Source organism: Halomonas icarae (assembly GCF_009901955.1).
Lineage (GTDB): Bacteria > Pseudomonadota > Gammaproteobacteria > Pseudomonadales > Halomonadaceae > Halomonas > Halomonas icarae.
On sequence record NZ_WUTS01000001.1, the window covers coordinates 1 to 455,288 of the forward strand.

401 protein-coding genes, 15 tRNA genes, 1 other RNA gene, 2 pseudogenes and 5 riboswitches (1 of these 424 running past the window's edge) are annotated in these 455,288 nt (G+C 64.3%); of the genes and pseudogenes, 272 read left to right on the plus strand and 147 right to left on the minus strand.

Translation table 11 applies throughout. The features are described from left to right. Positions 1-168: 168 nt before the first annotated feature. Both GRB80_RS00005 and GRB80_RS00010 read right to left on the minus strand, forming a co-directional pair. On the minus strand, positions 169-861 hold the full coding sequence (locus tag GRB80_RS00005; RefSeq protein ID WP_161422071.1) for a gamma-glutamyl-gamma-aminobutyrate hydrolase family protein: 693 nt from the start codon (positions 859-861) through the stop codon (positions 169-171). Continuing rightward, positions 858-1,865, minus strand: coding sequence for an amidoligase family protein (locus tag GRB80_RS00010; protein WP_132041531.1), 1,008 nt, complete (start codon positions 1,863-1,865; stop codon positions 858-860). Before GRB80_RS00010 ends, GRB80_RS00005 begins: the two co-directional genes overlap by 4 nt. 93 nt (positions 1,866-1,958) lie before the next feature. Between GRB80_RS00010 and GRB80_RS00015 the strand changes: the two genes are divergently transcribed. Both GRB80_RS00015 and GRB80_RS00020 read left to right on the plus strand, forming a co-directional pair. Further along, on the plus strand, positions 1,959-4,313 hold the full coding sequence (locus GRB80_RS00015; RefSeq protein ID WP_161422073.1) for a mechanosensitive ion channel domain-containing protein: 2,355 nt from the start codon (positions 1,959-1,961) through the stop codon (positions 4,311-4,313). A gap of 25 nt (positions 4,314-4,338) precedes the next feature. Next, entirely contained in the window at positions 4,339-5,853 is a 1,515-nt protein-coding gene (locus GRB80_RS00020; RefSeq protein ID WP_161422075.1) for a hypothetical protein, read from the plus strand. A gap of 50 nt (positions 5,854-5,903) precedes the next feature. Here GRB80_RS00020 and cdd read toward each other — a convergent pair whose 3' ends face one another. The 7 genes from cdd to GRB80_RS00055 form a co-directional block, all read right to left on the minus strand. Next, positions 5,904-6,308, minus strand: a complete 405-nt coding sequence (gene cdd, locus GRB80_RS00025; protein WP_161422077.1) for a cytidine deaminase — start codon at positions 6,306-6,308, stop codon at positions 5,904-5,906. Further along, the gene (deoD, locus tag GRB80_RS00030; protein ID WP_161422079.1) at positions 6,305-7,048 is read right to left on the minus strand and encodes a purine-nucleoside phosphorylase; all 744 of its coding nucleotides are present in this window, start codon (positions 7,046-7,048) and stop codon (positions 6,305-6,307) included. Before deoD ends, cdd begins: the two co-directional genes overlap by 4 nt. Beyond that, positions 7,048-8,355: a phosphopentomutase gene (locus GRB80_RS00035; protein WP_161422081.1), complete on the minus strand. Its 1,308-nt coding sequence runs from the start codon at positions 8,353-8,355 to the stop codon at positions 7,048-7,050. Before GRB80_RS00035 ends, deoD begins: the two co-directional genes overlap by 1 nt. Beyond that, positions 8,352-9,683, minus strand: coding sequence for a thymidine phosphorylase (deoA, locus tag GRB80_RS00040; protein WP_161422083.1), 1,332 nt, complete (start codon positions 9,681-9,683; stop codon positions 8,352-8,354). Before deoA ends, GRB80_RS00035 begins: the two co-directional genes overlap by 4 nt. A 1-nt stretch (position 9,684) precedes the next feature. After that, positions 9,685-10,488: a deoxyribose-phosphate aldolase gene (gene deoC / locus GRB80_RS00045; RefSeq protein WP_161422085.1), complete on the minus strand. Its 804-nt coding sequence runs from the start codon at positions 10,486-10,488 to the stop codon at positions 9,685-9,687. An 81-nt stretch (positions 10,489-10,569) separates the two neighbouring features. Further along, positions 10,570-11,844, minus strand: coding sequence for a NupC/NupG family nucleoside CNT transporter (locus GRB80_RS00050; protein WP_161422087.1), 1,275 nt, complete (start codon positions 11,842-11,844; stop codon positions 10,570-10,572). Between the two features lie 29 nt (positions 11,845-11,873). Further along, entirely contained in the window at positions 11,874-12,026 is a 153-nt protein-coding gene (locus GRB80_RS00055; RefSeq protein ID WP_161422089.1) for a hypothetical protein, read from the minus strand. A gap of 117 nt (positions 12,027-12,143) precedes the next feature. Here GRB80_RS00055 and GRB80_RS00060 point away from each other — a divergent pair, with 117 nt between their 5' ends. Both GRB80_RS00060 and GRB80_RS00065 read left to right on the plus strand, forming a co-directional pair. Continuing rightward, positions 12,144-12,902, plus strand: a complete 759-nt coding sequence (locus GRB80_RS00060) for a DeoR/GlpR family DNA-binding transcription regulator (RefSeq protein ID WP_202597134.1) — start codon at positions 12,144-12,146, stop codon at positions 12,900-12,902. Positions 12,903-13,017: 115 nt separating this feature from the next. Further along, positions 13,018-13,698 (plus strand): CBS domain-containing protein, encoded by a 681-nt coding sequence (locus tag GRB80_RS00065; protein ID WP_132041317.1) that lies wholly within the window; start codon positions 13,018-13,020, stop codon positions 13,696-13,698. Between the two features lie 121 nt (positions 13,699-13,819). Here GRB80_RS00065 and GRB80_RS00070 read toward each other — a convergent pair whose 3' ends face one another. From GRB80_RS00070 to GRB80_RS00080, 3 genes are all read right to left on the minus strand, one after another. Beyond that, positions 13,820-14,974 carry an aminotransferase class V-fold PLP-dependent enzyme gene (locus tag GRB80_RS00070; RefSeq protein WP_132041318.1) on the minus strand — a complete coding sequence of 385 codons (1,155 nt, stop codon included), beginning with the start codon at positions 14,972-14,974 and terminating at the stop codon, positions 13,820-13,822. A 117-nt stretch (positions 14,975-15,091) separates the two neighbouring features. Further along, positions 15,092-17,269, minus strand: a complete 2,178-nt coding sequence (gene pta, locus GRB80_RS00075) for a phosphate acetyltransferase (protein ID WP_161422091.1) — start codon at positions 17,267-17,269, stop codon at positions 15,092-15,094. Further along, on the minus strand, positions 17,266-18,450 hold the full coding sequence (locus tag GRB80_RS00080) for an acetate/propionate family kinase (RefSeq protein ID WP_161422093.1): 1,185 nt from the start codon (positions 18,448-18,450) through the stop codon (positions 17,266-17,268). The genes pta and GRB80_RS00080 overlap by 4 nt, the downstream gene beginning before the upstream one ends. 154 nt (positions 18,451-18,604) lie before the next feature. Here GRB80_RS00080 and GRB80_RS00085 point away from each other — a divergent pair, with 154 nt between their 5' ends. Then, complete coding sequence (locus GRB80_RS00085) at positions 18,605-19,516, plus strand: EamA family transporter (protein WP_237561890.1); 912 nt, start codon at positions 18,605-18,607, stop codon at positions 19,514-19,516. A gap of 20 nt (positions 19,517-19,536) precedes the next feature. Here GRB80_RS00085 and GRB80_RS00090 read toward each other — a convergent pair whose 3' ends face one another. Continuing rightward, entirely contained in the window at positions 19,537-20,406 is an 870-nt protein-coding gene (locus tag GRB80_RS00090; RefSeq protein WP_161422097.1) for a diacylglycerol/lipid kinase family protein, read from the minus strand. A 218-nt stretch (positions 20,407-20,624) separates the two neighbouring features. On the opposite strand from GRB80_RS00090, the gene GRB80_RS00095 reads away from it, so the two are divergent. Further along, on the plus strand, positions 20,625-21,125 hold the full coding sequence (locus GRB80_RS00095) for a porin family protein (protein ID WP_161422098.1): 501 nt from the start codon (positions 20,625-20,627) through the stop codon (positions 21,123-21,125). Between the two features lie 60 nt (positions 21,126-21,185). Here GRB80_RS00095 and thiC read toward each other — a convergent pair whose 3' ends face one another. From thiC to GRB80_RS00125, 6 genes are all read right to left on the minus strand, one after another. Continuing rightward, a complete protein-coding gene (gene thiC / locus GRB80_RS00100; protein ID WP_161422099.1) occupies positions 21,186-23,075 on the minus strand; it encodes a phosphomethylpyrimidine synthase ThiC in 1,890 nt (629 codons plus the stop codon). A 79-nt stretch (positions 23,076-23,154) separates the two neighbouring features. Next, positions 23,155-23,277: riboswitch (TPP riboswitch) on the minus strand. 88 nt (positions 23,278-23,365) lie between these two features. Beyond that, positions 23,366-24,034, minus strand: coding sequence for a thiaminase II (gene tenA, locus GRB80_RS00105; RefSeq protein WP_161422100.1), 669 nt, complete (start codon positions 24,032-24,034; stop codon positions 23,366-23,368). A 72-nt stretch (positions 24,035-24,106) separates the two neighbouring features. Beyond that, a riboswitch (TPP riboswitch) is annotated at positions 24,107-24,230 on the minus strand. A gap of 78 nt (positions 24,231-24,308) precedes the next feature. After that, entirely contained in the window at positions 24,309-27,287 is a 2,979-nt protein-coding gene (locus GRB80_RS00110) for a hypothetical protein (protein ID WP_161422101.1), read from the minus strand. Between the two features lie 68 nt (positions 27,288-27,355). After that, positions 27,356-28,297 carry a lysophospholipid acyltransferase family protein gene (locus tag GRB80_RS00115; RefSeq protein WP_161422102.1) on the minus strand — a complete coding sequence of 314 codons (942 nt, stop codon included), beginning with the start codon at positions 28,295-28,297 and terminating at the stop codon, positions 27,356-27,358. A 3-nt stretch (positions 28,298-28,300) separates the two neighbouring features. Beyond that, entirely contained in the window at positions 28,301-28,693 is a 393-nt protein-coding gene (locus GRB80_RS00120) for a DUF4870 family protein (protein WP_132041327.1), read from the minus strand. A gap of 83 nt (positions 28,694-28,776) precedes the next feature. Beyond that, complete coding sequence (locus GRB80_RS00125; RefSeq protein WP_161422103.1) at positions 28,777-29,184, minus strand: VOC family protein; 408 nt, start codon at positions 29,182-29,184, stop codon at positions 28,777-28,779. 43 nt (positions 29,185-29,227) lie between these two features. Here GRB80_RS00125 and GRB80_RS00130 point away from each other — a divergent pair, with 43 nt between their 5' ends. Then, positions 29,228-29,902: a class I SAM-dependent methyltransferase gene (locus tag GRB80_RS00130; protein WP_161422104.1), complete on the plus strand. Its 675-nt coding sequence runs from the start codon at positions 29,228-29,230 to the stop codon at positions 29,900-29,902. Positions 29,903-30,144: 242 nt separating this feature from the next. On the opposite strand, the gene GRB80_RS00135 is transcribed toward GRB80_RS00130, so the two are convergent. Together GRB80_RS00135 and GRB80_RS00140 are read right to left on the minus strand one after the other, a co-directional pair. Next, the gene (locus GRB80_RS00135; RefSeq protein WP_161422105.1) at positions 30,145-31,410 is read right to left on the minus strand and encodes a DUF2254 domain-containing protein; all 1,266 of its coding nucleotides are present in this window, start codon (positions 31,408-31,410) and stop codon (positions 30,145-30,147) included. 86 nt (positions 31,411-31,496) lie between these two features. Continuing rightward, positions 31,497-31,655 carry a YqaE/Pmp3 family membrane protein gene (locus tag GRB80_RS00140; RefSeq protein WP_161422106.1) on the minus strand — a complete coding sequence of 53 codons (159 nt, stop codon included), beginning with the start codon at positions 31,653-31,655 and terminating at the stop codon, positions 31,497-31,499. 883 nt (positions 31,656-32,538) lie between these two features. Here GRB80_RS00140 and GRB80_RS00145 point away from each other — a divergent pair. The 11 genes from GRB80_RS00145 (at position 32,539) to GRB80_RS00195 (ending at position 47,928) form a co-directional block, all read left to right on the plus strand. Then, positions 32,539-33,891 (plus strand): purine-cytosine permease family protein, encoded by a 1,353-nt coding sequence (locus GRB80_RS00145; protein WP_161422107.1) that lies wholly within the window; start codon positions 32,539-32,541, stop codon positions 33,889-33,891. A gap of 157 nt (positions 33,892-34,048) precedes the next feature. After that, positions 34,049-36,094, plus strand: a complete 2,046-nt coding sequence (locus GRB80_RS00150) for a hydantoinase/oxoprolinase family protein (RefSeq protein WP_161422108.1) — start codon at positions 34,049-34,051, stop codon at positions 36,092-36,094. 2 nt (positions 36,095-36,096) lie between these two features. Further along, positions 36,097-38,064 (plus strand): hydantoinase B/oxoprolinase family protein, encoded by a 1,968-nt coding sequence (locus tag GRB80_RS00155; protein ID WP_161422109.1) that lies wholly within the window; start codon positions 36,097-36,099, stop codon positions 38,062-38,064. Between the two features lie 280 nt (positions 38,065-38,344). Beyond that, a complete protein-coding gene (locus tag GRB80_RS00160; RefSeq protein ID WP_202597135.1) occupies positions 38,345-39,274 on the plus strand; it encodes a helix-turn-helix domain-containing protein in 930 nt (309 codons plus the stop codon). Positions 39,275-39,399: 125 nt separating this feature from the next. After that, a complete protein-coding gene (locus tag GRB80_RS00165; RefSeq protein WP_309663467.1) occupies positions 39,400-39,669 on the plus strand; it encodes a cupin domain-containing protein in 270 nt (89 codons plus the stop codon). A 343-nt stretch (positions 39,670-40,012) separates the two neighbouring features. Continuing rightward, positions 40,013-41,455: an MFS transporter gene (locus GRB80_RS00170; protein ID WP_161422111.1), complete on the plus strand. Its 1,443-nt coding sequence runs from the start codon at positions 40,013-40,015 to the stop codon at positions 41,453-41,455. A gap of 89 nt (positions 41,456-41,544) precedes the next feature. Beyond that, the gene (locus GRB80_RS00175) at positions 41,545-43,335 is read left to right on the plus strand and encodes an acyl-CoA dehydrogenase (protein ID WP_161422112.1); all 1,791 of its coding nucleotides are present in this window, start codon (positions 41,545-41,547) and stop codon (positions 43,333-43,335) included. 139 nt (positions 43,336-43,474) lie between these two features. Further along, a complete protein-coding gene (locus GRB80_RS00180; RefSeq protein ID WP_161422113.1) occupies positions 43,475-45,106 on the plus strand; it encodes an acyl-CoA synthetase in 1,632 nt (543 codons plus the stop codon). Between the two features lie 209 nt (positions 45,107-45,315). Further along, positions 45,316-46,164, plus strand: coding sequence for a 3-hydroxybutyryl-CoA dehydrogenase (locus GRB80_RS00185; RefSeq protein WP_132041335.1), 849 nt, complete (start codon positions 45,316-45,318; stop codon positions 46,162-46,164). A 233-nt stretch (positions 46,165-46,397) separates the two neighbouring features. Continuing rightward, positions 46,398-47,171: an enoyl-CoA hydratase-related protein gene (locus GRB80_RS00190; RefSeq protein WP_132041336.1), complete on the plus strand. Its 774-nt coding sequence runs from the start codon at positions 46,398-46,400 to the stop codon at positions 47,169-47,171. Positions 47,172-47,358: 187 nt separating this feature from the next. Beyond that, complete coding sequence (locus GRB80_RS00195) at positions 47,359-47,928, plus strand: YceI family protein (RefSeq protein ID WP_161422114.1); 570 nt, start codon at positions 47,359-47,361, stop codon at positions 47,926-47,928. Between the two features lie 83 nt (positions 47,929-48,011). Here GRB80_RS00195 and GRB80_RS00200 read toward each other — a convergent pair whose 3' ends face one another. Both GRB80_RS00200 and GRB80_RS00205 read right to left on the minus strand, forming a co-directional pair. Next, complete coding sequence (locus tag GRB80_RS00200; RefSeq protein ID WP_161422115.1) at positions 48,012-48,437, minus strand: VOC family protein; 426 nt, start codon at positions 48,435-48,437, stop codon at positions 48,012-48,014. Between the two features lie 26 nt (positions 48,438-48,463). Then, the gene (locus GRB80_RS00205) at positions 48,464-48,940 is read right to left on the minus strand and encodes a peroxiredoxin (protein ID WP_161422116.1); all 477 of its coding nucleotides are present in this window, start codon (positions 48,938-48,940) and stop codon (positions 48,464-48,466) included. Between the two features lie 221 nt (positions 48,941-49,161). On the opposite strand from GRB80_RS00205, the gene GRB80_RS00210 reads away from it, so the two are divergent. The 3 genes from GRB80_RS00210 (at position 49,162) to GRB80_RS00220 (ending at position 51,733) form a co-directional block, all read left to right on the plus strand. Then, the gene (locus GRB80_RS00210) at positions 49,162-50,241 is read left to right on the plus strand and encodes an NAD(P)-dependent alcohol dehydrogenase (RefSeq protein ID WP_161422117.1); all 1,080 of its coding nucleotides are present in this window, start codon (positions 49,162-49,164) and stop codon (positions 50,239-50,241) included. 237 nt (positions 50,242-50,478) lie between these two features. Beyond that, entirely contained in the window at positions 50,479-50,835 is a 357-nt protein-coding gene (locus GRB80_RS00215; RefSeq protein WP_161422118.1) for a hypothetical protein, read from the plus strand. Between the two features lie 52 nt (positions 50,836-50,887). Next, complete coding sequence (locus GRB80_RS00220; protein ID WP_161422119.1) at positions 50,888-51,733, plus strand: MOSC domain-containing protein; 846 nt, start codon at positions 50,888-50,890, stop codon at positions 51,731-51,733. A gap of 109 nt (positions 51,734-51,842) precedes the next feature. Here the strand turns inward: GRB80_RS00220 and GRB80_RS00225 are convergent, their stop codons facing one another. Beyond that, positions 51,843-52,292 carry a YHS domain-containing (seleno)protein gene (locus tag GRB80_RS00225; RefSeq protein WP_161422120.1) on the minus strand — a complete coding sequence of 150 codons (450 nt, stop codon included), beginning with the start codon at positions 52,290-52,292 and terminating at the stop codon, positions 51,843-51,845. A gap of 196 nt (positions 52,293-52,488) precedes the next feature. Here GRB80_RS00225 and GRB80_RS00230 point away from each other — a divergent pair, with 196 nt between their 5' ends. The 3 genes from GRB80_RS00230 to GRB80_RS00240 all read left to right on the plus strand — a co-directional run bounded on the left by GRB80_RS00230 (position 52,489) and on the right by GRB80_RS00240 (position 54,429). Continuing rightward, a complete protein-coding gene (locus tag GRB80_RS00230) occupies positions 52,489-52,929 on the plus strand; it encodes a YtoQ family protein (protein ID WP_132041344.1) in 441 nt (146 codons plus the stop codon). A 67-nt stretch (positions 52,930-52,996) separates the two neighbouring features. Continuing rightward, on the plus strand, positions 52,997-53,371 hold the full coding sequence (locus tag GRB80_RS00235; protein ID WP_161422121.1) for a DUF488 domain-containing protein: 375 nt from the start codon (positions 52,997-52,999) through the stop codon (positions 53,369-53,371). 83 nt (positions 53,372-53,454) lie between these two features. After that, positions 53,455-54,429 carry an alpha/beta hydrolase gene (locus GRB80_RS00240; protein WP_161422122.1) on the plus strand — a complete coding sequence of 325 codons (975 nt, stop codon included), beginning with the start codon at positions 53,455-53,457 and terminating at the stop codon, positions 54,427-54,429. Between the two features lie 7 nt (positions 54,430-54,436). Here the strand turns inward: GRB80_RS00240 and GRB80_RS00245 are convergent, their stop codons facing one another. The 5 genes from GRB80_RS00245 to GRB80_RS00265 all read right to left on the minus strand — a co-directional run bounded on the left by GRB80_RS00245 (position 54,437) and on the right by GRB80_RS00265 (position 58,897). Beyond that, positions 54,437-55,252, minus strand: coding sequence for a M15 family metallopeptidase (locus GRB80_RS00245; protein WP_161422123.1), 816 nt, complete (start codon positions 55,250-55,252; stop codon positions 54,437-54,439). Positions 55,253-55,391: 139 nt separating this feature from the next. Then, entirely contained in the window at positions 55,392-55,841 is a 450-nt protein-coding gene (locus GRB80_RS00250; RefSeq protein WP_202597136.1) for a DUF411 domain-containing protein, read from the minus strand. A 150-nt stretch (positions 55,842-55,991) separates the two neighbouring features. Next, a complete protein-coding gene (locus GRB80_RS00255) occupies positions 55,992-56,630 on the minus strand; it encodes a response regulator transcription factor (protein WP_161422124.1) in 639 nt (212 codons plus the stop codon). Further along, a complete protein-coding gene (locus tag GRB80_RS00260) occupies positions 56,627-58,243 on the minus strand; it encodes a PAS domain-containing sensor histidine kinase (protein ID WP_161422125.1) in 1,617 nt (538 codons plus the stop codon). Before GRB80_RS00260 ends, GRB80_RS00255 begins: the two co-directional genes overlap by 4 nt. 18 nt (positions 58,244-58,261) lie before the next feature. Continuing rightward, positions 58,262-58,897, minus strand: a complete 636-nt coding sequence (locus GRB80_RS00265) for a CoA pyrophosphatase (protein ID WP_161422126.1) — start codon at positions 58,895-58,897, stop codon at positions 58,262-58,264. Positions 58,898-58,976: 79 nt separating this feature from the next. On the opposite strand from GRB80_RS00265, the gene GRB80_RS00270 reads away from it, so the two are divergent. Further along, on the plus strand, positions 58,977-59,531 hold the full coding sequence (locus GRB80_RS00270; RefSeq protein WP_161422127.1) for an NUDIX hydrolase: 555 nt from the start codon (positions 58,977-58,979) through the stop codon (positions 59,529-59,531). A 16-nt stretch (positions 59,532-59,547) separates the two neighbouring features. Here the strand turns inward: GRB80_RS00270 and GRB80_RS00275 are convergent, their stop codons facing one another. Further along, the gene (locus GRB80_RS00275; RefSeq protein ID WP_132041352.1) at positions 59,548-59,859 is read right to left on the minus strand and encodes a YqfO family protein; all 312 of its coding nucleotides are present in this window, start codon (positions 59,857-59,859) and stop codon (positions 59,548-59,550) included. 257 nt (positions 59,860-60,116) lie between these two features. Here GRB80_RS00275 and GRB80_RS00280 point away from each other — a divergent pair, with 257 nt between their 5' ends. Then, complete coding sequence (locus GRB80_RS00280; RefSeq protein WP_161422128.1) at positions 60,117-60,626, plus strand: fasciclin domain-containing protein; 510 nt, start codon at positions 60,117-60,119, stop codon at positions 60,624-60,626. A 187-nt stretch (positions 60,627-60,813) separates the two neighbouring features. Further along, positions 60,814-61,618 (plus strand): annotated as a pseudogene (locus GRB80_RS00285) (fructosamine kinase family protein). 18 nt (positions 61,619-61,636) lie between these two features. Here GRB80_RS00285 and GRB80_RS00290 read toward each other — a convergent pair. From GRB80_RS00290 to GRB80_RS00325, 8 genes are all read right to left on the minus strand, one after another. Then, positions 61,637-62,752 (minus strand): ABC transporter permease, encoded by a 1,116-nt coding sequence (locus tag GRB80_RS00290; protein ID WP_161422129.1) that lies wholly within the window; start codon positions 62,750-62,752, stop codon positions 61,637-61,639. A 1-nt stretch (position 62,753) separates the two neighbouring features. Next, positions 62,754-65,483, minus strand: a complete 2,730-nt coding sequence (gene rbbA, locus GRB80_RS00295; RefSeq protein ID WP_161422130.1) for a ribosome-associated ATPase/putative transporter RbbA — start codon at positions 65,481-65,483, stop codon at positions 62,754-62,756. Then, positions 65,480-66,556: an HlyD family secretion protein gene (locus GRB80_RS00300; RefSeq protein ID WP_161422131.1), complete on the minus strand. Its 1,077-nt coding sequence runs from the start codon at positions 66,554-66,556 to the stop codon at positions 65,480-65,482. Before GRB80_RS00300 ends, rbbA begins: the two co-directional genes overlap by 4 nt. 104 nt (positions 66,557-66,660) lie before the next feature. After that, positions 66,661-67,263 carry an ABC-type transport auxiliary lipoprotein family protein gene (locus tag GRB80_RS00305; RefSeq protein ID WP_161422132.1) on the minus strand — a complete coding sequence of 201 codons (603 nt, stop codon included), beginning with the start codon at positions 67,261-67,263 and terminating at the stop codon, positions 66,661-66,663. Positions 67,264-67,302: 39 nt separating this feature from the next. Continuing rightward, entirely contained in the window at positions 67,303-68,241 is a 939-nt protein-coding gene (locus tag GRB80_RS00310; RefSeq protein WP_161422133.1) for an MlaD family protein, read from the minus strand. A gap of 11 nt (positions 68,242-68,252) precedes the next feature. Beyond that, the gene (locus tag GRB80_RS00315; RefSeq protein ID WP_161422134.1) at positions 68,253-69,050 is read right to left on the minus strand and encodes an ABC transporter ATP-binding protein; all 798 of its coding nucleotides are present in this window, start codon (positions 69,048-69,050) and stop codon (positions 68,253-68,255) included. Next, positions 69,044-70,165, minus strand: coding sequence for an MlaE family ABC transporter permease (locus GRB80_RS00320; protein WP_161422135.1), 1,122 nt, complete (start codon positions 70,163-70,165; stop codon positions 69,044-69,046). Before GRB80_RS00320 ends, GRB80_RS00315 begins: the two co-directional genes overlap by 7 nt. Before the next feature lies 1 nt (position 70,166). After that, positions 70,167-71,009: an alpha/beta fold hydrolase gene (locus GRB80_RS00325; protein WP_161422136.1), complete on the minus strand. Its 843-nt coding sequence runs from the start codon at positions 71,007-71,009 to the stop codon at positions 70,167-70,169. Positions 71,010-71,130: 121 nt separating this feature from the next. On the opposite strand from GRB80_RS00325, the gene GRB80_RS00330 reads away from it, so the two are divergent. From GRB80_RS00330 to GRB80_RS00345, 4 genes are all read left to right on the plus strand, one after another. Continuing rightward, positions 71,131-72,567 (plus strand): TolC family outer membrane protein, encoded by a 1,437-nt coding sequence (locus tag GRB80_RS00330; RefSeq protein WP_161422137.1) that lies wholly within the window; start codon positions 71,131-71,133, stop codon positions 72,565-72,567. A gap of 188 nt (positions 72,568-72,755) precedes the next feature. After that, positions 72,756-74,063, plus strand: a complete 1,308-nt coding sequence (locus GRB80_RS00335; RefSeq protein WP_161422138.1) for an efflux RND transporter periplasmic adaptor subunit — start codon at positions 72,756-72,758, stop codon at positions 74,061-74,063. Then, complete coding sequence (locus GRB80_RS00340) at positions 74,063-77,242, plus strand: efflux RND transporter permease subunit (RefSeq protein ID WP_161422139.1); 3,180 nt, start codon at positions 74,063-74,065, stop codon at positions 77,240-77,242. Before GRB80_RS00335 ends, GRB80_RS00340 begins: the two co-directional genes overlap by 1 nt. Positions 77,243-77,582: 340 nt before the next feature. After that, positions 77,583-78,242: a hypothetical protein gene (locus tag GRB80_RS00345; protein WP_309663469.1), complete on the plus strand. Its 660-nt coding sequence runs from the start codon at positions 77,583-77,585 to the stop codon at positions 78,240-78,242. On the opposite strand, the gene GRB80_RS00350 is transcribed toward GRB80_RS00345, so the two are convergent. Then, positions 78,239-78,853, minus strand: a complete 615-nt coding sequence (locus GRB80_RS00350; protein ID WP_161422141.1) for a TetR family transcriptional regulator — start codon at positions 78,851-78,853, stop codon at positions 78,239-78,241. The two genes, GRB80_RS00345 and GRB80_RS00350, sit on opposite strands and share 4 nt — an antisense overlap. Before the next feature lie 158 nt (positions 78,854-79,011). Between GRB80_RS00350 and GRB80_RS00355 the strand changes: the two genes are divergently transcribed. Further along, positions 79,012-80,043 carry a succinylglutamate desuccinylase/aspartoacylase family protein gene (locus tag GRB80_RS00355; protein ID WP_161422142.1) on the plus strand — a complete coding sequence of 344 codons (1,032 nt, stop codon included), beginning with the start codon at positions 79,012-79,014 and terminating at the stop codon, positions 80,041-80,043. Positions 80,044-80,061: 18 nt separating this feature from the next. On the opposite strand, the gene dusA is transcribed toward GRB80_RS00355, so the two are convergent. Beyond that, a complete protein-coding gene (dusA, locus tag GRB80_RS00360; RefSeq protein WP_161422143.1) occupies positions 80,062-81,087 on the minus strand; it encodes a tRNA dihydrouridine(20/20a) synthase DusA in 1,026 nt (341 codons plus the stop codon). Positions 81,088-81,206: 119 nt separating this feature from the next. Here dusA and GRB80_RS00365 point away from each other — a divergent pair, with 119 nt between their 5' ends. Then, entirely contained in the window at positions 81,207-82,277 is a 1,071-nt protein-coding gene (locus GRB80_RS00365; protein ID WP_161422144.1) for a tyrosine-type recombinase/integrase, read from the plus strand. Positions 82,278-82,694: 417 nt separating this feature from the next. Here the strand turns inward: GRB80_RS00365 and GRB80_RS00370 are convergent, their stop codons facing one another. The 15 genes from GRB80_RS00370 to GRB80_RS00440 all read right to left on the minus strand — a co-directional run bounded on the left by GRB80_RS00370 (position 82,695) and on the right by GRB80_RS00440 (position 91,276). Then, positions 82,695-83,366 (minus strand): phage virion morphogenesis protein, encoded by a 672-nt coding sequence (locus tag GRB80_RS00370; protein ID WP_161422145.1) that lies wholly within the window; start codon positions 83,364-83,366, stop codon positions 82,695-82,697. Between the two features lie 16 nt (positions 83,367-83,382). Next, the gene (locus GRB80_RS00375; protein ID WP_161422146.1) at positions 83,383-84,399 is read right to left on the minus strand and encodes a phage major capsid protein, P2 family; all 1,017 of its coding nucleotides are present in this window, start codon (positions 84,397-84,399) and stop codon (positions 83,383-83,385) included. A 50-nt stretch (positions 84,400-84,449) separates the two neighbouring features. Beyond that, entirely contained in the window at positions 84,450-85,151 is a 702-nt protein-coding gene (locus GRB80_RS00380; protein WP_161422147.1) for a hypothetical protein, read from the minus strand. Further along, complete coding sequence (locus tag GRB80_RS00385; protein WP_161422148.1) at positions 85,148-87,601, minus strand: replication endonuclease; 2,454 nt, start codon at positions 87,599-87,601, stop codon at positions 85,148-85,150. Before GRB80_RS00385 ends, GRB80_RS00380 begins: the two co-directional genes overlap by 4 nt. 141 nt (positions 87,602-87,742) lie before the next feature. Further along, positions 87,743-87,955 carry a hypothetical protein gene (locus tag GRB80_RS00390; RefSeq protein WP_161422149.1) on the minus strand — a complete coding sequence of 71 codons (213 nt, stop codon included), beginning with the start codon at positions 87,953-87,955 and terminating at the stop codon, positions 87,743-87,745. Positions 87,956-87,968: 13 nt separating this feature from the next. Beyond that, the gene (locus tag GRB80_RS00395) at positions 87,969-88,187 is read right to left on the minus strand and encodes a hypothetical protein (protein ID WP_161422150.1); all 219 of its coding nucleotides are present in this window, start codon (positions 88,185-88,187) and stop codon (positions 87,969-87,971) included. Beyond that, on the minus strand, positions 88,184-88,576 hold the full coding sequence (locus GRB80_RS16580) for a helix-turn-helix transcriptional regulator (RefSeq protein ID WP_374708602.1): 393 nt from the start codon (positions 88,574-88,576) through the stop codon (positions 88,184-88,186). The genes GRB80_RS00395 and GRB80_RS16580 overlap by 4 nt, the downstream gene beginning before the upstream one ends. A gap of 69 nt (positions 88,577-88,645) precedes the next feature. After that, positions 88,646-89,221: a hypothetical protein gene (locus GRB80_RS00405; RefSeq protein WP_161422152.1), complete on the minus strand. Its 576-nt coding sequence runs from the start codon at positions 89,219-89,221 to the stop codon at positions 88,646-88,648. Further along, positions 89,221-89,496 (minus strand): hypothetical protein, encoded by a 276-nt coding sequence (locus GRB80_RS00410; RefSeq protein ID WP_161422153.1) that lies wholly within the window; start codon positions 89,494-89,496, stop codon positions 89,221-89,223. The genes GRB80_RS00405 and GRB80_RS00410 overlap by 1 nt, the downstream gene beginning before the upstream one ends. Before the next feature lie 2 nt (positions 89,497-89,498). Further along, entirely contained in the window at positions 89,499-89,723 is a 225-nt protein-coding gene (locus GRB80_RS00415; protein WP_161422154.1) for a hypothetical protein, read from the minus strand. 5 nt (positions 89,724-89,728) lie between these two features. Continuing rightward, positions 89,729-90,136 carry a hypothetical protein gene (locus tag GRB80_RS00420; protein ID WP_161422155.1) on the minus strand — a complete coding sequence of 136 codons (408 nt, stop codon included), beginning with the start codon at positions 90,134-90,136 and terminating at the stop codon, positions 89,729-89,731. Between the two features lies 1 nt (position 90,137). After that, on the minus strand, positions 90,138-90,479 hold the full coding sequence (locus tag GRB80_RS00425; protein WP_161422156.1) for a hypothetical protein: 342 nt from the start codon (positions 90,477-90,479) through the stop codon (positions 90,138-90,140). Between the two features lie 11 nt (positions 90,480-90,490). Further along, complete coding sequence (locus GRB80_RS00430; RefSeq protein WP_161422157.1) at positions 90,491-90,754, minus strand: pyocin activator PrtN family protein; 264 nt, start codon at positions 90,752-90,754, stop codon at positions 90,491-90,493. Then, complete coding sequence (locus tag GRB80_RS00435; RefSeq protein ID WP_161422158.1) at positions 90,754-91,047, minus strand: hypothetical protein; 294 nt, start codon at positions 91,045-91,047, stop codon at positions 90,754-90,756. The genes GRB80_RS00430 and GRB80_RS00435 overlap by 1 nt, the downstream gene beginning before the upstream one ends. A 67-nt stretch (positions 91,048-91,114) precedes the next feature. Next, positions 91,115-91,276: a ribbon-helix-helix domain-containing protein gene (locus GRB80_RS00440; protein ID WP_237561891.1), complete on the minus strand. Its 162-nt coding sequence runs from the start codon at positions 91,274-91,276 to the stop codon at positions 91,115-91,117. A 102-nt stretch (positions 91,277-91,378) separates the two neighbouring features. Between GRB80_RS00440 and GRB80_RS00445 the strand changes: the two genes are divergently transcribed. Continuing rightward, positions 91,379-91,735: an Arc family DNA-binding protein gene (locus tag GRB80_RS00445; RefSeq protein WP_161422160.1), complete on the plus strand. Its 357-nt coding sequence runs from the start codon at positions 91,379-91,381 to the stop codon at positions 91,733-91,735. Between the two features lie 122 nt (positions 91,736-91,857). Here the strand turns inward: GRB80_RS00445 and GRB80_RS00450 are convergent, their stop codons facing one another. From GRB80_RS00450 to GRB80_RS00465, 4 genes are all read right to left on the minus strand, one after another. Continuing rightward, entirely contained in the window at positions 91,858-92,127 is a 270-nt protein-coding gene (locus GRB80_RS00450) for an ogr/Delta-like zinc finger family protein (RefSeq protein ID WP_161422161.1), read from the minus strand. A 196-nt stretch (positions 92,128-92,323) separates the two neighbouring features. After that, positions 92,324-93,325 carry a hypothetical protein gene (locus GRB80_RS00455; RefSeq protein ID WP_161422162.1) on the minus strand — a complete coding sequence of 334 codons (1,002 nt, stop codon included), beginning with the start codon at positions 93,323-93,325 and terminating at the stop codon, positions 92,324-92,326. Positions 93,326-93,335: 10 nt separating this feature from the next. Beyond that, complete coding sequence (locus tag GRB80_RS00460; protein WP_161422163.1) at positions 93,336-93,692, minus strand: type II toxin-antitoxin system HicB family antitoxin; 357 nt, start codon at positions 93,690-93,692, stop codon at positions 93,336-93,338. Further along, positions 93,689-93,946 (minus strand): type II toxin-antitoxin system HicA family toxin, encoded by a 258-nt coding sequence (locus GRB80_RS00465; protein WP_161422164.1) that lies wholly within the window; start codon positions 93,944-93,946, stop codon positions 93,689-93,691. The genes GRB80_RS00460 and GRB80_RS00465 overlap by 4 nt, the downstream gene beginning before the upstream one ends. A 307-nt stretch (positions 93,947-94,253) precedes the next feature. Here GRB80_RS00465 and GRB80_RS00470 point away from each other — a divergent pair, with 307 nt between their 5' ends. Next, positions 94,254-94,868, plus strand: a complete 615-nt coding sequence (locus GRB80_RS00470; RefSeq protein WP_161422165.1) for a hypothetical protein — start codon at positions 94,254-94,256, stop codon at positions 94,866-94,868. Between the two features lie 9 nt (positions 94,869-94,877). Here the strand turns inward: GRB80_RS00470 and GRB80_RS00475 are convergent, their stop codons facing one another. Further along, complete coding sequence (locus tag GRB80_RS00475; protein WP_161422166.1) at positions 94,878-95,618, minus strand: SDR family NAD(P)-dependent oxidoreductase; 741 nt, start codon at positions 95,616-95,618, stop codon at positions 94,878-94,880. Positions 95,619-95,762: 144 nt separating this feature from the next. Here GRB80_RS00475 and gltX point away from each other — a divergent pair, with 144 nt between their 5' ends. The 3 genes from gltX (at position 95,763) to GRB80_RS00490 (ending at position 97,619) form a co-directional block, all read left to right on the plus strand. Continuing rightward, positions 95,763-97,241 carry a glutamate--tRNA ligase gene (gene gltX, locus GRB80_RS00480; protein ID WP_161422167.1) on the plus strand — a complete coding sequence of 493 codons (1,479 nt, stop codon included), beginning with the start codon at positions 95,763-95,765 and terminating at the stop codon, positions 97,239-97,241. 203 nt (positions 97,242-97,444) lie between these two features. Beyond that, a tRNA-Ala gene (locus GRB80_RS00485) sits at positions 97,445-97,520 on the plus strand. 23 nt (positions 97,521-97,543) lie between these two features. After that, positions 97,544-97,619, plus strand: a tRNA-Glu gene (locus tag GRB80_RS00490). Between the two features lie 390 nt (positions 97,620-98,009). On the opposite strand, the gene GRB80_RS00495 is transcribed toward GRB80_RS00490, so the two are convergent. Both GRB80_RS00495 and gltA read right to left on the minus strand, forming a co-directional pair. After that, a complete protein-coding gene (locus tag GRB80_RS00495) occupies positions 98,010-98,900 on the minus strand; it encodes an NAD(P)-dependent oxidoreductase (RefSeq protein WP_202597137.1) in 891 nt (296 codons plus the stop codon). Positions 98,901-99,008: 108 nt separating this feature from the next. Further along, positions 99,009-100,292: a citrate synthase gene (gene gltA, locus GRB80_RS00500; RefSeq protein ID WP_132041362.1), complete on the minus strand. Its 1,284-nt coding sequence runs from the start codon at positions 100,290-100,292 to the stop codon at positions 99,009-99,011. A 450-nt stretch (positions 100,293-100,742) separates the two neighbouring features. Between gltA and sdhC the strand changes: the two genes are divergently transcribed. The 9 genes from sdhC (at position 100,743) to sucD (ending at position 112,393) form a co-directional block, all read left to right on the plus strand. After that, positions 100,743-101,120 carry a succinate dehydrogenase, cytochrome b556 subunit gene (gene sdhC, locus GRB80_RS00505; protein ID WP_132041363.1) on the plus strand — a complete coding sequence of 126 codons (378 nt, stop codon included), beginning with the start codon at positions 100,743-100,745 and terminating at the stop codon, positions 101,118-101,120. Then, positions 101,114-101,461 (plus strand): succinate dehydrogenase, hydrophobic membrane anchor protein, encoded by a 348-nt coding sequence (gene sdhD, locus GRB80_RS00510; RefSeq protein WP_132041364.1) that lies wholly within the window; start codon positions 101,114-101,116, stop codon positions 101,459-101,461. Before sdhC ends, sdhD begins: the two co-directional genes overlap by 7 nt. 3 nt (positions 101,462-101,464) lie before the next feature. Then, complete coding sequence (gene sdhA, locus GRB80_RS00515; protein ID WP_132041365.1) at positions 101,465-103,237, plus strand: succinate dehydrogenase flavoprotein subunit; 1,773 nt, start codon at positions 101,465-101,467, stop codon at positions 103,235-103,237. A 26-nt stretch (positions 103,238-103,263) separates the two neighbouring features. Continuing rightward, entirely contained in the window at positions 103,264-103,968 is a 705-nt protein-coding gene (locus tag GRB80_RS00520; RefSeq protein WP_132041366.1) for a succinate dehydrogenase iron-sulfur subunit, read from the plus strand. Between the two features lie 327 nt (positions 103,969-104,295). Continuing rightward, entirely contained in the window at positions 104,296-107,130 is a 2,835-nt protein-coding gene (locus GRB80_RS00525) for a 2-oxoglutarate dehydrogenase E1 component (RefSeq protein ID WP_161422168.1), read from the plus strand. Between the two features lie 42 nt (positions 107,131-107,172). After that, positions 107,173-108,711: a 2-oxoglutarate dehydrogenase complex dihydrolipoyllysine-residue succinyltransferase gene (odhB, locus tag GRB80_RS00530; RefSeq protein ID WP_161422169.1), complete on the plus strand. Its 1,539-nt coding sequence runs from the start codon at positions 107,173-107,175 to the stop codon at positions 108,709-108,711. 63 nt (positions 108,712-108,774) lie between these two features. Next, positions 108,775-110,217 (plus strand): dihydrolipoyl dehydrogenase, encoded by a 1,443-nt coding sequence (lpdA, locus tag GRB80_RS00535; protein WP_161422170.1) that lies wholly within the window; start codon positions 108,775-108,777, stop codon positions 110,215-110,217. Positions 110,218-110,354: 137 nt separating this feature from the next. Further along, complete coding sequence (gene sucC, locus GRB80_RS00540; protein WP_161422171.1) at positions 110,355-111,521, plus strand: ADP-forming succinate--CoA ligase subunit beta; 1,167 nt, start codon at positions 110,355-110,357, stop codon at positions 111,519-111,521. Then, positions 111,521-112,393 carry a succinate--CoA ligase subunit alpha gene (sucD, locus tag GRB80_RS00545; RefSeq protein WP_132041371.1) on the plus strand — a complete coding sequence of 291 codons (873 nt, stop codon included), beginning with the start codon at positions 111,521-111,523 and terminating at the stop codon, positions 112,391-112,393. The genes sucC and sucD overlap by 1 nt, the downstream gene beginning before the upstream one ends. A gap of 85 nt (positions 112,394-112,478) precedes the next feature. Here sucD and siaD read toward each other — a convergent pair whose 3' ends face one another. From siaD to GRB80_RS00590, 9 genes are all read right to left on the minus strand, one after another. Next, entirely contained in the window at positions 112,479-113,276 is a 798-nt protein-coding gene (gene siaD, locus GRB80_RS00550) for a biofilm regulation diguanylate cyclase SiaD (RefSeq protein ID WP_161422172.1), read from the minus strand. Further along, positions 113,273-113,662: a biofilm regulation phosphoprotein SiaC gene (gene siaC, locus GRB80_RS00555; RefSeq protein ID WP_161422173.1), complete on the minus strand. Its 390-nt coding sequence runs from the start codon at positions 113,660-113,662 to the stop codon at positions 113,273-113,275. Before siaC ends, siaD begins: the two co-directional genes overlap by 4 nt. A gap of 13 nt (positions 113,663-113,675) precedes the next feature. Then, complete coding sequence (siaB, locus tag GRB80_RS00560; protein WP_161422174.1) at positions 113,676-114,209, minus strand: biofilm regulation protein kinase SiaB; 534 nt, start codon at positions 114,207-114,209, stop codon at positions 113,676-113,678. 37 nt (positions 114,210-114,246) lie between these two features. Next, entirely contained in the window at positions 114,247-116,265 is a 2,019-nt protein-coding gene (gene siaA / locus GRB80_RS00565) for a biofilm regulation protein phosphatase SiaA (protein ID WP_161422175.1), read from the minus strand. A gap of 199 nt (positions 116,266-116,464) precedes the next feature. Next, positions 116,465-118,405, minus strand: coding sequence for an exoribonuclease II (locus tag GRB80_RS00570; protein ID WP_161422176.1), 1,941 nt, complete (start codon positions 118,403-118,405; stop codon positions 116,465-116,467). 167 nt (positions 118,406-118,572) lie between these two features. Next, positions 118,573-119,013, minus strand: a complete 441-nt coding sequence (locus GRB80_RS00575) for a universal stress protein (protein ID WP_132041377.1) — start codon at positions 119,011-119,013, stop codon at positions 118,573-118,575. A gap of 83 nt (positions 119,014-119,096) precedes the next feature. Next, positions 119,097-120,155 (minus strand): TIGR01620 family protein, encoded by a 1,059-nt coding sequence (locus GRB80_RS00580; protein ID WP_161422177.1) that lies wholly within the window; start codon positions 120,153-120,155, stop codon positions 119,097-119,099. Beyond that, positions 120,152-121,543 carry a YcjX family GTP-binding protein gene (locus GRB80_RS00585; protein WP_161422178.1) on the minus strand — a complete coding sequence of 464 codons (1,392 nt, stop codon included), beginning with the start codon at positions 121,541-121,543 and terminating at the stop codon, positions 120,152-120,154. The genes GRB80_RS00580 and GRB80_RS00585 overlap by 4 nt, the downstream gene beginning before the upstream one ends. Before the next feature lie 12 nt (positions 121,544-121,555). Next, entirely contained in the window at positions 121,556-121,738 is a 183-nt protein-coding gene (locus GRB80_RS00590) for a hypothetical protein (protein ID WP_161422179.1), read from the minus strand. A 155-nt stretch (positions 121,739-121,893) separates the two neighbouring features. On the opposite strand from GRB80_RS00590, the gene GRB80_RS00595 reads away from it, so the two are divergent. From GRB80_RS00595 to GRB80_RS00630, 8 genes are all read left to right on the plus strand, one after another. Further along, entirely contained in the window at positions 121,894-122,787 is an 894-nt protein-coding gene (locus GRB80_RS00595) for a LysR family transcriptional regulator (protein ID WP_161422180.1), read from the plus strand. Between the two features lie 163 nt (positions 122,788-122,950). Continuing rightward, positions 122,951-124,342: an amidase gene (locus tag GRB80_RS00600; protein WP_161422181.1), complete on the plus strand. Its 1,392-nt coding sequence runs from the start codon at positions 122,951-122,953 to the stop codon at positions 124,340-124,342. A 110-nt stretch (positions 124,343-124,452) separates the two neighbouring features. After that, positions 124,453-124,686 (plus strand): hypothetical protein, encoded by a 234-nt coding sequence (locus tag GRB80_RS00605; RefSeq protein WP_132041382.1) that lies wholly within the window; start codon positions 124,453-124,455, stop codon positions 124,684-124,686. After that, positions 124,679-126,226, plus strand: a complete 1,548-nt coding sequence (locus GRB80_RS00610; RefSeq protein ID WP_161422182.1) for a sodium:solute symporter family protein — start codon at positions 124,679-124,681, stop codon at positions 126,224-126,226. Before GRB80_RS00605 ends, GRB80_RS00610 begins: the two co-directional genes overlap by 8 nt. Positions 126,227-126,228: 2 nt before the next feature. After that, positions 126,229-127,701 (plus strand): aldehyde dehydrogenase family protein, encoded by a 1,473-nt coding sequence (locus GRB80_RS00615; RefSeq protein WP_161422183.1) that lies wholly within the window; start codon positions 126,229-126,231, stop codon positions 127,699-127,701. Positions 127,702-127,731: 30 nt separating this feature from the next. Next, positions 127,732-128,670, plus strand: a complete 939-nt coding sequence (locus tag GRB80_RS00620) for an NAD(P)-dependent oxidoreductase (RefSeq protein WP_161422184.1) — start codon at positions 127,732-127,734, stop codon at positions 128,668-128,670. Between the two features lie 98 nt (positions 128,671-128,768). Beyond that, on the plus strand, positions 128,769-129,311 hold the full coding sequence (locus GRB80_RS00625) for a DUF924 family protein (RefSeq protein WP_202597138.1): 543 nt from the start codon (positions 128,769-128,771) through the stop codon (positions 129,309-129,311). Between the two features lie 79 nt (positions 129,312-129,390). Beyond that, on the plus strand, positions 129,391-129,636 hold the full coding sequence (locus tag GRB80_RS00630) for a GlsB/YeaQ/YmgE family stress response membrane protein (protein WP_161422185.1): 246 nt from the start codon (positions 129,391-129,393) through the stop codon (positions 129,634-129,636). Between the two features lie 66 nt (positions 129,637-129,702). Here GRB80_RS00630 and GRB80_RS00635 read toward each other — a convergent pair whose 3' ends face one another. Further along, positions 129,703-130,452, minus strand: a complete 750-nt coding sequence (locus GRB80_RS00635; protein ID WP_161422186.1) for a glycerophosphodiester phosphodiesterase family protein — start codon at positions 130,450-130,452, stop codon at positions 129,703-129,705. 218 nt (positions 130,453-130,670) lie between these two features. Between GRB80_RS00635 and GRB80_RS00640 the strand changes: the two genes are divergently transcribed. Continuing rightward, complete coding sequence (locus tag GRB80_RS00640; RefSeq protein WP_161422187.1) at positions 130,671-131,243, plus strand: hypothetical protein; 573 nt, start codon at positions 130,671-130,673, stop codon at positions 131,241-131,243. A gap of 79 nt (positions 131,244-131,322) precedes the next feature. Then, a complete protein-coding gene (locus GRB80_RS00645) occupies positions 131,323-132,300 on the plus strand; it encodes an NADPH:quinone reductase (protein ID WP_161422188.1) in 978 nt (325 codons plus the stop codon). A gap of 30 nt (positions 132,301-132,330) precedes the next feature. Here GRB80_RS00645 and GRB80_RS00650 read toward each other — a convergent pair whose 3' ends face one another. Then, entirely contained in the window at positions 132,331-133,236 is a 906-nt protein-coding gene (locus tag GRB80_RS00650) for a MurR/RpiR family transcriptional regulator (protein WP_161422189.1), read from the minus strand. A gap of 144 nt (positions 133,237-133,380) precedes the next feature. On the opposite strand from GRB80_RS00650, the gene GRB80_RS00655 reads away from it, so the two are divergent. The 3 genes from GRB80_RS00655 to GRB80_RS00665 all read left to right on the plus strand — a co-directional run bounded on the left by GRB80_RS00655 (position 133,381) and on the right by GRB80_RS00665 (position 137,400). Further along, entirely contained in the window at positions 133,381-134,709 is a 1,329-nt protein-coding gene (locus tag GRB80_RS00655) for an aspartate aminotransferase family protein (RefSeq protein ID WP_161422190.1), read from the plus strand. A gap of 14 nt (positions 134,710-134,723) precedes the next feature. After that, positions 134,724-135,284, plus strand: coding sequence for a carboxymuconolactone decarboxylase family protein (locus tag GRB80_RS00660; RefSeq protein ID WP_161422191.1), 561 nt, complete (start codon positions 134,724-134,726; stop codon positions 135,282-135,284). Between the two features lie 196 nt (positions 135,285-135,480). Further along, positions 135,481-137,400, plus strand: coding sequence for an SLC13 family permease (locus GRB80_RS00665; protein ID WP_161422192.1), 1,920 nt, complete (start codon positions 135,481-135,483; stop codon positions 137,398-137,400). A 191-nt stretch (positions 137,401-137,591) separates the two neighbouring features. Here GRB80_RS00665 and GRB80_RS00670 read toward each other — a convergent pair whose 3' ends face one another. The 4 genes from GRB80_RS00670 to betI all read right to left on the minus strand — a co-directional run bounded on the left by GRB80_RS00670 (position 137,592) and on the right by betI (position 144,127). Further along, positions 137,592-140,039: an acyl-CoA dehydrogenase gene (locus GRB80_RS00670; protein WP_132041395.1), complete on the minus strand. Its 2,448-nt coding sequence runs from the start codon at positions 140,037-140,039 to the stop codon at positions 137,592-137,594. Positions 140,040-140,280: 241 nt separating this feature from the next. Beyond that, positions 140,281-141,972, minus strand: a complete 1,692-nt coding sequence (gene betA, locus GRB80_RS00675; protein ID WP_161422193.1) for a choline dehydrogenase — start codon at positions 141,970-141,972, stop codon at positions 140,281-140,283. Between the two features lie 9 nt (positions 141,973-141,981). Then, a complete protein-coding gene (gene betB, locus GRB80_RS00680; protein WP_161422194.1) occupies positions 141,982-143,466 on the minus strand; it encodes a betaine-aldehyde dehydrogenase in 1,485 nt (494 codons plus the stop codon). Positions 143,467-143,476: 10 nt separating this feature from the next. Beyond that, positions 143,477-144,127, minus strand: a complete 651-nt coding sequence (gene betI, locus GRB80_RS00685; RefSeq protein WP_161422195.1) for a transcriptional regulator BetI — start codon at positions 144,125-144,127, stop codon at positions 143,477-143,479. Positions 144,128-144,349: 222 nt separating this feature from the next. On the opposite strand from betI, the gene GRB80_RS00690 reads away from it, so the two are divergent. The 5 genes from GRB80_RS00690 (at position 144,350) to GRB80_RS00710 (ending at position 145,835) form a co-directional block, all read left to right on the plus strand. Next, entirely contained in the window at positions 144,350-145,255 is a 906-nt protein-coding gene (locus tag GRB80_RS00690; protein WP_237562012.1) for a choline ABC transporter substrate-binding protein, read from the plus strand. 87 nt (positions 145,256-145,342) lie between these two features. Further along, positions 145,343-145,419: transfer RNA gene (locus GRB80_RS00695), tRNA-Met, on the plus strand. 132 nt (positions 145,420-145,551) lie between these two features. Continuing rightward, positions 145,552-145,627: transfer RNA gene (locus GRB80_RS00700), tRNA-Asn, on the plus strand. A 28-nt stretch (positions 145,628-145,655) separates the two neighbouring features. Then, positions 145,656-145,731, plus strand: a tRNA-Asn gene (locus GRB80_RS00705). 28 nt (positions 145,732-145,759) lie between these two features. Further along, positions 145,760-145,835: transfer RNA gene (locus GRB80_RS00710), tRNA-Asn, on the plus strand. Positions 145,836-146,175: 340 nt separating this feature from the next. On the opposite strand, the gene GRB80_RS00715 is transcribed toward GRB80_RS00710, so the two are convergent. Further along, positions 146,176-148,251 (minus strand): carboxy terminal-processing peptidase, encoded by a 2,076-nt coding sequence (locus GRB80_RS00715; protein ID WP_132041398.1) that lies wholly within the window; start codon positions 148,249-148,251, stop codon positions 146,176-146,178. Positions 148,252-148,392: 141 nt separating this feature from the next. Here GRB80_RS00715 and GRB80_RS00720 point away from each other — a divergent pair, with 141 nt between their 5' ends. Then, positions 148,393-149,694, plus strand: a complete 1,302-nt coding sequence (locus GRB80_RS00720) for a M18 family aminopeptidase (RefSeq protein ID WP_161422196.1) — start codon at positions 148,393-148,395, stop codon at positions 149,692-149,694. A 44-nt stretch (positions 149,695-149,738) separates the two neighbouring features. Here GRB80_RS00720 and GRB80_RS00725 read toward each other — a convergent pair. Continuing rightward, positions 149,739-149,815, minus strand: a tRNA-Met gene (locus GRB80_RS00725). A 126-nt stretch (positions 149,816-149,941) separates the two neighbouring features. On the opposite strand from GRB80_RS00725, the gene GRB80_RS00730 reads away from it, so the two are divergent. The 8 genes from GRB80_RS00730 (at position 149,942) to GRB80_RS00765 (ending at position 153,231) form a co-directional block, all read left to right on the plus strand. After that, a tRNA-Glu gene (locus GRB80_RS00730) sits at positions 149,942-150,017 on the plus strand. Positions 150,018-150,041: 24 nt separating this feature from the next. Continuing rightward, positions 150,042-150,116: transfer RNA gene (locus GRB80_RS00735), tRNA-Gly, on the plus strand. A 111-nt stretch (positions 150,117-150,227) separates the two neighbouring features. Beyond that, a tRNA-Glu gene (locus tag GRB80_RS00740) sits at positions 150,228-150,303 on the plus strand. A gap of 60 nt (positions 150,304-150,363) precedes the next feature. Then, positions 150,364-150,438: transfer RNA gene (locus GRB80_RS00745), tRNA-Gly, on the plus strand. Positions 150,439-150,535: 97 nt separating this feature from the next. Next, positions 150,536-150,611, plus strand: a tRNA-Glu gene (locus GRB80_RS00750). Between the two features lie 38 nt (positions 150,612-150,649). Beyond that, a tRNA-Gly gene (locus tag GRB80_RS00755) sits at positions 150,650-150,724 on the plus strand. 278 nt (positions 150,725-151,002) lie between these two features. Then, a riboswitch (TPP riboswitch) is annotated at positions 151,003-151,096 on the plus strand. 33 nt (positions 151,097-151,129) lie between these two features. Continuing rightward, positions 151,130-151,921 (plus strand): 3-oxoacyl-ACP reductase, encoded by a 792-nt coding sequence (locus tag GRB80_RS00760; RefSeq protein ID WP_161422197.1) that lies wholly within the window; start codon positions 151,130-151,132, stop codon positions 151,919-151,921. After that, on the plus strand, positions 151,921-153,231 hold the full coding sequence (locus GRB80_RS00765; RefSeq protein ID WP_161422198.1) for an LLM class flavin-dependent oxidoreductase: 1,311 nt from the start codon (positions 151,921-151,923) through the stop codon (positions 153,229-153,231). Before GRB80_RS00760 ends, GRB80_RS00765 begins: the two co-directional genes overlap by 1 nt. A gap of 90 nt (positions 153,232-153,321) precedes the next feature. Here GRB80_RS00765 and GRB80_RS00770 read toward each other — a convergent pair whose 3' ends face one another. After that, positions 153,322-154,764, minus strand: a complete 1,443-nt coding sequence (locus GRB80_RS00770; RefSeq protein ID WP_161422199.1) for a sodium:solute symporter family transporter — start codon at positions 154,762-154,764, stop codon at positions 153,322-153,324. An 83-nt stretch (positions 154,765-154,847) separates the two neighbouring features. Continuing rightward, a riboswitch (TPP riboswitch) is annotated at positions 154,848-154,968 on the minus strand. A gap of 142 nt (positions 154,969-155,110) precedes the next feature. Between GRB80_RS00770 and GRB80_RS00775 the strand changes: the two genes are divergently transcribed. The 5 genes from GRB80_RS00775 (at position 155,111) to GRB80_RS00795 (ending at position 158,863) form a co-directional block, all read left to right on the plus strand. Then, a complete protein-coding gene (locus GRB80_RS00775) occupies positions 155,111-156,082 on the plus strand; it encodes an ABC transporter ATP-binding protein (RefSeq protein ID WP_161422200.1) in 972 nt (323 codons plus the stop codon). Beyond that, positions 156,079-156,852, plus strand: a complete 774-nt coding sequence (locus GRB80_RS00780; protein WP_161422201.1) for an ABC transporter permease — start codon at positions 156,079-156,081, stop codon at positions 156,850-156,852. The genes GRB80_RS00775 and GRB80_RS00780 overlap by 4 nt, the downstream gene beginning before the upstream one ends. Then, the gene (gene queF / locus GRB80_RS00785; RefSeq protein ID WP_161422202.1) at positions 156,849-157,682 is read left to right on the plus strand and encodes an NADPH-dependent 7-cyano-7-deazaguanine reductase QueF; all 834 of its coding nucleotides are present in this window, start codon (positions 156,849-156,851) and stop codon (positions 157,680-157,682) included. Before GRB80_RS00780 ends, queF begins: the two co-directional genes overlap by 4 nt. A gap of 112 nt (positions 157,683-157,794) precedes the next feature. Next, the gene (locus GRB80_RS00790) at positions 157,795-158,355 is read left to right on the plus strand and encodes a nitroreductase family protein (protein WP_132041544.1); all 561 of its coding nucleotides are present in this window, start codon (positions 157,795-157,797) and stop codon (positions 158,353-158,355) included. A 1-nt stretch (position 158,356) separates the two neighbouring features. Further along, positions 158,357-158,863, plus strand: coding sequence for a YiiD C-terminal domain-containing protein (locus GRB80_RS00795; RefSeq protein WP_161422203.1), 507 nt, complete (start codon positions 158,357-158,359; stop codon positions 158,861-158,863). 98 nt (positions 158,864-158,961) lie between these two features. Here GRB80_RS00795 and GRB80_RS00800 read toward each other — a convergent pair whose 3' ends face one another. Further along, a complete protein-coding gene (locus tag GRB80_RS00800; RefSeq protein ID WP_161422204.1) occupies positions 158,962-159,960 on the minus strand; it encodes an NADP-dependent oxidoreductase in 999 nt (332 codons plus the stop codon). Positions 159,961-160,174: 214 nt separating this feature from the next. Between GRB80_RS00800 and GRB80_RS00805 the strand changes: the two genes are divergently transcribed. Further along, the gene (locus tag GRB80_RS00805; protein WP_161422205.1) at positions 160,175-161,128 is read left to right on the plus strand and encodes a LysR family transcriptional regulator; all 954 of its coding nucleotides are present in this window, start codon (positions 160,175-160,177) and stop codon (positions 161,126-161,128) included. A 30-nt stretch (positions 161,129-161,158) separates the two neighbouring features. On the opposite strand, the gene GRB80_RS00810 is transcribed toward GRB80_RS00805, so the two are convergent. Continuing rightward, the gene (locus tag GRB80_RS00810) at positions 161,159-161,353 is read right to left on the minus strand and encodes a LysR substrate-binding domain-containing protein (protein ID WP_309663472.1); all 195 of its coding nucleotides are present in this window, start codon (positions 161,351-161,353) and stop codon (positions 161,159-161,161) included. Between the two features lie 78 nt (positions 161,354-161,431). On the opposite strand from GRB80_RS00810, the gene GRB80_RS00815 reads away from it, so the two are divergent. Continuing rightward, entirely contained in the window at positions 161,432-161,944 is a 513-nt protein-coding gene (locus GRB80_RS00815) for a mechanosensitive ion channel family protein (protein ID WP_161422207.1), read from the plus strand. A gap of 203 nt (positions 161,945-162,147) precedes the next feature. Here the strand turns inward: GRB80_RS00815 and GRB80_RS00820 are convergent. Further along, positions 162,148-162,235, minus strand: a tRNA-Ser gene (locus GRB80_RS00820). Between the two features lie 201 nt (positions 162,236-162,436). On the opposite strand from GRB80_RS00820, the gene GRB80_RS00825 reads away from it, so the two are divergent. Continuing rightward, positions 162,437-162,880 carry a DUF3617 domain-containing protein gene (locus GRB80_RS00825; protein WP_237561892.1) on the plus strand — a complete coding sequence of 148 codons (444 nt, stop codon included), beginning with the start codon at positions 162,437-162,439 and terminating at the stop codon, positions 162,878-162,880. Positions 162,881-163,348: 468 nt separating this feature from the next. On the opposite strand, the gene GRB80_RS00830 is transcribed toward GRB80_RS00825, so the two are convergent. Continuing rightward, positions 163,349-163,504 carry a transposase gene (locus tag GRB80_RS00830; RefSeq protein WP_161422208.1) on the minus strand — a complete coding sequence of 52 codons (156 nt, stop codon included), beginning with the start codon at positions 163,502-163,504 and terminating at the stop codon, positions 163,349-163,351. A gap of 287 nt (positions 163,505-163,791) precedes the next feature. Between GRB80_RS00830 and GRB80_RS00835 the strand changes: the two genes are divergently transcribed. The 9 genes and pseudogenes from GRB80_RS00835 to GRB80_RS16590 all read left to right on the plus strand — a co-directional run. Beyond that, the gene (locus tag GRB80_RS00835; protein ID WP_161422209.1) at positions 163,792-164,610 is read left to right on the plus strand and encodes a CsgG/HfaB family protein; all 819 of its coding nucleotides are present in this window, start codon (positions 163,792-163,794) and stop codon (positions 164,608-164,610) included. Between the two features lie 24 nt (positions 164,611-164,634). Beyond that, the gene (locus GRB80_RS00840) at positions 164,635-165,327 is read left to right on the plus strand and encodes a hypothetical protein (RefSeq protein WP_161422210.1); all 693 of its coding nucleotides are present in this window, start codon (positions 164,635-164,637) and stop codon (positions 165,325-165,327) included. Between the two features lie 60 nt (positions 165,328-165,387). Then, on the plus strand, positions 165,388-165,906 hold the full coding sequence (locus GRB80_RS00845; RefSeq protein WP_161422211.1) for a hypothetical protein: 519 nt from the start codon (positions 165,388-165,390) through the stop codon (positions 165,904-165,906). A 421-nt stretch (positions 165,907-166,327) separates the two neighbouring features. Further along, on the plus strand, positions 166,328-167,203 hold the full coding sequence (locus GRB80_RS00850; RefSeq protein WP_202597139.1) for a phosphate/phosphite/phosphonate ABC transporter substrate-binding protein: 876 nt from the start codon (positions 166,328-166,330) through the stop codon (positions 167,201-167,203). A 56-nt stretch (positions 167,204-167,259) separates the two neighbouring features. After that, positions 167,260-170,721 carry a PAS domain S-box protein gene (locus GRB80_RS00855; protein WP_161422212.1) on the plus strand — a complete coding sequence of 1,154 codons (3,462 nt, stop codon included), beginning with the start codon at positions 167,260-167,262 and terminating at the stop codon, positions 170,719-170,721. Positions 170,722-170,947: 226 nt separating this feature from the next. After that, positions 170,948-173,071: a putative bifunctional diguanylate cyclase/phosphodiesterase gene (locus tag GRB80_RS00860; RefSeq protein ID WP_161422213.1), complete on the plus strand. Its 2,124-nt coding sequence runs from the start codon at positions 170,948-170,950 to the stop codon at positions 173,069-173,071. 156 nt (positions 173,072-173,227) lie between these two features. Continuing rightward, positions 173,228-174,697 carry a sigma-54-dependent transcriptional regulator gene (locus tag GRB80_RS00865; protein ID WP_237561893.1) on the plus strand — a complete coding sequence of 490 codons (1,470 nt, stop codon included), beginning with the start codon at positions 173,228-173,230 and terminating at the stop codon, positions 174,695-174,697. Between the two features lie 51 nt (positions 174,698-174,748). Continuing rightward, complete coding sequence (locus GRB80_RS00870) at positions 174,749-174,955, plus strand: hypothetical protein (RefSeq protein ID WP_161422214.1); 207 nt, start codon at positions 174,749-174,751, stop codon at positions 174,953-174,955. Positions 174,956-175,152: 197 nt separating this feature from the next. Then, a pseudogene (locus GRB80_RS16590) lies at positions 175,153-175,287 on the plus strand (helix-turn-helix domain-containing protein); the annotation flags it as partial. A gap of 46 nt (positions 175,288-175,333) precedes the next feature. Here GRB80_RS16590 and GRB80_RS00880 read toward each other — a convergent pair. Further along, positions 175,334-176,224 carry a LysR substrate-binding domain-containing protein gene (locus tag GRB80_RS00880; RefSeq protein WP_161422216.1) on the minus strand — a complete coding sequence of 297 codons (891 nt, stop codon included), beginning with the start codon at positions 176,222-176,224 and terminating at the stop codon, positions 175,334-175,336. A gap of 142 nt (positions 176,225-176,366) precedes the next feature. On the opposite strand from GRB80_RS00880, the gene GRB80_RS00885 reads away from it, so the two are divergent. The 7 genes from GRB80_RS00885 to GRB80_RS00915 all read left to right on the plus strand — a co-directional run bounded on the left by GRB80_RS00885 (position 176,367) and on the right by GRB80_RS00915 (position 184,564). After that, positions 176,367-177,548: a 2-aminoethylphosphonate--pyruvate transaminase gene (locus GRB80_RS00885; RefSeq protein ID WP_161422217.1), complete on the plus strand. Its 1,182-nt coding sequence runs from the start codon at positions 176,367-176,369 to the stop codon at positions 177,546-177,548. A 103-nt stretch (positions 177,549-177,651) separates the two neighbouring features. Beyond that, positions 177,652-178,479: a phosphonoacetaldehyde hydrolase gene (gene phnX / locus GRB80_RS00890; RefSeq protein ID WP_161422218.1), complete on the plus strand. Its 828-nt coding sequence runs from the start codon at positions 177,652-177,654 to the stop codon at positions 178,477-178,479. Between the two features lie 240 nt (positions 178,480-178,719). Continuing rightward, positions 178,720-179,433 carry a UTRA domain-containing protein gene (locus GRB80_RS00895; RefSeq protein WP_161422219.1) on the plus strand — a complete coding sequence of 238 codons (714 nt, stop codon included), beginning with the start codon at positions 178,720-178,722 and terminating at the stop codon, positions 179,431-179,433. A gap of 130 nt (positions 179,434-179,563) precedes the next feature. Next, positions 179,564-180,595, plus strand: a complete 1,032-nt coding sequence (locus GRB80_RS00900; RefSeq protein ID WP_161422220.1) for a putative 2-aminoethylphosphonate ABC transporter substrate-binding protein — start codon at positions 179,564-179,566, stop codon at positions 180,593-180,595. Between the two features lie 61 nt (positions 180,596-180,656). Next, positions 180,657-181,778: a putative 2-aminoethylphosphonate ABC transporter ATP-binding protein gene (locus GRB80_RS00905; RefSeq protein ID WP_161422221.1), complete on the plus strand. Its 1,122-nt coding sequence runs from the start codon at positions 180,657-180,659 to the stop codon at positions 181,776-181,778. Then, entirely contained in the window at positions 181,775-183,466 is a 1,692-nt protein-coding gene (locus GRB80_RS00910) for a putative 2-aminoethylphosphonate ABC transporter permease subunit (protein ID WP_161422222.1), read from the plus strand. The genes GRB80_RS00905 and GRB80_RS00910 overlap by 4 nt, the downstream gene beginning before the upstream one ends. 201 nt (positions 183,467-183,667) lie before the next feature. Continuing rightward, positions 183,668-184,564, plus strand: coding sequence for an EamA family transporter (locus tag GRB80_RS00915; RefSeq protein ID WP_161422223.1), 897 nt, complete (start codon positions 183,668-183,670; stop codon positions 184,562-184,564). A gap of 82 nt (positions 184,565-184,646) precedes the next feature. On the opposite strand, the gene GRB80_RS00920 is transcribed toward GRB80_RS00915, so the two are convergent. Further along, a complete protein-coding gene (locus GRB80_RS00920) occupies positions 184,647-185,225 on the minus strand; it encodes an HD domain-containing protein (protein ID WP_161422224.1) in 579 nt (192 codons plus the stop codon). Beyond that, a complete protein-coding gene (gene tmpA, locus GRB80_RS00925; protein ID WP_161422225.1) occupies positions 185,222-186,379 on the minus strand; it encodes a 2-trimethylaminoethylphosphonate dioxygenase in 1,158 nt (385 codons plus the stop codon). Before tmpA ends, GRB80_RS00920 begins: the two co-directional genes overlap by 4 nt. 105 nt (positions 186,380-186,484) lie before the next feature. Between tmpA and GRB80_RS00930 the strand changes: the two genes are divergently transcribed. Continuing rightward, positions 186,485-187,372 (plus strand): LysR family transcriptional regulator, encoded by an 888-nt coding sequence (locus GRB80_RS00930; protein ID WP_237561894.1) that lies wholly within the window; start codon positions 186,485-186,487, stop codon positions 187,370-187,372. 48 nt (positions 187,373-187,420) lie between these two features. Here the strand turns inward: GRB80_RS00930 and mapR are convergent, their stop codons facing one another. Further along, a complete protein-coding gene (mapR, locus tag GRB80_RS00935) occupies positions 187,421-188,830 on the minus strand; it encodes a GntR family transcriptional regulator MpaR (protein ID WP_161424190.1) in 1,410 nt (469 codons plus the stop codon). Positions 188,831-189,058: 228 nt separating this feature from the next. Between mapR and ccoG the strand changes: the two genes are divergently transcribed. Then, entirely contained in the window at positions 189,059-190,498 is a 1,440-nt protein-coding gene (gene ccoG, locus GRB80_RS00940; protein ID WP_161422227.1) for a cytochrome c oxidase accessory protein CcoG, read from the plus strand. 16 nt (positions 190,499-190,514) lie between these two features. Here the strand turns inward: ccoG and GRB80_RS00945 are convergent, their stop codons facing one another. Further along, positions 190,515-193,628, minus strand: a complete 3,114-nt coding sequence (locus GRB80_RS00945) for an efflux RND transporter permease subunit (RefSeq protein ID WP_161422228.1) — start codon at positions 193,626-193,628, stop codon at positions 190,515-190,517. Beyond that, positions 193,628-194,722 (minus strand): efflux RND transporter periplasmic adaptor subunit, encoded by a 1,095-nt coding sequence (locus tag GRB80_RS00950; RefSeq protein WP_161422229.1) that lies wholly within the window; start codon positions 194,720-194,722, stop codon positions 193,628-193,630. The genes GRB80_RS00945 and GRB80_RS00950 overlap by 1 nt, the downstream gene beginning before the upstream one ends. Before the next feature lie 248 nt (positions 194,723-194,970). Between GRB80_RS00950 and GRB80_RS00955 the strand changes: the two genes are divergently transcribed. Genes GRB80_RS00955 through GRB80_RS00965 form a run of 3 tightly spaced genes read left to right on the plus strand, consistent with a single transcriptional unit; the run spans position 194,971 to position 197,015 of the window. After that, positions 194,971-196,146 carry a BaiN/RdsA family NAD(P)/FAD-dependent oxidoreductase gene (locus GRB80_RS00955; protein WP_161422230.1) on the plus strand — a complete coding sequence of 392 codons (1,176 nt, stop codon included), beginning with the start codon at positions 194,971-194,973 and terminating at the stop codon, positions 196,144-196,146. A gap of 21 nt (positions 196,147-196,167) precedes the next feature. Continuing rightward, on the plus strand, positions 196,168-196,545 hold the full coding sequence (locus GRB80_RS00960; protein WP_161422231.1) for a guanyl-specific ribonuclease: 378 nt from the start codon (positions 196,168-196,170) through the stop codon (positions 196,543-196,545). Next, entirely contained in the window at positions 196,542-197,015 is a 474-nt protein-coding gene (locus GRB80_RS00965; RefSeq protein WP_161422232.1) for a barstar family protein, read from the plus strand. Before GRB80_RS00960 ends, GRB80_RS00965 begins: the two co-directional genes overlap by 4 nt. 11 nt (positions 197,016-197,026) lie before the next feature. On the opposite strand, the gene GRB80_RS00970 is transcribed toward GRB80_RS00965, so the two are convergent. The 4 genes from GRB80_RS00970 to GRB80_RS00985 all read right to left on the minus strand — a co-directional run bounded on the left by GRB80_RS00970 (position 197,027) and on the right by GRB80_RS00985 (position 199,175). Next, entirely contained in the window at positions 197,027-197,320 is a 294-nt protein-coding gene (locus GRB80_RS00970) for a YqjK family protein (protein WP_161422233.1), read from the minus strand. Beyond that, entirely contained in the window at positions 197,310-197,717 is a 408-nt protein-coding gene (locus GRB80_RS00975) for a phage holin family protein (protein WP_161422234.1), read from the minus strand. The genes GRB80_RS00970 and GRB80_RS00975 overlap by 11 nt, the downstream gene beginning before the upstream one ends. Beyond that, complete coding sequence (locus tag GRB80_RS00980) at positions 197,717-198,040, minus strand: ElaB/YgaM/YqjD family protein (protein WP_161422235.1); 324 nt, start codon at positions 198,038-198,040, stop codon at positions 197,717-197,719. Before GRB80_RS00980 ends, GRB80_RS00975 begins: the two co-directional genes overlap by 1 nt. Before the next feature lie 76 nt (positions 198,041-198,116). Beyond that, on the minus strand, positions 198,117-199,175 hold the full coding sequence (locus GRB80_RS00985) for a phospholipase A (protein WP_161422236.1): 1,059 nt from the start codon (positions 199,173-199,175) through the stop codon (positions 198,117-198,119). 230 nt (positions 199,176-199,405) lie between these two features. Here GRB80_RS00985 and mscK point away from each other — a divergent pair, with 230 nt between their 5' ends. Continuing rightward, positions 199,406-202,783 carry a mechanosensitive channel MscK gene (gene mscK, locus GRB80_RS00990; RefSeq protein ID WP_161424191.1) on the plus strand — a complete coding sequence of 1,126 codons (3,378 nt, stop codon included), beginning with the start codon at positions 199,406-199,408 and terminating at the stop codon, positions 202,781-202,783. A gap of 18 nt (positions 202,784-202,801) precedes the next feature. On the opposite strand, the gene GRB80_RS00995 is transcribed toward mscK, so the two are convergent. The 3 genes from GRB80_RS00995 to GRB80_RS01005 form a co-directional block, all read right to left on the minus strand. Beyond that, positions 202,802-203,566, minus strand: a complete 765-nt coding sequence (locus tag GRB80_RS00995; protein ID WP_161422237.1) for a TlyA family RNA methyltransferase — start codon at positions 203,564-203,566, stop codon at positions 202,802-202,804. Positions 203,567-203,655: 89 nt separating this feature from the next. After that, positions 203,656-205,707, minus strand: a complete 2,052-nt coding sequence (locus GRB80_RS01000; RefSeq protein WP_161422238.1) for a hypothetical protein — start codon at positions 205,705-205,707, stop codon at positions 203,656-203,658. A gap of 102 nt (positions 205,708-205,809) precedes the next feature. Then, positions 205,810-207,033, minus strand: a complete 1,224-nt coding sequence (locus tag GRB80_RS01005; RefSeq protein ID WP_161422239.1) for an ATP-grasp domain-containing protein — start codon at positions 207,031-207,033, stop codon at positions 205,810-205,812. Between the two features lie 269 nt (positions 207,034-207,302). Between GRB80_RS01005 and ffs the strand changes: the two genes are divergently transcribed. From ffs to GRB80_RS01030, 5 genes are all read left to right on the plus strand, one after another. Then, positions 207,303-207,399: signal recognition particle sRNA small type (gene ffs, locus GRB80_RS01010), an RNA gene on the plus strand. A gap of 283 nt (positions 207,400-207,682) precedes the next feature. Beyond that, positions 207,683-208,645, plus strand: coding sequence for an ABC transporter substrate-binding protein (locus GRB80_RS01015; protein ID WP_237561895.1), 963 nt, complete (start codon positions 207,683-207,685; stop codon positions 208,643-208,645). Continuing rightward, complete coding sequence (locus GRB80_RS01020; protein ID WP_132041435.1) at positions 208,645-209,526, plus strand: ABC transporter permease; 882 nt, start codon at positions 208,645-208,647, stop codon at positions 209,524-209,526. Before GRB80_RS01015 ends, GRB80_RS01020 begins: the two co-directional genes overlap by 1 nt. Continuing rightward, positions 209,523-210,317: an ABC transporter ATP-binding protein gene (locus tag GRB80_RS01025; RefSeq protein WP_132041436.1), complete on the plus strand. Its 795-nt coding sequence runs from the start codon at positions 209,523-209,525 to the stop codon at positions 210,315-210,317. Before GRB80_RS01020 ends, GRB80_RS01025 begins: the two co-directional genes overlap by 4 nt. 11 nt (positions 210,318-210,328) lie before the next feature. Continuing rightward, positions 210,329-211,375 (plus strand): histone deacetylase family protein, encoded by a 1,047-nt coding sequence (locus tag GRB80_RS01030; protein ID WP_161422240.1) that lies wholly within the window; start codon positions 210,329-210,331, stop codon positions 211,373-211,375. Here GRB80_RS01030 and GRB80_RS01035 read toward each other — a convergent pair. Beyond that, the gene (locus GRB80_RS01035; RefSeq protein ID WP_161422241.1) at positions 211,372-212,337 is read right to left on the minus strand and encodes a DNA-binding protein; all 966 of its coding nucleotides are present in this window, start codon (positions 212,335-212,337) and stop codon (positions 211,372-211,374) included. The two genes, GRB80_RS01030 and GRB80_RS01035, sit on opposite strands and share 4 nt — an antisense overlap. Positions 212,338-212,496: 159 nt before the next feature. Here GRB80_RS01035 and dnaX point away from each other — a divergent pair, with 159 nt between their 5' ends. The 7 genes from dnaX (at position 212,497) to GRB80_RS16220 (ending at position 218,561) form a co-directional block, all read left to right on the plus strand. Continuing rightward, positions 212,497-214,458 (plus strand): DNA polymerase III subunit gamma/tau, encoded by a 1,962-nt coding sequence (gene dnaX, locus GRB80_RS01040; RefSeq protein WP_161422242.1) that lies wholly within the window; start codon positions 212,497-212,499, stop codon positions 214,456-214,458. A 40-nt stretch (positions 214,459-214,498) separates the two neighbouring features. Continuing rightward, positions 214,499-214,828, plus strand: coding sequence for a YbaB/EbfC family nucleoid-associated protein (locus GRB80_RS01045; protein ID WP_132041440.1), 330 nt, complete (start codon positions 214,499-214,501; stop codon positions 214,826-214,828). Then, positions 214,828-215,433, plus strand: a complete 606-nt coding sequence (gene recR / locus GRB80_RS01050) for a recombination mediator RecR (RefSeq protein WP_132041441.1) — start codon at positions 214,828-214,830, stop codon at positions 215,431-215,433. The genes GRB80_RS01045 and recR overlap by 1 nt, the downstream gene beginning before the upstream one ends. 46 nt (positions 215,434-215,479) lie before the next feature. Then, complete coding sequence (gene rnd, locus GRB80_RS01055) at positions 215,480-216,607, plus strand: ribonuclease D (protein WP_161422243.1); 1,128 nt, start codon at positions 215,480-215,482, stop codon at positions 216,605-216,607. Then, positions 216,604-216,915, plus strand: coding sequence for a YcgL domain-containing protein (locus tag GRB80_RS01060; RefSeq protein WP_132041443.1), 312 nt, complete (start codon positions 216,604-216,606; stop codon positions 216,913-216,915). The genes rnd and GRB80_RS01060 overlap by 4 nt, the downstream gene beginning before the upstream one ends. A gap of 218 nt (positions 216,916-217,133) precedes the next feature. Then, the gene (locus GRB80_RS01065) at positions 217,134-217,583 is read left to right on the plus strand and encodes a YcgN family cysteine cluster protein (protein WP_202597140.1); all 450 of its coding nucleotides are present in this window, start codon (positions 217,134-217,136) and stop codon (positions 217,581-217,583) included. 231 nt (positions 217,584-217,814) lie between these two features. Beyond that, on the plus strand, positions 217,815-218,561 hold the full coding sequence (locus tag GRB80_RS16220) for a hypothetical protein (protein ID WP_202597141.1): 747 nt from the start codon (positions 217,815-217,817) through the stop codon (positions 218,559-218,561). Between the two features lie 96 nt (positions 218,562-218,657). Here the strand turns inward: GRB80_RS16220 and GRB80_RS01070 are convergent, their stop codons facing one another. Next, a complete protein-coding gene (locus tag GRB80_RS01070; protein ID WP_161422244.1) occupies positions 218,658-220,739 on the minus strand; it encodes a S9 family peptidase in 2,082 nt (693 codons plus the stop codon). Between the two features lie 45 nt (positions 220,740-220,784). On the opposite strand from GRB80_RS01070, the gene GRB80_RS01075 reads away from it, so the two are divergent. From GRB80_RS01075 to GRB80_RS01115, 9 genes are all read left to right on the plus strand, one after another. Further along, entirely contained in the window at positions 220,785-221,222 is a 438-nt protein-coding gene (locus GRB80_RS01075; protein WP_132041447.1) for a hypothetical protein, read from the plus strand. A gap of 33 nt (positions 221,223-221,255) precedes the next feature. Then, positions 221,256-223,088: a VWA domain-containing protein gene (locus GRB80_RS01080; protein WP_161422245.1), complete on the plus strand. Its 1,833-nt coding sequence runs from the start codon at positions 221,256-221,258 to the stop codon at positions 223,086-223,088. Further along, positions 223,081-223,917: a class II glutamine amidotransferase gene (locus tag GRB80_RS01085; protein WP_132041449.1), complete on the plus strand. Its 837-nt coding sequence runs from the start codon at positions 223,081-223,083 to the stop codon at positions 223,915-223,917. Before GRB80_RS01080 ends, GRB80_RS01085 begins: the two co-directional genes overlap by 8 nt. Before the next feature lie 95 nt (positions 223,918-224,012). Continuing rightward, positions 224,013-225,698: an AMP-binding protein gene (locus GRB80_RS01090; protein ID WP_161422246.1), complete on the plus strand. Its 1,686-nt coding sequence runs from the start codon at positions 224,013-224,015 to the stop codon at positions 225,696-225,698. A 153-nt stretch (positions 225,699-225,851) separates the two neighbouring features. After that, positions 225,852-229,856, plus strand: a complete 4,005-nt coding sequence (gene hrpA / locus GRB80_RS01095) for an ATP-dependent RNA helicase HrpA (protein WP_161424192.1) — start codon at positions 225,852-225,854, stop codon at positions 229,854-229,856. 63 nt (positions 229,857-229,919) lie between these two features. Beyond that, complete coding sequence (locus GRB80_RS01100; RefSeq protein WP_161422247.1) at positions 229,920-231,032, plus strand: beta-ketoacyl-ACP synthase III; 1,113 nt, start codon at positions 229,920-229,922, stop codon at positions 231,030-231,032. A gap of 25 nt (positions 231,033-231,057) precedes the next feature. After that, entirely contained in the window at positions 231,058-231,834 is a 777-nt protein-coding gene (locus tag GRB80_RS01105) for an MlaA family lipoprotein (protein ID WP_161422248.1), read from the plus strand. A gap of 9 nt (positions 231,835-231,843) precedes the next feature. Next, entirely contained in the window at positions 231,844-233,004 is a 1,161-nt protein-coding gene (locus GRB80_RS01110) for a PP2C family protein-serine/threonine phosphatase (protein ID WP_132041453.1), read from the plus strand. Continuing rightward, positions 232,991-233,500 (plus strand): STAS domain-containing protein, encoded by a 510-nt coding sequence (locus tag GRB80_RS01115; protein WP_132041454.1) that lies wholly within the window; start codon positions 232,991-232,993, stop codon positions 233,498-233,500. The genes GRB80_RS01110 and GRB80_RS01115 overlap by 14 nt, the downstream gene beginning before the upstream one ends. A gap of 18 nt (positions 233,501-233,518) precedes the next feature. Here the strand turns inward: GRB80_RS01115 and tal are convergent, their stop codons facing one another. Further along, entirely contained in the window at positions 233,519-234,457 is a 939-nt protein-coding gene (gene tal / locus GRB80_RS01120) for a transaldolase (protein ID WP_161422249.1), read from the minus strand. Positions 234,458-234,591: 134 nt separating this feature from the next. Here tal and GRB80_RS01125 point away from each other — a divergent pair, with 134 nt between their 5' ends. The 9 genes from GRB80_RS01125 (at position 234,592) to GRB80_RS01165 (ending at position 243,934) form a co-directional block, all read left to right on the plus strand. Next, complete coding sequence (locus GRB80_RS01125; protein ID WP_161422250.1) at positions 234,592-235,791, plus strand: Bcr/CflA family multidrug efflux MFS transporter; 1,200 nt, start codon at positions 234,592-234,594, stop codon at positions 235,789-235,791. After that, positions 235,784-236,521 carry a sulfite exporter TauE/SafE family protein gene (locus GRB80_RS01130; RefSeq protein WP_161422251.1) on the plus strand — a complete coding sequence of 246 codons (738 nt, stop codon included), beginning with the start codon at positions 235,784-235,786 and terminating at the stop codon, positions 236,519-236,521. Before GRB80_RS01125 ends, GRB80_RS01130 begins: the two co-directional genes overlap by 8 nt. 134 nt (positions 236,522-236,655) lie before the next feature. After that, a complete protein-coding gene (locus GRB80_RS01135) occupies positions 236,656-237,693 on the plus strand; it encodes a substrate-binding domain-containing protein (RefSeq protein WP_161422252.1) in 1,038 nt (345 codons plus the stop codon). A gap of 107 nt (positions 237,694-237,800) precedes the next feature. Continuing rightward, positions 237,801-239,057 (plus strand): phosphate ABC transporter permease subunit PstC, encoded by a 1,257-nt coding sequence (gene pstC / locus GRB80_RS01140; RefSeq protein WP_132041458.1) that lies wholly within the window; start codon positions 237,801-237,803, stop codon positions 239,055-239,057. An 18-nt stretch (positions 239,058-239,075) separates the two neighbouring features. Further along, positions 239,076-240,242 (plus strand): phosphate ABC transporter permease PstA, encoded by a 1,167-nt coding sequence (gene pstA / locus GRB80_RS01145; protein WP_161422253.1) that lies wholly within the window; start codon positions 239,076-239,078, stop codon positions 240,240-240,242. 26 nt (positions 240,243-240,268) lie between these two features. Continuing rightward, a complete protein-coding gene (gene pstB, locus GRB80_RS01150) occupies positions 240,269-241,111 on the plus strand; it encodes a phosphate ABC transporter ATP-binding protein PstB (protein WP_161422254.1) in 843 nt (280 codons plus the stop codon). Between the two features lie 149 nt (positions 241,112-241,260). Continuing rightward, the gene (locus GRB80_RS01155) at positions 241,261-242,304 is read left to right on the plus strand and encodes an ArsJ-associated glyceraldehyde-3-phosphate dehydrogenase (protein ID WP_161422255.1); all 1,044 of its coding nucleotides are present in this window, start codon (positions 241,261-241,263) and stop codon (positions 242,302-242,304) included. Beyond that, positions 242,297-243,529 (plus strand): organoarsenical effux MFS transporter ArsJ, encoded by a 1,233-nt coding sequence (gene arsJ / locus GRB80_RS01160; protein ID WP_161422256.1) that lies wholly within the window; start codon positions 242,297-242,299, stop codon positions 243,527-243,529. The genes GRB80_RS01155 and arsJ overlap by 8 nt, the downstream gene beginning before the upstream one ends. A gap of 54 nt (positions 243,530-243,583) precedes the next feature. Then, positions 243,584-243,934: a metalloregulator ArsR/SmtB family transcription factor gene (locus GRB80_RS01165; protein WP_132041463.1), complete on the plus strand. Its 351-nt coding sequence runs from the start codon at positions 243,584-243,586 to the stop codon at positions 243,932-243,934. Here the strand turns inward: GRB80_RS01165 and arsB are convergent, their stop codons facing one another. Then, positions 243,935-245,056: an ACR3 family arsenite efflux transporter gene (gene arsB / locus GRB80_RS01170; RefSeq protein ID WP_237561896.1), complete on the minus strand. Its 1,122-nt coding sequence runs from the start codon at positions 245,054-245,056 to the stop codon at positions 243,935-243,937. A 250-nt stretch (positions 245,057-245,306) separates the two neighbouring features. Here arsB and acuR point away from each other — a divergent pair, with 250 nt between their 5' ends. Beyond that, positions 245,307-245,945, plus strand: a complete 639-nt coding sequence (acuR, locus tag GRB80_RS01175) for an acrylate utilization transcriptional regulator AcuR (RefSeq protein WP_161422257.1) — start codon at positions 245,307-245,309, stop codon at positions 245,943-245,945. Positions 245,946-246,033: 88 nt separating this feature from the next. Then, the gene (acuI, locus tag GRB80_RS01180) at positions 246,034-247,029 is read left to right on the plus strand and encodes an acrylyl-CoA reductase (NADPH) (RefSeq protein WP_161424194.1); all 996 of its coding nucleotides are present in this window, start codon (positions 246,034-246,036) and stop codon (positions 247,027-247,029) included. A gap of 39 nt (positions 247,030-247,068) precedes the next feature. Here the strand turns inward: acuI and GRB80_RS01185 are convergent, their stop codons facing one another. Continuing rightward, entirely contained in the window at positions 247,069-248,256 is a 1,188-nt protein-coding gene (locus GRB80_RS01185) for an acetyl-CoA C-acyltransferase (protein WP_132041465.1), read from the minus strand. Positions 248,257-248,430: 174 nt separating this feature from the next. Here GRB80_RS01185 and GRB80_RS01190 point away from each other — a divergent pair, with 174 nt between their 5' ends. The 11 genes from GRB80_RS01190 (at position 248,431) to GRB80_RS01240 (ending at position 262,292) form a co-directional block, all read left to right on the plus strand. Beyond that, entirely contained in the window at positions 248,431-249,006 is a 576-nt protein-coding gene (locus tag GRB80_RS01190) for a TetR/AcrR family transcriptional regulator (protein WP_161422258.1), read from the plus strand. Between the two features lie 168 nt (positions 249,007-249,174). Then, positions 249,175-250,839 carry an AMP-binding protein gene (locus tag GRB80_RS01195; protein WP_161422259.1) on the plus strand — a complete coding sequence of 555 codons (1,665 nt, stop codon included), beginning with the start codon at positions 249,175-249,177 and terminating at the stop codon, positions 250,837-250,839. 14 nt (positions 250,840-250,853) lie between these two features. After that, positions 250,854-251,621, plus strand: a complete 768-nt coding sequence (locus GRB80_RS01200; protein WP_132041468.1) for an SDR family NAD(P)-dependent oxidoreductase — start codon at positions 250,854-250,856, stop codon at positions 251,619-251,621. A gap of 351 nt (positions 251,622-251,972) precedes the next feature. Next, the gene (locus tag GRB80_RS01205) at positions 251,973-253,799 is read left to right on the plus strand and encodes an acyl-CoA dehydrogenase C-terminal domain-containing protein (protein ID WP_161422260.1); all 1,827 of its coding nucleotides are present in this window, start codon (positions 251,973-251,975) and stop codon (positions 253,797-253,799) included. Positions 253,800-253,951: 152 nt separating this feature from the next. After that, on the plus strand, positions 253,952-254,836 hold the full coding sequence (locus tag GRB80_RS01210) for an HTH domain-containing protein (protein WP_132041470.1): 885 nt from the start codon (positions 253,952-253,954) through the stop codon (positions 254,834-254,836). 263 nt (positions 254,837-255,099) lie between these two features. Then, positions 255,100-255,816: a histidine utilization repressor gene (gene hutC, locus GRB80_RS01215; RefSeq protein ID WP_161422261.1), complete on the plus strand. Its 717-nt coding sequence runs from the start codon at positions 255,100-255,102 to the stop codon at positions 255,814-255,816. Positions 255,817-256,311: 495 nt separating this feature from the next. Continuing rightward, positions 256,312-257,529 (plus strand): imidazolonepropionase, encoded by a 1,218-nt coding sequence (gene hutI, locus GRB80_RS01220; protein WP_161422262.1) that lies wholly within the window; start codon positions 256,312-256,314, stop codon positions 257,527-257,529. Beyond that, complete coding sequence (gene hutG, locus GRB80_RS01225) at positions 257,519-258,481, plus strand: formimidoylglutamase (RefSeq protein WP_161422263.1); 963 nt, start codon at positions 257,519-257,521, stop codon at positions 258,479-258,481. Before hutI ends, hutG begins: the two co-directional genes overlap by 11 nt. Positions 258,482-258,536: 55 nt before the next feature. Continuing rightward, positions 258,537-260,213, plus strand: coding sequence for a urocanate hydratase (gene hutU / locus GRB80_RS01230; protein WP_161422264.1), 1,677 nt, complete (start codon positions 258,537-258,539; stop codon positions 260,211-260,213). 34 nt (positions 260,214-260,247) lie between these two features. Then, entirely contained in the window at positions 260,248-260,901 is a 654-nt protein-coding gene (locus GRB80_RS01235) for a flavin reductase family protein (RefSeq protein ID WP_161422265.1), read from the plus strand. Positions 260,902-260,963: 62 nt separating this feature from the next. Next, complete coding sequence (locus tag GRB80_RS01240; protein ID WP_161422266.1) at positions 260,964-262,292, plus strand: YjiH family protein; 1,329 nt, start codon at positions 260,964-260,966, stop codon at positions 262,290-262,292. Positions 262,293-262,792: 500 nt separating this feature from the next. Here the strand turns inward: GRB80_RS01240 and GRB80_RS01245 are convergent, their stop codons facing one another. From GRB80_RS01245 to GRB80_RS01255, 3 genes are all read right to left on the minus strand, one after another. Further along, the gene (locus GRB80_RS01245; RefSeq protein WP_161422267.1) at positions 262,793-263,269 is read right to left on the minus strand and encodes a nucleoside deaminase; all 477 of its coding nucleotides are present in this window, start codon (positions 263,267-263,269) and stop codon (positions 262,793-262,795) included. A gap of 126 nt (positions 263,270-263,395) precedes the next feature. Further along, positions 263,396-265,039 carry a hypothetical protein gene (locus GRB80_RS01250; RefSeq protein WP_161422268.1) on the minus strand — a complete coding sequence of 548 codons (1,644 nt, stop codon included), beginning with the start codon at positions 265,037-265,039 and terminating at the stop codon, positions 263,396-263,398. A gap of 209 nt (positions 265,040-265,248) precedes the next feature. After that, the gene (locus GRB80_RS01255; protein ID WP_161422269.1) at positions 265,249-266,055 is read right to left on the minus strand and encodes a LuxR family transcriptional regulator; all 807 of its coding nucleotides are present in this window, start codon (positions 266,053-266,055) and stop codon (positions 265,249-265,251) included. Between the two features lie 206 nt (positions 266,056-266,261). On the opposite strand from GRB80_RS01255, the gene GRB80_RS01260 reads away from it, so the two are divergent. The 15 genes from GRB80_RS01260 (at position 266,262) to bluB (ending at position 280,601) form a co-directional block, all read left to right on the plus strand. Then, complete coding sequence (locus tag GRB80_RS01260) at positions 266,262-267,626, plus strand: APC family permease (protein WP_161422270.1); 1,365 nt, start codon at positions 266,262-266,264, stop codon at positions 267,624-267,626. 23 nt (positions 267,627-267,649) lie between these two features. Continuing rightward, positions 267,650-268,537, plus strand: a complete 888-nt coding sequence (locus GRB80_RS01265; protein ID WP_161422271.1) for a carbon-nitrogen hydrolase family protein — start codon at positions 267,650-267,652, stop codon at positions 268,535-268,537. A 110-nt stretch (positions 268,538-268,647) separates the two neighbouring features. Beyond that, positions 268,648-269,700: a nicotinate-nucleotide--dimethylbenzimidazole phosphoribosyltransferase gene (gene cobT, locus GRB80_RS01270; protein WP_161422272.1), complete on the plus strand. Its 1,053-nt coding sequence runs from the start codon at positions 268,648-268,650 to the stop codon at positions 269,698-269,700. After that, positions 269,697-270,404 carry an adenosylcobinamide amidohydrolase gene (locus GRB80_RS01275; protein ID WP_161422273.1) on the plus strand — a complete coding sequence of 236 codons (708 nt, stop codon included), beginning with the start codon at positions 269,697-269,699 and terminating at the stop codon, positions 270,402-270,404. Before cobT ends, GRB80_RS01275 begins: the two co-directional genes overlap by 4 nt. Then, positions 270,397-271,374: an adenosylcobinamide-phosphate synthase CbiB gene (cbiB, locus tag GRB80_RS01280; RefSeq protein ID WP_161422274.1), complete on the plus strand. Its 978-nt coding sequence runs from the start codon at positions 270,397-270,399 to the stop codon at positions 271,372-271,374. The genes GRB80_RS01275 and cbiB overlap by 8 nt, the downstream gene beginning before the upstream one ends. Next, complete coding sequence (cobD, locus tag GRB80_RS01285; protein WP_161422275.1) at positions 271,371-272,513, plus strand: threonine-phosphate decarboxylase CobD; 1,143 nt, start codon at positions 271,371-271,373, stop codon at positions 272,511-272,513. The genes cbiB and cobD overlap by 4 nt, the downstream gene beginning before the upstream one ends. Then, the gene (locus GRB80_RS01290) at positions 272,510-273,082 is read left to right on the plus strand and encodes a bifunctional adenosylcobinamide kinase/adenosylcobinamide-phosphate guanylyltransferase (protein ID WP_161422276.1); all 573 of its coding nucleotides are present in this window, start codon (positions 272,510-272,512) and stop codon (positions 273,080-273,082) included. The genes cobD and GRB80_RS01290 overlap by 4 nt, the downstream gene beginning before the upstream one ends. After that, on the plus strand, positions 273,079-273,834 hold the full coding sequence (locus GRB80_RS01295) for an adenosylcobinamide-GDP ribazoletransferase (RefSeq protein ID WP_161422277.1): 756 nt from the start codon (positions 273,079-273,081) through the stop codon (positions 273,832-273,834). Before GRB80_RS01290 ends, GRB80_RS01295 begins: the two co-directional genes overlap by 4 nt. After that, positions 273,786-274,412: a histidine phosphatase family protein gene (locus GRB80_RS01300; protein ID WP_161422278.1), complete on the plus strand. Its 627-nt coding sequence runs from the start codon at positions 273,786-273,788 to the stop codon at positions 274,410-274,412. Before GRB80_RS01295 ends, GRB80_RS01300 begins: the two co-directional genes overlap by 49 nt. Continuing rightward, positions 274,367-274,798 (plus strand): bifunctional adenosylcobinamide kinase/adenosylcobinamide-phosphate guanylyltransferase, encoded by a 432-nt coding sequence (locus GRB80_RS01305; protein WP_161422279.1) that lies wholly within the window; start codon positions 274,367-274,369, stop codon positions 274,796-274,798. The genes GRB80_RS01300 and GRB80_RS01305 overlap by 46 nt, the downstream gene beginning before the upstream one ends. A gap of 46 nt (positions 274,799-274,844) precedes the next feature. Then, positions 274,845-275,075, plus strand: a riboswitch (cobalamin riboswitch). A gap of 135 nt (positions 275,076-275,210) precedes the next feature. Beyond that, a complete protein-coding gene (locus GRB80_RS01310; RefSeq protein ID WP_161422280.1) occupies positions 275,211-277,091 on the plus strand; it encodes a TonB-dependent receptor domain-containing protein in 1,881 nt (626 codons plus the stop codon). Beyond that, positions 277,091-277,999 carry a cobalamin-binding protein gene (locus GRB80_RS01315; RefSeq protein WP_309663484.1) on the plus strand — a complete coding sequence of 303 codons (909 nt, stop codon included), beginning with the start codon at positions 277,091-277,093 and terminating at the stop codon, positions 277,997-277,999. The genes GRB80_RS01310 and GRB80_RS01315 overlap by 1 nt, the downstream gene beginning before the upstream one ends. Then, positions 277,996-278,964 carry a FecCD family ABC transporter permease gene (locus GRB80_RS01320; RefSeq protein ID WP_309663479.1) on the plus strand — a complete coding sequence of 323 codons (969 nt, stop codon included), beginning with the start codon at positions 277,996-277,998 and terminating at the stop codon, positions 278,962-278,964. The genes GRB80_RS01315 and GRB80_RS01320 overlap by 4 nt, the downstream gene beginning before the upstream one ends. Next, on the plus strand, positions 278,964-279,746 hold the full coding sequence (locus GRB80_RS01325) for an ABC transporter ATP-binding protein (protein ID WP_161422281.1): 783 nt from the start codon (positions 278,964-278,966) through the stop codon (positions 279,744-279,746). The genes GRB80_RS01320 and GRB80_RS01325 overlap by 1 nt, the downstream gene beginning before the upstream one ends. A 144-nt stretch (positions 279,747-279,890) precedes the next feature. Beyond that, entirely contained in the window at positions 279,891-280,601 is a 711-nt protein-coding gene (bluB, locus tag GRB80_RS01330; protein ID WP_161422282.1) for a 5,6-dimethylbenzimidazole synthase, read from the plus strand. A 66-nt stretch (positions 280,602-280,667) separates the two neighbouring features. Here the strand turns inward: bluB and GRB80_RS01335 are convergent, their stop codons facing one another. The 8 genes from GRB80_RS01335 to bioB form a co-directional block, all read right to left on the minus strand. Then, the gene (locus GRB80_RS01335) at positions 280,668-281,654 is read right to left on the minus strand and encodes a hypothetical protein (protein ID WP_237561897.1); all 987 of its coding nucleotides are present in this window, start codon (positions 281,652-281,654) and stop codon (positions 280,668-280,670) included. A gap of 37 nt (positions 281,655-281,691) precedes the next feature. After that, complete coding sequence (bioA, locus tag GRB80_RS01340; protein ID WP_161422283.1) at positions 281,692-282,972, minus strand: adenosylmethionine--8-amino-7-oxononanoate transaminase; 1,281 nt, start codon at positions 282,970-282,972, stop codon at positions 281,692-281,694. 132 nt (positions 282,973-283,104) lie between these two features. Further along, positions 283,105-283,189: transfer RNA gene (locus tag GRB80_RS01345), tRNA-Leu, on the minus strand. A gap of 43 nt (positions 283,190-283,232) precedes the next feature. Further along, positions 283,233-283,934 carry a dethiobiotin synthase gene (bioD, locus tag GRB80_RS01350; protein WP_161422284.1) on the minus strand — a complete coding sequence of 234 codons (702 nt, stop codon included), beginning with the start codon at positions 283,932-283,934 and terminating at the stop codon, positions 283,233-283,235. A gap of 1 nt (position 283,935) precedes the next feature. Beyond that, positions 283,936-284,733 (minus strand): malonyl-ACP O-methyltransferase, encoded by a 798-nt coding sequence (locus GRB80_RS01355; RefSeq protein ID WP_237561898.1) that lies wholly within the window; start codon positions 284,731-284,733, stop codon positions 283,936-283,938. Positions 284,734-284,744: 11 nt separating this feature from the next. After that, complete coding sequence (locus GRB80_RS01360; protein WP_161422286.1) at positions 284,745-285,497, minus strand: alpha/beta fold hydrolase; 753 nt, start codon at positions 285,495-285,497, stop codon at positions 284,745-284,747. Further along, entirely contained in the window at positions 285,494-286,669 is a 1,176-nt protein-coding gene (gene bioF / locus GRB80_RS01365; protein ID WP_161422287.1) for an 8-amino-7-oxononanoate synthase, read from the minus strand. Before bioF ends, GRB80_RS01360 begins: the two co-directional genes overlap by 4 nt. Then, positions 286,666-287,790 (minus strand): biotin synthase BioB, encoded by a 1,125-nt coding sequence (gene bioB / locus GRB80_RS01370; protein ID WP_132041489.1) that lies wholly within the window; start codon positions 287,788-287,790, stop codon positions 286,666-286,668. Before bioB ends, bioF begins: the two co-directional genes overlap by 4 nt. Positions 287,791-287,882: 92 nt before the next feature. On the opposite strand from bioB, the gene GRB80_RS01375 reads away from it, so the two are divergent. Beyond that, complete coding sequence (locus GRB80_RS01375) at positions 287,883-288,593, plus strand: ComF family protein (RefSeq protein WP_237561899.1); 711 nt, start codon at positions 287,883-287,885, stop codon at positions 288,591-288,593. Positions 288,594-288,619: 26 nt separating this feature from the next. Continuing rightward, a complete protein-coding gene (locus GRB80_RS01380; RefSeq protein ID WP_161422288.1) occupies positions 288,620-289,606 on the plus strand; it encodes a serine/threonine protein kinase in 987 nt (328 codons plus the stop codon). Positions 289,607-289,750: 144 nt separating this feature from the next. Here GRB80_RS01380 and GRB80_RS01385 read toward each other — a convergent pair whose 3' ends face one another. Beyond that, the gene (locus GRB80_RS01385) at positions 289,751-290,293 is read right to left on the minus strand and encodes a TraB/TrbI/VirB10 family type IV secretion system protein (RefSeq protein ID WP_161422289.1); all 543 of its coding nucleotides are present in this window, start codon (positions 290,291-290,293) and stop codon (positions 289,751-289,753) included. A gap of 363 nt (positions 290,294-290,656) precedes the next feature. On the opposite strand from GRB80_RS01385, the gene folE reads away from it, so the two are divergent. The 3 genes from folE to GRB80_RS01400 all read left to right on the plus strand — a co-directional run bounded on the left by folE (position 290,657) and on the right by GRB80_RS01400 (position 293,238). Then, the gene (folE, locus tag GRB80_RS01390) at positions 290,657-291,214 is read left to right on the plus strand and encodes a GTP cyclohydrolase I FolE (RefSeq protein ID WP_132041492.1); all 558 of its coding nucleotides are present in this window, start codon (positions 290,657-290,659) and stop codon (positions 291,212-291,214) included. Between the two features lie 61 nt (positions 291,215-291,275). Then, complete coding sequence (folX, locus tag GRB80_RS01395) at positions 291,276-291,677, plus strand: dihydroneopterin triphosphate 2'-epimerase (RefSeq protein ID WP_132041493.1); 402 nt, start codon at positions 291,276-291,278, stop codon at positions 291,675-291,677. 103 nt (positions 291,678-291,780) lie between these two features. Beyond that, positions 291,781-293,238: an NAD-dependent succinate-semialdehyde dehydrogenase gene (locus tag GRB80_RS01400; protein ID WP_161422290.1), complete on the plus strand. Its 1,458-nt coding sequence runs from the start codon at positions 291,781-291,783 to the stop codon at positions 293,236-293,238. Between the two features lie 69 nt (positions 293,239-293,307). On the opposite strand, the gene purH is transcribed toward GRB80_RS01400, so the two are convergent. The 7 genes from purH to dsbD all read right to left on the minus strand — a co-directional run bounded on the left by purH (position 293,308) and on the right by dsbD (position 301,412). Next, a complete protein-coding gene (purH, locus tag GRB80_RS01405) occupies positions 293,308-294,888 on the minus strand; it encodes a bifunctional phosphoribosylaminoimidazolecarboxamide formyltransferase/IMP cyclohydrolase (RefSeq protein WP_161422291.1) in 1,581 nt (526 codons plus the stop codon). Between the two features lie 97 nt (positions 294,889-294,985). Then, positions 294,986-295,306 carry a DNA-binding transcriptional regulator Fis gene (gene fis / locus GRB80_RS01410; RefSeq protein ID WP_132041496.1) on the minus strand — a complete coding sequence of 107 codons (321 nt, stop codon included), beginning with the start codon at positions 295,304-295,306 and terminating at the stop codon, positions 294,986-294,988. Beyond that, positions 295,303-296,394, minus strand: coding sequence for a tRNA dihydrouridine synthase DusB (gene dusB / locus GRB80_RS01415; protein ID WP_374708607.1), 1,092 nt, complete (start codon positions 296,392-296,394; stop codon positions 295,303-295,305). The genes fis and dusB overlap by 4 nt, the downstream gene beginning before the upstream one ends. A gap of 48 nt (positions 296,395-296,442) precedes the next feature. Then, positions 296,443-297,357, minus strand: coding sequence for a 50S ribosomal protein L11 methyltransferase (gene prmA, locus GRB80_RS01420; RefSeq protein ID WP_132041498.1), 915 nt, complete (start codon positions 297,355-297,357; stop codon positions 296,443-296,445). Between the two features lie 74 nt (positions 297,358-297,431). After that, positions 297,432-298,775 carry an acetyl-CoA carboxylase biotin carboxylase subunit gene (accC, locus tag GRB80_RS01425; protein WP_161422292.1) on the minus strand — a complete coding sequence of 448 codons (1,344 nt, stop codon included), beginning with the start codon at positions 298,773-298,775 and terminating at the stop codon, positions 297,432-297,434. A gap of 60 nt (positions 298,776-298,835) precedes the next feature. Next, positions 298,836-299,303: an acetyl-CoA carboxylase biotin carboxyl carrier protein gene (gene accB, locus GRB80_RS01430; RefSeq protein WP_132041500.1), complete on the minus strand. Its 468-nt coding sequence runs from the start codon at positions 299,301-299,303 to the stop codon at positions 298,836-298,838. 228 nt (positions 299,304-299,531) lie between these two features. Continuing rightward, entirely contained in the window at positions 299,532-301,412 is a 1,881-nt protein-coding gene (gene dsbD, locus GRB80_RS01435) for a protein-disulfide reductase DsbD (protein WP_161422293.1), read from the minus strand. A 313-nt stretch (positions 301,413-301,725) separates the two neighbouring features. Here dsbD and GRB80_RS01440 point away from each other — a divergent pair, with 313 nt between their 5' ends. Beyond that, positions 301,726-302,952, plus strand: coding sequence for a DUF2333 family protein (locus GRB80_RS01440; RefSeq protein WP_161422294.1), 1,227 nt, complete (start codon positions 301,726-301,728; stop codon positions 302,950-302,952). Between the two features lie 131 nt (positions 302,953-303,083). Here GRB80_RS01440 and ppa read toward each other — a convergent pair whose 3' ends face one another. Next, positions 303,084-303,614: an inorganic diphosphatase gene (ppa, locus tag GRB80_RS01445; protein ID WP_132041503.1), complete on the minus strand. Its 531-nt coding sequence runs from the start codon at positions 303,612-303,614 to the stop codon at positions 303,084-303,086. 231 nt (positions 303,615-303,845) lie between these two features. Here ppa and GRB80_RS01450 point away from each other — a divergent pair, with 231 nt between their 5' ends. Continuing rightward, the gene (locus GRB80_RS01450; RefSeq protein ID WP_132041504.1) at positions 303,846-305,579 is read left to right on the plus strand and encodes a bifunctional protein-serine/threonine kinase/phosphatase; all 1,734 of its coding nucleotides are present in this window, start codon (positions 303,846-303,848) and stop codon (positions 305,577-305,579) included. 57 nt (positions 305,580-305,636) lie between these two features. Here GRB80_RS01450 and GRB80_RS01455 read toward each other — a convergent pair whose 3' ends face one another. Continuing rightward, positions 305,637-306,893, minus strand: coding sequence for a 6-phosphofructokinase (locus GRB80_RS01455; protein WP_132041505.1), 1,257 nt, complete (start codon positions 306,891-306,893; stop codon positions 305,637-305,639). Positions 306,894-307,077: 184 nt separating this feature from the next. Here GRB80_RS01455 and mpl point away from each other — a divergent pair, with 184 nt between their 5' ends. The 3 genes from mpl (at position 307,078) to GRB80_RS01470 (ending at position 309,776) form a co-directional block, all read left to right on the plus strand. Continuing rightward, positions 307,078-308,457 carry a UDP-N-acetylmuramate:L-alanyl-gamma-D-glutamyl-meso-diaminopimelate ligase gene (gene mpl, locus GRB80_RS01460; protein ID WP_161422295.1) on the plus strand — a complete coding sequence of 460 codons (1,380 nt, stop codon included), beginning with the start codon at positions 307,078-307,080 and terminating at the stop codon, positions 308,455-308,457. Beyond that, positions 308,450-309,073 (plus strand): flavin prenyltransferase UbiX, encoded by a 624-nt coding sequence (locus GRB80_RS01465; RefSeq protein ID WP_132041507.1) that lies wholly within the window; start codon positions 308,450-308,452, stop codon positions 309,071-309,073. The genes mpl and GRB80_RS01465 overlap by 8 nt, the downstream gene beginning before the upstream one ends. A gap of 79 nt (positions 309,074-309,152) precedes the next feature. After that, positions 309,153-309,776, plus strand: coding sequence for a LysE family translocator (locus tag GRB80_RS01470; protein ID WP_202597144.1), 624 nt, complete (start codon positions 309,153-309,155; stop codon positions 309,774-309,776). A 94-nt stretch (positions 309,777-309,870) separates the two neighbouring features. Here GRB80_RS01470 and GRB80_RS01475 read toward each other — a convergent pair whose 3' ends face one another. The 3 genes from GRB80_RS01475 to GRB80_RS01485 are packed head-to-tail and all read right to left on the minus strand — an operon-like array spanning position 309,871 to position 313,101. Continuing rightward, positions 309,871-311,274, minus strand: coding sequence for a bifunctional DedA family/phosphatase PAP2 family protein (locus tag GRB80_RS01475; protein WP_161422296.1), 1,404 nt, complete (start codon positions 311,272-311,274; stop codon positions 309,871-309,873). A 35-nt stretch (positions 311,275-311,309) separates the two neighbouring features. Further along, positions 311,310-312,236, minus strand: a complete 927-nt coding sequence (locus GRB80_RS01480; RefSeq protein WP_161422297.1) for a diguanylate cyclase domain-containing protein — start codon at positions 312,234-312,236, stop codon at positions 311,310-311,312. Next, positions 312,223-313,101 (minus strand): hypothetical protein, encoded by an 879-nt coding sequence (locus GRB80_RS01485; RefSeq protein ID WP_161422298.1) that lies wholly within the window; start codon positions 313,099-313,101, stop codon positions 312,223-312,225. Before GRB80_RS01485 ends, GRB80_RS01480 begins: the two co-directional genes overlap by 14 nt. A gap of 103 nt (positions 313,102-313,204) precedes the next feature. Here GRB80_RS01485 and GRB80_RS01490 point away from each other — a divergent pair, with 103 nt between their 5' ends. The 11 genes from GRB80_RS01490 to lipB all read left to right on the plus strand — a co-directional run bounded on the left by GRB80_RS01490 (position 313,205) and on the right by lipB (position 323,902). Further along, complete coding sequence (locus tag GRB80_RS01490) at positions 313,205-314,515, plus strand: glutamate-5-semialdehyde dehydrogenase (protein WP_161422299.1); 1,311 nt, start codon at positions 313,205-313,207, stop codon at positions 314,513-314,515. A gap of 47 nt (positions 314,516-314,562) precedes the next feature. Beyond that, positions 314,563-315,192, plus strand: coding sequence for a nicotinate-nucleotide adenylyltransferase (gene nadD / locus GRB80_RS01495; protein ID WP_161424200.1), 630 nt, complete (start codon positions 314,563-314,565; stop codon positions 315,190-315,192). Positions 315,193-315,314: 122 nt separating this feature from the next. Then, positions 315,315-315,677 carry a ribosome silencing factor gene (gene rsfS / locus GRB80_RS01500; RefSeq protein WP_132041512.1) on the plus strand — a complete coding sequence of 121 codons (363 nt, stop codon included), beginning with the start codon at positions 315,315-315,317 and terminating at the stop codon, positions 315,675-315,677. After that, the gene (gene rlmH / locus GRB80_RS01505; RefSeq protein ID WP_132041513.1) at positions 315,674-316,141 is read left to right on the plus strand and encodes a 23S rRNA (pseudouridine(1915)-N(3))-methyltransferase RlmH; all 468 of its coding nucleotides are present in this window, start codon (positions 315,674-315,676) and stop codon (positions 316,139-316,141) included. The genes rsfS and rlmH overlap by 4 nt, the downstream gene beginning before the upstream one ends. A gap of 27 nt (positions 316,142-316,168) precedes the next feature. Then, entirely contained in the window at positions 316,169-318,058 is a 1,890-nt protein-coding gene (gene mrdA, locus GRB80_RS01510) for a penicillin-binding protein 2 (protein WP_161422300.1), read from the plus strand. A gap of 22 nt (positions 318,059-318,080) precedes the next feature. After that, on the plus strand, positions 318,081-319,241 hold the full coding sequence (gene rodA / locus GRB80_RS01515) for a rod shape-determining protein RodA (RefSeq protein ID WP_132041515.1): 1,161 nt from the start codon (positions 318,081-318,083) through the stop codon (positions 319,239-319,241). A 37-nt stretch (positions 319,242-319,278) separates the two neighbouring features. Then, positions 319,279-320,367, plus strand: coding sequence for a lytic murein transglycosylase B (mltB, locus tag GRB80_RS01520; protein ID WP_161422301.1), 1,089 nt, complete (start codon positions 319,279-319,281; stop codon positions 320,365-320,367). After that, positions 320,364-321,347 (plus strand): septal ring lytic transglycosylase RlpA family protein, encoded by a 984-nt coding sequence (locus GRB80_RS01525; protein ID WP_161422302.1) that lies wholly within the window; start codon positions 320,364-320,366, stop codon positions 321,345-321,347. The genes mltB and GRB80_RS01525 overlap by 4 nt, the downstream gene beginning before the upstream one ends. A gap of 46 nt (positions 321,348-321,393) precedes the next feature. Next, a complete protein-coding gene (locus GRB80_RS01530; protein WP_161422303.1) occupies positions 321,394-322,605 on the plus strand; it encodes a D-alanyl-D-alanine carboxypeptidase family protein in 1,212 nt (403 codons plus the stop codon). Between the two features lie 326 nt (positions 322,606-322,931). Next, the gene (locus GRB80_RS01535; RefSeq protein WP_161422304.1) at positions 322,932-323,243 is read left to right on the plus strand and encodes an HP0495 family protein; all 312 of its coding nucleotides are present in this window, start codon (positions 322,932-322,934) and stop codon (positions 323,241-323,243) included. Then, positions 323,243-323,902 (plus strand): lipoyl(octanoyl) transferase LipB, encoded by a 660-nt coding sequence (gene lipB / locus GRB80_RS01540; protein WP_161422305.1) that lies wholly within the window; start codon positions 323,243-323,245, stop codon positions 323,900-323,902. Before GRB80_RS01535 ends, lipB begins: the two co-directional genes overlap by 1 nt. A 100-nt stretch (positions 323,903-324,002) precedes the next feature. Here lipB and lipA read toward each other — a convergent pair whose 3' ends face one another. After that, on the minus strand, positions 324,003-325,070 hold the full coding sequence (lipA, locus tag GRB80_RS01545) for a lipoyl synthase (protein ID WP_132041522.1): 1,068 nt from the start codon (positions 325,068-325,070) through the stop codon (positions 324,003-324,005). Between the two features lie 309 nt (positions 325,071-325,379). On the opposite strand from lipA, the gene GRB80_RS01550 reads away from it, so the two are divergent. The 9 genes from GRB80_RS01550 to GRB80_RS01590 all read left to right on the plus strand — a co-directional run bounded on the left by GRB80_RS01550 (position 325,380) and on the right by GRB80_RS01590 (position 336,058). After that, positions 325,380-327,926: a DUF3141 domain-containing protein gene (locus tag GRB80_RS01550; RefSeq protein ID WP_374708609.1), complete on the plus strand. Its 2,547-nt coding sequence runs from the start codon at positions 325,380-325,382 to the stop codon at positions 327,924-327,926. A gap of 240 nt (positions 327,927-328,166) precedes the next feature. After that, positions 328,167-330,797 (plus strand): type I DNA topoisomerase, encoded by a 2,631-nt coding sequence (gene topA, locus GRB80_RS01555; RefSeq protein ID WP_161422306.1) that lies wholly within the window; start codon positions 328,167-328,169, stop codon positions 330,795-330,797. Beyond that, the gene (locus GRB80_RS01560) at positions 330,794-331,255 is read left to right on the plus strand and encodes a DUF6586 family protein (protein ID WP_132041524.1); all 462 of its coding nucleotides are present in this window, start codon (positions 330,794-330,796) and stop codon (positions 331,253-331,255) included. The genes topA and GRB80_RS01560 overlap by 4 nt, the downstream gene beginning before the upstream one ends. 5 nt (positions 331,256-331,260) lie before the next feature. Continuing rightward, positions 331,261-331,734 carry a LabA-like NYN domain-containing protein gene (locus tag GRB80_RS01565; protein WP_132041525.1) on the plus strand — a complete coding sequence of 158 codons (474 nt, stop codon included), beginning with the start codon at positions 331,261-331,263 and terminating at the stop codon, positions 331,732-331,734. 160 nt (positions 331,735-331,894) lie between these two features. After that, positions 331,895-332,353: a 2-hydroxyacyl-CoA dehydratase gene (locus GRB80_RS01570; RefSeq protein WP_161422307.1), complete on the plus strand. Its 459-nt coding sequence runs from the start codon at positions 331,895-331,897 to the stop codon at positions 332,351-332,353. A gap of 12 nt (positions 332,354-332,365) precedes the next feature. Continuing rightward, entirely contained in the window at positions 332,366-332,797 is a 432-nt protein-coding gene (locus tag GRB80_RS01575; protein ID WP_161422308.1) for a hypothetical protein, read from the plus strand. Positions 332,798-333,116: 319 nt separating this feature from the next. Continuing rightward, complete coding sequence (locus GRB80_RS01580; protein ID WP_161422309.1) at positions 333,117-334,709, plus strand: ABC-F family ATPase; 1,593 nt, start codon at positions 333,117-333,119, stop codon at positions 334,707-334,709. A gap of 292 nt (positions 334,710-335,001) precedes the next feature. After that, positions 335,002-335,616, plus strand: coding sequence for a L,D-transpeptidase family protein (locus GRB80_RS01585; RefSeq protein ID WP_132045353.1), 615 nt, complete (start codon positions 335,002-335,004; stop codon positions 335,614-335,616). A 178-nt stretch (positions 335,617-335,794) separates the two neighbouring features. Continuing rightward, on the plus strand, positions 335,795-336,058 hold the full coding sequence (locus tag GRB80_RS01590) for an Lpp/OprI family alanine-zipper lipoprotein (protein WP_132045355.1): 264 nt from the start codon (positions 335,795-335,797) through the stop codon (positions 336,056-336,058). 169 nt (positions 336,059-336,227) lie between these two features. Here GRB80_RS01590 and GRB80_RS01595 read toward each other — a convergent pair whose 3' ends face one another. Both GRB80_RS01595 and mfd read right to left on the minus strand, forming a co-directional pair. Then, a complete protein-coding gene (locus GRB80_RS01595) occupies positions 336,228-337,259 on the minus strand; it encodes a L,D-transpeptidase family protein (RefSeq protein ID WP_161422310.1) in 1,032 nt (343 codons plus the stop codon). 172 nt (positions 337,260-337,431) lie between these two features. Next, entirely contained in the window at positions 337,432-340,881 is a 3,450-nt protein-coding gene (mfd, locus tag GRB80_RS01600; protein WP_161422311.1) for a transcription-repair coupling factor, read from the minus strand. Between the two features lie 214 nt (positions 340,882-341,095). Between mfd and GRB80_RS01605 the strand changes: the two genes are divergently transcribed. The 17 genes from GRB80_RS01605 to GRB80_RS01685 all read left to right on the plus strand — a co-directional run bounded on the left by GRB80_RS01605 (position 341,096) and on the right by GRB80_RS01685 (position 359,648). Beyond that, positions 341,096-342,559, plus strand: coding sequence for a glyceraldehyde-3-phosphate dehydrogenase (locus GRB80_RS01605; RefSeq protein WP_161422312.1), 1,464 nt, complete (start codon positions 341,096-341,098; stop codon positions 342,557-342,559). Between the two features lie 240 nt (positions 342,560-342,799). Then, positions 342,800-344,149, plus strand: a complete 1,350-nt coding sequence (locus tag GRB80_RS01610) for a Na(+)-translocating NADH-quinone reductase subunit A (protein WP_161422313.1) — start codon at positions 342,800-342,802, stop codon at positions 344,147-344,149. Further along, the gene (locus GRB80_RS01615) at positions 344,149-345,375 is read left to right on the plus strand and encodes an NADH:ubiquinone reductase (Na(+)-transporting) subunit B (protein ID WP_161422314.1); all 1,227 of its coding nucleotides are present in this window, start codon (positions 344,149-344,151) and stop codon (positions 345,373-345,375) included. Before GRB80_RS01610 ends, GRB80_RS01615 begins: the two co-directional genes overlap by 1 nt. Further along, positions 345,375-346,193 (plus strand): Na(+)-translocating NADH-quinone reductase subunit C, encoded by an 819-nt coding sequence (locus GRB80_RS01620; protein WP_132045367.1) that lies wholly within the window; start codon positions 345,375-345,377, stop codon positions 346,191-346,193. The genes GRB80_RS01615 and GRB80_RS01620 overlap by 1 nt, the downstream gene beginning before the upstream one ends. 2 nt (positions 346,194-346,195) lie before the next feature. Then, positions 346,196-346,864, plus strand: a complete 669-nt coding sequence (locus GRB80_RS01625) for an NADH:ubiquinone reductase (Na(+)-transporting) subunit D (protein WP_132045370.1) — start codon at positions 346,196-346,198, stop codon at positions 346,862-346,864. Positions 346,865-346,866: 2 nt separating this feature from the next. Then, positions 346,867-347,484, plus strand: a complete 618-nt coding sequence (nqrE, locus tag GRB80_RS01630) for an NADH:ubiquinone reductase (Na(+)-transporting) subunit E (protein ID WP_132045372.1) — start codon at positions 346,867-346,869, stop codon at positions 347,482-347,484. A 68-nt stretch (positions 347,485-347,552) separates the two neighbouring features. Continuing rightward, positions 347,553-348,785, plus strand: coding sequence for an NADH:ubiquinone reductase (Na(+)-transporting) subunit F (gene nqrF, locus GRB80_RS01635; RefSeq protein ID WP_161422315.1), 1,233 nt, complete (start codon positions 347,553-347,555; stop codon positions 348,783-348,785). Positions 348,786-348,971: 186 nt separating this feature from the next. Beyond that, entirely contained in the window at positions 348,972-349,226 is a 255-nt protein-coding gene (gene nqrM, locus GRB80_RS01640; protein WP_132045376.1) for a (Na+)-NQR maturation NqrM, read from the plus strand. 355 nt (positions 349,227-349,581) lie between these two features. Beyond that, positions 349,582-351,849 (plus strand): polysaccharide biosynthesis tyrosine autokinase, encoded by a 2,268-nt coding sequence (locus GRB80_RS01645; RefSeq protein ID WP_237561900.1) that lies wholly within the window; start codon positions 349,582-349,584, stop codon positions 351,847-351,849. Between the two features lie 30 nt (positions 351,850-351,879). Further along, positions 351,880-352,965, plus strand: coding sequence for a glycosyltransferase family 2 protein (locus GRB80_RS01650; RefSeq protein WP_161422317.1), 1,086 nt, complete (start codon positions 351,880-351,882; stop codon positions 352,963-352,965). Positions 352,966-353,104: 139 nt separating this feature from the next. Then, positions 353,105-354,316 (plus strand): O-antigen ligase family protein, encoded by a 1,212-nt coding sequence (locus GRB80_RS01655; RefSeq protein ID WP_161422318.1) that lies wholly within the window; start codon positions 353,105-353,107, stop codon positions 354,314-354,316. Positions 354,317-354,416: 100 nt separating this feature from the next. Next, on the plus strand, positions 354,417-355,607 hold the full coding sequence (locus tag GRB80_RS01660; protein ID WP_161422319.1) for a glycosyltransferase: 1,191 nt from the start codon (positions 354,417-354,419) through the stop codon (positions 355,605-355,607). Continuing rightward, the gene (locus GRB80_RS01665) at positions 355,604-356,845 is read left to right on the plus strand and encodes a glycosyltransferase (protein WP_161422320.1); all 1,242 of its coding nucleotides are present in this window, start codon (positions 355,604-355,606) and stop codon (positions 356,843-356,845) included. The genes GRB80_RS01660 and GRB80_RS01665 overlap by 4 nt, the downstream gene beginning before the upstream one ends. Next, entirely contained in the window at positions 356,842-357,969 is a 1,128-nt protein-coding gene (locus GRB80_RS01670; RefSeq protein WP_161422321.1) for a glycosyltransferase family 4 protein, read from the plus strand. Before GRB80_RS01665 ends, GRB80_RS01670 begins: the two co-directional genes overlap by 4 nt. After that, positions 357,966-358,568, plus strand: a complete 603-nt coding sequence (locus tag GRB80_RS01675) for a sugar transferase (RefSeq protein WP_161422322.1) — start codon at positions 357,966-357,968, stop codon at positions 358,566-358,568. The genes GRB80_RS01670 and GRB80_RS01675 overlap by 4 nt, the downstream gene beginning before the upstream one ends. Before the next feature lie 434 nt (positions 358,569-359,002). Beyond that, the gene (locus GRB80_RS16595; protein WP_083868104.1) at positions 359,003-359,251 is read left to right on the plus strand and encodes a DUF4160 domain-containing protein; all 249 of its coding nucleotides are present in this window, start codon (positions 359,003-359,005) and stop codon (positions 359,249-359,251) included. Next, the gene (locus tag GRB80_RS01685) at positions 359,238-359,648 is read left to right on the plus strand and encodes a DUF2442 domain-containing protein (protein WP_161422323.1); all 411 of its coding nucleotides are present in this window, start codon (positions 359,238-359,240) and stop codon (positions 359,646-359,648) included. Before GRB80_RS16595 ends, GRB80_RS01685 begins: the two co-directional genes overlap by 14 nt. 395 nt (positions 359,649-360,043) lie before the next feature. Here the strand turns inward: GRB80_RS01685 and GRB80_RS01690 are convergent, their stop codons facing one another. The 5 genes from GRB80_RS01690 to GRB80_RS01710 all read right to left on the minus strand — a co-directional run bounded on the left by GRB80_RS01690 (position 360,044) and on the right by GRB80_RS01710 (position 366,825). Next, on the minus strand, positions 360,044-362,140 hold the full coding sequence (locus GRB80_RS01690; protein ID WP_161422324.1) for a polysaccharide biosynthesis protein: 2,097 nt from the start codon (positions 362,138-362,140) through the stop codon (positions 360,044-360,046). Between the two features lie 328 nt (positions 362,141-362,468). Next, on the minus strand, positions 362,469-364,529 hold the full coding sequence (locus GRB80_RS01695) for a YjbH domain-containing protein (protein WP_309663481.1): 2,061 nt from the start codon (positions 364,527-364,529) through the stop codon (positions 362,469-362,471). A 107-nt stretch (positions 364,530-364,636) separates the two neighbouring features. Continuing rightward, entirely contained in the window at positions 364,637-365,500 is an 864-nt protein-coding gene (locus GRB80_RS01700; RefSeq protein ID WP_161422326.1) for a capsule biosynthesis GfcC family protein, read from the minus strand. A 156-nt stretch (positions 365,501-365,656) separates the two neighbouring features. Further along, positions 365,657-366,508, minus strand: coding sequence for a YjbF family lipoprotein (locus GRB80_RS01705; RefSeq protein WP_161422327.1), 852 nt, complete (start codon positions 366,506-366,508; stop codon positions 365,657-365,659). 14 nt (positions 366,509-366,522) lie between these two features. Next, a complete protein-coding gene (locus tag GRB80_RS01710) occupies positions 366,523-366,825 on the minus strand; it encodes a hypothetical protein (RefSeq protein ID WP_161422328.1) in 303 nt (100 codons plus the stop codon). 1,340 nt (positions 366,826-368,165) lie between these two features. On the opposite strand from GRB80_RS01710, the gene GRB80_RS01715 reads away from it, so the two are divergent. From GRB80_RS01715 to GRB80_RS01825, 23 genes are all read left to right on the plus strand, one after another. Beyond that, entirely contained in the window at positions 368,166-369,308 is a 1,143-nt protein-coding gene (locus GRB80_RS01715; RefSeq protein ID WP_161422329.1) for a polysaccharide export protein, read from the plus strand. A gap of 58 nt (positions 369,309-369,366) precedes the next feature. After that, a complete protein-coding gene (locus GRB80_RS01720) occupies positions 369,367-369,804 on the plus strand; it encodes a low molecular weight protein-tyrosine-phosphatase (RefSeq protein WP_161422330.1) in 438 nt (145 codons plus the stop codon). A 191-nt stretch (positions 369,805-369,995) separates the two neighbouring features. Beyond that, entirely contained in the window at positions 369,996-372,221 is a 2,226-nt protein-coding gene (locus tag GRB80_RS01725) for a polysaccharide biosynthesis tyrosine autokinase (RefSeq protein ID WP_161422331.1), read from the plus strand. Between the two features lie 271 nt (positions 372,222-372,492). Then, complete coding sequence (locus GRB80_RS01730; RefSeq protein WP_161422332.1) at positions 372,493-374,322, plus strand: ABC transporter ATP-binding protein; 1,830 nt, start codon at positions 372,493-372,495, stop codon at positions 374,320-374,322. Between the two features lie 10 nt (positions 374,323-374,332). Continuing rightward, the gene (locus tag GRB80_RS01735) at positions 374,333-375,163 is read left to right on the plus strand and encodes a hypothetical protein (protein ID WP_161422333.1); all 831 of its coding nucleotides are present in this window, start codon (positions 374,333-374,335) and stop codon (positions 375,161-375,163) included. A 91-nt stretch (positions 375,164-375,254) separates the two neighbouring features. Continuing rightward, positions 375,255-376,316 carry a dTDP-glucose 4,6-dehydratase gene (rfbB, locus tag GRB80_RS01740; RefSeq protein ID WP_161422334.1) on the plus strand — a complete coding sequence of 354 codons (1,062 nt, stop codon included), beginning with the start codon at positions 375,255-375,257 and terminating at the stop codon, positions 376,314-376,316. Positions 376,317-376,471: 155 nt separating this feature from the next. Next, positions 376,472-377,395, plus strand: coding sequence for a dTDP-4-dehydrorhamnose reductase (gene rfbD, locus GRB80_RS01745; protein WP_161422335.1), 924 nt, complete (start codon positions 376,472-376,474; stop codon positions 377,393-377,395). A 14-nt stretch (positions 377,396-377,409) separates the two neighbouring features. Next, on the plus strand, positions 377,410-378,144 hold the full coding sequence (locus GRB80_RS01750) for a HipA family kinase (protein WP_202597146.1): 735 nt from the start codon (positions 377,410-377,412) through the stop codon (positions 378,142-378,144). Continuing rightward, positions 378,141-378,980, plus strand: a complete 840-nt coding sequence (locus GRB80_RS01755) for a DUF3037 domain-containing protein (RefSeq protein WP_161422336.1) — start codon at positions 378,141-378,143, stop codon at positions 378,978-378,980. Before GRB80_RS01750 ends, GRB80_RS01755 begins: the two co-directional genes overlap by 4 nt. Positions 378,981-379,204: 224 nt before the next feature. Beyond that, positions 379,205-380,083, plus strand: coding sequence for a glucose-1-phosphate thymidylyltransferase RfbA (gene rfbA / locus GRB80_RS01760; protein ID WP_161422337.1), 879 nt, complete (start codon positions 379,205-379,207; stop codon positions 380,081-380,083). A gap of 6 nt (positions 380,084-380,089) precedes the next feature. Continuing rightward, a complete protein-coding gene (gene rfbC, locus GRB80_RS01765; protein ID WP_161422338.1) occupies positions 380,090-380,641 on the plus strand; it encodes a dTDP-4-dehydrorhamnose 3,5-epimerase in 552 nt (183 codons plus the stop codon). Between the two features lie 39 nt (positions 380,642-380,680). Then, positions 380,681-381,622, plus strand: a complete 942-nt coding sequence (locus GRB80_RS16440; protein WP_202597147.1) for a WxcM-like domain-containing protein — start codon at positions 380,681-380,683, stop codon at positions 381,620-381,622. Further along, positions 381,619-382,704: a DegT/DnrJ/EryC1/StrS family aminotransferase gene (locus tag GRB80_RS01775; protein ID WP_161422340.1), complete on the plus strand. Its 1,086-nt coding sequence runs from the start codon at positions 381,619-381,621 to the stop codon at positions 382,702-382,704. Before GRB80_RS16440 ends, GRB80_RS01775 begins: the two co-directional genes overlap by 4 nt. Then, complete coding sequence (locus tag GRB80_RS01780) at positions 382,701-383,666, plus strand: glycosyltransferase (protein WP_161422341.1); 966 nt, start codon at positions 382,701-382,703, stop codon at positions 383,664-383,666. Before GRB80_RS01775 ends, GRB80_RS01780 begins: the two co-directional genes overlap by 4 nt. Before the next feature lie 222 nt (positions 383,667-383,888). Beyond that, a complete protein-coding gene (locus tag GRB80_RS01785; protein WP_161422342.1) occupies positions 383,889-385,697 on the plus strand; it encodes an ABC transporter ATP-binding protein in 1,809 nt (602 codons plus the stop codon). A 24-nt stretch (positions 385,698-385,721) separates the two neighbouring features. Then, positions 385,722-386,720, plus strand: a complete 999-nt coding sequence (gene pseB, locus GRB80_RS01790) for a UDP-N-acetylglucosamine 4,6-dehydratase (inverting) (protein WP_161422343.1) — start codon at positions 385,722-385,724, stop codon at positions 386,718-386,720. Further along, complete coding sequence (pseC, locus tag GRB80_RS01795) at positions 386,720-387,883, plus strand: UDP-4-amino-4,6-dideoxy-N-acetyl-beta-L-altrosamine transaminase (RefSeq protein ID WP_161422344.1); 1,164 nt, start codon at positions 386,720-386,722, stop codon at positions 387,881-387,883. The genes pseB and pseC overlap by 1 nt, the downstream gene beginning before the upstream one ends. Continuing rightward, entirely contained in the window at positions 387,880-389,004 is a 1,125-nt protein-coding gene (locus tag GRB80_RS01800) for a polysaccharide pyruvyl transferase family protein (RefSeq protein ID WP_161422345.1), read from the plus strand. Before pseC ends, GRB80_RS01800 begins: the two co-directional genes overlap by 4 nt. Position 389,005: 1 nt before the next feature. After that, entirely contained in the window at positions 389,006-389,716 is a 711-nt protein-coding gene (pseF, locus tag GRB80_RS01805) for a pseudaminic acid cytidylyltransferase (protein ID WP_161422346.1), read from the plus strand. Next, positions 389,713-391,383, plus strand: a complete 1,671-nt coding sequence (gene pseG, locus GRB80_RS01810; RefSeq protein ID WP_161422347.1) for a UDP-2,4-diacetamido-2,4,6-trideoxy-beta-L-altropyranose hydrolase — start codon at positions 389,713-389,715, stop codon at positions 391,381-391,383. The genes pseF and pseG overlap by 4 nt, the downstream gene beginning before the upstream one ends. After that, positions 391,380-392,450 (plus strand): pseudaminic acid synthase, encoded by a 1,071-nt coding sequence (gene pseI / locus GRB80_RS01815; protein WP_161422348.1) that lies wholly within the window; start codon positions 391,380-391,382, stop codon positions 392,448-392,450. The genes pseG and pseI overlap by 4 nt, the downstream gene beginning before the upstream one ends. A gap of 10 nt (positions 392,451-392,460) precedes the next feature. Then, the gene (locus GRB80_RS01820) at positions 392,461-393,435 is read left to right on the plus strand and encodes a glycosyltransferase family 52 (protein ID WP_161422349.1); all 975 of its coding nucleotides are present in this window, start codon (positions 392,461-392,463) and stop codon (positions 393,433-393,435) included. Then, positions 393,425-394,540, plus strand: a complete 1,116-nt coding sequence (locus GRB80_RS01825) for a glycosyltransferase (protein WP_202597148.1) — start codon at positions 393,425-393,427, stop codon at positions 394,538-394,540. The genes GRB80_RS01820 and GRB80_RS01825 overlap by 11 nt, the downstream gene beginning before the upstream one ends. Before the next feature lie 11 nt (positions 394,541-394,551). Here GRB80_RS01825 and GRB80_RS01830 read toward each other — a convergent pair whose 3' ends face one another. Further along, a complete protein-coding gene (locus GRB80_RS01830; RefSeq protein ID WP_272922922.1) occupies positions 394,552-394,968 on the minus strand; it encodes a transposase in 417 nt (138 codons plus the stop codon). A gap of 47 nt (positions 394,969-395,015) precedes the next feature. Between GRB80_RS01830 and GRB80_RS01835 the strand changes: the two genes are divergently transcribed. The 7 genes from GRB80_RS01835 to GRB80_RS01865 all read left to right on the plus strand — a co-directional run bounded on the left by GRB80_RS01835 (position 395,016) and on the right by GRB80_RS01865 (position 404,823). Next, on the plus strand, positions 395,016-396,134 hold the full coding sequence (locus GRB80_RS01835; protein ID WP_161424204.1) for an ISAs1 family transposase: 1,119 nt from the start codon (positions 395,016-395,018) through the stop codon (positions 396,132-396,134). A gap of 159 nt (positions 396,135-396,293) precedes the next feature. Continuing rightward, the gene (asnB, locus tag GRB80_RS01840) at positions 396,294-398,291 is read left to right on the plus strand and encodes an asparagine synthase (glutamine-hydrolyzing) (RefSeq protein ID WP_161422350.1); all 1,998 of its coding nucleotides are present in this window, start codon (positions 396,294-396,296) and stop codon (positions 398,289-398,291) included. A gap of 205 nt (positions 398,292-398,496) precedes the next feature. Beyond that, positions 398,497-399,720 carry a glycosyltransferase gene (locus GRB80_RS01845; protein ID WP_161422351.1) on the plus strand — a complete coding sequence of 408 codons (1,224 nt, stop codon included), beginning with the start codon at positions 398,497-398,499 and terminating at the stop codon, positions 399,718-399,720. 39 nt (positions 399,721-399,759) lie between these two features. Beyond that, entirely contained in the window at positions 399,760-400,845 is a 1,086-nt protein-coding gene (locus tag GRB80_RS01850; RefSeq protein ID WP_161422352.1) for a glycosyltransferase family 4 protein, read from the plus strand. Between the two features lie 3 nt (positions 400,846-400,848). Beyond that, the gene (gene asnB, locus GRB80_RS01855) at positions 400,849-402,867 is read left to right on the plus strand and encodes an asparagine synthase (glutamine-hydrolyzing) (RefSeq protein ID WP_161422353.1); all 2,019 of its coding nucleotides are present in this window, start codon (positions 400,849-400,851) and stop codon (positions 402,865-402,867) included. 168 nt (positions 402,868-403,035) lie between these two features. After that, entirely contained in the window at positions 403,036-404,082 is a 1,047-nt protein-coding gene (locus tag GRB80_RS01860; protein ID WP_161422354.1) for an EpsG family protein, read from the plus strand. 15 nt (positions 404,083-404,097) lie between these two features. Then, a complete protein-coding gene (locus tag GRB80_RS01865; protein ID WP_161422355.1) occupies positions 404,098-404,823 on the plus strand; it encodes a transglutaminase domain-containing protein in 726 nt (241 codons plus the stop codon). On the opposite strand, the gene GRB80_RS01870 is transcribed toward GRB80_RS01865, so the two are convergent. Continuing rightward, positions 404,778-404,993 carry a hypothetical protein gene (locus GRB80_RS01870; protein WP_161422356.1) on the minus strand — a complete coding sequence of 72 codons (216 nt, stop codon included), beginning with the start codon at positions 404,991-404,993 and terminating at the stop codon, positions 404,778-404,780. The two genes, GRB80_RS01865 and GRB80_RS01870, sit on opposite strands and share 46 nt — an antisense overlap. Before the next feature lie 159 nt (positions 404,994-405,152). Here GRB80_RS01870 and GRB80_RS01875 point away from each other — a divergent pair, with 159 nt between their 5' ends. Both GRB80_RS01875 and GRB80_RS01880 read left to right on the plus strand, forming a co-directional pair. Further along, positions 405,153-406,349, plus strand: a complete 1,197-nt coding sequence (locus GRB80_RS01875) for an AAA family ATPase (RefSeq protein WP_161422357.1) — start codon at positions 405,153-405,155, stop codon at positions 406,347-406,349. Between the two features lie 63 nt (positions 406,350-406,412). Next, complete coding sequence (locus GRB80_RS01880) at positions 406,413-406,880, plus strand: hypothetical protein (protein ID WP_237561902.1); 468 nt, start codon at positions 406,413-406,415, stop codon at positions 406,878-406,880. 42 nt (positions 406,881-406,922) lie between these two features. Here the strand turns inward: GRB80_RS01880 and GRB80_RS01885 are convergent, their stop codons facing one another. After that, positions 406,923-408,197, minus strand: coding sequence for a hypothetical protein (locus GRB80_RS01885; protein WP_161422359.1), 1,275 nt, complete (start codon positions 408,195-408,197; stop codon positions 406,923-406,925). Between the two features lie 269 nt (positions 408,198-408,466). On the opposite strand from GRB80_RS01885, the gene GRB80_RS01890 reads away from it, so the two are divergent. The 12 genes from GRB80_RS01890 to GRB80_RS01945 all read left to right on the plus strand — a co-directional run bounded on the left by GRB80_RS01890 (position 408,467) and on the right by GRB80_RS01945 (position 422,553). Then, the gene (locus GRB80_RS01890; protein WP_161422360.1) at positions 408,467-409,228 is read left to right on the plus strand and encodes an ElyC/SanA/YdcF family protein; all 762 of its coding nucleotides are present in this window, start codon (positions 408,467-408,469) and stop codon (positions 409,226-409,228) included. 306 nt (positions 409,229-409,534) lie between these two features. Continuing rightward, positions 409,535-410,680 carry a glycosyltransferase family 4 protein gene (locus tag GRB80_RS01895; protein WP_161422361.1) on the plus strand — a complete coding sequence of 382 codons (1,146 nt, stop codon included), beginning with the start codon at positions 409,535-409,537 and terminating at the stop codon, positions 410,678-410,680. Between the two features lie 28 nt (positions 410,681-410,708). Continuing rightward, on the plus strand, positions 410,709-412,298 hold the full coding sequence (locus tag GRB80_RS01900) for a glucosamine inositolphosphorylceramide transferase family protein (RefSeq protein ID WP_161422362.1): 1,590 nt from the start codon (positions 410,709-410,711) through the stop codon (positions 412,296-412,298). 146 nt (positions 412,299-412,444) lie between these two features. Further along, the gene (locus GRB80_RS01905) at positions 412,445-414,844 is read left to right on the plus strand and encodes an MraY family glycosyltransferase (RefSeq protein ID WP_161422363.1); all 2,400 of its coding nucleotides are present in this window, start codon (positions 412,445-412,447) and stop codon (positions 414,842-414,844) included. Positions 414,845-414,906: 62 nt separating this feature from the next. Then, positions 414,907-415,929, plus strand: a complete 1,023-nt coding sequence (locus tag GRB80_RS01910; RefSeq protein WP_161422364.1) for an NAD-dependent epimerase — start codon at positions 414,907-414,909, stop codon at positions 415,927-415,929. A gap of 32 nt (positions 415,930-415,961) precedes the next feature. After that, the gene (tviB, locus tag GRB80_RS01915; RefSeq protein ID WP_161422365.1) at positions 415,962-417,239 is read left to right on the plus strand and encodes a Vi polysaccharide biosynthesis UDP-N-acetylglucosamine C-6 dehydrogenase TviB; all 1,278 of its coding nucleotides are present in this window, start codon (positions 415,962-415,964) and stop codon (positions 417,237-417,239) included. 398 nt (positions 417,240-417,637) lie between these two features. Further along, entirely contained in the window at positions 417,638-418,342 is a 705-nt protein-coding gene (locus GRB80_RS01920; protein WP_161422366.1) for a LuxR C-terminal-related transcriptional regulator, read from the plus strand. Beyond that, the gene (locus GRB80_RS01925) at positions 418,321-418,839 is read left to right on the plus strand and encodes a CsgE family curli-type amyloid fiber assembly protein (protein ID WP_161422367.1); all 519 of its coding nucleotides are present in this window, start codon (positions 418,321-418,323) and stop codon (positions 418,837-418,839) included. Before GRB80_RS01920 ends, GRB80_RS01925 begins: the two co-directional genes overlap by 22 nt. 19 nt (positions 418,840-418,858) lie before the next feature. Beyond that, a complete protein-coding gene (locus GRB80_RS01930; RefSeq protein ID WP_237561903.1) occupies positions 418,859-419,302 on the plus strand; it encodes a curli assembly protein CsgF in 444 nt (147 codons plus the stop codon). Between the two features lie 34 nt (positions 419,303-419,336). After that, entirely contained in the window at positions 419,337-420,173 is an 837-nt protein-coding gene (locus GRB80_RS01935) for a CsgG/HfaB family protein (protein WP_161422368.1), read from the plus strand. 669 nt (positions 420,174-420,842) lie between these two features. Further along, positions 420,843-421,286: a hypothetical protein gene (locus GRB80_RS01940; RefSeq protein WP_161422369.1), complete on the plus strand. Its 444-nt coding sequence runs from the start codon at positions 420,843-420,845 to the stop codon at positions 421,284-421,286. 118 nt (positions 421,287-421,404) lie between these two features. Continuing rightward, complete coding sequence (locus tag GRB80_RS01945; RefSeq protein WP_161422370.1) at positions 421,405-422,553, plus strand: hypothetical protein; 1,149 nt, start codon at positions 421,405-421,407, stop codon at positions 422,551-422,553. Positions 422,554-422,675: 122 nt separating this feature from the next. On the opposite strand, the gene GRB80_RS01950 is transcribed toward GRB80_RS01945, so the two are convergent. Together GRB80_RS01950 and GRB80_RS01955 are read right to left on the minus strand one after the other, a co-directional pair. Beyond that, positions 422,676-423,047 (minus strand): hypothetical protein, encoded by a 372-nt coding sequence (locus GRB80_RS01950; RefSeq protein WP_161422371.1) that lies wholly within the window; start codon positions 423,045-423,047, stop codon positions 422,676-422,678. A 69-nt stretch (positions 423,048-423,116) separates the two neighbouring features. Further along, positions 423,117-424,337, minus strand: coding sequence for a DegT/DnrJ/EryC1/StrS family aminotransferase (locus GRB80_RS01955; protein ID WP_161422372.1), 1,221 nt, complete (start codon positions 424,335-424,337; stop codon positions 423,117-423,119). Between the two features lie 364 nt (positions 424,338-424,701). Between GRB80_RS01955 and GRB80_RS01960 the strand changes: the two genes are divergently transcribed. Genes GRB80_RS01960 through GRB80_RS01980 form a run of 5 tightly spaced genes read left to right on the plus strand, consistent with a single transcriptional unit; the run spans position 424,702 to position 429,702 of the window. Beyond that, positions 424,702-425,298 (plus strand): GNAT family N-acetyltransferase, encoded by a 597-nt coding sequence (locus tag GRB80_RS01960; protein ID WP_161422373.1) that lies wholly within the window; start codon positions 424,702-424,704, stop codon positions 425,296-425,298. After that, on the plus strand, positions 425,295-426,089 hold the full coding sequence (locus GRB80_RS01965) for a phytanoyl-CoA dioxygenase family protein (RefSeq protein ID WP_161422374.1): 795 nt from the start codon (positions 425,295-425,297) through the stop codon (positions 426,087-426,089). Before GRB80_RS01960 ends, GRB80_RS01965 begins: the two co-directional genes overlap by 4 nt. A 7-nt stretch (positions 426,090-426,096) precedes the next feature. Next, positions 426,097-427,398 carry an alanine racemase gene (locus tag GRB80_RS01970; protein ID WP_161422375.1) on the plus strand — a complete coding sequence of 434 codons (1,302 nt, stop codon included), beginning with the start codon at positions 426,097-426,099 and terminating at the stop codon, positions 427,396-427,398. Continuing rightward, the gene (locus tag GRB80_RS01975) at positions 427,370-428,458 is read left to right on the plus strand and encodes an ATP-grasp domain-containing protein (protein ID WP_161422376.1); all 1,089 of its coding nucleotides are present in this window, start codon (positions 427,370-427,372) and stop codon (positions 428,456-428,458) included. The genes GRB80_RS01970 and GRB80_RS01975 overlap by 29 nt, the downstream gene beginning before the upstream one ends. 26 nt (positions 428,459-428,484) lie before the next feature. Then, a complete protein-coding gene (locus GRB80_RS01980; RefSeq protein ID WP_161422377.1) occupies positions 428,485-429,702 on the plus strand; it encodes an O-antigen ligase family protein in 1,218 nt (405 codons plus the stop codon). A 74-nt stretch (positions 429,703-429,776) separates the two neighbouring features. Here the strand turns inward: GRB80_RS01980 and GRB80_RS01985 are convergent, their stop codons facing one another. The 6 genes from GRB80_RS01985 to leuS all read right to left on the minus strand — a co-directional run bounded on the left by GRB80_RS01985 (position 429,777) and on the right by leuS (position 436,275). Beyond that, positions 429,777-430,214, minus strand: coding sequence for a DUF488 domain-containing protein (locus GRB80_RS01985; protein ID WP_132042515.1), 438 nt, complete (start codon positions 430,212-430,214; stop codon positions 429,777-429,779). Between the two features lie 139 nt (positions 430,215-430,353). Further along, positions 430,354-431,319, minus strand: coding sequence for a PA2778 family cysteine peptidase (locus GRB80_RS01990; protein ID WP_161422378.1), 966 nt, complete (start codon positions 431,317-431,319; stop codon positions 430,354-430,356). A 12-nt stretch (positions 431,320-431,331) separates the two neighbouring features. After that, positions 431,332-431,724: a PA2779 family protein gene (locus GRB80_RS01995; RefSeq protein ID WP_161422379.1), complete on the minus strand. Its 393-nt coding sequence runs from the start codon at positions 431,722-431,724 to the stop codon at positions 431,332-431,334. Positions 431,725-432,139: 415 nt separating this feature from the next. Then, positions 432,140-433,198: a DNA polymerase III subunit delta gene (holA, locus tag GRB80_RS02000; RefSeq protein ID WP_161422380.1), complete on the minus strand. Its 1,059-nt coding sequence runs from the start codon at positions 433,196-433,198 to the stop codon at positions 432,140-432,142. Continuing rightward, the gene (locus GRB80_RS02005) at positions 433,195-433,677 is read right to left on the minus strand and encodes an LPS-assembly lipoprotein LptE (RefSeq protein ID WP_161422381.1); all 483 of its coding nucleotides are present in this window, start codon (positions 433,675-433,677) and stop codon (positions 433,195-433,197) included. Before GRB80_RS02005 ends, holA begins: the two co-directional genes overlap by 4 nt. Before the next feature lie 3 nt (positions 433,678-433,680). Then, the gene (gene leuS, locus GRB80_RS02010) at positions 433,681-436,275 is read right to left on the minus strand and encodes a leucine--tRNA ligase (protein WP_161422382.1); all 2,595 of its coding nucleotides are present in this window, start codon (positions 436,273-436,275) and stop codon (positions 433,681-433,683) included. 215 nt (positions 436,276-436,490) lie between these two features. Here leuS and GRB80_RS02015 point away from each other — a divergent pair, with 215 nt between their 5' ends. Beyond that, a complete protein-coding gene (locus tag GRB80_RS02015) occupies positions 436,491-437,006 on the plus strand; it encodes a zinc ribbon-containing protein (RefSeq protein ID WP_132042527.1) in 516 nt (171 codons plus the stop codon). Positions 437,007-437,102: 96 nt separating this feature from the next. On the opposite strand, the gene GRB80_RS02020 is transcribed toward GRB80_RS02015, so the two are convergent. Together GRB80_RS02020 and GRB80_RS02025 are read right to left on the minus strand one after the other, a co-directional pair. Then, the gene (locus tag GRB80_RS02020) at positions 437,103-438,443 is read right to left on the minus strand and encodes a hypothetical protein (RefSeq protein ID WP_309663587.1); all 1,341 of its coding nucleotides are present in this window, start codon (positions 438,441-438,443) and stop codon (positions 437,103-437,105) included. A 23-nt stretch (positions 438,444-438,466) separates the two neighbouring features. Continuing rightward, positions 438,467-439,378: a LysR family transcriptional regulator gene (locus tag GRB80_RS02025; RefSeq protein WP_161422383.1), complete on the minus strand. Its 912-nt coding sequence runs from the start codon at positions 439,376-439,378 to the stop codon at positions 438,467-438,469. A 403-nt stretch (positions 439,379-439,781) separates the two neighbouring features. Between GRB80_RS02025 and leuC the strand changes: the two genes are divergently transcribed. The 13 genes from leuC to GRB80_RS02090 all read left to right on the plus strand — a co-directional run. Continuing rightward, positions 439,782-441,245, plus strand: a complete 1,464-nt coding sequence (gene leuC, locus GRB80_RS02030) for a 3-isopropylmalate dehydratase large subunit (protein WP_161422384.1) — start codon at positions 439,782-439,784, stop codon at positions 441,243-441,245. A 3-nt stretch (positions 441,246-441,248) separates the two neighbouring features. Continuing rightward, on the plus strand, positions 441,249-441,902 hold the full coding sequence (gene leuD / locus GRB80_RS02035; RefSeq protein WP_161422385.1) for a 3-isopropylmalate dehydratase small subunit: 654 nt from the start codon (positions 441,249-441,251) through the stop codon (positions 441,900-441,902). A gap of 233 nt (positions 441,903-442,135) precedes the next feature. Further along, positions 442,136-443,215, plus strand: a complete 1,080-nt coding sequence (gene leuB / locus GRB80_RS02040; protein WP_161422386.1) for a 3-isopropylmalate dehydrogenase — start codon at positions 442,136-442,138, stop codon at positions 443,213-443,215. A 124-nt stretch (positions 443,216-443,339) separates the two neighbouring features. Further along, a complete protein-coding gene (gene asd / locus GRB80_RS02045; RefSeq protein WP_132042536.1) occupies positions 443,340-444,452 on the plus strand; it encodes an aspartate-semialdehyde dehydrogenase in 1,113 nt (370 codons plus the stop codon). Positions 444,453-445,065: 613 nt separating this feature from the next. After that, on the plus strand, positions 445,066-447,882 hold the full coding sequence (locus tag GRB80_RS02050) for a FimV/HubP family polar landmark protein (protein WP_161422387.1): 2,817 nt from the start codon (positions 445,066-445,068) through the stop codon (positions 447,880-447,882). Between the two features lie 7 nt (positions 447,883-447,889). Further along, positions 447,890-448,810: a tRNA pseudouridine(38-40) synthase TruA gene (gene truA, locus GRB80_RS02055; protein ID WP_161422388.1), complete on the plus strand. Its 921-nt coding sequence runs from the start codon at positions 447,890-447,892 to the stop codon at positions 448,808-448,810. Next, positions 448,810-449,433, plus strand: a complete 624-nt coding sequence (locus GRB80_RS02060; protein ID WP_161424207.1) for a phosphoribosylanthranilate isomerase — start codon at positions 448,810-448,812, stop codon at positions 449,431-449,433. Before truA ends, GRB80_RS02060 begins: the two co-directional genes overlap by 1 nt. Positions 449,434-449,577: 144 nt before the next feature. Further along, complete coding sequence (trpB, locus tag GRB80_RS02065) at positions 449,578-450,816, plus strand: tryptophan synthase subunit beta (RefSeq protein ID WP_161422389.1); 1,239 nt, start codon at positions 449,578-449,580, stop codon at positions 450,814-450,816. A 15-nt stretch (positions 450,817-450,831) separates the two neighbouring features. Beyond that, positions 450,832-451,644, plus strand: coding sequence for a tryptophan synthase subunit alpha (trpA, locus tag GRB80_RS02070; protein WP_132042545.1), 813 nt, complete (start codon positions 450,832-450,834; stop codon positions 451,642-451,644). A 79-nt stretch (positions 451,645-451,723) separates the two neighbouring features. Continuing rightward, a complete protein-coding gene (accD, locus tag GRB80_RS02075) occupies positions 451,724-452,773 on the plus strand; it encodes an acetyl-CoA carboxylase, carboxyltransferase subunit beta (protein ID WP_132042547.1) in 1,050 nt (349 codons plus the stop codon). 6 nt (positions 452,774-452,779) lie between these two features. Then, complete coding sequence (gene folC, locus GRB80_RS02080) at positions 452,780-454,126, plus strand: bifunctional tetrahydrofolate synthase/dihydrofolate synthase (protein WP_161422390.1); 1,347 nt, start codon at positions 452,780-452,782, stop codon at positions 454,124-454,126. Then, a complete protein-coding gene (locus GRB80_RS02085) occupies positions 454,123-454,833 on the plus strand; it encodes an SPOR domain-containing protein (protein ID WP_161422391.1) in 711 nt (236 codons plus the stop codon). The genes folC and GRB80_RS02085 overlap by 4 nt, the downstream gene beginning before the upstream one ends. Position 454,834: 1 nt before the next feature. Beyond that, positions 454,835-455,288, plus strand: partial view of a CvpA family protein gene (locus GRB80_RS02090; protein ID WP_161422392.1) — the 5' portion only. The gene runs 116 nt beyond the window's last position; the window shows 454 of its 570 coding nt (coding positions 1-454); it begins with the start codon at positions 454,835-454,837; the stop codon falls past the right edge of the window.

The following is a 455,288-nucleotide window of genomic DNA, read 5'->3' on the forward strand; positions in this document are numbered from 1 at the left end:
AGTTCTTGCATCCTTCACCCTGTGATCGCTTCCATATCAACCACATGCATTGTAGCTTATTCAGTTACGACTGTAGTGTTAGGGCGGTACCTATCACGCCGGGGCAGCCGAATGGCGGTCCCGGCGTTGTTATTGTGGCCACCAAGTCGCCGCCTTGTCGTCGCTGCCTCAGGCGGGAGACTCTGCCTCACGGCGTCGCCGCATCGCCGCCTTCGCCAGGGCGCGGATCAGACGCTGCTGTGGACGGTTGAAGATCAGCCATTCCGGGTGCCACTGCACGCCGATCAGGAAGTCGTGTTCGCGAGACTCGATGCCCTGCACCAGGCCATCGCGGTCCCGGGCGACGATCTCGATGCCGCGCCCGGCCTGCCTGACGGCCTGATGGTGCAGGCTATTGATGCGACACCAGCTGACCCGCAGGATGCGATGCAGCTGGCTGTCCCCCACGATATCCACGGTCTTGCGCGGCAGCACGGTGCGGCGCCGCTTGAGCCCCTCGTGAGTGGTGTAGATATCCGGGTCCAGGGTGCCGCCCAGGTAGACGTTGATCAGCTGGGCACCACGGCAGATGCCGAGTACCGGCGTGCCCCGGGGGATAAAGGTCTCGAGCAGTTCAAGCTCCAGTTCGTCGCGCTGCGGGTCGACACGCACGTCGATCTGCACCTCGGCGTCATAGAGGTGGGCCTGGATGTCGTCACCGCCACCGATGATCAGGCCGTCGAGGTGTTCCGGCCAGGGCCTTGAGGGCGATAGTCGCAGGGGGCGGCCGCCGTGGCGCCATACCGCAAACCAGTCGAAGAGCCAGGCGGTATGGCTCTTGCGATCGGAGGTGGTGATGCCAATCAGTGGACGCTTGCTCATGAGGCCTTCACCCAGCGGCGCAGGTTAAGCCACAGCCGAGTGAGCGGCGAGCGGGTGTGCTTGGCCACATAGCCGGCGGCGCGGCGCCTGAGCGTATCGGTGTCGGCGGCCAGCTTTTCCACCTCCAGCCAGCGGTTCCATTCAACTGCCGAGCCCCAGTCGGGCTGCGAGAGCCGCGCGTCGGGCAGCCGGTAGTGGAAAGTGGGTCGCGCCTTGACCAGCTTGTTGCGAAACAGCTCGTGGGGGTAGTCGGGCCGCAGGTGAGCGAACAGCGGGGTCATGTCGAGCTCGCGGTTGCGGGTCGGGTTGTCGGCCAGATAGTCGCGGATCAGGGTGTCAATATCCGGGGCATAGTCCGCCGCCAGTATTTTAAGGGCATAGGCCTTGGGAAAGGGGTTGGCGTGGGGCAGGACCTCACGGGTGATGTCGACATCAATCTGTTCACGCAGCCACTCGGCGGTGAGCAGATAGGCGCGTAGATGATCGAGCAGGCTTGGCACCTCGAGGCTGGGGACCTCGGGGTTGAGGTGCAGTCCGAAGCCATAGAGCAGGCTGTCGTCGGTTCCCTTGGCGCCATGCTCTCGGAGCGCCGCGAACAGCGCATCGAGCTGTTCGAGTTCATTCCACGGGATCGGCGGGCAGACGATCTCGGTGGGCACAAGGCCGGTGACCACATCCCCGATCAGTTCCCTGGCACGGCTATGCAGGTCGACTCGCATCTGGTGGCGGTGGCGCTCCCATTCGCTGTCGCCACTGGGCATGGCCTCCAGCACTTCCGTGTCGGGATGGGCATACTGAGTATCGAGCTCGATGGTAAAGGTGCCCCAGCGAGTCTCCTCCACCTTGAGGCGGTGGGGGCTGATCGCCAGGACCTCGCCGCCAAACAGTGCACACACTACTGCTGCGGTATCCTGCGGTGGCAGGCCCGCAAACTCGATCTCGACGCCCACGCGGCGGGTTTCGCCCTCGTGAGTCGTGGGCTCGGGTGGCGGTAGTGGCGTCATGGCGGCATCCTGTGCATCACATGGGAGCGCCTGGGAGCGTATCATACTGAGCTCCGCCTACGGCGCTCGCTTACTCATCGACATGGAGGTGTGATGTACCCATACCGCCGCCTCGGTTCATACGCAACCGTCTGGACGCTGCTTTTCGCTCTCTTGCTGAGTCTTGCCGCCTGGCTGTTGCCTGTGGCTTCCGTGCAGGCACAGTCGGTGAACCTGCCGGGGCTGGTGACCTCCGGTGAGGATCAGCAGCAGCATGACCCCGAGGCCTTCCAGGAGTCGCTGCAACGCATCATCGCGACCCTCGAGGATGCCGAGCGGCGCGGCCAGCTGCTGGAGAGCCTGCAGGACCTGCAGAGCGTGCATGGCCAGGCGGTCGAGGAGCGCGGCATCGCCCCGCGGGAAGGCCTGCTCGGGGCCCTGGCAGAGACCATCAGCGATCTGGGCCAGCAGGCCGAAGGGGAGGCGTCACCGCTGGCACACTGGAAGGCACAGCTTAACCAGGGCTGGCATGACCTGAGCGAGCTGGTGGCCAAAACCGAAAACGCCGACCTGATTCGCTTCGCGATCGAGGCCACCGTGCTGCTGATCATCTGGGGCGGGTTGTTGGTGATCCTGATCGCCCTCGGGCGCCTGCTGGCCAGGCGTCGTGGCTGGCCCCTGGATCTGCCCCGCGAGCCGCGCGCCTGGCTGCTCACCGTTCACTTCCTGCGGCGCATGCTGCCCTGGGGGCTGGCCTTCGCGTTGGTGCTGGGAGTGGCCCAACTGGTACCACCCAGCAGTGGGCGTGTATTGGCGCTGGTGGTCGCTTATATCGCGCTGTGCGGCCGCACCCTGTCGGTGGTGGTGGAAACCTTTGTTTCGGAGTTCACCCGGGGCCACCGCTTCGTGGCGGTGCAGCTGGTGCAGAACCATGGCCTGCGGCCACTGTTCGTGATCGGTGCCCTGGTGGCGCTGGGAGATGCCTTCAACTCGGGACGCCTAACCGTGCTGCTCGGTGCCGAGCTGGCCGGCCTGCTCTCGGTGCTGGCCAATATGCTGGCGGCGCTGCTCAGCGTGCGTTTCATCTTCAGGTTCAAGCGGCCCATCGAACATATCATTCGCAACCGGCCCTGGCGTGAGCGCCGCGAGCCCGGTGCCAGTGCCAGTATCGTGCAGGTGCTGGGCAGTCTCTGGCATGTACCGGCACTGCTGCTGGTGGGCGGCTCGCTGGTCGCGATCTTCGTGACCGGAGGCGACGTGGGCACCGCCCTGGCACGCTCCATCATCTCGGCGGCACTGCTGGTGCTGGTGCTGGTCGTCACCGGCCTGGTGCGCCGCCATGGCGAACGGCGCAAGCGGCGCCAACGTCGGCGTCGTGTCAGTCAGTATCGCGTGCGTCTCGAACGCTTCGGCTATGTACTGGGCCATGTGGCGGCCTGGGTTGCCTTCGCCGAGCTGTTCTTGCAGGTGTGGGGCGGCTCGCTGTTGGGCATCGGCAGTGCAGGGGTCGCTAGTGCCCGTATCGGCCAGGCGCTAATGGCCATCGCCCTGACCCTGCTGCTGGCCTGGCTGGCGTGGATCTTCGCCGATACCGCCATCCAGCGCGCCTTGACCAGTTCGGTGCGCTCCCGCGGGCGGCGCGTCAATCAGGCGCGCGCCCAGACCATCACGCCGATGATCCGCAACGTCATCTTCACCACCATCGTGATCATCGCGGCCATCGTCGGACTGGCCAATCTGGGGGTCAATGTCACGCCGCTGCTGGCCGGTGCGGGTGTGATCGGCCTGGCGCTCGGTTTCGGCGCCCAGACGCTGGTGCAGGATCTGATCACCGGCATCTTCATCCTGATCGAGGACTCCCTGGCCGTGGATGACTTCGTCAGGATCAACGGTCATATGGGCACGGTGGAGGGGCTGACACTGCGCACCGTGCGCCTGCGTGATCTCGACGGCATCGTGCATATCATCACCTTCAGCCGCATCGAGTCGATTCATAACATGTCGCGGCAGTTCGGCATCGCGCTGATGAAGATCCGCATTCCCTATGAGATGCCGATCGACGATGCCATCACCCTGATGCAGGAGACCGCCCAGGCGCTGCGGCAGGATCCGATGATGCGCCATTACATCTGGTCGCCGCTGGAGATGCAGGGCATCCACGCCTTCGAGGATGGCTGCGCGATCCTGCGGATGCGCTTTCGTACCGCGCCCGAGATGCAGTGGGACGTCTCCCGCGCCTTCAACCTGCTGCTCAAGCAGCGCATGGAGACCCAGGGTGTCGACCTCGGCGTGCCGCGCCTCAGTGTCAGCATGGAGGGGCGGGGTGGCGGCCGTCTGGACGGCGCCAGCGAGTACGGTGATGACCAGGCCGGTGAACGCGATGCATCCGGCCGCGCACCGGGGCGTGCCGGTGTTGCCGACCCCCATCACCAGACGAGCAGTAGTGGCGGCTCGCCCGACCCGGGCTAGTCGCCCAGCCTAGAGTGAGTCACCCATGATTCAGGTTGAACGTCAGGACAGTCTCCACCTCAAGGTTTCCCGCGTGCTGCAGGAGGAGACCTCGCATCGGCTCGATCTGTTTCTGTTCGTGCCGGGGGAGCTGGGCCTGACCGGTCAGGTGATTCCCGAGGAGGACTTCTATCACGGCTCCATCCATGTGAAACGCACCTACTTCAGCGACCGCTACCGCCTGCCTCTGGTCCTCAGTCGTCTGGCCGAACGCGGCAAGCTCGATGCCGAGCACTATCGTCTTAGCCTGAGCCTCTATGCCTATCAGTATGTGGTGGCCATGGAGAGCGCGATTCAGCCGCTGATCGATGATGTGCGGCGCGCCAGAAAGAACGAGAAGGTCGAGAAGGCGGAGAGGGAGCGAGAGGAGGAGCAGGGCAGGGAGGACGACAGCACCGCATCGGAGCAGGGCGATCAGCCGCAGAAAGCGCCAGAGAATGAGCAGCTGGCCGAGCTGGAGAAGAGGCTCGCCGAGCATGTCGACCTGGCGGTCAGCATCCTGAGTCGCCTGCGGCGCCAGGAGCCCAGTGACGAAAGCCTGCATCGCTACTTCGCCACCATCGACAACTATCTCTCCTGGTTTACCGAGCAGCGGCTGCTGGCACTGCTCGCCGGTCTGCCTCGGGGGGCACGCTTTCGCCCGATACGCGCACGGCTGGTGGATATCTGTCGTGCCGAGGATGCGTATCGACGCGAACGGGAGTACAACTCCGCACGGGTGACCCGCGATCCGACGCGGATGTCCAACAAGATGCGGCTGTTGAGGCGGTTGATCGAGCATCCGGTGACCCTCAAGCAGAAGAATCAGGAGCTGGGCAATGCCGAACAGAAGGCGGTAAAGGCGCTGGCCACCGCGGTGGTGATGATATTCGTCTCCCTCGGGCTGCTCGAGATCCGCACCGTGCTGGCCGACCTCACCGCGCTCTTCGTACTGGCCATGGCCGGCATCTACGCCCTGCGCGAGGTGTTCAAGGACGACCTGCGCAATACCCTGTGGCGACTACTGCGTCGCGGCCGCCCCAAGTGGCGTCGACAGTATCTGGACCCGACCCGCGACCAGGTGGTAGGGCGCCAGTTGGAGTGGTTCGACTACAAGCGGTTTTCCCGACTCGATGATGAGATCAAGCGGGTGCGCAAGCGCAGCGTGGCACAGCGCGAGGAGGTGGTGGTGCACTATCGCTCCAGTTCGCGGATGTCGCCGACCCGATTCCTGAGCGGCTACGATCACACCCGCGAAAGCCTGACACTCGATCTGTCCCCGATCGCCCGGCTGATGGACAAGAGCAGTCGCCGCGTCTACCGGCTGGGAGAAGGCGACCAGGTCGTGCGTGAAGAGGTGGAGAAACGCCATCTTCTCAACCTGGTGATCCGCGAGACCCAGGGCAGTGCTCCCGCCACCCTGGAGCGCTGGAAGATCGTCATGAGCCGCTCGCGGATCGTCGACGTGGAACGGGTCCACGGCGAGGGGCCGGGGCATGAAGAGGCGCCTGATCCCAGTTGAGGCGAGTGGCAGCCGCTCCCTTGCCGTGCCGCGCCTCGGTTCTCAGGCTCTCAACTTGCCAGATTCTCGGGCCCGAAGGCATCGGGCAGCAGCTCGGTCATGGTGTATTGCTTGAGCAGGTTGCCCTCGGCGCCCACCACGCGGATACGGGTGTGCTCGTCGGCGAATTCGCGGATGCGCTGGCGACAGTCGCCACAGGGCGTGCACAGCTGCTGACCCGGGCCGATCACGTAGACCTCGCGCAGGCGCCGCTCGCCGGCGCTGGCCATGGCGGCGATGGCCGAGGCCTCGGCGCACAGCCCCTTGTAGTGAGCCACCTCGACGTTGGCCCCGGCGTAGCGACTACCGCTTTCGCTGACCACCACGGCACCCACCGGGTGCCGCGAGTAGGGGGCATAGGCGCGGTCGCGTACCGCCACCAGCGTCTCGATCAGGCTTGGATCCAGCGTGTTCATGCGCCGACCTCGCCGATGTTGGAGCATTGGTCGTCGAGCAGCACGGCATCCAGCGCCACCCGCATCATGTCGTCGAAGCTGCGTTCGCGGGCGCTGCTGTCCAGCGAGTCGCCCTTGAGGATATGGTCCGAGACCGTGCAGATGGTGGCCGCGCGGGCACCGAATTCGGCGGCCACCCCGTAGAGACCGGCAGCCTCCATCTCCACGCCGACGATCCCGTAGCGCCGCAGCAGCTCGGCGGTGTCGGGACGCGGATCGTAGAAGAGGTCGGCCGAGAACAGGTTGCCGACACGGGTGGTCACGCCCAGCTTGTCGGCGGTATCGGCCAGGGCACGGGTCAGGGCGAAATCGGCGGTAGCGGCGAAGTCCATGCCGGCGAAGCGCGCACGATTGACGCCCGAGTCGGTAGAGGCCCCCAGGCCAATCACCACATCGCGGACCGCCACATCATCGCGCACCGCGCCACAGGAGCCGACCCGGATCAGTCGCGTCACGCCGTACTCGGTGATCAGCTCCTTGGCATAGATCGACACCGATGGAATGCCCATGCCGTGGCCCATGACCGAGATCCTGCGGCCGCGATACGTGCCGGTGTAACCGGCCATGTTGCGCACGCGGTTGACCTGCTTGACGTCGGTCAGGTAGGTCTCGGCGATGTACTGGGCGCGCAGCGGGTCGCCGGGCATCAGCACGATGTCGGCGAAGTCGCCCGGGGCGGCGTCGATATGCGGGGTTGCCATCAGCACTCTCCTTGAGGGTTGGCGCCTGAAGAACAGGAAGGAAGGAAACTGGTGCCATCATCCATGGCCGGCAGGCCGAGCCAGCTGGCCAGGCTCTGGCCGATATCGGCGAAACTGTCGCGGGCCCCCAGGGGGCCACGCGGCAGGCCGCCGCCCAGAGCCAGCACCGGCACCTGCTCGCGGGTATGCTCGGTGCCGCGCCAGGTCGGGTCGCAGCCATGGTCGGCGGTGAGAATCAGCAGGTCGTCCTGCTTGAGCCTGGCCAGCAGCTCGGGCAGCCGGGCGTCGAAGGCCTCCAGTGCCGCGGCGTAGCCGGCGACGTCGCGGCGGTGACCGTAGAGAGTGTCGAAGTCGACGAAATTGGTCATCACCAGGGTGCCGGCCGGATTGTCGCCCGACTCCTCGAGGGCCGCCAGGGTGGCGTCCATCAGGGCCTCATGACCGCTGGCCTTGACGCTGCGCGAGATGCCGCAATGGGCGTAGATATCGGCGATCTTGCCGATGGCGATCACCTCGCCGCCGACGTCGTGAAGCGTCTGCAGTACCGTGGGGGAAGGCGGCTCGATGCTGTAGTCGCGTCGATTGCCGGTGCGCGTAAAGCCGGTCGCTGTGTCGCCCGTGAAGGGGCGGGCGATGACACGGCCGATGTTGTAGGGCTCGAGCAGGCGTCGGGCCGTCTCGCACAGGGCGTAGAGTCGCTCGAGACCGAACGCCTCTTCGTGGGCGGCGATCTGAAATACCGAGTCGGCCGAGGTGTAGACGATCGGCTTGCCGCTCGCCAGGTGTTCCGCGCCCAGGCGGGTGATGATATCGGTGCCCGAGGCGTGGCAGTTGCCCAGCACGCCGGGCAAGTTGGCGTCGCGGACCAATGCCTCCAGCAGCGCCTCGGGAAAGCTGTTGTTGCGCTCGAGGAAGTAGCCCCAGTCGAAGCGTACCGGCACGCCGGCAAGCTCCCAGTGGCCGGAGGGGGTGTCCTTGCCCGAGGAGATCTCGGCGGCATGCCCCCAGGCGCCGATCAATTCGGTGGCTGGCGTCACCCCGTCGGCCCAGGCGCCGGTAGCGGCGTGGTGGGCGTGGAACAGTCCCAGGCGCGCCAGGTTCGGCAGCGACAGCGGTCCGCTACGCGTCGTCTCCGGAGCGGTGGTGGAGTCCTGGGTAGGCTCGCACTCGCCGCGGGCACAGGCCGCGGCGATATGGCCCAGGGTGTCGGTGCCGGCGTCGCCGAACTGCTCGGCATCGGGACCGGCGCCGATGCCGAAGGAGTCGAGGACGAGCACGATGGCGCGACGGTGGGTGCCGTGAGTCATGGGGTCTCTCCCAGGAGGCGTTGATGGATCGGCGCCGGCGCCGTGGCGGGGGCGTCATCCACGACAATGGCCGCACGCACCTGGGCCGCGGCGCGCTCGGCGGCATCATGGCTGGCGGCGTGGACAAGCGCCAGTGGACGCTCGGTGTCGACCGCCTCGCCGATGGCAGCCACCTCGCTCAGGCCGACGGCGGGGTCGATGGCGGCGCCGGGGGTGCGGCGTCCGCCGCCCAGCTCGACCACCGCAAGCCCCAGGGCCCGGGTATCCAGGCGCTGGACGATGCCGGCGCGCTCGGCCGGCACCGCCAGGGTGACCGGCGCCCGGGGCAGGTATCGCTCGGGGTGGTCGAGCAGATCACAAGGGCCACCCAGGCCTGCCACCATGCGGGCGAAGCGGTCGGCGGCCTCGCCCGAGGCCAGCGCGGCTTCGAGGCGGGCCTCGGCGCCGGCCGGGGTGTCGGCCAGGCGGCCGGCGATCAGCAATTCACGGGCCAGGCGACGCGTCACCGTCATCAGGCGGCTGTCGCGACGCTTGCCGGTCAGCGCACGGATCGCTTCGTGCACCTCCAGGACATTGCCGGCGCAGGGCGCCAGTGGCTGGCTCATGTCGGTGACCAGTGCGGTGGTCGGCGTGCCGGCGCGGGTCGCGACATTGGCGATCGAGGCAGCCAGCTCCAGGGAGGCGGCATGGGTGGGCATGAAGGCGCCACTACCGCTCTTGACGTCCATCACCAGGGCGTCGAGTCCGCAGGCGAGCTTCTTGCCGAGGATCGACGAAACGATCAGCGGCAACGACTCCACCGTGGCGGTGACGTCACGGATGGCGTAGAGGCGCTTGTCCGCCGGGGCCAGCTCGCCGCTCTGACCGACGATGGCCACGCCGACCTCACGCACCAGCCGGCGGAACGTGGCGGTGTTCGGGGTGACGTCGTAGCCAGGGATCGCCTCGAGCTTGTCCAGGGTGCCGCCGGTGTGGCCCAGGCCGCGGCCGGAACTCATCGGAACGTGCCCCCCACAGGCGGCGATCCAGGGCCCCAGCACCAGTGAGACCAGGTCGCCCACGCCACCGGTGGAGTGCTTGTCGAGCATCGGGCCGGGCAGGTCGTCCCAGGTCAGGGTGACGCCGGAGTCGCGGATGGCGGTGGTCAGCGCTACCGTCTCGGCCTCGTTCATGCCGTTGAGATAGATCGCCATGGCCAGTGCACCGACCTGGGCATCGGAGAGCCGGCCGTCGGCGACGCCGTTGACCAGCTCGCCGATCGCGGCGGTGTCCAGGGCATGGCCATCACGCTTGGCGCGGATCAGCTCCTGGGGTAGCGGCGAGGTCATCTCAGTACCCCTCCTGACCCTCGACCGGCGCCACTGCCAGGTCCAGCGTGTGCAGCAGGTCGTCAAGCAGACCCGAGGCGCCGAAGCGGAAGTGCGCCGGGGTGATCCAGTTGGCGCCCATCACCCGCTCGGCCAGCTGCAGGTAGGCCTGGGCATCCTCGACGCTGCGCACACCACCGGCGACCTTGAAGCCTACGCTGCGCTGCAGCGTGGGGGCGCTGGCCTTGATGGTCTCCAGCAGGATCTCGGCGGCCTCGAGGGTGGCGTTGACCTCCACCTTGCCGGTGGAGGTCTTGAGGAAGTCGGCGCCGCCCTCGATGGCCAGCTCGGCGGCGCGACGAATCAACGCCGGCTGCTTGAGTTCGCCGGTCTCGAGGATCACCTTGAGGGTTGCCTCCCCGGCGGCCTGATGGCAGCAGGCGACCAGCTCGCGGCCGGTCTCCTCATCGCCGGCCAGCAGGGCGCGATAGGGAAACACCACATCCACCTCATCGGCACCGGCGGCGACCGCCTCGCGGGTCTCGCGGGCGGCGGCCATGATGTCGTCGTCGCCATGGGGAAAGTTGGTCACCGTGGCCACCCGGATCTTGTCCGCCAGGTCCAGCGCCTTGAGGGTACGCTTGGCAGTGGTGACGAAGGCGGGATAGACGCAGACCGCCGCCGGGGTGCCGGCGGTGGTACGGGCGCGGCGGCACAGTGACTCGATGCGAGCATCGGTGTCGTCGTCGTTGAGGCTGGTCAGGTCCATCAGCGCCAGCGCCTGGCGTGCGGTGCGCTTGAGATCGTGGGTCATGGTCGCGTCCATAGGTCGTGAAGAATAGGTCGTGAAGAATAGGTCGTGAAAGGTTAGACGCCCGGGTTGGCCCGGGCGCAGGAAAAGCAAGGGTCAGCCCAGCGCCGACAGGGCCATGAAGAACCCGGCGATGGAGGCTGACATCAGATTGGACAGTGTACCGGCCAGCACCGCCTTCAGGCCGAAACGGGCGATCTCGTGTCGACGACTCGGGGCGATACCGCCCAACCCGCCGAGCAGAATGGCGATCGATGACAGGTTGGCGAAGCCGCACAGGGCGAAGGAGAGGATCGCCATGGTATGGGCGCTCATGACCTGACCAGTGGCGGCCACCATCTGCTCGCCGCTGAGATAGGGGCTCAGATTGATGTAGGCCACAAACTCGTTGACCACGATCTTCTGGCCGATAAAGGAGCCGGCCAGCGTGGCCTCCTCCCAGGGGATGCCGAGCAGGAAGGCGAGAGGGGCGAACAGCCAGCCCAGGAGCCATTCCAGGCTCAGCGACTCGAAGCCGAACCAGCCGCCGATGCCGCCGAGGATGCCGTTGATCAGGGCGATCAGGCCGATAAAGGCCAACAGCATGGCGCCGACGTTGGCGGCCAGCTTGAGACCCGACGAGGCGCCGGAGGCCGCCGCATCGAGCACGTTGCTGGGCTTGTCGTCCTCCTCCTCCTGCTCCTCTTCGATCTTCGAGATGCTGTCTTCGGGGGTGCGTGTTTCGGGCATGATCAGCTTGGCGAACAGCAGCCCGCCCGGCGCGGCCATGAAGGAAGCGGCGATCAGATACTCCATGGGCACCCCCATGGCGGCATAACCGGCCAGCACCGAACCTGCCACCGAGGCCAGGCCACCGCACATGACCGCGAACAGCTGCGAGGGCGTCATGCGGGCGATGAAGGGACGCACTACCAGTGGGGCCTCGGTCTGGCCGACGAAGATGTTGGCGGTGGCCGAGAGGGACTCGGTGCGCGAGGTACCCAGTGCCTTCTGCAGGGCACCGCCGAGGATGCGGATGATCCACTGCATGATCCCGAGGTAGTAGAGCACGGCGATCAGCGAGGAGAAGAAGATGATGACCGGCAGCACCTTGATGGCGAAGACGAAGCCAATGCTATCGACATCGGCCAGGCCGCCGAAGACGAAGCCGATGCCGTCGTTGGCATAGAACAGCACCTGGGTGACGGCGTCGGAAAGCGTCTTGAGCACCGTCTTGCCGAAGGGCACGTAGAGCACGAAGGCACCGATGCCGAGCTGGATGGCGAAGGCGCCGACTACTGTGCGCAGACGAACGGCACGGCGATCGTAGGAGAAGATCAGGGCGATGGCGATCAGCGTCACCATCCCGACAAGGCTCATGATGAGGGTCATGGGTGTCCCCTTTAGGCGTGAGTTCGGGTCTACAGCAGATTGAACTTGAGGGTATAGATCATGGCGTTCTGATACTGCCCCGGCGTGCCGAGCTTGTCGTTGGCCTGGGCGGGTGGCCTAGACGGGGACGACATCGAACCGTAGGTCGGTGTCCCGGCCGAGAAGGGGTGATGACGGATCATGAAGGGGTCTCGGTGGTTGGTGTTGTGGTTTTGTCCCCGGGGGACGGGCTCACGTGAAAAGTATAACAGCTAGTGTTATTTTTCTAACATTTTCATGTTGCCGCGAGGGCTCGATGCATGGCGCAACGCATCAATGAACGTAGCGCACGGCGGGTAGCGCGGCTGGCCGAGGTGCTGGCGGAACGGGGCAGCCTGCGCCTGGCGGAGGCGGCGAGTCTGTGTGGTGTCTCGCCGATGACCATTCGTCGTGACCTGGCCGCGAGTGATGGCGAGTTGGTGCTGATGGGGGGCTATCTGGTGCGCGCCGCCGATCCGCGCTACGCCCCGGTCTACGACCTCGACGATCAGCGGGACCGCCAGGCCGCGGCCAAGCGCGCACTGTGCCGTAAAGCGGCGGCCCGAGTCGAGGAGGGGGATACCCTGTTCATCGATTGCGGCACCACCCTGGCACCGTTGGTGGCCGAACTGGCCGGGTATCGAGAGCTCACCGTGGTCACCTATGCCCTCAATGTGGCCAGCGCCGTGGCTCGCCATCCGGGGCTTCGCCTGGTGTTGCTGGGTGGGCTCTATCACCCGGCCTCGCAATCCTTCGAAAGCGATGGGGTGGATGCGGCCGTTGGTCGCCTGGCCATCAACCGCGCCTTCCTCTCGGCGGCGGGGGTACATCCGCGCCATGGTCTGAGCTGCTTCCACTTTCATGAGGTAGCCCCCAAGCGTGCCGCCATCGCTGCGGCCGGTGAGCGTATCCTGGTGGTCGATGCCACCAAGCTGGGGGTGATCCGCCCGGCCCGCTTCGGGGCTCTAGACGACATCGACCTGCTGATCAGCGACGCCGAATCCGAAACGTCGCCTCTGGTGGAGCCTCGGGAGGAGTAACGTCACCTTCGGCGTGAGAAGAGGCGTTAAGGGATCCTGCTCAAGATCAAGGCAAAAGGCCCGGCACGTTGCTATGGTTGATTCTACAAGCCCCTGAACCCGCTGGAGAACGTCGATGCAAGCCGCCGATATCATGACCCGTAACGTCATCACCGTAGGCCGTGACAGCGAGGTGCGAGAGATCGCCAGTCTGCTGCTTGAGCACGGCATCAGTGCCGTGCCGGTGGTGAGCGACAGCGATGAGGTGCTGGGTATCGTCAGTGAGGGCGATCTGATCCGACGGGTCGAGGATGACAAGCGCAAGTCCTGGTGGTTGCGGCTGTTCGCGGTCAATGACCCCGGCGAGTACGTCAAGTCGCATGGTCGCCGCGCCCACGAGATCATGACCCCCGACCCGCTCACCATCGGCGAAGACATGCCGTTGGCACAGATCTCGCGACTGCTGGAGAAGCATCACATCAAGCGGGTGCCGGTCGTCAGCAATGGCAAGCTGGTGGGTATCGTCAGCCGTGCCAACCTGCTCCAGGGATTCGCCGTGGTCGGTCCGGAGACTGCCGCGACCAGCGCTGATGATCGCGAGATTCGTGAGGCGATTCGCAAGGAGATCGATCAGAACACCGGCGTGCTGGTGGATCGCATCAACGTGATCGTCAGCCAGGGTCAGGTGGAGCTGTGGGGCCTGGTGGAGAATGACAAGGAGCGCATGGCGGTTCAGGTCGCGGCCGAGAATGCTGCCGGCGTCAAGGAGGTAAAGAACAACCTGGGCTATGTGCCGCGTGGCTTTGGCGGTGCCTGAGTGAGAATTGAGCCGGCGATGACATGATCACAAGTACGAAGCGGGCGGCTCCAGGGCCGCCCGCTTCTTTACTACATCAGTGATACATCAGCTCGAGCTCTCGAACCTTCGAGAACCGACGCTATGCTTCGTCGGGGGTGGGCTGATTCGGCTGCGCGATCTTCTCCAGGGCCTGGCGCAGGCTATCGATGGCGCGCTGATGGTGGTGAAGCTTCTCCATCCCGAACAGGCCGATGCGGAAGGTCTGAAAGCCGTCGCCCTCGTCGCACATCAGCGGTACCCCGCCGGCGATCTGCAGGCCCTCCTCGGCGAAGCGGCCCACCATGCCGGGGTCATCGGTGTAGCTGACCACCACGCCGGGCGCCTCGTAGCCAGGGGCGGCCACGCTCTTGAACCCGAAATCGGCAAGCAGTTCACGCACGCCGCTGCCCAGTGCCTGCTGCTCGTCACGCAGCGTGTCGAGACCGTACTGATCGATCTCGAGCATGACATCACGCAGCTTGACCAGGCCGTCGGTGGGCAGGGTGGCGTGATAGGCATGTCCGCCGTTCTCGTAGGCCTCCATGATCGTGAGCCATTTCTTCAGATCACAGGCAAAGCTGGTGCTGGTGGTCTCCTCGATGGTCTCGCGGGCCAGCCGCGACAGCATCACCATGGCGCAGCAGGGCGAGGCGCTCCAGCCTTTCTGCGGGGCGCTGATCAGCACATCGACGCCGAGATCCTGCATGTTGACCCACATGGCGCCGGAGGCGATGCAGTCGAGCACCAACAGGCCACCCTCCTCGTGGATGGCGTCGGCTACCTGACGAATGTAGTCGTCCGGCAGCATGATGCCCGAGGCCGTCTCGACATGCGGGGCGTAGACGATATCGGGCTGGGCGTCGCGAATGGCGTCGATCACGTCCTGGAGCGGTGCCGGAGCGAACGGTGACGTGGCATCATCCTCGTCCAGGCGACGCGCCTTGCGCACATTGACGTCGCCGGCGATGTGGCCCATCTCGAGAATCTGGCTCCAGCGGTAGCTGAACCAGCCGTTGCGCAGGATCAGGGCACGCCGGTTCTTGGTGAACTGGCGGGCAACGGCCTCCATGCCGAAGGTGCCGCTGCCGGGCACGATCACCGTGCTGTGGGCGTTGTAGACCTTCTTGAGGTGTGCGGAGATATCGCGCATCACCTCCTGGAAGCGCGCCGACATATGATTCAGCGAGCGGTCGGTGTAGACCACCGAGTACTCCAGCAGGCCATCGGGGTCGACATCGGGAAGCAAGCCGGGCATCTCTCTCTCCATGGTTGTTCTGGCCTTCCAGTGTGAAGGCAATTGGTGTCTCAAGCATATTCCCATTGCCCGTTCGGGGCCAGCCGTGGCAGCGGCTCCAAAAGGGCAATGGCACGCTTAACCAGGCTGGGTCGCCTGGATGGCGGTGAGGGCGATGGTGTAGACGATATCGTCGACCAGCGCGCCACGCGACAGGTCATTCACCGGCTTATTGAGGCCCTGCAGCATGGGGCCGACGCTGACCACATGGGCGCTGCGCTGTACCGCCTTGTAGGTGGTATTGCCGGTGTTGAGGTCGGGAAACACGAACACCGTGGCGCGACCGGCTACCGGGGAGTCGGGTGCCTTTTGGCGGCCCACGCTTTCGATGGCGGCAGCGTCGTACTGCAGCGGCCCGTCGATGCACAGTCCCGGGGCACGCTCCCTGGCCAGGCGCGTGGCCTGACGAACCTTCTCGACGTCGGCACCGGAGCCGGATTCGCCGGTGGAGTAGCTGATCATCGCCACCCGTGGCTCGATGCCGAAGGCCGCCGCCGAGCGAGCACTCTGGATCGCGATCTCGGCGAGGGTCTCGGCGCTCGGATCGGGGTTCACCGCGCAGTCGCCGTAGACGACCACCTGTTCGGGCAGCAGCATGAAGAAGATCGACGATACCTGACGGTAGTCCGGCGAGGTCTTGATCAGCTGGAAGGCGGGACGCACGGTGTTGGCGGTGGTGTGCACCGCACCGGAGACCAGGCCATCGACCTCGCCCTCGGCCAGCAGCATGGTGCCGAGCACCACGTTGTCCTGCAGCTGGGCCTCGGCGGTCAGTTCATTCAGCTTGCCGGCACGCCGCGTCACCATGGGGGCCACATAGCGCGATCGGATGGTATCGGGGTCGATGATCTCGAGCCCCTCGGGCAGCTCTATGCCGCGCTGTCGGGCGACCTCCTCGATCTCCTCGCGTCTGCCGAGCAGCACGCACCGCGCGATGCCGCGTTGCTGGCAGATTACCGCCGCCTCCACGGTGCGTGGCTCGCTGCCCTCGGGCAGCACGATGCGCCGGTCGGTCTGCTGGGCCAGCTGTACCAGCTGATGGCGGAAGGCGGCGGGGGAGAGTCGGCGGGGATAACCGCGGCTCAGGGTGGCCTTGAGCCAGTGCAGATCCAGATGGCTGGCGACGAAGCGGGTCACCTGCTCGGCGCGTTCGGCATCATCGATGGGAATGTCGTTGGCCATGCGATCGAGACTCTTGGCGGTCTCGAAGCTGTCCGAATCGACCGACAGCACCGGTAGGCCGGTACGTAGCGCGGGGCGGCAGATCTCTACCATCGGCTCGCCGGGTTGTTCGCCGTGGGTGAGCAGCACGCCGGCCAGGGGCACGCCGTTCATGGTGGAGAGGGCGGCGGCCAGCAGAATATCGTCCCGGTCGCCGGGGGAGACGACCAGTCGCCCCGGCTTGAAGACGTGCAGTGCGCGGTAGGCACTGCGCGCGCACAGGCTGGTGCCCATCACCCGACGCGTGGCGGCATCGCCTTCATGCAGGAAGCGGGCGTCCAGCGCGCGGGCCACATCGATGATGCGCGGCGCGGAGAGGGCGTCATGCCAGGGTACGGCGCCGATCAGCCGGAACTGCTCGCCATCCAGCGCCGGCAGGTGCTGGCGCAGGGTCTCGGCAAGCGCCCCGTTGCCGTGCGTGGCCAGCTCCGGGGCGGCCAGCGTGGAGTTGCCGGCAGCGGTGGGCAGCGGACGCACGCGCATCAGGATGCACCCCAGGGTGCGCGCGGAGCGCGTGCCATCGAAGGGCTGGGCATGGATATCGAGCTGCTCCGCCAGCTGGCGCGGATTGTCGAGGTCGCCATCGGCCACCAGGATCACCCGGGCGTCCAGGGCGCGGGCCAGTTCGGCATTGAGCAGGCCGGCGTAGCTGCTCTGGGGGCCGGCGACCAGGCCCTCGACGACGACCAGATCCGGACAGGTCTCCTCATCGCCGCAGGCGACGCGGGTGTGCCGGGCGACGGCTTCTTCCATCAGCTCGGCGATGCGGTCATCGCGCAGCAGCCGCTCCAGGCGTGCCTGGGGAAGCGGCTCGGGAGGCGTGAGCCCCAGCGTGGTTCGGGCCAGCGCCGTGGAGCGATCCGAGCCGGGCCCGTTGATGTCATCCTGACGAAAGGGGCGCATGAAACCGGCCCTGAGACCCAGGGTGTCCAGGGCGCGTATCAGTCCCAGGCAGGCGGAGGTCAGGCCGACATTGGCGCCGGTGGGGACCAGCAGCAGGGTGCGGGGTTCGGGGCGTGTCGCGCTGGTGCTCATGCGGGGGCCTCGCTGAGGAGTTGACGGGTCTCGAAGGCGATCTGGCCCTCTTCATCGGTGGGTATCACCCACAGCTCGGGGCCGCTGTCATCGGCATCGATGCGCCCCTCCTGGCCGCCCACGGTGGCGGCGTTGGCGGCTGCCGAGAGGCGCAGCCCGAAGTGGGGCAGGGCCTCCACCACCCGGGCGCGTACCGCACTGGCGTTCTCGCCGATGCCGCCGGTGAAGACGATGCCGTCGAGCCGGGGCAGGGCGCAGGAGAGGGCGGCCAGGGACTTGGCGATGCGATAGCAGAACACCTCGATGGCGAGTTCGGCGCCGCGATGGTGCTCGGCGGCGGCCTGCTCCAGGCGACGCATGTCGTTGGAGAGCCCGGAGAGACCCAGCAGGCCGCTCTCCCGGTTGAGCAGGGTGTCGATGCGCTCCAGCGACCAGCCGAGCTGTCGGCTCAGGTGGGCATGCAGGCCGGGGTCGACATCGCCGCTACGGGTGCCCATTACCAGGCCCTCCAGCGGCGTCAGCCCCATGCTGGTATCCACGCTCCGCCCCTGCCATACCGCGCAGGTCGAGCAGCCGTTGCCCAGGTGGGCGGTCAGCCAGCCGCCATGGGGACGGCTGGAAAGATGATCGACGCGCTCGCTGACATAGGCATGGCTGCTGCCGTGGAAGCCGTAGCGACGAATCCCGTGGCGTGCGTAGAGATGCTGGGGCAGGGCATAGCGGTAGGCGCGTGGCGGCAGGCTCTGATGAAAGGCCGTATCGAAGACCGCGACCTGGGGCAATTCGGGAAACAGCTCGAGAGTGGCGCGTACCCCCACCAGGTTGGCGGGGTTGTGCAGCGGTGCCAGGGCCCCGGTGCTCTCGATGGCGCGCAGCACGGCGGGGTCGATGCGGGTGGCGGCGGTGAACCGCTCGCCACCATGCACGATACGGTGGCCCACCGCGGCCGGTGCCGGACCGCTCAAGGCGTCGAGAATCGCCGCCATGGCTTCGGTATGGTCGGCGCCGTGCAGTGGCCGGGAGAACTCGTGGCCGTCGGCATCCATGCCCTTGAGGCGCGCGTCGCCGCCGCCAAGACGCTCGGCCAGGCCCGACTGGCGTGGCTGGCTGGGGGCGTCGGAGACCACAGCATACTTGATGGAGGAGGAGCCGCAGTTGATCACCAGGATCGGGTCACGCATCGAGGAGCCTCGTGGAAAGAATAAGACGTTAGGCTACCATGGGGCTTCAATCTCAGTCGTACCCGTCACTTGATGCGCGTCATGCTTCGGTTCGAAGCATCGGCCGCCATACCGTTCAGGTTCTCCCCACTGACTGCTTATGCAAGGAAGCTTCATGCCGAAAGCCGCCGCACTGTCTCGTCCACTGGCCATCATGCTGCTGTGCAGTGTGGCCACGCTGTTTGCCACCAACCATGTCGCCGCCCGGGTCGCCTTCGATGAGGGTACCGGACTGCTGCTGGCGATACTGGTGCGCTCCTGTGTGGCCGTGGTGGTGCTGGGTAGCCTGGTGCTGCTGCAGCGCAAGTCGCTGCGCCTGCCGGCGGGTACCGCCGGTTGGCAACTGTTGGTGGGGCTATTGATCGTGGTGCAGAGTCTCGCGCTCTATTCGGCGGTGGCGCGGATTCCGGTGGTGGTGGCGCTGCTGCTGATGAACACCGCGCCGATCCAGCTGGCGCTACTCAGCTGGGCGCTGGGTGGGCCGCGACCGACGCTGCGCGCGGCGCTGGTCATGGGGGTGATTCTCGCCGGCCTGGTGGTGGTGCTGGATGTGCCGACCTGGCTCGCCGACCCCGCCGCCATGGGGCCCGACTGGCTGCTTGGCGTGGGCCTTGGGCTGACCGCCGCGCTGGTGTTCGCCGTGGCCATCTGGATCACCGAGCATCGCCTGGCCGCCGTGGGCAGTACCCTGCGCAGCCTGCTGACCATGCTCACGGTACTGGTCAGCATGCTGGCGGCAGGCGCCGCCGGCCTGGTACCGGGCGGCATGGACCTGCCCCAGAGCGCTGCTGGAGCCTGGGGGCTGGCCGCGCTGGCGCTGTGCTACGGCGTGGCCTTCTCCATCCTGTTTATCAGCGTGCCGCGCCTGGACATGGCGCGTAACGCCCCGGCCATGAACATGGAGCCGGTGGCGGCGCTGGTGCTCGGCTACCTGGTGCTCGGCCAGACGCTGTCGTCCGTGCAGCTGCTGGGCGGCGGCATGGTGCTGGCGGGCATCGTGATGCTGGGGCTCTCGAAACAGGAGTGAAGGGCGGGAGCAAGAGGCGCCTATCGCTTGCCGGTAATCACCGGCAGGGCGCCCTTGTCGATACGCAACTGCAGCTCGGCGAACTTGCCGAGCAGTTCGCCGTCGGCCGTGATTCGATGCTGTTGCTCCATCTGGATGCGACAGTCGGCGGTGGCGTACTGCTCGACGCTGTCGTTATCGCTGGGCGTTGCGCCTTTATAGCGAGTCACCAGAAAGGTCCACAGCAGCTCCCACCAGGGGCGAGGGCGCACGGCAATGAGGGTCAGTCGTCCACTCCGGGGTGAGGCACCCGGGACTCGCGTGCCGCCGCCGAAGAAGCTCCCCGAGGCGATGGCCAGAGATAGCCAGCGCCCCTCGATGCGCTCCTCATCGGTGTGGATGGTGGCCTTGAAGCCACGCGTCAGGCCCAGGCGGCGCAGCTGCGGCAGCATGGCCGCATAGCTGAAGCGACCCAGCCAGCGCTTGAGGCGTGTCGAGGCCTGGGTCGTTGGCAGGGTACCCAGGCCAATATGCACCACATTAAGGAATAGCTGGTCGTCGAGCCAGCCGACATCGACCCGCTCGATTCGTCCCCTGGCGATAACCCTGCACAGGGCGTCGGGGTCCTCCGGCAGATGAAGGTTGCGCGAGAAGTCATTGGCGGTGCCGGAGGGCAGCACGCCGAGGGTGGCACCCCGGTCCAGGCACACCCTGGCGGCCAGGTTGACGGAGCCATCGCCACCGGCGACCAGCACGGTGTCCTCGGTATCAAGCTCTGTCTCCCAGGCATCATCGCCCAGGTCACGAACCTGGTGTGGCGTGATACCGGCCCGCTCGAGGCGCGGCTTCCAGAAGTCTGCGCCGCGGGAGCCGCTTCCGGCACGGGTGTTGGCGATCAACCAGTAACGCATCCCTGGGTCCTTTCCCGATGAGTAAGCCTTGCCTGCGTAGGCATCTGCGTGGCACCTGCGTGATAGAGGAGTATAGCCAGGCGGGGTGGGTCATGGTATGTCGCAACTTCCCGACATCTTCCTAGCGCAACGTTGCACATTTGTCCCTTGATACTTCGTCGTAGAGAGGCCACACTTGGGGGTGTTAGGAAACACTGTTCGTTAATGAGGAGTGCGTTATGAAGACCCTTACCATTGCCGCTGTGACTTCCGCCCTGCTTGCCGCCGGTGCGACCTCCGCCCAGGCCCAGCAGCCTCCCTATCCCCAGGGCTATGTGGGCGGTGACGCCATGTTCTGGGAGCTGAACCCTGATGGCCCGGCAAGTAGCCGTGACAGCGTCGGCCTGCGGGTCAACGGTGGCCTGAAGTTCAACGACTTCTTCGCCGTGGAGGGTCACCTGGGGGGTGGCGGCTCCGATGGTCCGGTCGAGCTGGACTCCCTGGTGGGCCTCTACGCCAAGGGCATCGTGCCGCTTTCTCAGGAGTTTCGTCTCTATGGCCTGGCCGGCATGACCGAGGTGGATGGAGATGTCGATAGCGAGTCGGGCTTCTCCTACGGCGCCGGTGCCGAGTTCGATGTGGCGCCCAATGTGGCGCTGGGCGCCGACTACATGCGTTACCTCGACGAGGATCAGTACACCTTCGATGCGGCCAGCGTGGGTGTGCGCTACCGCTTCTGATACTCGCTGGCAGTTCCGTCGATGCAAGCGCCCCCACCGTTCGGTGGGGGCGTCGTCTTGTCAGACTGGCTTGTAGAGTTCGGCGCCCTGGGTGCGGAACTTCTCCGCCTGGGCCTCCATGCCCTGCATCACGGCCTCGGCATCGCCGTCCAGATTGTGCTTGGCAGCGTAGTCACGCACCTCCTGGGTGATCTTCATTGAGCAGAACTTGGGACCGCACATGGAGCAGAAGTGCGCCACCTTGGCTGAGTCCTTGGGTAGCGTCTCGTCGTGGTACTCTCGGGCGGTGTCCGGGTCTAGCCCTAAGTTGAACTGGTCCTCCCAGCGAAACTCGAAGCGCGCCTTGGACAGGGCGTTGTCGCGACGCTGGGCGGCCGGATGGCCCTTGGCGAGATCCGCGGCGTGGGCGGCGATCTTGTAGGTGATGATGCCGGTCTTGACGTCGTCCTTGTTGGGCAGGCCCAGGTGCTCCTTGGGGGTCACGTAGCAGAGCATGGCGCAGCCGTACCAGCCGATCATCGCCGCGCCGATGCCGGAGGTGATGTGGTCGTAGCCCGGGGCGATGTCGGTGGTCAGCGGCCCCAGGGTGTAGAAGGGCGCCTCGTCGCACTCGGTGAGCTGCTTGTCCATGTTCTCCTTGATCAGATGCATGGGCACGTGGCCCGGCCCCTCGATCATCACCTGGACGTCGTGCTGCCAGGCGATGCGGGTCAGCTCGCCCAGGGTCTCGAGCTCGGCGAACTGCGCCTCGTCGTTGGCGTCGGCCACCGAGCCCGGGCGCAGGCCATCGCCCAGCGAGAAGGCCACGTCGTAGCGCTTGCAGATCTCGCAGATCTCCTCGAAATGGGTGTAGAGGAAGCTCTCCCGGTGGTGGTAGAGGCACCACTTGGCCATGATCGACCCGCCCCGGGAGACGATGCCGGTGACCCGCTTGGCGGTCAGCGGCACGTAGCGCAGCAGTACCCCCGCGTGGATGGTGAAGTAGTCCACGCCCTGTTCGGCCTGCTCGATCAGGGTATCGCGGAATACCTCCCAGGTGAGGTCCTCGGCCACGCCGTTGACCTTTTCCAGCGCCTGGTAGATCGGCACGGTGCCGATCGGCACCGGGGCGTTGCGGATGATCCACTCGCGGGTCTCGTGGATGTTCTGCCCGGTGGAGAGGTCCATGATGGTGTCGGCACCCCAGCGGATGCCCCAGGTCATCTTGTCGACCTCGTCCTCGATGGAGGAGGTGACTGCCGAGTTGCCGAGGTTGCCGTTGATCTTCACCAGAAAGTTGCGGCCGATGATCATCGGCTCGGTTTCCGGGTGATTGATGTTGCAGGGGATGATCGCCCGGCCGGCGGCCACCTCGTCGCGCACGAACTCCGGGGTGATCTCCTCGGGCAGGCGCGCGCCGAAGCCCTGGCCGGCGTGCTGGTGGCCGAGGATGCGCTCGACCTCCTGCGTACCCAGCGCCTGGCGACGCTGGTTCTCGCGAATGGCGATAAACTCCATTTCCGGAGTGATGATGCCCTGGCGGGCGTAGTGGAGCTGGGTGACGTTCTTTCCTTCCTTGGCGCGACGGGGCGTGCGGGTCAGGTCGAAGCGCAGGTTGGCGAGCATCGGGTCGTTGGCCCGGCGCCGTCCGTATTCGGAGGTCGGACCGTCGAGCCACTCGGTGTCGCCGCGTTCATCGATCCATGCCCGGCGCAGCTCGGGCAGGCCCTTTCGCAGGTCGATCTTGGCCTGGGGGTCGGTGTAGGGGCCGGAGGTGTCATACACCAGCAGCGGCGGGTTTTCCTCATCGGCGCCAGAGGTTCGGGTCGGCGAGAGGGCGATCTCGCGGAACGGCACCCGGATGTCCGGGCGCGAGCCCTCCACGTAGATCTTGCGCGAGCCGGGCAGCGGCTTAATGGCGGCCTCGTCGACGCGGGCGCTCTCGGCGAGGAAGTGGGCGGTCTTGCTCATGGTGTTCTCCCTTGGATTGTCGGGGTCTTGTTCAGGGAGGACACAGGCGGGGAGGACAGGGGCCACGGCATCAGGAGCACGCGGCCTGTCGCTTGATCCCTACGCTGGTCCTAACCAGTTCAGGTTCAACGGGATCCATGCTGTGTCTCTGGTGAGAGAGGCATGATCTCAGCCGTCTTCAACGGCACCCCGTCAAGCGTGGTGGTCGGGAAACCGCTAGATTTCCCTTTGTCTATCTCACGGGTCGTCGGCATGGCCGGAGCCATTTCGGGACCATGGGCAGCAAAGACTCAAAGGCTCTGATCCAGCCCCATCTGCCAGAAGTCGATCTCCAGGCGGGTGGCGTCGCGGAAGATGGTGGCCAGCTGTGCGAACCGCTCGGGCGTGACATCGGCCAGGCGGGCGTCGAGCCAGGCGATCTCGTCGCGCATGGCGGCCTGGAACTCGTCACTCTCATACATCTGCAGCCACTTCTCGAAGGGGTTGGCCTCACCGCGAACGGTGAAGGGCTGCTTGGCCTGCCACTGGGAGATAACCCCGTAGCCGACCAGGCAGGGGGCCAGGGCCACGTGCATATCGAGCAGATCGCCACGGTTGCCGGTATCCAGCACATAGCGGGTATAGGCCATGGTCGCGCGGGCTTCCGGCAGGCCGGCCAGGTCGGTCTCCGAGATGCCCCATTCGCGGCAGTAGTCGATATGTAGGCCGAGTTCGACATCGATGATGGTCTTCAGGCCATCCAGGCTATGGCGCAGCTCGGTGATATCGCGGCTCTTGTAGGTCGCCAGCGCATAGGCTCGCCCGAAGTGAATCAGAAACAGGTAGTCCTGCTTCAGGTAGTGGCGGAACGCCTCGTCCGGCAGGGTGCCGGCGGCGAGCTGGCGCACGAAGTCGTGCTCGATATAGGCGCGCCAGTCTTCGTGGCAGGCCTGCGTAAGGTCACTGAATCGATAGCCCATCATGCCTCCAGTCAAGCTAAGCAATCCGGCAGGTGGTAGAGGGCGTAGGCGGAGGGTAGGGGCAGAGAGGTGGCCTGGCTACCGCTTGATTCCTACGCCGGTACTAACCGGATCAGGTTCAACGGGCCTCGTCGTGATGACAGTCACTGCCATGGGACGATCTCAGCCGGTTCCACCGGCACCCCGTCAAGCGAATGCCCAGTCTAGCAGGTCGCCCGCCGCTTTCCAGTCGCCCGCCGCTTTCCAGTCGCCCGCCGCTTTCCAGTCGCCCGGCTCAGTCGGTCTCGAGGCGTAGGCTGTCGAACCATGTCTCGCTCTCGGGCAGTACCAACTCGCTGGCCGGCTGGCCACTGGTATACCACGCCCGGGCGTTGCGCAGCTGCCAGCGACGCCTGCCGTCGTCGATATCGATGCCCAGCCGCAGCGGCCCATAACGGGCGAAGGCACGGCCGACGAGTCGTGAATCGCGCAGGGCCAGGTTGGCCAAAAGCTCCAGGCTCTCACCGCCCCGCACGTCGAGGTTCTCCAGCCGCACGCTGTTGTCGGCGAGGATTACGCGGGTCTCGCCCTGCACCTCGCCGAGGGTGAGGCGTTTGCGCAGCCAGCGTCGCTCTCGGGCGGCGTCGACGAGTAGATTCACCAGCAGGCCGCTGTCGCGCATGGCCAGCTCCAGTCGGGCGTCGAGAACCAGCGGCGTCTCCCAGCGCAGGCGTCCCTCGGGGAGAGTGAGCCGTGCCCACCAGCCGCGGCTGAGGTTGCCGGCGGCATCGGCCAGACGCACGCCATCCAGGTTGAGCCGTGAGCCGGAGATATCGAAGTCGAGAGTGTCCAGATGGCCGTCGGTGAGTCGGGTATCCAGATGCAAGGTGCCGTCCAGGGTCTGCTTATGCACGGCGAGTCGAGCCTCCGGTGCATGCAGCTCCAGCCGGCCCTGGGCACGCATGCCCTCGAGCTGCAGCTGGAGGGCGAGGCGCGCCTGACCGGCGAGCAGCTCGAGGGTACTACCCGGGGGCAGATAGTCGTTGAACGCGGCGAGATCCGGTGCCACGAGATGGGGGATCTCGATGCGCGTATTCAGCTCGCTCAGCCCCTGGGACATAGCGAGATGGCGTGCCTGGCTGTGAATCTCCAGCAGCCGCCCCTCGATCAGGGCGCCTGCGTCCCCCTGGCGACGCAGGCCGAAACGGGGCATCGACAGATGAAGCTCTGCTCCGGGGTCAGTGGTCGTAAGGATCAGCGAGCCGTCACCGAAAGCCTCGTAGTGCAGAAAGCGAGTCGCCAGCCGGTCGGAGTGAAGCCTGAGCTCGCTGCCGGCGACGATATCGCCGTCGGCGAAGCGCAGGTCGGTGCTCAGGCGTCCGCCGCCCTGGATGGTCACGCCATGCTCTGCGGGCAGAAAGGCGTTGATAAAGTCGAGTCGGTCGAGCAGGCCGTCCAGGCGTAGCGTGCCAGAGAGAGGCCTGGCCGGCGTATCGCTGCCGGGCCAGTCGAGGCCGCCCTGGAGCCTTGCTTGGCGGGCCACCAGCTGAGTCTGCACAGGTTCGGCACCGTTCGTCGATGCCTTGACGGTCAGGCGGCTGCCAGAGAGGTCCAGGCGCTGGCTGGCGGGGTGGAGGTCGCGCAGCTCCAGGGTCAGATCCAGCTCGCCGTTGAAGGCCTCCTGCAGCAGGCGGCCTTCGATAGCATCCCCGCTCAGGGTGACTCGTCCCTGAGCGCGCTCCCCGGCGAACAGCAGCCGACCGTCGCTGCTGGCTCGACCGCCATGGAGTCGCAGCGGAGACGACGACGGCAGATAGCCATCTAGCACCGCCACGTCGGGGAAGCGCGCATCCCGCCACTCGACCTCGACGCGGGTGGGAAACTCGGCCCCGGCGTCTGAAAGGGTGACATCATCGAGTTTTCGCCAGTTCAGCGGCGACCGGAACCGGGCGACAGGTAGCTCGAGCAGGGCGGAGAGTGGCGCCTCCTCACTCGAGGCGGCGGCCTCGAGATGGAGGCGCGTGCCGGAAACGTCCACACTGTCCTCTCCAATGTCGAGCTCGACGATGGGCAGATGCAGGTCCAGCCGGCCGCGCAGGGGCTGCTCGCCGAGGCGGACTGATATGGCGTCGCCCGCCAGGTCCAATCCGCCGGTGAGGCGCTGGTCGGCATAAGTCAGTTTTCCCTCTAGCCGTGCCGAGCCCCCCAGCAGCGTCAGCGGCACCGGCGCGGGAAGGTAGTGATCGAAGCTGGCAACATCCTGAGCCTCGACGTTGCGCCACTGCAGTTCCGCGCGCTGCAGCGTATCCGGTGGCGCATCCAGGCGCAGCACGGGGGTTTCGAGGGTCAGGCGGAACCCATCACCGCCGATCACAGGCCGTTGTGAGGCGGTGTCGGTCATCGCCTCGGACATCACCACCTGGTCGAGCTCGAGAGTCAGGCGAGCCCGTTGTGCCACCTCGGCCTCGATGGCCCCGCTACCTTCGATCCGATAGCGGGATCCGCCTTCCAGCCAGTGGCGCTCGTCGAGCCGCACGCTCAGGCGAGGTGAGTTCAGACGCAGACGGCTGCCCGGTAGCACTTCGCCGCGCTCGATGGCGATGTTACCCGTCAGGTCGCCGCTACCGTCGATCGCCAGCCAGTCCAGCGCGGCGAGATAGGGGTTGAAGACGTCATAAGCGTCGCTGCGCCCGGCCAGGGCGAGGGTGCCGGAGAGAAAGCGTGTCGCCTCGCCGCCGGGATGCTCGGCCAGGATCAGCGGGGCCAGGCGAAGCTCGGCATTCAGCGCCACGGCTTGCGCCAGTACCCTGTCGCCGTGTCGGATGATCCCGTCTTCCAGTGCCAGCGCGATGCTATCGGCGCCTATCTCGCCGGCGTGCCAGTGGACTCCTGCCAGCCGCAGCGTGCCCTTGCCCGCCAGGCGGTAGGCGTCGAGGCTGGCGTGGCGGACCCTCTCGGCTTCCAGAACGTGAACCCTGATCTCTCGGTGGAGCAGAGGGACGAGCGCAAGGTTCAGGGTGGCGCGCTCGGCCGCCAGGGTCACGTCACGCTCGGCGGCACTGCCGGACAAGCGTAGCTGGGTGACTTCGACTCGGCCGGGAACCACCGTCCAGGCGTGCTGCCACTCTACCGTCAGCCGCGGTGCACGATCGAACTGAGCACGGCCCCAGGCACTGGCGAGAAGGGCGTTGGCCGCGAGGAGGTAGATGCCGTAGAGCACTACCGGAGTCAACCCGAGCCATAGCAGTGCCTTGAGTGGCCTGGCGCGGGTCATGGATGACGTACGTCGTAGTGAAATCGTAGTGACATGGCTCCTCCCGGGCACAAGCCGCGGTAGCCGCGTTAGTAGATCCGGAAGCGCCGGTGCTCGGGGTGCCCCTCCTGTTCCTGGATCACCTTGCGGTAGCGCTTGTACTCCCACTGGTACTGGGCCGGATCCAGGGCGATGGCGGCTTCGACGCAGGCGTTGACCCCGGTGGCGGACTCGATCTCGTCGGGTGAGTAGACGCGCTCATCGGCCGCCAGGAAGTGAATTTCGAAGCCTTGGCCGGGGATACGGCGTGCCACACCGGTGACCACACGGGCCTCGGTGCGGGCGACGAGCTTGGGGAGCAGGGTGGCGGTATAGGCCAGCCGATCGAAGAAGGGGGCGAAGACGCCGCTGCCCCAGCTCGGTTCCTGATCAGGGAGGATGCCGATCGCCTCGCTGCGCTTCAGTGCCTTGAGCAGAGCCGCCACGCCACGCGGGTTGGTTGGCACCAGGCTTGCCCCCATGCGCTCGCGGCCGGCCCGGGTCACGGCGTCGAGCTCGCCGAGCTTGGGCGGCTCGTACATGGCGGTGAAGGGGAAGTGGCTGGAGAGCCAGAAGTTGAGCACCTCCCAGTTGCCGAAGTGAGGGGCCAGCACGATGACTCCGCGCCCCCCGGCACGCGCCTCGTCGAGCAGCTCACGACCGTGAACGGCCAGCAGAGACGTCTCGATACGCTCTGGCTTGCCCATCCAGGCGAAGCCGATCTCGAGCATGGTCGCGGAGGAGTGGATCAGGCTCTCGCGGGCGAGGCGGTGCCGTTCGGCGGGGCTGCTCTCGGGATAGACGTGAGCTAAATTCGCCTCGGTGACGTCACGCTCGCGGCGGCTGAAGCGATGCACCAGCGGACCGACCAGGCGCGCGAGCCGCCATAGCGTGGTCAGGCGCCGGCCAGCGAGCGTTCGCCACAGTCTCTCGATAGCGCGGGCCTGGAGAGTGCTGACAAGAGTGCCTGTACGAGAAGGAGCCTTGGCCATGGGTTACACCAGCCAGGTGTCCACATTGTCGGGGGAGCGCTTCTCCTGGAGCCCCTTGAAGCCCTTGACGCAGCGAATCACCAGCCACACCACGGCCACCAGCCAGAGGACAAAGCCAATGAGCACGAACATCAGTACGCCGGCCAGGCAGAAGTAGAGTAGACCGATCCAGAAGGTACGGATCTGGTAGCGGTAGTGACGCTCCAGCCACTCGGGGCCCTTGCCGCGATAGACATAGGCAATGACCACGCCGACCAGGGCGGTCAGGCCGCCGGTGATGATGCTCGCCAGATAGAGGGCATAGATGACCATGGGGAGCGTCGTGTCGACCGGCTCGGGACTCTCGATGACGATGTTCTCGCTGTGCGGGTTTTCACGCTGCAGGTTGTCGCTCATGGCGTGGCTAACGTCCTGGTTCTTTATGGAAATTGATGTCGACATGATACCCGGCGAGGGCCGCAATGCCACCGTCGGGGGGATCAGGTTGCGTCGTCGGTTTCTGGAGTGCTGCGCAGTGGGCGGCTGATCTCCAGCAGGTTGCCGTCCGGGTCGCGCAGGTAGAGCGACTCGAGCTGGCCGGTGGCGCCCTGACGCTGTACCGGCCCCAGCTCGATCTCCACGTCGAGTGCCTGCAGGTGGCGGGCCACCTCGTCCAGCGGCAGCAGGCTGCGCAGGCAGAGATCCAGGCTGCCAGGCGTGGGGGTGCCGGCGCGGGGCTCGATATCGGTGGCCGTCCAGTGCAGGCGCAGCGCCATGTCGCCGAGGATCAGGTCGACGCGTTCGCGATCGCGGTAGCGCACCTCCAGCCCCAGCACCCGGGAGTAGAAGTCGACCGCACGGGAAATATCGGTCACGGTGATGACCAGATGGTCCAGACCTGACAGCATTCGTCTCTCCTTGGAGAATAGGGGTGTTGCCCCAGAGGATACGATGATGCCGACCTGCCCGCTATGCGCATCCGCGGATACCGCCTTCTATCACCGTGATGCGTGGCGCGACTACCATCGCTGTGAGCGCTGCACCCTGGTCTTCGTGCCACCGACCTTTCGGCTTGCCCCCGAGGAGGAGAGGGCGGTATACGACCAGCACCGAAACTCGCCGGATGACCCGGGCTATCGGCGCTTCCTGGCGCGGCTGTTCGAGCCGCTGCATGCCAGGCTCGAACAGGGAGCTCGTGGGCTCGACTTCGGTGCCGGCCCGGGACCGACGCTATCGGTGATGTTCGAGGAGGCCGGTCACCCCATGGCCATCTATGATCCCTTCTATGCGCCTGACCCATCGGTGCTCGAGCACACCTACGATTTCATTACCGCCACCGAGGTGGCCGAACATCTGTTCTCACCCGGCAAAGAGCTTGCGCGGCTGGTGGGCCGGTTACGACCCGGTGGCTGGCTCGGACTGATGACCAAGCGGGTCACCGATCATGCCGCCTTCACCCGCTGGCACTATATCCTCGACCCCACCCATGTGAGTTTCTTCAGCGAATCAACCTTTCGCTGGCTGGCCAACGAGCACGATATGAGCGTCGAGTTCCCCGCCGGCGATGTGGTGTTGCTGCAGCGTCGCTGGCGTTCGGCGTCGGTGAAGGCATCAGACGGTTTTTGATCTCAGGCGGCTGCATGTGAATCCTGATCAGCACGAGAACCTGCTGACGTCGATCCTTGCCATGAAAGCATGGTTGACGTTTGCCGTGGCTCCTGCCTCAGAGCCATGTTATAGCTACAGAACTTGCTCGCGCAAACCAAAGTAAAAGAAGCTTCAATGATCGGAGATATCATGTGCGATACTTGACAATAAGAAGAAATCGTTTGAGATAGGGAAGCCGGTGGTAGATATCCGGTACGCCATCATGTTGAAATGGAGTTTCTGTTGATTTTAATTTTCTCTAGTGTGTTAAAATCTTCCTCTAGAGATAGCTCTTTTTTTGCTCTTTTGAGTGACAAGGCTGCGTAGGCGGCGGCATGGGTCCTTATTGACTTATCTTCAAAATGCTGCATCGATCTAAAGGCTTTTCTAAGTCGTAGCCCGACTTCCAAGCTGCTTGCCCCGTCGCGTGAAATAGACAAGAAGGCATCTTCAAGCATGTCTCCGGATTTTATTTCTGGTGCTTCTAGTCGGCTATATATTATTTCTGATGAAGTGTTCTGCAAGCCGTCATCCCAGACCTTTAATATTCTCACAAGTGCACCAATGACACCGATCGCAGTTCCGCTGTCATTAATGCCTGGCGATAGCGCTTTACTAGCAATTTCTGAAAGAACAACCAGGCCGAACCTTGGGTCTTCATCGAATACCCTGTTTTTCCCAATGCAAAAAGCATTAAGAATATTTTCCTTATCAACATTTTCGCCATGTTGTTTACCTTTCTCTATGTAAGCCAACGGCAGGCCTGGAGAGGAAAATGTGCCAGGTAAGGCATTGAGTCGAATGCGAGTCTCCAATGACTCCGCGATGGATTGTAAAGTCGGCATGTCAATATTTTGTATGTAGCCAATTTCGTCACTATATATCGCCTCATCATCCCAGTTATGGTTCGACACCTGGTGGGCCCCCATTCTAGGTGCTTTCAATTGCAGGTTCATGGCATTGATAGTGGCTGTTTCCACTTTCTCGATAGTTGACCCCAATCGCCCTAAGCGTGCGATAGAGTCAACCCAGCGAATAAAAGTAACGATGACGATAGCAAAGGATATTAACGTTAAAGAGAAAAGTGAAAACCTTCCCACCTTGTCAAAAAAACCATTTTTTATGGCAATAAGAGCCACAATGCTAAAGATGAAAGCACCCACGAACATGGAGAGCGCATTCTGCGATACATCATCTGAAACTACTAGAGGGAAAGATCTTGGTGTTGCTGTACTACTTGCCGAGGCGAAGGCAGACACCATTGATGAAACGGAAAATGTGGCAATAACAAGCATGCTTGCCGCCATTATTGATAATAATGTTTCAATAGTTTCTTTTGAAATATCAGGCGTTATGGATTCAATCGGGAGCTGATCAGCAGCTTTTGCAGCAAATGTTAATATAACTGAAAAAACACAGACGAAGAGAGGCTTTATCCAAAGCTTCTCTTTCATCCTGTTGACAAAGTATCCCATTTTAAAAGCCATCTGCGCGCCCCCCTATCCCCTGCCATGCGACTCCGCGAGGATCGATAAGCCCATGGCCTTGCTTTTAACATCTTCATGGCCGAGGGCTATTTTTTAGCAATCACCCAGACGGCGTGTACGATCCCGGGAATGTATCCACAAATAGTCAAAATGATGTTGATCCAAAAATGCATACCAATGCCGACCTGGAGGAAAACACCAACAGGTGGAAGGAAGATGGCGAGAAGGATACGTATCAGGTCCATTTGGAACTCCTTAAAGCTGAGATGATGGGGTGATGCTTGAAGGTAAGATAAAACTAGTGAGATTAATGTAAAGTGAAGTTAAATGTTCTCTGTAAGGCTAGTTCATAAGCCGAATTCAAGCAATAAACGTAGCACCTGCAGTATCCATGGTGGCTGACTGTTTTTCCAGTATTTACTGCCTAAAATACGGTATACGACAGATAGTCAAGCCGTTTTTGTGAACGCTTATTCAGCTTATTGCCCATCCTGCGTAGCTCGGTATCGGTTATCTGTCGGACGTCTGTTCCCAAGGGTAAGGTACTGCCATGCCATGCCATGCCATGCCATGGCATGGCATGGCATGGCAGGCCGTTGATTTTCTCGTCGGCTTGAGAGGGGTGGGCCCTCCCAGTGAAGCATGATGGGCCAATCGTTAAGCTTAACTGGGCAGTGCTTGGTGCCTGCACGCTAGGGATCTTGTCGAGCTCGGCGCAGGCCCATGCTTCTATCGTGCTGTCCAGGGTGCTGCGTTTTTCTGTTCATCCAGGTCTATAGGTCGATGATATAAAGCAGTCAATTTATTTGCTGTTTAATTATTAGTATAGTCGTTGTGTATTGCTGGTTAATTTCCGCTTGCCACCCTTTGTGGTGTGGGTGGGGTGGTGTGGATGAGTGCAGTGCACGCAATGCCAATCAACAGTGCACCCTGAGACAAACGCTTCCCATGGATTTCTGCCTAAGGTGTGTGGGTACCGGTCAGCGACGTGAACGCGAAGGCAGTTAAAGAATAACAACTGCAGACTCGACATGACCTTGCTCGGTATTCCATTAGCCACTCCTTATGTGATCTTTGTGCAATATAAATATGCATAAAGAAAGGCATACAATAACAATGGAGAAAGCAATGAAAAAAGAAACCGCCAATAGTGAGGCTAAAGATCTCGACTTTTCTGAACGTCCCGTGCCCGAAGAGGGCAGGATGCCGCGTGTCAATCTGATGATGGCCTGGTGGGCGGTATGTAGCGCGATCTTTTATATGGTGGTGGCAGCTGCCATGGCGCGTACTTATGGCACTGCCAACGCCTTGCTGGGCATTGTCTTGACGGTGATTGCCTATGGTCTGATCAATGGCATCATCAGCCGTTACTCCATGAAGACGGGGTTGACCGTTGCGCTTTTCTCTAAAGTACTGTTTGGCCACTTTGGTGCCGTCGTCGCCACGCTGATCTTCTTTGCCACCGCCCTCTACTACGCGGTTTTCGAAGGGTATGTCATGGCTCTGGTGCTGTCGGAGTGGAGTGGAAGCCTTTCCATGCCGTTGGCCACGGCGATCGTGGTGATATTCGGCGTCGCCTTGATATTTGGTAGCGTGCAACACTGGCTGGACAAGTTTAATGGCGTGCTGCTGCCAGTCTATGTGATCGGCATGCTGGTTGCAGTTGGCATGGCCGTGGCGGAGTTCGGTTATCCGTCGGGCTGGTTGACCCGTGTACCGGTGAGCGGAGCTTCTCCCTGGGGGTGGCTACACACCTTTGCCTACTACATGGGCGTCTGGGTGCTGATGATGTTCACCTTCGACTATGCGCGTTTTGGGCGGAAGAAGGACTCGGGATTTCATGCCCGTCTCACCTTCGGGATTCCCTTCTATGCCATGACCTTTCTGTTCAGCGGTGTTGTCGGCATCCTTCTCGATTCAATGATCCCCACGGATGGGCTGTCCGAGGCCTCCATTGTGCTGGGCCTGCTGGAGTTGATGGGAGTTGGGGGGCTGCTGCTGGTTTGGGTGACCCAGAGCCGTATCAATACGGCCAACTTCTATCTCGCGACCGTCAACTTCGAATCCTTTGTACGCAAGGTGACGGGGATTCGCCTGTCCAAGGTGCTGGCGGGCTGTATGATAGGCGTGATCGCCTATGTGCTGATGATGGCGGATGTCTTCTCCTACATTCTTCAGGCTCTGGCCTATCAGGGAGTCTTTGTGGTGGCGTGGGTGGGAGTCGCTCTGGCGCACATTCTGTCCCGCACCTATCAGGACCGCTTCAATAGCCATGTGGAATTGGATAATGCCTATATCCCAGCCTTCAACCCCTGTGGATTGATGGCTTGGTGCGGAGCCGCGCTGGTAGGCATCGTTATCATGCAACTTCCTTCGGTCTCCGGGTTCTCCGCGCCGGCCACCTTCCTGTGTGCCTACATGACCTACTCACTGGGCCTGCGTTTCGCCAAGTCGGAGTGGTACGTAGCCAGTCTCAAGTAGCTATTGAACCGATCGTGTAACTTGATTCACGACAGTCACTGCTTTGCCGCGATAGAAAGATAGATAAACAACCATAAGTAATAGTAATTGAAATAAATAAAGCTTCAGAAATTAAAGCAGCTAAAGCCATAGTCGCTACAACAAGAGAGGAATCACTATGTCCAAGTTAAGAGTCGCCGTCGATGCCGGCGGAACCTTTACCGACGTCTGTATTTATAATGAAGAGACTCAGGCGTTCCGCGTCACCAAGGTTCCCTCTACGCCAAGTAACCCCAAGCAGGCCGTGATCGACGGGGTGCGGCGTGGCGAGATCGATCTTTCGGACGTGGATCTGTTCTTCCACGGCACCACCGTTGCCACCAATGCGCTGATCACCCGTCGCTTCCCCAAGGCGGCACTGGTCACCACCAAGGGCTTTCGCGATGTGATCGAGATTCGTGACGGCACCAAGGACAATCTGTGGGATGCCTACGAGGATGTGAGTGGCCCCTACATCCGCCGTCGCGACCGTTTCGAGGTGACCGAGCGCGTCGACTACGCCGGTGAAGTCGTGACCCCGCTGGATGAGGAGGAGGCCCGCATCCTGGCTCGCAAGCTCAAGCGGCGTGGTGCCACCACGGTAGCGGTGTGCTTCATCAATTCCTATGCCAATGCCGAGAACGAGAAGCGCATGCGGGAGATCCTCGAGGAGGAGATTCCCGAGGCGAGCGTCTCGACGTCATCGGATATCCTGCCCGAGATATTCGAGCATGACCGCTTCAATACCGCGGTGGCGAATACGGTGCTGGGTCCGCTGGTGTCGGACTACGTCAAGCAGCTCGACGATGAGTTGAGCGCGGGTGGCTACGATAACGACCTGCTGCTGCTGCACTCCGGTGGTGGCTCGATGACGCCGGCCATGGCGAAGCACTTCCCGGTGCGTCTGGCGGCCTCCGGTATCGCCGCGGGAGCGATCGCCGCCAAGCATATCGCCGAACAGTGCGGTTATCAGAATGCCGTCGGGCTGGATATGGGGGGCACCTCTACCGATATCTCGCTGATCCATGATGGTGAGCTGCGCGTGACCAAGCAGTGGGGAGTGGAGTATGGGCACCCCATCGTGTTTCCGAGCATCGAGGTACTGACCGTCGGTGCCGGTGGGGGCTCGCTGGCGCATATCGATATCGCCGGGGCCCTGCGCAATGGCCCGCAGTCTGCCGGGGCCGACCCGGGCCCGGCCTGCTATGAGCGTGGCGGCACGGAACCTACCAATACCGATGCCAACCTGGCGCTGAATCGCCTGGGCACCGTGCTTGCCGGCGGCGCACTCGAGCTGAATCGGGACAGGGCGACCCAGGTCATCGCAGAGCGTGTCGGCCAGCCGCTGTCGTTGGATACGGCCGAGGCGGCACAGGCGGTCATCAAGGTGGCGAATGCCAACATGGCCGATGCGGTGAGGCTGGTGTCGATCCGCCGTGGTCTGGATCCGCGTGACTTCGCCCTGATCGCCTTCGGCGGTGCCGGTGCCCTGCACGGTGCCGAGGTGGCCAAGGAGCTGGGCATCCCGGCGGTGATCGTGCCCCCCAATCCCGGGGTGACCTCGGCGATGGGGTGTCTGCTGGTGGATATCCAGCACGACCTCTCGATGATGTACACCGCGGCGGCGGAGAGTGCCGACCTGGAAGACCTCGAACGCCAGTTCCGGTCACTGGAGGATGAGGCGGTGGACAGGCTGCGCCACGAGGGCGTCGCCGATGCCGATGTGGTCCTGCAGCGTGGCATCTCCATGCGCTATCAGGGACAGTGGCGCTCCCTGCAGGTGGCGATGGGCAGTGGCGATGCGTCACTCGAGGATGCCATCGAGATGTTCCACCAGGAGCATGAGCGGCAGTTCTCCTTCCGCCAGAATGCGCTTCCCGTCGAGATCTACCAGCTTCACCTGCGTGCCGTAGGCAAGACACCCAAGCCGGAGTTTCCGCGTAGCGAGCGTCAGCCGGGTGCCCAGGCAGAGCCGCATGCACACCGCGAGGTCTACTTCGAGGGGCAGTGGCACCGGACGCCGGTCTACAACCGGGCCACCCTGCCGGTAGGCTTCGAGTTCTCCGGTCCCGCCATCATCGACCAGCTGGACTCCACCACCGTGGTACCGCCCGATACGGTGGCGTCGATCGATGAGTGGAAGAATATTCGCATTCAACTGATTCAGTCGGGAGAGGAGGCATGATCATGGCATCTACCAACAAGGACAACACTCTCGATCCGGTTACCTTCGAAGTCCTCAAGAACGCCTTCGCCACCAGCGTCGACCTGATGAGCGAGCAGATCCTGCGTACCTGCTATTCGTTCGTCATCTACTCGCGCGACTTCTCCTCCGCGCTGTGTGATGCCGAGGGCAATACGGTCATGCAGGGTAGCGGTGATATCGCGGTGCACGTCGGCACCCTGCACTTCCAGTGCAAGGCGGTGCTCGAGGAGTTTGCCGACGATATTCACCCCGGGGATGTCTTCGCCATCAACGACCCCTATCGTGGCGGCACCCATCTCAACGATGTCAGCTTCATTCGCCCGATCTTTTCCGAGGGTGAGATCATCGGCTTTGCCCAGAACAAGGGGCACTGGGCGGATATCGGCGGCAGCGTGCCGGGCTCCTTCGACGTCAACGCCAGCACTCACTTCAGCGAGGGGCTTCGCATCACGCCGGTGCGTGTCTGGCGCGAGGGCGTGTTCCTGCACGATGTCGCCCAGCTGCTGGTCTCCAACACCCGCGCCCCGGCCCAGGCCCTGGGGGATCTGCAGGCCCAGGCAGAAGCCACGGCGGTCTGTGAGCGTGAGGTCCTGCGTCTGGTCGACAAGTACTCCAAGGCCACCGTGGTGGCGGCCATGCAGGAGACCCAGGACTATGTCGAGCGGGTCGTTCTCAAGAGCCTGGCGGGAATGCCGAAGGGTGAGTGGGAGACGGTCGACTATATCGATGCCGACCCTGCGCTTGGTGAGGGGATGGTGCCGATTCGCATCAAGCTGACGCTGGATGGCAACGGCATCCACTATGACCTGTCGGGTTCGGCGCCTGCGGTCTCCACCTTTCTCAACTCCAGCTATGGCACGACCCACTCCGCCATCTACGCGGGTACCAAGACCTTCTTCCCCGATGTTCCGCTCAACTCCGGCTTCTATCGCGCGGTGACGGCCAATATCGGTGAAGAGGGCAGCGTGGTGAACGCGGGCTGGCCTCATGCGGTCACCGGCTTCTGCTCCGGCCCCTACGAGAAGGTCATGAACGGTATCTTCGAGCTGTGGAGCGGGGTCATGCCGGAGCGTGCCATGGCCTGTGCCTTCAACCTGGAGTACCTGCTGATCGGCGGTAATGATGGACGCACCGGCAGCGGCGACTACTTCATGTGGTATGACTGGATGGCCGGCGGCTGGGGCGGGCGTCAGACCAAGGATGGCTCGTCGGCCACTTCCCCGGTATTCGGCACCGGGCTGGCGGTGCAGCCGGTGGAAGGGCAGGAGAGGCTGAACCCCGTGCTGACCATGTGTCACGAGATCAGCATGGACTCTGCCGGTCCGGGCCGCTTCCGCGGGGGTTGTGGAGTCGAGAAGGGAGGCAAGCTGACCCAGGTCGACAAGACGGTGATGAGCTACTGCTGTGACCGCGGCCGTTCGGTGACCTGGGGGGTGAATGGCGGGCTGCCCTCGGTCCCGCATGGGGTGTGGATCAACAAGGGAACGCCGGATGAGAAATACCTGGGGGCCACCTTCTCGAACGTGACGGTACGCTCCGGAGACACCTTCACGCGACCCTCGGCGGGTGGCGGTGGCTTCGGTGACCCGCTGGAGCGCGATGCACAAGCGGTGCTGGATGATGTGATCGATGGCTACGTATCCGTCGAGCGCGCCGAGTGCGACTATGGCGTGGTGATCCAGGTCAACGACCCCGATGTCGATGACTATGTGATCGACACCGAGCGCACCGCCAGGGCTCGCGAGTGGATCCGGGCGAATCGGCGGGAGTGGTTGCAGACCCCCCCCAAGGACGTCGCCAAACAGTACCGAAATGGCGAGCTGAATGTCCTGGACGTGATTCGTCGCTACGGCGTGGTGCTGGACTGGGGCACGGGTGAGTTGCTGGAGAAGTCGACGCAACAGTATCGTGACTCGCTGGCCAAGCGCTCATCCAGCTTCTGGACGTGATATTGCGATCGCGAAGGTGAACGGCGAGACTTCGGTAGGACCCTGGCCCGATCAGTTCGGGCCGGGCCTCCGGAGTCTCGCCTTCGTTGCGACACGCCTAGATACGGCGCGTGAACAGTCAGAGAGGAGTGGCATGAATACAACGACGACAATGCCAGAATCCGCCGAGTTGCCAGGAGCTGCCGGTTTACCTGGAACCACTGATTTACCAGGAACCACTGATTTTCCTGGAACCACAAGGCCGGCAAGGGGCGGTGGGGGCACAAGACCCGACACACGGTTGAGCTCCAACTCCCAGAAACGCTGGACGCAGATCATTTCCGATACCTACTTTCCATTGACCCTGAGCTACGGTGGCCATAAGGAGGATGCCTTCCAGGGGTCGCTGAAGGTCTGGAAGGCGGCGGGTAGTGACTACTCCCTGTCTCGCCTCACCTCCGACAGGGCCGAGTACTCCCGCTCGCGCTCGCAGATTGCCGAGGATAGCCAGGCATCGTTTCTGGTGACGATCCCGCTGCGGGCCCAGGTATTCTTTTCCCAGCATGGAAGGAACCTTAACTGCCCTCCGGGCCACTTCATCGTCGAGCAGGGCGATGCGCCCTACCGGTTCGGCTACGCGGCGCCCAATGATATGTGGGTCTTCAAGGTGCCCGAGGAGTCGATGAAATCCCGCATTCGGCGCCCGGAACGCTATTCGCAGCACTGCTTCTCCGCGCAGGAGGGCATCGGCTGTGCCTTCGTCGAATTCCTGAAGATCTGCTCACTGCATGTGAACGAGTGCAGCGTTGAGGATCAGAGCCGCCTGTTCGAACAGGCTCTGAGCATGCTGTCGATGGTGCTGGAGCAGGATGAGCGGGTGCTGAACAGCGACCAGTCGCATCTGAAGACCGCCCACCTGATGCGGATCGAGCGCTATATCTCGGCCAATCTGGGTGACCCCGAGCTGTCACCCGCGCGTATTGCCCGTTTCTGCGGCATCTCCCTGCGCTATCTGCACAAGCTCTTTGCCGGGTCCGGGTATACGGCCGCCGAGTGGATACGCGCCCAGCGGCTGGAGGCCGCGCATCGCGAGCTCGAGTCGCTCCCCCTGGGGGTCAATATTGGTGAGGTGGCCTACCGCTGGGGATTCTCGGAACAGTCGCAGTTCAGCCGCGCGTTTCGCAGGCGGTTCGGCTATTCCGCCAGCGAACTGCGGGATCGCATGGGGTGAAAGTCAGCGGTGTAGTTCCTGAATTCATCCGATACGCGCGGCACCTGCGGTAGCCAGTCGTTCACCGCTAACAGAAAGCGCTAACACAAAAGGAGGCAAGTCCTGCCATGCAGAGAGCACAGGCCGTGAGCCAGCTTCAAATCGACGACAGTCAGGTGATCGTGACCCGTTGGGATTTTCCACCCGGGGCGGAGACGGGCTGGCATCGCCATGAACATGACTATGTGATCATCCCGTTGACCGACGGCCTGATGCGGCTGGAAACCCCCGAGGGGGAGCGCGAGGTTACCCTCGAGGCGGGTGTTTGTTATAGACGAGTCGAGGGCACCGAGCATAACGTCATCAACGATGGCGAGGCGCCTTTTGCCTTCGTCGAAGTAGAGATCAAACAGTAAGAAGGCAGACAGTCAGGAGGCAAGAAAGCAGAAGGCAAGACGCCGCCTGCCGAAGCGGTGTAACTCGGCGCTCAGGTGGCTCTCAGCAGCAGCCCCGGGGCGAGCATTTTTCGCGTGAGTGGCACCCGGCATCGGTCGGCTCTGGCTAGTCCCGACGCAAGGGCGTGTCAGGGCCACAAAGTGTGGGCCACAAAGCCATTGGCAGTGCCCCGCACCGGGCGTATGATTCGCGCGCTCAGCATGTCGTGGGCGTGATATAACATCCGCTACAAGGCCGCTTGTGCCTTGAGTGCCACCCGGCTCCTACCCCTAACTCCCTTCCTCCCGTACGAGGCATGCATCAATGTCGCGGCAACTGCTGGCTTTGGCCCTCGCGCCCTTGTTGGGGCTCTTTATTCTCGGTATCGGTAACGGCTTTCTGGCCACTGTGATCACGCTGCGTCTGGATGCCGCGGGTGAGTCGGCGGCGGTGATCGGCTGGGTGTCGGCGGCCTACTTCATCGGTCTGGCGTTTGGGGCCATGTTGAATGACCGCATGCTGCTGCGCATCGGCCATATTCGCGCCTATGGCAGCTTCGCCTCGCTGGTGGCGGTTACCGTGATCCTGCAGGGTCTGGTGGAGACTCCCTGGGCCTGGTTCTTCCTGCGTCTGATCGGTGGTTGGGCCACGGTGGGCGTCTATCTGGTGATCGAGAGCTGGCTGCTGGCCTCGGGGGATGCACGGGTGCGTGGTCGGCTGCTCGCTCTCTACATGATCTCGCTCTACGCGGCAGGCGTGCTTGGACAGTTATTGCTGGGTGTCACCGAGGCCATGGGCGGGGCGTCGTCGTTTATGGTGATCGGCATGCTGGCCTCGCTGTCGGTGCTGCCCATGGCGATGATCCCTCAGTTCACGCCGATGATCGAGAAGGCCGAGCCGCTCTCGCCGTTGCGTCTGGTCATGCTGACCCCCACCGGTGTCATGGGTAGCTTCGGTTCCGGGTTGATCGTGGCGGGGGTTTACGCCCTGTTGCCGCTTTACCTGCAGCGCGCCGGCTTCTCGGTCGACCGCGTCGGTCAGATGATGGCGGTGGTGATACTCGGCGCGATGGTGCTGCAATATCCCGTGGGGCGCTGGTCCGACCGTCACGACCGTCAGCTGGTGCTGATTCTGATCTCCGCCTTCTGCGCCCTGATCTCGGCGGCGGTGCTCTGGCTGCCGCTGAATAGCTGGGGCCTGGCCGGGCTGCTGTTCCTGCTCGGTGGTGGGGTATTCTCGTTCTATCCGGTCGCGCTGGGTCATGCGGCCGACCGCGCGCCGGCGGGCGCCCTGGTGCGCATGAGCCAGGGCCTGTTGCTGATCAACGCGATCGGCTCGGCGCTCAGCCCGCCGCTGATCTCGCCGGTGCTGGGGAAGCTGGGGGATGCCGGTCTGTTCTGGAGTTTCGGTGCGCTGGGCATCTGCCTGCTGCTGTTCTTCGCCTGGCGGCGTAGCGTGCGTCCGGCGCCAATGCCGGTGGCGCCCTTCCATGCCGGGACGCCGATGACGGCGAGCGGCGCCGAGCTGGTTATCACCGAAGACCTGGTCAAGGGTGCCACCGAGCATGAGTACAAGGAGGACCTTACCGACCTGGTGCCGGATGTGGAGGTGGCCGAGCCGCTGGTAGGGCCACCGTTGCTGGATGAAACCTGTGTCGCTCACTATCCCGAGTCAGACGATAGCGAAGAGCCGGTTCAGCATGCGTTGCCGGGAATCGAGTCGATCGAGACTTATCTGGCGGTGTCGGAGGCGCTCGAGCCGGGCTGAGGTGTCTGCATGTTTAAGACCTTGGGATAATGGTCGACGGAAAGTAGTGAATCTACTATCGCCGTTATCATTTTTCCCGAGGTGCTTCGATGATTCCCTTTGCCGCTCCCGTCCGTGACCTTCGCTTCGTACTGGAAGAGCTGCTCGAGCACGGCTCTCTCGCACTGCCCGGTTTCGAGGAAACCAGTCCCGATCTGGTGGAGGCGGTGCTGGAGGAGGCCGCCAAGCTGGCCGGCGAGGTCTGGGCACCGCTCAATGCCAGCGGCGATCAGCAGGGTTGCACCCGTCGTGAGGATGGCAGCGTCAGCGTGCCCGACGGCTTTGTCGAGGCCTACCAGGCCTATGCCGAGGGGGGCTGGAACGGCATCGGTGTCTCCGAGGCACTGGGCGGCCAGGGGCTTCCCGAGGTCGTGGCAAGCTCGGTGCAGGAGATGCTTCACGGTGCCAACATGTCACTGGGGCTGTGTCCCATGCTGACCGCCGGTGCCATCGAGGCGCTGGCGCATCACGGCAGCGAGGCACTGCGTACCACCTACCTCCCCAAGCTCGTCGAGGGGAGCTGGACCGGCACCATGAACCTGACCGAGCCCCAGGCCGGTTCCGACCTCTCCAAGGTGCGGACCCGTGCCGTGCCCCAGGAAGACGGCAGCTATCGACTCTTCGGCCAGAAGATCTTCATCACCTGGGGCGAGCATGAGGCCGCCGAGAACATCATCCACCTGGTGCTGGCGCGCAAGCCGGATGCCCCCGAGGGCAACAAGGGTATCTCGCTGTTTGTGGTGCCCAAGTTCCTGGTGGAGGCCGACGGCTCCCTGGGCGAGCGCAACGATGTGGTCTGCGCCTCCATCGAGCACAAGCTGGGCATCCATGGCTCGCCTACCTGCACCCTGAGCTTCGGCGAGCAGGAGGGCGCGATCGGTTATCTGGTGGGTGAAGAGGGGCGTGGCCTCAACCATATGTTCACCATGATGAACGAGGCGCGTCACAAGGTCGGCATCCAGGGGATCGGCGTGGCCGAGCGCGCCTGCCAGCATGCCGCCGCCTACGCCCTGGATCGCACCCAGGGGCGCAGCCCGCGCTCGGGGCGCAATGACTGCACCATCAGCGATCATCTGGATGTACGGCGCATGCTGCTATCCATGCGCGCGCGCACCGATGCCCTGCGTGCCCTGGCGCTCTACTGTGCCGCTCAGCTCGATGTGGCGCGTCATGCGGCGGATGACGACGAGCGCGCCGCCGCTCAGGCGCGTGCCGAGGTGCTGATCCCGGTGGTCAAGGCGTTCTCGACCGACCAGGCCGTGGAGATCGCCTCCCTGGGGGTTCAGGTCCACGGTGGCATGGGCTTTATCGAGGAGACCGGTGCCGCCCAGCTGCTGCGCGATGCGCGTATCGCGCCCATTTACGAGGGCACCAACGGCATTCAGGCCCTGGATCTGGCCGGACGCAAGCTGCAGCGTGATGGCGGTGCCGCCCTCGAGGGGCTGCTCGGCGAGATCGAGACCACCGTGGCAGCGCTCAAGGCCAGCGACGAACTGACCGCACTGGGCGAGAATCTGGCGGCTGGCGTCGCCGATCTGCGTGCCGCCATGGCCACGGTGCTGGAGGCGGGCGCCGACCCGGAGAGCGGGGTCGACGCCATTCAGGCCTACGCGACCCCCTTCCTGAGCCTCGCCGGGCACGTGCTGTGCGCCTGGCAGATGGGCCAGGCGGCGCTCAAGGCCAGCGCCGCCCAGGCCAGTGGCAGTGCCGATCCGTTCTACGCCACCAAGCGCCAGAGCGCCGACTATGTGATACGCCAGTGGTTGCCGGTGGGGCGTGCACAACGCGCGGTGATCGAGGCCGGCATGACCAGCCTGGCCGCCTTCGACATCGCCCACTAGTGTCAACACGAGGCCTGCGCCGCCGGCTCCGGTCGGCGGCCGCCTTCCTTGTCCGCTATGCGCCACTCTCGCCCCCATAACAACTCGACAGGAGCATGAACCACCCGACAGGGTCATGCGCCAGATCACGGAGCCACTCATGAGCCAGAGCATTTTCGAACAGGGTCTGCCCAAGACCGCCGCCAACCACGTACCGCTCTCACCGCTGACCTTTATCGAGCGTACCACATCGATCTACCCGGACTACCCCGCGGTGGTCTATGGCGAGTTGCGCCGCGACTGGGGCACAACCTGGGAGCGCTGCCGTCGACTCGCCTCGGCTATCGAGAAGCGTGGCATCCAGCCCGGCGAGACCGTGGCGGCCATGCTGCCCAATGTGCCGGCGATGTTCGAGGCCCACTTTGGCGTGCCGCTGGCCGGCTGCGTGCTCAACACCCTGAATATTCGCCTGGATGCCGAGGCCATCGCCTACATGCTGGAGCATGGCGAGGCCAGGGCGATCCTGGTCGATCCGGAGTTCGCCGAAGTCATCGAGGAGGCGGTCGGCAAGCTCGACAGAAAACCGCTGATCATCGATGTGGCCGATCCCGAGTTTGTGCCCGAGGGGAGAAGCATCGGTGAGCTGGAGTACGAGGCGCTGCTGGCCGAGGGTGACCCGGACCATGCCTACCGTCTGCCCGAGGATGAGTGGCAGGCGATCTCGCTCAACTACACCTCCGGCACCACCGGCAAGCCCAAGGGGGTGGTCTACCACCACCGCGGGGCCTACCTGAATGCCACCAGCAATATCCTGGTATGGGCGATGCCGCACCACCCGGTATATCTGTGGACCCTGCCGATGTTCCACTGCAACGGCTGGTGTTTTCCCTGGACCATCGCCGCCGCCGCCGGCACCAACGTCTGCCTGCGCAAGGTCGAGGCCAAGCGCGTGATGGACCTGATCGCCGACGAGCAGGTGAGCCACTTCAGCGGCGCCCCCATCGTGCTGAATGGACTGGTCAACCTGCCCGACGAGCAGAAGCGCGACTTCGATCATCCGGTGAAGGTCACCACGGCAGGCGCGGCGCCGCCCGCCTCGGTGATCGCCGGCGTCGAGACGCTCGGCATCGACGTGACCCATGTCTACGGGCTTACCGAGGTCTATGGCCCGGTCACCTCCTGCGCCTGGCGCGCGGCGTGGGACGAGCTGCCCATGGAGGAGCGGGCCAAGCTCAAGTCGCGTCAGGGGGTGCGCTACCACATGCTGGAAGCGCTCTGTGTGGCCGACCCCAACACCCTGGAGCCGGTGCCCAAGGATGGTCAGACCATCGGCGAGATCCTGATGCGCGGCAACAACGTGATGAAGGGCTATCTCAAGAACGAGGCGGCCACCGAGCAGGCCCTGGAGGGCGGCTGGTACCATACCGGCGACCTCGCGGTGTGGCATGCAGACGGCTATATCGAGATCAAGGATCGCTCCAAGGACATCATCATCTCCGGTGGCGAGAACATCTCCACCATCGAGGTGGAGGACTGCATCTACTCGCACCCGGCAGTGGAGGAGGCGGCCGTGGTGGCCAAGCCCGACGATAAGTGGGGCGAAACCCCCTGTGCCTTCGTCAAGCTCAAGGTGGGCTACGGCGAGGTCACCGAGCAGGAGATCATCGACCACTGCCGCCAGCATCTGGCGACCTTCAAGGCACCCAAGACGGTGATCTTCACCGAGTTGCCCAAGACCTCCACCGGCAAGATCCAGAAGTTTGTACTGCGCGACGAAGCGCGCAAGCAGTAATACCCGACCTTTGCCCAATGAGGGGAGGGACTGTTGCTGTTACCTGGAGGGAGAAGCGCCGGGGGCAAGCCGAAAGGGAGGTCCTACGCCATGGATGGCGTCGGTAGCGCCCAGGGATGGGTTCACAGCGCCTCCCGGCAGGCTTGTCACCGGAAAAGCTTCGAGCGGCAGTCCGTGGCAGATCAAGACAAATCAGCAGGAGAGTGTAAATGAGTGAGCAAGCGATCGGTGTGGTAGGCGCCGGTACCATGGGGCAGGGGATCGCTCAGGTGCTGGTGCAGAGCGGCTTTTCGGTTAGGCTCTACGATGTGGCCGAGGAGCAGCTCCAGCGCGCCCGTGGGGCCATCGACAAGGGGCTGGGCAAGCTGGTCGCCAAGGAGAAGCTCGCCGCGGCCGACCAGGATGCCGCCCTGGCGCGTCTAGACACCACCACCGCGCTGGATGCCCTGCGCGACTGCGAGGTGATCATCGAGGCCGCCCCCGAGCAGCCGGCTCTCAAGGAGAAGCTGTTTCGCGATCTGAGCCGCCTGAGCCATGAGGCGATCCTGGCCTCCAATACCTCCTCGCTGTCGCTGACTCGCCTGGCCGCCGTCTGCGAACGCCCGGAGCGGGTGGTGGGCATGCACTTCTTCAACCCGGTGCCGGTGCTCAAGCTGGTCGAGGTGATCCGTGCCGAGCAGACCAGTGATGCCACCGTGGCGCGTATCGAGGAGCTGACCCAGGCACTTGGCAAGACCGCCGTGGCTATCGCCGACTCCCCTGGGTTTGCGGTCAACCGACTGCTGGTGCCGATGATCAACGAGGCCGCCTTCCTGCTCCAGGAGGGGGTGGCCAGCGCCGCGGACATCGACGCCTCCATGAAACTGGGCGCCGCGCATCCCATGGGGCCGCTGGCCCTGGCCGACCTGATCGGCCTGGATGTCTGCCTCTCCATCATGGAGGTGTTGCAGGAGGGCTTCGGCGATCCCAAGTACCGGCCCTGCCCGCTGCTCAAGCGCATGGTGGATGCCGGCTATCTGGGCCGTAAATCGGGCCGTGGCTTCCACGTTTACTCCTGATCACGCGCCTGTCGGGCCGGTATCTCCTGTGGGAGGCGGGCTCCGCCAGGCAAAGGTAATATCTCCTGTGGGAGGCCGGCTCCGCCGGGCGAAGGCGCTGCCAGGCGCCACTGGGAGGGCCTCATACCCGGGCTGGGATCCACCAAGGAAGCATTGCCGCCCAACCTAGCGTTCGCTAGGGTTGGGCGGTATCGTCTCAACACCATGCAACAAGAATCCGAGGAGTCCTACCCATGAGCGAGAAGCTGATCGATGTGGTCGACAACGCCGGTCTCGTGCGCCTGACCATCAATCGTCCCAAGGCACTCAACGCCCTGAATAGCGATGTGCTGGCCGAGCTGGAGCGTGTACTGGCCGACCTGGAGGGCCGCGCCGACCTGCGTGCCGTGGTGATCACCGGCGCCGGTGAGAAGTCATTCGTGGCCGGCGCCGATATCGCCGAGATGCGCGAGAAGACCCCTGAGCAGGCCCGGGACTTCGCCCGCCAGGCGCTGGATACCTTCAAGCGCCTGGAGACCCTGCCGGTGCCCACCGTGGCGCTGGTCAACGGCTTCTGCCTGGGTGGCGGCTGCGAGCTGGCCCTGGCCTGTGACTGGGCGGTGGCCAGCGATAACGCCATCTTCGGCCAGCCCGAGGTGCTGCTCGGCGTGATCCCCGGCTTCGGCGGCACCCAGCGTCTGCCGCGCCGCGTCGGCCCGGCCATGGCCATCGATCTGTGCACCACCGGTCGCAAGATCGACGCCAACGAAGCGCTGCGCATCGGTCTGGTCAATCGGGTGATGCCCCAGGCGGAGCTCGAGGACTATGTCGAGGAGCTGGCCAAGCAGCTGGGTGGCAACGGCCCGCAGTCGGTTCGCGCCGCCAAGCAGGCGATCCATGATGGCATGGACCAGGATCTCGACAGCGCCCTGGCCCTGGAGAATGCGCTGTTCGCCTTCTGCTTCGCCGGTGAGGAGCAGAGCGAAGGCATGAGCGCCTTCGTCGAGAAGCGCAAGCCGAACTTCTAAGGGGCGTTGCCTTAGCTTAAGGGGCGTTGCCTTAGCTGAAGCAGCTGAAGCGCGGCCGTGGCAGTTCAGCCACGGCCGCCTTGCGTTGCAGGGGTGCCTTTCCAGGCTCCCCTTGCACTGGTTGAATGACGGGCTATGGTGATAGCTGGCAGTAACGCTCTGAACTCCAGGATGGGAGAAAGCCGTCATGAAAGCACTGTTAGTTTCCGCACTGCTACTTGCCACGCCAGCCTGGGCCCAGGCCGCCTGGCAACTGGACGAGGAGCACTCCTCGGTGCATTACGTCTCCATCAAGAACGCCTCCACCGGTGAGATCAACAGCTTCGGTAAGCTCTCCGGCAGCATCGAGGAGCAGGAGAGCCGGGTGGTGATCGATCTCTCTAGTGTCGAGACAGGCATCGATATTCGTAATGAACGCATGCAGGAGATGCTGTTCGAGACCGGTCAGTTTGGCGAAGCCGAGGTCAGCATTGCGATGGGCGAGGCAGCCCTGTCGGACATGCAAGTGGGCGAGCGTCGTCAGGAAACCCAGTCTCTGAGTCTGAGCCTGCATGGCGAGACACTGGAACTGGAGGCCGAGATGCAGGCGATTCGCCTCGACGACTCGACCCTGCTGATCAGCTCGGTGCACCCCGTGATTATCTCCGCCGAGGACTTCGGGCTGGGCGAGGGTGTCGAGGCCTTGCGCGAGGTCGCCGGGCTCTCCGCCATCAGCACGGCGGTGCCGGTCAGCTTCAATCTGGTGTTTACCCAGTGATCGTCAAAGATCATGACAACGCGGCCGTGGCATAACTGCCACGGCCGCGTTGTGTTACGGGTTCCGTCGGTTGAGCCTGAAGGCTACTTGGCGAACAGCTGGTTCATATCCTTGAACGCCTTGAACTCCAGGGCATTGCCGCAAGGGTCGAGCAGGAACATGGTGGCCTGCTCGCCTACCTGGCCCTTGAAGCGCACATGAGGTTCGATCACGAATCTCGTGTCGCGGGCCCTGAGACGTTCGGCCAGCGCCTCCCACTCCTCCCAGCCCAGTACCACACCGAAGTGGGGCACCGGTACGTCGTGGCCGTCCACTGGGTTGGTGTGGGCCTGCTCCTGGGTAGGCGTCTGCGGGTGTTCGTGGATCACCAATTGGTGGCCGAAGAAGTTGAAGTCGACCCACTGCTCGCTCGAGCGACCCTCCTCCAGGCCGAACACCTCGCCATAGAAGGCGCGGGCCGCCGGCAGGTCATGGACCGGAATCGCTAGATGAAACGGGGACAGGCTCATATCACTCTCCAGAAACATGCCAGCATTTACAGCTGGGCCATGACCGTTTCGGCACTGCTCTTGTCGACGCCCTTGTCATCGACACCCAGATACTCGACCACCCCGTCGTTGACGATGGCGGCGAAGCGCTTGCAGCGGATCCCCATGCCGCCACCGCTGGCGTCCAGCTCGAGCCCCAGCGCACGGGTCAGCTCGGCATTGCCGTCGGCCAGCATGGTGATGGCCTGGGCGTTCTGATCCTGCTGCCAGGCGCCCATCACGAAGGCGTCGTTCACCGCGAGGCAGGCGATGGTGTCGACCCCCTGGGCCTGCAGCTTGTCGGCGTTGACCACGAAGCCCGGCATATGGGTGTTGGAGCAGCCGGGGGTAAAGGCGCCCGGTACCGCGAACAGCACCACCTTCTTGCCGCTGAAGAGCTCGCCGGTGCGAATGTCCTCGGGGCCTTCCGCGCCGTTGGTCTTGATCGTCACGTCGGGAATGCGCTCGCCGGTCGTAATCGTCATGGGGTCAGTCTCCCTTGTTGAGATGGGGTATTGCACTGCCAGTCTGCCTCGGAGCAGGGGGCTACGACAAACCTGGGGTGATCACGTTGGGTGAACCGGAGCAGATGGCCGACGCAACGGCCAGGGGGATTGGCTGTTCCGCTTGATATATATCAAGGCGTAATTCTTGCCAGATGCTATAGCTGTAGTGGTCATCTTCCCTGTCGGTCCAGGAGCCTGCAATGCCCACCATGATGAAAGCCGCCGTATTCGTCGAGCCCGGACGTATCGAGATCGACGACCGCCCCATTCCCGATATCGGTCCCAACGATGCCCTGATCCGTGTGACCACCACCACCATCTGCGGCACCGACGTACATATCCTCAAGGGGGAGTACCCGGTGGAGAAGGGCCTTATCGTGGGCCACGAGCCGGTAGGCGTGATCGAGAAGCTGGGCGCCAATGTACAGGGCTACCGTGAGGGGCAGCGGGTGATCGCCGGGGCGATCTGCCCGAGCTTCACCTCCTACGCCTGTCAGGATGGCTGCAGCTCCCAGGATGGCGGCCATCATGCCCATGGCTATAAGCCCATGGGTGGCTGGCGCTTCGGCAACACCATCGATGGGGCCCAGGCGGAGTATCTGCGCGTGCCGGACGCCCAGGCCAATCTCTCGCCGGTGCCCGATGGCCTGACCGACGACCAAGTGCTGATGTGCCCGGACATCATGTCCACGGGCTTCGCCGGGGCGGAAGCCGCCAATATCAAGATCGGCGACAGCGTCGTGGTATTCGCCCAGGGTCCCATCGGGCTGTGCGCCACCGCCGGCGCACGACTGCGCGGCGCCGGCATGATCATCGCCGTGGATGGCGTCGACGAGCGGCTGGAAATGGCCAGCAAGCTGGGTGCCGACGTGACCCTCAACTTCCGCAAGGTGGATGTGGTCTCGGAGGTGCTCAAGCTCACCGGCGGGCGAGGTGTGGATGTCTCCATCGAGGCGCTGGGGCTGCAGCAGACCTTCGAGCAGGCGCTGCGCGTCATCAAGCCCGGCGGCACCCTGTCGAGCCTCGGGGTCTACTCCGAGGACCTCACCATCCCCCTGGATGCCTTCAGTGCGGGTCTGGGCGACCATCGCATCGTTACCTCGCTGTGCCCGGGAGGCAAGGAGCGCATGCGCCGCCTGATGCAGATCATCGACAGCGGTCGTCTGGACCTTGGCCCCATGGTCACCCACCGCTACCCGCTGGAGAAGATCGTCGACGCCTATGATCTCTTCAGCCACCAGCGCGACGGCGTGCTCAAGATCGCCCTCGAAGTATCGTAAGGCCTGATAGCATCACCCAGGCCGGGCGAATATCTCGCCTGGCCTGTCTCTTCTGGTGATCTCTTCCTCGAGATACGGGAAATGTCTTGCATCTCTAACTTGTCTGAAGCGGCTCTGCCGCGACGACAGTCAAGCGGTTAGCGGATGGTTCCGTGTCAAGCCGATCATGGCGGCTTAGAGTGGTATCTGCGCGAGTTCTGGTACAATCGCGCGATGATTGAAGTAGACGGAGACACGATGGAAACGGAACTTAGCGAATTCGAGCGGCAGATGCGCCGCGATATCGACAGTTTCATGGACAAGGCCCAGGAGACTCGACGCAAGGCGGCGACCTCCGCTCCCGAGTGGCCCATCGAGGACAAGAGCAACGCGAAGACAAAGCCCAAGGCGCCACGCAGCAAGCCTGGCGGTTCGCCGAAGACAGGCCATCGGGTGAAGCTGGCCGTACGCACCAAGCAGCTCGAGATGGACACCGTGTTCGAGCATGTGTCGTCGAGCATCTCCAAGATCGAGGCACAGCTGGAAGCCGAGAAGGCCGCCCGCAAGGCTGGCTATCCCATTATCGGCTTCGTGATCGAAACCACCCGGCTGTAATCCCTGATCGCATGGGCTAGGCTTTGGGCATTTCTTGCCCCTGGAGCCGCCCGTGAGGATCACCCAGCTTTCTATCTACCCGGTCAAGTCACTGGGTGCCATCGCCCTGAACGAGGCCGAGCTGACGCCCGAAGGTCTCGCCTGGGATCGCCGCTGGATGGTGGTCGACGATGTGGGGCGTTTCGTTACCCAGCGCCAATTGCCGGCCATGGCCGCCATTCGGGTCGGTCTCGAGGCCGATGCCCTGGTGTTGCGCCATCCGGATGCCGAGGCGTTGCGTGTCCCCCTGTCAGCGGAGGGGCAGGAACGGTTGACGGTCTATGTCTGGGAGGATCGCTGTGCCGCCCTGGATGAGGGGGCCGAGGCCAGGGAGTGGTTGGGCGGGGTGCTGGGTGATTTTCGGGGCAGTGGTCTGCGCCTGGTCCGCTTCGCGCCCGACCAGCGGCGCCGGGTCGAGCCGCACTATCTCGCGCCGGGCGAGCAGGCACATACCGGCTTTGCCGATGGCTATCCCTTCCTGGTGGTGGGCGAGGCCTCGCTTGCCGAATTGAACCGCCGCCTGGCTGCCAAGGGGCTCGAACCGGTGCCGATGAGTCGCTTTCGGCCCAGCATCGTGATCGACCACGAAATGCCTTTCGTCGAGGATGGCTGGCAAGAGCTGGCCGCCGCCGAAAGTGGCTGGCGGCTGGGGCTGCGCAAGCCCTGCCAGCGCTGCAAGATCACCACCGTGGATCAGCACAGCGGCGAGATCGAGGTGCCGGGTGAGCCTCTGCGCACGCTGGTGGAGATGAACACCCGCCTGGCACCGGGCGGGTACTTCGGGCAGAACGCTATCCTGCTGGCAGGAGAGGGGCGGACGATCAGTGTCGGCGAGCCCCTGACGCCGAAGCCGCGCTGACTCTCTCGAGGATAACCGCGTACTCTCGAGGGTATCCGCATACCCAGCCCGCTAGCTTCACTGGTGCCCGCTGGTCGACTGGATCAGCGCCCAACGGTGCTATGAGTGATCAAGGCGCGAAGATATTCGGCCAGTGGCTATCGGCGGCCTCGATATGGCCGGGAATGTCACGCTCCCAACGCCACTGGATAAAGCGGCTGTAGTTCAGATAGAGCTTGTCGTCGACGATCTTCCATGCCTCGGGCACGGTCGAGGCGGCCTCGCCGCGTGCCGCGGCCCAGGCGCACCAGCCGCCATATTGCGGGGCGTAGGTCTCGGGATCGGCCTGGAAGCGGTCTCGGTGCTCGGCGGAAGCGAATTGCCAGGTGGCCTCGTGCCACTCGAGCTGATGCTTCGGTGAGCCGGCCACTGGCCTGCCCTCGGTGAAGTAGGCCACCGGGTCGGTGCCGCCGATGGCCAGTCCGTCGCGCGTGAAGATGCGCCCGTCGGCCATGGCCCCCAGCGACCAGGCCAGACCTACCATCAGGATGGCGGCCCTCCACCCATGCGTGCGTTTCATGATCTGCCTCCTCTCGACCCTGGGGTCTCAGGGTTCTGTCGGGCAACGGCTCCCGACCTTACAGGCATCATGACCGTGCTGGCGGCGTGCAAGGGCTCATTACAAGGCTGGATGCATGAAATGGAATGTATTTCCAGTAAATGGCCTTCTGGGTTATCATGACAGGTCACCTGTCCACTTGCGCAAGGAGCCTGCCATGAGCTTTCACGTCTATCTTTCCGGCGAGATCCACACCGATTGGCGCGACGAGATCCAGCGCGGCGCCGAGGCGGCCGGCCTCGATGTGGTGTTCACCGCTCCGGTGACCGACCATGACGCCAGCGATGCCGCCGGCGACCATCTGGGCGAGACTCCGAGCCAGTTCTGGCGGGATCATCAGTCCTCCAAGGTCAATGCCATCCGCACCCGTACCCTGATCGAGCAGAGCGACCTGGTGGTCGTGCGCTTCGGCGACAAGTACAAGCAGTGGAACGCCGCCTTCGACGCCGGCTACTGTGCCGCCCTGGGCAAGCCCTACGTGACCCTCCACGGCGAGGAGATCGTGCACCCGCTCAAGGAGGTCGATGCCGACGCCCAGGCCTGGTGCACCACCACCGATCAGGTGGTCGAGGTACTACGCTACGTGCTCAAGGCCTGATACCAACCCGCGGCGTTGATTGGCTACACTGGGGGACACCATTCTCGAAGGAGGAGTCCCCCCCCCGATGAGCCTGGAGCTGAAACGTGCCTTCGACACCGCGAACCACAATGACGGCTATCGCGTGCTGGTCGATCGCCTGTGGCCCCGCGGCGTCTCCAAGGAGGAGGCGAGAATCGATGAGTGGCCCAAGGAGGTCGCCCCCAGCGACACCCTGCGCAAGGCCTTCCATGCCGGTGATCAGGGGTGGGGCGAGTTCCGCCGCCGCTACCTGGGCGAGCTCAAGGCGCATCGCGAACGGCTCAGGCCCCTGGCCGAGCGAGCCCTCGGGAAAAGGGTGACCCTGGTATTTGCCGCCAAGGATGAACGCCACAACAACGCCGTGGTACTTGCCGAGTATCTGGCCATGCTCGAGCCGCGCCTGCGCGCCGAGAAGCGTTAACGGAACAGGGCGGCCAATCCCCGCGCAGCTGCTAACTTCAAGGGAAGGCGGTGTGATTGCCGCCGTCCTGCGAGGTGGCCGCCATGCTGTTCATTACCAATCGTTTTCCTACCCAGAGCATTCGCACTCGGGTCAACCGCAATTTCACCTTCGACCTCAACAATAACGCTGCCAGCAATTCGGTGTTCTACTGCGAGCGGCAGGGGGAGGAGGAGTATCAGGAGATCGGCAGTTCGGCCTTCCTGCAGCGGCTCAAGGAAGCCGATGTCAATCAGGTGCTGATCTATATCCACGGCTTCTCCAATCTGCCCGAAGATGTCTTCGTTGCGGTCCAGGAGTTTCAGTCGCTGTGCGATGAGACCAAGCCAGGCGAGGTGCTGGTGGTGCCTCTGGTGTGGCCCTGTGACAATGACCTGGGGATAGTGAAGGACTACTGGGATGATCAGGAGTCGGCCGACCTGAGCGGCTTCTCCTTCGCCCGCGTGCTGCAGCGCTTCCTGGACTGGCGGGAGGGGGAGCAGTTCAAGCAGGACCCGACCCCCTGCCTGAAGCGCATCAATGTGCTGGCCCACTCCATGGGCAACCGGGTGCTGCGCGAGACCCTGAGGGTCTGGCACAAGTATTCGCTGCCGGGCGGGGTGCCACTGCTGTTTCGCAATACCTTCCTGGTTGCCGCCGATATCGTCAACGAGTCACTGGAGGAGGGGCGCAGTGGTGAGCTGATCGTGCATAGCTCACGCAATGTGACCGTCTACTTTGCCTCCGACGACCTGGCGTTGCGTGCCAGCAAGGCCTCCAACCTGAGGAATCGCATCGCCTCCCGGCGGCTCGGTCACACTGGCCCCGAAGACATGATCCGGCTGCCGCGCAATGTCTTCGCGGTCGACTGCGACGACGTCAATACCCTCTACGATTTCCCCAAGGGACACTCCTATTTTCGGTCTGGCATCGTGCCCGGCAAGCCCGGTGTGGTGTTTCAGCACCTGTTCGTCGCCCTGGAGAGCGGTCGGGTCTTCCCCGAGGACGAGCTGCGCCGCATGACCATTCTGCGTGATTGAGGCGGCGTCAGAGCTTGACGGCCTGCACGTGCATCCAGTCGAAGTTGCGCGTGCGCCCCAGGCTGACCCAGCCTTCCTCTTCCCAGAGGCGCCACCAGGTGTCGTACTCCGGCCGAGCCAGGCGTGCTCGGTCGCGTCCCCACCGGAGCTTGTTGTGGCTCGGGTCCCAGTCGATGGCCAGGCCCCAGGCATGGGTCGACCAGCGGGTGCCGCCACGCTTGCGACGCTTGTTGTAGCAGCCGCCGTAGCGATGCAGGCCCAACTCCCTGAGGCGCTGCGGTCCGTAGTGGTCATGTACTCGCTCCAGGATGCGCGCCAGGCTGTCGGCGACCTGCTCGTGGCAGCCGATACCGCTGGGGCTGGTGCCGAGGTCCCAGGCCAGCGCAAGCCTCCAGGGGCAGGGCACGACCGTGAGGGGCGGCTTGCGTGTCGGAGAGCCCAGCGCCTGCTCCAACTCGGCCTCCCGGTACCAGCCGTTGGGATTGGTCTCCAGCGTCGGCTGATCGCGCCAGGGGGTGGGCTTGCTGCCGGTCTTCTGGAGGGTGTCCAGCACCTCCACCGCATGCTCGGTCTGGGGGCCCCACAGTCCGTCGATGGGCCCGACCTCGATCGTGTTCTGTTGGCAGGCGACCTGCAGACAGGCGACGGCGCGGCGTCGGTCGCTCCAGCCGTCGGCCCCGTCGGGCAACTGGCTGGCATGCCTCTGTAACGTGGCATTCACGGCCGCCAGGGTCATGGGGCCGCGAACACCGTCGATGCTGGCGTGGTAGGCGTCCTGGTCGGCGAGAAACTGCTGAAGGGTGCGAACGGAGGTCTTGTTCATGGTGTTGCCTCCCCCTCGCTGGGGTCGGGGTGCCGCGGTCACCATGGCCGGGCTTACGCCCACAGTGTAGGCGATACTCACGACGCCGCCCCGGCCAGGAGCTGGCCGGGGCGGCGCTATCACGACTGGCGGGTTCTCCTCAAAGGGTCATGAACGGCTGGGCCTCGCCATCGCGGAACTGGTAGACGTTCCACACTTCTTGCTTGGGTCCTGGCATGCCAGGAGTGCCGATGGGCATGCCGGCAAGGCCGATGCCATCGGTGTCGGGGCGCTCCTCGAAGAGCTTCTCGAGGGCCGCGAAGGGCACATGACCCTCGATGGCGTAACCGCCCATCTCGATGGTGTGGCAGGCGCCGAGGCCGTAGGGTAGACCGACGCTCTTCTTGACCTGGCCGAGCGACACATCGTCGACGATGGTGACATCGACGCCGTGCTCCTCTAGATGACGGGCGTACTTGTCACAGCAGATGCACTGGGGATTCTTGTAGAGGGTCGCCTCGGCGGGCAGGGCGGCGTGGGCGGTACCGGCACCCAGCAGCAGGGAGGCAGACATGAGCAGGGTGGCGCTTGAAGGGATGCGATTCAGCATGACACTTTTCCTGGTCCAGATGGCGTGGTTGCGCAGGGTTGTCTCTCGGCCAGCCTCCGGCTAAGGCGATCCGGCCGAGGGAGGGACGGTTGGTTTCGAAATATACATCTTATGTGTAGCACCCAGGTCAAGAGCTGTGCTGGGTCAAGGTCAGGGGGCTTCTTCGGGCAGGGTATCCACCAGCCCCAGCGCCACGCACAGGCGAACCAGCTCGGCCAGGTTGGCGGCTCCCAGCGACTTCATGGCGCGCAGCCGGTAGATCTCCACGGTCTTGGGGCTGATTCCGAGGTGGTCGGCGACCTCGCGGCTGGTCAGGCCTCTGGCCACGTGCACCAGGATCTGGCGTTCCTTGGGGCGCAGCGCGGCGTAACGCTCGCGTAGCGCCTCGAGGCGGAGTTGGGCCTGACGCGCCTGCTGGTGCGTATGAAGTGACTGCTGGACGATATCGATCAGCTGCTGGTGATTGAATGGCTTCTCGAGGAAGTCGCGCGCCCCGGCCTTGAGCGCGGAAACGGCCATGGGCACATCGCCGTGGCCGGTCATGAAGATGACCGGGGGGGGCTTTTCCAGCTCTCTCAGTTGCTGTTGTACCTGGAGACCTGAGAGGCCGGGCATGCGCACGTCCAGCAGTACCGTGTCGAAGCCTTCGGGGTCGCCGGCGAGAAAGGTCTCGCCGTCGGCGAAGAGGCGGCTTTCGATGCCGACAGAGTCCAGCAGCCAGGCCAGGGAGTCACGCAGGGCCTGGTCGTCATCGACGATGGCGATGCAGGGGGAAGAGGTATCGGTCATGGGCGCTTCAAGGCAGCGGTGTGGTCAGGTTCGGCGAGCAGTGTAGCGGCAAAGGTGGCGCCGCCGGAACCGGTGTGTGGCAGCAGGCGCAGGTTGCCGCTCATGGCTTCCATCAGGGTGCGGCTGATGGCCAGGCCCATGCCCAGCCCCTCGTCACGACTGGAGTGGAAGGGGGCGAAGATGGAGTCGGCCTGGTCGGCGGGGATGCCGGGGCCCTGGTCGGCAACCGTCAGGGTCACCTCGCGGCGCCCGCTGCGCCGGGCCTTGATCTCGACCCGTTGAGCGCCGGGATGGTCGCGGCTCGCCTCCAGTGCGTTGAGCAGCAGGTTGACCAGCACCTGCTCCAGTCCCACCGGGTCGGCGATCACCCTCGGCAGTGGCGCCTTGAGGGCCACCTCGAGGTCGACCCCGGCCTGCTGGTACTGCCACTCGCAGAGCCGGCAGGCGGCGTCCACTACCTCGGCAAGGACCATGGGCCGCGGCCGGATCTGGCCCTTGCGCACGAAGCCGCGAATATGGCGCAGTCGTTCCCCCAGGCGCTCTACCTGTCGCTGGATCTGCTCGAGGGGCAGGCGCAGTGCCTCGGCCGGCTGGCCGGCATCGAGCTTGAGCAGGGCGCCACTGGCGTAGTTGCCGATGGTGCCCAGCGGCTGATTGAGCTCATGGGCGATATTCGATGCCAGCTCGCCGGTGGTGGCCAGCCGGTTGGCGTGGGCGATCTGGGCCTGATGCTGACGGGCCTGCTCCTCGGCCGCCTGGCGCAGACGGATATCACGGTTGAGCAGCGAGACATGGCCCGATTCCGTGCCGGGCCCGGAGTGCGCCATCACCACGCTGAGCACCGGCACCACGCCCTGTGGACCACGCATCGCCAGCTCGCCACTCCATGAGCCGTAGCGGGCCACGGCGGGCAGCACGATATCATGCAGGTCGCGCAGTGACTCCTCGATATAGGCGTCGGCCAGTCGCGCGGCGCCGCCCGTGCGGGGCAGCTGCAGGAGGTGGCGTGCCGCCTGGTTGGCGTAGAAGAGCCGCTCATCGTCATCCATGAACAGCACGAACTCGGTGGTGGACTCCACCACCCGGGCCAGTCGTTCTCGGTTGGCCTCGGCACGGATGCGGCGCCCGACATCCCGGGAGACGCAGAGAATATCGAGCAACTCGCCGCTGGCCGGGTCGCGCCGGGTCCGACTGGTGGTTTCGAACCAGACATAGTGGCCATCCTTGGCGCGGAAGCGATAGGTCTGCTGGTAGAAGCCGTCGCGGTAGTAGATCCGCGGTGACTTGTTGAGCAGGGCGGCCAGGTCGGCGGGGTGAAACAGGTCATAGGCGGAGATGCCGATCAGCTCCTCGGGGGCATACCCGAGCAGGTCGCGTGCCGCCTCCGAGGCGTAGAGAAAGGTTCCGTCTCGGGCATGGCGCGAGATCAGATCGGTGCTGCTCTCGGCCAGCCAGCGGTAGTGGTCACGCTCAGCTTCGAGGGCCCGGTGCCTCTCCTCGAGTCGGTCGCAGCGGGCGGCAAGCGCCGTATGCGCCTCGATCAAGCGGGCCTGGGCCTCGGGCGAAAGGGCGGCACTGGTGTTGGGTGCGCTGTTGGGTGTGCTGTCGGGCATATGGCTCCGGCCCCCGGGTCAGCCGGTGGCATGCTGCTGGATACGCTGCAGCCGCTCTGGAAAGTAGCATAACGGTCCTGGTGGCTCCCGGTGCAAGTCGACCGGACGGCCGAACCCCTCGGCGAGAAGCTCCACCAGCATCATCGCCGAGAGCCCCCAGATGACCTGGCCATCGACATGGTAGTTGGGCACGTACCAGGGCCGGCCGTCTACCGGGATGACGTCGGTATGATGACGACGGTCCTCGAGAAAAAGTGCCAGCGGCACCTCGAAGATCAGGTCGAGTTCGGCGGGGTCGGGCAGCAGCGGCAGATCGGGTGGAATCACTCCCACATAAGGGGTGACGCTCAAGCCATGCAGCGAGATCACGTCCGACAGCTGGCCGAGCAGCTCCACATGCTGCGGCGGCAGGGCGATCTCCTCCTCTGACTCCCGCAGCGCGGTGGTCAGCAGGTCGGCATCCTGGGCTTCACGCTTGCCGCCGGGAAAGGCGACCTGGCCGCTGTGGGTATTGAGGTGGATGGCTCGCCGGGTGAACAGCAGCGTTGGGACGGGACGGTCGACGATGGGCATCAGCACCGCCGCCTCGGGTAGGCGCAGTGACTGTCGGCGGGGCCGGTGCGCTTGCAGGCGTTCGCGAAGTTTCTCTAACATGGGGTTTCCATTGGGGTTTGGTATCTTCTACCCGGCCGCCTTCCGCAACGTCAAGCCAGTTCGCTTGCCTGGGAGTCTCATGAACTTCTGTAGCCACTGTGGCCATACCGTGCGCCTCGCGATTCCGCAGGGGGATGATCGTCCGCGCTTTCTGTGCGACGAGTGCGAGACCATCCACTATCAGAACCCGCGTATCGTGGCGGGGACGCTAACGGTAAGCGGTACTCGCGTGCTGCTCTGCCGCCGTGCCATCTCCCCACGCAAGGGGTACTGGACGCTGCCGGCGGGTTTCATGGAGAACGGTGAAACCACGGCAGAGGCCGCCGCCCGAGAGACTCGCGAGGAGGCCTGTGCCGAGACCCGACTGCATGGGCTATATACCCTGATCAACCTGCCACATATCAACCAGGTGTTCATGATCTTTCGGGCCGATCTCGAGGGCAGCTTCGCTCCCGGGCCGGAAAGCCTCGAGGTGGGTCTCTTCGAGGAGCATGAAATCCCCTGGGAAGAGCTCGCCTTTCCTACCATCGAGCGCACGTTGTGGCACTTCTATGCGGACCGCAAGCAGGGCGAGTTTCCGCTGCATATGAGCGACATCGTGCCCGACCGCGAACGTCAGTCCGGTGCCGGCTAGTCGCACATCCCCGGCTTCAAAGATCCTCGAGACGCCAGACATCGAAGGCCGGCTCCTCATAGGGGTGGGCCTGGCGTAGCGCTGCCACCGCCTCGCGAATCAGGGCATCCTCACAGACCAGCTCCACCTTCAGCTCTTCCACCCGCTCCAGGTCGCCCACCCTGCCGATATGAGGGGTGGCGCCGTCCAGGGGGCGGAACTGCCCGGTACCCGGGGTCTGGAAGCAACACGCCTCATAATCGCCGATGCGCCCGGCGCCGGTGGCGAACACTGCCTCCTTGACGGCCTCGGCCTCCGCCATCGGTACAAAGAACGCCAGCTTGTACATGAGTGTGACTCCTCTATCGGGGTGATCCAGCCTGTCGTTGTGCCATATTCGGGGGGCTGCGTCAGCCATAGCAAGGCTCTCTTGCCCTATCGTGCCATTCTCTTGCCCTGACGTGTCATAAAGGCACTGGAAAAAACTTGTCCAATTTATGTTTGTGGTATAGTTTCTGTATAGGTCGACGCAGATGGCACCCAGCATCATCAGTGACACGACCATCGGGCATCCGCCCGAGTCAGCCCTAAACGGAGTATCCGATCATGAAGACTCTTACCCTTTCCATGACGCATCTGATGGCTGCCGGTGCGGTTGGTCTTTTCATCGCCGGCTGTGCCCAGGCAGAACACCACGGCATGAAGCAGAAGGACATCGTTGACACGGCCGTCGAGGCGGGCCAGTTCGAGACGCTGGTCGCCGCGGTGCAGGCGGCAGATCTGGTCGATACCCTGAAAGGCGAGGGCCCCTTTACCGTCTTTGCTCCCACCGATGAGGCATTTGCCGCCCTGCCGGAGGGCACCGTCGAGGAGCTGTTGAAGCCGGAGAACAAGGAGACCCTGCAGGCTGTGTTGACGTATCACGTCGTCCCCGGCCAGATCATGGCCGCAGATGCCATGGCGGCCGATAGTGCCACCACCGTGCAGGGCCAGGACATCACCATCACCACCATGGATGGCAGCGTGATGATCGATGATGCCACCGTGATCTCGGCCGATATCAAGGCCAGCAACGGCGTTATTCATGTCATCGACGGCGTGTTGATGCCCCAGTGAGCTTCAGCGAATTCATCTTGTTTCAAGTCTTGCGTTTCAAGAGTCGTTTTTGACCGTCATATTTAAGCGTTGTGTGTTGTCCCTGCTTGCCGCCCGCTCCGGGCGGCTTTTTTTTGCGCGTGCTCTTCCTTGACGGCATGCCTTTCGAGGGCAAGTCTGGGGCCTCATCGATAGCGTGAGGAGTGGTATGGATAAAAGGTTACGGGCGTGCCTGGCCAGGGTCGGGTTGACCCCGGAAGGTGAACTTGCGCCGCTGTCGGGCGGTGATGTCGCCGCGGTCTACCGCCTGGCCACCGACCGAGGCGATGTGGTGGTCAAGCAGGACACCGGCGATCGCCTGGCCGGTGAGGCGGAGGGGCTGGTCACCCTGGCCGCGGCCGATTCGGGGCTGGTGGTGCCCGAGGTGCTGGCTCAGGGCGATGGGTGGCTGGTGATGGCGGCACTGGAGGTGGCGCCTCGCCGTCGTGACCCGGCCGCGCTGGGGGAAGGACTGCGTAGGCTGCACGGGGTGGTCGGCGATGCTCACGGCTGGCATCGCGACAACGCCTGTGGGCGCACGCCCCAGCCCAATGCGTCGCTCGCCGATGGCCGAGGCATGCCAGGCGCGAGGCCTGCTCGATGCCAGGCTGCGTGGCCGACTCGAGGCGCTGGCCCACGGCCTGGAGGCCTGGCTGCCGAATGCCCCCGCGAGTCTGATACACGGTGATCTGTGGTCGGGCAACGTGCTCTTCACGCCGAGAGGCCCCGCGTTGATCGACCCGGCGGTCTATCGTCACTATCCGGAGGTGGACCTCGCGATGCTGACCCTGTTCGGCTCCCCGGGGGAGGCCTTCTTCGAGGCCTACTGGGATGGAGCACCTCCTTCTGACTGGCCGCGCCGCGAGACGCTGTTTCAGCTCTATCCGCTGCTCAACCATCTGCTGCTGTTCGGCGGCGGCTACCGTGGCGCCGTGGACCACGCGGTCTCGCGGCTGGAGATCGATACAGCCTGAGCCCCGGGTGCCTTGAGCCTACTGCAGCGAGCGGCGCAGACGCGAGAGGGCGATCAGGAAGAAGGCACCACCGATGACGGCCAGGGCCAGCAGCTGGGGCCAGATAACCGCGATGCCGGCGCCACGGAATAGCACGCCCTGGGCCAGCTGAATAAAGTGGGTGGTTGGGGCGGCCAGCATGATCTGCTGCACCAGCTCGGGCATGCTCTCGCGAGGGGTCATGCCGCCGGAGAGGATCTGCATGGGCAGCAGCACCAGGATGATCAACAGCCCCAGCTGGGGCATCGAGCGGGCGATGGTGCCGAACAGGATACCCATGGAGGTGGTGGCGAAGAGGTGCAGGGCGGCACCCAGCAGGAATACCTCCACCGAACCGGGTATGGGCACCGCCAGCCAGCCCTGGACCACCAGGCGCAGGGCCAGTGCCGAGGCGACCAGCACCACCGCGGCCATGGACCATACCTTGGCCAGCATGATCTCCAGCGGCGTGATCGGCATGACCAGAAGGTGCTCGATGGTGCCGTGCTCGCGTTCGCGGATCAGCGCGGCTCCGGTAAGAATGATCGAGAGCATGGTGATCTGATCGATCACCGCGTTGATGGCCCCGAACCAGGCACGGTCCAGATTGGGGTTGTAGGCGGTGCGAACGATGGCTTCCACCGGCATGACCGGTTCCGCACGATGGCGACTCAGGAATTCGGATACCTCGCTGGCCATTATCTGCTGGATATGACCGGCACCGGTAAAGGCCTGGGAGACCTGGGTGGCATCCACATTGAGCTGGATCTCGGCACCGCGTCCGCCGAGCAGGTCACGCTGAAAGTCGGGGGGGATGTCCAGGGTGAAGGTGAAGCGACCGCTGTCCATGCCGGCGTCCATCTGCTCGCGGGTAATGGGTTCGGGAGGCAGGAAGTAGGGCATCTGCAGGGCATCGATCAGCCGCCAGGAGAGTGCCGAGGCATCTTCGTTTACCACTCCGACAGTGGCGCGGTGCGGCGACTCGGGCACCGCCGTGGCGCTGGTATGGATGCTCAAGCTGAAGGCGTAGAGGATCAGCACTACCATGGCAGGGTCCCGAGCCAGGCTGCGCAGCTCCTTGATCCCCAGCTGCAGGATATTGCCCAGTGATGGCATCTTATCTCTCCTGGTCGCGCAGGCCAGCCACGCTGGCCAGCAGCAGTAGCGGGATCGCCACCAGCAGTGGCACGAAGTAGGGCCACAGCTCGCTGAAGCCCAGCGCCTTGGAGAACACCCCCCGCGTGATGATCAGGAAGTGCGTGGTGGGATAGGCCTGGCCTATCAGGGCGCTGATGCCCTCCATGGCCGAGACCGGATGCAGCATTCCCGAGAACTGCACCGCCGGAATCAGGGTGATCACTGCGGTGCCGAAGATGGCGGCGATCTGGCTGCGCAACAGCGAGGAGATCAGCAACCCCATGCCGGTGGAGCACAACAGGTAGAGAAGGGCGGCCAGGCTCAGTGTTGCCAGGCTACCACTGACCGGGACGTGGAAGACCCAGATGGAAAGCGCCACCAGGGTGACGAAATTGACCATGCCCATGGCCACGTAGGGCAGCTGCTTGCCGAGCAGGAACTCGGTTCGGGTCACCGGCGTGACATAGAAGTTGGTGATCGATCCCATCTCCTTCTCGCGCACCACACCCAGCGCGGTGAGCATGGCCGGAATCATCATCAGCAGCAGCGGAATCACCGCCGGTACCATGGCGGGCAGGCTCTCGACATCGGGGTTGTAACGATAGCGCAGGGCGATCTCCAGACCGCTGTCGCGAGTGGCGACACTGGATTCACGAGCAAGGGTCGCCAGGAAATCACCATGCAGTCCAAGCGCGTAGCCGCGGATGGTGTCGGCTCGGGTCGGCATGGCACCGTCGATCCAGAAGGCAACCTCGGGGATGGCACCACGCTTGAGGTCACGGCCGAAGCCAGGCGGAATCTCCACGGCAAGACTGATGTCGCCGCGGCGCATCCTTGCCTCCATCTCGTCCTGGCTGGTCAGCGGCGCACGTTCGCTGAAGTAGCGTGATCCCGCCAGGTTGAGGGCATAGGCCTGGCTGGTGGTGGTCTGGTCGCGGTCGAGGATCGCATAGTCCAGGTTCTCGACATCGAGGCTGATGCCGTAGCCGATGATGAACATCAGCAGCACGCTGCCCAGCAAGGCCAGGGTGCCGCGTAGTGGGTCACGGCGAAGCTCCATGCTCTCTCGACGGGTATAGCTCATCAGGCGCTTGAGGCTGAAGGCAGGAGGGTCGCGCTGGGGCTCCACCGTTTCGGCCTTGCGAGGCGTGGCCCCCGGATCGCCGGGTGGCTCGTCGGCGGCTTCCGCCAGCCAGATGATGAAAGCCTCCTCGAGGGTATCGGTGCCGCGCTCCTGGCGAAGTGCCTCGGGAGTGCCGCAGGCCAGTACCCGCCCGGCGTGCATCAGCGAGATCCGATCGCAGCGCTGGGCCTCGTTCATGAAGTGGGTGGAGATAAAGATGGTCACGCCCTCTTCCCGGGACACCCTGACCAGCTCGCGCCAGAAGGCATCTCGGGCTATCGGGTCGACCCCGGAAGTGGGTTCGTCGAGAATCAGGATCTCGGGACGATGGAGTATGGCCACGGCCAGGGAGAGTCGTTGGCGAATCCCCAGTGGCAGGCCGCCCGAGAGGCTGTCGGCGACGGCTGTCAAGGCGAAGCGCTCGAGCAACTCCTCGATGCGGGCCTGGCTTTCGGCCCTGGGCAGCTGGAAGAGTCGCGTGTGCAGGGCGAGATTCTGGCGCACGCTGAGTTCGCCATACAGAGAGAATGCCTGGGACATGTAGCCGACTCGGCGGCGTGTCGAGAGGTCCTGGGAGTCGACCCGTTGGCCGAACAGTTCGGCCTCGCCTTCGCTTGCCGGCAGCAGGCCGGTCAGGATCTTCATGGTGGTGCTCTTGCCGCAGCCGTTGGAGCCCAGAAAGCCGAAGATCTCTCCCCGTGGGATGCGAAAGTCCACCCGGTCGACGGCGGTAAAGTCGCCGAAGCGCTTGGTCAGTTCCCGTGCTTCGATGGCGATGGTATCGCTGACGGGGCGAGGCGGGATAGTGACGGCGCGATGCTGGCGGCGCTTCGCCTCGGGCAGCAGGCCGATAAAGGCGCTCTCGAGGTCGTCTGTCCCGGTCTGTGCCAGCAACTCTGTGGGCGTGCCGCTGGCCAGTGTGTGGCCGGCATCCATCGCCACCAGGTAGTCGAAGTTCTGGGCTTCATCCATATAGGCGGTGGCCACGATCACGCTCATCCCAGGGCGCGCGTCGCGGATGCTCGCGATCAGTGTCCAGAACTGGCTTCGTGAGAGCGGGTCGACGCCGGTGGTGGGCTCGTCGAGGATCAGCAGGTCGGGGTCGTGGATCAGCGCACAGCACAGCCCCAGCTTCTGCTTCATGCCACCAGAGAGCTTGGCCGCCGGGCGGTCGATAAAGGGTGCCAGGCCGGTAGCACGGGTCAGCGCCGCGATACGCCCTTTCCGCTCGGCGCCATCCTGACCGAAGAGGCGACCGAAGAAGGTCAGGTTTTCGTGTACCGACAGGGTGGGGTAGAGGTTCCGGCCGAGCCCCTGGGGCATATAGGCGATGCGTGGACAGGAGAGCCGGCGATGGTGGGCATCGCGCATATCACCGCCGAGTACCTCGACATGTCCCTGCTGCATGTGGCGGGCGCCGGCGAGCAGCGCCAGCAGACTGGACTTGCCCACGCCGTCGGGACCAATCAGGCCGACCACCCGGCCAGCCGGCAGGTCCAGGCTGATATTGTCCAGGGCCAGGGTGTCGCCGTAGCGCAGGCTCACGGCCTCGACGCTCGCCACACGCTCTGTCGAGTGCCGAATCATGGCGTCACTCGGAGTTCGAGGCTATCCGGCCAGGGGGCTGTATCATCGAGCCTGACGTAGGCCAGCCCCGGCAGCCCTGTCTTGACCTGTTCGATATGGCGGCGCAACAGCCCGGGCTCGATCCTGGCGCGAAGGCGGAACATCAGCTTTTCGCGTTCGCTGGCGGTCTCCACGCTCTTGGGAGTGAACTGGGCGACGCTCGCCACATAGCTGACCCGGGCCGGAATCACGTACTCCGGTGCGGCATCAAGGACCAGGCGGACCTCGTCGCCGATGGCGACTCGGCCCGCCTCACGTGTCGGCAGGAAGAAGGTCATGTAGACATTGGTGAGGTCGACCAGGTTGAGCACCTTGCCTCCGGCCCCCAGTACCTCCCCGGGCTCGGTGATTCGGTACTGCACCCGCGCCAGACGATCCGCCGTCAGTACGCTATCGTCAAGATCGGCCTGGATACGGGCCAGGGTGGCGTCGCTGGCTTCGATCTGGGACTCGGCCTCGATCACCTGAGACTCGGTGGCCCGGATGGCGGCCCGGGCCGAGAGTACCTGAGCGTTGGCCGAGGCCAAGGCCGCCTGCTGGCTCTGCCAGGCGGCGAGAGTATCATCGAACTGCTGTTGCGAGATGGCGTTGCGCTCCACCAGGCTGGCCGCGCGCTCGTAGCGCTTGCGGGCCGCGGTGAGCTCGGCCTGACGCTGGCTGACGACTGCCTGGGCGGCGGTCAGCTCGCTCTCACGCAGCGCCACCATGGCTCGGGCGGTCTCCAGGACATTCTCGGCACGTCGCTGCTGGGCACGGGCCTGGGCGAGTTCGGCCTCAAGGGTCGCGGTATCCATGCGGGCGACCGCTCGGCCGGGGTCAACAATCTCGCCCTCCTCGGCCATCACCTCGGCCAGGCGGCCGGGCAGGCGCGTGGCCACATCGATCTCGGTTGCCTCGATGCGGCCGTTGCCCATTGTCAGGCCGGGGTTCTCGGCCTCCGGCTGCAGGCTCCACCAGGCCACTCCCGCCAGCAACGCGACGGCGGCCGCGGCGAGGGTGGCTTTTGGCCAATGGTTGGCGACACGCTTGCCCATTCTGATTCACCTCTTTCCCGGAATGGCCTCCATGGTGCCTGGTCCATGCTCGGATTTCCCTGAGTCATATCAAATCTGGATTATATCCTAGTGATATTGGGGGGCTAGAGTGCTTCGACTACCCAACCTATCAGGGCCTCGGCGAGGGCGTCGCTCGCCTGACCGAAGGCCTTTATCGCCGCCTCGGGTGTGGCGTCACCGGCGGCTGATGTTGCCTCGAAGCGGCGGCTGGTCAGTAACTCACGGCGGGATTCGTCGATCAACTGGGCGTCCAGGCGCACCACGGCGTGGCGGGTGCCCCGGTCGAGACGCAGATAGAAGGCCGTAAGATGGCCGGTCAGGGTGGCATCGCTGCGGGCTCGACTGGCGTCATCGACCACACCCTTCAGGCGTCCCGTTTGGCGAAAGCCCTCAAGCAGCCGCTCCTGCAGCAAGCGCGACGCATCGTCTCGCCAGCGCACGCCGCTCCAGGCCTCATACTCGTCCGGTGACGGCATCACCAGCAGTCGGTTGCCGCCATGAGGCGCGCTGGCGCTGAATGAGTCGACGCGCAGGGTGGCGGCAACCGAGGGGCCTGAGATGTCGAGGTCCGGACTTGCCGGGAGTGCGAACAATCGCTGTGGTTCGCGATCCGGAAGGATCGTGCAGCCGGCGGTGAATAGCAGCAACAGGGCCAGCAGCGCCGCTATAGGGTGACGGGGAGTCATGGGGTATGCCTTCTGGTGTGAAAGATCATGGTCAATGGCTCAAGGAGCATACTCGGGTAGGGGGTCACGCCCGAGTAGTGCCTCGGTAGGGCTCTCCTCGAGGCGCCGTATCAGACGGTTGAGCACGCGCAGCGCCGCATGGAGCTCCTGCATGGCGGGGTCGAGTTCGCCGACTCCCTGCAGACCGCGGGCGATCTCCTGCTCATGGTCGGCGGTCAGCCTGGCTACCCGGCTGGCGCTCTCCTCCAGGGCCGCCATGGCGCTCTCCGCGCGAGCCAGGGTGCGGTGGCCCTCCTCGTCGAGCAGCCGCCCAGCCCGGTCGCCCAGGCTGGTGTAGGTTGCCAGAGTGGCTTCGGCCTGGGTCAGGGTGGTGCCGAGTCGCTCGCCCAGTGCCTTCAGGTCAAGGTCGGTGCCGGCGAGTGTCGCGGTGGCCTGCTCCAGGTTGGCGAGGCTGTGTGACAGATGCTCGATATTGTCGTTTGAGAGCAGCCGGTCGGCGCCTTCAAGCAGTCGATTGAAGCGGATCATCAGCCGCTCGCTGTTGCTCAACAGTGAACTCAACGGCGAGGGGCGGGCGCGGATCACCGGCGGGTTGTCACGACTGCCTCTCAGCCGCTCACTCTCCGGGGTGCCGCCGTAGAGCTGGATGTTCATGCTGCCGGTGATATTGGCAAGGGCCAGGCTGGCGCGTGTGTCGGCCTTGATCGGTACGCTGGCATCGATGCGGATCAGCGCGCGCACCCGGCGGGGATCCGTGGGGTCCAGGTGCAGTTCGGCCACATTGCCTACCTCGATGCCGCTGTACTGAACGGCGTTACCCTCGGCGAGGCCACTGACGGCACGATCGAAGACCACCTCGTACCAGGTGTCATCACGGTCGAGGTTCGACTTTCCCAGCCACAGTGCGAACAGCAGGGCGCCGCCCAGGGCGAGTACGGTGAACAGGCCGATTAGCACATGATGAGCACGGGGCTCCATGGTCAACTCTCCTAGGCGGTTCGAGCGGCATTTTCGGCCGCGCGGCCACGCGGGCCGTGAAAGTAGTCGTGAATCCAGGCCTCGTCGGTGGCGGCCACGCTCTCGAGGGGGCCGGCCACCAGTACGCGTCGCTGAGCCAGCACCGCCACCCGGTCACAGGCCGTGTAGAGGGTATCCAGATCATGAGTGATCAGAAACACGCTGAGACTCAGGGCGTCTCGCAGGGTCATCAGCAGTCGGTCGAAGGCGGCGGCCCCGATGGGATCCAGCCCCGCGGTGGGCTCATCCAGGAACAGTACCTCCGGGTCCAGCGCCAGGGCACGGGCCAGTGCGGCGCGCTTGATCATGCCACCGGAGAGCTCGGCCGGGTACTGAGTGGCAGCCTTGCCCGGCAGGCCTGCCAGGGCCAGCTTGAGGCGCGCCAGCGCTTCGGCTTCACTGCGGGGCAGGCCAGCATGCTCGATCAGTGGAAGGGCGACATTCTCGGCCAGGGTCAGTGAGGTGAACAGAGCTCCACGTTGGAACAGCACCCCGAAGCGGCGCTCGACCCGTGAGCGAGCCGAAGCGGAAAGCTGCTGAAGGTCCTCGCCAAATACCTCGATGCGTCCGGCGCTGGGGCGCAACAGTCCGACGATGCTGCGCAGCAGGACCGACTTGCCCGAGCCCGAGCCGCCTACCACGCCAAGAATCTCGCCACGCTCCAGGTCCAGGTCGAGCTCCTGGTGCACCACATGGCTGCCGAAGCGATTCTCCAGGTCGCGAACACGAATCAGCGGCCGGAATCCGTCATCCACCTGCTCGTTCACCATCCCATCTCCATGCAGAACAGCGCCGTCAGGGCATCGAGCAGGATCACCATGAAGATCGACTGCACCACGCTCGACGTCGTGTGCTCGCCCACCGACTGGGCGCTGCCGCTGACCTTGAAGCCCTCCAGGCAGCCGATCACTGCGACCACGAAGGCGAACAGCGGCGCCTTGCCCATGCCCACCAGGAAGTGCTGGATGGCGATATCGCGCTCGAGGATGGCCAGAAACTGTGCCGCCGAGATGTCCAGCGCCACCAGACAGACCATGGCGCCGCCCAGGATGCCACTGAGCATCCCCACGAAGGTGAGGATGGGCAGGCTGATGGTCAGCGCCACCACGCGAGGCAGTACCAGCAACGCTACCGGGTCGAGACCCAGGGTGCGCAGGGCATCGAGCTCCTCGTTGGCCTTCATGGCCCCCAGCTGGGCGGTGAAGGCGCTGGCGGTTCGGCCGGCCAGCAGGATGGCGGCCAGGATCACGCCGAACTCGCGCAGGAAGGCGTAAGCCACCAGGTGCACCGTGTAGAGGGTGGCGCCGAAGTCGCGTAGTACCGTGGCGCCGAGAAACGCGACCACCGCTCCCACCAGAAAGGTGAGCAGGGCGACGATGGGCAGGGCGTCGAGGCCGGTCTGGTGAATCTGGGCGACGACGGAGGTGAGACGCCAGCGCCTGGGTCGCCAGGCGCTGGTGGCCAGGGTGGCGAGCACCCGGCCGATAAAGCCCAGTAGCTGTTTCTGCTGGTGGCCGATGTCTTCCATGCGGCGGCCGATATCGGCCAGCGGGCCGCGCAGGGGGTGAGAGCGTTGTGCAGCCGGGGGCTCGCAGCGCAGCAGCGCCTCGCCCACCGCACGCAACAGGGCGCGCCTTTCGGCAGGCAGCTGTGGCGCCCAGTCATCGATTCCGGCGAGGCGCTCGGCGCCGGTGAGCTCGGCAAGCAGGGCGGCACCGGCGGTATCGAGGGCGGCGATCTCGGCAAGCGACTCGGGCGTGCCAACCGCCGCGCCCCGGGTTTCACCGATGCGTCGGCGCAGCGCGGCGTGGTGCTCAAGGGTCCAATCACCGCGCGGGCGTGGCGGCCCCTGGTCGATCAGTAGCTCCCCCGGTATCGATGACATCTCAACGCTCCGGGTTGTCGAGGAAGTGGCGAATCGACTCGACCTGACTGGCGCGGTCGAGATAGGGGGCGTGGCCGCAGCCGACCGCTTCCAGGGTGATGAGTTGTGGCTGAGTTTCGGCCATGCGCTCGAGCGTGGCGGCGGCGAGCAGGGGCGAGTGAGCGCCGCGGACCACCATCAGCGGGCAGGTGAGGGCGCCCCAGTCGGCCCATAGGTCTCGCGGCGTGTCGTGGACAAACTGCGCGGTGATCTGCGGGTCGTAGTGAAAGCTCCAGCGACCGTCGGGCAGGCGCCGTGCACTCTCCAGCGCCAGTCGCCGCCAGCTGTCGTCGCCTTCGATGCCGAACCCTGCATAGTGGCGGCGTAGTTCCGCCTCGAGCTCGCGGAAGCTCGCGAATTCGTGGGGGCGTGAGAAGTAGTCGCCCAGTTCGGCCAGTCCCTCGGGGGCAAGCTCGGGGCCGATATCGTTGAGTATCAGGCGCTCGATGCGCCCGGCGGTGCCGGGCTCGGCGGCCAGGCGCAGGCCCAGCAGGCCACCCATGGAGGTGCCCAGCCAGGGTACCCGTTCCAAGTCGAAATGGTCGAGGATGGCTCGGGCGACCCCGGCGTAGGCGGCGTAGGTGTAGTCACGCTCGGGATGAAGTGACCAGGTCGAGAGGCCGCGCCCCGGGGTGTCCGGTGCCAGCACCCGCCACTCGGGCCCCAGGCGCTGGGCCAGATCGGCGAAGTCACCGCCATGGCGAGCCAGACCGTGCCAGGCGATCAGGGTGCGGGGGGCATCGGGATGCCATATCCGCACCGCCACATCGAGATCGTCTACGCTGACCCAATCAAGGTGTTGCATGCTCCGCCTCCGCCGCTGGGGATGATCACAATATGTCATATTGTTCCTCGATGATAAGGTGGAATCGAGGCCTGAACATGCGACAATGTATGTAAATATTCCATCGATCGAGGATGAGCCGATGACGTCTCCCCGCCCGTCGCGTTGTTCCCGCCCGTCGCGCGTCCTGCGCCGTGCCCTGTTGCCGATGATGGTGGCCACCATCGTGTCGACATCCGCCCAGGCGGCGGACCTGCTGACCATCGCCAACGATGCCCTCCTGAACAACGCCGAGCTGGCCTCGGCTCGTGCCCTGACTCGTAGTACCGAAGCGGGGCGTGATGTGGAGGGAGCGGATCTGCTGCCCCAGGTCACGGCCTCCGGCAATCTGACCCACAACCGCCAATATGAGGCTCAGTCGATTCCCGGTCAGCCGCGAGGTGATGATAACGTCAATCGCCTCGGCGTCACCCTCGAGGCCACCCAGGCCCTCTTCAATGCTATCGCCAGTCGCCAGGTAGAGCGCAGCGAACGTCAGATCGATCAGCAGCTGTACCGCCTGGCTGCCACCGAGCAGGGCGTATTGATCAGCGTTTCCACCGCCTACTTCGAGATCCTGCGGGCCCATGAAGTGCTCGAGGCACGCCGTGCCCAGGAGCGGGCCATCAATCGTCAACTGGAGCAGGCCCGCGAGCAGTTCGAGGTGGGGCTGATCGCCATTACCGAGGTGGAAGAGGCCAAGGCGGCCTTCGATCAGGCCAGGGCGGTGCGCATCGGCGCCGAAAGCGATTTGCAGGTGCGCTTCGAGGTGCTGGAGCGGCTTACCGGTCAGCGCTATGAGAGTATCGATGCCCTGGGCGAGGAGCTGACAATCGCCCCGCCCATGCCGGCGGAGCGTAGCACCTGGGTAGAGCTGGCCATGCAGAACAATCCCCAGGTACTGGCCAGCCAGGCCGGTGTCGAGGTGTCGCGCAGCGCGGTGGAGATCGCTCGCGCCGGGCGCCTGCCTCAGGTCAATGCCTTCGCCAACTACAACTATGCCGATAGCGATGCAGATCGCATCGATGGCCATGACTCCAGTAGTCAGGTCGGGGTCGGCGTCAGCTTGCCCCTCTATACCGGTGGGCGCACCAGTGCCTCGGTGCGTCAGAACACCTATCTGCTGGAGTCGTCGCAGTACGACTTCGAGGACCAGCGTCGCAGCACCATCCAGGACGTACGCTCCAGCTATACCCGGGTGACCAACGATGTGGCGACGGTGGAGGCCCGCGCCCAGGCGGTGGTCTCCAACCAGAGCGCCCTGGATGCGACCCGCGCCGGCTATGAGGTCGGTACCCGCAATATCGTCGATGTGCTCAATGCTGAGCAGAACCTCTACAACGCCATCGCCGATCTGGCCAGCGCGCGTTACGACTACGTGATCAACCTGCTGACCCTGCGTCAGCGTGCGGGCACCCTCGATGAAGAGGCCCTGGCCGAGGTCAACGCCTGGCTGGACGGCGGCAGTGTGAATCTCCAGCTGCCGGATGCTGCGGGCAATGACCCGGTGATGAATATCGGTGAGCGCCCGACCCCCTAGCCCGCTGGAGAACGGCCATCGGTAACCACTGCCGCCGAGGCAGTGGTTAATGAGAAGGCGAGTCGTGATTCCAAGCCGTCGAGCGTGAGCGATGACTCGGTGGCTTGATTAGGGGGCTAAGTTTTACATCCATACATGAATGAATGTAAGATTCGTTCATCCGACATTTCCAAGGAAACTCCACGCGCATGAAAACTGCATACCGAATCGGCCGGGCGGGCCTTCTTGCCCTGGCCGCCGGCCTGTTGCTGGCCGCCTGTGGTCAAGAGCCGTCACCTGAGCAGGCCCAGCAGGGTAGTGCCCAGGAACGACCACCGCATCCGGTGGAGGTCGCCAAGCTGGCCCGCCAGGATCTCGATCTGGAGCGCTCCTATCCCGCGTTGCTGCGCAGCGATGATGAGGTGACGCTGGTGGCACGCGTCACCGGTACCCTCGAGAAGCGCCATTTCGAGCCGGGGCAAATGGTCGAGAAGGGTGATGTGCTCTACTCCATCGAGCCGGATGTCTATCAGGCGGCGGTCAGGCAACGTGAGGCGGATCTGCAGAGTGCTCGAGCCCAGTTGGAGCGTGCTCAACGAGATGCCAACCGTTTCGAGCGCCTGCTGAACCAGAACTCGGTCAGCCGCCAGCAGGTCGATCAGGCGCGTTCGGAGCTGAGTGTGGCACGCGCATCCGTGGTCCAGGCCGAGGCGGCGCTGGCCACCGCACGGATCGATCTCGATTATGCCGAAGTCTCGGCGCCGGTATCGGGCTTGATCAGCCTGAGTCGGGTCAATGTCGGCAATGTGGTGAGCAGTGGCACCGAGCTTGCGACCATCACACCGCTGGATCCACTCGAGGTGCGCTTCCAGTTTCCGCAGCGGGACGCCTTCCAGCTGCGTCGCCAGATGCAGGAGCCTGAAGACGCCGAGAAGATTCGTGCGGTCCTGCAGCTGCCCGGGTTGGGAAGTGAGCGTCTCGTGGGACGCTTGACATTCCTTGGCTCTCGCGTGGAGGAGGGCACCAGCACGGTGCAGGCCAGTGCCACCTTCGCCAATCCCGAGCATCGCGTGCTTCCCGGGCAGTTCGTGCGTGTCGAGCTCGAGGGCCTCAAGCGCTTCGATGTGCTGGCAGTTCCCGAGATCGCCATCGGCCAGGGCCTGATGGGGCCCCAGGTGTTCGTGCTCGATGAGGATAACGTCGCCCGCGCTCGGCCGATTGGCCTGGGCGAGGTGGCCGGCTCCTGGAACATCCTGCGTGACGGGGTAGAGCCGGGTGAGCGTGTGGTGGTCGGTGACCTCGCCGGCATCGAGCCGGGCGTGACCATCGAGCCGCTGCCCTTCGATGGCGATGCCCAGGCGCTGGTCGAGCGCTCCATGCAGGCGGGTGGTCAGCAGCAGGGCGCGGCGACAGCGGGTGGCTCGGCTGCCCAGCCCGGCCAGGAGGGCCAGGCGACCCAGGAAGCGGCGGCTGAGAGCGAGTCAGGGCCGGCCGAGGCCGGTGAGGATGACGCCTGATGAACTTCTCCAACTTCTTTATCAAGCGGCCAATCTTCGCCACGGTACTGGCGATCATCCTGACCCTGGTCGGGGTGGTCAGTCTGCGCGTGCTGCCGATCGAGCAGTACCCCAGTGTGGTGCCGCCCACCGTATCGGTTAGCGCCCAGTTCCCCGGCGCCGATGCCGAAACGGTGGCGCAGACGGTGGCGGCTCCTCTCGCCGAGGCCATCAACGGTGTCGAGGACATGCTCTACATGACCTCGACCAGTGGCGACAACGGCTCCATGAGCCTCAACGTAGCCTTCAATATCGGCACCGAAGGCGATATCAACACCATCAATGTCAACAACCGGGTGCAGGGGGCGCTTTCTCAGCTTCCCGAGGCGGTGCAGGCCCAGGGCGTGACCGTGGAGCTGCGCTCCAGTTCGATTCTGATGCTGGTCGCGCTGATCTCACCGCAGGGCGACTACGACAACGTCTTCATGCAGAACTATGCCACCCTCAACATCCTCGATGAGCTGCGTCAGCTGCCGGGTGTGGGGGAAGCCTCGGTGCTGGGGGGTGGTGAGTTTGCCATGCGTATCTGGATGGATCCGGACAAGCTGGCTCAGTATGACCTGACGCCAACCGAGGTAGCGACGGCGATCCGCACTCAGAACACCGAGGTCCCTGCGGGGAGCCTGGCTGCCACGCCCCAGAGTGATCCGAGGGCCTTCTCCTATACGATCACCGCCGGAGGGCGCCTCAATAGCGTTAACGATTTCCGCGAGATTTTGCTGCGCACCAACCCGGATGGTTCGTCGTTGCGGCTTAGTGACGTGGCACGCATCGAACTGGGTGCCTCCTACTACGGGGTCAACGCCAAGCTGAATGGTGGCGCCATGACGCCGATCATCATCAACCAGCAGCCTGGTGCCAACGCCCTCGAGACTGCCCGACTGGTCCACGAGACCATGGCCGAACTGGAATCACGTTTCCCCCCAGGGCTCGAGCAGGTGGTGCCCTATGACACCACGCTGTTTATCGGTGCCTCCGTCGATACCGTGACCAAGGTATTTATCGAGGCGTTTCTCATCGTCGGGGTGATCCTGTTCGTCTTCCTGCAGAACTGGCGCTTCACGTTGATCGCCATGTCGGTGGTGCCGGTGTCGGTACTGGCGACCTTCGCCGGTTTCTTCCTGTTCGGTTTCTCGATCAACCTGCTGACACTGTTCGCCCTGGTGCTCGCCATCGGTATCGTGGTGGACGATGCCATCCTGGTGGTGGAAAACGTCGAGCGGGTGCTGGGCGAGGATGAGGATATCACGGTCACCCAGGCGACCATCCAGGCCATGAAGGAGGTGGGTGGGCCGGTTATCGCCACCTCCCTGATCATGGCTGCGGTGTTTGTACCGGTGGCCTTCCTGGGCGGCTTCACCGGCCAGATCTATCAGCAATTTGCCTTGACCGTGGCGATCTCGGTGGCCTTCTCGGCACTGATGGCGTTGACCTTCACGCCGGCCCTGTCGGCCGTGTTCATCAAGCACAAGTCGCAGATGGGGCAGTCGAAGCTGACGCGTGCCATCCACACTCCACTGCGCCTGTTCGACAGCCTCTTTGCCGGTATCACCGCGGGCTACATGTGGGTGGTCAGGGCACTGGTGCGTTTCTGGGGAGTGGCGCTGCTGCTGACAGGTCTGGTGATCGGCGGCTCCTGGTGGCTCTATCAGATCACACCCTCGACCCTGGTGCCCGAGACTGACCAGGGTATTGTGCTGGCCGCCGTACAGCTTCCCGACTCGGCCTCGCTTGACCGCACCCGGGCCTACATGGATGAACTGAGCGCCCGTATCGAGGAGATCGAAGGCGTCGAGTACAGCTCCGCCGTGGCGGGATATGACATCCTTTCCAGTGCGGTCAATTCGGCCCGCGGTATCATGTTCATCAATATGCTGCCCTGGAATGAGCGCACGCTGACCGCGGATGAGCTGGTTGGCAAGATCATGCAGCTGGGCGCTCAGGTCCCGGGGGGCTCGGCGATGGCCTTCAACGTACCGCCGATCATGGGGCTCTCTACCACCGGCGGCTTTACGGGGTACCTGCAGTCCTTCGAGGGAGGCACGCCACAGGAGCTCTTCCAGGCCTCGGTCAAGGTCATGCAGGCTGCCAACCAGCATCCGGCACTGCAGCGTGTCTTCACCACCTTCAACGTCAATGTGCCGGGCTATCGTGCCGAAATCGATCAGCAGAAGGCGCTGAGCTACGGGGTATCGCTGCAGCAGCTCAACGCGACGCTCTCCAATACCTTCGGTACCGGCTTCGTCAACTTCTTCAGCTACCAGAACCGCAACTTTCAGGTCTACCTGCAGAACGAGGATGAGTTCCGCAAGACCCCGGACGATATCAGTAGCGTCTATGTTCGCGGCGGCAATGGGGAGCGCATCCCGCTGTCGGAGTTCGTGACCCTGGAGCGACAGGCCAAGCCCTCTGTGGTGTCGCGTTTCGGTGTCTACCTGGGGGCACAGTTTCAGGGCGGCCCGGCACCGGGCTATAGCTCCAACCAGGCGATCACCGCCATGGAGGAGGTCGTTGCCGAGACCCTGGGCAGCAACTGGGGCATGGGCTGGACCGGTACCGCCTATCAGGAGAGCCAGATGGGCAGCGCCGCCAGCCTGGCGATCATCTTTGGTCTGCTGATGGTGTTCCTGATTCTGGCGGCCCAGTACGAAAGCTGGTCACTGCCACTGGCGGTGTTGACCGCCACCCCCTTCGCCTTCCTGGGAGGGATCGGCGGCATCGCGCTGCGCGGGCTGGACTCCAGTGTCTATGTGGAGATCGGCATGCTGGTGGTGGTTGGCCTGGCGGCCAAGAACGCCATCTTGATCGTCGAGTTCGCCGAGCTGCAGCGCAAGGAGCTGGGCAAGACGATCCGCGAGGCGGCCATCATCGCCGCGGAGCTGCGCTTCCGACCCATCGTGATGACCTCGATGGCCTTTATCTTCGGTACTCTGCCGCTGGCCCTGGCCACCGGGGCGAGTGATGTCAGCAGCCACCATATCGGCACCACGGTGGCGATGGGCATGGCATCGGTGGCGGTGCTGGGGAGTTTCTTTATTCCCAGCTTCTACGCCATGATCGCCTCGGTCTCTGACTGGCTGGGACGCAAGCTTCTCGGCAAGGAGGCGCCGCGCCAGGTCGCGGGGTCCGAGCAGGGCTAGTTAGCGCCTGACTCGACCGGCTGTTACAAGGGGGCGCCTCTCAGGAGGCGCCCCCTTGTCTTTCCGGGAAACAACTCCCGCCGACGAGGCTCACTGTGCTACCTGTGGGCTACCTGACGGTGCTTCCTAGATAAGTTCCCTGGCTAAGTTCCCTGGCTAAGTTTCCTGGCTAAGTTTCCTGGCTACGATTCCTGGCTATGTTTCCTGTCTAAGCTTCCTGGCTGTGCTACCTGGTCGTGCTGCCGGTCCTTGGCCTTCGCCCGGGAGGAGAGGCTATAGTGGTTCTCAGGGTCCCATTCGTTGGCTAAGTAGTGTCGGGGAGGTGGCCATGGAGTTCGTCATGATGGTTGCGCTGAGCTTTCCGGTGGTGGTGTTCAGCCTACTGATGCCGCTGCTGCTGCTCTACTGGGGGCTGGTGGCGCTGCGCCTGGCACCGCTGGAGCTGTTCGAGCATGACAGCCTGAAGGGTGACTATCTGGCCAGCTCGCTGGTCGCCCTTGGCTTTGTTGGCGTGCCGGCCAGCGTTTCGCTCTCGGTGCTGCTGGTGCTGGCGGCGGCCATCACCCTGCTGGTGGAGCTGCTCGCCCTGCGCTGGCTGGAGCTTGGCCTGTTCCGAGTGCCGCTGGGGGTGATAGTGCTGTGGGCCGCGTTTGCCATCGCTTCACCGCTCGCCGCCACGCTCTGCGCGGCGATGAGGCGCTGGTTTCACCGCCATCTGCAGAGCCATCAACGCTGCCTGCTGGGTGAGCGTGTCGAGGTGCGCTCGGCGCCGGATGCCGAGGGGGTGGCCAGTGCAACCCTGCTCGATGACCCTCGGTGCGAGGTGCGCCTGCATGGCAAGGCAGGCAGCATGCCCCGGGCTGGGGAGCGGCGGGTGCTGGTGAAGTACCTGGTGGAAGAGGGCGCCTATCGCAGCGTCGAGGATGGAGAGTTTCGCGAGGCCCGCGCTCACCTCAGGCGGCTGCGGCTGGGTGGGCGACGCTCGACCACTGCGGCCTAGGGCCGGCGCATCAGCTCGAGCTGGAGCGCCACCAGATCGCTGCCCTTGATCGCGATCGAGAAGCGCTCGTGGTTGCGCAGCCAGTCATGGAAGAGTCCACCGAGCAGCGCCAGCATCAGTTCGGCGGCGATATCGGGGGAGAGGTCTTCACGCAACTGCTTCAGGCGTGCCGCGCAGGTGAAGTAGTCGGTCAGGGCCTCGCGGGCCTCGTTGGTCATCTCATTCTGCATGGCCAGCGGGTCGATATCGCCGAACACCTCGCAGTGATGGACCAGGATGGCATGTACGCGCCGGTAGCGGGGCTGCTCGAGGCGTTCGAAGCCGTTCTGGATGGCCAGGCGGATGGCCTCCAGGGGACGCTCCATCAGGCTCGGCTTGGCCACTTCCTCGATCAGCTCCTGGAAGGGCATGCGTACCCGGCCAAGCATGGCCTGGAAGAGGTCTGCCTTGTTCTTGAAGTGCCAGTAGACGGCGCCCCGGGTCATGCCGGCGTGACGGGCAATCTGCTCCAGGGAGGTGCGTGCGACACCCTTTTCGAGGAAGACCTCTTCGGCGGCGTCGAGCAAGGCCTCGCGGGTTGCGGCGGCCTCGGCCTTGGTGCGTCTGGCCATGGTGGGGGATCTCGTGGGGAGTGGGTAACGTCATCATTCTACCCGATGCACCACGATTTTACATTCGTGAGTGTATGCCATAATGACGCATGCTCGTCTTTTGAGGCGACCTGCCGTATAAGAGCGGTAAGATAGGTATTTCTGCCGCAGGAGGCCCCATGCCTCGAGCCCCCTTCGACCTTGCCGGTGTCGCGATCGCACCGGGTAGTCGTACCCAGATCGACGTGCCCGCCGCTCGTCTGTATACGCACGCCCCGCTCTCTATTCCCGTGGAGGTGGTGCATGGTCGCCAGGCGGGACCGACCCTGCTGGTATGCGGCGGCATCCACGGTGACGAGATCAATGGCGTCGAGATCGTGCGTCGCCTGCTGCGCTCCAGGCAGCTACAGGGCCTGCGCGGGACTCTGATCGCGGTGCCGATCGTCAATGTCTTCGGCTTCGTGCAGAACAGCCGTTATCTGCCTGACCGTCGCGATCTCAACCGCTGCTTTCCCGGAAGTGAGTCGGGCTCCCTGGGAGGCCGCATGGCGGCACTGTTTCGCGAGGCGATCGTCGATCAGGCAACCCATATCGTCGACCTGCATACCGGGGCGATTCATCGTACCAATCTGCCTCAGATTCGTGCCCAGTTGGTGGCGGGCGGGGAGACCGAACGCATGGCCAATGCCTTCGGGGCGCCGGTGATTCTCAATGCCGAGCTGCGCGAGGGTAGCCTGCGGCACTATGCCCAGAATCGCGGGATACCGGTGCTGACCTACGAGGCCGGCGAGGCGTTGCGCTTCGATGAGTGGGCGATCACCCCTGGAGTGCGTGGGGTGCTTAGGGTGATGCGTCGCCTGGGCATGCTGAGCGGTGAGCACCGCCGCCGTGAGCCTCCGGCCGCCGAGGTGGCCAATGGCTCAAGCTGGGCACGAGCCCCCATCGATGGAATCCTGCGCCCCAGGGTGCGCCTGGGAGCGCGGGTGGCCAGGGGTGAAGTGCTGGGCCGGGTGGCCGACCCCTTCGGCAATGCGGAAGGGGAGGTGCTGGCCATGGCGGACGGTATCGTGATCGGCATGAGTCGCCTGCCACTGGCCAACGAGGGTGAGGCGCTGTTTCATATCGCCCGTTTCGATGCCATCGAGGAGGCCCAGAGCGCGATCGAAGGCTTTCACTCCAGCCTGGAGCCACCGCCCGACCCGCTGTACTGAAGAGTGTGCCGAGCGGCCTTAGGCCACGGCGGGGGTCTCGCGCTCGGCGACCAGGCCCAGGGCGTCATCGAACACTGTCAGGCCGGCCCCCTCGCGATGGGCATTCTCCGACAGATGGCGGCGAAACTTGCGCCCGCCGGGCTGGCCCTGGAAGAGTCCCAGCAGATGGCGAGTCAGGTGGTTGAGCCTGGCCCCCTCGTCGAGGCGGCGAGCGATATAAGGGCGCAGGGCACGGGCCGCGGCATGGCGGCTGGCTGCCGGTCCGGGGACGCCGTAGAGTGCCTGGTCGACGCCGGCGAGCAGCCAGGGATTCTGGTAGGCCTCGCGACCCACCATCACGCTGTCGACGAACTCGAGCTGCTGCTGGCAGGCGTCGAGCGTCTTGAGGCCGCCGTTGATGCCGATATGCAGCTCGGGACGGCTCGCCTTGAGACGATGCACCCGGGGGTAGTTGAGCGGCGGCACGTCACGATTCTCCTTCGGGGAGAGGCCTTCCAGCCATGCCTTGCGCGCATGCACGATAAAGGTGTCACAGCCGGCGTCGGCAACGGTATCGATAAAGCGCGAGAGGTCGGCATCCTCGTCCTGGTCGTCGATGCCGATGCGGCACTTGACCGTGACCGGAATGGATACCGCCTCGCGCATGGCCTTCACCGCTGCGGCGACCTTCAGAGGGTGCCCCATCAGGCAGGCGCCGATCAGGTTGTTCTGGACCCGGTCGCTGGGGCAGCCGACGTTGAGGTTGACCTCATCATAGCCCCACGCCTCGGCGATGGCAGCACACTCGGCGAGCGCGCCGGGGTCGCTGCCGCCCAGCTGCAGGGCCAGCGGATGCTCGACCTCGTCGAACCCCAGGAAGCGCTCCCGGGGACTGCCATGGAGAATGGCGCCGGTCGTGACCATCTCGGTATAAAGCAGGGCGTGACGGGTGAGGGTCCTGGCGAACGCGCGGTAGTCGCGGGTCGTCCATTCCATCATGGGGGCCACGGAGAACGTCCTATCCAGCGCAGGGCGCGTATTTTCAGGCTTTCCGGTGGGTTGCATGCTGTCGCCCTCGCGACGTTTGTCGATGTTTTTTGCCATTTTGCTACGTTTTTGGCCTCGCGTTGCTACGAGTTTGCTAAGCTGTAGCCAGTGGATTTGCTACAAAGGAGCCAGGCTCGATGGCGACGATCACCAAGCGGAAGAAGAAGGGCGGGAGTGTCGCATACACTGCCCAAATACGCATTATGCGCAACGGGGAGCGCGCGCACTCTGAGGCCCGTACTTTCCCCAAGAAAGCCATGGCCGAGGAATGGGCGAAGCGCCGGGAGCTCGAGCTCAAGACGCCTGGCGGCCTACTGAGCGCGAAGTGGCGAGGCGTGACTTTGAACGATGCCATTGAGCGATACCTCCACGAGTTTGCCCAGGGCGCGGGGCGCACGAAGCGGGCCACAATCCAGCAGCTACAGCGCTTTCCGATCGCCAGGGTGCAGATCAACGAGCTGACCAGCGAGCAGATTGTCGAGCATGGTGTACTTCGCCGAAACAGCGGCGTGACGCCGGCCACCGTCAACCTCGATATCACATGGCTCGGCATCATACTGAGGACGGCGGTAGCCGCCTGGAAGATGCCGGTTGACCTCGCCGAGTTCGAGGCGGCGAAAGTGCTACTGAAGTCGAAGCGACTGATCGGCAAGCCCAGGGCCCGGGATCGGCGGCCCACGGCGGCGGAGGTCGAGCAGCTGCGTGCCTACTTCCGGCGATCCCAGCGGATACGGCCGACAGCGATCATCCCGATGGAAGACATCATGGACTTCGCCATCGCGTCCTCGAGGCGACGGGAGGAGATTACCCGGCTCCTCTGGTCAGACCTCGACGAGGCCGCGTCGACGTGTTGGGTGCGGGATGCCAAGCACCCCCGGCACAAGCTCGGCAATCATCGCCAGTTCAAGCTGACCACCGAGGCGCTGGACATCATCCAGCGGCAGCCACGCACCCAGGGCGAAGACCGCATCTTCCCCTTTCGCCCGGCCTCGATCGGCACGCGGTGGCAGACGGCGACGGCTGCTTGCGGCATCGAAGACCTACGCTTCCACGACCTTCGTCACGAGGCCACATCGAGGCTATTCGAAGCAGGGTACGAGATTGTCGAGGTGCAGCAGTTCACGCTCCACGAGAGCTGGGATGTGCTGAAACGCTACACGCACCTCCGGCCGGAGAACCTGACCCTGCGCACAGCGGTGTTGCCGTGATGCCGACTCCTCCCTTATCGCGTTGCCGCTTCTTGCGGAGTCGTCTAGAGCTTTTTGGGCGCGATTTCGCCGAACAGCGGCCATTTCGGCCATCGCCCACCCACTTGTCGGACTTTTCGACATTTTCGGGTGGGCAAAAGTGCATAAATTCGCATAGCCCCTTGCGCCCCTGTGAAGCCCCGGGAGCCCAGCAACGGCGCGGGCTGACACTCTGCTGCATACGTGCATAATTCCCGAACTATTTAGAGCGCAGGCGTGGAGGGGGACTTATCGCGCGCCGTGGGGCGCCGTGGGGTAGGGGGCATATGGGGGCAGAAAGCCATCAGCGGAAGCGCAGGAGGAGCGCCAAGAGAAAGACCGATGCCTGACACAGAAAAAGGCCGCGCTTCTCACGCGGCCTCTGAGGGCGATATAGGGCTATCGCTTCACGTTGGTGATGTGGTCGATCACCTTATCCTGGATCATCTGAATGTCAGACTGTGACAGGCCCAATAGCTTCCGTTCAGGGTAATCGGCCATCGCGCCGTGATGCTCCATCTTGACCTTCTCGCCATACTGGTGAGCTGCCGCGATGCCGGCGACGCCCCGCACGAAGCCGACGGCCAACCCGTCGGACCCGGCGTGGAGCATGCGTAAGTTCTGAGCGTGGCTGATTTTGCGGAACATGGCTTGGCGCCTAACCTTCCCCCTCTGGGCACGCAAGCGCCCCCCACCCCCTCCGGAAAAGTCGGGGCGGGTATAGAACCGGATGCGGCGCTTCAGGAAGGTGCGGATGCCGCTGGCTTCGCGATCATAGCCAATCATGCGGTCCCCCTCGTCTCGGAAGGACTTCATCGCTGCCATACGCTTGATGCCCCCCGGTTTTTCGTAGAGGAACTTGACCGGCTTGTTGATCGGCTTCTTTTCCTTCCTCGGCTTGAAAGGGGTGCCGTCGGGGTTCTTCTGGGCTTTGATGCGATTACGGTTGGACTTGGCGAGCTCCAAAGCGATTTCGCTCATCAGCTTCTTTCGCTGCTTGTCGCCCAGGGCGTGGAGCGTGGGAGCAAGCCAGCTTTCCAGTTGGCGCTCCAGGTCATCAGCGGCGGCCATAGTGTTCTCCTTCCGGTTATGCCCAGCTTCCGAAGACGATGTTCTCGACCAGACAGGCCGCGCCGAAGTCCTCGATCACGTACGCCTCGTTCGAGCTTTCGTAGTTCTCAATCTGCTTGCGCTTGGGGTTATCGATCACGAAGCGGCGGCGGCTGCCGCGCTGCCAGTAGATCGACAAGTTCTCGGGCATGGTGATGAACAGGCTGTTCTCTGGCATGCCGGGGACCCTGGCTGCCGCCTTGCCACCAAACCGGGCGTTGCTCATCACCACATCCATGGCCACCGCCTCGGTCGGTGTACCGGCGTGCTCGCTGGCTATCTGGAAGTACTTGTCGGCGATCAGCTCGCGGCCCGCTATCACGTTGATGTCGGGGTTGCCCCGGTGCCAGGGGTCGATCAGCTCGCCTACGACATCGAAGATTAGGGCGTCGATGTTCTCGTAATCGCCGCCGGGGCCGACACGAACCTCGCCGGCGGCGGCGCCCTCGCCAAGCACCCGGGCGGGGGCGTGCTCGCGGAGCACTTGCAACCACCCCTTGTTGACGTCCTGTAGCAGCGGGTTGGCGCCGCTGTCAGTCTGTGCCGCCGCGCTCGTCCCATTGAAGCCGATGGTCAGCCGGTCGAGCGCCTGCTGCCTGACCAGCATGTCGCGGACGCGGCGCTGGAAGTCGGGGAACTTGGCCCAGGCGTCCAGCTTGGCCCAGCTGATGTGGGTGTCGAACTCAGTGCTCTCGCAGACGAACTCGACCTGGTCCAGCTCGATCACGTCAACGGGCTCGCGGTCGCTTTTCGTGATGTCGGTTCGCTTAGCGATGGGTCCACCTACTTCGAGCCCCATGCGCTGCCCCCTCATCTCGTCGACGCCGACGATATTCACTCGCTGCAGGAAGGCGGAGCTTTCCTGAATGTGGCTCTCGAGAGACTGCTGCACGCTGGGCGCGACGCTGAACGACTGGCTGACGTCGCGGACGCCGTTGAGCTCGGCGATTCGGCTCAGCAGTTGGGTGAAGGCTTCGCGCGTTTCGTTCTTCATGATGTCTTCCTGGTGGTGGTGATGGTGGTTACCGGGTGGTCTTGTACCGCTCAGTGCTCACAGGCCAGCGGAGCCAGCGGGCCCTCGAGGTCGCCCTCGAAGCGGGTTTTCTCGTCGCCCAGGGCGGCCATCCGCTCGATTACTGCATCGGCGATCATGGCGCGCTTCCGCTTTTCGGCCTCGGCGGCGATCTTGCGGCGGTCATCGCCGGAGATCTTCGCCATAAAGCCGGGCTTGCTGGACTCATGGCCATCGAAGCCAATGCCACCCATAAAGCTGTGATCCTCGACGACCTCGCTTCGAATGCTATCGGCGCGTTGAGCAAGTGCCTTGAGCAGCTCCTGGCCTTCAGGCTTCTCGAAGACTTCGGCCATGGCGGCGTCGAGGCGGTTGGCTGCCGTATCCCGGCGCGCCTCGGCCAGGTGGGCGATGTGCTGCTGTCGAAGCTGGCTGGCCCAGTGGCGCAGCTCGGCAACATGAGGCGTCAGCTCGTTGATCAGTACATCGAGCTGCTCGACCTCGGCGGCTAGTGTGCGCTCCTCGGCTTGCAGCTCGCGGACCTCCTTTCCGGCGGCCCCGCCGGCATCCTTGAAGATCTGCCGCCACTGTCGGCCGGCGTCGCGGCTGCTCTGCATGGTGGCAGCGCGCTGACCTTGCAGGCGCTTGAGTTCGCCGGCGGCAGTTTCCAGCTTGTCGCGCATGGCGCGGTAGTTCTCAGTCACTTGGGTGAAGTGCTTGTGGGTGGTGGTCATGCGGCGGTGCTCCAGGTGGTGGTGCGTTGGGGGAAAGGTTCTACGGGTGCGGGGGCTTCCCACAGGGCGGCGGCGGCCAGCAGGGCGCGCTCGGCATCGAGGCCGTGCTGGTCGCGGTTCTCCTTGACCAGCAGCCGCGCCCAGGTCTGGCGATCCTCCTTGACGGGCGGCGCCTCGAAGAAGCGCCACGCCAGGCGGGAGGCCAGCTCGTCGTCGATACCCTTGGCCTGGCGGCGCTCGGCGTAGGCCGGCGAGGTCAGGAACTGCCAGGCGGCGCGGGACTCCGGCGTAACCGGGTGCCGGCCCGAGTCGTCCGGCAGAGGCTCGCGATCCCCAGCACTGCCGGGCTCCTCGAAACCCTCGAGCTCAGGCGGGGAGTACTCCGGCACGGTGATGGCGCGTTGTGCCCTCAGCAGCTCCAGGGCGGCCATGTCTTGGCGAACACACTCTTCGACGTCGGCGAGATTGGCCTGATATTCGGCGGACCCTCGCCACTCATCGAGGCGCCGACGCTGGGCTTTTGCCAGCTCGGGCGGCGGTGTGCGGGGCTGGATATCAGGGTCCGTACACTTATTCTCAGGACTCCAAGTGCTCGCGGCTTCGCCGCTGCGCTGGCCCTGCGCTGCCGCGCCGGGCTTCACGTCCCAGCGGTAGAAGCGAGTCAGGAACTCGGCTTGGCCCGTCGAGCTGGTGACGACTACGCCGAAGGTCGCCTTCACGGGCTCGCCGTAGGCGCCTAGCTTCTCGATGCCTTCACACAGCTCGCCAGTCTCGGGGTCAACTTCGGGTGCTTTGGTGTCCAGCCGCGCCATGCGCCATGGCCGGGCGGGGCGGTCGTCGACGGGGACGCCGATGCCGCCCATGTGGTCGATGAACTTGAACCAGTCGCCGGCGTCGGCAGCGCGGTGGAGATCTTCCAGGATCGCCAGCGCCTCGGGATCGGGCTTGGTGATGGCAACCCAGTCCTTGAAACATGCCGCGGCATAGCTATCGGCATCGCTGGTGCGCAGGCGGCGAAGCTCTCGCCAGACTGTCACGCTGGGTGTGCCCATAAACTGGAACTGACGGATGCCATGCACGGAGGCCCACGCCTCGATGCGGGATGAGGCCACGTCCATCGGGTTGCCGTAGAGGTCGACATCATCGGCCTTCGCCGCGCCGGCGATGGCCTTGCCGATGTACTTGGCGACATAGCCGGCGGCGCTACCCTTGGCGGGGTCGATGTCTTCGAAACGGATGCGGACTTGCTCCCGGCCAGCGACCTCCTCGGGGTCGATCGAGAGGGCGTAGCGCCGGATGATGGCCTTGAGGTGGTCGAGTTGATCAGCGGACACGAACAGCAACAGGTGCCAGTGGGGCGTGCCGTCGTGGTGCGGCTCGGCAACCCGTACCCCGTAGCACTCGACGCCATCCCGCTTGAGCTTGGCCCGGGTCCGCGCCCACAGCTTTCCCAGCAGGCGGTGCGACTGGCGCGGCGTGGCGCCGTTGTACTTGGGGTTGGGCGTTGAATTCCTCTCAAGCACCGAGTGGAAGGCGCTGGGCAGCGTCCATGTTACGAACACACCGCAATGCCCGGCACGGCGGCCGAAAGCCTCGGTCTCTCTCACCCTGAGCATCATCTCGGCATAGCGGTGTTTGGGGTTCGCCTGGCCGCTTTCGGAGAGCTCGGCGAGCGTCAACTCCTGGTCAAACTGGTTAGTGGCGGTGGTGCCCTCGAGCATGAGGCGGTTTGACGCCTGGCGGTGCTGCCAGCGACCGAAGGCCAGGTCCGACAGGTAGATCTCGGCGCGCTTGTGCACGCGGCGCACCAGGCGCTGGAACTGGTCGAGGCGACGGGTGGCTTCGGTGCGCAGCTTACGGCGCCACCAGGCGGCAGCGCCTAGCTTCTTGAGCAGCGTGTGGCGCTGGCTACGACTTAGGCGCTCGAGCTCGTCAGGCGGGTCGATGTCGAGATGGTGTTCGTGAGCCTGGCGCAAGGCGGCGCGCAGAGCCTCAATCTCGGCATCGCGGCGGCTCGGCCAGGTGTGGCGCTGAAAGACCAGAGTGGCCAGAACGAGGCCGGCCGGGCGGCGAGGCTGCCAGTAGTGGTGGCGGCAGGTGGTGGCCAGGGCCTGGTCGGCCTTTCGGCCAAGGCGACCAAGCTCGGCGGCGACGCGCTCAGCCTTGGTCAGGGCGTAGTCCTCGAGCGCCTGGTCGTCCCAGGTTGCGTTGAAGGGGCCGAGGCACAGCTGTGCCTCCATGGCGCGCAGCCAGGTGTTCGCCCGCACATTGCCGCGGTTGCCATGCCCGGCAGCGGTGGAGGCCGCTACCACGCCACAAATAAGATCATCGGCAACTAGGGGAAACTTGTTGAAGATTTTGCGGCGCCATTCCCGGCACCAAGGCGTGCCGAGGGCTTTCTCGACCTCGCGGGCTGCGCTGACCATCATCGGGAGCACGAACCGTGTCATCGTGCACCTCCGATGTCGCCGGGGCAGTCGGCGAGCTTGCGCGCGGCGCTCGCTGTGCTACGCTTCTCGCCGTTAATGTTTGTGTTTTGGGCCCCCATGCGATTGTGGCGATCGTCGGGGGCCTTCTCGTTTCCCGCCATCTCAGCTTGCCTCGTAAACTCTTTCGCCGGTCAGCTTGCTGCGCTCGGCAACATCGAATCCCTGCGCTTGAATCAGCGAGTCGCGGCCCGTCTCCTTGCGGCCACCGTCCCGATCCAGTGCTTGGCCGACGGCGCGCTTGATCGCCGGCCAGTCGTCGGCGGTGAAGGTGATGCGCTCGCTTTGTACGCTCAGGGTGATCACTCGCTTCGCCATGGGTGTCGCTCCTTCAGCAGTCGGTTTGAACGGGCCACTGCCCGAAGAAGGCCGTATCACTCGGGCCCTGGTTAAACTTTCTGGTGGCTTTCGGTGCTGGCACTGTCTTTAGCTTTTCCACGTCGACTCCGGCATTCATCAGGCCGTTATGAAGCGAGGTATAAAGCTCGATAGCTTCATCTTCGGTGAACTCGTAAGGCAGCCCTTCGAGATCGATATCAATCAGCTTCATGCTTTAACTCCTGCACGATTGAAGCGTTTGGGCGAGTAATTAACTCGACGATGCTCTAACTCCTCGAGCCACTCGAAGACTTCGTGACTTAGGAAAGCGGTGATATGGGTGGAGACTTGAACAGGTCGCGGGAAGTCACCGCGGGCAGACATGTTGGTTAATGTGGCGCGTGATATCCCGGTCAATCTCTCGACCTCTGGCCAGCGCATAAGCCGCTTCGGATGGCTGTTGGCTTCCTGGTCCACTGCTGTCTCCGCTCGATGTGTAGGGTGCCCCGGGCCCACGAGTTCAAGCCCAAACCCTTCCCGGGGCGCCTGCAAGACCTCGCTAAACTGAAGGCGAGTATTCCGGTGCAGGTACGGAATATGGTGAACGAGGTTGCAAGGCATTTCCTCCCGACTTGTTGTAAGAATGCGGGTTCTTACAACAAGTCATGTTTTTTGGCACTTTTGCCGTTTTTATTTGTTTATGTTTTGCGATTTATTGCGACGTTTTCGACGAGGTGTCACCGGTGCAAGCTGCCGATCGTTCTCTCTGAGCCCTTCGAGCCGCTCGTTGAACAGTGAGTCAATGAGAAGATCCATCGGCGTCGGCTGCTTCCCGTCGGCATGTTCGGTGGCGGCTTCCTCAAGCAGCAGGTAGTCCGGTGTCAGGATGAACCAACCCGTCTCGTCACCCCGGCCCCAGCCGCGGCCGTGGCGGTCGAGTTGCGCCGTATCGGTGCCGCGGCCCCATTGGTCGTCCAGCTTGCGGATGCACAGGTAACGGCTGTCGACTTCAATCGGCCAGCCGTCGTACTCCAGCCACAGTGTCTGGCGGCCGTAGCCTGCCCAGTGCCACCGCCATTGGCAGTGGCTGAGTAGGTGCTGGAGGCTCTCGTCGACTTTCCACTGACGCAGGCACTCCCGGCACTCCAGGTAGGCGGCCTGGTCGCCCTCTGCGGTGGGCGCCGTGGTTCTCACTCTCAAGCTGTATTCGCCGCAAAGGCGGCACTGCCGATGGCCGTGCCGCGAGGCGCGCTTCTGCTTGGCCATCAGTTCAGCGCCTCTTCGTCGTCCTCGCCGGCGGCGTGGGCCAGGTGGTATATCTCCATGCGCGTCTGCGTGAGGCTGTCGGCGACGTTGGCGAGCAGATCGGCGATTGCCCCTGCCCCTTCGGGGCCGAGGCTGTAGCCATCCCGGGAAAGCTGGCGAGTCTCAGCCTCCAGGTCTCGCAGTGCCGCAAGGTCATGATCGAGCGCATCACGCCAGGTGATTAGAACGCTCTCAGTGATTGCGTCGATATCGCGCTCTTCCAGGTCGTAGGCCATGGTCACAGCTCCTCTAGATTGATGTGCTCGAGCACCGCCCGGCGGGCGGCGCGTAGGTCGGCGGGGCGGGCATCCAGCCACAGCCAGTGTCCGCTTCCGGGGCCGCTCTCGACCCCGGCCCGGCGCGTGCGGCGCTCCCAGCGGTAGCGGCTGCCCATGGGGCTCTGCCACTCGACGACCGCGCCGGTATTGACGCGCTCGTCGAGGTCGCGAACTCGGGTCAGCATGGCGGTCACTCCAGTGGCTCGGGCACGGAAAGTGCCAGGTCCTCACGCAAGACCTCCAGGGCGCTCGCATGTTGGCGAACTTGCTCGATGTCGCCTTCCCTCAAGCCGGTGTTGGCCAGGCTCTCGGCCAGGCCCATCAGGCCGGCCTGATGCAGATCGAGCCCTTGCAGGGTATCCAGCACCGCGGCGGCGCTGATCGTGACGCGGCGGAGCCGCTCCTGCTCTTGGCGCCATGCCTCGAGCTGATTGGCCAGCGCCCCCAGGCTGCCCGCTGTCTTGCTGAGGCTCTCGGCGCGCTCGGACTCGCCACTGTCGGCAAGCCAGCTGGCCTCCATGCTGACGGCGAGGCTTCCGGCCCTGACACCTCTGGCCATGGCCCTGAAGTCGACGCTGGTGGTCTGTTGTGTGGTCATGTCACACCCCCTGGCTTTGGCAATAGCAGTGAACGGCGCCGGCATCCTGGCTGCGTGCGGTGGCGCGAAGGTGGGCACTGTGCATGGCGCGCATCAGGTCCAGGGCATCAGAGGCGAGCAGTTGGGCGGCCTGTGCGATGTTTTCGACGTCTTGACCGTCCAGGCTTCGAGCGTCAGCGCCGGTGGCTACGGTGAACAGCATCGCCTGCGCAGCAGATAGGCGGCTGTCGGCCTGCTCGAACAGCGCCCGGGGGCTGGCTGCTTCATTCAGCAACAAAGTGGACTCGCCCATGCCGGAGGCGGACGTCAGAGGTTGAAGACGGGGAGGGGTGTTGATTTTCATGACGGTTGACCTCATTCGTTGACGGCTTGCCACTGCTGGCGAGCTTGGGCCTTGCGGCGGTCCAGGTATTCGGCGAGGTCGCCGGCGCTGACCAGCCAGGGCGACTTTTGCGAGTCGAGGGCGCGATACACCGGCACGGGCAGCGCCTGCGCACAGGCCCGGGTGCTGGCGGTGCGGGCGTTGATGCCGAAGTAGCGCGGCGCGACCTCCTCCAGGGGGATCTCGGCGCGACCCTCGAACTCGGCAAGGAGGCCAAAATAGGTGGGTGTGGTCATTAGTGCATCCCCACGGAAGCGGCCCGGCGCTGACAGGCAGGCGGTGTCGGTGATGGCGTGTCGTCTTGTGAGATGAGGTCAATCAGGTAGGCGTAGGTCTCGGTGTCGAGCGCGCCCAGGGCAACGGCCATCTTGGCCATGCCGATAAGCTCGGCACGCTGATCGGGGTGGCCGTTGACGCGATAGGCGACCAGCAGCTTGCCAATGGTGTTCACGGCGTTCTGGTGCGCGCTGAGCTCGGCCGAACGGCGGGGGCTGTTCTTGCGTTTCTGTTGCAAATTGCTAGGATACATGATGTCTGTTCCTCTTAGCGGTGGTCCGGACGTTTTGGCCTCGGGTGTTGGCGCACCCGGGGCTTCGTCATTTCTGGGCGCTGGCATTCTGCTCGTGGCGCATGGCCTTTTTGATTAAGTGGTTGATCAACCAGGTCTGGCTGCGCTCAGTAGCTTCCGCCGTCTGTTCCAGCCAAACCTTTACCTCGGGCTCGAGCCTTGCTTTGAACTGTGGATGGGTGTGTTTCATCACGCTCCCTCTCGCGTTTTCATTGGTACCTACTAGGTACGTATCAAAAGATACCTAGTAGGTCCGTTGTCGTCAACACCTACTTGGTCCATTATTTTCGGCATGACGATCCAGACTGACCCCCAATACAAGCTGCGCATGCCGCCTGAGCTCCACGAGAAGCTCAAGGCGGCCGCTAAGGACAATCACCGCTCGATGAATGCGGAGATCGTGGCGCGCCTTCAAAGCACGCTCGAGGAAGGCAGCCTTTACGGGCAGCCAATCGGGTTGGCATCGGACACTCTCGCTGCGCTTGATCTTGACGAACTGCTCGAGACCGTAGGCGGCACCATGAAGACCCTTCAGGGCGCAAGCGAGGCCCTGTACATGGCCATTCGGCATGCCCAGCGGGCTGAGCGGGCGAAAGATCAAGCCGCCGATCAGCAAGGCAGGGCTGGTGAAAATGCTGACGACTCGTGATCTCTTGCATGGCGACGGTGACTCCCTGGCGTGCGAATGGTGATGTTCAGGGTGAGGGGCGCCAACAGCCGGCCCGAAGGTGACTGCATGGCGTCTCTTGCGTTATGGGGTAGCGGGTGGTTTTAGCCGGGCGGCGGGTTGCGGCCTGGTGTCGCGAAAGTGCTGGGTATCACGACTTCCAGACCCTTTATGTCGCGCTGCTGGCTGCTGAGTTTGGTTTGGCGAACGATCTCGGCGCGCATCAGGTAGGCGGCTCCGCACTCGCTGTTGTGGCACACGCCGTAGGCCCCGGCAGCAAGTCCGCTACGGCTACATCTGGGCCTGCGAATCTCGATCTCGCTGCCGCAATGCGGGCAGACGATAGGGAGGCGGTAGCCGATGGTCTGAGTCATGGCGGCCAATCTCGGTTCGTTGTGTTCGAGTCGAGAATGGCAAGCGAGCAGGAAAAACAAAAGGCACTGACGCCGTCAGTGTACTTTTTGAAGCGAAGACTTTGCCCCTCGGATTGAGCCGCATCGCAACCGGCCAAATCCAAAAGCGCCCCGCAGGCACATAGCCAGCGAGGCGCTTTCGCAGGGCTGCCATGGATTATTTGTCACCGAGCTGCTGTTGGCGCTCAAGCTGCCCGGCAGCCAGGGCCTCGCTCATTCGCTGATAGTGCTTAAGCTGCTGCCAACGCGGGGTGATCCAGGCCTCTATCATCCGCAGTGCGTTCGGGTGGGTGGCGGCCCAGTCGCCAGGCTGGGTGAACTCCTCATTGATACGGGCGTGAATCTCCTTGGCAATGGCGCGCTTCTGTCGAACCCGGCCGCTTGCCGGGTCTGTATGGTTGGCTTCTAGGTACTCGAGGGCAAATAACTCGGCCGGTCGGGCATTACCGGAAGCCCCTTTATCTGCATGCTTACGGCTCCTGCGCGCGTTGAGTGTCTTTTCGCGCTCACGTTGGATCATCGCCATATGACGGAGCGCCTCGCACAGCCTGTAGGCCAGCAGCTCGAAGCGCTCATGGGTGGTCGTATGGAGCAGACTGGATGCGGTATATAACGTGTCCATCAGCACGTCAGGCAGAGGGTCTAGTCCAACTTCCACTGCGAGTCGATCCGCGGCGCGTCTCGGGGTGTGCCCCTGGTTCCAGTCAAGGATCAAAAGCTGAGGGGCTTGCTCATCGGGCAGGTCGAACCGGTTTTCTATGGGGTCAAAGCCGCGCGTCAAATCATCCCATAGCTCTAGGATATTGAAAGGGTCGATGGGTACGTCATCAAGACGCAGGTAGGTTGCTGCTACCCGTCGAAGGTGCTCGATAAGCACATCAATCCCGGGTAGCGCCCCTCCCTGCTGGTGATCGAAGAAATACCCTCGGCGCGCGACCTTGCATGCTATATCCGGCTTTGACTTGCGCATCAGTTCCGCAAGTCGAAGCAGCCATCTCAGCAAATCGACTATTCCTGTGAGCTCGCCGGACCGCAGCCGCTCTTCACGCGTACGGGTTTCCCCAGGCTTGGCGACTTCGCCCAAGTGAAGCAAGAGACTGTCGAAGGCTTCGTCGAAGCTGGCAGGCTGGTGCGGCGGGAGAGCCTCCTTATTCGCCATAGCAGGTGGCTCAGCGGCTGGGCTGGAGACCGTTCTCACCGGCGGCGCGGGCGATGGCGTCGGTAGCCCACTGGTTCAGGCTCTTGCCGGATGCCTGCGCGGCGATGCTGGCGGCAGCATGCACCTCGGGAGGGATGCGCAGCAGCACCCGGCCGGAGGCGGGCTTGAGGGGCTCGCGGCCAGTGGCTCGACAGTCCTCGAGGTAGTGGTCGATGGCAATATGGAAGGCTTCGGTTAGCTCGGTGACGCTCTCGCCGTGGAAGCTGATTCGGTCGGCGATGCCGAGCACATGGCCGACGAAGACCTCGTCTTCGGCGTCGAACTCGATGCGGGCGGTATAGCCTTGGTACTTGAGCACGTTGGTCATGGTCTGATTCCTCTCTCGTCCAGCCAGGCGCGCACGTCTTCGACCTGGTACTTCTTGGCCTCCTTGCCGGGGTGCGGTCGGTGCAGGTAGAGCCGGCCACCTTCGCCCAGATCGAAGGCGATGCGCGATCCATCGCCTTCCCGCACTTCGCCGCCCAGGGCAGCGACAAGCGTCTCGATGTCGGCGAACACGATGCCGCTGGCCGTGGGGTGGCGGTAGATGGCCGCCAGGGTCTTTCGGTGCTTGGCTTTCATGCTGGGATGATAGCTTCGAGTGCTATCACTCGACAAGGTTCAGAAGGAGAGGTGGGGCGCGAAACTCTTTCGCGCTGCTGCATTTTTGCTAACGAACCGCTGAAAGTCCCATTCTTACTGGGGTGACTTCCAATCCATCATGGGGGCCACGGAGAAGGTGCGGTCAAGCTGAGGCATCGGCATCACGGAGGTCGGGCGGGGAGGAGGACGCATTCTACCAGCCCGCAGGCGTCAGGCCGAGGGGTGGACGACGCAGACACCGAGCGGTGGTAGCCTGAAGGCTGATGATGCTGTCTGGAGAGAGTGGATGACAAGGGCACTGTGTAAGGCAGTCCCGTTGGTGCTGGCGATCATGCTGGCCGGCTGTGGTGGCGAGGAGACGTCGTCGCCGGAGTCTACCGAGGCGGCCGACGACAGGACGACGGCCGATGAGGTGAGTTCGGCCAGCGAGAGCCGTGAGCCGGCCTCAACCGAGGAGGCGCCCAAGGTGCCTCCCTTCGATGAGCCGGTGACGTTCGAATTGAGCTCCCGGCTGGAAAGCGATCGGCGCCTGACGGTGGAGGGCGAGACCAACCTGCCTCAGGCGACTCGCCTGCAGGTGATCGTGGAGCGTGAGCTCAGCGGGGTGCGCTGGCGGGGGCGTGTGTCGGTGGCGGAGGGGGGCTTTGTGGCAGGTCCTTTCGGCCCCGGCAGTGGACTCCCGGATGGTGGCTATCGCGTTACGGTCGATGTTCAGGAGGGCAGCGTCCAGCCGCGCTCGGTGCGTGAACGCCTGGGCGAGGAGAACGAGCATCTCAGCGGGCCTCTGGTTCACCAGTCGCGGCACGGTCTGGGACAGGTGGCCCGCTACAGTCAGCGCTTCCTGGTAGGGAGCGAGACGCGGCGCACCCACGATCAGGTAGAGGTGATCCGGGTCGAGTAGCCCCGCCGGTTACCAGGGAATGGGTTTGCCTGCCCAGTCGAGAAAACTGCCGCTGGACTCCGGGCCGCACTCGCCCAGCACCGTCAGCAGGCGTGAGGCAACGAAGCGCGGAGAGAGTAGCTGTTCGGCGGGCACCCGGGCCTGGAAGGGGCGCGAGAGGCCGGTGTCGGTGGTGCCGGGATGCAAGCAGACTACCGTTAGTTGAGGATTCAGGCGCTTGAGCTCGATGGCGGCGGTCCGCATCAGCATATTATGGGCTGCCTTGCTGGCACGATAGGCGTACCAGCCACCCAGCCGGTTGTCGCCGATGGAGCCCACCCGCGCCGAGAGGCTTGCCACCAGCGCGGTGTGCTTCCCTTTCAGGTTGGGCTGCAGGGTCTGGAGCAGAAGGGCCGGCGCCACGGCGTTGACATGAAACAGATGCGTCAGGCTTGCAGGGTTGAGGTCATCCAGCTTCTTCTCCGGATGGATCCCCAGATTGGTATCGTGCAGGGTGCCAATGGCATTGAACAGCAGATGCAGTGGTGCTTCCCCCATCCGCTCGGCCAGTGCCTGGTGCCCCCCTTCACGAGTGAGGTCGATGGCCAGCGTCTCATGGCGGGGATCTTCCATGGCGGGCGGGCAGCGGCCGACGGCGATCACTCGGCCCGGGCGTGGGTCTGCCAGCAGCGCCTCGACCAGTGCGCCACCGATGCCGCCAGAGGCACCGGTGACAAGGGCGGTGAAACCTGAGGGAAGAGTGGGCAGCATGGGGGTCTCCTCGTCGGGTTGCCAGACATTGACCCCCGATCCCGCCGATGATTCCCGGGCCACGGCTGCCGAGGCGTCAGCAGGTGCGTATAATGCGAGCACTCACTCATCCATCCACCCTCGGATCCGGGACACCGCAACGACATGACCGTACGCACGCGTATCGCGCCGTCACCGACCGGCGATCCTCACGTCGGCACCGCCTATATCGCCCTGTTCAACCTCTGCTTCGCTCGCCAGCACGGCGGGCAGTTCATCCTGCGAATCGAAGACACCGATCGCGTGCGCTCCACCGCAGAGTCGGAACAGATGATCCTCGACTCGTTGCGCTGGCTGGGCGTCGAGTGGGATGAGGGGCCCGATGTGGGAGGCCCCCATGGGCCCTATCGTCAGAGCGAGCGGGGGGAGATCTATGCCGAGTATGCCCGCCAGCTGATCGAGTCGGGTCATGCCTTCAAGTGCTACCGCACCAGCGAGGAGCTCGATGAGTTGCGTGAGTCGCGCAAGGCCGCCGGCATGCACCTGGCGCTCAAGTCAGCCGATCTCGCCCTGCCTGCCGACGAGCAGGCGCGTCGTGAGAGCGAGGGCTGGCCCCATGTCGTGCGCATGCAGGTGCCGGCGACCGGTACCTGTGTCATTCAGGACATGCTGCGCGGCACTATCGAGGTGGACTGGGCCCAGGTCGATGCTCAGATTCTGCTCAAGTCCGATGGCATGCCCACCTACCACCTGGCCAACGTGGTCGACGATCATCTGATGGGCATCACTCATGTGCTGCGCGGCGAGGAGTGGATCAACTCGGCGCCCAAGCATCAGCTGCTCTACGAGTACTTCGGCTGGGAGATGCCGGAGCTGTGCCATATGCCGCTGCTGCGCAATCCGGACAAGTCGAAGCTCTCCAAGCGCAAGAATCCAACATCGATCAATTACTATCGGCGCATGGGTTATCTGCCCCAGGCGGTGACCAACTACCTGGGTCGCATGGGCTGGTCGATGCCCGATGAGCGTGAGAAGTTCAGCCTCGATGAGATGATGGCCCACTTCGATATCCAGCGGGTCTCGCTGGGCGGGCCGGTCTTTGACCTGGAAAAGCTGACCTGGCTCAACGGCCTCTATATTCGTGAGGAACTCGACGATGAGGGGTTCCTCAAGGCGCTGATGGAGTGGGCCTTCAACGAGCAGTACGTGAAGCAGATCCTGCCTCAGGTACGCCCGCGGGTCGAAACCTTCTCGGAGGTTGCCCCTCTGGCCGGCCACTTCTTCTCCGGCGTGCCGGCGATCAGCGAGACCAGCTTCGACGCCGTCAAGCTGGGGCGCGAGGACCTGGTCAAGCTGCTGCAGTTCCTGGTATGGCGATTCGAGGTCCTGCCTGCCTGGCACAAGGAGGCGCTGCTTGGTGAGGTGAAGGCGCTCTCCGCACACTTCGAGCTGAAGATGAAGGATCTACTGGCGCCTGTCTTCATTGCCATCACGGGCTCCAGTGCCAGCACATCGGTCATGGACGCCATGGCGATACTGGGCTCCGACATGACCCGGGCGCGATTGCGTCACGCCATCGCGGTGCTGGGAGGCGTTTCCAAGAAGCAGGCCAAGCGCTTCGAGAAGGAGTTCCGGGAGCTGTAAGCTTGAAGTGCTCGGCTTCGCCGAGAGCTGGAAGAGCGTCGCTTCGCTCCTGGAAGCGAGAAGCTTGAAGAAAGGGCTTGAGATTCGAGTCGGCGAACTCTCAAGCTGCTTTTAGCTTCCAGCTTAAATATCTCGTGCAAAGCACGAGGGGGTTGACGAAGGGGAGGGGAATCAGTACTATACGTCTCGTCTTCACGGCACACGGGGCCTTAGCTCAGCTGGGAGAGCGCAACACTGGCAGTGTTGAGGTCAGCGGTTCGATCCCGCTAGGCTCCACCAAACGTGCCATGCGTGAAGATAACGTCCCATTCGTCTAGTGGCCTAGGACACCGCCCTTTCACGGCGGGAACAGGGGTTCGAACCCCCTATGGGACGCCACCTTCCTTCGAGAAAGGGCATCCAGCAGGATGCCCTTTCTTGTTCTCCGATGTCTTTCCCCGGCGGCGATCACTCTTCGAGGCTGCCTGCCATCGATCGCGATTCCGCGACGATTTTCACTTGACTTGTCCACTTTGCGGCGTTCCGGCCGGCTGTCTGTGTGCAGCCGACCGGAAATGCCCATGTCGCCGGGCTTTGTCTAAAAAGCCTTATAAAACAACAATTTAAATTAGGTCAAAAAATGATCAATCTAAGCTCAGGCCGCTTCCCATGGCGATTGTGCGACCTTTTGGAGGGGTTTTGAACAGGGTTATCCACAGAAAGTGTGGAAAACGCCAGGGCGGTGGGAAAGTCATGCTGCGGCGGCCGTGACGGACCGCCGCGAAGGGGTCAATCGAGCTTCATGGAGCGCAGGCGGCGCAGCAGGGAGGAGGTGTCCCAGCGACCGCCGCCCAGCACCTGGAGGTCGGCATAGAACTGGTCGACCAGCGCGGTCACCGGCAGGCGAGCCTGTAGCCGACGTGCCTGTTCCAGACAGATGCCGAGATCCTTGCGCATCCAGTCCACGGCGAAGCCGTGCTCGTACTCATCGGCGATCATGGTGGCGTGGCGGTTTTCCATCTGCCATGAGCCGGCCGCGCCCTTGGCGATGACGTCCACCACGCGTTGCCTGTCGAGGCCGGCCTGCTCGGCGAAGTGCAGTCCCTCGGCCAGTCCCTGGACCAGGCCGGCGATGCAGATCTGGTTGACCATCTTGGTCAGCTGGCCGCTGCCGACAGGCCCCATCAGTGTCACCGCGCGGCCGAAGTGGCCGAGCAGTGACTCGACGCGAGTGAAGTCGGCCTCGTCGGCGCCGCACATGATGGTCAGGGCGCCATTCTCGGCGCCCTGCTGGCCGCCGGAAACCGGGGCGTCGATAAAGCCGATACCCTGCTCACGGCAGGCGGCATCGAGCTCCTCGGCGAGGTCGGCCGAAGCGGTGGTGTGGTCCACCAGCAGGCTGCCTGGGGCCATGCCGTGCAGGGCGCCATCCTCGCCGCGGATAACCTGGCGGACATCATCATCATTGCCGACGCAGACCAGCACCAGGTCGGCTCCGCTGGCGGCTTCACGCGGTGTGGCGTGGTGGCTGCCACCGTACTCCTCGCTCCAGGCCTTGGCCTTGGCCGGGGTCCGGTTGTAGACGCGCACGTCGAGGCCGGCACGGGCCAGGTGGCCGGCCATGGGATAGCCCATGACGCCCAGGCCGATAAAGGCGACTGTCGAGATAGTATTGCTCATGGCTCTCTCTTCATGTGGGTGGTCGAACGCTGTCAGGATGCAGAAAGCCGCCCGAAGGCGGCTCTCTGCAGCATAACGTGTGCGGCAACGGGGCGCGCGTAACCGGGCTTACTTGCCAGGGTAGTCGCGCTGGTCGTGGCCGGTGTAGAGCTGGCGGGGGCGACCGATCTTGTAGCTGTCGCTGAGCATCTCGTTCCAGTGGGAGATCCAGCCGATGGTCCGGGAGACCGCGAAGATCACCGTGAACATGTTGGTGGGGATGCCCATCGCCTTGAGGATGATGCCGGAGTAGAAATCGACATTGGGGTAGAGCTGGCGCTCGACGAAGTACTCGTCCTCGAGAGCGATCTGCTCCAGACGCTTGGCGATCTTCAGCTGAGGATCGTCGATGCCGAGCTCCGCCAGAACTTCGTCGCAGGTCTCCTTCATCACCTTGGCGCGCGGGTCGAAGTTGCGATAGACGCGGTGACCGAAGCCCATCAGCTTGAACGGATCGTCCTTATCCTTGGCCTTGTCGATAAAGCGCTGGATGTTCTCCTCGGAGTCATCTCCGATCTCGTCGAGCATCTTCAGCACGGCCTCGTTGGCGCCGCCGTGGGCCGGTCCCCACAGCGCGGCGATACCGGCGCTGATGCAGGCGAAGGGGTTGGCACCGGTGGAGCCCGCCAGACGCACCGTGGAGGTGGAGGCGTTCTGCTCGTGATCGGCGTGAAGCATGAAGATGCGGTCCATGGCACGCGCATAGACCGGGTTGATCTTGTAGTCCTCGCACGGGGTGCTGAACATCATGTAGAGGAAGTTCTCTGCATAGTTCAGATCGTTGCGCGGGTAGTTGAACGGCTGGCCGACGTTGTACTTGTAGGACATCGCCGCGATGGTCGGCATCTTGGCGATCAGACGGATAGCGCTGATGGTGCGATCCTGCTCGACGTTGATGTCCATATGGTCGTGATAGAAGGCAGCCAGGCCTCCAACCACACCGCAGAGGATCGACATCGGGTGGGCGTCACGGCGGAAGCCCTTGAAGAAGTTGATGATCTGGTCGTGGACCATGGTGTGGTTACGCACACGGGACTCGAAGTCCGCGTACTTGTCATCATCGGGCAGCTCCCCGAACAGCAGCAGATAGCACAGCTCGACGAAGTTGGACTGCTTGGCCAGCTGATCGATCGGGTAGCCGCGGTGCAGAAGTACACCCTTGCCGCCATCGATGTAGGTAATGGCGGACTGGCACGAGGAGGTGGCCATGAAGCCGGGGTCATAGGTGAACAGACCCTCGGCGCCGAGTCCGCGGACATCGATAACGTCGGGGCCTAGAGAACCCGAATAGACGGGCAGTTCGATCGTCTTTTCCAGGCCGTCAACCGTAAGCGTCGCTTTCCTGTCAGCCATGGAAGGCCTCCTCTCGAGTTCGTGTTAGGGCGATAAGTCATTCATTCTTGGGCATCTTCGCTGGGGGAGCCGGCGAAAAAGGTTTGCCCACTATAGAAGCGTCCCAGCGATTGTCAATTGGTCAATGGTGCGCTGCCGCATGTGCAAGGGAGTTGCTCCTGTCCAGGAGCTGTCTAGGAATTGGTGCATAGCACCATGTGGGCTGCGGGGCGCCAACGGCGCAATAAAAACTGCGCTAAAGGGAGAGCAGCAGGCTTTGCACCATTGTCTAGTCAAGGCGCTCCCGGTTTGTCATGGGGCGGTCGGGCCCCTATAATCCACCCCGCGCGACTGGCAGGTAAAGCCGGTCTTGCCGCCCCCCCGGCAACGGCCGATGCCTTCCCGAAACCACCGCCCGCCCGGAGCCACCCGAAGCTTACCGTGTGGGCCATAGAGAGTGTGTAGAGAGCCGTGAATAGCAAACGACCCGTAAATCTGGATCTGTCCACGATACAGTTTCCGCTACCCGCCCTGACGTCGATCGCTCACCGCATCACAGGCGTCATCCTCTTCATCGGTACCATCTTTGCCTTCTGGGCACTGAGCGAGTCGCTCTCATCGCCGGCAGGTTTCGCCGCGGTAAGCGATGCGCTGGCCGGCAATTTCCTGGCCAAGCTGATCGCCTGGGGCCTGCTGTCGGCTCTGGCCTTTCACTTCGTGGCCGGCATCAAGCACCTGGTCATGGATATGGATATCGGTGTGACCCTCGAGGGCGGCCACAAGAAGGCGCAGATCACCGTGGTGGCCAGCGCCGTACTGATCATTCTGGCGGGAGTCTGGGTATGGTAACCAATATCACGAACCTCGGCCGCAGTGGCCTCTCCGACTGGCTGATCCAGCGGGTCTCCGCCGTTATCCTGGCGGCCTATACGCTCTTCATCGTTCTCTATCTGCTGTTCAATCCGGATCTCGACTACCTGACCTGGAGCGGCCTGTTCGCCCAGACCTGGATGCGCATCTTCTCGCTGCTGGCCTTTATCTCTCTGGCTGGCCACGCCTGGGTTGGGCTGTGGACCGTGACGACCGACTACCTCAAGTCGACCGCCACTCGCCTGACCGTTCAACTTCTTGTCATCCTGGCCATCTTCGCCTTCCTGGTCTGGGGCATTCAGATTCTGTGGGGAGCTTGATTCATGTCCAACATGCGTAGCCTGTCCTTCGACGCGATCATCATCGGCGGTGGTGGTGCCGGCCTGCGAGCCGCCCTCGAGCTGGCCAAGTCCGGCAAGAAGACCGCGGTGCTCTCCAAGGTCTTCCCGACGCGCTCGCACACCGTGTCTGCCCAGGGTGGCATCACCTGTGCCATCGCCTCGGCCGACCCCAATGACGACTGGCGGTGGCACATGTACGACACCGTCAAGGGCGGCGACTATATCGCCGACCAGGATGCCGCCGAGTACATGTGCTCCGAGGGCCCCAAGGCCGTCTTCGAGCTCGAGCACATGGGTCTGCCATTCTCGCGTTTCGACAATGGCCGCATCTATCAGCGCCCCTTCGGCGGTCAGTCCAAGGACTTCGGTGCCGGCGGCCAGGCCGCGCGTACCTGTGCCGCGGCCGACCGTACCGGACACGCCCTGCTGCACACGCTTTATCAGAACAACCTGAAGAACAATACCACCTTCCTCAACGAGTGGTACGCCGTCGATCTGGTCAAGAATGCCAATGGCGACGTGGTGGGCTGCATCGCCATGGATATCGAGACCGGCGAAGTGGTGCACGTCAAGTCCAAGGCCACCGTCCTGGCGACCGGCGGTTCCGGTCGCATCTATGCCTCCACCACCAATGCCCTGATCAATACCGGTGACGGCGTCGGCATGGCGCTGCGTGCTGGCTTCCCGATGCAGGACATGGAGATGTGGCAGTTCCACCCGACCGGTATCTACGGTGCGGGTACCCTGGTGACCGAAGGCTGCCGCGGTGAGGGGGGCTACCTGGTCAACAAGGATGGCGAGCGCTTCATGGAGCGTTACGCTCCCAACGCCAAGGACCTGGCCGGTCGTGACGTGGTGGCCCGCTCCATGGTCATGGAGATCCTCGAGGGGCGTGGCTGCGGCGAGAACGGCGATCACGTCTACCTTAAGCTGGATCACCTGGGCGAGGAGGTCCTCGGCAAGCGCCTGCCCGGCATCGTCGAGCTCTCCAAGACCTTTGCCCATGTGGATCCGGCCAAGGAGCCGATCCCGGTGGTGCCGACCTGTCACTACATGATGGGTGGCGTGCCGACCAACGTGCATGGCCAGGCCATCATGCGGGGTGAGGATGGCAAGGATCAGATCGTCAACGGCCTGTTCGCCTGCGGCGAAGTGGCCTGTGTGTCGGTTCACGGTGCCAACCGTCTGGGCGGCAACTCGCTGCTCGACCTGGTGGTGTTCGGTCGCGCGGCCGGCATGTTCATCGAAGGGGCGCTCAACGAGGGTATCGACTACCTCGATGCCTCCGAGTCCGATATCGAGACGGCGATGAAGCGCATCACCCGCTGGAACGAGTCCGAGAGCGGCGAGACGGTGCCGGAGCTCAAGCGTGAGCTGCAGGCCATCATGCAGAACTCCTTCGGCGTGTTCCGCGAAGAGGAGAACATGCAGAAGGGCGTCAAGCAGCTGGCCGAGCTGCGTGGGCGTATCGACAATGCCTACCTGCCCGACAAGTCCAACGCCTTCAACACCGCTCGTGTCGAGGCTCTCGAGCTCGATAACCTGATGGAAGTTGCCGAGGCGACCGCCATCGCGGCACTGGAGCGCAAGGAGAGCCGTGGCGCACACTCTCGCTACGACTACCCGGACCGTGACGATGTCAACTGGCTGAAGCACTCGCTCTACTTCCCGGCCGACAAGACGATTGGCAAGCGCGACGTCAACTTCGCGCCGAAGACCGTCGACACCTTCGAGCCGAAAGTCCGTACCTACTAATTCAGCTAACACGAGGGTGAGTCACGATGCTTCAGGTATCCATCTACCGCTATAACCCGGAGACCGACTCCGCGCCGTACATGCAGGAGTTTCAGGTCGACACCCAGGGCCGCGACATCATGGTGCTCGATGTCCTGCACATGATGAAGGAGCAGGACAACGGCCTGGCCTACCGTCGCAGCTGCCGCGAAGGCGTGTGTGGCTCCGATGGCATGAACATGAACGGCAAGAATGGCCTGGCCTGCATCACCCCGATCTCCGAGGTGGCGAAGGGCAACAAGCTGGTGCTGCGCCCGCTGCCGGGTCTGCCGGTCATCCGTGACCTGGTGGTCGACATGGGGCTGTTCTACCAGCAGTACGAGCGTATTCAGCCGTACCTCCAGAATGACGAGCCGGCGCCGGCCATCGAGCGCCTGCAGTCGCCGGAGGATCGCGACAAGCTCGACGGCCTCTACGAGTGTATCCTGTGCGCCTGCTGCTCCACGTCCTGCCCGTCTTTCTGGTGGAACCCGGACAAGTTCGTGGGGCCGGCGGGGCTGCTGCAGTCCTATCGCTTCCTGGTGGACTCCCGCGACACGGCTACCCGTGAGCGTCTGTCCGAGCTCGAGGATCCGTTCAGCGTGTTCCGCTGCCGCGGCATCATGAACTGTGTGGCGGTGTGTCCCAAGGGGCTCAACCCCACGCGCGCGATCGGCAAGATCCGCGAGATGCTGCTGGCCGACAGTACCTGAGCCGATGGCACTTAAATCGAGCTCCGTGGCTTGTTATCATATGCCGCAGCTCACCCCCTGTGACCCCGTGTCGCAGCGGGTGATGACATAGTGTCGGAAGCCGGTGCCCTGGGCGCCGGCTTTTGACCATGGGTTCAGTGACCACAGGTTTAGTGACCATAGGTTCAGTAACCACAGGTTCCGTAACCACAGATTCAAGATTTCCGGCCCATGATGGCCGGAGATGCCGGAAACGCATGGGCCCCAGCCGGCAGGGCACCACCGATGTCGCCGTGGCCGCGTCGCGGTGACGCCGATCACACCCCATCAGTGCAGGGTGACCGAGAGATGCAACAAGGCATAATGGAGTTGATGTGGCGCTCCTCGCACGTCAGTGGCAGCAATGTCCACTACGTGGAAGCGCTATACGAGCAGTACCTCGATGACCCCTCCGCCGTTCCCGACGAGTGGCGCCAATACTTTGACGAGCTGCCGCGCCCCGATGACGGCCCCCACCATGATGTTTCCCTGACCCCCGTCCGCGAACAGTTCCATCAGCTGGCCAGGCAGCGCCGTACGGCACTCGCGCCCGCTGCCGCCGATGGCGAGGAAAATCGTAAGCAAGTCAGGGTTCTGCAGCTGATTAACGCCTACCGCTTCCGCGGTCACCAGAAGGCTGATATCGATCCCCTCAAGCTGCGTAGCGAGACGCCGGTCCCCGACCTCGACCTCTCCTTCCACCAGCTGACGAAGGCCGATCTCGATACCGAGTTCCAGACCGGTTCGTTCTTCCTGGGCATGGACAAGGCACCGCTCAAGGAGATCGTCGACGCCCTGGAGAAGACCTACTGCCGCTCCATCGGCTGCGAGATCATGCACATCGTCGATACCGAGGAGAAGCGTTGGCTGCAGCAGCGCTTCGAGTCGGTACGCAGTGCGCCAGCCTTCAGCAACGACGTGCGTCAGCACGTGCTGGAGAGGCTGACCGCCGCCGAGGGCCTGGAGAACTATCTGGCCTCCAAGTATCCGGGGACCAAGCGCTTCGGCCTGGAGGGGGGCGAGTCCTTCATTCCGATGATGGATGAGTTGATCCAGCGTGGCGGTGGCTATGGCATCAAGGAGGTGGTGATCGGCATGGCCCACCGCGGGCGCCTCAACCTGCTGGTCAACATCCTTGGCAAGAACCCCGGCGAGCTGATCGACGAGTTCGACGGCAAGAAGGTCATCGAGCGTGGCTCCGGTGACGTCAAGTACCACCAGGGGTTCAGTTCCAACGTCATGACGCCGGGTGGCGAGGTGCACCTCGCACTGGGCTTCAACCCCTCTCATCTCGAGATCGTCGCCCCGGTGGTCGTGGGCTCGGTGCGCGCCCGTCAGGATCGCCGTGACGATAGCGAAGGCAACAAGGTACTGCCGATCAACATCCATGGTGATGCCTCGTTCGCCGGTCAGGGCGTGGTCATGGAGACCTTCCAGATGTCCCAGACCCGTGCCTACAAGACCGGCGGCACGGTACACATCGTCATCAACAACCAGATTGGCTTTACCACCTCGCATCCCGAGGACTCGCGTTCCACGGAGTATTGCACGGATATCGCCAAGATGGTTCAGGCGCCGGTCTTCCATGTCAATGGTGACGACCCCGACGCCGTGCTGCACGCGACCCAGGTGGCCCTGGATTATCGCCAGCAGTTCAAGAAGGACGTGGTGATCGATCTGGTCTGCTACCGCCGCCGTGGCCACAACGAGGCCGACGAGCCCAGCGGCACCCAGCCGATGATGTATCGCAAGATCAAGGATCACCCCTCCTCGCGGGCGATCTATGCAGAGCGACTGGTGGCCCAGGGCGTCCTCACCGAGGAAGAAGCCAAGGCCATGATCGAGACCTATCGCGAGGACTTGATCGCCGGCAACCATGTGGCCAATGCCCTGGTGCAGCAGCCCAATACTTCGTTGTTCGTCGACTGGAAGCCCTATCTGGGACATGAGTGGACGGGCTACGCCGACACCTCGGTCCCGATGAAGAAGCTGCAGCGCCTGGCGGCGAAGATGTGCGAGATTCCCGATGGGATCGAGGTACAGCGCCAGGTGGCCAAGATCTACGCCGACCGGCGCAAGATGCAGGCCGGTGGCCTGGCCCTCAACTGGGGCTTCGCCGAGACCCTGGCCTACGCCACGCTGATCGACCAGGGGCACCCGGTACGCATCACCGGCCAGGACGTGGGACGCGGTACCTTCTCTCACCGCCATGCGGTGGTGCATAACCAGAAGGATGGCAGCGCCTATGTGCCGCTGCAGTACATGGCCGATGGTCAGCCGCGCTTCACGATCCACGACTCCTTCCTCTCCGAGGAGGCGGTGCTGGCCTTCGAGTATGGCTATGCCACCACCGCTCCCAACGATCTGGTGATCTGGGAGGCGCAGTTCGGTGACTTCTTCAACGGCGCCCAGGTCGTGGTCGACCAGTTCATCTCCTCCGGCGAGACCAAGTGGGGCCGCCTGTGCGGGCTGACCATGCTGCTGCCCCATGGCTATGAGGGGCAGGGCCCCGAGCACTCCTCGGCACGCCTGGAGCGCTTCCTGCAGCTGTGCGCCGAGCACAACATGCAGGTCTGTGTGCCGACCACCCCGGCGCAGATCTTCCATCTGCTGCGCCGCCAGGTGATTCGCAAGGTCAGGAAGCCGCTGGTGGTGATGTCGCCCAAGAGCCTGTTGCGCCACAAGGATGCGACATCGAGCCTGGATGAGCTGGCCGATGGCGGGTTCCAGATGGTGCTGGCCGACCAGGCCAAGCTGGAGGCCGAGAAGGTCGAGCGCATCATCCTGTGTGCCGGCAAGGTCTACTATGACCTGGCCGCCTGGCGGGAGGAGAATGCCCGTGATGATGTCGCCATCCTGCGTGTCGAGCAGCTCTACCCCTTCCCGAAGGAGGAGCTCTTCGAGGCGATCAAGGCGTACACCAACGTCACCGACATCGTGTGGTGCCAGGAAGAGCCGCTCAACCAGGGCGCCTGGTACCCGAGTCAGCACCATATGCGTGCCGTCGCGGAGATGCTCAAGGACGGTCTGGGTGGCAAGCTCAAGTTTGCCGGTCGTCCGGCATCGGCGGCACCCGCGGCCGGTTACATGTCCGTGCACACCGAACAGCAGCGCCAGCTGGTGGAAGACGCCTTCAATCTGTAATGGCGCCCACCGGGACGAGAGAGAACTTACAAGGGATACGACATGGCTACCGAGATCAAGGCCCCAACCTTTCCGGAATCCGTTGCCGAAGGCAGCGTCGCTGCCTGGCACAAGAAGCCGGGTGACAGCGTCGAGCGTGACGAGCTGATCGTCGAGATCGAGACCGACAAGGTGGTGCTCGAAGTGCTGGCCCCCGAGGCGGGCGTTCTCTCCGAGACGCTGGTCGAGGAGGGTGACACCGTGGAGTCCGAGCAGGTGCTGGGACGTATCGGTGAAGGCGAGGCCAAGGGCGGCAAGGCGTCGGCAGAGAGCGGCGACAAGCAAGACGCCAAGGCCGAGAAGCCGGCTGCCGGCGGCGGCGAGAAGCATGAGGTGAAGGCGCCGACCTTCCCCGAGTCGATCCAGGAAGGCACCGTGGCCAGCTGGAACAAGCAGGTCGGTGAAGCGGTCAAGCGCGACGAGGTGCTGGCCGAGATCGAGACCGACAAGGTGGTGCTGGAAGTCGTGGCGCCCGCCGATGGCGCCCTCGTCGAGATCAAGGCCGAGGAGGGCAGTCAGGTCGAGTCCGAGGCGGTGCTTGGCATCTTCGCCGAGGGTGCCGGCGGTGAGGGAGCCACGGCCGCCGATGTCGAGCCGGCTGCCTCCGCCGATGATGGCGCCAGCGACGAGCAGGTGGGGGACAAGATCCTGGCCCCGGCCGCACGCAAGCTGGTGGCCGAACATGACCTCGATGTCAGCAAGATCGAAGGGACCGGCAAGGGCGGTCGCATCCTCAAGGAGGATGTGCAGCGCGCCGTCAAGGAGGGCTCTGCCGCCAAGGGCGCCAAGGCGTCCACCGGTGCCGCCAAGGCAGCCTCTCCGGCGCCTGCCGTCGAGGGCGAGCGACCCGAGAAGCGTGTGCCGATGAGTCGCCTGCGCCAGACCATCGCCAAGCGTCTGGTTCAGGCCCAGCAGACCGCCGCCATGCTGACCACCTACAACGAGGTGGACATGGGCGCGGTGATGGCGCTGCGTGCCCAGTACAAGGACACCTTCGTCAAGACTCACGACGTCAAGCTCGGTTTCATGGGCTTCTTCGTCAAGGCGGCCAGCGAGGCTCTCAAGCGCTTCCCTGACGTCAATGCCTCCATCGACGGTACCGACATCGTCTATCACGGCTACCAGGATATCGGCGTGGCGGTCTCCACCGATCGTGGCCTGGTGGTGCCGGTACTGCGTGATACCGACAGCATGAAGATCGCCGATGTCGAGAAGGGCATCGTCGACTTCGGCAAGCGGGCGCGTGACGGCAAGCTCGGCATCGACGAGATGCAGGGTGGTACCTTCACCATCACCAACGGCGGTATCTTCGGGTCGCTGATGTCCACGCCGATCATCAACCCCCCGCAGACGGCGATTCTGGGCATGCACAAGATCCAGGAACGCCCCATGGCGGTGAACGGCAAGGTCGAGATCCGTCCGATGATGTACCTTGCGGTCTCCTACGATCACCGCATGATCGACGGCAAGGACGCGGTGCAGTTCCTCGTCACCATCAAGGAGCTGCTGGAAGATCCGGCACGCCTGCTGCTGGATATCTGAGCGGCACGAGCCGCCGGCTGATCCCGGCGGCGCCTGAACCCAAGACATGCAACAGGAGCCAATATGGCCGACAAGTTTGATGTGATCGTGATCGGTGCGGGCCCCGGTGGCTACGTGGCCGCCATTCGTGCCGCCCAGATGGGCCTCAAGACGGCCTGTGTCGAGAAGTGGATCGGCAAGGAAGGCAAGGTCGTGTTCGGTGGCACCTGCCTGAACGTGGGCTGCATCCCGTCCAAGGCGCTGCTCGAGGCCTCCCACAAGTTCGTCGAAGCCAAGCACGACTTCGATGATCTGGGTATCCAGGCCAGCGACGTCCAGATGGACGTCGAGAAGATGATCGCCCGCAAGGACAAGATCGTGAAAAACCTCACCGGTGGCATCGCCGGCCTGTTCAAGGCCAATGGCGTGACCGGCATCGAGGGAACCGGCAAGGTGACCGGTGGCAAGCAGGTCGAGGTCACCGACCAGGATGGCAAGGCCACCACCTACGAGGCCGATAACATCATCATCGCCGCTGGCTCCGTGCCGGTGGAGATCCCGCCGACTCCGCTGACCGACGACATCATCGTCGACTCCACCGGTGCCCTGGAGTTCACCGAGACGCCCAAGCGCCTGGGTGTGATCGGCGCCGGCGTGATCGGTCTCGAACTGGGCAGCGTCTGGAACCGCCTGGGCTCCGAGGTCACCGTGCTTGAGGCCATGGACAGCTTCCTGCCGATGGTCGACGGTGCCATCGCCAAGGAGACCCAGAAGCTGCTCAAGAAGCAGGGGCTGGATATCAAGCTGGGCGCCCGCGTCACCGGCTCCGAGGTCAAGGATGGCGAGGTCACCGTCAAGTACAGCGACGGCGACAACGACCAGGAGATGACCTTCGACAAGCTGATCGTCTGCGTCGGCCGCAAGCCCTACACCCAGGGTGTGGTTGGCGACGGCGTTGGCGTGGAGACCGACGAGCGCGGCTTTATCCAGGTCGATGACCAGTGCCGCACCAGCGTGCCGAGCGTCTACGCCATCGGCGACTGCGTGCGCGGCCCGATGCTGGCTCACAAGGCGTCCGAAGAGGGTGTCATGGTGGCCGACATCATCGCCGGCCATAAGGCCGAGATGAACTACGACGCCATCCCCAACGTCATCTACACCTTCCCTGAGGTGGCCTGGGTCGGCATGACCGAGCAGGATGCCAAGGCCAAGGGCATCGAGGTCAAGACGGGCGCCTTCCCGTTTGCCGCCAGCGGTCGCGCCATGGCCAACAATGCCACCGAGGGCCAGGCCAAGATCATCGCCGATGCCGAGACCGACCGCGTGCTGGGCGTGCATATCGTCGGCCAGCATGCCGGCGAGATGATTGCCCAGGGCGTCATCGCACTGGAGTTCGGTTCAAGCGCCGAGGATCTGGCGCTGACCTGCTATGCCCACCCGACCATGTCGGAGGCGGTGCATGAGGCCGCGTTGGCCGTGGAAGGCCATGCCATCCACATGGCCAATCGCAAGAAGAAAAAGAAGTAAGGATAACAAGCGCCGCCCTCCGGGCGGCGTGCCCCTTCCGGCGATGCATCGGAGGGGACGGTGGTGCCTCCTGAGTCAGACCGCCGAGGTCGAGCCGGGGCGCCGTTCGAGTCACATGCAACCAATGGCATGAATCGATGAACCTTCACGAGTATCAAGGCAAGCAGCTGTTTGCCGACTATGGTCTGCCGGTGTCCAAGGGCTTTGCCGTGGATACCCCCGAAGAAGCCGCGGAAGCCTGCAAGAAGATCGGCGGCGAGATGTGGGTTGTCAAGGCCCAGGTCCACGCTGGCGGCCGCGGCAAGGCCGGTGGTGTCAAGCTGGTCAAGAGCGCGGAGGAGGCCAAGGCCTTCGCCGAGCAGTGGCTGGGCAAGAACCTGGTGACCTTCCAGACCGACGCCAATGGTCAGCCGGTCGCCAAGATCCTGGTCGAGACCTGCACCGATATCGCCGACGAGCTGTACCTGGGTGCCGTGGTCGACCGTGGCACCCGCCGCGTGGTCTTCATGGCCTCCACCGAGGGCGGTGTCGAGATCGAGAAGGTCGCCGAGGAGACCCCCGAGAAGATTCTCAAGGCCGAGATCGATCCGCTGGTGGGTGCACAGCCCTACCAGGCGCGTGAGCTGGCCTTTGCCCTGGGCCTCAAGGGTGACCAGGTCAAGCAGTTCACCAAGATCTTCCTGGGCCTCTCCAAGATGTTCCACGACAAGGATCTGGCACTGCTCGAGATCAACCCGCTGGTGATCACCGACGAGGGCAACCTGCACTGCCTCGACGCCAAGATCGGCCTGGACGGCAACGCTCTCTACCGCCATCCGGACCTGCAGGCAATGCGTGACCCCTCCCAGGAGGACGAGCGTGAGGCCGAGGCGGCGGCGTGGGAACTCAACTACGTGGCCCTCGACGGCAATATCGGCTGCATGGTCAACGGTGCCGGCCTGGCGATGGGTACCATGGACATCGTCAACCTGCACGGCGGCAGCCCGGCCAACTTCCTTGACGTTGGCGGCGGCGCCACCAAGGAGCGCGTGGCCGAGGCCTTCAAGCTGATCCTCTCCGACGACAACGTCAAGGCCGTGCTGGTCAACATCTTCGGCGGTATCGTGCGCTGCGACATGATCGCCGAGGGCATCATCGGTGCCGTCGAGCAGGTCGGTGTCAATGTGCCGGTCGTGGTGCGTCTGGAAGGTACCAACGCCGAACTGGGCGCCGAGAAGCTGGCATCCAGCGGACTCAACATCATCGCTGCCGAGAGCCTCACCGATGCGGCTCAGCAGGTAGTCAAGGCAGCGGAGGGCAAGTAATGAGCATCCTGATCGACAAGAGCACCAAGGTCATCTGCCAGGGCTTCACCGGTGGCCAGGGGACCTTCCACTCCGAGCAGGCCATCGCCTATGGTACCCAGATGGTCGGCGGCGTGACCCCGGGCAAGGGCGGCCAGGAGCACCTCGGTCTGCCGGTGTTCAACACCGTCAAGGAAGCCGTGGAGAAGACCGGCGCCGAGGCCAGCGTGATCTATGTGCCGGCCCCGTTCTGCAAGGACTCGATCCTCGAGGCCGCCAACGCCGGCATCAAGCTGATCGTGTGCATCACCGAAGGCATCCCGACCCTCGACATGCTCGATGTCAAGGTCAAGTGTGACGAGCTGGGCGTGCGCCTGATCGGCCCCAACTGCCCGGGCGTTATCACCCCCGGCGAGACCAAGATCGGCATCATGCCGGGCCATATCCACAAGCCCGGCCGGGTCGGCATCGTGTCGCGTTCCGGCACCCTGACCTACGAGGCGGTCAAGCAGACCACCGATCACGGCTTCGGCCAGTCCACCTGCGTGGGCATCGGCGGCGACCCGATCCCGGGCTCCAGCTTCATCGACATCCTCGAGATGTTCGAGAAGGACCCCGCCACCGAGGCGATCGTGATGATCGGCGAGATCGGCGGCACCGCCGAGGAAGAGGCGGCCGCCTACATCAAGGCCAACGTCTCCAAGCCGGTGGTCTCCTACATCGCCGGCGTCACCGCGCCTCCCGGCAAGCGCATGGGCCACGCCGGTGCCATCATCTCCGGTGGCACGGGTACCGCGGACGAGAAGTTCGCCGCCCTGGAAGATGCCGGTGTGAAGACCGTGCGCTCCCTGGCTCAGATCGGCGACGCGCTGAAGGAAGTGACCGGCTGGTAAGCCAAGTTCGTCTGCAAGCGATGTAAAAAGGGCGCCTTCGGGCGCCCTTTTTCGTAGGCCTTTTTCGGGGCGAGGGGCAGGGGATCTATGCCTCGGCGAGGCAGCAGCGGTCGCGCCCCTGGCGCTTGGCGGCCAGCAGGGCCCGGTCGGCGCGCTCGATGGTGGCCTGATACCCCTCGCCGGGCTGCCATTCGGCGATGCCGGCGCTGGCGGTGATAAAGACCGAGAGGGTATCGCCATCGGCTGGTATTCTGAGGCCTCGTAACTGATCGGTCAGTCGCTGCACCAGGAGGTGGGCCTTGTCGAGTGGCGTCTCTGGCAGCACCAGCAGGAACTCCTCCCCGCCCCAGCGCCCGCACATGTCATGCTGTCGCAGCGACCCCATCAGGTGCTTGGCGAGGGTCACCAGGACCCGGTCGCCGGTGACGTGCCCATGGCGGTCGTTGACGGCCTTGAAGTGGTCGATGTCCAGCATCACCAGGCTCAGCGTACCGCTCTGGCGAGCGGTACCGACGGTCAGCCCTTCCAGCCGTTCATGCAGACAGCGTCGGTTGGCCAGGCCGGTCAGGGGGTCCTGGCGCGAAACATCCCGGAGCGCCTGGTTGCGCTCGTGCAGGAGGTCTTGAAACCCGTCGGCGATGCGCGATAGCTTGTGCTGGCGTCGGTGTTGACGCTCGAGCTGCTGCCGTGTCTCCTGCAGGTCCTGCTGGGCCCCCTTCTGAAAGCCGTCGGCGATGGTGACCAACCGTTCCAGCCGCTCCTGCTGCGCCAGGTGACGACGATAGAGGCGCTGAAGCGCCGAGTGGAGCCTGTGCCCTCGGTACTCTTCGATCGCCAGTAGGTCTGCCACCTCTTCCAGCAGCTCCCGTTCGCGTTGGTTCACGGAGCGACTTCCATGGCACGAATCACGAAAGGGTAGCTGCAGTCCTCCTTGAACTCCTCGGCCAGCTCGGCGATGCGGTCGTTGCGGGCATCGTAGTGCCACACGACCTCGACCCGGCGCCCTCCCTGGTAGGCCTCCTCGAGCAGGTCGAAGATATCCATCATCACCTTTACCGAACTGGTGTTGAGATAAACCAGCTCGAGACAGAGCTCGAGAGGGCGCGACTCCTGGGCGAGATAGGCCTCGACCCAGCCGATCACCGGGCCGAACAACTCATAGGAGTTCTCCGGATAGGAGTCCCCCTGCATGCAGAGGCGTCCCGCTTGCCAGTCACTCTGAATGGCAGGGGTGGAAACGCTGCCCGCAAGGTTCAGATCCTGGTTCATGATCACTCTCCCTTTAGATGGTCGCCGTCAGGCTGAAGAAGCTTTGGCCCGAGGATAGTGGTTGCAGAGACGCGACCAGCGGCCGGGTCGACTTGCGCGCCATGTCGATCAGCCCCAGGCCCGCACCGCTGTCGGCCGACTCGTCGCGGGGGCGTCGCAGCTGCTGCTTGTAGGCACGCTTGAGAGCCGCCGCATCCAATGGGGCCAGGCTCTCCACGGCCGCAACCAGGCGTTGTCCGTCGGCGTCTTCCACCAGGTTGCCTGCCGATACCTGATAGCGGCCTTCGCTGTCTCTCGCCACTGCGATGGTCGCGGTCGCATCCTCCTCGCCATATTCGCGGCGGGTCGCATAGTGACGGATATTCTGGGTCATCTCGATATAGACGGCGAAGACATCCATGGCCGCCGATGGTGCCGCAGACTGATTGTTCAGGTAGTTGCGCAGCGCGTGCCCGATCTCCTCGATCAGGCTGCGTGAGATGGGGCCGTTGAAGCACAGCATGATGTGCTGCTGGAGATAGGTGTTACGCAAGGTCAGAAGGTCCATGGCCTCTCCACGTATAAGATTGGTGGTGATGCTGTGATCAGGTATCCGCTGGCTCGGCTGGCGTGAAACGAAAGCATAGCAGGGTGACGTCGTCGCGCTGAGAATGCTGGCCTCGATAGGCATCGAGCTCCGCCTCGTAGCGGGCGATCTGCTGATCAAGGGGGGTGGCGGCATGGCGCTTGAGCATCTTCTCGAAGCGCGCATTGCCAAAGCCGAAGCCGTGCTCCCCTCCCGCCTGGTCGAGGAAACCATCGGAGCAGAGGGAGTAGGTCCAGTGATCATGCAGCGGGAGAACGCGGTTTTCGTAGGTCATGGCGCGCCTCTGGCCCAGGGCGCGGCGGCCGCCGGAGTAGATCGCCAGCTCCTCACCGTCGCTGGCATAGAGCGACAGCTTGGCGCCGGCGAACGTCAGTTGGCCAGCGCCGTGCTCGATCCAGACCAGGCCAATATCCATATTGGTGGCGATGGAGGCGGGCAGGCTCTCGTGATGCAGCGTCTCGCGACTCTGGCGGTGGGTCTCGTTGAGGATACCCGCCGGGTCGTCGGCCCCCACCTTGCGGATGGCGTGGTCGATGATCGCTCGAGCCAGCATGGTCATCAGTGCCCCTGGCACACCATGCCCGGCGCAGTCGACCACCCCCATCAGATAGCCGCTATCGGTGGCATGAAAGATGTAGAAGTCACCGCCGACCTGGTCTCGCGGGCGCCACAGCACGGCATGCTGGTCGGCAAGGTGGCGCGCCATCTGGCGGTCGGGAAGGATGGCGCGCTGGATAATGCTGGCATACTCCAGTGAGGCGTCAATCTGACGCCGTGCCGCGATCATCTGCGCGTTGCTGGACTCCAGGGCCTGGGTTCGCTGGCGAACCTTCTCCTCCAGCTCCTGGGTATGATGCTCAATCTGAGCCGCCATATGCGAGAAGGCGCGCGACAACTCGCCGATCTCATCGCTGCGCTCGACGGGAAGTCGGCTGCCGTAGTCGCCGTCGGCGATCGCCTGGGCCGAATGCTGGAGTCGGCGCAAGGGGGCGAGAACCAGGCGTTCGATACCATAGGTGAATCCCGCCAGCAGGATCAGGAACACCAGCAACAGGGAACTTGCCAGGGGCAGGAGCCAGCGACTGTCGATAAGCGGGGCGCTCTTCAGGTCCAGGGCCGTCACCAGCAGCCACTGTAGCTCGGGGATGTAGCCCACCGAGAGTAATCGCGGCTCGCCCTTCAGCTCGGCGTCCAGGACTTGCACCTCGCCGGGGCGTAGACGGGCCTCACGCATGGCCGACTCCAGTCGCTCGCGCTGCGCGTCGCTGCCAAGCAGCGCCTGTAGGTGGGGGGCATCGTCGCTGAGCTCGGTTAAGGCACCAGAGCTCAACGCCAGCTGGTTGCGGTCGGGGTGGGCCTGAATGGCGCCTCGGGCGTCGATGATAAGCGGCGTCAGGCCCTGGGCGCTGCTGCGCATGAAGTCGTTGAGGAAGCGGCTCAGGTCGAGGCCGCCGCCGGCCAGACCCAGCGGCCGGTCGCCGTCCATGATCTTGACGTTCAACCAGACCTTGGCCAGCCCCAGCTTGGCGTCGAGATTGACGTTGATGTTGTAAGTGTTGCTGCCAGCCATGGTCGCGAAGTACCAGGCGTTGTCGGGGTCATCGGGGTCGATTCGGTAGCGGGGCAGGTGACTCTCGCTCGAGACATCGTCGTTGAAGTAATAGTTGCCGGTGCCGTGATTGACGATGAAGTAGGCCTCGCCGCTGAACTGGCTGCGAAAGCCCTCGGCCTCACGGAAGAAGCGGTCACGCCGGGTGGCATCATCCGGTGCGGCCAGCCACTCTCGGGTTACCACCGAATCGGCGAATCGCCGCGACAGGGCGAGCTCTCGGGAAACTGGCGCGAGAATTCGCTGCATGTGCAGAAGGGTGTACTGCTCGGCGTAGCGCGTGGCGAAGTGGTGGCGGGCACTGTCGAGTGCTTGCCAGCCAATCAGAAGGGCTGGAATCAGGGCCAGTAGACAGGCCAGCAACAGGCTCAGTGTGGACTGCCCGCGCAGTCCCCAGCGATAGGCCATGGGGTTTCCCTTGCGTCGATCCCGAGGCTGCCTGGCGTGACCGGCTTATTCGGAACCCTGGTTCTTCATTGTTGGATAAACAATGCCACAATTGCCGTGGTTCGACGACCCTCGACGAGGAATCGGGAGTAGGCAGGGCGATCGCCAAGCCGGATTTGGCTTGGCAATCGCCTGCGAGTTGAGGTGGGAAGAGGGGAGCTTATTCGGCCGGGCGCGCCACCAGCGAGCGGGTCTCCTCGCGGGCCTCGACCAGCGCCACTCGAACGTGGTCGCCGAGCTTGTAGCGCTCCTCGCTCTCGATCTGGATACGGCCTTCCTTGTCGTCGATGGCGACCTTGGTACGTTCGCTGTGCATCATCGGTGCCGGCACGAAGGCGGTGGCGCCGTTGGCCGTCAGACGCACGCGCATGCCACCGCGATTGATCTGGATGATCTCGGCGTCGAAGGTCTCCTGGGACTCGGCGGCCGGTGTCAGATAGCGCACGTAGAGCCAGTCCTTGACGTCCCGCTCGGCCATCCGGTTGAGGCGGCGCCGTTCGGTGAGCTGCTCGGTGAGCTCGAGGCTCGCCTCGGCCGGTGCTTGCTCTCCCTTGAGTACCCGCTTGATCAGGCGATGGTTGACCATGTCACCATACTTGCGGATCGGCGAGGTCCAGGTGGCGTAGGCGGGAAGGCCCAGGCCAAAGTGCGGGCCTGGCTTGGCCGACATGCTGGTGAAGCCCTGGAAGCGGCGCAGGCGAGCGTCGAGCCAGGCGTCATCGCGGCCTTCCAGCTCACGCTTGAGCTCCCTGTAGCGGGGCAGCTCGGTAAGCGCCTCGCGTTCCACGGCAATTTCCTGGCTGGCCAGGAACTCCTGGGCGGCCTCGGCCTTGTCATCCTCGAAGGCGCGGTGCACGTTGAAGATACCGTGGCCGATATGCTCCGACAGCAGGTCGGCACAGCAGGCGTTGGCGGCGATCATCGACTCTTCGATCATGCGATTGGCGATACGCCGCTCCTCGGTCCGGATATCCAGCACATTGCCGGCACTGTCCAGATCGAAGACGAAGTCGGGACGATCCTTGAACACCAGGGCATGCTCCGCACGCCAGGCACTGCGTGCCTCGGTGAGGTCGCGCAGCGTTTTGAGCTGCTCGCCGACCGCGTCTGCCGGCGTCCACTCGCCCTGGCCCTCGAGCCAGTCGGACACCCGGTCGTAGGCCAGTCGGGCATGCGACATCGCGGTGGCGGCGAAGAAGCGGTAGTCGCCCAGGCTGCCATCGGCGTGCACGGTCAGTGTGCAGGCCAGCACGGGACGCTCCTTGTTCTCCCACAGCGAGCAGAGATCGTCGGCCAGCTGCTCAGGCAGCATGGTGACGTTCTGACCCGGCAGATAGACGGTGAAGGCGCGGGTGCGTGCCTCGAGGTCGGCGGCATGCCCCTCCTCGACGTAGGCGGTGGGATCGGCGATGGCCACGCTGAGGTCCCAGCCGCCCTCTGCACGCGGCACGATACGTAGCGCATCGTCCATGTCGCGGGTTTTCTCGCCGTCGATGGTGAAGAATGGTTCGCTGACCAGACTCACTCGCTCGAGGCCTTCGTCACGCAGCGGCCAGTTGTCTCCGGCGTCGGGGCACTCCTGTTCGAGAGCATGACGGGCGAGGGTCACGCGCCATGGCACGGCCGGGTCGTCGGCCTTGGCCACCAGCTCGTCGATCTGGGTGAAGAAGCCGCGGTCGTCGGCCTTCAAGGGGTGGCGCACCAGACGTGCCACCACCCAGTCGGCATCGCCGATGGTGCTTTCATCGAGGCTGCGCTTGATGCGGGCCTTGAGGACATTCTTGATGGAGGGGTGATCCGGCACCACGGCCAGCCGGCCATCTCGCTTCTGGACCCGGGCAATAAAACGGTCCAGACCCTGTTCGATCAGGGTGTCGGGCTCGACGCTCTTCTTCTCGCCCTCCTCATGAAGCACCGCTGCCACACGATCACCATGCAGTACCTGCTTCATGGCGGGTGGTGGTACGAAGTAGGAGTCGCCCTCGTCGGTTTCGAGAAAGCCGAAACCCTTCTCGGTGGCCTTGATCACACCCTCGACACGAGGGGTGGTGGAGCGAATCTGTTGCTTGAGCTGAGCAAGCAAGGCGTTGTTCTGCAGCATGATCACGAACGTGTGGCGGGGGTAGGCTGGCCACTATACGGATTCCCGCTCGTCGCGCCAAACACGTCGCGAGGGCGCGCCATGAATCAGTGGCTTGGCGCACTTCACGGGTGCCGGTAACGCAGAACGGCGCCTGCTGGCGCCGTCATCTGGCTCGTCCAGGGGGCTCAGCTTACCGTGATCACCGAGCACTCGGCGGCGTGAGCCACCTTGTGGGAGACGCTGCCGACCACGAAGCCCTTGAGATCGCCCAGGCCGCGGCTGCCCATGACGATGGCGTCGACGCCTCGCCTGTGTGACTCGCTGAGGATGGTCCGTGCCGGATCGCCCTGGGCGATCACTGTCTCGACGTTGGAGATTCCGGCGTCGCGGGCGGCCTGCTCGGCGCGCGCCACGATCTTGCGACCGGCTGCCTCGAGCTCCTCTTCCGAGGCCTTGAGGTCGACGGCGCCGATGCCCCACACCAGCAGTGTATCGTGGGCGAGCTTTTCGGGGATATGCAGCAGGGTCAGCCTGGTCTCACTCTGCTGTGCCAGCTGGCAGGCCACGGCGAGCGCCTGCTGGGCGTGCTTGGAGCCATCGACGGGAACCAGAATGGAGGTATACACGGTGAGACTCCTTATCGGTTGGGGCTTAACTCGAGCCTAGCCGCTTTCCCAGCACGGGTCATGTCCCATGGCGCTCGGCGGACTCAACCTTGACCTGCATCAGGTCCGCCACGCTCTCCCTCCGCCTCGAGGCGACGCAGCTGCTGCCATAGCTCCCGGCGCAGATCCGCCAGTCGCGGGGCCTGCTCCTCCTCGAAGGGCAACGGGCGAGTCAGACGCTGGGTGCGCAGCCCCAGCCGCGCACTGGTCAGGCCGATGCCGAGCCCCTGGGCGGCCCGTGTGGAGAGGCGCCCGGCCAGGTTCATCGAGAGCATCTCCATGCCGGCCTCACCGGCCATCTCGGTGGCGCCGGCGAAGGCCATCTGGCGCAGCACGTCCCGCAGCAGGCGCAGGCGGGCGGCATAGCCCAGCTCCAGGCCGTAGAGGTGACACAGACGGTCGACCATCGCCAGGCTGCGCCAGGCCACCAGCGACATGTCCACCAGGGTGAGCGGGCTGACCGCCACCATGACCGCGGTCTCTCCGGACATCCGAGAGATCAGACGGCGGGCCGCCCGGTCGCGTGGGGCCAGCAGGTGATGGTCGAGCAGAGTATATAGTTCGGCCGCGCCGTGATGGGGTTGTCGCGCGGTCAGGAAGGCCTGCCAGTGCGGATGGTCGGTATCCAGGTCAAGGGAGCGGCGCAGGGCATCGGCGGTGGCGTCGGCCTCGCCGCGGGTGGCCGTGGAGAGACCTCCCAGACGCTTGCGTAGCCGGTCATGGCGGCGCAATCGGCGCAACCGCCAGAGTTCGCGGCCGAGGGCGCTTGCGCCGAGGGCCAGGGCGATCAGCAACAGCAGGCTCCAGGCGCCGGCCAGCCAGTCGCCGCCAAGACCAGCAACATACAGGGTGGTGCCGGCCTCGATGGCCCCCAGCCCCAGGGTGCCGACAAGCAGCACCAGCAGTCCCCAGCGGCGCTTGCGGGGGCGCCCCAGGCTGGCCTCTATCGCCACTGCGGCTGGCTCATGGCTCGGAGCCAGTGCCTGGCTCGGCTGGTCGTGGGCATAGGCCTCGGGTGGGCGCGGATCCCTTGGTGCGGGGGAGGGGGGCGGCTCCTCCAGGGAGAAACGCCGTCCGGGGCGGGGGTCGTGGGGCGTGCTCACGTCAGCTTGTCTCCGATCAGCCAGTCGAGGGCGGCATCCATGCGGATATGGGGCAGGGCGCCATCTTCCATGGGCAGCGGGCGGAAGGCCGGAAAGTCGAAGCCCTGACGTGTCCAGAAGGCGTCGTCGGGGAGTCGCTCCGGCACCTCGCCGGGATAGATCAGCAGCGGCTCGCCATCCAGTCCGGTGCCACGCAGTGCCGGGGTGCGCCGCCCCTGGCTCTCGACCTCGCGTGACTCGCTGGCGCGGATCGCCGCCAGTGACAGGGCGCGTACGGGGACATCGGCATAGCGCAGGTCCTTGAGGGGCTCGGCCAGCAGGGCCTCGAGCAGTGCCACCAGGCGAGGGTGCTGTTCGGGCGTCACATGATCGGCCTTGGTGGCGGCGATGGCCAGGCGATCGATACGCGGGGCGAATAGCCGCGAGAGCAGGCTGCGCTGGCCGTAATCGAAACTCTGCATCAGGTTGGCAAGTGCCCGGGAAAGGTCCTGAAAACGCTCGGGACCCGCATTCAGCGCTCCCAGCAGATCGACCAGCACGATCTGACGATCGAAACGCCGGAAATGGTCGCGATAGAAGGGGCGCACCACATGTTGCTGGTAGTAACGAAAGCGCCGCGCCAGGGTAGCGTAGTTGCTCGACTCGGATAGGCTGGCCAGGACAGAGGGGGCCGTGTCGCAAACCCCGGGCAGCGGGAAGAACTGCAGGACCGGCGCGCCAGACAGGTCCCCGGGAAGCAGGAAGCGACCGGGCTGCAGATCGGCGAAGCCCGCCTCCCGGGCGCTGCGAAGCCCGGCGGCGAAGTGCTCACTGATCTCGGCCAGCTGCGCCTCGTCGGCCTCGGCGGCGAGGTCGAGCCTGGCCACCGCGGCCTGCCAGTCGGCGAAGTGGGCCGCGCGCTGGCTGCCTTCCAGGGTATGTTGTCGCGCACACCACTCCGGATAGTCCAGGCCCAGCAGCGGCAGGTCGAGCAGCCATTCTCCCGGATAGTCGAAGAGGTCCAGAGTCAGCTGGCGTGAGTCGCCCCCCAGCAGGCCGGGGCGTGCCGGACGGTAGCGGATGGTCAGGCGCAGTTCGCTGATGCCGCGGGTCGGTTCCGGCCAGCGCGGTGCGGTCGCCGAGAGTGCTGCCATGGCCTGGTCGTAAGGGAAGCGTGGCACCCCCAGGTCCTGCTGGCTGATACGTCGGGCACCCAGCAGGCGGCCCTCCCTGGCGGCAGGCAGCAGGTCCAGGCGCGCCTCCAGGCCGGCATGACGCAGCTGATTGACCAGGGAGGTGAGAAAGGCGGTCTTGCCGGCGCGGGAGAGGCCGGTGACCGCCAGCCGCAGCTGGCGATCGCGGCCGCGTTCCAGCAGATCCTGTAGCTCACGGGTGAAGGGCTGGCGCATGCGGAGGCTCCGTCAGCCGGCAACAAGGCCGTAGAGGGTCGGTGAGGCGGCCAGCAGAAAGCCCGCGCCGGCGATTATTCGTCCCGGCCACAGGTGGCGGCTGTAGTGGGCCAGGCTCAAGCCCCCCAGGCAGATCAGCATGCCGAGGATATTGAACAGATAGGTGATCATCGACCAGAGCGGGTCGGGATTCATGCGCTGACGCTCCTCGCTTGTGGTGTCAGATCGGGGATGGTATCAGGAGAGCCATGCATGCGGCAGTGACACCCATCGTTCAAGCTCTCTGGCGGAGCCTTTCCGAATGGTATGTTGTTGATCACTGATGATTGACCAGCTATGGAAAACTCGAAATGCACTCGAGAGCGTTGCGCTACTTCGACACCGTGGCCCGGTGTCGGTCGTTGCGGCAGGCGGCCTCGCGGCTACATATAGCGCCTACCGCGATCAGTCGACAGATCGATCTGCTGGAGCATCAGCTCGGCGCGCCGCTCCTGGAGCGCGGTCCGGAGGGCATCCGGCTAACCCCGGCCGGCGAGCTGCTGGCCGAGCAGGCACGCCGTACGCTGCGGGATCTGGAGAGAGTCGAGGCACGCATTGCCGACCTGAAAGGATTGCATACCGGTCGAGTGGCGCTACTCGCTGCCGAGGGCACCGTGGCCGGGCTGCTGGTACCGGTGCTGGCCGAGCTGAATCGCGACCACCCCCGGCTGACCTTCGAGATCAGCACCGCCAGCGCCGGCGGTGTGCTCGCCGGGCTGCGCGCAGGGGATGCCGACATTGGACTGGGATTCTTCATGCCGCCGCGGGAAGATATCGAGTGCGTGGCCAGCGCCGAACTCGAACACTGCGCGGTGATGGCGCCCGCTCATCCGCTGGCTGGGCGCAAGCGTCTGACCCTGGCGGAGCTGGTTGGCGTGCCCCTGGCGCTACCCGATGAGCGGTTCGGGTTACGCCAGGCGCTGGAGCGGTCGGCCAAGGCCCGAAAGCTGAACCTGACACCGACCTTCGCTACCGCCTCGCTGGAGACTCAGAAGGCATTGGCCATGGAGGGCAGTGCTCTGCTGCTGCTGCCGGCCATGGCGGTGGCTCGTGAGTGTCGACAGGGCCTGCTGGTGGCGGTGCCGTTACTCGCGGGGGAGCTGGAGCGTGCCCGGGTCGATCTTTGCGTCTACCGTCATCGAACACCCAGCTTCGCCATGCAAGCGTGCCTGGAGCGATTGGTAACGTCGATGAATAGCGCCTAGCTGCCGGCGGCCTGCGCCCGTTGCAGGTCCGCCTTCAATGCATTAGCGCCGCTTGGGTGAACACATTTTGTGGACACCCGGGCGCCAAGATTGCAATAGCGGTGGACGTTGTGGCCGGCCATGATGAGACGACAACCCGCAACTGATAAAAAAGGAGAGGGGCATGGCGGAGTGTCTGGCCTGGACGGCGACCGAACTGCTGGCCGCCTACCGCGACAAGCGGCTGTCGCCCAGCGAGTACGTGGAGGCGCTGATCGCGCATATTGCCCGTTGGGAGCCGCAGCTGAATGCACTGTACGCCTATGCGCCAGAGGCGCTTCGCGAGGCGGCTCGGGCGTCCAGTGTCCGCTGGGCCAAGGGTGAGCCGCGGGGCGCACTGGATGGCGTGCCGGTCACGATCAAGGAGCTGATCGCCACCAAGGGCACGCCGATTCCTCACGGTACCCTGGCCGGAGAGCATCCGCCCGCCACCGAAGATGCTCCGCCCACCGCGCGGCTCGCCGAGGATGGTGCCCTGCTGATCGCCAAGACCACCTGCCCGGACTACGGCATGCTGTCGTCGGGGCGTTCCTCCTTTCACGGCCTGACCCGCAACCCCTGGGATCTCTCCTGTAATCCGGGCGGCTCCAGCTCCGGTGCCGCGGCGGCGGCGGGGGCTGGCTACGGGCCGCTGCATGTCGGGACCGACATCGGCGGCTCGATTCGCCTGCCGGCGGCATGGTGCGGCGTGGTGGGCTTTAAACCTACCCTGGGCCGGGTGCCCATCGATCCGTATTATGTTGGACGCTGCGCGGGCCCCATGACCCGCAGCGTGGCCGACGCGGCGCTGATGATGGGTAGCCTGTCGCGCACCGACCGTCGCGATGCCATGCGCCTGCCGCCCGAAAGCATCGACTGGCAGTCGTTGGAGCAGCCGATGCGCGGCCTGCGCATCGGCGTGATGTTGGAGGCGGGCTGTGGACTGGGGCTGAATGATGAGATCGCCACCTGCGTCGAGGCGGCGGCAAATCACTTCGAGGCGGCCGGGGCCACCCTGGTGCCGCTGGCACCGGTGATGACGCGGACCATGCTCGATGGGCTCGATCGCTTCTGGCGGGCGCGTCAGTGGAGCGAGCTCGAGGCGCTGCCGCCGGAAGAGCGTTCCAAGGTGCTGCCGGAGATCCTGGCCTGGGCGGATGATGGTGCCCGGCTGAGCGGCACCGAGGTGGTGCAGGGCTTCGAGCAGACGTTGGCCATGCGCCGCGCCACCGAAGGGGTGTTCGCCGAAGTCGATGCGGTGCTGTCGCCGACCACGCCGATGATCGCCTTCCCCGCCGAGTGGCCGTCGCCGACCAATGACCCCCAACGTCCCTTCGAGCACATCGTCTACACCGTGCCGTGGAACATGGGCGAGCAGCCGGCGATCTCGCTCAACGGCGGCTTTAGCCGCGACGGCATGCCGTTGGGTGTGCAGCTGATCGCCGCGCGCTTCAACGATGCGTTGGTGCTGCGCCTGGCGCACGCTCTGGAGCGTTGGGTCGGGCCGGTCACCCAGTGGCCGGCGCCGCCGGCCTGAGGCCGCCGCCGAACTCGGCGGCATTCGACAGGCGCGCTCGGCAACAAGGCCATGGCAAGAACAAGAGCACGACAAGAACAAGAGCACGACAAGAACAAGGAGAGAGACCGATGTCGCAACGCTTCGTTCGACCCGCCAGCTGGCGCGGCTGGCTGGTGCTGGCCGGCTTCGTGGCGGTGATTGTCGCCGGCATCTGGCCGGTGATCGGCTGGATCAACCGCCCGACGCTGGTGGCGGGGCTGCCGGCGGTGGCGGCCTGGAGCTATCTGATCATCTTCGCCTGCTGCGCCGTGATGGCGCTGGGCAACCGGCTGGTGGCCGAGGAGGACGGTGACGATGACTAGTTCGCTGCCGCTGATCATTACCCTCGGCTACGTGGCCATCGCCATGGTGATCGGCCTGCGCGCCCGGGGCGGACGCTCCATGAGCAGCCTGGAGGAGTGGGGCGTGGCCGGGCGCAGCATGGGGCCGGTGACCCTCTACCTGCTGATCGCCGCCGGCAGCGTCAGCGCCTACACCTTCATGGGGGCGCCGGGCTGGGCCTATGCCAAGGGCATTCCGGTGTTCTATGTGGCGATCTATCTGGCCTACCTGGCGCTGGTCGCCTGGTACTTCGGGCCCAAGGTGTGGGCCTTCGGCGAGCGCTTCGGCCATGTGACCCAGGCCAGCGCCATCGCCGACCGCTACCAGAGCCCGGCGCTGGGCGCCCTGGCGGCGCTGGTGATGTCGGTGGGCTCGGTGGCCTATGCGGTGCTGCAGACCATCGGCTCGGCCTATATCCTGTTCGTGATGAGCGGCGGGCGGATCCCGATCTGGGCCGGGGTGATACTGGTGCTGAGCTGCATCGCCGTCTACCTCTACGCCAGCGGCCAGCGGGCGATCGGCAAGACCAACGCCTTCCAGGGGGTGCTGATGCTGATCGTCGCCTGGTGCATCGGGCTGTGGGCCACCCACAGCGCCACCGGCAGCTGGAGTTTCGGCGCGGTGTTCGCGCGGCTGCAGCGCGAGCATCCCGAGTTTCTGACCCTGCCCGGCGCGAGCGGCGACATGAGCTTCGCCTTCTGGACCACCTCGATCCTGGTCTCCATGGTGTCGTTCATGCCGCCGGTCTGGACCCAGTGGATGAGCGCCTCCTCGGCGCGCACCATTCGGCGCAGCGCCACCTGGCTGCCCACCTACTACCTGGTGATCCTGCCCATGGTGGTGGTGGGCTTTATCGGCATCTTCTCGCTGCCCGAGCTGGCGCGCGCCGACACCGTGGCCCTGGAGTACGCCATGCAGCATCTGCCGGCGCTGCTGGTGGGCCTGCTGGGCGCCGGTACCCTGGCGGCGTCGATGTCCTCCTGCGAGCCGTTCCTGCACTCCGTGGCGCTGACCTGCAGTCGCGATGTGCTGCAGCCGGCACTCAAGCTGTCGGACCGTCAGGCCGGCCGACTGGCGCGCTGGCTGCTGTTCCCCCTGATGGCGCTGGTGGTGGCGCCGCTGGCGATCGCCGAACCGGGCAATCTGGTGATGATCCTGCTGATTGGACTGGGCTTTGCCTCCCAGGTGCTGCCGGCCTTCGTCGGCATGTTCCTGTGGCCGCGGGCCACCCGGGCCGGGGTGGCGGCCGGCATCCTGGCCGGCTTCGTGATCACCGTTGCCTTCACCACCCTGTGGCCCCATCCGCTGGGCATCCACGCCGGCTTCTGGGGGCTGCTGGTCAACCTGCCGCTGTTCGTGCTGGTGTCGCGGGTCACCACCCCCACCGAGGCCGCCGTGGTCGAGCGCTTCTTCCGCATCGCCGCCCCCTGGCGCTACCGCTCGGTGGCGCGCCGTAGTTCATCGCTGACGCCGGCCACCGCCGGTGCCGCCCCCGTCTCCGCCCGTCGTGAGGAACCCTGAGCATGCCATCATCGATTCTGCCCCCGGATACCCTGCCCCCCGTCGCTGCGCTGATCGGCGGGCGCTGGATCGAGACGCCCCAGCGGCTGGCCGTCGAGGCGCCGGCCTATGGCACCGAGCTGGGCCATATCGCCCGCTGTCAGCCGGCGGACGTGGACGCCGCGGTGCGTGCCGCCCGCCGGGCGCTGACCGGAGAGCTGGGAGAGTGGGTCCACTGGACGGCCCGCCGCCGTGGCGAGTGGCTGGCGGCCTTTGCCGCGGCCATCGAGGCCGACCAGGCGCGCCTGGCGGCGCTGGAGTGCGCCGACACCGGCAAGCCGTTGAGCCAGGCACGTGGCGATATCGCCGCCTGTGCACGCTACTTCCGCTTCTACGCCGGCGGTGCCGACAAGCTGCACGGCGAGACCATCCCCTTCGAGCACGACTTCGCCGTCATGACCCTGCGCGAGCCCTACGGCGTCTGCGCACAGATCATTCCCTGGAACTACCCGGCGCAGATCTTCGGCCGCTGCGTGGCCGCGGCGTTGGCCACCGGCAACACGGTGGTGCTCAAGCCCGCCGAGCAGGCCTGTCTGAGCGTGCTGCGCCTGGCCGAGCTGGCCGTCGAGCAGGGGCTGCCCCCCGGAGTGCTCAATCTGGTGCCGGGGCTGGGCGGCGAGGCGGGGGCGGCCCTGGCGGCCCACCCGGACATCGACCACCTCTCCTTCACCGGCTCGCCGGAGACCGGCACCCGGGTGGCCCAGGCCGCCGCCGAGCGGCATGTGCCCACCACCATGGAGTTGGGTGGCAAGTCCCCCCAGCTGCTGTTCGCGGATGCCGACCTCGACGCGGCGCTGCCCGCGGTGGTGCGCGGCATCGTCCAGAATGCTGGCCAGACCTGCTCTGCGGGTAGTCGGCTACTGGTGCAGGAGGAGATCGCCGATCAGGTGCTGCGTGAGCTGGCGGCCCGTTTCGAGACGCTGCGCTGCGACGTGGGCGAGGCAGATGCCGACTGCGGACCGCTGATCAGCGCCGCGCAGAAGGCCCGGCTGGAGGCGCGGTTGGCCGAGGCCGAGTCCAGCGGCGTCCGGGTGCTGGCCCGAGGACACCTGGCCGATGGGGCACCGGCCCGGGGCCACTTCGTGGTGCCGCAGCTGCTCACCGAGATTCCTGAGGGCCATATGGTGTTGCGCGAGGAACTGTTCGGCCCGGTGCTGGCGGTGCAGCGTTTCCGTGACGAGGCCGAGGCGCTGCGCCTGGCCAATGCCACCGACTTCGGGCTGTGCGCCGGGGTCTGGACTCGTGACGGCGGGCGTCAGCTGCGCCTGGCGCGGGGCATCCGCAGCGGCCAGGTATTCGTCAACAACTACGGTGCGGCCGGCGGCGTCGAGCTGCCGTTCGGCGGGGTGGGGCGCTCGGGGCACGGGCGCGAGAAGGGCTTCGAGGGGTTGCGCAGCTACACCCGGCTCAAGACCGTCGCCCTGCGCCACGGCTGAACGTCGCTAACCATCAGCAAGGAGAGAACGATGACGCAGATCCGGCGAGTGGGCCTGGTGGGTGCCGGCCTGATGGGCCACGGCATCGCCCGCAACATCCTCAAGGCGGGCTATCCGCTGACCCTGCTCGATCATCCCGGTAACCAGCCGGTGGCCGACCTGCAGGCTGCCGGGGCCCAGGTGGTGGCCAGCGGGCGTGAGGTGGCCGCGGTCAGCGATGTGGTGCTGCTGTGTGTGACCGGCTCGCCCCAGGTCGAGGCGGTGCTGTTCGAACCCGAAGGCGTGTTATCCGGGCTGGCCGAGGGCGGGGTGGTGATCGACTGCTCCACGGCGCTACCCGGCTCGACCACGGCGGTGGCGCGGCGCGTGGCCGAGGCCGGCGGTCGTTTCATGGATGCCGCCATGACCCGCACCCCCCGCGAGGCGGAAGCGGGGCGGCTCAATCTGATCGTGGGGGCACCGGTATCGTTGTTCAGCGCCATGCGCCCGCTGCTGGTCAGCTTCGCCGAGACCATCACCCATGCCGGCGAGGTAGGCGCGGGGCACACCCTCAAGCTACTGCACAACTACGTGTCGCTGGGTTTCTCGGCGGTGTTGCTGGAGGCGGCGGCGGCCTCGCGCCGGGCCGGCATCGATGATGCCGCGCTGCTCGAGGTGCTGGGTAGCGGCGGTGGCGCCGGCGTGGTGCTGGAGCGGCTACGGCCCTATATCGAGGCCAGCGACCCGGCGGGCTTTCGCTTCAGCGTGGCCAATGCCAGCAAGGATCTCGAATACTACTGTCGAATGGCCGACGAGCTGGCGGCGCAGGACGACGTGGCTCGGTCGGTGGCGGCACTCTACCGTAATGGCTCGGCGCCGGAGCGGTTGGTGCCCGAGCTGCTCGAGGTGCTGGCCCAGGAAACCGAGCATGCTACGCTGCTCGATAACCACATCCCGGTGAGCCACCAGGGCGCGGTGAAGGGAGCGTAAGACGCTCGCAGGAGCAAGAGAAGACCGCTTGAGAAGGCGGCGAGAGCGCGAGGCGAGTTGTAACGAGGAGGGGGAGGAGAGAGGGAGGAGAGGACGGCATGGTGTCATCGGATGAGGTGCTGACATTCTGGTTTGATGAGCTCAAGCCGGTCCAGTGGTTCCGCAAGGATCCACGCCTGGATGCCGAGATCGCCAGACGCTTCGGTGCCTGTCTGGCCGCGGCCTGTCGTGGCGAGCTGTGGCGCTGGCGAGAGACGCCGGCGGGTCGACTTGGCGAGATCATCGTGCTCGATCAGTTCTCTCGCAACATCCATCGTGATACAGCGGCGGCCTTCGCCGCCGATCCCGTCGCGCTGGTGCTGGCCCAGGAAGCGGTGGCCGCCGGCGCCGATGCCGAGCTGACACCGGCGCGACGCGCCTTCCTGTATATGCCCTTCATGCATAGCGAGTCGGCCATGATCCACGAGCAGGCACTGCGCCTGTTTGATCAGCCGGGTCTCGAGAGGCACCTGGACGTCGAGCGCCGCCATCGCGAGATCATTCTGCGCTTCGGGCGTTATCCTCACCGCAATGCCACCCTGGGACGAGACTCTACCCATGAGGAGCGAAAGTTTCTGACAAGCCCCGGCTCCAGCTTCTAACGCGGGTTATCGCCTGATACTGTCTAGTCGTCATTCACGATTTACCCCTATATCCCCATAGTCAGGAACAGGAGGCGCCATGGGAGTCATTGCCTGGTTGATTATCGGCGGTCTGGCCGGCTGGATCGCCGGCCATATCATGCGGGGAGGAGGCTTCGGCCTTCTCGGGAATATTGGCGTCGGTGTGGTCGGTGCGGTGATCGGCGGTTTTATCTTCAAGCAGATCCTCGGCATGGGCACCGGCGGATTTCTGGGGTCGCTGTTCAGTGCCGTGGTCGGCGCATTGATCCTGCTATGGATCATCAGCAAGGTGAAGAGGGGGTAGCCTGCTTGAGGTTACCCGATGACCATGGGCCGCCTCTGTGCGGCCCGTGGTCGTTGAGGGAGCGGGTCAGGACAGGTGATCGATAAAGCGATCAGGAACATCGCTGATCGCCGCATCGACACCCCATTGCCACTGATGAGTGAAGGCGGTCGGGTCGTTGGGGGTATAGCAGAGCAGGGCGTAGCCATCCCCCTTGACCGCCTCGGCCCCCCGACGGTTCAGCCGGCGCCAGTCGGCATGGATGCTGTAGGCCTCGAGCCCGGCGCAGCGCTTCTGCCAGCCGCGACCGACGCCTTCGAAGAGGACACCCAGCGCCAGCCGCGAAGCCGGCGCCAGCCGGCGCGCTTGGCTCAGGGCCTGGTCATTGAAGGAGGAGACGATCAGCCGTTCCGGGGGCAGGGCCTCGAGGGTGGCCGGAAGCGACGCCTTGACCAGCGCTTCGGCATTGCGCCCACGGTTGACCTTGAGCTCCAGGTTGAGGCCCATTCCAAGCTCGTCGATCAGTGTCAGCATCTCGTCCAGGGTGGCGATACGCTCGCCACGGAAGGCATCGGAGAACCAGCCCCCCACGTCGAGCCGCCGAGCGGCGGGCAGGTCAAGATCGGCAAGCCTGCCGCGGGCATCGGAGCAGCGCCGGATCCCGGCGTCATGCCAGATCACCGGGGTGCCATCGCCCAGCAACTGAACGTCAAGCTCGACCCAGCTACAGCCGGCGTTATGGGCGGCGCGCACGGCGACTAGCGTATTCTCGGGGGCTCGAGAAGAGAGGCCGCGGTGGGCTATCAGGCGGGGAAGTGAGATATCGGGGTGGAGCATCAGCCATCGTCCTGGTCAGCGAAGCGCCGTCACCGGCGGTGAAATAGCCGCCCTAGCGTATCGTCATCCTCCTGTTCTGGATATATGGTCTGGATAGGGTTTGGTCTGGATAGGGTTTGGTCTGGATAGGATCTGGTCGGGATATGGTAGGCTGCGCCACTTTCGATGCAGCCAGATTCGATGCAGCCAGAGCGCCGCCGCCGGTGCAGGAGAGTGAGATGAGAGTCGTGAATATCAACAACCCCCACCAGCGCGAGGCGTGCCTGGCCCGGCTCTGCGCCGAGGCCTATGGCCATGAGGCTGGCCTTCGCCCCCTGGCCACCTTTGCCGGCACCCTGGCGGTGCTGGTCGAACAGGAGGCGGCCAGGGTGCTGGCGCTGGTGGATGATCAGGCGCGCCCCGTCGCGCTGGCCCTGCTGGTACTTGACGAGCATGGCAGCAGCATGACCGTCATGCTGCTGGCTGAGCTCGACGAGCAAAGCGTGGCGCGACCTGCCGAACGACTGGTCGCCGAGCTGGCGCTCAAGGCGCCCCTGCGCGTCGATACCCAGGACGATGCGCAGAAGAGACGCTTCAGCGAAGCAGGGGTCTCACGCTGGCTGGAAGGCAGGGCCGGTGTGCATATCGGCCTGGGCCCTAAGCACCCGGCTGCTTCGCTGGAGGACCTGCCGCAGGCGCTGACCTTTGACGAGGCGGCGGTGATCCAGTCCTTCAAGCAGGACCGTCAACAGTTCGATGACTACAAGGCGCGCTTTATCCGCGGCCTGGAAGCCTTTCCCGCCACCCTTTGAAGGGGCACGACTTGACCGCAGGAGGCCTTGGCGCTTGACTGGTGGGTTCATCCAGTAGCCAGCAAAGGAAAACAGCGACATGGCCAAGCGTATCCAGTTGTCTCGTACCGGCGGCTCCGAGGTCCTCGAGCTTGTCGACGTCGCCCCGGCGGACCCCGGTCCCGGCGAGGTAAGGGTCGCCAACCGGGCCGTCGGCCTGAACTTCATCGACATCTACTTCCGTACCGGCCTCTATCCGGCACCCGCGCTACCCACCGGCCTCGGCACCGAGGCGGCCGGGGTGGTTGACGCGGTGGGCGAGGGCGTGACGCACCTTCGGGAGGGCGATCGCGTCGCCTACGCTCAGGGCCCCCTGGGCGCCTATGCCGAGCTGCATACCCTGCCTGCCGACAAGGTGGTGGTGTTGCCCGAGGGCGTCGACTTCGAAACCGCCGCGGCCAGCATGCTGAAGGGGCTGACCGTGCAGTACCTGATGCGTCAGACCCACCGCCTCGAGGCCGGTGAGACCGTGCTCTGGCACGCCGCCGCCGGCGGGGTGGGCTCCATCGCCTGTCAGTGGGCGAAGGCGCTGGGGGTGAAGCTGATCGGCACGGTGAGCTCGCCGGAGAAGGCGGCGCTTGCCGAGCGGAATGGTGCCTGGGCGACCATCGACTACACCCGGGAGAACGTGGTTGAGCGGGTGCGCGAACTCACCAATGGCGCCATGTGTGATGTGGTCTACGACTCGGTGGGCAAGGACACCTGGGAGACATCGCTGGACTGCCTCAAGCCGCGCTCGCTGATGGTCAGCTTCGGCAACGCTTCGGGGGCAGTGGAGGGCGTCAATCTTGGCATCCTCAACCAGAAGGGGTCGCTCTTCACCACGCGTCCAAGTCTCAACGGCTACGCCGATACCCGCGAGCGTCTGGAGATGATGGCCGCCGAGCTGTTCGAGATGCTCAAGAGCGACAAGGTCAGGGTCGATATCGCCCAGCGCTACCCGCTGGCCGAGGCTGGCAAGGCCCAGGACGCCCTGCAGGGGCGCCAGACCACCGGTTCCACCATCCTGATTCCCTGAACGGCTTCCTGCCTAAGGCGCGAGCTGCACCTACAGCGACTCGCTGAGCTCGCCGATCAACTGCTCGCGCCGCTTCAGCGAGGCGAGCCCCGCATCGCCGAGTCGGTTCGCCACCTCGCAGAGCAGCCCCTCGGCCAGCAGCATGAAGGCGCACATGCTGTTGCTGAAGAAGAGGCTGTGGTCGGGCACCGGAAAGACGTGGTGCGCCACCCGGGCGAGCGGTGAGCCCCGAGAGTCGGTCAGGGCGATGACGCGCACGCCCTGGCGCGCCGCTACCTCCGCCGTTGCCAGCACGCTGGGGGTGTAGGGAAAGCAGCTTGCCACCACCAGCACGTCCCCCGCCTCGAGCTGGGCCAGGGCGTCCGCCACACCGTGGCGAACGGCGTCCAGCGGTGCGGCATCGGCGCGCAGCATGCCCAGGCCATAGGCCAGGAAGGAGGCCAGCGAGGCGAACTGGCGCATGCCGTGAACCCGCACGCGCTTCGCTTCCACCAGCAGCCCTGCCGCCTCGGTGAAGGCCTCGCCATCGATCCCCGCCACCGTGTCGGCGATATTGGCGCTCTCCTGGCGGCCCAGGCGGGCCAGCCGGGCGAGGGCATCGTCATCTCCCTCGCTGTCCAGCAGGCGCGAGACCTGATCGCTATAGAAGCTCTTGCCCTCGGTGATGTGGCGGCGAAACACCGCCTGCAGGCCGGCGAAGCCGTCGAACCCCAGCCGCTGGGCCAGTCGCGACAGGGTCGAGGGGCTGACGCCCAGCCGTTCGGCCAGTTCGCTGATCGATGAGACCGCGGCCTGCTGGGGTGCTGTGACCATCGCCGCGAGTACCCGACGCGAGCGCTTGCCCAGCTGCACCGGTCCCTCGCCCTGTTCGAGGGTGGCGAGCAGCTGCTCGAGATCATCGAGGGTGTCCGGTCGTGGGGAGGAGGGGGAGCTCATGAGGGGGCATCGGCCTGCATGGATTGAGGCGCGCATTGTAGCCTTCGTCGTTTCCGGCGTCAGGATAGAGTCGAATCCATTTGCAAATATATTTCCGTTTTATCAGAATGGCTCATGAATTTGCATATCCTACGAGAGGATCGCATGAGCCACGTCTTCCACCGCCACCTTAAGCACGCCTACCCGACCGCCGTGGGCGGCGAGGGCCCCTACCTGATCGACGCCCAGGGCAAGCGCTACCTGGACGCCTGCGGCGGCGCCGCGGTCTCCTGCCTGGGCCACAGCGATGCCGAGGTGATCGAGGCGGTGCGTGACCAGGTGGGCCGGCTCGCCTATGCCCACAGCTCCTTCTTCACCACCGAGCCGATGGAGGAGTTGGCCGACTTCCTGGTCGAGCGGGCGCCGGCGGACCTCTCCTCGGTATACTTCGTCTCCGGCGGCTCCGAGGCGGTGGAAGCGGCCCTGAAGCTTGCCCGCCAGTACTTCATCGAGCGCGGCGAACCCCAGCGCAAGCACCTGATTGCCCGTCGCCAGAGCTATCACGGCAACACCCTGGGCGCGCTCGCCACCGGCGGCAACGCCTGGCGCCGGCAGCAGTTCGAGCCGCTGCTGGTGGAGGTGAGCCACGTCAGCCCCTGCTACGCCTATCGCGACCAGGCTCCCGGCGAGACTCCGGAGGCCTACGGCGAGCGCCTGGCCGCCGAGCTCGAGGCCGAGATCCAGCGCCTGGGTCCGGAGAACGTGATGGCCTTCGTCGCCGAGCCGGTGGTCGGCGCGACGCTGGGCGCGGTGCCGGCGGTACCCGGCTACTTCAGGCGGGTGCGCGAGATCTGCGATCGCCACGGCATCCTGTTGGTCCTCGACGAGGTGATGTGCGGCATGGGCCGCACCGGCACCCTCTTCGCCGCCGAGCAGGAGGGCGTGACGGCAGACCTGGTGACCATCGCCAAGGGCCTCGGCGCCGGCTACCAGCCGATCGGCGCTACCCTGGTCAGCGAGCGGATTCGCGCGGCCATCGCCGAGGGCTCGGGCTTCTTCCAGCACGGCCACACCTACATCGGCCACGCCACCGCCTGCGCCGCCGCCCTGGCGGTTCAGCGCATCATCGAGGCGCGGGGGTTGCTCGAGCGGGTCGTGAGTCTGGGAGAGGAGTTGCAGCTGCGCCTCGAGGCGCGCTTCGGCGATCACCCCCACGTCGGCGACATCCGCGGCCGGGGGCTCTTCCGCGGCCTCGAGCTGGTCGCCGAACGCGAAACCAAGACGCCCTTCGATCCCGAGCGCAAGTTGCACGCCGCGGTCAAGCGCGCCGCCATGGACGAGGGCCTGATGTGTTACCCGATGGGCGGCACCCTGGACGGCCGCCGGGGCGACCATATCCTGCTGGCCCCGCCCTTCATCCTCGACGACGCCCACCTGGACGAGATCGTCGACAAGCTCGACGCCTCGCTTACGCGCGTCCTCACCCACTCGTAATGGAGCCCCGCCCGATGTCGATCGACTCCCGCCTCTCTCCCCTGGACGAGGCCGCCATGGCCCCCGAGCAGCGCCGCGTTCTGGACGCCATCCTGAGCGGCCCGCGCGGCAATCTGGATGGCCCCTTCCTGGCCTGGATCCACAGCCCGGAGCTGGCCGACCACGCCCAGCGCCTCGGCGCCTTCTGCCGCTACGGCACTCGCCTGGAGCTGCGGCTCACCGAGCTCGCGATCCTCGTCACCGCGGCCTGGTGGCGGTCCCAGGCCGAGTGGCAGATCCACGCGCCCATCGCCCGCGACGCGGGGCTCGATGAGGCGGTGATCGAGGCCCTGCGGGCGGGCCGCGAGCCCGCCTTCGCGCGCGACGATGAGGCACTGATTTATCGCCTCGGCACGACCCTCTACACCACTCGGCGCGTTGATGAGGCACTCTACGCCGAGGCTGTAGCCGCCTTCGGCGAGCCGGCGGTAGTGGAGCTGGTGGGTGTCTTCGGTTACTACGCCCTGGTAGCCATGACCCTAAACGTCTTCCAGGTGCGCCGGGGCAGTGAGCCGCTGCCCTTTGCCGAGCCGTAATGGGCGGCCGTCATCCGGGAGGACGTGAACCTCCCCAATAACAAGGACCCGACCCTGCCGGCACTGACCGATGCCCGTCCCGCCCTTGTAGCCAGGCGAGAGGCGATGGGTCGGCCTCGAACGGTAGAAAACACTTGTCGCCAGGGCGCCTGACTGGCGATGCTGTGGACATCCGATCTCACAGGGAGGTGTACCGATGGCCGACAGCACCCTGATCTTCCTCGTCCTCGGCGCGACCCTGGCAGCGTTTGTCTGGGGGCGCTTTCGCTATGATCTGGTGGCGATGGCCGCGCTGCTGGGCTCGGTGATGCTGGGTCTGGTTCCCGGCGATCAGGCCTTCCAGGGCTTCGGCCATCCGGCGGTGATTACGGTTGCCGCTGTCCTCGTCCTCAGCCGGGGGTTAGAACGCTCTGGCGTGGTGGACCTGATTGCCAAGCAGCTCCTCAAGGTGGGCGAGCGCCTCTTCCTGCAGTTGCTGGTGCTGGTGGGCACGGTCGTGGTGCTTTCCGGCGTCATGAACAACGTGGGAGCGCTCGCACTGCTGCTGCCGGTGGCCATGCGCATGGCGCGCGAACACGATATTTCCCCCTCGCTGTTGCTGATGCCCCTGGCGTTCGGGTCGCTGCTGGGCGGACTGACCACCCTGATCGGCACCCCGCCCAATATCATTATCGCCAGCTACCGTGGCGGCGTGACCGGCGAGAGCTTCGGCATGTTCTCCTTCTCGCCGGTAGGCGTGGCGGTGGCCCTGGCGGGATTGATCTTCATTCTCCTGGTCGGCTGGCGCCTGGTGCCCCAGCGCGCGGGCAAGGCCTCCACGGAGGCCATGTTCGACACCGCCAACTATCTGGTCGAACTGCGTGTCGGTGAAGACTCCCAGGCCAGGGGGCTGACCCTGCGTGAGCTTCAGCAGAAGCTGAAGGAGGCGGTGCCGGTGCTGGCGGTGGTGCGCGATGAGAAGCGCCGCGCCGGCCATGCCTTCTTCGGCGTGTTGAGAGAGGGGGATATCCTGCTGATGGAGGCGGGGCCCGAGGAGATGAAGCTGCTGGAGGACAAGGCGGGGCTGCGTCTGGGCAAGGAGGCCGAAGAGGATCAGGAGGAAGAGGAAGAGCACGATAGCGAGGAAGAAGAGGGGAAGAGCACTGGGGAGGCCGCGCCGGAGCATGCCCCTGCTATCTCGGAGGACCGCAGCAAGCGCAACAGTGTGGACAGGAAGGCCAGCGGAAAACCAGATAGGGAGAGCAAGGGCGTTGATACCGAAGGGTTGCAGCTGGTCGAGGCCGTCGTGCGCAACGACTCGAAGATGATCAACCGCACGGTGGCCCAGCTGCGACTGCAGAACCAGTTCAGCCTGCATCTGGTCGCCGTCGCCCGGGATGGTGGTCGCCTCAGGCAGCGTCTGCGCGAGATCCGCTTTCGTGCCGGGGATGTGCTGTTGCTGCAGGGCGATGAGAGCGAGCTGGCCGAGAGCCTGTCGACCCTGGGCTGCCTGCCGCTGGCCAGCCGCAACCTGACCCTGGGGCAGCCGCGCATGCTGCTGGTACCCCTCGCCATCTTCGCCGCCGCCATCCTGGCCATGCTGCTTGATCTTCTGCCGGCGGCGGTGGCGCTCTCCACGGCGGCCCTGGTCTCACTGCTGGTCGGCGTGCTGCCGCTGCGCGAGGGCTATCAGGCCATCGACGGGCCGGTGATCGTGCTGCTCGGGGCGATGATCCCGGTGGGCGAGGCGCTGGAGACCAGCGGCGGGGCGACCCTCATCGCCGAGGCGATGCTCGCCTGGGGCAGCGACTGGCCGGTGGTGGTCACGCTGGTGGTGCTGTTCCTTCTCTCCATGGTGCTTTCCAATATCGTCAACAATGCCGCCGCGGCGCTGTTGATGGCACCGATCGCCGCGAGCCTGGCGTCGGGGTTTGATACCTCGGTGGACCCCTTTCTGATGGTGGTGGCGGTAAGCGCCTCCTGTGCCTTCCTGACCCCCATCGGCCACCAGTCCAATACTCTGGTGATGGGACCCGGTGGTTACCGCTTCAGTGACTACTGGCGGCTGGGGTTGCCGCTTTCGCTGGTGGTGATGGCCGTGACCGTGCCGATGATCCTGCTGGTCTGGCCCTTGTAGGAACGGGGTGCAAGGAACGAGGGGCGAGGTGCGAGGTGCGAGAGAAGCAAGGAGTGGGGGGGAAACAGGAAGCCGGGGGCGTGGTACAGGCAGCGGTAGGCGAACAACCAAGGAGAGACGGACCGCTGCCCGAGGCCGAACGAAAATGCCCCGGCATTGGCCGGGGCATGCGACGGAGAGGTAGATGAACGTCAGGACGCGTTATGGCGCAGTACCTTGGACTTGTCGGTCACGAAGGCGTCGTATTCGAAGTCGTCCACGGTCAGCAGCTCCAGTACCCGGGCCTCGCGCTCGCGCATAAAGGCGCCATCCTCCTGTGAAATGATCCCCTGGGCCAGGCCGGCCTCGACCCGCTGCTCCGGATGCAGGGCATCGGCGGCAAGCTCGCCCTTGGCGTAGGCCTTGTTGAGCGTGCGGTAGAGCCCCTCGGCGCGCTCCTGGGTGGCCAGCAGGGCGTTGTAGCGGGCCAGGAAGTTGGCCTCGGGACCATCGTCGCTGCTCCAGGTATTGGCCAGCAGTTTCGTGCGCAGGGCGCTGTCGTGGGAAACCGCCTGGGCGATGCGGCGTGCCAGGTCATCGTGGGGGCGCTTGAAGCGCTTGCCCCGTGGCATCACCACCCGCCGCAGTACACCGGCGAGGGCACGGTTGGGCAGGTTGTCGAACAGCTCATCCAGGGCCTGCTCGGCACGGCCCAACAGTAGCTGACAGCTATAGTGAAGCAGGGCCTCCTCGCCCTCGACCCTGTCACCCTCGTGCCACTGCTTGATCACCATGGAGGCGAGGTAGAGGTTGGAGAGCACATCGCCCAGTCGTGCGGAGAGCATTTCACGCAGCTTGAGGGTTGCACCGAGGCTGGCCATGGCGGCATCGGCGCAGAGTCCGAAGCCGGCCGAGAGTCGGGCGATCTCCTGGGCGTAGCGGGCGGCTTCGCCATCGAAGGGCACCACCGGCTTGCCGATGCCCAGCCCCTGGGTGAAGGCGCGGGCGGCGTTGCCGAAGATCAGGCCGGCATGGCCGAAGAAGGCGCGATCGAAGGCCTGGATATCATCGGCATCCTTGGCGGCCAGCTCCTCGAGGACATAAGGATGGCAGCGGATGGCGCCCTGGCCGAAGATCATCAGGTTGCGGGTCATGATATTGGCGCCCTCCACGGTGATCGCCACCGGGTTGGCGCTATAGCCGATCCCCAGATAGTTGCGCGGGCCCAGGGTCACCGCCTTGCCGCCATGGATATCCATGGCATCGCCGAGGATCACCCGCTGAAACTCGGTGAGCTGGCTCTTGAGGATCGCCGAGGGGACCGCCGGCTTCTCGCCACGATCGATGGTGTTGGCGGTCTGGTAGACCGCGGCCTGGGCGATATAGCCCAGTGCCGTCATGCGGGCCAGCGGCTCCTGAACGCCCTCCATCTCGGCCACTGGCACGTTGAACTGACGACGGATGCGGGCGAAGCCGCCGCTCCAGCCGATGGCGTAACGCGCGGTGCCGGTGGCGCCGGAGGGCAGGGTGATGCAGCGACCCACCGAGAGGCACTCCACCAGCATGCGCCAGCCCTGGCCGATCATCGCCTCGCCGCCGATGATGGTATCCAGGGGCACGAAGACATCCTTGCCGCGGATCGGACCATTCAGGAAGGGGCTGCCGATGGGGTGATGCCGGCGGCCGATCTCCATGCCCTCGGTATCGCGAGGGATCAGTGCCAGGGTGATGCCGCGATCCTCTTCCTCGCCAAGCAGATGGTCCGGGTCGAAGAGGCGGAAGGCCAGGCCCACCACGGTGGCGATGGGTGCCAGGGTGATCCAGCGCTTCTCGAAGTTGAGGCGCAGGCCGATCACCTCCTCGCCATCGATCACCTGCTTGCAGACCACGCCGGTATCGGGCAGCGAGGTCGCATCACTGCCGGCGCGAGGGCCGGTCAGGCCGAAGCAGGGTATCTCACGGCCGTCGGCCAGGCGGGGCAGGTAGTGGTTCTTCTGCTCGTCGGTGCCGTACTTCAGCAGCAGCTCACCCGGCCCCAGGGAGTTGGGCACGCCAACGGTGACCATCAGGGTCTCGTTGATCGACAGCTTCTGCAGCACCAACGACTGGGCCTTGGCCGAGAAGCCGAGGCCGCCGTACTCCTTGGGAATTATCATCCCGAAGTAGCGCTCCTGCTTGAGGTGATCCCACAGCTCCTGGGGCAGGTCGGCCCGCTCCTTGGCGATATCCCAGGCATTGCACATGCCGGCCGCCACCGAGCACTGCTTGTCGAGGAAGGCCTGCTCCTCCTCGCTCAGCCCCTCGTCGGTGTAGTCGAGCAGGGCCTGCCAGTTCGGCTTGCCGGTGAAGAGCTCGCCGTCCCAGGCGACGCTGCCGGCCTCCAGCGCCACGCGCTCGGTCTCGGAGACCCTGGGCGAGACCTTCTTGAACATGGTAAACAGGCGAGGGGTCAACCACTTGCCGCGCAGGGCCGGCAGCCCGGCGGCGGCCACGCCTGCGGCGCCAAGCAGCAGCAGGATGCCGAGCACGGGGGAGGCGACGAGCAGGCTGGTCAGGCCGGTGATGGCGAGTACCGCCAGGGCGGGCAGGGCGCCCGCCTCGCGGCGCATCACCGCCAGCAGGCCGACGATGGCCACGATCAGCAGGATCAGGGTGAGCATAGAGTGACTCCGATGAGGGTAGGCGATGAAAGATCGAACAGACGTTTGAATTCTTCCAGATTAGCGTAGATGTGTGCAACCGGCCAGCGGCACGACTCTTGGCCAGGGCCTTGAAGAGGCGTGAGAGGGACCGTCGCCGGACAAGCTTCGAACGTGGTGGTCATCCGGGAATGTGTTCATCCAAAAAAACGCCCCGCGCTGCAGTTGCAGGGCGGGGCGCAGTGGTGCGGCAGCGGTATCCTCAGTCGAGTCGGCGCTGGGGCTCGCCGCGTGCTGGGGTGTCGCCCGCCACGTAGTAGGGGGCATCGCTGCGCGGCAACGGCTCGCGGCCGCGGATGCGATCGGCGATCTTCTCGGCGAGCATGATGGTCGGCGCATTGAGGTTGCCGGTCGGGATCTGCGGGAAGAGCGAGGCATCCACGACGCGTAGGCCCTCGACCCCATGCACCCGGCCCTGGCCGTCCACCACGGCGTAGTCGCCATCGCCCATGCGGCAGCTGCCGCAGGGGTGGTAGGCGGTCTCGGCATTGGCGCGCACGAAGGCATCCAGCTCGGCATCGCTTTGCACCTCGGGGCCGGGTGAGATCTCGCGGCCACGATAGGCGTCGAAGGCGGGCTGAGCGATGATCTCGCGGGTCAGGCGAATGGCGTCGCGAAACTCCTGCCAGTCCTCCTCCTTCGACATGTAGTTGAACAGGATGCTCGGCGCGGCCTTGGGATCACTGGAAGTCAGGCGGATGCGTCCGCGACTCTTGGAGCGCATGGAGCCCACATGGGCCTGGAAACCATGGGCCTGTACCGCACTCTTGCCGTTGTAGCTGATGGCAATCGGCAGGAAGTGGTACTGCAGGTTGGGCCAGGCCTGCTGGTCATTGCTGCGGATGAAGCCGGCGGCCTCGAACTGGTTGCTGGCGCCGACCCCGCGGCCGAGGAACAGCCACTCGGCGCCGATCTTCGGCTGGTTCCACCACTTCAGGGCCGGGTAGAGAGAGATTGGCTGAGTGCACTCGTACTGGATATACATCTCCAGATGATCCTGGAGATGGGCGCCGACATTGTCGTTGATATGCACCGGGGCAATGCCGAACTCCTCCAGAACATCGGCGGGGCCGACGCCCGAGCGCTGCAGGATCTGTGGCGAGGCGATGGCGCCGCCACACAGCAATACCTCGCGGCGGGCGCGCACCCGCTGTTCCTGGCCACGCCTGCGGTAGCGCACGCCGACCGCACGCTTGCTCTCGAATTCGATGATGTCGGTCATGGCGCGGGTCTCGATGGTCAGGTTCGAGCGTCCCTTGGCCTGGTCAAGATAGCCCCGGGCGGTGGAGGCACGTCGCCCCCTGGGCGTGACGAAGCGGTCCATGGGGCCGAAGCCCTCCTGCTGGTAGCCGTTGACGTCGTCGGTCTCGGGGTAGCCGGCCTGCTTGCCCGCCTCGATAAAGGTGCGATAGAGCGGGTTGTTGTCCGCTTTCGGAGTCGTGACACTCACCGGCCCGTCGCCGCCATGGTAGTCATTGGGGCCGATATCGCGACTCTCGGACTTGCGGAAGTAGGGCAGGCAGTCCGCATAGGTCCAGTCATCGAGTCCCGGCGTCTTGGCCCAATGGTCGTAGTCCAGGGCGTTGCCACGGATATAGCACATGCCATTGATCAGTGATGAGCCTCCCAGACCCTTGCCACGGCCGCACTCCATGCGCCGGCCGTCCATATGGGGCTCGGGGTCGGTCTCGAAGGCCCAGTTGTTGAGCGTGCCCTGGAGAGGGTAGGCCAGGGCCGCCGGCATCTGGGTACGGAAGTCGAGGCGATAGTCGGGCCCGCCGGCCTCGAGCAGCAGCACCGAGACGTCGGCGTCCTCGGTCAGGCGGGTGGCCAGCACATTGCCGGCGGAACCGGCGCCGATGATGACGTAGTCGAATTCGCGGATCTGGGTCATGGGGTCTCCTTAGAACACCGACTCGAAGGGGCCCATCTCCACCTGTACCGACTTGGTCTGGGTGTAGTGAGCCAGGGTCTCGAGGCCGTTCTCGCGGCCCACGCCGGACTGCTTGACGCCGCCCACCGGCATCTCGGCGGGGGAGTCGCCCCAGGTGTTGATCCAGCAGATGCCCGCCTCCAGGCGATGGATCACCCGATGGGCACGGTTAAGGCTCTCGGTGAAGAGACCGGCTGCCAGCCCGTAGTGGGTATCGTTGGCGCGGCGGATGACCTCCTCCTCGTCATCGAAGGTGAGGAGCGCCATCACCGGGCCGAAGATCTCCTCACGCACGAGGCGCATCTCGTCGGTGCAGTCGGTGAATACCGTGGGAGCCGCCCAGGCGCCCCTGGACCACGCGACACCGGCCTGCTCATCCTTGTCCCAGCGCTCCCCGCCGGCCAGCAGGGTGGCACCCTCCTGCTGACCCAGCTCGATATAGGAGAGCACCTTGGCCTGGTGCTCGAAGCTCACCAGCGGGCCGAAGTTGATGCTTGGGTCCAGCGGGTCGCCGGCCTTGATGCGTGCCACCCGTGCCTTGAGCTTCGCCTCGAAGTCGGCCTTCACCGAGCGCTCGACGAAGACCCGGGTACCGTTGGTGCAGACCTGACCGCTGGAGTAGAAGTTGGCCATCATGGCGGCATCGGCGGCGCGGTCGAGGTCGGCATCGGCGAACACGATCAGCGGCGACTTGCCGCCCAGCTCCATGGTCACCTCCTTGAGGGTCGAGCCACCGGCGGCCGCCATCACCTTCTTGCCGGTGCCCACCTCGCCGGTAAAGGAGACCTTGGCGATCTCCGGATGCTCGGTGAGCATGGCGCCCACCCGGCCGTCGCCGTGCACCACATTGAAGACTCCGTCGGGCAGCCCGGCCTCGGTCAGGATCTCGGCCAGCTTCATGGCGGTGAGTGGGGTCACCTCGCTGGGCTTGAAGATCACGGCATTGCCGGCGGCCAGGGCCGGTGCGGCCTTCCAGCAGGCGATCTGGATGGGGTAGTTCCAGGCACCGATGGCGCCGATCACCCCCAGCGGCTCGCGGCGGGTATAGACGAAGGAGTCCTCGCGCAGCGGGATCTGGGTGCCCTCGATGGCGGCGGCCAGGCCGGCGTAGTACTCCAGGGCGTCGGCACCGGTGACGATGTCCACCGCCGCGGTTTCGCTGATTGGCTTGCCGGTATTGCGGGTCTCGAGCTCGGCGAGCTCATCATTCCGATCCCTTAACAGCGCCACGGCGCGCTGCAGGATGCGGCCTCGCTGCATGCCGCTCATCGCCGCCCACTCGCGCTGACCGCGTTTGGCGGCGGCCACGGCGGCATCCACATCGGCGCTGGCGGCCTGCTGCACTCGGGCCAGCAGGCTGCCATCGAAGGGGTTGTGCACCTCGAAGCTGGCGCCTGAGGTGGCATCGGCGGTATGCCCGTCGATATAGAGGGGCAGGGCAGTTGAATCGGTCATGAGTCTCTCCTCAGCGAGCGTCGATGGCGGTGGCAGAGTCGGAAGCGGCAACAGAGCTGGAGGCGGCAACTGAGTCGGAAGCGGCAAGTAGCCTGTCGAGGGTGGCGAGTGCCGCACGGCGGGCGCCTTCGGCATCCAGGCCCTCCGGTGTGAGTGCCCCGCGCAGCCAGAGGCCGTCGATCACCGCCGCCAGGGTGCGCGATGCCAGACGCGCCTCGTCGAGCGGCATCAGACGGCGGAACTGGGCGCACAGGTTCGAGTATAGGCGTCGGTCGTTGACCTGCTGCAGGCGCGCAAGGCGCGGCTTGTGCATGCTGCTGGCCCAGAAGGCCAGCCAGGTCTTGGCCACCGGGTCGGTTACCTGGCTGCGGTCGAAATTGCCCTCGATGATGGCTTCCAGTCGGGCTCGGGGGGTGTCGTTGCGCAGCTTGCGCCGGCAGGCGGCCACGGCCTCGCCCAGGTCACTGAGGATCTGTCGCATGGTGGCCTCGAGCAGGCCATCCTTGCCACCGAAGTAATGGCTGATGATGCCGGCCGATACCCCGGCGTGTCGCGCAATACGCGCCACGGTGGCGTCGGCAAGGCCGACCTCATCGATGGCCGCCATGGTCGCCTTGATCAGCTGCTGGCGGCGGATGGGTTCCATTCCGACCTTGGGCATTCTCGAGCCCTCCCTTGTCCGGATGACTTGCCACCACACCGGTATGTGCGGTTAGGATAGTGCCAGCTTGCCAGTTTTTTATTGAACGTTCAATCAATAAAGGGTTGGCAGACGCCGACTATACTCAAGTCCCTTCACGGAGGTAATTTCATGAACGTATCTCGCATTTCCCGCCGTTCCAGTCGCCATATGAGCCTTGGTCTGGGTGCCGCCGCGCTGGTGATGGGCGCCACCCCGGTGCTTGCTCAGGAATCCGAAAGCTGCGAGACGCTGCACTTCGCCGAAGTGGGCTGGACCGACATTACCGCTACCACCGCTCTGGCCACCGAGGTGTTCGAGGCGCTGGACTATGAGACCCGTATCGACACCGTTTCCGTGCCCATCGCCTATCAGGGCATGAAGAATGGTGACTTCGATATCTTCCTGGGCAACTGGATGCCCTCCATGGCATCGATCAGCAACCCCTATGTCGAGGAGGGTAGCGTCGACCGTCTGCGTGCTAACCTCGAAGGCGCCAAGTACACCCTGGCGGTGCCGCAGTATGTGTACGATGCCGGCGTCACCTCGCTGGCCGACCTGGACCAGCATGCCGACAAGTTCGACAGCAGCATCCATGGCATCGAGGCCGGCAACGACGGCAATCAGATGATCCAGCAGATGATCGATGACGACGCCTTTGGTCTGGGTGACTGGCAACTTATCGATTCCAGCGAGGCGGGCATGCTCTCCGAGTTGGGCGCCCGGGTGCCGGACGAGAACTGGATGGTGTTCCTGGGCTGGGAGCCGCACCCGATGAACACCAACTTCGATATGGCCTACCTGGAGGGAGCCGACGATTACTTCGGTCCCGACCTGGGAGGGGCCACGATCTATACCAACACTCGTGATGGTCTCGTCGAGGAGTGTGGCAATGTGGCGACCCTGCTGGACAATCTCGTGTTCACCCTCGAGATGGAGAGCCAGCTGATGGGGGAGATCATGGAGGAGGGCAAGGACCCCCGTGACGCCGCCCGTGACTATCTGCAGGCCAATCCGGAAGTGCTCGACGCCTGGCTCGAGGGTGTCGAGACCCGCGACGGCGAGGACGGCCTGGCCGCCGTTCGCGAAGCGCTCGAGATCGAGTCCTGAAATGTCGCCGCTGGACTTGCCAAACGGCGAGTCCATGTGCATAATACGTCTCCATTGCGCGGCCGAGGTCGCGCAATCTAGTGGAAAGGCTACGTAGCTCAGCTGGTTAGAGCACATCACTCATAATGATGGGGTCCCCTGTTCGAATCAGGGCGTAGCCACCAGGACATTTCAGCGCCCGCCCGACATTCGTCGTGCGGGCGCTGTGCGTTAGAACGGGTTGCCACAGGAATCCTCGCGGAGGTCCTTGACCTTGCTGGGGGAATCCGTATACTACGCACCGTGTTCGACGCCGTTCCCCGATAGCTCAGTTGGTAGAGCAAATGACTGTTAATCATTGGGTCGCAGGTTCGAGTCCTGCTCGGGGAGCCAACACGGCAACACAGCGATGCGACACGATTCCTCGATAGCTCAGTTGGTAGAGCAAGTGACTGTTAATCACTGGGTCGCAGGTTCGAGTCCTGCTCGAGGAGCCAATCGCTCGGCATCGTCACCTCAGGTTATTCCCGGATAGCTCAGTTGGTAGAGCAAGTGACTGTTAATCACTGGGTCGCAGGTTCGAGTCCTGCTCCGGGAGCCATCTCGTCTCTCCAGCGTCATCCTCTCCAGCGTCACCCTTTTCAATTTCGCCCTCTCTAGCTTCACCCTCTCTAGCTTCACCCTCTCTAGCTTCACCCTCTCTGGCTTCGTTTTCTCTAGCTTTACCTCATTTCTGCGTACGGTAATGATCACCGGGTTTTATACCGGTGCTTCTGCATGTCTATAAGTCTCTGTGCCAGTTTCTGGGTGAGTTACTGAGTGAGTGTTGCGTGTCTGCCCGACGCTGGGGCTGTCACGGCGGGTCGCATGCACGGTGGGTCGCATGCAATGAAAGAGGCCGTCGCCCCGAGGCGACGGCCTCTTTCATGGTGGGGAAAGGCTCACTCTCGGTGGGCGAAGCGGTAGTTGTTCTCGAGCTGGGAATGGTCGAGCAGGATGTGCGCGGCCTCCAGCACTTGAACCTGCTCCACCGGCTCTTCCTCTTCCTTTTCCTGGTCGCTGTCGTCCTCTTCGCCGCGGGCGTCGATCCACTCCTCCAGGGGCTCCAGGCCGAGTGCCTCGCGACGCTGATTCTCCAGGGCGAGCTGCTCGGCCTCGAGTGCCTCGGTCTCTGCCTGGCGGAGTTCGCGGTTGAGGCTGACGCTGGTCGTCTCCTCGCGCATCCGGCGGTTCAGTTCGGCCTGCTGCTCGAGGTAGACGAAGTTGGGGTGGGTGTCGGCGCGCTCGCGATGGCGGGCCCGCAGCGTCTCCAGGAAGCGCCATGGCTCGCCGTACTCCCGGTACTGCACCGAGCGGACGGTATCCCAGTCCAGGGCGTTGTCGAGGCTGCTCTCGCCGATCAGTTCGGGGTCGACCAGGCTCGGGAAGATGATATCCGGCTCCACGCCACGGTGCTGGGTGCTCTCGCCGGAGATGCGATAGAACTTGGCACGGGTCAGCTTGATCTCGCCATGACTGAGCTCATTGAGGGTCTGTACCGTGCCCTTGCCGAAGGTGGGGGTACCGACGACCAGGCCACGCCCGTAGTCCTGGATGGCGCCGGCGAAGATCTCCGAGGCGGAGGCCGATAGCCGGTTGACCAGCACCGTCAGGGGCCCATCGTAGACGGCACCGGTCTCGGTATCGCCGTAGAGACTGATGCGTCCGCGTGCATCCCGTACCTGAACGGTCGGGCCGCGATCGATAAATAGCCCGATCAGGGAGTTGGCCTCCTGCAGGGCGCCGCCACCATTGTTGCGCAGATCGAGGACGATACCTTCGACGCCCTGGTTCTGCAGTGTCTCGATCTCCTTGGCCACGTCGCGGGTGGTGCTGCGATAGTTATCTTCGCCAGCCTGCCAGGCATCGAAGTCGACATAGAAGGTAGGCACGGTGATCACGCCAACGCGATGCACGCCATCATCACGCTCAAGCTCCAGCACTTCGCTCTGGGCCGCCTGGTCCTCGAGCTTCACGGTATCCCGGGTGATCCGGACTTCCCTGGAGCGTGTCATGTCCACCGCCTGGGCGGGTACCACGTCGAGGCGCACCACCGAGCCCTTGGGGCCGCGGATCAGCTCCACCACCGAGTCGAGGCGCATGCCCACTACGTTGACCATGTCACCATCTTCCTGGCCGACTCCCACGATGCGGTCGGCGGGCTCAAGCACACCGGCGCGCTCCGCCGGGCCGCCGGGCACCAGGCTTGCGACCTTGACGTATTCGCCGTCGGCCTGGAGCAGTGCGCCGATGCCCTCCAGCGAGAGGCGCATCTGGATATCGAAGGACTCACCCTGGCGGGGGGAGAGGTAGCCGGTGTGGGGGTCGATGCTGCCGGTGACCGCGGCCATCAGCAGGCCGAAGATATCCTCCTCGTTGGTCTGCCGCAGGCGATTGAGCTGGCCCTCATAGCGCTGGCGAAGGTTGCTCTCAACCTGTTCGTCGTCCTGGCCACTGATTACCAGGGTCAGGGCGGCGTTCTTGAGGCGGCGCGTCCACAGTTCATCCAGAGCCTGGGTACTCTCCGCCCAGGGGACATCCTCGCGGTCCAGCTCCAGGCGCTGATCTCCTTCATAGGTAAAGTCGAGGCCCTGGTCGAGGTGCTCGAGTAGCCACTCGAAGCGTGCTTCGGCGCGCTCATGGTAGCGCTGATAGAGTGCGAAGAAGGGGGCCAGCTCGCCATCGAGCAGGGCATCATCGAGCTGCTTCTCCAGTGGTAGAAATTCAGCCACATCCTGCTCGGTCAGGAAGGCGCGCTGACTGTCGAGCACATCGAGATAGCGCTCGAAGGCTCGGCGTGACCAGTTGTCATCCAGGCTGATGTCGGCGTAGTGACCATAACGCAGCGCTTCGGCCATCTCGGTGGCAGCCCGGCGTTGGTCGTCGGTGGGTTCTGGCTGTGCCAGGGCGACGCCAGTGGCCAGCAGCAGCGCTGCCAACAAGGCCATGGTTCGTCCCATATGGGCAAGCGGGCTCATCAATGAAGCACTCCCGGTTTGATGTACACTCAATTCCCTTGACCGTAATCCGGCTCGCGAGTTGCGCGGGGCGGTCGTCCATTGTAGCAGCTTACCCGCTGTGCCCATCATCTACACTTTTGCCCAACCCTAGAGGAACCCATGCTCTCTCAGGATGAACTGCTTACGCGGCTTCTCGACTTCCTGCACCGCTCGCCGTCCCCCTGGCATGCTACTGCCAATATGGCGGCCCGCCTCGAATCCGCCGGTTTCCGCCGCCTGGACGAGCGCGACGCCTGGTCGTTGACGCCGGGCGATCGGGTCTATGTGACGCGCAACGACTCCTCCATTATCGCCCTGCAGTTGCCGGAGACGCGGCTCGAGGCGCTGCGCATGATCGGTGCCCATACCGATAGCCCCGGGTTGCGGCTCAAGCCCAATGCCGCCCAGACCGCAGCCGGCTGGCTGCAGCTCGGCGTCGAGGTCTATGGGGGAGCCCTGTTGGCGCCCTGGTTCGACCGCGAACTGGGGCTCGCCGGCCGGGTGCATGTCCGCCACCCCGATGGCCGTCTCGAGGGGCGCCTGCTGCATGTCGACCGCCCAGTGGCGATCATTCCCAGTCTGGCCATCCATCTCGATCGCGAGGCCAACAGCGGTCGTGCGCTGAACGCCCAGACCCAGATGGCGCCGGTGCTGCTGCAGGGCGGTGAGGAGGGCGACCTGCCGCGGCTGCTCAAGGAGTGGATCGCAGAGCAGCATGCCATCGAGGCGTTCGAGCTGCTCGACTTCGAGCTGGGCTTTCATGACATGCAGCCGCCTGCGCGGGTGGGGGGCAAGGGCGAGCTGATTGCCAGCGCTCGGCTCGACAACCTGCTCTCCTGCTTTATCGGCCTGGAGGCGCTGCTGGCCAGTGACGGCAAGCAGGGTGTCGTGCTGGTAGCCAACGACCATGAGGAGGTCGGCAGCGCCAGCGCCTGTGGCGCCCAGGGGCCTTTTCTGGGAGATGTGCTGCGCCGGGTTCACGAGCGGCTCGGCGACGGCAGCGAGGAGGGCTTCATTCGGCTGATCCAGGCTTCGCGGATGATCTCCTGCGACAACGCGCATGCTCTGCATCCCAATTTCCAGGACAAGCACGATGCGGCCCATGGTCCCGCACTCAACGGCGGACCGGTGATCAAGGTCAATGCCAGTCAGCGCTACGCCACCAACAGTGCGACGGCGGCTCTGTTTCGCGACCTCTGTCGCGAGGCCGAGGTGCCCGTGCAGAGCTTCGTGACGCGTGCCGACATGGGGTGTGGCAGCACCATCGGGCCGATCACCGCCACCGAGCTCGGTGTGCCGGCTCTCGATGTGGGGGTGCCGCAGTGGGCCATGCACTCGATCCGTGAGACCGCGGGAAGCGAAGATGTGGCCTATCTGACTCGGGTGCTGGCTGCCTTCTGCAACCGCCCCGAGCTGGCTTGAGCACACAAAAAACCCGGCGCCGATGGCGCCGGGTTGTGTGATTCTGGTGGCTACGCCCTGACTCGAACAGGGGACCCCATCATTATGAGTGATGTGCTCTAACCAACTGAGCTACGTAGCCAGCGGCGCGTACTCTATCCAGCGTTGCCCCCTCTGTCAACTACCTGATATGGAAGGCATGCCAAGGCTTGACACTTGGCCGTGTGGCCTATAATATGCGCGCCATCTCGACGAGACGAGACATTGCGTCCCATTCGTCTAGTGGTCCAGGACACCGCCCTTTCACGGCGGGAACAGGGGTTCGAACCCCCTATGGGACGCCACTCGAATCGTCAGATAACCGGAATGCGGGAATAGCTCAGTGGTAGAGCATCGCCTTGCCAAGGCGAGGGTCGGGAGTTCGAATCTCCTTTCCCGCTCCAACGGTGCGGTAAGAGAGCCAAGGCTCGGGTCAGGATCTGGTACGCCAGCCCGGCTGACGGCAGCCCCGTCGAATCTCTTTCCCGCTCCATCTTCTGAAAAGAAGATACAGCGTCCCATTCGTCTAGTGGTCCAGGACACCGCCCTTTCACGGCGGGAACAGGGGTTCGAACCCCCTATGGGACGCCACTTCTTCGACTCACAACAGTGAGTCGTCGAGGTAGTAGTAGAACGAGAAGTGCGAGACAGGCGGGAATAGCTCAGTGGTAGAGCATCGCCTTGCCAAGGCGAGGGTCGGGAGTTCGAATCTCCTTTCCCGCTCCAATGTTGCGGTAAGAGAGCCAAGGCTCGGGTCAGGATCTGGTACGCCAGCCCGGTCGAATCTCCTTTCCCGCTCCATCTTCTGAAAGGAAGATATAGCGTCCCATTCGTCTAGTGGTCCAGGACACCGCCCTTTCACGGCGGGAACAGGGGTTCGAACCCCCTATGGGACGCCAACTCGCTCTCGTTGCACCGACAGTAGTACCGATATGATGCGGGAATAGCTCAGTGGTAGAGCATCGCCTTGCCAAGGCGAGGGTCGGGAGTTCGAATCTCCTTTCCCGCTCCAATCGGTTTCATGCTACTGGCCAAGGCTCGCGTCAGGAGCTGGAACGCCAGTCCGATCGAATCTCCTTTCCCGCTCCAATCGGTTTCCCCTCCCCCCCCCTGAATTCTGATTATAAGCTTCTGAGCATTAGCTAAGGCGCCAGCCTGGCTGATGATGCTTGTCGTTTTTCGTATTTCACTCCAGAAGACTCCCTTGTTTCCCCGGTCAGGCCAGGGCTCACTGCATGAGCCGGAATGCCGGCCCGGCTGTTGCTGTCCGTCCGAATGCGCTATGGTGCCCCACTAGACACGGGGTGCGGTCGTGGCCGCTGAGAAAATACCCGTCGAACCTGATCCAGTTCACACTGGCGAAGGGATGTCGGCCGGCTCCAGCGCGGCGCCCTTTGCCGCGTACCAAGGAGTCGTCATGGCCGTTTCCTCTCTCTCCATCGACCAGCAGGCCATCGACCAGCAGGTCGTGCTTGTCACCGGCGGTGCTCGTGGGCTCGGCGCTCATCTGACCCGAGCCTTTCTCGGTCAGGGCGCCCGGGTGGTGGTGAACTATTTCCAGAGTCGCGATGCCGCCGAGGCACTGGTGAAGGAGGCGCCACAGCGGTTACTGGCCGTCCAGGCCGACGTGCGTGACGCCGAGGCGATCGAGTCGCTGTTCGAGCAGGCTCGTGAGCATTTCGGCACGCCGATTACCACCGTGGTCAATAATGCCCTGCCCGCGTTCTCCTTTAACGGCGACGCGCGTCCCGACGCCGATGCCCTGGACTGGTCGCAGCTTCAGCAGCAGCTTGAGGGTGTCAACCGGGGAGCGCTGAACACCATCCAGGCGGCGCTGGCCGGCATGCGCGAGCAGGGAGGTGGGCGCATCGTCAATATCGGCACCAATCTGTTCCAGAACCCCGTCGTGCCGTACCACGACTATACCGCCGGCAAGGCCGCGCTGCTCTCGCTGACCCGCACGCTCGCCAACGACCTGGGGCCCGACAACATCACCGTGAACATGATCTCCGGTGGGTTGCTGCGCACGACCGATGCGTCCAGTGCGACCCCGGAGGCGGTCTTCGACCTGATCGCGCAGAACACCCCCCTGCGGCGTGTGACCACCCCGGAGGAGTTTGCCGACGCGGCGCTGTTCTTCGCCTCACCCTGGTCCAGGGCGGTCACCGGTCAGAATCTGATCGTCGACGGTGGACTGGTGAAAGGGTGATGAAGGCACGCAATCCCGGCGAGAAGCTGCACCTCAATCTGTTCGTGATGGGCAATGGCCACCATCGCGCGGCATGGCGCCATCCCGACTCCTGCGCCGAGCGCCTTGGCGATATCGCCTACTATGAATCCCTGGCCCGCATCGCCGAGCGCGGCAAGCTGGATGCGCTGTTCTTCGCCGACGGCATGAGTGTCGGTAGCGTGGAAGATGGCTTCCACTGGCACCTCGAGCCGCTGACCGCACTCTCCGCCATGAGCCGTGCCACTCGGCGGATCGGGCTGATCAGCACGATCTCGAGCACCTTCTACACGCCCTTCCACGCCGCCAGGCTGGTGGGCTCGCTGGATCATATCTCCGGCGGACGAGTGGGCTGGAATGTGGTGACCTCGATGTTCGACAGCGAGGCACGCAACCACGGCTATGCGGCCATGCCACCGCATGCCGAGCGCTATGCGCGTGCCGAGGAGTTTGTGCAGACGGTATTGGCGCTGTGGGACAGCTGGTCCGACGACGCCATCGAGCGCGATCGTCAGGGCCGCTATGCCGATCCCGACAAGGTGCGCCAGATTGACCACCACGGTGAGCACTTCCTGGTCGATGGGCCCCTCAACCTGCCGCGGCCTCCCCAGGGCAACCCGGTACTGGTGCAGGCGGGTGCTTCTTCCCAGGGGCGCGATCTGGCGGCGCGCTACGCCGAGGCGATCTATGCGGTCGCCTACGACCTGGAGGCCGCCCAGGCCTATTATCGGGATATCAAGTCGCGGGTGGCGGCGGCCGGGCGCACCGCGCCGGTGCCGATCCTGCCGGGGCTCGTCACCTATGTGGGCTCTACCATGGAGGAGGCTCGTGCCAAGCAGCGGGAGCTGGACGACTGTCTGCCGGTGGAGGCCTCGCTGCGCCAGCTGGGACTGTTCATCGAGCAGGACTGCAGTGGCTGGGATCTGGATGCACCAGTTCCATCACTACCGCCGCTGGCCGAATTTCGTGGTCCCCAGGGGCGCTATGCCACCATTCTGCGCATCGTCGAGACCGAGCAGCCCACCCTGCGCGAGCTGCTGGGGCGGCTCGCCGCGGGCGGCGGCCACTGCACCATGATCGGTACCCCGGAGAGCATTGCCGATGAGATGGAGCGCTGGTTCCACGGCCGCGGGGCGGACGGCTTCAACCTGATGCCGCCGTCGCTACCCTCCGGGATCGAGGACTTCGTGGATCAGGTGGTGCCGGAGCTTCAGCGTCGCGGACTCTTCCGGGAAGAGTACGAAGCGGCGACGCTGCGGGGGCATTTCGGCCTCGAGAGGCCGGCGGGCTGAAGCTCCTGGTGATCCGTTCACGGTAGCGGTTCCCCACAATAAACAACGCCCCCTTTCGAGGGGCGTTGTGCGTTCTGGTGCGAAAGGCGCTTACCCCTCGAAGCGTCGGGTGCCGGCGCTCAGTGCCGCAAAGTCGAAGCGTTGCTTCGCCGGCAGCAGCGCCAGGAGTGCCAGGCCCGCCACGACCGGCACGAAGGTGGCGAGCAGGAAGGACTCCATCAGGGTGTTCAAGGCGTCGCCCGGAACCGGGAAGAGGGTGAGTCCGGCGACCAGGCCGCTGAGCGTGGCCAGTACCGCGGCGCGGCCGTCGAAGCGGCGATTGAACAGCCCGAAGAATACCGGGAAGGCCGCCGCGCAGCAGAGCAGGTCGGCCAGCAGGAACAGGTAGAGCACGCTGTAGCCCTGGGCGGCCACGAAGGTCACCGGCAGCGCCAGCAGCAGGATCAGCCAGCGCGACAGCCGCATCAGCCGCTGGCCGCTGGCGTCAGGCAGCAGCCGTCCGCCATCCACGGCGATCATGCTCGAGGCGGCGCTGATGGTGGTGTCGGCGCTGCTCATGACCAGCGCCAGGCCCAGGAAGATCAGGCCCACGGCGAACCAGCCGGGAATATCGGCGAGCAGCACGCTGAACAGCGCGACCGAGCCGTCACCGGGCAGACCCAGCCCCACGAACGCCAGGCCAAACAGCCCCATCACGAAGATCATCGGGGCGCTCAACAGGCCGCCGAGCAGAAAGCCAAGGCCCACGGCGCGGTTGCTCTGCGCCGCGTAGACCCGCTGCCAGTTGCCTTGATAGAAGAGTCCGGTCAGCATCACGGCCAGGAAGAAGGTAAGGCCGGCCTTGAGCCCCCCCAGGTCGGTGATATCCAGCAGTTGCGGCGCCGCCGACTCGAGTCCGGCGAGGGTGGGGCCGACGCCGCCGGCGGCCTGCCAGCCGACGATCAGCAGCACGGCGAGCAGCGGCATGATCACGATCATTTGCACCTTGTCGGTAAAGATCGAGGCACGCAGTCCGCCATACAGGGTGTAGAGCAGGGTGGCCGCCATTACCACCGAGCTGGTCGCCCACAGCGGGACCGGCGCCAGCAGCGCGACCATCTTGGCGATGGCGGTGATTCCCGCGGCCAGGGAGATGAACAGGTAGAACAGCATGATGACCAGGGTGAAGGCGTACATGGGGCGCCCGTAGCGGCTCATCACGAACTCGGTCAGCGAGTGGCCGCCCGGCGAGAGCTCGCGCAGGCGCCGCCCCAGGGGAATCATCACCAGCCGGGGCGCCAGCGAGCCCAGCGCATAGCCGGCAATGGCACCCAGGCCGCCCCAGGTGGCCGCCTGGGCGGGGCCGAACAGGATCCAGGTGCCCAGCGTCGAGGCCATCAGGGTCAGCACCGTGGCGGTGGCCCCCTGGCTGTTGCGGGCGATGATGAAGTCCTCGAGGCTCTCGTTGTGGCGGCGTGCATAGAGCAGGCCCGGCACGGCGAACAGCACGGAGAAGACGATGAGCCACCAGAAGGCGTGGGCGGTCGACAGCATGACGTACTCCCTAGCGTGGATAGGCCCGGTACGATGCCGAGCGTCGCTACGAGAGGACGCAGTTGCGTTGGGTGAGAAGCATGGCCAGATGGCACTTCCTTCCCTTCGCCGGCATTATCCGGATCAGGTTCGAAGGGTCACCGGGCGTGTCATCTGCGCACGCTGCCGGAATCTCAGTCCACAAGGACTCCCCCAGGAATGCGACCCAGCTTAGGGGGCCGGTGTCACGGGGTCAACATGGCGCGAATACCCGCTTGAATCGGTAAGGTATCGCCCTCATATCGTTAGCAGCATATTTTTTGCGGAATCCCCGCTATCGAACACCGAATCGTTTCAAGGATTGCACATGGCCGAACCGGCTCTGTCCATCCGTGGCCTGACCAAGGTTTACGGCAATGGCTTCCAGGCCCTGAAGGGCATCGACCTCGATGTCGCGGAAGGGGACTTCTTCGCGCTGCTCGGACCCAATGGGGCCGGCAAGTCCACCACACTGGGCGTGGTCTGCTCGCTGGTGCAGAAGAGCGACGGCAAGGTGTCGATCTTCGGCATCGATATCGACCGTGACTTCGCTCGCGCCAAGTACCACCTGGGCGTGGTGCCCCAGGAGTTCAACTTCAACCAGTTCGAGAAGGTCATCGATATCGTGCTGGCCCAGGCCGGCTACTACGGCATGTCGCGGCGCGAGGCCCTGCCGCGGGCCGAGGAGCTGCTGCGTGACCTGGGCCTGTGGGACAAGCGCAACGGCAATGCCCGCATGCTCTCCGGCGGCATGAAGCGGCGCCTGATGATCGCCCGTGCCCTGATGCATCGCCCCAGGCTGCTGATCCTCGATGAGCCTACCGCCGGCGTGGATATCGAGCTGCGCCGCAGCATGTGGGAGTACATGCGCCGCATCAATCGAGAGGAGGGCACCACCATCATCCTCACGACCCACTACCTGGAGGAGGCCGAGAGCCTGTGTCGCAACGTGGCGATCATCAACCACGGTGAGATCATTCGAAATACCAGCGTGCGCGACCTGCTGATGGAGCTGGATACCGAGACCTTCCTGTTCGACCTGGCCCATGCGCTGGATGAGGTGCCGGAAGTGCCCGGCTTCGAGGTCACCCAGTCGGAGCCCGCCCAGCTCGCCGTGGCGGTCCATCGTGGCCAGCGTCTCAATGACATCTTCGAGGCGCTTTCCGAGCGTGGCATTCAGGTGGTCTCCATGCGCAACCGCGCCAACCGCCTGGAGGAGATGTTCGTCTCCATGGTGGAGCAGGGCAACGAGGCCCTGGACCAGAAAGCCGCCGCCAAGGACAAGGAGGCCAGCGCATGAATCCCTATCAGATCGCGATCGCCCTGTGGACTCTGGTGATCAAGGAGATCAAGCGCTTCACGCGTATCTGGCCGCAGACCCTGTTGCCGCCCTCGATCACCATGACCATGTACTTCATCATCTTCGGCAACCTGATCGGTTCGCGTATCGGCGAGATGGATGGCTACAGCTACATGGACTTCATCGTCCCCGGGCTGATCATGATGGCGGTGATCACCAACAGCTACTCCAACGTCGCCTCCTCCTTCTTCTCCAACAAGTTTCAGCGCAGCGTGGAGGAGATGATGGTGTCGCCGATGCCCAACTGGGTGATTCTCTCCGGCTTCGTGCTCGGCGGCATGACCCGGGGCCTTGGGGTCGGCCTGATCGTCACGGTCGTGTCACTGTTCTTCACCCGCCTGAGCGTGGCGCACCCGGTGCTGACCGTACTGGTGGTGGTGCTGACCGCGGCGCTGTTCGCCATCGGCGGCTTTATCAACGCCCTGCTGGGCAAGAAGTTCGATGATATCTCCATCGTGCCGACCTTTATCCTGACACCGCTGACCTATCTGGGCGGGGTCTTCTACTCCATCTCGCTGCTGCCGGAGTTCTGGCAGGGCGTGTCGATGCTCAATCCCATCCTCTACATGGTCAACGTCTTCCGCTACGGCTTCCTCGGTGTCTCGGATATCCCGGTGGGCTGGGCCCTGGCCGCGATCTTCACCTTTATCGTGGTGCTGTTCGGCGTGGCCCTGTGGATGCTGGAGCGTGGCAAGGGGATCCGCTCATGAACCATCGTCCCGAAACCCTCGCGGATGCCCCGCTGGGGCGTGAGTCCGCCTATCCCGAGCACTACGATGCCTCGCTGCTCTATGCCATACCGCGTGCCGCCAACCGGGCGCCATTGGGGATCGAGGAGGGGGCTCTGCCCTTCGTCGGCGAGGACGAGTGGCACGCCTTCGAGGTTAGCTGGCTGAACGCGCGCGGCAAGCCGGTGGTGGCCGTGGCACGTTTTCGTCTGCCTGCGGACTCACCCCATCTGATCGAGTCCAAGTCCTGGAAGCTCTACCTTAACGGCTTCAACCAGAGCCGCTTCGAGAGTCGTGAGGCGGTCATCGAGACGCTGGAGCGCGATCTGGCGCATGTCGCCGGGGCCGCGGTCTCCGTCGAGCTGTTCGGCGTCGACGACGAGGCGCTGATGCCGCGCCGCCTTCCCGGCGAGTGCCTGGACGAGCTGGATATCGAGATCGACGACTATACGCCCAGCGCCGAGCACCTGGTGGTGGGGGAGGAGATCGTCGAGGAGACCCTGCACTCGCACCTGCTCAAGTCCAACTGCCCGGTTACCGGCCAGCCCGACTGGGGCAGTGTGCTGATTCGCTACCGCGGCCCCAGGCTCGACCGCGAGGGGCTGTTGCGCTACCTGATCGGCTATCGCCAGCATCAGGACTTCCACGAGCACTGCGTGGAGCACATCTTCACCGATCTGATGGCCCGCGCACGTCCCGAGCGGCTGCTGGTATTGGCACGCTATGTACGCCGAGGCGGGCTAGATATCAGCCCCTGGCGGGCCACACCGGGTGAGCGCCCCCCTGAGCCGCTTAGGCTCGCGCGTCAATAGGTGCCGCCGCCCCACTCGCACGACAGGCGAGCGGTGCGCTGCTAGAGTGGCGAAAGCCATTTAGAGTAGCGAGAACTGTTCTCGTATCAAGATTGCCAAGGGAGAGTTAATGATGGACGCGATATCGCTGCTGCATGAACGCAGCTCCATGGGCAAGCTGATGGGGCCACCGCCCAATGCCGAACAGCTCGAGGCCATCTATCGGGCGGCCCTGCGGGCACCGGACCACAAGGAGCTGCGTCCCTGGCGCTTTATCGAGTTCTCCGGCGAGGGCCTGGAGCGGCTGGGCGAGCTGTTCGCCGAGGCGGAGTATCGTGAGGATCCCCATGTCGGTGATACCGCCCTGAACGCCGCCCGCAAGAAGCCGCTGCGTGCTCCCATGGTGATTGCGGTGATCGCCAAGGTCACCCCGGAGGTGCCCAAGGTACCCAAGGTGGAGCAGGTGATCTCGGCCGGTTGTGCCGCCCACGCCATCCTGCTTGCCGCCCATGCCCAGGGCCTTGGCGCCATGTGGCGCAGCGGCAAGTACGCCTTCGACCCCGTGGTACGCAAGGGGTTGGGGCTGAACGAGGACGACGAGGTGGTGGCCTTCATCTATCTCGGCACCCTGGGCGGCCGCCACAAGCCCATCGCCCAGCATGATATCGACGACTTCGTCGAGCACTGGCGCTGAGATGCGTGATATCGGCGTTCCCCACCCGCGACTCCCCCTGCCGCCCCAGGGCGGCGAGGATGACCCCGGCGAATTTCTCGCCTGGCTAGGCGAGGCGATTCCGCTGGTTCGGCAGCTGGGCATCCGCGAGATGCGCCGCGAGGGCGACCGGCTCGGCTGGGAGCTGGCGCTCACCCCCAACCTCAATGACAAGGGCACCGGCTTCGGTGGCTCCCTCGCCGCCCAGACCACCCTGCTGGGCTGGTGCTGGGCCACCCTCTGGCTGCGGCGTCGAGGCCTCGCCCGGGATGTGGTGGTGGCCGAGGCCACCCAGCGATTCCTGGCACCGGTGACCGGCGATTATTGTCTGGAGTGTCTGCCCGAGGCGGAGGAGGGGCCCGAGCGCCTCGCCGCAAGGCTCGATGAGAAGGGGCGCGGGCGCATCGCCCTGGTGCAGCGACTCTGGTGCGGTGAGACCCTGTGCCTGGAGGCACGCGGCGACTACGCGGTGCTGGCCGAACGCGCTTGAGACAGCGCTCGGCGAGAACGACATGATCGGCCTTCGTAACGAAGGCCGATCTTTTTTCCCCTGGCGACGGTTAATTCACCTGCCAGGTAGCCGAAGACCTAGAGCTTGACCAGCATCTTGCCCTGGTTGCGCCCGGTGAACAGGGCCAGGAAGGCATCCGGGGTGCTCTCCAGGCCATCCATGACGGTTTCCTGGTAGTCGATCTCGCCGCTGGCGACCCGGGGGGCGAATTCGTTCAGGAAGTCGCCGTGATGCTCCCAGTGATCGAAGACGATAAAGCCCTGCATGCGCGCGCGGCGAATCAGCAGCATCGCCAGGTTGGCCGGTCCGGCGGCGGGGCCTTCGGCGTTGTAGCGTGAGATCATGCCGCAGATGGCGATGCGGGCGCAGACCCTGAGGTTATCCAGCGCCGCTTCCAGGCAGTCTCCACCGACGTTCTCGTAGTAGACGTCGAAGCCCTCCGGGCAGGCGTCCTTGAGCGCCTCGCTCAGCTGGCGAGCATCCTTGCCACGGTAGCTGATCGCCTTGATACCGTGGGATTCGAGCCACTCCAGCTTCTTGGGATCCCCGGCGATGCCGACCACGGTGCCGCCCTTGGCCTTGGCCAGCTGCACCGCGAGAGAGCCCACCGCGCCGCCGGCGGCGCTGACCAGCACGTTGTCCCCCTCCTGCATGTCGGCGATCACGTTGAGCCCGACCCAGGCGGTCGTTCCCGGCATGCCCAGCACGCCCAGGTAGGCCTGGGGGGGCACATCGAAGGTCGGCAGCGGCTCGACCTGGTCACCGGGTAGCTGGGCGATATCGCGCCAGCCGCCCATATGGCGAACCCTGTCGCCCTCCTTGAAGCGCGAATCCCGGGACTCGATGACCTCGCCCACGGCGGCGCCTTCCAGCGGCTTGCCGAGCGTGAAGGGCTCGATATAGGTGGTGACACCATCCATGCGGCCACGCATATAGGGATCGACGGAGAGCCAGGTGTTGCGAATGCGCACCTCACCCTCCTGCAGGGCGGGTAGCTCCGCCGCCTCGAGCTGGAACAGCTCGCGGTCGGGCATGCCCTCGGGGTGTTCGTGAATGGTGAAATAGCGGTTGTGCATGGAGCCTCCTTCGAGTTCAGTGATCTCTGCAGGCATCGGAGCGTTCGGTTCGACGCCCGTCGCCTGGCAGCGATGCGTTTGGTTGTCAACGGTGAGCCTAGGCTACGCCATCCGAGTGATATCACGCCAATGCAAGTTGCTTAAATGCAATATGCGTTAACCTGATATCATTGCCATTGAAAATCTGGTTTCCATCACCAAGGCATGCGCTCCCATGCACCTCGCCGATCTCGCTCGTCACGACCTGAATGCCCTGGTGACCCTTCATGCGCTGCTGGACTCCCGCAGTGTCACCCGGGCCGCCCAGCGTCTCAACCTGAGCCAGCCTGCGGTCTCGCGGACCCTGTCGCGGCTGCGCCTGGCCTTCGATGACCCACTGTTCGTGCGCACTCACCGTGGGCTGCGCCCCACGGCGAGGGCCGAGGCGCTGGGGCCGCCCCTGGCGCGTTTGCTGGAAGAGCTGGGGGCCCTGCTGGCGCCACCGGAGTTCGACCCGGCCAGCACCACTCGACGCTTTCAGCTGGCGACCACCGACTATGGCATGCACGCCTTCCTGGCGCCTCAGTGGCAGGCCCTGAAGCGGCAGGCGCCCCATCTGCGGCTGGATATCCAGGCCTATAGCGGCAGCATCGAGCAGCGGCTCGACGAGGGCGGCCCCGAGCTTGCGCTCTGCGTGCTCGGTGACCAGGTGCCGGCCAATGTGCATGGCCGTGAGCTTGGTCGCGACCATTTCGTCTGCGTGATGCGCGAGGCGCATCCGCTGGCCCGGGAGCCGGAAGCAGCCTTTACGCTTGAGGCGTTTCTGGAAGCGGATCACCAGCTGATCAGCATGGGCGGTGATGATCGTGGGGCGGTGGACCTGGCGCTGGCCCGACACGGCCTGAGCCGACACGTGAGCCTGCGTCAGCCGCACTTCCTGGCGAGTTTCTCGGCCACCCAGCACAGTGACCTGCTGCTGTGCGTGCCGGGATGCCTCGCCGCCAGCGTGCTCGAGCACTGGCCGCTGGCACTGCGGCGGCTGCCCCTCGAGGTGGCTTCCTTCTCCTACTGGCTGGTGTGGCATGAGCGCCACCATGGGGATGCCGGTCACGCCTGGCTGCGCCAGACCCTGTTCGAGGGTCTCGAGACGCGCTACCACGCGCTTCGCCGTCGGCTGCTGGCGATGTGAGCCGGCGCCGTCCGGTATGGGGGAGGGGAGTTACAAGCGGTTCTTGAGCCACTCGATGGCGTGAGTGGCGCGAGCCGTGAGCGGCCATTCGGCGCGATGCAGAAGCCATAGCGAATCCATCACCCTGGGCAGGTCCTCGACGACTCGGATCGCCTCAGGGCGCGCGAATGCCTGGCGCGCGAAGCGAGGCAGGACACTGAATCCCAGCCCTGCGGCGACCGGCACGACCAATTCCCGGCTACTCTTGGGGGATACGGTATCGCTCCGCGGCGAGTCGCCTGATCATGAGAGGGGGCCGGGACCATGGAACAGATCCAGTTCGTGCCGCTGCTGATGGGAGAGGTCGAGGGGCTGGTCGAGCTGATCACCGTTCGCGATAGCCATATTCGGCGCACCGACGGCCAGCGCATCGTGGTGCCCAATGCCCTGCTGTTCGAGAACCCGGTCATCGTGCGCACCGACCGCGATGTGCGGCGCACCTCGATCATCGTCGGCATCGCCTACGATGAGGACGTCGATACCGCCCGGGAGGTGATCGGGGACGCGGTGCGCCATGTCGACTCGGTGTGTGATGATGTGCGCGATATCCAGGTCTTCGCCAAGGCCTTTGGCGAGAGCTCGGTCGACTTCGAGGTGACCTGGTGGACCGGCTCCAGGCCGGTGGATATTCGCTCCTCGCGAGACCAGGTGGTCGCCGCGATCAAGCGTGCTCTCGACGAGCACGGCATCGAGATCCCGTTTCCCTACCGCACGTTGGTGTTCAAGTCAGGCTCACCGCTACCACTCGCTTCTGCCCAGCCCGAGGAGGGGGAGTGAGGGTGCCTGTCCGGCGTCTTGTGCAGCTTTCTTGCTTGGTGACACTGATATCAGAGACAGCCTGATGGTCGGCTGGAGACCCAGGCAACTCGGAAGGACCCAGTGTCCATGGGAAGGCCAGTTGGGAGCCTGATACAGGGGGTTGGTCAGATAGGTGTGCAGACAGAAAAAGCCGCTTAAATCAGCGGCTTAATCAGAATTCTTGGCGGAGGGGGAGGGATTCGAACCCTCGAAGCCTTTCGACTTACACACTTTCCAGGCGTGCTCCTTCGACCACTCGGACACCCCTCCGTATTGTGGTTCTCACGCCGAGGCGGTTGGCCCTTTCGCGTCAGAACGGCGCACATAGTATCGACCTAAGTGCGCGAATGCAAGCGGTTTCCTGTGTATTGCCTGAGCCGCCCTCGAGAATCGAACCGTGTGCCGCCCCGGGGTACGCCTGAGGGCGCCGGTTCGTTATGCTGGGTGCGAATCCATGACAGGGAGAGTCCCATGTCCTTACGTACGATGTCATTACCTTCCATGCTCGCCGGTCTGCTGCTGGCACTACCTGTTTCCGCCCTGGCCGAGACGCCCAATATCGTGCCGGGGGAGTGGGAGTTCACCAGCACCACCTCGGTCTCCGGTGACCTGCCGTTCCCCGACCAGACCGAGACGTCCCGCGAGTGCATCGCCCAGGGCGATCTCAATGATCCTGACTTCCAGATGATCGAGGAGGAGGAGAGCTGCGAGCTGATCGAACACAATGTGGGCGTCGATGGCATGGACTACCGCATGGTCTGCCAGGCCGAGGGTGGCCAGGCGGATATTGTCGGCCATATGGATTTCCTGGGTGAGACCACCGAGGGCCGCGTTGAAGTGACTATCCGGTCGCCGCAGATGGGCGAGATGGAGATGGTCACCGAGGTCGAGGGGCAGCGTATCGGCGAGTGCTGATTCTTTCGCTGACAGGTTGAACGCAGAACGGCCCAGCCGTCGAAGATTGCACCGCTGGTGCGAGGCGTAACCAACGGTACCGACGACGATGGCCTGATCCAACGGCTCCAACTGGCGGTATGGCCCGACCAGCCCAGATACTGGCAGTGGTTGTCCGGGCGCCATCGGCTCAAGCCATGGACCAGTACCGGCAAGCGTTTTATGTGCTCCACGCCATGACCTTCGAGACCGACACCTGCCGTGCCCTGGCATGGGCCGAGTTCCGGCATAGCCATACGCAATGGTTGTACAGCGCCGTCACAGGTAGGCCCCACCTGGTTCACTAGCGCGGCGACAAGTTGCTTCAACCGTTCACGGTGCGCGACGTACGCCGCAAGCAGTGGGCTGGCCAAGTTGAACAAGTCACCTCGGCATCTGAAGGAAGTTTCACCAGCCCCGCCCCCGACCGCCCAGGCCAGGCCGCCCACGTTAGTTATCCAGCATCTCGCGCTTCCACTGGCTTACCAAGGACGGGCGCACCTCAAAGCGGGCGGCCAGCTCCGAAGTCGTCTGGTCGCCCTTGAGGGCGGCGAGGGCCACCTTGGCTTTGAATTCACTGCTGTAGTGCTGACGTACCTTGCTCATGATCAGGCTCTCCTGGTCGGTCTGATCAGAGCTTGGCGCCTGGTCCGAATTTCGGGGACCACTTCGGCATGAGCAAGGAGTTTGACGAGAGGATGGCTGGCAAAATGCTAACCCTTTGCATTTTGCGATAGGTGAATGCTGGCCGATTGCTAATCGGCACTCCGTCGGTCGAGGTGAAGGCTGACTCAATGTCGCAATAAAAAAACCAAGCGTTTGAAAAACATAGTTTTGTCTGTGTGTTGGCATGGCTCCTGTATTACATCGATTACCTTCAGGAGAATGCTCATATGAATCTTCCGCTGCCCCAGAAAATTACCGTCGCCATGTTGCTTACTGCCACCCTTGGTGGTTGTGCCTCCATCGGCACCGATCCTGTGGCGCCGCGAGAAGGTTCCCGGGTGATGACCAACCATACCCCCTATACCCGCTGCCTGAGCGCGCTCAGCCAGGAGCCTGGCGAGAACCTGCCGGTGCTCAGCGTCGGTCAAATTATGGATCGCACCGGTCAGGCCAGCTACTCGACCATCACCGAGAGCCGCACCTTGACCCAGGGCGTATCCGAAATGCTGATCAGCGCTCTGTACAAGACACGCAAGGTTCGCCTGGCCGAGCGACTCGATATTCGTATTCCCCTCGCCGAACGTCAGCTCAAGGACTCCGGAGCCATGCAACGCCTCCCGGCTGTCCTTAATGTTCAGCCGGTTAATTACGTGATTCTTGGGGCGCTCACCGAACTCAATTACAACATCTTGACTCAGGGGGCTCGCCTCTACGTGGGACTGGTCGGCGCCAGCAACCGCGAGGCGGTCATCAATGTTGGCCTGGATCTCAGGGTGGTGGACGCCACCACCTTCCAGACCGTGTATGTCACCAGTTTGCAGAAGCAGATTGTCGGTAACCAGGTAGAAGCCGGTGTCTACCGCTTCTTCGACAATCGGCTTGTTGAATTCGACGCCGGGTCGGTGAGGAATGAACCTCTCCAGCTCGGTGTTCGATCCGTCGTGGAGATGGCAGCTTACCAGATCCTGACGGAAGGGCTCGGCCTGCCGATCGAAGACACCGAAGCATGTCTTGTGGCAGACGGGCATTACTCAGCGGCTTTATAACTCTCATAAATGAGGAACGCCGTCATGAAAACTCTAAAGAAAACCGCACTGTCAGCCGCCATCGCCGTCGCGGGTATGACCTCCATTTCCGCCGCCATGGCTTTCGACTCGGTGACCTGGGTCTGGGATGCCACCGTCAACAGCACGGTGGACACCTCGGCGCTGTCGGAGATCAACGTGACTCCCGAGGGCCTTGCCATGACCGAAAATGATCAGACCGCCCTCGGTACCATCACGGCGACCAGCCTGGTGACCGCCGTCGATAACCTCCTCCTTCCACTGATTGATGGCAACACCGTTGATGACCTGGCCGCTGTGGAAAGCATCGCCACGGCGGTGGGTAATAACGCCGCGATCGAATCCGACGTCTCGGCTCAGATCGACAATTCGCAGGTCTATTCGGGGATTGATGCCACCGTTGGCACGGTAACGGCTACCTCTTCGGCCTTGGCTATTCTCAATGCGACCGTGGATGTGGATGCCACTGCCGTGGGTAACAATATGGCTCTGGATCTCACCACTATCTCTGACGATGATGCCTTTGCCATCACCAACAACGAGCAGCTGTCTGTGGCGCTCTTGACGAGCACCGCCACCGCCGGAGGCGTGCTGTTCGACGGCATTAACGGCATGGGAACAGACGGTACCGCCGATGTCTCCGCGGCTGCTACCTCCGTGGGTAATAACCTCTCGATCACGGTGGATGGCAACTTCTGATTCACAACCTCTCTCAGGCAGGGCATCCGTGGCTTCCACGGATGCCCCGAGGAATCTCTTATGAACACTCACAAGACCGGGCCCCATCCTTACTCTCGCGCCGCTGGCACCTCAAGTTCTCGTGATATATCCCTTCCACTCTCGAGTCTGGGGTGGTGGGTCTCTGCTGTGATCACCGCGGGGTGGCTGACCACATCGCTGCAGGTGGAGGCGAGGGAACGAGACTCTCTGGTGGGCCCTTACCCTTATGACTTCCCCGCACGGGCAAGTGTCCAGGGCTCCCTGATCTTGCAGGAGGCGAAACGTCGGAATGGCAGCAGTGGGTCGGGAGCTAGGACAAGCGGCAGCGGCGATATCAATGCCGGCGCCATCATCAATAATAACTCCACTTCCATTGCCGTGGGCAACTGGCAGCAGATCGAGATGATGTTGGGGGATGGTGCCGAGGGTCTGATCATGACCGAGAGCCATCAGACCAATCAGGCGGAGTCCAACTCTCAATCCAGGGTTGGTGCAACATTGAACATGGAAGAGATCAAGCCTGACACCCTGATAACCAATGAGGAATCATCAAGGTAGCAATGGTATATCGCGTTACCTCGCTTAGGGGGTGCTGGATTGGCCTTAAGGCTTGGGAGAGTGGAGAAGGGTAACGTTCATAGGCACTTGGCGTTTTCGGCTGGTGAGCAACGTCGTAATAGCCGGCTGAATCGTGAGTGAGTACAGAGATGCCGGAAGGCAAGGCGCACAAGCATTGCTGCACGATCGAATGACCCGTCTCGCAGCCCTCATGGAGTTGCCAGTTACCACTCTGCGTTGCAATTTGCGACGCAGGTTGCAATGGCTACGTCAAGATTCGACTCCGCGAGCCATGTGTTTATTGGAAATAATTGTTTTGTTTACAGTGCCTTGAGTTTTCTTTTGCGACTTGGGCATGATTGTTGCTTTCCTCCTAGGTCAAGGCGTCCGGTGACGCCGTTCCGACAGAGAGGCGGCAATCATGATCAAGTATGTCATGCAATGGCTGGGCTCACTGGCACTACTGTGGAGCCTTTCCAGCGTTCAGGCAGCCGGCCATGAAGCCGCTAGCCACGCTGCGCAGGCCAGGGTGACCGACCCGGCACTGGTCTTCGGCATCGTGCCCCAGCAGTCGGCCCTCAAGCTGGCACGGGACTGGGGGCCGCTGCTGGAGGAGCTGAGTCGGCAGAGTGGCGTGCCAGTGCGTTTCGCAACGGCGCCGGACATTCCCACCTTCGAGCAGCGTGTCGAGGAGGGCGCCTATGACGTGGCCTACATGAATCCCTACCACTATGTGGTCTTTCACGAGCAGATCGGCGTGGAGCCGCTGGCACGGGCGGCGGATCAGCGACTGGAGGGCATCATCGTGACCGGGCGTGAGGCGATGCCTGATGACATTGGCGATCTCGACGGGAGCGACCTGGCGTTTCCGGCCCCTGCAGCCTTTGCGGCTACCCTGGTGGTCCAGTCGAGCCTGAGACAGGCGGATATCGACTTCCGCTCTCATTTCGTCTCGTCGCATGATGCGGTCTATCGCAGCGTCGCCGCTGGGCGCTTCGTGGCGGGGGGGGGCATCAACCGCACCTTCGAGGCCCTGCCGGACAGCATTCGTGAGCAGCTCAGGGTGCTTTGGGTCTCGCCCGGGTACACCCCCCATGCCATCGCCGTACATCCGCGGGTGCCGCTGGCCACCCGCGAGGCGCTCACCGCGGCGCTGGTCGAGATGGGACGCCGGTCGGCCGGCCGGGAACTGCTCGCGCCCTTGCGCATCACCGGGTTCGTGGCGGCCAAGGACAGCGACTGGGACGATGTGCGTGACCTCGAGATCGAAACCGTGTTAGGCACGCAGGAGCCATGAATGCGACCGTTGCCACTCGAATGGCAAGGATGGAGAGGACGCAGAGGGAGAATGGCATGTCGTTTCGACTCAAGATGATCATTGGGGTGGCCCTGATCGAGGCCATGTTCCTGGTGCTGCTGGTGTGGCAGGCGACCAGTTACCTGCAAAGTAGCGGGGAGGAGGCATTGACGCTGCGCGCCCAGCAGACGGCCCAGCTGTTTGCCACCACTACCAAGAATGCCGTGATCGCCTCCGACCTGGCGACCCTTGATGAGGTGACCGAGGAAATTGCCGCCATGGCCGGTGTGGAGTACATCCGCGTGATGGACGCCTTCGGGCTCATGGCCAGCGCCGGAACGCCGGCGGAGGCTGCGATCGGCCCGGGGGATACCAGCATCGCCGATGTCGATGATGGTCGCTTCGATGTGGTGCTGCCGATCGAGGAGGGCGGGACTCGGCTAGGGCTGGTTCAGGTCGGCCTGGATGTGACCTCACTGACCCGGGTGATGCAGGACGCACGCCACCGACTGCTGGTGATTGCCGGTGCCGAGCTGTTGATGGTGGCCCTGATCTCCTGGTGGTTCGGCCACTACCTGAGCCGGGGGCTGGGCGCGTTGCAGCAGGCCGCCAGTGCCGTGGCGCGGGGCAATTGGCAGCAGCGGGTCCGTGTTCGGGGCAACGACGAGATGGCGACGACGGCGAACGCCTTCAACCTGATGGTCGACCGGCTGGGCCAGGAGCAGCGCCGGCTTGACGAGAGTCACCGGGCCCAGCTGGCCCTCAGCGAGCGCAGCGCGAACCAGGCGCGCTATCTGACTACGGTCATGGATACGATGGCGGATGGCATCCTGACGCTGGATGCCCATGGCCGGATCGCCCATGTCAACGCTGCCGGCGAGGGGCTGTTCGGCTATCACGAGGGTGCGCTATTGGGCCGCGACGTGGCCTGTTGCTTCGATGCCCTGCCGGCCCCCATCACCGAGTGGGTGGAAAGCGGCCGGCTGGCCGGTCGCGAGACTCTCGAGGCCGCCGGACGCCCACGAGAGGGGGCGCCTCTCTCACTCAAGGTGTCGTTGGCCGCGATTACTTTCGAGGGCGAGAGAAAGTTGGTGATGCTGGTAAGGGACTACACCGATCGTGAACGGCTCGAGGCTGAGGTGCGGCGCAATCTCGAGATCAAGGCCATGGTAACCGATGCTAGCCTGGACGCCCTGGTGATCGCCGATGGCCAGGGACGGATCGTTGAGTATAGTGTCATGGCCGAGAAGACCTTCGGCTGGACCCGTGAGGAGGTCCTCGGTCATCGGCTGGACGAATTCATCGTGCCGCCTGAAATACGAGAGGCGCATCGGCGTGGCATGGAGCGTTTCGCCGCCGAGGGGAATGGACCTTTAATTGGGCAGCGTGTCGAGGTCGAGGCCCTGCGTAAGGGAGGGGAGCGGTTCCCGGTGGAGCTATCGCTGGTGGCAGCCAACTTGAACGGTGAGCGCATGGCGACGGCGTCTCTGCGGGACATTTCGGCTCGCAAGCTGGCCGAGAAGGAACTGATCGAGGCCAGGGATGCCGCCGAGCAGGCCTCTCTGGCCAAGTCACGTTTTCTTTCTCACATGAGCCACGAGATTCGTTCCCCCCTCAATGCCGTGCTGGGAGCGGTCGGGCTGGTGGCCGAACGCATCGAAAGTCCGGAGCATCAGCGGCTGCTCAAGACCGCCAAGTCCAGCGGTGCCGCCCTGCTGGCCGTGATCAACGAGGTACTGGATTTCTCCAAGATAGAGGCGGGACATCTGGTGGTGGAGAAGGAGCCGGTGGCGCTGGAGTCCCTCGTCGAGGATGTGATGAATGCCGCCCAGGCCAGGCTGGCGCACCCTGAGGTGGAACTGCTGGCGCTGGTGCGCTGGCGGGCCACGGGTCAGGTGTTAACCGATCCGGTCAGGTTGCGTCAGATTCTCAATATCCTCGTCGACAATGCCATCAAGTTCACCACCGAGGGCGTGATCGCCATCGATGTCCAGCGTGGCACCCCGGGAAATGACGTCGAACAAGATGGAGCCGAACTGCTGGAGATCCGGGTCAGCGATACCGGGGTGGGCATTCCCGACGACCAGCAGGCCTCGATCTTCAAAGAGTTCGAGCAGGTGGACCCGATCCGCGACAGCCGTAACGGCGGCACGGGGCTTGGACTCACCATTGCGCGGCGCCTGGTGGCCCTGCTGGGCGGAGAGATCAGTGTCGAGAGCGTTACCGGCGAGGGCAGCTGCTTCTGCATCCTGCTTCCGGTGACCTACCTGAAGGCGCCGCCCCGGCAGCCACCGATCCCTGCCGGGCCGGTGGTCATCGCTTCCCCCCACGCCGCCCTGCGCGATGCCATGCTGGCCAGGACCGAGGCTTGGGGAGCGAAGGGCCGGGCGTTCGAGTCTCTGGAGCAGTTGCACCGCTGCCATATGAATCATGATTTCAAAGACCACACGCGGGTACTGATCGATGAACGCTGCCTCTGGCACAGGCCCGACGAGGCAGTGTGGCTGGCGGAGATGTCACTGCCGCTGGCGCTGATGGTGAGTGACGTCACGCGACTGCCGTCGGCGGCTTGCCGACTGACGTGCATCGACAAGCCCCTGTGTGCCAGTCAACTGCGTGCCTTCCTGGCCACCTCGGCTTCGATAGACTCGAGACGGTACGCCAAGCCCCCGCGAGAATTGAACGGCACGAGCCAGGGTCGCCTGCTTCTGGTGGAGGATGTGGAGGCCAACCGCATAGTGACGAGTACCCTGCTGCGCAGCCGCGGCTATGAGGTGGATGAGGCGGTCGATGGCCTCGATGCCTTGGAACAGGCCGCTGGTAAATCCTTCGATGTGATCCTGATGGATATGCGGATGCCGCGGCTCAACGGGATCGACGCCGTGATTCGGCTGCGCCAAGGGGCAGGGCCCAATGCAGAGACGCCCGTGATAGCCCTTACCGCCAACGCGCAGAAGGGCGAAATGGCACGCTGCCAAGAGGTCGGAATGAATGATTTTGTCAGCAAGCCTTTCGACAAGGAGCGGCTGCTGGCGGTCATCCGCCAGCACCTGCCGGCCCCGTCCGCTGTGGCCGATGACGATATGTCGACCGCCGAGGGCTCTGAGGTGCCTGTATCCGATCAGCGGGATGATGGCGCAGCCTGGGGCAAGGCGGTCTGTCTGAAGGTCGCGGTCCTTGATCAGTTGTCGGAGGACATCTCGCCGGAGTCGCTGGTGCCCATGCTCGACATGTTCCTCGATGAGCTCGACACACGGCGAGAGGCCATCGCGACAATGGTTTCGTCGGCCGCATCGATCGACGAAATCCTGGCGGAGTTACGCGAGCAGGCGCATGCGCTGAAGAGTTGCTGTGGCACCTTCGGGGCGCGGCGCCTTCAAGCCATCGCCCAGGCGCTGGAAGCCGCAGTCATGACGCCTGACGAGGCTGCAGCACGAGCACTGGCCGGTACTCTTCTGGGCGAGATCGCTCCGACCCGCGAGGCCTTCGCCGCCTATCGGGCCGAGGCCAGCCGATAAGTGACCGCGATATGCATTATGCGACGCGAAATGCCTTCAGGCCTGCGTTGGTCGCCGAAGGAGGCATCCCAGTAGCTATAAACAAGGAAAAAAGATATTTATGGCATGATGCTTGCTTGTAGTTGATGTGATTTAGGTGGGTGAAGTAGCGCCATACCAGCAGCAACCATGCCGAATGACTCCTGCCGTGGTGGGACGTGATCCGGTCGAACAGGTGGGCGAGGCCATGGCAAGTAGCAAGCTGACGACCGACATGGCAGGCGATATGACAGGTTCGGCCCCCGCCGTCGAGTATGCGGATCGGCCGTGCATTCTGGTGGTGGATGATGATCGCCTGATGCGGACGGTGGCGCGTCTGGCGCTACAGAAAGAGGCCTTGAGGGTGGTCGAGGCAGACAGCGGCGAGGCTGCCCTATCTCTGCTGGCGACGCATCGGGTCGATCTGGTGCTGCTGGACGCCTGCATGCCCGGTGTAGATGGCTTCTCGGTCTGCCGCAAGATGCGAACATGCCCAGATCATGCTTGGCTGCCGGTCATCATGGTCACGGGGCTCGAGGATGACTGTTCCGTCGAGACCGCCTTCGAGGCGGGCGTCAGCGACTACGTCAACAAGCCGATTCACTGGTCGGTACTCAAGAAGCGGATCGCGGCGATGGTCAGAGTCGCTCGGCGTGAGGTGGGCGCTTCTCGCCCGGGCGAACTACCACTCGAGGTGCCCACGTGTCTCGCCGATACCGTCCTGCTGCTGGATCCGAAGGGAAAGGTGTTGTCCAGCGAGCGGCTGGGGGGGCTTCCCTCGATCCTGTCGGAGGGCTGGCGCCAGGGCCGTGTCCTCTTCGACGCCCTGCCCGCGGCGATGCTAGGCACGGCCCGGATGGCCTGGCAGGAGGCGCAGGAGACAGGGCGGCCGGGAACCTTCGTGATGCACCTCGACACAGCAGCCGCTCCCTTCGTGGCCGAGGTCTGCTTCCTGCCTCGTAGCGGGGCCATCCTGTGCCTGCTCAAGGACAGGACAGCGCAGTGGCTGGCCGAGCAGCGATTGTTCGAGGCGAGCCACCACGATCCCGTCACCGGCCTGATCAAGGACCGGCTCTTCCGGGATCAGGTGGCCAAGGCGCTCGCCCAGGACCAGAGCCAGCAGCGCCATACCGTGCTATGTCGGGTGGTGGTGGATAACTTCCGACAGTTGCTGGAAAGGTTCGATGATCCTGGCATCCAGGCAATCTGCCAGCAACTGGTGGCGAGATTGCGGGTCGCCATTCGGCTGGAAGGGGATGGGGTGGCCTGCGCCGCGCGGATGGGGCGACTGTCGGATCAGGAGTTCGCGGTGCTGTTGCCCGGTGTCGAGCGGCTCGACGATGCCATGGCCTGGATCCGACAGGCGGGCATGGCGCTCGACGAACCCTTTCAGGTCGATGCCACGCCGGTCAGGGTGAGTTGCACCCTGGGCATTTCTACTAGCGCCGAGGCGGGGGAAGACGGCTCCGCCTTGATAAACGCGGCTCGCGTTGCGCTGGCCGCACGCACGCAGCGAAGAGACGGCGGAGTGGTGGCCTTTTCATCCGCCCTGAACGACGAGATTGTACAGCGAGCTCGGATGGAGGCATTGCTGCGCCAGGACCTGGAGCGTGGCAGCCTGCACATGAACTACCAGCCCAAAGTGGCGGCATCAGACCTGCGGCTGCTCGGCGTCGAGGCCCTGCTGCGCTGGAACAGTGCCGAGTTGGGCATGGTGCCCCCCGCCCGGTTCATTCCGCTGGCGGAAGAGGCCGGGCTGATGACGACCCTGAGCCACTTCGTCATCGACCAGGTGTTGAATCAGTTGAAGGGCTGGCGTGAGCTAGGCCCGCATGCGCTGCCCGTTGCCATCAACCTGCCGGGATCGGTACTGGCCCAGATCGGGGTGGTCGGCTTCCTGCAGCAGGCCCTGGACACGCGCGGGCTGTCGCCCGACCAGCTGGAAGTCGAGGTCACGGAAGACGTGATGATCGATCGCGACAGTCCGGTCATCAATCATCTTCGGCAATTGCGGACCCTGGGGGTGCGAGTCGCCATCGATGATTTCGGCACCGGATATTCGTCGCTGAGCTACCTGCGCGACCTGCCGGTGGATGTACTCAAGATCGACCGCAGCTTCGTGTGCCACCTCCCCGGTGACTCCAAGGCCGCGTCACTGGTGCGGGCCATCATCAACGTGGCGCATGAGCTGGGGCTCGAGGTGGTAGCGGAGGGCGTGGAAACGGCCAGCCAGCTGTCCACCCTGAACGAGATGGGGTGCGATGTCATCCAGGGGTTCTTCACCGGCAGGCCGATGGCGGCGGCCCAGATCCTGAACCCTGCGGTTCATTGATCGATGCCAGGCGCTGCCTGCGATGTGCAAGCGTGTCGCTGGCATCGGCTAGGGGGTGTGGCACACTGTCCGGAGCCGGCCCTCGGCGGGCAGGGGATCGCAGGCCCCGGGGTAACGCGTTCCGGGGCAGGGGGAGAGCCGGCCAGGAGCGGTGTCATGCATCTTCAACAGGGAGCGCCGAACGTCATGACGACAGAGGACACCTTACCCCGAGTACTGCTGGTCGAGGACAGTCCCTCGACGGCGCTGGCCTATCAGGGCTATCTGGCCCAGGAGTATCGGGTGCGCGTGGCGCACAGCGGCGCCGAGGCACTGGCCGCGCTGGAGGCGCACAGTTTTTCACTGCTGCTGGTGGATGTACGCCTGCCGGACATGTCGGGACTCGAGATCCTCGATCGGGTGCGCGATCAGGACCCCAGCACGCCGATCATCATGATGACCGCCCATGGCTCGGTGGACGTGGCGGTCGAGGCCATGCAGCGCGGCGCCAGTGACTTCCTCACCAAGCCCTTCGACCGGGCCAGGCTCAGGGTCACGCTCACCAAGGCCCTCAAGGAGCGGCGCCTTACCGAGATCGTGGCCGAGTACGAGAAGAGTTTCGAGCGGGAGCACTTTCATCGCATGGTCGGGGCCTCGCTGCCCATGCAGAGCGTCTACCGCATCATCGAGAGTGCCGCCCCGAGCCGCGCCACGGTGTTCATCACCGGCGAGAGCGGCACCGGCAAGGAGCTTTGCGCCGAGGCGATTCATGCCCAGAGCCCACGCGCCGACCAGGCCTTCGTGGCGCTCAACTGTGCCGCGATTCCGCGAGACCTGCTGGAGAGCGAGATCTTCGGCCACATCAAGGGCGCCTTCACCGGGGCCCTGACCGCCCGGGAGGGGGCGGCCAGCCGGGCCGATGGCGGCACCCTGTTCCTCGACGAGATCGGCGAGCTGCCGCTGGACCTGCAGAGCAAGCTGCTGCGCTTCATCCAGTCCGGCAGCTTCCAGCCCGTGGGCGCCAGCCGCGAACAGCGGGTGGACGTGCGCTTCGTCTGTGCCACCAACCGAGATCCCCTGGAGGAGGTCCGTCAGGGGCGCTTTCGGGAGGATCTGTACTATCGCCTGCACGTGATCCCCATCCAGATGCCGGCCCTTCGGGAGCGGGGGCAGGATGTGTTGCGGATCGCCCGGGCCCTGCTGGCCGCATGCTGCGAGGAGGAAGGCAGGGCCTTCGCGGACTTCAGGCCGGAGGTGGAGGCGCTGCTGCTTAGGCATGCCTGGCCGGGCAACGTGCGGGAACTGGCCAACGTGATTCGCAACGTGGTGGTGCTCAACGAGGGGACCTGGGTCGAGGCCGCCATGCTCCCCGCGACCTTCGATGCTCTGCGCGCTGGCTCGGAACCGGATCGCCCGGCCGACGAGGAACCGGTGCCCGATCCTGCCCCCGCGTCCGGGGGGGCATCGATCATGCAGGGCGACGCAGGCGAGGCCACGATCGAGCCGCTGTGGCGCGAGGAGAAGCGCCTGATCGAGCGGGCCATCGCCCTGTGTGGCGGCAATGTGCCCCGGGCCGCGGCCCGGCTGGAGATCAGCGCCTCGACGATCTATCGCAAGAAACAGCAATGGGAGCAGTCCGCCGTCTGAACAACGGCCCGAGCGGCGCGTGTTATCGATACCGAGGGAGGCATCTGTGCCATGGCGATACAGGTGACGGGCCGTTCCCAGTCGCGTTGCGAGGGCGGCCTAGCCGCCTTCTGGATCGATGCCGGCAGGGCCGAGCGTGAACTCGGTTGGCGCTCCCATTGCGGGCTCGAGACCATGATGGCCGATACCTGGCTCTGGCAGCATCAGCGATCCGAGGGCTATTGGGCGGGGCTTTCCGTTAACCACCAGGTGGGTTGACACACCGAGCGATTGAGCGCCATCGAGGCCCGGCTGTTGTGGGTGGACTGAGCACTGGCACAGGGGGAGGGCGGTGCTCGATACCGGTGTGTGGAACCGTGTGTCAAACACAGAAGTGTATGAGGATCCTTGCCTTACGCCCCTGAACACCATTCCGCGATGTAAAGGCCCCGTCCGTGAGCCCCGAGTCCTCCTCCATGCAGTCGCTGATCGTGTTCGAGGCCACCGTGCGCCTGGGCTCGATGTCGGCGGCGGATGCCGAGCGTACCAGCCAGCCGACCACCTCCCTGCGCATCCGGACGCTGGAGGAACGGGTCGAGCTACCGCTGTTCGATCGCCAGGAGGGGCCGGGTATTCCAGAGCGACAGCGCGACGGGCTTAACCTCTCTCCTCGGGCTTGGCCAGGGCCTCGCGCACCACTTCCAGAAAGCCCGCCACCAGGCGTCGCTCGCTCTGCTGATGCAGGCAGACCAGGGTCTCGGTCATGCAGTGGGCGCTGTCCTCGATGACGAGCCGATGCATGCCGGGATGGTGGCCGGCCTCGGCTGCCGAGACGATCCCTACCCCGAGCCCCGCCGCCGCCAGCTCGAAGACGGCCTCGCGGCCCTCGGCCTCGATGGCCGGCTTGAGCGTTATACCCGCCGCGCGCAGCTCGGCCTCCAGGGCCTGGCGGGTCATGGAGCCGCGCTCGCGCAGCACCAGCGTGGCGCGGGCGAGATCGGTCAAGCGGATCGAGCGCCAGCGTGCCCAGGGATGGTCCGCGGGCACGAAGGCGATCAACGGCGCGCGGCTCAACTCCACCGTCAGCAGGCGGGGGTCCTCCACCGTGCGGCCCAGCACGGCGAAGTCGGCCCGATGCTCGAACAGCCGGGAAAGGGCCTCGTCGGTATTGCCGGTCATCAGATGGAAGCGAACCCCGGGATGGCGTGCCCGAAAGCGGGCGATGAAGTGCCGCACGTGCATCGGCGAGTCCACCGCCAGGGTGAGCTTGCCCGACTGCAGGTCGCGGGCGCCGGCCAGCAGGGCCTCGGCCTCGTCGGCGGCGGCGAACAGCCGCTGGGTGATGCCGAGCAGCCGCTCGCCCAGGTCGGTAAGCTCCACCGACCGTCGGCTGCGTCGCAGCAGGCTGACGCCGAAGCGCTCCTCCAGCTTGCGCACCTGGTCGGAGACCGCCGGCTGGCTGAGGCAGAGGCGTTCGGCGGCCCGGGTGAAACTGCCCTGGACGGCCACCGCATGAAAGGCGCGCAGCTGCGCGTGGGAAATGGTCATGGTTTCAGTATAAGTTCAGCTTGTATCAAAGATACGATAAATCGATTTTATCTATGGTCAAGGGGCTGGTCTGATGGGCACCGACTCTCTTTCGCCAATTCTCCATTCGCCAACTCTCTTTAGCCAAGAACTGGAGCCGCCCATGTCCCTCGCCACCGCCACCGCCACCGCCACGCATGCCTCGCGTCTCATCGAGGAGTCCGGTCAGCAAGCCCCTTACCTGCTGACCCCCGGCCCCTTGACCACCAGTGATGCCACCAAGGCCGCCATGCTCCACGACTGGGGCTCCTGGGACGACGACTTCAACCGCCTGACCGCCGAGGTCCGCGAGCAGCTGCTGGAGATGGCCGGCGCACCCGGTGACGCCTACGCCTGCGTGCCTCTGCAGGGCAGCGGCACCTTCGCCGTGGAGGCCGCCCTGGCCACCGCTATCGACCGTCAGGGCAAGGCCCTGGTGCTGGCCAATGGTGCCTACGGCCAGCGCGCCGCCAAGATCCTTGACTACCTGGGCCGGGCACATGTCGTGCTCGACAAGGGCGATTACCTGCCGCCCCGGGATGAGGAGGTGGCCGCGCACCTCGACGCCGACCCCGAGATCACCGATGTCTTCCTGGTCCACTGCGAGACGAGCTCGGGGATCCTCAACCCGCTGTCCGAGATCGCCGAGGTGGTCAAGGCTCGGGGCAAGGGGCTGATCGTCGATGCCATGAGCTCCTTCGGCGCGGTACCGCTGACCGTCGAGGACGTGCCCTTCGACGTCATGGTCTCCTCGGCCAACAAGTGCATCGAGGGGGTGCCTGGCTTCGGCTTCGTGATCCTGCGGCGCGAGCTGTTGGAGGCCAGTGCCGGCCGCTCCCACTCGCTGAGCCTCGATCTTTACGAGCAGTGGCGCTACATGGAGCGCACCGGCCAGTGGCGCTTCACGCCACCAACCCACGTGGTCGCAGCCTTCCACACCGCTCTGGCCGAACACCTCGCCGAGGGTGGGGTTGCGGGGCGTCTGGTCCGCTATACCCGCAGCCGCGACCGTCTGGTGGCCGGCATGCGCGCGATGGGCTTCGCGACCCTGCTCGAGGATCGTTGGCTGTCGCCGATCATCACCACCTTCTTCAGCCCGGGCCACCCGTCCTTCGATTTCGGCCGCTTCTACGCCGAGCTCAAGGCGCGGGGGTTCATCATCTACCCAGGCAAGCTGACTCAGGCCGAAAGCTTCCGCATCGGCTGCATCGGCCGTCTGGATGCGACGGTGATCGAGCGCCTGCTCGTCGCCGTGCGCGAAGCGCTCGATGCCATGGGGGTCGACGACTGCCGTCCGGTGGCCTGAGCCGCCACGTGCCGAGGGCTCCGGCATCGGGGCCCTGCTCGTGACAACCTTTATCACGACAACGCCGATTGGCCTACCCCCTGAACATAAAGAGGAACGCTCCATGCAATACAATGCCCCCGACCGCCTGCAGGCCGCCATTCACGACTGGGCCGGCACCGTGGTGGACTTCGGCTCCTTTGCGCCGACCCAGATCTTCGTCGAGGCCTTCGCCGAGTTCGGCGTCGAGCTCAGCCTGGGGGAGGCTCGCGGCCCCATGGGCATGGGCAAGTGGGATCACATTCGCGCCCTGTGCGATATCCCCGAGATCGCTGAACGCTGCGCCAAGGTATTCGGTCATGCCCCCACCGATGCCGACGTGACTGCTCTCTACGAGCGCTTCATGCCGCTGCAGGTCGAAAAGATCCCCGAGCACTCGGCGCTGATTCCCGGCGCCATCGAGGTGATCGCCGCCATGCGTGAGCAGGGCATGAAGATCGGCTCCTGTTCCGGCTATCCCGCCGTGGTCATGGAGCGGGTCGTGGAGATGGCGGCCCAGCATGGCTACCGGGCCGATCATGTGGTGGCCTCCGACGAGGTGCCCAACGGTCGCCCGCATCCGGCCCAGGCGCTGGCCAGCGTCATCGCGCTGGGCATCGAGGACGTGGCCGCCTGCGTGAAGATCGACGACACTACCCCGGGCATCCTCGAGGGGCGCCACGCCGGCATGTGGACGGTGGCCCTGACCTGCTCGGGCAACGCTCTGGGCCTGACCCTCGAGGAGTTCCAGGCGCTCTCGCCCGAGGCCCTGGCGGAAGGGCGTGCTCGGGTCGCCCGCGAGTTCGAGGCCTCGCGGCCCCACTATCTGATCGACACCATCGCCGACCTGCCGGGGGTGATCGACGACATCAACGCCCGGCTGGCCCGCGGCGAATCTCCCCAGGCCTGCTGAGCGGAAGCGTTCTTGAAGGATCGCAACGACCGGGCCCAGGCCCGGTCGTTGCGTTTGTGGAGCATGGCGGGAAGCGCGTCGGGTAAGCACGGCAAGGCATGGCAGCGCGTTTGGGAAGCGTCAGGGCAGGGGGCTCGCTGGCGGTGACGCCTGGCGGGTCGAATGTGCCAGAATTGGGCCTCGCCCCGGCCAGGGCTCGACCCTTGGTCACTGCTTTCCATGCCAGCAGGACTTCCCGACATGAGCGATGCCTACTACATCCATCTCACCGAGCGCTTGCGCGAGCTGATCAATGATCTCGACGCCTGCGAGGAGGGTCGCCTGCCCGCCGAGCGCACCCTGGCAGAGCATTTTCGCACTACCCGGGTCACCCTGCGCCAGGCCCTGGCCCACCTCGAGGGAGAGGGGCGCATCCATCGCAGCAATCGCCGCGGCTGGTTCGTCTCGCCGCCGCCCCTCGACTACGACCCGACGCGGGATGCCGGCTTCAACGACTATGTGAAGGCTCAGGGGCGGCGCCCGCGCACCGAGGTGCTGCTCACCGATACCCGCCCACATCGCCCGGCCGCCGAGGCCCTGGGGCTGTCCACCGACCAGACGTTTTTCCATATTCGTCGGCGCCGCTTCGTCGACGACCGCGCGGTGCTTTCGGAGTCGTTATGGGTGGTGCCGGAGCGCGCTCCGGGCCTGCTGGAAGGCGATTACGTCTCCCACTCCCTGTGGGGTCAGCTTCGGGGCCGTTGGGGGCTGACGCTGGCCCATCGCTCTCTGCGCCTCTACTCCGAGGCGTTGCGCGCGCAGGAAGCGGAGGAGCTGGGTGTGGCCGCCGGTACGGCTGGGTTGAGCGTGCGCCGCACCATTTTCGACGCTCGGCGCCGCCCGGTGGAGTACGACGAGGAGCACTGGCTGCACCATGCGCTGTGCATCACGGTGGACCTGGAAAATACTTCGTAATCAATAGTTGCACCTTCACGCGACGGTCAATGAAATGTCATGGAACCGTCATGTGGTATCGCCATACTCTTGGTATATACCAGGCAGGTGGCAAATCTCCTGTCATTACGTCACGATCCGGAGAACCCTGATGTCCCTTTTCCCCCGCTCACTGCTGGCCGGCACCGTTGCCCTGGCCATGACCACCACCGCCCAGGCCGCCACCGAGCTGACCGTCTATACCGCCGTGGAGTCCGACGACCTCCAGAAGTACGCCGAACGCTTCAACGAGGCGCATCCGGAGATCGAGATCAACTGGGTGCGGGATTCTACCGGCGTCATTACCGCGCGCCTGCTGGCCGAGAAGGATAACCCCCAGGCCGATGTGGTCTGGGGTCTGGCCGCCACCAGCCTGCTGGTGCTGGAAGAGGAGGGCATGCTGGCCCGCTACGCGCCCGAGGGCGTGGACGCCCTGGATCCCAAGTTCGTCGATCCGGCCATCCGCGAGGGAGAGGACCCGGCCTGGGTCGGCATGGACGCCTGGGTGGCGTCGATCTGCTACAACACCATCGAGGGCGAGCGCTTGGGCGTGCCCAAGCCCGGCTCCTGGGAAGATCTCACTCGCCCCGAGTATGAGGGTCATGTGATCATGCCCAACCCCAGCTCCTCCGGCACCGGCTACCTGGACGTGGCCAGCTGGATGCAGCTGTGGGACGAGGAGGGCGGCTGGGACTACATGGACCGCCTGCATCGGAACATCGCCCGCTACACCCACTCGGGCTCGGCCCCCTGCAACCTCGCCGCCTCCGGCGAGACCGTGGTGGGCGTCTCCTTTGCCTTCCGCGGCGCGCGCCTCGCGTCCCAGGGCGCGCCCCTCGAACTGGTCTTCCCCGAGGAAGGCGTCGGCTGGGACATGGAGGCGGCGGCGATCCTCGAGGGCACCGACAATCGCGAGGCCGCCGAGACCCTGCTCGACTGGGCCGTGACCGAGGAGGCCAACGCGCTCTACAACGAGGGCTACGCGGTGGTGGCCTATCCCGGCGTGGCCGAGCCCATCGAGAACTATCCCGAGAACATCACCGAGCTGATGATCGACGCCGACTTCAACTGGGCGGCCAACCACCGCGAGCGTCTGCTCGGCGAGTGGCAGCGCCGCTACGACGGCAAGTCCGACAGCCAGTAATCCCCCTCGCCACCCTCGTCATCGCCCCGGCGTCGCGCGCCGGGGCTTGGAGTCCTTCTGCATGACCACCCTGACCGTTCCCCAGACCGATTCGGTGCACGCCGGCGTCGCCGATGCCGGCATTCATCTCGAGATCGCCGGCCTGACCAAGCGCTACGGGCAGTTCACGGCCCTGCGCGATATCGATCTGGCCATTCGCGAGGGCGAGTTCGTCTGCTTCCTGGGGCCTTCGGGCTGCGGCAAGACGACCCTGCTGCGCGCGATTGCCGGCCTGGCGCCTCAGAGCGCGGGGCGCATCGTGCAGTGCGGCCGCGACATCTCGCGGCTGCCGCCCCAGGCGCGGGACTTCGGCATCGTCTTCCAGTCCTATGCGCTCTTTCCCAACCTCACCGTGTTCGACAACGTGGCCTATGGGCTGCGCAACCGTCGCGACGAGCGTCACCTGATGCGTCAGCGCGTCGCCGAACTGCTGGCCCTGGTGGACCTGAGCGGCAGCGAGGGCAAGTACCCGGCGGCGCTCTCCGGTGGCCAGCAGCAGCGTGTGGCGCTGGCGCGCGCCCTGGCCACCGAGCCGGGTCTGCTGCTGCTCGATGAGCCGCTGTCCGCTCTGGATGCCCGGGTGCGCGTGCATCTGCGCAGCCAGATCAAGGCGCTGCAGGCGCGCCTGGGGGTGACCACCATCATGGTGACCCACGACCAGGAGGAGGCCCTGGCCATGGCCGATCGCATCGTGGTGATGAACCACGGCGTGATCGAGCAGGTGGGCACGCCGGCCGAGATCTACCGGCATCCCGCCAGCGCCTTCGTGGCCGAGTTCATCGGCAGCATGAACTTTCTCGATTGCCGCCCCGAGGGCGGTCACGGCCTGCGCCTCGGCGAGCAGCGCCTGGAGTGCGCGGCCCATCACTGCGCCGATCATGATCGGGTGCGGCTGGCCATTCGCCCCGAGGCGGTGGAGCTGTGTGCGCGGGATGAGGGGCTCTCGGCCCGGGTCGATCACGTCGAGTTCCTGGGCGCCTTCCTGCGCGTCAGCCTCACTCTCGAGGCGTGCCGCCAGACGGTGACCGCAGACATCGCCGTGCGCGATGGCGAGCGCCTGGGGCTGACCCCGGGGGTGACCCTCGGCGTTCGCCTGCCGGCCGAGGCGGTGCGCCTCTTCCCCAGTGGGGAGGTCCGGGCATGATTGCAGGTGTCTCTTCCTGGTCCGCTCGGCTCTCCGGCGAGTCCCTGATTCGACTGCTGGCGCTGCTGCTGGCGCTGGGCCTGCTGGTGGTGGGGCTGCTCTTTCCGCTGGCCGCGATGCTGGTCAAGAGCGTGCAGGATCGCGCCGGCGACTTTGTGGGCCTGGCCAACTTCGTCCGCTATGTGCAGACCCCGGCCCTGGCCGGCTCGATCGTCAACTCTCTGACCATCGCACTGACCAGCACCGCAATCGTGGTGGGCCTGGCCTTCCTCTGCGCCTACGGCATCACCCGCACCTGCATGCCGGGCAAGCGGCTGTTCCGCATGCTGGCCGTGTTGCCGATTCTCGCCCCCTCGCTGCTGCCGGCCATCAGCTTGGTCTACCTGTTCGGCAACCAGGGCTGGTTTCGTGAGGTGCTGATGGGAGAGAGCATCTACGGTCCCATCGGCATCGTCATGGGGCTCTGTTTCTGGATCTTCCCCCATGCGCTGATGATTCTGACCACGGCGCTGGCCAACAGCGACGCGCGCCTCTACGAGGCCGCGGAAGCCCTGGGCACGCCGAAGTGGCGCAGCTTTCTCACCATCACCCTGCCGGGCGCCCGCTACGGGCTGATCTCCTGTGCCTTCGTGGCCTTCACCCTGGCGATCACCGACTTCGGGATACCCAAGATCATCGGCGGACAGTTCAGCGTGCTGGCCACCGATGTCTACCGTCAGGTGGTGGGGCAGCAGAACTTCCAGATGGGCGCGGTGGTCAGCGTGATCCTGCTGGCGCCGGCGCTGCTCTCCTTCGTGGTGGACCGCTGGATCCAGCGCCGCCAGGTGGCCCAGCTCTCGGCCCGTGCGGTGCCCTGGCAGCCGAGCCCGAGCCCGCTTCGGGACTGGACCTTCGCCGCCATCTGTTACGGCGTGGGGGCGATCATACTGACGGTGATCGGTACCGCCATCTATGCCTCCCTGGTGCAGTTCTGGCCCTACGACCTGTCGCTGACGTTCAAACACTACGCCTTCGAGGCCCTGGCCGGCGGCGGCTGGACCGCCTGGTTCAACTCCCTGACGCTCGCCTTCTCGGTGGCGACGATCGGCACCCTGGTGATCTTCTTCAACGCCTGGCTGATCGAGAAGAGCGACGGTTACCGCGCGCTGCGCCAGGGGCTGCACTTCCTGGCCATGCTGCCCATGGCGGTGCCGGGCATGGTGCTGGGCCTGGCCTACATCTTCTTCTTCAACCAGGCCGACAATCCGCTGAACTGGATCTACGGCACCCTGATCATCCTGGTGCTCAACACCCTGGTGCACTTCTACACCGTCTGCCACCTCACCTCGGTGACCGCGCTCAAGCAGCTCGACCCCGAGTTCGAGGCGGTGGGGGCTTCGCTCAAGGTGCCGTTCTGGACCACCTTTCGTCGCGTGACCCTGCCGGTCTCGCTGCCGGCGGTGCTGGATATCTCGGTCTACCTGTTCGTCAACGCCATGACCACGGTGTCGGCGGTGGTCTTCCTCTACACCAGCGACACGCGCCTGGCCTCGGTGGCGGTGATGCACCTCGACGAGGCCGGCTACTTCGCCAGTGCCGCGGCCATGGCGGTGCTGATCTTCTTCACTTCGCTGACGGTCAAGCTGGCCCATGCGGCGATCAGCCATCTGCTGCTGACCCGCGCCCAGCGCTGGCGACAGGCGAGCTAGACCCGCCGGCCCGGTGATTCCGGGCGCCCGAGGCGATCATCGCTCCTATCGATGCTGTCCCGGTCTCCTGGCCGGGGCAGCCCACTTTTGCAAGGAGAGTGTCATGCGACCCGCTTGGTTGACCTGGGCCCTGGCGGGCCTTTCACGGCGGATGGATGGACGGGCCGGCGCGGCGCTGGGCCCGCCCGTCCGGCGCGCGTCATGAGTCCCGCGGCACTGGGGCTCGTGCTGCTGTCGGTGTGCCTGCATGCCGGCTGGAACCTGATGGGCAAGGGGAGGGCGCCGTCGCTGGCCTTCTTCCTGCTGGCGATAGGGTGTGGGGCGCTGGCGCTGGCACCGCTGCTGTGGCTGGGGCCGTCGCCGACGCGGCTGCCCTTGGCGTTCTGGGGCTGGCTGGTGGCCTCGGGGCTGTGCCAGATGCTCTACCTGGGCGGCCTGGCCTGGGCCTATGCCCGCGGCGAGGTCAGCGTGCTCTATCCCATGGCCCGTGCCCTGCCGGTGGTGCTGGTGCCCCTGGTCTCGGTGGGCGTGCTCGGCAGCCGCGCCCTGACGCCCCTGGACCTTGCCGGCATGGGGCTGATCGTGATTGGCGCGCTGTGCCTGCCCCTGACGAGCCCGCGGGCGCTGCGGCCCTCGACCTACCTGACCCCGGCGTTCGGCTTCGCCCTGCTGGCGGCGGTGGCCACCGCCGGCTACTCGCTGATCGACAACCGGGCCCTGGCGCTGATGATGGCGAGTGGCTACTCGAGCCTCGCCGCCGGCAGCCACTTCATGGTGCTCCAGGCGCTGATGACCCTGGCCTGGGGCCTGCCCGCGGTGCTGCTGCTGCCCGCCGAACGGTGCCGCCTCACCGCGCTCTGGGACGGGGAGCGATCTGCAATGGCGCTGACCGGTGTCATGATGCTCACCACCTACGGCCTGGTGCTGGTGGCCATGGCCCTTACCGAGGAGGTGAGCCTGGTCGTCGCCATACGCCAGCTGTCGATCCCGCTCGGCGTGCTGCTCGGCGTGTGGTGGCTGCGCGAACGCGCGGCACCGGCCAAGTGGCTCGGGACCGCACTGATGCTCGCTGGGCTGTGGGTGGTGGCGCTGCCCTGAGGCGAAGAGGGGGAGGGTGATGGAGGCGGCGGCGTCTGGTGGGACGCCGCCGTATGCCCGCCCGAGCGGGCGGGGGAGACGATCAGCTCGCCCGGCGGGCGTGGGCCTCGATCAGGCGCCGCACCCGATGGGCGAAGTGGGCGAAGTCCGGCGTCCGGCGCCCGGCTTCCTTGCCGGCATCGTCCAGCAGGCGCACCTTGAGGATGGCTTCCAGGTGGGGGTGGCGGGCGAAGTCCGCCGCCTCCTCGGTGCTCATGGGGCCGCCCTGGAGGCGCAGGGAGTGCTGCGAGGCCTTTGACAGGGTATCGGCATAGGTCGGGTCGACCGCGCAGAGGTAGCGCTTGGCGGCCACATGCTCGCGAATGCAGGCGACCACCGCCGGCGGCAAATGTGCCTCCACCAGGGCGGCGCCGGTGCTCTCGTGGCAGCGATCCTCGGTGTCAGTCAGGGCGAAGGTGCCGCGATCCCCGGCAAAGTGGCCGATGTCGTGGAGCAGGGCGGCGACGATGATCTCGTCGCTCTCGCCCTGCTGTTCGGCCAGCCAGGCCCCCTGCAGCATGTGCTCGGCCATGGTGACCGACTCGCCGAGGTAGCTCTTGGCACCCTGCTCGGCGAAGAGGGCGGCGAGGGTCTCGACGACGGTATCCGGCGTGTGGCTCATGCGGCGTCTCCTTGGGCGTCGGCTTCCAGGCAGGCGAGGGTGGAGAGCAGGCCGTCGCGGTCGGCGTAGCAGCCCTGCAGCCAGCGCGACCCCTCGCCGGAGTAGCCGGTGCGCGCGTGCAGCACCCGGGTGTTGTCTACCAGGAAGGCCTCGCCGGGGGCGAGCTTGAAGGTCACGCCCATCTCGGGGGACTCGAGGATCTCGCCGAGGCGGCGATAGGCGGCGTAGTAGGCGGCCATGTCGGCGAAGGGGATGTCGGTGAAGGGGGCCGCGGAGCGGTTGTTGAAGCGGATGCCGATCAGCTCGCCGTCCGGAGCCAGCTCGATCATCGGGCGTCGGGCCTGCAGGCAGACGTCGCCGAGGCCGCGATACTCGAAGCGGGCGCAGTAGCCGGCCAGCAGCTCGAAGCCGCGCGGATCCTCCTCGCGCAGGCGCTGGGCGGCGCGAAAGCCGTCCACCACCCGGTTGTCGCCGCCGGTCGCGGAGTTCTCCAGGCAGTAGAGCAGCTGCAGGGTCGGCGCCGGATCCCGATAGGGGTTATCGGTGTGGGCCGGCAGGCCGAGGCCGGTGAAGGCCAGGTTGGTCGGGGCGATCTCGCTGCGCACCTCGAAGTAGCGGCCGTAGTTGGTCTCCCGGACGAAGCCGAACTGGGCCACCACGTCGAGCAGGGCGCCGTCCTCGAGCGGCCCGCCGGTGAGCTTGCCGATGCCGTAGCGGCGAATGTCGGCGAGCCACCGGCGCTTGGCGTCGTCGCGGCCCAGGGCCGTGATATCGGCCGTGATATCGGCGGTGGGCAGGCGCTCGGCTAGCGAGGCGTCCCAGGTCTCTGCGTGCGCGTCGAGCCAGCCGCGGCGGGCGGGCGGTTCGCGATCGTAGGCATGCTGCCAGAGCCAGACGCCGTCATAGGTGAACTCGCGCCCCTCCGGGGCCATGGTCACGATCAGGCAGCCCGCGTCCACCCGCGCCTCGGTCAGCCGCAGGGGGGCGGGGATATCGGCGAGGCTGATCAGGCGCTGGCCGTTGTCGGGCGAGCGGGTGGCGGCGTCCTGGGCGTTGTCGCGCAGCCAGACGCCATGGAAGCGGCGTCGCTCGCCCTGCTGGAAGGTCAGCAGGACGGCCTGGCCGTGGTCGATCAGTTCGGCGGTCTCGAGCATGGGGCTCTCCATGACACTGTGAGATGGATGGATGCCTGGCTATTTGACGCTGCCGATGGCATAACGACAATCAACGGTTTTTGGGGTGAGAGGTGCAAATTTCTTATGGCTGAATCCACCGCCCTGCTGCCCTCTCTGGAGTGGGTCCGGGTCTTCGAAGCGGCGGCGCGGCTGGGCAGCTTCACCGCCGCGGCCCGGGAACTGGGGCTGACCCAGGCCGCCGTCAGCCAGCGCATCCGGCACCTGGAGGAGCGGCTGGGGGTATCGCTGTTCGAGCGCCAGGCACGGGGGGTGACGCTGTCGCTGCAGGGCGAGGCCTGGCTGCCCCACGTGCAGCAGGCGCTCGAGCGGCTCACCCACAGCGCCGACAGCCTCTTCGCGGCGCCCCGCACCCGGCTCAGCCTGATGGCCTCGGCCTCGCTGATCGAGCTCTGGATCGTCCCCCGCCTGGCCGCGCTGCAGGCCGAGCTGCCCCGGCGACAGCTGGTCCTTGCCACCATGCACCGCTGGCCGGACTACGCCCAGGCGGAGGCCGACCTGGACATCCGCTTCGGCGAGGGCGACTGGCCGGAGCGGGTCGGCCACCGGCTGTTCGGCGAGGTGCTCACACCCATGGCGACGCCGGCGCTGCTGGCCGGCGTCGACGACTGGCGGCGCCTGCCGCGCATCGCCGTGGCCGGTCCGCGGCTGGGCTGGCGGGAGTGGGATCAGCGAGTGGAGGAGGGCCCCGGCCCGATGCCGGTGCTGCGCCTGGACAGCCTGACCCAGGCCCTGCGCGCCGCCGAGGCCGGCGCCGGGGTGCTGCTGGGCTCGCTGCCCCTCTGCCAGGCGGCGCTGCAGGCCGGGCGGCTTCAACGCGCGAGCCCCGAGACGCTGCCCATGACCGAGGGCTACTGGCTGACCCGATCCGGCGCCCGCCCTGCTGGGCGCGAGGTCGAGCGGGTGCTGGCGGTCCTGCGGCCCGTGGAAGTCATCACCGGTCGAGGAGGATGAGCAGGCTGTAGCGAAATAGCGGATCAGCAGCAGAGAGTCTGCCGCGCGTCAGAATGAGGCGAGCAGCCGCTCGAGAGCCTCCATGGCCCGCTCGCTGCGTTCCGTCCACGGGTGGCCGTAGCTCAGGCGCGCGCAGTGCTGAAAGCCCTGGGTAGCCGAGAAGATGGGCCCCGGGGCCAGGCTGACGCCCTGGTCCAGCGCCATGCGAAACAGGCGCAGCGAGTCAACACGCTCCGGAAACTCGACCCACAGGAAGTAGCCGCCGTCGGGCCGAGTGATGCGGGTGTCGCTGGGAAAGTGCCGGTCGGCGGCGGCCAGCATGGCGGTCTGCTGCGTCTCCAGGGCATGGCGCAGCGTGCGTAGGTGTCGGTCGTAGCCGCCGCGCTGCAGGTAGTCGGCGATGGCTGCCTGGGCCGGTACCGACGGCGAGAGAGTGGTCATCAGCTTTAGGCGCGAGATCGCCGAGGCGAAGCGCCCGCCCGCCACCCAGCCGACGCGGTAGCCCGGCGCCAGGCACTTCGAGAAGGAGCCGCAGTGCATCACCAGGCCCTCGTCGTCGAGAGCCTTCACGGGCATCGGTGGCGTGCTGCCGAAGTACAGCTCGGCATAGGCGTCATCCTCGAGCATGGGCAGCCGGTGGCGCTTCAGCAAGGCGTAGAGGTGACGCTTGCGCTCATCGCTGAGACTGGCGCCCTGCGGGTTCTGCAGGTGGCTCATGAACCAGCAGGCCTTGATGGGCAGTGTCGCCAGGCGCGCCTCGAGGATATCGAGGTCGATGCCTTCACGAGGATGCACCGGGATCTCCACAGCCTTCAGCTCTAGCCGTTCCAGCACCTGAAGACTCGCGTAGAAGGCCGGCGCCTCGATGGCCACCAGATCCCCCGGCTGAGTGACGCACTGCAGACCCAGGTTCAGCGCCTCCATGGCACCATTGGTGATCACCAGCTCCTCCAGGGGCAGCTGCACGCCGCCGAGCATGTAGCGCAGGGCGATCTGGCGGCGAAGATCGGGATGGCCGGCAGTCATGTCGGTGATCATCGCGTCGGGCGACAGCTCGCGTAGCCCCCGCGCCATGCTGCTGGCCAGGCGCGACAGGGGAAAGAGCTCGGGGCTTGGAAAGGCCGAGCCGAAGGGCACCGTGCTGGTGTCCTGAAGAGAGTCGAGCACCGAGAAGACCAGCTCGCTGACCTCCACCAGGGCGGGATCCGCCCGCTGCACGCAGACCCGAGGTTCCTCCATCAGACGCCATGCGTGTTCGCGCACGAAATAGCCTGAGCGGGCCCGCGCCTTGATCAGCCCCCGATTCTCCAGCAGGTAGTAGGCCTGGAACACGGTCGAGGGACTGATGCCGTGGCGCTGACTAGCCTGGCGCACCGAGGGGATGCGCTCCCCGGGCGCCAGCACGCCCTGACGGATCAGCGTCGCAATCTTGTCGGCAAACTGCTCGTAGCGCTTCATCGGCGTCGATTCCGGCGAGTCGAGGGGCATCAGCATACCTTACTCGAGACGCTCGCCGCGAAAACAGGTTTGGCCTGGAGGAGAAACCGCAGCACAGCAGCCAATGCCGCAACAGGCCGAGCAAAATGCATCTGATATGGTTTTTTGATCGAAAACTGAGTCTGTTGTGCACAGCAACCCGCGCGCATAGTGCAGGCATCGCCAGCCTGCCTTCTCCTGGATACCGATATGACACAACGCATTCCCCTGCACGACCTGGCGCCCGAGGCCGGTGTTGGTCGGCACGACCCCGCCGGCACCCCACCGCGAGGGAGGCCCGCCACGCGCACGCACCTCTACGTCCGCGAGATCCGGGGCGTCTTCCAGCGTCTGCGACGCCGAGCGAACTGGGGTCTGATGGCGCTCTACCTCGTGCTGCCCTGGATCCGCTGGGGGGAGCGCCCCCTGGTCTGGTTCGACCTGCCGAGTCGCGAGTTTCACCTCTTCAGCGCCACCTTCTATCCCCAGGACTTCATCCTGCTGGCCTGGCTGCTGATCGTCTGCGCCTTCGGCCTCTTTCTGATCACCGTGCTCGCCGGGCGCGTCTGGTGCGGCTACGCCTGTCCGCAGAGCGTCTGGACCTTCCTGTTCATCTGGTTCGAGCATCGCCTCGAGGGCCCGCGTCACCGGCGGATGCGTCGCGACCGTGCCCCCCGGCGCTTCGATACCCTGTGGCGCAAGGCCGTCAAGCATGGCGCCTGGCTGACCATCGCCTTCATCACCGGGCTGACCTTCGTCGGCTACTTCACGCCGATCCGCGACCTCGTGAGCGATCTGGCGACCCTCGAGATGGGCCCCTGGGCGCTGTTCTGGATCGGTTTCTTCACGCTCTTCACCTACCTCAATGCGGGCTGGCTGCGCGAACAGGTGTGTCTCCACATGTGTCCCTACGCCCGTTTCCAGTCGGTAATGTTCGACCCCAACACCCTGATCGTCTCCTACGACGCCGCTCGGGGCGAGCCGCGCCGCGATCGTCGGCACAAGGCCGGCGGCCAGAGCGTGCCGACGGGCGACTGCATCGACTGCGAGCAGTGCGTGCAGGTCTGCCCCACCGGCATCGACATCCGCGACGGCCTGCAGTACGAATGCATCGGCTGCGCCGCTTGCATCGATGCCTGCGACGATGTAATGGAGCGAATCGGCAAACCACGCGGCCTGGTGCGCTACACCACCGAGAGGGCCCTGGCCGGCAAGGCCTCGCATATCCTGCGCCCCCAGCTAGTGGGCTACGCCATTGGGCTTGCCGTGATGATCGCCCTGATAGTGGCGTTTATGGTCGAGCGCACGCCCCTGCAGTTCGAGATCGAACGGGATCGCCAGCGGCTGTTTACTCAGGTCGCAGAGGGGCGCGTCGTCAACCACTACACCCTGACCCTGCGCAATCAGGACGACCGGGCGCATCGCTTTCACCTCGCGGCCACCGGCCTGCCGGCCCTCTCCCTGATCGGCCCCGAGGTCATGGCGGTGGAAGCGAATAGCACCCAGCGCTGGCGGGTCGCGCTCGAGGCTGCCCCCGAGGCCCTGAGCCGACCGAGCCACCCCGTCACACTGAGGGTCGTCGCCGCCGGTGACGGTGCCCTGGCGATCGAGCGCGAGACACGCTTCCTCGGGCCATCCGATCCGCACTGAGCGCTGGACAGCGGGTTCAAGGTCCCTCCGGGGCGGCCTCCATTTCACGCTCCAGGCGTTTGGTAACGTCACCGGGCGAACCGGTGCGCCGCGCCAGCAGGTCGTAGGCCACCGGTACCACGAACAGGGTGAACAGGGTGGCGGCGGCCAGGCCACAGAGGATGACGATGCCGATCACCAGGCGCGTCTCGGCGCCGGCACCACTGGAGATGATCAGCGGTATGGCGCCGGCCATGGTGGTAACGGCGGTCATCACGATGGGGCGCAGGCGGGTCACCGAGGCCTCCACCAGCGCCTCGTGGAAGCTCCAGCCCTGATCGCGCAGCTGGTTGGCGAACTCCACGATCAGGATGCCGTTCTTGGCGGCGAGCCCCACCAGCATCACCAGCCCCACCTGGCTGTAGATGTTCAGTGACTGGCCGGTGATGTAGAGCCCCAGCAGCGCGCCGCAGATCGCCAGGGGCACGCTGAGCATGATCACGAAGGGGTGCACGAAGCTCTCGAACTGGCCGGCCAGGACCAGGAAGACCACCACCAGGCCCAGGCCCAGCAGGAAGCCGGTGGCACTGCTCGCCTCCTGAAAGTCGCGAGAAGCCCCCTTGACGTCGGTCTGGGCCTCGGGGGGCAGCAGCTCGCGCACCGTCTCCTCCAGATAGCTCAGCGCCTCGCCCAGCGGATAGCCGTCGGCGAGGTCCGCCTCGAGGGTGATGGCACGCAGCCGGTTGAAGCGGTTCAGGGTGCTGGGACCGGCGAAGTCGGTCAGGCTCACCAGGCTGGCCAGGGGGATCAGCTCGCCGCTGCGTTGTGAGCGCACCCGCAGGCTCTCCAGGCTTTGCGGACTGGGCCGTGCGCCGGGCTCACCCTCGAGAATGACGTCGTACTCCTCGCCGTCATCGATATAGCGAGTGGCGGTGCGCCCCCCCAGCAGGGTCTCCAGGGTGCGCCCGATCTCGGTGACGGTGACCCCGAGCTCGGCGGCCCGCTGGTAGTCGATATCGACCTGGAGCTGGGGCTGGGTCTCTTCATAGTCGCTGTCCAGCCCGGTGAGGCGCGGATTGTCCTCGCGGATATGGGCGAAGAGGGTATCGCGCCAGGTCTCGAGCTCCTCGTAGCTGCCGCCACCGAGCACGAACTGCACGGGCTTCTCGACGCTGACCCCGAAGCCCTGACGCATCACCGGGAAGGCACGCACGCCGGGCAGGTCGGCCAACTTGCCACGAACCTCGGCCATGATCGCCCAGGCGGAACGGCGGCTGTCCCAGTCGGCCAGGTTGATGATGACGAAGCCGCTGTTGAAGTTCTCGATATTGCCCCAGCCGAGTGGCGCGCGCACCAGCACGCGATCGACCTCGCCATCCTCGATCATCGGCAGCAGTCGCGCCTCGATCTCGTCCATGTAGTCGAGCATGTAGTCGTAGGTGGCACCGGGGGGGCCGTTGACCAGCACCCAGAAGTTGCCGCGGTCCTCCCTGGGGGTGTACTCGTTGGGCAGCTCGGCGTTGAGCCAGAGCATGCCGCCGATCACCGCCACGAGCAGCGCCATCACCAGCAGGCGTAGCTTGAGGGCGCGCTCGAGCAGGCGGCGATAGATGCAGCGGGAGTGCTCCAGCGCCCACTGCACGCCCCGGGCGAGGCGGCCCTCGTGCAGGCTGGTCGTGAGGAGCTTGGATGCCATCATCGGCGTCAGGGTCAACGCCAGCAGGCTGGAGATGGCCACCGCGGCGGCAAGGGTCAGGGCGAACTCCGAGAAGAGCCGGCCGATATCGCCCTGCAGAAAGCTCAGCGGCATGAAGACAGCGATCAGTACCAGGGTGGTGGCGATCACCGCGAAGGCGATCTGGCGGGTACCGCGAAACGCCGCCACCAGCGGGGTTTCGCCATGATCATGCATGCGCCGATGGATGTTCTCCAGCACCACGATGGCGTCATCGACGATCAGGCCGATGGCCAGCACCAGGGCCAGCAGGGTGAGCAGGTTGATGGTGAAGCCCATCATGGCCAGGGCACCGAAGGTGCCGATCAGGGCGATGGGTACGGTCACCGCGGGGATCAGGGTGGTGCGCAGATTGCCCAGGAACAGGAAGATCGCCACCACTACCAGGCCCATGGCGATAAACAGGGTCTCCACCACCTGGGAGATGGCGCCCTCGACGAACACCGAGGCGTCGAAGTTGAGCGCCAGGGTCATGCCCTCGGGTAGCTTCGGCTGCTGGCGCGCCATCTCGGCCTGTACCTCGCGGGAGATCTCCAGCACGTTGGCGGTGGACTGCTTGACCATGCCCAGACCCACCAGTGGCGTGCCATTGCCCCGGAAGATGGTGCGCTCCTCCACGGCGCCGATCTCCACCCGGGCCACGTCACCCAGGCGTACCAGATAGCCGTTGTCGGCCTTGTCCAGCACCAGACTGCGGAAATCCTCCGGCGTCGCGAAGCCGCGTGGCAGGCGAACGATGAACTGTCGCTCGCTGGACTCGAGGGAGCCGCCGGGGAGCTCGACGTTATCGGCACGCAGCGCATCCTCGATGTCACCGGCGGTGAGGCCCCGGGCGGCCATGGCATCCGCATCCAGCCACACGCGCATGGCGTACTCGCGGCCGCCGCCGATGATGACCCGCGAGACCCCCGGCTGGATGGAGAAGCGGTCCACCAGGTAGCGGTTGGCGTAATCGGTGAGCTCGGCCATGGTGTAGCCCTCACCGGAGAGCGATAGCCAGATCACGACCTGGGAGCTGGAGTCGGCCTTCTCCACCTCGGGTGGGTCGGCCTCGTCGGGCAGATTGCCGGCGGCGTCGGAGATGCGGTCGCGGATATCGTTGGCGGCCGAGTCGATATCCCGGTCGAGGCCGAACTCGATATTGATGCTGGAACGCCCATCCCGGCTCGAGGAGGATATCACCTCGATACCGGAGACCCCGGCGATGCGATCCTCCAGCACCTGGGTGATACGTGCCTCCACCACGCTGGCCGAGGCGCCGGGGTAGCCGGTGTTGACGCTGACGATGGGTGGGTCGATGGTGGGGTACTCCTGCAGCGGCAAACGCTGAAGAGCGAGCAGGCCGAAGGCCACGATCAGGGCGGCCAGCACCGTGGCCAGCACCGGCCGCTGAACGGAGAGATCGGAGAGGCGCATCAGCCGCTGGCCCCCGCCGCATCACGGTCTCGACGCAACAGCTCGGATACGCTGGTGGTGTCGTCGAGAATGCCCAGCAGGCGGGTCGGCTGGCCGTCGCGCACTCGTTCGGTTCCGTGGGCCACCACCAGCTGCCCCGCCTTCAGGCCGGCGACAATTTCGACCTCCCCCTTGCGGCGGGCACCGATGGTGACCTCGCGACGCGTCACGCGATGCTCGTCATCCGGGGCCAGGGTCATCACGAACTGGCGGCGCCCCTCGGGGATCAGCGCCGACTCGGGGATCACCAGAGCCTGGCGCGCCTTACGCTGTACCACCACGTTCATCAACATCCCGGGGCGCAGCTTGCCCTCGGGATTGTCGATCAACGCCCGCACGGTCACGCTGCGGCTTACCGGGTCGACCCGGGTGCCGATGCTGGCGATCTCGGCGCCGAAGACGGTGTCCGGATAGGCGGCGCTGGTGGCGCTCAGTGCCAGCCCCGGGGAGATCTCGCCCAGCGTCAGCTCCGGCAGGGTGAAGTCGAGCTTCATCACGTCGAGCTTGTCCAGGGTCACAAGCTCGGTGCCCGGGGAGACCAGGGTCCCCACGCTGACATTGCGAAAGCCCACACGACCGCTGAAGGGAGCCCGCAGACGGTAGTCGCTGAGCCGCGCCTCCAGGGCCTGGATCTCGGCCTCGACCTGGCGCAGCCGCGAGCGGGCATCTTCCAGATCTCCCCGGGGGGCCAGGTTGCGCTGCTGCAGCTGGGTCAGGCGATTGACGGCATTGCGGCGCTCCTCACGCAACGCCTGGGCGGCGCGCAGGTCGGCCTGGGCCTCGTCATCGGCCAGGCGAACCAGCAGCTGACCCGCCTCGACCTCCTCGCCATCGCGGAAGTTGAGCTGTGCCACGGTATCGGTCACCGTGGCCGAGAGCGTGACGCTTTCATCGGCACGCAGGGTTCCCAGTGACGCCAGTGGGTCGGACCAGGCGTCCAGGTGCGCTTCGGCGGCGATCACCGCCGTGGGCTGCTGCGCCTGTAGCGGTGAGGCCACCGCCAGCAGCAGGCCCGACAGCAGGGTCAGTAAACGAAGGAGAGAGCGTAGCGGCATGGGGGCAATCTTGTCGGTAGGCGGTGGTCGGACAACGATCAACGGCGTTATCGAATAGCTTACTCGGGCGTGGCCATGAGAGTGTGGCAACTTTTCACAACTCGCTTTTCACAAGCCAGCGTGCCGCCCAAAGGAGTCCAATGTACAAGGCTTGTACACCACTGGCCACTCTCGGCGCTCGGCGATGAGGCTGCTAGAATGCGCGCCTCGCCGCAGGCGGTACGGGCAATGGCCGAGAGGAGAGCAGGGTGACATACGATGTAGTGGTGATCGGCGCCGGCGCCGCTGGGCTGATGTGTGCCCTGAATGCCGGCTATGCGGGGCGGCGGGTGCTGGTGGTGGACCATGCCAACAAGGCCGGCAAGAAGATCCTGATGTCCGGTGGGGGGCGTTGCAACTTCACCAACCTCAACTCCACACCGGCCAACTTCTTTTCGGGCAATCCCCACTTCTGCATCTCGGCGCTCAAGCGTTATCGGCCCGAGCACTTTCTGGAGCTGGTCGAGCGCCACGGGGTCGAGTATGTCGAGAAGGCCCCGGGGCAGCTGTTCTGCGCCGACTCCGCCAAGGAGATCCTGCGCGTGCTGCTGACCGAGTGCGACTGGGCGGGAGTGGAGATCCGCCTGAAGACGCGTATCGACTCGGTGGAGCGCCTGGGGGAGGGCGTTCGCCTGGCGACCTCCGCCGGCACGTTCGATGCCGGTGCGCTGGTGGTGGCCAGCGGTGGTCTCTCGATTCCCACCATGGGGGCCAGCGGCTTCGGCTACGAGATCGCTCGCCAGTTCGGGCTGCAGGTGACCGATACGCGTCCCGCGCTGGTGCCCTTCACCCTGACATCACAGTGGAAGGCGCGGGCCGAGGCGCTGGCCGGGGTAAGCTGCGAGGTGGAGGCCCGTTGCCGCGAAGGGCGTTATCGCGAGCCCATGCTGTTTACCCACCGCGGCGTGTCGGGCCCGGCCATGCTGCAGGTCTCCAGTCACTGGCAGCCCGGTGACGAGATCGTGATCGATCTGCTGCCCGGCGAAGACGCCTTCGCCGCGCTATGTGCGGCGCGCCAGGAGACGCCGAAGCGGCGCCTCTCTACCTGGCTGGGCGAGCGCCTGCCCAGGCGTCTCGCCCAGGCGCTGGTGGAGTGGCAGAACGATGACGGCGTGCTGGCCGAGTGTGGCAATGCGCGACTGCAGGGGTGGGCCGAGGCGCTCAATCGCTGGCGCCTCAAGCCCGCCGGCACAGAAGGGTGGCGCACCGCCGAGGTGACCCTGGGTGGGGTGGATACCAGTGCGGTATCCTCGCGGGACTTTGCGGTGGCGGGGTTGCCTCAGCTGCGCTTCATCGGGGAGGTGCTGGATGTGACCGGCGAGCTGGGGGGCCACAACTTCCAATGGGCCTGGGCCAGCGGTGTGGCCTGCGGCCAGAGCCTTTAAGCAGACGGGGTCCTGCCAATCATGAAGAAAGTGCTATTGGTGGCACTGCTGGCCCTGGCGGGGCTCAGCTGGCTCGAGGGGCAGTGGGAGGGGCGCGGCGGTGCAGAGCTCCCTGCCGTGGAGCAGCGCCTGCCGGGACAGGCGCAGATCGAGGCGACGCTACGGCTGATCGAGCGTGGCGGTCCCTTTCCCCACGACCAGGATGGCACGACCTTCTTTAACCGCGAGGGCAGGCTGCCGAAGGAGCCGCGGGGCTACTATCGCGAGTACACCGTGGAGACGCCGGGTCTCTCCCACCGTGGAGCGCGGCGTATCGTGACCGGCGGCAAGCCTCCCGAGGTCTTCTACTTCACCGATGACCACTACGACTCGTTTCGGGTACTGGAGGATCGACGTTGAGCACAACGAGCGAGAGTGGGGTTCTGGCACGCTATCTGAGCGTCCCGGCCCATGCCGGGGTGTACCGTCTGGAAGCCTCGCGGATCGAGACGCCTGTCGAGTCAGTGAGCGAGAAGAGGGGGAGTGCTGTTGCAGGGGTCGACTGGCGTCGGCTGTCGGCGGCACCCTACTGGAGTCGCGAGGCGCTGCTCGATGGCCTGGCGGCGAGCCTGGCGTTTCCCGACCACTTCGGGCGTAACTGGGATGCCGCCTGGGACTGCCTGACGGAGCTAGACTGGGGCGAGGAGCGGGCCCTGGTGGTGTTGGTGCCCGCGGCACCCGCCGATGAGGCCTCCATGGCGGCCTTCGTCGAGTTGATGCAGGATGCCGCCGAGCACTGGGCGGCCCGCGGTCATGCGTTGGTCACGCTGATAATCAGCGAGGCTCAGGTGGCAGCCGCGCTGCAGGCCGTGCCGGTATTGCCGCGGTAATCGGCGAGGTGTCAGCCCAGCAGTCGACGCAGGCGGTTGAACATCAGGGCACTGGCCGTCGCGCGGCGACCATAGCGTATTAGTCGACTATGATTCTTGCCGATCCCCAGCATCAGCACTCCCCCTATGGCATAGAGGGGGACCTTGAAGCGCATCAGTGCATGCCAGCCGCTGTCGATCGACTCGGCGGCGGTGTTCCAGCGGTTGACCGCGACCAGAATGTCCACCCGCTGCTGTTCGATGCGTGCCTCCAGCTCGGCCTTGCGCTGCGCTCGGCTGAGTGGCGCTTCGGTGTCAGCTGTCATGTCGGCCCTCCTTGCGCTCCTGCTCCAGCAGCTCCCGGTCGGTGGCAAGATGCTTGAGGGTGCTGGCAAGCAGGGTGCGCCTGCGCGCCAGCTGCATGACTCGCAGGCATAGCAGCAGGCCGCTGGACAGCAAGACCCCTGCGCTGACGGCGATGGCGGTCAAGCGGTAGCTGTCCCAGAAGAACACGATCACCAGGGTGGTGAGTACCGCGATGCCGAGCAGCAACAGGATCAGTGCCAGCCCCGCGAGCAGCAGCATGCCGACCAGGCGGGCGCGCTCCTCTTCCAGCTCCAGCACGGCGAGACGCAGGCGCGTCTCGCCGCTGGCCAGCAGGCTGCCCAGCAGGCGCCTGCCGGCAGTAAAGACACGCTGAGCCGGTCCCTGGCTGGATGCCATCAGCGCCGTCCGAGCAGCATGCCGATCACGATGCCTACGCCGGCGCCGATGCCGATGCTGGTCCAGGGGTTGTCGCGGACATAGCGATCACAGGCATCGACCTGATGGTCAATGGTCTCCCGCGCATCACCATAGATCTGCTCGCCGCGGGCCTCGAGGCGAGCACGAGTTTCCTTGAGCCGCTTCTCGGCTCTCTCACGCAGCTCCTTGATATTGCCGCGCGAATCATCGGCGGTGGCACTGACCATCTCCTCGATGGTCTGGGTGAGGTGCTGCAGGTCTTCCTTGAGTTGCGCGTTGGTTACCTGATTACGATTTGCCATTCGGGTCTTCCTGTGACGGTGGGTGACAGGTCCAGCATAGCAGCCGACATACGGCTTGGCAGTGAGACCGACAGGGCTAGCGCAGTATGCCGCTATTGGGAGAGAACAGCGGATTGAGGCTGAACCCCAGGCTGAGGCGTTGAGTGACCTGGTCGTAGTCGATGAGGCTCTCGCCGTAGCCATGGTAGTACTGTACATGGGCACGGACTCTACTGTCGAAGAGCGGCCAGGAGTAGTCGAGCTGCCCCCCCATATGGCCGGCCCCGGGGTTGCCGCGCAACAGCAGGCTGAGCTCGTCCTCATCGAAACGCCGGGCGAGGGTGATGTCGCCATAGCCCATGTAGCGCTCGATATCGGGGTTGTCATCATCCCCGGTGGTTTCTGGCAGGCGGTAGTGCGGTGCCAGGCTGACCGCCCAGTCGCCACGCTGGAAGACCGTCTCCAGGTAGAGGCGGTTCCAGCTGCGCGACAGCTCGTTGGAGCGGCCGTTGGATTGATGATTGATGGCCACACGGTTGCGTATATTGGCCCAGCCAAACACCTGCCAGTCGTTGTCGAAGCTGAGAAACACCTCGGGCTCATAGTTGGTCTCGCGGAACGGCGAGGAGTCGTCGGTATTATAGGCCTGCCACCAGCTGCGCTGGGTATAGGCGAAGTAGAGATCACCGGTTTTACCGAACAGTCCTTCGGACAGGGCGACCTTGGCACTGAACTGAAACTTCAGCTCGCTGCGCTCCATTCCATCCTCACCGGTCAAATCCACATAGGAGCCATGATTGGGCTTTCGATTGTAGGTGAGCGGAAACAGGTAGTTGCGCCGGTAGGCGGTGATGGCATAGGGGTTGCGGTTCGAGGCCTGCTCCAGCTGACGCCGGCCGGCGGCCTCGGCCACGGCAACATCGGCCGGGGCTAGCTGCTCCTGAGGCCAGACGAACTCCCTGGCGTTCGATATGTCATCGACTGGCTGGGTATCCATTGCATCGAGCCTGGCCTGCACTGCAGCGGCCTCGGTGTGAAGCTCGGCCAGGCGTGCCTCCAGCTCGGCGCGGCTGGTCGAGTCCGGTGCCGCCTGGGCCGTGCCGACGATCAAAAGAGCCTGACAGGCAAGGGCGGCGGTGCGAATCGGCGGGCGCATGGTGGTTTTCCAGGGTAATAAGGGGCTGGATGATCGTTCTACCACGCCCGGAAGACAAGTCAACCGCCGGCGAGAATCATGATTGCCTTGCGGAGGATGGGGGCACAGAATCGACAGCCAGGAAAACGCAACGGGAGAGGGGCGTGAGGACGGCAACAGCGGGAAGTGCCAGGCAGGGCAGAGGGGTTACAGCGGTCTGTTGGCTGCTGCCATGGGTTCTGCTGGGGTGGATGCTGCTTGCCATGGCGTGGCCGGCACTGGCCCAGCAGAAGCCACTGCCCGAACGGGCCGCCGTGGAGGAACGGCTGACGGCCCTGGAGGAGGGCGCCGGTGAGGCTGGCCCTTCCGGTGAGGAGCAGGCCACGATCGAGCTTCTCAACGCGACACTCGCCGACCTCGATGCCCTGGGCGAGATCGAGAAGCGTCGAGAAGCCCTAGAAACGCGAGTGGATCAGGCACCCGAGGTGCTGCTGCGTCTGGAGCGTGAGCTGGAAGATGAAGCCGCCACCGATCGTGCGACTGCCACCGAGCTGGATGAGCTCACCCTCGAAGCACTGGAAGCGCGCCAGCAGCGAGCGGTTGTGGAGTTGCAGCGGCTCCAGGATCGCCTCGCAGAGGTCAACGCGCAGCTGCTGACGGCTCAGACCCTGCCCGAACGCGCTCAGCAGGCCATCGCCGAATCGATGCGTCGGGTCGAGCAGGCGAGGCGCGATCTTGACGAGCTGGATGTCAAAGATATTCCTGCGGATGATCCCAGGCGCTGGCGACGCCAGGTGGCTCGCGCCCTTGCCGAAGCGCGGCTGCTCTATCATCAGCGTGAACTGGGTACCAATACCCGCCTGCGCGATCTGGATCAGCGACGTCAGGAGCTGCTGTCGCGGCAGCAGTCACGCCATGAGGCGAAGCTTGCGTTGTTGCAGAATGTCATCGAGCGCAAGCGACGGCTGGCCTCCGAGCAGGCCATTGCCGATGCGGTAAGAGACGACCCGCTTCTTGAAGAGGGACACCCGGTGCTGGCGAGTGCTCAGCAGGTGAACCGTGCCCTTAGTCAGGAGCTGCTGCGCGCCAATGATCGCAGCAGTGTACTGGTACGTGACAACCTCACGCTGCGTAGCCAGCTTGATCAGGTGCGCCAGCTGGAACGTAGTCTCAACGAGCAGATCGAGGCGATCCGTGGCTCGACGCTGCTGGCGCGCATCCTGCGTGAACAGCGGCGCGCACTGCCTCAGGTCACCACGCGACGCGATCTGCAGGATGAGATCGCCGATCTGCGTCTTCGCCAGTTCGATCTGGCGAATCAGCGTGATCAGCTGCGTGATGGAGAGCGTCTGGCGAGGCAGCGTCTGCATGAGGCCGGGGTGGCGAGCAGCGAAGCACTGATCGACTCCCTGAAACGGCTGTACCAGTCGCGGCGCGAGCTGGTCGATCGTCTCGAGCAGATCTACGGAAGCTTGCTGAGCTCGGCCATCGAGTTGCAGCTCAATCAGCAGCAGCTTAGGGAGACGACACAGGGCCTGCGCGCCACCATCGACGAGCAGCTGTTCTGGGTCGCCAGCACGCGCCCGCTGGGGCTCGCCTGGCTGCGCCAGCTACCCGACAATCTTGCCCTGGAGTGGCGTGAAGGCGAGTGGCGGCAGGCCTTGCCCACCACCTGGAGTCTTCCCACGACGGGCGCCTTCACGGGACTGCTGCCCCTCCTGCTGGCAATTGGCCTGCTATGGAAGCGTCGGCGCATCCAGGCGCGTCTGCAGGAGTTGCATGAGCAGATCGGTCGTCTGCGCAGCGATACTCAGCTGCACACTCCCCTGGCCATACTGCTCAATGCGTTGATGGCCGCACCGGGTCCCCTGCTGCTGACGGCGGCCAGCCTGGCGCTGCTTGTCGGTGGGGATAGCACCGCCCAGGCGCTGGGCAAGGCCGGGCTGGAGATCTCCCTGGCCTGGGGGGTGGTGGCCTGGTCGCGTCGATTGCTGGTCTCCGATGGGGTGGCCACGACCCACTTCCACTGGCCAGCAGACTACGCCCTGCGCCTCTATCGACAACTGGGTTGGCTGGGTATCACCCTGGTGCCGGTGCTGGGGATTGCCACTCTGGCCCGTGAGTCGGAGTTCGGCCTGAGCAACCGCCCGCTGGCGCTGGGCCTTCTATTGCTGGGCCTGCTGGTGATGAGCGTGAAGATGGCGAGGCTGATCATGGCCCATGCGCCGTTTTTCGGGATCAAGCTGTTTCGCCTGGTGCTGGGGCTGGCGATGGCGGGGGTGCCACTGGTCCTGATCGGACTGGTGGTGAGCGGGTTCGAGTATACCGCGCTAAGCCTGGTCGGCCGCTTTGTGATCACGCTCTATCTGTTGGGACTATGGATCCTGGTCGAGGCGGCGGTAGTGCGAGGATTGGCGGTAGCGGCGCGGCGTCTGGCGTTTCGTCGCGCGCTGGCGCGGCGGCGAGCAGAGGGGAAGGAGGGGGCCGAAGGCGGTCCCGAGGTTGTCGAGGAACCGCCACTCGACATGGAGCAGATCAATCAGCAGTCGTTACGCCTCTCAAAGCTGATCCTGCTGATCGGCTTCGTGCTGCTGCTGTACCTTGTATGGGCCGACCTGCTGACCGTGTTGGGCTATCTGGAGAGGGTGGCAATCTGGGGAGGTGAAGGTGACAACCTGGTCACCGACGCCTTGACGGTGGCGGATGTCTTCACGGCGCTGCTGATTGTGGCGCTGACCGTGATGCTGGCACGCAACCTGCCGGGCCTGCTGGAGGTCAGTGTGCTGTCGCGTCTGGAGCTCAAGCAGGGTAGCGCCTACGCCATCACCTCGCTGCTCTCCTACACCATCATTGGCACCGGGCTGGTGTCCTTTCTCGGGACTCTGGGGGTGTCGTGGGACAAGCTGCAGTGGCTGGTGGCGGCGTTGGGCGTGGGGCTAGGCTTCGGGCTGCAGGAGATCTTCGCCAACTTCGTCTCGGGGTTGATCATTCTCTTCGAACGCCCCGTGCGTATCGGCGATACCGTAACCCTGGGCAACCTTACCGGTACGGTGAGTCGTATCCGCATTCGCGCCACCACGGTGACCGACTTCGATAACAAGGAGATCATCATTCCCAATCGGACCTTCGTCACCGATCAACTTATCAACTGGTCGCTCTCGGATACCGTGACTCGAGTGGTGCTCAGCTATGGGGTGGCCTACGGCTCCGCACCTCACCTGGTGCATCGCCTGCTGCGCCAGGCGGCCCAGGAGAATCCACGAGTATTGGCCGACCCGGAGCCCCAGGTCTTTTTCGTGGCGTATGGGGCGAGTACCCTGAACTTCGAGCTGCGTATCTTTGTCAATGCCCTGGGAGACCGACTATTCGCCACCGACGAGATCAACTCGCGGGTCGGCGAGCTGTTTGCCGAGCATGGCGTCGAGATCGCCTTCAATCAGCTCGATGTACGACTGCACCGTGTCGACGATGGTGTGGAGCGTAGGATGGAGAGCCGAGATTCCGCCCGGCTGGTTGAACGCCACCCGCCCCCCGGGGCCTACGGTGATCCGGGAGACATCGAGACGGGGGATGCCGATGGTGCGGGCGAGGGCGGCCTGGATGGGGAAGCGGATAGCGGTGGGCGCTGAGTCGCATGGCCTTGGCACTCAGCCGCGTACGGCGTAAAGCAGAAACTCGCGGTTGCCGTCACCGCCCCGTATCGGGCTCTCCTGCCAGTGCTGGATGAGCAGGTTGGCGTCCTGGCAGCACTGACGAATGCGTGCCTCCACCTCGGCATAGCGAGCGGCGTCACGAACCACTCCCTGGGAGTCGACCCCGCCGGGCCCGACCTCGAACTGGGGCTTGACCAGGCTGATCAGGCGTCCGCCAGTGGCCAGCAGGGAGGCGAGCTCGGGCAGGATCAGTGTCTGGGAGATAAAGGAGACATCCATCACGGCCAGGTCAGGGGCACCTGCCCGCTGGGCGGCCAGGACTTTCGTCAGTCGCGCATCCGAGGCCATGGCGCGGGCGTTCAGCCCCTCCAGACAGCTGACTCGGGGATCCTCGCGCAGGCTAGGGTCGAGCTGGTCATGCCCCACCTCGATACCGATCACGTGTCGAGCGCCATGGGCCAGAGCGCAGTCAGTGAAACCGCCGGTGGATTGCCCCACATCCAGCACCAGCTGATCCTCCAGATAGAGTCCCAGTGCCTGGATGACCGCTTCCAGCTTTAGCCCCGCCCGGGACACATAGCGCTCCTCGGGGTCATCTGCCACCGTCAGCGGTGTATCTTCCGGCAGCTTCTCTCCCGGCTTGTTCAGTACCCGGTCGGAGTCGGCCAGGCTCACCCGGCCATGGCGAATCAGTCGCTGGGCGCGGGTGCGTGAACGGGCCAGGCCCTGGGTGACGAGCAGCAGGTCGAGGCGAGGCATGGGGGCTCCGGTCGGGAAAAGGGCGCAATTATAGCCCTCGAGGAGCCTGCGTTGCTGAGTAAACTGCCCCCTCGAGAACGCTGACGCCATCATGGATCGGTGGAGGGCCCTTCAGCGGCTTGTAGGTCGGTGGATGGGATGCGGTCGGCCCCCCAGCTGCGATAGAGGTAGTCGGCGACCCGGTCCAGCTCGCTCTGACTGACCTCGGCCAGCTCGCCGCGCTCCAGGGGGTCGTAATGGAAAATATAGAGCCGCGAAGCGAACTGATCGAAGGGCAGGGAGGATTCGCCGAAACGCTCGCCGTGGTCGGCGGTGCTGACCTGGATGCCGTCACCCCAGTCCTGGCCGCTGTCATTGTTGGGGTTGAAGAAGTAGACCCGCATCACCTCGGAAGGGTCGAGGTTGACTCGTAATATGGTAATGGCGTGCCAGCCGATAAAGCGTGCGGCACTGTCGGTGACGGCAATGCCGACGGGCTGCGGGTGAATCAGCGGCTGGTTGCCGTTGTAGTAGGGGTGATAGCTGGCGTAGAAATGGCGCAGGAAAGTATCCAGGTCCTGGATCTGACCGGTGGCAACGTCGACATTGATACGAAAGCCGCGTCCCGACCACCAGCCGTGGAACTCCGGGTTGACCCACCGGTGAGGATCTCCCTCGCGGCCGATGCAGCGTCGACCCATCTCGGCATAGATGCGATCCAGATGGGGAACCACGATCAGTGATACCGGGTCAAGGTCCATGGGCAGGCTCTGGGCCACCCCCGATAGGCTGGCCATGGAGGAGAGTGGCATGCCTTCGAAATGCATGATGATCTCGTCGTCCCGGGCCGCCCAGGCTACCATCTGCAGCAGATAGTCGGGATCGTTGTAGGCCCATATCGAGAGCGCCCGGGCGGATTGACAGGTCGGGTTGTTGCCTTGGCCGATACCCAGCGGCTGACCGAGCATGCACAGTACGCCCTCGAGCAGTCGAGCGCGCGGCGAGACGGCCTCGCCGAAGGCCAGGTTGAGTCTCGCCTTGGACCACTCCGAAAGCGCCAGGCTCAGCTGGCGCCACATGGCCGGTGCGACAGGGGGTTGATAGAGGATGCCACGCTCGAGCATCAAGGCCAGGCCGTAGGCGGCCTGGGGGGTGGCAGAGTGTACGCCGCCGCGAATCAGGGCCGACACCAGCTCGCGATAGCAGAGCAGACAGTCTCGGCCGGTGGAGGAGAGGCCCAGTGCCTCTGCCAGCAGGTGGTCGTTGTGCTCCAGCAGATGGCGCAGCAGCACGGGGTGGTAAGGGGAGACCAGGCCGGTGTCGTGCATCGCACGGGCGAAGCCGGTGGCTTCACCCTGCAGGGCGGTCGCATCCATGCTGGCCAGTCGCTCGCGGTAGACCTCCAGGCCGGGGTCCTCGCGACTGGCGCGAGTAGGGCCGAACAGCGAGCTGACCAGGCGGTCGGCTCCCTGGCCGCTGGCGCCCAGATCGATCGTCGGGTCGGCCTGACAGATGGCGATCTGGGTGATCATCTGCTTGACCGGCCCGACCTGGATCGGGCGCTGTTCGAGTATTCGCCAGATCTCGGCGATCAGGCGGTCAATGATATGTTCATAGCCGATACGCTCGGCCAGATGGCGAAACAGGTGACGGGGCACCTGGGCAAGCCGGCCCTGGGTTTCGCGTTCGGCTTCGCTGGGGGCGCCGAACAGTAGCCACAGGTTGATGGCCATCGTCTGGGTCAGGTAGTGGTGTGCCTGTTCCGCGGAGACCACGGGATGAAGATACTCACCTCTGGCGATCGCCAGAAGGCGCAGCTCACTGAGTGTCTCGATCACCACGACGTTGGGATCGGCACTCTTCAGTGCATGGGTGGTGAGGGTAGGAACCAGATACTGGGGGGTCTCCCAGTCGGAGCCGGCAAAGACGCCGGCCTGCTCCAGCCATTGGGCGCGTGCCTCAACGGCGGCGGCACCGCCCTCCTGAAGCAGCACGCGGCGTGCGGTGTCGAGTACCCGGGGCAGTTTGCCGGGCTTGGCGAAGTCGCGCGCATCGGCAAGCAGAGTGATCGCCGCGTCGAGCTTGTCCAGCAGAAGCTGAAGCTTGGTATCGTCGGGTGGCGTGGTACCGCCACCCGCTTGAGTGTCGTCATGCGTTGTCACGCTGACTCCTTGTCGTCAGGTCGTCATGGCTTCCCATGACGCCTAGATCGTGCGAGGAAATCAAGCTAACGCCCTGGTTGAGGCATTGGTTGAGACCTCAGTTCACACATAGAAGTCGAGCTCTTCCAGGTGCTTGAGCAGCTCTTTCATGCGTGCCGCTTCGTCGCCCTTGAAGTAGACCAGCCCCCAGTGCGTGCCGAAGGCGGTGCGCTTGGTGACCGTTTCCTCCAGCGGCGGCGTGAGCTCGTGGGATTCGAAGTAGGGGTCATCCTCGACCTCTTCGGGAATCTCCAGCTTGCTGACCACGCGAAGCCGCGGGTATACCCCGAAGCAGCCGGCGTAGCCATCGGCGTCCTCGACCTCCCTGGGGAAGAACTCGGCGACCTCGTCCGGCGTGCTCTTGGGGTCAAACACCAGCATCGAGGCCTGGTAGGCATTGAAGCCGTAGACCCGCTCGAGCAGCTCGAAGACCTTGAAGCCCGGCGGACGGTAGGCCACCTCGCCGAAGTACATTTCGCCGTCATTGGTGACGAAGTACTCGGGGTGGATCAGGCCAAACTCGATGTCGAAGGCCTTGATCAGCTTTTCGATCTGGGCGGTGATCTGGGGGCGGTATTTCTCCAGTTCCGGCGAGGCCGGTACGAACACCGAATAGCCCAGGGTCACGTACTCGGAGATATTGAGGAAGACGATCTTGCCGTCATGGATCCACGCCTCGACCGCAAACTCCCATCCATCCAGGTGCGACTCCATCAGCACCGGGAACTCCTCCTCGGGGATGGTATCGACCTCGTCGGGGGTGCGGATGACCCGATGACCGAGGCAGCCGGCCTTGTCGAACGCCTTGAGGTGAATGGGATCGTTGGGGTCGCCGTCGAGCTTGAGCAGGGTCTGGTTGACCCGCTTCAAAAAGCGGATGACGTCGTCCTTGTCGTGGGCCTCCTCAAAGATGCCGACGCGGATGCCACCAAGCTGGGCGCGGCGTTTCATCAGCGCCTTGTCGCGCAGCAGTAGCGACTGCCCATAGAGACGCGGGTTGTCGAGCAGCACCGAGTTGATTGCCCCCGCCCACTCCACGGTCTCTTCGAAGAGCGGGATGGCCACGTTGACGCCCATCTCCTTGAGTGTCTCGGCGATCTCCATGGAGCGATCATTCAGACGCTCGAAGTTCCAAGGCTCATAGGGAATATCATGTTTTTGGCAATACTCCTCTGCCCAGTCGGGCGCCACCACGACATAGCGTCGGTCGAAATTCTCGGCGGCTTCGATGGCGTTCAGGCTCCAGCCCAGCAGAGCGATATAGCCCTTGTTTGGATCCTTCTTCATGCGGCGCCTCCTGTTATTGGCGATGGAGTAAGCCTCCCCCAACGTTTGCTTTTAGAGATGATGACGTAAGGAAGGTGTACCCCCATCCTACATCACCGGGCGCTGACCGACATCCGTGCGGAATTAACGCCTTGTCACGACCGTGACCCTTGCTTGCCTCGTAGCACGCTGCTATAGTGCGCCCGCACTCGAACGAGGCGCTGGTGGTAATACATGCCTATCGCCTCCGACCGAGCCGACATCCTCGCGATGTTACGCTGTGGTGGCCCCGTCGGTCCTCCCGCAACGCTAAGCCGCAAACCCCGCCAGGCCCGGAAGGGAGCAACGGTAGTGGTGGACGCGTGTGCCGGGATGTGGCTGTCGGGGCCGCCTCCATTTCAGACGGACCGGTGGCTGGATCTGCGCCTGAGCCTCTTCTTCTCCCCTCGTTTTTTCTCCTGTCTCCTTTTTCTACCTCTCGCGATCCTTGGTCTCGTCAACACCTACGTTGTGGGATTGTAACCCGCTGTGTGATTGCCAAACGGCCGTTCGTTGGAAAGTCGTATTGGCCCTGGCCGCGATGCGCGCTAAGGTGCAGCCTCGGCCTTTCCAAGGCTGCTCAATCGCTTCTCGATCGAAATAATTTATCAATAGAAGAAGAGGGAACATCATGATGCGGCGTCGAATTCTCTCCGCGGTGCTGGGCTCCATGCTGGTGGCAGGGGTAGCACAGGCCGAGACCGTCAACCTGGGCATCACCCAGATCGTCGAACATCCGGCCCTGGATGCCAGCCGTCAGGGAGCGCTGGATGAGCTCGCCGAGCGCGGCTATGTGGAGGGCGATAACCTCGAGGTCGACTTCCAGAACGCCCAGGGCGACACCTCCATCGCCGCGCAGATCGCACGCAAGTTCGCCGGTGATCGCCCGGACCTGGTGCTGGCGATCAGCACGCCTTCGGCCCAGGCAGCGGCGTCGGCCCTGCAGGATGATACCCCCATCGTCTTCACCGCCGTCACCGACCCGCTGATCGCCAAGCTGGTAAGCGACATGGAGGCTCCCGGTGCCAACATCACCGGGGTGGTGGATGCCCCCCCCCTGCAGGCGCAGCTGCAGCTGATCCGCGACATGTTCCCCGAGGCCAAGCGGCTGGGGGTGGTCTATAACCCCGGTGAGGCAAACTCCGTCTCACAGGCCGAGAAGCTCAATGCGATGGCGCCGGAGCTGGGATTCGAACTGGTCGAGGTGACCGCCTCGCGCACCTCCGAGGTGATGGGGGCCGCACGTAGCCTGGCCGGGCGTGCCGATGCCATCTACGTACCGGTGGACAACACCGTGGTCTCGGCCCTGGAGAGCGTGCTCAAGGTCGGCTACGACGCCGATATCCCGGTATTTACCGGCGACAACTCCTCCGTCGAGCGTGGCGCCCTGGCCTCGCTGGGCTTCAGCTACTACGACATGGGACGCCAGACCGGCGCGATGATCGCCGACATCCTGGGTGGCGAGAAGGCCGGTGATCTGCCGGTAGGCACCGTCGAGAAGCTCGAGCTGATCCTGAACCGAGATGCCGCCGAGCAGATCGGCTACGAGATCCCGGCCGAGTTCGAGGAACAGGCGGTCGAGATCTTCGAGTAATGAGTCTTATAGCCTTTCTGGGGGCCATCGAACTTGGCCTCATCTTCGGTTTCGTGGCGTTAGGTGTCTATCTCTCCTTCCGCGTTCTGGACTTTCCCGACCTGACCGTCGACGGCAGCTTCCCACTGGGGGCTGCCGTGGCGGCGGTATGGATCGTGGGCGGCGGCAACCCCTGGGTGGGAACCGCCCTGGCGGTGGTCGCCGGTGCCATGGCCGGCACGGTGACCGCCTGGATGGCGGTGAAGCTCAAGATCCTCAATCTGCTGGCCTCGATCCTGTCGATGATCGCGCTCTATTCGATCAACCTGCGGGTGATGGGGCGACCCAATATCGCGCTGCTGACCGATGACACCATCTTCACGCCGCTGGAGTCGCTGCCGTTCAGTCGCTATGTCGTCTTTCCGCTGGCGATCCTCGTCGGCCTGGCGGTGGTGACGGTCCTGCTCAACCGCTTCCTCAACAGCGAGGTGGGGCTCGCCATGCGTGCCACCGGAGAGAACGCGCGCATGGCCTCGGGCAACGGCATCAACACCTCGGTGATGGTGCTCTCCGGCATGGCACTCTCCAACGCCCTGGTGGCGTTGGGAGGTGCGCTGTTTGCCCAGAGCCAGGGCAGCGCCGACGTGACCATGGGGGTGGGTACCATCGTGGTGGGTCTGGCGGCGGTCATCGGGGGGCAGTCGCTGATCCCCGGGCGCACCATCCTGATGGCTACCCTGGCATGCATCTTCGGCTCCATCCTCTATCGCCTGATGGTGGCGGTGGCGCTCAATGCCGACTTCATCGGCCTCAAGGCCCAGGATCTCAACCTGGTGACGGCCCTGCTGGTCGGCTTCGCGCTGGTGCTGCCGCGGTTCAAACGCAAGAGGCGTGTCGCATGATCGAACTTCAGGATATCCACGTCACCTTCAACCCCGGCACGCCGCTCGAGAATCATGTGCTCAAGGGGATCGATCTGGTCATCGACGAGGGCGAGTTCGTCACCGTGATCGGTGGCAATGGCGCGGGCAAGTCGACGCTGCTCAATGTACTGGCCGGGGAGGTCATCGCCCAACCGGGGCGGGTGCTGATCGGCGGACGCGACGTCACGCGGTTGTCGGCCTTCAAGCGTGCCGACCTGGTGGCGCGCGTCTACCAGGATCCGCTGGCCGGTACCTGCGGCACCCTGACCCTCGAGGAGAACATGGCGCTGGCCTTCGCTCGTGGGCGGCGCCGGCGACTGGGACGTGCCCTGGACGGAGGCCTGCGCAGCCGCCTGCGCGACAACCTGGCGCGCCTGGGACTGGGGCTGGAGGATCGCCTCCACGACAGCATCGGCCTGCTCTCCGGCGGGCAGCGTCAGGCGGTCAGCCTGCTGATGGCGGCACTGCAGCCCATGGAGATTCTGCTTCTCGACGAGCATACCGCGGCCCTGGACCCGAGAATCGCCAGCTTCGTGCTGGAGCTCTCCGCCGATATCATCCGCGAGCAGCGCCTCACCGCGCTGATGGTCACCCATAGCATGCGCCAGGCGCTGGATGTGGGTCACCGTACCATCATGATGGATCAGGGCGAGGTGGCATTCGACGTCAAGGGAGAACAGCGGGCCGGGCTTCAGGTGCCCGACCTGCTCAAACTATTCGAGCGTGCCCGCGGTGAGCAGGTCGACGACGACTCGCTGCTGCTGGGGTGAGGGGAGGTGACATGCGTATCTATCACTCTGAAATGAGCAAGGCGCGTCGCGCCCGGACCGAGCTCGATGGCGGCCAGCTGGTGCCGCCCTGGGAGTGCCCTGAGCGGGTCGACATGATCCTCGCGGGCCTGCGCAAGGCGGGGTTCACCGAGATGGTCGAGCCGGCCGAGCATGGCCTGGCACCGGTGCTGGCGGTTCACGATGCCGACTATGTCGACTTTCTGGCGACCTGCTGGGACGACTGGCAGGCGCTGGGGCGCGAAGGGGAGGCGATCGCCTGGATCTGGCCGACTCGCACCATGCCGGGGCGGCGAATCCCCAGCTGTGTCGACGGGCGCCTGGGCCACTATGCCCTGGGGGCGGACACTTCGATCTGCGGCGGTACCTTCGAGGCGGCCCAGGCCAGCAAGGATGTGGCGCTCTCGGCCCTTGACCATGTGCTGGCCACAGGCGAGCCGGCCTTCGGCCTGTGTCGTCCGCCGGGGCATCATGCCGCCGTCGATCAGTTCGGTGGCTACTGCTTCTTCAACAACGCCGCGGTGGCCGCCCAGCGGGCGCTGGATGCGGGGTTGTCGCGAGTCGCCATTCTCGATGTGGACTTCCACCACGGCAACGGCACCCAGCAGATCTTCGAGCAGCGCAGCGATGTGCTGTTCGTGTCGATCCACGGCGACCCCATGACCTGCTTCCCCTACTTCATGGGCCACGCCGACGAAGTGGGGGAGGGTGAGGGGGCGGGCTATACCGTCAACTATCCTCTGCCGGAGGGCACGGGTGCCGAGGTATGGTTCCATGTGCTCGAGGCCGCCAAGGAGCGCATTCGTGAAACGGGCTGTGAGCTGCTGATCGTGTCGCTCGGGGTGGACACCTTCGAGGACGACCCGATCAGCGCCTTCAAGCTGAGCAGCGACGACTTCACCGAGATGGGACGCCGCCTGGGGGCCCTGGGATTGCCGACCCTGTTGTTGATGGAGGGCGGTTATGCGGTGGAGGAGATCGGTGTCAACGTGGCCAATGTGCTGAGTGGCATGACGTCCGGGGTTGTCGAGCGGGGTTAAGCCCGCTCGGTCTGTGTCTGCCGGCCGTGCTGGCGCTGCTGGACCTGCATGGCGTCCATGCGTGACTTGAGGGCGCTCTGGGTGGCCTGCAGCGCCTCGGCCCGTATTTCCGCCTTGGTGGCGCGTTGCAGAGCCTCCTGGGCATGCTTCTGGGCTTCCTGCCTGGAGCGCTCCACGGCATCCAGGCGCGCCTTCTGCTCGGCGCGCATCTCGGTGATCTCCTGGCGCTGGCGGGCACGCTCCTCCTGCATCTCCTGCTTGAGCTGCACGATCTGTTCAGTCTTTTCACGTGCCTGCTCGAGGGCGCCATCGCGCTGGCTTTCGGCCACCGCCTGGGCGCGCTCTGCCTTGATGCGCTCCTCCTCGCTGGCGCGGGCCCCGCGTTCGGCGGTCAGGCGTGCCTGCTGTGCCTCCTCCAGCTGTTCACGCAGCAGGGCCACCTGCTGGCGCTGCTCGGCGAGTGTCTGCTGGGCCTTATGGACCAGCTGCCGTTCACGTTCCAGCTCGTCGCGCAGGCGGTCACGCTCGGCCAGCAGGGTGTTGGCGCGCTCATTGGCCATCTGTCCGGCGCGTTCGGTGGCCTCGAGCCGATGTACCAGCTCGTGGTTACGCCTTTCGATGGCCTCGCCGGCCTCGGCCAGGGTCGTGGCGTCGGCGCGTGCCTCATCGGCCAGGCGTCGACCCTCGTTCAGCCCGGTGTTGGCATGGGTCGCCAACTCGCGCTCCAGGGCGTCGATCAATGCCGCGGGGAGACGCGGAGCCGAGGGCTCGGGCACGCTACGGGTATCACGCCAGGCGCTGAGGTGGCGCTGGACGATATTGGGCGAGCCGGTGCCGAGCAGCTCCAGCACCCGTTGCAGGGTGGGGTCGGCGCCGCGATGCTCGAGGTTTTCGGCCGCGGCGGCGACCTGCTCGTAGGTAAGCGATGGGGTGGTGTGTACGCTATCGCGAGATGGGTTCATGGCATCGTCGTCCCTGTAATGATCCATGAGGGCCACACTAGCACAGCCCCACGGCTCCGGGCAGCGCGGCTCGCTTTCCGCGACGCCCCCTGGGCGATAGAATGAGCGCTTCATGCCGGCGCTGCCGGCCTCCGTTTTCCCGCAAGGATATCGCGCCGCATGAGCTATCAGGTTCTGGCCCGCAAGTGGCGACCGCGCACCTTCCATGAACTGGTCGGTCAGGAACATGTCCAGCGTGCGCTGGTCAATGCGCTGGATCAGGGGCGGCTGCACCACGCCTACCTGTTTACCGGCACCCGCGGTGTGGGCAAGACCACCCTGGCGCGAATACTCGCCAAGTGTCTCAACTGTACCGCCGGCGGTCGAGGTGACGAGGGGGTGACGTCCACCCCCTGTGGCGAGTGCGACAGCTGTCTGGCCATCGACGAGGGTCGCTTCGTCGACCTGATCGAGGTGGATGCCGCCTCGCGTACCAAGGTGGAGGACACCCGCGAGCTGCTCGATAACGTGCAGTATGCGCCGACTCAGGGACGCTACAAGGTCTACCTGATCGATGAGGTGCACATGCTCTCCACCAGCAGTTTCAACGCACTGCTCAAGACGCTGGAGGAGCCGCCGCCCCATGTGAAGTTCCTGCTGGCCACCACCGATCCGCAGAAGCTGCCTCCCACGGTGCTGTCACGCTGCCTGCAGTTCACCCTCAAGCATATGCCCCCGGAGCGAATCGTCGACCACCTCGGCAAGGTGCTCGCGGCCGAGTCGGTGCCTTTCGAGGAGAGCGCCCTGTGGTTGCTCGGGCGGGCCGCCGAGGGGTCCATGCGTGATGCCATGAGCCTGACCGACCAGGCCATCGCCTTCGGTCAGGGGCGGGTCGAGCATGCTGACGTGGCAGCCATGCTGGGCACCCTGGATCAGCACCATGTGCTGGCCCTGGTCGAGGCGCTGGCCGATGTGGATGCCGCTCGACTGCTCACCGAAGTGGGCAACCTGGCCGAGCATGCCCCGGACTTCGCCGGTGTGCTCGACGAGGTGACCGGCGTGCTGCACCGGCTGGCCATCGCCCAGATGGTGCCCGAGGCCCTGGACAACGCCCAGGGCGATCGCGAGGCGCTGCTGGCTCTCGCCTCGCGGTTTACCGCCGAGGATGTGCAGCTCTATTACCAGATCGGCATCCAGGGGCGTGGCGACATGGCCAGTGCGCCTGATCTACGTACCGCGCTGGAGATGACACTGCTGCGTATGCTGGCCTTCCGTCCCCAGGGCGTGCCGAGGCCGGCGACGACGCCCCTGCCGCTGCGCGGCAACTCCGAGGGTGGCACGCCCCAGGGGGGCGAGGCCCCACCTGTCGGTAGTCAGGAGGGCGGGGGCAAGTCCGAGGCGCCTCGCCATCCCTCGCCATCGAGTGAGCCCCCTGCCGAGTCGACGGCGCCACCCCCGCCATGGGTCGAGGCAGAGCCTGCGTCTTCACCGAACCCCTCTGCGGCATCGGAGGCGCCGTCACCGGCAGGGCCCACAGCGTCACCTTCCTCTTTCAGGGAGGAAAGGCCATCTGCGGTCACGCGGCCGGCCGAGTCTCACTCGATGGAACAGGAGGCGACCCCATCAGGCGATGCGGAACCGGAGCCGGAGCCGGTCTCGGTTCCCGTTGCCGAGGAACCCGACTCGGCAGCGGTGTCAAACGATGAACCCGCCCCGGCAGCGGTGTCAGACGAGACGAATGGTCATTTCAGCCACTCGGACTGGCTGGCGTGCTTCGAGACGCTGGGCCTGGGGGGGCTGACGCGCAATCTGGCCGCTGGCTGTGTGGTGGAGAAGGATGATGGCGAGCGGCTGCGGCTGCGCCTCGACCCGACGCTCTCCGCCATGCGCGCCGAGATCCATATCGAGCGCATCCGGCAGGCCCTGGCCGAGCACGGCATCACGCGGCGGCTGGAGGTCGAGGAGGGCGAGATCCCGGCGAGTGTCGAGACTCCTCGTCAGCAGGCCGAGCGTCTGGCCGCGCAGCGCCACGCCAGGGCGGTTGAGGCGCTGGGGAGTGATCCCCATGTACAGCAGCTTCAGCGGGTCTTCGGAGCCCGCCTGATCGAGTCCACGGTGAAACCCGCCGGCGACCTACACTAGACGACTATTTACATCACTAGATGACAAGAGAGGACATACCATGTTCAACAAGGGTGGAATGGGCAACATCATGAAGCAGGCCCAGGAGATGCAGGAGAAGATGCAGCGGGTCCAGGAGGAGATCGCTCGTGCCGAGGTGCTGGGGGAGGCGGGCGCAGGCATGGTCAAGGTCACCATGAACGGCCGCCATGACGTCAGCAAGGTGGATATCGATCCCAGCGTCATGGAAGAGGACAAGGAGCTGCTGGAGGATCTGCTGGCCGCTGCGGTGAATGATGCCGTTCGCAAGGTCGAGGCCAACTCCAAGGCCAAGATGTCCGAAGTCACCGATGGCATGAATCTGCCGGCCGGTTTCAAGATGCCGTTCTGATGAGCTTCTCCCCCCTCATCGAGCAACTGATGGAGTCGCTGCGGGTGCTGCCCGGCGTGGGGCCCAAGACCGCCCAACGCATGGCCATGCACCTGCTGGAACGCGATCGCGACGGCGGTCGGCGGCTCTCCTCGGTGCTCGACGACGCCCTGGCACGAGTCGGCTACTGCCGGCGCTGTCGAACGCTCACCGAGGAGGATGTGTGCCAGCTGTGTGCGAGTCCACGACGTGACGACGACCTGCTCTGCGTGGTGGAGTCGCCTGCCGACCAGCTCGCCATCGAGGAAGCCGGCGGCTATCGCGGCCGCTACTTCGTGCTGCATGGCCACCTTTCGCCTCTGGACGGCATCGGTCCCGAGGATCTGGGGCTCGATCGGCTCCTGGCCAGAGTCGGCGAGGAGGGGGTCGAGGAGGTTATCCTGGCCACCAACCCCACGGTCGAGGGGGAGGCCACGGCCCACTATATCGCCGCGCAACTTACCGCCCACGGGGTTCGCCTGTCGCGCCTCGCGTACGGCGTGCCCATGGGCGGCGAGCTGGAGTATGTCGACGGTGGCACCCTGAGTCGCGCCTTCAATGGTCGCCTGCCGTTCCGGAGCGAGTGAGCCTGCGCTCGGTTGCTCCACCCCATTCAACACTGCCGGAACCCTGATGCCCCTGACCCCCGAGATACACTGGATCGATACCCCCGAGGCGCTGGATGCCGCCTGTGAGGCGGTGAGTAATGACGATGTCATCGCCCTGGATACCGAGTTCTTTCGCGAGAACACCTTCTACCCGGTGCCGGCTCTGATTCAATTTTCCGCCGGCGGCGTGGCCTGGCTAGTGGATCCCCAGGCCGTGACATGTACCGCCGCCTTCCGGTGTCTGCTGGCCGAAGGGCCACTCAAGCTGCTGCACGCCGCCAGCGAGGACCTGGAGGTCTTCACGCACTGGGCCGGTGTGACGCCGCGCCCACTGGTGGATACCCAGGTCGCCCAGGGTCTGCTGGGCGACAATCCCGCCATGGGCTATCAGAAGCTGGTGGAGCATTGGGTCGGCGAGACCCTGCCCAAGGACGAGACCCGCTCCGATTGGCTGGTACGTCCACTCTCGGAGACCCAGCTGCAGTATGCCGCCCTGGATGTGGTCTATCTGGTGCAGGTATGGGAGCAGCAGCGCCTCGAGCTCGAGCGGCTGGGGCGTAGCGAGTGGCTTCAGGCCGATGGTGAGGCGATGCTGGCCCAGGCCGAGCGCAGCGTCGAGGCCGATGGGCAGTGGTATCTACGCCAGCGTCAGCTGTGGCGCCTGGCGCCGCGTCAGATCGAGGCCTACCGGCGGATGACCATCTGGCGCGAAGGCGAGGCCCGCGCTCGCAACCTGCCGAGGGGCTGGCTGGTGCATGATCGAGTATTGTTCGCGATTGCCGAGGCGATGCCCCGGAATCGCCATGAACTGGCGCGGATCGAAGGTGTCAAGCCGAGTCTGGTCAAGCGCGACGGCGACACCCTGCTGGCACTGGTGGCCGAGGCGCAGCACCTTGATGAGACCGAGCTCCCCGGCGAGCTGCCATCGCCCATGGAGCCCGAGTTCAAGCGTGGCATCAAGACGCTGAAGAGGGTGGTGAATGCCGAGGCCGAGGCGCTAGGTGTTGCCCCGGAGGTACTGATGCGTCGCCGCGACCTGGAGGCCCTGCTGGTGGCCCATCTGGAAAAGCGTGACCCGCCGCTGCCGACGGGGTGGCGCGGTGAACGCCTGAACACGGGGCTGATAAAGGCCCTGGAGGAACTACCGAGATGAGTGATGACCGGATGTCCGGCAACCGCCTGCTGTGCCAGGTATTCAAGAGTTCGCGCAAGGATGAGATGTATCTCTATGTCGACAAGCGCGAGGGCACGCAGCGCGTTCCTGCTCCCCTGCTAGAGCGTTTCGGCAAGCCGGTACCGGCCATGACGCTGATCCTCAGCCCCGAGAAACGGCTGGGGCGCGCCAGTGCCGTGGAGGTGATGCAGGCGATCCGTGATAACGGCTTCTATCTGCAGTTGCCCCCGGCCAAGGAGGAGTATCTGCTGGATCTATATCGCACCCCAACTCAGGCGCGTTACTGACCCAATGTGTCCGGCATCGGCCGCGATAAACAGTGTCGCGCCCGACGACGCACAAACTCCGTTCAACCCAGGGGCGCCGGGGGCAGGCCGAAGAGGAGGTCCTACGCCAGGGAAGGCGTCGGTAGCGTACAGGGAGGTATTCACAGCGCCTCCTCGCAGGCCAGCCGCCGGTTCAGCCCCGAGATGCCTGCTGTTCAGCAGGAAGACTGGAAGGTGCCATGCGAGAACGTTTCTGGGAGCACTACCCCCTCGAAGAGCTGACCGCCGAGGAGTGGGAGGCGCTCTGCGACGGGTGCGGTCAGTGCTGCCTGCTCAAGTTCCAGGATGACGAGACCGGCGAGCTGGCGGTACTCAACCTGGCCTGCGAGCTGCTGGATATCCAGAGCTGTCGCTGCAGCGACTATCCCAACCGCCTGGAGCGAGTGCCGGAGTGCACCCAGCTGACGCCGGAGCGAGTGGACGAGTTTCGCTGGTTACCGCGCTCCTGTGCCTATCGGCGGGTCGCCGAGGGCCGCAAGCTGGCCGCCTGGCATCCGCTGCTCAGCGGAGATCCGGAGCGCGTTCATCGCAAGGGCGTCAGCGTTCGCAACTTTGCGGTCAGCAGCAGAGGTGTCCCCGAGGAGCACTACGAGGACCATATCATCGCGATCCTGCCCATCGACGGTTGATATCGCCAACCCTTCACCACGATACCGTCATCACACTATGCCTGTGACGCCTCGCCGGTTGGCGTCCGGTCCCCCTCTGCTTGTCACCGTTGTTTCATGGCTTCGTTCTATGGCGCCGACCACCGCCGGGAACTATGCTTTGATACGCGTAACAGTTTGTTTTTGACATGGGCATATTTGCCCAACGCATAGACGCCGCGTGGTGAGAGGTGCGGGGTCAGGGGGGCAATCATGAAAGGCTTCAGGAAACTAGCGTTGGCCATGGCGGTGGGTGCCCTGGCCTCGTCCAGCGTTGCGGCGCAGTCCTCTTCGTGGAGCGGCGACCCGCTCAGTGATGATGAGTTGGCTGAGATGTTCAATGACCTCATGAATGAGGGCCGCGTGCTCGATAACCAGGAGATGGCGCAGCTTCAGTCTTGGCTGCCGACGCGGCTTAGCCCCGAGCAGCTGCTGTTGCTCTATCCGCCGAGCGCTGGCGATGCGGAAATGGGACAGTCCAGCCCAGATGAGGGTGGCGGTGTCGTTTTGGCTGCCAGCAACGACGTCAGTGATGACGGCTCCGATGATGGAACGGATGATGGCTCCGATGACGGAGCGGATGATGGCTCCGATGACGGAGCGGATGACGGCTCCGATGATGGAACGGATGACGGCTCCGATGATGGAGCGGATGACGGCTCCGATGATGGAACGGATGACGGCTCCGATGATGGAACGGATGACGGCTCCGATGATGGAACGGATGACGGCGGTGGCGAAGGTGGCGGCTCCGGTGGGGGCGGCTCGGGGGGGGGTGAAGGTGGCGGTTCCGGCGGTGGCTCGGGTGGCGGTTCCGGTGGCGGCTCCGGCGGTGGCTCCGGCGGCGGTTCCGGCGGTGGCTCGGGTGGTGGCTCGGGTGGTGGTTCCGGCGGCGGCTCGGGTGGTGGTTCCGGCGGCGGCTCGGGTGGTGGTTCCGGCGGTGGCTCGGGTGGTCGTTGACACCGCGCCATGCACTTTATGCGCATGTCACAGGGACCCGGTTTCGGCCGGGTCCCTGCCGTCAGGGCGCTGTCATCAAGCATCAAGACATCATGCCTACTGATCTGCCAGACCCAGCGCCCAGAGGATAAAGGCGTCCTGGCGGGCGCCGTCGTGCCACGCCTTGAAGCGTCCGGAAGCCCCACCGTGGCCGGCGGCCATATCGGAACGCAGTAGCACCGGCCCGCGAGCGCTGCCCAGCTCGGTGAGTCGGGCATAGAGCTTGGCCGGTTCCCAGTAGGGTACCCGAGTGTCGTGCCAGCTGCCCTGCAGGAACAGTGCGGGGTAAGGGGCCGCCTCCAGATTGTCCAACGGTGAATAGTCGGCAATACGTCGACGGACAGCGGCTTCGGCGGGGTTGCCCCACTCGGTGTATTCGGCGGTGGTCAATGGCAGGTCGGGGTTTTCCATGGTGCGCAGTACATCCACGAAGGGTACATCGAGCACCGCCGCACAGAACGCCTGCGGCGCCAGGTTGAGGCTGGCACCCACCAGCAGGCCGCCGGCGCTGGCACCGTAGGCGGCGATACGCTCACCGTCGCTGATACCGTGCTCCACCAGGGCGTCGCGTGATGCCAGAAAGTCGTGGAAGCTGTTGGCCTTGTGTGCCAGCTTGCCGGCCAGGTACCAGGGTTCACCGCGGTCACCGCCGCCTCTGACATGGGCCACGGCGAAGGCCACGCCGCGAGAGAGTAGCTCCAGGCGGGCCACCGAGAACCAGGGGTCGAGTACCTCACCATAGGCGCCATAGCCGTAGAGCAGAGTCGGCAGAGTGTGACCGACCCGATCGGCGCGCATTACCACCGAGATGGGAATACGTTCACCATCGTGTGAGGTGGCCCATAGTCGCTCACAGGCGAGTTGTTCGGGTTTGAGGTCGCCATGAACCGGCTGCTGCTTGAGCAGGCGACGCTCGCCGCTGTCGAGGTCGTACTCCACCCAGCTTGCCGGCAATACAAAGGACTCTTCGACCAGACGCAGTCGGCGACTGTCGAAATGGGGCGTGTCGCCCAACGCTTGACTGCAAGGTGTCTCCGGTAGCGGGAGGCGCTCGTCTCGGGTAACGACATGCTCGGGGTCGAACTCCAGGACCCTCAGGTGTACCTGGGCCTCGTTATGGTCGCGCTCGGTGGTCACGACTCCCCAGCAGAAGGCATCGACTCCCTCCAGAGTGTAATGGTCGCGATGGGGAATCAGCGGTTGCCAGTGCTCGGCATCGGCGGCCATCTCAAGAGATGATTCAGCCAGTCGGTCGAGCCGAAAGTGGGGGGCGCCGCGGTTGTGCAGCAGGTAAAAGTAGCCGGGGCGGTGGTCCAGCGCGACTTCCACGCCGCTCTCGCGGGGGCGCAAGCAGCGCGGTGGGGTGGCCGGCGCCCGAGCCGGTATCAGGTGGCACTCGCTGGTATCCTTGGAGGCGCTCTCGAGCACCAGCCACTCCCGGGAGCGTGTCTTGCCCAGTCCCAGCCAGAACTCGGGGTCCTCCTCGCGCAGGACCAGAATCGGCTCGTCAGCCACCCCCTCGTGCAACCCCAGGCGCCATACGCTCTCGGGACGTTGAGTGGCATCATAGCGGGTGAACAGCAGGGTGGCGTTGTCCTCTGCCCAACTCAGCTCGGCGCCGATGTTCTCCAGCAGGTGGACGGGTTCTCCATCAGGGAGCCGCACCAGAAGGAGGTCGAATCTCTCATCACCGGTGGTGTCTTCGGTCCAGGCCAGCCAGCGTTCGTCCGGCGAGAGGGCCATATCGCCGAGCTCCAGAAAATCGTGGGCCGCGGCACGTGCCTCAAGATCAAGGAAGGGTGTGGCGCGATCGGGTTCTTCGTTGGGATGTCGCCACCATACAGGGTAGTCGGCGTCGGCCGCGGTCTCGCTCCAGTAGGTATAGTGGTCCAGCGGGGTGCGCAGACCATGCACGGCAAGCTCGCGACGTGCGAGATGGCTGTGGTAGAGCCGTTCGACCAGCGGCTCCAGGGGGCTAAACCAGGCATCACACTCGGCATTGGCGGCCTCCAGGAAGTCGGTGACCCCCGAGTCCTCGCGCTGCTCAAGCCAGTGCCACTCGGGGTCTTCTGGGCGGCGGAAGCGGGCGACGGGAGAAGCAGAGGAGTGCTCAGGGCGCTGTGGCGGCTGTGCTTTCATGGCGCGGGATGTACCATACTCGGATAAGTGAAAAGTGAGGTGGCAATGCCTATTACCGAATCGATGAGCCTACTATGGCTGAGCTACGGCGTCTTGTCGCTGGTGATATTGCTCACCGGTTATCTGGGGCTGGCCTTCCTGCCACGATTGTTGAGATTGCCAATCACCTGGCTGGTGGCGGGTGTCATGTGGATGCCCGCGCGTTTTCAACTCCCGCTGCTTGAAGATGGGGATGTCTACACCGGCTTTGCACCGGCAGTTGTCGTGGCCGCGGTTGCCTTTCTCGAGCGCAACGCCGACGCGTTGATGCCGGCCCTTGTCCTGACGCTGCTGGGTGCGGGGTTGGGGGCGCTCTTCGGACTGCTGCTGTGGTGGCGTGGCAGGGGCCCCAGCAAGTCGGTTTCCCCGGGAGAGCCTGAGAATGGCGCTGGTGTCGGTCCGCGTGGTGCCGTACGGCGAGAGCCGGTGGTCGGCCAGGGGTGACCGAACCAGGGGTAAGCGAATAAGGAGGCCGGGATGGCCAGCAGAGTCCGGGACAGGGCAGGGCGGTATATGGGTGCCTGGCTGGTGCTCACCTTCCTGTGCGCACTGGCTCCCGCCGTGCTGGCACAGCCGGTCGAGGAACGGCCCGAGGTGCGGGTGATCATCGATGTGTCGGGCAGCATGCGCGCCAACGACCCGGATCGTCTCAGGGCCAGCGCCCTTGAACTGCTGGTATCGCTGCTGCCCGAGGGCACCTCCGCCGGAGTCTGGACGTTCGGCGAGACGGTGGCGAATCCGCTGCCATCCGGAGAGGTCAATGCCGTCTGGCGACGTCGAGCTCAGGCGCTGGGCCCTGCGCTGGCGGGTGTGCAGCCCTATACCGATATCGAGGCCGCGGTACGCCGCGCCGCGGCGCCAGCGGCCGATGGCTGGCGCCACCTGGTTCTGCTGACCGATGGCGTGATCGACCTGCCCCCAGCGCGAGGCTCCAAGCCCGAGGTGGATGCGGCCTCGCGTCGAGAGCTGCTCGACGAGCTGGCAGTGGAGCTTGCCGATTCCGGGGTGGTCGTGCATGCCATCGCCTTCTCCGATCAGGCCGATATGGCTCTGGTGGAGTCGCTTTCCCGCACTACCGGTGGTTTGCCCGCCCTGGTAGCGTCTCCCGAGAGCCTGCTCGTCGCCTTCCTGGACATCGTCGAACGCATCTTTCCCACCGACCGTGTTCCCTTGGAGGGTGGACGCTTTCATATAGAGCCCGGCATCGAGACCTTCTCGGCGCTTCTCTTCCACGACCCCGATGCCGAGCCGCTGATGCTGTTGGGGCCGGAGGGCAGGGAGTATCGTGCCGACGCGCCACCCCAGGGGTGGCGATGGCAGGTAGAGCCTCGCTTCGACCTGCTGCGGGTTCCCGATCCCATACCCGGCGAGTGGCGCATAGAGGGCGAGGTGACCGAGCAGAGTCGCATCGGCGTTACCTCGGCACTGACCCTGCGTACCGGGGAGTTACCTGCCACGGCCTTCCTGGGCTTCCCAATACCGGTAGAAGCCTGGCTCGAACGCGATGGTATGCCCTACACAGACGAGCTAGAGGGGCTCTCGTTGCGTGCCGACCTCGCCGCTGCCGATGGCGAGGTGTGGGCCACGACCCGGCTTGCCCACGACGGCGAACGCTTTCGTGGCGAGCTGCCAGCCCCTACCTTGCCGGGGGGGGCGCGTCTGGTGATCACGGCCGAGGCCGAGGGGATGGTCCGTCAGCGCAGCCAGGCGATCAACCTGCTGGCCCCACTCGAGGCGAGCCATCAGCCCGAGTCGCGGCGCGTGGTGCTGACCGCTCGCCACCCCGAGCTGGCTCATCATAATACGCGTCCCTGGGCGGAACTGGCCGGGGAGCGCCTCGAGATCGAGCCCCGGGGCGAGCGAAGCTGGATGGTCGCCCTGCCCGAACTGGATGACAGCGTCAGTCGCCCCCTGAAGCTGGGCGCCGAGGTGCGCCTTCAGGCCCAGACCCATGAGCTGCGTCTGCCCCCCCTGATGCTGTTTGCCGAGTCTGCCACCGGCCTCGACCTGGCCAGAGGACGTGGCGAGCTTTCTGCCGAGCGTTTCCACCAGGATCTGGCCGCCGGTCATGGTAGAGACGCTGACCCTGGTGGTGTCGTCGAGCGATTTGTCGGGGCTATCAATCGGGGGGTTGCGTCCGGGGTAGAACATTGGCGCACCAGCTGGCAGCCGCGGCTATCGGGGCTGGCCGCCAGGCCGCTGGTCTGGGCGCTGGCCGGCGGCGCTGTTTTGATAGTGATACTGCTGTTCTTGTTACGCGGTCGTCGCCAGCGGCGGCGTCCTGCCCATCGGGAGGATCCCCATGTGTGAACTGTTGGGCATGAGTGCCAATGTGCCGACCGATATCTGTTTCAGCTTTACCGGTTTTCTGCACCGGGGAGGGGGGACAGGACCGCATCGCGACGGCTGGGGAATCGCCTTCTACGAGGAGGGAGGCTATCGCGACTTTCGTGACCCGCACCCCTCGGTGCGCTCGCCCATCGCACGCCTGATCTGTGATTATCCGATCAAGTCGCATATCGTGATCAGCCATATTCGCCAGGCCAATGTGGGACAGGTGCGGCTCGCCAATACCCATCCGTTTGTCCGCGAGATGTGGGGACAGCCGTGGTGTTATGCCCATAACGGTCAGCTCGAAGGGTGGCAGTCGCTCCCCCTCTCCTTCTATCGCCCGGTAGGGGGTACCGACAGCGAGCACGCCTTCTGCTGGTTGCTGGGCGAGCTGCGCCGCGGTTTCCCTCGGCGTCCCGAGAACGCAGAGCAGCGCCAGGCCTTGTGGCGCTTGCTTCATGAGCTCTGCGAACGGCTCCGGGGGTTGGGGGTATTCAATCTGCTGCTTGCCGATGGTGACTATCTCTACACCTACTGCTCCACCAAGCTGGCCCATATCACCCGGCGTGCCCCCTTTGGCAGTGCGAGCCTGTCGGATGCCGAGCTGACGGTGAATTTCGCCGAACATACCACCAGCCGCGATATTGTCTCGGTGATTGCCACCGAGCCGCTGACCGATAATGAGGCCTGGGAGCGGATGGCGCCCGGTGAGCTGCTGGTGTGGCGAGATGGTCAGATACAGGCCCGTTTTGGCCAACGCGAAGAAGCACGGGACGCGCCAGGTCAAGAATCTAAACAGGGGTTTTAATCAATCGTTTTACAGCGCGGCAGGCACGGTAGTAAGGTAGCCTCGGGATAACAAGAAGCGTCGATGTCATATCGTCGATACTGCGGAGACACGTGATGAGTGAACATGCCCACGCCCCCATTCTCGAAGGCCCCGAGCTCAGCGGCATGGAGGCGTACCGGTCGGTCACCGACATCTTCCACGCGGCGGTGGGCAAATATGCCAAAAAGCCCGCCTTCAGCTGCATGGGGCAGACGCTGAGCTTCGCCGACCTGGAGCGTCTCTCCGGTGACTTCGCGGCCTGGCTGCAGCATGAAACCACCCTGCAGCCAGGTGATCGCATCGCCATTCAGCTTCCCAACCTGCTGCAGTTTCCGGTGGCGGTGTTCGGTGCCATGCGTGCCGGCCTGGTGGTGGTCAACACCAATCCGCTCTATACCGAACGCGAGATGGCCCACCAGTTCAAGGATTCGGGCGCCAAGGCGATCGTGATACTCGCCAACATGGCAGGCAAGCTCGAGAAGATCCTCGATCGTACCGATATCCAGCACGTGGTGGTGACCGAGCTTGCGGATCTGCATGGCTTTCCCAAGCGACCGCTGATCAACCTGGCGGTCAAGCACCTCAAGAAGCTGGTGCCGGCCTATCGGCTTCCCGGCCACACGCCACTGCGCCAGGCCCTCAAGGTGGGAAGCGCCCAACAGCATCGCGAAGTGGAGCGCGAGCTCGATGATGTGGCGGCACTGCAGTACACCGGGGGGACCACGGGCCTGGCCAAGGGCACCATGCTGACCCATCGAAATCTGGTGGCAAACATGATCCAGGCCGGCCAGGCCATCGGCCCGGGTCTCGAACATGGCAATGAGGTGGTGATCGCGCCGCTGCCGGTCTATCACATCTATACCTTTACGGTGAACTGCCTGTTTCTGATGGAGACCGGCAACCACTCGCTGTTGATCACCAATCCGAGGGATCTCCCGGGCTTTGTGAAGGAGCTGCGCAAGGTGCCCTTCACCGCCTTTATCGGTCTCAACACCCTGTTCAATGCCCTGTGCAACCGCGAGGATTTCCGCTCTCTGGACTTCTCTCGCCTGCACCTGACCATCTCCGGGGGCATGGCCCTGACCAGGTCGGTGGCCGAACGCTGGAAGGAGGTCACCGGCTGCGAGATTGCCGAAGGCTATGGGCTGACCGAGACCTCTCCGGTGGTCAGCTTCAACCCCGTCGACGCGATACAGCTGGGGACCATTGGCAAGCCGGTTGCGGGTACTCGGGTCAAGGTGGTGGATGCCGATGGCAATGACCTGGCCTTCGGGGAGCCGGGTGAGCTCTGTGTTCAGGGTCCTCAGGTCATGAAGGGGTACTGGAACCGTGATGACGAGACCGCTCAGGTGATCGATGCACAGGGCTGGTTCCATACCGGGGATATTGCCGTGCTGCAGGAAGATGGCTATATCCGCATCGTCGACCGCAAGAAGGACATGATTCTGGTCTCGGGCTTCAACGTCTATCCCAACGAGATCGAGGACGTGGTGGCACAGCATCCCGATGTGCTGGAGGCGGCGGCGGTGGGGGTGCCCGATGCTGCCAGCGGCGAGACGATCAAGCTGTTCGTGGTGCCCCGTGGCAGCGCCGAGATCGACCCCGAGGCGTTGCGCGCCTGGTGCAAGAAGCAGCTCACCGGCTACAAGGTGCCGCGGGTCGTCGAGGTGCGTGACGAGCTGCCCAAGACCAATGTAGGCAAGGTGCTGCGCCGCCAACTCAGGGACGAGGAGCGGGAGAAGGCCGGCAAGGGCGACTGAGTCCCCGTCATCGATTGGCCGCCGCTGCGGCCGCGGCGTTACAATAGGCCGCCCGCGTCGGAGTCTCCGGCGCGGGCTTTGTTGTCATCCCTTGATACCAGCCCCTAGTTGCCAGTCCTTACCGGAGTCGCCGTGCCCGACGAGACCCCTGCCATCACCTCACAAAGCCTTTCCGATGCCGAGCGACTGCGCCAGTTGCGCCTCGGACTGGATAGCGTGCTGTTGCGCGACCACCCGAACCTGGAAAAGCGCCTCAAGGGACTGTCGCGTCGCCTGAAGGAGGGCAAGCCGGTGGATCGCGGCCTGGCCGAGGTGGAAAAAGCCATGGCGCGCTCTCGCGGCCTGATGGAGCGCCGTACGGCCCGGCCGGTCACGCTCAACTACCCGCCCGAGCTGCCAGTGGTAGAGCATCGCGAGGATATCCTGGCGGCCCTTCGCGACCATCAGGTGGTAGTGGTGGCCGGCGAGACCGGCTCCGGCAAGACCACCCAGCTGCCCAAGCTCTGCCTGGAGCTTGGACTGGGGCGGCGCGGACTGATCGGCCATACCCAGCCACGCCGGCTGGCCGCTCGCTCGGTCGCCACGCGCCTGGCCGAGGAGCTCGAGACACCGTTGGGCGAGCAGGTGGGCTACCAGGTGCGCTTCACCGACCAGAGCGGCGATGACACCCTGGTCAAGCTGATGACCGACGGTATCCTGCTGGCCGAGACACGACACGATCCGGACCTGCGCCGTTACGAGGCGATCATCATCGACGAGGCTCACGAGCGCAGCCTCAATATCGACTTCCTGCTCGGCTATCTGCGCCGGCTGCTGCCGCGGCGCCCCGATCTCAAGGTGATCATCACCTCGGCGACCATCGATGTGGAGCGTTTCGCGGCGCACTTCGCGCTGCCAGGTGCCGAGGGAGAGGCGACACCCGCGCCGGTGGTGGAGGTCTCGGGGCGCACCTACCCGGTCGAGGTGCGCTACCGACCGCTGGTGCGCGAGGCCGATGACGAGGAGGACCGCACCCTGCAGGAGGGGATCCTCCACGCCGTGGAGGAGATCGAGCGTATCGAGCGCGAGAAGGGGTGGCGTCATGGCCCCCGTGATGTGCTGGTCTTTCTGCCCGGTGAGCGCGAAATCCGTGAAACCGCCGACACCCTACGGCGTGCCGATCTGCGTGGCACCGAGGTCCTGCCGCTCTATGCGCGGCTCTCCAATGCCGAACAGAATCGGGTCTTCGCCCCCCATGCCGGTCGACGAATCGTGCTCTCCACCAACGTCGCCGAGACCTCGCTCACCGTGCCGGGCATCCGTTATGTGATCGATCCCGGCCTGGTGCGTATCAGCCGCTACAGCTACCGCTCCAAGATCCAGCGCCTGCCGGTGGAGCCGGTCAGTCAGGCCAGCGCCAATCAGCGCAAGGGGCGCTGCGGGCGTATTGCCGAGGGTGTATGCATTCGCCTCTATGACGAGGAGGACTTCCTCGCTCGTCCCGAGTTTACCGATCCCGAGATCCGGCGTACCAATCTGGCCTCGGTGATCCTCTCGATGTTGTCGCTCAAGCTTGGCAGTATCGAGGCGTTCCCCTTCGTCGACCCGCCGGATGCGCGCTTCATTACCGACGGTTTCAAGCTGCTGTTCGAGCTCGGCGCGGTCGACCAGGAAAGCCGCCTGACCCCCATCGGACGCAAGCTGGCCCGACTGCCCATTGATCCGCGACTGGCGCGCATGGTGCTGGCCGGTGCCGAGCAGGGCGGGCTGCGTGATGTGCTGGTCGTGGTGGCAGGCCTGGCGGTGCAGGACCCCCGTGACCGCCCGGCGGACAAGCGCCAGGCCGCGGACCAGGCTCACCGCCGATGGCAGGATCCCGAGTCCGACTTCATGGCGCTGCTCAACCTCTGGCACGGTTTCGAGGCCGCCCGGGAAGAGCTCTCCGGCAACCGTCTCCGGCGCTGGTGCAAGGAGCGCTACATCAACTACCTGCGCATGCGCGAGTGGCAGGATACCTTCCGGCAGCTGCGTCAGCTGCTGCGCGACATGCAGATCGAGGTGCCGCCACCGGCGCCTCTTCCCGTGGCCGATGAGGGTGAGCCCACGGAGGCCAGCCGTGAGGCGAGACGACAGAGCAGCGTGGCGCTGCATCGCGCGCTGCTGCCGGGGCTGCTCTCCCACCTGGGTTTGCTCACCGAGAATCGCGACTACCTGGGGGCGCGCAATCGCAAGTTCGTGATTCACCCGGGGTCGGGGTTGGCCAAGAAGTCGCCCAAGTGGCTGATGGCCTTCGAGCTGGTGGAGACCACGCGGCTTTTCGCCCGCACCGTGGCGAAGATCGACCCACGCTGGATCGAGCCCGTGGCCGGCCATCTGGTCAAGCGCAGCTACGCCGACCCGCACTGGGAAATGAAGCGGGCCCAGGTGGTCGCCAGCGAGCAGGTCACCCTCTTCGGCCTGCCCATCGTCAGTGGCAGGCGGGTGCACTATGGGCCCATCGCACCGGCCGAGGCCCGGGAGCTGTTTATCCGCCGGGCCCTGGTGGAGGGGGAGTTCAGAACCCGTGGAGAGTTCTTTACCCACAACCGGGCGCTGATCGAGGAGGTCGAGGATCTCGAGGATCGTGCGCGCAAGCGCGATATCCTGGTCGACGAGGAGAGCCTGTTTGCCTTCTACGATGAGCGCATCCCCGCCGAGATCCATCACGGCAAGGGCTTCGAGGCCTGGCGCAGCAAGGCCGAGCGCGATGACCCCGGCATCCTCAAGTTCGACCGGGATGCCCTGCTGGCGCGGGAGGCCAGCGAGGTCACCGCCAGCGACTATCCGGATGTACTCTCGCTCAATGGGGTGCGCTACCCCCTCGACTATCACTTCGAACCTGGAGCGGTGGACGACGGGGTCACCCTCACCGTGCCGGCGGCGATGCTGCCACAGCTGCCGCTGGCACGGCTGGAGTGGCTGGTGCCGGGCATGCTGCGCGAGAAGTGCATCGCCCTGATGAAGTCGCTGCCCAAGTCGGTGCGCCGCCAGGTGGTGCCGATCCCCGACTGGGTCGATGCCGCCCTGGAGGCCATGGTTCCCGATGATACGCCGCTGACCGAGGCGCTGGGCGAGTTCCTGCGCCGCAGAACCGGGGTGCGGGTGCATCCCGATGACTGGCGCCTGGATCAACTCGACCCTCACCTGGTGATGAACCTTCGGGTGGTGGATCACGCCGGTGAGCTCCTGGGGCAGGGGCGCGATGCACGTGAACTGGAGCGGCGCTTCGAGGCGGCCGCGGGGGAGGGCGCCCGGGCCCTGGCACGGCAGGCCAGTGTGGCCGATGACCTGGAAGGCCTGCCCGCGGAGGGGCTTCCCGAGTCTCGGGTGACCACTCAGGCGGGCATTCGTGTCGAGGCCTTTCCGGCGCTGGTGCCCAGGGGGGATGCCTTCGGGGTGGAGCTCTTCGATCATCCCGACAAGGCGCGTCAGGCGCATCGCGATGGCATCGTGACGCTGGCCATGCGCAAACTGCCCCAGATCGTGCGCGAGGTCGAGCGGCTCAAGGGGGTGGAGACCTGTGCGCTGCTGTTTGCCAAGGTGGGCAGCCGTCGTCAGTTCGCCGATGATCTGGTGCGTGCGGTGTTCGCCAGCACCCTGGCGGTGGAGCCGCTGCCGCGCTCTACCGACGACTTCGAGACGCGTCTGGCACAATACCAGGAGGCGCTGCTGCCAGAGGCCAAGCGGCGTCTGGCCATCGTCGAGGATGCCCTGAAGGGCCATCTGGCCGTGACCAAGGCGCTGAAAGGCAACCTGAATCTGGCGCTGGCGCTGGTCTACGCTGATCTCAAGACGCAGATGGCTCGCCTCGTGCACCCCGGTTTTATCAGTGAGGCAGGCGAGTGGCTGCAGGCGTATCCTCGCTATATGGAGGCGGCGCTGATTCGCCTGGAGAAGGCTCCCAAGGAGCGCAATCGTGACCAGATGTATATGCAGCAGGTTCAGGAGCTCGAGGCGCGGCTCTCTGCGCGGCTGGAGAGCGAACGCCGCGGCGGCATGGTGCCGCCCGAGCTTGACGAGTTTCGCTGGTGGATCGAGGAGCTGCGCGTCTCGCTCTTTGCCCAGCAGCTGGGCACCGCCTTCCCCGTATCCGCGAAGCGACTCGAGAGGCGCTGGGCCGAAATTACCGGGCGTGGTTGAGCGTCCCGTCACACTGGGCGCCGCGGTGACCCTGGCGGTCGCGGCCGTCGCAAGGAGAATGGCATGAATCAAGTGGTGATAACCGGCACGGGACTCTATACGCCGGAACACAGCATCGACAACGACGCCCTGGTGGCCTCGTTCAATGCTTGGGTAGACGCCGAGAATGAGCGCCGCCAGCGGGCCGGCAACGAGCAGCGCCTGGCGCACTCGAGCAGTGATTTTATCGTCAAGGCGTCGGGCATTCACAGCCGCCATGTGCTCGATGCAGCGGGCATCCTCGACCCAGAGCGTATGCGCCCCAGGCTGCGCGAGCGTGATAACGACGAGCCCTCGATCCAGTGCGAGATGGGCGCCAGGGCCGCCCGTGAGGCCCTGGAATACGCCGGCGTGGAGGCCGGTGAAATCGATCTGGTCATCGTCGGCTGTTCCAACCTTGAGCGCCCCTATCCGGCGCTGGCGGTGGAGCTACAGGCCGAGCTCGGTGCTGGCGGTTATGCGTTCGACATGAATGTCGCCTGTTCCTCGGCTACCTTCGCCATCGAGACGGCAGCCAACGCCATCCGCGCCGGCAGCGCCAGTCGTGCCCTGGTGGTCAACCCCGAGATCTGTTCGGCGCACCTCAACTTCCGGGATCGCGACAGTCACTTCATCTTCGGTGACGCCTGCACGGCGATCGTGCTGGAACGTGACGACCTGGCCACTGCCACGCAGCGCTTCGAGGTCCTCGGTACTCGTCTGGTGACACGCTTCTCCAATGCGATCCGCAACAATGCCGGCTTCCTGAATCGCGTGACCGATACCGATCCGCTGGCTGAGGACAAGCTGTTTGTGCAGGAAGGGCGGCGAGTCTTCAAGGAGGTGTGTCCCATGGTGGCGACACTGATCCGTGATCATCTGCAGAGTCTTGGCCTTGGAGGCGATGACCTGGCTCGCATGTGGCTGCATCAGGCCAACCGGCATATGAACGATCTGATCGCTCGTCGCGTGCTGGGGCGTGACCCCGACGAGCATGAGGCGCCGGTGATCCTCGACCGCTATGCCAACACGAGCTCGGCAGGCTCGATCATCGCCTTCCATCTGCACCGGGATGACCTGGCCGCCGGCGACAGTGGCGTGATCTGCTCCTTCGGTGCCGGCTACAGCGCCGGCAGCGTGGTGGTTCGGCGCGTCTGATATCAGAAATTTCAGGGAGATATTGATGAGCAATGCCAAGGGGCAGGATAAACGGGTGTGGCGTGGTGTGCTGGTGCTGGCCATTGCCGGGGTATTGGCCGGATGCGCAAGCGGTGGCACGCAGCAGGAGCGTCATCCCGATGACCCCTGGGAAGGCTTCAACCGCAAGATGTTCGCCTTCAATGATGTGCTGGATCGATATGCGCTGAAACCGGTGGCGCGAGCCTATCGCTTCGTCACGCCAGACCCGGTGGAGACTGGAGTGGGTAACGTTTTCTCCAACCTTGGGGAACCGCGTACCGCGCTCAACAGCCTGCTGCAGGGCAAACCGCGTAACGCCAGCGTTGCCACGGCACGTTTCCTGATCAACTCCACCGTGGGGGTAGGGGGGCTTTGGGACGTCGCCAGTCGCCTGGAGGTCACCGGCAGGAAGGAGGACTTCGGCCAGACCCTCGGCGCCTGGGGGTGGGAGGAGTCGCGCTATCTGGTACTGCCGCTGTTCGGCCCGAGCACCGTGCGTGATGCCGGAGGCCAGCCCGTGGACATCTACTCCTACCCGACGACCTACATCGAGGATGATGGCACCCGTCTAGGGCTGACGGCCCTGCGCCTCGTCGATACACGGGCAGGGATACTCGACCAGGAGGCGCTGATCCAGGGGGATCGCTACAGTTTTGTGCGTGATGCCTGGTTGCAGCAGCGTCGTTTCGAGGTCAGTGATGGTGAGCTGGGCGACGATCCCTTTGCCAGCGACGAATTCAACTTCGATGATGGCGATTTCGACGACGCCTTTGCCGACTGAGGCCTGAACATGGAACGTCCCAAGCAGCTGATCGGCGTAATCGACATGCCAGGCCCGGCACGCGATGCGCTGGCAGAAACCATCGCCCGGGATGGTCTGGCGGTAGTGGCCGTCGCCGACAGTGAGGCTCTGCCTCCTGAAGTGGCGCTGGTGGTGGCCCATGTGCGGGCGGTACCGGCGGCCGACTGGCCAGCGTTATGCGAGAGCCTGCCAACCCTGGTGGTCAGCGATAATCGTGATGCTTCCGATCTGCTCTCGGCGGTGGATGCGGGACTCGTGGATTATATCGTCGAGCCTTGTCGGCACGGTCAGCTGCTGCGACGCATGATCCGCAAGGCGATTCGGCTGCATGAGCTCGAAGAAGCGCGCCGCCGCGACAAGCTGCGCCTGGAAGAGCTCAACGAGACCCTCGAGACACACCTGGCGATGTTGCGTCTCGACCAGCAGGCCGGCGGCCAGATCCAGCGCAAGCTGCTGCCGCCCAGGCCCCAGTCCCTGGGTGGTATCACCTGTGACTACTGGTTTGCCCCCTACCTCTACCTCTCGGGAGATTTCCTCGACTTCCATCTTCTCGATGAGCGCTATCTGTTGTTCTACTTTGCCGATGTATCGGGGCATGGGGCGTCATCGGCCTTCGTTACGGTACTGCTCAAGTACCTGGCCAATCGCTGGCAGGCCGAGTGGGATGGCGAGCATCCCGAGGCATTACCGGCACGCTGGCTGGAGGGTCTCAACCAGGAGTTGCTGGAGACCGGCATCGGCAAGCACGCCACCCTGTTTGTGGGTATCATTGACCTCGAGCGTCGCTATCTGCACTATTCGCTGGGCGCGCAACTGCCTATGCCGATGTTAATGACGGACGGCAAGGTGACCACTCTGGCGGGCGAAGGCATGCCGGTCGGGCTCTTTCCGGGCGCCGATTACCCGACCCTGGGCTGTTCGCTACCGGAAAGGTTTCACCTGTGGCTGTGTTCGGATGGCGTCCTGGAGTGCCTGCCGGGTGATACCCTCGAGGCGCGACTTGTGGAGCTCGAGCGGCAGATTCAGGCCAGCGCGACACTGGCGGACCTCACGGCCAATCTGGCCCTGGACACCGCGCCGGGTGACAAGGCGTTGCCCGACGACCTGACGATCATGATGTTGAGCGGATTTGGCCATGCTGATTCATGAAGGGCGTATCAAGGCGGCATTCGATGCCGGGGTATTCGTCCTCAAGCTTTGCGGCGACGTACGGCTGACACTCTGTGCCACCCTAGACCGTCAGGCCCAGCAGCTGGCGAGCACTCCAGGGCTCGAGTCGTTGATCATCGACCTGCGTGATGCCAGCAACGTGGACTCCACCGCGCTGGGCTTTCTGGCCAAGGTGGCCATGGCCGTCCAGGGGCGGCTGGCGGAGCGCCCCACCATCGTGGTCGACAATCCTGACGTTCAGCGCATGCTGGATGTGATGGGCTTCTCGCGTTTCTTCACCATGGTGGAGTCGCCCATCACCGAGGTCTGTGAGCTCTGTGATCTGCCCGAGATCCCCATCGATGTCGAGGAGACACGACGCCGGATCCTCGAGGCGCATCGCATCCTGATGCGCATGAACGAACACAACCGCGAGGAGTTCCAGCCCCTCGTGGAGATGCTCGAGGCTCAGGAAGACGCCTCCCGCCAGCAGTGAGGGGGAGGCCTCGGTAGGCTAGCCCCTTCTTAGCTCACTCAGCAGGCTTTCCAGCTTGCGCTGGTCCTCCATGAACTTGCGAATTCCCTCGGCCAGCTTCTCGGTGGCCATGGCATCCTCGTTGAATGCCCAGCGAAACTCGGCTTCGTCCAGCGGCTCGGGGGGACGGGTCTCGGCCCCCTGGGGCGTCAGCCGTCGCTCGAGAGGGCCGCGGGTCTCGGCAAGCTCGGCGAGCAGGGCCGGGGAGATGGTCAGGCGGTCGCAGCCGGCGAGGGCGAGAATCTCGCCGCTGTTGCGGAAGCTGGCGCCCATCACGATGGTCTGGTAGCCGTGGCCCTTGTAGTGCTCATAGATGCGTTTCACCGAGCGAACGCCGGGATCGTTGTCGCCGCTGAAGTCGGCCTCCGGCTGCTGTGCCTTGTGCCAGTCCAGGATGCGCCCCACGAAGGGGGAAATCAGGGTGACGCCCGCGTCGGCGCAGGCCTGGGCCTGGGTGAAGCTGAACAGCAGCGTGAGGTTGGTATGGATGCCCTCACGCTCGAGCTGACGTGCGGCGCGGATGCCCTCCCAGGTGGCGGCGACCTTGATCAGGATGCGTTCGGGACCCACGCCATGGCGAGCGTAGCGTTCGATCAGCGAGTGGGCTCGCGCCAGGGTGGCGTCGGTATCGAAGGAGAGGCGAGCGCTCACCTCGGTGGACACATAGCCAGGCACCAGTTCGCTGATCTCGCTGCCGATCTCCACCGCCACCGCGTCCAGGGCGTCATCGAGATCGATGGCCGAACGGGCGATCTCGCCGAGACGCTGGCGGCGCGCCTCCTGTTGGGCCGCCTGCAGGATCAGCGAGGGGTTGGTGGTGGCATCGCTGGGTTGGAAGCGGCGGATGGCCTCGATGTCGCCGGTGTCGGCGACTACCGTGGTCATGTCCTTGAGTTGTGATAGCAGATCGTCGGCCATTGTGTGCTCCTCCATGAAGTGGACTCCCACTCTAGCAAGCTAGCCGGAGAGCGAACAGATCCGGCAAGTCGCGACGTTATCGGTTATTATTTGCAGGCTATTTAACTTCCACACGCTATCCGCAAGGAGCAGCCTTGACGCTCAACGCCCGCCGCCTGGCACTGCTGGTTGCGGCCAATACCGCGCTTGCACCCTTCGCCATCGATGCCTACCTGCCGGCAATGGCCGCCCTGGCGGAGGGTATCGGCGCCAGCATTCATCATACCGAGCTGTCGCTGTCGGCCTTTCTGGCCGGTTTTGCCCTGGGCCAACTGATCTTCGGCCCTGTCTCCGATCGAATAGGCCGCAAGCCGGTGCTGCTCGGTGGGCTGGTGGTGTTTCTGCTAGCCAGCCTGGTGATTACCACCGTGGGATCGCTGCCTGAACTGCTGGCGTGGCGCTTCGTCCAGGCCCTGGGCGGTGGCGCTACCGTGGTCAACTCGGCCGCCATCGTGCGCGACTGCTTCCAGGGCCGTGAAGCAGCCAAGGTGATGTCGACCATGGCCATCATCATGCTGATGGCGCCTCTCGCGGCACCGGTGGTGGGCAGTGCGTTGCTCTACCTGGGCGACTGGTGGTTGATCTTCGTGTTCCTGGCTGTCTACGCGAGCTTCCTGATGTGGCTGCTCGGTACGCGCCTTCCCGAGACTCGCGCCCCCGGGCGCTTCGCAACCACGCCACGGCAGGTGCTGGGCAACTACGTGTCGGTGCTGCGCGACCGCCGGGCCATGGGCTTCATCGCCGCCGCGTCGATGACATTCGCCGGTCTGTTTGCCTTCGTCACCGCCTCGCCGTTTCTCTATCTGGAGCATTTCGGCCTGACGCCCTCGCTCTATCCGCTGGTGTTCGGCGTCAATGTGGTGATCATGGTGGCCGCCAACCGTCTCAACATTCGCCTGCTGAGGTGGTATACGCCGCTGCAGAACTTGCGCCTGGGGCTGGGGATTCAGCTGGTGGCGGGTCTTGGGCTGGCGCTGCTGGTGGCCACCGGACTGGAGTCGCTGGCCACCATGGTGCCGCTGATCATGCTGTTTGCCGGCACCATCGGTCTGGTGGCGCCCAACGCCATCACTTCGCTGCTCGATCGCTTCCCGCATATGAGTGCCACGGCGGCAGCCCTGCAGGGCAGCATTCAGTTCTCCTGCGGTGCCCTGGCTGGGGTTCTGGTCGGAGCCTTCGAGATCGACAGTGCCTGGCCCATGGTGGGCACCATGCTCGGGGCGACGCTGCTGGCGAACCTGGGTATTCGAGTGCTGGCAGGCACGGCAGAGCCGGAGCAGCGGGCTCATGGCTGAGTCGCTGCTGCCGAGCGGGTTCGAGATGAACGGCGCGACCTGGTTGGGCTGTGCCCTGGTGCTGGCGCTGGGGGCCTTCGTGCAGCGTGCCACGGGGTTCGGCCTGGCGGTGGTGGGGGCGCCTCTGCTGCTGTTGCTGGAGCCGCGTTTAGTGCCGGTAGTGCTGGTGCTGTTCGGCTTTACCGTCTCGCTGTTGACCCTGCGCCATTATTTCCATGAGGTACGCCTTGGCGAGATCGGTGCGGCCCTGGTGGGGCGGCTGCCCGGCAACGGGTTGGGTGCCTGGCTGCTGCTGGCCGCCCCGATGGCAGTACTGGAAAAGCTGATCGCCGGCAGCGTGCTGTTTGCCGTCGCGGTGACCCTGTTTCGCCTGCGCTTGCCGGTCAATCGCGGCACGCTGTTCGGCGCCGGCGTGCTGTCCGGCCTCTTTGGTACGGTCGCGGCCATCGGTGGGCCACCGATGGTGCTGCTGCTGCATGGCCTCTCACCGGATCGTCTGCGCGGGACACTCTCGGCCTTCTTCGTGGTGACCTCGCTGATGACCCTGGCCACCCTGGGTCTGGTCGGCAGGGTTGATGTCTGGCATCTGGGCATGGCGGTGAGTTTCGTGCCGGCGGTGCTGTTCGGGACCTGGCTGGCCAATCGCGTCGCCCATCGCGTCGATCGTCGCCTGCTGCAGGGCGCCTCGTTGGCGCTCTGTACCCTGGCGGCGCTGGGCCTGCTGCTCTAGCGAGGAACTTCTAGCGAGAGCCCTGGGGTGCACTGGTTCTCTGATGGGCCTAGTGATGTCATAAAGCTGTCATCTGTGTGGGGCAAGGTGTGTGTCGCGAAGGTTGCACACCGTACCCATCAGGAGATCGCTCCATGAACCGCATCCTCACCAGCCGCACATTCAAGACCACGGCGATTGCCGCCGCCGTCATGGGCATGGCCACCGTGGCCCATGCTCGTGACCAGATTCGCATCGTCGGTTCCAGCACCGTCTATCCGTTCGCCAGCTACGTGACCGAGGAGTTCGGCGCGGTGACCGAGTACCCTACACCGGTCATCGAGTCCACCGGCTCCGGCGGCGGCATTCGTCTGTTCTGCAATGGCGTGGGTGAGGGGACACCGGATATCTCCAATGCCTCGCGTCGCATCAAGGCCGCCGAGCTCGAGCGCTGCATCGAGAATGGCGTGACCGATGTGACCGAAGTCAAGATCGGCTCGGACGGCATCGTCTTCGCCCAGTCCAGTACCAACGAGAGTGTCGATCTGACTCTGGAGCAGCTGTTCCTGGCCGTCGCCGCCAAGGTGCCCGGACAGGGTGACAAGCAGGGCGAGCTGATCGACAACCCCTACCAGAAGTGGAGCGATATCGATGCCTCCCTGCCGGAGCGCGAGATCTCCATCTACGGCCCGCCGAGCACCTCCGGTACCCGTGATGCCTTCGAGGAGCTGGTCATGGAAGCCGTCTCCGAAGAGATCGATGGCTATGGCGGCGAGGGCTATACCGATATCCGTGCCGATGGCGCCTATATCGATGCCGGCGAGAACGACAACCTGATCGTTCAGCGCCTCACCGAGGACACCGACGCCTTCGGCATCTTCGGCTACTCCTTCCTGGTCGAGAATCCCAACGCCCTGATCGCCGCGGATATTGACGGTGTCGAGGCCGAGTCCGAGGCGATCAGCGCCGGCGACTACCCCATCGCGCGCTCACTGTTCTTCTACGTCAAGAACCAGCACGCCGACGCCGTGCCTCCGCTGTATGAGTACGTCGACATGTTCGTCTCCGAGATGATGATCGGTGAGGAAGGCTATCTGGGTGATTTGGGTCTGATCCCGCTGCCCGAGGGGGAGCGCGAGCAGACCCGCGAGAAGGTCGCCAACCGTGCCGCACTGCAGGTCGCCGATCTGTAAGGGAGCAGGACTCGGGCAAGGATGCCTGACCCGGCCGGCAGTCCTGGCTGCCGGCCGCTGCACCTTCCGACAGCCCGACTGTCGATGAACGCCATCGAGAGATCCCTATGCAGACCGATCAACTTCTTTCCCTGTTCGGCGGCGTGCTGCTGCTGCTGGGTCTGATCGCCTTCTTCCTGGGGCGTGCCAAGGCCGCGCGGGTGCGCGCCGGTGGCTCGACCATGCATGCACAGCCTGACCAGTATGCCTGGTTTGCGGTACTCGCCACCGCCGGCCCGGCCATCGTCGTAAGCGCGGTGGGGGCCTTCCTGTTGCTGTTGCTGGAGGTCGAGATTCCCCAGCTCGGCCTGCTGGCCGGCAGCCTGGCGGTGGCCGCCATCGGGCTGGGGGTGGGGATGCGCCAGGTAAGGCCCGACTTCCATGCTCGCAAGGCGATCGAACGGGTGATTCGTGGCGCGCTGCTCACCGCGGCCCTGATCTCCATCCTGACCACCTTCGGCATCCTGATCTCCATTGTCTTCGAGGCCCTGCGCTTCTTCCAGATGCACAGCTTCTGGGAGTTCATCACCGGCACGGTCTGGAATCCCGGGGCGAGCTTCCTGGCCGCCGCCGGACGCGCCGAGGAGGGCGCCAGCGCTGCCCAGTTCGGCTCGCTGCCGCTATTCGCCGGCACCTTCATGATTACCGCCATCGCCATGCTGGTCGCCATTCCTGTCGGTCTGCTGGCGGCGATCTACATGGCCGAGTTCGCCCCCAGGGGGGTGCGTACCCTGGCCAAGCCGACCCTGGAGGTGCTGGCCGGCATTCCCACCGTGGTCTACGGCTTCTTCGCTGCCATCACCGTGGCGCCGATCATCGTCTCCATCGCCAATGCCTTCGGCCTGGACGCCGCCTTCAACAACGCCGTGGCGCCGGGGATCGTGATGGGCATCATGATCATTCCCTTTATCTCATCGCTCTCCGACGACGTGATCAATTCGGTACCCGACAGCATGCGCCAGGGGGCACTGGCGCTGGGCATGACCAAGGGCGAGACCATTCGTGACGTGGTCATCCCCGCGGCGCTGCCTGGGATCATCTCCGCCTCGCTGCTGGCGGTCTCCCGGGCGCTGGGCGAGACCATGATCGTGGTGATGGCGGCGGGCATGCGCCCTAACCTTACCGCCAACCCCTTCGAGGACATGACCACGGTGACGGTACGCATCGTCGCCGCGCTGACCGGTGACCTGGAGTTCGAGAGCGCCGAGACCCTCTCGGCCTTCGCCCTGGGGCTGGTGCTATTCGCCGTCACCCTGAGCCTGAATCTGGTGTCGGTGCTGATGATCCGTCGCTTCCGCGAGAAGTATCGCGTCAACAACCTGTAACGCCGAGGAATCGCCGAGATGAGTCAAACCTTCGACGAGATCAGCGCCCAGTTGCGCCGCCGCCATCGACGCTCGGCGCGGCTCAAGTGGGTCTCCATGGGCGCCCTGGGGCTGGCCGGCCTGTTCCTCCTGTGGTTCTTCTCCGACATGCTGGGCAAGGGGCTGCCGGCCTTTCAGCAGGCGCAGATCCAGGTGGAGATCGACTACAACGAGGATGCCGCCCGCATGGGGCGGGCCGCCCTCGACCGTGACCTGTCACGCCTGGTGAGCCGCACCTTCGAGCGCATGATACCCGTGCAGATGCGCGAGAATCCCGAGCTGCTGGGCAGTAAGGAGACACGCTGGGTGCTGGCCGACAGCGAGGTCGACCAGTACCTCAAGGGGCACCGTCACAAGCTCAACGACGCCCAGCGGGCCCTGGTCGACGAGCTGGAGGCCGAGGGGCGGGTCGAGCTGCGCTTCAATACCACCTTCTTCACCACCGGCGACTCCAAGATGCCGGAGGCCTCGGGCATCCTTTCCGCCGCGGTCGGCACCATCATGACCATGCTGGTGACCCTGGCCATCGCTTTCCCCATTGGGGTGATGACGGCGGTCTACCTGGAGGAGTTCGCCCCGGACAACCGCTTCACCCAGGCCATCGAGATCAATATCAACAACCTGGCGGCAATCCCCTCGATCCTGTTCGGTCTGCTGGGCCTGGCGATCTTCATCAACTTCTTCGGGGTGCCGCGCTCCTCGCCGCTGGTGGGCGGCATGACGCTGGCGCTGATGACCCTGCCGGTGATCATCATCGCCACCCGCACGGCGCTGCGTAGTGTGCCGGACGCCATCCGCCACGCCGCCTTCGGGGTTGGCTGTTCGCGCTGGCAGGTGGTGCGCGACCATGTGCTGCCGCTGGCCATGCCCGGCATCATGACCGGCTCGATCATCGGCCTGGCCCAGGCCATGGGCGAGACCGCGCCGCTGATCATCGTCGGCATGGTGGCCTTCATTCCCGACGTCTCGGCCTCCCTGACCGAGGCTGCCACCGTGCTGCCGGCGCAGGTCTTCACCTGGGCGGGGGAGCCCGAGAAGGCGTTCGTCGAGAAGACCGCGGGCGGCATCCTGGTCCTGCTGGCGATCCTGATCTTCCTCAACGCCACCGCCGTCATCCTGCGCAAGAAATTCGAGCGTCGCTGGTAAGCCCGCGCGCCATGGAGAACTCCGACATGAACATCCAAGCCGTTTCTCGTCACACCGGGGGTAGCGTCCCCGAGGTGGGTCAGCCCCATACCCGCAATGAGACCGCCTGTCACGACCTGAGCATCCGCGTGCGCGATCTCAGCCTCTGGTACGGCGACAGCCAGGCGCTCAAGGGGCTCGATATCGACCTCTTCCAGAAGAACATCACCGCGCTGATCGGGCCCTCCGGTTGCGGCAAGTCGACCTTCCTGCGCTGCCTCAACCGCATGAACGACCTGATCCCCGGTGTGCGCATCGAGGGTCTGGTGGAGATGGATGGGCGTGACGTCAACCAGGTGAAGATGGACGAGGTGGCGCTACGTCGCCGGGTGGGTATGGTCTTCCAGAAGCCCAATCCCTTCCCCAAGTCGATCTACGAGAACATCGCCTATGCTCCGCGCATGCACGATCTGGTCAGCCGCAAGCCGGAGCAGGACGAACTGGTGGAGAAGGCACTGCGCGATGCCGGCCTGTGGGAGGAGGTCAAGGACAAGCTGCATCAGCCCGGCACCTCGCTCTCCGGCGGCCAGCAGCAGCGCCTGTGCATCGCTCGAGCCATCGCCGTGCAGCCCGACGTGATCCTGATGGATGAGCCCACCTCGGCACTGGACCCGATCTCCACCGCCACCATCGAGGACCTGATGGATCGCCTCAAGAAGCAGTTCACCATCATCACGGTGACCCATAACATGCAGCAGGCGGCACGCGTGGCGGACTACACCGCCTTCTTCCACCTTGGCGAGATCATCGAGTACAACGATACCAACACGATGTTCGCCAATCCGGCCACCAGGAAGGCCGAGGACTACATAACCGGCCGCTATGGCTGAGGGACGTCAGAGGCTGGATCTCGGAGATTGAGCGGCATCACGGGGAGGCTTTGGCCTCCCCGTCGTCGTTTGTACGTGTCATGCAATTGACATCGCGGCGGTTTATATATGGAATTCCAGATATTATTATCTGTCCAGGGGAGACAACCATGAGCTTATCCATCGGCATCAACGGTTTCGGGCGCATCGGTCGGCTGGTACTGCGCAGCCTCTGGCCTCGCGTCGAGGCTGGCGAGGTTGCGATCACTCGCATCAACGATCCGGGCGGCGATGCCGCTACCTTCGCCCATCTGCTGGAGTTCGACTCGGTCCATGGTCAGTGGTCGCCGGGGCAGGGGATTCAGGCGGAATCCGAGGCGCTGGTGATCGACGGCCGACGGATTACCTTCGGTGCCAGCAAGACGCCGGAAGAGAGTGACTGGTCGAGCTGTCGGGTGGCCATCGAGTGCTCCGGCAAGATGAAGACCACCGGCCAGCTCCAGGCCTATCTGGATCAGGGCGTCGAGCGTGTGGTGGTCAGCGCGCCGGTGAAGGCGGAGGGTGTCCTCAATGTGGTGGTTGGCGTCAATGATCACCAGTACGACCCCGACCTTCATCGGATCGTCACCGCGGCGAGCTGCACCACCAACTGCCTGGCGCCGGTGGTCAAGGTGGTCCACGAGACCTTCGGTATCCGCCATGGCTCGATGACCACGGTGCACGACATCACCAACACCCAGACCATCCTCGACGCCCCCAGCTCCCCCAGCAAGCCTGACCTGCGTCGTTCCCGCGCCTGCGGCATGAGCCTGATCCCCACTACCACCGGCTCCGCCAAGGCGATCACCGCCATCTTCCCGGAACTCGAGGGCAAGCTGAATGGCCATGCCATTCGCGTGCCGCTGGCCAATGCCTCGCTCACCGATATGGTCTTCGAGCTGGAACGAGAGGTTACCGCCGAGGAGGTCAATGCCGCACTGAAAGCCGCCGCCGAAGGTGAGCTTGCCGGCGTCCTCGGCTATGAGACGCGCCCGCTGGTCTCCATCGATTACCGCACCGACCCACGCAGCTCGATCATCGATGCGCTCTCGACCATGGTCATCAACGGTACCCAGCTCAAGCTCTACGCCTGGTACGACAACGAGTGGGGCTACGCCAATCGCACCGCCGAGCTGGCCCTGAAAGTGGGAAAGGAGTCGGTGGGCCATGTCTGAGGCGGGCGGTATCGCCGGGCGCATCAGGACGCTGCCCTTCGAGGTGCGCCAGTATCTGTTGATCACCGGCAACTACTGGGCCTTCACCCTGACCGACGGCGCGCTGCGCATGCTGGTGGTGCTGCACTTCCACCAGCTGGGCTACTCGCCACTCGAGGTGGCCATGCTGTTCCTCTTCTACGAGGCCTTCGGGGTGGTCACCAATCTGGTGGGTGGCTGGCTGGGTGCGCGCCTGGGCCTCAACCGCACCATGAACTTGGGACTAGGGCTGCAGATCGTAGCGCTCGCCATGCTGATGGTGCCGGCCACGGCGCTGACCGTGCCCTGGGTGATGGCCGCCCAGGCTCTGTCGGGAGTCGCCAAGGATCTCAACAAGATGAGCGCCAAGAGTGCGGTGAGGGTGCTGGTGCCCAAGAACAGCCCCAGTGCCGGCTCCGCGCTCTATCGCTGGGTGGCGATCCTGACCGGCTCCAAGAACGCGCTCAAGGGGGCCGGGTTCTTCCTCGGCGGTATGCTGCTGTCCGTCGTCGGCTTCCGTGGGGCGGTCATCGTCATGGCGGCCATGCTCATTGCCGTGTTGGCGCTGTCCCTGCTGAGGCTCAAGGCCGACCTGGGGCGCCAGAATCGCAAGCCGAAGTTCCGCGAGGTGTTCTCTTCCTCAAGGGCCGTCAATGTGCTCTCGGCGGCCCGGCTCTGCCTGTTTGCCTCCCGGGATGTCTGGTTCGTGGTGGCGCTGCCAGTGTTTCTCTATGACCAGCATGGCTGGAGCCACTGGACGGTGGGCGGGCTGCTGGCGATATGGGTCATCGGCTATGGCGGGGTTCAGACCCAGGCGCCGCGGCTGACCGGCCTGGTCAAGGGCGAGGCGCGAGGCGTTACGGTCTTCTGGGCTCTCGCCCTGGCCGGACTGCCGGCCCTGCTGGCGCTGTTGCCACTGGCCGAGGTGGGTTGGCTGGTGGCGGGCCTGCTGGCCTTCGGCGTGCTGTTCGCCGTGAACTCCAGCTGGCACAGCTACTTGATCGTCCACTATGCGCGCGCCGATGGCGTCTCCATGGACGTGGGCTTCTACTACATGGCCAATGCCATGGGGCGACTCGCCGGCACCCTGCTCTCCGGTTGGGTCTATCAGGCCTTTGGGCTTGCGGCATGTCTGTGGATCTCGTCGGCCCTGGTGGTGGCCAGCTCCCTGATGGCTCTGGCCCTGCCCAGGGGAGCGCGAGCCTGAACTTGGCTCGGGCCTTGGCGTAGAATGGCCGAAAGCCTCGACAAGGAACCCCCGATGACGCTGGACCCGCTGCGCCTGTTCAAGTGCCTGAGTGATGAGACGCGCCTGATGCTCACCCTGCTGATCCTGCGTGAGGGGGAGCTGTGTGTCTGCGAGATGACCCATGCCCTGGAGGCCTCGCAACCCAAGGTCTCTCGTCATCTCGCCCAGCTGCGCCACTGCGGGCTGCTCAACGACCGCCGTGAGGGACAGTGGGTCTACTACGGCCTGGCACCGGCACTCCCCCAGTGGGCGGCGGCCGCGCTGGAGGCTGCGGGCGAGGGGCACGCAGGCGCCCTTGTTACCCTGCAGGAGCGCCTGGCGCGCATGGGCAATCGACCCGAACGGCGGGCGGCACTGTGCTGATCAGCCTTGGCGTCTCTCGGCCTTGTCCCCCGATATGAGAGAAGATCGTGCGTCGACGACCGGAAAGTGGACGCGTGTCTTGTTGGCGATGCGTACCAGGGTCAGCATCAGTGGCACCTCCACCAGCACGCCGACCACCGTGGCCAGGGCCGCGCCGGATTGCAGGCCGAACAGGGCAATGGCGGCGGCGACGGCCAGCTCGAAGAAGTTGCTGGCGCCGATCATCGCCCCTGGGGCGGCCACGCTGTGGGGCACCCGCCACGCCTTGGCCCAGCCGTAGGCGATGAAGAAGATCAGGAAGGTCTGGATGATCAGCGGGATGGCGATCAGCACGATATGCAGCGGCGCCTCGAGGATCACCTCGCCCTGGAAGGCGAACAGCAGCACCAGGGTCACGATGAGCCCAATCGGCGTCACCGGGCCGATACGCTTCATAAAGACGGTGTCATACCACTCGCCGCCGCGGCGGGCGATCAATGTGCGCCGGGTCACGACGCCCGCGGTGAGCGGGATCACGATATAGAGCACTACCGACAGCGCCACGGTGTCCCAGGGCACCTGGATATTGGAGACCCCGAGCAGGAAGACCACGATGGGCGCAAAGGCGAACAGCATGATCAGGTCGTTGAGGGCGACCTGGACCAGGGTGTAGGCGGCGTCGCCGCGGGTCAGGGTGCTCCAGACGAAGACCATGGCGGTGCAGGGGGCAGCCCCCAGCAGGATGACGCCGGCCAGGTACTGGCTGGCCAGGGGTTCCGGGATCAGAGGGGCGAACACCACCATCAGGAAGAACCAGGCGATGGCGAACATGGTGAAGGGCTTGATCAGCCAGTTCACCGTGGTGGTGATGACCAGTCCCCGAGGCTGGCGGCGCACCCCGAGCACCGCAGAGAAGTCGATCTGGGCCATCATCGGAAAGATCATCGCCCAGATCAGGATGGCCACCGGGATCGATACCTGTGCGACTTCGAAGCGTGAAAGCGTCTCAGGCACCGCCGGGACGAGCTGGCCGAGCAGTACCCCGGTGATGATGGCGAGTGCCACCCAAAGGGAGAGGAAGCGCCCGAAAAGCCCCATGCCCTCGGTGGTCACGATGGTGTTGGAAGTAGCGTGGTGGGCCATGGTGGCAGCCTTTGGCGAGGTGAATGAGAGTCCGTTGAAGATATGCGATTATCCATATGTCTTCAACATACATGCCATTGTGGCTGACCGCTGTTCGTTGGCCGCGAGCGTGCGCCTGCGCCTGGATCGTCTGTCTCGCCCCAGGGGATAGTCGGTCTCTTACCTCACTTGTGTACTCTCTCTTGTGTGCTTTATGTCGTCGCCACGGGATATGTTGGAATTAAATAGACGACTGGTCTATATTAATCTCATGACACAGACAACCTCTCAACACCCCCGTCGCCGAGGCCGGCCCCCTAAGGTGCCACGGGACGATCCGGACACCCGTGCCGCACTGATCCGCAGTGGGCTCGAGGTCCTGACCGAGCAGGGCTTCACCGTTTCGGGCATCGACGGCATCCTCAAGCGTGTGGGGGTGCCCAAGGGCTCCTTCTACTACTACTTCGACAGCAAGGAGGCCTTCGGGCGTGCCGTGATGGAGCAGTATGGTGCCTATTTCGCCGCCAAGCTCGAACGTCATCTGGACGATGATTCACGGTCGCCGCTGGCGCGCCTCGAGGCCTTCGTCGAGGACGCCACGGCGGGCATGGCTCGGCACGACTATCGGCGTGGCTGCCTGGTGGGCAACCTGGGGCAGGAGGTCAGCAGTTTACCGGAAGGCTACCGACAGTGGCTGCGGGCGACGCTTGCCGACTGGCAGCGGCGCCTGTCCCGCTGTCTGCGCGAGGCCCAGGGGGTGGGCGAGCTCGCCGAGAGTGCCGACTGCGAGCGGCTCGCCGAGGCATTCTGGATCGGCTGGGAAGGGGCCGTGATGCGCGCCAGGCTGGAGGGTGCCCCGCGCCCCCTGGAGACCTTTATCGCGATCTACATGCAGGGGTTGCCCCGCTAGTTCGTGCAGAACGATCCGGAACGGCGGGATATTCAGGCCTTTTTATAGACGACCAGTCTAAAAGGGTGTCAACAACGTGAGGTGCATGATGTTCAAGGCAATTCTGATCGACAAGCAGGACAACGGTCATGACAACAAGCAACGGGTTGGCCTCGAAACCCTTGATGAGTCGCGACTGCCGGAGGGCGACGTCACCGTCAGGGTCGACTGCAGTACCCTCAACTACAAGGATGCACTGGCCATCACCGGGAAGGGGCCGGTGGTGCGTCAGTTTCCGATGGTGCCGGGCATCGACCTGGCCGGCACGGTGGAGGAGTCCACCAGCGAGGCCTATGCCCCGGGAGATGCGGTGCTGCTCAACGGCTGGGGCGTCGGAGAGGCCCGCTGGGGAGGCCTGGCCGAGAAGGCGCGGCTGGATAGCCGCTGGTTGATTCCGATGCCGTCGGCGTTCACCCCGCAGCAGGCCATGGCCATCGGCACCGCCGGGTACACCGCCATGCTCTCGGTGATGGCGCTGGAGCGGCAGGGTGTCACCCCGGATCAGGGCGAGGTGCTGGTGACCGGTGCCAACGGCGGGGTGGGAAGCTATTCGATTGCGCTGCTCGCGCAACTGGGTTATCGCGTGGTGGCCTCCACCGGGCGCCTCGAGGAGGCCGATTATCTCAAGGGACTCGGGGCCGAGCAGGTGATCGATCGGGCGGAGTTTTCCGAGCCGGGGGGTCCGCTGGCCAAGGAGCGTTGGGCAGGGGCCATCGACTCGGTGGGTAGCCACACCCTGGCCAACGTGCTGGCCTCGACCCGCTATGGTGGCAGCGTGGCCGCCTGCGGGCTGGCCCAGGGCATGGATCTGCCGGCCAGCGTGGCGCCCTTCATCCTGCGTGGCGTCAACCTGATGGGGATCGACAGCGTGATGCGCCCCTATTCGGATCGTGTGGAGGCCTGGCGGCGGCTCGGGGAACTGCTGGTGCCCGAGCAGCTCGATGCCATCACCCGCACCATCGCCCTGGAAGACGCCATCCAGGCGGCCGACGATCTGCTGGCCGGAAAGGTTCGTGGCCGCGTGGTAGTGGCCATGTCGGCCTGAGGCAGCCGGCGGGCGACATGGATGTCGCCCGCGGGCCCCTTAATCGATCAGCTCGACGGCCACCGCCGTGGCTTCACCGCCGCCGATGCAAAGGCTGGCGATGCCGCGCTTGCCACCCTTGGTGCGCAGGGCGTGGATCAGAGTCGCGATGATACGCGAGCCGGTGGAGCCGATGGGGTGGCCCTGGGCGCAGGCACCGCCGAAGACGTTGACCTTGTCATGGGGGATATCGAGTCCGTCCATGGCCAGCAGGGTGACCACGGCAAAGGCCTCGTTGATCTCGAACAGGTCGACGTCGTCCACGCTCCAGTCGAGCTTCTTCATCAGCTTGTCGATGGCGCCCACCGGGGCGATGGTGAACTCACTGGGGTGCTGGGAGTGGGTGCTGTGGCCCAGCATGCGTGCCAGAGGCTTGGCGCCGAGCCGCTCGGCGGCGGCACCGCTTGCCAGGATCAAGGCCGAAGCGCCATCGGAGATGGAACTGGCGTTGGCCGCGGTGATGGTGCCCTCCTTGGCGAAGGCGGGGCGCAGCGAACGGATCTTGTCGAGCTTGGCCTGGAAGGGCTGCTCATCGTGGTTGACCACGCTCTCGCCCTTGCGGCTGGTGACGGTGACCGGTGCCATCTCGGCATCCAGGTGGCCGGCGTTGGTCGCCTCCATGGCACGTTCCAGCGAGGCGATGGCGAAGTCGTCGAGGCGCTCGCGGCTGTAGTCGCGCTGGGTGGCGATATCCTGGGCGAACACGCCCATCAGCTTGCCGGTCTCGGCATCCTCGAGGCCGTCGAGGAACATGTGATCCTTCAGCTCGCCATGCCCCAGGCGATACCCGGCGCGGGCCTTGGGCAGCACATGGGGGGCGTTGGACATGGACTCCATGCCGCCGGCCAGGGCGACCTCGGCACTACCCGCGCGAATCAGGTCATGGGCCAGCATGGTGGCCTTCATGCCCGAGCCACACAGCTTGTTGATGGTGGTGGCTCCGATGGCATCTGGAATGCCGGCCTGGCGCATGGCCTGGCGTGCGGGCCCCTGCTTGACGCCGGCCGGCAGCACGCACCCCATGATGCCCTCATCGATGCTCTCGGCGTCGATGCCGGCACGTTCGATGGCGGCGCGGATGGCCACGGCGCCGAGCTCGGGGGCGGTGAGGCTGGAGAGGCTGCCGAGCATGCCGCCCATGGGGGTGCGAGCGGCGGAGAGGAAGACGATATCGTTGGAGTGGCTCATGATGGTTCTCCCGATGTGGAGAGCGGTTCCCGATGGAGCCGCGCTGTAATGGTCGTTATGGCTGTAATGGTCGTTATGGTTGTAGGTTGCCCTGTGTCACGTTGACCGACTGGCGGGGCTGTGGTTCTCTCACATTCAACCAAGCAAGCGCTAGTGTGAATGCCGATGAATGTAATGAATGCGTCCCCACGCCGCAAGGAGTTGACCCGCCTGGCCGCCCAGTTGTTCGTCCAGGAGGGCTTCGATCGTACCACGGTGCGTATGCTGGCCCAGGAGATGGGCATCAAGTCCGGTAGCCTCTTCCACCATTTCCGCGACAAGCAGGAGATCCTGGCCGCGGTGATCGAAGAGGGCACCGAGAATGCCCTGGTCATCGCTCGAGACGCGCTTGCCCGCTGTGACAGCAGTGCCTCGGCACGCTTGCATGCCATGGCGCGTGCCCACCTCGAGACCCTGCTCACCGATCGCAATGCCCATGTGGTTGCCCTCTACGAGTGGCGCCGACTCGACAGCGAGGCGCGTGCCCATCTGAGCCACCTGCGCGACGCCTACGAGGCGCTGTGGGAAGAGGTGATCGACGAGGCGCTGGCCGAAGGCCTGGTCCACGGTGATCGCTTCCTGGTCTCCCGTTTCGTGATGGGGGCGCTCAACTGGACGGTACGCTGGTATGACCCGGAAGGCACGCGTACCCCCGACGAACTGGCCGATGAGCTGGTGGCCATGATCACGCGCTCGGCCTCAACTCCTTGAATCCGGCGCCTATTCGGCGCCGCCTCGACCATCGTCTAGGCGCTTCTCTCTGCTCCTGCTCTTGTTCTGTGCGGTCCGACTCGCTAGGTTAGACCTAGCGCTTGTTAGGTTTACGCTTACGTTAACTGCTAACCATAACAATCACAAAACAACCCATGAGGACAGCCCATGAGCACGCACGCCAGCCTGCCCAACTACCGTGACTACCTGGAGCGATTCTCCATCGATGACGTCATCGCCCGCCTGGACGACCACCAGGATGGCAAGTTCAACGCCTTCGAGTCCTGCTGTGGCCGCCACCTTCGAGCCGGGCGGGGCGACGTGCTGGCCCTGGTCCATGAGGACACTCAGGGCAACGTCAACCGGATGACCTATGCCGAGCTCGAGGCCGAAAGCGCCAGGCTCGCCGGCTGGTTCGCCGAGCGTGGCCTCGGCGTGGGGGACCGCATCGCCTGCATGCTGCCGCGCTCGCCTCAGCTGCTGGTCGCCATACTGGCCACCTGGCGCATCGGTGCCGTCTATCAGCCACTCTTCACCGCCTTCGGCCCCGACTCCGTCGACTACCGCCTGGGGCGCGCCGATACCCGGCTGGTGATCACCGATCACGCCAATCGTTATAAGTTCGACGGCTTGAGCCAGTGCCCGCCGGTGCTGGCGGTGGGAGGCCCCAGCAGCGAGCATGCCGACGATCTCGACTGGCACCAGGCGCTGGCTCATTCACCGGTCGAGACCCAGCCGCCGCGCCTGGAGCGCGAGGCGCCTTTCCTGCAGATGTTCACCTCCGGCACCGTGGGCAAGCCCAAGGGCGTGGCCGTCCCGCTCGCCGCGATGCCGGCCTTCGCGCTCTACATGGAGCTGGCCGTCGGGCTGCGTGACAGCGACCGTTTCTGGAACATGGCCGATCCGGGCTGGGCCTACGGCCTCTACTACGCCATCACCGGGCCGCTGCTGCTGGGTGTGACCACGCATTTCTGCGAGGCGGGCTTTACGGCCGAAGGCGCACTGGCCTTCATGCGCCGTCACCGCCTCACCAACTTCGCCGCTGCCCCCACCGCCTATCGCCTGATGAAGGCCTCCGGCCTGTTCGATGATGCCCATGAGACGCTCGAGCTACGCGCGGCCAGCTCTGCCGGCGAGCCGCTCAATACCGAGGTGGTGAACTGGGTGGAGCGCTCCCTGGGGTGCCCGGTAACGGACCACTATGGTCAGACCGAAACCGGCATGACCTGCAATAACCATCAGGCCCTCGCGCATCCCAAGCATGCCGGTGGCATGGGGGTGCCCATGCCCGGCTATCGCCTGGCGATCCTCGATGCCGAGTACAACGAGCTGCCGCCGGGCGAGCCCGGGGTGCTGGCGGTGGATATCAAGAACTCGCCGGCCTTCTTCTTCCCCGGTTATACCTGGCAGGAGAAGCACCCCTTCGCCGAGGGGTACTACCTGACCGGCGACGTGGTGGTCCGCAACGAGGATGGCACCTTCCAGTTCGCCGGCCGCGATGACGATATCATCACCACCGCCGGCTATCGGGTTGGGCCGACCGATGTCGAGAATAGTGTCATGACGCACCCGGCGGTGGCCGAATCGGCCGCCGTGGGCCAGCCTGATGAGATCCGCGGCGAGATCATCAAGTCCTATGTGGTATTGCGCGATAATTTTGAACCGAGCGATGCCCTGGCCGATGAGATCCGTCAGCAGGTTCGCGAGCGCCTCTCGACCCACGCCTTCCCGCGGGTGGTCGAGTTCGTGGATGAGCTGCCCAAGACGCCGAGTGGCAAGATCCAGCGCTTCAAGCTGCGTGCCGATGCCGTCGACAAGGCCGCAGGCGAGTAATTCAAGGAGTTCCTATGCAGATCAAAGACAGTACCTTCCTGATTACCGGGGCCGCCTCCGGGCTGGGTGCGGCCACCGCCGAACGCCTGGTGGCCGCCGGTGGCCGCGTGGTGCTCTGTGACCTGAGCGATGCCGTGCATGACCATGCCGAGCGCCTGGGGGAAGCGGCCCGGGCAATACGTGGCGATGTCACCTCGGGAGAGGAGATCCAGGCCGCGGTGGACGCCGCCGTCGAGCTCGGCGGTGAGGGTGGTCTTGCGGGAGTTGTGCACTGTGCCGGTATCGTCAGTGTGGGCAAGCTGGTCGACCGCGAGGGCAACCCTGCCGACCTGGAGGCCTATAACCGTGCGATCCAGATCAATCTGGTGGGAACCTTCAACGTGATGCGCCTGGCCGCCGCCGCCATGTCGAAGAATGCACCGGGCGAGGATGGTGAGCGTGGGGTGATCATCAATACCGCCTCCATCGCCGCCTTCGACGGTCAGGTGGGGCAGTGCGCCTACAGCGCCTCCAAGGCCGGGGTGGTAGGCATGAGTCTGCCGGCAGCGCGTGAGCTATCGCGTCACGGCGTCAGGGTCATGGCCATCGCCCCTGGGGTCTTCGAGACCCCCATGATGAGCGAGATTCCCGATGAGGCCGCCCAGGCCCTGGCGGCCGCCGTGCCCTTCCCCAAGCGCCTCGGCCGGCCCGAGGAGTTTGCCCGCATGGCCGAGCAGATCATCACCAATACCATGCTCAATGGCGAGGTGATTCGCCTCGACGGTGGGATTCGCATGCAATAACCGGTTGCCTCGGAGCTGTAAGCCATCATCTATCAGCTCTAGAAAATGCTCGCGGTGTCGTTGAATAACACCCCGAAGGCTGGACACTCGATCCAACCTTCGGGGTGTTTTCTCTTTCGAGGTGTTTTCTCTTTCGAGGTGTTTTCTCTTTCGAGGTGTTTTCTCTTTCGAGGTGCTCTATGGGGGGGGTGGCAGCAGTGCCCGTGTCGTGCGAGTTTTCAAACGAACGCTTGACTCTCGGTTGTGTGGCGGCTAATTTCAAACACATGTTTGAAAGCGGTTGCCATTGCCTTCCTGCAATCGACAACTGGCGCCACTCTTGTGGTTCACCGAGACATTGGAGAGTTCGAGATGCCCGACTATCAGGCCCCCCTGCGTGACCTTCGTTTCGTGATGGATGAGATGCTGGACTACCCGGGCCACTATGCTCGCCTGCCCGGTGGGGAAGAGGCGACGCCCGACGTGGTCGCTGCCATCCTGGAGGAGGGGGCGCGCTTCTCTCGCGAGGTGTTGCTGCCGCTGAATCAGAGCGGCGACCGCGAGGGCTGCCTGCTGGAGGGTGGCGAGGTGAAGGCTCCCAGGGGGTTCAAGGAGGCCTACGCCCAGTATGTCGAGGGTGGCTGGCCGAGCCTGGCCGCCGACCCCGCCCATGGTGGTCAGGGATTGCCTCACTCGCTGGCCATGGTACTCAACGAGATGGTCTGCTCCACCAACCTGGCCTGGGGCATGTACCCGGGGCTCTCCCATGGCGCCGCCGACGCGCTGCGTCATCACGGAACCGAGGAGCAGCAGGCCACCTATCTCACCAAGCTGGTGGAGGGCACCTGGACCGGCACCATGTGCCTGACCGAGCCTCACTGTGGCACCGATCTGGGCCTGATCAAGACCCGTGCGATGCCCAATGACGATGGCAGCTACGCGGTGACGGGCACCAAGATCTTTATCTCCGCCGGTGAACATGATCTGGCCGAGAATATCGTCCATCTGGTGCTGGCCAAGCTGCCCGACGCGCCCGAAGGCTCCAAGGGCATCTCGCTGTTTGTGGTGCCGAAGTATTTACCCAATGAGCACCTGCCCGATAGTGATGGCAACCCCGGCGAGCGCAACGGCGTCACTTGCGGCTCCCTGGAACACAAGATGGGCATCCACGGCAACGCGACCTGCGTGATGAACTTCGACTCGGCGAAGGGCTTCCTGGTCGGGGCACCCAACAAGGGCCTGGCCTGCATGTTCACCATGATGAACGCTGCCCGCATCGGGGTCGGCATCCAGGGTCTGGGCCTCACCGAGGCCAGCTTCCAGAACTCGCTGGCCTATGCTCGCGATCGCCTGCAGATGCGTGCACTCTCCGGTGCCAAGGCGCCCGAGAAGGTCGCCGACCCGATCATCGTTCATCCGGATGTGCGGCGCATGCTGCTGACCCAGAAGGCCTTCGCCGAGGGCGGCCGGATGCTGGTGCTGTATACCGCCCAGATGATCGATATCGTCGAGCAGGGCACCGATGCCGACGAGAAGGCGCGGGCCGAGACCCTGCTGGGCCTGCTGACGCCTATCGTCAAGGCGTTCCTTACCGAGGTGGGCTTCGAGGCGACCAACGAAGGCGTGCAGGTCTTCGGTGGGCACGGCTTCATTCAGGAGTGGGGCATGGAGCAGCTGGTGCGCGATGCGCGCATCACTCGCCTCTATGAGGGCACGACCGGTATCCAGGCTCTCGACCTGCTGGGTCGCAAGGTGCTGATGAGTCAGGGCGAGAGTCTCAAGGCCTTTACCAGGGAGATCCACAAGTTCTGCCAGGCCGAGGAGGGCAACAGCCAGCTCGCCGAGTTCGTCCGCCCGCTGGCCAAACTCAACCAGGAGTGGGGCGAGATGACCATGGCGATCGGCATGAAGGCGATGACCGATCGTGAGGAGGTGGGGGCGGCCAGCGTCGACTATCTGATGTATTCGGGTTACGTGACCCTGGCCTACCTGTTTGCCCGTGCCGCTCGGCAGGCTCACGCCGCACTTGCCGAGGGCACCGACGAGGCCGCCTTCTACCGCGCCAAGCTGGATACCGCGCGCTTCTTCTATCAGCGCCTGCTGCCGCGCACCCGCGCCCACAAGGGGGCGCTCGAGGCCGGGGCCGAGCCGCTGATGGCCATCAGCGCCGAAGATTTCGGGCTCGGCTTCGAGATCTGATACCCGATTTTCCTGGCAATAAAGATCGATGGGCGGCGAGGGCAACCTCGCCGCCTTTCTTGTTGGGGGCTCTGGTGCCGGCGGGGCTGGGCAGGCATCATGCGAGACATACACGGTGTATCGACGCGCGCCCTGGGCGCCGGGAGGTCAGCATGACCCGTTCCACCCGCCTGCAGACGCTCATTCGGCTCCTGCGCCATCGCCAGGAGCCCATGCCTGGCCCCGCCCTCGCCGAGGCCCTGGGCGTCTCGCTGCGCACCCTCTACCAGGAGATTGCCGTGCTTCGCGCGGTGGGTATCGAGGTGGTCAACGAACCCGGCCGGGGCTATCTCTTGCCCCCTGAGGTCGTGCTGCCGCCACCGGCTCTGCAGGAACCCCAGGTGGTCGGACAGGGTGGAGGGGCCTCATCCCAGCCGACAGTCGACGCGCTGGTCTTCTATACCAACCCGCTGTCGCGTGGCGGCATCGTGCACTGGATGCTGGAAGAGCTTGGCATCAACTACCGCACGGTCACGCTGGAGTACGGCAGCGCCATGAAGTCCCCGGAGTACCTCGCCATCAATCCGCTGGGCAAGGTGCCCGCCATCCGTCATGGCGATACCGTGGTGACCGAGGCCGCGGCGATCTGCGCCTATCTGGCCGATGCCTTCCCCGAGGCGGGGCTGGCCCCGCCATTGGCCGCGCGGGGCGACTACTATCGCTGGCTGTTCCTTGCTGCCGGTCCACTGGAGAGCGCCATCGCCCTCAACGATCTGGGCGTCACGCCCACCCCGGAGCAGGCGATGCGCCTGGGTAGCGGTGACTACTGGGCGCTGGTGGAGACCCTCGCTGGCGCCGTGGCGGACAAGCCCTTCATCGCCGGCGACGCCTTCAGTGCGGCGGATGTCTATGTGGGCTCGCACATCGGTTGGGGCATGCACTTCGGTACACTGCCTCGTCGCCCCGAGTTCGAGGCCTACTGGGATGGCCTGCGCGAACGTCCGGCCCAACGGCGTTGCGAGGCCTTTATCGAGCGGGTGCTGGCTGGAGGTACCTGAGATACCTGACTCCTCCTTATGCGCCTGCTTAGCGCCCATCTCCTCGAGCCAGCCGATCAACTGCTGTGAGTGGTCATAATGGTTTGGCCGATTTCGAGTTGATCGTCTTGGTTGTTCACAATGAAGCAGACAGACAGATTGAGGTATATAACCAGGCTGAAGTGTAGGTGGGGCTACTTTTTTCGATAAAACAGCAGGTGAAAGGTCTTTCGGCAGGCGATACACTATTTGTATATACATTTGTTTTGGTCGAAGGAACTACCATGGCTAATTCGCCGCCTCTGTATCAGCAGATACGGCAACATCTATTGGACAAGATCACCGGGGGGCAGTGGTCAGCCCACCACCAGATTCCCCCCGAGGAGCAGCTGGCCCGAGATTTCCAGGTCAGTCGCATGACCGCCAACAAGGCGATTCGTGACCTGGTCCAGAAAGGCTATCTGACACGTCAGCCAGGACTTGGCACCTTCGTCACCGATCGCAAGGCTGAGTCGTCGCTGGTCGAGGTGTACAACATTGCCGAGGAGGTGCGATCCCGTGGGCATCGTTATGGTAATGAGGTGATTGCCTGTGAGGCGATCGAAGCCGATGATGAGGTGGCTCTGCGTCTCGGTATGCGGCTCGGTAGCCGGGTCTTCCACACCTTGATTCTTCATCTCGAAAATGACGTAGCCATCCAGCTCGAAAGTCGCTTCGTCAATCCGCGCTGGGTTCCGAACTATCTCGATACCGACTTCTCCCGGCACACGCCCAACGAGGTGCTGGTGGCTGCCTGCCCCATTACCGATGTGGAGCACATCGTCGAAGCGGTCCTGCCCGATCACCAGGCTGCCGAATGGCTGGCGATCGATACGGCAAGCCCCTGCCTGAGCATGATTCGGCGCACCTGGTCGGGTGAGCAGTTGATCAGCTATGCGCGGCTGCTTCACCCCGGGGAGCGCTACAAGCTGCGCTCGTCGATGCATCGCGAACCTGAATAAGTAACCCTCATCCAGTATCAACGCAAATGGCCGGGACTTCCCGGCCATTTGCGTATGCAAGGTTGACGGCGTCGTAACCCTGCCCAGTTTCTTGGGCAGAAAAATCTGAGGCAGGTGACGGCAGAAGTGTGTTGTCGAGCCAAAGGGGGGAGCGATCTATAGGCATGTCTCTTGTCTTGTGCCTCGCGGAGGCTGGATCGGGATAGGCGGCCTGTCTCGATATGTATATACAATAGTGCAGGGCAAGCCAGCGCCTTCGTCTAGCCAGAAGGGTTAGACATTGGTCTAAAACGCCGATCGATAATGAATGGAAGCGGAGCCGAAAATTCTATTTAAATATCTGTTTATAAAGATGTATTAAGGAAAGTTGTCTTTCTCCCGTACGGCTTATCTCTGTTGGTTTCTTTAGAAGGTGGCTTGACGTTTTCCAACGTGCTTGGCTTATTGTATATACATTGAGTCTGCATCTGCCGAGCCATAAGGGAGGAGGCCTCCATGTCGGAAACCACCAAGACGCGTCGCCTGTGGCGCGACATCCACGTCTTCGATGGGCTGCGCACACTGCCCGAGCCCATGGCCGTCATCAGCGAAGGGGCGCGGATCGTGTCGCTGGTGCCGATGCGGGAGTTTGATGAAGCGACGGTAGAGGGCTGCCATGACATGGGGCGCGGTGGCGTGATGACGCCGGGCCTGGTGGATTGCCATACCCACCTGGTGTTCGGGGGCTCTCGCGCCGATGAGTTCGAGGCGCGCCTGGAAGGGGCCAGCTATGAGGAGATCGCTCGACGTGGCGGTGGCATCCTGAGCACCGTGACGGCCACACGGGAGGCCAGCAAGGAGCAGCTGCTTGAGCTGGCACGGCCGCGTCTCGAGGCGCTGATCGCCGATGGTGTCACCACCGTGGAGATCAAGTCCGGCTACGGCCTGACGGTCGAGGACGAATTGAAGATGCTGCGCGTGGCGCGCCGACTCGGCGAGGTACTGCCGGTGCGGGTGGTGACGACGCTGCTGGGTGCCCATGCGCTGCCGCCGGAGTTCAAGGACGACAGCGACGGCTATATCGATCTGGTGTGTCGGGAGATGATCCCGGCGGCCGCCAAGGAAGGTCTTGCCGATGCCGTCGATGTGTTCTGCGAGAAGATCGCCTTCTCGGTAGCGCAGTGCGAGCGCGTCTTCGAGGCTGCCGAGGCCCATGGACTGCCGATCAAGGCGCATGCCGAGCAGCTCTCCAACCTGGGCGGTACCGCCATGGCGGCGCGTCACGGTGCGCTCTCTGCCGATCATATCGAGTATCTGGATGACGCGGGCATCCAAGCCATGCGTCAGGCCGGCAGCGTCGCGGTGATCCTGCCCGGCGCCTTCCATACCCTGCGCGAGACCCAGCAACCTCCCATCGCGGCGCTGCGCGAGGCCGGGGTGCCCATGGCGGTGGCCACCGACGCCAACCCGGGCAGCTCGCCGCTGTTCATGCCCACGCTGATGCTGAACCTGGCCTGCACCCTGTTTCGACTGACGCCCCAGGAGGCATTGGCCGGCATGACCGCCCATGGGGCGACCGCCCTCGGGCTCAAGGGAGGGGGGCGGATCCAGGAGGGGGCTACCGCCGATCTTTGCATCTGGGATATCGACACCCCAGCCGCATTGGCCTATGCCGTTCAGCCTGGTCGCCTGCGCCAACGCCTGTTCCAGGGGGAGCTGACCCATGCCGTCTGATACCTCGCTTCACTACGGCCTCGACAGTTCTCTGTGGCGAGGGCGCACCGATCCCGAGCCCGACAGCGAGCGCTGGCACCAGAAGGTCCAGGCGCTGAGCGAGGGCGCTGCCCCCGGCTGCGCACTGTTGGGCTTCGCCTGCGATGCCGGCGTGGCTCGCAACCAGGGGCGCACCGGTGCGGCCGAAGGTCCCGAGGCCATGCGCCGCGCCCTGGCACCGCTGGCCTGGCACCGCCGAGGGCCTGCCTATGACGCCGGTGACGTGCGTTGTGAGGGCGATGCCATGGAAGAGGCCCAGCAGGCGCTGGCCGATCGGCTCGCCGCGCTGCTGGGCGAAGGGCACCTGCCCATCGTGCTGGGTGGCGGTCATGAGGTGGCCTATGCCAGCTGGTCGGGGCTTGCCCAGCATCTGGCGACCAGCGAAGAGACGGTGCCACGCGTCGGTATCGTCAACCTGGACGCCCATTTCGATCTGCGCGATCCGCGGCACGTGCGCTCCTCGGGCACGCCCTTTTCCCAGATTGCCAACGACTGCGAGGAGCGCGGTTGGGCATTTCGCTATGCCTGCCTGGGGGTGAGCCGTGCCGCCAATACGCGAGCACTGTTCGGCCGCGCCGACGAGCTTGGTGTGCTGGTGCGTGAGGATCGCGAGATCACCGCGTCACGCCTGACCAACATCGAGCAGGACCTCGCCGGCTTTATCCATGACTGCGACCACGTCTACTTGACCATCGACCTGGACGTGCTGCCTGCCGCCGAGGCTCCCGGGGTGAGCGCACCGGCCGCTCGTGGCGTTGCGCTCGCCCTGATCGAGCCGCTGATCGAGGGCATACGAGATAGCGGAAAGCTGCGCCTGGCCGACCTGGCGGAGCTCAACCCCGGCCGTGATATCGACGGCCGCACCGCCAGGGCGGCGGCTCGCCTGGTGCATCTGCTGACCCTGAATGACTGAGAGCCCACGGCTCCAAGACCACGACCATCCATCGAGACTCCAGAGGCCATACGCCATGACCCAGCAAGACAAGCGTCACGACCCCTCCCGCAAGATCGCCGCCCCCACCGGACCCGAGCGCAGCTGCAAGAGCTGGCTGACCGAGGCCCCGCTGCGCATGCTGATGAACAACCTGCACCCCGACGTGGCCGAGCGCCCCGAGGATCTGGTGGTGTATGGCGGCATCGGCCGTGCCGCTCGCGACTGGGAGTGCTACGACAAGATCGTCGAGACCCTGCAGCGCCTGGAGGATACCCAGACTCTGCTGGTGCAGTCCGGCAAGCCGGTGGGCGTCTTCGAGACCCACAAGGACGCGCCGCGCGTGCTGATCGCCAACTCCAATCTGGTGCCTGCCTGGGCCAACTGGGAGCACTTCAATGAGTTGGATCGCAAGGGCCTGATGATGTACGGCCAGATGACCGCTGGCTCGTGGATCTACATCGGTTCCCAGGGTATTGTGCAAGGCACCTATGAGACCTTTGTCGAGGCCGGTCGCCAGCACTTCGACGGCGAGCTCAAGGGACGCTGGATTCTCACCGCCGGCCTCGGGGGCATGGGTGGTGCCCAGCCGCTGGCGGCCACCCTGGCCGGTGCCTGCTCACTCAACATCGAGTGCCAGCAGACCAGCCTCGATTTCCGCCTGCGCACCCGCTACCTCGACGAGCAGGCCGAGGATCTGGACGACGCCCTGGCCCGCATCGAGAAATACACCAAGGATGGCCAGGCGGTCTCCATCGGCCTGTGTGCCAACGCCGCCGATGTGCTACCGGAGCTGGTCAAGCGCGGGGTCAAGCCGGACATGGTCACCGACCAGACCAGCGCCCACGACCCCCTGCATGGCTACCTGCCTCAGGGCTGGAGCTGGGAGGAGTACGTGGCGCGAGGCAAGGCTGAGCCAGAGGCCACCGTCAAGGCCGCCAAACGGTCCATGGCGGTGCATGTCCAGGCGATGCTCGACTTCCAGAAGATGGGCGTGCCGACCTTCGACTACGGCAACAATATTCGGCAGATGGCGATGGAAGAGGGCGTCGAGAATGCCTTCGACTTCCCTGGCTTCGTGCCGGCCTACATCCGTCCGCTGTTCTGCCAGGGCATCGGCCCCTTCCGCTGGGCGGCGCTCTCCGGTGACCCCGAAGATATCTACAAGACCGACCAGAAGGTCAAGGAGCTGATCCCCGACGATCCGCACCTCCACAACTGGCTCGACATGGCGCGCGAGCGCATCAGCTTCCAGGGCCTGCCGGCACGCATCTGCTGGGTCGGCCTCAAGGACCGCGCCCGCCTGGGCCAGGCCTTCAACGAGATGGTCAAGAACGGCGAGCTCAAGGCGCCCGTGGTCATCGGTCGTGACCACCTGGATTCCGGCTCGGTGGCCAGCCCCAATCGCGAGACCGAGTCGATGATGGACGGCTCCGACGCCGTGTCCGACTGGCCGCTGCTCAACGCTCTGCTCAACACTGCCGGTGGCGCCACCTGGGTGTCGCTGCACCATGGCGGCGGCGTGGGCATGGGCTACTCCCAGCACGCCGGCGTGGTGATCGTCGCCGACGGCACCGACGACGCCCACGCTCGTCTCGGCCGCGTGCTGCGTAATGATCCAGGTACCGGTGTCATGCGTCATGCCGATGCCGGCTACGAGATCGCCAAGAACTGCGCCCGTGAAAACGGCCTCGACCTGCCAATGATCAACTGAATCATCTGACACCAACAAACAGAGGGGACATGACATGAAATATATGCCGAACAGTGAGAAGTGCCCGCTGCCTTACTCACCCTTCAAGAGCTGTACCGTTCCGCGTCCGATCGGTTGGCTTTCCTCCATCAGTCCGGATGGGGTCGAGAACCTGGCGCCTTACAGTCAATGGCAGAACCTGACGTTTGACCCGCCGATGGTAATGTTTGCTGCAAACCAGTATCCCGATGGCCGGCGCAAAGACACGGTCATCAACGCCGAGAAGACCGGCTGGTTCGTCTGGAATATGGTGACCTTTGATCTCAAGGACGCCATGAATACGTCCGCGATGGCGGTGCCGTATGGTGAAAGTGAAATCGGGCTCGCTGGATTGAAGACGGTTAAGGCAGACCTGTCAGATGTACCAATGGTGGCAGATAGTCCTTGTCACTTCGAGTGCAAGTACATTTCTACTCACCGCCTCAAGGGAAACTCGAACGTGGGCACCATCGATATTGTCTTTGCGGAAGTCGTGAAGATTCACGTCAAGGATGAGTTCATTACCGAAGAGGGCAAGATCGACATCATGAAAGCCCGCCCTATTGCGCGCATGGGCTATCACGATTATACGGTCGTAGACAACCGATTCGAGATGAAGATCCCGAAAGCCTCTGAGGATGAGGCAGATGGTCTTGAAGGTCGCCCTTGAAAACTTGCTGATGGGGGAGACCTGCTCCCCCGTCATCATCCTAGGCTCAGAGGATGCGGGAAATGGAAAATAGCGCGGTTGAAAACAATGCTAAGAGAAAACATTCACTTGCAGAAATCCTGAGGGTGGCGATTCCAAGTTTTCTTGGGATCATGGTGTTCTTCGTTCCGATAACAATAGCCGACAAGAACACTATCCTTCTCGACCACTTGGTGATCTGGTGTGAGAACCTGCTGGGTGAGAACAGCCAGTGGTATGCGCTGTTGCTTATCATTGGTGGATCGGTATTACCCATCATGCAGAAGTTCTGGCGACAGGGCTTTGGCAGTATCGTGTTCACTCTCTTCAAGTTCATCGGCTTGGTGCTGGCCGGTATGGTTATCTTCAAGGCCGGCCCGGCGGCGCTCTATGAGCCCTTCATGCTGGAGTTCCTCTGGAAGGCTCTGGTCATTCCGGTCGGTATCCTGGTGCCGATTGGCGCTATCTTCATGCCGCTTCTGGTCAACTATGGCTTAGTGGAGCTGGTTGGGACTTTGACACAGCCCTTCATGCGGCTTGCGTTCAAAGTTCCGGGCCGGTCTGCGATCGATGCGGTGGCGTCATTCATCACCAGTTTTGCCGTTGGACTCCTGATTACCAACAAGGCCTACCTCAGCGGGGAATACTCCGCGAAGGAAGCTGCGATTATTGCGACGGGTTTCTCCACGGTATCCGTCGCCTTCATGGTGATCGTGGCAAGAACACTGGGTCTGATGGATATCTGGGTAGTTTTCTTCCTGGCAACTCTGTTTACTACCGTTATAGTGACAGCCATTAGCGCACGTATTCCCCCGATTTCTAGCATGGATGATCACGCCTCGAATAGAGAGACGACACCGGACAAGGGGAATCGTGTGGCAACGGCAGTGGCGGAGGCCATCGGGGTTGCCAACAGCCCGAAGAGTTTCCTCAACCTGGTCAAGGATAACCTGAAGGATGGCATCGTGATGACTATGACCATCCTGCCCACTATCCTCTCGGTCGGCACGATCAGCCTGTTGATTGAGAAGTACACACCGGCCTTTGACTACATCGGGTATATCTTTTATCCCATCACACTTCTCTTTGGCATGGAGAATGGGCTGGAGCTCTCATCAGCAGTCTCGACCAGCTATTCAGAGATGTTCCTTCCGGCGCTGATCATGGCGGAAGCGGATGTTGTATCGAAGCTGGTGGCAGGTATCACGGCCATCTCGTCTATTCTGTTCGTCTCTGCTTCTATTCCCTGCATCATGGCAACCAATATCCCGATTTCCTTCTACGGACTGACGGTCATCTGGGTGGTCAGAACAGCGCTGACGATGGTGATTGCTATTCCGCTTTCGATGGGTGTTGTGGCTTTTATAATTTAAGGTCTGGTTATGGATTTTATGGTAGTGTTTCCTTTGATAACTATCTGGAGGACTTTTTCCCGACGATAATAAATATTACATTGCTTCCTCTATACACGCCGCCCTGTTCGCCGGGTGGCGTTCTTAATGCGATATTGTAAAGATTTTAATTTATATTTTATTGTGTTTGGGGTTCTGAAAGATTAATTCGATTATATTGTTAGGTGACGAGCCCCGTATGGTTAACCATTCGATTGGTAAATATCTCAGTAAGTGCTCCATGAACTCCAGCTGTTGCGGTATGCGCTAACCGGTAGATTGTCTTTCCAGAACCAGGGGGAGTAGCGTGCAGAGGTAGTCATCTTCGCCGAGTGTCGGCAGGGTTTCGAATACGAACTGCATGTACTCGTAGGTTGATCTTGCCCGCTAGCTGGCAATTGAACCAAGTGGCCGACGCCCGCATCCACGCGGGCGTCTCGAGCATCTGATGGTGCAATGGGAGGGGGCTGTTGAGAGCCCCCTCAGCGCCCGTGCAACCGGCGATGCAGAGAGCGGATCCGTTCGGCGAAGGCCGGTACCGGCCCCTCGACCACGGCGCCCGGCACCACCTGCTCGATGGGCAGTGGTGCCACCGGCGCCGGCGCAACGCCCATCTCCTCGAGCCAGCCGATCAGCTGCTCGGAAGAGCTGGCGTAGACGATGCGCCCAAGCCCCACCCAGCCATGGGCCGCCGCGCACATGGGGCAGTGCTCGCCGGAGGTATAGACGGTCGCCCCGGCGCGCTGCTCAGGTGTGAGGTGCTCCGCCGCCCAGCGTGCCAGAAAGAACTCGGGGTGCTGGGTGGCGTCGCCGCCGGCCACATGGTTGTGGTCCTCGGCCAGCACCTTGCCCTCAGCGCTTACCAGCACCGAGCCGAAGGGCTCATCGCCCGCTTCCAGTCCCTTCTCCGCCAGCGCCACGCAGCGCTCCAGATGAATCATATCGGTGGCATCGATCATCGTCGGGTCTCCAGTGCTGAAAGATCCTCCAGCATAGGAAGCCTCGCCGCGATTTGCATCCCCCGTCCATTGCCTGGCGGCGAGGTCCGGCTCGGCCGAAGCGCTGGGGCACGGCTACCAATCCTGTTACCAGAACTCATCCAGCATCAGCAGCAGGGTGGCTCCCACGGCGGCGAGTAACAGGGCGTTGCGTGCCCAGCGAATGCCACGGGTCAGGGAGTGCAACCATCCGTAAGCATCGGCGTTCTCGACCGTCTCTTCCCTTGCCTTCCTCGCCATCATGGAGTCGGGCGACAGGCGCCCCCGCAGCCAGTCGATCAGCGTCCGAGCGCTGGCGGTGACCGCCAGCAGCCTGTCCAGCACCGCAGACAGCGCCGCCAGCAGCAGTGCGACATAAAGGAGTGCGCCGATGCCCAGCAGCGGTGCCACCTCCGCTTCCCATCCCGGTGATATCTGAAACCCCGGTAATGCCGAGCGCACCACCGTGACGATACCGACGACGACTCCCAGCGCCTCCTGCAGATGGGAGAGTAGACCCCCCAGCAGCAGGGTGAGCTCCGTGATGGCCAGCCAGCCCTGGCGGGCGGCATCGCTGAGCCACAGGCCGGCCCGGCGCAGCAGGGTTCGCAGGACGATCGGCAGCGCGAGGATCACCGCGACGCTCAGGGCCAGGATAAACAGGTCCCGCGCCTCACCGAGCTCGAGCCCGAGGATCAGCGTCAGACTCACCGCGCTGACCAGGGTCAGGCGGGTCCAGCGACCAGGGTGGCAGGGGGTGTGGGTGCCTTCCCGACGATCGCGCAGGTCGCTGCCCAGCGCCCCGAAGGCGAAGGCCACCACCGGGGCGCCCAGGTTGGCACTGCTCCAGCTCAGGAACACTCCGCTAGCCTCCACGATGGCGGCCATGCATATCACGCCGGCGATCCCGCGTCGCCGATAGCACCAGCCGGCCAGCAGGGCCGCCAGGGGGAGGGCGAGGCTGCTGCCCACGGGAGCGAGCTGCCGCAGCAGTTCGCCGTGCTCCCCCGCCCACATGACGAGACCATGCCAGGCCGGATACCCGCCCCATAGCACCAGCAGCAGCGCAGAAGTCACAAGTGGCCTGGCCGGCAACGGCGTGATGGGCCCCTGCGCCTCATGGAGCTCGCGGTGGTACCGCCCGGCCAGAAAGCAGGCCGACCCGGTCAGGAAGTCGGCGGGGGTGTCGAGCCGGTAGCCGATCCGCCTGGGTAGCTCCAGCAGCGTCCCGTCGAGCAGGGCCAGGGCGAGCCCCGCGGCGGTGGCCAGGGCCAGGGGGGCCAGCACCGACAGTGTCGGGGCCCGGGCAGTGCCGAGCAGAAACAGCAGGAAGAACAGCGCTGGCAGCAGACGGATCGAGACATCGATATCGACGCCATTGTCGAGCCCCTCCCTGGCCACGACCAGATGCAGCGGCAGCAGGAGGAGAGCGGCGAGGAAGCCGAAGCCCGGCCGGAAGCGGTCGGCGAGGTCCGGCACCCTCCAGCCGGACGCCAGCATTGCGGCCAGCGCGATGGCGACCAGATAGAGGCCAGGCTCGGCGGGAAAGCCGCCAATGGGTAGGTAGAGTCCGAAGGGAAGCAGCAATCCACCGACCACTACCATGCCGACTCCCCGCCAGCCATGGCGGTCGCCGGCGAAGCCCGCCAGTGGCACACAGGCGAGGGCGGCATGGAAATACAGAACACCGGTCAGTGGCCACTGGAAGGAGAGCAGCAGGAAGGCAGGAATGAGCCAGCAGGGGCCTTTCATCCTGTTTCCTCCCGGGCCTTCGAGCCCGCTGCTGTTGCCTGGCTCCAACAGACCGGCACGCGGAGCGTCTCTAGCTGAAAGATAGTGAATGCAAACGCGTCGCGCCGTCAGAAGGAGGCAGCGTCGTTCCACCGACAGGACAGGCGTGGTGGACTGAAGCGCGCTGAACTGGCCACAGTGCTGCTGGTGATATATGGGTGGAGCTGCGCTTACTCCTGACGGGTAAGTGACGCGAATAGCGGCATCAGCAGTGCGAAGAGTTCCGCCTGTGAGGAGATACCACACTTTGCGTAGAGCTGGCGGCGGAAGACCTTCACCGTTTGCAGGCTGACCTCCAGGTGTAGGCTGATGGATAAAGATGAGTGGCCGCGAAGGATGAACAAGGCCACTTCAGCCTGGCGAGGGCTCAGCCGAATGTCGTGGGTCTGCTGCAGTGCCTCGCGCAACCGCTCTCCCAAGGGCGCTGGTGTGGCCTGGGTAGCGCTATCGGGCCGATAGTCTCGCCAGTGTGTCTCCAGCAGGGCGCTGAGCGTCATGGCATTTTGCCCCAGCGCCTGCAGCTCGCGTTTGCTGAAAGGCTTGCCGCTTGTGCGATCCCTGCCGAAGCAGGCCGTCAGTGTGATGCTATCGCTGATGGTGGCAAACACGGCCACCTCGTCGAGCAGAGTGGTCTGTTGATAATAGCGCCTGTAGTAGTGCGTGCGTCGGAAACGGTCCGGCGCTACGTCCTTCAGGCGATGAAGGCCGCGTACCCCCCCCTTGAGATGCTCCCGATAGAAGGGATCCAGCAGATAGGCTCCACCCAGGTACTGACTATCCATTGGCAGGTAGACCACTGGATCGGCGCACTCTCGATGAAGCACCGCCGGTCGATGTTCGCCGTGATAGGCGATGATAATCAGGTTGTCGAAGGCAGCCAGGCACCGCGTCAGAGCAGAGAAGCGGTGGGGCAGTTCGGGTGTTGCCAAGGCCTTGATCGTCTTGGGCAAGGCCAGTTCATAGTCGCTATGTGTCATCTGTGGCGCATTCGCAAGGCCATACCACGCTGGGGTTATATACGCTCCGGGGGCCGGCCCCTACCGTTATGACTCGAACGGCCATCAGCCGCGGCAGTGTAGTCGGGCGTTTGCAGCGACGGCAACCGCAGGCTGAATGCGTTCGTGGAAGGGTCGTGCATCGGCGATGGTCCGGTGTCGGCGTCAACGTACCCTGGAGACGGATCATGACAGAAAACAATATCCAACTGGAAAGAACACTATCCCTCAAGGCCGTAGTGCTGTTCGGCCTGGCCTATATGACACCGATGATCGTGCTCGGTACCTTCGGTGTGGTGGCCGCCACCAGCCAGGGGGCGGTGCCGACGGCGTATATCATCACCACGGTAGCCATGCTCTTCACCGCCTATAGCTATGGCATCATGGCTCGTGCCTTCCCGGTGGCTGGCTCGGCCTACACCTATGCCCGCAGGGCCATCGATTCACGAGTTGGCTTCATGGTCGGCTGGAGCGTGCTGCTGGACTATTTCTTTCTGCCCATGGTGATTTGGCTGATCGGAGCGGCCTATCTAAGCGCGCGCTTTCCTGAGGTGCCCACCTGGCTTTTCCTGTTGGGGTTTATCGGCATCACCACCGCCCTCAATATCTATGGCATCAAGATGGCCGCCAAGGTCAATGCGGCGCTGATGGCCTTTCAGATCCTGGTCATCGTCTTCTTTGTGCTGCTGTCGATCAGCCATGTGTTCGGTGTGAGCGGTATCGATGCCCTGTTGAGCCTGCAGCCGTTCGTTGGCGAGGAGGCCAGTTTCGCCGCCGTTGCCGCCGGTGCCGCGGTGGCCGCCTATGCCTTCCTGGGGTTCGATGCGGTCACGACCCTTACCGAGGAGACCATTGATCCCAAGCGCAACATTCCTCGCGCCGTTATCCTGACCGCACTGATCGGAGGCGGCATCTATGCGCTGGTGGGCTATACCACTCAGCTGGTTCATCCTGGCAGCGCCTTTGCCAATCCGGACTCGGCGGCCTTTGAGATCGCCAAGATCATCGGTGCCGACCTGTTCGCTTCCGTCTTCCTGGCCGGGATGGTGGTGGCGCAGTTCACCTCTGGCCTGGCGGCTCAGGCCAGCGCCTCACGCCTGCTGTTTGCCATGGGCCGTGATGCCGTATTGCCGCGCAGGTTTTTCGGCGCCCTGCATCGGCGTTTCCATACCCCGGTATTCAATATCCTGCTGACCGGTGCCATCGGCGTTGTTGCGCTCTTCCTCGACGTATTGTCGGCAGCCTCGTTTATCAACTTCGGCGCCTTCATCGCCTTTATCATGGTCAACCTGTCGGTGATCTTCCTGGTGTGCCGCGATACCGAGGCCAGGGCTCGCTATGGCCTCTTCAAGGGGGGAGTGATTCCGCTGATTGGCGCCGCGATCAACCTCTGGCTGATGAGCAAGTTGGATATCAACGCCGTCATCCTTGGGTCGATCTGGCTGCTGATCGGGATGGTACAGCTGGCCTACCTGACTCGACTGTTCCGTCGTGCTCCCCCTGAGGTTAGCTTTGATGAGTCGTCGTCCGAGTCGTCGTCTGCCGCGGTATAAGCAAGTCTGTAATGGAGGGCTCCATGCCTAGATATCTGCCTGTCCTGGTCGTACAGGAGCCGTCACGACGGTCCGGTAGGGATACCGAGCTTCGCGAACTCGAAGCGGAGCTGAGCGTCCACCTCAGTGACTTCGGTGCCGAGTTCGAACAGACCCGAATGGTGGTCTACCCTGAGTTCTACCTGTGTGGTGCCAGCGGTACGCCGGCTGAGCGCAGAGCGCAGCTGGAGGCCGCCGCAGAGCCGATCGATGGACCACGCCACCGGCATCTGGCGCGCATCGCCCGGAATCAGGGTGTCTGGCTGCTGCCGGGCACCGTTTGTGAGCGAGGCGAAGATGGTCATCTGTATAACACGGCTCCGGTGTACTCACCCCAGGGTGAGCGGGTGGCCGCCTATCGCAAGTGTTTCCCCTGGCGTCCCTATGAGCCCTTTCAGCCGGGGAGTCGCCTCGAGACCTTTGACATTCCCGGCATCGGCCGAATAGGGCTCGCCATCTGCTATGACATCTGGTTTCCAGAAGTTGTGCGTCAGCTGGCCTGGTCGGGGGCCGAGGTAATCATCAACCAGGTCGCCACCTCCACCAGCGATCGCGCACAGGAGCTGATACTGGTGCAGGCCAACGCCATCTTCAATCAGGTGTATATGGTCAGCGCCAACGCGGCCAAGCCCACCGGTGAGGGGCAGAGTCTGATGGTGGACCCCGAAGGCCGGGTGCGCGGGCAGATGCCCGGCGCCACGTCGGGCGTTCTCACCGATGTGCTTAATCTGGATGAGGTCGAGCGGGTTCGCACCTTTGGCACCGCGGGTTTGAATCGACTGTGGTCCCAGTACCGGGACGATGATCCGGTGCTGGAGTTGCCAATGTACGGGGGTGGTATCGATCCGCGTAAATGGAATCAAAGGGGGTGATCAAGCAGCCTGATCTGATCGCCTCCGGCAGAGGTCACCGCCCGCCACAGACGTTCTGGTAAGATGGCCGGCTCAGACTGGATGCCTCTGCCAGGAGTGGCTCGCCCAACATGATCCCCGACCGTCTTCCCCAGCTCGACAGCATCGCCGCGGAGCGTGCCGTGCGGCGCCTCGATCGACTTACCAAGCCACCGGGCAGCCTGGGGCGCCTGGAGCGTCTGGCCGTGGAGTTGGCGGCCATCCAGGGGGAGTCACTCCCCCAGGTTGCGCCCCCCGCCATGCTGGTGTTTGCCGCTGACCATGGGGTGGCCGCAGAGAGGGTATCGGCCTTTCCCCAGGAGGTGACCGCCCAGATGGTGGCCAACTTCACCGCCGGCGGGGCTGCCATCAACGTTTTCGCTCGGCAACACGCGGCACATCTTGAAGTCATCGATGTGGGGGTTGCCACTCCCATGCCCGATGATGTCGCCCGTCACCCGCGACTGGTGAACGAGAAGGTTCGACTCGGCACCGCCAATATGCTGGAAAGCGACGCCATGACACGGGACGAGGCCCTGCAGGCCATGGCGGCAGGGGCGCGCGCCGCGAAGCGTGCCGCCGCGGCCGGCTGTCGTTGCCTGATCATCGGCGAGATGGGCATCGCCAATACCACGGCGAGCAGTGCCTTGTTGGCCGTGCTGACCGGCGGTCCTGTGGCCGGGCTGGTCGGAAACGGTACCGGTCTCGATGCCAGTGGTGTGGCCCACAAGCGGTCGGTGATCGAGCGGGCCCTGGGGGCACGTCGGCCGGATCGCAACGACCCGCTGGGGACTCTCGCCGCGGTGGGGGGGCTGGAGATTGCCGCCATGGCCGGGGCCTTTCTGGGCGGTGCCGAACAGCGCCTGCCGCTGCTGGTGGATGGTTTTATCGCTACGGTGGCGGCGCTGGTGGCCCGTCGCCTCTGTCCCGGCTTGCGGGAGTATCTGATCTTCGGTCACCGCTCCCAGGAGCCGGGGCACGAGCTGGCACTGAAGGCCCTCGATGCCCGGCCGCTGCTCGACTTCGGGCTGCGCCTCGGCGAAGGCACCGGCGCCGCCCTGGCCTTTCCGCTGCTGGACTCGGCGTGTCGCCTGTTGTCGGAGATGGCCACCTTCGATGATGCCGGTATCGGCGCTGGGTCATGACGCCAAAGAGTTCCCAGCTCGCCTTCGTGCCGGGGTTGACCCTGGCCGTCGATGAGGGGTGCGTGCACCTTGCCAGCCCTCAGCCACTCTGGACGCTGAGCAGCGCCCTGGTGGGTGGTGGCTTCGGCTGGCGCCACCACTTCTGCAACTTTCATGTAGACAAGGATTACGCTGGCCACGACCCGGCCGGGGATCTGGCGAGGTGGCTGGCGGCGCGCGGTATCCCGCTGGAGGGGAGCCTGGCCATGATGACCGCGGTGCGACTCGAACACCTGACGCTGGTGGAAGGCGATGGGGTAGTGGTGGCGGTGACCGCGGGGGCAGGCAATGCCGTGGATATCACCGCTTCCCTGGCTGGCGATCCACGACCGGTAGGCACCATCAACACCCTGGTGCTTATCGATGGGTGCCTCAGCGATAACGCCATGGTCAACGCCTGCCTGTCTGCCAGTGAAGCCAAGGTGCGCGCCCTTCAATCGCTGGAAGTGCGTGATCCCCACAGCGGCACGCCGGCCAGTGGTACCTCCACCGACTGTCTGGCGATCGCCGCGACCCAGCAGGGAGCGATGACGCCCTACGCCGGGTCCGGTACCCGACTGGGACGCGAGCTTGGCCAGGCGATATATCGGGCCACTCGAGAGTCGCTGCTCGCCTCCCGGGAGTGGCGGTGTGGTGCCGAGAAGCGGGCGGTCTTCCATGGCTGAGCCGCTATCGCTTGCACTGCTCGGCCTGGTGCTGGCCGCCGTGGGATTCGACCTGCTGATCGGTGACCCGCGTCGCCTGCCGCATCCGGTGGTGGGCGTGGGGCAGGTGATCACTCGTCTGGAAGCCGCCTTGAACCATGGCAGCCCGGTGAGTCGTCGGTGCAAGGGGGCGTTGATGACGGCGCTGGTGGTACTGGGCACCGGGGGGCTGGGCTGGGTGTCCATCACGCTACTGGCACGTGTTCATCCCTGGCTGGGCTGGCTCGCCGAGGGGTGGCTGCTGGCCAGCTGTCTGGCGATCAAGGGCCTGCGCGATGCCGCCCTCGCCGTGGCGACGCCGCTGGCGAGTGGTGACCTGCCAGGCGCTCGCCGGGCACTTTCCATGATCGTCGGGCGTGATACCGTCGAGCTGGATGAGGCCGAGATCGCCCGTGGCACGGTGGAAACCGTGGCCGAGAACAGCGTGGATGGCATCACCGCTCCGCTGTTCTTTGCGCTGCTCGGCGGTGCGCCGCTGGCGCTGGCCTACAAGGCGATCAACACCCTCGACTCCATGGTGGGCTACCGCAACGCACGCTATCTCGACTTTGGCTGGGCCTCGGCCCGACTCGATGACCTGGCCAACTGGCTGCCAGCACGCCTGACCGCCCTGACGCTATGGCTCGGCGCGCGACCGAGCGCTGGGTGGCGGAGCCGGGGAGCGCTGGTCGCCACCCGCCGGGAAGCGCCGCGCCACCTTAGCCCCAACAGCGGTTGGCCCGAGGCCATGGTGGCGAATCTGCTGGGCGTGCAGCTCGGTGGCAACAACCACTATCTCGGCGAACTCTCCGAGCGGGCTCGGCTTGGCTCCCCCCATGAGGCCCTCGGTGCCCGGCATATCCCGGCGGCGGTTCGCTTGATGCATGGCGGTTGGGTCCTCTTTCTGGCGCTGCTGGCCCTTGTCATCCTGTTCAAGGAGGTGCTGACATGAGTGCGAAGGAGTGGCCGCTCCACGGCGGGCAGCCGGCGCCCTTGCTGGCTCGCTTCGGGCTGGCCGACAACACGCCGGTGCTGGATGCCAGCGCCAATCTCAACCCCCTGGGGCCGCCGACCTGGCTCGCCGACTGGGTGTCGGCTCGTCTGCAGGGAGAGGCACTGGCCCGCTACCCCGATCCCGACTATCGCGAGGCGCGAGAGTCGATCGCCGCCCGCGATGGGGTGGCACCCGATCAGGTGCTGCTGACCAACGGTGGCGCCGAGGCGGTCTTTCTGGCCGTTGCCCTGCATGCCCGGGAGTACCCTGCCGCTCCCGTGGCCATCGTCGAGCCCACCTTCGCCGAGTATGCACGAGCCTGCGCGGCCCATGGCCTGCCAGTCACTCGCCTGACGCTCGAGCCACCGGACTTTCGCCTCGACCCGGAGGCGGTGGTCGCCGCCCTGGGCGAGGCGCGGCTGCTCTTCCTGTGCCGACCCAACAACCCCACCGGCACCCTGATGCCGCAAGCCTCGGTGGCACGGCTGCTCGAACTCACCGCGGAGCGTGGCTGTCGGGTGGTGGTGGACGAGGCCTTTATTGATTTCGTGGGCAGCGCTGACGGAAAGCCGGCGGCGGGGGAGGCTTTGGCGCCGCTGCTGAGCCGCTTCGAGCACCTGCTCCTGCTGCGCTCGTTGACCAAGCATTTTACCCTGCCCGGGTTGCGCCTGGGCTATCTGCTGGCCGACCGCGACACCGTGCGCCATGCCGCCGGCTGTCAGCCCGCCTGGAGCGTCAATGGCCTGGCGGCGGCATTGGTGGCGCCGCTGCTCGCCGATCGCGACTTCGCCGGTCGCACCGAGGGGTGGCTCGCCACCGAGCGGCCGTGGCTGCAGGCCGGTCTCGCTGCCCTGGGCCTGGAAGTGATCCCCAGCCGGGCCAACTTCTTCCTGGTGCGTCACCCCGAGGGGCGCGAGGCGACGCGCCAACTGCTGCCGGCGCTGCTGCGCCGCGGTGTGCTGGTGCGTCATACCGAATCCTTCCCGGGCCTCGACGGCGGCTGGTTGCGCCTGGCCCTGGGCGATGCCACGACCAATGCGCGCCTGCTGGCGGCCCTGGCCGAGGTGTTGCGGGAAGCCGAGGAGGGCGGGTCATGATCGCCTTCGTCGGTGGTGGGGCGCGCTCCGGCAAGAGTCGCCACGGCGAGGCGCTGGCCGGCGCCTTGCATCGATCCCGCGGTGGCGAGCTCGTCTATCTCGCCACGGCCCAGGCCACGGACGCCGAGATGGCCGCGCGAATAGCGCGCCATCGTCACGAGCGCGGCACCGGTTGGCGCACCCTGGAGGCGCCCCTGGCGCTGGACACGGCCCTTGCCGAGGTGGCCGAGGGAGATAGCGTGCTGCTGGATTGCCTGACCCTCTGGGCCAGCCAGTGGCTCTATGCCGGTGGCGGCCAGGAGGCTGACGGGAAGGCGATGCTGGCCCGGGTAATCGAGATGGCCCGCACGCGCGATATCGCCCTGGTGGTGGTCTCCAACGACCTCAACGAAGCCCTGCCGCCAGCCGATGCCGAGACCTGGCGCTACCTGGCCTTTCTCCAGCGACTGCATCGCCGGCTGGCGCGAGAGGCGGACCGGGTGATCGAGGTGGTGGCCGGCATGGCGCTCGAGTGGAAAGCCACCGACGGCCAGGCTGATGGAGAATGCAGCGCGGAGGCGAGACGATGAAGGAGGCCCTCCATGGGCTGGTGCTGGCCCTGCAGTTTCTGACCCGGGTTCCTCTGCCTGTTGCCTGCCCGTGGCATGCCGGCACCTGTCGCTGGGCGTTGCGCTGCTATCCCCTGGTGGGCCTGCTGATCGGCGCCGCCCTGACGGTGGTGGCCGCTCTCGGGGAAGGACTTCCCACCCCGCTGCTGGCGCTGACCCTGCTCAGCCTGTGGGTGGCGCTCAGCGGGGGGCTACACCTCGATGGCGTCATGGATCTGGCCGATGCATTGGGCAGCAATGCGCCCCTGGAGCGGCGCTGGGCGATCATGAAGGATAGCCAGGTGGGCAGCTTCGCCATTCTCGCCCTCGTCTTCCTGCTGGCCTGGAAGGGTGTGCTGATATGGGCGCTGCTCGACGCCGGGATCAGCCCCTGGCTATGGGTGGCACTGCCGGCCCTGGCGCGCTTCGGCGCCCTGGTGCTGTTGCGCCTGGCGCCCCTGGCACGGCGCGAAGGGTTGGCCTGGACCTGGCGACAACACCTTGGGCATCGCGACCTGGCGCTATCGCTGCTGCCGTTGCTGGCCATCTTCGGCTTCGTGCCCGGCGGCGCCTGGCTGCTGGGGGCTCTTCTGGTCTTTCTATGCCTCTATGGCCTGTTCATGGTCAGGGCCTTTTCCGGCATCAACGGCGATATCGTCGGTGCCGCCATCGAGGGAGGAGAACTATGGCTGCTGCTCGCCGCCTGGAGCTGGTGGTGGTTCGGCATGGCGTGACGCGCTGGAATCTTGAACGACGCTACCAGGGGCAGCGCGACATCCCGCTGCTGCTGCCCGATGCCGTGCCAGACATGGAGCGGTTGCGTGAGCATCTGGCGGGCACCGAGTTCGACGCCATCCACTGCAGTGACCTGGCCCGCTGCCGACAGACGCTGGCCCATGTTCAGCCGGGCCGCGACGCCTCGGCGCTGTTCGACCCGCGCCTGCGCGAACTCGACTTCGGCGACTACGAAGGCCACACCTGGGACGAGCTCAAGGACGATCCGCACTATCGGGCATGGATCGATAGCGCGGGCATGCAGGCACCGCCCGGCGGTGAGTCGTCCGATGCACTCTGGGGCAGGCTCTCTGCCTGGCTGGAGGGTGTGCTTGCACAGGCAGGTGATCGGCAGCGCGTGCTGGCGGTCAGCCACGGCGGCGTAATTCGCGAGCTGCGCCGTCGTCTGGAGGCCGTCGACTTCTGGGAGGGCGTGGTGGGTCAGGCCCAGGGGCGTCACTTCACGTTTATCCATCAGGAGGGAGGCTGGCGATGCAGTGCTTCATCGGCGGTGCCTGTTCAGGGCGACGCGAACTAGTCAGCAAGCGCTTTCCGGCGGCGCACTGGGAGCGGCTGGCGCCGGGGCAGGCCGTAGGTGCCTGGCTCGGCGACCTGCCCACGGGAGTGATCCTGGTGGTCACCGGCTGGGCCGACTGGCTCACTACCGCCCTGGCCGAGGAGGGCGATGACGGTGTACGGCAAGGTTGGCGTGCCATGCTGGAGGCCCTGGCGGCGCGGGAGACCCGGGGGCTGGAGGTTGTACTAATTCTCGACGAGATGGGGCGCGGCATCGTGCCCATGGCGCCCGAAGCTCGCCGGCTGCGGGATCTCAACGGCTGGTTGGTCCAGGAGGTCGCGTCACGCTGCTCGGCGGTGTGGTATGTCCGCCATGGGCTGGCCAGGCGGCTGGACCAAGGGGAGTAGCGACCAAGGGCGCCCCTCCGCGTTGACGCTTCTGATGGGGATTGGTAGCTTACGCGCACTCTCAGGTGCTGGCGGAGTGAATGCCGCCAGGTAAACGGGAAGTCGGTCCATTCCGACGCTGCCCCCGCAACGGTGATCGAGTCAAGAACCGCCACTACCTTCAAGGGTATGCCACTGTGCCCATCGGCATGGGAAGGCGGCGGTTTAGCAGGGTCGTTGGCATCACGCCAGGTCCTCGCTCGTCAGTCCGGAGACCGGCCTAAGAGCGCATGCCGGACCGCGGAGGGTGGTCAACGGGCAGGGCATCGACCGCACGCATCCTCGCCGTCTCCCTTCCTTCCGTCCCTCTGCACCGGTCCTAAAAAAAGCAGTATGACACCGTGCGGGTGAGTACGGTGAGCAAGGGACAGAGATGAACACGACACACGCAACCCGTGGCCTGGCGACCTTCGCACTGGCCGCACTCCCCTTGGCCGTGCAGGCCGCGGACGCCCAGATCGCCGATGCCGGCGAGACCCAGGTGCTCAACCCCATGGTGGTCACCGCGGCGCTGGCGCCGCGCACCGCCGACGAGAGTCTCGCCTCGGTAACCCTGCTGGATGAGGCGACCCTGCGCCGCCAGGACCCCACCAGCTTGACCGATCTCTTCCGCGGCCAGCCGGGGGTGGATGTCAATACCAACGGCAGCTTCGGCAAGACCAGCAGCGTCTCCATTCGCGGCACCTCCAACAAGCAAAGCCTGCTGATGATCGATGGAATCCGCTTGCGTTCAGCCTCGTTGGGCGGGGCCTCCTGGCAATATCTCGATCCGCGCATGTTCGAGCGTGCCGAGATCGTGCGCGGCCCCCGCGGCAGTCTCTATGGCGCCGATGCCATGGGGGGTGTGATCCAGCTGTTTACCCCCGAGGGAGAGGAGGGCGAGCCGACACCGCGCATCTCCTTCGGCGGCGGTTCCTTCGATACTCAACGCTATAGTGCCAGCCTCTCAGGCGCAGAAGGCGGCACCCGCTATTACGTTGCCGCCAGCCGTTTCGATACCGAGGGAGCGCCGGTGCGCCGTGATGGTGACGACAAGGGTTACGACAACACCACCGGTCTGTTTCGTCTTGCGCATACCTTTGAAGATGGCTCGGAAGTAGGTCTCCTGGCATTGCGCGCCAAGGGTAATACCGAATTCGACAATTTCGGTGCACCAGCCGAGACAGATTTTGTGCAACAGGTGGCCGGGGTCTATGGAGAGTTGCCAGTGTCTGACAACTGGCGCAGCCGCCTAACTCTCAGCGAAGCTCGCGATGAAAGCGATAACCCTTCCTATGGCTCTGTTCTCGATACGCAAACGAGGACGGCACAGTGGAAGAACACGCTAAGTGTAGGAGCTCATGAGTTCGTTCTGGGAGCGGAGTACTCCAACGATAGTGTTGCAGGAAGCTACACTAGTAGTGGTCAATATGCTGTGGAAGAGCGCTACAACAAGGCATTCTTTTCTCAGGCCCTGCTCGATTTTTCGCCTTTAGCGATTCAGGCGAGCATGCGTTATGACGATAACGAAGCCTACGGTGACAAAGTTACCGGCAGCTTGGCGTTGGGTTATGAGCTGGATAATTCCCATACGCTAAGAGCAAGTTACGGCACGGCTTTCCGGGCGCCTGCTTTCGACGACCTTTATTGGCCCTACGAAGAGAGCAGAGATCCCTTTGGTAATATCTATGTGTCCGTGGGAGATCAAGGGGTTGAAGCCGAAACATCGGCCTCTTATGAGCTCGGCATGCGCGGCCAGTACGACAGTTGGTTCTGGGATCTCGCCGCATATCAGACCGATATCGACGACCTGATTGTATGGGCATTGGACATGCCCGCACCTAACGTGTTCCGCTACCGTCCAGCCAATGTGAATGACGCTCGTATTCGTGGCGCAGAGCTTGCGGCTGGTACAGAACTGGGCGGCTTGACCCTACAGGCGGCACTCAGCTATACCGACCCTGAAGACCGTAGTACCGGTAACCAGCTTACTGGGCGCGCCACGCAGAGTCTGCGCTTCGACGTTGATCGTGAAATGGGCGACTGGTCGTTGGGTGGTTCATTGATTGCGCAGAATCACCGGTATATCGACGCTGCAAATCAGGATCACCTGTCAGGCTACGGCCTGGTGAATCTGCGCGCCGGTTGGAAGTTTGCCCCGATGTGGTCGGCTCGTGTGACGGTCGAGAATGCTCTGGACAATGAGTACGAGACCGCGAAGAACTACCTCAACGCCGGTCGTGCGGCCTTCCTGAGCGTGCACTTCGGGCCGTGATAACCAGACGGCTTGCTCGGCTACTCCTGGCCGGCCTTGCGCTGCTGCCCCTGGCGGCGGCGCAGGCCCAGGATGAAATATGCGCGGTCGATGCCCTGGATCGCGAGGTGTGCCTGGAGCGGCCCGCCTCGCGCATCGCCGCGCTGTCACCGGGTGCCACCGAGCTCGCCTTCGCCTCCGGCGCGGGTGAGCGGGTGGTGGCGGCGGTCGAGTACAGCGACTATCCGCCTGAGGCTCTCAAGATTCCTCGAGTCGGCAGTCATAACCGTCTCGATCTGGAGCGCCTGCTGGCGCTCACCCCTGATCTGGTGATCGGCTGGGTCACCGGCAATCCCGCCGAGCAGCTCGAGCGCCTGGAGGCGCTGGGCATGGCGGTGTTCTATATCGAGCCGCGCACCTTCGATGAAATAAGTGCCACGATCGAGCAGTTGGCCCGCTTCGCCGATACCCGGGAAGTGGGCGAGGCAGAGGCCGAGCGATTTCGCCGGGAGATGGCGACACTGGCCGAGCGCCATGCCCAGGCCGAGCCGGTCTCGGTCTTCTATCAGGTCTGGGACCAGCCGCTGATGACCATCAACGACAGGCACTGGATCGGTCAGGTGATAGCACTATGCGGTGGCACCAATGTCTTCGGAGAGCTCGAGCGACTGGCGCCCCGTCTCGATGAGGAGGCGCTGCTGGCGGCGAACCCCGAGGTGATCCTCGCCGGTGGCAGGGGGGAGGCTAACCGTGACTGGCTGGCACACTGGCGCGCCTACCCCTCGCTCACGGCGGTTGCCCAGGATAATCTCTTCTTCGTGCCGCCGTCGCTGATCCAGCGTCCCACCCCTCGGCTACTGGAGGGCACCGGCGTGGTCTGCGAACGGCTCGATCAGGCCAGGGCACGGCGCGGAGAGCATCAGCAGTGATCGCCCTGCTTCGCCCCCTGGGATTGCTGACCCTCGCCGCCCTGGCGGCGTTGGTGTTCTCCGTGGCGCTGGGCAGCGTAACACTGTCGCCCGGCGAGATCCTGGCGGCCGTGAGCGGTGGGGGAGAAGCGCTCTCGCGTACCCTGATCCTCGAGTTGCGATTGCCTCGCTCGCTCGCCGCCTTCGCGGTGGGCGGGCTGCTCGCCGTGGCCGGGGCACTGATGCAGGTGCTGCTGCGCAATCCCTTGGCCGACCCTTATGTATTGGGGCTCTCCGGCGGGGCCGCGGTGGGGGCGCTGATGGGCATGCTGGCAGGCGTGGGGGGGCTGCTGATCTCGGGTTCCGCCTTCGTGGGGGCCCTGATCTCGACTCTGCTGGTATTCGGCCTGGCCCATGGGCGTGGCGGCTGGACGCCTGCGCGGCTACTGCTGACCGGCGTGGTGGTGGCGGCCGGTTGGGGGGCGGTGATCACACTGATGCTCTCGGTCAGCCCCGTCGAACGCCTGCCCGGGATGCTCTACTGGCTGATGGGCGATCTTGCTCATGCCGGCTCACCCTGGCCGTTGTTGGCGCTGCTGCTGGGCGCCTGCCTGCTGGTGGTGCCCCTGGGTCGCCACCTTAATGTATTGGCGCGGGGCCCCTTGCAGGCCGCCGCGCTGGGGGTGGCGGTGCGACGCCTGGAGTGGGGGCTCTATCTGACGGCGAGCCTGCTGACGGCGGCGGCGGTGACCGGCGCCGGCAGCATCGGCTTCGTCGGCCTGGTGGTGCCGCATATGCTGCGCCTGGCGCTGGGTAATGATCAGCGCCTGATCCTGCCCGCCTGTGCGCTGGCCGGCGGCACCCTGTTGCTGGTCGCCGATACCCTTGCCCGCACCGTGATCGCCCCGGAGCAGCTGCCGGTGGGGGTGATCACCGCGCTGCTCGGCGTTCCCACCTTCCTCTACCTGCTCTATCGAGGCTCCTGATGGTCGATCCTGTGACACCGCCGCTGGTGGCTCGCCACCTGGTGATCGATGTGCCGGGCCGTGCCGACGGTGACGCCCTGAACCTCGAGGTTAAGGCGGGGCAGGTCTGGGGCGTGCTGGGGCCCAATGGTGCCGGCAAGACCACGTTGCTGCATACCCTGGCGGGGCTGCGCCCGCCTCGCGCCGGTGAGGTGCTTCTGGGGGAGGCGCCGCTTGCCTCGCTGCGTCGTCGTGAGGTGGCCAGGCGGCTGGGGCTGGTGTTTCAGGAGCGCCACGACGGCTTTCCCTCCACGGTGCTCGAGACGGCGCTGATCGGCCGCCACCCTTGGCTTTCGCCCTGGCAGATGGAGGATGGCGAGGATCTACGCCTGGCCGAGGCGGCACTAAAACGGCTCGATGTGGCCCATCTGGCCGAGCGCCTGGTGAGCACCCTTTCGGGGGGCGAGCGTCAGCGACTGGCCATCGCCACGGTACTGACCCAGGCACCGGCGATCTGGCTCGCCGATGAGCCCACCAACCACCTCGACCTGCATCATCAGACGGCGGTAATGGCCCTGCTCAACGAGCTGGCCGCTGAAGGGCGTTCGGTGATGATGTGCCTGCATGATCTCAACCTGGCCGGACGCTGGTGCGACCATCTGTTGCTGCTCTATCCGGATGGACAAGCGTGCTGGGGGCCGGCGCAGGAGATGCTGGTTCCCGAGGCGCTGGAGCGTCTCTATGGTCAGCGGCTGGCGAGTGCGGAGATCGATGGAGCCCCTGTCTTCGTAGCGGTGAGCTGAACATGACCGACGCCAGGGGCGCGGCGAGGCGGATGCCGTCCGCCGTCTGATCCCCCATCGTCTGCTCGCCGATAACGGTCATTACCCGATTCTGATCAATGTGCTCAATATCGTCTGTGCGGCATAGGCGAAGAGGAATGAAGCATGCATGACCCCAATATGCCCTTCTCCGAGGCGGAGAAGGCAGGTCTCTATCGGGCCATTCATGAGCGCCGGGACGTGCGTTCGCAGTTTCTGCCGGACCCGGTGCCGCCGCGGGTCCTGGGCCGACTGCTGGAGGCGGCCCATCACGCCCCCTCGGTGGGTTTCATGCAACCCTGGGATTTCCTGGTGATCGAAAGCCTCGAGGTGCGCCGGCAGGTGCATGGCATCTTTACCCGGGAGAACGAAAAGGGGGCACGACAATTCTCAGGAGAGCGCCAGCAGCACTACCGCAGCCTGAAACTTGAAGGGATCCTCGAGAGCCCCCTCAATCTCTGTATTACCTGCGATCGAAGTCGCGGAAATGGGCCGGTGCTCGGCCGTACCAGCATTGTCGAGATGGACCTGTTCAGCACCTGCCTGGCGGTCCAGAACCTCTGGCTGGCCGCACGTGCCGAGGGAATCGGCGTGGGCTGGGTCAGCATCCTCGACCAGGAGGAGCTGGCCACGGTGCTGGGCCTGCCGGAGCATGTCTACCCACTCGCCTATCTATGTATCGGCTATGTCAGTGAGTTTCTGGATGAACCGGAACTGGCCCGCAAGGGCTGGCGGCAACGGCTGCCGCTGGCCGAGCTGGTGCATGCCAACGGTTGGGGGCAAGAGGTCAGCGATGACGAACTCCGCCAGGCTCTGGAGGACCCATGCCCACGCTGATGATCCAGGGCACCATCTCGGATGCCGACAAGAGCACGCTGGCAGCCTATTTACAGGGTGACACGTTTACATGGTGACCCGGTCGATAAAGCGGCGGAAGTACATCTCCAGGCGCAGGGTGAGCGCCCAGCGGTGCTCGTAGTCCACATCGCGGGGGAAGTGCAGGGAGGGCGCGATGTCCAGAAAGGTGAAGCCCTTGTGGATATCGCGACGGAAGCGCAGCTGCAGATAGCTGTCCTCGATGGTGGTATGAGAGAGGCTCTCGCCCAGCACCACGGCGGAGTAGCGCAGTACACTGCGGCTGTTGATGCGCTGGTTCAGCTCGGCGGCCTGGCTGAACTCCAGGGTGTCGACCTCTTCGCGCCACTGGGCGTTACTGATGAAGCGAAGATGGCGCTTCTCATCTATCGGACGGCCGAGATCCCAGCGGGTACGCGCCGAGTAGCCGTCCTCGTTGAACCAGGAGAAACGGTTATCGCTATGCAGCTTCCAGGGACCGTCATCAAGGGTCCAGAGCCGCTGGGTGGTGAGGCGGGCATAGGGGTCGAGGGGCAGGCGAACCTTGATGCCGGCGCCGATCTCGGTATCCCACTCCCGGGTCCTGTCGCCTTGCCCCAGGTGGCGTAGTCCCACCAGCACGTCCTCGATGCTGTCGATACGATCATCGCTAAGCGACGACTCTTGCTCGCCGAGAGTGCCGCGCGTCTCGTCCGGCTCGCTCTCGATGATCAGGCGCAGTCGCTCCTCGGTGGTGGGCAGGTCGAGGCGGAAGCGAGCTCCCAGGTCATGATCGAACGCTTCGCCTTCCTTCCAGGCATTCTCTTGGCTGATGCGCAGGTAGGAGTCGGAGTCCACCGTCAGGGCGTCGGTGGTACCGAAGAATCCGTCGATGCTGCGCGAAGTACCGTCCACCCAGTCGGTCATGGTGGCATGGAAGGGGCCGATACGCTTCTCGGCCCATTCCGGGAGGTCGCTGTCATCATCGGGCATCGGGGTATCGGCTTGTGCGGCCATGGTTAGGCAGGCCGTCAGGGCGATCAGCGCCTTCTTCATCTTGTTGATCTCGCGTCGGTTCCGTCTTGCGCAGAGTCTATCTGAACCAGCCCTTCATGACTTCGGTAATCTGCCGGATTTGTGCCTCCGAGGTGACATAGGCGGGCATGGTGTAGAGCCATCGGCCGATGGGGCGCAGCCAGATGCCCTGTTCACGCGCCCAGTCCGCTACGCCGTCCAGGGCGGCTGCGCCGTGAGTCTCAATCACCGCGGTGGCGCCGAGTACGCGTACATCCGCTACCTCCGGGTGCTCGGTCAGTCGCGTGTCCTCGAGCAGTTCCTGGCGCAGCACATCGCTGAGGAGAGCGATACGCCCCAGGTAGTCCTCCTCTTCGAACACCGCCAGGCTCTCCAGTGCTACCGCGCAGGCCAGCGGGTTGCCCATGAAGGTGGGGCCATGCATGAAGGCGTGTTCGGGCGAGTCGCCCACGAAGGTGTCATGCACCCGGGTGGTGGCCAGTGTCGCCGCATGGCCCAGATAGCCTCCCGTGAGCCCCTTCGACAGCACCATCATGTCCGGGGTGACGTCGGCGTGGTCGGCGGCGAACATTCGGCCGGTGCGACCGAAGCCCGTGGCCACTTCATCGAATATCAGCAGCACGTCGAACTCGTCGCATAGCTCTCGAGCCCCACGAAGGTAGTGGGGCGAGGTCATGTTTAGCCCGCCTGCGGCCTGCAGCAGTGGTTCCACCAGGAGGGCGGCGATCTCCTGGTGATGGCGCTCGAGTACGTTGCGCAGGGCGGCCAGGTCCGCCGCTACCGCTTCGGGGTCGGCATCGAAGGGGGCCTCTGGCGCCGGGGCGAAGTGATGGCGGGGGAGGTAGCCGGCGAACAGGGAGTGCATGCCCTCCTCGGGATCGCACACCGCCATGCAGCCTGCGGTGTCGCCGTGGTAGGCCTTCATCAGTGAGAGCATCCGGTGCTTACCGCTCCTGCCGCGCAGCTGATGGAACTGAATGGCCATCTTCATGGCCACCTCCATGCCTACCGAGCCGCTGTCGGAGAAGAACACATGGTTGAGCCCCTTGGGGGTGATGCGTACCAGCTCGCGTGCCAGGCGATCGGCGGGGGCGTGCGTCAGGCCCCCGAGCATCACATGACAGAGGGTATCGGCCTGCTGCTGGATGGCGCTTACCAGCCGCGGATGGCGATAGCCATGAATCATGCACCACCAGGAGCAGGTGGCGTCGAGCAGGGTCTCGCCGCTCTCCAGCTGGAAGCTCGGGCCTTCGCCGCCGACTACCTTGGGTGCCGGTTGCTGGGTCTTGAGATGGGCATAGGGGTGCCAGACGGGGGATGAGTCGAGTGAGCTAGACATCAGCAGGATCCAGGGCCGTTGTGGTCGGGAACGTTGTGAAGGGAAACGACAGACACGCGGAAACTCCGTACATCTCGTTGGAGATGACGGGGTGTTGGCGTTGGATGCTGGGGGGACTACTGGGGGAGAAGATGGTGCGGATGGGGAGACTTGAACTCCCACGCCCTGAGGCACCAGAACCTAAATCTGGCGTGTCTACCAATTCCACCACATCCGCACGGATAGGCTGGCGTGGTATTTTACGGACGCACACGGACAAGTCAATGATCATCGGGCAACTTCAGGTGGTCGGCAGCCGCCGCGGCCAGTGCAGGCGGGTCGCAAGCCGGTAGGTGCGGAACGACACCCAGGCAGCGGGCGTCCAGCGTTCTCGCCAGTGTTGCCAGGTTGTCGCGATAAAGACCTTCGTCGTTGCCGAATGCGGGGTCGACGAGGCTGCCGGCCCAGCCGGCCAGCCGCAGACCATCGGCGCGTATTGCCTCGGCCGTCAATCGTGCGTGACTGATACAGCCTAGCCGGAGGCCAACCACCAGAATCACCGGTAGCGCCAGCTGGGTTGCCAGGCCGGAGAGGTCCTCCCGGGCATTCAGCGGCACCCGCCAGCCACCGGCGCCCTCCAGCAGAGTGAGGTCCCGACCCAGGCCCAGCCCTTCGCGCATGCTCTCGCTCAAGGCGTCAAGCGTGAGCGTGACACCCGCATCTCGAGCGGCGAGGTGAGGCGCTATCGCCGGCGAAAAGGCGTGGGGATTGACCGTGGTATAGGGCACCGCGGGGTGGCTGCAGGCCTGTAATGCCAGGGCGTCGGTATTGCGCAGGCCCGCATCGGTGGGCTCACTGCCTGAGGCGACGGGCTTGAGGCCCAGGGTCGTTAGTCCCTTGCGGCGTGCCAGGGCCAGCAAGCCAGACGTGACCAGGGTCTTGCCGGCGTCGGTATCCGTGCCGGTGACAAGGTAGGCGGCCATATTAGCGTTCGAGCTCCAGCGTCAGTAGGTGATAGGTGACGGGCAGCCCCTCGGGTTCACGCAGGGCTTCGAACCGTTGTGAGGCGTGAACAAGGTCGGCCCGGGTCAAATGGCCCCTGGGGCGTGAGGCCTGGGCACCGATGCCCTTGATGGAGGCCATTACCGCGGTCATGTCGGGATAATGGAATCTTGGCCGACTTACCTCGACCGCGACGCGACGAAAACCCGCCAGGCAGGCGGCCTTGCGATAGTGTTCGGGGCTGCGAAAGTCGAGCAGGGCGGCGTGACGACCGGGCCGCTTCCAGGCGAAGCCCACTTCGCTCAGGGTCTCGGGGCCGAGGGTGTTGATCAGGGCGCGACCGCCGGGGCGCAGCGTGCGATACAGCTCGGCCATCACGGCGTCGAGGTCGGGGCACCATTGGAGGGCCAGGTTGGAGAACACCAGCTCCAGGCTGGCATCGGGCAGTGGTAGTGCGCCGGCATCAGCGCAGACCCAGTGCACCTTGTCGCCTCGCTCTCGTTGGGCGACTTCCAGCATTCCCGGGGCGATATCGAGGCCAATGACGCGGGCGTCGGGTGCATAATCATCGGCCAGTCGCTGGCTCCAGCTACCCGGGCCGCACCCGAGATCGAGGATTTGCATCGCTCCCCGGGGGAGCCTGGCCCAGAGAGTTTCGCCCATGTCCTGCTGTGCCGCCGCCAGGCGCTCGTAGTCATCGGCGGCGCGTGAAAAGGCATGGGATACACGCTGTTGCCAGCCGCCGGATGCCACCGTGGGAGTCAAGTCTGGTGAATTCATGGCTGGTGAATTCATGGCAGCACCTCGAGATTGGCCGCGCTCCTACTCCCAAGGCACTCCCGGGAGAGTTCAATCAGAGTCGTCACCAGGGTGGCTGGGCGTGACAGCATGGGGCAGTGGCCGGCCCCGTCGATGGTGTGATCGGCATCTTGCCGTCGTGTCGCGGGCAGCAGTGGGTCGTCGGTTCCAGACAGGAGGCGCATCGGGCAGGGTGGCTCGGCCAGGGGGCGACTGTTGTCAAGCTCGGCAAGCCATTGCAGCCCGGCGGCAAGGCTAGTCAAATCGGGGGGAGGGCCCTCACCGAGCAGGTCGAGAAGGTGTCGGTATGCGTCCCGGGGAGACGCCTCTCCGCGCAGCATCCAGCGTCGAAAATGTGCCAGGGTCGCGTTCGGGTCTCGAGCGAAGGCACGGCGGAAGCGGCCAAGCTCCTGCTGTGTCACCCCCTCTGGGTGGCAAAAGCGTGGGCCCATGCCGATCTGGATCAGCCCCCGGGGCGGGGGAAGCGCAGTCGACGCAAGGCCGAGCAGGGTGGTTGCCAGCATCCCGCCCAGGGACCAGCCAACCCAGACGGCGTCTCGGGGGAGGTCGTCGATAAACGCCCCGGCAAGGGCTTCGAGGTCTGCAGGGTGCTCAAGGGCCGGCTGGGCCCCGTAGCCAGGCCAGTCTGGCGTCTCGATGGTGACCCCAGCCGGCCATATGGGCGCCAGGGGCTGCCAGACTCGCGCATCGATACCCCAGCCGGAAAGTAGCACCAGACGGATCATGCCAGGGGCTCCCCATTGGCCATGAGGCTCCTCTCCTGGCATTCGGCCAGGGCATCGATCAGGGCGTCTATATCATCGTCGGCATGGGCGGCGGAGAGGGTAATACGCAACCGAGCCTTCCCGCGTGGCACGGTCGGCTCGCGAATGGCGCCGACATTGATGCCACGCTCGGCGAGCCGTGTGGCCCAGGCCATGGTCGTTGTGTTGTCGCCGAGCACGATTGGCTGAATCGGTGTGGCGCTGGCCATCAGCGGTAGCCCGAGCTCGCTTGCTGCCGCGCGGAAGCGGGCAATCAGGGCATGCAGACGCGCGCGCCGCTCCGGCTCTTCAGCAAGGATATCCAGGGCTGCCAGGGTGGCGGCTGCCACCCCGGGTGGTTGAGCCGTTGTGTAGATGTAGGGGCGCGCGAATTGGATCAGATGCTCGATCAGTGCCTCGCTCCCCGCGACGAAGGCCCCGGCGGTGCCAAGCCCCTTGCCCAGGGTGCCGACCAGCACGGCTACCTCATCGACGCCGTAGTTGCGGCCCACGCAGCCGTCGCCTCGCTCGCCCAGCACGCCCATGCCGTGGGCATCGTCGATCATCAGCCAGGCAGCGTGACGACGAGCGGTGGCCGCCAGGCCGGGAATATCGGCCACGTCGCCATCCATGCTGAAGACACCGTCGCTCACCACCAGCCTGGGGTGGTCTGCCGGGCTGCGCGCCAGTAGTCGCTCGAGGTCGGAGAGGTCGGCATGGTGGAAACGACGCGAACAGGCGCCGGCCAGCCTGGCGCCATCCAGCAGTGAGGCGTGGTTGAGGCGGTCCTGAAAGACCCGGGTATGCGGGTCACAGAGCGCCTGAATCACACCCAGGTTGGCCATGTAGCCGGTGGAAAAGAGCAGCGCTCGGGAGCGGCCGGTGAGCTCGGCGATACGACTCTCCAGGGTCTCGTGAACCGCCAGGTGGCCGTTGACCATGTGCGAGGCTCGGGCCCCGCCTCCGTAATGCCGTGCTCCCTCGGCCATGGCCTCGGCCAGGCGCGGGTCCCGAGAGAGGCCCAGGTAGTCATTGCCGGCAAAGTCACGCAGCCGGCTCGCCGGCTGACGTGTCGCGCGGTGTCGCCACAGACCGCTAAAGCGGCACGCGCGGGCGCGTTCGGAAAGACGGCTTGGCCAGTCGTGCTGGGTCATGGCTCAACGCTTGTCGCATCATAGGCCAGTTCGCCGACCCGAGCGGCGGCCTGCTGTGCCGACTGCTGGACAAGGTCGGCTTCAACGCTTGCCTGGATCCAGTCGTCGTCGGCGCAGGTTTCCCTGCGCTCCGGATGCAGGCCGAGCCGGGAGAACAGCGCCCTGTCGCGCTCCGCCTGGGGATTGGCGGTGGTCAGAAGTCGGTCCCCATAGAAGATGGAGTTGGCGCCGGCCAGGAAGGCCAGGGCCTGGGTCGAATCATCCATCTGCTCGCGTCCGGCGGAGAGACGCACATGGCTCTGCGGCATCAGAATGCGCGCCACGGCGATGGCTCGAATGAACTCGATGGGGTCGAGATCCTCGACATCTTCCAGAGGGGTGCCGGGGACCTTGATCAGCATATTGATTGGCACCGACTCCGGATGCGGCTCAAGGCGTACCAGCTGCTGGAGCAGGGCGGCTCGGTCGCGGGGAGCCTCACCCATGCCCAGAATCCCCCCCGAGCAGACCTTCATGCCTGCCTCACGGACCTGGGCGAGCGTATCCAGACGCTCTGCATAGGTTCGCGTGGTGATGATCTCCCCGTAGTAGTCGGGAGAGGTATCGAGGTTATGGTTGTAGTAGTCGAGCCCTGCACGGGCGAGCCGCGCGGCCTGGTCGCCATCGATCATTCCCAGGGTCATGCAGGTCTCGAGCCCCAGCGCCTTGACCCGGCGGACCATCTCCAGCACCACCTCGAGATCCTTGTCACGCGGGCTCTTCCAGGCCGCCCCCATGCAGAAGCGACTGGCCCCGGCGGCCTTTGCCGCCTGGGCCTCCTCCACGACCCTCTCGATCTCCAACAGCTTCTCCTTGCCAAGGCCGGTGTTGTAATGGCCGGACTGGGGGCAGTACTTGCAGTCCTCGGGGCAGGCGCCGGTCTTGATCGAGAGCAGGGTGGAGACCTGAACGGCGTTGGGGTCGAAGTGGGCGCGATGCACCTGCTGGGCACGATAGAGCAGGTCATTGAAGGGCAGTGCGAACAGCGCCTCGATCTCATCGAGACGCCAGTCGTGGCGCATCTCGGCCGGTGCGGCTAGGGTCTGGGAATCGGCTGTACAGGCTTGCGACGCTTGAGACATGGGGGGAGACGCCTATGGTCAACTTGGTTCGTAGAGAAAAGTTGACGAACAGCTTACGGGCCGGGTTCGAGATGTCAACCAGAATAAAACTTATGGTTGACAGAGCCCTGCGCCGCGCCCTGCCTGGCCGCTGTGCCTTCTGCCTGGCCCCAACTCTCGATGATCGCCCCTGGTGTCGCGACTGCTTCGAGACACTGCCCTGGAACCTGGCCGCCTGTCCTGTCTGCGCCGAGCCGCAGCCGGTGGCAAGTCAGGGGCGCCGGTGTGGTACTTGCCTGCGACGCGCTCCTGCCTTCGTGCGTGCTCGGGTACCACTGCGCTATAGCGAGGAGGTGGTCTGGCTGGTGCGGCGCTTCAAGTTTCGGGCCTCGCCGAGGGCAGGGATGGTGCTGCTGGCGTTGCTGGAGGCGTCGCTCACCGAGGAGGCGCGGGCCTGGCCCCAGGCACTGGTACCAGTGCCGCTGCATGCCAGCCGTGCCCGTGACCGAGGTTTCGATCAGGCTGAATGGCTGGCGAAGCGCCTGGCCCTGCGACTGAGGGTACCGTTGCATCATGGCACTCGTCTGCGTGATACGCCCAGTCAGCGTGGACTCGATCGCCAACAGCGCCGGACCAACCTGCGGCGCGGATTTAGCGTGGTGGAGCCTCTGCCATCTCGAGTGGTGTTGCTCGACGATGTCATGACCACCGGGGCGACCCTGGAGGCGCTGGCCCTGGCCTGCCTGGCCGCCGGGGCCGAGGAGGTCGAGGCCTGGGCGATAGCCCGCACGCCGCTGGGGGGAAACATGAGTCAGGCCTGGTAGAGTAGGGGTTTTCTGGAGGATGGACCATGGACGCCGATCATCACCCCTTCTCCACGCTGTCGCCGGCTCGGGTCGTGGCGGCCATCGAGTCGCTGGGGTTCTGGCTGCCCGGTGAGCCCTTTGCGCTGAACAGCTACGAGAACCGAGTCTACCTGGTTCATGATGACGAGCGTCGTCGCTGGGTGGCGAAGTTCTATCGACCAGAGCGCTGGAGCGACGCGTGCATTCAGGAAGAGCACGACTTCCTCGCCGAACTCGCGTCAGCAGGCGTGGCGGTGGCCGCACCGTGGCGTGATGAGGATGGCCGCAGCCTGCTGCATGCCGAAGGGTTTCGCTTTGCGCTCTTTCCACAGCACCCCGGCCAGGCCCCGGAGCTGGAGAATCCCGACCATCTGTTTGCCCTGGGCGAGCTGATCGGCAGCGTGCATTCCGTGGGGGAGCGTGCCTCCTTCAGGCAGCGAGGTGTGTTGGACCTGGACGCGATGGTGATCGATGCCCGCCAGCGGGTGCTCGCCGGGCCATGGCTGGACCGTCGTCAGCGACAGGCCTACGAGCGGGTCTCGTCGGCACTGCACGAGACGCTGGCGGCGTATCGCTGGAGTCCGGAGCAGCAGATCCGGGTCCACGGTGACTGCCACATCGGCAATATCCTGGGCCGCGACGACCACTTCGCGCTGGTGGACTTCGACGACTGCCTGATGGCCCCGGCAGTGCAGGACCTGTGGATGCTGATCACCGCACAGTCGCCCGAAGAGCGGCATATGCAGCTCTCGGAAGTGATCGAAGGCTATGAGCAGCGGCGTGAGTTCGACCGCCGTGAACTGGCCCTGACCGAGCCATTACGGACCCTGCGGCTGATGCGCTACAGCGCCTGGCTGGTGTCACGCTGGGAAGATCCGGCCTTTCCGGCCGCTTTCCCCTGGGTGGCCGATAACGGCTACTGGGAGTCGCATATCAGAACGCTGGAGCAGCAGCGCCTGGCGCTGGATGGCGCGCCGCGCTGGCTGGCATGAGGGGCCTGGGCATGTCGAAGCGACCAGGCCCTGGGCGATGCAGGCACGGTGTAGCATGCGGCGCAGGATGGCCCGTACCTTGAATGCGAGGTTGGCCAGTTCGGGGGAGTACCGCTAGAGGGTAGCGTGGGCCACGAAACGGCCTTATGAGTCGCCGGGATCGGGCTGATCGCCGGGAACCGGATTGGCGACACCGCTGCCTTCGGCCTGACGTCGCTCGATGTTGATCTGTTCCGACGGGTTCTCCTGCTCTTCGATGGCCAGGTCGCTGGCGAGCTGGAGCTCGAAGCCGTGCTCCGGAGAGAGCTCACAGAGACCATCCTGACAGGCGTCGATGCCGAACTTGCCGTCGCTGCCGAAGGCTGCCGCGGAGATCTCGCCACTGTAGATATGGCTGTCGCTGCCTTCGGTATCGATGCAGGTGACGCTGGAGGTGGTAAGGCGAATGCGCCCGCCATCGAGCTGCGCGTTGCCAACCATCACACAGTAGTCAGGTACCTGATGGCTACCGGCACCATTGGCAACCGGGCGCATCAGGATGTCGTCCCGGCGCGGAGTGTCGGCGTCGAGCTTCAATGATTCGACAACCTGCACTTCGAGACTCGCATCGGCAGGAAGCTCCAGGGTGTCGGCAAAGGCCAGGGTGGGGGCCAGCAGCAGGCCCAGTAACAGGGAAGTCTTGGTCATGTCGGGCTCTCGCGGAAAGGTCTGCACAGCATGAAAGCTTGCATACTATCACAGACTGATGCATCCACTCAGTGACCTTGTCGGGGTGCGGCAGCATGTCGCGAGTCGAGCAGAGGAGGATGAACCCAAAAAAGTAGGGTGGGCGTGGCATGGAGTCGGTTGGGTGTGGTGAGGAGCCGGTTGGGCGTGGCGAGGAGTCGGTTGGGTGTGGCGAGAAAAGGAAAGTGCCGGCGAAGTGCCGAACCTGGAGGGCGGGCTGATAGACTATAGGCTTGGAATGTTAGAATCTTGTACACTTTGAAGATTCTGTATATATACTGCACATGAATTGCGGCAACCAGCGACGACTTGACGGAGCCCCCCATGACAGAAGAGCTCGCCAACCACTATCGGCAGATTATCCTTGCGCTAGGCGAGGACCCCGAACGGGAAGGGCTGCGTGATACGCCAAAGCGGGCCGCCAAGGCCATGCAGTTTCTCAACCACGGCTATCTCCAGTCGCTGGAGGAGATCGTCAATGGCGCGGTCTTCGAGTCGGAAACCGACGAGATGGTGCTGGTCAAGGACATCGAGCTCTACTCCATGTGCGAGCACCACCTGCTGCCCTTTATCGGCAAGTGCCATATCGCCTATCTGCCCAATGGCAAGGTGCTGGGCCTCTCCAAGTTTGCGCGTATCGTCGACATGTTTGCTAGGCGCATGCAGATCCAGGAGAGCCTCACCCGGCAGATCGCCGAGGCCGTGCAGGAAGTAACCGGCGCCCGGGGCGTGGCGGTGGTAGTCGAGGCCCGCCACCTGTGCATGATGATGCGTGGCGTCGAGAAGCAGAACTCCAGCATGACCTCTTCGGTGATGCTCGGTGGCTTTCGAGAGAATCAGGCGACCCGCCAGGAGTTTCTGACCCTGATCAACGGGCGCTGAATCGATCCAGGCGCACGACACGGACGTAATTCACAGGTGCACTTATTGAGGAGAGTCGGCCATGCCGCTGCACGCCATCGATGACCAGCACTTCGATCACGGTCTGGCGACCATTCGCATCAAGAACCTTCGCCTGCGCACGCATATCGGCATCAAGGAGGAGGAGATTGCCAACCGCCAGGATGTGGTGATCAATGCGGTAATTCGCTATCGCGCCGACAAGGCAGTGGCGTTCAACCATATCGAGCAGGCGTTGAACTACCGCACCATCACCAAGCAGGTGATTGCCCACGTCGAGGAGAACCGCTTCCTGCTGCTCGAGCGCATGACCCGCGAGGTACTCGACCTGATCATGTCTCACGAACAGGTGCTGACGGCCCAGGTCGAGATCGACAAGCCCCATGCCCTGCGTTTCGCCGACTCGGTTTCCATCACCCTGTCCGAGAGCCGCAAGCCGCGTTGATCTTACCGTGGGAATAAGGTGGCCCCGTCACTTGGAGTGTCGGGGCTTTTGCGCTTAGCATGAGGGCAAACTGGTCAAAGCCGCAATGCGGCGGGAGAACGACATGGAAGCCCTCAAGGAAACGCAGCTCTACTGCCCCTTCGCCTATATCGATGGCAGCTGGGTGGCCGCCGACAGCGGCGAGCAGATTCAGGTGATCAACCCGGCCAACGGCGAGGCCGTAGGCGATGTCCCGCGCCTTGGGCGTGCCGAGACCGAGCGGGCCATCGAAGCCGCCAACGTTGCACTGCCGGCCTGGAAGGCACTGAGTGCCCTGGAACGCGCCGATATCCTGATGAAGTGGCATGACCTGATGCTCGAGCATCAGGATGATCTTGCAATGATCATGACTCATGAGCAGGGCAAGCCACTCAAGGAGGCCGCCGGGGAGATCGCCTATGCGGCCAGCTTCCTGCGCTGGTTCGCCGAGGAGGCTCGGCGCATCTACGGCGAGACCATTCCGCCTGCCAAGGCCAATCAGCGTATCGTGGTGACCAAGCAACCCGTCGGTGTGGTGGGCGCCATCACCCCCTGGAACTTCCCGGCGGCCATGATTACCCGCAAGGCAGGCGCGGCGTTGGCTGCGGGCTGCACCATCGTCTGCAAGCCCGCCAGCCAGACCCCATTCTCGGCCACCGCGCTGGCGCTGCTGGCCGAGCGCGCCGGCGTGCCACGGGGGGTGTTCAATGTGGTGCCGGGGCGGGCGTCGGAAATTGCCGCGGCCATGACCGAGTCGCCGTTGGTGCGCAAGATTACGTTCACCGGTTCGACCGAGGTGGGGCGCGAGCTGATGGCCAGCGCCGCGCGGCATATCCAGAAGATTTCCCTGGAACTGGGCGGCAATGCGCCCTTTATCGTCTTCGAGGATGCCGACCTGGACGCCGCGGTCGAAGGCGCCATGGCGGCCAAGTTCCGCAATGCCGGCCAGACCTGCGTCTGTACCAACCGATTCCTGGTGCAGTCCAGCGTCGTCAATGCCTTCTGCGAAAAGCTTGCCGTGGCCATGAACAGCGAGCTCAGGGTTGGTGATGGCACCGAACCGGACGTCAATATCGGTCCGCTGATCGACGACAAGGCGGTGGCGAAGGTCAGCGAGCATGTCCAGGACGCCGTGGACAAGGGGGCAGAGCTGCTGCTGGGGGGGCACCCACACCCGCTGGGAGGCAACTTCTTCACGCCAACTCTGATCAGCTTCGCCACCGAACAGATGCAGGTGGCCCGTGAGGAGACCTTTGGTCCGCTGGCGGCGGTATTCCCCTTCGATGACGAGGAGAGTGCCGTGGAGATGGCCAATGACACCGAGTACGGCCTCGCCGCCTACTTCTACTCCCGCGATCTGGGCCGCGTATGGCGTGTCGCCGACGCCCTGGAGTACGGCATGGTAGGGATCAATACCGGGCTGATCTCCAACGCCGCCGCGCCCTTCGGTGGTGTCAAGGAGTCTGGACTCGGTCGCGAGGGCGGCCACCAGGGGCTGGACGAGTTCCTGGAGACCAAGTACCTCTGCATCGACCTGGGGTAGTAGGGACGAGGTTCGAAGGGCGAGGTTCGAGAGATCTCGCCCCTCGCCCCTCGCCCCTCGCTTCAGGCGTTAGTGGCGGAAGTGACGCATGCCGGTAAACACCATGGCGATGCCCGCCTCGTTGGCGGCGTCGATCACCTCCTGGTCACGCATGGATCCGCCAGGCTGAATCACCGCGGCGATGCCGGCGGCGGCGGCGGCATCGATGCCATCACGGAACGGGAAGAAGGCATCGCTGGCCATCACCGAGCCGGGCACCGAGAGGCCCTCATCGGCGGCCTTGATGCCGGCGATCTTGGCCGAGTAGACACGGCTCATCTGGCCGGCACCCACGCCGATGGTCTGCCCATCCTTGGCGTAGACGATAGCATTGGACTTGACGTACTTGGCCACCTTCCAGGCGAAGGCCAGATCGCGTAGCTCCTGCTCGGTCGGCACACGCTCACTGACCACGGTGAGCTCATCGCGTCCCACCATGCCGAGGTCACGATCCTGCACCAGCAGGCCACCGGTGACACGCTTGAAGTCATGGGCATGGCCCCGCTCGCCAGGCCAGCTGGCACCCACGTCGAGCAGGCGCACGTTCTGTTTCTCGGCGACGATCCTGGCGGCCTCGTCATCGACTCCGGGGGCGATGATCACCTCGACGAACTGGCGGTCGATGATGGCGCGAGCGGTGTCGGCGTCCAGTGGCACGTTGAACGCAATGATGCCGCCGAAGGCGCTGGTGGGGTCGGTGGCGAAGGCCTTGTCATAGGCTTCCCGCGCGCTGGCGCCTACTGCTACGCCGCAGGGGTTGGCATGCTTGACGATGACGCAGGCGGTATCGGTGAAGGCCTTGACGCACTCGAAGGCGGCATCGGTATCGGCGACGTTGTTGAAGGAGAGGGCCTTGCCGTTGAGCTGCACGGCGGTAGCCACGCTGGGTTCACTGGCACCGGCCTCGACGTAGAAGGCCGCCTGCTGGTGCGGGTTCTCGCCGTAGCGCATGGACTGCTTTTTCTCGAACTGCAGGTTGTAGGTGCGCGGGAAGCCATCCTCACCACCCTGCACCCGCTGACCAAGGTAGTCGGCGATGGCAGCGTCGTAGCCCGCAGTGTGCTCGAAGGCCTTGACGGCCAGGTCGAAGCGAGTGGCTTCCGACACCCTGCCATCCTGGGAAGCGATCTCGCCCAGCACTCGGGCATAGTCGGCGGCATCGACCACGATGCTGGTGTGGGCATGGTTCTTGGCGCAGGCGCGCACCATGGTGGGGCCACCGATATCGATGTTCTCGATGGCGTCCGTGAGGGTGCAGTCGGGCTTGGCGACGGTCTGGGCAAAGGGGTAGAGGTTGACCACCACCATATCGATCGGCGTGATGTCATGCTCGGCCATCACCGCGTCGTCCTGACCACGACGGCCGAGGATGCCGCCGTGGATCTTCGGATGCAGGGTCTTGACGCGACCATCCATGATCTCGGGGAAGCCGGTGTGCTCGGACACCTCAATGACCGCGACTCCGTTCTCCTGGAGCAGGCGGAAGGTACCGCCGGTGGAGAGTAGTTCAACGCCGTGCTCGCTGAGTCCACGAGCGAACTCGACGATGCCGGTCTTGTCGGAAACGCTGATCAGGGCACGGCGTACCGGGAGGGAGGAGGCTTGGGCCATGGGGTCACTCTCTTGACGTCTAGGGCGATGGATGGGGATGCGAATGGGATGCTGGCGGCGCGTGAAACGCGCCGAGGAGGGCCAGAGGCTCTCCGCTTTATATCAGATCATACTGCTTCAGCTTCTTGCGGAGGGTGCCGCGATTGAGGCCGAGCATTTCGGCGGCGCGGGTCTGGTTGCCTTGGGTATGTTCGAGCACCGAGGCGAGCAGCGGAGCCTCGACCTCGGCCATCACCATGGCATGGAGCCCGGTCACCTCGCCGCCATCCAGATGAGCGAAATAGCGGCGCATGGAGAGCTCTACCGCTTCACGCAGCGGTGGCTGCCCGTCTGTCGGCGCGGACAGCTCGGTGCTGGCATCATTCGGCGAGCGACCTGTTGCAATCTGTGGGTCGGAGGGAAGGGCTTGACTGGTCATGCGGCTCGTATTCCTTTCGCGGTCGCGCCCTGCTCGTCCGGCGCAGTGGCAGGCGAGGGGGCATGACCAAAGAGGTCGTCGATAAAACGATACTGGTCGGCACGGCTTTCGAGACGGTTGAAGTGTCCCTTCAGCTCACGCCGCTGCGCCTCGGTGAGTCGAGCATCGCCGGCCAGGTACCAGCCAACGTGCTTGCGCGCGATGCGCACCCCCATGGTGTCACCATAGAAGTCATGTAGTGCGACCAGATGGTGGCGGAGCACACTCGCACGTTCGCCATCACTGGGGGGAGGGAGGCAGTCACCGTGACGCAAGTAGTGGTTGATTTCACGGAAGATCCAAGGGTTGCCCTGGGCGCCTCGGCCGATCATCACCGCATCAGCGCCAGTATAGTCGAGGACGGCGGCGGCCTTCTCGGGAGAGTCGATATCGCCATTGGCGAAAACCGGGATCTTCACCTCCGCCTTGATGGCGGCAATGGTGTCATACTCGGCATAACCAGCGTAGCGCTGCTGACGATGGCGGCCGTGCACCGCCAGTGCCTGGATGCCGGTCTCTTCGGCCAGACGCGCTATCCGTAGGCCATTATTGCTTTCGGCGCACCAGCCGGTACGGATCTTCAGCGTGACCGGTATATCCACCGCTGCTACCACCGCCGTCAGGATCTCGGCCACCAGCGCCTCGTCGCGGAGCAGGGCAGAGCCGGCGGCCTTGTTGCAGACCTTCTTGGCCGGGCACCCCATGTTGATATCGATGATCTCGGCGCCCTGGTCAGCATTGAAGCGAGCCGCCTCGGCCAGCATGGCGGCATCGCCGCCGGCGATCTGCACGCTGCGTGGGCCCGGCTCGCCCCGATGGTCCATGCGTAGCCTTGATTTGCGGGTGTGCCACAGGCTCGGGTCGGAGGTCACCATCTCGCCCACCACCATGCCGGCGCCCAGCTGCCGACACAGCTGTCGGAACGGGCGATCGGTGACGCCGGCCATCGGTGCCAGGATGGTCCGGTTCGGCAGCGTATGGTGGGCGATGCGGGGCAGTGACTGGCTAGCGTCGAACATGGCTCGGAACGATGGCGGCAAGGGGGGCATATCATACGCCCCGCGTCGAGTAGGGTGAAGTGGTGTTGTCGGGCCAGGCTAGCTCGGTCGACGCCCGGTGAGACGAACCCACCCTTCGCGAGTGACCGGCTCATCCATCCGCAGCCCCTGCTCGCGATAGGCCTGAAGCACCTGTTCGGCCTGGCCCTCGAGGATGCCGGAGAGCGCCAGGCGCCCCCCGGGAGCAACATGGCTGGCGATCATAGGCGCCATCTCGACCAGTGGCCCGGCGAGGATATTGGCCACCACCACGGGGAATGTCTCCGCGCCGTCGAGCTGCTCGGGGTAGCAGAGCCGCAGGGCCTGTTCCTGTACCCCGTTACGCTCGGCATTGTCGCGACTCGCCGTCAACGCCTGGGGATCGATGTCGGTCGCCACCGCCTGCCTGGCGCCCAGCTTGAGGGCGGCGATGGCCAGGATACCCGAACCGGTGCCGATATCGAGTACCGTCTGGCCCTCGAGGGCCTCGCAGATGGCGAGAGCGTCGAACCAGGCCAGGCAGAGGGCGGTAGTGGGATGTGTGCCGGTACCAAAGGCGAGGCCCGGATCGAGATGCAGGTTGACCGCGCCGGGTTCGGGTGGCGTGTGCCAGCTGGGTACGATCCAAAGGCGTTCACCCATCTGCAGCGGCACGAAGTCCTCCATCCATTCGCGCTCCCAGTCCCGGTCGGCGACCAGCTCCACCTCGATCTCGGGGCAGGGCTCTTCGGGTTGGGCGACGGCCCAGGCGTGTTGCACCCGCTCGAGCATGGCGTCAACGCCTTCGAGGTCGTCGTACAGTCCGGTGAGCACCGTTTCGTGCCACAGCGGCGTGCTGCCGCGCTCGGGCTCGAAGACTGGATCGTCGTGGGCGTCCTGCAGGGTAATGGCAGTAGCCCCCTCGGCGAGCAGCAGCTCCTCGAGGGTCTCGGCCTGTTCCGGGGCGACATGGGCCTTGAGTTGCAGCCAGGGCATGGTATCTCCGATAAGCGGGGGGAAGCGCAAGCGGGGCGGCCGAGGCCGCCCCGCTAATACCGAAGCCGGGAAGGTTAGAGGCCCAGCTTCTTCTCCAGATAGTGGATATTGACGCCACCCTGTCGGAAGTCGCCATCGCGCACCAGATCCTTGTGAAGGTCGGTGTTGGTCTTGATGCCTTCCACCAGCAACTCGTCCAGGGCGACTCGCATGCGGGTCAGTGCGGTTTCACGGTCGCTGCCCCAGGTGATCAGCTTGCCGATCAAGGAGTCGTAGTGGGGCGGCACCGTGTAGCCGGTATAGAGATGGGAGTCCATGCGCACCCCGATGCCGCCCGGGGGGTGAAAGAGCGTCACCTTGCCGGGGGAGGGGATGAAGGTGCGCGGATCCTCGGCGCAGATGCGACACTCGAAGGCGTGGCCGTTGAGGGTGACATCCTCCTGCCGGATGGAGAGCGGCAGACCGGAGGCGATGCGCAGCTGCTCCCGGATGATATCCACACCGGTGACCATCTCGGTGACCGGATGCTCCACCTGCACGCGGGTATTCATCTCGATAAAGAAGAACTGGCCATCTTCGTAGAGAAACTCGAAGGTCCCGGCGCCGCGATAACCGATGGTGATGCATGCCTGGCGACACGCCTCGAGTACATCGGCGCGGGCCTTGGGGTCGAGCTTGGGGGCGGGAGCCTCCTCGATCACCTTCTGATGACGACGCTGCAGCGAGCAGTCGCGGTCATAGAGGTGGATGGCGTTGCCCTGACCGTCGGCCAGCACCTGCACCTCCACGTGACGTGGATTCTGCAGGAACTTCTCCATATAGACGGTGCCGTCACCGAAGGCCGAATGCGCCTCGGTGCGGGTCACGTTGACCGCCGAAAGCAGGTGGGCCTCGGTGTGCACCACGCGCATGCCGCGACCGCCGCCGCCGGCCGCGGCCTTGATGATCACCGGGTAGCCGATGCGGCGTGCGGTGGCCAGAATCTGGGCCTCGTCATCCTCGGGCAGCGGGCCATCGGATCCGGGCACGGTAGGAACGCCAGCCTTCTTCATCGATTCGATGGCACTGACCTTGTCGCCCATCAGGCGAATGGTCTCGGCCCTGGGCCCGATGAAGGTAAAACCGGAGCGTTCCACCTGTTCGGCGAAGTTGGCATTCTCGGCGAGAAAACCGTAACCGGGATGGATGGCACTGCTGTCGGTAACCTCGGCGGCACTGATCAGTGCCGGAATGTTGAGATAGGACTGGGCCGAGGAGGCCGGCCCTATGCACACGACCTCGTCGGCGAGGCGCACATGCATCAGCTCACGGTCGGCCTTGGAGTGGACCGCCACCGTTCTGATACCCAGCTCCTTGCAGGCACGCAGGATGCGCAGGGCAATCTCGCCGCGGTTGGCTATAAGAACCTTGTCCAGCATGATGGGTCCGCCAGTATCGAGTGAATGACCAGTATCGGATAATTGAAGAGAGGGCGACGCTTAGGCGATCACGACCAGGGGCTGATCGTATTCTACCGGCTCGCCATCCTCGACCAGAATGGCCTCGACCACGCCGTCGCGCTCGGCCTCGATCTGGTTCATCATCTTCATGGCCTCAACGATGCACACCGTCTCGCCCTTCTTGACCTGGGAGCCCACTTCAACGAACGCCTTGGCGCCCGGAGCCGGTGAGCGGTAGAAGGTGCCTACCATGGGTGAGGTGATGGCCTGGCCCTGGAAGCTGGGGCCCTCGGCGGCGGCAGGCTCGGCACTCTCGATGGGTGCCGGTGCGGCGGCGGGAGCCGGGTATGCCGCAGGGGCATAGGCCTCAGGCATGCTTGGCTGCCAGCTCACGCCATTGGGGTGACGGCTGATGCGGACCGACTCCTCGCCCTCCTGGATCTCGATTTCGCTGATGTTCGACTCTTCCAGCAGCTCGATCAGCTTCTTGACCTTGCGGATATCCATGACGTTCGTCCCGATCGGTTGGGTGCGGTGAATGGTCGTTGGCCCGGCGCTGTCAACCCGGGCCAAGTTTCATTAGATCGCGGCAAGATGGCGACTCTTCCGCCTCTAAGGACCATGAAAAGGGGGTAGCGGCGGAGTTTGCCGAAAAACCTGTGCGATGTCCAGCATCGCTGAAAACGCTGTTCGAACAACTGTTTGAGGGCGTCTTCCTGACAGGATTGTCCGGGCTTAGGCGTCACTACCCTTATCGATCCAGTCGCGCACACTATTCAGGTGGCCGGCGAGCTCCCTGGCATTCGGAGCGCCTAGTATGCGTGCCTCGCGGATCTCCTCGCCTGCACGGAAGAATAGCAGGCTCGGCGGGCCAAAGAGCTCGAATCGCTCAAGAAGTTCGCGGCTGGTGGCATCGCTGTCGGTGACATCGACGTTGATGCGCGCGAAGTCCGCGAGCGGCTCCGCGACCCGTGGGTCCGGGTAGACCCGGCGTTCGAGCTGTTTGCAGGAGATGCACCAGTCGGCCGTGAAGTGGACGAAGGCGGCCTGATCATTCGGCACGGCGGCGAGCGCCTGGTGCAGCTGATCGAGCCTGTCCACCGTGATGATCTCTTGTGGCGCGGAGGTGTCGGCGAGGGGTGACGAGTTCGCTCCGCCAGTCAGTGGCGCCAGGGGGCGCAGTGGATCGCTGGCGCCACTGGCCGCACCGAGAACCAGCGCCATGGCCCAGGCGAGCAGCAGCAGCCCTAGCGCTTGACGCGCGCGTGCCCATCCCTGAGGGAGGTTGGTGGAAATAGCGCCCAGCGCCACCGCGGTGCCAACCGCCAGGCCGGCCCACAGCAGTAGCACCAGTGTCGCCGGCAGCAGGCGTTCGACCAGCCAGATTGCCACGCCCAGCAGCAGAATACCGAAGGCAATCTTCACACCATTCATCCAGGCCCCGCTGCGCGGCAGCAGGGTGGTGCCAAAGGTGCCGACCAGCAGCAGAGGGACCCCCATGCCCAGTCCCAGGGCGAGCAGGGCGGCTCCGCCCAACAGCGCATCGCCGGTGGTGGAGATGAAGACCAGCGCGCCTGCCAGCGGCGCCGAGACACAAGGGGAGACCACCAGCACCGATAGCGCCCCGGCCAGTGCCAGGCCGGCGGGGCCGCTCCGCTGGGCGCGGGCCTGCCAGCCATCGATACGCTGGGTCAGTCTGGGCGAGAGACGCAGGTCGAAGGCGCCGAGCATGGCCAGGGCGAAGAGGATAAAGAGAATGGCAAAGGTGATCAGCACCGGTGCCGACTGTAGCCGAGCCTGAAGATTGAGTCCGGCGCCGAACAGTCCCATCAGTACCCCGACCAGCGCGTAGGTGAAGGCCATGCCTGCCACATAGCTGGCGGACAGGGCGAAGGCGCGAGGCCGGCTCGGGTTCTGGCCGACGATGATGGAGGAGAGGATCGGCACCATGGGCAGTACACAGGGCGTGAAGGTGAGCCCCAGGCCGGCCAGGAAGAACAGCGCCAGGGCCAGCGGCAGGCTGGCCTCACTCATCAGCGCCTGAAAGCGGCCATCCTCGCTCTGCGGGGCAGCGGGTAGTGTGGAGCTGGCCGAGCTGGTGTCATCGGCCAAGCTGGTGTTGATGACAGAAGTGTTGTCATTCGTGGCCTGCCAGCCGGCAAAGATTGCCGGTGCCTGTTGTTCGGCGGCATCCAGATCGACATGCTCGGGGGGGTAGCAGAGTCCGGCATCGGCACAGCCCTGGAAGGTTACCGTGACCGGTATCACGCCGCTGGCCTCTTCCTCGAAGGGAACCTCGAAGACCAGGGTGTCGCGGAACACATAGGCGTCGCCGAGGAACTCGTCGCTGGTGAAGGTGCCTTCGGGGATCTCGGGATCACCCAGTGCTGCCGCATCGCTCTCTACCGCGAACTGATGGCGATAGAGATAGTGACCCTCAGCAGCTTCCATGCCGATATAGAGAGTCTCGCCATCATGCCAGGCGCTGGGTTGAAAGGCCTCCAGGACCGGCAGAAACTCCGAGTCATCGTTGGAGAACCACTGTGCCTGAGCGACGGTCGGTAGCAGCAACAGCAGTAGCAGGGCGTTCAGGGCGTGGCGTTGAATGCGGATCACGAAAGTCCTGTCCTTGGTTGATAGTGTGGCTGGCGTTCAGACCTCACCTGCCGCACGGGGTTCCGGTGCACCCCCGGGGCAGGGGTAACTCCATCAGGACGCGTTCGCATCAGGAACCTGGTGAGCAGACAGGGGTTAGCTGACCGCGGGTGCTGGTCGGATGCTAGGATAACCCAAGGGGAGGGGGTGTCTTCAGTGAGAGGCGTGGCGAGAGGTGTGCCACGTTGTCGCACATCCCGATGTTTCGTATGGGCATGCTCTTATATTTCGTATAGGCATGCTCTTATGCTTCGTAAAGGAAAGGAACCTGCACATGGCTTGGATGGGCAACCGCGACGCCAAGCGTCGCAAGAAGATGGCAGCGTTGGAGCGACCCGACTACGGCTGGATCTGGAAGCCGCTGCTGGCACTGCTGGTGCTCTATCTGGTGGTGACGCTGGTGCTCGGGGTCTGGTGGAGTCGCACGCCGGCCCCCCATAGCGTCGAGCGGGTGCCCATGGAGCGTCGTGGCGATGCCGGCAGCGAGCCCGCCGCCAGAGGAGCGGTGACGGTGGCTACCCTGGCTTCCATCGTCGAGACGCTTTATGCCAAGCCTGGCGGCTACTTGCGTAACGACCGACTGCCGCCCGGTCTGTGGCTGGACAACATGCCGAGCTGGGAGCAGGGCGTATTGCAGCAGTCGAAGGATCTGGCGCGGGCGCTGCCCTCGATGGACCCAACCGAGGTCGAGTTGCTGGAGGAGGCGGTTCGTGGCCTGGCCGGTGACGGTCTCGACTGGTATCGGCCCGCCACCGAGGACCGCCTGATGTCGGCGGTGACCGCCCTGGACAGCCAGCTGATGGCGTTGAGCGGCATGGAGGCCGAAGGCTTCGTGCCCGGAGCGGGGCTACGTCGCTGGCTGGCCGATGTTCGGGTAAGTCTCGACGACCTGTCGTTGCGTCTGGCTTCGGGTGCCGAGGGGCATGAGCTGCTGCAGGAGCTCGCCATCGACAACGAGGCGCTTCCCGAGGGCACCCCCTGGTATCGAGTCGACAACGTCTTCTTCGAGGCACGCGGCGCCGGCTGGGCGCTGGTGCAGATGCTGGAGGGGGTGCAGCGTGATCAGGCCGATGTGCTGGAGGCGGCCGAGGTGGTCGAGCTGTGGGAGCGTCTGCGGGCGGAACTCGCCATGACCCAGCGTCGCCTGTGGAGCCCCGTGGTGATGAGTGGCCGGGGTTTTGGTCCCTTCGCCAATCATACGCTGGTGATGGCACATCACATCAGCCGGGCCCGCGATCTGGTCGAGTCGATCATCACTCGGCTTGCCGAGAGTGCCGAGCAGGTGGTGGTCGGAGAGGAAGTCCAGCCAACACCCGCCAGCGAACCTGACGTACTCGATGTGGCGCCCAACGCCCAGCCTGATCAGGAAGCTACCGACCATCAGGAAGTCGAGCAGGAGACTGAGCAGAAGGCCGAGCAGGGGGCCGAGTCGGATCAGGCGCCCAGTCTGGATGACCAGGTGGAGCCGGTAGCGCAAGAGGATCAAGCTGCCGAGCAGTGAACTGGCTTCCTTGGCTGGGTTTTCAATGCCCATAAACCACAGCGGGCCGCCTCAAGGGGCGGCCCGCTGCGTTTATGCTCGACGCTCACGACCCGGAGCGCAGAGTGTCGGTGTCCTGAGTGGTTTCTCAATCAGGCCTTGTGATAGGCGTCGGAAGCCTTCTCGATGGCCTTGCGCGCCGCCTCGGCACCTTCCCAGGACTCCACCTTGACCCACTTGCCCTTCTCGAGATCCTTGTAGTTCTCGAAGAAGTGGGCGATCTGCTGGCGCAGGAGTTCAGGCAGGTCGGTCACTTCCTGAACGTCGTCATAGAGGCTGGACAGCTTTTGATGGGGCACGCATACCAGCTTGGCATCTTCGCCCGCTTCATCGGTCATGTTGAGGATGCCCACCGGGCGGGCGCGGATGATGCTGCCGGGCTGTACCGGGCAGGGGGTAACCACCAGGGCGTCCAGGGCGTCACCGTCGTCGGCCAGGGTGTGCGGGATGAAGCCGTAGTTGGCCGGGTAGAACATCGGCGTGGCCATGAAGCGGTCTACCAGCAGGGCACCCATGTCCTTGTCGATCTCATACTTGACCGGCGAGTGGTTGGCCGGAATCTCGATCGCTACATAAATGTCGTTCGGGAGTTCCTTGCCGGCGGGGATATTATCGAAGTTCATCGTCGCTTCCTTGGGTAGGTAGAAGAAGGGGGTGGCAGAAGGTCCTGGCGCGTCGTCTGGAAGAAAAATCCGCGAAATTATACGGGCCAGCCTGACTGAATACCAATTCGACATAGGTGCCGGCGCGATTTTCGGTGCTGGCAAGATGCCACTATGGTCATGCTGTTGCACCCGTGCAGGTCTGCGGCGTGTATGATGGCCGCGCATGATTCATCGGGTAAGGAGAGGCGAGTGTCACCCGCACAGCTGTCATTGAGTTTTGGTCAGGCCTTCGTGGCGCCGGATCGCCGGCGACACCGCAGCTCCATGTCGGTAAGCCTACCCGAGCCACCTCTGCTCAACGCCAAGGGCGCCTGTGCGCTGATCAGCGATGCGACCCAGCGCAATCGCATGGCCAAGCAGGCCGGAGATCTCAGTGTACGTAGCTTCCTGAGCGACTACTACTCCACCCCCGATCACTGGGACATCAAGACATCGGCGACCCGTGTGCTGCGTGCGCTCAATGCCTGGACCTATAGCCAGAGTCGCCAGGTAGCGGACGGCAGTTACGTCACTTCTCTGTCGGCCCTCGTGTTGCGCGGCACCGAGGGCCATCTCTTCCATATGGGTGACACCGTGGTGTTTCGGCTGCGCGGGGCAGAGTTCGAGCAGCTGACGCGAGATCATGTCACCGATCTGGGGGGGTATCGCTACCCTTCGCGTGCGCTGGGCATGGATAACAGCATCGACATCGACTATGCGCGCTTTCCGGTCAAGCAGGGAGATATCTTTCTGTTTACCACCCAGGCGGTGCTGGGCACCTTGATGCCATCCGACTATGTGCAGTTGATCCGGCAGGACGCCAGTGATCTGCATGCCGCCTGCGACCGTCTGGCCGAAGCGGCAGTGCAGCGAGCACAGTCCCGCGGTTACGGTGCCGATCAGTTCTGTTTTCAATTGCTACGCATCGATGAGTTGCCCGAGGAGCAGTCGGATAACCCGGCCAAGGTGTATGGCGAGCTACCGATCCCGCCGGAGCTCTCGCCCGGTGACCGTCTCGAGGGCCTGGAGGTGCAGGCCGTGCTGTCGCGTACAGCGCAGTCACGCGTCTATCGAGTGCGTGACCTCCAGAGCGGGCGTGAGATGGTGATGAAGGCGCCGAGTCCCGAGCTCTCCCTTCGTAATATCTATCTGGAGCATTTCCTGCTGCAGCAGTGGGTGGTGGAGCGCGTCAAGTCCCCCTTCGTGGCGCACATCATGGAGCCGTCGCGGCCGCGGCGCTATCTCTACTATCTGATGGCTTATGTCGAGGGCGAGACGCTGGCCGACTGGGCGCGACGCCACCCCCAGGCGAGCCTCGCCCAGCGGCTGGATATCGCCAATCAACTGGGCAAGGCGGTGCAGGCCCTGCATCACCGGGAACTGCTGCACCAGCTGATCCATCCCGGCAATGTGCTGATCGATGCGCATGGCAAGGTGGTGCTGACCGACTTCAGCGCCTGTCGGGCGCGTGACGGATCGGGGCTCAAGGATGCCCACGAACTACTTCGTCAGGTGGGACTGACCGAACACAGTGCTCCCGAGTATGCGCTAGGGGACGGGATCGGCCGGCGTAGTGACCAGTACTCCTATGCCTCGACGGTCTACTGGCTGCTGACCGGGGAGTTGCCCTACGCGGTATCGCCCAATCGTCTGCTGCGGCATACCGATCTTGAACAGCTGGCCTATCGCAGCGCACGGCAGCGTAACCCCGAGGTGCCCAAGCCGCTCGACGAGGCATTGCGTCGGGCACTGGATCCCCAGCGCGCGCTCCGCTATCGACGCATGTCGGAGTTTCTGCGTGAGCTGCGCCAGCCTCTCGCCACTCTGCAGCGTGAGCCCACGGCGCGTGGCACCTCGAGGAGAGTCCGGGATGCCGGCCAGTTCTGGCAGGGGGTCGCCGCGATACTGCTGTTGTTGCTGGTGCTTTCCTGGTTGCTGCGATAGGCCTGCGGCCAGGCTCAAGGAACTAGGAACGAGGGGCAAGGAGTTGCCCCTCGTGACCTAAAGCTCGAAGTCGGGCAGCTTGCGCTCGACGCGGTGCTTGGCAAGCTTGGCCACCCGGGGCAGGCCGTTATCGAACGGGGGGAAGTCCTCGCCCTGAATCAAGGGCAGCAGGTAGTCACGGCAGGCTTGGGTGATGCCTAGGCCATCCTCGCTGATGTAGTCGCGGGGCATGAACTTCTCGCGGTTGGCGATCTCGGCCAGTGGGGCCGGCTCGATATGCCACTGATAGGGTGTACCCGCCGCCCGCTTGATGGCCGGCATCATCGCATTCTTGCCCTCGATGGCCAGCTCCACCGCCGCTTCGCCGACGGCGTAGGCCTGCTCCACGTCAGTTGCGGAGGCCAGGTGGCGGGCGGCGCGCTGCAGATAATCGGCCACCGCCCAGTGGTACTTGTACCCCAGGTCCTGCTTGACCATGCCGGCCAGGGTCGGCGCCACGCCGCCCAGCTGACGATGGCCGAAGGCGTCGGTGTTGCCGGCATCGGCGAGGAAGGTGCCATCCTCGTAGCGCGCCCCCTCGGAGACCACGATCACGCAGTAGCCGTAGGTCTTGACCGCATAATCGACGCGGGCCATCACCGCTTCGCGGTCGAAGGCGATCTCGGGGAAGATCACCAGGTGGGGCGGCTCGCCCTCGCCCTGGCCGGCCAGGGCGCCGGCGGCGGCGATCCATCCTGCATGGCGTCCCATCACCTCGAGCACGAAGACCTTGGTGGAGGTCGCGCACATGGAGGCGATGTCCAGGGAGGCTTCGAGGGTCGAGGTGGCAATATACTTGGCCACGCTGCCGAAGCCTGGCGAGTTGTCGGTGATCGGCAGGTCGTTGTCCACGGTCTTGGGCACGTGGATGGCGGTGAGCGGGTAGCCGAGTTTCTCGGAGAGCTGCGAGACCTTGAGGCAGGTGTCGGCGCTGTCGCCGCCACCGTTGTAGAAGAAATAGCGGATATCGTGGGCGCGGAACACCTCGATCAGCCGCTCGTACTGGGCGCGGTGGGTCTCGATGTCCTTGAGCTTGTAGCGGCAGGAGCCGAACGCGCCGCCCGGGGTGTGGCGCAGCGCGGCGACCGCCTCGTCTGACTCTCGACTGACGTCGATCAGCTCCTCGGTGAGGGCGCCGATGATGCCGTTGTGGCCGGCATAGACCTTGCCGATCTGGTCGGGATGGCGGCGGCAGGCCTCGATCACGCCACAGGCGCTGGCGTTGATCACGGCGGTGACGCCGCCGGACTGGGCGTAGAAGGCGTTATGGGCCATGGGGCTGTTCTGCTCCTGGTCGTCGCTACTGTTGGGATGGAAGGGGTTGAAGGTGGAGGGGATTCTAGCCGAAACCCCCGCGCCCTGCACCCGGGGGAGCTGGAGGGGCTCCGTGGGGGCGTGCTAGTCTCGCCTCTCCTCGCGCCTTGCGGGCGCGGTCACCACCCATGCTGGAGCGAGTCCCATGCACCTTCATATCCTCGGTATCTGTGGCACCTTCATGGGCAGCCTGGCGCTGTTGGCGCGCGAGCTGGGCCACACGGTCAGCGGCTCGGATGCGGGGGCCTATCCCCCCATGAGCACCCAGCTGGAGGAGGCCGGTATCGCGCTGTGCGAAGGGTACTCGCCCGCCAATCTTGAGCCACGTCCCGACCTGGTGGTGATTGGCAATGCGCTGTCGCGAGGCAATCCCGAGGTGGAGGCGGTGCTCGATGCCGACCTTCCCTATGTCTCGGGCCCCCAGTGGCTGGCCGAGCATGTGTTGCCCGGCCGGCGGGTGATCGCCGTGGCCGGCACCCATGGCAAGACCACCACAGCGAGCCTTGTCGCCTGGCTGCTGGAGTCGGCGGGGCTTGCGCCGGGGTTTCTGATCGGCGGTGTGCCGCGCAACTTCGGTGTCTCGGCTCGCCTCGGTGCGGCAGACGCGCCCTTCGTGGTGGAGGCCGATGAGTACGATACCGCCTTCTTCGACAAGCGCTCCAAATTTGTTCATTACCGACCCAATATCGCCGTACTGGGCAATCTGGAGTTTGATCATGCGGATATCTTCGATGATATCGCCGCGATCGAGCGCCAGTTTCATCATCTAGTGCGCACGGTGCCGGGCAATGGCATGTTGCTGGTGGGCGACGGCGAACCGGCCCTGGAGCGCGTGCTGGCCATGGGAGTCTGGAGCCCGGTCGTGCGTATTGGCGAGGCTCCCACCAGCGCCTGGCGGCTCGAGCTCGAACGCGACGACGCCTCCCGCTTTCGGGTCATTCACCAGGATGCCGATGCCAATGAGGATGCGGTGGTCGACTGGTCCCTGACCGGTCTCTACAACGCTCGTAACGCCCTGGCGGCGCTGGCTGCTGCCCATGCCTGTGGGGTAAGCCTGGATCGGGCGGCCGCCGCCCTGGCGCGCTTCGAGTCCCCGCGGCGACGCCAGGAGGTGCGCGGGGAGGTCGCCAATATCCAGGTGATCGATGACTTCGCTCATCACCCCACGGCGATCGCCGGGACGCTGCAGGGGCTGCGCGCCGCCACCGTGCGGGGGCGGCTGCTGGCGGTGATCGAGCCTCGCTCCAATACCATGCGCCTGGGCACTCTGCGAGATCGTCTGGCTTCCAGCGTGTCCGCCGCCGATATCGTCTTCTGGTATCGACCGGAGGGACTGGACTGGCCCCTGGAGCCCATCATCGCCGAGAGCCCGATACCGGCGCGACTCGAACAGGATCTGGCGACCCTGGTGTCGGCACTCGTCGCCGAGGCGAGGCCCTATGACCGCATCGTGGTGATGTCCAACGGCGGTTTCGGCGGTATTCATGAGAAACTGCTGACAGCACTGGAGGCGGCCCATGGCTGAAGAGTTTGCTGCGCCGGTCACGGTGGCGCTGACCGGCGCCTCCGGCGCGCAATACGGTCTGCGCTTGATCGACGCCCTGGTGGCGGCGAATCATGAAGTGTGGGTGATGATCTCCAAGGCGGCCCATCTGGTGATTGCCACCGAGACCGATGTTGAACTGCCTGCCCGCCCCGAACGGCTGGCCGAGACCCTTGTGGCACGTAGCGGGGCACGGCCGGGTCAGATTCGCTGCTTCGGTCGCGAGGACTGGATGGCCCCGGTGGCCTCCGGCTCCGGCGCCCCTTCGGCCATGGTGATCTGTCCCTGCTCGACCGGGACCCTCTCGGCGGTGGCCACGGGGGCCAGCAACAACCTGATCGAGCGGGCCGCCGACGTGGCCCTCAAGGAGAGGCGCACCCTGGTGCTGGTGCCGCGCGAGACGCCGCTCTCGGCGATCCATCTTCAGCACATGCTCGATCTGACCCGTCTGGGCGCGGTGCTGTTGCCGGCCGCGCCGGGGTTCTATCATCGTCCCGAGACGGTGGATGATCTCATCGACTTTATCGTGGCGCGCATCCTCAATCAGCTAGGGATAGAACACCGCTTGATGCCGCGCTGGGGAGAGTCGGGCCACTAGCTGTTTGGCGCTTGGCCGCTCAGCGCTTGGCCGCTCGGCGCTTCACCGCATAAAACAGTGTGACAGGGAGGTCTCGAACATGATCAATCCGGGTTTGCTGTCGGTATTCCTGCCGACCTTCTTTCTGGTCTCCCTGACGCCGGGAATGTGCATGACCCTGGCCATGGTGCTGGGCATGACCCAGGGCGTTCGCCGCAGCCTGTGGATGATGGCCGGAGAGCTGGCCGGGGTGGGGGTGGTGGCCGCTGCGGCCGGCGTCGGCGTGGCGGCCTTGATGCTTCGTCAGCCGGAGCTCTTTGCGCTGTTCAAGTGGCTCGGTGGTGCCTATCTGGCCTACCTGGGCATCATGATGTGGCGCTCCCGTGGACGCATGGCGATCCCCGAGGAGGGGCTGGAGGTAGCGCCCGCGGGGCGCGGTCAGCTGGCCATGCAGGGGTTCGTGACCGCCGTGGCCAATTCCAAGGGATGGGCCTTCTTCGTGGCGCTGCTGCCCCCCTTTCTCGACGCCGGACGACCGCTGGCCGGCCAGCTCGTCGTGCTGGTGGCGCTGATACTGGTCATCGAGTTTATCTGCCTGCTGCTCTACGCCACCGGTGGCAGCAGACTGCGTCGTCTGCTGGCGCGCGGTGGCAGCGTGCGACTGCTCAACCGTATCGCCGGCACCCTGATGGTCGGGGTAGGGATATGGTTGGCGCTGGGCTGACTCGGCTGAATGGGGGCTGCATGGGGACTGTCCCCTAACCCCATGAATTTGACACCGCCTCGCACCTCGCACCTCGCACCTCGCACCTTGCACCTTAAATCGGCGGCAGCCAGGCGATTCGTGCCGCCGCCAGGCCGAGAGAAGCGACGCTAAGCCAGGGCCAGGGGCAGGGGGCCAGCACGGGGCGTGATCGGGCCTGCCAGGAGAGCTGCACCAGGGCGCAGACGACCAGCCCCAGCAGGGCACCGCCGACCAGATCGCTGAACCAGTGTACCCCGATCATCAGCCGTGAAAACGCCATCAGTGTCACGGCGAGCGTCGCCGCCCAGTAGATCCAGTGGCGCCATGCAGGGGTGAGTTCCCGGGCGACGAAGGCTGCCGCCAGGCCGAACAGCACCACGGCGCTGGAGGTGTGAGCGCTGGGATAGGAGAAGGAGTCGGCCAGATGGGCCGGCGTATCGGGTCGCGGGCGTGCGAATAGCGCCTTGCCCAGGACATTGAGCATTGAGATGCCCAGCAGTCCCGTGATGATATGCCAGAGGGCATCCAGACGTCGTCGCCACAGCAGCCATGCGGCCCAGGGCAGGGCGAGTGCCACCACGCCGAGCAGATCGCCGGCTCGCGCCAGCCCCTGGCCGGCGAGGGTCAGGGCCGGGGTGGCGATCGCCTCGAACAGCATCTGGACCTGACGGTCGATGGGCAGCGGGCCCTGCAGGCCATGCTGCATGACATGCAACGTCCAGCCCGATACCCCGCCCAGCGCCAGAATCAGTAGCAGCAGGCTGCCCAGAGGAACCTCGCCGTCGCTACTCTGGCGCAGCCACAGACCACGCAGTAACGGCTGGCGCCGTACCAGCCCGGCACACAGCCGATAGGCGCGCCCATTTCGGCTCGCGTGGTGGCGCAGCCAGGAGAACGTTACCACCAGCACGAGCAGTATCACGGCCAGCAGCGCCAGCGGTTGGTGAAAGGCTGGAGGCACCTCGATCAGCTGGTCCCACGTCCGTCCCAGAAGATAGCCAGGCAGCACAAAGGCGGGTGCCCACAGGGCGGCGGAGGCCAGGTTGGCCCACAGGAAGGTGCGCGGGGGCATGTGCAGCATGCCGGCGATCAGCGGCACGATAGGTCGAACGGGGCCCACGAAACGCCCCAGAAATACCGACGGTACTCCCTGGCGCTGAAAGAAGCGCGCTCCCCGGGCAAGAAACTCGGGATGGCGTGAGAACGGCCAACACCGGGTCACGCGCTCACGCTGGGTATAGCCCAGCACGAAGCTGGCGCTATCGCCGGCAACCGCACCGAGAAAGGCGGCAAGCAGAGGGGCCGGTAGCGCCAGCTCCTGGTGGCCGGCCATGGAGGCCGCGGCGGTGATCAGTAGCACGCCGGGTACCAGAACGCCCACCACGGCCAGTGACTCCAGCATGGCGATAATGGCGATGATCAGCAGCAACATGCCGGGCGAGGGCGTGAGCTGGCCCAGCAACGAAGCAAGGTCCATGACAAGAGGTCTTCCCGTATCGAAGCCGTCAGGGTTCAGCCGTCGGCGAGTCGTCGCGTGGTGGCATCCAGCCGGCGCTTGAGTTCCATGAAGGGTTGCTTGGGAGAGAGGGGGCAGATGGCACCGCGTACCTCCACCCCGCCGGTGTCGTGGAGGGTGGCGATCGCCGCGGCCTCCTCGATACGCTGGCGTACCAGCAGAGCCCCGCTCTCGCTGGTGCCGGGCATAACCAGCCAGAAGTCGGCATCGCCGATGCGTCCCAGCATATCATGGTCGCGACTATGCTCTGATACGGTAGCGCAGAAGGTATTGAGCAGAGCCTGCCGGGCAAGCCCGCCGAACTGTTCTCCCGCCATCTCCAGCTGTGGCAGATGCAGCACCGCCACGGCGAGTCGTTGATCGAGAAGATCGGCACGTTCCACCTCGCTCTTCAGTCGTTCGAGCAGTGGTGCCGCCTTCAGGGCGGAACACTCCTGATCACGGGGGTCGGTGACGAGCCAAAGCGCATGCTGATGGCGTATTCCCCAGGGGGCGAGCCCCGTGGCGACCACCAGTGTCAGGTAGGCCAGCGATTCTGGAGAGGGTAGTGCGAGGTTGGCCAGCAGCAGCCAGATCGGTGCCAACACCAGGTTCAACAGGGTCGCCTGGCCAAGCGGCAACAGCAGCAGGGTCAGTACCGGGGGCAGCCCTAGCCACAGCAGCCCCGGGGTGGACTCTTTCGGCAGATGGGTGGCGACCAGCAGGTAGCTGCAGGCCAGTACCAGGTAAGCCGACAGGCGCGCCGTCTCCTGCTCCCCCAGGCGCATCAGGGCAGCGGTCAGCATCAGCGGGGCGAACAGGGCGGGCAGAAGAATTCGCGTGTAGTCACCGATCAGGTAGTGCCAGAGCGCCTGGCCAAAGAGCAGCACGGCACCCAGCGCAAACAGGCACGCCAGCAGGCGCGGCGTATCAGGCGTCAGCATGGATCAGAGTCCCAGGTGTCAAGGTGATGGGCAGCTTCTGACGCTCCAGGGCGCGCAGCTCCTCGGCAAGCGAGCGAGCATGCGGCAGAGCGACCACCCGCGCTCGCTCCACCTCACTCAGGCGCTCCAGCAGCTGCTGGCGACGGGGCGTCGCCAGGGCGGCGTCGCGGCTGATCAGTAGTGCCCCCAGGGTGCGCTTATCGAGTCGATAGCAGTGCTCGAAGCCCCGAGTCATCTCACACAGCTGACGCGCCACGCTCCACAGGTGGCGGCGTCGTGTTCGCAGCAGCACGAGTTCGGCATGGGTACCATCGCGCTGGGCGCGGCCCTGCTCCCGGGCCAGGTCACCGGCCAGTCGGGCGCGGGGCCAGAGTCGCTCTCCCGGCACCAGGCTGACCCGCCCCTTGGCCTGGGCGAACAGCGGGGTCAGCCGTCGTGTGCGGATCAGGCCGAGCAGCAGCATCGGGGCGAGCACCAGACCGGCGGTCATGGCCTGCTCGATGGGAAGCTGCCGCGCCACCCAGGCCAGGGATAGTGATGCCAGCAGGACGTTGATCGCCGCCATCCAGGCCGGCTGAGGCAGAATGATCAAGGCGGCCCAGGCCCAGAGCAGGAAGGGGTAGCGGTCGGCCGAAGACCAGAGCAGGGCGCCGAGCAGCAGGCTGGGCAGAAGCTGCCAGGGAATCAGTGGTGGGCGGCGATGGCTGAACTCCACCAGGGTCGCGCTGATGGCGAGCCAGGCGGCGGCCAGGCCAAGCAGCATGGCCTCCGAGTGGTCGCGGGCATAGGGCACCAACAGCGCCGGAAGCAGCGCCGCCAATAGCAGATTGAGGCGTAGCAGGCTGACTTTGTACTTGTTATGCATGGTGGCTTACTATGACCCCCCTTATCTGCAACGAGCCCATCGAGCGCCAGTATAGCGCCATTGCGGCTCGTTCTGGCCCCGCTTACAGGAGACACCTTCTGGCATGACAGCTCAAGTCCAGCGCGACGGCGCCGCCGCGGCAGGCGCCGCAGAGATCCGCGATATTGATGCCTACATGACCGGCCTTGGAGAGGTGGCACGGCGTGCCGCCGCGAGTCTGCGCCGTACGCCCACTGGACCCAAGAATGCCGCGCTGCTGGCCATGGCCGAGAGGCTGGAGGCATCGCGGGAGGAGATCTTGTCGGCCAATGCCCGTGACCTTGCGCGGGGGCGCGAAACCGGCCTGGACGATGCGCTGCTCGATCGCCTTGCGCTGGACGACCAACGAGTCGATGGCATGATCGAGGGCTTGCGTCAGGTGGCGTCGCTGCCCGACCCGGTGGGAGAGATCGACGGACTAAGAGCGCGTCCCAGCGGTATTCAGGTGGGCCAGATGCGGGTCCCCCTGGGGGTGATCGGCATCATCTACGAGTCACGGCCCAACGTCACCCTCGAGGCGGCCAGTCTGTGTCTCAAGTCGGGCAACGCCGCCATCCTGCGCGGCGGTTCCGAGGCGCGCGACTCCAATGCCGCCATCGCGACCTGTATCCGTGAGGGGCTGACGGCCGCAGGGCTGCCGGAGGGAGCCGTGCAGGTGGTGGCAACCACCGACCGCGCCGCCGTGGGTCGCCTGATCGCCATGCCCGAATTTGTCGATGTGATCATTCCGCGAGGCGGCAAGTCGCTGATCGAGCGCATCTCGCGTGAGGCACGCGTGCCGGTGATCAAGCACCTCGATGGTATCTGTCATGTCTATCTGGATGCCACGGCGGACCCCGACAAGGCGCTGGCGATCGCCGTGAATGCCAAGACTCACCGCTACGGCACCTGCAACACCATGGAGACGTTGCTGGTGGATGCGCCTCTGGCCGCGTCGCTGTTGCCGAAGCTCGCGGCGGCCTACGCCGAACATGGCGTCGAACTGCGGGGTTGCGAGCGCACCCGCGCGATATTGCCGCAGGTCTCGGTGGCCGTTGAAGAGGATTGGCAGACCGAGTATCTGGCCCCGGTGCTGGCGATTCGCGTGGTCGATGGCATCGATGCCGCCATGGCACATATCGAGTGCTACAGCTCTCATCACACCGATGCCATCGTCACCGAATCCTGGAGTCTTGCACGGCGGTTCCTGGCCGAGGTCGACTCCAGTTCGGTAATGATCAATGCCTCGACCCGCTTCGCCGATGGCTTCGAGTACGGCCTGGGTGCCGAGATTGGCATCTCGACCGACAAGTTGCACGCCCGCGGGCCAGTGGGCCTGGAGGGCCTCACCACACGCAAGTATGTGGTACTGGGCGATGGCCAGGTCCGCCAGTGAGGGAGCGGCAACGCCTGGGGCAGGGAGGTCGCCCGGCGCGCATCGCCATGCTGGGTGGCACCTTCGACCCGGTACATCTGGGGCATCTACGCAGCGCCGTCGAGTTGCGAGAGGCACTGGCGCTCGATCGCGTCCACCTGATCCCCGCCAAGGCGCCGCCGCTGCGCGGTGAACCCAGCGTCTCGCCTGCCGAGCGCCTGGCACTGCTGCGCCTGGGGATCGGCGATACCCCGGGGCTGGTCGCCGACGACCGCGAACTATGGCGCGAGGGCCCCTCCTACAGCGCCGATACGCTGGCGTCACTGCGAGAAGAGCTGGGCAGCGAGGCGCGACTCGTCATGGCGCTGGGTCATGATGCCTTCCTGCGCCTGGCCGATTGGCATGCGCCACAGCGGCTGTTCGAGCTGGCCCACCTGGTGGTGGTAGACCGCCCCGATCATCAGGCGGCGCTGCCGGTCGCGCTGCGTGACCTGGTCGCCGGGCGCGAAAGCGACGATGTCGACGCCCTGATGGCGCGTCCCGCCGGCGGTCTGCTTCGCCTGCGGCTGCCATCCCGAATGGCGATCTCGGCAACGGAGCTGCGTCGACGCCTCGCCAGAGGGCTCAGCGTTCGCTATCTGCTGCCCGAGGCGGTAGAGGCACACATCATGGACCACAACCTCTATCGTCGGTCTTGACGATATGTCGACCAGGTGGAAAAGCCCCGGACTCAGTTGAGGGGGCCTCGACTGAACGAAACCTGTCAGACGAAGGTCAAGGCGTTACAATGGTCATTCAACGACAGCCCACAGAAGACCCTATGCATAACGATGCTCTCAAGACTCTAGCGGTGGATGCGCTGGAAGAACTCAAGGCCAAGGATATTGTTCAGCTGGATGTTTCGCGGCTTACCAGCGTGACGGATCTGATGATCATCGCCAGCGGTACCTCCACCCGTCATGTAGCCGCGCTGGCACAGCGAGTGGTGGAGCGTGCCAAGGAGCAGGGCCTGCAGCCCCGCGGTGTCGAGGGGGAAGCCGGTGCCGACTGGGTACTGGTCGATCTGGGTAGCCTGGTGGTGCACGTGATGCTGCCCGAGACCCGCCAATTGTATGATCTGGAGCGACTCTGGGCCGACCTGCCCAGCGACCTGGAGCGTGAAAGCGAGCTTTCGGGTACATGAAGGTACGGCTTTTGGCGGTGGGTACGCGCATGCCCGCCTGGGTGACCGAAGGTGTCGAAGAGTACCGCAAGCGCCTGCCTCGCGATTTTGCCCTGCAGGTGGAGGAGATCCCTCCCGGACAGCGCGGCAAGAATGCCGATCTTGCGCGCGCCATGGCGAGCGAGGCCGAGCGGATCCGGGCCAAGCTGCGTGGCGATGAGCATGTGGTCGCCCTGGAGGTGGGTGGCAAGGCATGGAGCACCGAACGCCTGGCCGAACAGGCCGAGGCCTGGCGACTGGCGGGACGTGATGTTGCCCTGCTGGTCGGTGGGCCCGAGGGTCTGGCACCGGAGCTCTCCGCCGCGGCCGACCAGCGCTGGTCACTGTCGCCGCTGACCCTGCCTCACCCCCTGGTGCGTATCCTGCTGGCCGAGCAGCTCTATCGCGCCTGGACGCTGATGGTTGGCCATCCCTACCATCGCTGAGTCGTCGACTCGCCCACCGGACACTCCATGCGCAAGCGGTCACGTCAAAATCTCAAGAGCCCCGAACAGGAGCTGCGCATCTTTCGGGTGCGTGCGCTGCTTGCGCTGCTGGTGGTGTTTGCCCTGACCGGCCTGCTGATGGGCCGGCTGGCCTATCTTCAGATCGTGCAGCACGAGGTCTACACCACTCGCTCCGAGAAGAATCGAGTGCGGGTCGAGCCACTGCCACCCACGCGTGGCTTGATCTACGACCGCAACGGTGAGCTGCTGGCCGAGAACCGGCCGACCTATAACCTCACCCTGGTGCGTGAACGGGTCGAGGATCTCGACGCCACCCTGAATCGTCTGGTGGAGATTCTCGAACTGCCCCCTGAAGAGGTAGAGGCCTTCCGTGTGCGCTCGCGCCAGCGTCAGCGGCCTTTCCAGCCGGCGCTGCTGATGAGCGACCTCGACGAGGGGCAGATCGCGCGGCTGGCGGTCAATCGCCACCTGCTGCCGGGGGTCGAGGTGGAAGCGCAGCTGCTTCGCTACTACCCCGATGCCGAGGTAATGGCCCATGCCCTGGGCTATGTGGGACGCATCAATGCCGAGGAGCTCGCGCGCCTGGATACGGGGCGCTATGCGGGGACCCATTTTATCGGCAAGACCGGCGTCGAGCGCTTCTACGAGGACGAGCTGCATGGCGAGTCCGGCCTGCGCAAGGTGGAGACCAACGCCAGGGGCCGAGTGCTCCGCGAGCTCGGGCGCACCGACCCCACGCCCGGCAAGGACCTGACCCTGACGCTGGACAAGAAGCTCCAGCATCTGGCCTACGATCTGCTTGATGGTCGGCGAGGTGCCATCGTCGCCATCGAGCCCGCCACCGGAGGAATCCTGGCGATGGTCTCGGCGCCGGGCTACGACACCAATCAGTTCGTTACCGGCATCGATGTGGCCTCGTATCGTGGATTGCAGGAAGATCTGGATCTGCCGCTCTACAATCGAGCGATCCGCGGTCACTACCCTCCCGGCTCCACCATCAAGCCATTCCTGGCCCTGGCGGGCCTTGTCGAAGGCGTGATCACGCCCGACGATACCATCTACGATCCTGGCTATTTTCAGCTGCCCAACGACAAGCGGCGCTATCGAAACTGGCTGCGCTGGGGGCATGGCCGGGTCGATCTCGAACGCTCCATCGCCGTCTCCAACAACACCTACTACTACACCCTGGCGCACGAGCTGGGCATCGACCGCATTCATGCCAACATGACCAACTTCGGTTTCGGCACACGGGTCGGCCACGACATCTTCGGCGAGAGCCGTGCCCTGATGCCATCCCGGGAGTGGAAGCGCGAGCGTTACAATCAACCCTGGTACCCCGGAGAGACGCTGTCGGTGGGGATCGGTCAGGGCTATTGGCAGATCACGCCGCTGCAGCTGGCAACGGCCACCGCGGTGCTGGCCAATCGTGGTACCTGGGTCAAGCCGCGCCTGGCCATGCGCCTCGGCGATGAGGCACTGCCGACCCCCCTGGCGGATACCCCCCAGGATATCGAGTTGGCCAACGAGGGGTGGTGGGATCGTGTCTTCTCCGGCATGGAGAAGGTGATCTCCGGTCGTGAAGGAACCGCGCGACGCACGGGGGTAGGGCTCGAGTATCGCATGGGGGGCAAGTCGGGCACCGCTCAGGTCTTCTCGCTGGGACAGGACCAGAAATATAACGCCGATGAACTGGCCGAGCGGCTGCGTGACCACGCTCTCTTCATGGCCTTCGCGCCGATTGAGTCACCCCGGATCGCGGTGGCGGTGATCGTCGAAAACGCCGGTGGTGGCAGCACGCATGCGGCCCACCTGGCCCGAGCGATGACCGATGCCTGGCTGCTGGACGACCAGCAGCCCGATGCAGAGCAGATCCGTGAGGAGATGGAGGAAGAATGAGCGTTCGGCGGAGTACTGATCCATGGCGTTGAGTGGATTGTCGCGTCACTGGCGGCCCCACCCGGTCAAGGCGTCGGCCAGTGGTATGGCGCGTCGACGCGGCTTCTGGGAGCGGGTGCATCTGGATCCCTGGCTGCTCGGCATGCTGCTGGTACTGATGGGGGCCGGCCTGGTCGTGATGTACAGCGCCAGTGGTCAGCGTATCGATACCGTGATCTCCCAGGGTGTCCGTTTCGGCGTGGCGCTGGGGGTAATGGTGGTGATCGCCCAGTTCAGCTCGGCGACCCTGATGCGCTGGGCGCTGCCGGCCTATCTGCTCGGCGTGGTGATGCTGATAGCGGTAGAGCTGGTCGGAGATACCGGCATGGGGGCCCAGCGCTGGCTGGTGGTGCCGGGCGTGATCCGCTTCCAGCCCTCCGAGCTGATGAAGCTGGCGATGCCGCTGATGGTGGCCGCCTACCTGAGTCGACGTGAATTGCCGCCCAGGCTCGGGGATCTTGCGGTATGTGCACTGATCATCGGGGCACCGGTGGTGCTGATCGCCAAGCAGCCCGATCTGGGGACGTCGCTGCTGGTGGCGACCGCGGCGATCTTCGTGGTGCTGCTGGCGGGGCTCTCCTGGCGCATCATCGGGCTACTCACCGCCCTGGCCGCGGCGGCGCTGCCACTCCTGTGGATGAACATGCACGACTATCAGCGCCGGCGCGTGCTGACCTTTCTCGACCCCAACAGCGATCCGCTGGGAGCCGGCTGGAACATCATCCAGTCCACCACCGCCATCGGCAGTGGTGGCGTGTTGGGCAAGGGCTGGCTGGAGGGCACCCAGTCCCAGCTCGAATTCCTGCCAGAGCGCCATACCGACTTTATCGTCGCGGTGCTGGGTGAGGAGTTCGGCCTGGTGGGCATGCTGACCTTCCTGCTGCTCTATCTGCTGATCGTCTGCCGCGGACTGTGGCTCGCTGCCGAGGCCCAGGAGACCTTCGGGCGCCTGTTGGCCGGCAGCATCATCCTGACCTTCTTTATCTATGTATTCGTCAATATCGGCATGGTCAGCGGCATCCTGCCGGTGGTCGGTGTGCCGCTGCCGCTGGTCAGCTATGGCGGCACCTCCAGCGTGACCTTGATGGCCGGTTTCGGTATTCTCATGGCCATTCATGCCCACCGCCGGCTGCTGCCTCGCTGACCGCGGTAGGGTCTGGCATCGACAGGGGAGAGCGTACATGACGTCGTCATGGATTCATGGAAGGAAGAGGCGCCTGGCGACGGTGGCCTGTGCCGCCTTGCTGGCCAGCTCGACGCTGGCGGCACAGGAGCTTTCGCCCACACGGCATTTTTCGCCCACTCAGCATGGCGGTGCCCGGCAGCTGGTCGATGAGCTGGCCGATGACGGAATCGAGCGTGCCTGGCTGGAGAGTGCCATGCAGCAGGCACGTTATCGCCAGGAGGTTCTCGACGCCATGTCGGGCGCCGCCGAGCGGCGCCTGCGCTGGGACGAGTATCGGGCGATCTTCCTGGATGACGAGCGCATCGAGGCAGGCGCTGCCTTTATCGAGGCGCACCCGGAGGCCTTCGCCCGCGCCGAGGCGACCTATGGGGTTCCCGGGGAGATCATCGCCGCCATTCTCGGCGTCGAGACCCGCTACGGGCGCATCACCGGCCGGCACCCTGTGCTCGACTCCCTGGCGACCCTGGCCTTCCACCATCCACGACGCGGCGACTTCTTCCGCGGCGAACTGGCGGCCTTCCTGGAGATCGCCTACCAGCAGCAGGTTGCGCCGAACGAGCCCCAGGGCTCCTATGCCGGTGCCATGGGCTATCCGCAGTTTATCCCCACCAGCTACCGCGCCTATGCCGTCGACTTCGATGGCGATGGCCTGCGCGACCTCTGGAACAACCCGGTGGATGCCATCGGCAGCGTGGCCAACTACTTCGCCGAGCACGGCTGGCAGGCCGGTGAGCCGGTACTGTATCAGGCCTCGGGTCCCGCACGGCCACCCGAGGAGATCGACTTCAATCGCGCGGCACGGCGCCCCGCGGCAAGTGTGCAAACGCTGCGTGATGCCGGCATCGAGGTTCCCGCGGCATTGCCCGATGAGCAGCTTCTGCTGCCGGTGGCGCTGGAAGACGGAGAAGGCAACTGGCGCTATGTGCTGGGAGACGTCAACTTCTACGTGATTACCCGCTACAACCATAGTCATCTTTACGCCATGGCGGTGATGGAGCTGGCCGAGGCCATCGCGAAGGCGCGTGACCTCGAGGGCGGCTGGCACCTGGCGGTGGATATCGATGACGAGGAGGCGCGTCGATGAGGCTACGCTGGTTGGGCATCGCCCTCGCCGCCACCCTGGTCGGTTGTGCCGGCGGCGGCGGACCCAAGCCGGGCGGGTCGGGACAGGCCGATACGATATCCCAGGTTGGGCGATATGCCATGTCCGGCGATGCCTACCCCGAGGAGCCGCCGGATGTCAGTCGAGTCGCCGATGCGCAGCCGCGCCATGAGCCCCGCTCACGAGGCGGCAATCGGCCCACCTACCAGGTGTGGGGCAAGACCTATCACGTGCTGCCCGATGCCAGCGGCTACGTGAAGCAGGGGACGGCCTCCTGGTATGGGAAGAAGTTCCACGGTTACGCCACCTCCAATGGCGAGATCTACGACATGTACAAGATGTCGGCGGCCCATCGCTCACTGCCGCTGCCGACCTTTGCCCGGGTCACCAGTCTGGACAACGGCCGCTCGGTGATCGTCAGGGTGAATGACCGTGGCCCCTTCCATAGTGACCGCGAGATCGACCTCTCCTATGCCGCGGCGGCGCGCCTGGACATTCTCGACAACGGCACTGGCCGGGTGCGGGTCGAGGCCATCGACGTCGATCGCTGGCTGGCCGAGAACGGTAGCGGCAGGGCGGGTGAGAGTGGCACCGTCGAGCGCCAGGACGTCGTCCAGGCGGCGACGTCACCGGCGGCCCCGGTGTCTGACCAGACGCCTGCCACGCAGGCCCAGGCACCGGAGGGTCGCCCCCTGGAGAGTAGTTCCCTGGATGGCGATGGCCGCACCACGGAACGCCCGCTCTATCTTCAGGTGGCCGCGCTGGGTTCTGCCAGCAATGCCCGGGCGCTGCGTGCCCGGCTCGAGCGCGAGCTGACGCAGCCGGTGCGTGTGGCAGGGGGCTCGGGGGTCCATCGCGTGCAGGTGGGCCCCATTACGCGTGCCGATCAGCTCGAGCCGCTGCGTCAGGCGCTGCAGCGCGCCGGCTTCGGCGATAGCTTTATCGTCAAGGGGGCCGAGTGATCGGTCTCCACTCCCTTTTCCAGAATGACCTGACGAGAGTCACCCCATGAAAGAGCTGTTCTTCCTACGATGTGGCCGTCGGCTAGCGGTGCTGCTGGCCAGCCTGACACTGTTTATCATCGCCCCTGCCATGGCCCAGGAGGTCCCGGTCCCTCGGCCACAGACGCTGATACCCGCCCCGCCCCAGCTGGCGGCGAGCAGCTGGATCCTGATGGATGCCGACAGCGGCCGCGTCCTGGCCGAGCATAACGCCGACGAGCGTCTGCCGCCGGCCAGCCTCACCAAGTTGATGACCGCCTATCTGGTCGAGCGCGAACTCGATCGCGGCAACATCAGCATGGATGACCGGGTGCCGGTCAGCGAGAACGCCTGGCGCACCGGGGGATCGAAGATGTTTATCGAGGTGGGTACCGAGGTCTCCATCCGCGACCTGCTCTACGGCATCATCATCCAGTCGGGCAATGACGCCAGCGTGGCCGTCGCCGAGTATCTGGCAGGCGGCGAAGCGCCCTTTGCGGACCTGATGAACCAACACGCCGATCGCCTGGGGATGATCAATACCAGTTTCCGTAACGCCACCGGTCTCCCGGCCGAGGACCACTACTCCACGGCCCGGGATCTGGCCCGTCTCTCGCGCCATATCATTGAAGACTATCCGGAACACTACAAGATCTACGCCGAGAAGTACTTCACCTACAGCGACATCCGTCAGCCCAACCGTAATCGTCTGTTGTGGCGTGATCCCAGCGTCGATGGCCTCAAGACCGGGCATACCGAGGAGGCGGGCTACTGCCTGGTCGCCTCGGCCAAGCGTGACGACATGCGCCTGATCTCGGTGGTGATGGGTACCAACTCCGAGGAGGCGCGTGCCCAGGAGACACAGAAGCTGATCAGCTATGGTTTCCGCTACTTCGAGACCCTCAAGCTCTACGATCGCGGTTCGGTGCTGAATACCCCGCGCGTATGGGGCGGGGAGATCAATGAGCTGCGTGTCGGCGTCGACAGCGACGTGGTGATGACCGTGCCGCGGGCGAGAAACGATGAGCTTACCGCCAAGCTGGATATCCAGGCCGATATCGAGGCGCCGGTCCAGCAGGGCGACCGGGTCGGTACCCTGGAGGTGCGTCTGGGTGACGAGCTGGTCGGCGAGCGTCCCCTGGTGGCCCTGGAGACGGTCGAGGAGGGTGGCTTCATCAAGAAGCTGATCGACCAGGTGCAGCGCTTCTTCTCCAACCTGATCGGTGGCTGGTTCGGCTGATCACCTGTGTTGCCCGGCCCAGTCGACGCGGAGCAAGCCCAGGGGGCTTGCTCCGCGTCGTTTAGGCAGGGCTATCGCAGCTATCGGAGTCAAGGGGCGCTGGGGACAAGCCGAAGAGGAGGTCCGAGGACCAGGGACGGCCGAGGTAGCGTACAGGGAGGTATTTACAGCGCCTCCTCGTCGGTCCGGCGCTCCGAGGCTTGTCGCCAGATCAGCCCCGGGCTACCAAGCTATTTGCGAAAGCCATGTCGTTTAGGCCCTTTGATTGGTCACCCGGACAGGGCTTGAGTAAAATGGTCGCCTATTCACGACTCTCTGGAACCCGCATGAACGACAAGTCGCTGCGCGATCTGCGTCGCCCCAGCCAACCGGTCTCCGGCAAGCCACCCAGGATCACCTTTCCATGCGACTACTCGGTGAAGGTCGTCGGGGATGCCGCCGACGACTTCGCGGCGGTGGTGTGTCAGATCACCAGCCGCCATGACCCCGAATTCGACGCCACCAGCGTGCAGGTGATCGACAGCCGCAATGGCCGCTTCCAGTCGGTTCGGCTCACCATCATCGCCACCAGCGAGGCTCAGCTGAAGGCGTTGTTCGAGGAGCTCAAGGCGACCGGCCGCGTGCATATGGTGGTGTGATGAGCGATCAAGTCGCGCATCCGCCGATCGAACTGCATCGCCTGGGTCGTCGTCCCTACGAGCCCGTCTGGAGCGCAATGCGCGAGCTGACCGACCAGCGCGATGCCGCCACGCCGGATCAGTTCTGGCTGGTCGAGCACGACCCCGTCTTCACTCAGGGCAAGGCGGGCAAGCCCGAGCATCTGCTGCTGCCTGGCGATATCCCGGTTGTGCAGACCGATCGTGGTGGTCAGGTGACCTACCACGGCCCGGGCCAGGTGGTGCTCTACCCCTTGATCGATGTGCGTCGGGCCGGGCTGGGTGTACGGGACCTGGTCACCGCCCTGGAAGACGCGGTGATCGCCATGCTCGCCGAGTATGGGGTCGAGGCGCGGGCGCGCCCCGATGCCCCCGGCGTCTATGTGGAGCAGCCGGGCATGGGGGAGGCCAAGATCGCCTCGCTGGGCTTGCGCATTCGCCGCGGTGGCAGCTTCCATGGCGTGGCGCTCAATATCGACGGCGATCTGTCACCGTTTCAGCGCATCAACCCCTGTGGCTATGCCGGCATGCGGATGACGCGCCTGGCCGACCTGGTCGATGAGTGCCCCGGTGTGGAGGCGGCGGGCGAGCACCTGGCGCACTGTTTGGCACGGCAGCTGGGGCGGGAGCTTAGACGGTAAGGGGCGAGGGGCGAGGTTCGAGGGGCGAGGCTCGAGGGGCGAGGTTCGAGGGTTGAGGTGTTTGTCCCTCGCCCCTCGCCCCTCGCCCCTTACGTTCCTGCTATCCCACGTTGATCGCGTCGATACGGTTGGCATCCGGCGCCTGGCCGGGAACCTCGGCGGGCGCCGCCAGCCCCAGGTTGTTCTTCTCGAACACCCGATCGGCGCGATAGCTGGAGCGCACCAGCGGCCCCGCTGCTACCTCCATAAAGCCCTTCTCGAGCCCCAGGCGACGATAGCGGTCGAACTCCTCGGGGCTGACCCAGCGCTCCACCGGCAGGTGGTTGCGGGTAGGGCGCAGATACTGGCCCAACGTGACGATATCGACACCGATGGCGCGCAGGTCGTCGAAGGTGGCCAGGATCTCCTCGTCGCTCTCGCCCAGGCCCAGCATCAGACTGGTCTTGGTCAGCACGCGAGGATTGTGAGCCTTGGCGTGAGCCAGCACGTCCAGCGTCTTGCGGTAGCCGGCGCGAGGGTCGCGCACCCGCTCGGTGAGACGTTCCACGGTCTCGACGTTCTGGGCGAACACCTCGAGGCCAGAGTCGACGACCCGCTCGATGGCGGCGTGAACCCCGTCGAAGTCGGGGGTCAGCGCCTCGACCACCACCTCGGGGGTGTTGGTCTTGATGGCCTGGATGCAGGCGGCGTAGTGAGTGGCGCCGCCATCGTCGAGGTCGTCACGATCCACCGAGGTCAACACCACGTAGCGCAGCCCCATCAGCTCCACCGACTTGGCGGTGTTGGACGGCTCCTCGTCGTCCAGCCAGCCGCCAGGGTTGCCGGTGTCCACGGCGCAGAAGCGGCAGGCGCGGGTGCACACGGAGCCCATCAGCATGATGGTGGCGGTGCCGTTGCTCCAGCACTCCCCCATATTGGGGCAGTGGGATTCGGCACACACCGTGCTCAGGCGATGTTCGTTGACGTTGCGCTTGACGGCCTCGAAGCGTTCGCCGCCGGGAATCTGGGCGCGCAGCCACTTCGGCTTGCGGCCTGTTGCCACGCCGCCCTCATCGTGCTCGCCCTGCTCGCGGCGCTGCTTGATGCCGTCCTTGATGGCGGCAAAACCGTGCTCGGTGCGAAATTTCTGGCCGCTGGAGATGGTGGTTTTCGGGGTGCTGTCGCTCATAGGGTGTGAACCCCTCCGCTCGGCGTCTGTTGGGCCGGCGTGGCCGCGGTGTCCCGCTGCGGGCTTGGCCCGGTCTGGCCCGCCTAGGCGCAATTGGGTGGCTGATAACGGCTGCCAATTTACCATAGCTGAGCGCTTGCGGCATGGTATTGAGACTGGTGTGGCATGCTACCGCAGCCGCGTTGCTCCGTCGCAAACCAGCCGAGACTCGTCGTCGACACTCAATTGCGTTATATTGCAGTGCAACAAGTGCCGACCGAACGGCACGTCGTCCATTCCATTCCCTGACCGCCAACCCCAGGAGGTCACATGATGACCCTTCCGATACCCTCGGCGCCGGCCGAAGCGCTCTCCCTGGTCGATCCATTCGGCTTCGGGCGTGCCGCCGGCCGCTACTGGCTCGATGCGTTCGAGCGCGGAGTGCTGTTCCTGGACGTGATGCGCCAGCGTGGCAATCAATACCTCGAACATATCGAGCAGACCAACCTCAGCGTGCTGGGCTTCGAGTCCGAAGTGCTGATGGATGGTCGCGACCTGCCCCGCCCGGTCAACTACGAGCTCCTGCGTATCGTGCCCCCCGCCGGGCAGCCCACGGATCTGCAGATGCGTCCCTTCGTGGTGGTGGACCCGCGCGCCGGTCACGGCCCGGGCATTGGTGGCTTCAAGCCCGATAGCGAGATCGGCGTGGCGCTGCGTGCCGGCCACCCCTGCTACTTTATCGGTTTCCTGCCCTATCCGGTGCCCGGCCAGCAGGTCGAGGACGTGGTGGAGGCGGAGATCGCCTTCCTGCGCCATATCAATGAGCGCCATGCCGAGCTCTCCGAGAAGCCCATGGTGGTGGGCAACTGTCAGGCAGGCTGGCAATTGATGATGGCCGCCTCCCTGGAGCCCGATCTATTCGGCCCGATTCTGACGGCCGGTGCGCCGCTCTCCTACTGGGCGGGCGAGCGCGGCAAGGCACCCATGCGCTACTCCGGCGGCATGGCCGGGGGCAGCTGGATGACCTCGCTGCTCAGCGACCTGGGCAACGGTCAGTTCGATGGTGCCTGGCTGGTGCAGAACTTCGAGAACCTCAATCCGGCCAATACCTTCTGGTCGAAGCAGTATCGTCTCTATTCCCAGGTGGATACCGAGGCCGAGCGCTATCTCGAGTTCGAGCGCTGGTGGGGTGGCCATGTGGTGCTGGGTGGCGACGAGATCCAGTATATCGTCGATAACCTGTTTATCGGCAACCGGCTCTCCACCGCCCAGCTGGTGACCTCCGATGGCCGGCGTATCGATCTGCGCAACCTGCGCTCACCGGTCGTGGTGTTCTGCTCCCAGGGTGATGACATCACTCCTCCGCCACAGGCACTGGGTTGGGTACGCGACCTCTACGAGGGGAGTGACGATATCCTCGCCAATGAGCAGACCATCGTCTACTGCATTCACGACACCACCGGCCACCTCGGCATCTTCGTGTCCGGCAGCGTATCGCGCAAGGAGCACACCGAGTTCACCGCCAACATGGACTATATCGATGTGCTGCCCCCTGGCCTCTACGAGACCACGGTCACCGAGGCCGAGGAGCGCGACGATAGCGAGTTGATCGAGCGCGACTATCTGCTCGAGTTCACGCCCCGCAGCGTGGAGGAGCTCGATGAGGTGGTGAAGCCGAGCCTCGAGGACGACACCCGTTTCGCGACCGTGGCGCGGATCTCGGAGATCAATCTGGGTCTCTATCGGCTCTTCGTTCAGCCCTGGGTGCGTGCCATGGCAACGCCCGAGTCGGCCCACTGGATGCGTCGGCTGCACCCCAGCCGCCTGGGCTATCGACTGCTCTCGGATCGCAATCCGTTGATGGCCTCGATTCCCGTCCTGGCCGAGCACATCCGCGCCGATCGCCACCCCCTGGAGGAGGCCAATCTCCTGCGGGTGGTGGAGTCGATCGCCTCGGATCAGATCACGCGCAGTCTCAATGCCTGGCGTGATCTTCGCGATGGCAGTGTCGAGCGGCTGTTCCTGGATATCTATGGCCAGCCGCTGCTGCAGGCGCTGGTCGGGCTGGGAGGGGATGCTCATGTCCATCGTCGTCGCCCCGGCGCCGAACCGGAGCATCGTCGCTTCGTCGAGCGCCGGCGTGCCGAGCTTGTCGAGCGTCTTGCCGAGGGTGGCAGTCACGAGGCGGTGGTCCGCGCCCTGATCTACGTGCTGGGAGGGGCACCCTCCACCGACGAGCGCAACTTCAAGCGCCTGCGGGCCTCCCACGCCGAGCTCGAGCCGAAGCTCTCGCTGGCCGACTTCAAGTGTCTGATGCGAGAGCAGTTCTTTATCCTAAAGCTGGACCGGGAGGGAGCGATCGAGGCGTTGCCGAGGCTGCTCGATGGACAGAGCGGCGAGCAGATCGCGGCGCATCTCGACCATATCGAGCATGTGCTGGCGGCCAGTGGCGAGCTTTCTGAAGCATCGGCGGAGCGCATGGCGCGAGTAAGGGAGCTCTTCGAGCGCGCCATCGACCATGCCCCACGGATCGAGGCGGAGTCCCGTGCCGAGGCCGAAGCCTGGCTGGGCGAGCAGGCCCAGGCCCAGCACCTGGCCTACCGTGAGCTGAAGGAGGTCATGGAGGCCCAGGCCGAAGCGGCCAAGCCTGAAGTGGCCAAGTCCGAGGCGGCCAAGGCTGAAGCCACCAAGCCAGAAGCCGCCAAGCCAGAAGCCACCAAGCCAGAAGCCACCAAGCCAGAAGCCGCCAAGCCCGAAACGGCCAAGCCCGAAGTCGCCAAGCCCGAAACGGCCAAGCCGGCTGGCAAGCAGGCGCCTTCACAGCGACGTGGCAGCGCTACCCGCCGCAAGCCGAAAGGTGGGAAGGGGTCGCGCTGATCGGTGACTCTGCCACACTCAATGCCCCCGTTGCCTTCTGCAACGGGGGCATTGTGGCTTCTGGAGAGGCTTGCCCGAGCCGGATCTGCGGTCTAGGGTCAGAGTGCGGCTCCGGTGTGCCACTGGCGTGATGCCTGGTGCTGGGGTAGGGTAAGCGCATTTTTCAAACGCCCAGGTAGGGCGGCAGGAATTCGCCAGGCACGGCACCGCGCCCGTGTCACCGACACTGAGTGGAGCACTATGGGCAAGTCACTGGTCATCGTCGAGTCGCCGGCCAAGGCGAAGACGATCAACAAGTATCTCGGCAGCGACTTCATCGTGAAGTCGAGCGTAGGTCATATCCGCGATCTGCCGACCAGCGGCTCGGGCAAGACCTCCTCCGATCCCAAGGAGCGTGCTCGTCAGGCCGCGGCCACTCGCAAGATGTCGCCGGAAGAGAAGGCAGAGCATCGGCGTCGGAAGGCCCAGGCTCAGCTGATTCGCCGCATGGGGATCGACCCCGAGGATGGCTGGAAGGCCAACTACGAGATACTGCCCGGCAAGGAGAAGGTCGTTGCCGAGCTCAAGAAGCTCGCCGAAAAGGCCGAGGCCGTCTATCTCGCCACCGACCTTGACCGCGAGGGTGAGGCGATCGCCTGGCACCTGCGCGAGACCATCGGCGGCGACGCTGCACGCTACAAGCGAGTGGTCTTCAACGAGATCACCAAGAACGCCATCCAGGAGGCGTTCGAGGACCCCGGCACCCTCAATATCCCGCGGGTCGAGGCCCAGCAGGCGCGGCGCTTCCTGGATCGGGTGGTGGGCTTCATGCTCTCGCCGCTGCTGTGGGCCAAGGTGGCGCGCGGGCTCTCGGCGGGGCGCGTGCAGTCGGTGGCCATGCGCCTGATCGTCGAACGCGAACGCGAGATCCGCGCCTTCGTGCCCGAGGAGTTCTGGGACGTTCATGCCGACCTGATGGCCGACAGCGGCGAGTCGGTGCGCTTCGAGCTGGTGCGCCAGAACGGCAAGGCCTTCCGCCCCACCTCCGAGGCCGAGACCCTGGAGCGCATCGCGGCGCTGCGCAAGGCGTCGCTTGTCATCACCGCCCGGGACGACAAGCCGACCCGCTCGAAGCCCAACGCGCCCTTTATCACCTCGACCCTGCAGCAGGCCGCCAGCGGCCGCCTGGGCTTCTCGGTGAAGAAGACCATGACCCTGGCCCAGCGCCTCTACGAGGCGGGCTATATCACCTATATGCGTACCGATTCCACCAATCTCTCGAAGGATGCCGTGGAGAGTGCGCGTGACTTTATCGGCAGCGAGTTTGGTTCCCGCTACCTGCCGGAGTCGCCGCTTCGCTACTCCAGCAAGGAGGGGGCCCAGGAAGCCCACGAGGCGATCCGACCCTCCGAGGTAGGCCGGCGTGCCACCGACCTGTCCGGCATGGAGCGTGACGCCGAGCGCCTCTACGAGCTGATCTGGCGTCAGTTCGTGGCCTGCCAGATGACGCCGGCCGAGTACCTCTCCAGCGTCCTGACCGTGGAGGCCGAAGGCTACGAGCTGCGTGCCAAGGGACGGGTGCTGAAGTTCGACGGCTACACCCGAGTCATGAAGCCCATGGGCCGCAAGGAGGAGGACCAGTCACTGCCGGACCTCGCCCAGGGTACCGCCATGAGCCTGGAGGCGCTCGATCCCCGCCAGCACTTCACCAAGCCCCCGGCGCGCTACACCGAGGCGAGCCTGGTCAAGGAGCTCGAGAAGCGCGGCATCGGCCGGCCCTCCACCTATGCCGCCATCATCTCCACCATTCAGGATCGTGGCTACGTCAAGTTGGAGAACCGTCGCTTCTATGCCGAGAAGCTGGGCGATATCGTGACCGAGCGCCTCAAGGAGTCCTTCCCCGACCTGATGGACTACTCCTTCACCGCGCGCATGGAGGACGGCCTCGACGAGGTGGCCGAGGGCGAGCGCAACTGGCAGGCACTGCTCGATGCCTTCTATGCCGAGTTCAAGAAGGAGCTGCAGGCCGCGGAGAGCGAGGAGGGCATGCGCCCCAACCAGCCGGTGCCGACCGATATCGACTGTCCCAGCTGTGGGCGCAAGATGCAGATCCGCACGGCGTCCACCGGAGTCTTCCTGGGCTGCTCCGGCTATAACCTGCCGCCCAAGGAGCGCTGCAAGACCACCATCGACCTGCTGCCCGGGGAAGAGGCGGTGGCCGCCGATGCCGACGAGGCCGCCGAGACCGATGCCCTGCGTGCCAAGCATCGCTGTGCGAAGTGCGGCACCGCCATGGACAGCTACCTGATCGACGAGACGCGCAAGCTGCATATCTGCGGCAACAGCCCGGATTGTGACGGCTACGAGATCGAGCAGGGCAAGTTCCGCATCAAGGGCTACGATGGACCCACCATCGAGTGCGACAAGTGCGGCAGCGAGATGCAGCTCAAGAGCGGACGCTTCGGCAAGTACTTCGGCTGTACCAACAGCGAGTGCAAGAACACCCGCAAGCTGTTGCGAAGCGGCGAGGTGGCACCGCCCAAGATGGACCCCATCGACATGCCGGAGCTGGCCTGCCAGAAGGTCGAAGATCACTATGTGCTGCGCGACGGCGCCAGTGGCCTGTTCCTGGCCGCCAGCAAGTTCCCCAAGAACCGTGAGACCCGGCCGCCGCTGGTCAAGGAGCTCAAGGCTCACGCCGAGGAGCTGCCCGACAAGTACCGCTACCTGCTCGATGCCCCGAGCGAGGACCCCGATGGTCGTCCCGCCCAGATCCGCTTCTCGCGCAAGACCAGGGAGCAGTTCGTGATGAGCGACGAAAACGGCAAGGCCACCGGCTGGAAGGCGACCTATGACGGCAGCAAGTGGCAGGTGGAGGACAAGCGCAAGTGACCCCTCGCGCACGCACCAATCAGCTGCTCTACCAGGCCGAACTGCTGTTGCAGGTTCCCGCCGGCGATGACGAGCACACCGAGGCCCGGCGCATGGCGGCAGAGGAGGGCGCCCTGGCGCTGACCGAACTGGCGCTTCAGGCGCTGCTGCGCGAGGTGACCGAACATGCCCGCCTCTCCAACCATGACTGGCGTGAGCTGCTCGGCCCCGAGGGGGCCGGCATCGCCGAGCTGCAGCGGCTGCGCGAGCTGGCTGCCCGCGAGGGCAGCTGGCTTCACTGGCTGATCGCCAGGCTTGCGGCGCTGCATGGCGATGAGGGGGCTGCCCGCCGTGGCCATGGCGGCACTGGCCTGATCGCCGTGGGTGGCGCCGCCCAACTGGGGCAGGCGCTCGACGACTGCCTGCGTCAGGCCAAGGCCGAGATCGCCGCGCTCCGCCAGACCAGCCAGGAGTGGTAGGCCGGGTGGAGCGCCTGGCCATCTTCGTCGACGTTCAGAACGTCTACTACACCTGCCGCCAGGCCTTCGGCCGCCATTTCGACTACAACGCCTTCTGGGCCCGCTTCGCCGCCGGCCACGAGATAGTGGTGGCCAACGCCTACGCGGTGGAGCGCGGCGATCCTCGCCAGCAGCGCTTCCAGACGATCCTGCGTGCCATCGGCTTCAACGTGAAGCTCAAGCCCTTTATCCAGCGCCGCGATGGCTCGGCCAAGGGGGACTGGGATGTCGGGATCACCCTCGATGCCATGGAGGCGGGGCCGCTGGTCGATCATGTGGTGCTGGTCTCCGGCGACGGCGACTTCGACCTGCTGGTGAGCCGGCTGCGTGACCGTTACGGGGTGAGGGTCACGGTCGTCGGGGTATCCTCCCTCAGCGCCGACTCCCTGGTGCGCGAGGCCAGCGACTTCGTGCCTATCGAAGGGGCGCTGTTGCTCTGATCCTCGCTAGCCATGGCAACCATTGGCGCACGCTACATCACCGTTCGTTGATGCCCGGCAAGGCGCCGCTCCGCCAGCTTGGCTACTCTTGAGATATCAGCCCATCGTCACGCGGCTGCCACGGCTGACCATCACGAGCCGTCCGAGAGAGGAGTGCGCCATGCGATTTCATCAGGTGAAGGAGCTGGTCGACTGGGCGGTCGACTTTCATCGACGCCTCGCCGAGCAGTACACGGCACTGGCCCAGGGCGAGGTGAGCGAGCGCGTGAAGATGGCCCTGGAGTACCTGGCCGAGCACGAAGAGAAGATGCAGCGCGAGCTCGAGGAGTATCGCCAGGAGGATCAACGCGGGGTGCTCGATGCCTGGTTCGATGACCCGAGTGACTTTCCGCACCCCCCCATGCTGGAGCGCCTGCCCAAAAGCCTCGACTGCAGCAGTGTGCAGAGCGTGCTCGCCACGGCATTGACCGCGCACCGCACCCTGCAGGACCTCTATGAGCATCGAGCCGAGGGTGCTGTCGGTCGCGATGAGCACGCCTTCTTCGCGGCGCTCTCCCGCGGCCACGAGGCAGAGGTGCGGCGTGTGGCGCGTGATATGCAGCGACTCGAGGACTACTAAGGAGAAGTGGCCATGAACGACCAGATTCTTTCGCCCAAGATGCTCGGCTACTGGAGCGATGAGGATATCGCCCAGGCCACGGACGAGCCGGGGATCTACTGCATCTATCGTGCGGCCGAAGACCCGGAAACCGGAAACATGGAGGTGCAGGAGCTGCTCTATGTCGGCGAAAGCGGCAGTGCGCGTTACGGCATCCAGCACGGCGAGGCTCGCCCACGCTGGGAGGCGCACCTGCAGCCCGGCGAGGCGCTCTGGTACTCCATCGGTCCCTGTGGGAGGGCCAACCGCGAGCGTCTCATGGCGGCCCTGATCCATGCCCACAAGCCGCGTTATAACAGCGATAGCCCCTATCTGGAGCGCTTCCCCTTCGACCGCACCACCGTGCATCTCTATGGCCAGAAGGACAAGCTGCAGGCCATCTTTACCGTCGAACGCCACGACTGAGGGGGCTCAGGCGAAGTGACATGCGGCCCCGGCGGAGTACCCGCCGGGGCCGCGACGTTTCCAGGGGCTGTGCCTTGGGGCCAAGGGTTTCTGTGGGAGGGCGGCTTTGCCGCGCGAAGGCACCGACAGGTGCCCAGGCGATGTCACTGACGTTGTGCTTGCCGCCGGGGAGTCCTTCGGCCTCCATTCGCCCGGGGGACCCGGCCTCCCACAGCAAACCGGCGAAGGCGCCGACAGGCGCCCTGAATCAGGGGCACTGTGAGACGCGCCGATAATCGGTACAATCGCGCCCCCACTCTGCTTCGACCGGACGCTCGCCTTGATCGCTACCGCCAACATCACCATGCAATTCGGGGCCAAGCCCCTGTTCGAGAATGTCTCCATCAAGTTCGGCAACGGTCACCGCTACGGCCTGATCGGTGCCAACGGCTGTGGCAAGTCCACCTTCATGAAGATCCTCGGCGGTGACCTGGAGCCCTCCTCGGGCCAGGTCATGGTCGAGGCCGGTGCACGACTCGGCAAGCTGCGCCAGGACCAGTTCGCCTTCGAGGAGGAGCGGGTCATCGACACCGTGATCATGGGCAACAGCGAGCTGTGGCAGGTGGCCGCCGAGCGCGAGCGCATCTACTCGCTGCCCGAGATGACCGAGCAGGATGGCATGGACGTGGCGGACCTCGAGGTCCGCTTCGCCGAACTCGATGGCTACACCGCCGAATCCCGGGCCGGCGAGCTGCTGCTCGGGCTGGGCATCCCCCTCCATCAGCACACCGGCCCCATGAGCGAGATCGCCCCCGGCTGGAAGCTGCGCGTGCTGCTGGCCCAGGCGCTGTTCGCCGACCCCGACGTGCTGCTGCTCGACGAGCCCACCAACCACCTGGATATCAACACCATCCGCTGGCTGGAGGGCATTCTCACCGCGCGCAACAGCACCATGGTGATCATCTCCCACGACCGCCACTTCCTCAACAGCGTCTGCACCCATATGGCGGACCTGGACTACGGCGAGATCCGCCTCTTCCCCGGCAACTACGATGAGTACATGACCGCCGCGACCGCCGCCCGCGAACGTCAGTACGCCGACAACGCCAAGAAGAAGGCGCAGATCGCCGATCTGCAGGCCTTCGTCAGCCGTTTCTCGGCCAACGCCTCCAAGGCCAAGCAGGCCACATCCCGGGCCCGCCAGATCGAGAAGATCAAGCTCGAGGAGATCAAGCCCTCCAGCCGGGTCAGCCCGTTCATCCGTTTCGTGCCGGCCAAGAAGATCCATCGCAACGCGGTCAATGTCGAGGGTCTCACCCAGGGCTTCGGCAACGAGGCCCCGCTGTTCGAAGGGTTCGGCATGACCGTCGAGGCCGGCGAGCGCATCGCCATCATCGGGCCAAATGGCATCGGCAAGACCACGCTGCTGCGCACCCTGGCCGGCGAGCTGGCGCCCCAGGCCGGCAGCGTCAAGTGGACCGACAGCGCCGACCTCGGGGTCTTCGCCCAGGATCATGCCGACGACTTCGCCAACGAGGCGACACTGTTCGAGTGGATGGCCCAGTGGACCGACGGTGGCGAGCAGGAGGTGCGTGGCGCCCTGGGCCGAATGCTGTTCTCCAGTGACGATATCGGCAAGTCGGTTGGCGTGATCTCCGGCGGCGAGCAGGGCCGGATGCTGTTCGGCAAGCTGGCCCTGACCAGCCCCAATGTGCTGTTGATGGATGAGCCCACCAACCACCTGGACATGGAGTCCATCGAGGCGCTCAACCTGGCCCTGGAGAACTATGCCGGCACGTTGATCTTCGTCAGCCACGATCGTGAATTTGTCTCATCGCTGGCGACCCGCATCCTCGACATGAGTGATAAGGGGATAACCGACTTCAGCGGTGGCTACGACGACTATCTGCGAAGCCAGGGCCTCTATGGCTGAGCATGATCCCCTTGTGACTGTCGCACATTGGCTACGGGCGGGGTGGAGACATCCCGCCGATCTGTCGCCGGCACCACCTCGCGCGTTGCTGCCGGCTGCCAGCACCGCCTGACAGAGCGCCTGTGGGTGGGCTATAAAGGATCTAGCCGCATTGTCGTCAAACTGTTGCGAAGCTGTCGTAAAGCCGTCGCGACAGTGTCGCGGAACTGCGACAGTGGGCGATGGCCGTTTCACCAGTTGCCAAACCGCGCGTAGCTAAACCAAGAGCCGCCAAACCAAGAGTTGCCAAACGATGTCCTCACTCTCCCGTCGTCGCTTCAGCCGACTCGTTCTCGCAAGCCCGCTGATGCTGCTCGGAATCGAATCGGCCGGGGCCAATCTGATCGAGACCCAGCTCTCCCGGGCGCACCTTCCTCGTCATGGCGAGGAGGTCTGGGTACTGGTGGATGATCGTGAGGCGAAGCTGATCGTCTACCGAGGCAATCGAGAGCTGGCCCACTTCGCGCCGGTCTCGCTGGGGCGCGGCGGCGCCAGGCCCATGCGCCTGCAGGGCAGTGGTGCCACCCCCAAGGGGGAGTTTCGCGTCAACCGCTTCAATCACGAGAGCGACTGGCACCTGTTCATCGGCCTGGACTATCCGACCCCCGCTCATGCCCGGGTGGCGCTGGAGGAGGGCATCTATACCCAGCAGGACTACGACGACTACTTCCGTTACTACCGGCTCAATGGTCATCCACCCCAGGAAACGGCGCTGGGTGGCTACATCGGCCTGCATGGTGTCGGCAAGGGTGACCCCGAGATTCATCGCCAGTTTCACTGGACCCAGGGCTGCGTGGCGGTGACCGATGAGCAGATCGAGCAATTGTCTGGTTTGATCGACATTGGCACACGCGTCGTGATCCGCTAGGCTGTACATGCGCAAGGGACGTTGAAAGCGATGGACAAGCGCTGTGACGTGTAATAAAACAGCGCTGACTTCAGTGCCTTGGGCACAAGTCGCTTAAGACGCGCCTGCATGTCGCAGGCAAGACGCCTGATTTCAGGTTTCTTTCAACGCACTACCAAGGAAGACCAAGGAGAACACCATGACTCTGAAGACCACCCTGAAGCTGACCGCCGCTGCCGCATCTCTGGCTGTCCTGGCTGGCTGTGCTTCCACCAGTGCTCTGGAAGAGGTTCGCATGACTGCTGAGTCTGCCCAGGCCGACGCTGCCGAAGCTCGCAGCATCGCCGTCCAGGCACAGAACACTGCCAACCAGGCCCAGCGTGACGCCCAGGCGGCTCTGCAGATGTCCGAGCAGAACCGCGACGAGATGAACCGCATGTTCAGCCGCTCCATGCAGAAGTAAGACTGCTGGAGTGCTGTCATCGCCCCAGGGCGATGGTGGTTCTGCAAAACAGAAAGACCCCGCCTAGGCGGGGTCTTTCTGTTTCTGGAGGCTTTCCATTGCAGAGGCTTTCTGCTTCTGCTCGCTGTGCTTGCCTGGCGCCGCTGTGTGACGCCAGGCGTGGCACGGATCAACGCACGACGGCGATGGCCTCGTAGAGGTTGCGCGGCGCTGAGGGAGCCGGTGTGGGTTCCTCCTCGGCCGTTCTGAGCAGCGAGATCGCCTGCCCGTCGGAACGCTCCACGATTGTGCGCAGGCGCTTGTAGTCGACCGGTGGCTGCTCCTCACCGAAGACCTCGGTCAGCTTGTCGATGGCGAACATCAGCGGCTCGAAGCCTTCGCGATTCTCCTCCAGCGCCGGGTAGGACTGGGCCAGCAGCTCACCGTCCGCGGTCCAGCCGGCCTTGAAGGGCTGGTCGATGATATTGACCTGGGTTCCGCTGGGCACGCGCTCGTAGAGAGACTCGATATCCTCGGGGAACATGCGGATGCAGCCGCGGCTCACGCGCATGCCGACCCCTGCAGGCTTGTTGGTGCCATGGATCAGATAGCTGGGGATGCCCAGCAGGATGGCGTGACGGCCCAGCGGATTATCGGGGCCGGCCGGCACGATGGAGGGGGCCGGTTCACCACGCTCGGCGGCCTCGCGGCGCATCGAGGCGGGTGGCGCCCAGGCGGGGTCCTTGACCTTGATGGTGGTCTTGGTAACCCCCACCGGCGTGGAGAACTCCTCGCGGCCAACGCTGATCGGGTAGGTCTCCACCACGCCGGGCTTGGAGTAGTAGTAGAGGCGCAGCTCCGACAGGTTGATCACGATGCCTTCCCGGTCAGCGGCCGGCAGCACCCGACGTGACGGAATGGTTACCTCGGTATCGGCATAGGGGGCCCAGATGCTGACATCCGGGTTGGCCATGCGGATCTCTTCGTAGCCCACGTTGTGCTCACGGGCGATATCGATCAGGGTGTCGCCTTCCTCGACGATCACCGTATAGCTCTCGCCGATGACGCTGCCCTCCTCGGGTAGCGCATAGTGGCCACGAGGCAGCTCATGCACCGCGTCATAGGTGGGGGTCGCCGCCAGGGCGCCGGTGGCAAACAGGGCGCCTAACCCTATCGCCAGGGCATGACGGACGCCGCGGCTGGTCAGTGTCAGGGTACTCATCAGGGTCGTTCAACTCCGGGGCTTGAGGGACACCGGTGACTCCTGTGACCGGTGTCGGTGGGCGGTGAGATGGGGCGTATGATAACAGTATAGAGGGCCGGTGCGAGGTTCGAGGTTCCAGGGGCGAGGGGGCCTCGCTCCTCGTGCCTCGCTCCTCGTTCCTTGATACCCCTTACGCCGCCTGCGCCTTGCGATTCAGCGTCTCGAGCAGCTGCTCCACGGCCTGGAAGCGGGCCTCCTCGTTCTCCATGCTGGCCTCGAAGCGCAGGGTGTCGGCACCATCCAGGCGATAGCGACCGGGCTCACGCTGGATCAGCTCCACCAGTGTCAAGGGATCGACACTGGTGTGGGCACCGAAGATGACGCGTCCCCGCTCGGGGCCAGCCTCCAGGCGGGTGATGCCCAGGCGCTCGGCGCGCTGGCGCAGCCGAGTCTGACGCAGCAGGGTCTTGACCGGTGCCGGCAGCAGGCCGAAGCGGTCGATCATCTCCACCTGCAGCTCCTTGAGCTGCGCCTCATCGTTGGCGCTGGCGATGCGCTTGTACATCACCAGTCGCTGCTGCACATCGTGCAGATAGTCGTCGGGGATCAGGGCCGGCAGATTGAGGCTGATCTCGACGCCCTCGTCCAGTGGCGCCTCGATATTGGGGGTCTTGCCGGCGCGGATGGCCGACACGGCACGGTCGAGCATCTCCATGTAGAGGCCATAGCCAATTGCCTCCATCTGCCCGCTCTGCTCGTCGCCGAGCAGCTCGCCGGCGCCGCGTATCTCCATATCGTGGCTGGCCAGCGTAAAGCCGGCACCGAGATCCTCGGCGGCGCCGATCGCCTCCAGGCGCTTGATGGCATCGCGGGTCATCGCCTTCGGCGGCGGGGTCAGCAGGTAGGCGTAGGCCTGATGGTGGCTGCGGCCGACCCGGCCGCGCAGCTGGTGGAGCTGGGCCAGGCCGAACTTGTCGGCGCGCTCGATCAGGATGGTATTGGCGCTGGGCACATCGATGCCGGTCTCGATGATGGTAGAGCAGACCAGCACATTGAAGCGCTTGTGGTAGAAGTCCGACATCACCCGCTCCAGGGCGCGCTCGGGCAGCTGGCCATGGGCCACCCCGACCCGGGCCTCGGGGACCAGCTCGCGTATCGTCTCGGCGGCGGTCTCGATGGTCTTGACCTCGTTGTGCAGGAAGTAGACCTGTCCGCCGCGCAGGATCTCGCGCAGGATCGCCTCCTTGAGCACCGCCTCCTCGCGGCGCTGCACGAAGGTCTTGACCGACAGGCGCCGCGCCGGTGGCGTGGCGATGATCGACAGATCGCGAATGCCACTCATCGCCATATTGAGCGTCCGCGGGATCGGCGTGGCGGTCATGGTGAGGATGTCCACCTCGGCGCGCAGGCTCTTAAGGCGCTCCTTCTGCGCCACCCCGAAGCGGTGCTCCTCATCGATGATCAGCAGGCCCATCTTCGGCAGCCGCATGGATTTCGACAGTAGCTTGTGGGTGCCGATGACGATATCCGCCTGGCCCTCCTCGATACGCTTCAGAGACGCCGCCTGCCCCTTGCCGGCGGTGAAGCGGGAGATCAGCTCGATATTGACCGCGGTATCGGCGAAGCGGTCGCGGAAGTTCTCAAAGTGCTGGCGAGCCAGCAGGGTGGTGGGCACCAGCACCACCACCTGGCGGCCGGAGTTCACCGCCAGGAAGGCGGCGCGCATGGCCACCTCGGTCTTGCCGAAGCCCACATCGCCGCAGATCACGCGATCCATGGGACGCGGCGCGGTCATGTCACCGATCACCGCCGCGATGGCGGCGCGCTGGTCGGGGGTCTCCTCGAAGGGGAAGGCGGCGGCAAAGCGCGAGTACTCGGTATCGGGTGGCGAGCAGGCGAAGCCCTCGCGAGCCTCACGACGGGCGTAGATATCCAGCAGCTCGGCGGCGGAGTCGCGGATCTTCTCGGCGGCCTTCCTCCTGGCCTTCTCCCACTGCTCTGAGCCCAGCCGATGCAACGGAGCCAGCTCATCATCGGCGCCGGCGTAGCGCGATATCAGGTGCAGGTTGTCGACCGGTACATAGAGGCGGGCGCCCTCGGCATACTCCAGGGTGACGAACTCGGCGGCCTGGCCGCCGGCCTCCAGCGCCTCCAGTCCCCGATAACGACCTACACCGTGGGCCTGATGCACGATCGGCACACCAGGGCGCAGCTCGGAGAGATGGCGAATGGCCAGCTCGTCGGCATCGGTGGCCTTCTCGCGGCGGCGACTCTGACGCACCACCTCGCCATAGAGCTCGGCCTCGCTGATCACCGCCAGGTCCGGCTGGGTCAGCCACAGACCCGTCTCGAGCTCGCCCTCGGTAATGGCCACCGGCGCATCGCCAGCGAGGAAGTCGGCGAAACCCTCGACGTGGGGGAGCGTCAGGCGCAGGGGCGCCAGCGTCTCCTCCAGGGCCTCGCGGCGGCCGCGCGATTCGGCCACGAACAGCACTCGGGTAGCGTCGTGCCGGGTCAGGAAGTCGGCCAGGGGGGCCAGCGGCTCCCTGGCCCGAGCATTGATGCCGACGCTGGGCGGAGGCTGAGTGGCGGGGGTGAGGGCGTGGCGATGCTCACTCTCCTCGGTCAGCTCGACACGCGGATGACGCTTGATCGCCGCGAACAGCTCGGCCACCGGCACGAAGGCGCGGTGGGGCGGCAGCAGCGGCCGGGTGGGGTCGACCCCGAGGTTGTCGTAGCGGCTCTCGATGGCGGTCCAGTGATGCTCGGCGGCGGTCAGGCAGCCCGGCAGCAGCGCGACCCGCGTGGCCTCGGCGAGATGCTCGAAGAGGGTCGCCGTCTCCTCGAAGAACAGCGGCAGGTATTGCTCGAGGCCGGGGGAGGGGATGCCCTTGAGGGCGTCCACATAGAGCGGGCACTGGCGCGGGTCGACATCGAACAGCGTCTCGAAGCCCTCGCGGAAACAGGCGATGGCGCCGCGGGAGAGCGAATACTCGTGAGCCGGCAGCAGCTCGACCCGGTCGACCTTCTCGGCGCTGCGCTGGGTGTCCGGGTCGAAGGTGCGCAGGGTATCGATCTCGTCATCGAACAGATCGATGCGCAGCGGCGCCTCCACACCCATCGGGAAAAGGTCGATCAGCGCACCCCGCAGGGCATACTCGCCGGGCTCGTAGACCGTCTCCACGGCGCGATAGCCGGCCCGGGAGAGGGCGTCGCGAAAGCCCTCGCGATCGAGCGACTGGCCCACCTCGAGGGTCATCACCCGCCCGGCGATATACTCGACCGGTGCCAGGCGCTGCATCAGGGTGTTGATCGGCACCAGCACGATGCCGCGCTCGCCATCCTGTAGCCGGCGCAGGGTGCGCAGGCGGGAGGAGACGATGTCCTGGTGCGGAGAGAAGCTATCGTAGGGCAGGGTTTCCCAGTCGGGGAAGGGCAACACCGGCACCTGGCTGAAGAAACGCAGCTCGCTCTCCAGGCGCAGGGCCTGGGCGGTGTCGGCGGTGATCACCAGCAGGGGAGCGTCATTGGCCAGGTGGGCAAGGGCCAGGGCGGCGGCACTGCCGTGGGGCATCTGCCAGTAGCGTGTTTCGCGCAGCCCCTGGGGGGGCGGTGGGTCGAGCGGAGAGAATGTCGGCATGGTCTCGTATTGGGCTGTCGACGGGCGCGGCCCGACGGATCCTGGGTGGCGCTTCTCGGGCGCTCATCATACCAGCCCCCAAAGGGTCTTGTAGTCAAGCGTCCGTTTCTGTAATCCGCCTACAACGGCTGCGACCATCAAGCGATTGCCGCCGAGCCCCGGCCCCGGGATAATGGTCATCGAACCCTTTTCTATCCCACCAGTGAGGCCTTACGTGAGTCAGCACCCCTCCGATACCGTCTTTCAGCAGTGGCACGATAACCAAGCGCTAGTCGAGCAGATGATCCCGATGATCGGTAGCCTCTACCGTCACAACAACGTGGTCACGACTCTCTACGGGCGGTCGCAGTTCAATCGTAGCGTGATCCGCATTCTGAAGGATCACCGCTTCGTACGGAAGGTGGAAGGCACCGAGCTCTCCGTGGAGGACACCTTCCCGCTGGTCAAGGCGATGACCGAGCTCAACCTGGGGCCGGCTCATGTCGATATCGGCAAGCTGGGGGTAGCCTTCAAGAAGCAGGGCGGTGGCGACGCCGTGGCCTTCCTGCGCAAGGAGCTCGCCGAGATCGTCGACGCCCATGACCCGGACGCCGGCAACGGTGAGCCCAAGGACGTCGTCCTCTACGGCTTCGGTCGTATCGGTCGCATCCTCGCCCGGGTGCTGGTGGAGAAGGCCGGCGGCGGCAACCTGCTGCGCCTGCGCGCCATCGTCGTGCGCGGCCGCGGCGATATCGCCAAGGACCTCGAGAAGCGGGCCAGCCTGTTGCGACGTGACTCCGTCCACGGCCCCTTCGACGGCACCATCAGTGTCGACGCCGAGGCACGCACCATTACCGCCAACGGCAATGTCATCCAGGTGATCTACGCCGACGCGCCGACCGAGATCGACTACACCGACTATGGCATCGACAACGCCGTGGTGGTCGACAACACCGGCATCTGGCGTGATGAGGCCGGCCTCGGCCAGCACCTGCAGTGCAAGGGCGTGGCCAAGGCGCTGCTCACCGCACCGGGCAAGGGCGATATCAAGAACATCGTCTATGGCATCAATCACGATGACCTGAATGACGACGACCGCATCATCTCCGCCGCCTCCTGTACCACCAACGCCATCGTGCCGGTGCTCAAGGTGCTCAACGACGAGTTCGGCGTCGAGCATGGTCACGTCGAGACGGTGCACAGCTACACCAATGACCAGAACCTGATCGACAACTATCACAAGGGCGACCGTCGCGGGCGTAGCGCGCCGCTCAACATGGTGCTGACCGAGACCGGGGCCGCCAAGGCCGTGGCCAAGGCGCTGCCGGAGTTCGACGGCAAGCTGACCGGCAACGCCATCCGCGTGCCGACCCCCAACGTCTCCATGGCGATCCTCAATCTGCGCCTGGAGAAGGAAACCGACGCCGAGACGCTCAATGACTTCCTGCGCGGGATGTCGCTGAACTCGCCGTACCAGAAGCAGATCGACTTCGTCGACTCCCCCGAGGTGGTCTCCACCGACTTCGTCGGCAATCGCCACGCCGGCATCGTCGACGCCAAGGCGACCATCGCCAACGGCCAGAACGCCGTGCTCTATGTCTGGTATGACAACGAGTTCGGCTACAGTTGCCAGGTGATCCGTCTTCTGCAGCACATGTCCAACGTCAGCTTCCTCAAGCTGCCGCGCGCGAAGGTGTAAGCAACGAGCTACAAACTACAAGCGACAAGCAACCCCGCAGGCTGAATGGCCGCGGGGTTTTTTTTGCCTGGTCGGGAGCATGCTGCTGATTTGCAGCTTGCCTCAAGTTACCCCTTGCGACCTTCGCTCAGGTGGTCATCCTGTTGCCTTATCTTTATAATGCGGTGGATTTTTCGGGTGGGCAGGGCGTGTCTCTGGCCCCTTTTCCTCTTATATCCGATCCATCAACTGGGCGAGACTATGATCGAAGTCAAGAAAGGCCTGGATCTCCCCATCACGGGGGCGCCGGAGCAGCGTATCGAGGATGCGCGGCCGGTGCGTCACGTGGCGGTCCTGGGCACCGACTATGTCGGCATGAAGCCGACCATGGAGGTCAAGGAGGGAGATGCCGTCAAGCTTGGCCAGCTGCTCTTCACCGACAAGAAGATCGACGGCGTGCGCTTCACGGCGCCGGCGGCCGGCAAGGTGATCGAGATCAACCGCGGGGAGAAGCGTCGCCTGCTCTCGGTGGTGATCGAGGTCGACGCGTCCGAGGAAGCGGTTGAGTTCACCGCCCACGGTCGCGACTCGCTGTCCGGCCTGGAGCGACAGGTCGTGGTCGACCAGCTGGTCGAGTCGGGGCTGTGGACCGCCCTGCGCACCCGTCCCTACTCGCGTACGCCGGCCATCGACGGTGTGCCCACCGATATCTTCGTCACCGCTATCGATACCCACCCGCTGGCGGCCAATCCGGCCAAGGTGATCAACGAGCAGCCCCAGGCCTTCGAGGATGGCCTCAAGGTGCTGACGCGTCTCACCGAGGGCAATGTCTACCTGTGCAGCGGCCCGGACAGCAGCATCCCCGGCGGCAATATCGATGGCGTCTCGCCCCAGACCTTCGCCGGTCCGCATCCGGCCGGCCTGGTGGGCACACACATCCATCATCTCTCGCCCGTCGCCCTGCACAAGCGGGTCTGGCATATCGGCTACCAGGACGTCATCGCCTTCGGCAAGCTGTTCGTCGAGGGCAAGCTCGACGTCAGCCGCGTACTGGCCGTCGGCGGCCCCCGCGCCCAGAAGCCGCGGCTGCTGCGTACCCGCATCGGGGCCAGCACCGAGGAACTGTTGACCGACGAGGTCATCGAACCCAATGACACCCGCGTGATCTCGGGTTCGGTGTTCTCCGGCTTCACCGCCGAGGGGTCACTGCGCTATCTGGGTCGCTTCCATAATCAGGTCAGCCTGCTCGAGGAAGGCAACAAGCGTGCCTTCATGGGCTGGATCTCGCCGGGCAAGAACCGCCATTCGGTGATGGGCATCTATCTCTCGAAGCTGACCGGCCTCAAGGACTATGCCCCGACCACCTCGACCAACGGCTCCGAGCGCGCCATGGTGCCGGTGGGTGCCTACGAGAAGGTGATGCCGCTGGATATCATGCCCACACAGCTGCTGCGCTCGCTGATCGTCGGCGATATCGAGACCGCCATGCAGCTCGGGTGTCTGGAGCTGGACGAGGAGGACCTCGCGCTGTGCACCTATGTGTGCCCCGGCAAGTATGAGTACGGTCCCATCCTGCGTGACAACCTCACCACGATCGAGAAAGAGGCCTGATGATGGGTATTCGACAGACACTCGACAATCTCGAGCCGCACTTCCACAAGGGCGGCAAATACGAGAAGTTCTACCCGCTCTATGAAGCGGTGGACACCATCTTCTATGCGCCGCCCAGTGTCGCCAAGACCACGGCCCATGTACGCGATGGCGTCGACCTCAAGCGCATCATGATCACCGTCTGGCTGTGCACCTTCCCGGCGATGTTCTTCGGCATGTGGAACGCCGGCTGGCAGGCCAACGTGGCCATCGCCGACGGCTACGGCTCCATGGCCGGCTGGCGCGAGGCGATCCTGATGGTGCTGGCCTCGGGCCACAACCCCGATAGCCTGTGGGCCAACTTCGTGCTGGGCGCCACCTACTTCCTGCCGATCTATCTGGTCACCTTCGTGGTCGGTGGTTTCTGGGAAGTGCTGTTCGCCATCAAGCGTGGCCACGAGGTCAACGAGGGCTTCTTCGTCACCTCCGTGCTCTATGCGTTGATCCTGCCGGCCACCATCCCGCTGTGGCAGGTGGCGCTGGGCATCACCTTCGGCGTGGTGATCGGCAAGGAGATCTTCGGCGGCACCGGCAAGAACTTCCTCAACCCGGCCCTGACCGGCCGTGCCTTCCTCTACTTCGCCTATCCGGCACAGATCTCCGGTGACGCGGTATGGGTGGCGGCCGATGGCTACACCGGGGCGACCGCCCTGTCGGTCGCCTTCCAGGACGGCATGAGCGCGCTCAGCGATCAGTTCAGCTGGTGGGATGCCTTCCTCGGCTTCATCCCCGGCTCGGTGGGGGAGACCTCGACCCTGGCGATCCTGATCGGCGCGGCCGTGCTGCTGTGGACCGGCATCGCCTCCTGGCGAATCATGCTGGGGGTCTTCCTGGGCATGGTGGCGACCAGTGCGCTGTTCAACCTGGTGGGCTCCGACTCCAACCCGATGTTCGCCATGTCCTGGTACTGGCACCTGGTGCTGGGCGGCTTCGCCTTCGGCATGGTGTTCATGGCCACCGACCCGGTTTCCGCGTCCATGACCAACCAGGGTCGACTGCTCTTCGGCGCCCTGATCGGCGTCATGACCGTGCTGATTCGCGTCGTGAACCCCGCCTTCCCTGAAGGCATCATGCTGGCGATCCTGTTCGCCAACCTGTTCGCGCCGCTCATCGACCATATCTTTGTTCAGGCCAACATCAAGCGCCGCCTCAAGCGCACCGGTGTGCCGGCCGAGGAGACTGCCTGATGGCACAGAGCAACAACTCCATCAAGAAGATCCTGACGGTGGCGTTCGCACTCTGCATCGTGTGTTCCGTCATCGTCTCGACCGCCGCGGTGGCACTGCGCTCCAAGCAGCAGTTCAACCAGGAGCTCGATCGCAAGACCAACATCCTCAACGTTGCCGACCTCTACGAGCCCGGCATGGATGTCAACGCGACCTTCGAGTCCAGCATCACGCCCCGCGTGGTCAACCTGGAGACCGGCGAATACTCCGAGGAGCATGATCCGGCCACCTACAACGCCTTCGAGGCGCGTCGTGACCCGGCCGCCTCGCGGACCCTCTCCGGCGAGAAGGACCCGGCGGGGCTGACCCGCGTCGAGACCTACTCCACCGTCTACCTGGTTGGCGACCCGGATGATCCCGAGCAGATCATCCTGCCGATTCGTGGTCAGGGCCTGTGGGGCCTGATGCGTGGCTTCCTGGCGGTGGAAGGCGACGGCAACACCATCGTCGGCATCACCTACTACGAGCACGCCGAGACCCCGGGGCTGGGTGGCGAGGTGAACAACCCGCGCTGGCAGGCTCAGTGGGAAGGCAAGGAGATCTTCGACTCCGCCGACGACGTCGCGCCGGCGATCCACCTGGCCAAGGGCGGTGCCAGCGGCGAGAACGAGGTGGATGCCCTCTCCGGTGCGACCCTGACCAGCAACGGCGTCACCAATATGCTGCAGTTCTGGCTGAGCCCCGAGGGCTTCGGTGACTATCTGGCCAAGTTCCGTTCCGGCGTCAGCCAGGACGAGGCCCAGAGCGCCGACGTTGAACTCGAAACGGAAGGAGCCTGATCATGTCGGAAGCTACCCCGAAGGGCGTCCTGACGACGCCGCTGTTCAAGAATAACCCCATCGCACTCCAGGTACTGGGCATCTGCTCGGCCCTGGCGGTGACGACCAGCATGAGCGTGTCGCTGGTCATGACCTGTGCGGTGATCTTCGTGACGGCCTTCTCGAACCTGTTCGTGTCGCTGATCCGTCACCATATTCCGTCCTCCATCCGCATCATCGTGCAGATGACCATCATCGCCTCGCTGGTGATCGTGGTCGATCAGATCCTCAAGGCCTACGCCTACGAGATGTCCAAGCAGCTCTCGGTGTTCGTCGGTCTGATCATCACCAACTGCATCGTGATGGGGCGTGCCGAAGGCTTCGCCATGCAGAACAGCCCGAAGCTCTCCTTCCTGGATGGCATCGGCAACGGTCTCGGCTACGGGTTCATCCTGATGACCGTCGGCTTTATCCGTGAACTGTTCGGCTCCGGCAGCGTGTTCGGCTTCACCGTGCTCGAGACCGTGCAGAACGGTGGCTGGTACGTGCCCAACGGCCTGCTGCTGCTGCCGCCGTCGGCGTTCTTCATCATCGGTCTGATCATCTGGGTGCTGCGCAGCGTCAACCCTGAGCAGGTCGAGGAGAACGAGTTCAAGATCAAGGCCAACACCGAACCGAAGGAGGCCGTGTAAGCATGGAACATTATCTGAGCCTTTTCGTTGCCTCGGTCTTCGTCGAGAACCTGGCCCTGGCATTCTTCCTCGGCATGTGCACCTTTATCGCCGTCTCCAAGAAGGTCTCCGCGGCCTTCGGTCTGGGCATCGCGGTGATCGTGGTGCTGACCATCTCGGTGCCGGTCAACAACCTGGTCTACACCTTCCTGCTCTCGGAAGGAGCCCTGACCTGGACCGGCATCAGCGGTGCCGAGAACATCGACCTCTCCTTCCTGGGCCTGCTCAGCTACATCGGCGTCATCGCCGCGCTGGTGCAGATCCTGGAGATGTTCCTCGACAAGTACGTGCCGGCACTCTACAACGCCCTGGGCGTGTTCCTGCCGCTGATCACCGTGAACTGTGCCATCCTGGGTGGCGTGCTGTTCATGGTCGAGCGTAACTACAACTTCGGTGAGGCCGTGGTCTACGGTTTCGGCTCCGGCGTTGGCTGGGCCCTGGCCATCACGGCCCTGGCCGGTATCCGCGAGAAGCTCAAGTACAGCGACGTTCCCGGCTCCCTGCAGGGCCTGGGCATCACCTTCATCACGGTGGGCCTGATGTCGCTGGGCTTCATGTCCTTCTCCGGCATCCAACTCTGAAGCAGGTCGTCCTTGCCCGGCGCCGTGCGGCGCCGGGTACCAGGCAACGCAAGCAATAGGAAACCGACATGGTTGATACATCACTTATCTTGCTCGGCGTGGTCATGTTCACCGTGGTCGTCATCGGCCTGGTGCTGATCATCCTGGCCGCCCGCAGCAGGCTGGTCAGCACCGGTGACGTGCAGATCGAGGTCAACGATGATCCCGAGAACACCATCACCACCCAGGCCGGGGGCAAGCTGCTCAATACCCTGGCCGCCAATGGCATCTTCCTCTCGTCCGCGTGTGGCGGCGGTGGCTCCTGTGCCCAGTGCAAGTGCCGCGTGGAGGAGGGCGGTGGCGCCATCCTGCCCACCGAAGAGTCCCACTTCACCATGCGCGAGAAGAAGGAGGGCTGGCGTCTCTCCTGCCAGGTGCCGGTGAAGCAGGACATGAAGATCGAGGTGCCCGAGGAGGTCTTCGGCGTCAAGAAGTGGGAATGCGAGGTCATCGAGAACCCCAACGTCGCCACCTTCATCAAGGAGCTCAACCTCAAGCTGCCCGAGGGCGAGGAAGTCGCCTTCCGCGCCGGTGGCTACGTGCAGCTGGTGGCTCCGCCCTACGATATCGCCTTCAAGGACTTCGATATCGAGGAGGAGTACCGCGGTGACTGGGAGAAGTTCGGGCTGTTCGACATCTCCCACAAGAGCAACGAGGAGGTCATCCGCGCCTACTCCATGGCGAACTACCCGGAAGAGAAGGGCATCCTCAAGTTCAACATCCGTATCGCCACCCCGCCGCCCAACACCGACCACCCGCCCGGCCTGATGTCGACCTACGTCTTCAGTCTCAAGGCCGGCGACAAGGTCACCGTGATGGGACCCTTCGGCGAGTTCTTCGCCAAGAACACCGACGCCGAGATGGTCTTCGTCGGTGGTGGTGCCGGCATGGCGCCGATGCGCAGCCATATCTTCGACCAGCTCAAGCGCCTCGACTCCAAGCGCAAGATTACCTTCTGGTACGGTGCGCGCTCCTGGCGCGAGACCTTCTACAACGAAGAGTATGACAAGCTGGCCGAGGAGCACGACAACTTCGAATGGCACCTGGCGCTCTCCGACCCGCAGCCCGAGGACAACTGGGAAGGCCCCACCGGCTTTATCCATAACGTCCTCTACGAGAACTACCTCAAGGACCATCCGGCTCCCGAGGACTGCGAGTACTACATGTGTGGGCCGCCCATGATGAACGCCTCCGTGATCAAGCTGCTGCTCGATCTCGGGGTGGAGCCCGAGAACATCCTGCTGGACGACTTCGGCGGATGATCCCACCCGCCGTCAGGCGACAAGGAGGGCCGGCCAGAAGGTCGGCCCTCGTTGTATCCGGCGGTGATTCCTGCAGGTGCAGGTTGGAACGTGATGCCACCCGCACTGTCTGGTGTAGATGACGACATGCTACCGGGTGAATCGCCCAGCCGATGATGGCGAGGCGCCACCCAAGGAGAGATCCTGATGACTATCTGGCTTATTGCCCTGGCCTTCATGCTGCTGATCATGGCGGCCATGGCCGTCGGTGTGATCATGGGCCGCAAGCCCATCGCCGGCTCCTGTGGCGGCCTCAATCAGCTCGGCCTCAAGGACGGCTGCGAGATCTGCGGCGGCAAGGACGAGGTCTGTGAGGAGGAGAACCGCAAGCGTGGCAGCGCCCGCCGGCGCAGCGACGAGAGCCGCGGTGCCGACCTGGGGTACGACGCCACCCGGCGCTAGGTCCTCGCGCATGGCTCCGCGCATCCAAGGGCCCCGCGCATCCAGGAGCGCACTTACCGCAATCAATGCCTGCACCCCCCATCAACCTGGTTGATGGGGGGTGTGTCGTTGTAGAGACGAGGATGCCCGGGCGGGCGCGCATCAAGGATCTACCTCTCACGGTGTTACGAAAACCACTCTTTTCGGACTGATCTACAACTGTAAGATTGTGTAAGGTTGTGTTGCAGGGCGTCTCGCAACAGCCGATCAGGCGCAAGACTCATGGAGACCTGCACTCGGGTGGGGAGCGCAACAGACAGAGCGAGCTCCACGACAAGGCCTTTCACATCAGGGTCGGTTCCGCATGAAAACGTCGATGGCACACTTCGCCACCCAAATCGAGATGGGGAGCATCCTTGCCCAGCTACTGGAGCACAAGTGGCTGATCGGGATGATTACCCTGGGATTTGCGTGCGCTGGAGCCTTCTTCGCCATCGTTAGCACGCCCATCTACAGAGGCGACGCCCTGGTGCAGATCGAGCGTCGTGCATCGGTCAGCCCGCTTGCCGATCTCGAAAACGTGATGGGAGACTCGATGGCGGGTTACACCAACAGCAGCACCGCGGCGGAGGCCGAGATACTCCGGTCGCGCCTGGTGCTGGGGCAGGTGGTCGACCGCATCGAACTGGAAAATGTGGTGATTCCCACGGCGCTGCCGCTGGTCGGTGGCGCCGTTCAGCGACATCAGCTCCCACGTCCCGCATTTATCGATCATGACATCCAGCTGCCCGACTTTCTTCAGAGCCCGCTTACCCCGCCGGGATTTGGCCTGGCCCGCGCCGCCGTATGGCACGGCGAAACCCTGGCGCTGGGACGGCTCGAGGTGACCGATCATCTGCGCGATCGGCCCCTGATCGTCACGGCCCTTGGCTCGGGTCGATACGCCCTGGCGCACGACGATAGAGGAGGGAGACGCCTGCTGGGAGAGGGGGAGGTCGGCATGACAGAGCGCTTCGCGAATGGCGACATCACGCTGCGTATTGCTGCCCTCGAGGCCGCGCCAGGCGCCCAGTTCACCTTGATCAAGCGATCCCGCGGCACGGCTATTAGAGCCCTGGCCAGGCGTCTCCGAGTGAGCGAGCTTGGCCAGAACCGTCCCTACGCGGCCAATACCGGAATGTTGAGGCTGACGCTGACCGGCTCAGACCGGGCCGAAATACGTCGCTCGCTGAACGCCGTGGTCGAGACCTTTCTCGCCCAGAACGTCGAGCGCAAGTCCGCGGAGGCGGACCAGAGCCTGGCCTTCCTGAAGGAGCAGGCGCCCGAGTTGCGCAACCATCTGGCGGCCGCAGAAGAGCGGCTCAACCAGTATCGCCGGGAACAGGAGAGCGTCGATCTGAGTGCCGAAGCCCAGGGCGTCATCCAGCAGTTTATCGACCTCGACAGCCGGCTCAGTGAACTCGTGATCGAGGAGGCGGCGCTGGTCCAGCGGTACACCAGCAGCCACCCGACCTATCAGGCGCTGCTCCGCCAAAGGCAGATACTGCTCGACGAGCGGGCCGAGCTGGAGGTCCAGGTCAATCAACTGCCTGTCGCCCAGCAGGAGATCATCAGTCGCACCCGGGACGTCGAGGTCACCCAGGCGATCTATGTCAATGTGCTTAACAAGATGCAGGAACTCGAGATCGCCAGGGCCGGAATGGTCGGCAATGTACGCATCATCGATGACGCCCAGGTGAACGTATTGCCGATCGAACCACGCAAGCCATTCCTGGTGATCCTGGCCACCGTGCTCGGTGCCATGGCAGGGGTGGGCTTCGTCCTGACCCGAGCGCTGTTCAGGCGCGGCATCGAGACACCGCAAGAGATCGAGGATGTCGGCTTGACGCTCCTGGCCACCCTGCCGACCTCCAGGGCACAGAGGAGGCTGAAAAAGCGGGTAAAGCATCGCCACGAGAGGCACCATCGACAGGTTTTCGGCGATCTTCTGGTTCAGGCAGAGCCCACCGATACCAGTATCGAGGCCTTGCGTCATCTGCGCAGCGGCCTGCATTTTACCCTGCTCGAATCCCCGGATAACCGGCTGATGATCACCGGGCCCAGCCCCGGTGTGGGCAAGAGCTTTGTCAGCGTGAATCTCGCCGCTGTCTGTGCCCTTTCTCATCAGCGCGTGTTGGTGATCGATGCGGACATGCGCAGGGGGCAACTGCACGATGCTTTCGGCAGCCAGGCTCAGGGCGGCTTCTCCGAACTCCTGATGGGGCGTCTCGGCGAAGAACAGGTCATACGTCACTCCGGCGTGCGCGGCCTTGACTATATTTCACGAGGCGTGGCACCGCCCAACCCCTCCGAGCTGCTGCTCAGCCCCTCGCTCAGGCCCCTGCTGGAACGGCTTGGCGAGCGGTATGACCTGATCATCATCGATACGCCGCCCGTGCTGGCAGTTACCGACGCCGCATTGCTCGGCGCCCTGTGCGGCACCACCCTGATGGTCGCGATGTTCGATGTCACCAGCGCGCGTGAGCTCACCCGGGCCAAGCGACGCCTGGAAGATGCCGGTGTTCCGGTCAAGGGGGCAGTTCTCAATGCCATGGAGCGCCGGGCAGCCGCCAGCTATGGCTACGGCGACTACCAATATGCCTGACGGCAAGTAATTCGGATAAGGAGTCGTGCGATGAATGAACATCAGAAGGGGAGCCAGGGCCTGCAGCCGATGGGGTCAGAAGAGGAGATCATGGCGACCTGGTCCACGGCGACGCCGGACGAGCCGCCGCTGGTCAGCATCATCTGTGCAACCTATAACCATCAGCCATTCATTGCCTCGGCATTGAATGGAATGCTGGCCCAGAAAACCACCTTCCCCTTCGAGATCATCGTCAATGACGATGCGTCCGACGATGGCGCAGCGGATATCATTCGAGACTATCTGGAGCGCTACCCCAATCTTATCAAGGCCAATCTTCATCGCGAGAATCAGCTGCGTCAGGGGATCTCCCCGGAAGAGCACACCGTTCCCAAATGTCGCGGACGGTATATCGCCTACTGCGAGGGTGATGATGCCTGGACGAACCCCGACAAGCTGCAGTGTCAGGTCGAGATGCTGGAGGCCAACCCGGATTGTGACATGGCATTTCACCCCGCAGAGAAGCACTACTTCGGGCTCGATTGCCAGGATATCACCGGATGTTACGGGGATACGCCCCGAGTGGTAAGCGCCGAAGAGGTGATAGAAAAACGCCATGGCGGCATTCCCACCCAGGCCGTCATGGTGACAGCGAAGGTGGCATTTGAGCTGCTGCGCTTCATGAAAGACCAGGAGGATAAGCTCGTCTCCGATGCCTATCTGGATGCACTGGCCGCTCAGCGTGGCGGGGCTTGCTATCTACCCGAGGTAATGAGTCTTTATCGTTTTCGCGTACCCGGATCCTGGTCCAGCAGTGTCAACGATATCAATAAAAAACTGGTGCATTATCGCCGTCGAATACTCTCCAACAGGCGCATGGATGCGTGGCTCAAGTATCGCTTCACACGCAGCTTCGATATCGAGAATCGTCATATGATCTTCAAGATTCTGAAGTCGCCAGAGATCAGCGACAAGGAGCGGCGTGACTTTTATCTCAGCTATGGCGACAAGCTTGGCATTTCCGACCGTTTGTTGGCCAGGCTGCTGCTCGCCTGGCCTGAGAGCATCGGCCACTACCGTGGCGCAAGGGAGTGGGTCAGGCGAAAAACATCCCCAGCGGGGCAGGCCGAGACCTGATCCTGGGGTCACCGAGCCAATGCTTTCACCGTGCTAACGGTGTTACCGAGTCAAGGGTGACCAGGGCATTTAGATGACACACCCTCCCTGACATGCGGCATAAGGTGTCGAGAGGTGACACAGGCAGAGGCCATAAACGATGCGAGCCATACATATTGTTGCCATCCTGTTGTTTCCGGTGATCTTTACCATACCGATCGAGAATGTGGTGGTGATCGATGGTCTGGGCACCATCAACCGGGTGATCGGCATTGCCGCCGCGCCGGCGGTATTCTTCCTGGTGCTTGCGGGGGGGCGAGTCAACCAGGTCGTCTATATGCTCGCGCTGGCCATGCTGATGTTTATTGTGTATAGCGGGCTCTCCATCGCCTGGGCACCCTCATCCCATGAGGCCTATATCAGCTGGTTCTCCATGGTCCAGGTCATGGTGATGGCGCTGATGATCAGCCTGGCGGGTATCTGCTATGGACTCAAGGTGATCTGTATACCTTATCTTCTGGGTGCCATCTACGGTGCGATCACCGTGATCTCCCATGCGGCCACCTCGGATGCTATCCGCCGAATCGTGGTGGAAAACTTCAATCCCAACTGGATGAGCTTTCTGTTCGTGATGTCCGGTGTCTGTCTGTTTGTCCTGCTGGATACCGCCGGCTTCAAGACACGCCTCTTCTATCTGTTTTCATGGTGCATTATCGGTCTTTCCGTCTTCCTGTTGGGCTCCAGGGGAGGCATGGGATTTTATGTGATGATGAGCCTTGCCATCATGCTCAAGCTCTCCTTTGTCTACAAGCTGATACTGGTTGTTCCTGTCGCGGTCACCATGCTGGTCTACCAGCTGGTGGTGCAGGCCGATATCGAATACCTGCTGATGCGCTACATGATGGCCGGCGACCTGATCAGCTCCGGTGATTTCTCGGGTCGCGGCAACATCTGGCAGCATGGAATGGAGGGTCTCGGCAACCCCTTGTTCGGAGCCGGTATCGGGAGCTTTCGCGAAATTATCGGTCGTGCCCCACACAACGCCTTTCTCTCAGTGATGTTCGGTCTCGGCGTGTTAGGCCTGGCCATGTATCTGTGCCTCTGGGCGGGGCTCGCCTATCTGTTTCTTCGTCTGCACCGCGGGCGAATGGCGGCGATGGTCATGGGAGCCGCCTTGTTGATTCCCATGAATCTAGCCAACTGGGAGTTTCACAAGGGGCTGTGGTTCGCGTTTGCGGTCGCATTTGCCTACGTCATCCTGAAGCTGATCGAACAAGCACAACCACAAGCGCAACCAGAGGAGTGGTATAGCACACAGGATGATCAAGCCGGGCGGGCTACGACATCGCTGCCTGGCCCGGTGACAGCTTGATGGCGATGGCAATGTGATAACCACAATATCGTGATAGCGCCATAACGTGATACCGAAAGTGTTCTGACAATGACCATCGTATCTTGCATATAAGGAGTCCATGGTGACATCTCCATCATTACAACCGGTCACCCTCTTTATTCCCTCGTTGAGCGGGGGTGGGGCGGAGCGTGTCTTCGTCAATCTGGCCAACGAGTTCGCTCGCCAGACAGCGGCGCCGGTGCATCTTGTGGTCGCGAGAAGTGGAGGCCCCTTGCTCGATGCCGTCTCTGCCGATGTGCGTATCGTGGATCTCGGCAGGAAGCGGGTGGTACATGCCATGCTGCCGCTGCTCGGCTATCTGCGGCGAGAGCGCCCCCAGGCGCTGCTCTCCACCATGAGCGAAGCCAATGTGATCGCGCTGCTGGCGTGGCAACTGGCCGGCCGGCCCTGTCGCATCGCGATCCGCGAAACCTGTGCGAAGGGCAGTGACGAAGCGATGCCGCCGGGGCTTCGCCAGAGCGCACTGCGCTGGATGATGAGGCGCCTCTACCCCAGGGCCGACACCATGGTGGTGATCGCCGATGATGTGCTGGCGACCCTGCAGCGAGCCGGGATTTATCCTGGCCGTTGCTGCCATATCGGCAATCCGGTGACGCCCCTCGCCACGTCGACATCAACTGCCGCGGCGGCGGAGGCAACAACCATGCCGAGTGGGCTTGAGTCGTTACCCGACGAGGCGCAGCTGATCTGTACCGCCGGCCGCCTGGTGGAGGCCAAGGGCTTTGATCTGCTCCTGGCGGCGTTCTCTCGCCTGCAGGATCCTGGGCTGCATCTGGCCATCCTCGGTGATGGCCCCCTCCGCCAGGCCCTGCTGGAACAGGCCCGAGAGCTGGGTATCGAGGAGCGTGTGCATCTGCCCGGCTTCGTGGCGCAACCACAGCACGTCATGGCGCGCAGCCGACTCTTTGTCTCCTCCTCCCGGCGTGAAGGCTTCCCCAATGTGCTGCTCGATGCCCTGGCGTCCGGAATACCCGTTGTAGCGACTCGTTGCCCCGGGGCCTCGGCCGATATCCTCGAGCAGGGTCGGCACGGGGTGCTGGTCCCGCCGGAGGATATCGAAAGCCTGGCGACAGGGATGAAGCGTGCGCTCCAGGATCCGCCGGGAACCCCCGAATCGCGTCAGGCGCGTGCCAGCGGCTTCAACCTGCCCCATATCGCCCAGCGCTACCTTCATGAGGCCCTCGAGATCGGTGAACCACAAGTCTCGCCGGGGAGCGTCAGCCACCTCTGCCCAGGAGAAAGAGCATGAGAGTCGCCCATATCATTACCAGTCTGGGGGAAGGGGGGGCGCAGGCGGTGCTCTTCCGGCTATGCACCAACGACCCCGGCAACCAACACACGATCATCAGCCTGATGCCCGAGGCGCGCTACGGACAGATGCTGAGCGAACGGGGCTTTCGCGTCATCAATCTCGATATGCCGCGGGGCAAGTTTCGCCTCGGCCCCCTGTGGCGGCTGTGGAAGCTGCTCAGGCAGGAGCGTTTCGACATCGTGCAGACCTGGATGTATCACCCCGACCTCCTGGGCGGCCTGGTGGCACGCCTGGCCGGGCAGCGGCGCATCTTCTGGGGAATTCGGCATACCGGCCTGGAGCCCGAACACAGTGCCCGTTCGACGATATGGATCGCCCGGTGTTGCGCCTGGCTCTCGCCCTGGTTACCCACCGCGATCGTCTGCTGTGCCGACAGGGCGGCCGAGGTGCACCAGGCGGTGGGCTACGCTGCCGACAAGCTGCGGGTCATCCCCAACGGTTACCAGTTCTCGCAGTGGGATACGGAGCCAGATGAGGCGCGGGCGTTGCGTCACTCGCTGGGCATCGACGACGACACCCTGCTGATCGGCATGGTGGCGCGCTGCCACGCTCAGAAGGATCATCCCGGCCTGCTGGACGCCATCGTCACGCTGCGCCAGCAGGGCATGGCGATACGCTGCCTGCTGGTGGGCGATGAGGTCACCCGTGACAACCCCGAGGTGGACCACTGGCTGACCCGTCGAAACCTGGGCGACAGCGTGCTGGCACTGGGAACGCGTACCGATATACCGGTGGTGATGGCGGCACTGGATCTGCATGTACTGTCGAGCCAAGGCGGCGAAGGGTTTCCCAATGTGGTGGCCGAGGCCATGGCCGCCGGCACCCCCTGCGTGGTGACCGATGTGGGCGATGCCGCACGTATCGTGGCCGACGATGGCTGGGTCGTGCCCCCAAGCGACAGCGCGGCCCTGGCCGAGGCGATTGCCGCGGCGCTTACCGAGCGCCAGCAACACCCTGCCGCGTGGCAAGAGCGGCAGCGGCGCTGTCGTCGGCGGATCCGCGACGAATATGGGGTCGCGCGCATGGTAAGTGCCTACACCTCGCTGTGGCAGTCGACCCTGCCCGCTCCCGGTGAGCCGGTCGCTGAACAACCGGTTGCCACGGAGCGGGGCGCTCCACGGCCAGGCGCCATCACATCAGGCATCGCGCCTCCCACCGAGAGGCAGAGCCCATGACACGTCGCTTCCTGTTGATCGCCGGATACGCCCCCTCGCTGATCAATTTTCGCTGGCATCTGATGCTGGCGCTGCAGGAGAACGGCTTCGAGGTTCACGCGGCCGCACCCGATCTGTCGCCCGAGAGCAGGGTGCACCAGCGGCTGGTTGCCCAGGGCATTCAGCCCCATGAGGTGCCACTGCAGCGCAACGGCATGGACCCGCGGGCAGACTTCGCCACGCTGCGTGCGCTCTACCGGCTGATGCGTCGTGTCGCTCCCACCCATGTCATGAGCTACACCATCAAGCCGGTGATCTACGGCAGCCTGGCCGCGCGTCTTGCCCGCGTTCCGTTTCGCTTCGCGCTGATCACCGGTCTGGGATATGCGTTTATCGAGGAGGCCACCAGCACCAGACGGCGTGCCCTGCGGCGTGGCGTGGAGGGGTTGTACCGTCGTGCCCTGGCCGGCTGCGACAAGGTCTTCTTCCAGAACCCGGACGACATGCAGCTGTTTATCGACCGCAAGATCCTCGGTACCACCCCGGCGGTGGTGGTCAATGGCTCGGGCGTGGATACCACCCATTACGCTGTCACCGCGCTGCCGGAGACCCCCGTCTTCGTGCTGGTCGCCCGGCTGCTGGTCGCCAAGGGCATCCGCGAGTATGCCGAGGCGGCACGTCTGATTCGCCAGGAGCACCCCCAGGCACGCTTCCAGCTGGTCGGCGAGTCGGACCCCGGACCCGATGCCATCGCCCCCGAAGAGCTCGAGACCTGGATGGCCGATGGTCGCCTCGAGTATCTGGGCCAGCTCGACGATGTGCGGCCGGCACTGGCGGCCGCGACCACGGTGGTTCTGCCGAGCTATCGTGAAGGGGTGCCGCGTACGCTGCTCGAGGGTCTTGCCATGGGGCGCGCCATCATCACTACCGACACGCCGGGGTGTCGTGAAACCGTTCTGGAGGGTTACAACGGCCATCTGGTCGCGCCGCGCTGCGTGGGCTCGCTGGTCAACGCCATGCGGCGAATGATCGAACACCCCGAGAGCCTGCCGGCCATGGGCATGCACTCCCGCCAGTTGGCCGAAGAGAAGTTCGAGGTCAACCGTGTCAATTCCGTCATGCTCGAGGAGATCAACACCATATGAGCAAGCGCCTGTTCGACATCGTCATCTCGGGGCTGGCACTGCTGCTGCTGGCACCGTTACTGGTCATCATCGCGCTTCTGGTGCGCATCACCATGGGGCCCGGGGTGCTGTTTCGCCAGCAGCGCCCTGGGCAGCATGCCGCCCCCTTTACGCTGATCAAGTTTCGCACCATGCGCGACGCCTGGGATAGCCAGGGCCGGCCTCTCAGCGATGGCGAGCGGCTGACGCGTGTCGGCAAATGCCTGCGTGCCACCAGTCTCGATGAGTTACCCGAGCTCTGGAACGTGCTCAAGGGCGACATGAGCCTGGTCGGCCCCAGGCCGCTGCTCAACAAGTACCTGCCGCTCTATACCCCCGAGCAGTATCGTCGCCACGAGGTTCGCCCGGGCATCACCGGCTGGGCACAGGTCAACGGCCGCAACGCCCTCGACTGGGACGACAGGTTCAAGCTGGACGTCTGGTACGTCGATCATCGCAGCTTGCGGCTGGACCTCTGGATCCTCTGTCTGACCGTATGGCGGGTATGTCAGATGCATGGCGTCAGCCAGCCCGGGCATGCCACCAGCCCGGACTTCCGGGGGCAGCGGCATAAATCGTGATCAGGGGCGAGGCTCGAGGTTCGAGGTTCGAGGTTCTAGGTTCTAGGTTCTAGGCTCGAGGTTCGAGGTTCGAGGTTCTAGGTTCGAGGTTCTAGGTTCTAGGTTCTAGGTTCTAGGTTCGAGGTTCGAGGTTCGAGGTTCTAGGTTCGAAGAGCGGAATCGCTGCTGTCATTGCGGGGCGATCCTACCTGCCAAACTGCATGGCGCCACCGGACTAGTAGAAGGGAGGCTCCGCCTCGCGACTGGCGCCGTCAGGCGCCCTGGTGAAGGTTACCGATCTAAACGCTCTATCTGGGGGCGCTGTTCTCCCACAGCAACCGTTCAGAGTCTAACAGCCGTTGAAACTCCAACTAGCGTGACAGTGGGGGTCCTCCTCCCGACTCGGGCCGATCTAGCATAAACCCAACCGCTTGGGTTTATGCTAGACTACCTTCATGCCAACCATTCTCCGTTTCGATGGCCTGAGAGCTGTCATTTACCCCAACGACCATCGACCGGCGCATGTACACGTCATTGGCAAGGGCGGTGAAGCAGTCTTCATCCTGCACTGCCCGAGCGGTCCCCCCGAGTTGCGTGAGAGTTACCAATTCAACTCGAAGGACCTCAACCGTATCGCGTCGGCACTGTCAGAAGAGCTGTTGGCGTTATGTGCCAAATGGAGGGAGATTCATGGCCATTACTGATGATGTCATCCAGCAGGCAGAGGCTCGCATGGCCGCCGAGCGCGACCATGCCCATGCTGTTGCCGCACGCTACGACCGCCGCACCCGCCGAGTGATCGTGCGCCTGCACTCTGGGCTCGAGCTCGCGATTCCTCCGCATCTTGTCGAAGGCCTCGACGATGCCACACCGGATGCCTTGGCCGAGATCGAAGTGTCCCCCTCCGGGCTTGGCCTGCACTGGCCTCAGCTCGATGCCGACCTCTACGTGCCCGCTCTCCTGGAAGGGCAGTTTGGCTCCAAACAGTGGATGGCTCGCCAGCTGGGCGCCGCAGGGGGGCGCAGCCGTAGCCAGGCCAAGAGCCATGCTTCCAGGGGGAATGGTGCCAAAGGGGGGCGTCCGCGCAAGGTACAGGCGTAGGCCTTTCAAGGCACATTCCCTGTAGCACCCTTTTCTTCACATAGAACGATCTACGCAGTTTCTTTTCGCGAAACCGCCCTTCATTCCTAGACCATCTGGGAGGCCTTCGGCCTCCTGTCGCGATGCAGAGCCGCTTCGGCGGACCGATCCCTCCTACAGTGCCCTAGGCCATCTGGAGGCCTGTGGCCCCCTGTCGCGATGCGAAGCCGCTTCGACGGACCGATCCCTCCTACAATCTCGGCCTCCCGTCGCGAAGCGAAATGCTGATTTACTTGAACCAATAACTTGGACCCATAAACAAGGGGCGGGGAGTCTGTCCCTCGCCCCTCGCCCCTCGCCCCTCGCCCCTCGCCCCTCGCCCCTCGCCCCTCGCCCCTCGCCCCTGGTCTCCCCCCTCACATCCGCGCGATAAACGCGTGACCAAGGGCATGCTCCGCTAGCGGCGGGGCGTTGCTGGGTAAGGTGGGTGCCATCGGTGGCTTTCTGCGACTCTCTGCCGAGATAACGCTTGTCTTGGGCGTTTCGGTTGTTTCGCCGCCGCTGTCAACGGCAGCGGCGATCTCCTGTGCCGTATCGGGCGTGGCGTCGGGGAGGGGGTGGCGATGGCTCATCCACTCCAGGTCGACGATGGGACTGTCGGGCTGATAGGCCGTCGGGGCGCTACCCAGCAACTCACGCACCTGCTCCATCGCGTTGGCCTGCACGGCTTCCCTCAGGTGCTGCAGATAGGGAGCGAGCCTCTCCCACTCCCAGTGCTGCTCCTGTTCGGTCAGGATGCGCGGATGGTCGGTCAGACTGGCATTGGCTCCGATCAGCACCTCCTCGTAGAGCTTTTCACCCGGACGCAGCCCGCTGAAGACGATCTCGATGTCGCCCGCGGGTTGACCGGCCGAGCGCACCTCCAGGCCGGAAAGACGAATCATCTGACGGGCAAGATCGGAGATCTTCACCGGCTCTCCCATGTCCAGCACGAACACATCGCCCCCCTTGCCCATGGCGCCGGCCTGGAGCACCAGCTCGGCCGCCTCGGGAATGGTCATGAAGAAGCGCGTGATATCGGGGTGGGTCACGGTCAGCGGGCCGCCGTTGGCGATCTGGCGCTTGAACAGGGGGATGACCGAGCCCGAGGAGCCCAGCACATTGCCGAAGCGCACCATGCAGAACCGCGTGCCGCTCTGGTGTCTGGCCAGCGCCTGACAGATCAGCTCCGCCAGCCGCTTGGTGGTGCCCATCACGTTGGTGGGCCTTACCGCCTTGTCGGTGGAGACGAGCACAAAGGTTTCGACCTCGGCGGCCACCGCCGCCAGGGCGGTTTCCAGAGTGCCGAACACATTGTTGCGCACCCCTTCGGCGACGTTGTACTCCACCATCGGCACATGCTTGTAGGCGGCGGCGTGATAGAGCGTCTGCACACCGAAGCTGCGCATTACGCCCTCAAGGCGCTGACGGTTCTGTACCGAGCCCAGCAGCGGCTTGATCTCGATATCGGTCAGGCCCTCTGTCGTGGCGATATCACGCAGCTCGCCATCGATGGCGTAGAGCGCGAACTCGCTCAGTTCCAGCAGCAACAGCATGCGCGGCCGCTGGCGCAGGATCTGCCGACACAGCTCGCTGCCGATCGACCCCCCGGCACCGGTCACCATGACCACCTTGTCGCGCACATTGGCCTGCAGCAGCTCCTGGCGAGCCGCGATCGGTTCGCGCCCCAGCAGGTCCTCTACCGAGACATCGCGGATCTCGTTGATCTGCGCCCCGTGTCGAACCATCTCCTCGATGGCGGGAATCGTCTGCACCGGCGCCTTGAGGGTTTCCAGAGAGTGCAGGATCTCGCGGCGTTTCACACGGGGCAGGCTCGGCATGGCCAGCAGAATGCGCTCGGCGCCGCAGCGCTCGAGCAGTCGCTCCAGCCGCTGCGGCGAGTACACCTTGAGGCCCTGAACAATGGTGCCGTGCATGCCGCGCCAGTCATCGACAAAGGCCACGGGCAAAAACTCCTTGCCCTGGCGCAGCGAGTTGACCAGCTGCACCCCGGCCGAACCGGCCCCGTAGATGACCACCCGGATGCGCGGGCGCATCGTGATCTGCTGGTAGAGGCTGCGCACCACCAGCCGCGAGATGCTGAGACCGAGCAGCGAGAGCAGGGCAAAGATCGACAGCGTCGAGCCGGAGAGGGGGAAACCCAGGGCCCGGCTGGCGCCCCACAGGGCCAGGCTGGCGAGCGGCAGGCCGACTGCCATGGTCAGCAGGGCTCGCAGCCCCATGAAGCGCACGATGGCGTGATAGAACCCCATCAGCCACAGCGTGATCAGGCAGAGCGGCACCGCGACCAGCAGCACCGGCGACGCAGCGTTGGTCGCCGCCATCATGGTTCCCTGCTTCAATACCATCGCCAGTACCAGGCAGGCCGAGAGTATCAGGGCATCCAGTATCAACAGCAGCAGCCGCTTGTTGCGGCGAGAGATGCGAAAGGCGCGCTGCAACAGCAAACTCATCGGCCTGACTCCTTATGGCGAAGTTACCTGCGTCCACGACCCCCATTACCTCGACACGCCTTCAGGACGTCTGACCATTGCAAGCGAATGCTGAGTGATTGCCCTCAATCTCGCCCTTGGGTATACCCTTGAAGAGTGATGTGGTTAGAGGTAATTAAATGTGACGTTATGTAACTTCACTATAAAGCCAATCGAGGCGTTGCCAAGTTGAAATCGGTGATGAGCCAGGATGATGGAAGTCATACTCGAGGGACCGGGCGGGAGATCACATGGATTCCCGATCCGGTCCCTTCGACGCCATCACGAGGCAAGCGGGAGGGTGCAGGGCTCACTCCCAGGTAGCGGGGTAACCGTCCCAGTAGGGGGCCAGGTTACGCTCCTCGGTCATGTCATAGAGCCGATAGCGTCGACCCAGACGCGCCCCGCCATCGCGGGTGAGCGGGCGCCATGCCAGGGTAGCCGCACTGCGACTCGAGCGGGTAAAGAAGGCATCGAGAGGAAACGACACATACAGCCCCTTGTCGAAGCCCCCCTCGCCGAAGTCATCATCGGCATCGGTCCAGGTACCCCAGGCGCCGACCCGCACGCCGGAGTCGAACTCGCGAGACAGATCCAGGGTGCCGCCGACATCGCCGGCCAGATAGCGGCCAACGCTCACCTTGGCCAGGATATCCTCGAAGCCGGTCTCGATATAGGCGTTGAGATGGCCGGTCCAGGTGTCATAGTCGCGCATCTCGAAGCCCTGTTCGAAGTCGCGCTGGCGCACCCAGTTGACATCCGCACCAATGGCGAAGGGGCTATCGAGGGGGCGGTGCAGCACCTCCGCGCCGGCACCGGCAAACATCATATCCAGCAGGCCGGCATAGCCCATGGCGTACCAGTCATCGGCCAGGTTGGCGGTGCGGGTGTACTGCAGGTTCTCTATCCCCACATCGGAGGCCGACAGATAGTCCCCGATATAGCTGCGTACCCGGGGCAGTTCCGAGGGCCCCAGGTACTCGTAGCCATCGAGGTTGTCTGCCACCGTCCAGGCGCCGGCGGCGGAGAGCCAGCCATGGCGATCGGTGTGGTACTCGCCCGAGGCGACCGCCACCAGCCGATAGAGATAGCCATCCGGGCCGCCGAAGTTCTGGTCGAGACGCGGCCCCACTCGCCAGTTGAAGCGCCGTGGCGATTCACGATGCACGACCTCCTCGGCGGCCGGGTCGGCCAGGCGCGCATGGGAGTAGATCCCGTAGCGGTGACCAAACTCCCGGTCCGCCGAGTCTGCCGCCGCCACGAAGGCCGCACGATCATGCACATCCTCACGCAGCGCCAGCCCGTTCTGCTGCCACTGGAAGCGGAAGGTATCGATCTCCGGCCCGGCCTGGGCATGCAGGATGCGCGCGGCGCGCCCCTCGCTCTGGTTGAGGTTGCGGAACCTGCCGGGCTCGGCCACCACGCGCAGGCTATTGCCACTCTCGGCGATCTCATGCACCCGCATGCCGGCACTCTCCTCCAGGGCCTGGGTCGCGCTGGCCCAGTCGGCGAAGGCGGGCGCGTCGATATCACGTGGCGCGGGATCCCGCTTCACCTGGCTGAGTCCCGCCAGGTCAATATGGTAGCTGATGCCGGCCATGGCGGTGCTGCCCCGCTCCCAGCCGGCGCGCAGCTCGAGATTGTCGGTCACGGCCAGGCGTGCGCCGATATTGACGCGTGAGTCGCTCTGCTGGTCGTTGCCGAGCGGCTCGTCGGCATAGTCGTTGCCCTCATACTCCAGCTGCAGCACCAGTGGGTCCCAGGGGGTCTGCCACTCCACGCCACCGAAGATCGAGGCCGGACCGTGAAACAGCGCGTCCACGGCGAACTCGCCGCCCTGGTCGCCACCGGCCCGGTTCGGCCGGTCGTCGAAGCGGTCGGCGAGCCAACCCAGGGGGGAGTCGATATCACTGGCGGCCCCCAGGTAGCCCCAGCCGATGCCCAGCGTGAAGTCGAAGTCATACCAGCGCTTGCTCGCCGCCAGATACTCCGAGCCGAACAGGGTCGTCCCCCCCACATCACGCAGCCCCACGGCCAGCTGTGGCCAGTAGCGGGTCTCCTCGAGCAGGCGAAGCTTCATGTCGAAGCCCTTGTCGAGGTAGCGGTCGAAGAGGCTGGTGCTGACATCCTCGACCTCCACATAGCGAAAGCCGCCCTCGAACCACTCGACCGGCTGGATAAACACGCTGTAGCGACGATAGGGCGCGGTGCGGCTCCAGTTGATGCTCATGGTGCCCACCGGCGCCATGTGTGCCGTGGGGGTCTGCATCAGGCCGACGCCGCCAAAGTCGCTCTGTCCCGCGCCCAGCTGCCCGGCGATCCCCTCCTGGCTCAGGGCGGGGGTGGCCACGGCAACCAGGCTGCCGGTCACGAGTGCGGCAACGCTTGTTCTGACGCATCCTGGGGTGTGCCGGCCCACGCATCCGCTGACATCAGGGCTGACGTTACGGCCGTTACGGCTAACGATAGTGACAGTTCTCATTCCTTGACCTCGTGTCCCTCGTCATTGTGCCCCTCGTCATTGTGCCCCTCGTCGTTGCCCCATACCCGGCAGCGCTCACCGGGCACGCGGGTCGCCAGCAGTTCGGGCAGGCGCCGGTTGATCAGGTCCTCCTCATCGCCGACCCCCGGGAAGGGCAGGGCGCCGCGAAGCCCCTGGCGAGAGGGTAGCTCCAGCAGCACGCGACTCCCCGGGGCAAGCGACGTCGGTTGATGGTTCCAGGCCGCGATGCCGCGGCGATGAACCTCTCCCAGCGGGGTGATGATGGCGGCGGTATCGCTCTGACGGGCCGCGCTGGCGGAGAGCGAGTCGCGCAGGTGCTCGAGTGACATGTCGGGCACCCAGTCCAGGCGCGTGACACCGTCCAGGCTCCACACCTCCACCCAGTTGGGCGCCTCACAGACCCCGAAGTGCACGATACGCTCGAGTGGCGGGTTGTGGCGAAGATTGGCCGCCAGCCAGGGCAGATCCAGTCGCTGCGGTGTGCGGATATGTCGATCCTGCCACTCGCCGAGATGCGCGCGCCAGGCCTCGAGGCTCCGTTGGCGAGGCGCGTTGCCGGCCACCCGAGCGCTCACCGCCAGGGTATGCAGGTCGCCCATCAGGCGTCGGCGCAGGCTCGGCACGCTCTCGGCGGTGGTGTCGCGAAGCGCGAAGGCGTGTTGCCACTCGATGGCGCCGGGCTGGCGCCGCTCGAGGTCCAGCCAGGCATCGGCCAGGGTCGCCGGTGGTGTGGTGGCGCCAAGCACCGTTCCCGTGTCACCCAGACCGAGACCGCCCAGGCCAAGGGCAGCTGCCGCCAGCCACGCCATGCTCCGTCGGCGGAAAGCTCCATTAATCACATCGTCCCCTCGTTCCCCGTAACTCCTGGCACCTGGGCCGGGTCACGTCCTCTATTTGGATAGGTGGCCCCATTTGGATAGTTGGCCCCATTTGGATAGTTGGTCCCATTTGGATAGGTGGCCTCAGCGCCCCTTCTCGAATACTGGTCTGCTGCGTTACCACCAGGCCCGCGCGACCCGCCACTCGATGTGTGGTGCGCCCGGCCAGGGCTCTCCCTCCACGGCCCAGAGGCGCAGGGTGTCACGGTCACGCCACAGGGTTGAGCGAGTCTGCTCGCCATTTTCCCAGTTCAGGGTCATCTCGCAGCGCTGCAGCCGTTGTTCACCCAGCGGCAAGGCGAGAGGCTCCAGCGTATCGTGGCACGTCAGGGCGCCACGCGCCCCCAGCTGGCGAGGCAGCCCATCCGCCTCCAGCCACTGGCGCTCCAGGCGAAAGGCCCCGGGGCGCACTTCTCGCCAGGGCACATAGTCCAGAGTGTCATCCAGGGTGCCTGCTACCTCGGCATCTGCAGCCACGATGTCTGCTTTCCCGGTATCGGCTTTCCCGGTATCGGCTTCCCCGGTATCGGCTTCCCCGGTATCGGCTTGCCGATGCACCGCCTCACCGGCACCAGCGTTCGGTGCCTGCAGGGGGAGATAACGGGTACCAAGGAGATCGCTGCCCAGGCCGCTGGTCGCCTGCAGGCCATCGCGGTGGAGCACCAGCACGCCCTGATGGCCCGTCGGCCAGTAGGTCGTTTCACCGGCGGCGGTGCCCATCACCACCAGACCGCGATGGCGCTGGCTGTCAACCGCAAGCGAGGCGTAGGGCAGGGCGCCCGCCCGCTGGGCAAGGCTCGCTTCGCCGGCGGCCCCCTCGGGCAGTAGGTCCGTCAGGGCATCGCCCAGGGGGGTATTGCCGTGACTGGCACAGCCCGTCAGCCAGAGCAGGCAGGCGCCCAGGGTCAGCAGCCGGGCGGCGGGGCGGCGCCCCGGGGAGCGGCCAGCGGGGTCATGGAAGTTCACCATCGATGAGCGATGCCTCAGTTGGTGCCGGTGCCGGTGCCAGTACCCGTACCCGTGCCGGTACCCGTACCGCTGCTGCCGTTGTTGTCGCCATCGGTCGTCAATGCCACCAGGACCCCGAGGCCGAGCGCCGTGCCGGCTACGACCAGGGTAGTCTGAGACAGGCCGGTCGCCTTGCTCAGCCCCTCCAGGCCGCCGCCTGCCGGAGAGCCGCCCGCGGCGGGGGGAGGCGTCGCCGCGCCCTGGGCCAGGGCGGTGGAGCTTGCCAGCATGCCGGCTACCGCCAGCAGGGCGATCGAGCGTTTACACTGCGCTTTCATGGTCTCTCTCCTGTTTCTCTCACCTGTCTCGCGGCTTACCAGTCTCGTGTCTTACCTATTCAAGCGACTCATCTGTTTCCGGTCGCTCTTCACTCTTTGCTCTTGGCCGGTCTCTCTTCAGGCACCTGGTGTAGTGCAATGGGCAGGCTTGAGTGATCGTAACCGTTTGTATGTGTCTAGCATAGTTTGTACGCCCCTAGCATAGTCGCATCAATGCGCGCGTGTTGTAAGGCGCGGAAAGTGCAAGGCCGCAGGCCTTCCTTGGCAGCCAAGCAGCAGGTATTTTTTTGTAGGAGACCGGCTCCGCCGGGCGAACGGAGGCCGTAGGCCTCCCAATAGCCGCCAAGCAGCAGGTATTTTTTTGCAGGAGACCGGCTCCGCCGGGCGAACGGAGGCGAAGGCCTCCCAATAGCCGCCAAGCAGCAGGTTTTTGTGGGAGGCCGGCTCCGCCGGGCGAACGGAGGCGAAGGCCTCCCAATAGCCGCCAAGCAGCAGGTATTTTTTTGCAGGAGACCGGCTCCGCCGGGCGAACGGAGGCCGCAAGCCTCCCAATAGCCGCCAAGCAGCAGGTTTTTGTGGGAGGCCGGCTCTGCCGGGCGAACGGAGGCCGTAGGCCTCCCAATAGCCGCCAAGCAGCAGGTTTTTGTAGGAGGCCGGCTCTGCCGGGCGAACGGAGGCCGCAGGCCTCCCTTGGCGGGTGGGCCCTTCGCGGGTCAGCGTGAAACTGGCTGGTGGAAGGGCGATAAGTGGCGAGGAGGGGCAGGCTGCGGCCTGGGTGTTGGGTTCGGACTACTCACTTGTAAGACAATGCCGACAAACAAGGTGTGCCAGGTCGATTCATCACTTCGTGCCATAGTGAAGGTCGTCGTTCTTGTGTAACATCCCGGCGCTACAAGCTTAACTGATCCGCCTCGACGCCATGCGGCTGGGGCGCTCGCGCCTGTTTGAAACGCGGCCACACACCACCAGCGAGATCATCGGTACACGACAACGGGAAACCAATGGATAGATCCTGGGCTAGGTCCTGGGATAGATCTTGGAATAGATACTGGCCTCGGGGATGCGCCTTGCAACCTCGGGGCGGTAGCGTGCCCGGATTCAACCCAAGATGCACGCAGGCTCTTTCAACGCTTGGCGTGACAGGCTCTCGAGGCTTTCCGGCGACCGCCATCTGGCGCTCAACCAGAAATTTGGTATTGCAGGACTAGGCGTGGCTAACGTTCACTGCTACGTTACATGATGTAACCAGATTTGGCCGGAAGATGGCTGTCACCCTTCCACCGCTCTCTTTCATGGCGCCTGCTCCATCCGCCTGGCGGCTGCTTTCAAGAGGAATCCACATGACCCACTCGTCGACCCCACGCAAGCGTCACGCACTGGCCTCTCGCTCGACGCTGCTGGTCGCCTGCACGGCGGCCCTTCTGCTGTCGGGCTGCTCCCTGGCGCCCGGGGGGCATATCGATTACCAGGCGGAAACCGCACCGATCGACGATCTGGTCGATATCGAACCGATCACCCCGGGGCTGGTGGCAAGCTTCCGGCTGGCCGAGAGCCAGGCCGCGCCCATGCCCGGCGATCTGCGCCAGGCCATCGATGAGTACGAGTATCGCGTAGGGCCCGGCGATGTGCTGAGCGTGATCGTCTACGACCACCCCGAGCTGACCATCCCCGCCGGCTCCGAGCGCAGCGCCGCCGATGCGGGCAACGAGGTGCGCAGCGACGGCACCATCTTCTACCCCTATATCGGGCGGGTGAAGGTGGCCGGGCTGACCCTCGATGAGGTCCGCAACATCCTGGCCCGGCGGCTCTCCAACTTTCTGGCCGAACCGCAGGTGGATGTGCGCATGGCGGCCTTCAACTCCAAGAAGGTCTACGTGAGTGGGTCGGTCGCCGCCCCCGGTACCTTGCCCATCACCAGCGTGCCACTGACCCTGGCCGACGCCATCAGCCAGGTGGGCGGCGCCCAGCCCACCGCCAACTGGCACGAGGTGATCCTGACCCGCAATGGCCAGGAGCAGCGTATCTCGCTCTACCAGCTGCTGCGCGAGGGCGACCAGACCCAGAACGTGCTGCTTCAGGATGGTGACGTGGTGCACGTGCCCAGTTCCGAGAACCAGGCCGTGGCGGTCATGGGGCAGGTGGGCTCGCCCGGCAACTTCGCCCTGGGCAACGAGCGCCTCTCGCTGACCGATGCCGTGGCACGGGCCGGTGGCATCAGCGAAACCACCGCGGAGCCCTCGGGCATCTTCGTGATTCGCAGCCAGGCCGCCGACAGCGACAAGCTGGCCACCGTCTATCAGCTCGATGTGCGCAACGCCGCCGCCTTCAGCATGGGCAGCCACTTCGTGCTCGAGCCCCAGGATGTGGTCTACGTCACCACCGCGCCCCTGGCCCGCTGGAACCGCGTGATCAGCCTGCTGCTGCCCTCGCTGGTGCTGCCGGGTAGCGTGGCGGACAGCGCCAACGACGTCAGCGACCTGTAATTCAGCCAACGTTTCGGCCAACGATTTTTCAGCCAACGACAGCAACGACGAGCGGCCCGTGTTCCAGCGTATTCTGGTGGTGTGTACCGGCAATATCTGCCGGAGTCCCGTGGCCGAGGCCATGCTGCGCCGCGCCCTGCCCGGCAAGCAGATCGCCTCGGCGGGGCTCGGCGCCCTGGTCGGCCAGGGTGTCGAGCCCTGCGCCCGAGAGCTCGCCGAGGCGGAAGGGCTCGATGTCTCCGGCCACCAGGCCCGCCAGCTCACCACCGAGATGCTCGTCAACCACGACCTGATCCTGGTGATGAGCAGCGGCCAACGCCGCGCCGTCGGCGAACTCGCCCCCGAAGCCCTCGGCAAGACCATGCCGCTTGGCAAATGGCTCGATGGCGGCAAGGGACTCGATATCCCCGATCCCTACCGCAAGAGCCGGGAAGCGTTCGAGCATGTTCATCAATTGTTGGCTGAGGCTACCGCCGGGTGGGTTGCCCGCCTGTAGAAGGCCGGCTCCGCAGGCCTCCCTTGGCAGCCAAGCGCCACGCTGCACGGAACGACGAAGGGCAGCAGTTTTTTGTAGGAGGCCGGCTCCGCCGGGCGAATGGAGGCCGAAGGCCTCCCCTTATATGGAAGCACCAGCCGGCTCGGCGCCTGGCAGCCTAGCGGCTCAATAACCACGGAACACTCTCATCCATGACCAACACGCAAAACTCCGGTACGCACCCGGCCCCGGCCGATGACGAAATCGATCTGGCCCGGCTGTTCGGCCTGCTGCTCGACCACAAGTGGCTGATCTTCGCCATCACCTTCCTGTTCGCCGTGGGCGGGGTGGTCTATGCCCTGCTGCAGACCCCGGTCTACCGCGGCGATGCGCTGGTGCAGGTGGAGCGGCGCTCGACCGTCAGCCCGCTGGGAGATCTCTCCGAGGTGTTCGGCCAGGAGGGCGAATCCTCCACCGCCGCCGAGGTGCAGATTCTGCAGTCGCGCATGGTGCTGGGCCAGGTGGTCGACCGGGTTGGCCTGGATACCGTGGTGCGCCCGAACCTGCTGCCGGTGGTGGGTGACTTCCTGGTGCGCCGTGGCATCGAGCGACCGGCATTCATGGCCGGCAAGCCCTGGGTGTGGGCGGGAGAGACCCTGACCCTGGGACGCCTGGAGGTCGCCGACTCGCTGCGCGGCATGCCGCTGATCGCCACCGCCGGGGAGGCGGGGGAGTACCAGCTGCGCCTGGGCGGCGAGATGCCGCGCGAGCTGGGGCAAGGGCGAGTAGGGGAGCTTGCGAGCTTCGAGGGTGGCGATATCCAGGTGCGCATCGCCGACCTGCAGGCGCCTCCCGGCGCCGAATTTACCCTGGTCAAGCGCTCACGCCCCGGGGCCATCAATAGCCTCGGTACACGGCTCAGCGTCAACGAGCTGGGCGCCGGCGGGCGCGGTGCCAGCACCGGCATGCTGCGGCTGACCCTGACCGGCCCCGATCGCAGCGAGATTCGTCACTCACTGGATGCCGTGGCCGAGACCTTCCTCACCCAGAACGTCGAGCGGCAATCCGCCGAGGCGGAGCAGAGCCTGGCCTTCCTCGAGAAGCAGGCCCCGGAGCTTCGCGACAAGCTCTCCGCCGCCGAAAACCGCCTCAACGAGTATCGCGTGGAGCAGGACAGCGTCGATCTCAGCTCCGAGGCGCAGTCCGTGATCCAGCGCTTTATCGAACTCGACAGCCGCCTCAGCGAGCTGGAGTTCCAGGAGGCCGAGCTGGCCGAGCGCTTCACCCCCAGCCACCCCAACTACCAGGCGCTGCTGCGCCAGAAGCGTCAGCTGCAGCAGCAGCGGGCCGAGCTGGAGGAGCGCGTCAACGAACTGCCCGCCGCCCAGCAGGAGGTGGTGCGCCGTACCCGCGATGTGGAGGTCACCCAGGCTATCTATGTCAACGTGCTCAACAAGATGCAGGAGCTGCAGATCGCTCGGGCCGGCACCGTGGGCAACGTGCGCATCATCGACGAGGCACTGGTCGGTCCCTATCCCATCGCACCGCGCAAGCCGCTGATCGTGATCATCGCCACCCTGCTGGGCGGCATGCTGGGGGTGGGCATCGTGCTGCTGCGTGGCCTGCTCAACCGCGGCGTGGAGTCACCCGAGCAGATCGAAAGCGCCGGGCTGCCGGTGTATGCCACCGTGCCGCTCTCCGACGAGCAGCGCAAGCTGGTGCGGCGGGTCAAGCACCGCCGCGATAAACACGCCCGGGAGATCGTCAGCGGCGTGCTCGCCGACCGCGCCCCGGCCGACACCTCCATCGAGGCCCTGCGCAGCCTGCGCACCAGCCTGCACTTCGCCATGCTCGAGGCCAGCGACAACCGCCTGATGATCTCTGGCCCCAGCCCCGGCATCGGCAAGAGCTTTATCTCCATCAACCTGGGGGCCGTCTGTGCCCAGGCTGGCCAGCGAGTGCTGATCGTCGATGCCGACATGCGCAAGGGGCATATCCATAACGCCTTCAAGGGCCGTAGCCAGGAGGGGCTCTCCGACCTGCTGAGCGATCGCAAGGGCCTGCTCGAGGTCATTCGCCCCAGCGGCATCGAAGGGCTGGACTACGTGGCACGCGGCGAATCCCCGCCCAACCCCTCGGAGCTGTTGATGACCTCGCGCTTCACCACCTTCCTCGAGGAGGTCGGCCAGCGCTACGATCTGGTGATCATCGACACCCCGCCGGTACTCGCCGTGACCGATGCCGCGGTCGTCGGCGCCCAGTGCGGCACCACCCTGATGCTCGCCCGCTTCCAGACCAACCCGATCCGCGAACTGCAGATCGCCACCCGCCGCCTGGAAACCGCCGGCGTCACGGTCAAGGGCGCCATCCTCAACGCCATGGAGCGCAAGGCCGCCACCAGCTACGGGTATGGGTATTACAACTACTCGTATAAGTGATGAGGGACGAGGGGGAAGGTTCGAGGGGCGAGGTTCGAGGGACGAGGGGTAAGGTTCGAGGGACGAGGGTTAAGGTACGAATTGTAGGAGGGAGCGGTCCGCCGCAGCGGCTTCGCCTCGCGACTGGCGCCGCCAGGCGCCCTGGTTTTCACCCCTCGAACCTCGCCCCTAAAAGCAGTACCACCAATTTCATCCTTGCCTCACAGATACAAAATGTCACATTAGTAGGGCTAGCCGCACTTCCGCGGCGTTGATGACACCGTGAGGCCCCATGTTTGCCAATCTCCGCGCCCTGATAGGCTTGCTGACCCGTGAGCAGCGCCGGCGCCTGCTGCAGTTGCAGGGGCTGGTCGTGCTGATGGCCTTCGCCGAGGTGGGTGGGGTGCTCGCCATCGGCCCCTTCATGGCCCTGGTGGGCGACATGAGCCGGCTGCAGGGCGATGGTGTGCTCGCAGAGCTCTATGCGGCGAGTGGCATCAGTGAGCCGCGGGATTTCCTGTTCTGGATGGGGGTAGGGGTGCTGGTGGCGCTGGCGCTCTCCGCGGTGATCTCGGTGCTCGCCATCTGGCGGCTCACCCTCTACGGCCAGCAGCTCGGTGCCGAGCTCAGCATACGGCTCTATCGCCACTATATGGCCCAGCCCTGGCTGTTCCATGCCGGGGGCAGCAGCACTCGCCTGGTCAGCAATATCGCCCAGGAGACCCAGCGCATCACCGATACGCTGATCTCGCCGCTGATGCGCATGAACGCCAAGGCGGCCACCGCCACCTGCATGGTGGCCGCCCTGGTGCTGTTCAACCCGCTGGTGGCGCTGATCGGCCTGGCGGTGTTCGCGGTCTGTTTCGTGGGGCTCTATGGCGCGGTGCGAGCCCGCCTGGCCGCCAATGGCCGTGCCGTCTCGCGCAGCCAGGTGGCGCGCTACCAGCTGATGGCGGAGGGCTTCGGCGGCATCAAGGACACCCTGCTGCTGGGGCGCCAGGCGATGTTCAACCAGCGCTTCGAAGCGGCCAGCCGGCGCTACGGCCGTGCTCAGGGGGTCACCAAGGCGCTCGCCCAGGTGCCCCGTTACCTGGTCGAGCTGGTCGCCTTCGGCACCGTGATCTTCCTGGTGCTCTACCTGCTTGCCGCCCATGAAGGCAATCTCGGCACCATCCTGCCGCTGCTTTCGGTCTACGCCCTGGCCGGCTTCAAGCTGCTGCCGGCATTTCAGCAGATCTACGCCAGCGTGGCGCTGATGCGCGGCAATATCTCGGCCTTCGAAACCGTGCAGCAGGACCTCAAGGCGAGCCGCGGCCAGGAGCAGCCGAGCACCAGAACAGCGCCTGGTGGCGAGCAGAGCTCGACGGCTCAAGCACCCGCCAAGCTGGTGCCCCAGGAAGCGGTAGCGCTAAGCAATGTGACCTTTCACTACCCCGGCAAGGAGCAGCCGGCGCTGGACAGTGTCTCGCTGACGATCCCGGCCCAGCAGGTGATCGGGCTGGTGGGCCCCTCCGGCTCCGGTAAGTCCACCGCCATCGACCTGCTGCTGGGGCTGGTCGACCCCCAGCAGGGCGAACTTCGGGTCGATGGTCAGCCGTTGGCGGGGCCACGCAAGCGCGCCTGGCAGAACGCGGTGGGCTTCGTGCCCCAGGCGATCTTCCTGGCCGATGCCAGCATCCGCGAGAACATCGCCTTCGGCCTGCCGAGTGATGAGATCGACGAAGAGCGGGTGCGCCGCGCCGCCCATATGGCCCATCTCGATGAACTGCTCGAGCAGCTGCCCGCAGGCCTCGATACCCGGGTCGGCGAGCGCGGCATCCAGCTCTCCGGCGGCCAGCGCCAGCGCATCGGCATCGCCCGGGCGCTCTACGACGACGCCGACGTGCTGATCCTCGACGAGGCCACCAGCGCCCTGGATGGCATTACCGAGCGCCAGGTGATGCAGGCGATCCACGACTTCGCCGGCAGCAAGACCATCATCATGATCGCCCACCGGCTCAGCACGGTACGCCGCTGCGACAGGATCTACCTGATGCAGCAGGGGCGAGTGGTCGACCAGGGGCGTTACGACGAGCTGGTCGAGCGCAACGCCACCTTCCAGCGCATGGCGGCGCACTCATGAGGGCATCGTCATGATCAAGCAACTCGCCAAGCAAATGCTCCAACGCAGTGGCTATGCCCTGGTACGCACGCCGCCGCTGCCCCGCGGCGCCCCGCGTGCCACCCAGGGCCTGCAGGTGGAGATGATCGCGCCCTCCGGCGCCGGCAAGACCACCCTCTACCGCCAACTGACGTTCAGTGGCGAGTGGATGTGTGGCGAGCATATTCAGATCGGCCGCGACGCCTTTCCGGAACTGCCCGAAGGCGATGAGGGTGAGCTCTACGCGAAACTGCTGTTCGGCTGCCTTCGCGGGCTGGAGGCGCTGCCGCTATCTTCCGGCCACAAGCTGCGCCTGATGGATTACGCCACCACCACGTTGCGCCATGATATCGCCTGGCGCCAACGCCACTATCCGCGCGGCATGATCAGCGAAGAGGGCATCTGCCATAACTTCGCCGCCCCGCTGGCGGCACTGGCGGGCGAGACGCCTGAACCGCCGGGTCTCGCAGAACTGCTGGCCGGCCGCGCCCTGATACGCCTCGAGATCAGCGCCGAGCGTGTGATGACCCATCTGGCCAGCCGCCACCGCGAACGCCCCGGCGGCGGCAACGACTGGCTCGGCCATCTCGGCGAAGAAGCGGCCCTGGCGCATATCGAACAGGAACTGGCCTGGGGCCTCGCCATCCAGCGGCTCTTCGCGCGCCACGCGCGGCCGGTGCTTACGCTCAAGGCAGAAGACGACCTGGCGACCCAGCAGGCTCGCATCAACGCCTTCCTCGCCAGCCTGGTCCCGAACGCACACGCCAGCACCAACGACACACCGGCGCCAGTACGTGCAACTGGCACAAGCAGCACACCATAGCTTCGAACCTCGAACCTCGAACCTCGAACCTCGAACCTCGAACCTCGAACCTCGAACCTCGAACCTCGCACCTCGCACCTCACGGAAGACCATGAAACTCCTTATCACCGGCGGCGCGGGCTTTATCGGCTCGGCCGTGATTCGTCATATCATTCAGAACACCGCCGATAGCGTGGTCAACGTCGACAAGCTGACCTACGCCGGCAACCTGGAATCGCTAGCCGAAGTAGACAGCAGCGACCGCTACGCCTTCGAGCAGGTGGATATCTGCGACAAGGCGGAACTCGAGCGTGTCTTTAAAGAGCACCGGCCCGACGCCGTGATGCACCTGGCCGCCGAGAGCCATGTGGATCGCTCCATCGACGGCCCGGCCGCGTTTATAGAGACCAATATCGTCGGCACCTATACGCTGCTTGAAGTCGCCCGCGCCTACTGGAACGGCCTGGATGCCGAGCGTCGCGACGCCTTCCGTTTTCACCACATCTCCACCGACGAGGTATATGGCGACCTGGAAGGGCCGGAAGGCCTGTTCACCGAGCAGACCTCCTATGCGCCTAGCTCCCCGTATTCGGCCAGCAAGGCCAGCTCGGATCATCTGGTACGCGCCTGGCAGCGCACCTATGGCATGCCTACGTTGATCACCAACTGCTCCAACAACTACGGGCCCTATCACTTCCCCGAGAAGCTGACCCCCCTGGTGATCCTCAATGCCCTGGAAGGCAAGCCGCTGCCGATCTACGGCAAGGGGGAGCAGGTTCGTGACTGGCTCTATGTGGAAGACCACGCCAGGGCGCTCTACCAGGTGGTAACGAAAGGCGAGGTAGGGGAGACCTACAACATCGGCGGTCACAACGAGAAGCAGAATATCGAGGTGGTGCACACCATCTGCTCGCTGCTCGACGAGCTGGCGCCGTCGCCGCATTCACCCTATGCCAACTTGATCACCCACGTGGAAGATCGCCCAGGCCACGATCTGCGCTACGCCATCGACGCCGGAAAGATCGAGCGCGAGCTCGGCTGGCGGCCGGAAGAGACCTTCGAGAGCGGCATCCGCAAGACGGTGCAGTGGTACCTCGATAACCTCGAATGGTGCCGGCGCGTGCAGGATGGCAGCTACCAGCGTGAAAGGTTAGGCACCACGCCCAACCTGTAGGAGGCCGGCTTTGCCGGGCGAACCATCGCGAAGCGATGGCCCAGCATTGTGGGAGGCCGGCTCTGCCGGGCGAACCCATCGCGAAGCGATGGCCCAGCATTGTGGGAGGCCGGCTCTGCCGGGCGAACCCATCGCGAAGCGATGGCCAGGATTGGATGCGATACTTCATGTCAAACGCAACGCCACGCATATTGTTACTGGGCAAGAATGGCCAGGTCGGCTGGGAACTTCAGCGTTCTCTGGCACCGCTGGGTGAACTCATTTCCCTCGATCGCCATGGCCAAGATGACCTCGTCGGTGATCTCACTAACCTCGAGGGGCTTCGGCGCACCGTCCGCGACCTCAAGCCGGATGTGATCGTCAATGCCGCTGCCTATACCGCCGTGGATCGAGCCGAGGAGCAGCGCGACCTGGCGACTCGGATCAATGCCGAGGCGCCGGCCTTGCTGGCGGAGGAGGCGAGGGCGCTGAATGGCCTGCTGGTCCACTACTCCACCGATTATGTGTTCGATGGTTCTGGCGATGCCCCCTGGCAGGAAACCGACACTCCCGGTCCGGTGAACCACTACGGCGCCAGCAAGCTCGCCGGCGAGCGCCACATCCAGGCCAGCGGCTGCCGGCATCTCATCTTCCGCACCAGCTGGGTCTATGCCGCCCGCGGCGGTAATTTCCTCGCCACCATGGCCCGGCTGATGCGAGAACGCGATACGCTACAGGTGATCGATGACCAGATAGGCGCGCCCACCGGCGCGGAACTGATCGCCGATGCCACCGCTCACGCCATCCCTCAGGCTCTGAACAACAGCGATAAAGTGGGCCTCTATCATCTGGTGGCTGGCGGTGAAACCAGCTGGCACGGCTTTGCCACCTTTATCGCTGAATGCCTGCAAGGGCAGGGCATCGCGATTCAGGCGACCCCGGAACGCATCGCTCCGATCCCCACCAGTGAATGGCCCACACCGGCAGCTCGCCCGCTGAACTCCCGGCTCGATACCACCAAACTCGAGCGCACCTTCGAGCTGACGATGCCTTCCTGGCAGCAGGGCGCCGCCCGGGTACTGGCAGAGTGTGAGGGGTGAGGAGTTAGCGCCAGGTGACAGTTGAAATTATTGAGGTGATGCGCCGCTCCACCCAAGGCATGACGCGGCCCTACCTCTGTCGTGGAGAGGACGGTCATGTCTACTTCGTAAAAGGCCTTGGCGCGGGACGCCGCAGCCAGCTGTGCGAGTGGATCGCTGGCTCGCTGGCGCTGGAAACCGGCCTCCCGGTGGCGCCTTTCGAGATCGTGCATGTCCCCGAAGAGTTGATGGAGTTCGATTCTGGCCTTGATCTCGAGGACCTTGGAGCCGGCCCTGCCTTTGGCTCACGCGAATGCGGAGTATCGGAGCTGAGCTTCAGTCGCGTGGATGAGGTGCCGAATAAGCTCCAGCAGCAAGTGCTGGCCTTCGACTGGTGGATTCGCAACGCAGACCGCATACTGACAGCCAAGGGCGGCAACCCGAACCTGTTGTGGGATGAGGGTGCCGGTGAGCTGGTGGTGATCGACCATAACCAGGCATTCGATCCGGACTTTGATTCGGTCGATTTTCTGGCCCACCATGTATTCTGTGTTCAGACGGCGACTATTCAGCAGGACCTGCTGCGCCGGCACGAGCTGGCCGATGCCATGATCGCTGCGCTGCAGCGCTGGGATAGTATCCTCGAGCAGGTGCCGGAGGAGTGGTGGTACCTGGATAAAGAGATGATTACCAGAGTTAATTTTGATGTGGACAGGGTTCGCGAAGGGCTTGACCAGGTGAATCGCGACGACTTTTGGAGGTGGCCATGAAGCGCATAGCGTGCCAGTACGCGATCGTACGTTTCATGCCCTACGTGGAAACCGGCGAATTCGCCAATGTCGGCGTAGTGATGATCTCCCCCCGCTACCGCTATTTCGGCTTCAGGCTCGAAACCCGGCGTTATGCTCGTTTGACCCAGTTCTTCAAGGACCTGGAAGGGAGGCTGTACCGCTCCGCCATCTATGCCATCAAGGAAGAGCTGGAGCGTGTTCATGCACTGCTCAAGGAAAATGGCTTCGATCGGCGCTACAAGCACAACGATGAAGCCTTCGCCAAGCAGCTTTTCACGGAGCTCACCCGCCCCCGGGAAACCATGTTGCGCTTCAGCGAGCCGCGAGTAGTGCTGGCAGAAAAGCCCGAAGAAAGGCTCGATGAGCTGTTTGGCCACTATGTCGAGCATAGCTTCGCGACCAAGCGTTATCGCGAAACCGTGATGGAAAGTCAACTTCGTCGGCTGCTCATGCAGGCCAGTGTCGGCGAGCGCTTCTCCCCCGAGAAACTGGGTGATGAGGAATATCACGTCAATTTCCCCTTCGTGGAGAAGCAACAGGATCAGGTGCTGCGCGCCATCAAGCCGCTCAATCTAGGCCAGCAAGACTCCAGCCTCATCGTCGAGCATGGTGGCAAGTGGCAGTTCCGCATCAACGAACTGAAACGCCGCCGCCAACTTCCCCGGCGTGTGCTTTTTGCCGTCGAAGGGCCTGATGACGATAGCCGACGTGGTGAGGCCTACCACCATGCCGTAGCGCTGCTTCAGGAGACCGGGGTCAGCGTACTGCCGCTGGCAAAGAAGGAAGCCTTGCTCGAATTCGTCGGGACACAGTAAGGCTTTGACGCCACCCTCCAGTCTCACATCACCGCATACTTCTTGAGGCGCTGCCTCAGACGGAAGCGCATTTTGCCTGCGTGATCCATCGCGACAGCGATGATGGCGCCGCAGGCAACTCGGCGAAGCATCCACTATTTCAGCGCTTCCCCTGTAGGTGGCCGGTACTGCCGGGCGACACCACCGCGAAGCAGTGGCCAGTTTCAAAACAGAAAGGAATTCTTATGGCACGCAAGGGCATAATACTGGCCGGTGGCTCCGGGACTCGCCTCTATCCCATCACCAAGGGCATCTCCAAGCAGCTGCTGCCGATCTATGACAAGCCGATGGTCTACTATCCGCTATCGGTGCTGATGCTGGCGGGCATTCAGGAAATACTCGTCATCACCACCCCCGAAGACCGGGACGGCTTCGAACGCCTGCTGGGCGACGGCAGTCAGTTCGGCATCTCGCTGAGCTACGCCGTGCAGCCGAGCCCCGACGGCCTGGCCCAAGCCTTTATCATCGGCGAACAGTTTATCGGCGATGATCCAGTGTGCCTGGTGCTGGGTGACAATATTTATCACGGTCAGGGGCTCTCCAAGCTACTGCAGGCAGCCAGCGCCCGCCAAAGCGGCGCGACTGTTTTCGGCTACCAGGTCACCGACCCCGAGCGATTCGGCGTGGTAGCGTTCGACGAGAACCAGCGTGCCGTCTCCATCGAGGAGAAGCCTGAGAAGCCCAAGTCGCGCTACGCCGTGACCGGCCTCTATTTCTACGACAACGACGTGGTGGAGATCGCCAAGGCGGTGAAGCCCTCGCACCGTGGTGAGTTGGAGATTACCAGCGTCAACCAGGCCTACCTGGAGCGTGGCGACCTCAACGTCGAGCTGCTGGGTCGCGGTTACGCCTGGCTGGACACCGGCACCTTCGATTCCCTGCATGAGGCCTCGGGCTTTATCGAGACCCTGGAGAAGCGCCAGGGGCTCAAGGTGGCGTGCCTGGAAGAGGTGGCCTACCGCATGGGCTATATCACCCGCGAGGCGCTGCTGGCCCAGGCCGACGAGCTGAAGAAGAACAGCTACGGGGCTTATCTGAAGCAGCTCGCCGGGCAGGAGGACTAAGCCGATATGGAAGTGATCGCTACCCGCATCCCCGACGTCAAGTTGATCAAGCCCAAGGTGTTCGGCGACGAGCGGGGCTTCTTTATGGAGACCTGGAACGCCCGGGCCTTCGCGGAGGCTGGCATCGACGCTACCTTCGTACAGGCCAATCACAGCCGCTCGGTGCAGCACACCCTGAGAGGCCTGCATTACCAGATCCGCCACCCCCAGGGGAAGCTGGTACGCGTCACACGCGGCGAGGTGTTCGACGTGGCGGTGGACCTGCGCAAATGTTCGCCTACCTTCGGCCAGTGGGTGGGGGAGGTGCTCTCCGAAGAGAACCAGCATCAGCTGTGGGTACCGCCCGGTTTTGCCCACGGCTTCTATGTGATGAGTGAGAGTGCCGACTTTCAATACAAGTGCACCGATTTCTACGCGCCCGAGCATGAGCGATGCATTCGCTGGGATGATGCTGAATTAGCAATAAGCTGGCAGCTGATTAATGGAAAGAATCCTATTGTTTCAAATAAAGATTCGACAGCCCAAGGGTTTTTAGATGCTGAATATTTTACTTTTTGATCTTTTGTTTTTTCGGCATTCTAAACGGAGATGGTTTCAATGAGCTGTTATATTCATCCTCTTTCTGATGTTGCTAGCAAAAATATTGGAAGAAATAGTCGTGTTTGGCAGTATGTCGTGGTTCTTGCTGGGGCTAAGATAGGCTGTGATGTAAATATTTGTTCTCACTGCCTCGTCGAAGATGATGTCGTAATCGGCGATCGGGTAACAGTGAAAAGCGGTGTTCAGCTTTGGGATGGGCTGCGAATTCATAATGATGTGTTTATAGGCCCAAATGCAACATTTACAAATGACCGTTTGCCACGCAGCAAGCAATATCCCGAGAAGTTTTTACATACGGTCCTTGAGGATGGTTCATCCGTGGGTGCGGGCGCCGTAATATTGCCAGGCATTACTATTGGGGCCAATTCTATGGTTGCAGCGGGCGCAGTAGTGACTCGCTCTGTACCCCCTAATGCTATAGTGGCAGGCAACCCTGCCAGGATTATGGGTTACGTTGATGCAGGCCATAGTCAAAATGCCATTACCGAAGTAGTGGGTGAGCATCCAGGTTTTGATGTTAAGAAAACCAAAGTTATGGGTGTTAATTTGCACCAGCTTGATCGCTTTACTGACATTCGTGGAAGCTTAACTGTTGGCGAGTTTGAGCGTTCAGTTCCATTTTCTATAAAACGCTACTTCATGGTGTTTGACGTACCTAGCATGGAGACTAGAGGCGAGCATGCACATCATAGGTGTCATCAGTTCCTTATTTGCGTGCGAGGAAGCTGTTCAGTTGTTGCCGATGATGGGGTTAATCGTCAAGAGTTCGTGTTAGATCGGCCTGATGTCGGTATGCATTTGCCGCCCATGGTTTGGGGTATTCAATATAAATACTCAGCAGATGCTTTGCTTCTAGTGTTTGCATCAGAGTACTATGATTCTGAAGACTACATTCGAAGTTATGCAGAGTTTCAGAAGTTGGCTGGAGTAGTCGCATGATTCCCTTTCTTAACCTCCAGGCAGCTTACTTAGAACTAAAGCAGCCGATCGATGAAGCAATTTCGCGTGTGCTCTCTAGCGGCTGGTACGTGCTCGGTCCAGAGGTCGAAGCCTTCGAGGCCGAATTTGCCGACTACTGCGGCGTTAGGCACTGCGTTGGCGTGGCTAACGGCCTGGATGCGTTGACGCTGGCGCTGCGCGCTCTGGAGGTAGGCCCGGGTGACGAAGTGATTGTCCCTTCGAACACCTATATTGCGACCTGGCTGGCGGTATCCGCCGTGGGTGCCTCCCCGGTCCCCGTGGAGCCGGATCCCGCCACCCATAATATCGATCCGACCCGTATTGAAGCAGCGATCACCTCGCGTACTAAGGTGCTACTACCAGTGCATCTCTATGGCCAGCCGGCCGATCTTGATCCCATCCTCGGCCTGGCAACACGCCATGGCTTGCGGGTAGTGGAAGATGCCGCCCAGGCCCATGGCGCCCGCTATAAGGGGCGAAAGATCGGTGGCCATGGGGATATCGTCTGCTGGAGCTTCTACCCAGGCAAGAACCTGGGGGCCATGGGCGATGCCGGAGCCATCACCACTCAGAATTTTGAGTTGGCCGAGCGGGTGGCCATGTTGCGCAACTATGGCTCGCGGGAGAAGTATGTCAACGAAGTGCAAGGGGTCAATTCGCGCCTCGATCCACTTCAAGCCGCGGTGCTACGCGTCAAGCTGCAAGTGCTGGATGAGTGGACCGAGCGCCGCCGCGCCATCGCCGGCGTGTATTCCGAAGCCCTGGTTGGCACCAAATTGATACTCCCCCATGTACCCGAGTGGGCAGACCCGGCCTGGCATCTCTATGTGGTGCGCAGTCAGCGGCGCGATGCGCTCCAGGCCGCTCTTAAGGAAGCCGGCGTCGGCACGCTGATTCACTATCCGATACCGCCGCATAGGCAGGGGGCTTATGCGGCGGCGGGATTTACCGCGGATGCATTTCCGCTGGCGTCGCGGTTCGCAGATGAGGTGCTGAGTCTGCCGATCGGGCCGCATTTATCCGCCACGTCAATCGAACCGATATTGCGGGATTTGATATGAGTGAGATTCAGGCTGAATTGCCACCGCTGGAAGAACGGCCACTGTTGACATTCGCACTGTTTGCTTACAACCAAGAAGAATACATCCGAGAGGCGGTGGAGGGGGCTTTCGCTCAGACGTATGAACCTTTGGAGGTAATTCTTTCGGATGACTGTTCGACGGATCGAACATTCAAGATTATGGAAGAGATGGCGGCAGAGTATACAGGAAATAAAAAAATCATTCTTAACCGAAATGAGCATAATTTAGGCATATACCCTCATGTCCAAAAGGTTCACGAAATGTCAAGCGGTGAAATCGTTGTTAATGCAGCCGGAGATGACGTTTCTTTACCAACAAGAGCTGAAGTGATTTTTAAATCTTTTGGCGGTTCTGATCAAAATATTTTTATGGTGATTTCAAATGCTATGAAAATAACGTTGGAAGGAAGAGGTATTGGACTTTTGAATGAGGGGGCTGATAAGGAAGTGCTCTGTAGTTCGAGATCTCCTTTAAATATTAATCTCCCAGGGGTAAATGGCTGCACTGTTGCAATACATAGAAAATTAATCGGATCGTTTCCGGCGGGTAATTCAAAAATTCTTGCAGAAGATGTTCTCCTCTTGCGGCGCGCGCTTATGTTAGGGTCGGTTAAATATACTCCCGACGTGTTAGTGCGATATAGGATTGGATTGGGCGTAAGTCATAAACACCCGTCTCTAAAGGTTAGAGCGAGAAACTATGTGAGGAATGTTGAGGATCAGGTTCTGAGGTTTGAGCAGCTTGTAGACGATATGGAATTTATTGGTTACCCACCTAGCAAAGAGGTTATCGCCTCTTTAAGTGATGGCTTAGTTAAGCTTAATTTAAAAAGAGATTTTTTTAACGAAGGAAGGTTTATTTCGTTTTTTGCTCTTTTTAAATTTGTTTCTTTGAAAGAGTGGGTTTGTGTGCTTTATGTTTATTTGTTAAGTAGGCGATGAATAATCCATCAGACCCCCCCGCTTAGGCGATGCTAAGTGCACCCAGTCTCATCTGGAGCGCATTCAAGATGCTCGTGAAACTTTCTTCTTCTCCTGAACAAAGACTAAAACAACGCCAAGTAAAAAATCCGAATATTACCTTATTAGAAGCTAAAATATACACATATACAGGTGTGATGAAATCAAGCTCTTGTTCCCCCTCCCGCCAACCTCGACCTTCATATGCTAATCCAACTCAAAGAACTCTACTCCCTGCTAACCGCCGAGCAGCACAAGAAACTCATGCGACTGCAGATCTTGGTAGTGGTGATGTCCTTAGCCGAGATTGCCGGAGTGGTTTCCATCGGTCCCTTCATGGCGCTGGTGGGCGACATGAGCCAGCTTCAGGGCGAAGGGATAATGGCTGAGCTCTACCGCGCCAGCGGCTTCAACGAACCGCGCACCTTCCTGTTCTGGCTGGGCATCGGTGTATTGGTCGTGCTCACCAGCGCGGCGCTGATCTCGATGTTCACCATATGGCGGCTCTCCATGTATGGCTCGCGGGTCGGGGCAGAGCTCGCCAGTCGGCTCTATGCCCACTACATGCACCAGCCCTGGCTGTTTCACGCCAGCGGCAGCAGCAGCCAGTTGACCAACCAGATCGCTCAGGAGTGCGGCCGTATCACGAACAGCATCATCCAACCGTTGATGCAGATGAATGCCAAGCTGGTGCTGGCGACGCTGATGGCGATCACCATTTTCCTCTACAACCCTCTGGTGGCGGTGATCGGGTTAGTCATCTTCTCCTTTGCCTATGCCCTGCTGTTTCGCACCGTGCGCCGCCGTTTGATGCGTAACGGCAAGACCATCTCTGAGGCCCAGCGGCTGCGCTTCAAGCTGATGGGCGAGGGCTTCGGCGGCATCAAGGATTCCCTGCTGCTAGGCCGCCAGCAGGTGTTCACTGAACGCTTTGACAGAGCCAGCCTGCGCTTCGCCGAAGCCCAGGGCACCAATACCGCTATGAGCCAGGCGCCGCGTTATGCCATGGAGCTGATCGCCTTCGGGAGCGTGATCTTCCTGATCCTCTACCTGCTGGCCGCGCACGAGGGGAACCTGGGTACCATCCTGCCGGTGCTTTCGGTGTATGCCCTGGCCGGCTTCAAGCTGTTGCCTGCCTTCCAGCAGGTCTATACCAGCCTCTCCCAGATACGCGGCAACCTTGCCGCCTTCGATGCCCTGCGTGACGACCTCTACGCCAGCAGCTGTCAGCCTATTCGTCAAGCGCTTACCAAGCAGGAGCGCACAGAACAGCATCTGGTACCTATGCACAGCATCCAGTTGGCGGATATCACTTTCGCCTATCCCGGCAAGCATGAACCGGCATTGAATGGCCTGAACCTGGAGATCCCCGCGAACCAGGTCATCGGCCTGGTGGGGGCCTCCGGCTCCGGCAAGTCCACGGCCATCGATCTGCTGCTGGGTCTAATCGAGCCGCAGCAGGGGCAAGTCTTGGTTGACGGCCAGCCGCTGACCGACGAGAACCGCCGTCCCTGGCAGAACAGCCTGGGCTTTGTGCCCCAGACCATCTTTCTGGCCGACAGCTCGATACGCGAGAACATCGCCTTTGGCCTGCCGCCCGAGCTGATCGATGACGATAAGGTGCGTCATGCGGCCAGCATGGCGCACCTGGATGAGTTGCTTGCCGAGTTGCCCGATGGCCTGGAAACCCGCGTGGGCGAGCGCGGCGTGCAGCTTTCCGGCGGGCAGCGCCAGCGCATCGGCATCGCCCGGGCGCTTTACCACGATGCCGACGTACTGGTGCTAGACGAAGCCACCAGCGCCCTGGATGGCATCACCGAGAAACTGATCATGGATGCCATTCATGACTTCTCCGGCAAGAAAACCATCATCATGATCGCCCACCGCCTGGCTACGGTGAAGCAGTGCGACAGCATCTACCTGCTGGCCGACGGCCAGGTGATAGACCACGGCAGCTATGTAGAGCTCTCCGAGCGCAACACCATCTTCAAGCGCATGGCGGAACATGCGTAACAGTAATCGATAGGGAATCCCTCGATGTTCAATGATGCATCCATCCTGGTCACCGGCGGCACCGGATCCTTTGGCCACACCTTCATCCCCATGCTGCTGGAGCGTTACAATCCCAGACGCGTGATCATCTTTTCTCGCGACGAGATGAAGCAATGGGAGATGGCCAAGAAGTTTGAAGGTGACCCCCGCGTACGATTCTTCATCGGTGACGTGCGCGACCGCGAGCGGGTCTACCGGGCCTTGGATGGCGTCGACTATGTGGTGCATGCGGCGGCCACCAAGATCGTGCCCACCGCCGAGTACAACCCCTTCGAATGCGTCAAGACCAACGTGCAGGGCGCCATGAACCTGATTGACGCCTGCATCGACAAGGGCGTGAAGAAAGTGGTGGCGCTCTCTACCGACAAGGCCAGCAGCCCCATTAACCTGTATGGCGCCACCAAGCTCACCTCCGACAAGCTGTTCGTGGCCGGCAACTCCTATGCCGGCGGCCACGAGACCCGCTTTTCGGTTGTCCGCTACGGCAACGTCATGGGCTCGCGTGGTTCAGTGATCCCGTTCTTTATGTCGATCCGTGACAAGGGCGTGCTGCCCATCACCGATGAACGCATGACCCGTTTCATGATCAGCCTGGAGCAGGGCGTGGAGCTGGTCTGGCACGCCTTCGAGGACATGGAAGGCGGCGAGATCTACGTGAAGAAGATCCCCTCGATGAAGGTGACCGACCTGGCCCGGGTCATCGCCCCCGAGGCCAGGCAAGAGGTGGTAGGCATTCGCCCCGGCGAGAAGCTGCACGAGCAGATGATCGGCGCCGAAGACGCCTACTACACCTACGAGTACCCCGAGCACTACAAGATTCTGCCGGCCATCAACAGCTGGGATAAGGACGCCAACCGCATCAAGGATGGCAAGAAGGTGCCGGAAGGTTTCGTCTACGCCAGCGACAACAACGCCGAGTGGATGTCGGATGCCGAGCTCAAGGCCTGGATAGACGCCAACTGGGAAAAGATCGGAGCCATCTGATGATTCCCTACGGACGCCAGGATATTCAGCAGGCCGATATCGACGCCGTGCTGGAGGTACTGCAGTCGGACTTCCTGACCCAGGGGCCGATGGTGCCCCGCTTCGAGAAAGCAGTGGCGGCCAAGGTCGGTGCGCACCATGCGCTGGCGGTCAACAGCGCCACCTCGGCCCTACATATCGCCTGCCTGGCCCTGGGCCTGGGGGAGGGCGACTGGCTGTGGACCTCTCCGATCACTTTCGTCGCCTCCGCCAACTGCGGCCGCTACTGCGGCGCCCAAGTCGACTTCGTCGATATCGACCCGCGCACCTATAACCTCTGCCCCGAAGCGCTGGCGACCAAGCTCGAGCGCGCCGAAGCGGAAGGGCGCCTGCCCAAGGTAGTGGTGGCGGTGCACCTCTGCGGCCAGCCCTGCGACATGCAGGCGATTCACGCCCTTGGCCAGCGTTACGGCTTCCGCATCATCGAGGACGCCTCCCACGCCATCGGCGGCAAGTACCAGGGCGACTACATCGGCAGCGGGTGCTACAGCGATATCACCGTGTTCAGCTTCCATCCGGTGAAGATCATCACCACCGCCGAAGGCGGCATGGCGCTGACCAACGACGCCGACCTGGCAAGCCGCATGGAGCTGCTGCGTAGCCACGGCGTCACCCGCGACCCGGCGCTGATGACCCATGAGGCCGATGGCCCTTGGTACTACCAGCAGATTGACCTGGGTTACAACTACCGCATGACCGAGTTGCAGGCCGCGCTGGGGCTCTCCCAGCTGGAGCGCCTGGACGACTACGTGGCACGGCGCAATGCCCTAGCCACGCGCTACGATGCCGCCCTGGCCGAGCTGCCCGTTACCACGCCTTGGCAGCATCCGGATGGCGTTTCCGGCCGTCACCTCTACGTCATCCGCCTCCAGTGTGACCGGCTCACCCCGACCCACCGCCAGGTGTTCGAGCGCCTGCGCGAGCAGGGCATCGGCGTGAACCTGCACTACATCCCGGTGCACACCCAGCCCTACTACCGGGAGCTCGGCTTTACGACGGGTGACTTCCCCTCCGCGGAAGCCTACTACGCCGAGGCGATCAGCCTGCCGATGTACCCCACTATGAGTGAGGCTCAGCAGGATGCTGTTATCGTTAGCTTAGGGAAAATTCTGGATAATCAATGAAAAACTTTGTCATCGTCAGCACCTACCCTGAACAGGGGTCAAAAAACATTGGCGACCAGCTTATAACAACATGCCTAAAAAATCTTGTGTCGGATCTGATTCCTGATGCTGGATTTAGTGTTATCTGGAGGGCTGACTCCTGGGATAATGTAAAGAGTACTGTTCTGGGCGCCGACCATGTGTTTTTTGCTTGTCTTGCCCTGCGCCCCAATATGCACAAGAATGAGTACCCGTACTTAGGTGAGTTGGTTGATGCTGGCATTCCATTTTCTGTTATTGCCGCAGGTACAGATCTTCCTGTTGATAAGGATGCTGATATCTATGCTGGGTTCAGTGACGATAGTATAAGATTGCTTAAAAAAGTGAATGACAGGGCAGCTGTTTTTACTACTAGGGGGGGGGTGAGTCAAGAGTTTTGTCTCAGGATTGGGCTGGAAAAAGTCATTTTTAGTGGTGATGTGGCATTTTATGATCAATCTCTGAGTGAGGTGAAGTTCGAAAAAGGTGTTGAGTGCAAGAAGATCGTTGTATCTGATCCGCACCGTGCGTCTTGCTACATTAAGCCATTCAAGACTCTGTTAGATGGTCTTCGTGACTTGTTTCCGGAGGCTGAGGTGGTAGTTGCTCAGCATGGAGTGAATAAGGTTATAGATGATTTTTGTTATGAGAACTCGATAAAAACAGAAAAGATTTATGAAGACAGGTATGGTGGCCTGAAGGTTTATGATGAAGCAGATCTTCATGTTGGTTTTCGTGTTCATGCCCATGTCTCCGCGCTGAAAAGAAGAAAATATTCATATTTGCTCGAGCAAGATGGCCGGGGTTGTGATTATGGATCGACTCTGGAGAGAAAGATAAGTGTTTCAAACTTTATCTTTCCAAAGAACCTGGCTAAAAATTATAAAAATTTAGCAAGGCTTTTGCTCGGACGCCCTTTGAATTATGTAGCCCTAGCCTCTGTTTCACCTGTACATCAGCTCTTGGCAATTATTCGGCATGACAGTGAAGACGAATTTCGTAAGTTTGCCGGACTGGAGGATCAGATATTGAAGTTTAACCGTTTAAATCAAGGTGCTATTGAGAAAGCCTTAGGCATAACTGAAAGCTCTGGCATCGTTTGAAATGAGAATATGTGTCATCCCCGCCCGAGGCGGCAGCAAGCGCATTCCGCGCAAGAACATCCGCGAGTTTGCCGGCAAGCCGATGATCGCCTGGTCGATCGAGGCAGCGCTGGCCAGCGGCTGCTTTGCTCGGGTGATCGTCTCCACCGACGATGACGAGATTGCCGCCGTGGCCGAGGCACATGGCGCCGAGGTGCCGTTTCGCCGCCCGGCGGCACTTTCCGATGACCATACCGGTACCATCCCGGTCATTGCTCACGCCATCGACTGGCTGGGCGAGCAGGGCGAGGCGCCTGATGCGGTCTGCTGCCTCTACGCTACGGCGCCGTTCGTGCAGGCCGAGGACCTGCAGACCGGATTTGGCGCCCTGCAGGCAAGCCGTGACGTCGACTACGCCTTCTCGGTGACCAGCTACGCCTTCCCCATTCAGCGCGCGCTGCGCCTGACCCCGGAAGGGCGCGTGGCCATGTTCCAGCCCGAGCACTTCCACACCCGCTCCCAGGACCTGGAGGAGGCCTGGCACGATGCCGGCCAGTTCTACTGGGGCCGTGCCGCCGCCTGGCGCCAGGGCACGCCGATCTTCAGCGAGCATGCCGTGCCGGTGAAGCTGCCGCGCCACCGCGTCCAGGATATCGACACGGCGGAAGACTGGCAGCGCGCCGAATGGTTGTTCCAGGCCTGGCAGGCCCAGCAGCAGGGCGGCGGGGCATGAGCGAAGCGCCGATTCTCTCGGGCCTACAAGGGCAGATTATCGCCTTCCGCGCCGACGCCTCCCTGGAAATTGGCAGTGGCCATGTGATGCGCTGCCTGACCCTCGCCGATACCCTCCAAGCCCATGGTGCCGAGTGCCACTTCCTCTGTCGGGAACATGCAGGGCACCTGTGTGAATTGATCGAGACCCGTGGCTTTTCCGTTCATCGATTGCCGAAAGAACAGGCTACTGATGGCAACGACACCGAGCCCAGCGTGGGGCCTGAACTCGCGCATGCCCATTGGCTGGGGGTGAGCTGGGAACAGGATGCGGCGGCCTGTCTGCCGATCCTGGCTGCGCTATCTCCCACCTGGCTGGTGGCAGATCATTACGCCCTGGATCAGCGCTGGGAGACAGCGGTGATCCGCAAGCTTTCCGATGCAGTGCCGCGCTTACTGGTGATCGACGACCTGGCAGACCGACCCCATATCGCCGATGTACTGCTGGATCAGAACCTCGGCCGCAAGGCTGAGGGCTATCGTGGTTTGGTGCCTGACACTTGCCGAGTGCTGGTCGGTCCACGCTATGCCTTGTTGCGCCCGGAGTTCGCCGAGTGGCGCGAGGCCAGCTTACAACGACGTACCCGCCAGCCTCGTCTGCAACGCCTGCTGATCAACCTCGGCGGCGTGGACAAGGACAACATCACCGGCCGGGTGCTCGAGGCACTGGCCTCCTGTGACCTGCCGGATGACCTTAGGATCAGCGTGGTGATGGGCGCCACCGCACCCTGGCGAGAAGTAGTGAGCGCCCAGGCACGAGCGATGCCCTGGTCCACTGAAGTGGTGGTCAACGTCACGGATATGGCCAGACGCATGGCCGAGGCCGACCTCGCTATCGGGGCCGCCGGGAGTACCTCCTGGGAGCGGTGCTGCCTGGGGCTGCCCACCTTGATGGTGGTAATGGCCGATAATCAGCGCGTGATTGCCGGTGCCCTAGCCGAAAAGGGGGCAGCGTTATCGTTGGGGTTAGCTGAACTTGAGTCATCGCTGATGGCACAGCTGATGGCTGTGACTGGTCTTGATACCCTAGTAAAGGTAAGCCAGCAAGCCGCCGACCTGGTAGATGGACAAGGCACGGCTCACGTGCTGGCAGAGCTTCAGCGCGTTGGCTACCGTCGTCTGCGGCCCATGCAGGAACATGATCTCGAAGTTGTACTGGCCTGGCGCAATCATCCCGACGTACGCCGTCACATGTATACCCAGCGCTTGATTACTTTGGATGAGCATCGGGTCTGGTTCGAGCGCGCGAGCCAGACACCTCTGCGCCATCTACTGATCTACGAGCAGAACGGTGAGCCGTTGGGTTTCGTAAACCTTACAGTGGTAGATAGCACGGCAGGGCGCGCCGAGTGGGGCTTCTATCTCGCCCCTGAAGCACCATGCGGCAGCGGGCAAGGACTGGGCCAGAGTACGCTGACCTATGCCTTCAAGACCCTTGGCCTGCACAAGCTATGTGGTGAAGTTCTCGCCGACAATCAGCGTTCTCAGCGCTTCCATGCGCGTCTCGGGTTTCATCGCGAAGCGACTCTCCGAGATCATTTTCATGACGGTACCACCTATCACGACGTCATCGGTTTCGGTCTGCTGGCCGACGAATGGCGCGACTCACAAGGAGCCGATACCCCATGACATCGCCCTGGATCGAGATTGACGGCCGCCGCATCGGCGACGGCCATTCGCCATATATTATTGCCGAGTTGTCGGCCAACCATAACGGCAAGCTGGAAACGGCCATGCGCATCATTGACGAGGCCGCCAAGGCCGGTGCCGATGCCGTCAAGCTGCAGACCTATCGACCCGACACCATCACGCTGGATTGCGATAGCGAAGAATTCAAGATAAAGGGGGGGCTCTGGGACGGGCGCACCCTCTACGAGCTTTATGAAGAGGCGCATATGCCCTGGGAGTGGCACAAGCCGCTCTTCGAGCATGCGAAAAAACTTGGCATCACCATCTTCAGCTCGCCCTTCGACACCACCGCGGTCGACCTGCTCGAAGAGCTCGGCGCTCCGGCCTACAAGATTGCTTCGTTTGAAGCGGTCGACCTGCCGCTGATCGAGTACGTGGCCCGAACCGGCAAGCCGATGATCATCTCCACCGGCATGGCCGACGCCGAGGAGATCCAGGAAGCCATCGACGCCGCCCGCGGCGCCGGCTGCGAGCAGCTGGCGATCCTCCACTGCGTCAGCGGCTACCCGGCCCCGCCGGAGGACTACAACCTGCGTACCATCCCCGACATGGTCGAACGCTTCGGGCTGGTCACCGGCCTTTCCGACCACACCATCGACAACACCACCGCCATCACCAGCGTCGCGCTGGGGGCCAGCCTGATTGAGAAGCACTTCACTTTGGACCGCAACGGCGGCGGCCCAGACGATAGCTTCTCCCTGGAACCTGCCGAGCTCGCCGCCCTGTGCCGCGACGCGAAGACTGCCTGGCAGGCTCTCGGCCAGGTCGACTACGGCCGCAAGTCCAGCGAGCAGGGCAATGTGCAGTTCCGGCGCTCGCTCTACTTCGTCAAGGACCTAAAGGCGGGGGGCGTGATTACCGAGGATGCCGTGAGGAGTGTCAGGCCGGGGTATGGGTTGGCGCCGAAATGGATGGGTGCCGTACTTGGGCGGCGCGTTAAGACCGACGTGGCTGAAAATTCGCCTGTAACAGAGAGAGTTCTGGGCTCTGTGGACAGTTCAACTTGATATGGCGCCCATGAACCATGACAAAAAACGCACACTTTTGCTTGTGCGAACACCACTACAAGCTTGGCTGGCCGATAAGATTATTGAGCAAGTTGGTCCTCTGTCCATTGATCTTGTCTATTTCACATACCACGATTCGACAAAAGACCGTTTTTACTTCTCTCTCCTAACCCCGAGATCGAGGCGGTCGTTATATTTGAATGTCCGGAGGAGAAATCGTGAAGCGATTCATCATGCTTACATTTACTTGATGAAATTTTTTGGGCGAGGTTTTTGTGGTTATGATCAAGTGCTATTGGCAAGTTTTGATAATTACCTGTTCAGGATGCTCGCTCGTCGGAATCGGCATGCGAAGCTGATTACGTTTGACGATGGCACTGCCAATATTTATCCTCATAGCTCGTACCATGATTATACACCAAGTCGACTCACTTGGCTGTATGATTTAATATTTGGTGCTGGTTCTAAGGAGCAGTTTAAGGAAGATATTAATAAACATTATACAATATATGAGGGGTTTAATAATATTGTTGAAGGCGATAAGCTTAAGGTGTTGTGTCCTTGGGAAAATGATGTTTTCGGGTGGTCTGGTGGGACGCCTGTAAAGTTTTTTATAGGTCAGCCTTTCGATGAGGTTGTGGCAACTGGTGGCTTGCACGAAGACGATCTTCTTCAGCTAGAAAATCTAGTCAGTGAGCAAGGTATAGACTATTATTTGCAGCATCCGAGGGAAACTCGTAATTTGAATGTGGGAGGGGTTTTAGTTGGTGACGCGGAAAAGATTTCCGAGGAAGTTATTGCCGAGTTATGTGGCGGGAGGAAGGCTATCGTTTATGCCTGGTTTTCAACAGTATTGTTCAATCTTCCTGATGGCCGAGTGAGAAAGGTTTATCTTTCTATAGGTGATTCATACCAAGAGAAGGTGCGATCTGAAATGTGTAAAAGGGCTGGCTGCGAGGTTTGGAGAGTCAATAGTGCCTCCTGATCATTCCGTGGGTAAATATACGATTGCCATCGTTTTGCCAGACCTTCGTGGCGGTGGCGCAGAGCGCGTCAACATTGATCTTGCTCACGAATTTGCTCGCGACGGCTACAACGTCGAGTTCGTTCTGATGCAAGCAAATGGAGAGCTGCTTCAAGAGGCTAAGAGATCGTTCCCCGTCGTTGACCTTGATTGCCATCGCTCCCGTGTGCTGCCGCTCGCTCTTGCTCGCTATCTACGCCAGCGCAGCCCTGACGCACTGATAGCGGCCATGTGGCCACTGACGGTGATTGCGCCAGTCGCTGCGAGGCTATCGCGCCATCGTTGCAGGGTATTAGTGTCAGAGCATGGTATGTTGTCTGGAGAATATGGGGATTGGGGGCGACTGCACCGCACTTTTCTACGTGCTTCTACAGCTGTGGGGTATAGGCTTGCTCAGCAAAGGATAGGAGTTTCTTCCGGTCTTGTTCGCGATATGGCTAGCTTGGCTGGAATGTCAACGGCTGATTTTCAGGTGATCCACAACCCGGTGCCGCCGAGGCCAGAACCCAGCGTCGAAGCCATAGAGGCGGCAGAGGCATTGTGGTCTACTCCTGCCGGCGGTCGCATTCTCACCGTGGGTACGATGAAAGCTGTTAAGAATCACCCACTTTTACTTAGGGCTTTCGCCAAGCTGGAACGTCAGGATGCGCGATTGATGTTCGTAGGGGATGGCCAGGGACGCGCTGCGTTGCTGTCGCTTGCCCGCGAGCTGGGCATCGAGAACCGGGTGATTCTTGCCGGTTTTCATTCAGACCCTACGCCTTTCTATCAAACGGCAGATCTCTTTGCGCTCTCGTCGAATTACGAAGGCTTTGGCAATGTAATCGTCGAGGCGATGGCCTGTGGCACCCCCGTAGTCTCTACCGACTGCCCTTCGGGCCCCGCCGAAATCCTCGATCAGGGCCGCTATGGTCGCCTGGTGCCGGTGGGCGATGTGAATGCCATGACCACCGCGTTTTCGGCCGCGTTAGACGAGCCCACTGATACAGAACGCCTACGGGCCCGCGCCGCTGATTTTCACCCAACTAGGGCCGCCAAGGCCTATCTCAATCAACTAAATATCTGATGACTAAGTGCCTATTTAAAATTAATCGCGCATTCAGTGCCATAGCCATCGAGTAGCCGGTGTACCTCATCACAGAGGTTATCAAACGAAAGATACGCACTCAGCGGCAGCCATGCATACTTCATCTGCCGCCACAGAATCTCAATCAGATTCAGCTCCGGCGAGTAAGCCGATAAGTAGACCAGATGAACACGATGCGACATCCACTCGAGTATTTTCCGCCTGAAGGCCTTGGAGCGATGCATGCTGGCATTGTCGAGCACCACCACGGCGAAGGTGTCGGGGTCTTTCTGGGCTACAAAATGGTCAAACGCGTCGATGACCGTATCGGTGGTCACGGACTCGGTGGCGGTGTGATAGATCAGCTTCCCTGCCAGGGAAAATGCATGAAAAACCGCTCTACGACGGGCTTCGTAGCGCTTTACCAGTAGGAGCTTATGTGGTCATCTAGCAGCTTTTGCTCATGGATGATCCGATGCTGACACCGTCTCTTATGCACCATTTATCGATTGTTCCCGACTTCCGCCAGGCGTGGAAAGTGCAGCATCAGTTGTCAGACATCTTGTTCCTGACCGTCTGTGCGGTGATCTGTGGTGCTGAAGGTTGGGACGAGATAGAGGATTTTGGCCACGCAAAGCTTGATTTTCTGCGACAGTACGGCGATTTTGAAGCTGGTGTCCCAAGCCACGACACCTTGGCCAGGGTGATGGCTCTGGTCAATGCCGAGCAGCTGCAATGTGCGTTCGCCGAGTGGATGAAGGCCTGCCATGACGTGAGTGAGGGCGCAGTGGTGGCCATCGATGGCAAGACGTTGCGCGGCTCGTATTGCCGTGGCAAGAACAAGGGTGCCATCCACATGGTCAGTGCCTTCAGCGCGGCCAATGGCGTTGTGCTGGGGCAGGTCAAGACGGCACAAAAATCCAACGAGATTACGGCGATTCCTGAGCTCCTAAAGCTGCTCAATCTGCAAGGCTGCCTGGTAACGATCGATGCCATGGGTTGCCAGAAAAAGATCGCCACTCAGGTCCTACAGAAGGGTGCTGATTATCTGTTGTCAGTGAAGGGAAATCAGCCGGCCTTGGCTGACGCCTTCGAAAGAGCGTTCCCCATAGCTAAGGTGGCGAATTTTGAGGGGGATGCCTATGTCACAGATGAGAAGAACCGAGGCCGGCAAGAGACGCGCTATCACATCGTGAGTGAGCTTTCCGAGGAATTTCAGGAGCTTAGCTATGAATGGCCAGGCCTAAAAACGGTGGGAGTGGTGATGAGCTTCCGCCAAGAGGGTGATGAAGCCCCTGAGGAGCCGATGATCCGCTACTACATCAGCTCAGCTGATCTCAGCGCTAAAAAGCTCGCCGAGGCGGCTCGGCAGCACTGGCATATTGAGGCAAAGCTTCACTGGTCCTTGGACGTGGCACTGCGTGAGGATGCCTGCAAAATCCACCGCGGACAGGCGGCAGAAAATCTCGCCAGGGTCCGGCATATCGCGCTGAATTACCTGAAAGGGGAGAAGTCTTTCAAGGGCGGAATCCGGCGAAAACAGAAGAAAGCGGCGCTGGATGAGACGTATCTTGCCGACATTCTCGCGGTGTAGGATTTTTCATGCGTTTTCCCTGATCCGTGCCCGAGATCCTCGCATCGATAGTACACGAAAATATTAGATCAAGCACTTATGCATGGTTTTGTGTGGCGTAAGATAAAAAGCAGCTACAACCGCTTTATTTAAAGAACGTTTAACAATTGAGGCCCCATTATGTGCGGACTGACAGGTTTTCTGGATTTTTCACTCATAGAGCCGAGTAAACGCCATGCACGTATCCAGATGATGACTGATAGTCTCCTGCATCGAGGACCAGATGACTATGGTATTTGGCTGGATGATAGGATTGCGCTGGGGCATCGTCGGTTAGCAGTTTTGGACCTTAGTGAAGCAGGTAAGCAGCCGATGAACTCAGCCTGCGATCGTTTTGTCATTGCTTTTAATGGTGAGGTTTACAATCATCTCGACCTGCGATTAGCTTTGGAGAATGAAAAAGCTTCACCGGTGTGGCGGGGTAATTCGGATACTGAAACCTTAATTGCTGCTATAGCATGTTGGGGGTTAGATAAGGCCCTAAGTAAAGCTGTTGGCATGTTTGCGTTAGCTTTGTGGGATCGCAAAAATAACTGTCTTTTTCTCGCACGTGATAGAATGGGTGAAAAGCCTCTTTATTGGGGCTGGGCTGGGCGGGCACTGGTTTTTGGATCAGAGCTAAAATCATTAAGAAAGCATCCTGATTTCCCAATGAAGATTTGTCGGGAGGCCACTTTACAATATCTGCGATTCTGCTATGTGCCTGCGCCTCGTAGTATTCATCCTGGGGTTTTTAAATTGGAACCAGGCTGTATATTGGAAGTAAAAGGTTCTTTTCCTATTGAGCCGCCTCATCAGCCTTTGCGTCCGGGCCAGCGGATAGGGAATTTAACCATTCGCCGATACTGGTCGCTTAATGAAACGATTAAGTATGGTGCAAATAATCCGATAAATGACGAAGAGTGCGCTACTTCCCAGCTTGATGTTGCCCTTAATAAGGCTGTTGAGCGGCAATCGATATCTGATGTACCCTTAGGTGCTTTTCTTTCTGGTGGGATAGATAGTTCCTTAGTAGTTGCACTTATGCAAAGCCAAACAGCGCAGCCCGTGCAAACATTCACAGTAGGGTTTGATGAATCTGGTTTTGATGAATCCCCTCATGCTAAAGCAGTGGCTCGTCATCTCGGTACAAATCACACTGAGTTATCTGTTACAGACTATGAGGCCCGCGATATTATTCCGGAGCTTCCCGATCTATATGATGAACCATTCGCTGATTCGTCTCAGATCCCTATGCATATTGTGTGTCGCGCTGCAAAAAAAGAGGTGACTGTTGCAATTTCAGGTGATGGGGGAGATGAACTGTTTGGAGGGTATAATCGCTATTTTTGGGGGCCAAAAATTTGGAGTCGTTTAGATTCCATTCCCTTTCCTGTGAGGAAGGTAATGGGAGCAACAATAAAAGCTCTACCTGTGGCCGGGTGGGATGCTATAGGACGTTTTCATAATTTCGTTCGGTCTGACTCTTCAAGTGTTTTACGGGCTGGAGACAAAGCGCACCGTTTAGCTGAAAGGCTGTGCGGAGTACGAGGCATGGACGATTTGTATCGCAGCCTGATTAGTGAGTGGGATAATCCAGGAAAGCTTATATCTGGAACGGTGGAACCACTTTCACAGCTAGATGATCCACTGCCTTCAGTGCTTGATAAAGATCCCACAGCCAGAATGATGGTCCAAGATATTCGGACCTATCTGCCTGATGACATACTATGTAAAGTGGATAGAGCCGCCATGGGTGTCAGTTTGGAAACCAGGGTGCCAATGCTTGACCCTGAGGTGGTGGCTCTATCCGCACGGTTGCCGATGAATATGAAAATTCGCGACGGTAAAGGGAAGTGGGCACTACGTCAAATCTTATACCGACACGTTCCTCAATCTATTATAGAGCGACCAAAGGCCGGATTCGGTATTCCCGTGGGAGTTTGGCTCAGAGGCCCGCTTCGCGAATGGGCTGAGGACCTTCTTTCTGAAAAAAAACTTTCCGCTGAAGGGTTGCTAAATCCCGAACCAATTCGTCGCGCATGGGCTGAGCACTTATCTGAAAGACGTGACTGGACATACAGGCTGTGGAATGTTTTGATGTTGCAGACTTGGAGAGAAAGAGTTTTTGGGTTGTGATAAATTTTGTTTTTAAATTTTATTATTTTTTATGTATTTCCTGCTGCAAGCAAAACAATTGTTTAAATGTTTCTTCAAACACTCCTGTGTGTTTGCTCTTAGCAGCGCTTGAAGAACCAGGAAAAGGTATGGGCCGGTAGGCCCGTGGCAGCAACTTTCAATCACTAAAGGCCGCCGGGGCCTACCTCAACCTATTAGGACTCTGATGAGCCATACGCTATATCTGACCCGCAACGGACTGCTGGAGCCCCTTGGCCAGAGCCAAGTGTTTGCCTATCTGCGCGGGCTGTCGCGTGATCACACGATCACCCTGATCACCTATGAAAAGCCCGATGACTGGGCCGATAGTGCTCGAGTGGCGCGCGCCCGCGCCGCCTGCGAGGCTCATGGTATTCGCTGGCTGCCGCAGCGCTTTCGGAAGCGGCCGCGGATCATCTCTCCTGCACTCAGCATGTTGCGCATGGCTTGGCTGGTGTGGCGAGAGGTGCGCGGCGGGCGTGCGGAGCTGATTCACGCTCGCTCCTACATTCCCGCAGCGGTGGCGCTGGCGGTGCATCGGCTGACGGGTGTGCCGTTTATCTTCGATATGCGCGCCCTGTGGCCTGAGGAACTGATCACGGCGGGGCGTCTGCGGCGTGGCTCACTGCTGCACAAGGCCATCGCTTGGGTCGAGCGTGCCTGCCTGGCGCGGGGTGCGGCGGTGGTATCGCTGACTCATGCGGCGGTGGCGCATCTGCACCACACCTACCCCCAAGAGTTTAACGGCCAGCGCATTGCGGTGATTCCTACCTGTGCGGATCTCGAGCGCTTTACGCCTGCCTCGGACCGCCCCGAGGGCCCGCGGGTACATGGTTGTATCGGTACAGTGCTCTCCGGCTGGTTTCGCACTGATTGGCTGGCCAGCTGGCTGGCTGTTGCCGCCAAGCGCGATGCCTCTGCGCGGTTCGAGATCGTCACCCGCGACGATGCCGAGCAGGTTCGCCAGGCCCTCGACCCCGAACGCCGGGTTGGCGAGCGGCTCACCATCGGCCCACGGGCACCGGAAGAGATGCCGGAAGCGGTGCGGGGGCATGATCTCTCGATCATGTTCTACGCCGGCGGTGAAGTCTCTGAGCTTGGTCGCTCCCCCACGCGCATGGCCGAGGTGCTGGGCTGTGGCCTTCCGGTGGTCGCCAATGTGGGCGTCGGGGATGTGGCAGCGATCATCAACGAATGGCGCGTCGGCGTGCTGGTTGAAGGGCCGGAGCCGGCGCAGATCGGCGCGGCCCTCGACGCCCTGGATGATCTGAGTCAAGACCCCGAGTTGCCGGATCGTTGCCGCAGGGCGGCAGAGGCGATCTTTTCACTGGATGCCGGCACCGAGGCCTATCGTGCGCTGTACGCCAAGATTTTGACTGAGCAACATGCCGACCCCGTCTCGATTGCCTGAACGGTTCATTGATCGAACCCTTTTCCATTGGATGGCTATTTGAACGTCGCGCTTCTCTCCAAATACTCTCGCCTGGGGGCCAGCAGTCGGCTGCGCTCGCTGCAGTTCCTCCCCTCCCTGCGCCAGGCCGGCATTCATGTCACCCCGAACGCCCTGTTCGATGACGCCTACCTTAAACGCCTCTACGGCGGGCGAGGCCGTTCCCAGAGCGATGTGCTTGGCTGCTATGCACAGCGGGCGTCACAGCTACTCCGTCTCAAGCAGGTCGACCTGATTTGGTTGGAGTACGAGGCGCTGCCCTATGTACCCTATTGGCTGGAGCGCGGGCTGATGCCGCGCGGGGTGCCCTATGTGGTGGATTATGACGATGCGGTGTTTCATCACTACGACCTGGCCTCACGGCGATTAGTGCGTGCGCTGCTGGGCCGAAAAATCGACCAGGTGATGGCCAATGCCGCGGCGGTGATCTGCGGCAACGGCTATCTGGCCGAGCGGGCGCGAGAAGCCGGTGCGAAGCGTATCGAGCTTGTGCCTACCGTGGTCGATGCTAACCGCTATTCGGTCGGCGAGCATGTGACCACCGAGGCGGGCAGGGCGCCGGTGATCGGCTGGATCGGCTCGCCGTCCACCCAAAACTATGTGTTGGAGCTCAAGCCAGTGTTAAAGGAGCTGCATCGTGAGCATGGCGCATGCCTGATGCTGGTGGGGGCACGGCCCGAGCTTGCGGCGCAGTTCGGTGAGCTGCCGGTGGAGGTGCTGCCCTGGTCTGAAGAGAGCGAGGCCGAGGCTATCGCCGGCTTTGACATCGGCATCATGCCCTTGTTGGATGGCCCCTGGGAACGAGGCAAGTGCGGCTACAAGCTGATCCAGTATATGGCCGCCGGCAAACCGGTCGTGGCCTCCGCGGTGGGCGTCAATGTCGAGATCGTCGAGGGTTGGCAGTGTGGCGAACTCGCCGATGGGGCGCCCGCATGGCGCCGGGCCCTGGGGGGGCTGCTGAGTGATCCGACTCGCCGTATGGCATTGGGTCAGCGGGGGCGCGAGGCCGTGGAACAGCACTATTCGCTGCAGGCTCAAGCACCGCGCCTGGCTGAGATTTTGTATCGCGCGGCCAGGGAGGGCTGATATATGTGTGGACTCACGGGTTTCCTGGACCCTGCAGGCACCTCTGAACAGGCTGCTTACCATGCCATTGGCCGGATGACGTCGGCTATCACCCACCGCGGCCCGGATAGCGAGGGTCACTGGGCCGAGGAAGGTGCAGGGCTGGTACTGGGGCATCGGCGGCTTTCCATCCTCGATCTCTCCCCAGCGGGGCATCAGCCCATGCACTCGGCCTGCGGGCGTTACGTGATCGCCTTCAATGGCGAGATTTATAATCATCTGGATGTCAGGTGCGAGGTTCGAGGGGCGAGGCGCGAGGAAGTCCGTTGGCGAGGACATTCGGATACCGAAACGCTGCTGGCGGCGTTTACGGCCTGGGGCGTGGAAGAGACGTTAAAACGCTGCGTGGGGATGTTTGCCATCGCGCTATGGGATCGCCAGAAGCGCACGCTGACTCTTGCGAGGGATCGCTTCGGCGAAAAGCCGCTCTATTATGGGTTCGCTCAGGGCTTGGGTTCCGCTCAAGGGCACAGCAATGAAGACGGTTCGGTAACGGGCCGTGGCCCTCTGCTGTTCGGCTCCGAGTTGAAGAGCCTGATGGCTCACCCCGAGTGGCAGGGCACGTTGGCCAATGAGGCGTTGGAGGACTATCTGCGCTTCGGCTGTGTGGGCGGCGAGGCCAGCATATTCCAGGGCGTGGCGAAGTTGCCGCCGGGTTCTCTGGTGACGATCACCCAGGCCGATGTGCAGGCCGGGCGGCTGCCGGCCCCGGTGCACTGGTGGTCGGCGGAGCAGGCGGCGAGGGAGGCCATGGCGGAGCAGCCATTGGATTCACCGCAAACGGCTATCACTGCAGTGGAAGAGGCGCTAGGTGATTCCGTGCGCAACCGCATGCTTGCCGATGTACCGCTAGGTGCCTTTCTCTCTGGCGGAGTCGATAGCTCCTTGATCGTGGCGCTGATGCAGAGCCAAGCCGAGCGCCCGGTGCGTACCTTCTCGGTGGGCTTCGATGATGCCCGTTACGATGAATCCAGCCATGCCGAGGCGGTGGCCAGGCATCTTGGCACCGAGCACCTGACGCTTCAGGCCACCTCCCGGATGGCGCTGGACCTGGTGCCGAGCCTGCCCGATCTCTATGACGAACCCTTCGCCGACTCATCTCAGCTGCCTACCGCGCTGGTATCCAAGCTGACCCGCAAGCACGTGACGGTGGCGCTTTCCGGCGATGCCGGCGATGAGCTGTTCGGCGGCTACAACCGCCACCTCTGGGTGCCACGCATCTGGCACAAGATCAGGCGCCTGCCGCTGCCCGCGCGTCGCGCCCTGGCCGCTACTCTCAAGACCATTCCAGCTCACCGCTACGATACCTTGATGCGTCACGGTGGCCGGCTGCTTCCCAAGCGCCTGCGGATGCGCACCTTCGGTGAGAAACTGCACAAGCTGGCCGCGGTGCTGGAGAGCTCGAGCGAAAGAGCGCTGTTCGCCGGGGTCGCCTCGATGAACCGAGAGCCCGACACCCTGCTGGCAGGGCAGGGTAGTGGGAAGCCCCCGGAAGCACTGTTCCCGGCGCTTGCGAAGTTCGATAGCGTGGAGTGGATGCTGCTGATGGATACGCTGCACTATATGGTCGACGACGTGCTGGTGAAGGTGGATCGCGCCAGCATGGCCAGCAGCCTGGAGGTGCGGGTCCCCTTCCTCGACCCCGAGGTGTTCCATGCCGCCTGGCGCATCCCCAGCGCGCTGCACCTGAAGGAGGGGCAGGGCAAGTGGGTGCTGCGCCAGCTGCTCTTCCGCCATGTGCCCCGGGAGCTGATCGAGCGCCCCAAGATGGGCTTCGCCATCCCGCTGGACGCCTGGCTGCGCGGCCCCCTGCGCGACTGGGCCGAGGAGCTGCTCTCCACCGCCAGCCTGGCCGAGCTGCCGATGCTGGATGCCGGGGTGGTACGCCGGCTATGGCAGGCCCACCTCAAGGGCCAGGGCCACCACGCCCAGCAGCTGTGGGCGGTGCTGCAGCTGCTCGCCTGGCAGCGGCGGTGGGGTTGACCAGGGGCGAGGAACGAGGGGCAAGGTACGAGGAGTCATGTGGAAAAGGGCAAGCATATTGCCGGTACAATGCCCCCTGCCCTTATCCGTCAATCGAGCCCATAACGTGGTGCTAGTGGGCCGAGATTACGCCCATCTGTCACCTAGAGCCTATAAAGTCGAGTTTTCATGCTCCCCTACTGGATCCTGTTTCTAATTCCTGCCGCCGGGGTGCTTTCCCAGCGGCGGATGACGCCTGCCTCCCGCCCGGCGATGTGGTGGCTGGTGGGCGCGCTGTTCGCCCTGGCCATCGGCCTGCGCCACCAGGTGGGGGGCGACTGGGGGGCCTATATCGGCTACCTGGAGCGCGCCGCGCTGATGACGCTGCCCGAGGTGCTGCTCCACGGCGACCCGGGCTACTACCTGCTCAACTGGCTGGTGGCGAAGCTGGGCGGCAACATCTACTGGGTCAACCTGGGCTGCGGCGCGGTGGTGATGACCGGGCTGGTGGCCTTCCTGCGTCGCCAGCCGCTGCCCTGGCTGGGGTTGCTGGTGGCGGTGCCCTACCTGATCGTGGTGGTGGCCATGGGCTACTCGCGCCAGGCGGTGGCGCTGGGCTTCGCGCTGCTGGGGCTGGTGGCGCTGGGCGACAACCGCATGCGCGCCTTCGTCATCTGGGTGTTGATCGGCGCCGCCTTCCACAAGAGCGCGGTGCTGCTGCTGCCGGTGGCGGGGCTGGCTGCGAGCCACAGCCGTGTGCTCTCGCTGTTCTGGGCGGGGGCGGCCTCGCTGATCGGCGGCTACCTATTCCTGTTCGACTCGGTCGATGCGCTGTGGGCCAACTACGTGGAGGCGGACTACCACTCCCAGGGCGGGCTGATCCGCGTGCTGATGAACGCCGTGCCCGCGGGGCTCTACCTGGCCTTCCACAAGCGGCTGCCGCTGGGTGATGCCGAGCGCCGGCTATGGTGGTGGATGTCGGTATTTGCCATCGCCTGTATCCCGCTGGTGATGATGTCCTCCACCGCCACGGACCGGGTGGCGCTCTACCTGATCCCGCTGCAGATCTTCGTGTTCACCCGCCTGCACCAGGTCACCCAGGATCGCCTGCTGCGCGCCTATATCGTGCTGGGGATCGTGGGCTACTACGCCCTGGTGCAGACGGTGTGGCTGTTCTTTGCCAGCCATGCGCACGCTTGGTTGCCATACCAGCTGGCTGGCCTTGCTACCGCATGACAAAGGGAGTTGCCAATGAGACTGTTGAAGATGATCGCGCTGGGGGGGGGTATCACTGCGGTGGTTTTCTCTGGTTACCTCTGGTTTACCCAGGTAGATAACGCTGTTACCCCCGCGGATGAACGGGCGATTGCCGAGGCGCTGGGGTCGAGTTTCGATACGCCAAATGCGGACGATATGTACTTCGAAGACCAGGTAGCCTTCATTCGCCGGGTGCAGGATGCTGTGCTTGGCGAGGTACCCGTAAATGCCGGAATCCCCCATGGCCAGCCGCGAGAGCCAGATGACCTGTTGGCGCGCGGAATGGGGCTGTGCTTCGATCGCAGCCGCTTCATCGAGAAGGCCTTGCGGCATCATGGTTTCGAGACCCGCCATATTGCGATCTACTCTACGGAGGAGACAGGGTCGGCGCTGGTTTCCTTGCTGACGCCGCAGATCAGCTCGCATGCCGTCACCGAGGTCAAGACCTCCCGCGGTTGGTTGGTCGTCGATTCCAACGAGCGCTGGCTCTCTCTCGACAAGGGCTATCAGCCTGTTTCGATAGAGCAGCTCTCGGAGATGGAACGGAAGGAGAGACAGGCGCAGTTACTCCATCAGCCTGATATCGCAATCTATGCGGACGAGTTCACGTTCGTGTATGGCTTGTATTCTCGTCATGGCATGTTCTACCCGCCCTACGATAGGGTGCCGGATATTCATGTGCCAGAGTTTGCGATGAATCTTGCCCGGCTATTGCCGTAAATTGAGCCGCCTGCTGTTTGGTGACTTAGGTTGATCCCATGGCGATACAGCGGCGTGACGGCGCTTTGCTCGATGTCGATGAACAGGCCGGATGAAGCCACCGGAAAGCTGGCCAGCCAGAGGATGATCAGGATGGCGAGGCCCAAGGGCCGTGTGAGTCGGCGTGACATGGGGCGATCTCCGCGCGGTTTCCTCTGAGTGTAGCTGCGCCCCCGGGGGCACGCCCCTGGGGTCAGGCCCTTAAATGGACTTAGGCAAAAGGCGGGGAAGGTTGTTGATCATTATGCAGTGGCGCATAATCAACAAAATCTTGTAGGAATTGCGCCACCATGATCCGTACACTGCAGTTCAGCAACTTCTACTCGTTCCGCGATGATGCCGAGGTGTCGTTCGAAGTGGGTCGCCAACCGGCGGCTTCACAGTACGACCTGGCCTATGCCGATGGCGCGCGTGGCAACAAGGTGCTGGCGGTGGTGGGGGCCAACGGCTCCGGCAAGACCCAGCTGCTCAAGCCCCTGGCGTTTCTGAGCTGGTTCGTGGCCGACTCCTTTCTGAGTTCAGAGCCGAAGGCGCGTATCCCGTTTCGCCCGCATGCGCTGAGTCCGGAGGTGCCGACCTGCTTTGAGCTGACCTTCGACCTGGACGGCGAGCAGTACCGTTACCGCCTCGAACTCGACCAGCAGCAGGTGCTGCATGAGTCGCTGCATCTCAAGACTAGCCGGCTGTTCAGCTACCTGTTCGTTCGCGAGCGTGAAGCCGACGGTTACAGGGTCAAGCAGAAGGGATTCGGTTTTCGCAACAGTCAGGCCAGGCAGGTGCGCGGTAATGTGTCGCTACTGGCGGCGGCGCATATGCATGATGTGCCGCTGGCATCGGCGATGGTGGAGTACTTCCGCGGCTTCTCGTACAACCTGCAGGTGACGGGGCGTGCCCACTATGATCACATGCGCCTGCTGAACAGTGCCCTGTTCTTTCAGGACAATCCTGCCCTGCATCGCCGGGCGAGCGAGTTGTTATGCCGCCTGGATCTGGGGCTTGAAGATGTAGAGCTCGAGGAGGTGGAAATCAGCGGCAGCGGTGAGCTCGATATCAAGGAGCCGCTCTATATGCCGATGGGGGTGCACCGCTCCGCTGATGACACCTTCCGCCTGCCTTTCCTGGATGAGTCCAGCGGTACCCAGTCCGCCTATGTGCTGCTGCACCGGATTCTCCCCGTGTTGGAGCAGGGCGGTATAGCCGTGATCGATGAGCTCGACAATGACTTGCACCCCCATATGCTGGAGGCATTCCTCGATCTGTTCCGCTTCGAGCATTCCAACCCCCATCAGGCTCAGCTGATCTTCTCCTGCCATACCGCCGAGGTCTTCAACCTGCTCGCCAAGCATCAGGTCTATCTGGTCGAGAAGCGCGACCTTGAGAGCGAAGCATGGCGCCTGGATGACATGGTGGGACTGCGCGCCGACGACAATCTCTACGCCAAGTACCAGTCCGGTGCCCTTGGCGCAGTACCCGAGATCCGAGCCTGAGGTTGAAGTGACAGAATGGCAAGGCAACGCAAACGCCGCGATCTGAGAGTCAAGCAGAGTACCTTGCTGGTGGTCGGCGAGGGTGCCCATGAGCGTGCTTTCCTGGAACATATGAAGCAGCTCTATGATCGGCGTGACAACCAGCAGCGCCTGACGGTCAAGGCGGCAGATGGTGGCTCGCCTGGTGATGTGCTGCGAGTTGTTCGCAAGCGCTACCAACACATCGACTACGATCGCCGCGTCATCTTGCTCGACGCCGATGTCCCTATTCCTCGCCAGGTCGAGGATGATGCAAGGCGGTTGGATATCGTGCTACTCCTGTCGCAGCCCATCTGCTTGGAAGGCATGTTGTTGGATGTCTTGGGTCAGCGTGCACCCGGCACCGCCAAGGCATGCAAGTCGTGCCTTCACCCCCAGTTAACCGGCCCGCCCACCGAGAGGTCCAGCTACGCTGGCTTGTTCCCCAAGGCGGTGCTGGATGACACCACCAAGCCTGCGATCGTCGAGCTGCGCCGCATGATGCGTCACTGATGGGCATTGTTATCCGACCAGTCTTGGGAGAAACCGCTTCACTCATTCACCGTCTTCTTGTGCGATGGGCCATGTGACGAACTGCTTGTCTGACCAGCTGCCCCAGCGACTGGTGCGGTGGGTGATGCCTCCCATCAGGCTGAAGCTTCGAGATGCTTCAGGTGGCGCCGGAGGCTGCCAGTTTATGGTTCGGCTGCTCTCGGCTTGCATATAGGGTCCTGTCATCGAGTAGAGAATTAGCTCCAAGCGGGGAAGCAGCCCCAGACTTGCCTCAACTTTTGAGTCCATCCGTAGACGTGGGTAGGAGAATTCCATACCGCTCTGAGAAGGCGGTGAGGCCCAATCCCAGTTGTCATCTTTCAGCGTCAAGATGCCTGTTGCTTCGTGGAGTGATATAAGCGGATCCCCGAGGGCTAGCTCGCCTGAGGTCATTAGACGAAAGCCAAGTTTGCCCTTCACTTCGAGCATCAGTGGTAGCCAACCCACCATATGAAAAGTTGGCCCGTAGCTTCGATGCCAGAGTGGGACTACCTCTTCGATGTTATCGCCAATGGTCAACTGCAGCTGGCTAGCCTGGCAGACATAGCTCTCCAGTTGTGCTGACTTTAGTGCGCCCCCCTGGAACTCCCAGCTATGCTCAAGAGCAAGTGTGCCCACGTAGCGGGCCTCGACTTCGGCAATGGCTGTCAGAGCAAAGGTGGTATGTAGGTCTGCTGTTAGGTCCCCGGGAAGACACTCGGGATCTTGAGTATCGGTAGCGAAGCTGGCATCTAACCAGCGCCATTCCGGATAGAATCGGCCTTCAGGAAATAGGCGCTCATCGGCGAAACCCTCGTCGGAAGAGGCGAAGTGGGCCGCGGCCGTAATGGAGAGCGAGCCGGACTCGATGATTTCCTTCAACTCAACATGTTCGAGCTCGAGCGACCAGCGACCTTCCTGAGAAGCGATCGTGACCACGCGGGCCATGAGGCCATGGCGATACAGCGGCAACGCTGGGTGAGGCGTGGAAGGGTGCCGATAATTGGTTGCCGCCACGAGCCGCCATCCCTCCCTTAGCGCTTCCAGTGCTTTGGGGCGTCTGGGGAATATCAACGTAAAGCGGTCTGCCAGTAGTGCTCTGCCATCCGGCTCGATGGCCTCGACGGCGGCAAAGACGTTAGCCGCAGACGCTGGCTTCAGGGCTAGCACACGCGGCTGGGGCGTGAGGTCGCGCTGCGCGATCTCGATCTGCAGGCTGCTCGCCGCCGCGGGTAAGGCGGCCAGCCAGAGGATGAGCAGGAGGGCGAGAGTCAGCCCCAGCACGTGCGTGCGTTGCATACGATGACCTCCATGCGACGTTCTTTTTAGCGTAGTCGCAGGTGGCATTCCCCGTGCCTGGCGGGACACCTTATCCTTTCACGACATTTCTGAACCAAGGTTCTCGGTCAGGATCGGCGAATCGCTCCCTTTCCATGGACCGGGTCACATTTCACGGGAGTCTCGATGCAGGACAAGGCCGTTGTGGTGTTGGTCTCCAACCTTTCCTGGTACCCCTATAACTTCCGACGCGGCACCATTCTGGCGCTGCGCGAGGCCGGAACCCGAACATGTATGACCTTTTGAAGACACTGGCGGCCCAGCTCGCGATGCCGCTGCCCATTACCCTGGGGCTGCTGCTGGTGGGCCTGCTGCTTTGCCTGTGGGGGTGGCGGCGCATGGGCATGGCGGCGGCGGCAGCTGGCCTGGGGCTGTTGTTGCTCGCCAGCTGGGGGCCGGTGGCGGAGCGCCTGCTGGCGCCGCTGGAGGCCGAGTATGCCCCGATGCCGGCGCTGGTCGCCGATGTCGAGGCGGTGGTGGTGCTGGGCGGCGGCTGGCAGCCGGAGGCGCCGCGCTCGATCACCGGCAAGCTGGGCGAGAGTTCCGCCATCCGGCTGATGGAGGGGGTGCGGCTGTGGCGCCAGCGCCCTGAGCTGCCCCTGGTGGTCACCGGGGCCAGCCGTGATCCGAGCCAGGCGCCGGTGGCCCGGGGCTATGCCCGAGCCGCCCGGGCGCTTGGCGTGCCGAGCTCCCGGCTGAGGGTGCTGGATACCCCGACGGATACCGGCCAGGAGGCGAGTGCGGTGCGTGAGGCACTCGGTGAGGGTGCCCGCGTGGTGCTGGTGACCTCCGCCTCGCACATGCCGCGGGCCATGGCGCATTTTCGTGCGGTGGGCCTGGCGCCGGTGGCGGCGCCGACCCATTACCTCGCCAATGGGGAGCCGGCGGAGAGTGTGGCCGATTGGGTGCCGTCCGCCAGCCACCTGCGCAAGACCGAGAGGGCCCTGTATGAGGCCATGGGCCGATGGGCCCTGAGGTTTGAAGGGCCTTAAAATTGGTTCATCGCAAGCTGGCGTGAATCCGTTTGGCAGTGAGTATTGGGAGGCCGGGCTCATTGTGGGAAGCCGGGGTTTATGGTGGGAGGCCGGCACGGCCGGGCGAATGGAGGCCAGAGGCCTCCCGGTAATGGCACAATACTGGGCAACACCACCAAGGCGCCTATCGGCGCCTTCGCCCGGGAAACCCGGCCTCCCACAGGGTGGCGCCATCGCCCAGGTAGAGGAACATCCCTCCCACCTACAGGTTTCACGTTAGTCTGCGATGAACCGACAAAATTAATCTCTTACATCGGAAATCAGATGCAAGACAAGGACGTTGTGGTGTTGGTCGCCAATACCTCCTGGTATCTCTATAACTTCCGCCGCGGCACCATCACGGCGCTGCGTGAGGCGGGGTATCGGGTAGTGGCGCTGGCGCCGCGGGATGATTATTCCGAGCAGTTGGTGTCAGAGCTCGGCATCGAGCATATGGCGCTGCCCATGGAGGGCAAGAGCACCCGGCTGGTGGGCGAGGGCAGGAGCCTGCTGGCGCTGGCCAATACGTTGCGGCGCCTGAAGCCCACCTTCGTGTTCAACTTCACGGTAAAGGCCAATATCTATTCGGGGCTGGCGTGTCGGGTGCTGGGGATTCCCTACGCCAATAATGTCTCGGGCCTTGGAACCGCCTTCCTCCACGATATCTGGCTGTTTCGCCGGGTGCGCTCACTGTATGGCGTTGCCAACCGCGGGGCGCGGCGGGTGTTCTTCCAGAATCAGGAGGACCACGACCTCTTCCAGTCCCATGGGCTGCTCAACCACACGCCGACCACGGTGCTGCCCGGCTCGGGCATGGATACCACCCGCTTCGCCTTTACGCCGCTACCTGAGACTGGGGTAGCGGGGGCACCCTTCACCTTTGTAATGATCGCCCGCTTGCTGGGCGACAAGGGGGTGCGCGAATACGTGCAGGCCGCGGAACAGGTACGCGCTCGATATCCCGAGACGCGCTTTATGCTGATTGGCCCCCACGGCGCCAGCAATCGCACGGCCATCACCGAAGCGGAAGTGCAGCAGTGGCAGGCCGTGGGGGTGATCGATTACCTGGGCGAACAGGCCGATGTACGCCCCTTTATCGAGCAGGCCCATATGCTGGTGCTGCCCTCCTACCGGGAGGGCATGCCGCGCACGGTGCTGGAGGCGGCGGCCATGGGCCGGCCGGCCATCGTCTCCGATGTGCCGGGTTGCCGGCATGCCATCGAACCGGGGGTGACCGGCTGGTTGTGCAAGGTGAAGAGTGCCGACTCCCTGGCAGAGCAGATGACCGCCTGCATCGTCATGCCCACCGAGCAGTTGCAGCAGGCCGGCACGGCGGCGCGCCAGCGCATCGAGGACGAGTTCGACGAGCGCATCGTGATCGAGGCGGCCATGGCCTGCCTGCAAGGCCCTGATAAGGGCGAGCCACACTAGCGCGAGGCGCTATCAAGGAGGTGTGAACGTGAAACGCAAGGTAGCGTTGATCGTGGATAACATGGCGCTGAGCCGGTGGCAGCAGATGGCGCTGCGCGAGGCCCAGGCGGTGGTGGACGTTGCCCTGCTGCTGAACTGCCGCAACACGGTAAAACAGCGCAGCTATTTCGCGCATGGCCTCTACTACGCCATCAATATGGCCTCCCTGCGCAACGAGATGACCCGAGCCGTGAGTGCCGAGGGGCTCTGCCCGGAGGTGGTGGACTTCGATTCGGTCGTCAGCGACCGTTGGCAGGCGCTGCCCGAGGCGGTGCTCGACGAGCTTGAGGCGCGCGGCATCGAGGTGGTAATCCGCTTCGGGATGGATCTGCTCGATACTTCGGGCAGGGCGGCAGCACTCGATATCCTGTCATTTCACCATGGCGACCCCGAGCGCTACCGCGGCAAGCCGGCGGGGTTCTACGAGCTGCTTAACCGCGAGCGCAAGAACGGCATCATCGTGCAGCGGCTCGGCGACAGGATCGATGGCGGCGATATCTACGCCAAGGCCTACTCCCGGGTGTATGCCGACTCCTACCGCCAGACCGCCGTCGCCTTCTATCAGGCCTCGGTGCCGCTGCTGCGCAGGGCCCTGGAGAATCACGCCCGGGGCCAGAAGCAGCGTATCGACTCCCTCGGCAGATCCTATCGCCTGCCCGGCAACCTTTTGGCCCTGAGCTTTATCGGGCGCCTGCTGGGTCGGAAGATCAAGAGGCTGGGGTATGGCGCCTTCTTCGAGAAGAAGTGGAACGTGGCGACCCTCGAGGGTGAGTCGTCGCTTGGCGAGCTGATGGCGAGCCCGGTGGATATAGGCTTCGAGGCGGTAGGCGCCATTCCCGAGCACTACACCTTCTATGCCGACCCCTTCTTCTCCGCGGATGGCAGGGTGGTGCGGGTCGAGGCGCTGAATGGCAGCACGGGGCTTGGCGAGATCGTCGAGCTGGATGCCAAGGACCTCTCGCCACGCGGCGAGTGGACACTGCGAGCCGGGCATTTCTCCTACCCCTTCTCGTTCAGCTTCGAGGGCGTCGAGTACCTGATGCCCGAGGCCGCCTCCCAGGGCACCCCGTATGTGATTCCCCTGGGGGATCAAACCGAACATGAAAAGCGGCCGCTGGCCGGGCTTGAGACCCAGCGGCTGGTGGATGCGACCCTCTGCCTGCATCAGGGGAAAGCCTATCTCTTCGCGGGCAAGCCGGAATCCGCCAGAACGCTGCTCTATCTCTATACCAGCGACACTCCCTTTGGTCCCTTTGCCCCCCACCCGCAGAACCCCATCGTTATCGATCCTGAGTGCGCTCGTATGGGCGGCAAGATCGTCTGCCACGAGGGCGAGCTCTATCGGCTGGGGCAGGACTCCACCCGGGAGTATGGCAATGGCATCACGGCGTGTCGTATCGATCGCCTGACGCCGCAGGAGTATGGCGAAACTCAGGTGGGAAGGGTCTCGCTCAAGCACTACAAGGGGCCGCATACGCTCAACTTCCATGATGGCAGGGTGCTGCTGGATTTCTACACCGACGAGTTTTCCTGGCTGGCGGGGTATCGGCGGCTGATGGCGAAGGTGAGGAAGAGGTGAGGGGCGAGGTTCGAGGTTCGAGGGGCGAGGGGCGAGGGGCGAGGGGCGAGGTTCGAGGGACGAAGGGTAAGGGGTGAAGTAAATAATGAGGTGCAGGGGATGTTGTTGATGGAAACAGGGGCCAAGGCTACGCCCGGGGAGAGAACATGATATCGCCGTTGCTGCCGCTGATGGCGCTGGCGTTGACGAGTGTGGCCATTCCGCTGCTGAACAAGCCGGCCGTGGCCTTGGGGTTGGCGGATGCTCCCGGCGGGCGCAAGCAGCATGATGGCATCATTCCGCTGACCGGGGGGCTCGGGGTCTTTATCGGCTTCCTGCTGGTGCAGCCGCTGCTGGCGGTGCCCCTGGCGGCGGTGTGGCCGCTCTACCTTGGGGTGGTGGTGCTGGTGGCCTGCGGGGTGGTCGACGATGCCCGCGATATGCGCAGTACCGTGAAGCTTGCCGTGCAGCTGGCGGTGGCCGCGCTGATGGTGGTGGGGGGCCACACGCTCGAGTATGTGGGTGAGTTTCCGCTGCTGGGCACGGTGCGGCTGGAGTGGATGGCGGTGCCGATCACCATCGTGGCGGTGGCGGGGCTGATCAACGCCATCAACATGATGGATGGGGTGGATGGCCTGGCCGGCGGCAGTGCCCTTGGCTCGCTGGGCTGGCTGGCCCTGGTGGCGGCCGTGCAGGGGCAGACGGGGTTGTTCGCGGTGATCCTGATCCTGGGCGCCTCGCTGGTGGGGTTCCTGCTGTTCAATATTCGCCACCCCTGGCGACAGCGCGCCAGCGTGTTCATGGGTGACGCCGGCAGCATGGCGCTGGGGTTCGTGATCGCCTGGTGCATCGTGGTGCTGTCGCAGCATCCGGCGGCGGTGATCAGCCCGATCGCCTACGGCTGGGTGGTCGCGCTGCCGGTGATGGATACCCTGAGCCTGATGGTGCGCCGGGTGCGCAAGGGGCGCAGCCCGTTCTCGGCGGATCGTGACCATCTGCATCATATCTTCCTGCGGGCCGGCTTCACCCCGGGGCAGACCACCATGATCCTGATGCTGCTGGTGGCGGGCCTGGGTGGCATCGGGGTGATGCTCTCGCTGGCCGGGGTGCCGGATGCGGTGTTGCTGGCGGGGCTGGTGCTGCTGGCCGGCCTGCATGCCATGTTCGTGGGCCGTGCCTGGCGCACCAGCAAGGCGCTGCGCCGCTTGCATCGGCTCACTCTGCGCCAGAATACCTCCTTCACGGCCGGCCGGCTGGTGCGCCTGCGCCGCTATACCCAGCTGGGGCGAGGCCGCCGCCAGATGGCGCTGCTGGGGCTCTATCTGCTGGCATTCACCCTGGGGCTGAATGTGTACCTGGCGGTGCTGGGGGGGCTGCTGGTGGTGGCGGCGGCGGCCCTGGCCTATCCGCTGTTCTGGCGTGATGTGCTCAAGCTCAGGCTGTTCTGGGTCAGCCTGGCGCTGACGGCCTACGTCATGCTGCATGGCCTGCTGGCGGGTGACCTGTCGTTTACCACGCCGGCAGGGCCCTGGTGGGGGCTGATGGCGGTGACGGGGCTGGTCTCGCTGCCCATGGCGTGGTGGCTGGCGCAGCTACGGCTGCACTGGAACTGGCTGGTGCTGGCGCTGGTGCTGGGCGGAGTGCTCACCTTTCTGGTGCGTGCGGATTGGCGCCAGCTGGGGGCGCTGCAGCTGGCCAGCCCCTGGTCGTGGGGGGCGCCTGCGGAGATGGGCTTCATGGCAAGCCTGGGGCTGGTGATGCTGCTGGCGCTGCTGTTCGTCGGCCTGCAGCGGCTGGGCACCGGCTGGCGGCCGGCGCTGCAGGTGGGCGTGGCGCTGGCGCTGAGCGTGCCCGGGGTCATGGTGCTGATGGGCACGGGCTACTTCACCGCCTGGCTGGCCACGGCGATGGGCGGGCTGGTCTATGTGCTGGCCTCGCCGGTGCTGGGTCAGCATCCCGGGCATCGCCTGGGGCGGCTCGGCATCATGGCGCCGCTCGCCGTGGCGATGCTGGGGGTATTGAGCCATGACTGGCTGATCTACCAGCATGCCTCGCTGATCGACCGCCTGCTGGTGCCACTACAGGCCATCGGGCTGGTGCTGAATGGTGAGCTGGCCGAGGCTCGAGCGTTGCACGCCGGCGTGGTGGAGCGGTTGGTGCTCTGGCAGCAGGCCTGGCAGGGGGTGAGCGGGCAGCCGTTGTTCGGTGCCGGCCAGCTGGCGCCGGTGAACGCGAGCGGCGAGCTGGCGGGCTACCATGATTACGCCTCGCTGGTGGCCAGCATCGCCTCGGGGCTCGGGCTGGTCGGCCTGCTGGGCTATATGGCGGTGGTGCTGATTCCCCTCAACTCGCTGGTATGGGCCAACCTCAAGCGTCACTGGCATCCGGTGTGGGGGCTGGGCATTCTCAGCTGCGTGGTCAGCGTGATGGTCTTCAGCCTGTTTTCGATGCCGCTGCACTATCCCGGGGCGATTGGCGTGATCATACTATTGAGTGCCTCGATGCAGGTGGCGAGTTTCCAGCGTGCCTGGTATCAACAGCGGATGGCGGCAGGCCGCAAGCCGTAACGGCCGGAACATTGAAGGACGCGCGGCATGGCGCCCGCGCGGATCACCAACAAGGAGTTTTCATGAAGGTTCTCGTCACCGGCAATGCCGGCTTTATCGGTTTTCACACCGCCAAGCGCCTGCTCGAACGCGGCGACAGCGTGGTCGGCTTCGATGTGGTCAACGACTATTACGACCCGACCATCAAGGAAGCGCGGCTCGAGATTCTGAAGGATACCGCCGCGCGCACCGGCGCCGAGTATGTGTTCGTGCGGGAGGACCTGGCCGATCAGGCGGCGGTCAACGCCGCCTTCGAGGTCCACCAGCCGGAGCGGGTGATTCATCTGGCCGCCCAGGCGGGGGTGCGTTACTCGCTGGAAAATCCCCACGCCTATGTGCAGAGCAACCTGGTGGCCTTCACCAATATCCTGGAGGCGTGCCGCCATCATCATGTGCAGCACCTCACCTACGCCAGCACCAGCAGCGTCTATGGCGCCAACACCAGGATGCCGTTTTCCGAGCATGAGGGCGTCAACCATCCGCTGCAGTTCTACGCCGCCACCAAGAAGGCCAACGAGCTGATGGCGCACAGCTACAGCCATCTGTTCGGCCTGCCCACCACCGGGCTGCGCTTCTTTACCGTATACGGCCCCTGGGGTCGCCCGGACATGGCGCTGTTCCTGTTTACCAGGAAGACCCTGGCCGGCGAGCCGATCCCGGTGTTCAACCACGGCCACCATACCCGCGACTTCACCTATGTGGATGACATCGTGGAGGGGGTGATCCGCGCCAATGACGATATCGCCGCGCCCAACCCCGAGTGGAACAGCGACTCCCCCGACCCGGCCACCAGCAATGCCCCGTATCGCATCTTCAATATCGGCAACAACAACCCGGTGAAACTCTCCGCCTATATCGAGGCGATCGAGAACGCCCTGGGCAAGGAGGCGATCAAGGAGCTGCTGCCGTTGCAGCCGGGCGACGTACCGGATACCTACGCCGACTCCAGCGAGCTGGAGAAGGCGGTGGGTTACAAGCCCGCCACGCCGGTGAATGAGGGGGTCGCGAACTTCGTGGCCTGGTATCGGGATTTTTATGGGGTTTAACGACCCTCGAACCTCGAACAGGAACCTGAATCGTGACGAATCTAGATAACGCGCGCCTGGGCGTAATCGGCCTGGGCTATGTGGGACTGCCGCTGGCGGTGGAGTTCGGCAAGGTGCTGCCCACGGTGGGCTTCGATATCAATGAGCGGCGGATCGCCGAGCTGCGTGATGGCGTGGACCACACCCTGGAGGTGGAGCCGGAGCTGCTGGCCGAGGCGAGCCGGCTGAGCTTTTCGAGCGATATCGAGGCGCTGCGCGAGTGCAATGTCTATATCGTGACCGTGCCCACACCCATCGATGCCAGCCGCCGTCCTGATCTGACGCCATTGGTGAAGGCCAGCGAGACGCTGGGCCGGGTGGTGGGGCAGGGCGATGTGGTGATCTATGAGTCCACCGTCTATCCGGGTGCCACCGAGGAGGCGTGTATCCCGGTGGTCGAGCGGGTGTCGGGGCTGACCTACAACCAGGACTTCTTCGCCGGCTATAGCCCCGAGCGCATCAACCCCGGCGACAAGGAGCATCGGGTCACCACCATCAAGAAGGTGACCTCGGGCTCCACGCCGGAGGTGGCGACGTTCGTCGATGCGCTCTACGCCCGGGTGATTACCGCGGGCACCCATCTGGCGAGCTCCATCGCCGTGGCCGAGGCGGCCAAGGTGATCGAGAACACCCAGCGCGACGTCAATATCGCGCTGATCAACGAGCTGGCGGTGATCTTCAATCGCCTGGGCATCGATACCGAGGAGGTGCTGGAGGCCGCCGGTACCAAGTGGAACTTCCTGCCGTTCCGTCCGGGGCTGGTAGGGGGGCACTGCATCGGCGTGGACCCCTACTACCTGACTCATCGCGCCCAGCAGGTTGGCTATCACCCGGAGATGATCCTGGCCGGGCGTCGCCTCAACGATGGCATGGGCGCCTATGTGGCGGGGCAGCTGATCAAGCAGATGATCAAGCGGCGCATCCATGTGGAGGGCGCCCGGGTGCTGGTGATGGGCCTTACCTTCAAGGAGAACTGCCCGGACCTGCGCAATACGCGAGTGGTGGATATCATCGCTGAGCTGGCCGACTACAACGTCGCGGTGGACGTCTATGACCCCCAGGTCAACAAGGACGAAGCCGAGAAGGAGTATGGCATTCGGCCGCTGGAGACCCCCGAGGCCGGCGCCTACGACGCCGTCATCCTTGCCGTGGCCCATCGCGAGTTTCGTGAGCTGGGGGCCGAGGGCATCCGCGCCTGGGGCAAGGCGGAGCATGTGCTCTATGACCTGAAGTATTGTCTCGACAAGTCGCAGGTCGATATTCGGCTGTAGTCTGCTATCACCAGCGGACGCCTAGAGCAGCCCCGCCACACCCCGACGTCCTCATCAGGACACGATATCGAAGCCCGGCCTTGTGCCGGGCTTCGTCGTTTCTGGGCCGGTAATACTTTTTCATGGCCAGGTAATACCTTTGCTGGAACGGTCGTCATGCTCAGTCTTGAATAATAATAATGGCTTTCAGCTTTGGTGTGTATTTTGTTCAACGTAAGTCGTGATAACTCATTGATTAGAAGCCGAGGTTGAGAATTTTAATACTTTGATACGTTTGTGACCAAGAAACACAGTAGGTAACATTATTTTACGTTGCTGAGTGGGTAGGCCATACTTGTGTCCAGCTGTACTCCATAACAAGACCGTATAGGGACACAACTCGTCATGAGGAGGAAAGCATGAGCCAACGGAGTGGGGGTGTGGCGCTCGTCACGGAGCATAATCCGCAATCGTCATTATTCATTGCCTATATCAATGAGCATGCTGACTGCTCCGTCACTCAGCTTTCGCCTGGGGATGCGCCTTCCAGCGTCGCCGATGATATCGCGGTGGTGCTGCTGGACCATGATCACGTCGATGATGCCCTGCTGCAGGCGTGGCAGGCGGAGGCGGCGAGTCGTGATCATCGACTGTGCATTGCGGCGCTGAACCTGAAGGACGGTGAAGAGGCGGCCGAGGTGCTCTCCTATGCGCATCTGTCGGGCGTGTTCTATCGCACGGATTCGCTGGACATGATCTGCAAGGGGATCGATCGGCTGCTGGAGGGACATCTGTGGATGTCGCGCGCCTTGATGTCGCACCTGATCGAGTTCTTCCGCAAGCAGTCCATCAACTCTTACCGGCCGGCCTGTGGCCTGACCCAGCGTGAGCTGGAGATCATCGGGCTGCTCGGCTCCGGTGCTTCCAATATGCAGATCGCCGATCGGCTGTTCGTCAGCGAGCATACGGTGAAGTCGCACCTCTACAACATCTTCAAGAAGATCGATGTGCACAACCGTACCCAGGCGGTCAACTGGGCACGCCAGAATCTGGGCGCGCCCCCTCCGCTGTTTCATTTCGACCAACGCAAGGGAGCCAAGGGATGCAACCACAGTACGCCCTAGTCGCGGGTTGTGTGCTGCTCCTCTCGCTGGCCTGGGGAGGGAGCCGCCCGGTGCTGGCTCAGGTGGCGTCCGATGAGCCGGCGATGGCGATCGAGGAGTCGGAGGAGACCATCGAGACACCCGGGCAGGCCGAAGAGGAGCTGGAACGCCAGTTCAGCCTGCAGGAGCCGGGGATCTCGGGCCTGGTGATCGACCGCACCGTGACCATGACCGGCCGCACCTTCTATCGGCAGTTCAGCCAGCTGAGCCTGGAACGCCCGGTGTTGAACAACGTGGTGCTGACGGTGCATGAGCGGCCTTCGGCGCGTTGGGGCAGCCAGGTCTGGATCACCCGGGACAATAACCGCGTGGTCTATCAGGCCACCATGTCGCCCCGTCTCAGCGATATCGACGGGTATGTGCAGGCGGCGGTGGAGCAGGTGGAGAATCTGGTGATTCGGCAGACGCTGACGGAAGCCCTGGCCGATGACCCCGATCTGGCAGATGAAGAACTCTAGTGCATCGAGGAGAACGACAATGACACGCATGAAGCAGCGGATGGCGGCAAGAGTGGCGGCAGGCGTAGTGACGACGAGCCTGTTGCTGGGGGGCGGTTTCGCCTGGGCGGGCCAGCTGGTGTATGAGCCCATCAACCCGTCATTCGGGGGCAACCCTCTCAATGGCAGCTATCTCTTCAACAAGGCGCAGTCCCAGGATGACAACGAGGATCCCGATGCGCCGGATTTCGGCAGCCTGACGGAGACCGATCTGTTCCTGCAGGACCTCAGGGCCGGGGTGGTCAACGATGCCATCAATGATGCCAAGGAAGGGGAGGCGGGTCGCACCAGCGTGATCGAGAGCTCGACGCTGCGCGTGCGGATACGCAGCCTGGGGAATGGGGGCTTCGTGATGCATATCGTCGACCGGCGCACCGGCGAGGAGACGACGGTCAACTTCGGCCAGCCGTCGGGTCAGTTCTGAGCGGATACACGGACAGGGACAAGGGAGCAGAATAATGAAACTCATCACGACACTGGTTACCGCGGGCATGTTGACCCTGAGTGGCTGCGCCAGCCAGGTGACATCCTATGACCACCTGGAGGGGGCACCCGCCACCCTGACGCCGCGCACCGCGACCTACGATGATCTCAAGAGCCTGCCGGCACCCAGCTCACGGATTCTGGCGGCGGTATACGACTTCCGCGACCAGACGGGGCAGTATCGTCCCCAGCCGGCGAGTACCTTCTCCACCGCCGTGACCCAGGGCGGCGCCGCCATGCTCAGCTCGGCGCTGGCCGAGTCCGGCTGGTTCATTCCCCTCGAGCGTGTGGGGCTGCAGAACCTGCTGACCGAGCGGCGCATCATTCGTGCCAACCTGGAACGCATGGGCCGTGAGAATGAACTCTCGTCGCTGAATGCCGCGCGCGTTCTGCTCGAGGGGGGGATCATCGCCTACGACTCCAACATGAAGACCGGCGGTATCGGTGCCGAGTATTTTGGCATCGGCGCCTCGGGGGAGTATCAGGTTGACCAGGTCACGATCAACCTGCGCGCGGTGGATATCGCCACGGGGGAGGTGCTGGGGAATGTTACCACCAGCAAGACGATCTACTCCCACGAGCTGCGGGCCGGGGTCTATCGCTTCGTCAGCTTCCAGCGTCTGCTCGAGGCCGAGGCGGGCTTCACGCATAACGAACCGGTCCAGATGGCGGTGATGTCAGCCATCGAGTCGGCGGTGATTCATCTGGTTACCCAGGGAGTTGATCGTGGGCTATGGAGCCTGGCGAACCCGGAGGATGCCGACCATGAGGTATTGGCGGCCTACCGCGACGAGACCGTACCGATGCTCTGATACTCCTGGGCGTAATGTCGTTGGGTGTGGAGGCTCTGGGAACTTAGCACTTCAGTATGAGAATGAATGGTAGGAGGGAGGCTTCGCCTCGCGACTGGAGGCCGAAGGCCTCCCGGTAATGCCACACGACTGGGCAACACCACCAAGGCGCCTGGCGGCGCCAGTCGCGATGCAGAGCATCCCTCCTACAACTTCCGCAACTCATACAGCTGTGAGGGATTTCTCTGGGATATTCACAATTAAGCGTGAGAGTGAACGGTAGGAGGGAGCGGTCCGCCGAAGCGGCTCCGCCTCGCGATTGGAGGCCGAAGGCCTCCCGGTAGGTAACGCCAGGCCCTTTTCTAAAGAAAGACCTCTGTTAACGGGCGCCGCTTCCTGCGAGAAGCGGCGCCCGTTTCGTTTGGTGACGCGAATCATTTACCCGCGCACGGGGAGGAGTGATTTAGCAATACCAAGATGATGAGTTATCTCCTGTTCAAAAATAATGAAATACGATGATTGTTGAAGCGTATCTTTGTGTAAATACTTGTAACCATCAAGTGGGGCTTGAAACAAGGCTGAGAAAACAGAAAAGCCAAAGCAGAAATACCAATGATTCCGAGGCGAGGCGAACTTCCTATGAAAACGTTAATGGCTCTTGGCTGTATCGCTTTCGCTACCGGGGTGGCAATGACGCCGACCGCTGATGCCGGTGATCTGCACCTCGAGTCGGAGTTCGCCCAGGTATCGCCGAGTTTCGTGGTCAATAACCTGGCCAGAACCGATCAGGACGGTATCAGCCATGAGGCCAATATCTTCCAGTCGGGTCAAGGACAGGAGGCACTGATCGTGCAGCGAGGTTACTACAACCTTGCCGAGATCGATCAGGTGGGCCAGCAGCATGACGCGGCGGTGCTACAGGCCGGCGGTTATCTCGAGGCGAGCATCGCACAGTCGGGTTATGGCCATGATGCCGCCATCGAGCAACGCGGTGTCGGCAAGCAAGCGTCCATCGTTCAGAGTGGTGTTCACGGCAGTGCGAGCATCATGCAAGTGGGATCCACGCGTCGAGCGCCTGTTGAGGTAATACAGCACTCGCGTGGTCAGGCAGCCATCCAGGTGATCCAGCATTGACAGATCAATTTGGGCATCTGGCGCTGTGGAGTCGACTGGGGTCAGCGACTTCATGTAACGACCTCCTGGTGAATGCCAACAATAGCTAAACCAGGGCACAATACGAAGGGGATCAATCATGAAAATGAAGATGACTTTACTCGCCGCCTCTATCGCCATGATCAGCAGCCATGCGATGGCCAGCGGTGGTAACGTTGCCAACACCTACCAAACGGGTTGGGGCAACGATGCGTTGGTCGCTCAGGATCGTGGCAACGGTAACCAGACCTCCAATATCACTCAGCTTGGCGACTTCAACGACGCCGATGTGCTGCAGACCGGCTCCTACCAGGAAGCCACCATCCATCAGGAGGGCTGGGTCAACAACTCCTTCAGCTATCAGACGGGTCGGGGCAACGATGCCGAGGTAACCCAGAAGGGCTCCTACAATACCTCCAAGGTCGAACAGCGGGATCGCAACAACGATGCGACCGTTGAGCAGCATGATGTTGGCCATAGGTCCCATGTCGATCAGCGTGGCTACCGTCAGGAAGCCAATGTCTATCAGACCAACTATTACAACGAATCTGAGGTCACTCAGAGCGGCAGTGATAACACCGCCAACGTCAATCAGACTGGCTCGTTCAACGACTCCACCGTTAGCCAGAACAATGGTGCCTGGGGGATCTGGGGTGGTGACAACACGGCCAACGTGAATCAGACGGGGCTGGTGGGTAACTCCAATGTCGAGCAGTCCGGTAACCAGAACTACGCCGAGCTGAATCAGGGTGGTCTTCTTAACAGCGCCGATGTCAGTCAGTCTGGCGCGTGGAATGACTCCATGATTAACCAGAGTGGCGTGCTGAACGGTGCCCAGGTCAGCCAGGTCGGCGTGTCGAATATCTCCGACATCGATCAGAGTGGAGCCGGCAATGGAGCCGATGTCAGCCAGTCAGGTTGGCTGAATATCTCCGATATCGACCAGAGTGGTGTCGGTGACATGGCCAGCGTCTCCCAGGATGGAGACTGGAACTACTCTGATGTGTATCAGAATGGGCTGCTCAACGACGCCGATGTTGGCCAGTCTGGAGTGGGTAACATCTCGCTGGTCAGCCAGACCGGAGCCTTTGGTGAGGCGAATGTAAGCCAGGCAGGCGTGGGTAACTTCTCCTACATCTCGCAGGCCAATGGTGCCTTCAACACGGCGACTCACACCCAGACCGGGGCATTCAACTCGGCTGTCACCGCCCAGAGCGGTTGGGGCAACAACGCTCTCGTGGTTCAGTAAGAGCTCCTGCCTCGAGAGCAGCATTGGCTAACAGGAATCTGCTCCAAAGCAACCGGCCTCCCAGGAGGCCGGTTTTATATTAATGGATTTATATCAATGGATGTTGCTATTGTTTCGGCTCGTTAGTTGACCGATACCTGAATGCGACTCCCCACGCCCGATACGCGTGAGACGCTGCGATTGCCTCGCTTGATAACCTCGATGGTCAAACTACCCGGACTCTGCTGGGTCAGCTCCAGCCTGGCCTGTTCACCTGGGTAGGTCAGCTGGGTGGGGGCGGTGCCCTCCAGCCGGTGGGTCTGCGTATCGTTCTGCGATGACACGGTCAGGTTGCCGTGGTAGCGGGTGCCTTCGCTGCCGCCGATATGGATCTGGATCATCTCTGGGCTAGGCTCCGGGTTCGAGAGTGAGGAGGACTCGGCGTGGGCCGCAAGTGTCGGGGTGAGGAGCAGGGCGAGCGCCGGCAGGGCGGTCAACCAGCGGGTGCGTAGCATGGCAGGGCTCCCTTGTGTCATGGCAGGTTGGTTGGTCTGGGTCCTGCGTTTGTTGATCTGGTCCAGCGTTTAGAGGCCGGGAGCGCCGATGGGAAGGTCGCGACGTTGGCAAGCCTCCCGCATCACGCTTTCCAGCACGTTACAGGTTCTGTCGAGTTCGGCCGCCCCCAGGGTCGGATGACACAGCAACATCAGGCTGGTGTTGCCCAACTCACGGGCTACCGGTCGCCGCGTTGCGGGACGCCAGCCGGGGTGATCGCTCCTGGGGCCGAAGGCCTTCTCGCGATAGACCTCCGAACAGGAGCCGCTGAAGCAGGGCACCCCCTGGCCGACGATGGCATGCAGGATGCGGTCTCGGTCCCATCCTGCCTTGAGGTGCTCGGGCTCGACGAAGAGGTAGCACTTGTAGGCGGCGTGGTCGATATGGGCAGGAATGTGCGGCACCCTGAGGCCGGGAAGCTCCCGTGCGGTGCTCCATATACGCTGGGCATGGGCCTGGCGTGTGGCCTTCCATTCCGGCATTCGGCCGAGTTGAATGCGACCGATGGCGGCCTGCATCTCGGTGAGCCGCCAGTTGGTGCCGATGCTTTCATGCAGCCAGCGAAATCCCTCTGGATGCTGGCGTTCGTAGACGGCGGACCAGCTCTTGCCATGATCCTTGTAGGCCCACATGCGCTGCCATAGTTCGCTGTCCTGGGTGGTGACCATGCCGCCTTCGCCGCCGGTGGTCATGATCTTGTCCTGGCAGAAGGACCATGCGGCGATATCCCCCAGGCTGCCTACGCTATTGCCGCGATAGCGGGCGCCATGGGCCTGGGCACAGTCTTCGATCAGGGCGAGGTGGTGGTCGTTTGCCAGTGCCCTGAGCTCATCCATCTCACAGGGCCAGCCCGCGAGATGCACGGCGATGATGGCCCGTGTTCTCGGCGTGATCAGGGGGGCGACCGTGGCGGCGGTAATGTTCTGGGAGTCGCGATCGATGTCGGCGAAGATGGGGTTGGCGCCGGCATTGACGATGCTTGAGGCCGACGCCAGAAAGGTGCGGGAGGTGACGATCACCTCGTCGCCTGGGCCGATGTCGAGTGCCTTCAGGGCCAGGTCCAGCGCGTTGGTGCCGTTTGCGACGGCGATGGCATGCCGTGCCCCCACGTAGCTGGCAAACTCCTTCTCGAATTGACGACACTCCTGCCCAGTCCAGTAGTTGACACGATTGGACATCAGCACGCGTGTCACCGCGTCGGCTTCCTCCTGGGTATAGGAGGGCCAGGGGGGAAAGGGACCGTCCAGCATGCTGTCATCTCCTGTCGTCGATCGCGATCGGCTGTGCCGCATCCTGAGCGTGATTCGCTTCGCGATCCGATTTACAAAAGTTACGCCTGATACATAAGATTACCTAAATTATCTCTCATTCGGCGTGATGATTTTTCTCATGCTCGGATTCTCCGCCGCCGAATCTGGCCAGCGCTCTGACGTCGTGCGGCGCTTCGCGATCAGATGCCTCACCCTACCCGACGCTGACAGATCCCCCTTCTGGTCCTGGCTGGACTGAGTGTGTCCGCTGCAAGTGACTAGAAAATTCCTACGGCAACGTTTTGCAGCAAGTGTAACAATGAGTGACATTAGTGATCACAATGTTACATGGTGGGAGCTGCCAATGAGCCTTCAACTGATTCCGGCGCGTCGTACTCGTGGTGTTACCAAGAAACGTGCCCGGGCTCGCGCCCGCGCCGGTTCACCCTCGTGGAACACCAGGGTCCTGGCCCCCAGTGAGCACGGCCTGTATGCCGATGAACTGCGGCGCTTGACCCATGAAGAGCAGGCGCGTCAGCAGGGTGAGCTGGTGCACGGTATCGATCTCGATGCCTATATCACCAAGATTCTGGAGCAGGCCGATATCGCGGTGCTGATCGTCGAGGGCCACCTGGCCGGCTTCTGCGCCTTCTATACCTATGATCCTGGCCAGCCGAGCGCCTTTATCACGCTATTCATACTGGCGCCGGAGACGCGTCACTGCGGCATGGCCGAGCCGCTATTGGAGGTGGCGGCGGCGGCGGCGGTGGCGAAGGGGTTCGGCACCCTGACACTGCGCGTTCGCCACAGGAACTGGTCGGCGATTCGTTTCTATCTGCGCCAAGGCTTTCGTGAGTCGGGACGATACGGTCGTGATCTGGAAATGTGCATGCCGCTGACACGCTCCTTCGCGTTGGCAAAGCATCGTAACAGGCAGTTTGCAAGAGGGATGGCGTCATGAAGATGCAGCTGGGGGCAAGCGTCGAGGAGTTCGACAAGGCGATCAACGACAGTGGGTGGGTCATCTTCGAAGGCGCGCTCTCGAAGGCGTTCACCGAGGAGCTGCGCGCGGACTCGCTGAAGTGGATCGATATCTGCCGCGGGTATCAGACGCGTAACGGACTCAATACCGATGGGGATGGCACGGCGCATCACTGCCTGGGGAGCGGTGACAGCATCGACCGCTTTATCGATATGCACCTGTTCCACCCCTATATCTCGCGTTACTTCGGCGATGAGCCCTACATCTGCAACTCGCTGACGCCGATCGGCGGCTTCCCGGAGTTCACGACCTATGTGCACAAGCTGCATCGTGACGTGCGTACGCTGATTCCCGGTTATCCGCTCAAGCTGAACATGCTGGTGATGTGTGATGACTTCACGCCGGAGAACGGCACCCTGGTGCTGAGCGGCTCGCAGAACCGCCATGAGCCCCCCAGCGATGAGGAGTTCGAAAAACATCATGAGCGCTTCACGGCGCCTGCCGGTTCCGTCGTGTTGTTCAACTCCACCCTGTGGCACAAGGGGGCCGATATACATGGTGATCGCGCGCGCGTGGCGCTGACGGTTGGCTATGGCCGGGCCTACGTCAAGCCGGCGATGGACTATGCGCGCATGCTGGGAGAGGAGTATGGCCGGTCGCTGTCGCCGCTGACCCGCCAGGTGCTGGGCTACAACGCGCGGGTGCCGGTGAGTCTCGATGAGTGGTATCGCCCGGCGGGTGAGCGTCTCTATCATGCGGATCAGGGGTGATGTGACGATGGTCGAGCATGCATTCCTGGACGAGATTGCTCGCGAGGTCGGCGACAGCTTCTATCTCTTCGACGAAGCGGCCTTTCGGCGCAACTATCTCGGGTTACGGGGTCGCCTTCGCGAGCATTGGCCCGGCACCGATGTGGCCTATGCGCTGAAAGCCAACTATATGCCCGCTCTCGTGGCCTGCGTGGCGGATATGCAGGGCCAGGTGGAGGTGGTCTCGCGCTTCGAATATGACGTGGCGCGCCGCTTTCTGCCGGCCGAACGCATCATCTACAACGGGCCGATCAAGCGTGAGGCGGATCTGCGCCTGGCCCTCGAGGCGGGCAGCCAGGTCAATCTGGACTCGTTCGCCGAGCTCGAGGCGCTCGCTCGTATCGCCGGAGCATTGCCGCGGATGCGAGTCGGGTTGCGTCTCAACTTTCCGTCGTCGCAGTTGATCAGTCGCTTCGGCTTCGATGTGGAAAACGGCGAACTCGACGAGGCCCTTACACGCCTGGAGGCCCTGCCAGGGGCCGAGGTGGTGGCGCTGCACTGTCATGCGACATGTCGTGCGCTGGGAGTGGAGGATCCGGTGCGGCGTATCCGGCGGCTGTGTGAGGTGGCCACCCGCCTGCTGCCTGATCATCCCATCGAGACGATCAATATCGGGGGTGGCCTGCTGGGTGAGATGCCCGCCAGCCTGCGTTCCCAGTTTTCCTTCCCGGTGCCCTCCCTGGAGGAGTATGCCGATGCCATCGGCGAGGCGTTCGTGCACCACCGGCCCTCGGCGGTGACACGATTGGTGGTCGAGCCGGGTGTCTCGATGGTGGCCAATACCATGTGCCTGGCCGCCCGGGTGATGGAGGTGCGACAGCGTCGCGATGGCTGGCAGGCGCTGCTGGATACCAGCATCAACGCCGTGAATCCGACGCGTTCTAGCGTGGCACCCCTGCTTGAAGCCGTGAGCGTTGGGGCCGTGAGCGCGCGCCGTGACGAGGCGAGCCAGCCGCAGTCGTTCAAGCTGGTGGGCAATACCTGCATGGAGCATGACGTGATCTGTGAAGAGTTCACGGCGGCTCTGCAGGTGGGGGACTTCGTGCTGGCCAAGAATCGTGGTGCCTACTCCCTGAACTACACCCCTCCCTTTATCGTGCCGGCCTGTGGAGTCGTCGACCTGGAGGGGCGCGTCCTCAAGCGTGCCGATGGGGATGCGAGCATTCTCGCCAGCTATACGCAGCAGCTTGAGGTACCCCGGGCGTCTCAGCCGGCTTCAAATAACAAGGAAAATGCCGATCATGAACATTCTCTTCACCTGTGCCGGTAGACGTAACTATCTGATCGCCTATTTTCGTCATGCCCTGGAAGGCGCCGGCAGGCTGGTGGCGGCCGACTGTTCCGACCAGGCCACGGCGCTGCGGGAGGCCGACGAGGCGGTCATCCTGCCGCGGGTCGATGCGCCGGGATATATCGACGAGCTGCTGGCCCTGTGTGCGGAGAAGCAGATCGCTCTGCTGGTGCCTCTGAATGATCACGAGCTGCCGCTGCTGGCCCGGGAGCAGGCGCGCTTTGCCGCCCTCGGTACTCGGGTACTGGTCTCCTCACTGGAGGTGATCGAGCTCGCCGCCGACAAGCTGGCCACGGCACGCTTTGCCGAGCAGATAGGACTGCTTGCCCCGAAGACCTATCACACGCTTGAGGCCGCCCTTACGGCCCTCGACTGCCACGAGATTCAGTTTCCCCTGATCATCAAGCCACGCTGGGGTAGTGCTTCGCTGGGGGTCGAACGGGTCGAGGATCGTGAAACGCTGGTGTTGGCCTGGCGCTGGAGCCAGCACCGCTTTCCGGCCCTGGGGTTGCGCCAGGACGCCGTTGACGGCAGTGGCCTGATCATTCAGTCCGCGCTGCCGGGGCAGGAGTATGGCCTCGATGTGGTCAACGATCTGTCGGGGCGCTATCGCGCGACCTTCGTCAAGCGCAAGCTGTCGATGCGGGCTGGTGAGACCGAACGTGCCATCACCGAGTCACATCCGGTGCTCGAGGCCGTGGGGGAGCGTCTGGCACAGGCGCTGGGGCATATAGGCAATCTCGACTGCGATCTCTTTTACGATGGCCAGCGGGTCTATCTGCTGGAGCTCAATCCGCGCTTTGGTGGTGGCTATCCCTTCAGTGCCGAAGCGGGGGCCGACGTGCCGGCGGCCTTGATCGCCTGGGCCCAGGGGCGGGAGCCCGCCTCCCGCTGGTGTGAACTGCGCGCCGGGGTGAGCGTGGCGAAGTGTGACCGCCTGGTGGAGATGGTGCAGATCAATAGACAGGCGGAGGTGGTCTCCCTGCCGGGGGCTGCGGAGGCGGTGGTGCTGCCGAGCGTATCGGGTGCCAGCCATTAGCTATCAGCCACCAAGGGAGCAGAGTGATGCGGGTCTGGACCGGTTTGGCTGTTTGGTCAGCGGGAGCGCTGGCGCTCACATTTCCTGGCAGCTATCTGGCCTTCATCATTCTATTGAGCATGGCCATTCCGGTGTTCGGGTGGTCGTTGACCCGGTTATGGGATTATGCCCTGCCCATGGTGCTGCCGGTTGTCTGTGCCCTGTTCGCGTTCCTGTGGATGTTGGGCAGTAGCTGGCACGGCGAGACGCTTCAGGCGTTCCAGCTGGTGTGGCCGACCATGCTGATGGCCCCCATGCTACTGGTGCTATTACGATTTCCTCCCGCTTCCGCGTGGTTCTGGGCCGGTGCATTGAGCGGTGGGGTGGCGAGCGGTGTCTCGAGTCTATGGCAGCGTGTCGTCTGGCATGAGATGCGCTCCGAAGGATCAGGTAACCTGAATGCGATTCTCTATGGCAACTTCAGCCTGCTGCTGGCGATGTTCTGCCTGGCCGGCCTGGGCTGGGCCTGGGGGTATCGGCGCTCCTCACTCTGGACAGTGGCGTTGCTGATGGGCGCCGGTGGGGGACTGCTGGGGTCGATCCTCTCGGGCACCCGAGGCGGCTGGGTGACCCTGCCGGCTCTGCTGGGGGTGTTGTGGTGGGTCCATGGCCGGGGCCTCAGGCGGACTCAGACGTTGTCATTGGTGTCGGGGGGCGTGCTGGCGCTCGCGCTGGTGATCATGTTGCCTCAGACCGGTGTTCAGCAACGCATCGCCGGTGGACTGGAGCATGCGACTCGCTATCTGCAGGGCGAGCGGAGCGTGGAGACCGGTGCGCGGCTCGAGATATGGCGCGGTGCGATCATGCTGATCGCCGAACGGCCCGTATATGGCTGGGGCTCACGGGAGTCGCGAGTGGAACTGGAGCGCCTGGGAGCCGATGGGCAGCTTGATCCCAGGGTGGCGGGTTATGCCCATGCCCATAGTGACCTTCTGGATGCCTGGGTACGACGGGGCCTGCTGGGGGTGCTGGCACTGTTGATGCTCTATCTCGTGCCGGTTGTGCTGTTCTGGACAGGACTCGGTGACAGCTGTCCCCGGCGTCGAGCCCTGGCCACCTGTGCCGTGCTGTTGGTGCTGGGAAGCTTTGGCTTCGGGCTGAGCTACAGCTTCATGTTCTATCCGGTGGGGGTCACCCTTTACACGGGCTGGCTCTGCGTGCTGTGGGGGCTCTACTGTGTGCCGGCTAGCCATGCCGATTATTGAGCCCGGATGCCGTCCACTGAGCAGGAGCCATCTTCACCGGATCCTGGTCACCCTCCACAGAGCCTAAGGTGCCGTCAACGGTCGGCGTCGTCGCGCAGCTCATGGGCGAAGCAGGGAGGCGAGCTGGGCTCCCTGTCCGCCGCGTCCTCCTCGTGAAGGGCGTAGAGCAGTCGCTCCTTGAGAAGCGGCAGCGGCGAGGCGTCGAGATCGCGCTCGGCGGTGAGCAGGGTGAGGGCGCCGCGATAACGGACCTGGCGCATCAGCGGCAGCAGCCGTTCGGGGTGGTCGCGCAGCTCGCCGCGATAGCGCACGGCGAACACGGTCTGGCTGATCTCCCCCCGCTGATACTGACGCCTGAGCGCCGGACTCGGCGAGGCGTCGCGGTACCAGTCGTCAAGCGCCAGCGCTTCCCGTGACCGCCCCCGGGGCCACAGTCGATCCACCAGCACCCGGGCGCCGTCCCGGGGCTCGGCGGGCTGGGCGATGCCCTTGATCTCGATGTGATAGCTCATTCGCTTCTCCTCGCTCCTCGCTCCTCGCTCCTCGTCCCTCGCTTCCTCGCCCCTCGCTTCCTCGTTCCTCGCTTCCTCGTTCCTCGCTTCCTCGTTCCTCGCTTCCTCGTTCCTCGCTTCCTCGTTCCTCGCTTCCTCGCTATTCGCTCAGCCGCTCCAGGGCCTCACGACTGTGCGACTGCCAGCGTCCGGGTAGCGCGGCGGCACGCGTCAGGGCCTCGAGGGCCTCTGCTCGGCGTCCGGCGGCTTCCAGGGCGAGCCCCAGGTTGAGCCACGCCGGGGCAAGCGATTCGTTCGCCGCCGCGGCATTACCGAAGGCGCTGATGGCGCCTTCGAGATCGCCGGCGGCATGGCGGGCATTGCCGAGGCCGAAATGGGCCATGGCGTTGTGCGGGTAACGCGCCGCCAGTGCCTCCCAGGCGGGCAGCGCCGCTTCGCTACCCTGTACTCCCTCGAAGTCGCCGATCGCCTGCAGCGCTGCCTCGGCGCCGATGGTGGCCGGCAGCTCCCCGGGGGGAAGCGCCACGAAGGCCCAGCGATCGCTACGGGCCCAGGTGGCGTCGAAGCGCTTGAACGACTCCTTGCGCCCGGCCTCCATGCCGCTATGGAGGATCAGCGTTTCCTCCTGCAAATCGTAGCCGATGGCCACGGCGTAGTGCCACAGGGGCCAGGCGGGCAGGGAGAGGTTCTGCATCACCACGACCGGATGACCGGCATCGAGCTCGCTCAGCAGCGTCTCGAAGCGACCCTCGATCACGAAGGGAATCCTGCCATTGCGGCGCACCGTGGCGAGCATCTCGGGCTGCACGCTACCCTCGCGGCCGGGGGTAAAGACCTGGGGAATCAGGGTGTCGACGTCGGTTGCCACGCCGTCATGCTGCAGCACCATGGTCAGTGAGGCGGGCCCACACTGATAGTCGCGCTGGCCATGGAAGGGCATATCGTCGATCAGCACTCGCGGGGCTATCGCGCTACGGGTGGCGTCATCGAGACGTGGGGTGGTCGCACAGCCGGCGAGCAACAAAAGCAGCAGTACCAACGCAAGAACGCCCGCGGGGCGGGCGTTCCTGTTGCTGGTCGGCTGCCCTGAAAGGCAGTCGATCATGATCACACCCACTCAGCGCGTGAAGGGGTAGACGTTGGTCAGGCCGAGGATGTCGGTGACCAGCAGGATCACGAAGACGGCGAACAGCGCGCCGACCACGCTGGCGCCGGCGGGCATCTGGTCGAGGCGCTCGGCCATCTGGGCGGCCTCGGCGTCGGAGAGCGCGGCGACACGGGCCTCGACCTCGGCGGGGTCCACGCCCTGGGCGACCAGCTGCTCGCGCACGTCATCGCGGGCCAGCACGGCATGGATCCGCTCGCGATCCGACTGGCTACGCTCCGCGGCGAGAGCCTCCTGGGTGGTGATCATGCCGCCGGCGGGAGCCGGGGCGGCGACGACCGGCAGGCTGCCCAGCATCAGGGCGAGGATCAGCAGGGGGCTGAGGTAGTGGTAGAGCTTCTTCATGATGGCGGTGTTCCTTTTCTTCGTATGGGTCTTCGTGTGGATTTCCGGCTCCTGGAGTGGCCACGCGTCGCGTCCCGGCGAGCGAGTGGCGTCACGATGATACGCGCCCAGTATAGAATGAAATGGTGTGAAATTTCATACCCTTGCTGCTTAAGGTAAGGGTTATCGTAGGTAGCTCGGTAGCTCGGGGCTGATCTGGCGACAAGTCTGCGAGGAGGCGCTGTAAATACCTCCCTGTACGCTACCTCGGCCCTGCAGCGCTCTCGCGTCCTGCTCCGCTTGCAGGTCCGGTGCTGGCCATCCATGGCCAGCCCGTTCGGAGCAGTGCTCCTCACCCCTGGTCCTCGGACCTCCTCTTCGACTTGCCCCCAGCGCCCCTTGGTTTCAGTAACTGCAATAGATCTGTGTTTAAGAGTCAACTGATACGGTAGGAGGAGGGCAGTTCGGCGAGCAGGCCGCGGCCGCCGGCCAGGGTCAGCGCCAGGTCATGAAGGCCATCCTGGAGGGGCAGGGCGGAGGCGCCCTTGATGGAGAGGTCCAGCCGCTGGGCAAACAGCAGCAGCTTGTGCAGGCGCTTGACCGGCAGGCGGGCGAGGGCCTGCTGATAGGCCGGGCGGCGTTTCTCGAAGATGGCCGGCTTCTGCGCCTTGCAGGCGTGGTCGAAGCTCTGGCCCTGGTCGAGGTGCTGATGCAGGGAGAGCAGGGTACGCAGCTCCCGGGTCAGGGCCCACAGCACGATGGGGGGCTCCACCCCTTCGCCGGCGAGGCCAGCCATGATGCGGGCGACCCGCGAGCGCTCACCCTTGAGGCAGGCGTCCACCAGGGTGAAGACATCGAAGCGCGCGCTGTCCTCCACGCCGCCGGCGACCTCGCGGGGGGAGACCCGGGCGCCGGCGGGCAGCAGCAGGGCGAGCTTCTGCAGCTCCTGGTCGGCGGCCAGCAGGTTGCCCTCGGTGCGCTCACCCAGCAGGCGGGCGGCATCGAGATCGAGGTTGAGGCCGTGGCGAGAGGCACGATCGCGCAGCCAGAAGCCCAGCCGCGAGACATCCACCGGCCACACCGGTACGAACAGGCCCGCCTTGTCGAGCGCCTGGAACCAGGCACTCTTCTGCTGGCGGAAGTCGAGCTTGCCCATGGCCAGCAGCAACACGTTGTCGCTGCCCTTCATCTCCTCGGCATAGGCCTTGAGTGCCTTGGTGCCCTCCTGGCCGAGGTTGCTGCCGGAGAGGCGCAGCTCGATCAGCTTGGCGCTGGCGAACAGCGACATGCTGGCCGAGGCTTCGTGGAGGCGTCCCCAGGCGAAGTTGCCTTCGACATGCAGGATCTCGCGCTCCTCGATGCCCCGTGAACGCGCGGAGGCGCGCACGGCGTCGCAGGCTTCCATATGCTGCAGGGGCTCTTCGCCGGCGACGATCACCACCGGCGGCAGCTTCTTCGCCAGGGCGTCGGCCAGCTTGTCGGGGAAGACCTTCATGACAGGCTGCGCAGTCGCTCGATCAGCTGGCGGGCGGCCTCCTCGAGCAGTTCCTCACGCACGGTGTCGCGACGCTCCTCGCGGCCCAGCAGGTCGCCATCATCCACGCTGTAGCGGCGGGTGACTTCGAGGCGCTGCTGGTCGAGCAGATAGGCGCCATCGGCACGCTGTACCGAGAAGGGAGCGACGAGCCGCATCTCCTCGTCCCGCGGCCCCGACTCCAGCACGCTGACGCGACGCTGGCGAATATCGGGCCTGCCCAGGTTGAGAATCCGGTCGGCGCCGTCATGGACCCGGGTGCCGGCGGCGACCAGGCGCTGCTCGACCCGCCTGGCCAGGTCGCTGTCGGTCCCCGCCAGGGCGAGCTCGCTCAGCGGTGCCGATGGAGTGTTCAGGCCGCGCAGCTGAAAGCCGCAGCCGGCGAGAACCAGGCCGGCAGTGCCGACCAGGCCCAGGGTGAGGAAGGAGCGTCGCTGCATGGCTTAGCCCACCACGATATTGACCAGCTTGCCCGGCACCACGATCACCTTGCGGACCGTCTTGCCCTCGGTGTGGCGCTGGACGTTGTCGGAGGCGAAGGCCGCGGCCTCGGCGGTGGCCTTGTCGGCATCGGCGGGCACCTCGATGCGGGCCCGCAGCTTGCCGTTGACCTGCACGACCAGCTCGATGGTGTCGCGGGCCAGGGCGCTCTCGTCGAGCGCCGGCCAGCTGGCATCGATCACCGGCTCGGCATGACCCAGCGCCGCCCACAGCGCATGGCAGGCGTGGGGGGTGATGGGGGCGAGCAGCAGCACGCAGGCCTCCACGGCCTCGCGCGCCACGGCGAGATCCTGAGGCGAAGGCGCGTCGCTCTGCTTCTGGAACTGGCCGATGGCGTTGGTCAGCTCCATCACCGCGGCGATGGCGGTGTTGAAGGTGGTGCGTCGGCCGATATCGTCACCCGCCTTCTTGATGGTCTCGTGGGTCTTGCGACGCAGCTCGCGCTGGGGGTCATTCAGGCTGGCGACGTCCAGCGTGCCGGGCTGGCCCGCCTCGAGGTGCTCGCCGACCAGGCGCCACAGGCGCTTGAGGAAGCGATGGGCCCCCTCGACGCCGGCATCGGACCACTCCAGGGACTGCTCCGGCGGGGCGGCGAACATCATGAACAGGCGAACGGTGTCGGCGCCGAAGCGGTCGATCATCGACTGGGGGTCGACGCCGTTGTTCTTCGACTTGGACATCTTCTCGATGCCGCCCATCTCCACCGGCAGGCCGTCCTCGATCAGCACCGCGCTGACCGGGCGACCCTTGTCGTCGCGCTTGACCTCGACGTCGGCGGGGTTGAACCACTGCTTGCCGCCGTTCGCTTGTGGCCGGTAGTAGGTCTCGGCGATCACCATGCCTTGGGTCAGCAGGCGCTGGAAGGGCTCGTCGACGTTGACCATCCCCAGGTCGCGCATCAGCTTGGTGAAGAAGCGCGCGTAGAGCAGGTGCAGGATGGCGTGCTCGATGCCGCCGATATAGAGGTCGACCGGCAGCCAGTAGTCGGCGCGCTCGTCGAGCATCGCCTCCTGGTTGTCGGCGCAGCAGAAGCGCGCGAAGTACCAGGAGGACTCCATGAAGGTGTCGAAGGTATCGGTCTCGCGCACCCAGCCGTCGCCCAGGTCGGAGAACGCCGGCATGCGCTTGAGCGGCGAGCCGGTGGCGTCCACGGTGACCTCCATGGGCAGGGCGACCGGCAGCTCCTCATCGCTGAGCGGCTCGGTCTGGCCCTCGGGCCCGTACTTGACCGGGATGGGCGCGCCCCAGTAGCGCTGGCGTGCCACGCCCCAGTCGCGCAGACGGTAGTGAGTCTTGACCTCGCCGCGGCCGAGTTCGGCAAGCTTCGCGGCGATGGCGTCGAAGGCCGCCTCGAAGTCGAGGCCGTCGAACTCGCCGGAGTTGATCAGGATGCCGTGCTCGTCATGGGCGCCTTCGGAGAGATCCGGCGCCTGGCCGTTCTCATCGGCGATCACCGGCTCGATGGCGATTCCGTATTTGGTGGCGAACTCCCAGTCGCGCTGGTCATGGGCGGGTACCGCCATCACCGCGCCGGTTCCGAACTCCATCAGCACGAAGTTGGCCACATAGACCGGCACCTCGCGGCTGCTGAGGGGATGCACCGCCAGATGGCCGGTGGGCATGCCCTTCTTCTCGCGGGTGGCGAGCTCCGCCTCGCTGGTGCCGCCCTGGGCGCACTCCTCGCGGAAGGCGGCCAGCTCGGTGTTGCTCTCGGCGGCCTGGCGGGCCAGCGGGTGGTCGGCGGCCACCGCCACATAGGTCACCCCCAGCAGGGTGTCGGGGCGGGTGGTATAGACCGATAGCGGCTCCTGAGTAGTCCCATCTTCAGACTTGATGTCAAAGCTCAGCTCCACGCCGCGGGACTTGCCGATCCAGTTGCGCTGCATGGTCTTGACCTGCTCGGGCCACTCGATGCTGTCGAGATCGGCCAGCAGCTCGTCGGCGTAGTCGGTGATGCGCAGGAACCACAGCGGGATCTCCTTGCGCTCGACCAGGGCGCCGGAGCGCCAGCCGCGGCCGTCGATCACCTGCTCGTTGGCGAGCACGGTCTGGTCCACGGGGTCCCAGTTGACCGTGGACATCTTCTTGTAGACCAGTCCCTTCTCCACCAGCTTGGCGAAGAACCACTGCTCCCAGCGGTAGTAATCCAGATCGCAGGTGGCGAACTCGCGGCTCCAGTCATAGGCGAAGCCCAGGGCCTTGAGCTGCTGGCGCATGTAGTCGATGTTGGCGTAGGTCCATTCGGCCGGGGGGACCTGGTTCTGGATCGCGGCGTTCTCGGCCGGCATGCCGAAGGCGTCCCAGCCCATGGGCTGCAGCACGTTCTTGCCCTGCATGCGCTGGTAGCGAGAGACCACGTCGCCGATGGTGTAGTTGCGCACGTGCCCCATGTGTAGCTTGCCGCTGGGGTAGGGGAACATCGACAGGCAGTAGAACTTCTCGCGGGTGGCATCCTCCACCGCCTTGAAGCACTGGTTCTTTTCCCAGAACTGCTGGGCGTCGCGTTCGATCTCTTGGGGCTTGTACTGTGCGTCCATCGCTGTCAACGGGTACCTTGGCTATCGGTTCGGCGCGCCGGGGGCGCACGCTCGAATGGCTTGTCCGGCGTCATGTTGCCTGTGCATGCTGGTGACAAGGCGTTGAACTGACGGCGGGAAGTCGTCTAAATGGTAGGGAGAGGATACCCCAGCACGGCCTTGCCCGGCTACGTTGGGGCTCGGCGTTTCCCCATTCGCATATCGAGGAGAGCACCATGAGTGATTCACACAAGGAGCACGAGGAACGCCACCTGCGCCAAGGCTATGAGCGGATGCTGGACCGCCTGCGCGAGGGGGCCCGGGAGCTGACCTGGGAGAACCTGCAGAAGGAGCTGGACGACGCGGTGGAGTTCGAGGCCGAGCTCGAGGAGTTCACCAAGGACGAGCTGTCGCTGCTGCGCGCCTGGGTGGAGCGCGATCTCAAGGATATGCGGCGCTATCTGAATGCCGGCGGCGAGGGCGTGGCGGCCTGGCTCGGCATCGATCTTTCGGCGTTGTCACGGCAGGTGAGCGAGTCGCTGCTCTCGATTGCCGACCGTAGCGTGGTGGAGCGTGAGCGCTTCGAGGAGGAGCTCGAGGCGGCCCGCGCCGATTACTGCGAAGGGGAGATGGCGGTGCCCGGTCGGCTGGCCTGCGTGCACTGCGATGCCGAGGTCGACCTGCCCGAGCTGACCCGCATCGAGCCCTGCCACCAGTGTGGTCATCGCTTCTTTCGGCGGGTGTCGCAGTAGGAGCGAGGGGCGAGGTTCGAGGTTCGAGGGTCGAGGGTTGAGGGGCGAGGGGCGAGGGGCGAGGGGCAAGGAGCACCCTAGACCCCCTTGCTCCTGTTATAGCCACGCATCCAGCACCACGACTCCCGCGACGGCCAACGTGGCGAGCACGGCGGCATAGCCCAGGTTCTGGCGCGTCATGCGGGTGCCGCTGATGCCGTAGCGGCCCTGCAGCGAGAGGTTGATGCCCGAGAGGGGGCCCACTGAAGTGCCCACCGCCCAGGCGGCGAGGGCGATAAAGGCGAACAGCGTCTGGCGCTCGCCACTCAGGTCGAGCATCGAGGCGAGTACCGAGACGCCGATGATGGGGTGCAGCCCGGCCACGGCGCTGGCCACGATGCCGAGGAAGCTGGCGATGGCCTGGGGGGCACCGAAGTGCGCGAAGAGCTGCCAGTCGTTGCCGGTGGCGGCGCCGATAAAGCTCGATAGCCCCTGGGTGAGCAGCCCCGCGCAGAGGAAGAGCGAGATCTCGCCGCGCATCGCCGGCAGCCGTTCCAGGGCGTGGTTGCGCACCCGTGTCAGGGTCCAGCGCGGGCCGCGGGGCAGGTTGCTGACCAGCGCCACCCCGGGCAGCAGGAAGGTGATGATGCTGACGATGGAGAGCCATGGGGTCAGGCCGAAGTGGAACAGCATCACCAGCACCGCCATGATCACGGGCATCAGCAGGCTGCGTGGCGACAGCGAGTAGCCGGCCACCCGGTCCAGGTCGAAGCGCCGGGAGAGGTCGAGCAGCGAGAGGGTGCCGGCGGCCAGGGCCAGGGGCAGGCCCAGGGCGAGGATGGTGGCATACTCCATCTGCGGGGCCAGGGTCATCACCACCCCCATGGAGGCGAAGAAGGGCGACCACAGCGCGGCGGCGGAGATGCCGCGATTGAGGGCCAGCAGCTGCGGCATGCTCAGCTCGCCATGCCGGCGCAGGCGGTCGCCGATCATGAAGATGGTGGAGAGGTTGAGGATGGCGCCGAGCAGGTGCACCCCGAGCCAGGTGCCGGCGGTGCCGCGTCGTCCCGTCACGGCGCTGCCGGGTGGCGGCGCATGCCCCTGGCGGGTGCCGATCAGGCCGATAAAGCTCACCCCGACCAGCATGGCCACCACATAGGTATTGCCATCCAGCATATGCACCCAGGCGATCTCGGCGTCGTAACGCAGCGCGGCGGCGAGCAGCAGCGTCACTCCCACGCCGGCCAGGACGCTGGCCTGGCGCCGATTGCTGCGCTTGAGATCCGGCCATAGCAGGGCCACCGCCAACCAGAAGGCGACACTGACCGCCGGCAGCATCACCGGCAGCCCCGCCAGGCGCAGGATCTGCAGTACCAGGCCGGTGAGGATCAGGCCACCGGCGAGCCGATGGCGCAGCGGTGTCGGAGAGGCAGGGCGAGCGGAGGGGGGCTTGGGCACGGGCAGGGCTCCTGGCTAGTCGGCTAGCAGTCTAACGAATCCTGCGCTGCCGTGCCGCTCAGGGGCTCGCGTGACGCCTCCAGCGCCGCCAGCATGGCCCGCGCGGCATTGGAGAGGGTGCGGTTGCGATGCACCAGATAGCCCAGCGGACGATGGATCGGCGGGTGGTCGACCGCCAGTTCGTGCAGCTCGCCGGCCACCAGGCGCTCCGGCAGCAGGCTCCAGCCCAGACCGATGGCGGTCATCATCTTGAGGGTCTCCAGATAGTTGGTGGAGAGGGCGACCGGCAGGCGCAGGCCGGCGGCTTCGAAGCGTGTCTCGATCAGCTCGCGGGTAAAGGTCTGTGGCCCCGGCAGCACGGCGTCGAAGTCGCATAGCTCGTCGAGGGCCAGGCGCTGGCGCCGGGCCAGCGGGTGGTCATGGGCGCAGACGAAGCAGAGACGGTCGACCCATAGCGGCACGGCCTCGAGCTGAGGGTCCGGATGAGGCGCCAGGGTGACCACGGCGATCTCAAGCGAGCCATCCAGCACGCCCTGATAGGCCTCCTCGGAGTCGAGGAAGTGCAGGTCGAGGCGCACGTCGGGGTGGTCCCGGGTATAGGCCTTGAGCAGCGGCGGCAGGCGATGCAGGCCGATATGGTGGCTGGTGGCCAGGGTCAGGCTGCCGCCCACGGCACCGGCCAGGTTGCCCAGGGCGCGGCGGCTGTCGCTGACCATCACCAGGATCTCCCTGGCGCGGGGCAGCAGCACCCGGCCCGCCTCGGTCAGGGTGACGCGCCGACCGATGCGGTCGAACAGCCGGGCGTCGATCTGGGCCTCGAGCACGGCGATGCGCTTGCTGACCGCCGGCTGGGTCAGATGCAGCTGCTCCGCCGCGCGTGAGAAGCTGCCGCTATCGGCCACGGCGAGAAAGGCCTGCAGGCTCTGGGTATCCACGGCGCCTCCATTTCGAATTCCATAAAGGAATGCAATCCATAAATAACATGAATTGATTTTATGGGCGAGGGACGGGAAACTGGCCCTAAAGCGCCAAGACTGGAGCGTCGTGGGGTCAGGCCCCCTTGACCGGCTGGAGCGGCGCCGGGGATAGGCCGAAGCGGGGGTCCTATGCCAGGGGTGAGAAGCACTGCTTCGAACGGGCTGGCCATGGATGGCCAGCACTGGCCCTGCAAGCGGAGCAGGACGCGAGAGCGAAGCAGGGCATCGGTAGCGTACAGGGAAGTATTCACAGCGCCCCCGCAGAGGCCTGTCGCCGGAAAAGCCGCTCCTGGAAGGTGTGTCAAGGCGCTTCCAAGACCGACTAAAAAAGCACAGGGCCGCAGGGCCCGGGAGAAACGATATGGCAGGCCAGACACTCTACGACAAGCTGTGGTCGCAGCATCTCGTCAAGGAGCGCGATGACGGTACCGCGCTGATCTACATCGACCGTCAGCTGCTCCATGAGGTGACCTCGCCCCAGGCCTTCGAGGGGCTGCGCCTGGCGGGCCGCAAGCCGTGGCGCATCGATGCCAATCTGGCCACGCCCGACCACAACGTGCCGACCACCCTCAAGGAGCGCGCCGAGGGCAATGCCGGGATCAAGGATCCGGTATCACTGATCCAGGTGCAGACTCTCGATGACAACTGCAGCGAGTTCGGCATCGAGGAGTTCAAGATCAACGACCCGCGCCAGGGCATCGTGCATGTGGTGGGGCCGGAGCAGGGCGCGACCCTGCCGGGCATGACCGTGGTCTGCGGCGATTCCCATACCGCTACCCATGGCGCCTTCGCCGCGCTGGCGCACGGCATCGGCACCTCGGAGGTGGAGCATGTGCTCGCCACCCAGTGCCTGCTGGCCCAGAAGATGAAGAACATGCAGGTGCGTGTCGAGGGCGAGCTCGGCACCGGCGTCACCGCCAAGGACGTGGTGCTGGCGATCATCGGCAGGATCGGCACCGCCGGCGGCACCGGCTACGCCATCGAGTTTGCCGGCAGCGCCATCGAGAGCCTCTCCATGGAGGGGCGCATGACGGTGTGCAACATGGCCATCGAGGCGGGTGCGCGGGTCGGCCTGATCGCCGTCGACGACAAGACCATCGACTACCTGCGCGACCGTCACTACGCCCCCAAGGGCGAGCAGTGGGAGGCCGCGGTGGCCGACTGGCGCGGGCTGGTCTCCGACGCGGAGGCCGAGTTCGACAAGGTGGTGACCCTGGAGGCCGCCGAGATCGAGCCTCAGGTGAGCTGGGGCACCAGCCCCGAGATGGTCACCGGCATCTCCGGCGAGGTACCCGACCCGGCCGCCCAGAGCGACGACAGCGTGCGCAATGGCTATACGCGGGCACTGGAGTATATGGGGCTTGAGCCGCGCCAGAAGATCACCGATATCCGCCTCGACAAGGTGTTTATCGGCTCCTGCACCAACTCGCGCATCGAGGATCTGCGTGAGGCGGCCAAGGTGGCTCGCGGCAAGAGGGTGGCCGACTCCATCCAGCTGGCCATGGTGGTGCCGGGCTCCGGCCTGGTGAAGCGTCAGGCCGAGGCCGAGGGGCTCGACCAGATCTTTATCGAGGCGGGCTTCGAGTGGCGCGAGCCGGGCTGCTCCATGTGTCTGGCCATGAACGCCGACAAGCTGGGTGCCGGCGAGCACTGCGCCTCCACCTCCAACCGCAACTTCGAGGGCCGTCAGGGCTACGGGGGGCGTACCCACCTGGTCAGCCCGGCGATGGCCGCCGCCGCTGCCATCGCGGGACACTTCGTGGATGTCCGCGAGTTTGTCAACGATGGCGCTGCCAATGACGACGCCCAGGCGCAGGAGGCCTGAACCATGAACAAGTTTGAACGCACCACCGGCATCGTCGCGCCCCTCGATCGGGCCAACGTCGACACCGACCTGATCATTCCCAAGCAGTTTCTGAAGTCGATCAAGCGCACCGGCTTCGGCGTCAATCTGTTCGACGAGCTGCGCTACCTCGACGAGGGGTATCCTGGCCAGGACTGCTCCCAGCGCCCGCTGAATCCTGACTTCGTGCTCAATCGGCCGCGCTATCAGGGGGCCAGCGTGTTGCTGGCGCGCCGCAACTTCGGCTGTGGCAGCTCTCGCGAACACGCCCCCTGGGCGCTGGAGGACTTCGGCTTTCGGGTGGTGATCGCGCCGAGCTTCGCCGATATCTTCTACAACAACGCCTTCAAGAACGGCCTGCTGCTGGTGACCCTGCCCGAGGAGACGGTGGCGCGCCTGTTCCAGGAGGTCGAGTCCAATGAAGGTTATGCCCTGGACGTGGACCTGGAGAACCAGCGCATCACCACGCCCTCCGGCGAGGTCATCGAGTTCGAGGTGGATGCCTTCCGCAAGCACTGCCTGCTCGAGGGGCTCGACGATATCGGCATCACCCTGAAGGATGAGGATGCCATTCGCGCCTTCGAGGCGAAGCATCGTGAAGCTCGCCCGTGGCTGTTCCGCGACGGCGCCGAGGCCTGATAGTTCTTGCACCTGCTGGCGGGAAGCGGGGCTGATCCGCGACGCCGCCGAGGTTTTACATTTTTAAGCACTTGCCGCCGGACCGCGGGGCTGATCCGGCGGCAGGCCTACGAGGAGGCGCTGTGAATACCTCCCTGTACGCTACCGACGCCATCCCTGGCGTAGGACCTCCTCTACGGCCTGCCCCCGGCGCCCCGCTGCGGTGTCGGCGGTAATCTCACAAGGAAGCAAAAATGACGCAGAAGATTCTGGTACTGCCGGGCGATGGCATCGGCCCCGAGATCACCGCCCAGGCCAGCCGCATCCTGGCCGCCTGCCAGGCCCGCGGCCTGGATGTCGAGATCGAGGAGGGGCTGCTGGGCGGTGGCGCCTATGACGCTCACGGCGAGCCGTTGCCCGCCGAGACCCTCGAGAAGGCCAGGGCCGCCCGCGGTATCCTGCTCGGTGCGGTCGGCGGACCCAAGTGGGACACCATCGAGGATCTTGCCAAGCGGCCCGAGAAGGGGCTGCTGGGCTTGCGCAAGGAGCTCGGGCTGTTCGGTAACCTGCGACCGGCCATCACCTATCCCCAGCTGGCCGAGGCCTCGAGTCTCAAGCGTGAGCTGGTCGCCGGCCTCGATATCATGATCGTGCGCGAGCTGACCGGCGGCATCTACTTCGGTCAGCCGCGCGGCATCGAGGAGCGCGATGGTCAGCGCGTCGGCTTCAACACCTACGTCTACAGCGAGAGCGAGATCGAGCGTATCGGGCGGGTCGCCTTCGAGCTGGCGCAGAAGCGCGGCAGGAAGCTCTGCTCCGTGGACAAGGCCAATGTGCTCGAGGCCACCATCCTGTGGCGCGAGGTGATGGAGCGGCTGGCGCCGGAGTACCCGGATGTCGAGCTCTCCCATATGTACGTCGACAATGCCGCCATGCAGCTGGTGCGCGAGCCCAAGCAGTTCGATGTGGTGGTCACCGGCAACATGTTTGGCGATATCCTCTCCGACGCGGCCGCCATGCTGACCGGCTCCATCGGCATGCTGCCCTCGGCCTCGCTCAACGAGTCAGGCCAGGGCATGTACGAGCCCTGCCATGGCAGTGCCCCGGACATCGCCGGCCAGAACGTGGCCAATCCCCTGGCAACCATCCTCTCGGTGGCCATGATGCTGCGCTACTCTCTCGACGCGCCGGCCCTGGCCGCGCAGATCGAAGAGGCCGTGGGCAAGGTGCTCGACGAGGGGCTGCGCACCGCCGATATCGCCTCCGAGGGCACCCGTACCGTCTCCACCAGCGAGATGGGCGATGCGGTGCTGGCCGCCTTCGAGGCGCTGTAGGGTCGAGGTTCGAGGTTCGAGGTTCGAGGATCAAGGGGCGAGGGGTGAGGTTCGAGGGGTCCCTCGTCCCTTGTCCCTCGCCCCTGTATACTAATGGCCACATTCTATTTCTGGAGGACTTCACATGTTGAAAGTCGGTTTCGTTGGTTGGCGCGGCATGGTGGGCTCGGTACTCATGCAGCGCATGGTCGAGGATGGTGACTTCCAGGGCATCGAGCCGGTCTTCTTCACCACCTCCCAGGTCGGCCAGGCCGGTCCCGACGTAGGCGTGGACGTTCCGCCGCTCAAGGATGCCTTCGACCTCGACGCGCTCAAGGCGCTGGATGTGGTCGTCACCTGTCAGGGCGGCGATTACACCAAGAAGGTCTATGCCGATCTGCGCCAGGGTGGCTGGAAGGGCTACTGGATCGATGCCGCCAGCACCCTGCGCATGGAGGACGAGGCCACCGTCGTGCTCGACCCGGTCAACCGTGGCGTCATCGACGCGCAGCTGGCCAAGGGTGCCAAGACCTTCGTCGGCGGCAACTGCACCGTCAGCCTGATGCTGATGGGACTCGGCGGGCTGTTCGAGGCCGACCTGATCGAGTGGATGACCTCCATGACCTATCAGGCGGCGTCCGGCTCCGGTGCCAAGCATATGCGTGAACTGCTCAACCAGATGGGCGGTCTGCGTGACAGTGTCGCCAACGAGCTGGCCGACCCGGCCAGTGCCATCCTCGATATCGACCGCAAGGTCACCGCGGCGATGCGCTCCGGCGAGTTCCCGACCGACAACTTCGGCGCACCGCTGGCCGGCAGCCTGCTGCCGTGGATCGACAGCAAGCTCGACAACGGCCAGAGCCGCGAGGAGTGGAAGGGCTCCGTCGAGACCAACAAGATCCTCGGTCTTCAGGACAACCCCATTCCCATCGATGGTCTCTGTGTGCGTATCGGCGCGATGCGCTCCCACAGCCAGGCCTTCACCATCAAGCTGAAGAAGGATGTGCCCCTCGACGAGATCGAGGACCGTCTCGCCAGGCATAATGAGTGGGTCAAGGTCGTGCCCAACGAGAAGGAGGCGACCATTCGTGATCTGACGCCGGCCGCTGCCACCGGTACCCTGACCGTACCGGTGGGGCGTCTGCGCAAGCTGGCCATGGGCGGTGAGTATCTTTCCGCCTTCAGCGTGGGTGACCAGCTGCTGTGGGGGGCCGCCGAGCCGCTCAAGCGGATGTTGATGATCCTCAAGCAGCAGTAACGCTTCGTTGTAACCATAGCCGTACGATGGCGGGGAGCCTCCCTTGAGGCTCCCCGCTCTATTTATTGAATCATCGCAGACTGACGTGAACCCTGTAGATAGGAAGGTTGCTCTACTACCCACTGGGGGGGGCACTACCCTGTGGGAGGCCGGGTTCTCCGGGGGTTGGCACCACCCCGTGGGAGGCCGGGTTTCCCGGGCGATGGCGCCGACAGGCGCCTTGGTAATGTTGCTCAGTATTGTGCCTTTACCGGGAGGCCTTCGGCCTCCATTCGCCCGGCAGAGCCGGCCTCCCACAATGAGTCTGGCCTCCCACAATGAGTCTGGCCTCCCACAATGAGTCTGGCCTCCCACAATGAGTCCGGCCTCCCACAATGAGCTCAGCCCCCCCCACACAATGAGCTCGGCCCCCAATGCTCACTGCCGAACGGATTTACGCCAGTTTGCGAAAATCCATTTATTTGCAGGTGGCTTGTCAAGGGCTAAAGGTTGAGGCTACGGGGCGCATAGGTATCAGGTTTATGGTACACAGAGAGTAAGACTCTATGGCATAACGGCTCTGCCTCGGCTGATACGACGTGTACGGTTCTGTCGTCGTTTGTAAGGGAATCACATGAAACGCAAGCTGACACTCGCCATGCTCTTCTCGCTCTCCGCCACTAGCCCCATGGCGCTGGCTGTGGGGCTGGGAGAGGTAGACGTGCGTTCGACCCTCAATGCGCCGCTGCGTGCCTCGGTGCCTCTGGTGGATGCCTCAGGCATCCAGCCGGAGTTGCTCAATGTCTCGGTGGCCAGCGAGCGGGCCTTTGCCGCGGCGGGCCTGGAGCGTACCCCGCTCGCCGCGAGCGTGAAGCTCAGCGTCGAGCGCCGTCAGGGGCGACTCCATGTCGACTTGATCACCCGGCGTCCGGTGCGTGAGCCGTGGCTCGACCTGCTGCTGCAGCTGGAGTGGCCGACGGGTCAGATGGTGCGCGAGGTCACGCTGCTGCTCGACCCCCCCAACTATGACGAGATGCCGGCGCTGGTGACCGGTAGCGCTCGCGGCGTGGCCTCTTCGGCGCCGTCTGCCGAGGAGCGCCAGGCTGCGTCCACTGCTGCTGCGGCGCCGTCCCGGTCGGCCTTCGCCTCGAATCGGGGGTCGACCTGGGTGCGCAGCGGCGACACGCTCTGGGGGGTGGCGGGTCGCCTGAGGCCGGATAGTGACATCACCATGAAGCAGATGATGGTGGCGCTGGTAGCGGCGAATCCTGAGGCCTTCCCTTCCGGCAATATCAACGCCATGCGCGCGGGCCTTGCTCTCTCGGTGCCTGATCGCGCCACCATCGTGGCCCGCTCTCCGGCAGAGGCCGAGCGTATCGTCGGCGCCATGAACCAGGCGTGGGCCAATCGCGGCAGCGGGGCCCCGGCGCGGGTGGCGCTGAACGATGCGCAGAGCGTAGCCGAGGGCGCCGTCGTCGCCGCCCAGGATGCCTCTCGGCAGGCTCAGGTTTCGTCTGAGGGTGCCTCCGTTGATGAGGCCGCCGCCGATAGGAGCGTCGCCCAGAGCGAACCTCCGGCGACCGAAGAGGATGGTGCGGTTGATGACGCCGGCCCCCGCCTGACCCTGCTGACCGATGCCCAGGTGGCGGCGGAGCAGGGGGGCGGCGCCGAGACGGCGGCTACGGCAGGGTCGGTAGAGGAGGGCGGTGACGGTGCCTTGGAGCGTTCGGCAGCGGAGCCGGGCGTGGAAGATGCTGCATCACGAGACGACGCCGACGTCGATGCCGAGTCCGAGGCGGCGCTCTATGCCGAGGGGCTCACCGAAGACCAGCGCCTATTGCGCCTGGAGGAGCGCTGGCGGCAGAGTCAGGCTCAACTGGAGGCGGTGCAGGCGGAGCGCAATGCGCTGGAGGAGGAGCTCGGCGATATGCGCGATGAGCTGTCGACGCTGCGCGATCAGCTGGCGTCGCTGACGGCCGGCGGCGCGGGTGTCGAGGGGCCAGGTGCCGGTGGGCTGGCAGCCGCTTCCGTCAATGAGCAGGAGACATCCTGGTGGGGAGGGGTCTATCCAGGCGAGTGGGATCGTAGCCTGGTGCTGGGTGGAGCCGGCCTGGCCGCGCTGCTGGGGCTGTGGCTGGCGCTGCGTTATCGTCGCCGCGACGGAAGAGAGGCAAGTGCCTCGGAGGCCGGCGTGGTGCGAGTGGCCACCCCCGGCGCGGCCTCGCCGCTGCAGGTTGGCGCTTCTCCATCGGGTGCGTCCATGTCGGGTGCGTCCATGTCGGGTGCGTCCATGTTGGGTTCCTCCATGGCGGCCTCGCCCAGCGGGTCTGGAATGAGCGCCACGCTTCCCCAGGCCGAAAGCATCAACGAAGCCGATATCTTTATCGCCTATGGGCGTTACGATCAGGCGCGCAAGCTGTTGGAGGGCAACCTCGAGCGTGAGCCCGAGCGTGACGATCTGCGCTTCAAGCTGCTCGGTGTCTATCTGGAGCTAGGCAGCTATCAGGCGGCCGAGCGCGAGGCGGAGGCGTTGATGGTGGGGGGCAGCCCCGCGATGGTCGAGAAGACCGAACAGCTGATGGCGGATTATGGCCTTGCCGCGGGGGCGGCGGCCGAGGAGCGTGGTGAGCGCGCCGACTTCGGTGAAGCGGCAGCCGTCGAGACCTGGGCCGAGCCTACCCATTTCGATGAAACGACGGACGATGAGGTTCGGGGCGGACGGGCCGACTTCGGTGAAGCGGCGGCCTTGCCGCCCAGGCTCTTCGACCAGTCAGCCGGCGATGAGGGCGCGGAGGAGAAGACGCAGCCGAGGATGGCCGCTCATGAAGCGCCCCCCACGGGTGGCGAGTCCAGTAGCGAGATTGGCGCAGGTCTCGTGTCCGAGCCGGAGCCAGGGCGCGAGCCGACGCTGGCGTCAGAGCCGATGCAGGAGCCAGAGCCGATGCAGGAGCCAGAGCCAGAGCCAGAGCCAGAGCCTGCCCGGGAGCCGAAAACGGCTGGTCGCTCCGCGCCCGAGACACCCTCGTCACCGTCCAGTGTGACGCGTGCCGGTCTCGATGGCAGCGGCGATATGCTCGAGTATTGCCCCCCCGTCCTCGACTCTCCTGCCGCCTCTCGCGAGGAGACGCCCATGCAGCCCAGTGTCGAATTTACCACCGAGGGGCTCGGGGTCGCCGAGAAGGGTGCCGGGCTCGAGGAGGGGGCGAGCCTGGATCGCGGTGATGTCGAGGCGCCTGCCGATCGGTCATTTGCCGATAATTGGGAGGTGGAAGAGGTTTCCTTCCCGCCGCTTCAGACGGATAATAGCGAGTTTTCCATCAGCGCTGCCCAGCGCCTGATCGATGCCGGTGAAGCGGGTCGGGCCCGGGAGCTTCTCGATGAGCTGAGTCGCAACGGCGACCCGGCGACTCGGGCAGATGCCTTGGCGCTGCTTAGACGACTGGATGCCTGATCACCGCATGACTCTTTTCCAACGCCTCGATGAACGCACCCCCATGACCGGACGCCTGGCCATGGGGGTCGAGTATGACGGCAGCGCCTACTGTGGCTGGCAACGTCTCAAGCACGCCCCCTCGGTGCAGGCCTCCCTCGAGGAGGCGCTGGGCAAGGTCGCCAGCCACAAGATAACGGTGCATGCCAGTGGGCGCACCGATTCGGGTGTTCATGCCACCCGTCAGGTCATTCACTTCGATGCGCCGGTGCCGCGCTCCCAGAAGGCCTGGGTATTCGGCACCAATGCCAATCTGCCACGGGATATCGCCGTGCGCTGGGTCACCGAGGTGCCCGACGCGTTTCATTCACGCTTCAAGGCGCTGGCGCGCCGCTATCGCTATGTGCTGCTCAATCAGCCGAGCCGCCCGGTGCTGGAGCGTGCCAACGTGACCTGGTGCCGCGACCCGCTGGATGCCGATGCCATGCACCGTGCCGCCCAGGTGCTGGTGGGCGAGCATGACTTCTCGAGCTTCCGTGCCGCCGGCTGTCAGTCCAAGACCCCCTGGCGCCATCTACACTTCATCGAGGTGCATCGTCACGGCCCCCTGGTGGTGGTCGATGTTCAGGGCAACGCCTTTCTGCACCATATGATCCGCAATATCGTCGGTGCCCTGGTAACGGTGGGGCGGGGCGAGCGTGGCGATGACTATCTGGCCGAGCTGATGACTCTGAAGGACCGCACCCTGGCCGATGTCACGGCGCCGGCCTGCGGTCTGCACTTCGTGGACTCGCTCTATGACGACCAGTGGGGGCTGCCCAGGGAGCCCCTGGGTCCCAATCTGCTCGCCTTCCTGGGAGAGTGGAGCGGTGAACGGACCCTTCCGGACTGCCCGATGGTCGAGTTCCGCCGTGGCCGGCCGCTGGCGCTCGACCGGGAGACGACATGATGCGCACCCGGGTGAAGTTCTGCGGGCTGACGCGCAATGAGGACGTGGAGGCCGCGGTGGCGGCGGGTGCCGATGCCCTCGGCTTCGTGCTCTGGCCAGGCAGCAAGCGCGCCATCGATGAGCAGAGGTTGGCCGAGCTGAGCGCACGGGTGCCGGCCTTCGTCACCCGGGTGGGGCTGTTCGTTGATGCCGAGCCCGAGTGGGTCGCACGCTGTGCACCCCACCTCGACCTGCTGCAGTTCCATGGCAATGAATCGCCCGAGGCGTGTGCCGCGGGACCGCTGCCCTGGATCAAGGCGCTGCGCATGCGCGAGGATCTCGATCTGGTCGCGGCCGCCGAGGCCTATGCCGGCGCGCGGGCGCTGCTGCTCGATGCCTATCGCCCGGGGGTGCCGGGGGGGACCGGGGAGACCTTCGACTGGTCGCGGATCCCCGCAAGCCTGGCAAAACCTGTTATTCTCGCCGGAGGCTTGAGTGCAGCCAATGCCGCCGAGGCGATCACGACGGTCGCACCCTTCGCGCTTGACGTCTCCGGCGGTATCGAGGCGGCCCCTGGTGTCAAGGATGTGTCGCGCATGGCGGCCTTCATGAGCGCGGTCCACGATGGCGACAACCGTTGCTGAGTGCCGCGAACCCGATTTGCCGACACTCGATATTCGGTAACCCCGAATCCCTGTCATTCCAGGCCCTGTAATCCCAAGCGCTGTAACCCCAAGTGCTGTAACCCCAAGCCCCTATAAACCCAAGCCCCTATAAACCTAAGCCCAATGGCGATCTGTGAGGTGTCTTTCGTGAGCAAGTTCAGTGACCTGACCCGACTGCCGGATGCCCGTGGCCACTTCGGCCCCTATGGCGGCCGGTTCGTCTCGGAGACCCTGAGCTTCGCCCTGGATGAGCTGGAGAAGACCTACATGAGTCTTCGTGATGATCCGGCGTTCCTGGCGGAATTCGACTACGACCTGGCCCACTATGTAGGCCGGCCATCTCCGCTCTATCATGCCGAGCGGTGGTCGAAGCAGCTCGGTGGGGCACAGATCTGGCTCAAGCGCGAAGACCTCAACCACACCGGCGCCCACAAGGTGAACAACACCATCGGGCAGGCGTTGCTCGCCAAGAAGAGTGGCAAGCCGCGAGTCATCGCCGAGACCGGTGCCGGTCAGCACGGCGTGGCCACCGCCACCGTGGCGGCGCGGCTGGGGCTCGAGTGCGATGTCTACATGGGGGCCGAGGACGTCCAGCGCCAGAAGCTCAACGTCTACCGCATGCGCCTGCTGGGCGCCAATGTGATCCCGGTGGAGTCCGGCACGCGTACCCTCAAGGATGCCATGAACGAGGCGCTGCGGGACTGGGTCACCAACGTCGATAACACCTTCTATATCATCGGCACCGTGGCCGGGCCGCACCCCTATCCGATGCTGGTGCGCGACTTCAACGCCGTGGTCGGTCGTGAGGCACGTCGTCAGTCGCTCGAGGAGTTCGGCGCCCTGCCCGATGCACTGGTCGCCTGCGTGGGCGGTGGCTCCAACGCCATGGGGCTCTTCTATCCGTTCGTGGAGGACGATGATGTCGTCATGTATGGCGTGGAGGCCGGCGGCGATGGTGTCGAGACCGGGCGCCATGCGGCGCCGCTGTCGTCTGGCGCGCCCCGCGGCGTGTTGCACGGCAATCGCACCTACCTGATGTCCGACGAGGGAGGCCAGGTCTCCGATACCCACTCGGTCTCGGCTGGCCTGGACTATCCCGGGGTCGGCCCCGAGCATGCGCTCTGGAAGGACGTCGGGCGGGTCAACTACGTGGCCGCCAACGATAACGACGTGCTCGAGGCGTTTCGCGAGCTGACCCGCGTCGAGGGCATCATGCCGGCCCTGGAGTCGGCCCACGCCCTGGCCTATGCCAAGGTGTTGGCTCCCACCCTGCGTCCCGACCAGAATATCGTCGTCAACCTCTCGGGACGCGGCGACAAGGACATCATGACGGTGGCAAACCTCGACGGGATCTCATTCTAGATGACGGGCCAGACCATGAATCGTATCGACCAACGCTTCGCCGACCTCAAGTCCCAGGGGCGTCGCGCACTGATTCCCTTTATCACCGCCGGCGACCCCGGCCCCGAGCACACCGTGGGCTTCATGCATGCCCTGGTGGAGGCGGGTGCCGATGTCATCGAGCTGGGGGTGCCCTTCTCCGACCCCATGGCCGATGGCCCGGTGATCCAGAAGGCCTGCGAGCGTGCGCTCAAGCGTGGCGTGCGCCTCTCTCATCTGTTCGAGATGGTGCGGGAGTTTCGCCAGAGCGACAGCACGACACCGGTGGTGCTGATGGGCTATCTGAATCCCATGGAGCGTATCGGCCTGGAGGCCTTCGCCGAGCAGGCCGCCGCGGCAGGCATCGACGGCGTGCTGACGGTGGATATGCCGCCGGAGGAGGCCGAGGAGCTGGGGCCGCTGCTGAAATCTCGCGGTCTCGCCTCGATTTTCCTGGTTGCACCTACCACTTCCGAGGAGCGGGCCGCTACAATATGCGCCCATGGGGAGGGATATCTCTACTATGTCTCCCTCAAGGGCGTTACCGGGTCGGCGATCCTCAATGCGACGGATGTGGCCGACCATCTGGCGCCGCTGCGGCGCATGACCGACCTGCCGCTGTGCGTGGGCTTCGGCATCCGTGACGGTGCCTCCGCGGCCGAGGTGGGCAAGGTGGCCGACGGGGTCATCGTCGGCTCGGCACTGGTCAGCCGCATCGCCGAGAATACCGAGACGCCCGAGGCGATTCCTGCCGAGCTCAAGGCGGTGCTCGGCGAGATGCGTCAGGCCCTGGACGCCCTGAACGCCTAACTCAAGTAGCGGCTACACGAATCGATTCATGCGCCCGGGGCCTCCCCGGGCGCCGACACGAACACGGACCCTTTCTGACATGAGCTGGCTAGACAAGATCGTGCCCTCCATTGGGCGAATCCAGCGCCAAGACCGCCGTGCGAGCGTGCCCGACGGGCTGTGGCGCAAGTGTCCCAAGTGCGAGTCGGTGCTATATCTTCCCGAACTCGAGAAGCAGCACAACGTCTGCCCCAAGTGCGATCATCACCTGCGCCTGACCGCCCGCAAGCGCCTCGACTGGTTCCTCGACAAGGAGGGGCGGGAAGAGATCGCCACGGAGGTCGAGCCCGTCGACCGCCTCAAGTTCCGTGACTCCAAGAAGTACAAGGACCGCCTGACGGCGGCCCAGAAGGAGACCGGCGAGAAGGATGCCCTGATCGCCATGCGTGGCACCCTGGATGGCTTGCCGGTGGTAACCGTGGCCTTCGAGTTCTCCTTCATGGGGGGCTCCATGGGGGCGGTGGTTGGTGAGAAGTTTGTGCGCGCCGCGACCCTGGCTCGCGAGGAGGGGATCCCGCTGATCTGCTTCGCCGCTTCCGGCGGGGCGCGGATGCAGGAGGCGCTGTTCTCGCTGATGCAGATGGCCAAGACCTCTGCGGCACTGGAGAAGCTCAAGGAGGCCGGCGTCCCCTATGTCTCGGTGCTCACCGACCCGGTCTTCGGTGGGGTCTCGGCATCGCTGGCCATGCTGGGGGATATCAACATGGCCGAGCCCAATGCCCTGATCGGCTTCGCCGGCCCGCGAGTCATCGAGCAGACGGTCCGCGAGAAGCTGCCGGAAGGCTTCCAGCGCAGCGAGTTTCTGCTCGAGCACGGCACCGTGGACATGATCGTGCACCGTCGTGAGATTCGCGATCGCCTGGGCCGAGTGCTGCGCAAGCTGACCCATCAGCCCGCCAGCGGAGAGCCTGAACTGGCGGTCACCCCGACGACCCCTGACCTGGTGGAAGAGGCCGAACAGGGCGAGGCCCGCGTTGATGCCGAACCGACGACGGCCGAGACCCCGACCGAGGCACCGGAAACCGGCGCCGAGGACACATCGTCTGCGAGTGATGAAGCGCCCGCAGACTCCGCCGACGAGCGGCGCTGACGCCCCATGAGCGAGGCGCTGCCCACCACTCTGGACGCCTGGCTGGCGCGTCTCGAGGCCGCTCACCCCGTGGGGATCGACCTTGGCCTCGAGCGCGTGGCCGAGGTCGCCCGGCGCATGGGACTGCTCGCTCGGCCCCTGGCCGGGCGCGTGATCACCGTGGCCGGCACCAATGGCAAGGGCTCCACGGTGGCCATGCTGGAGGCCCTGGCTCGCGCCCATGGCCTGACCACGGCGACCTACACCTCCCCCCATCTGGTGCGCTACAACGAGCGATTGCGTCTCGATGGCGAGGAGGCCGACGACGCGGCGCTGATGGCGGGCTTCGAGGCGGTGGAGCAGGCGCGTCTGGCGGGTGAGCCGATCAGCCTGACCTACTTCGAGGTGGGGACGCTGGGGGCGCAATGGGCGATCTCCCGTCGGCCGCCCGACCTCGCGATTCTCGAAGTGGGCCTGGGGGGGCGGCTCGACGCGGTCAATATCATCGATCCCGATGTGGCCGTGGTGACCACCGTGGCTCAGGATCATGCCGCCTTCCTCGGCACCGACCTCGAGCAGATCGGCCGTGAGAAGGCCGGCATCATGCGTGCCGGACGCCCCGCGGTGCTGGGCAGCCACACCCTGCCGGCCAGCGTGCGCGAGACCGCCGCCAAGCTCGGTGCCCCCGTCCATGCACTGGGCGAGGCGTTTACCCGCGAGGGCGAGGCCGAGGGGTGGTGCTGGAGGGGAGTGGGGTCAGACCCCAGGGGCTCGGGGTCTGACCCCGCCGCCTTCCTGAGTGATCTCCCGGACCCCGGCCTGCCCCTGGATAACGCCGCCACCGCGCTGCAGGCCCTTAGCCTGGCCGACGTGACTCTCGAGGTCGATGCATGCCGTCAGGCACTGGCGAGTGTTCGGCTGCCCGGGCGCATGCAGTGGTGGGGGCAGTGGTGCCTGGATGTGGGCCACAATCCGCATGCCGCCAGCTATCTGGCCAAGCGACTCCAGGCACGTCCCTGTCGTGGGCGTACCCTGGCGCTGCTGGCGATGCTGGGCGACAAGGACGCCGATGGCGTGATCGCCGCCCTGGCGCCGGTGATCGATGGCTGGGTGCCGGCGAGCCTCGCGGGGGAGCGCGCCCGCAGTGCCGATGAGCTGGCCGAGCGACTCACCGCCCGAGGCGAATCCGTGATGCATCGCGCCACGTCTCCCGGCGAGGCCGTCGAGTGGCTGGTGACCCAGCTGGGGGAGGAGGACCGGGTGCTGGTATGTGGCTCCTTCCTGACGGTGGGGGAGGTGTTGCCGCGGCTGGCAAGCGTCGCCGGTTCGGTACAGACTGACACGGACCAGAGCTCCAGGGAGGTAGCCCCGTGAAGTATGGTATGCGTGAGCGCCTGAGTGGCGCGGTGATCCTGATCGCTCTGGCGGTTATCTTCGTGCCGATGCTGTTCGATGACCCGGCCCCGCGTGACGGGCGCCCCGAGCCGTCGATCAGCATCGAGGCACCCATCGAGGTCGAGCGCCACGATGTGCCGGAACCGCAGCCACCGGCCAGCCTGTCGGGCGACGAGGCGTCCGGCGTGATTCCAGAGCCCACCCCCCGTCTCCTGCCCGGCGACGAGACGCGTTCATCCCGAATCGCTTCGACGGAGGCGACGCGCCAGGACATGCCGTCGGCGAGCGAACAGACCTCTGACGAGCCGGCATCTGCCGAACCGTCATCTGCCAAACAGAGTTCCACCCAGGAGCCCGCCGACACCGCGACTGCCGTGGATCCCATCGCCGAACTGGCGCGGGCGGCCGACCAGCGACTGGCCGAGCGCTCATCATCTCCCGGCGCGGCCGTGGCGCAGGGGGAGTGGGCCGTTCAGGTCGGCAGCTTCGGCAAGCCATCCAACGTCGAGCGGCTGCTGGCTCAGCTGCGTGACGAGGGCTTCACTGCCTACAGCCGGCCACGCGGCAACGACCTTACCACCGTCTATGTGGGCCCCTTTGCCACCTCCGAGGCCGGCGAACAGGCGGTCGCCGAGGTCAAGGCGCGGGTCAATCTCCAGGGCCTGCTGGTCCGGGTGAAGGAGTGACATGACCCTGACCTGGCTCGACTGGATCTTTATCGCGCTGCTCGCGGTGACCGGCATCACCGGCCTGCTGCGTGGCCTGGTGCGCGAAGCGCTGGGTCTGGGGGCCTGGGTCGTGGCGCTGCTGGCGGCACGGATGTTCGCACAGCCGGTGGCCGATCTGCTGGCGGGTGTCATCGACAGTCCCGATGGCCGCCTGGTGCTGGCCTTCGTGCTGGTCATCCTCGGTGTCGTGCTGGTCTGCGGGATCATCATCCGGCTGTTGCAGGCCGCCGTGGAGTGGGTCGGCATGGGGCTGGTCAACCGCCTGCTGGGGGCGGCCTTCGGGATGGCCAAGGGGGCCGCCATCCTGGTGCTGGTGACCATCGTGATCGGGCTGACCCCGCTGGCCAGGCTCGAGGCCTGGCAGGGGGCGGTACTGCGCCCGCATCTCGAGCAGTTGCGTGACTGGGCGGTCA

What these genes read in the sequence shown, in the direction of transcription:
- GRB80_RS00815 (WP_161422207.1), top strand. Translation starts at nt 161,432, where the DNA reads ATGGAACAGATCCAGTTCGTGCCGCTGCTGATGGGAGAGGTCGAGGGG.
- pstA (WP_161422253.1), top strand. Translation starts at nt 239,076, where the DNA reads ATGAGTCAAACCTTCGACGAGATCAGCGCCCAGTTGCGCCGCCGCCAT.
- GRB80_RS00350 (WP_161422141.1), bottom strand. Translation starts at nt 78,853, where the DNA reads ATGGCCAGACGCACCAAGGCCGAGGCCGCCGCAACCCGCGAGGCCTTG.
- accC (WP_161422292.1), bottom strand. Translation starts at nt 298,775, where the DNA reads ATGCTGGACAAGGTTCTTATAGCCAACCGCGGCGAGATTGCCCTGCGC.
- GRB80_RS00095 (WP_161422098.1), top strand. Translation starts at nt 20,625, where the DNA reads ATGAAGACCCTTACCATTGCCGCTGTGACTTCCGCCCTGCTTGCCGCC.
- GRB80_RS00060 (WP_202597134.1), top strand. Translation starts at nt 12,144, where the DNA reads ATGGCGCAACGCATCAATGAACGTAGCGCACGGCGGGTAGCGCGGCTG.
- GRB80_RS00770 (WP_161422199.1), bottom strand. Translation starts at nt 154,764, where the DNA reads ATGCTGTCGACCGCCCACGCCTTCTGGTGGCTCATCGTCTTCTCCGTG.
- GRB80_RS00450 (WP_161422161.1), bottom strand. Translation starts at nt 92,127, where the DNA reads ATGACTCAGACCATCGGCTACCGCCTCCCTATCGTCTGCCCGCATTGC.
- GRB80_RS01890 (WP_161422360.1), top strand. Translation starts at nt 408,467, where the DNA reads ATGTATGACCTTTTGAAGACACTGGCGGCCCAGCTCGCGATGCCGCTG.
- GRB80_RS00005 (WP_161422071.1), bottom strand. Translation starts at nt 861, where the DNA reads ATGAGCAAGCGTCCACTGATTGGCATCACCACCTCCGATCGCAAGAGC.
- GRB80_RS00465 (WP_161422164.1), bottom strand. Translation starts at nt 93,946, where the DNA reads ATGAAAGCCAAGCACCGAAAGACCCTGGCGGCCATCTACCGCCACCCC.
- GRB80_RS00620 (WP_161422184.1), top strand. Translation starts at nt 127,732, where the DNA reads ATGACGCAGATCCGGCGAGTGGGCCTGGTGGGTGCCGGCCTGATGGGC.
- siaC (WP_161422173.1), bottom strand. Translation starts at nt 113,662, where the DNA reads ATGAACCAGGATCTGAACCTTGCGGGCAGCGTTTCCACCCCTGCCATT.
- mfd (WP_161422311.1), bottom strand. Translation starts at nt 340,881, where the DNA reads ATGCCGACATTCTCTCCGCTCGACCCACCGCCCCCCCAGGGGCTGCGC.
- dusB (WP_374708607.1), bottom strand. Translation starts at nt 296,394, where the DNA reads ATGCCCCCCTTGCCGCCATCGTTCCGAGCCATGTTCGACGCTAGCCAG.
- trpA (WP_132042545.1), top strand. Translation starts at nt 450,832, where the DNA reads ATGAATCGTATCGACCAACGCTTCGCCGACCTCAAGTCCCAGGGGCGT.
- GRB80_RS00010 (WP_132041531.1), bottom strand. Translation starts at nt 1,865, where the DNA reads ATGACGCCACTACCGCCACCCGAGCCCACGACTCACGAGGGCGAAACC.
- GRB80_RS01480 (WP_161422297.1), bottom strand. Translation starts at nt 312,236, where the DNA reads ATGCTGACGCCTGATACGCCGCGCCTGCTGGCGTGCCTGTTTGCGCTG.
- GRB80_RS00410 (WP_161422153.1), bottom strand. Translation starts at nt 89,496, where the DNA reads ATGGCCTACGACCTGGAAGAGCGCGATATCGACGCAATCACTGAGAGC.
- GRB80_RS00460 (WP_161422163.1), bottom strand. Translation starts at nt 93,692, where the DNA reads ATGACCAACGTGCTCAAGTACCAAGGCTATACCGCCCGCATCGAGTTC.
- purH (WP_161422291.1), bottom strand. Translation starts at nt 294,888, where the DNA reads ATGGCCCAAGCCTCCTCCCTCCCGGTACGCCGTGCCCTGATCAGCGTT.
- lpdA (WP_161422170.1), top strand. Translation starts at nt 108,775, where the DNA reads ATGGCCGACAAGTTTGATGTGATCGTGATCGGTGCGGGCCCCGGTGGC.
- GRB80_RS00265 (WP_161422126.1), bottom strand. Translation starts at nt 58,897, where the DNA reads ATGTTAGAGAAACTTCGCGAACGCCTGCAAGCGCACCGGCCCCGCCGA.
- GRB80_RS01570 (WP_161422307.1), top strand. Translation starts at nt 331,895, where the DNA reads ATGCGATTTCATCAGGTGAAGGAGCTGGTCGACTGGGCGGTCGACTTT.
- GRB80_RS01615 (WP_161422314.1), top strand. Translation starts at nt 344,149, where the DNA reads ATGATGGGTATTCGACAGACACTCGACAATCTCGAGCCGCACTTCCAC.
- GRB80_RS01775 (WP_161422340.1), top strand. Translation starts at nt 381,619, where the DNA reads ATGATTCCCTTTCTTAACCTCCAGGCAGCTTACTTAGAACTAAAGCAG.
- GRB80_RS01355 (WP_237561898.1), bottom strand. Translation starts at nt 284,733, where the DNA reads ATGAATTCACCAGACTTGACTCCCACGGTGGCATCCGGCGGCTGGCAA.
- GRB80_RS00830 (WP_161422208.1), bottom strand. Translation starts at nt 163,504, where the DNA reads ATGAGCAAGGTACGTCAGCACTACAGCAGTGAATTCAAAGCCAAGGTG.
- GRB80_RS00035 (WP_161422081.1), bottom strand. Translation starts at nt 8,355, where the DNA reads ATGACTCACGGCACCCACCGTCGCGCCATCGTGCTCGTCCTCGACTCC.
- GRB80_RS01535 (WP_161422304.1), top strand. Translation starts at nt 322,932, where the DNA reads ATGAACGACAAGTCGCTGCGCGATCTGCGTCGCCCCAGCCAACCGGTC.
- GRB80_RS00315 (WP_161422134.1), bottom strand. Translation starts at nt 69,050, where the DNA reads ATGGTGAACGAGCAGGTGGATGACGGATTCCGGCCGCTGATTCGTGTT.
- GRB80_RS01065 (WP_202597140.1), top strand. Translation starts at nt 217,134, where the DNA reads ATGCGAGAACGTTTCTGGGAGCACTACCCCCTCGAAGAGCTGACCGCC.
- deoD (WP_161422079.1), bottom strand. Translation starts at nt 7,048, where the DNA reads ATGGCAACCCCGCATATCGACGCCGCCCCGGGCGACTTCGCCGACATC.
- GRB80_RS00880 (WP_161422216.1), bottom strand. Translation starts at nt 176,224, where the DNA reads ATGACCATTTCCCACGCGCAGCTGCGCGCCTTTCATGCGGTGGCCGTC.
- GRB80_RS01785 (WP_161422342.1), top strand. Translation starts at nt 383,889, where the DNA reads ATGCTAATCCAACTCAAAGAACTCTACTCCCTGCTAACCGCCGAGCAG.
- GRB80_RS00345 (WP_309663469.1), top strand. Translation starts at nt 77,583, where the DNA reads ATGATGGTTGCGCTGAGCTTTCCGGTGGTGGTGTTCAGCCTACTGATG.
- GRB80_RS00200 (WP_161422115.1), bottom strand. Translation starts at nt 48,437, where the DNA reads ATGAGCCTGTCCCCGTTTCATCTAGCGATTCCGGTCCATGACCTGCCG.
- GRB80_RS01585 (WP_132045353.1), top strand. Translation starts at nt 335,002, where the DNA reads ATGTCCTCACTCTCCCGTCGTCGCTTCAGCCGACTCGTTCTCGCAAGC.
- GRB80_RS01995 (WP_161422379.1), bottom strand. Translation starts at nt 431,724, where the DNA reads ATGAAGAAGCTCTACCACTACCTCAGCCCCCTGCTGATCCTCGCCCTG.
- acuI (WP_161424194.1), top strand. Translation starts at nt 246,034, where the DNA reads ATGTTCAAGGCAATTCTGATCGACAAGCAGGACAACGGTCATGACAAC.
- GRB80_RS16580 (WP_374708602.1), bottom strand. Translation starts at nt 88,576, where the DNA reads ATGCCTTGCAACCTCGTTCACCATATTCCGTACCTGCACCGGAATACT.
- GRB80_RS00050 (WP_161422087.1), bottom strand. Translation starts at nt 11,844, where the DNA reads ATGACCCTCATCATGAGCCTTGTCGGGATGGTGACGCTGATCGCCATC.
- GRB80_RS00765 (WP_161422198.1), top strand. Translation starts at nt 151,921, where the DNA reads ATGAAGGCACGCAATCCCGGCGAGAAGCTGCACCTCAATCTGTTCGTG.
- GRB80_RS01575 (WP_161422308.1), top strand. Translation starts at nt 332,366, where the DNA reads ATGAACGACCAGATTCTTTCGCCCAAGATGCTCGGCTACTGGAGCGAT.
- GRB80_RS01260 (WP_161422270.1), top strand. Translation starts at nt 266,262, where the DNA reads ATGACAGAAAACAATATCCAACTGGAAAGAACACTATCCCTCAAGGCC.
- gltA (WP_132041362.1), bottom strand. Translation starts at nt 100,292, where the DNA reads ATGGCTGACAGGAAAGCGACGCTTACGGTTGACGGCCTGGAAAAGACG.
- GRB80_RS01190 (WP_161422258.1), top strand. Translation starts at nt 248,431, where the DNA reads ATGAATGCGTCCCCACGCCGCAAGGAGTTGACCCGCCTGGCCGCCCAG.
- GRB80_RS00590 (WP_161422179.1), bottom strand. Translation starts at nt 121,738, where the DNA reads ATGAATCCCGACCCGCTCTGGTCGATGATCACCTATCTGTTCAATATC.
- GRB80_RS00375 (WP_161422146.1), bottom strand. Translation starts at nt 84,399, where the DNA reads ATGAAGAACGAAACGCGCGAAGCCTTCACCCAACTGCTGAGCCGAATC.
- GRB80_RS01690 (WP_161422324.1), bottom strand. Translation starts at nt 362,140, where the DNA reads ATGAGTTTGCTGTTGCAGCGCGCCTTTCGCATCTCTCGCCGCAACAAG.
- GRB80_RS00015 (WP_161422073.1), top strand. Translation starts at nt 1,959, where the DNA reads ATGTACCCATACCGCCGCCTCGGTTCATACGCAACCGTCTGGACGCTG.
- GRB80_RS01885 (WP_161422359.1), bottom strand. Translation starts at nt 408,197, where the DNA reads ATGCAACGCACGCACGTGCTGGGGCTGACTCTCGCCCTCCTGCTCATC.
- GRB80_RS00170 (WP_161422111.1), top strand. Translation starts at nt 40,013, where the DNA reads ATGTCGCGGCAACTGCTGGCTTTGGCCCTCGCGCCCTTGTTGGGGCTC.
- deoA (WP_161422083.1), bottom strand. Translation starts at nt 9,683, where the DNA reads ATGACCTCGCCGCTACCCCAGGAGCTGATCCGCGCCAAGCGTGATGGC.
- GRB80_RS01530 (WP_161422303.1), top strand. Translation starts at nt 321,394, where the DNA reads ATGAAAGAGCTGTTCTTCCTACGATGTGGCCGTCGGCTAGCGGTGCTG.
- GRB80_RS01115 (WP_132041454.1), top strand. Translation starts at nt 232,991, where the DNA reads ATGCTGATTCATGAAGGGCGTATCAAGGCGGCATTCGATGCCGGGGTA.
- GRB80_RS00665 (WP_161422192.1), top strand. Translation starts at nt 135,481, where the DNA reads ATGGCCGACAGCACCCTGATCTTCCTCGTCCTCGGCGCGACCCTGGCA.
- GRB80_RS01110 (WP_132041453.1), top strand. Translation starts at nt 231,844, where the DNA reads ATGGAACGTCCCAAGCAGCTGATCGGCGTAATCGACATGCCAGGCCCG.
- GRB80_RS01005 (WP_161422239.1), bottom strand. Translation starts at nt 207,033, where the DNA reads ATGAAGAAGGATCCAAACAAGGGCTATATCGCTCTGCTGGGCTGGAGC.
- GRB80_RS01165 (WP_132041463.1), top strand. Translation starts at nt 243,584, where the DNA reads ATGACGCTGGACCCGCTGCGCCTGTTCAAGTGCCTGAGTGATGAGACG.
- GRB80_RS00140 (WP_161422106.1), bottom strand. Translation starts at nt 31,655, where the DNA reads ATGGACCTGATACGTATCCTTCTCGCCATCTTCCTTCCACCTGTTGGT.
- rbbA (WP_161422130.1), bottom strand. Translation starts at nt 65,483, where the DNA reads ATGATTCGGCACTCGACAGAGCGTGTGGCGAGCGTCGAGGCCGTGAGC.
- accD (WP_132042547.1), top strand. Translation starts at nt 451,724, where the DNA reads ATGAGCTGGCTAGACAAGATCGTGCCCTCCATTGGGCGAATCCAGCGC.
- GRB80_RS00595 (WP_161422180.1), top strand. Translation starts at nt 121,894, where the DNA reads ATGCACTCGAGAGCGTTGCGCTACTTCGACACCGTGGCCCGGTGTCGG.
- GRB80_RS00150 (WP_161422108.1), top strand. Translation starts at nt 34,049, where the DNA reads ATGTCCAAGTTAAGAGTCGCCGTCGATGCCGGCGGAACCTTTACCGAC.
- GRB80_RS00205 (WP_161422116.1), bottom strand. Translation starts at nt 48,940, where the DNA reads ATGACGATTACGACCGGCGAGCGCATTCCCGACGTGACGATCAAGACC.
- pseC (WP_161422344.1), top strand. Translation starts at nt 386,720, where the DNA reads ATGATTCCCTACGGACGCCAGGATATTCAGCAGGCCGATATCGACGCC.
- GRB80_RS01155 (WP_161422255.1), top strand. Translation starts at nt 241,261, where the DNA reads ATGAGCTTATCCATCGGCATCAACGGTTTCGGGCGCATCGGTCGGCTG.
- GRB80_RS02015 (WP_132042527.1), top strand. Translation starts at nt 436,491, where the DNA reads ATGAGTGATTCACACAAGGAGCACGAGGAACGCCACCTGCGCCAAGGC.
- dnaX (WP_161422242.1), top strand. Translation starts at nt 212,497, where the DNA reads ATGAGCTATCAGGTTCTGGCCCGCAAGTGGCGACCGCGCACCTTCCAT.
- GRB80_RS00240 (WP_161422122.1), top strand. Translation starts at nt 53,455, where the DNA reads ATGCTGTTCATTACCAATCGTTTTCCTACCCAGAGCATTCGCACTCGG.
- GRB80_RS00495 (WP_202597137.1), bottom strand. Translation starts at nt 98,900, where the DNA reads ATGAGCAATACTATCTCGACAGTCGCCTTTATCGGCCTGGGCGTCATG.
- GRB80_RS01905 (WP_161422363.1), top strand. Translation starts at nt 412,445, where the DNA reads ATGATATCGCCGTTGCTGCCGCTGATGGCGCTGGCGTTGACGAGTGTG.
- GRB80_RS16220 (WP_202597141.1), top strand. Translation starts at nt 217,815, where the DNA reads ATGAAAGGCTTCAGGAAACTAGCGTTGGCCATGGCGGTGGGTGCCCTG.
- GRB80_RS01550 (WP_374708609.1), top strand. Translation starts at nt 325,380, where the DNA reads ATGATGACCCTTCCGATACCCTCGGCGCCGGCCGAAGCGCTCTCCCTG.
- GRB80_RS00920 (WP_161422224.1), bottom strand. Translation starts at nt 185,225, where the DNA reads ATGAGCCACACGCCGGATACCGTCGTCGAGACCCTCGCCGCCCTCTTC.
- GRB80_RS00630 (WP_161422185.1), top strand. Translation starts at nt 129,391, where the DNA reads ATGGGAGTCATTGCCTGGTTGATTATCGGCGGTCTGGCCGGCTGGATC.
- GRB80_RS00365 (WP_161422144.1), top strand. Translation starts at nt 81,207, where the DNA reads ATGGCGACGATCACCAAGCGGAAGAAGAAGGGCGGGAGTGTCGCATAC.
- GRB80_RS01875 (WP_161422357.1), top strand. Translation starts at nt 405,153, where the DNA reads ATGATCCGTACACTGCAGTTCAGCAACTTCTACTCGTTCCGCGATGAT.
- GRB80_RS01195 (WP_161422259.1), top strand. Translation starts at nt 249,175, where the DNA reads ATGAGCACGCACGCCAGCCTGCCCAACTACCGTGACTACCTGGAGCGA.
- GRB80_RS00155 (WP_161422109.1), top strand. Translation starts at nt 36,097, where the DNA reads ATGGCATCTACCAACAAGGACAACACTCTCGATCCGGTTACCTTCGAA.
- hutU (WP_161422264.1), top strand. Translation starts at nt 258,537, where the DNA reads ATGACCCAGCAAGACAAGCGTCACGACCCCTCCCGCAAGATCGCCGCC.
- GRB80_RS00670 (WP_132041395.1), bottom strand. Translation starts at nt 140,039, where the DNA reads ATGCTCACCCTGATCCTGCTGATCGTGGCCATCGTCGGCCTGCTGGCG.
- GRB80_RS01080 (WP_161422245.1), top strand. Translation starts at nt 221,256, where the DNA reads ATGGCCAGCAGAGTCCGGGACAGGGCAGGGCGGTATATGGGTGCCTGG.
- GRB80_RS01475 (WP_161422296.1), bottom strand. Translation starts at nt 311,274, where the DNA reads ATGGACCTTGCTTCGTTGCTGGGCCAGCTCACGCCCTCGCCCGGCATG.
- GRB80_RS00275 (WP_132041352.1), bottom strand. Translation starts at nt 59,859, where the DNA reads ATGTACAAGCTGGCGTTCTTTGTACCGATGGCGGAGGCCGAGGCCGTC.
- GRB80_RS00975 (WP_161422234.1), bottom strand. Translation starts at nt 197,717, where the DNA reads ATGGCATCCAGCCAGGGACCGGCTCAGCGTGTCTTTACTGCCGGCAGG.
- GRB80_RS00790 (WP_132041544.1), top strand. Translation starts at nt 157,795, where the DNA reads ATGGACGCGATATCGCTGCTGCATGAACGCAGCTCCATGGGCAAGCTG.
- GRB80_RS01895 (WP_161422361.1), top strand. Translation starts at nt 409,535, where the DNA reads ATGCAAGACAAGGACGTTGTGGTGTTGGTCGCCAATACCTCCTGGTAT.
- GRB80_RS00945 (WP_161422228.1), bottom strand. Translation starts at nt 193,628, where the DNA reads ATGCGCCTCTCCGATCTCTCCGTTCAGCGGCCGGTGCTGGCCACGGTG.
- GRB80_RS00310 (WP_161422133.1), bottom strand. Translation starts at nt 68,241, where the DNA reads ATGGAGCCCCGTGCTCATCATGTGCTAATCGGCCTGTTCACCGTACTC.
- GRB80_RS01485 (WP_161422298.1), bottom strand. Translation starts at nt 313,101, where the DNA reads ATGCATAACAAGTACAAAGTCAGCCTGCTACGCCTCAATCTGCTATTG.
- tenA (WP_161422100.1), bottom strand. Translation starts at nt 24,034, where the DNA reads ATGGGCTATCGATTCAGTGACCTTACGCAGGCCTGCCACGAAGACTGG.
- GRB80_RS00455 (WP_161422162.1), bottom strand. Translation starts at nt 93,325, where the DNA reads ATGGCGAATAAGGAGGCTCTCCCGCCGCACCAGCCTGCCAGCTTCGAC.
- acuR (WP_161422257.1), top strand. Translation starts at nt 245,307, where the DNA reads ATGACACAGACAACCTCTCAACACCCCCGTCGCCGAGGCCGGCCCCCT.
- GRB80_RS01910 (WP_161422364.1), top strand. Translation starts at nt 414,907, where the DNA reads ATGAAGGTTCTCGTCACCGGCAATGCCGGCTTTATCGGTTTTCACACC.
- GRB80_RS00650 (WP_161422189.1), bottom strand. Translation starts at nt 133,236, where the DNA reads ATGAGCTCCCCCTCCTCCCCACGACCGGACACCCTCGATGATCTCGAG.
- GRB80_RS00390 (WP_161422149.1), bottom strand. Translation starts at nt 87,955, where the DNA reads ATGGCGAAGCGAGTGATCACCCTGAGCGTACAAAGCGAGCGCATCACC.
- GRB80_RS01945 (WP_161422370.1), top strand. Translation starts at nt 421,405, where the DNA reads ATGAAAATGAAGATGACTTTACTCGCCGCCTCTATCGCCATGATCAGC.
- GRB80_RS01800 (WP_161422345.1), top strand. Translation starts at nt 387,880, where the DNA reads ATGAAAAACTTTGTCATCGTCAGCACCTACCCTGAACAGGGGTCAAAA.
- GRB80_RS01650 (WP_161422317.1), top strand. Translation starts at nt 351,880, where the DNA reads ATGAATGAACATCAGAAGGGGAGCCAGGGCCTGCAGCCGATGGGGTCA.
- GRB80_RS01300 (WP_161422278.1), top strand. Translation starts at nt 273,786, where the DNA reads ATGGCTGCTGCTCGCCGCCTGGAGCTGGTGGTGGTTCGGCATGGCGTG.
- rfbB (WP_161422334.1), top strand. Translation starts at nt 375,255, where the DNA reads ATGAAACTCCTTATCACCGGCGGCGCGGGCTTTATCGGCTCGGCCGTG.
- GRB80_RS00115 (WP_161422102.1), bottom strand. Translation starts at nt 28,297, where the DNA reads ATGGCCAAGGCTCCTTCTCGTACAGGCACTCTTGTCAGCACTCTCCAG.
- GRB80_RS00655 (WP_161422190.1), top strand. Translation starts at nt 133,381, where the DNA reads ATGAGCCACGTCTTCCACCGCCACCTTAAGCACGCCTACCCGACCGCC.
- GRB80_RS01060 (WP_132041443.1), top strand. Translation starts at nt 216,604, where the DNA reads ATGAGTGATGACCGGATGTCCGGCAACCGCCTGCTGTGCCAGGTATTC.
- GRB80_RS01705 (WP_161422327.1), bottom strand. Translation starts at nt 366,508, where the DNA reads ATGGTGAACTTCCATGACCCCGCTGGCCGCTCCCCGGGGCGCCGCCCC.
- GRB80_RS16595 (WP_083868104.1), top strand. Translation starts at nt 359,003, where the DNA reads ATGCCAACCATTCTCCGTTTCGATGGCCTGAGAGCTGTCATTTACCCC.
- GRB80_RS02005 (WP_161422381.1), bottom strand. Translation starts at nt 433,677, where the DNA reads ATGCAGCGACGCTCCTTCCTCACCCTGGGCCTGGTCGGCACTGCCGGC.
- betA (WP_161422193.1), bottom strand. Translation starts at nt 141,972, where the DNA reads ATGACCCAGATCCGCGAATTCGACTACGTCATCATCGGCGCCGGTTCC.
- GRB80_RS01645 (WP_237561900.1), top strand. Translation starts at nt 349,582, where the DNA reads ATGGCACACTTCGCCACCCAAATCGAGATGGGGAGCATCCTTGCCCAG.
- GRB80_RS00190 (WP_132041336.1), top strand. Translation starts at nt 46,398, where the DNA reads ATGAGCGAGAAGCTGATCGATGTGGTCGACAACGCCGGTCTCGTGCGC.
- pseB (WP_161422343.1), top strand. Translation starts at nt 385,722, where the DNA reads ATGTTCAATGATGCATCCATCCTGGTCACCGGCGGCACCGGATCCTTT.
- GRB80_RS01030 (WP_161422240.1), top strand. Translation starts at nt 210,329, where the DNA reads ATGCGTATCTATCACTCTGAAATGAGCAAGGCGCGTCGCGCCCGGACC.
- GRB80_RS01670 (WP_161422321.1), top strand. Translation starts at nt 356,842, where the DNA reads ATGACACGTCGCTTCCTGTTGATCGCCGGATACGCCCCCTCGCTGATC.
- GRB80_RS00985 (WP_161422236.1), bottom strand. Translation starts at nt 199,175, where the DNA reads ATGCGCCCGCCGATTCGCACCGCCGCCCTTGCCTGTCAGGCTCTTTTG.
- sucD (WP_132041371.1), top strand. Translation starts at nt 111,521, where the DNA reads ATGAGCATCCTGATCGACAAGAGCACCAAGGTCATCTGCCAGGGCTTC.
- recR (WP_132041441.1), top strand. Translation starts at nt 214,828, where the DNA reads ATGAGCTTCTCCCCCCTCATCGAGCAACTGATGGAGTCGCTGCGGGTG.
- GRB80_RS01730 (WP_161422332.1), top strand. Translation starts at nt 372,493, where the DNA reads ATGTTTGCCAATCTCCGCGCCCTGATAGGCTTGCTGACCCGTGAGCAG.
- leuC (WP_161422384.1), top strand. Translation starts at nt 439,782, where the DNA reads ATGGCAGGCCAGACACTCTACGACAAGCTGTGGTCGCAGCATCTCGTC.
- GRB80_RS00445 (WP_161422160.1), top strand. Translation starts at nt 91,379, where the DNA reads ATGACGATCCAGACTGACCCCCAATACAAGCTGCGCATGCCGCCTGAG.
- GRB80_RS01325 (WP_161422281.1), top strand. Translation starts at nt 278,964, where the DNA reads ATGGTCGATCCTGTGACACCGCCGCTGGTGGCTCGCCACCTGGTGATC.
- GRB80_RS01400 (WP_161422290.1), top strand. Translation starts at nt 291,781, where the DNA reads ATGGAAGCCCTCAAGGAAACGCAGCTCTACTGCCCCTTCGCCTATATC.
- GRB80_RS00130 (WP_161422104.1), top strand. Translation starts at nt 29,228, where the DNA reads ATGATGCCGACCTGCCCGCTATGCGCATCCGCGGATACCGCCTTCTAT.
- GRB80_RS00780 (WP_161422201.1), top strand. Translation starts at nt 156,079, where the DNA reads ATGAATCCCTATCAGATCGCGATCGCCCTGTGGACTCTGGTGATCAAG.
- leuB (WP_161422386.1), top strand. Translation starts at nt 442,136, where the DNA reads ATGACGCAGAAGATTCTGGTACTGCCGGGCGATGGCATCGGCCCCGAG.
- GRB80_RS00910 (WP_161422222.1), top strand. Translation starts at nt 181,775, where the DNA reads ATGATTGCAGGTGTCTCTTCCTGGTCCGCTCGGCTCTCCGGCGAGTCC.
- tal (WP_161422249.1), bottom strand. Translation starts at nt 234,457, where the DNA reads ATGGCCGACGATCTGCTATCACAACTCAAGGACATGACCACGGTAGTC.
- rnd (WP_161422243.1), top strand. Translation starts at nt 215,480, where the DNA reads ATGCCCCTGACCCCCGAGATACACTGGATCGATACCCCCGAGGCGCTG.
- GRB80_RS01625 (WP_132045370.1), top strand. Translation starts at nt 346,196, where the DNA reads ATGTCGGAAGCTACCCCGAAGGGCGTCCTGACGACGCCGCTGTTCAAG.
- GRB80_RS01490 (WP_161422299.1), top strand. Translation starts at nt 313,205, where the DNA reads ATGACAGCTCAAGTCCAGCGCGACGGCGCCGCCGCGGCAGGCGCCGCA.
- nqrF (WP_161422315.1), top strand. Translation starts at nt 347,553, where the DNA reads ATGGTTGATACATCACTTATCTTGCTCGGCGTGGTCATGTTCACCGTG.
- GRB80_RS01090 (WP_161422246.1), top strand. Translation starts at nt 224,013, where the DNA reads ATGAGTGAACATGCCCACGCCCCCATTCTCGAAGGCCCCGAGCTCAGC.
- GRB80_RS01465 (WP_132041507.1), top strand. Translation starts at nt 308,450, where the DNA reads ATGGCTGAAGAGTTTGCTGCGCCGGTCACGGTGGCGCTGACCGGCGCC.
- GRB80_RS00250 (WP_202597136.1), bottom strand. Translation starts at nt 55,841, where the DNA reads ATGCTGAATCGCATCCCTTCAAGCGCCACCCTGCTCATGTCTGCCTCC.
- GRB80_RS00610 (WP_161422182.1), top strand. Translation starts at nt 124,679, where the DNA reads ATGACTAGTTCGCTGCCGCTGATCATTACCCTCGGCTACGTGGCCATC.
- GRB80_RS00885 (WP_161422217.1), top strand. Translation starts at nt 176,367, where the DNA reads ATGTCCCTCGCCACCGCCACCGCCACCGCCACGCATGCCTCGCGTCTC.
- GRB80_RS00020 (WP_161422075.1), top strand. Translation starts at nt 4,339, where the DNA reads ATGATTCAGGTTGAACGTCAGGACAGTCTCCACCTCAAGGTTTCCCGC.
- GRB80_RS00635 (WP_161422186.1), bottom strand. Translation starts at nt 130,452, where the DNA reads ATGCTCCACCCCGATATCTCACTTCCCCGCCTGATAGCCCACCGCGGC.
- GRB80_RS01685 (WP_161422323.1), top strand. Translation starts at nt 359,238, where the DNA reads ATGGCCATTACTGATGATGTCATCCAGCAGGCAGAGGCTCGCATGGCC.
- GRB80_RS00415 (WP_161422154.1), bottom strand. Translation starts at nt 89,723, where the DNA reads ATGCTGACCCGAGTTCGCGACCTCGACGAGCGCGTCAATACCGGCGCG.
- GRB80_RS01655 (WP_161422318.1), top strand. Translation starts at nt 353,105, where the DNA reads ATGCGAGCCATACATATTGTTGCCATCCTGTTGTTTCCGGTGATCTTT.
- GRB80_RS00255 (WP_161422124.1), bottom strand. Translation starts at nt 56,630, where the DNA reads ATGACCGATACCTCTTCCCCCTGCATCGCCATCGTCGATGACGACCAG.
- GRB80_RS00520 (WP_132041366.1), top strand. Translation starts at nt 103,264, where the DNA reads ATGCTTCAGGTATCCATCTACCGCTATAACCCGGAGACCGACTCCGCG.
- GRB80_RS01045 (WP_132041440.1), top strand. Translation starts at nt 214,499, where the DNA reads ATGTTCAACAAGGGTGGAATGGGCAACATCATGAAGCAGGCCCAGGAG.
- GRB80_RS01985 (WP_132042515.1), bottom strand. Translation starts at nt 430,214, where the DNA reads ATGAGCTATCACATCGAGATCAAGGGCATCGCCCAGCCCGCCGAGCCC.
- GRB80_RS00870 (WP_161422214.1), top strand. Translation starts at nt 174,749, where the DNA reads ATGGCGATACAGGTGACGGGCCGTTCCCAGTCGCGTTGCGAGGGCGGC.
- GRB80_RS01755 (WP_161422336.1), top strand. Translation starts at nt 378,141, where the DNA reads ATGAAGCGCATAGCGTGCCAGTACGCGATCGTACGTTTCATGCCCTAC.
- GRB80_RS01210 (WP_132041470.1), top strand. Translation starts at nt 253,952, where the DNA reads ATGACCCGTTCCACCCGCCTGCAGACGCTCATTCGGCTCCTGCGCCAT.
- truA (WP_161422388.1), top strand. Translation starts at nt 447,890, where the DNA reads ATGACTCTTTTCCAACGCCTCGATGAACGCACCCCCATGACCGGACGC.
- hutI (WP_161422262.1), top strand. Translation starts at nt 256,312, where the DNA reads ATGTCGGAAACCACCAAGACGCGTCGCCTGTGGCGCGACATCCACGTC.
- GRB80_RS01250 (WP_161422268.1), bottom strand. Translation starts at nt 265,039, where the DNA reads ATGAAAGGCCCCTGCTGGCTCATTCCTGCCTTCCTGCTGCTCTCCTTC.
- GRB80_RS00845 (WP_161422211.1), top strand. Translation starts at nt 165,388, where the DNA reads ATGAACACTCACAAGACCGGGCCCCATCCTTACTCTCGCGCCGCTGGC.
- GRB80_RS01955 (WP_161422372.1), bottom strand. Translation starts at nt 424,337, where the DNA reads ATGCTGGACGGTCCCTTTCCCCCCTGGCCCTCCTATACCCAGGAGGAA.
- GRB80_RS00320 (WP_161422135.1), bottom strand. Translation starts at nt 70,165, where the DNA reads ATGTCATCGATACCGGGGGAGCTACTGATCGACCAGGGGCCGCCACGC.
- GRB80_RS01845 (WP_161422351.1), top strand. Translation starts at nt 398,497, where the DNA reads ATGAGCCATACGCTATATCTGACCCGCAACGGACTGCTGGAGCCCCTT.
- GRB80_RS00210 (WP_161422117.1), top strand. Translation starts at nt 49,162, where the DNA reads ATGCCCACCATGATGAAAGCCGCCGTATTCGTCGAGCCCGGACGTATC.
- GRB80_RS01990 (WP_161422378.1), bottom strand. Translation starts at nt 431,319, where the DNA reads ATGATCGACTGCCTTTCAGGGCAGCCGACCAGCAACAGGAACGCCCGC.
- GRB80_RS01920 (WP_161422366.1), top strand. Translation starts at nt 417,638, where the DNA reads ATGAGCCAACGGAGTGGGGGTGTGGCGCTCGTCACGGAGCATAATCCG.
- siaA (WP_161422175.1), bottom strand. Translation starts at nt 116,265, where the DNA reads ATGGCCTATCGCTGGGGACTGCGCGGGCAGTCCACACTGAGCCTGTTG.
- GRB80_RS01130 (WP_161422251.1), top strand. Translation starts at nt 235,784, where the DNA reads ATGGCTGAGTCGCTGCTGCCGAGCGGGTTCGAGATGAACGGCGCGACC.
- GRB80_RS01200 (WP_132041468.1), top strand. Translation starts at nt 250,854, where the DNA reads ATGCAGATCAAAGACAGTACCTTCCTGATTACCGGGGCCGCCTCCGGG.
- GRB80_RS01070 (WP_161422244.1), bottom strand. Translation starts at nt 220,739, where the DNA reads ATGAAAGCACAGCCGCCACAGCGCCCTGAGCACTCCTCTGCTTCTCCC.
- GRB80_RS01710 (WP_161422328.1), bottom strand. Translation starts at nt 366,825, where the DNA reads ATGAAAGCGCAGTGTAAACGCTCGATCGCCCTGCTGGCGGTAGCCGGC.
- GRB80_RS00185 (WP_132041335.1), top strand. Translation starts at nt 45,316, where the DNA reads ATGAGTGAGCAAGCGATCGGTGTGGTAGGCGCCGGTACCATGGGGCAG.
- GRB80_RS00435 (WP_161422158.1), bottom strand. Translation starts at nt 91,047, where the DNA reads ATGTATCCTAGCAATTTGCAACAGAAACGCAAGAACAGCCCCCGCCGT.
- hutG (WP_161422263.1), top strand. Translation starts at nt 257,519, where the DNA reads ATGCCGTCTGATACCTCGCTTCACTACGGCCTCGACAGTTCTCTGTGG.
- GRB80_RS00930 (WP_237561894.1), top strand. Translation starts at nt 186,485, where the DNA reads ATGGCTGAATCCACCGCCCTGCTGCCCTCTCTGGAGTGGGTCCGGGTC.
- cobD (WP_161422275.1), top strand. Translation starts at nt 271,371, where the DNA reads ATGAGTGCGAAGGAGTGGCCGCTCCACGGCGGGCAGCCGGCGCCCTTG.
- GRB80_RS00280 (WP_161422128.1), top strand. Translation starts at nt 60,117, where the DNA reads ATGAAGACTCTTACCCTTTCCATGACGCATCTGATGGCTGCCGGTGCG.
- mpl (WP_161422295.1), top strand. Translation starts at nt 307,078, where the DNA reads ATGCACCTTCATATCCTCGGTATCTGTGGCACCTTCATGGGCAGCCTG.
- GRB80_RS00950 (WP_161422229.1), bottom strand. Translation starts at nt 194,722, where the DNA reads ATGCCGCTACGCTCTCTCCTTCGTTTACTGACCCTGCTGTCGGGCCTG.
- folX (WP_132041493.1), top strand. Translation starts at nt 291,276, where the DNA reads ATGCCGCTGCACGCCATCGATGACCAGCACTTCGATCACGGTCTGGCG.
- GRB80_RS01360 (WP_161422286.1), bottom strand. Translation starts at nt 285,497, where the DNA reads ATGATCCGTCTGGTGCTACTTTCCGGCTGGGGTATCGATGCGCGAGTC.
- GRB80_RS00995 (WP_161422237.1), bottom strand. Translation starts at nt 203,566, where the DNA reads ATGCCTCGCCTCGACCTGCTGCTCGTCACCCAGGGCCTGGCCCGTTCA.
- GRB80_RS01980 (WP_161422377.1), top strand. Translation starts at nt 428,485, where the DNA reads ATGCGGGTCTGGACCGGTTTGGCTGTTTGGTCAGCGGGAGCGCTGGCG.
- GRB80_RS01835 (WP_161424204.1), top strand. Translation starts at nt 395,016, where the DNA reads ATGCTGACACCGTCTCTTATGCACCATTTATCGATTGTTCCCGACTTC.
- ccoG (WP_161422227.1), top strand. Translation starts at nt 189,059, where the DNA reads ATGACACAACGCATTCCCCTGCACGACCTGGCGCCCGAGGCCGGTGTT.
- mltB (WP_161422301.1), top strand. Translation starts at nt 319,279, where the DNA reads ATGACGTCGTCATGGATTCATGGAAGGAAGAGGCGCCTGGCGACGGTG.
- leuS (WP_161422382.1), bottom strand. Translation starts at nt 436,275, where the DNA reads ATGGACGCACAGTACAAGCCCCAAGAGATCGAACGCGACGCCCAGCAG.
- GRB80_RS00570 (WP_161422176.1), bottom strand. Translation starts at nt 118,405, where the DNA reads ATGCTGCAGAACAACGCCTTGCTTGCTCAGCTCAAGCAACAGATTCGC.
- GRB80_RS01105 (WP_161422248.1), top strand. Translation starts at nt 231,058, where the DNA reads ATGAGCAATGCCAAGGGGCAGGATAAACGGGTGTGGCGTGGTGTGCTG.
- GRB80_RS01085 (WP_132041449.1), top strand. Translation starts at nt 223,081, where the DNA reads ATGTGTGAACTGTTGGGCATGAGTGCCAATGTGCCGACCGATATCTGT.
- GRB80_RS00225 (WP_161422120.1), bottom strand. Translation starts at nt 52,292, where the DNA reads ATGAAACGCACGCATGGGTGGAGGGCCGCCATCCTGATGGTAGGTCTG.
- GRB80_RS00440 (WP_237561891.1), bottom strand. Translation starts at nt 91,276, where the DNA reads ATGAAACACACCCATCCACAGTTCAAAGCAAGGCTCGAGCCCGAGGTA.
- GRB80_RS01295 (WP_161422277.1), top strand. Translation starts at nt 273,079, where the DNA reads ATGAAGGAGGCCCTCCATGGGCTGGTGCTGGCCCTGCAGTTTCTGACC.
- queF (WP_161422202.1), top strand. Translation starts at nt 156,849, where the DNA reads ATGAACCATCGTCCCGAAACCCTCGCGGATGCCCCGCTGGGGCGTGAG.
- GRB80_RS01870 (WP_161422356.1), bottom strand. Translation starts at nt 404,993, where the DNA reads ATGTCACGCCGACTCACACGGCCCTTGGGCCTCGCCATCCTGATCATC.
- GRB80_RS00850 (WP_202597139.1), top strand. Translation starts at nt 166,328, where the DNA reads ATGATCAAGTATGTCATGCAATGGCTGGGCTCACTGGCACTACTGTGG.
- GRB80_RS00775 (WP_161422200.1), top strand. Translation starts at nt 155,111, where the DNA reads ATGGCCGAACCGGCTCTGTCCATCCGTGGCCTGACCAAGGTTTACGGC.
- GRB80_RS01290 (WP_161422276.1), top strand. Translation starts at nt 272,510, where the DNA reads ATGATCGCCTTCGTCGGTGGTGGGGCGCGCTCCGGCAAGAGTCGCCAC.
- GRB80_RS00425 (WP_161422156.1), bottom strand. Translation starts at nt 90,479, where the DNA reads ATGAAAATCAACACCCCTCCCCGTCTTCAACCTCTGACGTCCGCCTCC.
- sucC (WP_161422171.1), top strand. Translation starts at nt 110,355, where the DNA reads ATGAACCTTCACGAGTATCAAGGCAAGCAGCTGTTTGCCGACTATGGT.
- GRB80_RS01455 (WP_132041505.1), bottom strand. Translation starts at nt 306,893, where the DNA reads ATGGCCCATAACGCCTTCTACGCCCAGTCCGGCGGCGTCACCGCCGTG.
- GRB80_RS01665 (WP_161422320.1), top strand. Translation starts at nt 355,604, where the DNA reads ATGAGAGTCGCCCATATCATTACCAGTCTGGGGGAAGGGGGGGCGCAG.
- GRB80_RS01940 (WP_161422369.1), top strand. Translation starts at nt 420,843, where the DNA reads ATGACGCCGACCGCTGATGCCGGTGATCTGCACCTCGAGTCGGAGTTC.
- GRB80_RS01930 (WP_237561903.1), top strand. Translation starts at nt 418,859, where the DNA reads ATGACACGCATGAAGCAGCGGATGGCGGCAAGAGTGGCGGCAGGCGTA.
- GRB80_RS00900 (WP_161422220.1), top strand. Translation starts at nt 179,564, where the DNA reads ATGTCCCTTTTCCCCCGCTCACTGCTGGCCGGCACCGTTGCCCTGGCC.
- sdhD (WP_132041364.1), top strand. Translation starts at nt 101,114, where the DNA reads ATGGTAACCAATATCACGAACCTCGGCCGCAGTGGCCTCTCCGACTGG.
- GRB80_RS00110 (WP_161422101.1), bottom strand. Translation starts at nt 27,287, where the DNA reads ATGACCCGCGCCAGGCCACTCAAGGCACTGCTATGGCTCGGGTTGACT.
- bioD (WP_161422284.1), bottom strand. Translation starts at nt 283,934, where the DNA reads ATGGCCGCCTACCTTGTCACCGGCACGGATACCGACGCCGGCAAGACC.
- GRB80_RS00475 (WP_161422166.1), bottom strand. Translation starts at nt 95,618, where the DNA reads ATGCTGCCCACTCTTCCCTCAGGTTTCACCGCCCTTGTCACCGGTGCC.
- GRB80_RS00805 (WP_161422205.1), top strand. Translation starts at nt 160,175, where the DNA reads ATGCACCTCGCCGATCTCGCTCGTCACGACCTGAATGCCCTGGTGACC.
- GRB80_RS01865 (WP_161422355.1), top strand. Translation starts at nt 404,098, where the DNA reads ATGAGACTGTTGAAGATGATCGCGCTGGGGGGGGGTATCACTGCGGTG.
- tmpA (WP_161422225.1), bottom strand. Translation starts at nt 186,379, where the DNA reads ATGCTCGAGACCGCCGAACTGATCGACCACGGCCAGGCCGTCCTGCTG.
- GRB80_RS00980 (WP_161422235.1), bottom strand. Translation starts at nt 198,040, where the DNA reads ATGGCAAATCGTAATCAGGTAACCAACGCGCAACTCAAGGAAGACCTG.
- GRB80_RS00405 (WP_161422152.1), bottom strand. Translation starts at nt 89,221, where the DNA reads ATGGCCAAGCAGAAGCGCGCCTCGCGGCACGGCCATCGGCAGTGCCGC.
- mrdA (WP_161422300.1), top strand. Translation starts at nt 316,169, where the DNA reads ATGCGCAAGCGGTCACGTCAAAATCTCAAGAGCCCCGAACAGGAGCTG.
- GRB80_RS00470 (WP_161422165.1), top strand. Translation starts at nt 94,254, where the DNA reads ATGACAAGGGCACTGTGTAAGGCAGTCCCGTTGGTGCTGGCGATCATG.
- GRB80_RS00340 (WP_161422139.1), top strand. Translation starts at nt 74,063, where the DNA reads ATGAACTTCTCCAACTTCTTTATCAAGCGGCCAATCTTCGCCACGGTA.
- mapR (WP_161424190.1), bottom strand. Translation starts at nt 188,830, where the DNA reads ATGAAGCGCTACGAGCAGTTTGCCGACAAGATTGCGACGCTGATCCGT.
- rfbD (WP_161422335.1), top strand. Translation starts at nt 376,472, where the DNA reads ATGCGATACTTCATGTCAAACGCAACGCCACGCATATTGTTACTGGGC.
- lipA (WP_132041522.1), bottom strand. Translation starts at nt 325,070, where the DNA reads ATGAGCGACAGCACCCCGAAAACCACCATCTCCAGCGGCCAGAAATTT.
- holA (WP_161422380.1), bottom strand. Translation starts at nt 433,198, where the DNA reads ATGAAGGTCTTCCCCGACAAGCTGGCCGACGCCCTGGCGAAGAAGCTG.
- GRB80_RS00615 (WP_161422183.1), top strand. Translation starts at nt 126,229, where the DNA reads ATGCCATCATCGATTCTGCCCCCGGATACCCTGCCCCCCGTCGCTGCG.
- GRB80_RS00895 (WP_161422219.1), top strand. Translation starts at nt 178,720, where the DNA reads ATGAGCGATGCCTACTACATCCATCTCACCGAGCGCTTGCGCGAGCTG.
- GRB80_RS00525 (WP_161422168.1), top strand. Translation starts at nt 104,296, where the DNA reads ATGCAACAAGGCATAATGGAGTTGATGTGGCGCTCCTCGCACGTCAGT.
- GRB80_RS01675 (WP_161422322.1), top strand. Translation starts at nt 357,966, where the DNA reads ATGAGCAAGCGCCTGTTCGACATCGTCATCTCGGGGCTGGCACTGCTG.
- GRB80_RS01590 (WP_132045355.1), top strand. Translation starts at nt 335,795, where the DNA reads ATGACTCTGAAGACCACCCTGAAGCTGACCGCCGCTGCCGCATCTCTG.
- GRB80_RS01660 (WP_161422319.1), top strand. Translation starts at nt 354,417, where the DNA reads ATGGTGACATCTCCATCATTACAACCGGTCACCCTCTTTATTCCCTCG.
- GRB80_RS00690 (WP_237562012.1), top strand. Translation starts at nt 144,350, where the DNA reads ATGGGCGCCACCCCGGTGCTTGCTCAGGAATCCGAAAGCTGCGAGACG.
- GRB80_RS00330 (WP_161422137.1), top strand. Translation starts at nt 71,131, where the DNA reads ATGACGTCTCCCCGCCCGTCGCGTTGTTCCCGCCCGTCGCGCGTCCTG.
- bioA (WP_161422283.1), bottom strand. Translation starts at nt 282,972, where the DNA reads ATGTCTAGCTCACTCGACTCATCCCCCGTCTGGCACCCCTATGCCCAT.
- pseF (WP_161422346.1), top strand. Translation starts at nt 389,006, where the DNA reads ATGAGAATATGTGTCATCCCCGCCCGAGGCGGCAGCAAGCGCATTCCG.
- folE (WP_132041492.1), top strand. Translation starts at nt 290,657, where the DNA reads ATGACAGAAGAGCTCGCCAACCACTATCGGCAGATTATCCTTGCGCTA.
- mscK (WP_161424191.1), top strand. Translation starts at nt 199,406, where the DNA reads ATGCTGCTTGCCATGGCGTGGCCGGCACTGGCCCAGCAGAAGCCACTG.
- lipB (WP_161422305.1), top strand. Translation starts at nt 323,243, where the DNA reads ATGAGCGATCAAGTCGCGCATCCGCCGATCGAACTGCATCGCCTGGGT.
- GRB80_RS01135 (WP_161422252.1), top strand. Translation starts at nt 236,656, where the DNA reads ATGAACCGCATCCTCACCAGCCGCACATTCAAGACCACGGCGATTGCC.
- GRB80_RS00090 (WP_161422097.1), bottom strand. Translation starts at nt 20,406, where the DNA reads ATGCGTTACTGGTTGATCGCCAACACCCGTGCCGGAAGCGGCTCCCGC.
- GRB80_RS01310 (WP_161422280.1), top strand. Translation starts at nt 275,211, where the DNA reads ATGAACACGACACACGCAACCCGTGGCCTGGCGACCTTCGCACTGGCC.
- GRB80_RS00865 (WP_237561893.1), top strand. Translation starts at nt 173,228, where the DNA reads ATGCATCTTCAACAGGGAGCGCCGAACGTCATGACGACAGAGGACACC.
- bluB (WP_161422282.1), top strand. Translation starts at nt 279,891, where the DNA reads ATGCATGACCCCAATATGCCCTTCTCCGAGGCGGAGAAGGCAGGTCTC.
- prmA (WP_132041498.1), bottom strand. Translation starts at nt 297,357, where the DNA reads ATGCCCTGGCTGCAACTCAAGGCCCATGTCGCCCCGGAACAGGCCGAG.
- GRB80_RS00395 (WP_161422150.1), bottom strand. Translation starts at nt 88,187, where the DNA reads ATGAAGCTGATTGATATCGATCTCGAAGGGCTGCCTTACGAGTTCACC.
- GRB80_RS01725 (WP_161422331.1), top strand. Translation starts at nt 369,996, where the DNA reads ATGACCAACACGCAAAACTCCGGTACGCACCCGGCCCCGGCCGATGAC.
- nadD (WP_161424200.1), top strand. Translation starts at nt 314,563, where the DNA reads ATGCTGGGTGGCACCTTCGACCCGGTACATCTGGGGCATCTACGCAGC.
- GRB80_RS01925 (WP_161422367.1), top strand. Translation starts at nt 418,321, where the DNA reads ATGCAACCACAGTACGCCCTAGTCGCGGGTTGTGTGCTGCTCCTCTCG.
- thiC (WP_161422099.1), bottom strand. Translation starts at nt 23,075, where the DNA reads ATGAGCAAGACCGCCCACTTCCTCGCCGAGAGCGCCCGCGTCGACGAG.
- GRB80_RS01595 (WP_161422310.1), bottom strand. Translation starts at nt 337,259, where the DNA reads ATGAGTACCCTGACACTGACCAGCCGCGGCGTCCGTCATGCCCTGGCG.
- rsfS (WP_132041512.1), top strand. Translation starts at nt 315,315, where the DNA reads ATGCATAACGATGCTCTCAAGACTCTAGCGGTGGATGCGCTGGAAGAA.
- GRB80_RS01975 (WP_161422376.1), top strand. Translation starts at nt 427,370, where the DNA reads ATGAACATTCTCTTCACCTGTGCCGGTAGACGTAACTATCTGATCGCC.
- GRB80_RS01470 (WP_202597144.1), top strand. Translation starts at nt 309,153, where the DNA reads ATGATCAATCCGGGTTTGCTGTCGGTATTCCTGCCGACCTTCTTTCTG.
- GRB80_RS00125 (WP_161422103.1), bottom strand. Translation starts at nt 29,184, where the DNA reads ATGCTGTCAGGTCTGGACCATCTGGTCATCACCGTGACCGATATTTCC.
- pta (WP_161422091.1), bottom strand. Translation starts at nt 17,269, where the DNA reads ATGAGCACCAGCGCGACACGCCCCGAACCCCGCACCCTGCTGCTGGTC.
- GRB80_RS00180 (WP_161422113.1), top strand. Translation starts at nt 43,475, where the DNA reads ATGAGCCAGAGCATTTTCGAACAGGGTCTGCCCAAGACCGCCGCCAAC.
- sdhA (WP_132041365.1), top strand. Translation starts at nt 101,465, where the DNA reads ATGTCCAACATGCGTAGCCTGTCCTTCGACGCGATCATCATCGGCGGT.
- GRB80_RS00300 (WP_161422131.1), bottom strand. Translation starts at nt 66,556, where the DNA reads ATGGGCAAGCGTGTCGCCAACCATTGGCCAAAAGCCACCCTCGCCGCG.
- GRB80_RS00625 (WP_202597138.1), top strand. Translation starts at nt 128,769, where the DNA reads ATGGTGTCATCGGATGAGGTGCTGACATTCTGGTTTGATGAGCTCAAG.
- GRB80_RS00860 (WP_161422213.1), top strand. Translation starts at nt 170,948, where the DNA reads ATGGCAAGTAGCAAGCTGACGACCGACATGGCAGGCGATATGACAGGT.
- GRB80_RS00960 (WP_161422231.1), top strand. Translation starts at nt 196,168, where the DNA reads ATGAAGAAAGTGCTATTGGTGGCACTGCTGGCCCTGGCGGGGCTCAGC.
- GRB80_RS01715 (WP_161422329.1), top strand. Translation starts at nt 368,166, where the DNA reads ATGACCCACTCGTCGACCCCACGCAAGCGTCACGCACTGGCCTCTCGC.
- GRB80_RS01950 (WP_161422371.1), bottom strand. Translation starts at nt 423,047, where the DNA reads ATGCTACGCACCCGCTGGTTGACCGCCCTGCCGGCGCTCGCCCTGCTC.
- GRB80_RS01025 (WP_132041436.1), top strand. Translation starts at nt 209,523, where the DNA reads ATGATCGAACTTCAGGATATCCACGTCACCTTCAACCCCGGCACGCCG.
- hutC (WP_161422261.1), top strand. Translation starts at nt 255,100, where the DNA reads ATGGCTAATTCGCCGCCTCTGTATCAGCAGATACGGCAACATCTATTG.
- asnB (WP_161422350.1), top strand. Translation starts at nt 396,294, where the DNA reads ATGTGCGGACTGACAGGTTTTCTGGATTTTTCACTCATAGAGCCGAGT.
- GRB80_RS00230 (WP_132041344.1), top strand. Translation starts at nt 52,489, where the DNA reads ATGAGCTTTCACGTCTATCTTTCCGGCGAGATCCACACCGATTGGCGC.
- accB (WP_132041500.1), bottom strand. Translation starts at nt 299,303, where the DNA reads ATGGATATCCGCAAGGTCAAGAAGCTGATCGAGCTGCTGGAAGAGTCG.
- GRB80_RS01525 (WP_161422302.1), top strand. Translation starts at nt 320,364, where the DNA reads ATGAGGCTACGCTGGTTGGGCATCGCCCTCGCCGCCACCCTGGTCGGT.
- GRB80_RS01620 (WP_132045367.1), top strand. Translation starts at nt 345,375, where the DNA reads ATGGCACAGAGCAACAACTCCATCAAGAAGATCCTGACGGTGGCGTTC.
- GRB80_RS00605 (WP_132041382.1), top strand. Translation starts at nt 124,453, where the DNA reads ATGTCGCAACGCTTCGTTCGACCCGCCAGCTGGCGCGGCTGGCTGGTG.
- GRB80_RS16440 (WP_202597147.1), top strand. Translation starts at nt 380,681, where the DNA reads ATGAGCTGTTATATTCATCCTCTTTCTGATGTTGCTAGCAAAAATATT.
- arsB (WP_237561896.1), bottom strand. Translation starts at nt 245,056, where the DNA reads ATGGCCCACCACGCTACTTCCAACACCATCGTGACCACCGAGGGCATG.
- GRB80_RS01380 (WP_161422288.1), top strand. Translation starts at nt 288,620, where the DNA reads ATGGACGCCGATCATCACCCCTTCTCCACGCTGTCGCCGGCTCGGGTC.
- GRB80_RS00795 (WP_161422203.1), top strand. Translation starts at nt 158,357, where the DNA reads ATGCGTGATATCGGCGTTCCCCACCCGCGACTCCCCCTGCCGCCCCAG.
- GRB80_RS00380 (WP_161422147.1), bottom strand. Translation starts at nt 85,151, where the DNA reads ATGACCACCACCCACAAGCACTTCACCCAAGTGACTGAGAACTACCGC.
- GRB80_RS01245 (WP_161422267.1), bottom strand. Translation starts at nt 263,269, where the DNA reads ATGATCGATGCCACCGATATGATTCATCTGGAGCGCTGCGTGGCGCTG.
- GRB80_RS01275 (WP_161422273.1), top strand. Translation starts at nt 269,697, where the DNA reads ATGACGCCAAAGAGTTCCCAGCTCGCCTTCGTGCCGGGGTTGACCCTG.
- GRB80_RS00145 (WP_161422107.1), top strand. Translation starts at nt 32,539, where the DNA reads ATGAAAAAAGAAACCGCCAATAGTGAGGCTAAAGATCTCGACTTTTCT.
- folC (WP_161422390.1), top strand. Translation starts at nt 452,780, where the DNA reads ATGAGCGAGGCGCTGCCCACCACTCTGGACGCCTGGCTGGCGCGTCTC.
- GRB80_RS02060 (WP_161424207.1), top strand. Translation starts at nt 448,810, where the DNA reads ATGCGCACCCGGGTGAAGTTCTGCGGGCTGACGCGCAATGAGGACGTG.
- betI (WP_161422195.1), bottom strand. Translation starts at nt 144,127, where the DNA reads ATGCCCAAGGTCGGAATGGAACCCATCCGCCGCCAGCAGCTGATCAAG.
- topA (WP_161422306.1), top strand. Translation starts at nt 328,167, where the DNA reads ATGGGCAAGTCACTGGTCATCGTCGAGTCGCCGGCCAAGGCGAAGACG.
- GRB80_RS00905 (WP_161422221.1), top strand. Translation starts at nt 180,657, where the DNA reads ATGACCACCCTGACCGTTCCCCAGACCGATTCGGTGCACGCCGGCGTC.
- cobT (WP_161422272.1), top strand. Translation starts at nt 268,648, where the DNA reads ATGATCCCCGACCGTCTTCCCCAGCTCGACAGCATCGCCGCGGAGCGT.
- rfbC (WP_161422338.1), top strand. Translation starts at nt 380,090, where the DNA reads ATGGAAGTGATCGCTACCCGCATCCCCGACGTCAAGTTGATCAAGCCC.
- dusA (WP_161422143.1), bottom strand. Translation starts at nt 81,087, where the DNA reads ATGCAACCCACCGGAAAGCCTGAAAATACGCGCCCTGCGCTGGATAGG.
- GRB80_RS01035 (WP_161422241.1), bottom strand. Translation starts at nt 212,337, where the DNA reads ATGAACCCATCTCGCGATAGCGTACACACCACCCCATCGCTTACCTAC.
- siaB (WP_161422174.1), bottom strand. Translation starts at nt 114,209, where the DNA reads ATGGACCTTCTGACCTTGCGTAACACCTATCTCCAGCAGCACATCATG.
- GRB80_RS01610 (WP_161422313.1), top strand. Translation starts at nt 342,800, where the DNA reads ATGATCGAAGTCAAGAAAGGCCTGGATCTCCCCATCACGGGGGCGCCG.
- GRB80_RS00135 (WP_161422105.1), bottom strand. Translation starts at nt 31,410, where the DNA reads ATGGCTTTTAAAATGGGATACTTTGTCAACAGGATGAAAGAGAAGCTT.
- GRB80_RS01965 (WP_161422374.1), top strand. Translation starts at nt 425,295, where the DNA reads ATGAAGATGCAGCTGGGGGCAAGCGTCGAGGAGTTCGACAAGGCGATC.
- GRB80_RS01020 (WP_132041435.1), top strand. Translation starts at nt 208,645, where the DNA reads ATGAGTCTTATAGCCTTTCTGGGGGCCATCGAACTTGGCCTCATCTTC.
- rlmH (WP_132041513.1), top strand. Translation starts at nt 315,674, where the DNA reads ATGAAGGTACGGCTTTTGGCGGTGGGTACGCGCATGCCCGCCTGGGTG.
- GRB80_RS00600 (WP_161422181.1), top strand. Translation starts at nt 122,951, where the DNA reads ATGGCGGAGTGTCTGGCCTGGACGGCGACCGAACTGCTGGCCGCCTAC.
- GRB80_RS00645 (WP_161422188.1), top strand. Translation starts at nt 131,323, where the DNA reads ATGGCCAAGCGTATCCAGTTGTCTCGTACCGGCGGCTCCGAGGTCCTC.
- nqrE (WP_132045372.1), top strand. Translation starts at nt 346,867, where the DNA reads ATGGAACATTATCTGAGCCTTTTCGTTGCCTCGGTCTTCGTCGAGAAC.
- cbiB (WP_161422274.1), top strand. Translation starts at nt 270,397, where the DNA reads ATGGCTGAGCCGCTATCGCTTGCACTGCTCGGCCTGGTGCTGGCCGCC.
- bioF (WP_161422287.1), bottom strand. Translation starts at nt 286,669, where the DNA reads ATGACCCAGCACGACTGGCCAAGCCGTCTTTCCGAACGCGCCCGCGCG.
- GRB80_RS00800 (WP_161422204.1), bottom strand. Translation starts at nt 159,960, where the DNA reads ATGCACAACCGCTATTTCACCATTCACGAACACCCCGAGGGCATGCCC.
- GRB80_RS00065 (WP_132041317.1), top strand. Translation starts at nt 13,018, where the DNA reads ATGCAAGCCGCCGATATCATGACCCGTAACGTCATCACCGTAGGCCGT.
- rodA (WP_132041515.1), top strand. Translation starts at nt 318,081, where the DNA reads ATGGCGTTGAGTGGATTGTCGCGTCACTGGCGGCCCCACCCGGTCAAG.
- nqrM (WP_132045376.1), top strand. Translation starts at nt 348,972, where the DNA reads ATGACTATCTGGCTTATTGCCCTGGCCTTCATGCTGCTGATCATGGCG.
- GRB80_RS01440 (WP_161422294.1), top strand. Translation starts at nt 301,726, where the DNA reads ATGGCTTGGATGGGCAACCGCGACGCCAAGCGTCGCAAGAAGATGGCA.
- rfbA (WP_161422337.1), top strand. Translation starts at nt 379,205, where the DNA reads ATGGCACGCAAGGGCATAATACTGGCCGGTGGCTCCGGGACTCGCCTC.
- GRB80_RS01385 (WP_161422289.1), bottom strand. Translation starts at nt 290,293, where the DNA reads ATGACCAAGACTTCCCTGTTACTGGGCCTGCTGCTGGCCCCCACCCTG.
- GRB80_RS00385 (WP_161422148.1), bottom strand. Translation starts at nt 87,601, where the DNA reads ATGACACGGTTCGTGCTCCCGATGATGGTCAGCGCAGCCCGCGAGGTC.
- pseG (WP_161422347.1), top strand. Translation starts at nt 389,713, where the DNA reads ATGAGCGAAGCGCCGATTCTCTCGGGCCTACAAGGGCAGATTATCGCC.
- GRB80_RS00660 (WP_161422191.1), top strand. Translation starts at nt 134,724, where the DNA reads ATGTCGATCGACTCCCGCCTCTCTCCCCTGGACGAGGCCGCCATGGCC.
- GRB80_RS00840 (WP_161422210.1), top strand. Translation starts at nt 164,635, where the DNA reads ATGAAAACTCTAAAGAAAACCGCACTGTCAGCCGCCATCGCCGTCGCG.
- pstB (WP_161422254.1), top strand. Translation starts at nt 240,269, where the DNA reads ATGAACATCCAAGCCGTTTCTCGTCACACCGGGGGTAGCGTCCCCGAG.
- GRB80_RS01960 (WP_161422373.1), top strand. Translation starts at nt 424,702, where the DNA reads ATGAGCCTTCAACTGATTCCGGCGCGTCGTACTCGTGGTGTTACCAAG.
- GRB80_RS01015 (WP_237561895.1), top strand. Translation starts at nt 207,683, where the DNA reads ATGATGCGGCGTCGAATTCTCTCCGCGGTGCTGGGCTCCATGCTGGTG.
- GRB80_RS01185 (WP_132041465.1), bottom strand. Translation starts at nt 248,256, where the DNA reads ATGAGCCACTCCAACGATATCGTCTTCCTCTCCGCCGCTCGCACCCCC.
- GRB80_RS01240 (WP_161422266.1), top strand. Translation starts at nt 260,964, where the DNA reads ATGGAAAATAGCGCGGTTGAAAACAATGCTAAGAGAAAACATTCACTT.
- arsJ (WP_161422256.1), top strand. Translation starts at nt 242,297, where the DNA reads ATGTCTGAGGCGGGCGGTATCGCCGGGCGCATCAGGACGCTGCCCTTC.
- GRB80_RS00175 (WP_161422112.1), top strand. Translation starts at nt 41,545, where the DNA reads ATGATTCCCTTTGCCGCTCCCGTCCGTGACCTTCGCTTCGTACTGGAA.
- leuD (WP_161422385.1), top strand. Translation starts at nt 441,249, where the DNA reads ATGAACAAGTTTGAACGCACCACCGGCATCGTCGCGCCCCTCGATCGG.
- odhB (WP_161422169.1), top strand. Translation starts at nt 107,173, where the DNA reads ATGGCTACCGAGATCAAGGCCCCAACCTTTCCGGAATCCGTTGCCGAA.
- GRB80_RS00245 (WP_161422123.1), bottom strand. Translation starts at nt 55,252, where the DNA reads ATGAACAAGACCTCCGTTCGCACCCTTCAGCAGTTTCTCGCCGACCAG.
- GRB80_RS00290 (WP_161422129.1), bottom strand. Translation starts at nt 62,752, where the DNA reads ATGCCATCACTGGGCAATATCCTGCAGCTGGGGATCAAGGAGCTGCGC.
- ppa (WP_132041503.1), bottom strand. Translation starts at nt 303,614, where the DNA reads ATGAACTTCGATAATATCCCCGCCGGCAAGGAACTCCCGAACGACATT.
- GRB80_RS00305 (WP_161422132.1), bottom strand. Translation starts at nt 67,263, where the DNA reads ATGACTCCCCGTCACCCTATAGCGGCGCTGCTGGCCCTGTTGCTGCTA.
- GRB80_RS01735 (WP_161422333.1), top strand. Translation starts at nt 374,333, where the DNA reads ATGATCAAGCAACTCGCCAAGCAAATGCTCCAACGCAGTGGCTATGCC.
- GRB80_RS00325 (WP_161422136.1), bottom strand. Translation starts at nt 71,009, where the DNA reads ATGCAACACCTTGATTGGGTCAGCGTAGACGATCTCGATGTGGCGGTG.
- GRB80_RS01780 (WP_161422341.1), top strand. Translation starts at nt 382,701, where the DNA reads ATGAGTGAGATTCAGGCTGAATTGCCACCGCTGGAAGAACGGCCACTG.
- GRB80_RS00585 (WP_161422178.1), bottom strand. Translation starts at nt 121,543, where the DNA reads ATGCGCCAGCCCTTCACCCGTGAGCTACAGGATCTGCTGGAACGCGGC.
- GRB80_RS00715 (WP_132041398.1), bottom strand. Translation starts at nt 148,251, where the DNA reads ATGAGCCCGCTTGCCCATATGGGACGAACCATGGCCTTGTTGGCAGCG.
- GRB80_RS01255 (WP_161422269.1), bottom strand. Translation starts at nt 266,055, where the DNA reads ATGACACATAGCGACTATGAACTGGCCTTGCCCAAGACGATCAAGGCC.
- GRB80_RS01935 (WP_161422368.1), top strand. Translation starts at nt 419,337, where the DNA reads ATGAAACTCATCACGACACTGGTTACCGCGGGCATGTTGACCCTGAGT.
- GRB80_RS00420 (WP_161422155.1), bottom strand. Translation starts at nt 90,136, where the DNA reads ATGACCACACAACAGACCACCAGCGTCGACTTCAGGGCCATGGCCAGA.
- GRB80_RS00120 (WP_132041327.1), bottom strand. Translation starts at nt 28,693, where the DNA reads ATGAGCGACAACCTGCAGCGTGAAAACCCGCACAGCGAGAACATCGTC.
- GRB80_RS00720 (WP_161422196.1), top strand. Translation starts at nt 148,393, where the DNA reads ATGCTCTCTCAGGATGAACTGCTTACGCGGCTTCTCGACTTCCTGCAC.
- GRB80_RS01265 (WP_161422271.1), top strand. Translation starts at nt 267,650, where the DNA reads ATGCCTAGATATCTGCCTGTCCTGGTCGTACAGGAGCCGTCACGACGG.
- trpB (WP_161422389.1), top strand. Translation starts at nt 449,578, where the DNA reads ATGGCGATCTGTGAGGTGTCTTTCGTGAGCAAGTTCAGTGACCTGACC.
- GRB80_RS00235 (WP_161422121.1), top strand. Translation starts at nt 52,997, where the DNA reads ATGAGCCTGGAGCTGAAACGTGCCTTCGACACCGCGAACCACAATGAC.
- GRB80_RS00430 (WP_161422157.1), bottom strand. Translation starts at nt 90,754, where the DNA reads ATGACCACACCCACCTATTTTGGCCTCCTTGCCGAGTTCGAGGGTCGC.
- deoC (WP_161422085.1), bottom strand. Translation starts at nt 10,488, where the DNA reads ATGGACGCGACCATGACCCACGATCTCAAGCGCACCGCACGCCAGGCG.
- GRB80_RS00260 (WP_161422125.1), bottom strand. Translation starts at nt 58,243, where the DNA reads ATGCCCGACAGCACACCCAACAGCGCACCCAACACCAGTGCCGCCCTT.
- GRB80_RS01375 (WP_237561899.1), top strand. Translation starts at nt 287,883, where the DNA reads ATGGTTGACAGAGCCCTGCGCCGCGCCCTGCCTGGCCGCTGTGCCTTC.
- GRB80_RS00335 (WP_161422138.1), top strand. Translation starts at nt 72,756, where the DNA reads ATGAAAACTGCATACCGAATCGGCCGGGCGGGCCTTCTTGCCCTGGCC.
- GRB80_RS00825 (WP_237561892.1), top strand. Translation starts at nt 162,437, where the DNA reads ATGTCCTTACGTACGATGTCATTACCTTCCATGCTCGCCGGTCTGCTG.
- GRB80_RS01235 (WP_161422265.1), top strand. Translation starts at nt 260,248, where the DNA reads ATGAAATATATGCCGAACAGTGAGAAGTGCCCGCTGCCTTACTCACCC.
- betB (WP_161422194.1), bottom strand. Translation starts at nt 143,466, where the DNA reads ATGACCGATTCAACTGCCCTGCCCCTCTATATCGACGGGCATACCGCC.
- GRB80_RS00855 (WP_161422212.1), top strand. Translation starts at nt 167,260, where the DNA reads ATGTCGTTTCGACTCAAGATGATCATTGGGGTGGCCCTGATCGAGGCC.
- GRB80_RS00640 (WP_161422187.1), top strand. Translation starts at nt 130,671, where the DNA reads ATGAGAGTCGTGAATATCAACAACCCCCACCAGCGCGAGGCGTGCCTG.
- fis (WP_132041496.1), bottom strand. Translation starts at nt 295,306, where the DNA reads ATGACCAGTCAAGCCCTTCCCTCCGACCCACAGATTGCAACAGGTCGC.
- GRB80_RS01100 (WP_161422247.1), top strand. Translation starts at nt 229,920, where the DNA reads ATGAATCAAGTGGTGATAACCGGCACGGGACTCTATACGCCGGAACAC.
- GRB80_RS01305 (WP_161422279.1), top strand. Translation starts at nt 274,367, where the DNA reads ATGCAGTGCTTCATCGGCGGTGCCTGTTCAGGGCGACGCGAACTAGTC.
- bioB (WP_132041489.1), bottom strand. Translation starts at nt 287,790, where the DNA reads ATGTCTCAAGCGTCGCAAGCCTGTACAGCCGATTCCCAGACCCTAGCC.
- GRB80_RS01075 (WP_132041447.1), top strand. Translation starts at nt 220,785, where the DNA reads ATGCCTATTACCGAATCGATGAGCCTACTATGGCTGAGCTACGGCGTC.
- phnX (WP_161422218.1), top strand. Translation starts at nt 177,652, where the DNA reads ATGCAATACAATGCCCCCGACCGCCTGCAGGCCGCCATTCACGACTGG.
- cdd (WP_161422077.1), bottom strand. Translation starts at nt 6,308, where the DNA reads ATGAACACGCTGGATCCAAGCCTGATCGAGACGCTGGTGGCGGTACGC.
- GRB80_RS01335 (WP_237561897.1), bottom strand. Translation starts at nt 281,654, where the DNA reads ATGAAGAAGGCGCTGATCGCCCTGACGGCCTGCCTAACCATGGCCGCA.
- GRB80_RS00085 (WP_237561890.1), top strand. Translation starts at nt 18,605, where the DNA reads ATGCCGAAAGCCGCCGCACTGTCTCGTCCACTGGCCATCATGCTGCTG.
- GRB80_RS00970 (WP_161422233.1), bottom strand. Translation starts at nt 197,320, where the DNA reads ATGACAGCTGACACCGAAGCGCCACTCAGCCGAGCGCAGCGCAAGGCC.
- GRB80_RS00915 (WP_161422223.1), top strand. Translation starts at nt 183,668, where the DNA reads ATGAGTCCCGCGGCACTGGGGCTCGTGCTGCTGTCGGTGTGCCTGCAT.
- GRB80_RS00370 (WP_161422145.1), bottom strand. Translation starts at nt 83,366, where the DNA reads ATGGCCGCCGCTGATGACCTGGAGCGCCAACTGGAAAGCTGGCTTGCT.
- GRB80_RS02050 (WP_161422387.1), top strand. Translation starts at nt 445,066, where the DNA reads ATGAAACGCAAGCTGACACTCGCCATGCTCTTCTCGCTCTCCGCCACT.
- GRB80_RS00055 (WP_161422089.1), bottom strand. Translation starts at nt 12,026, where the DNA reads ATGATCCGTCATCACCCCTTCTCGGCCGGGACACCGACCTACGGTTCG.
- GRB80_RS01970 (WP_161422375.1), top strand. Translation starts at nt 426,097, where the DNA reads ATGGTCGAGCATGCATTCCTGGACGAGATTGCTCGCGAGGTCGGCGAC.
- GRB80_RS00195 (WP_161422114.1), top strand. Translation starts at nt 47,359, where the DNA reads ATGAAAGCACTGTTAGTTTCCGCACTGCTACTTGCCACGCCAGCCTGG.
- GRB80_RS00215 (WP_161422118.1), top strand. Translation starts at nt 50,479, where the DNA reads ATGGAAACGGAACTTAGCGAATTCGAGCGGCAGATGCGCCGCGATATC.
- GRB80_RS01205 (WP_161422260.1), top strand. Translation starts at nt 251,973, where the DNA reads ATGCCCGACTATCAGGCCCCCCTGCGTGACCTTCGTTTCGTGATGGAT.
- pseI (WP_161422348.1), top strand. Translation starts at nt 391,380, where the DNA reads ATGACATCGCCCTGGATCGAGATTGACGGCCGCCGCATCGGCGACGGC.
- GRB80_RS01860 (WP_161422354.1), top strand. Translation starts at nt 403,036, where the DNA reads ATGCTCCCCTACTGGATCCTGTTTCTAATTCCTGCCGCCGGGGTGCTT.
- GRB80_RS00270 (WP_161422127.1), top strand. Translation starts at nt 58,977, where the DNA reads ATGAACTTCTGTAGCCACTGTGGCCATACCGTGCGCCTCGCGATTCCG.
- gltX (WP_161422167.1), top strand. Translation starts at nt 95,763, where the DNA reads ATGACCGTACGCACGCGTATCGCGCCGTCACCGACCGGCGATCCTCAC.
- GRB80_RS00760 (WP_161422197.1), top strand. Translation starts at nt 151,130, where the DNA reads ATGGCCGTTTCCTCTCTCTCCATCGACCAGCAGGCCATCGACCAGCAG.
- asd (WP_132042536.1), top strand. Translation starts at nt 443,340, where the DNA reads ATGTTGAAAGTCGGTTTCGTTGGTTGGCGCGGCATGGTGGGCTCGGTA.
- GRB80_RS01820 (WP_161422349.1), top strand. Translation starts at nt 392,461, where the DNA reads ATGAACCATGACAAAAAACGCACACTTTTGCTTGTGCGAACACCACTA.
- pstC (WP_132041458.1), top strand. Translation starts at nt 237,801, where the DNA reads ATGCAGACCGATCAACTTCTTTCCCTGTTCGGCGGCGTGCTGCTGCTG.
- GRB80_RS00070 (WP_132041318.1), bottom strand. Translation starts at nt 14,974, where the DNA reads ATGCCCGGCTTGCTTCCCGATGTCGACCCCGATGGCCTGCTGGAGTAC.
- GRB80_RS00355 (WP_161422142.1), top strand. Translation starts at nt 79,012, where the DNA reads ATGCCTCGAGCCCCCTTCGACCTTGCCGGTGTCGCGATCGCACCGGGT.
- GRB80_RS00835 (WP_161422209.1), top strand. Translation starts at nt 163,792, where the DNA reads ATGAATCTTCCGCTGCCCCAGAAAATTACCGTCGCCATGTTGCTTACT.
- GRB80_RS00080 (WP_161422093.1), bottom strand. Translation starts at nt 18,450, where the DNA reads ATGCGTGACCCGATCCTGGTGATCAACTGCGGCTCCTCCTCCATCAAG.
- asnB (WP_161422353.1), top strand. Translation starts at nt 400,849, where the DNA reads ATGTGTGGACTCACGGGTTTCCTGGACCCTGCAGGCACCTCTGAACAG.